At 69.8% G+C, this 461,373-nt stretch carries 356 protein-coding genes, 2 tRNA genes, 1 other RNA gene and 4 pseudogenes (1 of these 363 only partly in view); 172 read left to right on the top strand and 191 right to left on the bottom strand.

What is annotated here, in order from left to right; genetic code table 11:
• Positions 1-160: 160 nt before the first annotated feature.
• The 4 genes from NKJ47_RS07300 to nudE form a co-directional block, all read right to left on the bottom strand.
• Positions 161-484: a YnfA family protein gene (locus NKJ47_RS07300; protein WP_254460824.1), complete on the bottom strand. Its 324-nt coding sequence runs from the start codon at positions 482-484 to the stop codon at positions 161-163.
• A complete protein-coding gene (mazG, locus tag NKJ47_RS07295; RefSeq protein WP_254461364.1) occupies positions 481-1,257 on the bottom strand; it encodes a nucleoside triphosphate pyrophosphohydrolase in 777 nt (258 codons plus the stop codon). The genes NKJ47_RS07300 and mazG overlap by 4 nt, the downstream gene beginning before the upstream one ends.
• A 129-nt stretch (positions 1,258-1,386) precedes the next feature.
• Positions 1,387-2,187 carry a 3'(2'),5'-bisphosphate nucleotidase CysQ gene (cysQ, locus tag NKJ47_RS07290; protein ID WP_017912917.1) on the bottom strand — a complete coding sequence of 267 codons (801 nt, stop codon included), beginning with the start codon at positions 2,185-2,187 and terminating at the stop codon, positions 1,387-1,389.
• A complete protein-coding gene (gene nudE / locus NKJ47_RS07285) occupies positions 2,184-2,738 on the bottom strand; it encodes an ADP compounds hydrolase NudE (RefSeq protein WP_254460823.1) in 555 nt (184 codons plus the stop codon). The genes cysQ and nudE overlap by 4 nt, the downstream gene beginning before the upstream one ends.
• Positions 2,739-2,812: 74 nt before the next feature.
• On the opposite strand from nudE, the gene bioA reads away from it, so the two are divergent.
• Both bioA and NKJ47_RS07275 read left to right on the top strand, forming a co-directional pair.
• Positions 2,813-4,204, top strand: coding sequence for an adenosylmethionine--8-amino-7-oxononanoate transaminase (bioA, locus tag NKJ47_RS07280; RefSeq protein WP_254460822.1), 1,392 nt, complete (start codon positions 2,813-2,815; stop codon positions 4,202-4,204).
• Positions 4,195-4,926 (top strand): 16S rRNA (uracil(1498)-N(3))-methyltransferase, encoded by a 732-nt coding sequence (locus NKJ47_RS07275; protein WP_254460821.1) that lies wholly within the window; start codon positions 4,195-4,197, stop codon positions 4,924-4,926. The genes bioA and NKJ47_RS07275 overlap by 10 nt, the downstream gene beginning before the upstream one ends.
• Positions 4,927-5,429: 503 nt before the next feature.
• On the opposite strand, the gene NKJ47_RS07270 is transcribed toward NKJ47_RS07275, so the two are convergent.
• Complete coding sequence (locus NKJ47_RS07270) at positions 5,430-6,452, bottom strand: glucokinase family protein (RefSeq protein ID WP_254460820.1); 1,023 nt, start codon at positions 6,450-6,452, stop codon at positions 5,430-5,432.
• A gap of 873 nt (positions 6,453-7,325) precedes the next feature.
• Here NKJ47_RS07270 and NKJ47_RS07265 point away from each other — a divergent pair.
• From NKJ47_RS07265 to NKJ47_RS07200, 14 genes are all read left to right on the top strand, one after another.
• Complete coding sequence (locus tag NKJ47_RS07265; RefSeq protein WP_254460819.1) at positions 7,326-9,986, top strand: TonB-dependent receptor; 2,661 nt, start codon at positions 7,326-7,328, stop codon at positions 9,984-9,986.
• A 99-nt stretch (positions 9,987-10,085) separates the two neighbouring features.
• Positions 10,086-11,780: an alpha-L-fucosidase gene (locus NKJ47_RS07260; RefSeq protein ID WP_254460818.1), complete on the top strand. Its 1,695-nt coding sequence runs from the start codon at positions 10,086-10,088 to the stop codon at positions 11,778-11,780.
• Entirely contained in the window at positions 11,777-12,832 is a 1,056-nt protein-coding gene (locus tag NKJ47_RS07255; protein WP_254460817.1) for a glycosyl hydrolase family 18 protein, read from the top strand. Before NKJ47_RS07260 ends, NKJ47_RS07255 begins: the two co-directional genes overlap by 4 nt.
• 118 nt (positions 12,833-12,950) lie before the next feature.
• Complete coding sequence (locus tag NKJ47_RS07250) at positions 12,951-15,443, top strand: family 20 glycosylhydrolase (protein ID WP_254460816.1); 2,493 nt, start codon at positions 12,951-12,953, stop codon at positions 15,441-15,443.
• A 16-nt stretch (positions 15,444-15,459) separates the two neighbouring features.
• A complete protein-coding gene (locus NKJ47_RS07245) occupies positions 15,460-18,159 on the top strand; it encodes a beta-mannosidase (protein ID WP_254460815.1) in 2,700 nt (899 codons plus the stop codon).
• Between the two features lie 11 nt (positions 18,160-18,170).
• A complete protein-coding gene (locus tag NKJ47_RS07240; protein ID WP_254460814.1) occupies positions 18,171-20,888 on the top strand; it encodes a glycoside hydrolase family 3 C-terminal domain-containing protein in 2,718 nt (905 codons plus the stop codon).
• A 639-nt stretch (positions 20,889-21,527) separates the two neighbouring features.
• Complete coding sequence (locus NKJ47_RS07235; RefSeq protein ID WP_254460813.1) at positions 21,528-24,509, top strand: TonB-dependent receptor; 2,982 nt, start codon at positions 21,528-21,530, stop codon at positions 24,507-24,509.
• Between the two features lie 898 nt (positions 24,510-25,407).
• Positions 25,408-27,327 (top strand): beta-galactosidase, encoded by a 1,920-nt coding sequence (locus tag NKJ47_RS07230; RefSeq protein WP_254460812.1) that lies wholly within the window; start codon positions 25,408-25,410, stop codon positions 27,325-27,327.
• Entirely contained in the window at positions 27,324-28,700 is a 1,377-nt protein-coding gene (locus NKJ47_RS07225) for an APC family permease (protein WP_254460811.1), read from the top strand. The genes NKJ47_RS07230 and NKJ47_RS07225 overlap by 4 nt, the downstream gene beginning before the upstream one ends.
• A complete protein-coding gene (locus tag NKJ47_RS07220) occupies positions 28,697-29,632 on the top strand; it encodes a carbohydrate kinase family protein (protein WP_254460810.1) in 936 nt (311 codons plus the stop codon). Before NKJ47_RS07225 ends, NKJ47_RS07220 begins: the two co-directional genes overlap by 4 nt.
• The gene (locus tag NKJ47_RS07215; protein ID WP_254460809.1) at positions 29,607-31,049 is read left to right on the top strand and encodes a 6-phospho-beta-glucosidase; all 1,443 of its coding nucleotides are present in this window, start codon (positions 29,607-29,609) and stop codon (positions 31,047-31,049) included. The genes NKJ47_RS07220 and NKJ47_RS07215 overlap by 26 nt, the downstream gene beginning before the upstream one ends.
• 170 nt (positions 31,050-31,219) lie before the next feature.
• Positions 31,220-32,662 (top strand): glycoside hydrolase family 125 protein, encoded by a 1,443-nt coding sequence (locus NKJ47_RS07210; RefSeq protein ID WP_254460808.1) that lies wholly within the window; start codon positions 31,220-31,222, stop codon positions 32,660-32,662.
• A gap of 129 nt (positions 32,663-32,791) precedes the next feature.
• On the top strand, positions 32,792-35,134 hold the full coding sequence (locus NKJ47_RS07205; RefSeq protein ID WP_254460807.1) for a GH92 family glycosyl hydrolase: 2,343 nt from the start codon (positions 32,792-32,794) through the stop codon (positions 35,132-35,134).
• A gap of 138 nt (positions 35,135-35,272) precedes the next feature.
• The gene (locus tag NKJ47_RS07200) at positions 35,273-37,123 is read left to right on the top strand and encodes a glycoside hydrolase family 35 protein (protein WP_254460806.1); all 1,851 of its coding nucleotides are present in this window, start codon (positions 35,273-35,275) and stop codon (positions 37,121-37,123) included.
• Positions 37,124-37,770: 647 nt separating this feature from the next.
• Here NKJ47_RS07200 and NKJ47_RS07195 read toward each other — a convergent pair.
• The 3 genes from NKJ47_RS07195 to NKJ47_RS07185 form a co-directional block, all read right to left on the bottom strand.
• Entirely contained in the window at positions 37,771-38,877 is a 1,107-nt protein-coding gene (locus tag NKJ47_RS07195) for a hypothetical protein (protein WP_254460805.1), read from the bottom strand.
• Positions 38,878-39,675: 798 nt separating this feature from the next.
• Positions 39,676-40,548, bottom strand: a complete 873-nt coding sequence (locus tag NKJ47_RS07190) for a hypothetical protein (protein ID WP_254460804.1) — start codon at positions 40,546-40,548, stop codon at positions 39,676-39,678.
• An 821-nt stretch (positions 40,549-41,369) separates the two neighbouring features.
• A complete protein-coding gene (locus tag NKJ47_RS07185; protein ID WP_254460803.1) occupies positions 41,370-42,377 on the bottom strand; it encodes a zinc-dependent alcohol dehydrogenase family protein in 1,008 nt (335 codons plus the stop codon).
• 150 nt (positions 42,378-42,527) lie between these two features.
• Between NKJ47_RS07185 and NKJ47_RS07180 the strand changes: the two genes are divergently transcribed.
• On the top strand, positions 42,528-42,914 hold the full coding sequence (locus tag NKJ47_RS07180) for a winged helix-turn-helix transcriptional regulator (protein WP_254460802.1): 387 nt from the start codon (positions 42,528-42,530) through the stop codon (positions 42,912-42,914).
• Positions 42,915-43,128: 214 nt separating this feature from the next.
• On the opposite strand, the gene NKJ47_RS07175 is transcribed toward NKJ47_RS07180, so the two are convergent.
• The 5 genes from NKJ47_RS07175 to NKJ47_RS07155 form a co-directional block, all read right to left on the bottom strand.
• Positions 43,129-44,058 (bottom strand): Crp/Fnr family transcriptional regulator, encoded by a 930-nt coding sequence (locus NKJ47_RS07175; RefSeq protein ID WP_254460801.1) that lies wholly within the window; start codon positions 44,056-44,058, stop codon positions 43,129-43,131.
• 114 nt (positions 44,059-44,172) lie between these two features.
• A complete protein-coding gene (locus tag NKJ47_RS07170; protein WP_254460800.1) occupies positions 44,173-44,514 on the bottom strand; it encodes a RebB family R body protein in 342 nt (113 codons plus the stop codon).
• A 69-nt stretch (positions 44,515-44,583) separates the two neighbouring features.
• Positions 44,584-44,910: a RebB family R body protein gene (locus NKJ47_RS07165; RefSeq protein ID WP_043091830.1), complete on the bottom strand. Its 327-nt coding sequence runs from the start codon at positions 44,908-44,910 to the stop codon at positions 44,584-44,586.
• Positions 44,911-45,414: 504 nt separating this feature from the next.
• Positions 45,415-45,978, bottom strand: a complete 564-nt coding sequence (locus tag NKJ47_RS07160; RefSeq protein ID WP_254460799.1) for a hypothetical protein — start codon at positions 45,976-45,978, stop codon at positions 45,415-45,417.
• Between the two features lie 43 nt (positions 45,979-46,021).
• The gene (locus NKJ47_RS07155; protein ID WP_254460798.1) at positions 46,022-46,495 is read right to left on the bottom strand and encodes a hypothetical protein; all 474 of its coding nucleotides are present in this window, start codon (positions 46,493-46,495) and stop codon (positions 46,022-46,024) included.
• Here NKJ47_RS07155 and NKJ47_RS07150 point away from each other — a divergent pair.
• Positions 46,479-46,874: a hypothetical protein gene (locus NKJ47_RS07150; RefSeq protein WP_254460797.1), complete on the top strand. Its 396-nt coding sequence runs from the start codon at positions 46,479-46,481 to the stop codon at positions 46,872-46,874. The two genes, NKJ47_RS07155 and NKJ47_RS07150, sit on opposite strands and share 17 nt — an antisense overlap.
• 40 nt (positions 46,875-46,914) lie before the next feature.
• Here the strand turns inward: NKJ47_RS07150 and NKJ47_RS07145 are convergent, their stop codons facing one another.
• The 5 genes from NKJ47_RS07145 to NKJ47_RS07125 form a co-directional block, all read right to left on the bottom strand.
• Positions 46,915-47,148 carry a RebB family R body protein gene (locus tag NKJ47_RS07145; protein ID WP_254460796.1) on the bottom strand — a complete coding sequence of 78 codons (234 nt, stop codon included), beginning with the start codon at positions 47,146-47,148 and terminating at the stop codon, positions 46,915-46,917.
• Between the two features lie 161 nt (positions 47,149-47,309).
• A complete protein-coding gene (locus NKJ47_RS07140) occupies positions 47,310-47,864 on the bottom strand; it encodes an RNA polymerase sigma factor (RefSeq protein WP_254460795.1) in 555 nt (184 codons plus the stop codon).
• 252 nt (positions 47,865-48,116) lie between these two features.
• Entirely contained in the window at positions 48,117-48,410 is a 294-nt protein-coding gene (locus tag NKJ47_RS07135) for a hypothetical protein (RefSeq protein ID WP_254460794.1), read from the bottom strand.
• Positions 48,407-50,611, bottom strand: coding sequence for a hypothetical protein (locus NKJ47_RS07130; protein ID WP_254460793.1), 2,205 nt, complete (start codon positions 50,609-50,611; stop codon positions 48,407-48,409). The genes NKJ47_RS07135 and NKJ47_RS07130 overlap by 4 nt, the downstream gene beginning before the upstream one ends.
• Positions 50,612-51,911: 1,300 nt before the next feature.
• On the bottom strand, positions 51,912-53,288 hold the full coding sequence (locus tag NKJ47_RS07125; protein ID WP_254460792.1) for an alpha-L-fucosidase: 1,377 nt from the start codon (positions 53,286-53,288) through the stop codon (positions 51,912-51,914).
• Positions 53,289-53,402: 114 nt separating this feature from the next.
• On the opposite strand from NKJ47_RS07125, the gene NKJ47_RS07120 reads away from it, so the two are divergent.
• Positions 53,403-54,491, top strand: a complete 1,089-nt coding sequence (locus NKJ47_RS07120; RefSeq protein ID WP_254460791.1) for a sialidase family protein — start codon at positions 53,403-53,405, stop codon at positions 54,489-54,491.
• Between the two features lie 264 nt (positions 54,492-54,755).
• On the opposite strand, the gene NKJ47_RS07115 is transcribed toward NKJ47_RS07120, so the two are convergent.
• The 11 genes and pseudogenes from NKJ47_RS07115 to pilG all read right to left on the bottom strand — a co-directional run bounded on the left by NKJ47_RS07115 (position 54,756) and on the right by pilG (position 74,701).
• The gene (locus NKJ47_RS07115; protein WP_254461363.1) at positions 54,756-55,475 is read right to left on the bottom strand and encodes a copper homeostasis protein CutC; all 720 of its coding nucleotides are present in this window, start codon (positions 55,473-55,475) and stop codon (positions 54,756-54,758) included.
• A gap of 14 nt (positions 55,476-55,489) precedes the next feature.
• Positions 55,490-56,554, bottom strand: coding sequence for a N(4)-(beta-N-acetylglucosaminyl)-L-asparaginase (locus NKJ47_RS07110; protein WP_254460790.1), 1,065 nt, complete (start codon positions 56,552-56,554; stop codon positions 55,490-55,492).
• A 393-nt stretch (positions 56,555-56,947) separates the two neighbouring features.
• A complete protein-coding gene (locus tag NKJ47_RS07105) occupies positions 56,948-61,759 on the bottom strand; it encodes an RHS repeat-associated core domain-containing protein (RefSeq protein WP_254460789.1) in 4,812 nt (1,603 codons plus the stop codon).
• A 150-nt stretch (positions 61,760-61,909) separates the two neighbouring features.
• Entirely contained in the window at positions 61,910-62,386 is a 477-nt protein-coding gene (locus NKJ47_RS07100) for a chemotaxis protein CheW (RefSeq protein WP_254460788.1), read from the bottom strand.
• A 73-nt stretch (positions 62,387-62,459) separates the two neighbouring features.
• Positions 62,460-63,800 (bottom strand): chemotaxis protein CheB, encoded by a 1,341-nt coding sequence (locus tag NKJ47_RS07095; protein WP_254460787.1) that lies wholly within the window; start codon positions 63,798-63,800, stop codon positions 62,460-62,462.
• Positions 63,787-69,018 (bottom strand): annotated as a pseudogene (locus tag NKJ47_RS07090) (Hpt domain-containing protein); the annotation flags it as partial. The pseudogene NKJ47_RS07090 and the gene NKJ47_RS07095, both read right to left, overlap by 14 nt.
• A 450-nt stretch (positions 69,019-69,468) precedes the next feature.
• Positions 69,469-71,199, bottom strand: a pseudogene (locus NKJ47_RS20810) (Hpt domain-containing protein); the annotation flags it as partial.
• 111 nt (positions 71,200-71,310) lie between these two features.
• Positions 71,311-73,347: a methyl-accepting chemotaxis protein gene (locus NKJ47_RS07085; protein ID WP_254460785.1), complete on the bottom strand. Its 2,037-nt coding sequence runs from the start codon at positions 73,345-73,347 to the stop codon at positions 71,311-71,313.
• 40 nt (positions 73,348-73,387) lie between these two features.
• Positions 73,388-73,918: a chemotaxis protein CheW gene (locus tag NKJ47_RS07080; protein WP_017910264.1), complete on the bottom strand. Its 531-nt coding sequence runs from the start codon at positions 73,916-73,918 to the stop codon at positions 73,388-73,390.
• Between the two features lies 1 nt (position 73,919).
• Entirely contained in the window at positions 73,920-74,282 is a 363-nt protein-coding gene (locus tag NKJ47_RS07075; protein ID WP_254460784.1) for a response regulator, read from the bottom strand.
• Between the two features lie 17 nt (positions 74,283-74,299).
• Complete coding sequence (gene pilG, locus NKJ47_RS07070; RefSeq protein WP_237649356.1) at positions 74,300-74,701, bottom strand: twitching motility response regulator PilG; 402 nt, start codon at positions 74,699-74,701, stop codon at positions 74,300-74,302.
• Between the two features lie 242 nt (positions 74,702-74,943).
• On the opposite strand from pilG, the gene gshB reads away from it, so the two are divergent.
• From gshB to NKJ47_RS07055, 3 genes are all read left to right on the top strand, one after another.
• Entirely contained in the window at positions 74,944-75,894 is a 951-nt protein-coding gene (gshB, locus tag NKJ47_RS07065) for a glutathione synthase (protein ID WP_254460783.1), read from the top strand.
• On the top strand, positions 75,891-76,772 hold the full coding sequence (locus NKJ47_RS07060; RefSeq protein WP_254460782.1) for an energy transducer TonB family protein: 882 nt from the start codon (positions 75,891-75,893) through the stop codon (positions 76,770-76,772). Before gshB ends, NKJ47_RS07060 begins: the two co-directional genes overlap by 4 nt.
• A gap of 641 nt (positions 76,773-77,413) precedes the next feature.
• Complete coding sequence (locus NKJ47_RS07055) at positions 77,414-80,410, top strand: TonB-dependent receptor (RefSeq protein ID WP_254460781.1); 2,997 nt, start codon at positions 77,414-77,416, stop codon at positions 80,408-80,410.
• A gap of 59 nt (positions 80,411-80,469) precedes the next feature.
• Here NKJ47_RS07055 and NKJ47_RS07050 read toward each other — a convergent pair whose 3' ends face one another.
• The 5 genes from NKJ47_RS07050 to mrcB form a co-directional block, all read right to left on the bottom strand.
• Positions 80,470-81,390, bottom strand: a complete 921-nt coding sequence (locus NKJ47_RS07050) for an ADP-ribosylglycohydrolase family protein (protein ID WP_254460780.1) — start codon at positions 81,388-81,390, stop codon at positions 80,470-80,472.
• Entirely contained in the window at positions 81,387-82,091 is a 705-nt protein-coding gene (tsaB, locus tag NKJ47_RS07045) for a tRNA (adenosine(37)-N6)-threonylcarbamoyltransferase complex dimerization subunit type 1 TsaB (protein WP_254460779.1), read from the bottom strand. Before tsaB ends, NKJ47_RS07050 begins: the two co-directional genes overlap by 4 nt.
• 60 nt (positions 82,092-82,151) lie before the next feature.
• Positions 82,152-84,161 (bottom strand): ATP-dependent DNA helicase, encoded by a 2,010-nt coding sequence (locus tag NKJ47_RS07040; protein ID WP_254460778.1) that lies wholly within the window; start codon positions 84,159-84,161, stop codon positions 82,152-82,154.
• Between the two features lie 164 nt (positions 84,162-84,325).
• Positions 84,326-84,847, bottom strand: a complete 522-nt coding sequence (locus NKJ47_RS07035; RefSeq protein WP_254460777.1) for a tetratricopeptide repeat protein — start codon at positions 84,845-84,847, stop codon at positions 84,326-84,328.
• 15 nt (positions 84,848-84,862) lie between these two features.
• Complete coding sequence (gene mrcB / locus NKJ47_RS07030; RefSeq protein ID WP_254460776.1) at positions 84,863-87,295, bottom strand: penicillin-binding protein 1B; 2,433 nt, start codon at positions 87,293-87,295, stop codon at positions 84,863-84,865.
• A 93-nt stretch (positions 87,296-87,388) separates the two neighbouring features.
• Here mrcB and NKJ47_RS07025 point away from each other — a divergent pair, with 93 nt between their 5' ends.
• Positions 87,389-89,485, top strand: coding sequence for a glycosyltransferase (locus NKJ47_RS07025; RefSeq protein WP_254460775.1), 2,097 nt, complete (start codon positions 87,389-87,391; stop codon positions 89,483-89,485).
• A 780-nt stretch (positions 89,486-90,265) separates the two neighbouring features.
• On the opposite strand, the gene NKJ47_RS07020 is transcribed toward NKJ47_RS07025, so the two are convergent.
• Complete coding sequence (locus NKJ47_RS07020; protein WP_254460774.1) at positions 90,266-91,789, bottom strand: hypothetical protein; 1,524 nt, start codon at positions 91,787-91,789, stop codon at positions 90,266-90,268.
• A 118-nt stretch (positions 91,790-91,907) separates the two neighbouring features.
• Entirely contained in the window at positions 91,908-94,064 is a 2,157-nt protein-coding gene (locus NKJ47_RS07015) for a RelA/SpoT family protein (protein ID WP_254460773.1), read from the bottom strand.
• Between the two features lie 266 nt (positions 94,065-94,330).
• Between NKJ47_RS07015 and pqqA the strand changes: the two genes are divergently transcribed.
• From pqqA to NKJ47_RS06985, 7 genes are all read left to right on the top strand, one after another.
• Positions 94,331-94,411, top strand: a complete 81-nt coding sequence (gene pqqA, locus NKJ47_RS20805; RefSeq protein WP_010344287.1) for a pyrroloquinoline quinone precursor peptide PqqA — start codon at positions 94,331-94,333, stop codon at positions 94,409-94,411.
• A gap of 250 nt (positions 94,412-94,661) precedes the next feature.
• Positions 94,662-95,561, top strand: a complete 900-nt coding sequence (gene pqqB / locus NKJ47_RS07010) for a pyrroloquinoline quinone biosynthesis protein PqqB (protein ID WP_254460772.1) — start codon at positions 94,662-94,664, stop codon at positions 95,559-95,561.
• Positions 95,562-95,595: 34 nt separating this feature from the next.
• Positions 95,596-96,342 carry a pyrroloquinoline-quinone synthase PqqC gene (pqqC, locus tag NKJ47_RS07005; protein ID WP_254460771.1) on the top strand — a complete coding sequence of 249 codons (747 nt, stop codon included), beginning with the start codon at positions 95,596-95,598 and terminating at the stop codon, positions 96,340-96,342.
• Positions 96,339-96,617, top strand: a complete 279-nt coding sequence (pqqD, locus tag NKJ47_RS07000) for a pyrroloquinoline quinone biosynthesis peptide chaperone PqqD (protein ID WP_254460770.1) — start codon at positions 96,339-96,341, stop codon at positions 96,615-96,617. The genes pqqC and pqqD overlap by 4 nt, the downstream gene beginning before the upstream one ends.
• The gene (gene pqqE / locus NKJ47_RS06995) at positions 96,614-97,735 is read left to right on the top strand and encodes a pyrroloquinoline quinone biosynthesis protein PqqE (RefSeq protein WP_254460769.1); all 1,122 of its coding nucleotides are present in this window, start codon (positions 96,614-96,616) and stop codon (positions 97,733-97,735) included. Before pqqD ends, pqqE begins: the two co-directional genes overlap by 4 nt.
• 97 nt (positions 97,736-97,832) lie before the next feature.
• On the top strand, positions 97,833-98,345 hold the full coding sequence (locus NKJ47_RS06990) for a hypothetical protein (RefSeq protein WP_254460768.1): 513 nt from the start codon (positions 97,833-97,835) through the stop codon (positions 98,343-98,345).
• An 11-nt stretch (positions 98,346-98,356) separates the two neighbouring features.
• Positions 98,357-100,132, top strand: coding sequence for a chloride channel protein (locus tag NKJ47_RS06985; RefSeq protein ID WP_254460767.1), 1,776 nt, complete (start codon positions 98,357-98,359; stop codon positions 100,130-100,132).
• A 433-nt stretch (positions 100,133-100,565) separates the two neighbouring features.
• On the opposite strand, the gene NKJ47_RS06980 is transcribed toward NKJ47_RS06985, so the two are convergent.
• Complete coding sequence (locus tag NKJ47_RS06980) at positions 100,566-104,792, bottom strand: DUF3418 domain-containing protein (RefSeq protein ID WP_254460766.1); 4,227 nt, start codon at positions 104,790-104,792, stop codon at positions 100,566-100,568.
• A gap of 92 nt (positions 104,793-104,884) precedes the next feature.
• Between NKJ47_RS06980 and NKJ47_RS06975 the strand changes: the two genes are divergently transcribed.
• From NKJ47_RS06975 to NKJ47_RS06960, 4 genes are all read left to right on the top strand, one after another.
• Positions 104,885-105,451 (top strand): Dps family protein, encoded by a 567-nt coding sequence (locus tag NKJ47_RS06975; protein WP_254460765.1) that lies wholly within the window; start codon positions 104,885-104,887, stop codon positions 105,449-105,451.
• A gap of 228 nt (positions 105,452-105,679) precedes the next feature.
• On the top strand, positions 105,680-107,488 hold the full coding sequence (gene recQ, locus NKJ47_RS06970) for a DNA helicase RecQ (RefSeq protein WP_254460764.1): 1,809 nt from the start codon (positions 105,680-105,682) through the stop codon (positions 107,486-107,488).
• Between the two features lie 149 nt (positions 107,489-107,637).
• A complete protein-coding gene (locus tag NKJ47_RS06965; protein ID WP_254460763.1) occupies positions 107,638-108,132 on the top strand; it encodes a hypothetical protein in 495 nt (164 codons plus the stop codon).
• Positions 108,133-108,554: 422 nt separating this feature from the next.
• Positions 108,555-109,181 carry a TetR/AcrR family transcriptional regulator gene (locus tag NKJ47_RS06960; RefSeq protein ID WP_254460762.1) on the top strand — a complete coding sequence of 209 codons (627 nt, stop codon included), beginning with the start codon at positions 108,555-108,557 and terminating at the stop codon, positions 109,179-109,181.
• 250 nt (positions 109,182-109,431) lie between these two features.
• On the opposite strand, the gene NKJ47_RS06955 is transcribed toward NKJ47_RS06960, so the two are convergent.
• Positions 109,432-110,340 carry a LysR family transcriptional regulator ArgP gene (locus NKJ47_RS06955; RefSeq protein ID WP_254460761.1) on the bottom strand — a complete coding sequence of 303 codons (909 nt, stop codon included), beginning with the start codon at positions 110,338-110,340 and terminating at the stop codon, positions 109,432-109,434.
• A 105-nt stretch (positions 110,341-110,445) separates the two neighbouring features.
• Here NKJ47_RS06955 and NKJ47_RS06950 point away from each other — a divergent pair, with 105 nt between their 5' ends.
• Positions 110,446-111,063, top strand: coding sequence for a LysE/ArgO family amino acid transporter (locus NKJ47_RS06950; protein WP_254460760.1), 618 nt, complete (start codon positions 110,446-110,448; stop codon positions 111,061-111,063).
• A gap of 167 nt (positions 111,064-111,230) precedes the next feature.
• Here NKJ47_RS06950 and NKJ47_RS06945 read toward each other — a convergent pair whose 3' ends face one another.
• The 16 genes from NKJ47_RS06945 to NKJ47_RS06870 all read right to left on the bottom strand — a co-directional run bounded on the left by NKJ47_RS06945 (position 111,231) and on the right by NKJ47_RS06870 (position 124,934).
• Positions 111,231-111,506 (bottom strand): hypothetical protein, encoded by a 276-nt coding sequence (locus NKJ47_RS06945; protein WP_254460759.1) that lies wholly within the window; start codon positions 111,504-111,506, stop codon positions 111,231-111,233.
• 730 nt (positions 111,507-112,236) lie between these two features.
• Positions 112,237-112,312, bottom strand: a tRNA-Lys gene (locus NKJ47_RS06940).
• Between the two features lie 64 nt (positions 112,313-112,376).
• Complete coding sequence (queC, locus tag NKJ47_RS06935; RefSeq protein WP_254460758.1) at positions 112,377-113,042, bottom strand: 7-cyano-7-deazaguanine synthase QueC; 666 nt, start codon at positions 113,040-113,042, stop codon at positions 112,377-112,379.
• A 181-nt stretch (positions 113,043-113,223) separates the two neighbouring features.
• Positions 113,224-113,901: a 7-carboxy-7-deazaguanine synthase QueE gene (gene queE, locus NKJ47_RS06930; protein WP_254460757.1), complete on the bottom strand. Its 678-nt coding sequence runs from the start codon at positions 113,899-113,901 to the stop codon at positions 113,224-113,226.
• 46 nt (positions 113,902-113,947) lie between these two features.
• Positions 113,948-114,775, bottom strand: coding sequence for a tol-pal system protein YbgF (ybgF, locus tag NKJ47_RS06925; protein WP_254460756.1), 828 nt, complete (start codon positions 114,773-114,775; stop codon positions 113,948-113,950).
• Positions 114,776-114,781: 6 nt separating this feature from the next.
• Positions 114,782-115,300: a peptidoglycan-associated lipoprotein Pal gene (gene pal, locus NKJ47_RS06920; protein WP_254460755.1), complete on the bottom strand. Its 519-nt coding sequence runs from the start codon at positions 115,298-115,300 to the stop codon at positions 114,782-114,784.
• Between the two features lie 68 nt (positions 115,301-115,368).
• On the bottom strand, positions 115,369-116,688 hold the full coding sequence (gene tolB, locus NKJ47_RS06915) for a Tol-Pal system beta propeller repeat protein TolB (RefSeq protein WP_254460754.1): 1,320 nt from the start codon (positions 116,686-116,688) through the stop codon (positions 115,369-115,371).
• A gap of 172 nt (positions 116,689-116,860) precedes the next feature.
• Positions 116,861-117,862 carry a cell envelope integrity protein TolA gene (gene tolA, locus NKJ47_RS06910; protein WP_429002499.1) on the bottom strand — a complete coding sequence of 334 codons (1,002 nt, stop codon included), beginning with the start codon at positions 117,860-117,862 and terminating at the stop codon, positions 116,861-116,863.
• Positions 117,852-118,289 (bottom strand): protein TolR, encoded by a 438-nt coding sequence (tolR, locus tag NKJ47_RS06905; protein WP_254460752.1) that lies wholly within the window; start codon positions 118,287-118,289, stop codon positions 117,852-117,854. The genes tolA and tolR overlap by 11 nt, the downstream gene beginning before the upstream one ends.
• A gap of 37 nt (positions 118,290-118,326) precedes the next feature.
• A complete protein-coding gene (gene tolQ / locus NKJ47_RS06900) occupies positions 118,327-119,103 on the bottom strand; it encodes a protein TolQ (RefSeq protein ID WP_254460751.1) in 777 nt (258 codons plus the stop codon).
• Positions 119,100-119,573: a tol-pal system-associated acyl-CoA thioesterase gene (gene ybgC / locus NKJ47_RS06895; RefSeq protein ID WP_254460750.1), complete on the bottom strand. Its 474-nt coding sequence runs from the start codon at positions 119,571-119,573 to the stop codon at positions 119,100-119,102. Before ybgC ends, tolQ begins: the two co-directional genes overlap by 4 nt.
• Before the next feature lie 39 nt (positions 119,574-119,612).
• Positions 119,613-120,650 (bottom strand): Holliday junction branch migration DNA helicase RuvB, encoded by a 1,038-nt coding sequence (gene ruvB, locus NKJ47_RS06890; protein WP_254460749.1) that lies wholly within the window; start codon positions 120,648-120,650, stop codon positions 119,613-119,615.
• A 182-nt stretch (positions 120,651-120,832) separates the two neighbouring features.
• Positions 120,833-122,746: a potassium transporter Kup gene (locus NKJ47_RS06885; protein ID WP_429002498.1), complete on the bottom strand. Its 1,914-nt coding sequence runs from the start codon at positions 122,744-122,746 to the stop codon at positions 120,833-120,835.
• A 59-nt stretch (positions 122,747-122,805) separates the two neighbouring features.
• Positions 122,806-123,390 carry a Holliday junction branch migration protein RuvA gene (ruvA, locus tag NKJ47_RS06880; protein WP_010344317.1) on the bottom strand — a complete coding sequence of 195 codons (585 nt, stop codon included), beginning with the start codon at positions 123,388-123,390 and terminating at the stop codon, positions 122,806-122,808.
• Positions 123,391-123,514: 124 nt separating this feature from the next.
• Entirely contained in the window at positions 123,515-124,057 is a 543-nt protein-coding gene (gene ruvC / locus NKJ47_RS06875) for a crossover junction endodeoxyribonuclease RuvC (RefSeq protein ID WP_254461362.1), read from the bottom strand.
• 142 nt (positions 124,058-124,199) lie between these two features.
• The gene (locus NKJ47_RS06870) at positions 124,200-124,934 is read right to left on the bottom strand and encodes a YebC/PmpR family DNA-binding transcriptional regulator (protein ID WP_010344319.1); all 735 of its coding nucleotides are present in this window, start codon (positions 124,932-124,934) and stop codon (positions 124,200-124,202) included.
• Positions 124,935-125,218: 284 nt separating this feature from the next.
• On the opposite strand from NKJ47_RS06870, the gene NKJ47_RS06865 reads away from it, so the two are divergent.
• On the top strand, positions 125,219-126,121 hold the full coding sequence (locus tag NKJ47_RS06865) for a hypothetical protein (RefSeq protein ID WP_254460747.1): 903 nt from the start codon (positions 125,219-125,221) through the stop codon (positions 126,119-126,121).
• Between the two features lie 87 nt (positions 126,122-126,208).
• On the opposite strand, the gene NKJ47_RS06860 is transcribed toward NKJ47_RS06865, so the two are convergent.
• The 5 genes from NKJ47_RS06860 to aspS form a co-directional block, all read right to left on the bottom strand.
• On the bottom strand, positions 126,209-126,835 hold the full coding sequence (locus NKJ47_RS06860; RefSeq protein ID WP_254460746.1) for an esterase/lipase family protein: 627 nt from the start codon (positions 126,833-126,835) through the stop codon (positions 126,209-126,211).
• Positions 126,836-126,842: 7 nt separating this feature from the next.
• On the bottom strand, positions 126,843-127,154 hold the full coding sequence (locus NKJ47_RS06855; protein ID WP_254460745.1) for an I78 family peptidase inhibitor: 312 nt from the start codon (positions 127,152-127,154) through the stop codon (positions 126,843-126,845).
• A gap of 239 nt (positions 127,155-127,393) precedes the next feature.
• Positions 127,394-127,912, bottom strand: a complete 519-nt coding sequence (locus NKJ47_RS06850) for a GNAT family N-acetyltransferase (RefSeq protein ID WP_254460744.1) — start codon at positions 127,910-127,912, stop codon at positions 127,394-127,396.
• Positions 127,913-127,915: 3 nt separating this feature from the next.
• Positions 127,916-128,218: a DNA primase gene (locus tag NKJ47_RS06845; protein WP_254460743.1), complete on the bottom strand. Its 303-nt coding sequence runs from the start codon at positions 128,216-128,218 to the stop codon at positions 127,916-127,918.
• A 33-nt stretch (positions 128,219-128,251) separates the two neighbouring features.
• Complete coding sequence (gene aspS / locus NKJ47_RS06840; RefSeq protein WP_254460742.1) at positions 128,252-130,003, bottom strand: aspartate--tRNA ligase; 1,752 nt, start codon at positions 130,001-130,003, stop codon at positions 128,252-128,254.
• Between the two features lie 157 nt (positions 130,004-130,160).
• On the opposite strand from aspS, the gene NKJ47_RS06835 reads away from it, so the two are divergent.
• Positions 130,161-131,111: a DUF3011 domain-containing protein gene (locus NKJ47_RS06835; protein WP_254460741.1), complete on the top strand. Its 951-nt coding sequence runs from the start codon at positions 130,161-130,163 to the stop codon at positions 131,109-131,111.
• A gap of 192 nt (positions 131,112-131,303) precedes the next feature.
• Here the strand turns inward: NKJ47_RS06835 and NKJ47_RS06830 are convergent, their stop codons facing one another.
• Together NKJ47_RS06830 and NKJ47_RS06825 are read right to left on the bottom strand one after the other, a co-directional pair.
• Positions 131,304-131,642 (bottom strand): FmdB family zinc ribbon protein, encoded by a 339-nt coding sequence (locus NKJ47_RS06830; protein WP_254460740.1) that lies wholly within the window; start codon positions 131,640-131,642, stop codon positions 131,304-131,306.
• 71 nt (positions 131,643-131,713) lie between these two features.
• Positions 131,714-132,988 carry a cation:proton antiporter gene (locus NKJ47_RS06825; protein ID WP_254460739.1) on the bottom strand — a complete coding sequence of 425 codons (1,275 nt, stop codon included), beginning with the start codon at positions 132,986-132,988 and terminating at the stop codon, positions 131,714-131,716.
• 433 nt (positions 132,989-133,421) lie between these two features.
• Between NKJ47_RS06825 and NKJ47_RS06820 the strand changes: the two genes are divergently transcribed.
• Positions 133,422-135,818 carry a TonB-dependent receptor gene (locus NKJ47_RS06820; protein ID WP_254460738.1) on the top strand — a complete coding sequence of 799 codons (2,397 nt, stop codon included), beginning with the start codon at positions 133,422-133,424 and terminating at the stop codon, positions 135,816-135,818.
• Between the two features lie 70 nt (positions 135,819-135,888).
• Positions 135,889-138,043 (top strand): annotated as a pseudogene (locus NKJ47_RS06815) (phosphocholine-specific phospholipase C).
• A 122-nt stretch (positions 138,044-138,165) separates the two neighbouring features.
• Here the strand turns inward: NKJ47_RS06815 and NKJ47_RS06810 are convergent.
• Together NKJ47_RS06810 and bla are read right to left on the bottom strand one after the other, a co-directional pair.
• Entirely contained in the window at positions 138,166-139,089 is a 924-nt protein-coding gene (locus NKJ47_RS06810; protein WP_254461361.1) for an alpha/beta hydrolase, read from the bottom strand.
• Positions 139,090-139,403: 314 nt separating this feature from the next.
• On the bottom strand, positions 139,404-140,312 hold the full coding sequence (gene bla / locus NKJ47_RS06805; protein ID WP_254460736.1) for a class A beta-lactamase: 909 nt from the start codon (positions 140,310-140,312) through the stop codon (positions 139,404-139,406).
• A 98-nt stretch (positions 140,313-140,410) separates the two neighbouring features.
• Here bla and ampR point away from each other — a divergent pair, with 98 nt between their 5' ends.
• On the top strand, positions 140,411-141,289 hold the full coding sequence (ampR, locus tag NKJ47_RS06800; RefSeq protein WP_254460735.1) for a LysR family transcriptional regulator AmpR: 879 nt from the start codon (positions 140,411-140,413) through the stop codon (positions 141,287-141,289).
• 226 nt (positions 141,290-141,515) lie between these two features.
• On the top strand, positions 141,516-141,806 hold the full coding sequence (locus tag NKJ47_RS06795; RefSeq protein WP_254460734.1) for a hypothetical protein: 291 nt from the start codon (positions 141,516-141,518) through the stop codon (positions 141,804-141,806).
• A 315-nt stretch (positions 141,807-142,121) separates the two neighbouring features.
• Here the strand turns inward: NKJ47_RS06795 and NKJ47_RS06790 are convergent, their stop codons facing one another.
• Positions 142,122-142,637, bottom strand: a complete 516-nt coding sequence (locus tag NKJ47_RS06790; protein ID WP_254460733.1) for a YcxB family protein — start codon at positions 142,635-142,637, stop codon at positions 142,122-142,124.
• A 142-nt stretch (positions 142,638-142,779) separates the two neighbouring features.
• A complete protein-coding gene (locus NKJ47_RS06785) occupies positions 142,780-144,639 on the bottom strand; it encodes an ABC-F family ATP-binding cassette domain-containing protein (protein ID WP_254460732.1) in 1,860 nt (619 codons plus the stop codon).
• A 252-nt stretch (positions 144,640-144,891) separates the two neighbouring features.
• On the opposite strand from NKJ47_RS06785, the gene NKJ47_RS06780 reads away from it, so the two are divergent.
• The 4 genes from NKJ47_RS06780 (at position 144,892) to NKJ47_RS06765 (ending at position 154,249) form a co-directional block, all read left to right on the top strand.
• Positions 144,892-147,282 carry a TonB-dependent receptor plug domain-containing protein gene (locus NKJ47_RS06780; RefSeq protein WP_254460731.1) on the top strand — a complete coding sequence of 797 codons (2,391 nt, stop codon included), beginning with the start codon at positions 144,892-144,894 and terminating at the stop codon, positions 147,280-147,282.
• A gap of 204 nt (positions 147,283-147,486) precedes the next feature.
• Positions 147,487-149,877: a TonB-dependent receptor plug domain-containing protein gene (locus NKJ47_RS06775; RefSeq protein ID WP_254460730.1), complete on the top strand. Its 2,391-nt coding sequence runs from the start codon at positions 147,487-147,489 to the stop codon at positions 149,875-149,877.
• A gap of 717 nt (positions 149,878-150,594) precedes the next feature.
• The gene (locus tag NKJ47_RS06770; RefSeq protein ID WP_254460729.1) at positions 150,595-152,979 is read left to right on the top strand and encodes a TonB-dependent receptor plug domain-containing protein; all 2,385 of its coding nucleotides are present in this window, start codon (positions 150,595-150,597) and stop codon (positions 152,977-152,979) included.
• An 838-nt stretch (positions 152,980-153,817) separates the two neighbouring features.
• Positions 153,818-154,249, top strand: coding sequence for a hypothetical protein (locus NKJ47_RS06765; RefSeq protein ID WP_254460728.1), 432 nt, complete (start codon positions 153,818-153,820; stop codon positions 154,247-154,249).
• Here NKJ47_RS06765 and NKJ47_RS06760 read toward each other — a convergent pair.
• Positions 154,239-155,753: an MASE1 domain-containing protein gene (locus tag NKJ47_RS06760; protein ID WP_254460727.1), complete on the bottom strand. Its 1,515-nt coding sequence runs from the start codon at positions 155,751-155,753 to the stop codon at positions 154,239-154,241. The two genes, NKJ47_RS06765 and NKJ47_RS06760, sit on opposite strands and share 11 nt — an antisense overlap.
• A gap of 447 nt (positions 155,754-156,200) precedes the next feature.
• Here NKJ47_RS06760 and ybaL point away from each other — a divergent pair, with 447 nt between their 5' ends.
• The 9 genes from ybaL (at position 156,201) to NKJ47_RS06715 (ending at position 168,796) form a co-directional block, all read left to right on the top strand.
• Positions 156,201-157,880, top strand: coding sequence for a YbaL family putative K(+) efflux transporter (gene ybaL, locus NKJ47_RS06755; protein WP_254460726.1), 1,680 nt, complete (start codon positions 156,201-156,203; stop codon positions 157,878-157,880).
• Positions 157,881-158,114: 234 nt separating this feature from the next.
• Positions 158,115-158,846: an HpcH/HpaI aldolase family protein gene (locus tag NKJ47_RS06750; RefSeq protein WP_254460725.1), complete on the top strand. Its 732-nt coding sequence runs from the start codon at positions 158,115-158,117 to the stop codon at positions 158,844-158,846.
• Between the two features lie 78 nt (positions 158,847-158,924).
• Positions 158,925-161,003: a TonB-dependent receptor family protein gene (locus tag NKJ47_RS06745; protein WP_254461360.1), complete on the top strand. Its 2,079-nt coding sequence runs from the start codon at positions 158,925-158,927 to the stop codon at positions 161,001-161,003.
• A gap of 250 nt (positions 161,004-161,253) precedes the next feature.
• Complete coding sequence (locus NKJ47_RS06740; RefSeq protein ID WP_254460724.1) at positions 161,254-162,480, top strand: siderophore biosynthesis protein PvsA; 1,227 nt, start codon at positions 161,254-161,256, stop codon at positions 162,478-162,480.
• A complete protein-coding gene (locus NKJ47_RS06735; protein WP_343237528.1) occupies positions 162,477-164,273 on the top strand; it encodes an IucA/IucC family protein in 1,797 nt (598 codons plus the stop codon). Before NKJ47_RS06740 ends, NKJ47_RS06735 begins: the two co-directional genes overlap by 4 nt.
• Positions 164,270-165,442 carry an MFS transporter gene (locus NKJ47_RS06730; protein ID WP_254460723.1) on the top strand — a complete coding sequence of 391 codons (1,173 nt, stop codon included), beginning with the start codon at positions 164,270-164,272 and terminating at the stop codon, positions 165,440-165,442. Before NKJ47_RS06735 ends, NKJ47_RS06730 begins: the two co-directional genes overlap by 4 nt.
• Positions 165,420-167,177 (top strand): IucA/IucC family protein, encoded by a 1,758-nt coding sequence (locus NKJ47_RS06725; RefSeq protein WP_254460722.1) that lies wholly within the window; start codon positions 165,420-165,422, stop codon positions 167,175-167,177. The genes NKJ47_RS06730 and NKJ47_RS06725 overlap by 23 nt, the downstream gene beginning before the upstream one ends.
• Complete coding sequence (locus NKJ47_RS06720; protein WP_254460721.1) at positions 167,174-168,427, top strand: type III PLP-dependent enzyme; 1,254 nt, start codon at positions 167,174-167,176, stop codon at positions 168,425-168,427. The genes NKJ47_RS06725 and NKJ47_RS06720 overlap by 4 nt, the downstream gene beginning before the upstream one ends.
• A 54-nt stretch (positions 168,428-168,481) precedes the next feature.
• Positions 168,482-168,796 (top strand): PsiF family protein, encoded by a 315-nt coding sequence (locus NKJ47_RS06715; RefSeq protein WP_254460720.1) that lies wholly within the window; start codon positions 168,482-168,484, stop codon positions 168,794-168,796.
• Positions 168,797-169,008: 212 nt separating this feature from the next.
• Here NKJ47_RS06715 and NKJ47_RS06710 read toward each other — a convergent pair whose 3' ends face one another.
• Both NKJ47_RS06710 and NKJ47_RS06705 read right to left on the bottom strand, forming a co-directional pair.
• Positions 169,009-170,094 (bottom strand): sterol desaturase family protein, encoded by a 1,086-nt coding sequence (locus NKJ47_RS06710; protein WP_254460719.1) that lies wholly within the window; start codon positions 170,092-170,094, stop codon positions 169,009-169,011.
• 103 nt (positions 170,095-170,197) lie between these two features.
• Positions 170,198-171,448, bottom strand: a complete 1,251-nt coding sequence (locus tag NKJ47_RS06705) for an MFS transporter (protein ID WP_302329811.1) — start codon at positions 171,446-171,448, stop codon at positions 170,198-170,200.
• A gap of 71 nt (positions 171,449-171,519) precedes the next feature.
• On the opposite strand from NKJ47_RS06705, the gene NKJ47_RS06700 reads away from it, so the two are divergent.
• Both NKJ47_RS06700 and NKJ47_RS06695 read left to right on the top strand, forming a co-directional pair.
• A complete protein-coding gene (locus NKJ47_RS06700) occupies positions 171,520-172,308 on the top strand; it encodes an AraC family transcriptional regulator (RefSeq protein ID WP_429002525.1) in 789 nt (262 codons plus the stop codon).
• A 55-nt stretch (positions 172,309-172,363) separates the two neighbouring features.
• Positions 172,364-172,621 (top strand): SDR family oxidoreductase, encoded by a 258-nt coding sequence (locus NKJ47_RS06695; RefSeq protein ID WP_254460718.1) that lies wholly within the window; start codon positions 172,364-172,366, stop codon positions 172,619-172,621.
• A gap of 1 nt (position 172,622) precedes the next feature.
• Here the strand turns inward: NKJ47_RS06695 and NKJ47_RS06690 are convergent, their stop codons facing one another.
• Entirely contained in the window at positions 172,623-174,659 is a 2,037-nt protein-coding gene (locus tag NKJ47_RS06690; RefSeq protein WP_254460717.1) for an FUSC family protein, read from the bottom strand.
• A gap of 95 nt (positions 174,660-174,754) precedes the next feature.
• Between NKJ47_RS06690 and NKJ47_RS06685 the strand changes: the two genes are divergently transcribed.
• Positions 174,755-175,657 (top strand): LysR family transcriptional regulator, encoded by a 903-nt coding sequence (locus NKJ47_RS06685; protein ID WP_254460716.1) that lies wholly within the window; start codon positions 174,755-174,757, stop codon positions 175,655-175,657.
• A 208-nt stretch (positions 175,658-175,865) separates the two neighbouring features.
• Here the strand turns inward: NKJ47_RS06685 and NKJ47_RS06680 are convergent, their stop codons facing one another.
• The 3 genes from NKJ47_RS06680 to clpB all read right to left on the bottom strand — a co-directional run bounded on the left by NKJ47_RS06680 (position 175,866) and on the right by clpB (position 180,524).
• Positions 175,866-177,152 carry an O-acetylhomoserine aminocarboxypropyltransferase/cysteine synthase family protein gene (locus NKJ47_RS06680; protein ID WP_254460715.1) on the bottom strand — a complete coding sequence of 429 codons (1,287 nt, stop codon included), beginning with the start codon at positions 177,150-177,152 and terminating at the stop codon, positions 175,866-175,868.
• A gap of 127 nt (positions 177,153-177,279) precedes the next feature.
• Positions 177,280-177,939 carry an HAD-IA family hydrolase gene (locus NKJ47_RS06675; protein WP_254460714.1) on the bottom strand — a complete coding sequence of 220 codons (660 nt, stop codon included), beginning with the start codon at positions 177,937-177,939 and terminating at the stop codon, positions 177,280-177,282.
• Positions 177,939-180,524, bottom strand: coding sequence for an ATP-dependent chaperone ClpB (gene clpB / locus NKJ47_RS06670; RefSeq protein WP_254460713.1), 2,586 nt, complete (start codon positions 180,522-180,524; stop codon positions 177,939-177,941). Before clpB ends, NKJ47_RS06675 begins: the two co-directional genes overlap by 1 nt.
• Before the next feature lie 220 nt (positions 180,525-180,744).
• On the opposite strand from clpB, the gene NKJ47_RS06665 reads away from it, so the two are divergent.
• Positions 180,745-181,449, top strand: a complete 705-nt coding sequence (locus NKJ47_RS06665; protein WP_254460712.1) for a glutathione S-transferase — start codon at positions 180,745-180,747, stop codon at positions 181,447-181,449.
• Positions 181,450-181,741: 292 nt separating this feature from the next.
• Here NKJ47_RS06665 and NKJ47_RS06660 read toward each other — a convergent pair whose 3' ends face one another.
• The 4 genes from NKJ47_RS06660 to NKJ47_RS06645 all read right to left on the bottom strand — a co-directional run bounded on the left by NKJ47_RS06660 (position 181,742) and on the right by NKJ47_RS06645 (position 185,610).
• Complete coding sequence (locus NKJ47_RS06660; RefSeq protein WP_254460711.1) at positions 181,742-182,575, bottom strand: DUF3014 domain-containing protein; 834 nt, start codon at positions 182,573-182,575, stop codon at positions 181,742-181,744.
• Positions 182,576-182,895: 320 nt separating this feature from the next.
• A complete protein-coding gene (locus NKJ47_RS06655; protein WP_254460710.1) occupies positions 182,896-184,494 on the bottom strand; it encodes a hypothetical protein in 1,599 nt (532 codons plus the stop codon).
• Between the two features lie 113 nt (positions 184,495-184,607).
• Positions 184,608-185,027 carry a GNAT family N-acetyltransferase gene (locus tag NKJ47_RS06650; protein WP_254460709.1) on the bottom strand — a complete coding sequence of 140 codons (420 nt, stop codon included), beginning with the start codon at positions 185,025-185,027 and terminating at the stop codon, positions 184,608-184,610.
• A gap of 103 nt (positions 185,028-185,130) precedes the next feature.
• The gene (locus tag NKJ47_RS06645; protein WP_254460708.1) at positions 185,131-185,610 is read right to left on the bottom strand and encodes a DUF3574 domain-containing protein; all 480 of its coding nucleotides are present in this window, start codon (positions 185,608-185,610) and stop codon (positions 185,131-185,133) included.
• Positions 185,611-185,855: 245 nt separating this feature from the next.
• On the opposite strand from NKJ47_RS06645, the gene NKJ47_RS06640 reads away from it, so the two are divergent.
• From NKJ47_RS06640 to NKJ47_RS06615, 6 genes are all read left to right on the top strand, one after another.
• Positions 185,856-188,294, top strand: a complete 2,439-nt coding sequence (locus NKJ47_RS06640) for a TonB-dependent receptor plug domain-containing protein (RefSeq protein ID WP_254460707.1) — start codon at positions 185,856-185,858, stop codon at positions 188,292-188,294.
• A 163-nt stretch (positions 188,295-188,457) separates the two neighbouring features.
• Entirely contained in the window at positions 188,458-189,210 is a 753-nt protein-coding gene (otsB, locus tag NKJ47_RS06635; RefSeq protein ID WP_254460706.1) for a trehalose-phosphatase, read from the top strand.
• A 76-nt stretch (positions 189,211-189,286) separates the two neighbouring features.
• Positions 189,287-191,068 (top strand): glycoside hydrolase family 15 protein, encoded by a 1,782-nt coding sequence (locus NKJ47_RS06630; protein WP_254460705.1) that lies wholly within the window; start codon positions 189,287-189,289, stop codon positions 191,066-191,068.
• The gene (otsA, locus tag NKJ47_RS06625; RefSeq protein ID WP_254460704.1) at positions 191,065-192,435 is read left to right on the top strand and encodes an alpha,alpha-trehalose-phosphate synthase (UDP-forming); all 1,371 of its coding nucleotides are present in this window, start codon (positions 191,065-191,067) and stop codon (positions 192,433-192,435) included. The genes NKJ47_RS06630 and otsA overlap by 4 nt, the downstream gene beginning before the upstream one ends.
• A 300-nt stretch (positions 192,436-192,735) precedes the next feature.
• The gene (locus tag NKJ47_RS06620) at positions 192,736-195,207 is read left to right on the top strand and encodes a membrane-bound PQQ-dependent dehydrogenase, glucose/quinate/shikimate family (protein WP_429002497.1); all 2,472 of its coding nucleotides are present in this window, start codon (positions 192,736-192,738) and stop codon (positions 195,205-195,207) included.
• Between the two features lie 308 nt (positions 195,208-195,515).
• The gene (locus NKJ47_RS06615) at positions 195,516-197,372 is read left to right on the top strand and encodes a methyl-accepting chemotaxis protein (RefSeq protein ID WP_254460703.1); all 1,857 of its coding nucleotides are present in this window, start codon (positions 195,516-195,518) and stop codon (positions 197,370-197,372) included.
• 19 nt (positions 197,373-197,391) lie between these two features.
• On the opposite strand, the gene NKJ47_RS06610 is transcribed toward NKJ47_RS06615, so the two are convergent.
• The 4 genes from NKJ47_RS06610 to rluD form a co-directional block, all read right to left on the bottom strand.
• On the bottom strand, positions 197,392-197,835 hold the full coding sequence (locus NKJ47_RS06610) for a thiol-disulfide oxidoreductase DCC family protein (RefSeq protein ID WP_254460702.1): 444 nt from the start codon (positions 197,833-197,835) through the stop codon (positions 197,392-197,394).
• Positions 197,822-198,364, bottom strand: a complete 543-nt coding sequence (locus NKJ47_RS06605) for a DUF4166 domain-containing protein (protein WP_254460701.1) — start codon at positions 198,362-198,364, stop codon at positions 197,822-197,824. The genes NKJ47_RS06610 and NKJ47_RS06605 overlap by 14 nt, the downstream gene beginning before the upstream one ends.
• Positions 198,349-199,122: a peptidoglycan editing factor PgeF gene (gene pgeF / locus NKJ47_RS06600; protein ID WP_254460700.1), complete on the bottom strand. Its 774-nt coding sequence runs from the start codon at positions 199,120-199,122 to the stop codon at positions 198,349-198,351. The genes NKJ47_RS06605 and pgeF overlap by 16 nt, the downstream gene beginning before the upstream one ends.
• 82 nt (positions 199,123-199,204) lie before the next feature.
• Positions 199,205-200,212: a 23S rRNA pseudouridine(1911/1915/1917) synthase RluD gene (rluD, locus tag NKJ47_RS06595; protein ID WP_254460699.1), complete on the bottom strand. Its 1,008-nt coding sequence runs from the start codon at positions 200,210-200,212 to the stop codon at positions 199,205-199,207.
• Between the two features lie 115 nt (positions 200,213-200,327).
• On the opposite strand from rluD, the gene NKJ47_RS06590 reads away from it, so the two are divergent.
• The 4 genes from NKJ47_RS06590 to NKJ47_RS06575 all read left to right on the top strand — a co-directional run bounded on the left by NKJ47_RS06590 (position 200,328) and on the right by NKJ47_RS06575 (position 204,709).
• The gene (locus NKJ47_RS06590) at positions 200,328-201,203 is read left to right on the top strand and encodes an outer membrane protein assembly factor BamD (protein ID WP_019797124.1); all 876 of its coding nucleotides are present in this window, start codon (positions 200,328-200,330) and stop codon (positions 201,201-201,203) included.
• A gap of 272 nt (positions 201,204-201,475) precedes the next feature.
• Positions 201,476-202,420 carry a hypothetical protein gene (locus NKJ47_RS06585; RefSeq protein ID WP_254460698.1) on the top strand — a complete coding sequence of 315 codons (945 nt, stop codon included), beginning with the start codon at positions 201,476-201,478 and terminating at the stop codon, positions 202,418-202,420.
• Between the two features lie 52 nt (positions 202,421-202,472).
• Positions 202,473-203,210 (top strand): ATP-binding cassette domain-containing protein, encoded by a 738-nt coding sequence (locus tag NKJ47_RS06580; RefSeq protein ID WP_254460697.1) that lies wholly within the window; start codon positions 202,473-202,475, stop codon positions 203,208-203,210.
• 32 nt (positions 203,211-203,242) lie between these two features.
• Positions 203,243-204,709, top strand: a complete 1,467-nt coding sequence (locus tag NKJ47_RS06575) for a glycine betaine ABC transporter substrate-binding protein (RefSeq protein WP_254461356.1) — start codon at positions 203,243-203,245, stop codon at positions 204,707-204,709.
• Positions 204,710-205,120: 411 nt separating this feature from the next.
• Here NKJ47_RS06575 and NKJ47_RS06570 read toward each other — a convergent pair whose 3' ends face one another.
• Entirely contained in the window at positions 205,121-206,329 is a 1,209-nt protein-coding gene (locus NKJ47_RS06570; protein ID WP_254460696.1) for an aminotransferase class V-fold PLP-dependent enzyme, read from the bottom strand.
• Between the two features lie 70 nt (positions 206,330-206,399).
• Here NKJ47_RS06570 and egtB point away from each other — a divergent pair, with 70 nt between their 5' ends.
• Positions 206,400-207,689 (top strand): ergothioneine biosynthesis protein EgtB, encoded by a 1,290-nt coding sequence (egtB, locus tag NKJ47_RS06565; protein WP_254460695.1) that lies wholly within the window; start codon positions 206,400-206,402, stop codon positions 207,687-207,689.
• A complete protein-coding gene (gene egtD, locus NKJ47_RS06560) occupies positions 207,686-208,705 on the top strand; it encodes an L-histidine N(alpha)-methyltransferase (protein ID WP_254460694.1) in 1,020 nt (339 codons plus the stop codon). The genes egtB and egtD overlap by 4 nt, the downstream gene beginning before the upstream one ends.
• A gap of 188 nt (positions 208,706-208,893) precedes the next feature.
• Here the strand turns inward: egtD and NKJ47_RS06555 are convergent, their stop codons facing one another.
• Together NKJ47_RS06555 and NKJ47_RS06550 are read right to left on the bottom strand one after the other, a co-directional pair.
• Positions 208,894-210,531, bottom strand: a complete 1,638-nt coding sequence (locus tag NKJ47_RS06555) for an NAD+ synthase (protein WP_254460693.1) — start codon at positions 210,529-210,531, stop codon at positions 208,894-208,896.
• Positions 210,532-211,223: 692 nt separating this feature from the next.
• On the bottom strand, positions 211,224-213,320 hold the full coding sequence (locus tag NKJ47_RS06550) for a pyrroloquinoline quinone-dependent dehydrogenase (protein WP_254460692.1): 2,097 nt from the start codon (positions 213,318-213,320) through the stop codon (positions 211,224-211,226).
• Between the two features lie 251 nt (positions 213,321-213,571).
• Between NKJ47_RS06550 and NKJ47_RS06545 the strand changes: the two genes are divergently transcribed.
• Positions 213,572-214,849: a DUF2254 domain-containing protein gene (locus NKJ47_RS06545; protein ID WP_254460691.1), complete on the top strand. Its 1,278-nt coding sequence runs from the start codon at positions 213,572-213,574 to the stop codon at positions 214,847-214,849.
• 200 nt (positions 214,850-215,049) lie between these two features.
• Here NKJ47_RS06545 and sucD read toward each other — a convergent pair whose 3' ends face one another.
• Both sucD and sucC read right to left on the bottom strand, forming a co-directional pair.
• Entirely contained in the window at positions 215,050-215,925 is an 876-nt protein-coding gene (gene sucD, locus NKJ47_RS06540; protein WP_010342226.1) for a succinate--CoA ligase subunit alpha, read from the bottom strand.
• A gap of 22 nt (positions 215,926-215,947) precedes the next feature.
• Complete coding sequence (sucC, locus tag NKJ47_RS06535; protein ID WP_010342227.1) at positions 215,948-217,117, bottom strand: ADP-forming succinate--CoA ligase subunit beta; 1,170 nt, start codon at positions 217,115-217,117, stop codon at positions 215,948-215,950.
• 381 nt (positions 217,118-217,498) lie between these two features.
• Between sucC and NKJ47_RS06530 the strand changes: the two genes are divergently transcribed.
• Entirely contained in the window at positions 217,499-219,112 is a 1,614-nt protein-coding gene (locus NKJ47_RS06530) for a sensor histidine kinase (protein ID WP_254460690.1), read from the top strand.
• 82 nt (positions 219,113-219,194) lie between these two features.
• Positions 219,195-220,583: a sigma-54-dependent transcriptional regulator gene (locus tag NKJ47_RS06525; protein WP_254460689.1), complete on the top strand. Its 1,389-nt coding sequence runs from the start codon at positions 219,195-219,197 to the stop codon at positions 220,581-220,583.
• Between the two features lie 246 nt (positions 220,584-220,829).
• Here NKJ47_RS06525 and pilB read toward each other — a convergent pair whose 3' ends face one another.
• The gene (pilB, locus tag NKJ47_RS06520; RefSeq protein ID WP_254460688.1) at positions 220,830-222,569 is read right to left on the bottom strand and encodes a type IV-A pilus assembly ATPase PilB; all 1,740 of its coding nucleotides are present in this window, start codon (positions 222,567-222,569) and stop codon (positions 220,830-220,832) included.
• A gap of 133 nt (positions 222,570-222,702) precedes the next feature.
• Here pilB and NKJ47_RS06515 point away from each other — a divergent pair, with 133 nt between their 5' ends.
• The 4 genes from NKJ47_RS06515 to NKJ47_RS06500 are packed head-to-tail and all read left to right on the top strand — an operon-like array spanning position 222,703 to position 226,523.
• Positions 222,703-223,560: a glycosyltransferase family 2 protein gene (locus tag NKJ47_RS06515; protein ID WP_254460687.1), complete on the top strand. Its 858-nt coding sequence runs from the start codon at positions 222,703-222,705 to the stop codon at positions 223,558-223,560.
• Positions 223,561-223,582: 22 nt separating this feature from the next.
• Positions 223,583-224,371, top strand: a complete 789-nt coding sequence (locus NKJ47_RS06510) for a class I SAM-dependent methyltransferase (RefSeq protein ID WP_254460686.1) — start codon at positions 223,583-223,585, stop codon at positions 224,369-224,371.
• Complete coding sequence (locus NKJ47_RS06505) at positions 224,368-225,318, top strand: lysylphosphatidylglycerol synthase transmembrane domain-containing protein (protein WP_254460685.1); 951 nt, start codon at positions 224,368-224,370, stop codon at positions 225,316-225,318. Before NKJ47_RS06510 ends, NKJ47_RS06505 begins: the two co-directional genes overlap by 4 nt.
• A complete protein-coding gene (locus NKJ47_RS06500; protein WP_254460684.1) occupies positions 225,315-226,523 on the top strand; it encodes a glycosyltransferase in 1,209 nt (402 codons plus the stop codon). The genes NKJ47_RS06505 and NKJ47_RS06500 overlap by 4 nt, the downstream gene beginning before the upstream one ends.
• Before the next feature lie 59 nt (positions 226,524-226,582).
• Here NKJ47_RS06500 and NKJ47_RS06495 read toward each other — a convergent pair whose 3' ends face one another.
• From NKJ47_RS06495 to NKJ47_RS06480, 3 genes are all read right to left on the bottom strand, one after another.
• Positions 226,583-228,415 (bottom strand): hypothetical protein, encoded by a 1,833-nt coding sequence (locus tag NKJ47_RS06495; protein WP_254460683.1) that lies wholly within the window; start codon positions 228,413-228,415, stop codon positions 226,583-226,585.
• A 32-nt stretch (positions 228,416-228,447) separates the two neighbouring features.
• Positions 228,448-228,873 (bottom strand): pilin, encoded by a 426-nt coding sequence (locus NKJ47_RS06490; RefSeq protein WP_302329810.1) that lies wholly within the window; start codon positions 228,871-228,873, stop codon positions 228,448-228,450.
• A gap of 104 nt (positions 228,874-228,977) precedes the next feature.
• On the bottom strand, positions 228,978-229,370 hold the full coding sequence (locus NKJ47_RS06480; RefSeq protein WP_254460682.1) for a pilin: 393 nt from the start codon (positions 229,368-229,370) through the stop codon (positions 228,978-228,980).
• Between the two features lie 365 nt (positions 229,371-229,735).
• On the opposite strand from NKJ47_RS06480, the gene NKJ47_RS06475 reads away from it, so the two are divergent.
• The 4 genes from NKJ47_RS06475 to NKJ47_RS06460 all read left to right on the top strand — a co-directional run bounded on the left by NKJ47_RS06475 (position 229,736) and on the right by NKJ47_RS06460 (position 233,694).
• Positions 229,736-230,995 carry a type II secretion system F family protein gene (locus tag NKJ47_RS06475; protein WP_254460681.1) on the top strand — a complete coding sequence of 420 codons (1,260 nt, stop codon included), beginning with the start codon at positions 229,736-229,738 and terminating at the stop codon, positions 230,993-230,995.
• A 6-nt stretch (positions 230,996-231,001) separates the two neighbouring features.
• On the top strand, positions 231,002-231,865 hold the full coding sequence (locus tag NKJ47_RS06470; protein ID WP_254460680.1) for a prepilin peptidase: 864 nt from the start codon (positions 231,002-231,004) through the stop codon (positions 231,863-231,865).
• A 13-nt stretch (positions 231,866-231,878) separates the two neighbouring features.
• Positions 231,879-232,502, top strand: a complete 624-nt coding sequence (coaE, locus tag NKJ47_RS06465; RefSeq protein WP_254460679.1) for a dephospho-CoA kinase — start codon at positions 231,879-231,881, stop codon at positions 232,500-232,502.
• A 268-nt stretch (positions 232,503-232,770) separates the two neighbouring features.
• Positions 232,771-233,694, top strand: a complete 924-nt coding sequence (locus NKJ47_RS06460; RefSeq protein ID WP_254460678.1) for an IS110 family transposase — start codon at positions 232,771-232,773, stop codon at positions 233,692-233,694.
• 37 nt (positions 233,695-233,731) lie between these two features.
• Here NKJ47_RS06460 and NKJ47_RS06455 read toward each other — a convergent pair whose 3' ends face one another.
• From NKJ47_RS06455 to rimK, 4 genes are all read right to left on the bottom strand, one after another.
• A complete protein-coding gene (locus NKJ47_RS06455; protein WP_254460677.1) occupies positions 233,732-235,066 on the bottom strand; it encodes a sensor histidine kinase in 1,335 nt (444 codons plus the stop codon).
• Complete coding sequence (locus NKJ47_RS06450) at positions 235,059-235,736, bottom strand: response regulator transcription factor (RefSeq protein ID WP_010340533.1); 678 nt, start codon at positions 235,734-235,736, stop codon at positions 235,059-235,061. Before NKJ47_RS06450 ends, NKJ47_RS06455 begins: the two co-directional genes overlap by 8 nt.
• Before the next feature lie 14 nt (positions 235,737-235,750).
• Positions 235,751-236,197, bottom strand: a complete 447-nt coding sequence (locus NKJ47_RS06445; protein WP_254460676.1) for a hypothetical protein — start codon at positions 236,195-236,197, stop codon at positions 235,751-235,753.
• 262 nt (positions 236,198-236,459) lie between these two features.
• The gene (rimK, locus tag NKJ47_RS06440) at positions 236,460-237,353 is read right to left on the bottom strand and encodes a 30S ribosomal protein S6--L-glutamate ligase (RefSeq protein WP_254460675.1); all 894 of its coding nucleotides are present in this window, start codon (positions 237,351-237,353) and stop codon (positions 236,460-236,462) included.
• Positions 237,354-237,634: 281 nt separating this feature from the next.
• Between rimK and NKJ47_RS06435 the strand changes: the two genes are divergently transcribed.
• The gene (locus NKJ47_RS06435; protein WP_254460674.1) at positions 237,635-239,944 is read left to right on the top strand and encodes a TonB-dependent receptor family protein; all 2,310 of its coding nucleotides are present in this window, start codon (positions 237,635-237,637) and stop codon (positions 239,942-239,944) included.
• A 408-nt stretch (positions 239,945-240,352) separates the two neighbouring features.
• On the opposite strand, the gene NKJ47_RS06430 is transcribed toward NKJ47_RS06435, so the two are convergent.
• Entirely contained in the window at positions 240,353-242,443 is a 2,091-nt protein-coding gene (locus NKJ47_RS06430) for a phosphocholine-specific phospholipase C (protein ID WP_429002496.1), read from the bottom strand.
• 185 nt (positions 242,444-242,628) lie between these two features.
• Here NKJ47_RS06430 and NKJ47_RS06425 point away from each other — a divergent pair, with 185 nt between their 5' ends.
• On the top strand, positions 242,629-243,249 hold the full coding sequence (locus tag NKJ47_RS06425; RefSeq protein WP_254460672.1) for a histidine phosphatase family protein: 621 nt from the start codon (positions 242,629-242,631) through the stop codon (positions 243,247-243,249).
• Positions 243,250-243,628: 379 nt separating this feature from the next.
• Here NKJ47_RS06425 and NKJ47_RS06420 read toward each other — a convergent pair.
• Both NKJ47_RS06420 and NKJ47_RS06415 read right to left on the bottom strand, forming a co-directional pair.
• Positions 243,629-243,702: transfer RNA gene (locus tag NKJ47_RS06420), tRNA-Gly, on the bottom strand.
• A 265-nt stretch (positions 243,703-243,967) separates the two neighbouring features.
• The gene (locus NKJ47_RS06415) at positions 243,968-245,791 is read right to left on the bottom strand and encodes an autotransporter outer membrane beta-barrel domain-containing protein (RefSeq protein WP_254460671.1); all 1,824 of its coding nucleotides are present in this window, start codon (positions 245,789-245,791) and stop codon (positions 243,968-243,970) included.
• Positions 245,792-245,964: 173 nt separating this feature from the next.
• Here NKJ47_RS06415 and thiS point away from each other — a divergent pair, with 173 nt between their 5' ends.
• From thiS to NKJ47_RS06395, 4 genes are all read left to right on the top strand, one after another.
• Positions 245,965-246,165 (top strand): sulfur carrier protein ThiS, encoded by a 201-nt coding sequence (gene thiS / locus NKJ47_RS06410; protein WP_254460670.1) that lies wholly within the window; start codon positions 245,965-245,967, stop codon positions 246,163-246,165.
• 63 nt (positions 246,166-246,228) lie between these two features.
• Entirely contained in the window at positions 246,229-247,023 is a 795-nt protein-coding gene (locus NKJ47_RS06405) for a thiazole synthase (RefSeq protein ID WP_017910410.1), read from the top strand.
• Positions 247,024-247,033: 10 nt separating this feature from the next.
• A complete protein-coding gene (gene trmB / locus NKJ47_RS06400) occupies positions 247,034-247,819 on the top strand; it encodes a tRNA (guanosine(46)-N7)-methyltransferase TrmB (protein ID WP_254460669.1) in 786 nt (261 codons plus the stop codon).
• A 66-nt stretch (positions 247,820-247,885) separates the two neighbouring features.
• On the top strand, positions 247,886-249,754 hold the full coding sequence (locus NKJ47_RS06395) for an SLC13 family permease (RefSeq protein WP_254460668.1): 1,869 nt from the start codon (positions 247,886-247,888) through the stop codon (positions 249,752-249,754).
• 15 nt (positions 249,755-249,769) lie between these two features.
• Here the strand turns inward: NKJ47_RS06395 and NKJ47_RS06390 are convergent, their stop codons facing one another.
• Entirely contained in the window at positions 249,770-250,108 is a 339-nt protein-coding gene (locus NKJ47_RS06390) for a Rieske (2Fe-2S) protein (RefSeq protein WP_254460667.1), read from the bottom strand.
• 202 nt (positions 250,109-250,310) lie between these two features.
• Here NKJ47_RS06390 and NKJ47_RS06385 point away from each other — a divergent pair, with 202 nt between their 5' ends.
• From NKJ47_RS06385 to NKJ47_RS06365, 5 genes are all read left to right on the top strand, one after another.
• Positions 250,311-250,583 (top strand): hypothetical protein, encoded by a 273-nt coding sequence (locus tag NKJ47_RS06385; RefSeq protein WP_017910413.1) that lies wholly within the window; start codon positions 250,311-250,313, stop codon positions 250,581-250,583.
• Positions 250,584-250,702: 119 nt separating this feature from the next.
• A complete protein-coding gene (locus NKJ47_RS06380) occupies positions 250,703-251,410 on the top strand; it encodes a fumarylacetoacetate hydrolase family protein (protein WP_254460666.1) in 708 nt (235 codons plus the stop codon).
• A 114-nt stretch (positions 251,411-251,524) separates the two neighbouring features.
• Positions 251,525-251,944 carry a large-conductance mechanosensitive channel protein MscL gene (mscL, locus tag NKJ47_RS06375; RefSeq protein WP_254460665.1) on the top strand — a complete coding sequence of 140 codons (420 nt, stop codon included), beginning with the start codon at positions 251,525-251,527 and terminating at the stop codon, positions 251,942-251,944.
• A 94-nt stretch (positions 251,945-252,038) separates the two neighbouring features.
• On the top strand, positions 252,039-253,454 hold the full coding sequence (locus NKJ47_RS06370) for a M28 family peptidase (protein ID WP_254460664.1): 1,416 nt from the start codon (positions 252,039-252,041) through the stop codon (positions 253,452-253,454).
• Positions 253,455-253,515: 61 nt separating this feature from the next.
• Positions 253,516-254,565, top strand: a complete 1,050-nt coding sequence (locus NKJ47_RS06365; protein WP_254460663.1) for a LacI family DNA-binding transcriptional regulator — start codon at positions 253,516-253,518, stop codon at positions 254,563-254,565.
• 231 nt (positions 254,566-254,796) lie between these two features.
• On the opposite strand, the pseudogene NKJ47_RS06360 reads toward NKJ47_RS06365, so the two are convergent.
• The 3 genes and pseudogenes from NKJ47_RS06360 to NKJ47_RS06350 form a co-directional block, all read right to left on the bottom strand.
• Positions 254,797-255,108 (bottom strand): annotated as a pseudogene (locus tag NKJ47_RS06360) (cytochrome P450); the annotation flags it as partial.
• A gap of 619 nt (positions 255,109-255,727) precedes the next feature.
• Positions 255,728-255,817, bottom strand: a complete 90-nt coding sequence (locus NKJ47_RS06355) for a tryptorubin family RiPP precursor (RefSeq protein ID WP_254460662.1) — start codon at positions 255,815-255,817, stop codon at positions 255,728-255,730.
• 196 nt (positions 255,818-256,013) lie between these two features.
• The gene (locus NKJ47_RS06350; RefSeq protein WP_343237527.1) at positions 256,014-256,856 is read right to left on the bottom strand and encodes a TrmH family RNA methyltransferase; all 843 of its coding nucleotides are present in this window, start codon (positions 256,854-256,856) and stop codon (positions 256,014-256,016) included.
• A 483-nt stretch (positions 256,857-257,339) separates the two neighbouring features.
• Between NKJ47_RS06350 and NKJ47_RS06345 the strand changes: the two genes are divergently transcribed.
• Positions 257,340-258,398, top strand: coding sequence for a hypothetical protein (locus NKJ47_RS06345; protein WP_254460661.1), 1,059 nt, complete (start codon positions 257,340-257,342; stop codon positions 258,396-258,398).
• A 42-nt stretch (positions 258,399-258,440) separates the two neighbouring features.
• On the opposite strand, the gene NKJ47_RS06340 is transcribed toward NKJ47_RS06345, so the two are convergent.
• Positions 258,441-258,998, bottom strand: coding sequence for a GNAT family N-acetyltransferase (locus tag NKJ47_RS06340; RefSeq protein ID WP_254460660.1), 558 nt, complete (start codon positions 258,996-258,998; stop codon positions 258,441-258,443).
• Between the two features lie 153 nt (positions 258,999-259,151).
• Between NKJ47_RS06340 and NKJ47_RS06335 the strand changes: the two genes are divergently transcribed.
• Positions 259,152-259,895, top strand: coding sequence for a polysaccharide deacetylase family protein (locus NKJ47_RS06335; protein ID WP_254460659.1), 744 nt, complete (start codon positions 259,152-259,154; stop codon positions 259,893-259,895).
• Entirely contained in the window at positions 259,892-261,013 is a 1,122-nt protein-coding gene (locus NKJ47_RS06330) for a glycosyltransferase family 4 protein (RefSeq protein WP_254460658.1), read from the top strand. Before NKJ47_RS06335 ends, NKJ47_RS06330 begins: the two co-directional genes overlap by 4 nt.
• A gap of 24 nt (positions 261,014-261,037) precedes the next feature.
• On the opposite strand, the gene NKJ47_RS06325 is transcribed toward NKJ47_RS06330, so the two are convergent.
• From NKJ47_RS06325 to cysD, 5 genes are all read right to left on the bottom strand, one after another.
• Positions 261,038-264,163: an efflux RND transporter permease subunit gene (locus NKJ47_RS06325; protein WP_254460657.1), complete on the bottom strand. Its 3,126-nt coding sequence runs from the start codon at positions 264,161-264,163 to the stop codon at positions 261,038-261,040.
• A complete protein-coding gene (locus NKJ47_RS06320; protein WP_254460656.1) occupies positions 264,160-265,254 on the bottom strand; it encodes an efflux RND transporter periplasmic adaptor subunit in 1,095 nt (364 codons plus the stop codon). The genes NKJ47_RS06325 and NKJ47_RS06320 overlap by 4 nt, the downstream gene beginning before the upstream one ends.
• Before the next feature lie 291 nt (positions 265,255-265,545).
• Complete coding sequence (locus NKJ47_RS06315; protein ID WP_254460655.1) at positions 265,546-268,224, bottom strand: M1 family metallopeptidase; 2,679 nt, start codon at positions 268,222-268,224, stop codon at positions 265,546-265,548.
• Positions 268,225-268,451: 227 nt separating this feature from the next.
• On the bottom strand, positions 268,452-270,446 hold the full coding sequence (cysN, locus tag NKJ47_RS06310; RefSeq protein WP_254460654.1) for a sulfate adenylyltransferase subunit CysN: 1,995 nt from the start codon (positions 270,444-270,446) through the stop codon (positions 268,452-268,454).
• The gene (gene cysD / locus NKJ47_RS06305) at positions 270,446-271,354 is read right to left on the bottom strand and encodes a sulfate adenylyltransferase subunit CysD (RefSeq protein ID WP_254460653.1); all 909 of its coding nucleotides are present in this window, start codon (positions 271,352-271,354) and stop codon (positions 270,446-270,448) included. The genes cysN and cysD overlap by 1 nt, the downstream gene beginning before the upstream one ends.
• 191 nt (positions 271,355-271,545) lie before the next feature.
• On the opposite strand from cysD, the gene NKJ47_RS06300 reads away from it, so the two are divergent.
• From NKJ47_RS06300 to NKJ47_RS06290, 3 genes are all read left to right on the top strand, one after another.
• The gene (locus NKJ47_RS06300) at positions 271,546-273,426 is read left to right on the top strand and encodes an assimilatory sulfite reductase (NADPH) flavoprotein subunit (RefSeq protein ID WP_254460652.1); all 1,881 of its coding nucleotides are present in this window, start codon (positions 271,546-271,548) and stop codon (positions 273,424-273,426) included.
• 116 nt (positions 273,427-273,542) lie between these two features.
• Positions 273,543-275,267, top strand: coding sequence for an assimilatory sulfite reductase (NADPH) hemoprotein subunit (cysI, locus tag NKJ47_RS06295; RefSeq protein WP_254460651.1), 1,725 nt, complete (start codon positions 273,543-273,545; stop codon positions 275,265-275,267).
• Positions 275,264-276,004, top strand: a complete 741-nt coding sequence (locus tag NKJ47_RS06290; RefSeq protein WP_254460650.1) for a phosphoadenylyl-sulfate reductase — start codon at positions 275,264-275,266, stop codon at positions 276,002-276,004. Before cysI ends, NKJ47_RS06290 begins: the two co-directional genes overlap by 4 nt.
• A 187-nt stretch (positions 276,005-276,191) precedes the next feature.
• Here NKJ47_RS06290 and NKJ47_RS06285 read toward each other — a convergent pair whose 3' ends face one another.
• The 3 genes from NKJ47_RS06285 to NKJ47_RS06275 all read right to left on the bottom strand — a co-directional run bounded on the left by NKJ47_RS06285 (position 276,192) and on the right by NKJ47_RS06275 (position 280,154).
• Positions 276,192-277,625 (bottom strand): PepSY-associated TM helix domain-containing protein, encoded by a 1,434-nt coding sequence (locus NKJ47_RS06285; RefSeq protein ID WP_254460649.1) that lies wholly within the window; start codon positions 277,623-277,625, stop codon positions 276,192-276,194.
• Positions 277,625-279,679 (bottom strand): TonB-dependent receptor, encoded by a 2,055-nt coding sequence (locus NKJ47_RS06280; protein WP_254460648.1) that lies wholly within the window; start codon positions 279,677-279,679, stop codon positions 277,625-277,627. Before NKJ47_RS06280 ends, NKJ47_RS06285 begins: the two co-directional genes overlap by 1 nt.
• Before the next feature lie 70 nt (positions 279,680-279,749).
• The gene (locus NKJ47_RS06275) at positions 279,750-280,154 is read right to left on the bottom strand and encodes a DUF2946 family protein (RefSeq protein WP_254460647.1); all 405 of its coding nucleotides are present in this window, start codon (positions 280,152-280,154) and stop codon (positions 279,750-279,752) included.
• 282 nt (positions 280,155-280,436) lie between these two features.
• Between NKJ47_RS06275 and arsC the strand changes: the two genes are divergently transcribed.
• Complete coding sequence (gene arsC, locus NKJ47_RS06270) at positions 280,437-280,862, top strand: arsenate reductase (glutaredoxin) (RefSeq protein WP_254460646.1); 426 nt, start codon at positions 280,437-280,439, stop codon at positions 280,860-280,862.
• Positions 280,863-280,998: 136 nt separating this feature from the next.
• Entirely contained in the window at positions 280,999-282,198 is a 1,200-nt protein-coding gene (locus tag NKJ47_RS06265) for a GAF domain-containing sensor histidine kinase (protein ID WP_254460645.1), read from the top strand.
• A gap of 314 nt (positions 282,199-282,512) precedes the next feature.
• On the opposite strand, the gene NKJ47_RS06260 is transcribed toward NKJ47_RS06265, so the two are convergent.
• Together NKJ47_RS06260 and NKJ47_RS06255 are read right to left on the bottom strand one after the other, a co-directional pair.
• Positions 282,513-283,100: a phospholipid scramblase family protein gene (locus NKJ47_RS06260; protein WP_254460644.1), complete on the bottom strand. Its 588-nt coding sequence runs from the start codon at positions 283,098-283,100 to the stop codon at positions 282,513-282,515.
• 755 nt (positions 283,101-283,855) lie between these two features.
• Positions 283,856-284,839, bottom strand: coding sequence for a LysR family transcriptional regulator (locus NKJ47_RS06255; RefSeq protein WP_254460643.1), 984 nt, complete (start codon positions 284,837-284,839; stop codon positions 283,856-283,858).
• Positions 284,840-285,006: 167 nt separating this feature from the next.
• Here NKJ47_RS06255 and cobA point away from each other — a divergent pair, with 167 nt between their 5' ends.
• Together cobA and cysK are read left to right on the top strand one after the other, a co-directional pair.
• Positions 285,007-286,203: a uroporphyrinogen-III C-methyltransferase gene (gene cobA / locus NKJ47_RS06250; RefSeq protein ID WP_254460642.1), complete on the top strand. Its 1,197-nt coding sequence runs from the start codon at positions 285,007-285,009 to the stop codon at positions 286,201-286,203.
• Positions 286,204-286,230: 27 nt separating this feature from the next.
• A complete protein-coding gene (gene cysK / locus NKJ47_RS06245) occupies positions 286,231-287,190 on the top strand; it encodes a cysteine synthase A (protein WP_254460641.1) in 960 nt (319 codons plus the stop codon).
• A 1,084-nt stretch (positions 287,191-288,274) separates the two neighbouring features.
• Here the strand turns inward: cysK and xdhC are convergent.
• The 15 genes from xdhC to NKJ47_RS06170 all read right to left on the bottom strand — a co-directional run bounded on the left by xdhC (position 288,275) and on the right by NKJ47_RS06170 (position 305,384).
• Positions 288,275-289,333 carry a xanthine dehydrogenase accessory protein XdhC gene (gene xdhC, locus NKJ47_RS06240; RefSeq protein ID WP_254460640.1) on the bottom strand — a complete coding sequence of 353 codons (1,059 nt, stop codon included), beginning with the start codon at positions 289,331-289,333 and terminating at the stop codon, positions 288,275-288,277.
• Positions 289,323-291,656 carry a xanthine dehydrogenase molybdopterin binding subunit gene (gene xdhB / locus NKJ47_RS06235; RefSeq protein WP_254460639.1) on the bottom strand — a complete coding sequence of 778 codons (2,334 nt, stop codon included), beginning with the start codon at positions 291,654-291,656 and terminating at the stop codon, positions 289,323-289,325. The genes xdhC and xdhB overlap by 11 nt, the downstream gene beginning before the upstream one ends.
• Positions 291,649-293,121: a xanthine dehydrogenase small subunit gene (gene xdhA, locus NKJ47_RS06230; RefSeq protein ID WP_254460638.1), complete on the bottom strand. Its 1,473-nt coding sequence runs from the start codon at positions 293,119-293,121 to the stop codon at positions 291,649-291,651. The genes xdhB and xdhA overlap by 8 nt, the downstream gene beginning before the upstream one ends.
• 1 nt (position 293,122) lies before the next feature.
• Positions 293,123-293,488 carry a hydroxyisourate hydrolase gene (uraH, locus tag NKJ47_RS06225; RefSeq protein ID WP_254460637.1) on the bottom strand — a complete coding sequence of 122 codons (366 nt, stop codon included), beginning with the start codon at positions 293,486-293,488 and terminating at the stop codon, positions 293,123-293,125.
• A complete protein-coding gene (locus NKJ47_RS06220) occupies positions 293,452-294,873 on the bottom strand; it encodes an FAD-dependent oxidoreductase (protein ID WP_254461354.1) in 1,422 nt (473 codons plus the stop codon). The genes uraH and NKJ47_RS06220 overlap by 37 nt, the downstream gene beginning before the upstream one ends.
• Before the next feature lie 17 nt (positions 294,874-294,890).
• Complete coding sequence (gene uraD, locus NKJ47_RS06215; RefSeq protein WP_254460636.1) at positions 294,891-295,382, bottom strand: 2-oxo-4-hydroxy-4-carboxy-5-ureidoimidazoline decarboxylase; 492 nt, start codon at positions 295,380-295,382, stop codon at positions 294,891-294,893.
• Complete coding sequence (gene hpxZ, locus NKJ47_RS06210) at positions 295,379-295,759, bottom strand: oxalurate catabolism protein HpxZ (protein WP_254460635.1); 381 nt, start codon at positions 295,757-295,759, stop codon at positions 295,379-295,381. The genes uraD and hpxZ overlap by 4 nt, the downstream gene beginning before the upstream one ends.
• Positions 295,756-296,646, bottom strand: a complete 891-nt coding sequence (gene puuE / locus NKJ47_RS06205) for an allantoinase PuuE (protein ID WP_254460634.1) — start codon at positions 296,644-296,646, stop codon at positions 295,756-295,758. The genes hpxZ and puuE overlap by 4 nt, the downstream gene beginning before the upstream one ends.
• Positions 296,643-297,839, bottom strand: a complete 1,197-nt coding sequence (locus NKJ47_RS06200) for a pyridoxal-phosphate-dependent aminotransferase family protein (protein WP_254461353.1) — start codon at positions 297,837-297,839, stop codon at positions 296,643-296,645. Before NKJ47_RS06200 ends, puuE begins: the two co-directional genes overlap by 4 nt.
• A gap of 52 nt (positions 297,840-297,891) precedes the next feature.
• Entirely contained in the window at positions 297,892-299,148 is a 1,257-nt protein-coding gene (locus tag NKJ47_RS06195) for an allantoate amidohydrolase (protein WP_254460633.1), read from the bottom strand.
• 450 nt (positions 299,149-299,598) lie between these two features.
• Positions 299,599-300,513 (bottom strand): LysR family transcriptional regulator, encoded by a 915-nt coding sequence (locus NKJ47_RS06190; RefSeq protein ID WP_254460632.1) that lies wholly within the window; start codon positions 300,511-300,513, stop codon positions 299,599-299,601.
• A gap of 142 nt (positions 300,514-300,655) precedes the next feature.
• Complete coding sequence (locus NKJ47_RS06185; RefSeq protein ID WP_254460631.1) at positions 300,656-301,057, bottom strand: tetratricopeptide repeat protein; 402 nt, start codon at positions 301,055-301,057, stop codon at positions 300,656-300,658.
• A 5-nt stretch (positions 301,058-301,062) separates the two neighbouring features.
• Positions 301,063-302,643 (bottom strand): gamma-glutamyltransferase family protein, encoded by a 1,581-nt coding sequence (locus NKJ47_RS06180; protein WP_254460630.1) that lies wholly within the window; start codon positions 302,641-302,643, stop codon positions 301,063-301,065.
• On the bottom strand, positions 302,643-304,100 hold the full coding sequence (locus NKJ47_RS06175; protein ID WP_254460629.1) for an AtzE family amidohydrolase: 1,458 nt from the start codon (positions 304,098-304,100) through the stop codon (positions 302,643-302,645). Before NKJ47_RS06175 ends, NKJ47_RS06180 begins: the two co-directional genes overlap by 1 nt.
• Positions 304,101-304,277: 177 nt before the next feature.
• Positions 304,278-305,384, bottom strand: a complete 1,107-nt coding sequence (locus NKJ47_RS06170) for a nucleoside hydrolase (RefSeq protein WP_254460628.1) — start codon at positions 305,382-305,384, stop codon at positions 304,278-304,280.
• 296 nt (positions 305,385-305,680) lie between these two features.
• Here NKJ47_RS06170 and NKJ47_RS06165 point away from each other — a divergent pair, with 296 nt between their 5' ends.
• Positions 305,681-306,187 (top strand): methyltransferase family protein, encoded by a 507-nt coding sequence (locus NKJ47_RS06165; RefSeq protein ID WP_254460627.1) that lies wholly within the window; start codon positions 305,681-305,683, stop codon positions 306,185-306,187.
• 22 nt (positions 306,188-306,209) lie between these two features.
• Here the strand turns inward: NKJ47_RS06165 and NKJ47_RS06160 are convergent, their stop codons facing one another.
• Positions 306,210-306,722: a hypothetical protein gene (locus NKJ47_RS06160; RefSeq protein WP_254460626.1), complete on the bottom strand. Its 513-nt coding sequence runs from the start codon at positions 306,720-306,722 to the stop codon at positions 306,210-306,212.
• Between the two features lie 126 nt (positions 306,723-306,848).
• On the opposite strand from NKJ47_RS06160, the gene NKJ47_RS06155 reads away from it, so the two are divergent.
• The 3 genes from NKJ47_RS06155 (at position 306,849) to NKJ47_RS06145 (ending at position 315,347) form a co-directional block, all read left to right on the top strand.
• A complete protein-coding gene (locus NKJ47_RS06155) occupies positions 306,849-307,391 on the top strand; it encodes an O-acetyl-ADP-ribose deacetylase (RefSeq protein WP_254460625.1) in 543 nt (180 codons plus the stop codon).
• Positions 307,392-307,630: 239 nt separating this feature from the next.
• Positions 307,631-309,328 (top strand): ShlB/FhaC/HecB family hemolysin secretion/activation protein, encoded by a 1,698-nt coding sequence (locus NKJ47_RS06150; RefSeq protein WP_429002495.1) that lies wholly within the window; start codon positions 307,631-307,633, stop codon positions 309,326-309,328.
• 13 nt (positions 309,329-309,341) lie between these two features.
• Positions 309,342-315,347 (top strand): MBG domain-containing protein, encoded by a 6,006-nt coding sequence (locus NKJ47_RS06145; RefSeq protein ID WP_254460623.1) that lies wholly within the window; start codon positions 309,342-309,344, stop codon positions 315,345-315,347.
• Between the two features lie 182 nt (positions 315,348-315,529).
• Here NKJ47_RS06145 and NKJ47_RS06140 read toward each other — a convergent pair whose 3' ends face one another.
• Positions 315,530-317,602 (bottom strand): sensor histidine kinase, encoded by a 2,073-nt coding sequence (locus NKJ47_RS06140; RefSeq protein ID WP_254460622.1) that lies wholly within the window; start codon positions 317,600-317,602, stop codon positions 315,530-315,532.
• 67 nt (positions 317,603-317,669) lie between these two features.
• On the opposite strand from NKJ47_RS06140, the gene NKJ47_RS06135 reads away from it, so the two are divergent.
• Positions 317,670-318,353: a response regulator transcription factor gene (locus NKJ47_RS06135; RefSeq protein ID WP_254460621.1), complete on the top strand. Its 684-nt coding sequence runs from the start codon at positions 317,670-317,672 to the stop codon at positions 318,351-318,353.
• 157 nt (positions 318,354-318,510) lie between these two features.
• On the opposite strand, the gene NKJ47_RS06130 is transcribed toward NKJ47_RS06135, so the two are convergent.
• From NKJ47_RS06130 to NKJ47_RS06100, 7 genes are all read right to left on the bottom strand, one after another.
• A complete protein-coding gene (locus tag NKJ47_RS06130; RefSeq protein WP_010341500.1) occupies positions 318,511-319,515 on the bottom strand; it encodes a class I fructose-bisphosphate aldolase in 1,005 nt (334 codons plus the stop codon).
• A gap of 109 nt (positions 319,516-319,624) precedes the next feature.
• On the bottom strand, positions 319,625-321,034 hold the full coding sequence (locus tag NKJ47_RS06125; protein ID WP_254460620.1) for an HD-GYP domain-containing protein: 1,410 nt from the start codon (positions 321,032-321,034) through the stop codon (positions 319,625-319,627).
• Between the two features lie 108 nt (positions 321,035-321,142).
• Positions 321,143-322,609: a pyruvate kinase gene (pyk, locus tag NKJ47_RS06120; protein ID WP_010341498.1), complete on the bottom strand. Its 1,467-nt coding sequence runs from the start codon at positions 322,607-322,609 to the stop codon at positions 321,143-321,145.
• Between the two features lie 225 nt (positions 322,610-322,834).
• Positions 322,835-323,485, bottom strand: coding sequence for an HAD-IA family hydrolase (locus NKJ47_RS06115; protein ID WP_254460619.1), 651 nt, complete (start codon positions 323,483-323,485; stop codon positions 322,835-322,837).
• On the bottom strand, positions 323,482-324,657 hold the full coding sequence (locus NKJ47_RS06110) for a phosphoglycerate kinase (RefSeq protein WP_254460618.1): 1,176 nt from the start codon (positions 324,655-324,657) through the stop codon (positions 323,482-323,484). Before NKJ47_RS06110 ends, NKJ47_RS06115 begins: the two co-directional genes overlap by 4 nt.
• Positions 324,658-324,850: 193 nt before the next feature.
• Positions 324,851-326,215 carry a DUF3999 domain-containing protein gene (locus NKJ47_RS06105; protein WP_254460617.1) on the bottom strand — a complete coding sequence of 455 codons (1,365 nt, stop codon included), beginning with the start codon at positions 326,213-326,215 and terminating at the stop codon, positions 324,851-324,853.
• The gene (locus tag NKJ47_RS06100) at positions 326,212-328,938 is read right to left on the bottom strand and encodes a DUF2339 domain-containing protein (RefSeq protein WP_254460616.1); all 2,727 of its coding nucleotides are present in this window, start codon (positions 328,936-328,938) and stop codon (positions 326,212-326,214) included. The genes NKJ47_RS06105 and NKJ47_RS06100 overlap by 4 nt, the downstream gene beginning before the upstream one ends.
• Before the next feature lie 256 nt (positions 328,939-329,194).
• Between NKJ47_RS06100 and NKJ47_RS06095 the strand changes: the two genes are divergently transcribed.
• The 3 genes from NKJ47_RS06095 to NKJ47_RS06085 all read left to right on the top strand — a co-directional run bounded on the left by NKJ47_RS06095 (position 329,195) and on the right by NKJ47_RS06085 (position 331,569).
• Positions 329,195-330,271 carry a methyl-accepting chemotaxis protein gene (locus tag NKJ47_RS06095; RefSeq protein ID WP_254460615.1) on the top strand — a complete coding sequence of 359 codons (1,077 nt, stop codon included), beginning with the start codon at positions 329,195-329,197 and terminating at the stop codon, positions 330,269-330,271.
• Between the two features lie 300 nt (positions 330,272-330,571).
• A complete protein-coding gene (locus NKJ47_RS06090; RefSeq protein WP_254460614.1) occupies positions 330,572-331,054 on the top strand; it encodes a hypothetical protein in 483 nt (160 codons plus the stop codon).
• Between the two features lie 53 nt (positions 331,055-331,107).
• Positions 331,108-331,569 carry a hypothetical protein gene (locus NKJ47_RS06085; RefSeq protein ID WP_254460613.1) on the top strand — a complete coding sequence of 154 codons (462 nt, stop codon included), beginning with the start codon at positions 331,108-331,110 and terminating at the stop codon, positions 331,567-331,569.
• 94 nt (positions 331,570-331,663) lie between these two features.
• Here NKJ47_RS06085 and gap read toward each other — a convergent pair whose 3' ends face one another.
• Complete coding sequence (gene gap, locus NKJ47_RS06080) at positions 331,664-332,665, bottom strand: type I glyceraldehyde-3-phosphate dehydrogenase (protein ID WP_043094937.1); 1,002 nt, start codon at positions 332,663-332,665, stop codon at positions 331,664-331,666.
• Between the two features lie 159 nt (positions 332,666-332,824).
• On the opposite strand from gap, the gene NKJ47_RS06075 reads away from it, so the two are divergent.
• From NKJ47_RS06075 to NKJ47_RS06065, 3 genes are all read left to right on the top strand, one after another.
• Complete coding sequence (locus NKJ47_RS06075) at positions 332,825-333,454, top strand: OmpW/AlkL family protein (RefSeq protein WP_254460612.1); 630 nt, start codon at positions 332,825-332,827, stop codon at positions 333,452-333,454.
• Positions 333,455-333,702: 248 nt separating this feature from the next.
• Positions 333,703-334,323, top strand: coding sequence for an OmpW/AlkL family protein (locus tag NKJ47_RS06070; RefSeq protein ID WP_254460611.1), 621 nt, complete (start codon positions 333,703-333,705; stop codon positions 334,321-334,323).
• Positions 334,324-334,467: 144 nt separating this feature from the next.
• Positions 334,468-335,280 (top strand): S1/P1 nuclease, encoded by an 813-nt coding sequence (locus NKJ47_RS06065; RefSeq protein ID WP_254460610.1) that lies wholly within the window; start codon positions 334,468-334,470, stop codon positions 335,278-335,280.
• Between the two features lie 155 nt (positions 335,281-335,435).
• Here NKJ47_RS06065 and trxC read toward each other — a convergent pair whose 3' ends face one another.
• A complete protein-coding gene (gene trxC / locus NKJ47_RS06060; RefSeq protein WP_254460609.1) occupies positions 335,436-335,873 on the bottom strand; it encodes a thioredoxin TrxC in 438 nt (145 codons plus the stop codon).
• Entirely contained in the window at positions 335,870-336,349 is a 480-nt protein-coding gene (locus tag NKJ47_RS06055) for an OsmC family protein (RefSeq protein ID WP_254460608.1), read from the bottom strand. Before NKJ47_RS06055 ends, trxC begins: the two co-directional genes overlap by 4 nt.
• 193 nt (positions 336,350-336,542) lie before the next feature.
• Here NKJ47_RS06055 and NKJ47_RS06050 point away from each other — a divergent pair, with 193 nt between their 5' ends.
• The 7 genes from NKJ47_RS06050 (at position 336,543) to NKJ47_RS06020 (ending at position 340,950) form a co-directional block, all read left to right on the top strand.
• Positions 336,543-336,911 carry a rhodanese-like domain-containing protein gene (locus tag NKJ47_RS06050; protein ID WP_254460607.1) on the top strand — a complete coding sequence of 123 codons (369 nt, stop codon included), beginning with the start codon at positions 336,543-336,545 and terminating at the stop codon, positions 336,909-336,911.
• Positions 336,912-336,915: 4 nt separating this feature from the next.
• Complete coding sequence (locus tag NKJ47_RS06045; protein WP_254460606.1) at positions 336,916-337,257, top strand: ArsR/SmtB family transcription factor; 342 nt, start codon at positions 336,916-336,918, stop codon at positions 337,255-337,257.
• Positions 337,254-338,084: an MBL fold metallo-hydrolase gene (locus tag NKJ47_RS06040; protein ID WP_254460605.1), complete on the top strand. Its 831-nt coding sequence runs from the start codon at positions 337,254-337,256 to the stop codon at positions 338,082-338,084. Before NKJ47_RS06045 ends, NKJ47_RS06040 begins: the two co-directional genes overlap by 4 nt.
• A 117-nt stretch (positions 338,085-338,201) precedes the next feature.
• The gene (modA, locus tag NKJ47_RS06035; protein WP_254460604.1) at positions 338,202-338,981 is read left to right on the top strand and encodes a molybdate ABC transporter substrate-binding protein; all 780 of its coding nucleotides are present in this window, start codon (positions 338,202-338,204) and stop codon (positions 338,979-338,981) included.
• Between the two features lie 9 nt (positions 338,982-338,990).
• Complete coding sequence (gene modB, locus NKJ47_RS06030) at positions 338,991-339,686, top strand: molybdate ABC transporter permease subunit (RefSeq protein ID WP_254460603.1); 696 nt, start codon at positions 338,991-338,993, stop codon at positions 339,684-339,686.
• Positions 339,687-339,714: 28 nt separating this feature from the next.
• Positions 339,715-340,332, top strand: a complete 618-nt coding sequence (locus NKJ47_RS06025; protein WP_254460602.1) for a molybdenum ABC transporter ATP-binding protein — start codon at positions 339,715-339,717, stop codon at positions 340,330-340,332.
• A 60-nt stretch (positions 340,333-340,392) separates the two neighbouring features.
• Positions 340,393-340,950 carry a flavin reductase family protein gene (locus NKJ47_RS06020; protein WP_254460601.1) on the top strand — a complete coding sequence of 186 codons (558 nt, stop codon included), beginning with the start codon at positions 340,393-340,395 and terminating at the stop codon, positions 340,948-340,950.
• A gap of 70 nt (positions 340,951-341,020) precedes the next feature.
• On the opposite strand, the gene NKJ47_RS06015 is transcribed toward NKJ47_RS06020, so the two are convergent.
• From NKJ47_RS06015 to NKJ47_RS06005, 3 genes are read right to left on the bottom strand one after another with little or no spacing between them, the layout of a single operon-like run.
• Complete coding sequence (locus NKJ47_RS06015) at positions 341,021-341,617, bottom strand: hypothetical protein (protein WP_254460600.1); 597 nt, start codon at positions 341,615-341,617, stop codon at positions 341,021-341,023.
• Complete coding sequence (locus NKJ47_RS06010) at positions 341,614-343,056, bottom strand: TonB family protein (RefSeq protein ID WP_254460599.1); 1,443 nt, start codon at positions 343,054-343,056, stop codon at positions 341,614-341,616. Before NKJ47_RS06010 ends, NKJ47_RS06015 begins: the two co-directional genes overlap by 4 nt.
• On the bottom strand, positions 343,046-343,414 hold the full coding sequence (locus NKJ47_RS06005; protein ID WP_254460598.1) for a BlaI/MecI/CopY family transcriptional regulator: 369 nt from the start codon (positions 343,412-343,414) through the stop codon (positions 343,046-343,048). Before NKJ47_RS06005 ends, NKJ47_RS06010 begins: the two co-directional genes overlap by 11 nt.
• A gap of 274 nt (positions 343,415-343,688) precedes the next feature.
• On the opposite strand from NKJ47_RS06005, the gene NKJ47_RS06000 reads away from it, so the two are divergent.
• The 7 genes from NKJ47_RS06000 (at position 343,689) to NKJ47_RS05970 (ending at position 354,865) form a co-directional block, all read left to right on the top strand.
• The gene (locus NKJ47_RS06000; RefSeq protein WP_254460597.1) at positions 343,689-345,644 is read left to right on the top strand and encodes an acetyl-CoA hydrolase/transferase C-terminal domain-containing protein; all 1,956 of its coding nucleotides are present in this window, start codon (positions 343,689-343,691) and stop codon (positions 345,642-345,644) included.
• Between the two features lie 357 nt (positions 345,645-346,001).
• A complete protein-coding gene (locus NKJ47_RS05995; protein ID WP_254460596.1) occupies positions 346,002-347,120 on the top strand; it encodes a phosphatidylinositol-specific phospholipase C1-like protein in 1,119 nt (372 codons plus the stop codon).
• Between the two features lie 133 nt (positions 347,121-347,253).
• Positions 347,254-349,998 carry a TonB-dependent receptor gene (locus tag NKJ47_RS05990; RefSeq protein WP_254460595.1) on the top strand — a complete coding sequence of 915 codons (2,745 nt, stop codon included), beginning with the start codon at positions 347,254-347,256 and terminating at the stop codon, positions 349,996-349,998.
• A gap of 264 nt (positions 349,999-350,262) precedes the next feature.
• Positions 350,263-350,997 carry a DUF3348 domain-containing protein gene (locus NKJ47_RS05985; RefSeq protein WP_254460594.1) on the top strand — a complete coding sequence of 245 codons (735 nt, stop codon included), beginning with the start codon at positions 350,263-350,265 and terminating at the stop codon, positions 350,995-350,997.
• Positions 350,998-351,007: 10 nt separating this feature from the next.
• Complete coding sequence (locus NKJ47_RS05980) at positions 351,008-353,464, top strand: DUF802 domain-containing protein (protein WP_254460593.1); 2,457 nt, start codon at positions 351,008-351,010, stop codon at positions 353,462-353,464.
• The gene (locus tag NKJ47_RS05975; protein ID WP_254460592.1) at positions 353,461-354,111 is read left to right on the top strand and encodes an OmpA family protein; all 651 of its coding nucleotides are present in this window, start codon (positions 353,461-353,463) and stop codon (positions 354,109-354,111) included. Before NKJ47_RS05980 ends, NKJ47_RS05975 begins: the two co-directional genes overlap by 4 nt.
• Positions 354,101-354,865, top strand: coding sequence for a DUF2894 domain-containing protein (locus NKJ47_RS05970; protein WP_254460591.1), 765 nt, complete (start codon positions 354,101-354,103; stop codon positions 354,863-354,865). Before NKJ47_RS05975 ends, NKJ47_RS05970 begins: the two co-directional genes overlap by 11 nt.
• A gap of 195 nt (positions 354,866-355,060) precedes the next feature.
• On the opposite strand, the gene tkt is transcribed toward NKJ47_RS05970, so the two are convergent.
• The 13 genes from tkt to NKJ47_RS05905 all read right to left on the bottom strand — a co-directional run bounded on the left by tkt (position 355,061) and on the right by NKJ47_RS05905 (position 371,057).
• A complete protein-coding gene (tkt, locus tag NKJ47_RS05965) occupies positions 355,061-357,061 on the bottom strand; it encodes a transketolase (RefSeq protein WP_254460590.1) in 2,001 nt (666 codons plus the stop codon).
• Between the two features lie 247 nt (positions 357,062-357,308).
• Positions 357,309-358,598 carry a dicarboxylate/amino acid:cation symporter gene (locus tag NKJ47_RS05960; RefSeq protein WP_254460589.1) on the bottom strand — a complete coding sequence of 430 codons (1,290 nt, stop codon included), beginning with the start codon at positions 358,596-358,598 and terminating at the stop codon, positions 357,309-357,311.
• A 190-nt stretch (positions 358,599-358,788) separates the two neighbouring features.
• Complete coding sequence (locus NKJ47_RS05955) at positions 358,789-360,537, bottom strand: BatD family protein (RefSeq protein ID WP_254460588.1); 1,749 nt, start codon at positions 360,535-360,537, stop codon at positions 358,789-358,791.
• The gene (locus NKJ47_RS05950) at positions 360,534-362,468 is read right to left on the bottom strand and encodes a VWA domain-containing protein (protein WP_254460587.1); all 1,935 of its coding nucleotides are present in this window, start codon (positions 362,466-362,468) and stop codon (positions 360,534-360,536) included. The genes NKJ47_RS05955 and NKJ47_RS05950 overlap by 4 nt, the downstream gene beginning before the upstream one ends.
• The gene (locus NKJ47_RS05945; protein ID WP_254460586.1) at positions 362,465-363,487 is read right to left on the bottom strand and encodes a vWA domain-containing protein; all 1,023 of its coding nucleotides are present in this window, start codon (positions 363,485-363,487) and stop codon (positions 362,465-362,467) included. The genes NKJ47_RS05950 and NKJ47_RS05945 overlap by 4 nt, the downstream gene beginning before the upstream one ends.
• Entirely contained in the window at positions 363,484-363,951 is a 468-nt protein-coding gene (locus NKJ47_RS05940) for a DUF4381 family protein (protein WP_254460585.1), read from the bottom strand. The genes NKJ47_RS05945 and NKJ47_RS05940 overlap by 4 nt, the downstream gene beginning before the upstream one ends.
• Positions 363,948-364,886 (bottom strand): DUF58 domain-containing protein, encoded by a 939-nt coding sequence (locus NKJ47_RS05935; protein ID WP_254460584.1) that lies wholly within the window; start codon positions 364,884-364,886, stop codon positions 363,948-363,950. The genes NKJ47_RS05940 and NKJ47_RS05935 overlap by 4 nt, the downstream gene beginning before the upstream one ends.
• Positions 364,887-364,941: 55 nt before the next feature.
• A complete protein-coding gene (locus NKJ47_RS05930) occupies positions 364,942-365,961 on the bottom strand; it encodes an AAA family ATPase (protein ID WP_254460583.1) in 1,020 nt (339 codons plus the stop codon).
• A 156-nt stretch (positions 365,962-366,117) separates the two neighbouring features.
• Positions 366,118-368,025, bottom strand: coding sequence for a type IV pilus secretin PilQ (locus tag NKJ47_RS05925; RefSeq protein ID WP_254460582.1), 1,908 nt, complete (start codon positions 368,023-368,025; stop codon positions 366,118-366,120).
• Between the two features lie 20 nt (positions 368,026-368,045).
• Positions 368,046-368,567 carry a pilus assembly protein PilP gene (locus NKJ47_RS05920; protein WP_429002524.1) on the bottom strand — a complete coding sequence of 174 codons (522 nt, stop codon included), beginning with the start codon at positions 368,565-368,567 and terminating at the stop codon, positions 368,046-368,048.
• A gap of 14 nt (positions 368,568-368,581) precedes the next feature.
• The gene (locus NKJ47_RS05915) at positions 368,582-369,256 is read right to left on the bottom strand and encodes a type 4a pilus biogenesis protein PilO (protein WP_254460580.1); all 675 of its coding nucleotides are present in this window, start codon (positions 369,254-369,256) and stop codon (positions 368,582-368,584) included.
• Positions 369,253-369,999 (bottom strand): PilN domain-containing protein, encoded by a 747-nt coding sequence (locus tag NKJ47_RS05910; protein WP_254460579.1) that lies wholly within the window; start codon positions 369,997-369,999, stop codon positions 369,253-369,255. The genes NKJ47_RS05915 and NKJ47_RS05910 overlap by 4 nt, the downstream gene beginning before the upstream one ends.
• The gene (locus tag NKJ47_RS05905; protein ID WP_343237526.1) at positions 369,999-371,057 is read right to left on the bottom strand and encodes a pilus assembly protein PilM; all 1,059 of its coding nucleotides are present in this window, start codon (positions 371,055-371,057) and stop codon (positions 369,999-370,001) included. The genes NKJ47_RS05910 and NKJ47_RS05905 overlap by 1 nt, the downstream gene beginning before the upstream one ends.
• A 218-nt stretch (positions 371,058-371,275) precedes the next feature.
• On the opposite strand from NKJ47_RS05905, the gene NKJ47_RS05900 reads away from it, so the two are divergent.
• Together NKJ47_RS05900 and NKJ47_RS05895 are read left to right on the top strand one after the other, a co-directional pair.
• Positions 371,276-373,711: a penicillin-binding protein 1A gene (locus tag NKJ47_RS05900; protein ID WP_254460577.1), complete on the top strand. Its 2,436-nt coding sequence runs from the start codon at positions 371,276-371,278 to the stop codon at positions 373,709-373,711.
• Positions 373,712-373,860: 149 nt separating this feature from the next.
• Positions 373,861-374,505: a hypothetical protein gene (locus NKJ47_RS05895; RefSeq protein ID WP_254460576.1), complete on the top strand. Its 645-nt coding sequence runs from the start codon at positions 373,861-373,863 to the stop codon at positions 374,503-374,505.
• Between the two features lie 163 nt (positions 374,506-374,668).
• On the opposite strand, the gene NKJ47_RS05890 is transcribed toward NKJ47_RS05895, so the two are convergent.
• The 8 genes from NKJ47_RS05890 to gmk all read right to left on the bottom strand — a co-directional run bounded on the left by NKJ47_RS05890 (position 374,669) and on the right by gmk (position 383,922).
• Positions 374,669-375,958 carry a citrate synthase gene (locus NKJ47_RS05890; RefSeq protein WP_026143410.1) on the bottom strand — a complete coding sequence of 430 codons (1,290 nt, stop codon included), beginning with the start codon at positions 375,956-375,958 and terminating at the stop codon, positions 374,669-374,671.
• Between the two features lie 285 nt (positions 375,959-376,243).
• Positions 376,244-376,486, bottom strand: coding sequence for a type B 50S ribosomal protein L31 (locus NKJ47_RS05885; protein ID WP_010341537.1), 243 nt, complete (start codon positions 376,484-376,486; stop codon positions 376,244-376,246).
• Between the two features lie 141 nt (positions 376,487-376,627).
• Entirely contained in the window at positions 376,628-377,566 is a 939-nt protein-coding gene (locus tag NKJ47_RS05880; protein WP_254460575.1) for a nucleoside hydrolase, read from the bottom strand.
• 211 nt (positions 377,567-377,777) lie between these two features.
• Positions 377,778-379,925 carry an ATP-dependent DNA helicase RecG gene (recG, locus tag NKJ47_RS05875; protein WP_254460574.1) on the bottom strand — a complete coding sequence of 716 codons (2,148 nt, stop codon included), beginning with the start codon at positions 379,923-379,925 and terminating at the stop codon, positions 377,778-377,780.
• Positions 379,926-379,934: 9 nt separating this feature from the next.
• Positions 379,935-380,318: a RidA family protein gene (locus tag NKJ47_RS05870; protein ID WP_010341827.1), complete on the bottom strand. Its 384-nt coding sequence runs from the start codon at positions 380,316-380,318 to the stop codon at positions 379,935-379,937.
• Between the two features lie 286 nt (positions 380,319-380,604).
• Entirely contained in the window at positions 380,605-382,782 is a 2,178-nt protein-coding gene (locus tag NKJ47_RS05865; protein ID WP_254460573.1) for a RelA/SpoT family protein, read from the bottom strand.
• Positions 382,783-382,883: 101 nt separating this feature from the next.
• Entirely contained in the window at positions 382,884-383,183 is a 300-nt protein-coding gene (rpoZ, locus tag NKJ47_RS05860) for a DNA-directed RNA polymerase subunit omega (RefSeq protein WP_254460572.1), read from the bottom strand.
• A gap of 112 nt (positions 383,184-383,295) precedes the next feature.
• On the bottom strand, positions 383,296-383,922 hold the full coding sequence (gene gmk, locus NKJ47_RS05855) for a guanylate kinase (protein WP_254460571.1): 627 nt from the start codon (positions 383,920-383,922) through the stop codon (positions 383,296-383,298).
• 280 nt (positions 383,923-384,202) lie between these two features.
• Here gmk and NKJ47_RS05850 point away from each other — a divergent pair, with 280 nt between their 5' ends.
• The 7 genes from NKJ47_RS05850 to NKJ47_RS05820 all read left to right on the top strand — a co-directional run bounded on the left by NKJ47_RS05850 (position 384,203) and on the right by NKJ47_RS05820 (position 392,685).
• Positions 384,203-384,748, top strand: a complete 546-nt coding sequence (locus tag NKJ47_RS05850) for an RNA polymerase sigma factor (protein WP_254460570.1) — start codon at positions 384,203-384,205, stop codon at positions 384,746-384,748.
• Positions 384,749-384,854: 106 nt separating this feature from the next.
• Complete coding sequence (locus NKJ47_RS05845; RefSeq protein ID WP_254460569.1) at positions 384,855-385,886, top strand: FecR family protein; 1,032 nt, start codon at positions 384,855-384,857, stop codon at positions 385,884-385,886.
• A 134-nt stretch (positions 385,887-386,020) separates the two neighbouring features.
• On the top strand, positions 386,021-389,155 hold the full coding sequence (locus NKJ47_RS05840) for a TonB-dependent receptor (protein WP_254460568.1): 3,135 nt from the start codon (positions 386,021-386,023) through the stop codon (positions 389,153-389,155).
• Positions 389,156-389,239: 84 nt separating this feature from the next.
• Entirely contained in the window at positions 389,240-390,001 is a 762-nt protein-coding gene (locus NKJ47_RS05835; RefSeq protein ID WP_254460567.1) for a Slam-dependent surface lipoprotein, read from the top strand.
• Positions 390,002-390,139: 138 nt separating this feature from the next.
• Positions 390,140-391,591: a surface lipoprotein assembly modifier gene (locus NKJ47_RS05830; RefSeq protein ID WP_254460566.1), complete on the top strand. Its 1,452-nt coding sequence runs from the start codon at positions 390,140-390,142 to the stop codon at positions 391,589-391,591.
• 73 nt (positions 391,592-391,664) lie between these two features.
• Entirely contained in the window at positions 391,665-392,267 is a 603-nt protein-coding gene (locus NKJ47_RS05825) for a biliverdin-producing heme oxygenase (protein ID WP_254460565.1), read from the top strand.
• 34 nt (positions 392,268-392,301) lie between these two features.
• Complete coding sequence (locus tag NKJ47_RS05820; protein WP_429002523.1) at positions 392,302-392,685, top strand: YbaN family protein; 384 nt, start codon at positions 392,302-392,304, stop codon at positions 392,683-392,685.
• A 139-nt stretch (positions 392,686-392,824) separates the two neighbouring features.
• Here the strand turns inward: NKJ47_RS05820 and NKJ47_RS05815 are convergent, their stop codons facing one another.
• Positions 392,825-393,541: an SDR family oxidoreductase gene (locus tag NKJ47_RS05815; RefSeq protein WP_254460563.1), complete on the bottom strand. Its 717-nt coding sequence runs from the start codon at positions 393,539-393,541 to the stop codon at positions 392,825-392,827.
• Positions 393,542-393,646: 105 nt separating this feature from the next.
• Here NKJ47_RS05815 and NKJ47_RS05810 point away from each other — a divergent pair, with 105 nt between their 5' ends.
• Positions 393,647-394,519: a helix-turn-helix transcriptional regulator gene (locus NKJ47_RS05810; protein ID WP_254460562.1), complete on the top strand. Its 873-nt coding sequence runs from the start codon at positions 393,647-393,649 to the stop codon at positions 394,517-394,519.
• A gap of 13 nt (positions 394,520-394,532) precedes the next feature.
• On the opposite strand, the gene NKJ47_RS05805 is transcribed toward NKJ47_RS05810, so the two are convergent.
• Positions 394,533-395,003, bottom strand: coding sequence for an arylamine N-acetyltransferase family protein (locus NKJ47_RS05805; RefSeq protein WP_254460561.1), 471 nt, complete (start codon positions 395,001-395,003; stop codon positions 394,533-394,535).
• Between the two features lie 10 nt (positions 395,004-395,013).
• Here NKJ47_RS05805 and NKJ47_RS05800 point away from each other — a divergent pair, with 10 nt between their 5' ends.
• Positions 395,014-395,187 carry a hypothetical protein gene (locus NKJ47_RS05800; protein ID WP_254460560.1) on the top strand — a complete coding sequence of 58 codons (174 nt, stop codon included), beginning with the start codon at positions 395,014-395,016 and terminating at the stop codon, positions 395,185-395,187.
• A gap of 54 nt (positions 395,188-395,241) precedes the next feature.
• Here the strand turns inward: NKJ47_RS05800 and NKJ47_RS05795 are convergent, their stop codons facing one another.
• Positions 395,242-395,622, bottom strand: a complete 381-nt coding sequence (locus NKJ47_RS05795) for a winged helix-turn-helix transcriptional regulator (protein ID WP_254460559.1) — start codon at positions 395,620-395,622, stop codon at positions 395,242-395,244.
• A gap of 160 nt (positions 395,623-395,782) precedes the next feature.
• Between NKJ47_RS05795 and NKJ47_RS05790 the strand changes: the two genes are divergently transcribed.
• Positions 395,783-396,397 carry an NAD(P)-dependent oxidoreductase gene (locus NKJ47_RS05790; protein ID WP_254460558.1) on the top strand — a complete coding sequence of 205 codons (615 nt, stop codon included), beginning with the start codon at positions 395,783-395,785 and terminating at the stop codon, positions 396,395-396,397.
• Between the two features lie 43 nt (positions 396,398-396,440).
• Here the strand turns inward: NKJ47_RS05790 and NKJ47_RS20710 are convergent, their stop codons facing one another.
• A complete protein-coding gene (locus tag NKJ47_RS20710; protein WP_302329809.1) occupies positions 396,441-396,572 on the bottom strand; it encodes a hypothetical protein in 132 nt (43 codons plus the stop codon).
• Between NKJ47_RS20710 and NKJ47_RS05785 the strand changes: the two genes are divergently transcribed.
• Entirely contained in the window at positions 396,559-396,900 is a 342-nt protein-coding gene (locus tag NKJ47_RS05785; RefSeq protein WP_254460557.1) for a hypothetical protein, read from the top strand. The genes NKJ47_RS20710 and NKJ47_RS05785 overlap by 14 nt on opposite strands.
• Entirely contained in the window at positions 396,900-398,048 is a 1,149-nt protein-coding gene (locus NKJ47_RS05780; RefSeq protein ID WP_254460556.1) for a pyridoxal phosphate-dependent aminotransferase, read from the top strand. The genes NKJ47_RS05785 and NKJ47_RS05780 overlap by 1 nt, the downstream gene beginning before the upstream one ends.
• Before the next feature lie 196 nt (positions 398,049-398,244).
• On the opposite strand, the gene NKJ47_RS05775 is transcribed toward NKJ47_RS05780, so the two are convergent.
• Positions 398,245-398,664 carry a helix-turn-helix domain-containing protein gene (locus NKJ47_RS05775; protein WP_254460555.1) on the bottom strand — a complete coding sequence of 140 codons (420 nt, stop codon included), beginning with the start codon at positions 398,662-398,664 and terminating at the stop codon, positions 398,245-398,247.
• Positions 398,665-398,743: 79 nt separating this feature from the next.
• Between NKJ47_RS05775 and NKJ47_RS05770 the strand changes: the two genes are divergently transcribed.
• The gene (locus NKJ47_RS05770) at positions 398,744-399,235 is read left to right on the top strand and encodes a DUF2938 family protein (protein WP_254460554.1); all 492 of its coding nucleotides are present in this window, start codon (positions 398,744-398,746) and stop codon (positions 399,233-399,235) included.
• A 1-nt stretch (position 399,236) separates the two neighbouring features.
• Entirely contained in the window at positions 399,237-400,025 is a 789-nt protein-coding gene (locus NKJ47_RS05765) for a class I SAM-dependent methyltransferase (RefSeq protein ID WP_254460553.1), read from the top strand.
• 445 nt (positions 400,026-400,470) lie between these two features.
• Here the strand turns inward: NKJ47_RS05765 and NKJ47_RS05760 are convergent, their stop codons facing one another.
• The gene (locus tag NKJ47_RS05760; protein ID WP_254460552.1) at positions 400,471-401,331 is read right to left on the bottom strand and encodes a YicC/YloC family endoribonuclease; all 861 of its coding nucleotides are present in this window, start codon (positions 401,329-401,331) and stop codon (positions 400,471-400,473) included.
• A gap of 107 nt (positions 401,332-401,438) precedes the next feature.
• Here NKJ47_RS05760 and rph point away from each other — a divergent pair, with 107 nt between their 5' ends.
• The 7 genes from rph (at position 401,439) to pepQ (ending at position 409,021) form a co-directional block, all read left to right on the top strand.
• A complete protein-coding gene (gene rph / locus NKJ47_RS05755) occupies positions 401,439-402,164 on the top strand; it encodes a ribonuclease PH (RefSeq protein ID WP_254460551.1) in 726 nt (241 codons plus the stop codon).
• Positions 402,161-402,550, top strand: coding sequence for a VOC family protein (locus NKJ47_RS05750; RefSeq protein WP_254460550.1), 390 nt, complete (start codon positions 402,161-402,163; stop codon positions 402,548-402,550). The genes rph and NKJ47_RS05750 overlap by 4 nt, the downstream gene beginning before the upstream one ends.
• Positions 402,547-403,158: an RdgB/HAM1 family non-canonical purine NTP pyrophosphatase gene (gene rdgB / locus NKJ47_RS05745; RefSeq protein WP_254460549.1), complete on the top strand. Its 612-nt coding sequence runs from the start codon at positions 402,547-402,549 to the stop codon at positions 403,156-403,158. The genes NKJ47_RS05750 and rdgB overlap by 4 nt, the downstream gene beginning before the upstream one ends.
• A 131-nt stretch (positions 403,159-403,289) precedes the next feature.
• Positions 403,290-404,519 carry a radical SAM family heme chaperone HemW gene (gene hemW / locus NKJ47_RS05740; protein ID WP_254460548.1) on the top strand — a complete coding sequence of 410 codons (1,230 nt, stop codon included), beginning with the start codon at positions 403,290-403,292 and terminating at the stop codon, positions 404,517-404,519.
• A gap of 87 nt (positions 404,520-404,606) precedes the next feature.
• The gene (locus tag NKJ47_RS05735) at positions 404,607-406,991 is read left to right on the top strand and encodes a DUF1631 domain-containing protein (RefSeq protein WP_254460547.1); all 2,385 of its coding nucleotides are present in this window, start codon (positions 404,607-404,609) and stop codon (positions 406,989-406,991) included.
• Entirely contained in the window at positions 406,988-407,329 is a 342-nt protein-coding gene (locus NKJ47_RS05730; protein ID WP_254460546.1) for a PilZ domain-containing protein, read from the top strand. Before NKJ47_RS05735 ends, NKJ47_RS05730 begins: the two co-directional genes overlap by 4 nt.
• A 369-nt stretch (positions 407,330-407,698) precedes the next feature.
• Positions 407,699-409,021 carry a Xaa-Pro dipeptidase gene (gene pepQ, locus NKJ47_RS05725; protein ID WP_254460545.1) on the top strand — a complete coding sequence of 441 codons (1,323 nt, stop codon included), beginning with the start codon at positions 407,699-407,701 and terminating at the stop codon, positions 409,019-409,021.
• Positions 409,022-409,327: 306 nt separating this feature from the next.
• Here the strand turns inward: pepQ and NKJ47_RS05720 are convergent, their stop codons facing one another.
• Both NKJ47_RS05720 and NKJ47_RS05715 read right to left on the bottom strand, forming a co-directional pair.
• A complete protein-coding gene (locus NKJ47_RS05720; RefSeq protein ID WP_254460544.1) occupies positions 409,328-410,659 on the bottom strand; it encodes an aminopeptidase P N-terminal domain-containing protein in 1,332 nt (443 codons plus the stop codon).
• Positions 410,659-411,204 carry a UPF0149 family protein gene (locus tag NKJ47_RS05715; RefSeq protein ID WP_254460543.1) on the bottom strand — a complete coding sequence of 182 codons (546 nt, stop codon included), beginning with the start codon at positions 411,202-411,204 and terminating at the stop codon, positions 410,659-410,661. Before NKJ47_RS05715 ends, NKJ47_RS05720 begins: the two co-directional genes overlap by 1 nt.
• Positions 411,205-411,414: 210 nt before the next feature.
• Between NKJ47_RS05715 and NKJ47_RS05710 the strand changes: the two genes are divergently transcribed.
• From NKJ47_RS05710 to NKJ47_RS05665, 10 genes are all read left to right on the top strand, one after another.
• Positions 411,415-413,595, top strand: a complete 2,181-nt coding sequence (locus NKJ47_RS05710; RefSeq protein WP_254460542.1) for a putative bifunctional diguanylate cyclase/phosphodiesterase — start codon at positions 411,415-411,417, stop codon at positions 413,593-413,595.
• Positions 413,596-413,662: 67 nt separating this feature from the next.
• Positions 413,663-413,884 (top strand): TIGR02449 family protein, encoded by a 222-nt coding sequence (locus tag NKJ47_RS05705; protein ID WP_017910437.1) that lies wholly within the window; start codon positions 413,663-413,665, stop codon positions 413,882-413,884.
• A complete protein-coding gene (locus NKJ47_RS05700) occupies positions 413,881-414,174 on the top strand; it encodes a cell division protein ZapA (RefSeq protein ID WP_254460541.1) in 294 nt (97 codons plus the stop codon). The genes NKJ47_RS05705 and NKJ47_RS05700 overlap by 4 nt, the downstream gene beginning before the upstream one ends.
• A 98-nt stretch (positions 414,175-414,272) precedes the next feature.
• Positions 414,273-414,457: non-coding RNA, 6S RNA (ssrS, locus tag NKJ47_RS05695), on the top strand.
• Between the two features lie 206 nt (positions 414,458-414,663).
• Positions 414,664-415,443 (top strand): acyl-CoA thioesterase, encoded by a 780-nt coding sequence (locus NKJ47_RS05690; protein ID WP_254460540.1) that lies wholly within the window; start codon positions 414,664-414,666, stop codon positions 415,441-415,443.
• 268 nt (positions 415,444-415,711) lie between these two features.
• Positions 415,712-416,305, top strand: coding sequence for a 5-formyltetrahydrofolate cyclo-ligase (locus NKJ47_RS05685; protein ID WP_254460539.1), 594 nt, complete (start codon positions 415,712-415,714; stop codon positions 416,303-416,305).
• On the top strand, positions 416,302-416,772 hold the full coding sequence (locus NKJ47_RS05680) for an EVE domain-containing protein (RefSeq protein ID WP_254460538.1): 471 nt from the start codon (positions 416,302-416,304) through the stop codon (positions 416,770-416,772). The genes NKJ47_RS05685 and NKJ47_RS05680 overlap by 4 nt, the downstream gene beginning before the upstream one ends.
• A 100-nt stretch (positions 416,773-416,872) precedes the next feature.
• Complete coding sequence (gene rpiA, locus NKJ47_RS05675) at positions 416,873-417,520, top strand: ribose-5-phosphate isomerase RpiA (protein ID WP_254460537.1); 648 nt, start codon at positions 416,873-416,875, stop codon at positions 417,518-417,520.
• Positions 417,521-417,669: 149 nt separating this feature from the next.
• Positions 417,670-418,119: a DUF192 domain-containing protein gene (locus NKJ47_RS05670; RefSeq protein ID WP_254460536.1), complete on the top strand. Its 450-nt coding sequence runs from the start codon at positions 417,670-417,672 to the stop codon at positions 418,117-418,119.
• A 49-nt stretch (positions 418,120-418,168) separates the two neighbouring features.
• Positions 418,169-419,083 carry a SirB1 family protein gene (locus NKJ47_RS05665; protein ID WP_429002522.1) on the top strand — a complete coding sequence of 305 codons (915 nt, stop codon included), beginning with the start codon at positions 418,169-418,171 and terminating at the stop codon, positions 419,081-419,083.
• A gap of 263 nt (positions 419,084-419,346) precedes the next feature.
• On the opposite strand, the gene NKJ47_RS05660 is transcribed toward NKJ47_RS05665, so the two are convergent.
• Positions 419,347-419,538 (bottom strand): rubredoxin, encoded by a 192-nt coding sequence (locus NKJ47_RS05660; protein ID WP_160965338.1) that lies wholly within the window; start codon positions 419,536-419,538, stop codon positions 419,347-419,349.
• Between the two features lie 72 nt (positions 419,539-419,610).
• Here NKJ47_RS05660 and thiE point away from each other — a divergent pair, with 72 nt between their 5' ends.
• The gene (thiE, locus tag NKJ47_RS05655) at positions 419,611-420,234 is read left to right on the top strand and encodes a thiamine phosphate synthase (RefSeq protein WP_254460534.1); all 624 of its coding nucleotides are present in this window, start codon (positions 419,611-419,613) and stop codon (positions 420,232-420,234) included.
• 296 nt (positions 420,235-420,530) lie between these two features.
• Here thiE and NKJ47_RS05650 read toward each other — a convergent pair whose 3' ends face one another.
• Positions 420,531-423,692 carry a TonB-dependent receptor gene (locus tag NKJ47_RS05650; protein ID WP_254460533.1) on the bottom strand — a complete coding sequence of 1,054 codons (3,162 nt, stop codon included), beginning with the start codon at positions 423,690-423,692 and terminating at the stop codon, positions 420,531-420,533.
• Between the two features lie 307 nt (positions 423,693-423,999).
• Between NKJ47_RS05650 and hemL the strand changes: the two genes are divergently transcribed.
• Both hemL and NKJ47_RS05640 read left to right on the top strand, forming a co-directional pair.
• Positions 424,000-425,292 (top strand): glutamate-1-semialdehyde 2,1-aminomutase, encoded by a 1,293-nt coding sequence (hemL, locus tag NKJ47_RS05645; protein ID WP_254460532.1) that lies wholly within the window; start codon positions 424,000-424,002, stop codon positions 425,290-425,292.
• A gap of 223 nt (positions 425,293-425,515) precedes the next feature.
• The gene (locus tag NKJ47_RS05640) at positions 425,516-428,293 is read left to right on the top strand and encodes a LuxR C-terminal-related transcriptional regulator (RefSeq protein WP_254460531.1); all 2,778 of its coding nucleotides are present in this window, start codon (positions 425,516-425,518) and stop codon (positions 428,291-428,293) included.
• Positions 428,294-428,422: 129 nt separating this feature from the next.
• Here the strand turns inward: NKJ47_RS05640 and azu are convergent, their stop codons facing one another.
• The 6 genes from azu to NKJ47_RS05610 all read right to left on the bottom strand — a co-directional run bounded on the left by azu (position 428,423) and on the right by NKJ47_RS05610 (position 435,708).
• Positions 428,423-428,863 carry an azurin gene (gene azu, locus NKJ47_RS05635; RefSeq protein ID WP_429002521.1) on the bottom strand — a complete coding sequence of 147 codons (441 nt, stop codon included), beginning with the start codon at positions 428,861-428,863 and terminating at the stop codon, positions 428,423-428,425.
• 169 nt (positions 428,864-429,032) lie between these two features.
• A complete protein-coding gene (locus tag NKJ47_RS05630; RefSeq protein WP_254460530.1) occupies positions 429,033-430,220 on the bottom strand; it encodes a pyridoxal phosphate-dependent aminotransferase in 1,188 nt (395 codons plus the stop codon).
• A gap of 32 nt (positions 430,221-430,252) precedes the next feature.
• Complete coding sequence (locus NKJ47_RS05625; RefSeq protein ID WP_254460529.1) at positions 430,253-430,762, bottom strand: RidA family protein; 510 nt, start codon at positions 430,760-430,762, stop codon at positions 430,253-430,255.
• A gap of 43 nt (positions 430,763-430,805) precedes the next feature.
• Positions 430,806-431,231, bottom strand: coding sequence for a c-type cytochrome (locus NKJ47_RS05620; protein WP_254460528.1), 426 nt, complete (start codon positions 431,229-431,231; stop codon positions 430,806-430,808).
• A complete protein-coding gene (locus NKJ47_RS05615; protein ID WP_254461351.1) occupies positions 431,228-432,802 on the bottom strand; it encodes an NAD(P)/FAD-dependent oxidoreductase in 1,575 nt (524 codons plus the stop codon). The genes NKJ47_RS05620 and NKJ47_RS05615 overlap by 4 nt, the downstream gene beginning before the upstream one ends.
• 209 nt (positions 432,803-433,011) lie before the next feature.
• Positions 433,012-435,708 carry a TonB-dependent receptor plug domain-containing protein gene (locus NKJ47_RS05610; protein WP_254460527.1) on the bottom strand — a complete coding sequence of 899 codons (2,697 nt, stop codon included), beginning with the start codon at positions 435,706-435,708 and terminating at the stop codon, positions 433,012-433,014.
• Positions 435,709-435,996: 288 nt separating this feature from the next.
• Between NKJ47_RS05610 and NKJ47_RS05605 the strand changes: the two genes are divergently transcribed.
• Positions 435,997-436,614 carry an HAD-IA family hydrolase gene (locus NKJ47_RS05605; RefSeq protein ID WP_343237535.1) on the top strand — a complete coding sequence of 206 codons (618 nt, stop codon included), beginning with the start codon at positions 435,997-435,999 and terminating at the stop codon, positions 436,612-436,614.
• A 366-nt stretch (positions 436,615-436,980) separates the two neighbouring features.
• Here NKJ47_RS05605 and NKJ47_RS05600 read toward each other — a convergent pair whose 3' ends face one another.
• From NKJ47_RS05600 to NKJ47_RS05580, 5 genes are all read right to left on the bottom strand, one after another.
• Complete coding sequence (locus tag NKJ47_RS05600) at positions 436,981-438,213, bottom strand: acetylornithine transaminase (RefSeq protein ID WP_254460525.1); 1,233 nt, start codon at positions 438,211-438,213, stop codon at positions 436,981-436,983.
• A 127-nt stretch (positions 438,214-438,340) separates the two neighbouring features.
• Positions 438,341-438,763, bottom strand: coding sequence for a VOC family protein (locus NKJ47_RS05595; RefSeq protein ID WP_254460524.1), 423 nt, complete (start codon positions 438,761-438,763; stop codon positions 438,341-438,343).
• A gap of 115 nt (positions 438,764-438,878) precedes the next feature.
• Positions 438,879-440,039 (bottom strand): ROK family transcriptional regulator, encoded by a 1,161-nt coding sequence (locus tag NKJ47_RS05590; RefSeq protein ID WP_254460523.1) that lies wholly within the window; start codon positions 440,037-440,039, stop codon positions 438,879-438,881.
• Positions 440,040-440,232: 193 nt separating this feature from the next.
• The gene (locus NKJ47_RS05585) at positions 440,233-441,048 is read right to left on the bottom strand and encodes an SDR family oxidoreductase (protein WP_254460522.1); all 816 of its coding nucleotides are present in this window, start codon (positions 441,046-441,048) and stop codon (positions 440,233-440,235) included.
• Between the two features lie 140 nt (positions 441,049-441,188).
• Entirely contained in the window at positions 441,189-441,851 is a 663-nt protein-coding gene (locus NKJ47_RS05580) for a serine/threonine-protein kinase (RefSeq protein WP_254460521.1), read from the bottom strand.
• Positions 441,852-442,131: 280 nt separating this feature from the next.
• Between NKJ47_RS05580 and NKJ47_RS05575 the strand changes: the two genes are divergently transcribed.
• Both NKJ47_RS05575 and NKJ47_RS05570 read left to right on the top strand, forming a co-directional pair.
• Complete coding sequence (locus tag NKJ47_RS05575; protein WP_254460520.1) at positions 442,132-443,526, top strand: GntP family permease; 1,395 nt, start codon at positions 442,132-442,134, stop codon at positions 443,524-443,526.
• A gap of 335 nt (positions 443,527-443,861) precedes the next feature.
• The gene (locus NKJ47_RS05570; protein WP_254460519.1) at positions 443,862-445,874 is read left to right on the top strand and encodes a bifunctional DedA family/phosphatase PAP2 family protein; all 2,013 of its coding nucleotides are present in this window, start codon (positions 443,862-443,864) and stop codon (positions 445,872-445,874) included.
• 58 nt (positions 445,875-445,932) lie between these two features.
• On the opposite strand, the gene NKJ47_RS05565 is transcribed toward NKJ47_RS05570, so the two are convergent.
• The 4 genes from NKJ47_RS05565 to NKJ47_RS05550 all read right to left on the bottom strand — a co-directional run bounded on the left by NKJ47_RS05565 (position 445,933) and on the right by NKJ47_RS05550 (position 450,373).
• Positions 445,933-446,406 carry a protease inhibitor I42 family protein gene (locus NKJ47_RS05565; RefSeq protein ID WP_254460518.1) on the bottom strand — a complete coding sequence of 158 codons (474 nt, stop codon included), beginning with the start codon at positions 446,404-446,406 and terminating at the stop codon, positions 445,933-445,935.
• Positions 446,407-446,692: 286 nt separating this feature from the next.
• Positions 446,693-447,274, bottom strand: coding sequence for an LON peptidase substrate-binding domain-containing protein (locus tag NKJ47_RS05560; RefSeq protein ID WP_254460517.1), 582 nt, complete (start codon positions 447,272-447,274; stop codon positions 446,693-446,695).
• A 31-nt stretch (positions 447,275-447,305) separates the two neighbouring features.
• Positions 447,306-448,745 (bottom strand): UDP-N-acetylmuramate:L-alanyl-gamma-D-glutamyl-meso-diaminopimelate ligase, encoded by a 1,440-nt coding sequence (gene mpl / locus NKJ47_RS05555; RefSeq protein ID WP_254460516.1) that lies wholly within the window; start codon positions 448,743-448,745, stop codon positions 447,306-447,308.
• A gap of 1,064 nt (positions 448,746-449,809) precedes the next feature.
• On the bottom strand, positions 449,810-450,373 hold the full coding sequence (locus NKJ47_RS05550) for an adenylate kinase (RefSeq protein WP_010343370.1): 564 nt from the start codon (positions 450,371-450,373) through the stop codon (positions 449,810-449,812).
• A gap of 144 nt (positions 450,374-450,517) precedes the next feature.
• On the opposite strand from NKJ47_RS05550, the gene NKJ47_RS05545 reads away from it, so the two are divergent.
• Both NKJ47_RS05545 and NKJ47_RS05540 read left to right on the top strand, forming a co-directional pair.
• Positions 450,518-451,774 carry a 6-phosphofructokinase gene (locus tag NKJ47_RS05545; protein ID WP_254460515.1) on the top strand — a complete coding sequence of 419 codons (1,257 nt, stop codon included), beginning with the start codon at positions 450,518-450,520 and terminating at the stop codon, positions 451,772-451,774.
• Between the two features lie 598 nt (positions 451,775-452,372).
• Positions 452,373-453,389, top strand: coding sequence for a hypothetical protein (locus tag NKJ47_RS05540; protein WP_254460514.1), 1,017 nt, complete (start codon positions 452,373-452,375; stop codon positions 453,387-453,389).
• A gap of 87 nt (positions 453,390-453,476) precedes the next feature.
• On the opposite strand, the gene NKJ47_RS05535 is transcribed toward NKJ47_RS05540, so the two are convergent.
• The gene (locus NKJ47_RS05535; RefSeq protein WP_429002520.1) at positions 453,477-453,950 is read right to left on the bottom strand and encodes a hypothetical protein; all 474 of its coding nucleotides are present in this window, start codon (positions 453,948-453,950) and stop codon (positions 453,477-453,479) included.
• 321 nt (positions 453,951-454,271) lie between these two features.
• Here NKJ47_RS05535 and NKJ47_RS05530 point away from each other — a divergent pair, with 321 nt between their 5' ends.
• Entirely contained in the window at positions 454,272-456,299 is a 2,028-nt protein-coding gene (locus tag NKJ47_RS05530; protein ID WP_254460512.1) for a sodium-translocating pyrophosphatase, read from the top strand.
• A gap of 64 nt (positions 456,300-456,363) precedes the next feature.
• Here NKJ47_RS05530 and NKJ47_RS05525 read toward each other — a convergent pair whose 3' ends face one another.
• The gene (locus tag NKJ47_RS05525; protein ID WP_254460511.1) at positions 456,364-456,852 is read right to left on the bottom strand and encodes a hypothetical protein; all 489 of its coding nucleotides are present in this window, start codon (positions 456,850-456,852) and stop codon (positions 456,364-456,366) included.
• 195 nt (positions 456,853-457,047) lie between these two features.
• Between NKJ47_RS05525 and ppa the strand changes: the two genes are divergently transcribed.
• Both ppa and NKJ47_RS05515 read left to right on the top strand, forming a co-directional pair.
• Positions 457,048-457,581 (top strand): inorganic diphosphatase, encoded by a 534-nt coding sequence (gene ppa, locus NKJ47_RS05520; RefSeq protein ID WP_254460510.1) that lies wholly within the window; start codon positions 457,048-457,050, stop codon positions 457,579-457,581.
• A 159-nt stretch (positions 457,582-457,740) separates the two neighbouring features.
• Positions 457,741-458,856 carry an HDOD domain-containing protein gene (locus tag NKJ47_RS05515; protein ID WP_254460509.1) on the top strand — a complete coding sequence of 372 codons (1,116 nt, stop codon included), beginning with the start codon at positions 457,741-457,743 and terminating at the stop codon, positions 458,854-458,856.
• Positions 458,857-458,960: 104 nt separating this feature from the next.
• On the opposite strand, the gene NKJ47_RS20705 is transcribed toward NKJ47_RS05515, so the two are convergent.
• Complete coding sequence (locus tag NKJ47_RS20705; protein ID WP_302329808.1) at positions 458,961-459,311, bottom strand: hypothetical protein; 351 nt, start codon at positions 459,309-459,311, stop codon at positions 458,961-458,963.
• A 34-nt stretch (positions 459,312-459,345) separates the two neighbouring features.
• Here NKJ47_RS20705 and NKJ47_RS05505 point away from each other — a divergent pair, with 34 nt between their 5' ends.
• Positions 459,346-460,140 carry an isocitrate lyase/PEP mutase family protein gene (locus NKJ47_RS05505; RefSeq protein ID WP_254460508.1) on the top strand — a complete coding sequence of 265 codons (795 nt, stop codon included), beginning with the start codon at positions 459,346-459,348 and terminating at the stop codon, positions 460,138-460,140.
• Positions 460,141-460,386: 246 nt separating this feature from the next.
• Here NKJ47_RS05505 and NKJ47_RS05500 read toward each other — a convergent pair whose 3' ends face one another.
• A protein-coding gene (locus tag NKJ47_RS05500) for a TonB-dependent receptor (RefSeq protein WP_254460507.1) crosses the window boundary here: on the bottom strand, positions 460,387-461,373 show its 3' end. Its footprint extends 1,869 nt past the window's final position; 987 of the gene's 2,856 nt are visible here — the last part of the coding sequence; its start codon lies beyond the right edge, outside the window; the stop codon is at positions 460,387-460,389.

Below are 461,373 nucleotides of genomic sequence, written 5' to 3'. Positions count from 1 at the left end.
GGCACCGCCCATCACGCCGGGACGAGTCCTGCGGGGGCTCAACTGTCATGCGGCCACGACGCGCAATGTGGCGCGCGTTCCGATGACGCAATGCGTCGGGACTGAAGTCCCTCCCACAGGGCACCCGCCGCGTTCGCCGCGAGCGCCTGTGGGAGCGGCCTCAGGCCTGCCGCGGCGCGAACATGATCACGGCCATGCCGGCCAGGCACAGGCCGGCGCCGAGCAGGTCCCAGCGCGTGGGGCGCATGCCCTGCACGGTCCACAGCCACAGCAGCGCAACAGCGACATAGACGCCGCCGTAGGCCGCATAGACGCGGCCGCTGGCGGCCGGGTGCAGGGTCAGCAGCCAGACGAAGGCCGCCAGGCTACCTGCGGCCGGCAACAGCAGCCAGGCGCTGCGCTGTTCGCGCAACCAGAGATAAGGAAGGTAGCAACCGACGATTTCCGCGACCGCGGTCAGCGCGAACAGCAGCAGGGTCTTCATCCGGCCGCGGCGCGTTCTTCGTCCTTGGCGCGCTGCCAGTACGCCTCCTGCTGCGCCAGGCCCAGGCCATCCAGCGCGCCACCGTCCTGCTGCGCCAACCGCTCCATCGCGCGGAAGCGGCGCTCGAACTTGTGGTTGGCGTGGCGCAGCGCGGCGCCGACGTCGACCTTGGCGTGCCGCGCCAGGTTGGCGCAGACGAACAGCAGGTCGCCGATCTCGTCCTGCAACCGCGCCGGATCCGCCGCGGCGCCATGCGCCAGTTCCGCGCGCACTTCCTCCAGCTCTTCCTGCACCTTGTCCAGCACCGGCGCCGGGCCGGGCCAGTCGAAGCCGACCCGCGCCGCGCGCGACTGCAGCTTCAGTGCGCGCTGCCATTCCGGCAGGCCGCGCGCGATGCCGGCCAGTGCCGAGCCGTCGCGCTCGCCGGCGGCAGCGCGCTCGGCGCGCTTGATCTCTTCCCACTTCAGCGTCTGCTGCTGGGCATCGGCCACCTGGCTGTCGCCGAACACGTGCGGGTGGCGCCGCACCATCTTGTCGCAGATCGCCGCGACCACGTCGTCGAAGCCGAATGCGCCCTGCTCGCGCGCCATCTGCGCATGGAACACCACCTGCAGCAGCAGATCGCCGAGTTCGTCCTTCAGCCCGGCCAGGTCCTGGCGATCGATCGCATCGGCCACTTCGTAGGCTTCTTCGATCGTGTAGGCGGCGATGCTGGCGAAGTCCTGCTCCAGGTCCCACGGGCAGCCCTGCGCGGGATCGCGCAGGCGCGCCATGATGTCGAGCAGGGCGGGAAGGTCGTAGCGGGCTGGAGTCACGGGCAGGGTCCGATGCGACGGCACCGTCGCCGCCTGCCGCCTAGTGTGGCAGAGCGCACGCCGTGCAGCGCGCGCTCGCGACGCGGCTCAGCCCAGCCAGTCGCGCCAGGGCAGCGCCGCATCGCCCAGCGCCACGAAATCGCCGTTGAGCAGCGATTCGCGGCGGTTGTAGCGGAACGGCTTGCCGGTGGCGGCGGCCAGCAGCGCGCCGCCGGCGGCCTGCAGCACGCACTGCCCGGCGGCGGTGTCCCACTCGGAGGTCGGGCCGAAGCGCGGGTACACGTCCAGGTCGCCGTCGGCGATCCGGCAGAACTTCAGCGAGGAGCCCTGTGCGACCAGTTCGATCTCGCCCATGCGCTGCAGCAGCGCATCGGTGCGCGCATCGCGGTGCGAGCGGCTCGCCGCCACCCGCAGCGGCGCGGTGGCCGGCCGCCGCGTGTTCAATGCGGTATCGCGGAAGCCTTCGCGGCGGTACGCCTGCTCGCCGCGCACCGCGTGCCAGACGCGGCCGTCCACCGGCGCCTGGACCACGCCGAACACCGGCGCGCCCTGGTGGATCAGGGCGATGTTCACGCTGAACTCGCCGTTGCGCTTGACGAATTCGCGGGTGCCGTCGAGCGGGTCCACCAGCCAGTAGGTGGTCCAGTGCTCGCGCACCTCCCACGGGATCTGCGCCGATTCCTCGGACAGCACCGGCAGGTCCGGGGTCAGCCGTTCCAGGCCCTCGACGATGATCTGGTGCGCGGCCAGATCGGCCTGGGTCAACGGGCTGGTGTCGGCCTTGTGCTCCACCTCGAAGCCGGTGGCGTAGACCGACATGATCGCCGCGGCGGCATCGATGGCGATGGCGATCACGGTTTCGCGCAAATCACTGGTCAGACGGATCATTCGGCGCGACCCAGCCACTCGCGGGCAATGAACAGCGCCGCCAGCGAACGCCCCTCGGAGAAATCCTCACGCAACATCAGTTGATCCAATTCAGCCAGTTTCCAGGGCACCACTTCCAATTCCTCCGGCTCGTCGCCGGCTAGTCGTTCGGGATAAAGATCTTGCGCCAGCACCAGCCACGACTGGTGGCTCATGTAGGTCGGCGCCAGGGTCATCGCGCGCAGCACGCGCAACTGCCGCGCGCCGTAGCCGGCCTCTTCCTTGAGTTCGCGGTCGGCCGCCTGCAGCGGGGTCTCGCCGGCATCGATGCGGCCCTTGACCAGGCCCAACTCGTAGCGGTGCACGCCGGCGGCGTATTCGCGCACCAGCAGCACGGTCTGCGCATCCAGCATCGGCACCACTACCACCGCGCCATGGCCCGGCGCCTTGAGCCGGTGGAACACGCGGCGTTCGCCGTTACTGAACTCCAGGTCCAGCTCCTCGACCCGGCGCTCGGTGGCCGATTCGCTGCGCTCGCGCACCGCATGGATGATCGGTAACGGACGGGTCACGCCGGCACCCTGCGGCGCCGGGCGGCGTCGGTCGATAGAATGCGCGGAGCGAAGAACCTGTTCATGAGCGCGAAATGCTATCAGACCTGACCGCAGCACAGATGGCCGACGCGTGGCGCCAGCGCGACCTGGCCGTGCTTTGGCACCCGTGCACGCAGATGCGCGAGCACCCCGACACCCTGCCCCTGCTGCCGATCGCCCGCGGCGAAGGCGCCTGGCTGATCGACCACGGCGGCCGCCGCTACCTGGATGCGGTCAGCAGTTGGTGGACCAACCTGTTCGGCCACGGCGAGCCGCGCATCGCCGCGGCCATCGCCGCCCAGGCCACCCAGCTGGAACAAGTGATGCTGGCCGGTTTCAGCCACGAACCGGCGGTGCTGCTGGCCGAACAGCTGCTGGCGCTGGCGCCGCGCCAGGAGGGCCGCGCGCCGCTGGCCAAGGTGTTCTATGCCGACAACGGCTCGGCCGGCGTGGAAGTGGCGCTGAAGATGGCCTTCCACTATTTCCAGAACCGCGGCGAGCCGGGGCGCACCCGCTTCGTCGCGCTGGAGAACGGCTACCACGGCGAGACCATCGGGGCGCTGGCGGTCGGCGACATCCCGCTGTACCGGCGGGTGTACGCGCCGCTGCTGGCCGAGGCGCTGTTCGCGCCCTCGCCCGATGCCTACCAGGCCGCACCCGGGCAGAGCGCGCGCGAACGCGCCGATGCCGCCGCCGATGCGCTGGCCGACCTGTTCGACCGCCATCCCGGCGAGATCTGCGCGGTGATCCTGGAACCACGCCTGCAGTGCGCCGGCGGCATGCGCATGCACGACCCGGCCTATCTGCGCCGGGCGCGCGAACTGTGCGACGCCAACGGCGCGTTCCTGATCGCCGACGAGATCGCCACCGGCTTCGGCCGCACCGGCACCCTGTTCGCCTGCGAGCAGGCCGGGGTGATGCCGGACCTGCTGTGCCTGTCCAAGGGCCTGACCGGCGGCTTCCTGCCGCTGTCGGCGGTGCTGGCCACCCAGCACCTGTACGACGCCTTCCTCGACGACAGCCGCGAGCGCGCGTTCCTGCATTCGCACAGCTACACCGGCAACCCGCTGGCCTGCGCGGCGGCGCTGGCATCGCTGCGGATCCTGCAGGAGGACGACGTGATCGCGCGCAACCGCAGCACCGCCGAGACCATGCGCGCGCTGTCGGCGCCGTTCGCCGAGCATCCGCACGTCGCCGACGTGCGCCAGGCCGGCATGGTGGTGGCCTTCGAACTCACCCACGACGGCGACAAACGCACGCCCTTCCCCGCCTCCGCGCGGGTCGGCCTGCACGCCTATCGCGCCGCGCTGCAACGCGGGGTGGTGCTGCGCCCGCTCGGCGACGTGCTGTACTGGATGCCGCCGTACTGCGTGGACGCCGCGCAGCTGGCGCTGCTGGCCGAGACCACGCTGGCGGCGATCGACGAGGCGGTGGCATGCGCCTGACCCGCTGCCATGTGGACCTGCCGCTGCACGCCGGCGCCGAGGTGACGCTGCCGGAGGACGTCGCCAACCACCTGCTGCGCGTGCTGCGGCTGCGCGAAGGCGATCCGTGCGTGCTGTTCAACGGCGACGGCTGCGATTACGACGCCGAACTGCTGCAGACCGGCAAGCGCAACGCCAGCGTACGCATCGCCGCGGCGCGACCGGCGGACAACGAGTCGCCGCTGGCGATCACCCTGCTGCAGGGCGTGGCGCGCGGGGAGAAGATGGACCTGATCCTGCAGAAGGCCACCGAGCTCGGCGTCGCCGCGATCGTGCCGGTGTGGGCCGAACGCACCGAAGTGAAGCTGGATGCGGCGCGGGTGGACAAGCGCGTGGCGCACTGGCGCAGCGTGGTGATCTCGGCCTGCGAACAGTCCGGCCGCGCGCGCGTGCCGCAACTGAGCGCGCCGCTGGCGCTGGCCGAGGCCGCGGCGGCGGTGGCCGCCACGACGCTGAAACTCACCCTCGATCCGCAGGGCGAACAGCGGCTGCGCACGCTGCAGCTCGACGGCGGCGCAGCGGCCATCGCGATCGGCCCGGAAGGCGGCTGGTCGCCGCGCGACCGCGCCACGCTGCAGGCGGCCGGCTTCGTCGGCCTGCGCCTGGGCCCGCGCATCCTGCGCACCGAAACCGCCGGCCTGGCCGCGATCGCGGCACTGCAGGCGCATCACGGCGACCTGTAGGTCAGCGCACGCGATCAGGGAAACGGCGACGCGATGCCCGAAGCGCCGCGGGCGTTGGCGCGCCACGGGAGGCGACGCGACGCCCCCTGGACATCGGTCGGCGTGCTTCCTACTTATATGTATGTATCGGAACGGATGCAGCTACCCGCTGCGACTGCGCCCCAGCCTGTAGGGCACCTCTAATAACCTGCTTCTGCCACGCATGACGTAGTCGCGTAGGAGCGGCTTCAGCCGCGACAGGCTTACCGGGAACGCCCGTCGCGGCTGAAGCCGCTCCTACAGGGCGCGTCACGGAGTGTTTGGAGGTGCGGTTAAGCCGCGACCCAGGGGCGCGCCTGAAGCCGTCCCCACAAGACACGTCCCGTCGTATCAGCAGTGCCCTGTAGACGCGCTGGCGGTGGCACAGGCGCCGTTGGCATGCCCTAGACAAGCCTGCGCGATGCGCTCGGCGCGCACGCCAGCCGCCGGACACGACCGGTGTCGGCGAAGCCGCGCCCGGCGCCTCAGTGGCGCTGCTGCAGGAACCAGTTCGCCGCGCCGATCACCCCGAGCTGGCCATGCTCGACCAGCTTCACCGGAATCTGTTCCAGCGCCGGACGCATCGCGCCCTTGTTCAAGTAGCGCTCGACGAACGGACTGGCGGACAGGAAGGCACCGATCTGCGGCAGGAAGCCGCCGGCCAGATAGATGCCGCCCTGCACGCCGTACAGCAGGGCCATGTCGCCGACCACGCTGCCGAGCAGGCCGCAGAACGCGGACAGCGCCTCGTGCGCCAGCGGATCGTTGCCGGCCAGCGCGGCCGCGGTAATGTCGCTCGGTACGGCAAGCGCGGGCGTGGCGCCACGCAGTTCGCACAACACGCGATAGAGATTGAGCAGGCCCGGGCCGGACAGGAAATGCTCCATCGGCACATAGGAACGGTCGCGCAGCAGCCGCTGCGCCAAGGCCATTTCCAGGTCGTTGCCGATCGGCAGCGCGGCGTGGCCGGCCTCGGTGGCCAGCACCACGGCGCCGCCGTGGGTCGGGATCCATACCGCAGCGCCGAGGCCGGTGCCCGGGCCGATCACCAGCGCCGGCCCGCGCTGCGCCGTGCGCGGCCCGGTCAGATGCAGCACTTCGCTGGCGTCCATCGACGCCGCGGCATACGCCACCGCCTCGAAATCGTTGACCAGATGCAGCGCCTTCAGGCCCAGCCTTTCGCGGATCTCCGGCGGCGACAGCGTCCACGGCAGATTGGTGGTGATGACGCGTCCATCCTCGAGCGCATAACCGGCGCTGGCGATCACGCCGCGGGTCGGCTTCGGCCCCTGCACCTGAGCGAGGAACTCGCCGATGATTTCGGCCAGGCCGGGATAATCGGCGCAGCGATACTTGCGATAGTCCAGCACGTCGACCGACGGCGCCGGGCCAGCGCCTGCAGCGCGCGCGACCAGGCCGATCCGGACATGGGTTCCGCCGACATCGGCAGCAATGAAGGGCTCGGCGCGCGGCACGGCCGCTGCCACTGATGAACTGCTTGCGGACACGTCTTCTCCCGTTGCGCCAGAGCAGGCGCACGCCGATTCGGCCTATTGATCGAGTGTCGGACCACCTTGACAACGTTGTCAAGATGAATTTCACCAGTTTGTCGTTTTGTCTTCACCAGGCCGACGTCATGGGGCGGATCGCCTTGCAGTGCGTATGGTCGACCACAAAGACACATTGCATGGGTGAACACCCGTCGCAAAATTTCGCCGCATCGCACAAATTTTTGCCACACGTCGATTAACCCGGCAGCCCCTTGCCGCGGCGGGGCCTCCCGACCTCGGCGCGGGTCCCGCCACCGCCCCGGGCGATGTTTTCTTTTGTAGACAAGCACCTAGAGCAGGCCTCCGAGAGGCCGCGAAAGCCTCGGGAAAGCTACCCCGGCCAGGCTCGATTGCGATCGTCAAAATCGTGTGAAACGGGTGTTGACAACGCTGTCAGCGCTACGACAGACTCGGCTCACACAAGTTTTACAACTTCAAGACATGCCACGTTCAGGGGATTCAGACACAGCGACGCTTCGCCGCTCCTCCCGCGCCAAGTGGCAGGACGCGCGCTGACGCTGCGACCGGCATCCCCCGAACCGACGAGACCACGCCCGATGCCGGGCACGGGCGCAGCCGCACCCGGATCAGGCAACACGGTGCACTGCTTCATTGCTGGACTTGGTTGTTACCTGCAGGAACACAGGAAGAACCGGCGCCCTCGATGCCGCCGGTTGGCTACTTCCGCGTCAGCGACCGGACGACGCGCATCGAGATGCGATCCGCGCAGCGCCACCAGGCGCGGCGCCATCCACAAGGCCGGGCAGCGGCCAGCACGCCGGAACATCGGTTGGCACCTCATGCCCAAGTACTCACCCAGAGGTTTAGCCAATGAATAGCCGCACCACTACCTTAGCCATCAGCATCATGGCCGCGCTGTACCTGTCCGGTAACGCCGCCGCGCAGGAAGCGCCCGCTTCCGCCAGCGCGGATTCCAAGAACGTCCAGCAACTCGATGCCATCACCGTCACCGGCTACCGCGCCTCGCTGGAGAAGAGCCAGTCGGTGAAGCGCTCGGCCAACTCCATCGTCGATGCGATCAGCGCCGAAGACATCGGCAAGTTCCCGGACACCAATGCCGCCGAGTCGCTGGCGCACCTGCCGGGCATCAGCGTGGACCGCCAGTTCGGCGAAGGCGAGAAGGTCAGCATCAACGGCACCGACCCGGCGCTGAACCGCGTGCTGCTCAATGGCCAGACCATCGCCTCGGGCGACTGGGGCGGCAACCCGACCGACACCAGCGGCCGCACCTTCAACTACACCCTGCTGTCGCCGGAAATCATCGGCCTGATGGAGGTCTACAAGACCCCGGAAGCGCGCATCGACGAAGGCTCGATCGGCGGCACCGTGATCGTGCACACCCGCAAGCCGCTGGACCTGCCGAAGAACACCATCCGCGGCTCGATCGGCTACAACTACAACGACCGTTCGGAAGAAGGCAATCCGCGCGGCTCGGCGCTGTGGAGCTGGAAGAACGACGACGAGACCTTCGGTGCGTTGATCTCCGCCACCCACGACAAGCAGGACCTGTCGCGCGCCGGCATCGAGTTCTTCGGCTACAACACCGGCGCCGGCATCCCGCCGACCGCGCGCATCTCCGGCGACGGTGGTAACGTCGCCACCGCCAAGATTCCGGTGGGCATCAACAGTGCCTTCTTCCAGCAGACCCGCGAGCGCAACGGCCTGCAGGGCGCGCTGCAGTGGAAGCCGAACGATCAGAACGAGTTCAACCTGACCGGCATCTACATCAAGGGCAAGTACAACAACTTCAGCGAATCGCGCTACGTCTGTCCGGGTTGCGGCGACCAGGACAAGATCACCAGCGCCACGGTGCAGAACGGCTACATCACCCAGGCCACGGTCACCGACGGCGCCGGCAACGGCAGGCAGCCGTACGCGCAGTTGGACACCAACTACCGCGAAAGCACCGTCACCACCAAGAGCCTGAACCTGCGCCACGACTTCTACGGCGACAAGTGGGTGTTCACCACCCAGGCCGGCGCCACCGAGGCCACCGGCGGCAAGAGCCCCGAATACCTGATGAAGTTCCTGCTGAAGGACGGCGGCTACAACTTCGGTTACGACGGCAGCCACACCGACGTCAACTACGACAACGGCAGCGCCGCCAACTGGGGCCTGGTCGGCTCGCCGGCCGGCCTGGCGCCCGGCTCCACCGCCGCCTCGGCGATGCAGGCCGGCGGCATCTACTACGCCAAGAGCACGGACAAGGAGAAGTACTTCCAGTTCGACGCCGCGCGCGACCTGGACTGGGGTCCGCTGAACAAGCTGCAGCTCGGCTACAAGTACATCAACCACGACAACGGCGTCGACGCCCGCGGCAACCGCATCAACACCACCAACGCGGTGTCGCTGACCGACTTCAGCCCGGGCACCACCCCGAGCGGCCTGTACGACGGCCTGGGCGCCAGCGGCGACCTGACCAACTGGTCGACCGCCAACCTCAACTCGGTGATCAGCTACCTGCGCGGCCAGCCGCAAGGTCCGTACAAGATCGACTACGGCTCCTCGTTCGACGTCAAGGAAATCACCAGCGACCTGTACGCGCAGCTGAACTTCGAGTCCGGCGCGTGGCGCGGCAACCTGGGTGTGCGCTACGTGGACACCAAGGACAAGTCGCTGTACTGGCAGAGCAATGACGGCGGCGCCACCTACAACCAGACCCAGGTAACCAAGCAGTACTACAAGCCGCTGCCGAGCTTCAACCTGGCCTACGATCTGGACACCGACAAGGTGCTGCGCTTCTCCGTGGCCAAGGTGATGGCGCGTCCGCGCTACGGCGACCTGGCCGGCTCGTTCACCATCAACAGCAGCAACGGCAACCTGACCGCCAGCGGCGGCAACCCGGACCTGAAGCCCTACGAGTCGACCAACTACGATCTGGCCGCCGAGTGGTACTTCGCCCCGTCCAGCATGCTGTCGGCGGAACTGTTCTACCGCGACATCAGCTCGTACATCGTCACCACCACCACGCAGCAGCAGCTGACCGATGCGGTGTCCGGGGTGAGCGGCCTGTACACGGTGAGCTCGCCGGTCAATGCCTCCGACGCCAAGGTCAAGGGCGCCTCGCTGAACTACCAGCAGGCGTTCGGCTACGGCTTCGGCCTGCAGGCGAACTACACCTACGCCACCGCCGACGCCAGCACCGGCCTGAACCTGCCGTACCTGTCGAAGAACACCTACAACGTGATCCCCTACTGGGAAAACGGTCCGTGGATGGTGCGCGTGAACTACAGCTACCGCTCCAAGTACTTCACCCAGGTCGGCCGCCTGAACTCGCAGGTGTTCACCGACGAGTACAAGCAGCTGGATCTGACCGCCTCGTACGAGATCAACGACTGGATGAGCGTGAGCTTCAGCGCGACCAACCTGCTCGACTCGACCTACTACTGGTACAACGAGGTCAAGTACGCGCCGATCGGCATGTACAAGAACGGCCGCGGCTACCAGGCTCAGCTGAACTTCAAGTTCTGATGTAACACCGGCGCGCCACCGTCCCTCCACGGTGGCGCGCTGTTTCGTGTCCGGCGCGGCGGCGCCGGCATCGTCTTCCGTAACAAGGAGTGCCGTTCCATGACGACCGAGACCCGCCCCCGTGCGGACCGATCCCGCCACGCCGGAGCCGCACGCCAGACCCTGGCCAGCGCACTGGCCCTCATGCTCGCGCTGACGGCCCTGCCCGCCGGCGCCGCGGACGCGCCGTCGCCAACGGCGCCCACCGCCACCACCCTCAGTCCCGAACAGATCGACCAGCAGTGGCTGCAGGCCACCGCCAAGTACGCGCCCGAACGCGCGCGGCTGGTGCGCGAAGCCAACGACGGCGCGCGCGGCGGACCGTTCCGGCCCGACTGGACCTCGCTCAAGCAGTACCGCTCGCCGTCCTGGTACGACAACGCCAAGTTCGGCATCTTCATCCACTGGGGCGTGTTCTCGGTGCCGGCCTTCGGCAACGAGTGGTACTCGCGCAACATGTACCAGCAGGGCAGCAAGGACTACCTGCATCACCGCGAGACCTACGGCCCGCAGTCGCGCTTCGGCTACAAGGACCTGATCCCGCTGTTCACCGCGCCCAAGTTCGATCCGCAGGCCTGGGCCGCGCTGTTCCGCGACGCCGGCGCCCGCTACGTGGTGCCGGTGGCCGAGCACCACGACGGCTTCGCGATGTACGACTCGCAACTGTCGGACTGGACCGCGACCAAGATGGGCCCACGCCGCGACGTGATCGGCGAGCTGTCCAAGGCGATCCGCGCGCAGGGCCTGCATTTCGGCCTGTCCTCGCACCGCGCCGAGCACGACTGGTTCTTCGACGGCGGCCGCCAGTTCGACTCCGACGTCAACGACCCGCGCTACGCCGGCCTGTACGGCCCGGCGCAGGTCCGCCTGCCGGGCAAGGACGACGCCGACGTGCACAACGACTGGACCCCGGTCTCGCAGGCCTGGCTGGACGACTGGCTGGCGCGCACCACCGAATTGATCGACCGCTACGACCCGGACCTGATCTATTTCGACTGGTGGATCGCGCACCCGACCTTCCGCGGCACGCTGCCGACCATGCTCTCGTACTACTACAACCACGGCGCGGCCAAGGGCGGCGTGGTGGTCAACTACAAGCTCGGCGCCTTCCCCGAAGGGGCCGGCACGCTGGATATCGAGCGCGGCCAGCTCACCGGCATCCATCCCACCCACTGGCAGACCGACACCTCGGTCAGCAACGCCTCGTGGGGCTATGTCGAGAACGACACCTACAAGACCCCGACCTTCATCATCCACATGCTGGTGGACGTGGTCAGCAAGAACGGCAACCTGATGCTCAACATCGGGCCGCGTGCCGACGGCTCGATCCCGGACACCGAGCGCGCGATCCTGCTGTCGATCGGCAAGTGGCTCAAGACCAACGGCGAGGCGATCTACGACAGCACGCCGTGGCGCAGCTACGGCGAAGGCCCCACCGAAGTGGTCGGCGGCACCTTCCAGGACACCAAGACCAAGCCGTACACGCCCGAGGACTTCCGCTTCACCACCGGCCACGGCGCGCTGTACGCGATCGAGCTGGGCTGGCCGGCCGACGGCAAGGCGGTGATCCGCTCGCTGAAGCCGGCCGACGGCGTGCGCAGCGTCACCCTGCTCGCCGACGGCAAGCCGGTGCCATTCGAGCAGCGCGCCGACGGCCTGCACCTGCGCCTGCCGGCCAAGCCGGTGGGCGAACACGCCTACGTGTTCCGCATCGCCCTGTCTTCCTCCACCCCGCCAACGGATCCCTCCCGATGATGAAGCGTTTCGCAGGGCTGCTGTTCGCCCTCGCCCTGGCCTGCGGGCCGGCCATGGCCAAGAACCCGACCGCGTTGTTCTATCTGATGAACACGCAGAAATCGACCAACTCGTTCCTGGCCCACCTCGACAAGATCGACGTGGTGGTGCCGACCTGGTACGGCGTGGACCAGACCGGCCTGGTCAACGGCACCCCGAACATGTACCTGTACGAGATCGCCAAGCAGCACAAGCTGCGGGTCATGCCGATCCTGTCGATGACCACCGGCCGCGAGGGCTTCCACAAGCTGCTGCACGACGAGGACGCCAAGCAGCGCATGATCGCGGCGCTGCTGATCCACGGCCGCAAGCACGGCTATGAAGGCTTCCAGTTCGATTTCGAGAACATCGCCTGGACCGACCGCGACGCCTACTCGCTGATGGTCAAGCAGACCGCCGAGGCGCTGCACAAGGCCGGCTTCAAGCTGTCGGTGGCGGTGGTGCCGAACGCGCCGGGCTATGCCGAAGGCGGCGCGTTCTCCAAGTGGATGTGGGAGTACTGGCGCGGCGCCTACGACCTCAAGGCGCTGAGCGCCTCGGCCGACCTGATCAGCCTGATGACCTACGACCAGCACACCCGCTGGACCACGCCCGGCCCGGTGGACGGCATGGTGTGGATGAAGAAGCACCTGGACTACGCGCTGACCCAGGTGCCGAAGGACAAGCTGTCGCTGGGCATCGCCACCTACGGCTACCGCTGGTACACCGGCAATCCGGTCAAGCCCGACGGCACCGAGGCGTCGAACATCGCCGCCGACTACATCGACGCCGACGAGTCGTTCCCGCTGGCGGTGGAGCAGAACGCCACCGTGCAATGGGACCCGGTGGAACAGGAGTCGTGGTTCTATTTCTACCGCGACGACATGCGCGAATGGGTGTTCCGCCCGGACGCGCGCAGCTTCCGCGCCCGCTACGACCTGGTCAAGCAGTACGGCCTGGAAGGCTTCAGCTGCTGGGTGCTGGGCGCCGAGGATCCCAAGGTCTGGGACGAACTGCCGACCGCGGCGCGCTGACCGGCCGTCGCGCGCGCGATGCGGACGGATGCATGCGGCGCGCGGCGAACGCGCCGCGCTCACCTCAGGCTACCCCACAGCCTCTACGATATGCATCTCGATCGCTTGAGGTAGACCGATGACTGCAGTGGGTGCACACCCCCGATTGCCGCACCGCCCGATGCCCGCCGCCGCGCGCATCGCGGCGGCTTCCCGCAACGCCTGGCTGGGGTTGTCCCTGCTCGCCTGTGGCAGTTTGCTCGGCGGCTGCGACCGCGCGCCGCCGCCCGCTCCGACAGCGGCGGCCAAGCCCGCCGCAGCGCCGCCGCCGGCCCCGAAACACGATGACGACGACGACAAGACGCCGCTGCCGCTGATCCCGGCGCCGGCCAAGGCCGAGCGCGACGGCGGCACCCTGACCATCGGCACCGGCGCCGTACTGTCGGTGCCGACCGACGACCCCGGCGCGCAGCGCGTGGCCCAGCAACTGTCGCAACTGCTGAGCAAGACCCGCGGACTGTCGCTGGAAGTGCGCGCGGAGACCATCCCCGCCGACGGCAGCATCCGCCTGCAGCTCAATCCCAATACCGAGGTGGCGCAGGCCGAGGGCTACACGCTGGACGTGGACCCGCGCACCATGCTGATCCAGGCGCGCGAGGAGCGCGGCCTGTTCTACGGCGCGATCAGCGCCTGGCAGCTGATGACGCCCGATGCCGGCAAGGGCGAGGTCGACGTGCCGCAGGTGCATATCCGCGATTGGCCGCGCTTCGGCTGGCGCGGCGTGCTGCTCGACGTGGCGCGGCACTTCCATGGCCCGGACACGGTCAAGCGCCTGCTCGACGCGATGGCCCAGCACAAGCTCAACGTGCTGCACCTGCACCTGACCGACGACCAGGGCTGGCGCATCGAGATCAAGCGCTATCCCAAGCTCACCGAGATCGGCGCCTGGCGCACCCCGCCCGGCGCCGGCACCCACGGCCTGCCCGATCGCTACGGCGGCTTCTACACCCAGGACCAGATCCGCGACCTGGTGGCCTATGCCGCCGAACGCCACATCACCATCGTGCCGGAGCTGGACATGCCCGGGCACGCGCAGGCGGCGGTGGCGGCGTATCCGGAACTGGTCGGGGTGACCCGGCAGCGGCCCAAGGTGTCGGTGGACTGGGGCGTCAATCCGTACCTGTTCAACACCAACGACAAGAGCATGACCTTCATCCGCGGCGTGCTGGACGAAGTGCTGCAACTGTTCCCCTCGCCGTACATCCACATCGGTGGCGACGAAGCGGTCAAGGACCAGTGGGAACACTCGCCGGCGGTGCGCGCGCAGATGCGCAAGCTCGGCATCAAGGATGCGCATGCGTTGCAGGGCTGGTTCAACCAGCAACTGGCCGATTACCTGACCCAGCACCAGCGGCGCCTGATCGGCTGGGACGAGATCCTGGAAGGCGGCCTGCCGGCCAGCGCCTCGGTGATGTCCTGGCGCGGCGTGGACGGCGCCGTGGCCGCCGCCAAGCAGGGCCACGACGTGGTGCTGGCACCGGCCGGCTGGATGTACCTGGACAACCTGCAGAGCGCACGCAACGACGAGCCCAACGGCCGCCTGGCGACGCTGCCGCTGCAGAAGGTCTACGGCTTCGATCCGGTGCCGGCCGCGCTCAACGCCGAGGAGAGCAAGCACGTGCTCGGCGTGCAGGCGGCGCTGTGGAGCGAGTACATCCCCTCCGCCTGGCATATCGACCATGCGTTGTTCCCGCGGCTGAGCGCGGTGGCCGAGGCCGGCTGGTCGCCGATGGCCGCGCGCGACTGGAACGGTTTCCTGCAGCGCCTGCCGGCGCAGTTGGATCGCTACCGCAGCCAGGGCATCGCCTACGGCGACGGCGCCTTCGCCCCGGACATCGCGCTGCAGGGCGGCGACAACGCCGTGCTGGACGGCGGCCAGGCCACCGTGGTGCTGGACAACCAGGCCAAGTTCGGCAGCTTCCGCTACACCACCGACGGCAGCGAGCCCAAGGCCGACTCGCCACGCTACACCGCACCGTTCGCGGTGACCCTGCCGGTGACCGTGCGCGCGGCCACCTACGCCGACGATGGCCGCCTGCTGGCCGCGCCGCGCAGCCGCATCCTCGACCGCGCCAACCTGCTCAGCCGCGACACCCAGGGCCTGGGCTCGTGCGCCGGCGGCGAACTGGGCCTGCGCGTGCCGCTGCTGCCGGACCTGGCCGACCAGGACACGCCGGTGTTCAACATCGACCTGTTCACCAGCTGCTGGCGCTACGCCGACGCGCGCCTGGACGGCATCGACCGCATCCGCATCGACGCCGCGCGCCTGGCGCGCAATTACGGGCTGGCGCACGACCAGGCCAAGGTCAAGCGCTACCCGGCGCACAGCCCGCGCGGCGAGTTCGAAGTGCGCCTGGGCGACTGCAAGGGCAAGCTGCTGGCGCGGCTGCCGCTGCCGCGCGGCAAGACCCTGGGCGACCAGTTCGCGCTGGAAGCGCGGCTGCCCAAGCAGACCGGCGTGCACGATCTGTGCCTGCGCTCCACCGCGCCCATCGCCGGGCCGTACTACGCCATCGGCGCCGTCCATTTGATCGACACCGCTGCGCAGGCGCCCCCCAACGCCGCGCACTGACCACGGAGACCCTCGCATGACCCAGCCGCCCCGCCGCCCCCGTTCCGCGCCGCGTACGCGCCTTCCTGCCCGCCTCGGGCTGCTGCTGGCGCTGGCCTTGCCGGCGCTGGGACAGGCGGCGGCGCCGGCGACGCTGTCGCTGCAACAGGGCTGGCAGGTGCGGCTGGCGCCGGGCGATGCCAACGCCAAGGCGCACCCGAAGGCGGCGCAATGGCTGCCGGCGCAGGTGCCGGGCACGGTGCAGACCGACCTGATCGCCGCCGGGGTGGTGCCCGATCCGTTCTACCGCGACAACGAAGCGCAGATCCAGTGGGCCGGACTGAGCGACTGGCAGTACCAGACCCACTTCCGGGCGGACGCGGCGCTGCTGGCGCGCACCCACGTGGAGCTGGTGTTCGACGGTCTGGACACCTTCGCCGAGGTCTACCTCAACGGCAAGAAGCTGCTCGCCGCCGACAACATGTTCCGGCAGTGGCGGGTGGACGCCAAGCCGCTGCTCAAGCGCGGCGACAATCTGCTGGAAGTGCGCATCGCCTCGCCGATCAAGAAGATCCAGCCGTGGCTGTCCAAGCAGCCGTATGCGCTGCCCGGCGCCTACGACTCGGCGTTCGGCGACGAGCCGGTGGCGCGGCACAGCTCCACCTACGTGCGCAAGGCGCCGTACAACTTCGGCTGGGACTGGGGCCCGCGCATCGTCACCGCCGGCATCTGGCAGGGCGTGCGCCTGGAGGCCTGGGACGACCTGCGCGTGGACGGCCTGCGCATCGCCCAGCAGCGCGTCGACGCCGACGCGGCGCAGCTGCTGGCGCAACTGCAGGTGCAGGCCAGCCGCAGCGGCGACGTGCAGTTGGACCTCGAGGTCCTCGGCCCCGATGGCCAGCGCGTCGGCCAGTTCACCCAGCGCACGGTCGTCGACCCCGGCGCCAACACCCTGACCGTGCCGGTACGCATCGCCAAGCCGCAGCGCTGGTTCCCGGCCGGCTACGGCCGCCAGGACCTGTACACGTTCAAGGCGCAGTTGCGCGATGCCGCCGGCGAACGCCTGGACGCGCAGCGCGTCACCGGCCTGCGCAGCGTCGAACTGCGCCGCGAGAAGGACCAATGGGGCAAGAGTTTCGCCCTTGTGGTCAACGGCATCCCGGTGTTCGCCAAGGGCGCCAACCTGATCCCGTTCGACAGCTTCCCGACCCGCGTCGATGCCGCGCGCATGCGCGGCTTCCTGCAGTCCGCGCGCGACGCCAACATGAACATGCTGCGCATGTGGGGCGGCGGCCATTACCAGCCGGACAGCTTCTACGAGGACGCCGACCGCCTGGGCATCATGATCTGGCAGGACTTCATGTTCGGCGGCGCCATCCCGCCCTACGACGTGGCCTTCCGCGAGAACACCCGCGCCGAGGCCGAGGAACAGGTCAGGCGCCTGGGCGACCATCCCAGCATCGTCCTCTGGTGCGGCAACAACGAAGTGCAGACCGGTTGGGAGAACTGGGGCGACCGCATCACCTTCAAGCAGTCGATCGACCCGGAAGAGCGCGAGCGCATCGTGCGCGGCATGACCACGCTGTTCGGCACGGTGTTGCGCGAGGCGGTGCAGAAGTACGACAGCGACACCCCGTACTGGGCAACCTCGCCGGGCACCGATTTCGACGGCGCCGCCGACCAGCCCGACGACGGCGACATGCACTACTGGAAGGTCTGGGGCGGCCCGGCGCTGCCGGTCACCGAGTACCTCAACGTGACCCCGCGCTTCATGTCCGAGTACGGCCTGCAGTCGTTCCCGGAGATGCGCACCATCCGCGCCTTCGCCGAACCCGGCGACCTGCGCCCGGAATCGCCGGTGATGCGCGCGCACCAGAAGTTCGACAAGGGCAACGGCAACCAGCGCCTGCTGCTGTACATCCGCCGCGCCTTCGGCGAGCCCAAGGATTTCCCCAGCTTCGTCTACCTGAGCCAGATCATGCAGGCCGAGGGCATCGCCCTGGCCGCCGAGCACCTGCGCGCATCGCGGCCGCAGTCGATGGGCTCGCTGTACTGGCAGCTCAACGACGTCTGGCCCGGCGCCTCGTGGTCGAGCCTGGACTACTTCGGCCGCTGGAAGGCGCTGCAGTACCACGCGCGCCGCTTCTATGCGCCGGAACTGATCGCCGCGCTGCGCAACGACCAGGGCCAGACCACGGTGTCGCTGGTCTCCGACCGCACCACGCCGCTGGCCGCGCGCTGGCGCATGCGGGTCATGGACCTGTCCGGCAAGGTGCTGAGCAAGACCGAGAAGCCGGTGACCCTGGCGCCGCTGTCCAGCGTGCGCGTGGCCAGCTTCAGCGATGCGCAGTTGCTGCGCCGCGCCGATCCGCGCCGCAGCGTGGCGGTGTTCGAGTTGCTCGACGGCGAGCGCGTGCTGTCGCGCAACCTGGTGTACTTCGACGCGGCCAAGCGCCTGCAATGGCCGCAAGCCGACATCCGCACCGAGTTGCGCGCCGACGGCGACGGCTACGCGCTGACCCTGAGCAGCGCCACGCTCGCCGCGCAGGTATGGCTGAGCTTCGGCGACCTCGACGTGACCCTGTCCGACAACGCCTTCGACCTGCTGCCGGGCGAACCGCTGACCGTGCGCGTGCACAGCAACGCCAGGCTGGAGCAACTGCGCGCGGCGCTGCAGGTGCGCGACCTGGGCGGGACCCTGGCGGGCGCGCCCGCCGAGCCGGCGGAGGCGAAGTGATGGGCAGGGAGATGTCGCGTGCGGGCGTCACCTTGTGGGAGGGACTTCAGTCCCGACGCTTTACCGGTAATGCCACGTCGGGACTGAAGTCCCTCCCACAAAGGCGCATCTACCTGGCGCTGTGCGCGATCGGCCTGCTCGCCGCCCCGCTCGCCCACGCCGACGAGGCCGAGGACCGCGCCGCCGCGCTGGTGGCGAAGATGACCCGCGCCGAGAAGATCGCGCAGGCGATGAACGACGCGCCGGCGATTCCGCGCCTGGGCGTGCCGGCCTACGAGTGGTGGAGCGAGGGCCTGCACGGCATAGCCCGCAACGGCGAGGCCACGGTGTTCCCGCAGGCGATCGGCCTGGCCGCGACCTGGAACCCCGAGCTGCTGCACGACGTCGGCACCGTCACCTCCACCGAGGCGCGGGCCAAGTTCAACCTCGCCGGCGGCCCCGGCAAGGACCATCCGCGCTACGCCGGGCTGACCATCTGGTCGCCCAACATCAACATCTTCCGCGACCCACGCTGGGGCCGCGGCATGGAGACCTACGGCGAGGATCCCTACCTCACCGGGCGGCTGGCGGTCGGCTTCATCCGCGGCCTGCAGGGCGACGATCCGGCGCACCCGCGCACCATCGCCACGCCCAAGCACCTGGCCGTGCACAGCGGGCCGGAACCGGGCCGCCACGGCTTCGACGTGGATGTGTCGCCGCACGATTTCGAGGCCACCTACTCGCCGGCGTTCCGTGCCGCCATCGTCGACGGCCAGGCCGGCTCGGTGATGTGCGCGTACAACGCCCTGCACGGCACGCCCGCCTGCGCCGCCGACTGGCTGATCAACGGCCGCGTGCGCGGCGACTGGGGCTTCAAGGGTTTCGTCGTATCCGATTGCGATGCGATCGACGACATGACCCAGTTCCATTACTACCGCGCCGACAACGCCGGGTCTTCCGCGGCCGCGCTCAAGGCCGGGCACGACCTGAACTGCGGCTTCGCCTACCGCGAGCTCGGCCTGGCCTTCGACCGCGGCGAGGCCGACGAGGCCCTGCTCGACCGCTCGCTGGTGCGCCTGTTCGCCGCGCGCTACCGGCTCGGCGAACTGCAGCCGCCGCGCCACGATCCGTATGCGCGGCTGGGCGCCAAGGACATCGACAACGCCGCGCACCGCGCGCTGGCGCTGCAGGCCGCGCAGCAGTCGCTGGTGCTGCTGAAGAACGCCGACGCCACCCTGCCGCTGCGCCCGGGCCTGCGCCTGGCCGTGCTCGGCCCCAATGCCGACGCGCTGGCCGCGCTGGAAGCCAACTACCAGGGCACCTCGGTGCAGCCGGTGACGCCGCTGCAGGGCCTGCGCACGCGCTTCGGCGCCGCCCAGGTCGCCTATGCGCAGGGCGCGCCACTGGCCGCGGGCGTGCCCGGCATGATCCCCGAGACCGCGCTGCGCAGCGACGGCAAGCCCGGGCTGCGGGGCGAATACTTCGACAACCCGGACCTGGCCGGGACGCCGCGCGTGCAGCGCCAGGACCGCGTGGTCGGCTTCAACTGGGACCACGTGGCGCCGGCCAAGGGCGTGGACAAGGACCGCTACTCGGTGCGCTGGAGCGGCGAACTGCTGCCGCCCGGCCCGGGCGACTACACCCTGGCGGTGCGGGTGGCGCGCTGCTTCGACTGCGCCGGCCACGACCCGGTGCGCCTGTACGTCGACGACCAGCTGGTGATCGCCGGCAACGCCGAAGACAAGCACCTGCCGGCCGGCATGCACAACGCCGATGGCCGCAACGTCGAGGCCGTGCTGCACTTCGACGACGCGCGACCGCGCCGCATCCGCCTGGAACTGGAGCATCGCGGCCAGGACCAGGGCCTGCGCCTGGAGTGGCTGGCGCCGCCGGCGCTGCAACTGGCCGAAGCCGAACGCGCGGTGGCGCAGGCCGACGCGGTGGTGGCCTTCGTCGGCCTCTCGCCGGACGTGGAAGGCGAGGAACTGCGCATCGACGTGCCCGGCTTCGATGGCGGCGACCGCAACGACCTGGCCCTGCCGGCGGCGCAGCAGGCCTTGCTGGAACGGGCCAAGGCCAGCGGCAAGCCGCTGGTCGTGGTGCTGATGAGCGGCAGCGCAGTGGCGTTGAACTGGGCCAAGCAGCACGCCGACGCGATCATCGCCGCCTGGTATCCGGGCCAGTCCGGCGGCACCGCGATCGCCCAGGCGCTGGCCGGCGACATCAATCCCGGCGGGCGCCTGCCGGTGACCTTCTACCGCTCGACCAAGGACCTGCCGCCCTACGTCAGCTACGACATGAAGGGCCGCACCTACCGCTACTTCAAGGGCGAGCCGCTGTTCCCGTTCGGCTACGGCCTCAGCTACACCCGGTTCGCCTACGACGCGCCACGGCTGTCGGCCGCGACGCTGCAGGCCGGCCAGCCGCTGCAGGTGAGCACCACCGTGCGCAATACCGGCGCACGCGCCGGCGACGAGGTGGTGCAGGTGTACCTGCAGTACCCGCAGCGCGCGCAGTCGCCGCTGCGCAGCCTGGTCGGCTTCCAGCGGGTGCATCTGCAGCCAGGCGAGGCGCGCACGTTGAGCTTTGCGCTGGATGCGCGCCAGCTCAGCGACGTCGACCGCAGCGGCCAGCGCGCAGTCGAGGCCGGCGACTACCGGCTGTTCGTCGGCGGCGGCCAGCCCGGCACCGGCGCCGCCGGCGAAGACGCCGCCTTCTCGATCAGCGGGCGCATGGCCCTGCCGAGGTGAGCGACAGGGCCGCCTGCGGCCCCCTGTCTACGAAATGCGCCAGCGTCTGCGGCGGTGCAGCGTAACTGCCCGCCGCCCTCCCGTTGCCGCGCCCCCCACGCGCCCGTATCGCGGCACCGTCTGAATTTATTTTTCACAACCTCTTGACAGTCTTCCGGGACAGCGGTATCGATAACACGTCGGTGCCACGCATCGACGATGCCAGACGCGCCGAACGCCGCAGCAACTGCGGCGTTTTCCAGGGCAGTTCCAGGGGTGATGTGCCATGTCATGCAGTCGTCGCAGCCAGGATCGATGCCTCGCCGGAGTTCCGGCGCCCTGCCTGTCGTCCGCGCGCCGCGCGGGCACGCACGGGGGCCGCTGCGCATGACCCGTCGCTACAAGCTGAGCGCGCTGCGTTCGCGCTCCAAATGCATCGCCGGCTACTCGCCGCCACGCCACTGATCGCCGTTTAACGGTCCGCCCAGCCGGCAGACGCCACGCGTCGGTCGCCGTTCGCTTGTCTTGTCCTGTTCGCACGCCGCCCGGCGTGCGGTCCGAGCGCGCGCGCCTTCCGTCCACCGTGTCTGCCTTCCAGGAACGCAGCGGCGCGTCGCCTTCGGCGCGTGCCCGCATCGATCACGATCAGCGAGGTGACACGTGGCAACCCATCCGTATTGCAAGCGCAAGGCGCTGTGCGCCGCCATTCTGGCCATCACCGGCCTCGCCGCCACCGCACCTGCGCTGGCCGGCACCGTGCAGGGCGAACTCAAGGAGCGCAGCAGCGGCAAGCCCGCCGCGCACGCCAAGGTCGCCATCGCCGGCACCGCGCTCAGCGCCGTCACCGACGCGCAGGGCCGCTTCGTCATCGCCGACGTGCCGGCCGGGCAGTACGCGCTGCAACTGGACTATCCCGGCTTCAGCGCCCCGGAAACCACCGTGCAGGTCGCCGACAGCGGCGCCGCCACGGTGTCGATCGCGCTGGACGAGGCCAAGCAGTTGCAGACGATCAGCGTGGCGGTCAACCGCTACGACGCCAGCACGTTGAAGATGAACGCGTCGAACACGGTGGACGTGCTGTCGGCCAACGATCTCGAGCACACCGCCGTGCACAATGTCGCCGAGGCGCTGGGTTTGATCGCCGGCATCAACATCACCTACAGCGGCTCGGGCTACTTCGGCGGCGTCGACGGCGCCGCCCGCGGCGAAGGCATGTTCGCCTCGGTGCGCGGCCTGCCCTCCGAATACAACGTCAACCTGATCGACGGCGTCACCGTCGCCCAGGGCATGCCGTACAGCCGCAGCGTGCAGTTGAGCCTGCTGCCGCCGTCGGGCCTGCAGACCATCGTCGCCAACAAGACCTCCACCGCCGACATGGACGGCGACGCGATCGGCGGCACCCTGGATTTCCGCACGCCCACCGCCTACGACTTCAAGGACGCCAGCAGCGGCAGCATCACCGCCAGCGGCCGCGTCGAAAGCCGCGCCCGCGACTACGGCGGCGACGGCCTCGGCGGTGGCCTGGCCGGCGATTTCCAGCGCAAGTTCGGCGACGAGCAGCAGTTCGGCTTCTACGCCAGCGCCTACTACGACTACCGCACCTCGACCAACAGCGAGGTCGCCGCGGCCACCAGCGCGCTCAACGACGGCTCCTGGCGCTTCCTGCACGCCAATGCCGACGGCAGCAACGCCGCCGGCTACGCGCCGCAGGACAACCTGACCAGCACCGGCATGAACGTCGGCGTGGTCGCCGGCTGGGAGCGCCGCTACGGCGGCAACGCCGCCTTCGACTGGAACGTGGACGAGACCCTGTCGGTGTATGCGCGCGCCACCTATGCCTACGCCAAGACCGACCAGGGCACCACCTTCGTGCAGTTGCTGCCGCAGGACGTCAGCTTCGTGCCGAGCGCCACGCCGGGCGTGTATTCGCCCAACATCAACCGCATCGCCGCACGCTTCTGGTACGAGACCAACCCGGAAATCGCCGACCTGGCCACCTTCCAGGTGGGCGCGCGCAAGACCGCCGGCAACTGGACGCTGTCGCCGAACCTGTTCTACAGCTTCGGCGACAACGACCGCCCCGACCATATCGAGATCGACGGGCGCGAGGACAAGTTCAGCCAGGCCAACTTCGCCTACTCCGGCAGCAGCCTGATGCGCTACGGCAGCGGCGCCTTCCCCTATCCACAGCTGACCCCGGCGCTGCTGGCGCAGGTCAACAACATCCCCTCGCTGTACGCCAGCAGCTACGGCGAATCGACCAAGATCTACTCCGGGCAGAAGAAGGGCGGCGCCAAGTTCGACGCGCGCTACGACTTCGCCGACGGCGCGCTGACCACGCTGCAGTTCGGCGTGAAGTACAGCAAGAGCAGCCGCCACTACAGCAACCGCGACTGGTGGACCGGGCCAGTGCCCGACGCCAGCACGCTGGGCGACCTGGGCATCTTCAACGGCGGCTACGCGGCGATCTTCCCCGGCAAGTACCACTGGGCCACGCCGCGGGTCAGCGAAGGCGCGGTGGCGCAGGTCATCGCCAACCACCTCACCGACGACGACCTGGACACCTGCGGCAGCGCGTTCTACGTCAACAACTGGAACTGCAACACGATGCGCGGCACCGAGGCGGTCAGCGCCGCCTACGCGATGACGACCTTCTCCTTCGGCAGCCTGGAAGTGGTGCCGGGGGTGCGCTTCGAGCACACCAGCATCCACAACACCTTCTGGACCACGCCCACCGACAGCGACGGCAACCAGCAGGTCGGCTACTTCGCCGCCAACAGCACGCACTACGACCAGCCGCTGCCGAGCGTGTTCCTGACCTGGCGCCCGGACAGCGCCACCACCTACCGCGCGGCGCTGTGGACCAGCTATACGCGGCCGGCATTCGTGCAGTTGGGCGGCGGCAGCCAGATCAGCGTCTCCAACGCCGTGCCGCCGATCACCACCATCACCCAGGGCAATCCGGACCTGAAGGCGATCACCTCGACCAACCTGGACCTCTCCGGCGAGTGGGCGACCGACCATGGCGGGTTCTTCTCCGTGGCCGGCTTCTACAAGCGCCTGCACCACTACATCTACGACGCCGGCTCCGGCCAGGCCAATTCGGGCACCAGCGGCAGCGGCACGGTGTTCTACCAGATGCCGACCAACGGCGGCGACGGCCGCGTGTACGGCGTGGAGGTCAGCGCGCGGCAGCGCTTCCAGGACCTGCCGGCGCCGTTCGACGGGCTGGGCGTCAGTGCCAACGCCACGCGCCAGCATGCGCATGCCGATCTGGGCATGGTCGGCTTCGAAGACGAACAGATGCAGTCGGCGCCGAATGCGATGGCCAATCTGGAGCTGTTCTACGAGCACTCGAAGTTCTCGGTGAACCTGAGCTACCACTTCAGCAGTTCCTATCTGCTGAACTACGACTTCCTGCACCAGAACGCGCCGTGGGACGACCTGTGGGCACGTCCGACGCGGCGGGTGGACCTGCACGCGGGCTATCGGTTCGACAACGGGGTGAATGTGGATCTGTCGATCTCCAATCTCACCAAGGAATACAGCTACTGGGGGCATGTGGGCCGGCACAATCTGGCGGTGTCGGACATCGTCGACGCCGGCATGATGACGTTGTTGACCGTCAAGTACGCGTTCTAGGGCGCGGCGACGTGCGCACTGGGATGCCATCGCGGAGAGGTGCCAGGATCTCTGTGGGAGCTGCTTCAGTCCCGACAGGCCTTACCGACTCCGCGTGGATCAGGCCTTTTGTGGGAGGGACTTCAGTCCCGACGGGCGTTACCGATGCGGCCTGGATCAGGCTGCATCGGCAGCCCACCCGATCAACGCACGTAGCGACTGTCGTAGGGGCGGCTTCAGCCGCGACAGGCTCTACCGACAAAGCCTGGACTATGGCTCTTGTGGGAGGGACTTCAGTCCCGACGGGCTTTACCGATGCTGCCTGGATCAGGTTGCATCGGCAGCCCACTCAAGCAACGCACGACGCAACTGTTGTAGAAGCGGCTCCAGCCGCGGCAGGCTCTACCGACAAAGCCTGGACTATGGCTCTTGTGGGAGGGACTTCAGTCCCGACGGGCTTTACCGGTGTCACCTGGGTTAGCCATCAAAAGCAACAGCTTTCGCCTGGCGGCGAGTTACTTTTCTTTGCTTGTGCAAAGAAAAGTAACCAAAAGAAGCCGCTTCACAGCAGCCGAATGGCTGATCAAGCACACCCCGCCTTCGCGCCCGCTACGCGGGTCCGCTCCGCTGGCGGGATTTTCGGACGGGGCTTGTCTGCTTCGCAGCCAAGTCCGGGGCAGTCGCCTCACGGCGCCAGCCCGCCCGCCGGGGCGAAGCAGTGCTTCGCCTTTTCCCGGCGAGCCCTGCCCCGGCCGAAAACGGCGCACATCCCTGTGCGCCGCCCCCCTCCGGGGGGTTTGACCCGCCAGCTCCGCCGCTACGGAGGGGACCCGGGAAAGGCAAAAGCTGAAAAGCAACAGCAACAACCACGGCAACTGCAACTGCAACTACAACTGCAACGGTCCTGCTGGAGCGCGCAATGAAACGCCGCGCATTCTGCCGATTCGGGTTGCTCGCGCCGTTGGGATTGGCGGCGATGCCGATGCTGCGCGCGGCGGTACCGGCATCAGCACTGGTGCCGGACGGGCGGCCGCACGCATTCGGCTTCGCGCAGGGGCGTTTCACGCTGGACGGGCAACCGTGGCAGATCCGGAGTGGGGAGCTGCATCCACTGCGGATCGCAAAGGCGGATTGGCTGCATCGCATCCGCATGGCCAAGGCGATGGGGCTGAATACCATCGCGCTGTACTTGATGTGGAATGCGCTGGAAACGGCACCCGGGCAGTTCGACCTGGACAGCGGCGAGCGCGATTTCGTCGGGTTCATCCGGCTATGCCAGCAGGAGGGACTGTGGGTGTATCTGCGGCCGGGGCCGTACGTGTGCGCGGAATGGACGCTGGGCGGGCTGCCGCCGTATCTGCTGCGCACGCCAGACATCCGCCTGCGCGATCGCCACGATGCGCGCTACATGGCCGCGGTGGAACGCTACATCGGGGCGATCGCGCCGCGCATCGCGCCGTTGATGGCCAGTGTCGGCGGGCCGGTGCTGATGCTGCAGATCGAGAACGAGTATTCGATGCACGGCAGCGACGTCGGCTATCTGCAGGCGCTGGCCGCGCTGTGGCGGGCACATGGCATCGACGGGCCGTTCTCGCTGGCCGAAGGGCTCAAGGATCTGCGCCGACGCCAGGCCATGCTGCCCGGCGCGGCGCTGGGACTGGATGGTCCCGACCTGCACGATCTGCAGGCGGCCACGGCCTTCGCCGGGCAGGCGCCGGTGTGGGTGTCCGAGGGCTACCCGGGCTGGCTGACGCATTGGGGCGAGCCGCAGTTCGCGCGCCGCGACTACGCGCCCCTGCTGCGCCGCATCGCCGCCGCCGGCTATTCGTTCAACCTGTACGTGGCGCACGGCGGTACCAATTTCGGCCTCAGCGCCGGCGCCAATGCCGAAGACGACGGCTCGCAATTCCAGCCGGCGCTGACCAGCTACGACTATGGCGCGCCGATCGACGAGGCCGGCCGCGCCACGCCGGCGTACTTCGCGCTGCGCAAGATCATCGCTGCGCAAGCGGAAACGCCACCGCCGCCGCCACCGGCCGCACCGCGCCGCGCACACTTCGACGCGGTGCAGGCCGAGCCCGTGGCCGCACTGTGGGACAACCTCGGCCCCGCGCTGCAGACCGAGATCCCCAGCGACAACCAGCGCCTGCTCGGCCAGGACCAGGGACTGGTGCTGTATCGGCGGCAGATCGCGCCGGGCCGGACGCTGCACCTCGGGCAGGTCCACGACTACGCGGTGGTGCATCTGGACGGGCGCGAGCTGGGCCATGTGTCGCGGATGCGGCATCCGCGCCTGCACAGCGCGCCGCACCTGCGCCTGCCCGATGCGCAGAAGCAAACGCGCGAGCTGGACGTGCTGGTCGACAGCTTCGGCCACATCAACTTCGGCCCGGCGCTGGGCGATCGCAAGGGGCTGCTCGGTCCGGTGCGGCTCGATGGCCAGGACCTGCACGGCTGGGAGGTACGCGGGCTGGCGCTGGACACGGACCCGACGCCGTCGCTGCGCAAGCTGCAGACGCCGCCGCAACGCCCGGGCCTGTTCTTCGCCACCGCGTTCACCCTGGACCGGCCCGGCGACGTGCACCTGGACATGCGCGACTGGCGCAAGGGCTATCTGTGGGTCAACGGGCGCCTGCTCGGCCGCTATTGGGACATCGGCCCGCAGCAGTGCCTGTACTGCCCGGGCGCCTGGCTGCGCGCCGGGGCCAACCAGGTGCTGGTGCTCGATCTGCACCGCCTGCAGCCGGGCCTGGTGCGCTGTGCCGACGGCCTGGTGCCCACGCCTGCAACGCAGGCCTTCGTTCCCCCTCCCTCCCCGCAGGATCGTGCATGCACATGACGTCGCTCGCCGCCCCCGTCGCGCCCTCCCCGTCCGCCACGGACCAGGGCGCGCCGCCGCGCACGCTGGGGTTCTGGAGCGCGCTGTCGGCCAACCTACTCAACATGATCGGGATCGGCCCGTTCATCACCATCCCGCTGGCGCTGTCGGCGCTGGCCGGGCCGGCGGTGCTGCTGGGCTGGGTGGTCGGCGCGCTGCTGTGCCTGTGCGACGGCCTGGTGTGGGCCGAACTGGGCGCGGCGATTCCGCGCTCGGGCGGGCCGTACCACTACCTGCGCGAGGCCTATGGCCGCGACCGCGCCGGGCGCCTGTTCGGCTTCCTGTACCTGTGGCAGACGCTGCTGACCGCGCCGCTGTCGGTGGCCGCGGCCGCGGTCGGCTGCGCGCAGTACCTGGCCTACCTGATGCCCGGGCTGAGCCACACCGCGCTCACCGGCATCGCCATGGCGCTGTGCCTTTTCAACACCGCGCTGCTGTACCGGCAGGTGCGCTCGGTGCAGTTGCTGTCGCTGCTGGTCAGCGCGGTGGTGATCGCCGCCTGCCTGTGGATCGTGCTCAGCGGCGCGCTGCATTTCGACATGGCGCTGGCGCGCGAGTTCCTGCAGGCGCGGCCGGCCTCGCCGCACGGCTTCTGGCTGGGCTTCGGTGCGGTGGCGCTGATCGCGGTGTACGACTACGGCGGCTACAACAACGTGTGCATGCTCGGCGGCGAGATCCGCAAGCCGCGCCGCACGATTCCGCGTGCGGTGCTGTGGTCGATTCCGATCGTGGCGGTGCTGTACCTGGGCTTGAACGTGACCGTGCTGGGCGTGCTGCCGTGGCGGCAGGCGGCGCAGTCCAAGGCGGTGGTGGCCGACTTCATGCAGGTCATCTACGGCCCCGCCGGCAGCACCGTGGCGGTGGCGCTGATCGTGCTCGCCAGTTGGGGCTCGGCGCTGGTGGTGCTGCTGGGCTATTCGCGGGTGCCGTATGCGGCGGCGGCGGCCGGCCAGTTCTTCGGCGTGTTCGCGCGGCTGCACCCGCGCGGGCGCTTCCCCACCGTGTCGCTGCTGTTCGTCGGCATCACCTCGGCGCTGGCCTGCCCGCTGTCGCTGGACGACCTGATCGCCACGCTGATGATCATCCAGATCCTGTTCCAGTTCCTGGCGCAATGCCTGGCGGTGGTGCTGCTGCGGCGACGGCCGCGGCGTCGCGCCAGCTTCGCCATGCCGCTGTATCCGTGGCCGCTGCTGATCAGCGTCTGCGGCTGGCTGGCGCTGCTGGCCACCAGTCCGCTGCCGCGGCTGCTGGCGGCGGTGCTGGCGCTGTGCGCGGGCACCGCGCTCTATCTCATCCAGGCCAAACGCGAGGCAGCATGGCCCTTCCAGCAATGAAAACGCACGACGTCGCGGTGGTCGGCGAGGTCTATCTCGACCACATCTTCAGCGGCTTCACCACCTGGCCCGGGCCGGGCGAGGAAGCGATGGCGCGGCACTACCATCGCGATCTCGGCGGCGGCACCGTCAACACCGCCTGCGGCCTGGCCCGGCTTGGGCGCAAGGTCACGCTGATCGGCGCGATCGGCGCCGGCGACCGCGCCTGGTTCGCGCAGCGCCTGGGCGATTTCGGTGTCGGCACCGAGGGCCTGGTCGACCATCCCGCCGGCACCGGCGTCACCGCCAGCGTGTCGCTGCGCGAGGACCGCTCATTCTTCACCTACCCCGGCGCCAATGCCGAGCTGGAACCGCTGCTGCGCAGCGCCGCCGCGCTGGAGGCGATGCGCGCCGCGCGCCACGTGCACTTCGCCCTGCCGCTGCCGGCGGCGCTGGCGCGCACGCTGTTGCCGGCATTGCGCGCGGCCGGTTGCAGCACCTCGCTGGACGTGGGCTTCAACCCGGCATGGCTGGGCGATCCGGACAACCACGCCACCTGCCGCGCGGTCGATCACTTCCTGCCCAACCAGAAGGAGGCGGCACTGGCCGGCTGCACGGGCGACGATGCCGCGTCCTGCCGCGCCTGGGCGCAGGCGCTGGGCCTGGCGCAGGTGACGATCAAGCTCGGCGGCGCCGGCGCCTGCGTGGTGGATGCGGCCGGCGCGCGACTGGTCGCCGCGCCCGTGGTCGCCGTGCAGGACACCACCGGCGCCGGCGACGCCTTCGATGCCGGCTTCATCGACGCGCTGCTGGACCACGTTTCCCTCGATGCCTGCGCGCAGCGCGGCTGCCTGTGCGGCGCCGCCTGCTGCACCGCGCTCGGCGCGCTCGACGGCCTTCCCGATCCCCCACGTCTCAGGAGTCTCCATGAGCAGTTCCTCTCCCAACCGTAAACTCGCCCTGATCGGCGGTGGCGGCGTGCGCGCGCCGCTGGTGGTGTACGGCGTCAACGATGCCGCCGAAGCGCTCGGCGCGCGCGAGATCGTGCTCTACGATCCGGACCAGGATCGGCTGGCGTTGATGGTCGCGCTGGGCCGCGCGGTGGTCGCCGAGTTCGGCGGCGAGCTGCAGGTCAACGCGGCCAGCTCGGCGGAAGCGGCGATCGACGGCGCGCACTTCGTGCTCAACAGCATCCGCATCGGCGGCATCCATCAGCGCGCCACCGACGAGCACACCATCATCCGCCACGGCTACGCCGGGCAGGAAACCACCGGCCCCGGCGGCGTCGCCAAGGCGCTGCGCACGGTGCCGGTGGCGATCGAGCAGGCGCGGATGGTGGAGCGGCTCAGCCCCGACGCCTGGCTGGTCAGCTTCACCAACCCGGCCGGGTTGATCACCCAGGCCATCAGCCGCCACACCCGCGCGCGCGTGGTCGGCATCTGCGACACGCCGGTGGAGCTGTTCCACAACATCGCCCGCGCGCTCGGCGAACCGCCCGCGGACGTGGACTGCGAGTACGTCGGCCTCAACCACCTGGGTTGGATCCGCGCGGTGCGCGTGCGCGGCGAGGACGTGCTCGACCGCATCCTGGCCGACGATGCGATCCTGCGCCAGCTGTACCTGGCGCCGCTGTTCGACTTCGACATGCTGCGCACGCTGCGACTGATCCCCACCGAATACCTGTACTTCTACTACGAGCGTAGTCGCGCCCTGGAGAACCAGCGCGCCAGCGGCGCCAGCCGCGGCAGCGAGATCGAACAGCTCAACCACACCCTGATCGCCGACCTGCGCAGCCGCCTCAACGCCGGCGACGGCAGCGGCGCGGTGCAGACCTACGCCGCCTACCTGCAGCAGCGCTCCGGCTCGTACATGCGGCTGGAGGCCGAGGCCGGCTCGGCCTTCGCCGACGACCTCGCGCCGCAGCCGGACCCGTTCCGCGCCAGCACCGGCTACCACCGCATCGCCGTGGACGTGATGAGCGCACTGACCGGCGCGCTGCCGGGGCGGCACGTGGTCAACGTGCGCAACCAGGGCTGCATGGCCGAACTGGCCGACGACGACATCGTGGAAATCTCCTCCACCATCGAACGCGACCGCATCACCCCGCTGCCGGCACGGCCGATGCCCGAGGCGATCCAGGGCCTGGTGCGCACGGTCAAGGCCTACGAGCACGCCGCCATCGACGCCGCGCTCAGCGGCAGCCACCTGGAGGCCTGCAAGGCGATGCTGATCCACCCGGCCATCGGCGAATGGAGCCCGTCGCGGCGGCTGCTGGAGGCCCTGTTCGGCCATGCCGGCAACGGCGACGACGACGGCGAGTGCGTGTGCTCGGGACCGATGCACTGGCACGGCGCGCACCACCCCCACTGAGCCGGACGGTTGTGCGGTCGCAGGATGCATCGGACGGCCACACGTTGTAAGGTCGTCGCAAATTGGTCCGTTATAGGTACCATCAGCCTACCCTCCCGGCCGCGGCCGGCGCCTCCCGGTGCCGGCCCTGCGCGGGGAGCGTTCGTCGATTCCACGGAGCGTTCCAGGCCATGCCCACCCGCCGCGACATTCTCCACTTCCTCGGCGCCAGCGCCGGCGCCGCGCTGCTGAGCGGGGCATTGCCGGCCGCCGCCGCGGCATCGGCCTCTGCCGCCCTGCCCAGCAAGCGGCCGCCGCCGGGCAAGCGCCGCTTCGTCAGCACCGCGGTCGAGCGCCAGCTGCGCACGGTCAAGGCCGGCATCGGCGACCCGCGCCTGGCCTGGCTGTTCGAGAACTGCTACCCCAACACCCTCGATACCACGGTCGAGACCGGCACCCGCAACGGCAAGCCGGATACCTTCGTCATCACCGGCGACATCGAGGCGATGTGGCTACGCGATTCTTCCGCGCAGGTGCACCCCTACGTGCCGCTGGCCAAGCGCGACCCGGCGCTGCGGCGCATGTTCCATGGGCTGATCCAGCGCCAGGCCGCCTGCATCCGCCTGGATCCCTACGCCAACGCCTTCCTGCCCGACGGCACCAGCCAGCGCCTGAAGTGGTCGGTGGCCGACATCACCGAGATGAAGCCCGGCGTCGGCGAGCGCAAGTGGGAAGTGGATTCGCTGTGCTATCCGATCCGCCTGGCGCACGAGTATTGGCGCGCCAGCGGCGATGCCGCGCCGTTCGACGACGACTGGCGCGAGGCCATGCACGTGGTGGTGCGCACCTTCCGCGAACAGCAGCGCCTGCACGGCCGCGGCCCGTACAGTTTCCAGCGGCCCTCGCCGCTGGCCACCGAGACTCTGGTGCTGGACGGCTACGGGCAGCCGACCCGCCCCAACGGCATGATCCACTCGATGTTCCGCCCGTCCGACGATGCCTGCCTGTATCCGCTGTTCGTCCCCGCCAACCTGTTCGCGGTGACCTCGCTGCGGCAACTGGCGACGATGAGCGAGGCACTGCACCACGACGCCGCCTTCGCCGGCGAGTGCCGCGCTCTGGCCGACCAGGTCGAGACCGCCACCCGTCAGTTCGGGCAGATGCGCGACGCCGACGGCCAACCGTTCTGGGCCTATGAAGTGGACGGCTACGGCAACCAGTTGTTCATCGACGACGCCAACGCCCCCGGCCTGCTGAGCCTGGCCTACCTGGGCTGCTGCGATCGCCGCGATCCGCTGTTCCTGCGCACCCGGCAACTGGCCTGGAGCGAGCGCAACCCGTACTTCTATCGCGGCCGCGCCGCCGAAGGCGTGGGCAGCCCGCACAGCGGCCTGGGCACGATCTGGCCGATGTCGCTGATGCAGTACGCCCTGGCCAGCGACGACGACGCGCAGATCCGCCAGTGCCTGCAGTGGCTCAAGACCACCGACGCCGGCACCGGCTTCATGCACGAAGCCTTCGACAAGGACAACCCGAGCACCTTCACCCGCCCCTGGTTCGCCTGGGCCAACACCCTGTTCGGCGAACTGATCATCGACCTGCACCAGCGCAAGCCGCAGTTGCTGAAGGCCTGACGCCATCACTGTATTTGTGGGAGGGACTTCAGTCCCGACGCTTCTTCGGCAAGGCCCGTCGGGACTGAAGTCCCTCCCACAACAGCAAACACCCCCCACCGCACCGCCGCACACCCCGAGGACAGCACCATGGCCACACGACGCGGTTTCCTGCAGGGCGCCATCGCCCTGGCCCTGTTCGGCAGCAGCGGCATCGCGCGCCTGGCGCAGGCACGCGCCGGCAACTACGCGCTGCCGGCCGATGCGCGCGCCAAGGCCGACCTCACCCGCAACGTCGACGTATTCATCGGCACCGGCGGCCATGGCCACACCTTCCCCGGCGCCACGCTGCCGTTCGGCATGGTGCAACTGAGCCCGGATACCTACAACGCCGACTGGGACGCCTGCTCCGGCTACCACGCCGACGACGGCTCGATCATGGGCTTCTCGCACACCCACCTGTCCGGCACCGGCGTCGGCGACATGCTCGATTTCCTGGTGGTGCCGGCCGTGGGCGAGGTGAAGCTGCAGCCCGGCACGCGCGAGAACCCCGACGCCGGCTACCGCTCGCGCTACGACCACGCCGACGAAGCCGCCTCGCCCGGCTACTACCGCGTGCGCCTGAAGGACAGCGGCGTGCATGCCGAGCTGACCGCCACCGCGCGCGCCGGCCTGCACCGCTACCACTTCCCCAAGGGCAAGCCGGCGCACCTGCTGCTGGACCTGTGCCACGGCATGCAGGACAAGCCCGACATCCCCACCCGCGTCGAGGACGCCAGCCTGCGCCTGGTCGATGCGCAGACCGTCACCGGCGGCCGCCGCGTCTACCAGTGGGCCAAGGGCCGCTACATCTACTTCGCCATGCGCCTGTCGCGGCCCTTCGCCAGCGCGCAGCTGTACGCCGACGACCAGCCGCTGGCCGCGAGCGCGCGCAGCGCCGACGGCAACCGGCTGAAACTGGCCCTGCACTACCCCGATGCCGCGCAGGCGCCGCTGCTGGTCAAGGTCGGCATTTCCGCGGTCAGCGCCGAGAACGCCCTGGCCAACCTCGACGCGGAACTGCCCGACTTCGACTTCGCCCGCGTGCATGCCGCCGCCGTGGCCGAATGGGAAAAGGAACTGGGGCGGGTGCGCATCGACAGCGACGACGACGCGCAGCGCCGCATCTTCTACACCGCGCTGTACCACAGCCTGATCGCGCCGACCCTGTTCAGCGACACCGACGGCCGCTACCGCGGCATGGACCTGCAGGTGCACCAGGCGCCGGCCGGCTACCACAACTACAGCACCTACTCGCTGTGGGACACCTACCGCGCCCTGCATCCCTTGCTGACCCTGGTGCAGCCCGAGCGCGTGCCCGACCTGGTGCAGTGCCTGGTGCGCGGCGCCCACGAATCCCCGCAAGGCGTCGCGATCTGGCCGCTGCAGGGCGTGGAGACCGACTGCATGATCGGCTACCACTCCGCGGTGGTGCTGGCCGAAGCGCATGCCAAGGGCTTCACCGGCATCGACTGGAAGGCGGCGTACCCGGCCTGGCGCAAGCGCGCGATGGACGACGACGTGCACGGCCTGGGGTTGTACCGGTCGATGGGCTACATCCCCTGCGACAAGGTCGACGAATCGGTCAGCCGCACCCTGGAATTCGCCTACGACGACTGGGCGGTGGCGCACTTGGCGCAGGCGGTGGGCGCCGACGACGATGCCAAGCGCCTGCGCGAACGCTCGCGGCAGTACCGCAACGTGTTCAACCGCGAGAGCCGTTTCGTGCAGCCGCGGCTGAGCGACGGCCAGTGGGCCACCCCGTTCGATCCGCGCGCGATGGGCCACAGCGCGCAGTGGCGCGACTTCACCGAGTCCAACGCCTGGCAGGCCACCTTCCTCAACCAGCACGACCTGTACGGCTACATGGAGCTGTTCGGCGGCCGCGATCACTTCGTCGCCAAGCTCGACGAACTGTTCACCACCAGCTCCGAGCTGCCGGCGGACGCACCGCCGGACATCGACGGCATGGTCGGCCAGTACGCGCACGGCAACGAACCCAGCCACCACGTCGCCTACCTCTACGCCTACGCCGGGCAGCCGTACAAGACCCAGGCGATGGTGCGGCGGCTGCTGCGCGAGCAATACCACGACGCACCCAACGGCCTGTCCGGCAACGAGGACTGCGGGCAGATGAGCGCCTGGTTCGTGCTCAGCGCACTGGGCCTGTACGCGGTCGACCCGGTCAGCGCCAACTACGTGCTGGGCAGCCCGCTGTTCAAGCGCGCCGAACTGGACGTGGGCCACGGCCGCACCCTGCGCATCGTCGCCCACGGCAACAGCCCGGCCAACGTCTACATCCAACGCGCCCGCTGGAACGGCAAGCCCTACACCCGCAGCTGGCTGCGCCATGCCGACCTCGCCGCCGGCGGCACGCTGGAGCTGGAGATGGGGCCCAAGCCCAACACCGCCTTCGGTGCGGGCAAGGACGATTTGCCGCCGTCGTTCGTTTGACGGCGGAGAATGGGGATTGGGGAATCGGGATTGGTTGATTCCCCATCACCGCCCTTGTGCGTGCGACCGGTTGCATTGCGGCGCGCGCTTCGTGTTGTCTGTTGCGTTGCATCCGCATCGCCTCTTCCGAGATCCCTCATGCCGCGTACGACCCTCGCCGCTCTCGCCCTCGCCCTGGCGTTCGCCCTGCCCGCCACCCACGTGCGCGCTGCCGACAGCAGCGCCGCCTGGCCCGCCTTCGCCACCCAGGGCGATCACTTCATCCGCGACGGCAAGCCGTACCAGGTCATTTCCGGCGCCATCCACTTCCAGCGCATCCCCCGCGCCTACTGGAAGGACCGCCTGCAGAAAGCGCGCGCGATGGGCCTGAACACGGTGGAGACCTACGTGTTCTGGAACCTGGTGGAACCGCGGCCGGGCCAGTTCGACTTCAGCGGCAACAACGACATCGCCGCCTTCGTCGACGAAGCCGCCGCGCAAGGCCTCAACGTGATCTTGCGGCCCGGCCCGTACGTGTGCGCCGAGTGGGAAGCCGGCGGCTATCCGGCGTGGCTGTTCGCCGAACCCGGCATGCGCGTACGCAGCCAGGACCCGCGCTTCCTTGCCGCCAGCCAGGCCTACCTGGACGCACTCGCCGCCCAGGTCAAACCGCAACTCAACGGCAACGGCGGCCCGATCGTCGCCGTGCAGGTGGAGAACGAATACGGCTCCTACGGCGACGACCACGCCTACATGCGCCTCAACCGCGACATGTTCGTCCACGCCGGCTTCGACAAAGCACTGCTGTTCACCGCCGACGGCCCCGACGTACTCGCCAACGGCACCCTGCCCGACACCCTGGCCGTGGTGAACTTCGCCCCCGGCGACGCCAAGAACGCCTTCGAGACCCTGGCCAAGTTCCGCCCCGGGCAACCGCAGATGGTCGGCGAATACTGGGCCGGCTGGTTCGACCAGTGGGGCAGCAAGCACGCCGTGACCGACGGCGCCAAGCAGGCCAGCGAATTCGAATGGATCCTGCGTCAGGGCCATTCCGCCAACATCTACATGTTCGTCGGCGGCACCAGCTTCGGCTTCATGAATGGCGCCAACTTCCAGAAGAACCCCAGCGACCACTACGCCCCGCAGACCACCAGCTACGACTACGACGCCGTGCTCGACGAAGCCGGCCGCCCCACCCCCAAGTTCACCCTGTTCCGCGACGCCATCCAGCGCGTCACCGGCGTCGCCCCGCCGGCGCTGCCCAAGCCGATCCGCTTCGCCGAACTACCCGCCACGCCACTGCGCGAATCCGCCTCGCTCTGGGACAACCTGCCCGCCCCGGCCGCCACCACCGACACCCCGCAGCCGATGGAGCGCTACGGCCAGGCCTACGGCTACATCCTCTATCGCACCACCGTCACCGGCCCGCGCAAGGGCAGCCTGTACCTGGGCGAGGTGCGCGACTACGCCCGCGTCTACGTCGACCGCACACTGGCCGGCAGCGCCGAGCGCCGCCTGCAGCAAGTGGCGGTGGACGTAGACATCCCCGCCGGCCCCCACACTCTCGACGTGCTGGTGGAGAACACCGGCCGCATCAACTACGGCGCCCACCTCCCCGACGGGCACGCCGGCCTGGTCGACCCCGTGCTGCTCGACGGCAAGCCCCTCACCGGCTGGCAGACCTTCCCTCTCCCGATGGACGACCTGAGCAAGCTCACCGGCTGGACCACCGCCAAGATCGATGGCCCGGCCTTCCACCGCGGCACGCTCAAGATCGGCACGCCTGCCGATACGTTCCTGGACATGCAGGTCTTCGGCAAAGGCTTCGCCTGGGCCAACGGCCATAACCTGGGAAGGCACTGGAATATCGGGCCGCAGCGGGCGTTGTATTTTCCGGCGCCTTGGCAGCGGAAGGGCGGCAATAGCGTGATTGTGTTTGACTTGGATAGCGCGGCGGATGCGAGCGTGCGGGGAGTTACGAGGCAGGTTTGGAGTACGCCCAGTAACTGACTTATCCGCGGAGCGCGCCGCCCGGTAAATACGGATGGCGCGTGATCAAACAACTTGTCTACAAATTAAGGCCGCCGGCGGTCACGCCGAGCGGCCTTTAACTTTTGACGGGCGTCAACAAGTGATAGCGTCAGTCTGGTGCGGGGATGCACTGACGAATGGCAGTATGATTAGACGCGGGGATTATGCGACAGCGGGAGCGTTGAAAGATTGATTTCAGACGGGCATTGCTTCGAAAGTTAGCGACATCAGCGAGCCACCCTGTTACACAAAATTTTTTTGCCGAATAATAGTTAGGCCGCAGAGAAATTATATTGCCTAGTCCTTCAGAACAACTCGTTCACTCTACGGCTCGCATCGAAACGAGCTACTTGGATGGCTCTGCCGGAACTGGCACTGGGTTCTTCTTCAGCTTTCGCGGCAACGAGTCCGACCAAACCATACCGGCAATCGTAACTAACAAGCATCCACTCAACGATAAGTGAACCTGACCCCGTTAGTCTTCAAGGTGGCCCATCCTAATGATGCGAGCGAGGCCCAACCCTTCATTGAGCGCCCCTCGGCGGCTGCTGAATTCAACCGCTTGCGCAAAGCACCCAACTCAATCCATAAGTGAACATGCCCCGTTAATTGGGACGGTAGCGGCTCTATCTTTTGAACTCCTCAAACACGCTACCGGGCATAGTAGGCTGCGAAACACCTTTGCCAGCAAAGAATTTATCACCAATCGGATCGAATTGGCCGTTGCATTTCTCGATTGATTTCCGTAAGCGCTCTTCAATCTCATCGATCATCTTGTAGGTGGCATCGCTGACAGCAACCCTAATTTCATAACTCTTGACGCTATCGGGATATGGAATTGCCACTCTCCGCCTCATTGCTTCATCTATAACGGCTTGCCTCTCTGCTTGCTCCTTCTTTTTTTCCGCCATGGCGGTCGCCGCTGCAGCATCAAACTTCTTGTCAACTTCTGCCTTGATTGCAACGAAATCAGGCCTTTGGCAGGACAAGTTTCCGGCCTCTTTAATGAAGTATGATGCAAACTCTTCTTTCATCCATTTTGGATAGAACTTTGTTTCGTCTTTGCGTAGCTCGCGCGCAATTAGCTCGGCGTCACTATTCATATTTGGCCAGATGCTTTCAACGTGCTCAAGATAATCATGGAACGCGGCCTTGCCATCCTCAGCTCCGATGCTTGCACGCTTTATCTCACCCAACTTTCTGATCATGATCATATGGGGAAGCATGAGAACCACAGATGCATTCTGATAGTAGATACTCCATTGCGAAGCTTCGAGCCCTGACTGTGCCTTGTTTGCAGAAATCTTCGCAGTAGCTTCAGAAAGTCGAGCGTGTTCCGCGTTCGCCCGGGCAGTAGCAGCTTCGGCAAGAAGATACTGATGCTCTGTCGCGAGTTTAGTCAACTCCATATGTCGCGCTTGCAGCTCATTGTTTAGAGACTGCACGCGCTGTCGCGTAAGGACTACTTCCTTAGTACGACGGGTGTGCTCTAATTCGAGCTGAGCCACCTGTTCTGACAATAGCTCTTTCTGGCGATTAGGGACGACCGTATCTTGATAGGTCTTCCACAAAATCCACACAGTTACGAGTTGAATCAAAATCATAAATAAGTTGACGACCATACTCAGTCCCACGCTGTTTACGAGCGTAGCAAGACGACTGGACCTCTTTTTATGTAGCTCAAGTTGCTCTGGTATTAGAAGCCCAGAGCCAGACCTCTTAAACTCGATCATCACGCCCCCCTGTAACAGTGAAGGTACAGCGGCTCCGGCGTGCTTTCAAGAGGTAGGTAGCATCCCCGGCAGGAACGGGGCCAGGTTGACTTTCTAATTGAAACTGACCCGCTACACGGTCCAAGTCGGGACTACGCAACGCATTAGGCCCTCAAATTGCCCACACAAGGCATCCAAATCGACTGATAAGTGAAACTGACCCGATAGTCGCCGATAGTCCGCTTGGGTTTCTCGCCGTTGCGGCAGGCGCCATGTGATATATGAAAAACGGCCACCACCTGTTTAGTGGCAGCCGCCGAATCGATGCATCCCAATTACATCAGCTAATTATTCTTGATAGGAATAGAAGGTCCGACAGTCACGCTACCGCCTCCCCCTACGCTGCCACCGCCTCCGGCGCCGCTACCACCCCCACCTCCAGCGCCGCCGCCCTCACCACCACCGGGACTATCTTTTAAACTGCCAGGAATGGGCTGCACACAAGGAGTACCATTTTGGCACACGATGGTCGCCTTTTCACGAGAACCGTCACTCCAAATCACTGTAACAACGGAGCCATTAGGCAGCGAAGTAACGCCTTTCGTCACACGATACATGCCGACCAACGCCAACATGCCAGCCTGGCGAACTTCCGGAATATCGCTTTCCCCGACATTTTGGGCGGATCCCACAGAATTGTAAGGAGCATTCCTTGAATCGATTGTCACAACTGCAGCAATCGCTACGAAACTCAGCAACAGCAGAAATGACAGAATCCAACGAGACTTTGAAGTAAGCACACCAAGCTCCTTGTGGTTTCTATTTACGCCCGATCACAGAATTTATGTACTCTATTTTTTTATTCAACCTCTCACCTTCTCCTTTTGGCAACAAGTTATTCCGAACCAATTGCTCGTAATTCGAGGCGCAGGCACCATTCAAGCAATACCCATCAACCACTGCAGATCCAGCACCACAATCCGCACCCATCTGACACGCAACGATTCCCCAGGCATACGCGGAGGTTTCATCGCCAGCAACGGCTTCGAATGGGCCTAAATTTGCTTCAGGCGACTGAGTCGCCAGCAAATCCGTAAGTTCAAATATCGCTTCGGGATCCTTCTTATCAACAGCCGTTTTCACGAGATCGGAAACGTTCTCCTTTGCCTCATCTGGATATCTCACTTGAAGCCTGATTTTTGCAGCCAGATTTCCTGAAGCCGCAGATGCTGCCAGCCATTCCTTTTGCGCATCGAGTGGGATCGGAGAACCGCCTTCAACCAAGGCGCAGTCATCTGCAATGCGTCTGGCGGTTGCCTTCATGGCTGCTGCGGCCCCACCCGCTTGAGCAGCCATTGCATCAATACTAGACAGATATTTCTCGCGAGAGATGCTGACCGGGAAACAGCGATCATACATTCGCGACAGTTCCAACTGAGCCGCGGGATCTCCCCGCAATGCTTTATTTTTTACACTCTCGAATCTAAGCAGGTATTCCGCCGACCGTGACCTAGCAGCACTAGATTCAGCACTACTACTTTTCGCTCCTTCCTTTAATTCAACACCAGATGGAGTTACTCCCTTGTTCTCAGTCAGATCAAAAAAAAACCCGCCTTTCTGAAAGGAACCAGACAACACCAGTCCAACTATCAGGGCGGCAACGACCAAAATTATAAAAAAATACTTTTTCACGTCATCCCCAGATGTAGAACAACATGACGAGATCGGCCTAAATCAAAAAACAAAAATAGTAACACCCATTAAAGCTACCCCTCACGAGACACAGCACAAACACATCGCGCGAATCACCAAATTCACCAGCACGGAACACTAGGCCACGGACCGGATCAATGTCAATGAAAATTGCACAAACAGGAAGTAAATACTCGATGGCGTGCTTTCGAGCTTGAGAAAGAGAGACCGGGCACGCCTGCGCCTTACGTTTTCAAGTCATTTTGGTGACAGCGGATGTTGCTTTGGGAGAAAGTTCCAGCGGCGCCTTAGAGCACCATTGGTAAAAGGAAACACCAAGGAAACTCACACAACCCAATCGCTGTGCGCCCGAACCGCAGCGATGCAGAGCGATCACCGCGGGGAAGTCAGAACGAGGCCGACTTTGGTGGATTTGGTAGCTTAGTCGAAGCCGCGTTCTCCTACGCCGCTCATCAGGGACAGAGGCGTATTCCAGCTGCGAACGGGCCCACCAGACACCTCGAGATGCATGTCTTTGCCCGCGGTTGAAGGCGAGGTGTATGGCTATCTGGGCGCGCTGGTCGCAGGTAGTTTTTCAGAACCTCTCCACCTAATAGCGCTGGCGCCGCTCCATGCAATGCGTCATCCGCACGCGGATGGCGCTACGCACCGCTGTCTCAGGCTGTCGCGTGACGGCTGGCGGCAAAGGTGTGGAAACCCGCACCACAGGCAGAGTCACCCTGGTCAGCAACCAAGGTGGGCCATCGGACAGCAACCAGGCCCGTGCGGCAGCGTTGACTGCTGTCTTCTTGGCAGTGAATTCAGATCGACAAGCACAGCTTCCCAAAATGCTTCCCCGCCGCCTGATGCGCAAACGCATCGGCGATGTCTTCCAGCGCGAACGTCTGGTCGATCACCGGCTTGATGCCGGTTGCATTGATCGCGCGGACCATGTCGCGCTGTTGGCTGCGGCTGCCGACGATCAATCCCTGCAGGGTTTGGTGGCGTTGCATCAGCGCCACCGTCGGCACCTGGCCGGCGATGCCGGTCAGCACGCCGATCAGGGCGATATGGCCACCGATGCGGCAGGCCTGGATGGATTGACCCAGCGTGTCTGGCCCACCTACTTCGATCACGTTGTCGACGCCACGGCCGTTCGTGTAGTCGAGCACCTTGGCCGCCCAGTCGGTGTCGCGGCGGTAGTTGATGGTGAAATCGGCGCCGAGCGCCTGCGCACGCGCCAGTTTCTCGTCGGAGGACGACGTCGCGATCACGGTGGCGCCCATCTGTTTGGCGAACTGCAGCGCAAAGATCGACACGCCGCCGGTGCCGAGCACCAGCACGGTATCGCCGGCCTTGAGATGTGCGTCCACCACCAGTGCGCGCCACGCGGTGAGCCCCGCCGTGGTCAGCGTCGCCGCTTCGGCGTGGCTGTAGCCGTGCGGCGCGTGCGTGAACCACTGCGCGGGGCGCACCACGTATTCGCGTGCATAGCCGTCGACACCGTCGCCGGGCACGGTCGCGAAATCGGCGAGAGTCGGTCCGCCATCCAGCCAGGTCGGGAAGAACGTCGAGACGACCGCATCGCCCACGGCGAACTCGTCCACGCCCTCGCCCACCGCCTCGACCACGCCGGCGCCGTCGGACATCGGGATGCGGCCGTCGGCGCTGGGCATGCGGCCGGTCACCACGCCCAGGTCGTGGAAGTTGAGCGAGCTCGCATGCACGCGCACGCGAATCTCGCCGGGGCCCGGCTGGCCGGGATCGGGCAGATCGACGAGGCGGAGATTCTCGAGGCCAGCGGGCTGGCGCAGGGTGATGGCTTTCATGAGGACGACATCCTTAGCGGAACAGTGGCGAGGGGCGGCGCCGCATCAGTTGCAGCGAGACCGCGTTGCAGGCATTGTCGGGATGCACTTCCTGCATCGCAAGAACGTACAATTTTCGCAGGTACTATCAATTTTGTAGGTACAAACACCATGCGTCTGAAACGTCTGGATGGCAAGAGCGGCTGCGCGGTCGAAGTCACGCTTTCGGTGATTGGCGGGGTGTGGAAGCCGGTGATCCTGTTCCACCTGCTCTCCGGCAAGAAGCGCTTCATGGAACTGACGCGCCTGATTCCCAATGCCACGCAACGCATGCTGACCTTGCAATTGCGCGAACTCGAGGAGGACGGGGTCATCGTGCGGCACGTCTATCCACAGGTGCCACCCAAGGTCGAATATGCGCTGACGCCGCTCGGCGAATCCCTGGCGCCGGTGCTGATCAGCCTGCGCGAATGGGGCGAGTCGTATCGCAGCAGCGAGATGGCGCGCGCGCCGGCCGCGACCCCGGAATGCGTGCATGGGGAGGCAATGGCGAGGTGACATCGTGCGGCGCCTCCAAGACGCAGGCGCACATCCGCGTCGCTGCCTCTTGCATGTCGAGACCGACCGCCGCCGCTATCAAGGCGCACTCCTGACCAGGGTGCGTAGCTTCTGACACGAGCGCGCCAGCCACCACATCGCGTGGCATGGACAGGGTGTTCGATACCTTGGGATCGAGTGCGATGGACAATCGATCCGCGCTTGATCGCTCACCTCACTCGGCGCGCCGATCCGCCCACGGCAGGCTGACAGCACGCACAGGCCTCTCCCCATCCTCGCTCGCCGGCATAGCGACCAGCCCCTGCAGGTTGGCCTTGGCATACAGCGCGCCGAGGTCGTGGATGCGCAGCAGCTGGCGACGGCGACTGACCAGGCCGCTGCGCACCCAGCGCTGCAACTGTGCATTGAGTTTGGAGCGGCTGATGTTGAGCATCGCGGCCAGGATGCTCTGGTTCGGCGGCAGGGCGATGGTGCAGTCGCTCCCATGGGGTGTGGCCTGCAGTTCGAGTTGGCGCAACACGTAGCGCGCCAGGCGCACTTCCAGTCGGTGCAGGCAGATGCTTTCCAGGCTGTCCAGAGTCTGCCGCAGGCGCAGACGCAGCAATGCGTGGATGCGCAGCTGCAGCAGCGGCGGATCCAGCAGGACGTTGAAGTGGCGCCGCGGCAGCTTCAGCACCACGCTGGCGCCAAAGGCAATGGCGGTGAAGCTGCGTCCGTGCGGTTCCAGCAGCGCGGCCTCGTCCACCAGCCCGCCGGGCTCGACCGCGCCGACGATCAGTTCCTGCCCATCCGGGCCGTACAGCACCTTGTACACACGACCGCGCACGACCACACCGACGAAGCTACTGGGATCGTGCTTGAAGAACAGGACGCTGCCCGCATCCAGCGCGCATTCGCTGACATGGGCGAGCAGGTCGTCCAGTACCAAGTCCGGCAAACCCTGGAACAACGGCGCGCGTTCCAGCAGGCGGCGATGCTCTTGGCCGGCGATGTCCGTGCATGCGTCGCCGTCGTCGTGGCCAGGCACGCTGCGCTCGATCGTCTCCAGATGGACGTTGGCTGGAACCTCCATACTCCCTCTTCTCGGACGCAGGACGTACGACGCCGGGCGTCGAACGCGCCAGGCACGGGTGGGTAACGGCATAGGCGAGGCGCGCTGGGCAAGCGGCCTGCAGGGGGAAACGGTCGACGGCGTCGACAGCTGCAGCGAGGAACGGCGAGACCTGACGGGTTCGCCGTTCCGGACCGACGTGCGGACTCAGAGGCCGGCCGGCTTGCCGCCCTGAAACGCCTGCAACACGGTCAGCAGGCTGGTCAGGTTGTCCGATACGCCGGTCTGGGCGATCTTCTCCGATGCGCCGGCGGCCGCGGTGGTGTCCAGGGAGTACACCTGCATGACACCCATGTTGTTCGCCGCCTGCGCCAGCGTGTTCTGCTGCTGCTGCGCGGCGACCGCGTTCTCGTACAGGATACCGCTGGAGTGCGCCAGGCTCTGGTAGATCGAGCCCATCGCGAAGGCTGGTGCTTCGCCGATGACCTTGACGTTGGACTGGGTGACGGCGTCGGTGATCTGGTTGTTGACTGCGGTGGGATAGGCCATGGAACGGTCCTCGTTAGGAAGGAAATTGCGTGGCTAGCGCCGCCTCGCGGCGGCGTTAGCGCGCGTTGCTTACGACTGCTTGAACGCGTTGAGCACGGTCAGCAGGCTGGTGAGGTTGTCGGAAACACCGGTCTGCGCGACCTTCTCGGTGGCGCCGGCGGCGGCGGTGGTGTCCAGGCTGTAGATCTGCATGACGCCCTGGTTGGCCGCCGCCTGCGCCAGGGTGTTCTGCTGCTGCTGCGCGGAGACGGCGTTCTCGAACAGGATGCCGGTCGAGTGCGCCATGCTCTGGTAGATCGACGCCATCGCGAAGGCCGGCGCTTCGCCGATGACCTTGACGTTGGACTGGGTGACCGCATCGGTGATCTGGTCGTTGACCGCGGTGGGAAATGCCATGTGTTCGCTCCTGGGTTGGGGTACGGCCCACGCCGTACGATCTATGGAAACGGGACAGTGCAAAAACTGTGAAACCCTACGCGGCGTTTGTCTCGCCAGCATCGCCGCGATGCGCCCGCGACGAAGCAACATCGACCACGATGCCCCGCGGCGTCAGCCGACGCGTGTTGCAGCCGCTGCGGCGCGTGGCACGTGGCGCCCCCTGCTTCCATGCAACGCGATCCGCCAGCGCGGCAGTCGAACGAGCGACCGCTTGCGACTCGGGACCAGGCTGGATCGCTGATGGCACACCGCCACCTTCGCTGCATGGGCATGGGCATGGGCATGGGCATGGGCATGGCGCAAGCCGCAAGGCACGCCATGCGCGTGCGAAACGCGCCGTGCACACAATCGAGCGCCACGACCGCAGTCCTGCGCCACGCTCGTACACATGCACTAAATACGCTTGCACGACGTAGCGCCTCCGCATGCACATGCGAAGGCGCCACCGTGCAGCGGAATCGCTCAGGCCCCGGAGGACGGCGATGGCGCTTGCGGCGCCGCGGCCTGCGCGTCCGCGATGAGTCCCTGCGCGCGCGCCGCATCGATCACGGCCTGCATCTGCTGGGCCAGGTTGGCGAATTCGCGATCGAAGCACGCACGCACTTCGGCCTGCACGAGGTTGGCCAGGCGATCGGCGATCTGCGACATCACCATGTGGTTCATGCCGCCTTCGCCGTGCTGCGGCGGACGCAATTGGCCCGGTCGCAACTGGTCCAACGAATTGGCCGACTGCACCGCCTTGAGCACCGCCGCTTCGCTGGCCGCGGTGGCGCCGTTCAGCTCGCCGCGGGTGTTCTGCATCTTCTGCATCATTTGCTGGATCAGGCCCTGCACCCGCTGGCGCTCGGTGTCGATCAGCGACGGCGAGGCCCCATCGACTTCTGCGGCAGGCACCGCTGGCGGTGCAGACGTTTCTGACGCGAAGCGCCGCAGTTGCTCTTCCTCGATGGGCGTCAGCGCGCGGCCCAGCCACCTCTGGGCGAACTGTTGCAGCGTGGCGGAATCGGATGCTTGGTTGTCTTGCATGGTGTTCCCCTGTGAGTGTGGTGGAATCGGTGGTGCAAACGGCCTACGTGGACGCGGACTTGCGGCCGCGCATCAGGTCCGCGTACTTGGCGATGCTCTGGTCGATCTTGTCGATGGCGAAGCCGGCGGATTCGGCCTCCAGCGCGCCGGCGGCCGCCGCGACTGCCGCTGCGGCACCGACCAGCACGTCGGTGGCCAGCACACCCAGCGCATCCTCGGCGGCTTGCTCCATCTTGTTCTCGGCCAGGTTCTCGGTCATCTGCTTGAGCAGCACGCCCTGGCTGGCCAGCGCCATCTTGCTGACGCCGTCGAAGTACACCGCCGCCGATTGCGCGATCAGGCCCGACGCCTGGCTGATCAGCATGTTCGAGCCGACCACGATCTGCGACGGCGCGTAGGCCATGGTCTCGGCATTGCTGAGCTGCACGGCCTGCACGATCTTGCTGTTGAGCGCGTCGCTGGCCGGCCGTTCCGCGGAGGCCTGCGCCAGCATGTGGGTGTTGAGCGTCTTCAGCATGGACGGCGGCGGTGGAGGCGACGGCGAGACCGGAGCGGCTGGCGGCGCCGCGGGCGGCGATGCGCCATCGCCACCTGCCGCTGCCGCAGGCGCGGCGTCGGCGGCGGGCGCGACCGCGGGGGGCACCGCGGCGCCTGCCGCAGCGGCGGGCGCGCTGCTGGCCTCGCTACTCGCTGGCACCGCGGCGGAGGGACTATCTGCGGCGACCGGCGCCGCGGCTGCAGTGCCGCTGGCCGCCTCCGGCGCCGGCGCATCCGGAGTCTGTGCCGCCCCCATGGTGGATGACGGCACTGTTGCCGCACCGGCCGGCGCCGCCGCGGCGGCCGGCGGGGAGGCGGAAGTCTTCTTGCTTGCGAAAGGCCACATGCCACTCTCCTGATGGATGAATCGGTACCCGTCTCAGCCGTCCCGGCGCTGCATCACTTCTCGCCGATCGCCATGATCAGCGCCACCGCCTTGGACACCACCGCATTGGAGACCTGGTTCAGCGCCTGCTGGCTGTGCACCGCGTTCTGCAACGCCAGCCCGGTGGAGTGGCTGGAGACCTGATACAGCGAGGCGATCGCCTGGGCGGGCGCCTCAGCCACCACCTTGACGTTGGTCTGGGTGACCGCATCGGTGATCTGCGAATTGACGAACGTGTTGTCTGCCATGAGCCTGATTCCTTGGTGAGTCGCCTGCCGGGGAGGCGCCGCGACGGGGATGGCCTGTGCCGCGCCCCGCCGCGGCGCCCGCGATGCCGCGGCCTACGCGGCCCGGCGTGGAGGGAAAACGCCGCCGTGGGCGGCTTGTGAAGCCGCTGCGGCCAACACGCTCATTCGGCCACCAGCGCCAGGCGCAGCCGCTTGCGCAGCAGCTCCACGCGCTTGCGCGCCAGCGGCTGGTTGATACGCAGTAGGTTGGCGATGGCCGGATAGGGCAACTCCTCGACGAAGCGGTAGGCGAACAGGCGGCGCTGCTCCCGACTCAGCGCCGCCACCGCCGTCACCACGCGCTCCATCTGCTCCTCCAGTTCGGCACGTTGCAGGGCGGTCATTCCTTGATCGGCCACGGCGTCCACTTCCTTAGCCTCGGAAGAGCGATCCAGCGGTTCGCCACCGCCGCGGCGCCGCCGCGCCAGGTCCAGGAACACGTGGCGCAACACCACGAACAAGAACCCCTGCGGGTCGGTCATCGCATCCGGCGAGCGGCGCATGAACAGCAACGCCTTGACCGCGGTGTCCGACAGTAGGTCCTCGGCCGCATCCGCACGCCCGTTGGCCAACCGCAACGCGCGCCGCCGCAGATCCGGCAGCATGGCGCGCCAGGCGCGGGTGAACATCTCGTCGGCCTCGGCGAATCGCAAGGCGTCCACGCCTGACTTTTCCATTGCCCTCTCCATCGCATGCTCCGAAATCCCCTTGTGCGACGAGTCTCTGTGGGGGCCGGCAGCAATAGCTGTTCCCTGGGTGACAACCGCGGGGCGATGCCCGCGCAGCCGCACGGGAGGTGGCGTGTGTGCGCGCTTTGTCTACGCATGCATACGGCGAAGGCAGCTTCTCCGTGATTCTGTGGGCCATTCGCGCAAAAAAACGGGCACACTGCACAGACAGCGGGCCCGGATCGTGCGTTCGCGATCAGCTCAGCGCAGCAGCTTGACCAAGGCCTCCAGTACCTTCTGATCGCGGAGCGCATGCAGCAACTGCTGGATGTCCGGCTTTGCATCCGCCGCTGGCAGCACTGGCTCCTGTCTCTGCGCCGAGGTTGGAGTCGGTGGCTGCGGTGCCTGCGGCGGCGAGCCGGGGGGAGGCGTCGCCTCGCCCGACGCTGGCGCGGGTGTCGGCGTGGCGATGGCCGACTCCACGCACGCCAGTTCCGCCTGCCATAGATAGGTGGCGACCTCGTCCAGCGCCGTCGTGGCCCAGGCGCCGATCATGACGAGGCCGGCGGCGCACGCCGCACCACGACCACCGAGGCCGGGCCCTTGAAGCCGTCCAGCGATTCCAGCCGGAGCAGGCTGCCGGTGACTTCCAGCGCGCTGGTCGGCCCTACCGTGGCGCGCCAGTAGCTCAAGGCCAGCCTGCGCAGCAGCGTGGCCAGGGTCTGCAGCAGATCCACCTGCAGTTCGTTCTGGTTGTTCGGCAGCAGCTTGTAGATCAGCAGCACCAGCATGCGCAGGTATTCGCGCTGCACGCCGGTATGCTCCACGCCCTGACCGTCGGCGCCCAGCAGATAGGAGCGCCAGTTCTGCACGACCAGCAACGCGCGCACCATGGCCTGGTAACGCAGCGCCGCGGCCGGGGCGTCGCCGGCGCAATACAGGACCAGCTTGCAATAGGTGCCGAACAGGAACTCGGCCTGTGCCGGGTCGTAGATCGGCTGCAGCGCCGCCTGCAGCTGTCTCTGCAGATAGGCTTGGTTGTCGCGCAGTGTGGTCGCCAGATCGCCGCTCTGTTGGCTGAGAGCGACGAACTTGGCGATCTGCGCCCGATCCAGGCCCTGCGTTTCCATGCTCAGCACCGCATTGCCGACAGCCTCGAGCACGTCGGTGTCGATGTAGCCGTCCAGTTGCCGATAGCCGCGGTTGAGCCGGTAGCCCTGCACGGAATCGAACAATGCGGAGGCACCGGTGATCGCATTGCTGCCGAGGTTGGTGTCGAAGGCCAGCCACGGATAACGCGCGGCCATGTAGTTGCGGTAGTAGTAGTCGTGTCCCAGGCGGAATGCGTACAGCGGATTGTTCTCCACCAACGCGTGGTAGACGTCGCGATTGACATCGAGCGACCGCCGATCCAGCGCCTCGCTCAGCGCCATCACGTTGCGCTTGGCGTTGTAGCCGGCCAGTTCGCGCGACAGCGGCGCGTTGATGTCGAAGCGGCGCAGCACATGCCCGTCGTGACTGAAGGCGGTGTTGGCGAACAACTCCTCGAACAGCCCCTGCGGAACCGCGGTCCCGCGCGTGCCGCGCGGCGTGGCGCCGCGCTTGCCATTGGCGGCGTTCCAGGCATCGAGCACATGCGCGGACAGTGCTGCGTAGAACCGGGCATCCGGGTCGCCGACCTGATGCAGATAGTAGCCGGTCACCGACCGGTTCTCCGCGCCGAAACCACTGCCTTCGCCGCAGTGGATGTGCACCATCGCACGCAGCGCGCGCTTGCCTGCGCCGCTGCCGAAATTTGCGCTCAGCACGTTGGCGTTCTGCTGCAGCCAGGTGAACAGTTCGGCGTAGTTGCCGACCTTGTTCTCCGCGCCGAGCAGGTCCAGCCCGACGATGATCGAATCTCCTTTCCCCTGGCCGGTCAGCAGCGGCGCGACCTTGTCGTCCAGGTATTTCTTCAAGGCACCATCAGGCATGTAGTGATGCGGCGAATGCACCAGAAGCCGATAATCGGTGCCGTACTGGACGTTGTAGTCCTGCGCCAGCCCCGCCAGTTGCGGGATCTCGTCCTCGGTGGCGGCAGCCTGGATCAGCAGCACGCCGTCCTCGCGCAGGTAGTTGAAGATCGCCCATACCCACAGGCGGTAGTCGGCCTTCTGCGACTCGCTCCAGTTTTTGTAGTCGGCCGGATCCCCCTGGCACAGCTGCTTCACGAAATGGCCGCGCAGCTTGTAGGCATCGTCGAACGGGGTGTACTTGCTGGCGCTGTAGAACTTGTTGTTGAAGTAGCGCACCAGCGTGCGAAGGCTGGGGTGGGGGCCATCCGCCGAGGCCAGAGCCGGGGTGACGATCTCGGTGTCGACCAGCGTGTAGAGCATGGGCGATTGCGGCGGCAGCGCCAACTCGCTGCGCACGTAGCCGTACTCGGCCGCGATCACCTGACAGGCGATGTAGATGTTCTCCGCCACGCATTCGGCCCGTTCGTACTCGGTGCGGTTGCGCTTGCCCAGCAACCGGGCGAAGGGATTGCTTGTGCGCTCGGTCATCAATGTCAGCGCGTAGCGGAACAGCAACAGTTCGCCCTTGGCCGTTGCATGCCGATCGTTGGCGTAGAAGCGCTGCGCCAGCAACTGCGCCAGCGACGACCGCGTGTCGTCCAGCTCCTTGCGCTGGGTCGGCAGGATGCCGGTGAAGTGACTATGGAAGTCGCAGACGTAGCGATTCAGCTGTGTCTGCTCGGCAAGCTTGAAATAGGCCATGTCGGGTCCTTGAAGGGAAGAGAACGGCAGCGGGGTCCGCCGCCCGGGAACTGGGCCGCAGCCCGGTTTGCTGGGGCCTTGCGTGCGCCGACGCTGCTGCGCGGAGGCAGGCAACGGCACGCACCGCGCACTGGCGAAGATCGAGCACGGAAGGCGGACCGGTCGTGCACCGGCCATCGCTCGGCCCAGCCACGGGCACTACGCGGGGCAGTGGCTGCGGGGCCGACGGCGCGCTACGCGCATCCCACGATGGCGCCAAGGCCACCGCGATGCACGCCAGTGTCACGCACAGGCCATGGCGCAGCCGCGTCCATCGTCGTAGCCGCCTTCGCCGTTCGAACGACACCGAGCGGAACCCGGATACACCTGCGCTGTCGGGCATGGCGTTACTCCACGAGGACGGGACCACCCCGGCACCATGGCCACGCCGCGTCGGCGACTTGGCAGCGCCACGGATGGAGGGCGACCTCCCTCTAAACGCGGCGGCGGCGGCGCCGTGAATGCGGCGATCGCCGGGCGCGCCTGCGCATGCGGCCTGACCGGTTTGTCCTCATATCGGCCGAGCGCGCCTCGAAGGCTTCCGCAACGGCATGTGCGCCAGCGATGGCAAGCAATGCCTACCATCGGACGACACTGCGCATCGCAGGCGATGATCGGGCAGACGCGCATCGACCGGCTGCTTGCGGATTTTGCTGTGCGCCACGTGATTCCATGTATCGCACAGGCCTCCGCGCAGCATTACCGTGTGGGACCTGCGCCCCCCCTGCGCAACTCGGGCTAAGCGCGGTTGTCGCGACCACGAACAACGTACACGTAATGCAGGCCTGAGCACGCGGCGCATCTAACTCCGTCGCGCATAGGAGTGGCTTCAACCGTTGCGAGATGTAGCTGTAGAACCCCGTCGCGGCTGAAGCCAGTTCTGCAAAGGTAACGAAGTGCCCCTCTGCGGCGCAGTTAAAGGCGCCCTCCGTCTGCTGCTCCTGCGCCATCGCATGCCGTGCACGCATGGCGTGCACCTCGCCCGCACCAAGCGGCCGTGGCGCAACGCCACGGCTGGGTCGCCGCGGACGCAGCGACTGCGCTGAGCGACTGCGCTCGCGCCGCCCCTCACCCCCACCCCCTCTCCCGGGGGGGAAAGGGGAGTACGTCTTGCGGCGCGTGCGCTCTTCTTCGCGGCGATGTTGGAACCGCCGCGCCTTCACACCGCCGCCCTCGCCGCAGACGCAGCGCACAGCTCCAACGAAAAAGCCGCACCCGGCGTCGCGCCGGGTACGGCTTCGGTCGTACGCCGCGGCAGGCTTCAGCGCGTCGCGCCGGCACCCACGTTGAACAACTGGAACTCGCGGATATGCGCGGCATCGACGCTGGACAAAATGTTCAAGCGCACGCGCGAAGCGGTGACCGCGGGGAAGTGGTCGATCTTCATGTGGCCGATCGCCTGCGCCTGCGCCACCTTGACCCAGGCGCCGTCGCGGAACACTTCCACCGCGTACTTCTGCACCAACTGGCCGTCGTTGAGCCATTCCATCGACAGCGCGGTGTCGAAGGTCACCGGCTGCTTGAACTGCAGCTCCAGCGTGGCGTGGTGCGAACCGTCCGGCGCGCTCCAGAAGGTGTCGCGGTCGCCGTCCACCGCCGCGGCGATGCCGTCGTCGCTCTTGAGCCGGCCGCGCACCAGGTTGCGGTCGGCGCCGTAGCGCGCCTGCAGCGCCTGGCCCATTTCCTCCAGCCGCTTGACGTCGGCCTCGGGCAGCAGGCCGCGCTTGTCCGGGGCGATGCCCAGCACCAGCTGGCCACCACGGCCGACGCTGTCTTCCCAGATCTGCACCAGCTCGTCGACGCTCTTCAGCGTCTGGTCGCTGTTCGGGTGCCAGAACCACTGCAGCTTGTGCAGCGGCGTGTCCACCTCGACCGGGCGCCAGCGCAGGTAGCCGTGGCGATCGATGGTGTTCCAGTTTTCGCCTTCGATCACCCCGGCCTCGTTGCCGACCCAGCGCACGTCGCCGTACTCGAACAGCGCGGTGTCGGCGAAGACCATGGCGTTGGGCTGGTAGGTGCGCAGCTCTTCCATGTACTTGTCGAAGTTGTACACGTGGCCGGCGCTGCCGGCGCCGTCCAGCCACCACTCGGTGAGCGGGCCGTAGTGCGAGGCCAGGTCCACCAGCTGTGCGGCGTAGAACTTGTCGTAGGCCTTGGGGTCGGCGTACTTGGGTTCGTGGCGGTCCCACGGCGACAGATAGATGCCGAAGCCCATGCCTTCCTTGCGCACGGCCTCGCCCGTCATCTTCACCAGGTCGCCCTTGCCGCCGAGCCACGGGCTGTTCTTCACCGAATAGGCGCTGTCCTCGGTGGGCCACAGCGCGAAGCCGTCATGGTGCTTGGCGACCAGGATCAGGTACTTGGCGCCGGCCGCCTTGGAGGCGCGCGCCCACTGCGCCGGGTCCACCTGGTCCGGTGCGAACACCTTCGGGCTGGCGGTGCCGTCGCCCCACTCGCGATCCAGGAAGGTGTTGGTGCCGAAATGCACGATCACCCCGAATTCCAGGTCCTGCCAGGCCACCTGCTGCGGCGAGGGTTTGACCTCGGCGAAGTTCTGGGCGAGCAGCGGTGGCGCGGTCAGGGCGGTCAGGCCGAGCGCGGCCAGCCAGCGGAGCGGAGAGAGCGGGCGGTTCGGCATGGCGGATCCTCGCAATCGTCGTCGGTTGGCAGGCGGCGCTGCCGGTGGTGTCAGCATATGGTATTTAATTGATGATAAATAGGTATCCCCTTTTGCGGGACAGGACCGGACCACATGATGTCGCCTTCGCTGTTTCCCCTGTTGTCGCTGTTCGCGGTGCGCGCCCTCGCCGGACCGGCCGCCGTCGCCCCGCCACAGGGGCCGCCCTCGCCCATCGTCTACAGCGAATTCGTCAACGCGCAGGCGCCGACCGCGCAGTGCCACGCCTCCACCCTGGTGGAAACCCGCGACGGCCTGCTCGCGGCCTGGTTCGGCGGCCGCCACGAAGGCGCCGACGATGTCGCGATCTGGGTGGCGCGCCGCGACGCGCAGGGCTGGCAACCGGCACAGCGCGTGGCCGACGGCGCGCAGGCGCAGGGCGCGGCGCTGCCGACCTGGAACCCGGTGCTGTTCCAGCCCGCGCAGGGGCCGCTGCGGCTGTTCTACAAGGTCGGCCCGGATCCCAAGCGCTGGTGGGGCATGCAGACCACCTCCAGCGACGGCGGCCATCACTGGTCCACGCCCGAGCGCCTGCCCGCCGGCATCCTCGGCCCGATCAAGAACAAACCGGTACAGCTGCCCAGCGGCCGCATCCTCAGCCCCAGCAGCAGCGAGGACGCCGGCTGGGTCGCGCACATGGAATGGTCCGACGACAACGGCGCGCACTGGACCCGCGGCCCGGCGATGAACGACCCGGCCAAGATCGGCGCGATCCAGCCCAGCGTGCTGCTGCACAAGGACGGCCGCCTGCAGGCGGTGGGCCGCAGCCAGCAGAACCACGTGTTCAGCACCTGGTCGCGCGACCAGGGCCGCACCTGGGAACCGATGACCCTGCTCGACCTGGCCAATCCCAATTCCGGCACCGACGCGGTGGTCCTGGCCGACGGCCGCTCGCTGCTGGTCTACAACCCGACCGAGGCCGGCAAGGACTGGTGGGACGGCCGCGGCGTGCTCGCCGTCGCCCTGTCCGACGACGGCCTGCACTGGACCCGCGTGCTGACCCTGGAAGACAGCCCCAAGGACGAGTTCTCCTACCCGGCGGTGATCCAGACCCGCGACGGCAAGGTGCACATCAGCTACACCTGGAAGCGCACCCGCATCAAGCATGTGGTGCTGGATCCGAAGCGGTTGACCGGCACGCTCGCAGCGGGCGAGTCACGCTGACCGCGAAGCGGTAGCGCGCCGCGCGTCACCCATCAGCGGTGGTCTGCGCGGTGCAGCCTCCATCCAAACCGCCGCCCCTCGTAGGAGCGGCTTCAGCCGCGACCGAAACGCCTCCATCGGCGCCCAACGACGCAACCGCTGAAACACGCGGCCGGACAGCCGCCACCGCAGTCTCCTGTGGGAGCGGCTTCAGCCGCGACGAGCGAATCTCGTCACCATTTGACGCACCACTGCGATCCGATCCTCACCACGCAGCGGCGCGCCCTACTCCCCCAACAACGCCACCATCCGCCGCACGCGCGCCACATCGGTCTGCATGCGGTCGCCGCCCAGGCTGCGCACATGCGGATGCGGCACCAGCGCCCGCGACGCCAACGGCCCGCGCGCCGAGCCATGGAACTCCCGCGCCCCGGTGCGCGCACGCAACTGCGCCAGGTTGGCCTCGGTGACGCCAGAGCCGGGCATCACGCTCAGGCGCGTGCCGGCCTGCTGCACCAACTCGGCGATCCGTTCGGCGCCCTCTTCCGCGGTCTCGCGCGCACCGGAGGTCAGCACCCGCTCGCAGCCCAGCACGATCACGTCCTCCAACGCACGCCGCGGATCGGCACTGACGTCGAAGGCGCGATGGAAGGTGACGCCGAGCGAACCGGCCGCAGCGATCAGCTCGCGCATCGTCGCCATGTCGACCTCGCCAGCCGCGGTCAGCGCGCCCAGCACCACGCCGTCGCAACCAAGCCGCACGCACTGCTCCACGTCGCGGCGCATCGCCTCCACTTCCGCGGCGTCGAACACGAAATCGCCCACCCGCGGACGGATCAGCACGTACAGCGGAATGTGCAGCCGATCGCGCACCACTGCCAGCGTGCCGAACGACGGCGTCAAGCCGCCGCCATCCAGGCCGCCGCACAGTTCCACCCGCATCGCCCCGCCGTCCTGCGCGGCCAGCGCCGAGCCGATCGCATCGGCGGCCACTTCCAGCCCCATCGCCACCGTTCCGCTCATGCCGCCGGCGCCGGAAAATGGCTCTGCCCAGGCAGCAGCAAATCCTGCCGCTGCGCATCGCAGACCGCGTAACTGAAACCGGCCTGGATCGCGAACGCGCCGACCTCGCCACGCTTGTTCATCGCCAGGAACCCGACCTGCAGGTCGCGGGTGAGTTCCGGCTTACGCCGCACGATGCGCATCACCACCTCGCGGCAGGCCTCGGCCGGGCTCTTGCCCTGCCGCATCATCTCCACCACCGCGAAACTGCCGACGTTGCGGATCACCTCCTCGCCGACACCGGTGGAGGTCGCCCCGCCCACCTCGTTGTCCACGTACAACCCCGCACCGATGATCGGGCTGTCGCCGACCCGACCGTGCATCTTCCAGGCCATGCCGCTGGTGGTGCAGGCGCCGGACAGATTGCCGTGCGCATCCAGCGCCAGCATGCCGATGGTGTCGTGGTTGTCCTTGCCGCCTGGCAGCGTGCCGCGGCGATAGGCACGATTCTCGATATTGGCTTCCGGCGCGTAGTGCGACGTCTTCAACCACTCCTTCCATGCCTGTTCCGACTCAGGCGTGAGCAGCTTGGTGCGCTCGAAGCCCTGCGCCAGCGCGAACTGCAGCGCACCATCGCCGACCAGCATCACATGCGGCGTCTTCTCCATCACCCGCCGCGCCACCGAGATCGCATGCACGATGTCCTCCAGCGCCGCGACCGACCCGCAGCCACCGGTGTGATCCATGATGCAGGCATCCAACGTGACCCGCCCATCCCGGTCCGGATAGCCGCCCAGCCCCACCGTGTGATTGTCCGGATCCGCCTCCGGCACCCGCACCCCAGCCTCCACCGCATCCAGCGCCGCGCCACCGCGCGACAGCACCTGCCAGGCCGCCTGGTTGGCGGCGACGCCGAAGTCCCAGGTGGAGACCACCCGTGCTGCGCCGTTTGGCAAGGGGCCGACGCCGGCCTTGGCTTGCGCCTTGACCACGGCGGCGCGTGCGCCCGGAAGCACACCGCCCAACCCGGCGGCCAGAGCGCCGAAGGCGGCGGTTTTCAGGAAGTGACGGCGTTGCGGCATGGGAAGGCTTCGGTTTTGAAAGGGCACTCGGGACAATGTACACCTGGCCTTACATGATGCGAAGAATTTAGAACGGACTGAATTTCAATCGCGGACGGTCACATCAATGTAAATTTGATCAAGCATCACGACTAACAAGAACTTAAAGCCCATTTAATTTACGCTCAAGCAACTCAAAGTCATGCAATGCATCTATGCAATGCATCACTCCGCCCGTGGGCGACTCAATTAAGGCACCTACTGACAAATAGCCCCACTCGTCGGCTGGATATCTACTAGAAAACTCACCTCTATCGATGACAGCCACAACAGTACCCGTCATGCCACTTCCTAGATCCACCCTGTCGCCCAACAAAACAGGCTGACCGTCACGATAGTCCATAGCCACACCCATTAGTTAACAAAATCCTGAATTGGTATCGATCCTGGCGGAGGAGGCAACCCACCTGCGGCATCAGACGCACCGATAGGCCGCCAAAAGCACCAACAATTATTTGGATTCTGGTTTGCCCGATACAAATTGTAATGGTCGCCAGCGTATGGATAATGAGGCGTGGATGGCGGAACCAAGTCATGCCTATAACCAATAGTTCCCGGGGCGATTTGAGTGCCATCCATCAATTTACAAGGCGGACACTTTTTTTCTTCGGGACAGACGACACTTGCAGTTGCTCCACCGGTCACCCCTCCAGCAGCTGCGCCTCCCATTCCGCCCAGTTGAGATCCAACGACAAAGCCCGCCGCATTTCCAGCTACAGGAACCTCAGAGCCTGCAAGGCCACCCAAAATTCCACCACCCCAGTACCCAATCCCTCCGCCAACAACCGTGCATGTCGTTATCCATGCAGCAGCACAAGCGGGATCTGGAGTCAATCCAAGCGGATCAATAAAAGAGAACGGACTACTGAAGACATAGCTGTAAGAGCTAACTCCTCCCATCAACCCAATCGGATCACTCTGCACATACCGCCCCGTGCCCGACTCGTAGTCGCGGAAGTAGTTCTGGTTGAGCCCGCTCAGCGCGTCATAGCGCTGCCCCGGGAAACGCATGTCGAGCACGAAGGCAGTGCCGTCCTTGTCCGGATCCTGGTCCGGAGCGGTGTTACCGAACGCTTCGCCCTTCAGGTCCCAGCGCCAGATCGCCACGTCGCGGACCGGGTCGATCACCGCGCGCGGCGTGCCCAGGTGATCAGGCTGCACGTAGCGCAGCGTGGTCTTGGCCAGCACGCCGACCGGCAGATCGTCCAGCCAGATCGCCTGCTGTACGACTGCGCCGTTGTTGTCGTAGTCGCCCAGCCAGTGGCCGCTCTCGTCGTACAGGGTGTAGGTGTTGGTCTTGCCCACCCGCCGTACTTGCTCGCCGCGGCCGTTGTAGGCGTAGTTCGCCACGGTGGTGCCGCTGCGCTTGACCTGCACCAATCGGCCATTGGCGCCGTATACGTACTGCACGGCCGTGCCGCCGATTGCCGTGGTGTTGCCCGCCGCGTCATAGCCGCGTGATGTGCCGGCCACGCTGCTCAGGCGGTGGCTCGTGGTCGGATAGCTATAGCTCTGCGTGGTGGTATTGACCTTGGCGCTGAGGCGGTTGCCCGTGGCGTCGTAGGTGTAGCCGTCGATCACCGTATCGGTCGGGCCGTCCTTGAACGCGGTCAGCCGGCCCAACGGGTCGTAGTCCAGCTTGACCACCGGCACGGTGTTGCCCGGCGCGGTCAGCGCGCTGAGATTGCCGACCGGATCGAAGGCAAAGCCCACCGCCAACCCATCGCTGCGCGTGTCGTTGACTGCCAGCGGGCGGTAGTCCTGGTCCAGCACGCGCTGCATGGGACGGCCATTGCCGTAGGTCCAGCCGGCGACCGGGCCAAACGGATAGTAGGTGGCCTGGTTCAGCAGGATCTGGCGGGTGCCGCTAGGAGGGGTCACCCCGACCTCGGTGGTCTGGCCCTGGGCGTTGCGCACATAGTCCACCACAGCCCCATCCGGATAGGTCAGCCGGCTCAGCTGCCCAGCTTTGGTATAGGCATAGCGGACCACGAACACCTTGCCGTTGGTCGTCTGCACCTTGCGGACCAGATCGCCGAAGCGGTCGTAGCAGTAGTCAGTGCTGCCGCTGCCGTCCTTCATCCGGGTCAGGCGGCCAACACCATAGGTCTCGCCGCTGGCGCAGGTGGTCTGGCTGACATCGTAGGTGTAGCTGACGTTGAGGCTGGTGGTCGGATAGGTGACCTGGGTCAGCCGGTTCAGCGCGTCGTAGCCGTAGCTGGTCTTGATGTTGCGCGCGTCGGTCTGGGTGGCGCGGTTGCCGGCACTGTCGTAGGTGTACGTGGTGCTGCCGGTGTCCGGGCTGGTGAGCTTGGTCAGGTCGCCCAGGCCGTTGTAGGCATAGGTGGTATCCAGCCCCTTGGGGTCTGTGACCTTGGTCAGGTTGTCCAGGGCGTCGTAGCCGAAGGTGGTCTCGGCGGCGATGCCACCCACGTCCTGCAGGGTCCGCGCCAGGCGGTTGAGCGGGTCGTAGTCGTTCTGGGTGACATGGCCAAGCGCGTCGGTGACGGTCTTGGTATTGCCGTTGGGGTCGTAGCCGAAGTCGGTCGGATCGCCTTGGGCAGTGGCCTGCGTCGCCAGTTGGCCGAGCTGGTTGTACACCCGAGAGAGTGTGCGCTTGAGCGTGCCTGATGCGTCCTTGGTGTCTTCCTTGACCCGGTTGCCGGCATTGTCCAGCGTGTAGTGGATGGCGTTGCCGGCGTTGTCGGCGATATCGGTCAGCCGGTGCGCGGCGTCGTAGGTGAAGCGGGTGAACGCGCCATCGGGTTGCGTCACCTGCTTGACCAGGCCGATCGGCCAGTAGTCGATCGTGGTGATGCGATCGTCGCTTTCGCTACTGTCGTCGGCCCCACGCACCTTGCTGGCGGTCAGCCAACCGCGCGGGTGATACGTGTAGTCGGTGACCACGCCGTTGGCGTTCTTCACCGACAGCACGCGACCAACGCCGTCATAGGCCAGGTACTCGGTGACCTGGCCCAGCGCGTTGGTCACCTTCCACAGGTCGCCCTTGCGGTGTGGGCAGGTGGTCGGGGACGTGGTGCAGGTGCTGTCGTCGATGGGGTAATAGGTAAAGCTGGTGGCGTCGCTGACGTCGGTGCGCGCGCCATCGACCTGCTTTAGAAGTCCCAACTTCGGACAATTACTTGAACCATCAGCCAAGTCGCTATCCGCGCAATAGGTATAGGCAACCTGTCGGACACCAGCGGGCGCACTTGCCATCGAACCGCAGACATAGGCAGAAGCAGCAGAAACCGACACATCGTACTGACAGCGGAAGGTCACCCGCCCTGCAGCGTAAACTGCACGAGAAAGAGACGTTGTTCCACTCCCCTCGCTCCCTTGCTGCGCCACGACCTGATTCTCCGAGTCGCGAGTAAGGGTTTTAGATCTTTGGTAAGACGTACCAGCCCCCTCAGTCACAGTGCTCGAAGAGGCACCTTGGTCATCCAAAGAATCCTGATAGCTGAATTGAGTGGAGTTCCCCAACCTATCCGTAATGGAGACGGGCCGCCCTGCGTCGAAACTCATTGCCCTGGTCCCATCAGGGCCGCTGATGGCTTCGATCTGGCGGAAAAGGCCTTGTCCGAACTGATATGTATAGCTCGCGCCATTAGGCTGCAAAACTTGTGCGCTACTGGCGCCAGAGTAGGTGATGGAGGTCGTTTCCACCTCCGCTCCGTTTGCATGCAGGCTGCTGCCCGCCACCCGCCCATCACTTGCATAACTGAAGGTCGCGTATCGAACGCCATCTTCTTCAATACCAGTCAGCAGGTGCGCACGCCCCGCAGGCGCATGCCCTGACTCTCCGTAACGGTAGGCCCGAACGCTTCCGTCAGAACGGGTGACGCTCACTAGATTCTGGGCAGCATCGTAATCATATTTGACGTAACTCCCATCGTCCAATGTCACCTTATCGAGAAATCCATTGCTATAGGCAAAAGTCAAGACATGCCCAAGCCCATCAATTGCCTTGACCAGACTCTCTCCTGAATATACAAAATCAATGTCAAACGCCGGAGAAGCGCTAGACTTAATGGAAGCGAGGCGCCCCTGGGCGTTATATATCCGCCGATCCCCGTTTGCCTGGACAAGAGTCCAAATACCATCGGAAGAACGCGACATCATCTCAGCCGCGTTTCTACGACCTCTATATTTACCGTCAGCCACCCTGACGAACTGCTCAAAAAATCCGTCATAGGTAACCATGTAGCCCCCACCGGAGCCTACAAGGTCAGCAAACGAATGACTCCAACCCGGCGCCATCCCCATGCCGACCTGAAGTTGCTGAACAGAGTGATAGAAGCGTTGAAAGCTTCTGCCTGCAAAGACCAAATCATCTTCCTGCCTAAACTTATCTCCAGTCGCAGGAAAGCATGGATTTGCGTTGACTGCACAAGACTTCGTCTGATCAATACCTTTTACATAGATAATTGGCGCATCAGAGTTATCACAAAGGTACGGATACTCAACCACAGACGTAGAACTTCCAGACGGACTATATGAAGGGCCGTACCCCACAACCGGCTTCAACCCTGCCGGACAAGAATAAACTCTTGTTTTTACAAGCGTAGTCTCCCGAGGAGAAGGAGTGGGATCATCCCAGCCAGGGCATGAAATGCTATATTTCAACCACTTAAATCCAGGAAGATCAAAAGTGAGCATTCCAAGCCCACTATGATAAAGAACGCTCTGAACAAATGGCTCACCGTAAGCACCGGTTATACGCTCATTGGAGATTGTACAATCCGGAGAATTATAACGCATCAAATTCATCCACCCCTGCACCATCTCCGACTCATCGGCGCAGTAATCTTTTAAGATCGGATCGGAGTTGGCCGCACAAATGGATGGCTTAGTACTGCCAGGCCCATTTCCACCAATCAAAAACCCTGATGAACTGATATAGGATGGGGGCTGACGCTTTACCTTATACCTAATTTGGTAGGATGGCGCGGACGAATCACCGTCGGTGATGACAGCCTCATCTCTGACAAGATAAGCGCCATAAGCAAGGGCTGAACGCATTTCAGCCTCAGCTTCATCAAGCGAGCCAAAACAGGACTGATAACAATATTGCCCCACTGCCTGCGCCTCTGCCGAAGGCGGAACAAGACAGCACATCCCGCCCATAAAAACACTGAACAGGAAAGGCAAAAATCCACGCATAATCCAGCTCCGTTAGAACACCAGTTTAAAAGGCATGTTCAAAAATCGACCGAGCGAAAAGATAACTTCGCAACAGTCTCCTAACCGCTTGCCGACTTCAGAAAGGTCGGCAAAAAATCCAACAGTGTCGTGTAGCGAGCAGTTTCGGAGTTATGAAACCGCCGCAAACCGCTCCACCACCATCCCCTCGATCGCCTCCAGATCCGGAAGCAACGCGCTCTGCTCGCCCAGCAGCACGCGCATGTGCACGCCGGGCGGGAGGGTTTCTTCGGAGGCGTCGGCGAGCAGGCCGTCGCGGGGGACGGAGATCAGTTGCGGGAAGGATTGGGTCAGCAGGGCCACGTAGGGCAGGTCGGGATTGCCGCCCAAGGCCTTGAGCACGACGATCTTGTTGTTGGTGGCGACGGTTTCGGCGCCCAGGCCGGTCAGGCGGGCAAAGGAGACCAGCGGCACTTTCCAGCCGTACCAGGCGATCTGGCCGAGCAGCCAGTGCGGGGCGTCGGGCAGCGGTTCGACCGGCACGCGCGACATCACTTCGGCGATGGTGGCGTTGGGCAGCAGCACGCGCTCGCTGCCGGCCAGGATGAGGACACCGCGGATTTCGTCGTTGCTGGCGTAGCTGCTCATGGAGTGACTTCGTCCTGAAAGCGGAAAAAACGCGCGGTGCGGGCGCAGCGGGGAATGGCGTGTGCCGCCTAGCTCAGCCGCTCCACCGCGCGGTCAAGGCCTGGGCCAGCTGCGCCGGATCGCCGCCGGGATGGCCCTGCAGGATCAGTTGCGCGCCGGCGGCGGGGTCGTAGCAGCCGTCGCCGGATTGCCCGGCCACCCAGGCGCCCTGCGCGGCCAGTGCCAGCACGGCGTCGACCTGCTGCGGATCGCTGCCGCTGAGCAGCAGCACCGCGCTGTGCGCGGCCGGCAGGCCGGCGACCACGGAGGCACCGGCGTCCTGGGCGACGAAGCGCAGGCCGGCGGTGCCGTGCACGCCGACGTCGTCGGGCAGGATGTAGACATTGCCGGGGGCGACCGCTTCGCCGGCTTCGGCCAGCAGCACCGGCAGCGCGGACACGCGCGCGATCTGCTTGACCAGGTTGCCGTAGCGGCCGCCGTCCAGGCGCAACTGCACCAGCAGCGGCAGCGGGAAGCTTTCCGGCAGCGCGGCGAGCAGGCGGCGGATCGCGTCGGGGCCGCCGATGCCGGCCATCACCAGCACCGCACCGCGCGCGACGTCGGCGCGGGCGCCGGTACTGCTTGTGGATGCGGGCTCTTCCGACTCCAGTGCGACCAGCGACAGGCCTTCGGTGGAGAACTGCACGCTGCGCTGCGGTTCGCGCGGCTGCGGCGCGCTCAGTGGCGCGTCGTCGTCGACCAGCGACCAGGCACTGGCGGGCAACGCCGCGGGTGCGGCTGCGGGCGCGGCCGGCGTGGCATCAACATGCGGTGCCGCCGGCACCGCAGATGCTTCGCTCGCCGCGGCCTCGGCGCGCGCGAACTGCAGTTCCTCGAAACCGGGGGCGACGTCGGCTGGCGGCTGCCAGGTGTACATGCCGTCTTCCGGCGCGGCCTCGGCGAAGCTGGTGGCTTCGTCGACGTGCAGGCCGATCGACGCGTTGTCGTGCAATTGCGCCGGCGTCTCCGGCAGGCCCGGCTCCGGCTGCAGGCCGGTCTCGGTCTCGCGGCCGGGCGGCAGCACGTCCTGGTGGCCTTGCAGCTTGGCCGCCAGATGCCGCGCCCAGCGCTGCGCCTCCCAGCCTTCGCGGCGCGCGGCCAACTCGGCCTCGTCGAAGATCACGGTGACGCCGGGCATCGCCAGCGCCGCATCCAGCCGCTCCAGCGCATCCTCGATGGCCGGCTCCAGCGCGATCAGCACCGCGCTGGGCGCGGCATCGGCCAGGGTCTGCGCATCGATCGCGCCGGGCTCGTCTTCCAGCACGATCGTCGCGCCGACCAGGTGCAGCGCTTCACGCAGGCGCTCGCGCGCCTTGCCGGGACGGGCCAGCAAGGCGACCGGCGTGGAAGCGGCATCGCCGTCATTCGCGAACACGGGCGATCCCCAGCAGGTCGTAGACGTTGCGCATCAGATCCAACTCTTGGTAAGGCTTGCCGAGGTAGCGCTGCACGCCCAGTTCGAAGGCGCGCTGGCGGTGCTTTTCGCCGCTGCGCGAGGTGATCATCACGATCGGCACGGCGGCATAGCGCGGATCGGCGCGCATCGCGGTCGCCAGTTCGTAGCCGTCCATGCGCGGCATCTCGATGTCCAGCAGCATCAGGTCGGGCACGCGCTCTTCCAGGCGTTCCAGCGCCTCGACGCCGTCGCGCGCCGACACCACGTCGAAGTTGTGCCGTTCCAGCACGCGGCCGGTGACCTTGCGCATGGTCAGCGAGTCGTCGACCACCATCACCAGCGGCACGCGGCGCTGTTCGGCCGGCACCGCCTCCACCACCGGCCGCAGCGGCTGCGCCAGGTAGCGGCGCACCAGCGGGGCGATGTCGAGGATCACCACCACGCGGCCGTCGCCGGTGATGGTGGCGCCGTAGATGCCGGGCACCGAGGCGATCTGCAGGCCGACCGGCTTGACCACGATTTCGCGGTTGCCGAGCACCTGGTCGATCGCCACCGCCGCGCGCAGGTCGCCCGCGCGCACCAGCAGCAGCGGCACCTGCATCTGGCCTTCGGCCCGTGCCGGCGCCTGCCCGACCAGCGAGCCGAGGTCGTACAGCGCGTACTCCTCGCCGCTGTAGCGGTAGCCGCCGGTGCCGGCCTCGAAGCGTTCGCGGCCGATGCGACCGATGCCGCTGACCGACGCCACCGGCACCGCGAAGGTGGTGTCTCCGATCTGCACGAACACCGCCTGGGTCACCGCCAGGGTCTGCGGCAGGCGCAGGGTGAAGGTGACGCCCTGGCCGCGCACCGAGTGGATGTCCACCGAGCCGCCGAGCTGGCGCACTTCGTTGCGCACCACGTCCATGCCCACGCCGCGGCCGGCCAGCTGGCTGACCTGATCGTAGGTGCTGAACCCGGGCGCGAAGATCAGCGCATCCAGTTCGTCGTCGGACAGCGCCGCGTCGGCGGCGATCAGCCCGCGTTGCTCGGCGCGGCGGCGGATCGCCTCGCGGTCGAGCCCGGCGCCGTCGTCGGCCACTTCCAGCACGATTTCCGACCCCTCGCGGCGCAGGCGGATGGCGATGTTGCCCTCCTCGGCCTTGCCCGCGGCGCGGCGCTGCTCCGGCGCTTCCAGGCCGTGCGCGACCGAGTTGCGCAGCATGTGTTCCAGCGGCGCGACCATGCGGTCGAGCACGTTGCGGTCGAGTTCGCCATGGGTGCCTTCCAGGCTCAGGTGCACCTGCTTGCCGGTTTCGCTGGCCGCCTGACGCACCACGCGCCGCAGTCGCGGCACCAGGCCGTCGAACGGCACCATGCGCGCGCGCATCAGACCGTCCTGCAGCTCCGAGCTGACGCGCGACTGCTGCTGCAACAGGCCGTCGTACTGGCGCGCCAGGTCGTCGAGCACGCCCTGCAGGCCGCCCAGGTCGGCCGCGGACTCGTTGAGCGCGCGGCTGAGCTGCTGCAGCGTGGAGAAGCGGTCCAGCTCCAGCGGATCGAAGCTCTGCTCGGCCTGATCCTGTTCGCGCTGGTAGCGGGCGACGATCTGCGCCTCGGTTTCCAGGTCCAGGCGCCGCAGCTGGTCGCGCAGACGCGCATTGGTGCGGTCCAGTTCGGCCATCGCGCCGCGGAACGCACCCAACTGCTGCTCCAGCCGCGAGCGGTAGATCGCCACTTCGCCGGCGTGGTTGACCAGGCGGTCGAGCAGGTCGGCGCGCACGCGCACCTGTTCCTGCATCGGCCGCGCGATCGTCGACTCTTCGTCCGGCGCGCCGTCCACCGGCAGCGGTGCCGACAGCGGCGCCGCCACGGCCGCCAGCGCAGCAGCAGCCTGGGTGTCCTCGGCCTCGGGCGCGGCGACCGCGGTCCCGGTCTCGGCATCGCCGACGGCGGCGAACGCCTGCCCACGCGTGCGCGCGTCGAACGCGCCGATCAGGTCCTGCGGCATCGCCAGCGCACGGTGGTTGCCGGTCAGGGTCAACAACTGGTGCAGGCGATCGAAGCCGCGCTCGAGCAACTGCACGTCCTGGCGGTCGAGTTCGGTGCGATGGGCGGCCACCGCCTCCAGCAAGGACTCGATGCCATGGCCGAGATCGCCGATGGCGTTGATGCCGGCCATGCGCGCGCCGCCCTTGAGCGTGTGCAGGTCGCGCTGCAGGCCGCCGAGCACCTCGCGGTCCTGCGGCGCGGCGCGCAGCTCGGCGATCAGGCGATCGCAATGGTCGAGCAGGTCCTTGCCTTCGTCGACGAAGATATCGACCAGTTCGCGATCGAGATCGGCGAAGTCCAGCGGGCCAAGATCGGCGGCCGACAGGTCGGGACGCGCGGCGTCGGCGTCGGAATCGGAATGCGCGGGTTCGGCTGCCTCCGGCGCGTGGTGATGCGCGTCATCGGCAGCACCGTCGGCAGAGATCACCGCATCGGCGTCTGCCGCCGCGGTAGTGTCGTCCTGATCGGCATCGCCCCGGGGCGCGGCGTGTGCCTCCTCGAACGCCGCGTGCTGCGGGTCCGTCGCCTCTGCCACGTCGGACGGCAGCGCGTGCGCGGCATCGTCCGCTTCGGCGCCGGCATCCTGCGTGGAGGCAGCGTCGGCCACGTCGAGCGGCTCGACGTGGTCCGCATTCGCTTCGGCCTCGGCGTGCTCGCGCATCGCATCGGCGGCGCCGGCAGCGGCGGCGCCCTCGCCCGTCACCTCGTCCAGGTGCGGTGCGGCATGCTGCGTGGCATCGCCCTGCGCGGCGGCGGCCTCGGTATCGTCGTTGGCCGAAGCGGCGCCATCGTGGTGCCAGCCGCCCGACGGCGCCGACGGCTGCTGGCGCAAGCCGATCGCGGGGGCGTCCTCGTTGAGTTGCTGCTCGTGCGCTTCGGCGGTGTCGTCGCTGGGCGCTTCGGCGTCGCGGTGCGCGACGTCGTGATCGGACGCCGGCACGTCCTGCAGGTGTGCGGGCGCATCCTGCGTGTCGGTCGCCTGCGTGTCGGTCGCTTGGTCCTCGGCATCGTGGTCCGCTGCCGCGTGATCCGATGGCGGCGACTCCTGCGCGTGCATGGATGCGTCCTGGGTCTCCCCGGCCTGCGCGTCGGTCGTCTGGCCCTCGGTATCGTGATCCGCTACCGCGTACTCCGACGCCTGCGCATCCTGCGCGTACACGGACACATCCTGGGTCTCCCCGGCCTGCGCGTCGGTCGCGCGATGCCCGGCATCGTGGTCCGCTGCCGCGTGATCCGATGCCTGCGAATCTTGCGCGTGCATGGACGCACCCTGGATCTCCCCGGCCTGCGCGTCAGCCTGGTGACCCTCGGAACCATGCGCTTCGCCAGCGTGCTCCCGCGCCTGTACGTCCACCGACGTGTCGGTCGCGGCGGTATCGACGGCGACTGCGTCCACCGCCGCGTCCTGTTCCGCATCCGACTGCAATGCTTCCGGTGACGGATCGGCCGACAACTGCTCCGCGCTCAGCGGCGCCTCGACCGTCAGCTCGTCGAGCTGGCCGTCCTGCGCCAATGCCGCCTGTTCCTCGGCTTCGCGCTCATCGTGCGGCGCCGCCAGCGCTTCGACCGGTGCCGCGTCTTGGCTCGGCGCATGCTCCTGCACGGACGTTTGCTCGGCCGCAAGCGTGGTGTCTTCGCTCGCCGAAGCCGGCGTGGCAGCCTCCGTGTCGATGGTGGCGTCGGCTTCTGCCGACGTGGACTCCGGTGCCGCGTCCGAGGACGGCGCGGACGATTCGTCCGCGTGGACGGCGGCGGCATGCTGGTCCGCGCCGGCCTCGTCGGCCTGCCTGCCGGTGCCGTCCGCCGGCAGCGTCTCGTGCAACTGCGCGGTGTCGCCCACGAACGCCGACAGGTCGTCGGCCGCGGTGAGTTCCACCGCCTGCACGGCCTGCGAATCCAGCCCGGTATCGCCCGGTGCAGACGCCGACAGGTCTTCGTCGTCCTCGTCGTGCGCGATCGGCGGCCACTGCACTTCCGGCAGGGTCTCCACCAGCGCGCGCAGGCGCTGCGCCAGGTCGGTGAACGGCGGAATCACCGGCGACGGCGCCTGCAGTTCCGCGATGGTCGCGGCGACGGCGCGCGCCGCATCCTCGAGCGCACGCACGCCCTCGGCGCTGGGCACGCTGCCGGCGGCCAGGGCGCGCTTGACGTAGCTCTCGGCCGGGCCGGTGACCGCGGTGATCTCCGGCACGTCGGTCATCGCGAACGCACCGCTCATGGTGTGCACCGCGCGCAGCAGCGCTTCGGTCGCCGGCTGCGGCGCATGCTGCAGCCAGGCGTGCACGGTCTCCAGGTGGGTGGCGACCTCGGCTTCGAGGATCTCGCGCAGCACGCTGTCCACCGACGCCGGGGTGCCCGCGCGCGGCGCGGCAGTGGCCTGCGGGGTGGCGAAATAGAAAGCGTCCTCGCCGGCGGCGATGCGTTCGGCCACGGCCTGGATCGCATCCAGATCGGCCTGCACCGCGCCGCTGCCGCGCAGCGCGGCGTTGAGCTGCGGCAGCACCGCGTAGGCCTGCTCGACCATGGCCACCACCGCCGGGCTGGCGGGGCGCGAGCCGTCGAGCACGCGGTTGAGCATGCTCTCGATCTTCCAACTGAACTCGCCGAGCACGCGTGCACCGACCAGGCGGCCGCTGCCCTTCAAGGTATGGAACACGCGGCGGATCGGCCGCAGGCTCTCCAGGTGGCTGGGCGCGGCGCGCCAGGCCGGCAGCAGCGCACCGAGATTGACCAGCTCCTCGTCGAACTCCTCCAGGAACACCGCGCGGATTTCGTCGTCGATCTCGCCATCGCCGTCGATGAAACCGGCCTCGGCGGCGGGAGCGGAGGCCACCGGCGCGGCGCTGGGCGTGGGATGCTGCGCTTCGGCGGGCGCGACGGCGGCAGGCGCGCCACTGTTGGTGGCGGTGGTCACGTCGAACTGCGCAGCCGCCGCCTCAAGATCGGCGAGGAACGCGGCTTCGGCATCCGACACCGGTACAGCGGGGGCGGCGGTCGCCACGTGTTCCGACGCCGGGTCGGGCGTCGCATGCTCCTCGAACACCGGCTCGGCATGCTCCGGCGCCGATGGCACGTCCGCCACGGCGTCGGTGTGCGCTTCTTCGCCGATGGGGGCAAGGCCAGGATCGGCATGCGTCTGGCCCTCGAGGGGAGCATGCGGATCGGTCCCGCGTGCGGCGTCGGTGGCGGCGACCTCCGCGGTCTCGATCGGAATCGCATGCGCGGCGTGTTCGGCTTCGGCAGCGACATCGGAGGGCTCGGTCTCCCCTGCCGCGTCGAGGCGCTCGCCGTGCGCGATGTCGGCGTCCACATCGGCCAGCGCGGACGCTGCCTCCTCATCCTGCGCCGCCGGGGCGGCATGCCAATCGAATGCATGTCCCTCGTCGGCGCCTATGTCCGGCGCATCGGCGAACGCCGGCGCGTCGTCCAGTTCGATCACCAGTGGCGACGTGGACGCGGCGGCGTCTTCTGCAGCGGCCGGCGCGTCGACGATGACCAGGCTGGGATCGTCGTGTGCGCCCAGGTCGGCGAACGCGGCCGGCGCACCGGTGTGCGCCTGATCCGAGTACTCGGCCGCCACCGGATCGAAGCCGGCGACATCCGACGAGAACGCCGCGGGAGCGTCGGCAGCAGCGTCGTGCTGCGTGAACGCCGGCGGCGTCTCCGGCCGCAACGCGTCCTGTTCCAGCACCAGGGAATCGAGGCTGATGTGCAGCGGCTCGCTGGTACCGGTCAAACTGTCCTGTTCGGCGGCGACCGGATCGAAGCTGAGCGCCTGCGACGGCGGCGCACTCGCCTGCTCGCGCGGGTCCTGCGCGGTGCCATCGTCGGCGGGCGCGGACGTGTGTTCGGCCGCGGTGTCGTGCTCGTCCGTCGCCAAGGTCCACTGCGGCGCCTGCGGTGCAGATGGCGTGGCGGCCTGCGTGCGCGGCGTCGTGTCCGGCGTGTCCTCCGTCGGCGCCAGGTCCCAGGCCGGCACGGCCGGCGCGGCGAACGGTGCGGGCGCGGGCTCCACGACCGGGGCGGCGACCACCGGCGGCGCAGGCGCGACCGGGTCGGCTGTCTCGCTCCCGCTCGGCAACACGCCCGGCGCGGCCGGCGCGGTCTCGGGCAACGGCCAGTAGCGCAGCGCTTCCAGGCTGCTGCGGGTGATGTCGAGGATCTCCTCGCGCCCGGGGCGGCGCTCGCGCAGCGCCTCCAGGTAGTACTCGAGACTGGCCATCGCGTCGGCCAGGGTGTCGAGCTGGCGGCCGCTGGGCACGCGGCGCTTGCCGATCAGTTCTGTGGCGACATAGCGGCGCACGCCTTCCAGGTAATCGGCCGGCTGCGGCAGTTCCAGCATGCGCAGGGCACCGGCGACCTCGCCGAGCAGGCGCGGCACCTCGTCCAGGCGCGCATGGTCCCAGTTGGTCTCGATGAAGGCGACGAAATGCTCGCGGGCGCTGCCGAAGTTGGCGATCGCCTCGTGCGCCAGCACTTCCACCGTGCGGCGCGCCTCGGCGGCGCTGGCCTCGTCGTGCACATCGCCGCCGGCGCCCAGGTAGGCGACCTGGTCGTCGAGCGAGGCGTCCACGTACAGCAGCGCGCCGGCGATATCCAGCAACAGGCCTTCGTCGGCCTCGCGGGCGCCGTCGACGATGCTGCGCAACGCATCGCGCTGCTGCACCACCACGCTGCGCGCCACGCCCAGGCCCATCACGCCCAGGGTATCGGCGACGCTGCCCAGCTCGTCGACCTGGGTCTGCAGCGCGGCGACGTCGCCGCCGGTGCGCAGGTGCAGGTCCAGCGCGTCCTTGACCCGCAGCAGCTCTTCCTTGATCGCGGTGCCGACGGTGTCGAGCAGTTCGCGGTTGCGGCCGCTGAGACTGCCGCGCGCGTGGTCCAGCTCGGCCTCGGTGGCGGCGGCGGCATCGGGGGCCAGCGCGAACAGCGCGCCCTCGTTGAGGCCGGCTTCGCCGCGCGCGGCGCGGATCTCGTTGAGCAGGGGCAGCAGCACGATTGGAATGTCGCGGTGGCCGTCCTGCAGGCGCTCCAGGTAGTCCGGCAGCAGCACGGTGCCGCGCATCAGCGTCGCGCAGGCCTCGTCGCGGTCGGCCGCCTGGCCGTTCTGCACCGCGGTCGCCAGCAGTTCCAGTTCCTCGGCCACCATCGCCGGCGCATACAGCTCGACCATGCGCAAGGTGCCCTGCACCTGGTGCAGGTAGCCGGCGCAGAAGCGCATGCGACCGGTGTCGGCCGGTTCCTCGACGAAGGCTTCGATCTCGCCGCGGACCTGGCGCAGGGTCTCGTCCAGTTCCGGCTTGACCCAGCCGAGCGCGGCATGGCTCATCGCATCGCGGAGCGCGCTCATCGCCGCATCTCCACGGCCGGGCACGCGCCGCGCCGCGTGGGCGCGGCGACGGCATGCGGGAGTTGTTCACGGTACGTCATGTGCGCTTCCTTCCACCCGGTTCCGGCCCGCTTACGCCGGCAGCTTGAAGTCGGCGACCGAGCGCCGCAGGTCCGCCGCCAGTTGCGCCAGGCGGCCGATCGATTCGGCGGTCTGTCCCGCGCCTTGCGAGGTCTGTCCGGTGATCTGCCGGATCACGTCCATCGTCTGGGTGATGTCGATCGCCGCCGCCGACTGCTGGTGCGCGGCGATGGAGATGTTCTTGATGAGGGTGTTGAGCGCGTTGGACACGCGCTCGATCTCGGTCAGCGCGGTGCCGGCGTCCTCGGCCAGGCGCGCGCCGGACACCACTTCGGAGGTGGTCTGCTCCATCGAGCTGACCGCTTCGTTGGTATCGGCCTGAATGGTCTGCACCAGGCCTTCGATGCGGCGGGTGGCGCCGGAGGTGCGTTCGGCCAGGCGCTGCACTTCGTCGGCGACCAGGGCGAAACCGCGGCCGGCCTCGCCGGCCGAAGCGGCCTGCACCGCGGCGTTGAGCGCCAGGATGTTGGTCTGCTCGGAAATGTCGTTGATCAGTTCCACGATCGAGCCGATTTCCTGGGTCGACTCGCCCAGGCGCTTGATGCGCTTGGAAGTCTCCTGGATCTGGTCGCGGATCTGGTCCATGCCCTGGATGGTCTCGCGGACCACGCCGGCGCCCTCGGCGGCGATCACCACCGAGCGCTGCGCCACATCCGCCGACTCGGTGGAGTTGCGCGAGACCTGCTCGATGCTGGCGGCGATTTCGTTGATGCGCACCGAGGCCGAACCGATCTGCTCGGCCTGGTGGCCGGCCGCCTCGGCCAGTTGCCGCGCGGTGGCCTGGGTCTCCTCGGTGGACACGGCGACCTTGGCCGAGGTGTCGTTGATGGTGGTGACCAGGTGGCGCAGCTCGTCGACGGCGTAGTTGATCGCGTCGGCGATGGCGCCGGTCATGTCCTCGGTGACCGAGGCCTTGACCGTCAGGTCGCCTTCGCCGAGCGAGCTGATTTCGTCGAGCAGGCGCATGATCGCCTGCTGGTTGCGGCTGTTGTATTCGACCTGGGTCTGCAGGCGGATTTCCTGCTCGCGGCTGCGGCTGCGCACCGTGGTCCAGACGAAGCCGATGATCGACAGCAGCGCCAGCAGGCCGGAGATCACGCCCAGCCAGAAGTTCGGGAACCACCGGGTATCGCGGATGGAGCCGAACGCGGAGAACGCATCGAACAGCTTCTTGCTGTCCTCCAGCATCTTGCCCGAGCCGGCGGTCAGCGCCGCGGCGGCGTTCTGCGCGGCGAACAGGCTGCGCGAGCTGGCCTGCAGCGCGTCCAGGTCCTTCTTCATCTCCGCCCACTGCGCCTGCGACTGCTCCAGCGCGGCCAATGCGGCAGCGTTGCGCACCGGGGCAATGCCCAGTTCCTCGTTGCCGTTGCGCAGCCCCTCGAGCATCTGCCCGAACACCACCGCGTCGCGCGCCAGCGCATCGCCGGCGCCGGCCGCGCCGCGGCCGCCGGCGCGCATTTCGGTGACGCGGCGGGCCATGGTGCCGGCCACCACCACCTGCTGCAGGGTGTTGTAGATCTGCGCGGCGGGGGCGCCGCCGACGGTCATCGCGCGCACCACCTCGTTCAACTGCGCCTGCAGCTGCGGCACGCCGCCGACGAAGCGGTCGGCATTGCCGGCCAGCGCCAGCACCGCCGGTTCGCTGTCCACCACCTGCTGCGCGCTCTTGGCCAGCGGCGCCCAGGTACTGTTGAGGGTCCGCAGCGGCCCGGACACGCCGGCCTCGTTGGCGTAGCGCGCGTTGAGCTCGGCGACGGTGCTCTCCACCTTCGCCTTGGTCTGCCTGAACTGCTTGAAGGTCTCGGCGTTGCCGGACACCGCGTCGCGGGCCTGGTTGGCCAGCTGTTGCGACAGCACCTGCAGGTCGGCCGCGCCGGTGCTGGCGCCGGCCAGGCGGTTGCCCTGCCAGGTGGCCACGCCGGTGTTGGCGCCGAACACGACCAGCGACAGCGCCAACAGGCCCAGCCAGAAACTCGTGCCCACGCTGCCGAGCTTGCTGGCCTTGCGGGCGTCCGGAGCAGTACTCATGATGCGACCTCGGTCTTCGATGCGGAGGCAGCGCGCGCGTTCAGGCGGCGGCTTGCCGGAATTCGGGAGTGCGCGACAGCAGCGACAGCGAGAACACGCCCCAGTCCTGGGCGTCGCCGCGGAACGCGCGGTCGATGAAATGCGCGTAGCGGCCCTGCGCCAGATCGCCCGGCTCCACCGCCTGCGCCTCGGTGAAACTGCGCTGGCCGAACAATTCGTCGATGGTCAGCGCCACGTCGCCGCCGCTCTGGCGCATGATCAGCACGCGCTGGCCTTCCTGCAGCGCGGTGCGCTCGCCTTCCAGAAACTGCTTCAGGTCGACCACCGGAAACAGGTTGCCGCGCAGGTTGCCCACGCCCAGCAGCCACGGCTGAGCGCCCGGCACCGGCGTGACCGGCGGCATGCGCACGATCTCCACCACTTCGCGGAAGTCCGACACCAGGTGGCGCTTGCCGACGCGGTAGCCGACCCCGCGCCAGACGTCGTCGTCGAAGGCGCGTTCGGGCATCTGCACGGCGTGCGCCAGGCTGCGTCGCTCGTAGGCTTCGAGGATGTCGAAGGGCGAGCGCATGTCAGCCCACCAGTTGGTTGATGCGGGCGATCAGTTCGTCTTCCCGCGGCGGCTTGACGATGTAGTCGGTGGCGCCCTGGCGCATGCCCCAGACCTTGTCGGTCTCCATGCTCTTGGTGCTGATGATCAGCACCGGGATGTGCCGGGTGGCCTCGTCGCGCGACAGCGCGCGGGTGGCCTGGAAGCCGCTCATGCCCGGCAGCACCACGTCCATCAGCACCAGGCTCGGCGCCTGCTCGCGGACCAGCTTGAGCCCGTCCTCGGCGTTGTCGGTGGACAGCACCTGGTGCCCGGCCTTTTCCAGCCACTGCGTGAACACCGCCCGGTCGGTCGGTGAGTCCTCGATCAACAAGATACGGGCCATGCTGCCTTTCCCCCTGGTCAGGCGTTGACGTATGTACGGATCGCGCCCAGCAGCTCTTCGCGTGTAAAGGGTTTGGTGAGGTAGTGCTCGGAACCGACGATGCGCCCGCGCGCCTTGTCGAACAGGCCGTCCTTGGAGGACAGCATGATCACCGGTGTGGCCTTGAACAGCTGGTTGCCCTTGATCAGCGCGCAGGTCTGATAGCCGTCCAGCCGCGGCATCATGATGTCCACGAAGATGATCTGCGGCTGCTGATCGGCGATCTTGGCCAGGGCCTCGAAGCCGTCGGTCGCCGTCACCACTTCGCACCCTTCGCGCTTCAGCAACGTTTCGGCGGTACGACGGATCGTTTTCGAATCGTCGATCACCATCACCCGCAAGCCTGCGAGCTCCCCACCCGCAGTCGTGTTTTCACTCATCACCTGCCCCCAAGCGCGCGACGCTTCATCGGATCCGGCTTCGCTGCGAAACGCCATGTATCCCAAGACCCGCTGCGACTGTCAAGGCCGCCGCCGCGGGTCCGCATTGAACCACGTAACCGCACAAACTATGTCACAGTTTGGCCCATGGCGTGCGACACCGCGCAGCCGCGCCCGCCCACCGGTGCGCGGCGCCCCCGCCGACCCGCTACCATCTTCCGCTCAGTCTCTCAGGTGCCCCCATGCCGTTCGATGTCATCGTGGTGATGGATCCCATCGCCAGCATCAAGATTGCCAAAGACACGACCTTCGCGATGCTGCTGGAAGCGCAGCGGCGCGGGCACCGGCTGCACTACGTGCGCCCCGGCGGGCTGACCCTGCGCGACGGCCACGCGCTGGCCCAGGCCGCGCCGCTGCGGGTGCGCGACGACAAGACCGGCTGGTTCGAGCTGGACGCCTTTGCCGAACTGACCTTCGGCCCCGGGCAGGTGGTGCTGATGCGCAAGGATCCGCCGTTCGATGCCGAGTTCCTGTACGACACCCACGTGCTCAGCGTGGCCCAGCGCGCCGGCGCGCAGGTGGTCAACGACCCGCAGGGCCTGCGCGACTTCAACGAGAAGCTGGCCGCGCTGCTGTTCCCGCAGTGTTGCCCGCCGACCCTGGTCAGCCGCGACGCCGCCGCGCTGAAGGCGTTCGTGCTGGAACACGGCCAGGCGGTGCTGAAGCCGCTGGACGGCATGGGCGGGCGCTCGATCTTCCGCAGCGGCACCGGCGACCCCAACCTCAACGTGATCCTGGAGACGCTGACCGACGGCGGCCGCAAGCTGGCGCTGGCGCAGCGCTTCATCCCGGACATCAGCGCCGGCGACAAGCGCATCCTGCTGGTCGACGGCGTGGCCGTGGACTATTGCCTGGCGCGGATTCCGCAGGGCGACGAGTTCCGCGGCAACCTGGCCGCCGGCGGCCGCGGCGAAGGCCGCCCGCTGAGCGAGCGCGACCGCTGGATCGCCACGCAGGTCGGCCCGGAGATGAAGCGGCGCGGCATGCGCTTCGTCGGCCTGGACGTGATCGGCGACTACCTCACCGAGGTCAACGTCACCAGCCCCACCTGCGTGCGCGAGCTCGACGCGCAGTTCGGGCTCAACATCGCCGGGCTGCTGTTCGACGCCATCGAGGCCTACCCGGCGCGATGAGCGCGGCGGCCGCGACGCCCGCGCCGCGCATCGGCGAGCGCGAACGGCTCAGCGCCACCCTGGTGCTGTCGCTGATCGTGCACGGCCTGCTGATCCTCGGCGTGGGCTTCGCGATCGACGACGATGCGCCGCTGGTGCCGACCCTGGACGTGATCTTCAGCCAGACCAGCACCCCGCTGACCCCGAAACAGGCCGACTTCCTGGCCCAGGCCAACCAGCAGGGCGGTGGCGACCACGACAAACCCCAGCGTCCGCGCGACAGCCAGCCGGGCGTGGTACCGCAGCGCCAGGACGGCCTGGCGCCGCAGGCGCTGCGCGCGCAGACCGCGGCGGCCGCGCCGGAACCGACCCCGCGTGTGGTCAGCAGCGCGCGCGGCGAACAGCCGCTGCCGGCGGCGCAGACCCAGCCGCGCACCGACGACCCGCTGCGGCCGGTGGACGCGCAGCGCGAACAGCGCGATGCCGAGATGGCGCGACTGGCCGCCGAGGTGCACCTGCGCTCGGAGCAGTACGCCAAGCGCCCCAACCGCAAGTTCGTCTCCGCCAGCACCCGCGAATACGCCTACGCCAACTACCTGCGCGCCTGGGTCGACCGCGCCGAGCGCGTCGGCAACCTCAACTATCCCGACGAAGCGCGGCGGCGCCGGCTCGGCGGCCAGGTGGTGATCAGCGTCGGCGTGCGCCGCGACGGCAGCCTGGAAAGCAGCCGCATCCTGCGCTCCAGCGGCGTGCCGATGCTCGACGCCGCCGCATTGCGGATCGTGCAACTGGCGCAGCCGTTCCCGCCGCTGCCCCGCACCGACGACAACATCGACATCCTGCAGGTCACCCGCACCTGGGTGTTCCTGCCCGGCGGCAGCCTGGTCGACGACCGCTGAGCGGCGAGCAGATCGGCGGCCCCTCTCCCACCGGGAGAGGAGCTGGGGTGAGGGTCCGGCGCGCAGCGTCTCGCGGTGCTTGGGTGCACGAGGCTGCGCCCGTACCCTCATCCGCCCCTGCGGGGCACCTTCTCCCGGTGGGAGAAGAAAGCGCGCTAGCCCCTCTCCCACCGGGAGAGGGGTTGGGGTGAGGGTCCGGCGCGCAGCGACTCGCGGTGCTTGGGTGTACGAGGCTGCGCCCGTACCCTCATCCGCCCCTGCGGGGCACCTTCTCCCGGTGGGAGAAGGAACCGCGCTAGCCCCTCTCCCGCCGGGAGAGGGGTTGGGGTGAGGGTCCGGCGCGCAGCGACTCGCCGTGTTTGGGTGCACGAGGCTGCGCCCGGACCCTCATCCGCCCCTTCGGGGCACCTTCTCCCGGTGGGAGAAGGAAAAGCGCTAGCCCCTCTCCCACACGCAAGTCCCCGGCGGCGAAGGACATAACCATTGCTGCCGCGGACATAACGACGCGGCATTTCTGTGATGGCGTCGCATTAAGGTTAATGGAGCGGGGGAACGTTACCGCGCACACCGCATCATCCAGGACGGGCAGATTCGAGTCGGCGCGGCGGGCCCCCGCCCCCACCACCCGAGTCGCCTTCCGCATGCACAACCATCGTTCCATCCGCAGGCCCGCCCTGCTCGCCCTGGCACTGAGTGCCGCCCTCGCCCTGCCCCCGGCCCAGGCCCAGTCCACCACCGGCACCGTTGCCGGGCAGGCGCCAGCCGATACCCAACGCATCCTGGTCCGCAGCGACAGCGGCCTCAGCCGCGAGGTCGCCGTGGACGCGCGCGGCCGCTACAGCGTCGGCCAGTTGCCGCTGGGCACCTACACCATCATCGCCAAGGGCGCCGACGGCCGCGTGCTGGGCAGTCGCGACGGCGTCGGCCTCACCGTCGGTGCCGTCACCGACGTGTCCTTCGCCCCGGTCACCAGCCTGGCCGGCGTCCAGGTCAGTGCCGACCGCGCCGCCGCCGCGATCGACGTGAGCAGCGTGGATTCGCGTACCGTGATCAATGCCGAACAGCTACAGCGCCTGCCGCTGGGCCGCTCGGCCGAGGCCATCGCGCAACTGGCGCCCGGCGTGGCCGGCAACAGCGGCAGCGGCACCTACATCGGCCCCACCGGCGCGCAGTTGCTCAGCTTCGGCGGCGCCTCCGCCGCGGAGAACGCGTACTACATCAATGGCTTCAACACCACCGACCCGCTACGCGGCCTCGGCGGGCTGACCCTGCCCTACGGCAGCATCGACCAGTTGGAGGTCTACACCGGCGGCTACAGCGCCAAGTACGGCCGTTCCGACGGCGGCGTGATCAACGCGGTCGGCAAGCGCGGCAGCAACGAATGGCATTTCGGTGGCCAGGCGACCTGGGAGCCGGACGGCCTGCGCTCGGCGCCGAAGGACGTGTACGCGCCCGGCAACGGCGCGCTGTACCGCCCGGACAGCAAGAGCGGCTCCACCCTCAGCACCCAGAGCGTCTACGCCGGCGGCCCGCTGATCCAGGACCGGCTGTTCTTCTTCGGCGCCTACGAACTGCAGCGCCAGGACGGCGACCGCTTCTACGGCGCACGCGAGACCACGCCGGGGCCGTACTACTACGACTACCAGTACCGTCGGCCGAGCTGGTACGCCAAGCTGGACTGGAACATCAGCGACAGCCAGCTACTGGAAATCACCGGCGCCTCCAGCCGCTACGTCACCCGCGGCAAGTACTACCAGTACAGCGGCCGCGACATCGGCGCCCTGCGCGGCGCTGCCGACACCACCAAGACCGGCGGCGACCTGTGGAGCGCCAAGTACACCGGCTACCTCACCGACCGCCTGACCTTCAGCGCCCTGTACGGCCAACAGCGCACCGACGACTACAGCCGCAATCCCAACTACAACGGGACGCTGACCTATGTGTCCAGCCCCGCGTTCCAGAATCCGGCCTACACCGGCGGCACCCCGATCACCAATGCGCAGACCACCTCGCTGCTGATCGACCCCGCGCGCGGCAACCGCACCGACAATCTGCGCCTGGACCTGAACTACGCCATCGGCGCGCACAGCATCACCATCGGCATCGACAACCAGAACGCGCGCGCGCTCAACCGCGGCTCGGTGGCCTCGGGCGACGGCTACTACTGGATCTACGGCCAGGCCAACCCCAACGTGCCGATCAATACCGGCCTCGGCGTGCCGGCCACCGGCGGCTATCCCAACGGCCAGGACGGCTACTACGTGCGCAAGTACATCTACAGCGCGCTGGCCTCGGTGCGCGCGGCGCAGCGCGCGCAGTACGTGGAGGACAACTGGCAGGTCACCGACCGGTTGCTGCTCAACCTCGGCCTGCGCCTGGACCAGTTCACCAACTACAACCGCGACGGCGCGCCCTACATCAAGCAAACCAGCGGGCAATGGGCGCCGCGGCTGGGTTTCAGCTGGGACGTCGACGGCGATGCGCGCTTCAAGGTCTACGGCAACGCCGGCCGCTACTACCTGGCGCTGCCGCTGAATCCGGCGTTCAACGCCGCCGGCGCCACCCTGGCCACCTCCACCTACTACACCTACGGCGGCATCGACGCCAACGGCTATCCCACCGGCCTGACCCAGATCTCCGGCGCGGTCTCGGCCAACAACAACTACGGCATCCTGCCCGATCCCAAGACCGTCGCCACACGGGGCATCAAGCCCTCGTTCCAGGACGAGTTCATCCTCGGCTTCACCAAGGCCTGGGGCGACAGCTGGGTCTACGGCGCCAAGGGCACCTACCGCGTCCTGCGCAGCGGCGTGGACGACTACTGCGACAGCGATACCGTGTTCGCCGCCGCCGCGGCGCAAGGGCACACGGTGACCCTGGCCAGGAATCCGGTCAGCTGCTGGCTGATCAACCCGGGCCGGGCCAACACCTTCACCCTGGTCGACACCTCGGGCAACTACGTCAAGGTGCCGCTGACCAATGCGCAGTTCGGCTTCCCCGCGTTCAAGCGCAACTACTACGGGCTCAACCTGTCGCTGGAGCACCCGTTCGACCAACGCTGGTACGGCCGCCTCGACTACACCTGGTCGCGCAGCTACGGCACCACCGAGGGCCAGTTGCTGTCGGGCATCGGCCAGACCGCGGTGTCCACCACCCAGGCCTGGGACTTCGCGCAGTTGATGGAGCACACCAACGGCCCGCAGAGCAACGACCACACCCATCAGGTCAAGTTCTACGGCTACTACCAGATCAACCCGGCGTGGCTGGTGTCGGCCAATCTCAAGCTGATCTCCGGTTCGCCGTTCAGCGCGTTGGGCTCCTACGGCCCGGACCACAGCGACCCCTCCGGCTACGGCATCGCCTATCACTACTACCAGGGCCAGCCGGCGCCTCCGGGCAGCCAGGGCCGTCTGCCGTGGCTGCAGCAGCTCGATCTCGGGGTCTCGTGGCGGCCGGCCTACGCCGACCGCAAACTGGCCTTCACCCTGGACGTGTTCAACGTCTTCAACGGCCAGGCCACGCTGTGGAAGTACCCGTACTCGGAGTCGGACCCGGGTAACGCGGACCCGGTGTATGGCGCGGCACTCCTGCGCCAGGCGCCGCGTTCGCTGCGCCTGAGCGTCAGCTACGACTACTGATCCGCTGCGCGGCAGTCCCAAGGACGCCGGCCATGGAAGGCCGGCGCCTGCGGCAAGGGTCAACCGACGACCGTAGCGGCGTGCAACCGGTCGGCGAGCGCCACGATCTCCGCCGCGTCCTGGACCCGTTCGCGCCAGGCCGCGGGAATCCCGTCGACGCCGTAGAAGGCGCCGGCCAACTGCCCGCAGATCGCCGCGGTGGTATCGGCATCGTCGCCAAGATTGGCCGCGCGCAATACCGCCGCGGCGAAACTGTCGGTGGTGGCGAAGCACCACAGCGCCGCCGACAGCGCATCGACCACATAACCGGTGCCGCGGATCTGCGCCACCGGCACCGCCGCGTGGTCGCGCACGGCCAGCGCACGCAGCGCCGGGGTCTGCATCGGCGGCGCGCCGGGCGCCCGCAGCACCTGCGCGCGGTCCTCGCCCAGCAACGCGGCACGCAACTGGAACGCGAACAACCGGCTGGCATCCAGCGCCTCGGCCGCGGCATGGGTGGTGCGCGAGCTGTCGGCGGCGCGCTCGGCCAGTTCGTCCGGACGCTGCGCATAGAACATCGCCACCGGCGCCAGCCGCATCAACGCGCCGTTGCCGGCCGCGCGCGGATCGTCGCTGCCGCTGAACGCCGGCCCGCCCTGCAGGTAACGCTCCAGCGCGGCGCGCACGGTGTTGCCGATGTCGAAGCACACCCCGGTGCTGCTCAGGTAGCCGTGCCGGTACCAGTTGCAATAACGGTTCATCTGGTCGGCCGCGTCGAAGCCCTGCCGGTACAGCAGGCTGTGGGCCAGGCACAACGCCATCGAGGTGTCGTCGGTCCACTGCCCCGGCTGCAGCTCGAACGGGCCGCCGCCGATCATGTCGTCGATCGGCGCGAAACTGCCGGGCGCCTTGAATTCCAGGGTCGTCCCCAGCGCGTCGCCCACCGCCAGCCCCAGCAGGCACCCGCGGAAGCGGTCGCTGGGCGCCACGCCGCCGCTCATCGCGCGGCCCGCTGCGCCTGTTGCTCGGCCAGGGTCAGGGCCACGTTGTCGCGCAGGTAGGCCGGCTCGGCGCGTTCCGGCGCGATCGCCTCGCCGCGCGCGTACGCGGCCGTGGCCAGGGTCAGCACGTCGGCGGCATGCGGCAGCGCCTGCGCATCGACGCTGCGCCAGTGCGCGCCGAAACGGCGCTGCAGGGTGGCGTCGACCGCCGCCAGGCCGGTGCCGACCGCGCTCCAGGCCGCATCCGGCTCCGGCAACACGAAGGCCTCCGGGCTCAGCACCTGTTCCTCGGTCAGCGCCAACAGACGGCCGTCGGCCTGCCGCGCGTACGCGGCGGTGTAGACCTCGCCCATGCGCGCATCGATCGCCGCCAGCACCCGCGGCGCGTCGGCCGGCGCGCGCTGCGCCAGCACCTGCAACGTGGACACCGGCAGCACCGGCAGGTCCAGGGCCAGGGCGATGCCCTGCGCCACCGCGATCGCCAGGCGCACCCCGGTGAACGCGCCGGGGCCGCGGCCGAAGGCCACCGCATCGAGCTGGCGGCGGCCGATCCCGGCCTCGGCCAGCAGTTGCTCGGCCCACGGCAGCGCCAGCTCGGCATGCCGCCGCGGCGCCAGTTCGAAGCGCTCCAGCACGCGGTCGCCGACCTGGACGGCGACGGAACAGGCTTCGGTGGAGGTTTCGAAGGCGAGGAGGTTCATGGGAAGCCGGGATTCGGGAATCGGGATTGGGGAATCGAAAGAGCAACGGCCGTGCGTCGGCTAGTCGGACGCGGCCGCTGGCGGCGCCGCTTCGGGATTATCGCCTAGCGCTGGGGCCTCGGTAGCGAAGAACTGGCGCACGTCCTCCACGTCGCGGGTACGCGCGAACGGCGGCAGCGACTCCAGGAAGGTGCGGCCGTAGGACTTGGACAGCAGGCGCGGGTCGCACAGCACCAGCACGCCGCGGTCGCGCTCGCTGCGGATCAGGCGGCCCACGCCCTGCTTGAGGGCGATCACCGCCTGCGGCAATTGCTCGTCGCGGAACGGGTTGCCGCCGTCGCGGCGGATCGCGTCCAGGCGCGCCTCGAACACCGGATCGTCGGGCGCGGCGAACGGCAGCTTGTCGATCACCACCACGCTCAGCGCATCGCCGACCACGTCCACGCCCTCGCGAAAACTGGCCGAGCCGAGCAGCACGCCGTTGCCGGAGGCGCGGAAGCGTTGCAGCAGGGTCGCGCGCGGCGCCTCGCCCTGCACGAACAGCGGCCAGGGACTGTCGCGCAGCGCCTCGGCCGCCTCGCGCAGCGCGCGGTGCGAGGCGAACAGCAGGAAGGCGCGGCCCTGCGAGGCCTCCAGCACCGGCTGCAGCGCGGCGATCAGCGCGGTGCCGAAGCCGCGCGCCGCAGGATCCGGTAGCGCCGGCAGGTAGCACAGCGCCTGCCGCGCCCAGTCGAACGGGCTGGGCTGCAGCAGGGTCATCGGGTCGCTCAGGCCCAGGCGGGTGGCGATGTGTTCGAACTCGCCCTTCACCGCCAGCGTCGCCGAGGTGAACACCCAGGCCGCGTGCGAGGCCTCGCGGTGCGCGCGCAGCGGCGCGGACACGTCCAGCGGCGTGCGCTGGCAGCGAAAGCCGCGCGGGGTCAGCTCGTACCACAGCACGTCGTTGGACGGCGCATCCGGTTCCGGCTCGGCCTCGAAATCCGGAATCGGCGCATCCTCGCCGAGCCAGCGGCCCAACCGCGTGCGCAGTTCGCGCGCACGCGCCGCGCAGGCGTCGAACCCGGGCGAGGCCTCGCGCAGCACCGCCAGCGGCTCCTGCAGCCGTGCCAGATCGGCCAGCAACGCATCGAAGCCGTCGCGCACCTGCGGCTTGGCCAGCAGCCGCCACTGCGTGCCGCGCGCCGGCAGCCCCTCCATCGCCGCGCGCAGTTCGCGCAGGGTCTGCTCCAGCGCCTGCGCCGGCGCCTGCAGGCTGGCCAGCGCGCCGGCGACCTGGCGGCTCTCGGCCAGGCAGTCGCGCGCCAGTTCCTGCAGCGGGCGCATGCCGAAGCCTTCGCCGAAGAAATTCGCCGCCAGCTCCGGCAACTGGTGCGCCTCATCGATCACGAAGGCCTGCGCGCCGGGCAGGATCTCGCCGAAGCCCTCCTGCTTCAGCGCCAGGTCGGCCAGCAGCAGGTGGTGGTTGACCACCACCAGGTCGGCCGCCTGCGCGCGCTGCCGCGCCTGCACCACGAAGCACTCGCCCCAGAACGGGCACTCGGTGCCCAGGCAGTTGTCCACGGTGGAGGTGACCAGCGGCAGCAGCGGCGAATCGTCGGCCAGCGCGTCCAGCTCGGCGATGTCGCCGAAGCGGGTGCGCCCGCTCCAGGCGACGATGCGCTGGAACTGCGCGACCTGCTCGCGCGCGGTGAAGCGCGGCTCGCCGCGGGCCTGCTGCAGGCGGTACTTGCACAGGTAGTTGGCGCGCCCCTTCAGCAGCGCGCTGCTCAGGCCCACGCCCAGCGCCGCCCGCACCCGCGGCAGATCGCGGTGGTAGAGCTGGTCCTGCAGCGCGCGGGTGCCGGTGGAGACGATGGTCTTCAGCCCCGACAGCAACGCCGGGACCAGATACGCATAGGTCTTGCCGGTGCCGGTGCCGGCCTCGGCAAGCAGCACGTCGCGCTGCTCGAACGCCTCGGCGATCGCCGCGGTCAACCGCAACTGCGCCGGCCGCGGCACGAACGCATCGAGCTGGCGCGCAAGCGCACCGCCTTCGCTGAGCGCTTCGGTGCTTGCATGGGCTAAAGACATTGGGAATGGGGAATCGGGAATGGGGAATGGTCAGAGCAGCGCTACTACCCGCTCACTGTCCCGGCCGCCGGCGGAGCGGAAATACGGAATATCGCCAGGATGGCAAACCACCAGAAATGCAGGCTTTCACCCATTCCCCATTCCCGACTCCCCATTCCCGGCCTTCAGTACCGCTTGATCCCCGGCACCGTGCACCCGGCGATCTGCGCGTGCGCCGAGGCGGCGTTTTCCTTTTGACCGCGGGCCAGGCGCGCCTGTTCGATGGTCGCCCAGTGGCGGCGGCACAGCGGGCCGGTCTGCGAGCCCAGGTCGATGGCGCGCTTGGCGAAGGCTTCGGCCTGCGCATCGTCCTTCTGCAGCAGCGCCACCTCGGCGCGGTCCTGCAGCAGCGCCGGGTCGTCCGGCACCAGCTTCAGCGCCTGGTCCAGGGCCGCGGCGGCGCCGGCCAGGTCGCCGGCGGCGCGCTTGCGCTTGGCGCTCTCGCGCAGGTCCTCGACTTCCGGATCGCGCAGCGGCTGCACGCTCAGTTCGGTGTCGTCGGCGCCGCCGCTGGCGTCGATCGCGGCAATGCGCTGCGCCGGCGTGGTGGTGTCCACCGGCGCGGCCGGGGGCGGCGGCGGCGGCGCGCTGACGCAGGAAGCGAGCAGCAGGCTGAGGGCGGCGATGGCGGGGGTACGTGGGGTCATGAGCGGTATCCGGGATCAGTGCGCCGGCGGCGGCGCAGCCGCGTCGGCAGGCGGGTCTTTTTTCTTGTCCAGGCCGAACCAGCTGCGCCAGCCGCCGCCCTGGTGTTCGCCCTCGGCGGACGCGGCATCTTCCGGCAGCGCCTGCGGCGGCGTGCACGCGGCATACGCCGGCACGAAGCCGACCACGAACGGGAACTGGCGCGCGCCGGGGCAGTTCGGGTCGGTGCTGTTGTACCCCACCGGGTCCATCCACTGCCAGTCGATGCCCTTGCCCTGCACCTGCAGCGGCGCGCTCGGCAGCCGCGAGAAGATGCCCGACCACACCCGCATCGCGCCGGTGGCGCCGTACAGGCCGGTCTGCTTGTTCTGGTCGTTGCCGATCCAGATCACCGCCAGGTGATCGCCGGTGTAGCCGGCATACCAGCTGTCCACGCCGTCGTTGCTGGTGCCGGTCTTGCCGGCCGGCGACAGCTTGCCCAGGCCGTCGTTGAGCAGCTGCCGCGCGGTGCCGTTGCTGACCACCTGCTGCAGCGCCATCCCGACCAGGTTGGCGGCGATGGAGTCGCCCTCCTGCGCCGGCGCCGGGGTCTTGTCGTAGCGCTTGAGCAGCTTGCCCTGCGGATCGAGCACGCCGCGCACCGCATGCAGCGGCTGGATCTCGCCGCCGGAGGCGAGGAACTGGTACAGCTGCGCCATCGCGTACGGACTCTGGTCGGTCGCGCCGAGGATCAGCGAGGGATTGACCTCGGCCTCGATGCCGGCCAGCACCTTCACCAGCTGCGCGACCCGTTCCGGCCCGACCTGCATGCCGATGCGCACCGTGGCCTGATTGTAGGAATGCGCCAACGCATCGACCACGCGCACCGTGCCATGGCTGCGACCATCGGCATTGCTCGGGCTCCAGCTGCGGCCGCGGCCCAACTGCACGGTGACCGGCGTGTCGTCGACCCAACTGGCCAGCGAATAGCGATCCGGCTGCGCCAGCGCCAGCAGGTACACGAACGGCTTGAGCAGCGAACCGACCTGGCGCTGCGCCTCGATCGCGCGGTTGAAGCCCGGCTGGGCCACGTCGCGGCTGCCGACCACCGCCAGCACCTCGCCGTTGTGGGTGTCGGTGAGCACCAGCCCGGCCTGCAGCGGCGGTCGCTTCTTGTTGGTCTCCAGCGAGGTGATGGTGCGCGTCACCGCGCCCTCGGCATAGGCCTGCGCAGACGGCGACATGCCGGTGAGCACGCTCAGGCCGGCGCCCTGCAGCGCGCTTTCCGGGTAATCGCGCGCCAGTTGGCGCCGCACCAGGTCGACATAGGCCGGGAAGCGGTTGGCCGCGACCAGGCCGGGTTCGGCCGGCACGCCCAGCGGCGCGGCCAGTGCCTTGCGGTAGGTGGGTTCGTCGATCAGCTCGCTCTCGCGCAGCTTGCCGAGCACGAAGTTGCGCCGGTCCAGCGCGCGCTCGGGATAGCGGCGCGGATCGTAGTAGGACGGCCCCTTGACCAGGCCGATCAGCAGCGCCACCTGTTCCGGCGCCAGCGCATCGAGTTCGCGGCCGAACCAGAACTCCGCGCCCGAGGCCACGCCATGCACCGCCTGGCTGCCGCGCTGACCCAGGTACACCTGGTTCAGATACGCCTCCAGGATGGTGCGCTTGTCGTAGCGCGCCTCCATGATCAGCGCGTACAGGATCTCGTTGAACTTGCGGGTGACGGTCTGTTCCTTGCCGATGCCGAGCAGGCCGCTGCGCGCCAGCTGCTGGGTCAGGGTGCTGGCGCCCTGCCGGCTCTTGCCGCCGGAGCGCACCATCACCCAGGCCGCGCGGACCATGCCGCTGAGGTCGATGCCGTGGTGCGAATTGAAGTCGCGGTCCTCGACCGCCTGCAGGCCGGTGACCAGCAGTTCCGGCACCTCGTCCACGCGCACCAGGCGCCGCTCTTCCTGCTTCTGCCCGTACAGCGTGGCGATGCGCGCCGGATCCAGCCGCGCGGCCTTGAGCGCCTTGCGCGTCTGCGCATCGCGCAGCGCCACCACGCGGCCGCCGGACAGGGCGACCTCGATGCGGCGCGGCGCGACCCGTCCGTCGACGTCGACGTAGCCGCGGCTGGCGATGACGAAGCGGCTGCCTTCCTGTTGATAGCTGCCGGGACGCTCGGCGACGGGGTCGGCGCGATAGCTGGCCGCATCCAGTTCGGTCTTCAGCGTCTGCGGATCCATCGCCGTGTCCGGCGCCAGGGTCAGCGGCCGCGCGTACACGCGGGTGGGGATCTGCCAGCGCAATTCGCCGAAACGCTGGGTGACCTGCTTGTTCAGATAGACCGTGTACGGGATCAGGAAGCCAAGGCCAAGTGCGGCGGCGGCCAGTCCCCAGGTGAGCAGACGCCGGCGCCATACGGCGGCGGGGCTGTCCAGGGTGTCGTCCTGATCGTCGGTGTCGTGATCGTCGTAGCGTCGGGGCACGGGAATGCGAGAATGTAAATTCCGCCGAGTCTAGCGCAGCCCAGCGGGCAGCGCGGCGCGGCGGCCTCTTCGTTTAAGTTGGAGTGGTCCCGGATGTCGATGTCGTGGGCGAATGCGCGCTACGCCCTGAACCGCCTGGCCGGCCTGGTCCGGCGCGGCCTGACCAGCCTGCGCACGCGCGGCTGGCGCAGCACCTGGCAACGCCTGCGCGTGCATGCGCAACCGCTGCCGCCGCCGCAGCGCGCGCTGTTCCTGGTGGCGCCGGCGCCGTTCGCGCCGTTCGCGGTGCCGAACAGTCCCGCGCCGCTGGTCAGCATCGTGATCCCGGTCTACAACCACATCGCCCATACCCTGGCCTGCCTGCGCGCGCTGGCCGCGCATCCGCCGGCCGCGCCCTGCGAGATCCTGGTGATCGACGACGGCAGCAGCGACGCCACCGCGCAGTGGCTGCCGCAGGTGGTGGGGCTGCACTACCACGTGCGTGAGCGCAACGGCGGCTTCATCGCCACCTGCAACGACGGCGCCGCGCGCGCGCAGGGCCGCTACCTGGTGTTCCTCAACAACGACACGGTGCCGCAACCGGGCTGGCTGGACGCGCTGCTGGACACCTTCGCGCAGCTGCCGCGAGCCGGCCTGGTCAGCGCGCAACTGCTGTATCCCGACGGCCGCCTGCAGGATGCCGGCGGCGTGGTCTTCGCCGACGGCAGCGCCTGGAGCTACGGCCGCTTCGAGTCGCCCGACGATCCGCGCTACGCCTACCTGCGCGACGTCGACTACGGCAGCGGCGCGGCGCTGGCGATCGAACGCGCGCGCTTCCTGGCGCTGGGCGGTTTCGATACGCGCTACAGGCCCGCCTACTACGAGGACACCGACCTGGCCTTCGCGGTGCGCGCCGCGGGCTTGCGCACGCTGGTGCAGCCGGCCAGCCGCGTGGTGCACGACGAGGGCACCAGCAACGGCACCGACACCGGCAGCGGGATCAAGGCCTACCAGGTGCGCAACCGCGCGATCTTCGCCGCCAAGTGGGCCGAGGTGTTGCCGCGGCACCTGCCGCCCGGCGCAGTGCCGACGCCGGCCCGACTGCACCGCCAGCAGCGCCAGGTGTTGATCCTGGACGAGGCGCTGCCGCAGCCGGACCGCGACTCCGCCTCGCTGCGCCAGCTCAACCTGATCCGCCTGCTGCTGGAGGAAGGCGCGCACGTGGTGTTCGTGCCCAGCGAGCGTAGCTACGCCAGCCGCCACAGCGAGGCCCTGCAGCGGCTCGGCGTGGAGGTATGGCACGCGCCGTACCTGAAGAACCTCACCTGGTTCCTGCAGCAGCACGGCGCGCGTTTCCACAGCGTGCTGCTGGTGCGCCACCACGTCGCCCACGCCTGCCTGCCGCTGCTGCGCCGCTTCGCGCCGCAGGCGCGGCGGCTGTTCGACACCGTGGACCTGCACTACCTGCGCGAGCGCCGCGGTGCCGAACTCGCCGGCGACGCGCGGCTACTGCGCGAGGCCGAGCGCACGCGTGCGCGCGAACTGGAGGTGATGGCGCAGGTGGACGTGACCGTGCTGGTCAGCGCGGTCGAGCGCGAACAACTGCAGCGCGAGGCGCCGCAGGTGCGCACGGCGCTGATCTCGAACCTGCACGAGGTCGCCGGGCCCGGCCTGCCGTGGGCGCAGCGCCGCGACCTGGTGTTCGTCGGCGGCTTCCGCCATGCGCCCAACGTGGACGCGGTGCGCTGGTTCCTGCAGGAGGTCTTCCCGGCGGTGCGCACGCGCCTGCCGGAGCTGCGCTTCCACTGCATCGGTGCGGACATGCCGGAGGACATCCGCCGCCTCGGCGAGGCCACGGCCGGCGTCGAACTGCTGGGCCACGTTCCCGACATCGCGGCCTACATGGACGGCATGCGCATCGCCGTGGCGCCGCTGCGGTTCGGCGCGGGCGTCAAGGGCAAGGTCAACCTGAGCATGGCCCATGGCCAGCCGGTGGTGGCCACCGCGTGCGCCGTGGAAGGCATGCACCTGCGCGACGGCGAGGACGTGCTGATCGCCGACGCCCCCGCGGCGTTCGCCGACGCCATCGTGCAGCTGTACGCCGATCCGGCGCTCTGGCAGCGGCTGGCCGACAACGGCCTGCGCAACATCGAAACCCACTTCTCGCTGGACGCCGCGCGCGCCACGGTGCGCGAGGCGTTCCTGGATTGAGCGCCGGTGGCGCGCCGATGTCCAGCGCGTCGGGACTGAAGTCCCTCCCACACCCGTGCTGCGGGCATCGCCGCTGACGCGGGCCGTCCTGCGCAGAGGCAAGCGCGCGCGTCGTACACGACGTAAGCACGGTCAGATCTGCACATGCGGGAGAGGCTTCAGCTCAGACGTATCTTCCGGCCACCTCGGGACTGGAGTCCTTCTCTCTCGCCGCGTCCTGGCGGAACGCACCGTCGCTGCGTAGGGGCTGCTTCACCGATGGCGCGCTGCTGTCTATCGCGTCGGGATTGAAGTCCCTCCCACACCCGTACTGCGGGCATCGCCGCTGACGCGGGCCGTCCTGCAAAGAGGCAAACGCGCGTCGTACACGACGTAAGCACGGTCTGATCTGTACATGCCGGAGAGGCTTCGGCCTCGACGCATCTTCCAGCCACCTCGGCACTGCAACCATTCTCTCTCGCCGCATCTTGGCGAACGCACCGTCGCCGCCTAGGAGCGGCTTCAGCCGCGACAGGCGTTACCGGCGACGCCTGTCGCGGCTGAAGCCGCTCCTGCGTGCGCACCTGCCATCACGATTCGCAGGCGCCCCCACAGGCCTCGCATGGCATTGCGGCAGGCGCTGTCGCGCACCGATGCTGCCAAGGCGATGCAAACCAGGACGCACGCAGCCACGGACACACAGCGATCGCCGGAACCCCGCAGCGCCCCCTGTGGGAGGGACTTCAGTCCCGACGCGCCGCACCACCAGCCGAGGGAAAGCCCCCAGACGTCCCGCTCCCGCTAGCGCCCCGGACTGAGGCTGCGCAGACGGCGCTCGAAGGCGCCCAGTTCCGGAGTGGCCGGATCGATCGCGCGGGCGCGCTGCAGCGCCTGCTGCGCGAACGCGGCATCGCCGCCGCTCAGGCGCTCGTCGCCGACCGCCAGCCAGCGCTGCGCCAGGCGGCGGCGGGCGGTGGCCAGGCCGTTGCCGCCCGGCGCCAAGGCGCGCCAGGCGTCGTAGCAGGTGCTCGCCGCCAGCACCCGGTTGCCGCGCAGGGCATCGTCGAAGCAGCGGCGCAGCGCCGCCAGCACACGCTGCTCGGCCGCACGCACCCGCGCATCGCGCGGCGCCAGGGTCTGCGCCGCCAGCAAGGTGTCGTAGGCGCTGGCGCCGGGCGGGGTCAGCCAGTCGCCGCGTGTCTCGGCGGCCTGCAGATCGGCCAGCAGACGCTGCAGGCGGCGCTCGCGCTCGGCCGGCGACAGCCGCGACGGCGGCGTCGCCTGGCTCTGCCGGGCGCGCTGCAGGGCCTGCTTCGCATCGGCCAGCGCGCGGCTGTCGGGCGCCAGCGCCTGGCCCTTGCGCAGCGCGCGCTCGGCCTCGCCGAAACGGAAATCGGCGGCGGCGCGGCTGGCCTGCAGGGCATAGGCCGCCGCCACCCGCTCCAGCCCGTCGCTGGCGCCGGCCGCCTCCGGCACCGCCGCGTGCCATTGCGCGAAGGCGCGCGCCGCCGCGTCCAGGCGCTGCCGGCGCAAGGCCTGCTCGGCCTCGCGCTGCAGGCGCTCCAGCGCCCGGTTCAGTTCGGCCTGGGTCTCCGGCAGATCCACGTGGCCGGGGTCGTAGCCGCGTGCGCGCTGCACCAGCGCCGCCGCCGCGGCCAGGTCGCCGCGCGCCAACGCGCCGCGCGCGTGTTGCAACAGTTCCGACAGCGCATCCTCGCGGCCCTCCAACGCCGCGGTGCGCTCCGGTGCGAACTCGAGGACGCGCTGGTACAGCGGCAGGGCCGCGTCCGGGCCATCGTCCAGATGCCCGTCGCGGCGCGCCTGCGCCGCCCGCTGCAACAGCTGATCGATCCCGGCATGCGCGGCCTCGCGCGCGCGCAAGGCCGCCTCGATGCGATCGGCGTCGGCGCGCGGCACCTGCAGCGCGCGCGCCAGCGCCAGCGCCGCGTGCGCCTGCGGGTAGCGGCCGGCCGCCAATGCCGCACGCGCCTGGCCCAGCGCCGCACGCCCGGTCGCGGCCAGCCCGACACGCGCCTGCATGCGGTCGCCGTCCAGCGCCAGCGCGGCCTCGAAGCGCTCGCGCGCGCCGCTGCCATCGGCGGCGCTGAGCCGGCCGGCACGCAGCGCCGCATGGCCCTGATCGAGCAATTGCTGGATGCGCGTCTCCGGCCAGAGCAGATCGGCCAACGGACGGCGGAACACCACCAGGGTCAGCGCCAGCACCAGCAACGCCGCCAGCGCCCAGCGCCAGACACGCCGATCCCGCCACAGCGGCACCGGCCGCTGCCTGCGCTGGGGTTCGTCCCTGACCTGATCGGGCGGCATGCTCACCGCGCCAGCTTAGCGCCGGCCCGATGACGAACAGCTGTGCGCGGGTAGCTGGCATGCCGGCGGCGGGCCGTTCCGCGGTGGACCCGGCCTCGGCCCGGCACGCAAGCGGAACTCAGCCCAGCCGCCGCGCCTCGTGCACGCCGGGCAGCGCATCGAGCTTGCCGAGCAGCGTGGACAGCTGCCCGTAGTCGCCGACCTTCAGGCGCAGCCGCAGTTGCGCCAGGCCGCTGTCGCGCACGTTGTCGCTGTTGATCTCCAGCACGTGCGCCTCCTCCTGCGCGATCAGGTTGGTGATGTCCTTCAGCAGCCAGCGCCGGTCCACCGCGCGCACCAGCACGTCGACCTCGTAGCCGCCGCCGGCCTGGCCCCACTCCACCGGCAGCACCCGCTGCGGATGGCTGGCGGCCAGCCGCGCGAACGCGGCGCAGTCGCTGCGGTGCACGGTGACGCCGCGGGTGCGGGTGAGATACCCGGCGATCGGCTCGCCGGCCACCGGCTGGCAGCAGCGCGCCAGTTGCACCAGCAGATTGCCGACGCCCTGCACGGTGAACTTGGACTTGCCCAAACCATCGCGCCGTGCGGTCGGCCGCGGCATGGCCGGCGCCGCCGGCTGCGCCGCGGCGCGCTCGGCCTCGTGCAGCGCGCGCCCGACCTGGCTGGGGCCGACGTCGCCCAGCGCGACCTGGATGTACAGCTCGTCGATGCCGTCGGCATGGAACTTCTTCGCCGCCGGCAGCAGATCGGCCTGCTGCAGGCCCAGGCGCTTGAGTTCGCGCTCCAGCAGTTCCTTGCCGGCCTGCACGTTGCGCGCGCGGTCCAGCTTGTGGAACCAGGCGCGCACCTTGTCGCGCGAGCGCCCGCTGGCCAGGTAACCGTTGGCCGGCAGCAGCCAGTCGCGGCGCGGCTCGGCCTCCTTGCCGGTGAGGATTTCCACGCGGTCGCCGCTGCGCAGCTTGTGGGTCAGCGGCACGATGCGGTTGTTGACCTTGGCGCCGCGGCAGCGGTGCCCAACCATGGTGTGCACGTGGTAGGCGAAATCCAGCGGCGTGGCGCCCTGCGGCAGGTCGATCACCTCGCCCATCGGGGTCAGCGCATAGACCCGGTCCTCGACCAGCTCGGCGTCCAGCGCCCCGGCCAGCCCGCCCTGCTCGCCGTCCTGCGACTGCTCCAGCAGTTGCCGCATCCAGGTGATCTTGCGGTCGAAGGCCTTCTCCGCGCCCTTGCCGCCCTCCTTGTACTTCCAATGCGCGGCCACGCCCAGTTCGGCCTGCGCATGCATGTCGTGGGTGCGGATCTGCACCTCGATCGTGCGCCCTTCCGGGCCGATCACCGCGGTGTGCAGCGAGCGGTAGTCGTTGGCCTTGGGCCGGGCGATGTAGTCGTCGAACTCGCTGGGCACCGGCGCCCACAGCGCGTGCACCACGCCGAGCGCGGCATAGCAGGCAGCGACGTCGTCGACCATCACCCGCACCGCGCGCAGGTCGTAGAGCTGGTCGAAGGCCAGGCGCTTCTTCTGCATCTTCCGCCAGATGCTGTAGATGTGCTTGGGCCGCCCGCTGATGTCCGCGTGCAGGCCCTGCTCGGCCAGCGCCTTGGACAGGGTCTTCTTGACCGCCTCGATGTAGCGCTCGCGCGCCACCCGGCTCTCGTCGACCTCGCGGGCGATGCGCCGGTAGGTGTCCGGCTCCAGGTGCCGGAACGCCAGGTCCTCCAGCTCCCATTTCAATTGCCAGATGCCCAGGCGGTTGGCCAGCGGCGCGTGGATGTCGCGGGTCAGTTGCGCCAGCGCGCGGCGCTGCGCCTCCGGCGCCTTGTCGGCCACGCGCATCTGCGCCAGTTGCCGCGCCAGCAGGATCGGCACCACCCGCAAGTCCTGCACGATCGACAGCAGCAGCCGGCGCAGGCCCTCGCTGTTGCGCCCGGCCTCGCGCCCGGCATGCAGCGCCCACACCGGGTCGGCGGCGTCCTGCGCTTCCAGCAGCCCGGCCACCGCCTGCGCCCGCGCCGGCGGCGCCACCGGCAGCAGCGGCAACGCCGCGCGCAGTTCCGGCAGGTCGAACAGCAGCGCGGCCAGCAGCGAGGCCTCGTCGGCGGACAGCAGCGCCAGCGCGTCCAGGGTGTCGGCCAGCACCGGCCACGGCAGCCGCGGCGCCGGCGCGGCCTGCGCCTGCCAGGCCTGCAGCAGCGCCGCGCGCAGGGCGGGCGCCAGGGTCGCGGCCGCCGGGCGTTGCAGCAGCGCCTCCAGGCCGGAGTGATCGGTGTGGTTCAAGGACGGACGCGGTCGACGAAACGGGTGCCGCCTACACTAACGCGCTTGTGCGCGTTCTCACAATTGCGCCGGCGTCGCGCCTGCGTGGCGCCCCGCAGACACGCACCGCCAGCTCACTGTGATCCGGTTGCGACCTGCGGCGTGTTTACCTGAATTTCACAACCGCACCCACCCTCGCGCCTATCCTCGACCGCGACGGCGACCCGCTGCATGCCCTGCATGCGCTGTCGCCGTCGTCCCCTAGACCGACTCGAAGAGGAACGCATATGAAGAAGTGGAACAAGCCTGTGATCCGCGAGATCTGCGTCGGCGCGGAAATCAACTGCTACGCCTCCGGCGAGCTCTGAGCCGCGCACTCCCCCGTTCCCGCGACCGAAGCGCGACCGGCCAGGATGTGTCTCCCATCCCCGAACATGCCGCGCCATGGTGGCGCGTGTGCGTGGCAAGCAAGCGCGCGGACGTGGACGTCGGTCCACGCTCGCGCGACGACGCGGCCACAGGCGCGCGCCACCGCGGCCCTGCGGGTTGAGCCTGACAGGCTAGACACGGCGTGTTCGGGGATGGGAGGCACACCCTTGCGCGACTGACGGAGACCGGATGCACCTCATCGTATTGGGATCGGCGGCAGGCGGAGGGCACCCCCAGTGGAACTGCCACACGCCCGCGAGCCAACGCGCGTGGCGGCAACATCCAGGTGCCCAACGCCGTACCCAGGCCAGCATCGCGGTCAGCGTCGACCGCCAGCGCTGGCTGCTGATCAACGCCTCGCCCGATTTTCGCCAGCAGGTGCTGGCGACCCCGGCGCTGTGGCCGCAACGCGAGCAGCGTCATTCGCCGATCGAGGCGGTGCTGCTCACCAGCGGCGAGATCGACCACATCGCCGGGCTGCTGTCGATGCGCGAGAGCCAGCGCTTCGACCTGTACGCCAGCGGTCGCGTGCTCGAGCTGCTGGCGCAGAACCCGGTGTTCGACGCGCTGCACCCGGCCTACGTGCATCGCCATCCGTTCGCCCTGGACACGCCGCTGTCGCTGCTCGGCCTGCAGGTCACGCCGTTCGCGGTGCCGGGCAAGGTACCGCTGTTCATGGAATGCCGGCACAGCGGCGACCTGGCCGGCTCCGCCGAGGAGACGCTGGGCCTGATCATCGACGACGGCCACCACCGCCTGCACTACATCCCGGGCTGCGCGGCGCTGACCGATGCGCTGCGCGCGCGGCTGCGCGGTGCCGAACTGGTCTTCTTCGACGGCACCCTGTGGCGCGACGACGAACTGGTGCAGCTCGGCGTGAGCGCCAAGACCGGCCAGCGCATGGGCCACATGAGCATCGACGGCGAGGCCGGCACCCTGCGCGCCTTCGCCGACCTGCAGGTGGCACGCAAGGTCTTCATCCATATCAACACCACCAACCCGATCCTCGACGCCGGCTCCGCCGAGCGCGCCACGGTCGCCGCGCATGGCTGGGACGTGGCCCACGACGGCATGGAGATCACCCTGTGACCCGCCCCTTCGTTCCCTCCCCGAGACAGCACCCGTGAGCGCCTTGCTGAGTCCCGAGCAACTGGAAACCGCGCTGCGCACGATCGGCGCGCGGCTGTACCACGACCAGCATCCGTTCCATTCCCTGCTGCACAGCGGGCGCCTGAACCGCGGCCAGGTCCAGGCCTGGGCGCTGAACCGCTACGAGTACCAGCGCTGCATCCCGCTCAAGGACGCGGCGATCCTGGCGCGGATGGACGACCCGGCGCTGCGCCGGATCTGGCGCCAGCGCATCGTCGACCACGACGGCAATGCCGATGGCGACGGCGGCATCGCCCGCTGGCTGCACCTGACCGACGCGCTCGGGCTGGACCGCGACCTGGTGCAGTCCGGCCGCGGCCTGCTGCCCGGCACCCGCTTCGCGGTGCAGGCCTACCTGCACTTCGTGCGCGAGAAGAGCCTGCTGGAGGCGATCGCCTCGTCGCTGACCGAGCTGTTCGCGCCGGGCATCATCAGCCACCGCGTCGCCGGCATGCTGCAGCACTACGACTTCGTCTCGCGCGAGGCGCTGGCGTACTTCGAGCATCGCCTGCACGAGGCCCCGCGCGATTCGGACTTCGCCCTGGACTACGTCAAGCGCCACGCCGACACCGTGGAGAAGCAGCGGCTGGTGCAGGACGCGCTGCGTTTCAAGTGCGGCGTGCTGTGGTCGCAACTGGACGCGCTGCACTTCGCCTACGTGCAGCCGGGCGTGGCCTGGCCGGACGCGTTCGCTCCCGACGCGGCGCAGGCCGCGGCATGAGCGCGCTGGACGCCAGCAGCCAGCCACGGCTCGCCGCCGGCGTGCGCCTGCAGCACGACCGCGCCCGCGGGCAATGGGTGCTGCTGGCGCCGGAGCGGGTGATCGAACTGGATGACATCGCCCACGCCATCGTCTCGCGCTGCGACGGCGCCCGCAGCCTGGGGGCGATCGCCGCGGAACTGGCCGCCGAATTCGAGGCCGACCCGGACGAGGTCGAACGCGACGTGCGCGAGCTGGCGCAGCAACTGCACGCCAAGCGGCTGCTGCGCGCATGAACATGCCGGTGCCGCCGCCGCTGTCGATCCTGCTGGAGTTGACCCACCGCTGCCCGCTGGCCTGCCCGTACTGCTCCAACCCGATCGCCCTGGCCGGCCTGCGCGAGGAACTGGACACCGCCGGCTGGCGCTCGGCGCTGGACCAGGCCGCGGCGATGGGCGTGCTGCAGGCGCACTTCTCCGGCGGCGAACCGATGCTGCGCAAGGACCTGCCCGAGCTGGTCGCGCATGCGCGTGCGCTGGGCCTGTACAGCAACCTGATCACCTCCGGCGTGGCCGGCGGCGCGCCGATGCTGGCCGCCCTGGCCGCGGCCGGGCTGGAGCACGTCCAGCTGAGCATCCAGGATGCCGACGCCGCCGGCGCCGACCGCATCGCCGGCTACCGCGACAGCCTGGCGAAGAAGCGCGCGTTCGCCGCGGCGGTCCGCGCCCTCGACCTGCCGCTGACCATCAATGCGGTGATCCATCGGCACAATGCCGAACGCGTCCCGGCGATGATCGAACTGGCGCTGGAACTGGGCGCCGAGCGCCTGGAAGTGGCGCACACCCAGTACTACGGCTGGGGCCTGCGCAATCGCGCCGCGCTGATGCCCAGCCGCGCGCAGATCGACGCCACCGTCGCCGCGGTGGAAGCCGCCCGCCTGCGGCTGCAGGACCGCCTGCAGATCGATTTCGTCACCCCCGACTATTACGCGCACCGGCCCAAGGCCTGCATGGGCGGCTGGGGCCAGCGCTTCGTCAATATCTCCCCGCGCGGCGACGTGCTGCCCTGCCACGCCGCCGAGACCCTGCCGGACATGCGCTTCGAGAACCTGCGCACGCGGCCGCTGGCGGCGATCTGGGAAGACGGCGAGGCGTTCGTGCGCTTCCGCGGCAGCGCCTGGATGCCGCAGGTGTGCCAGGAATGCCCGAAACGCGAGATCGACTGGGGCGGCTGCCGCTGCCAGGCGCTGGCGCTGAGCGGCGATGCCGCGACCCTGGACCCGGTCTGCGAACGCGCCCCGGCGCACGCGGCGCTGCAGGCGCTGGCGCAACGCGAAGCCGCCGCGCCGGCACCGGCCTTCGTGTACCGGCGGCCGCCGCGCGCGGCCGCCGCGCCCGCCTGCGCCGAGGACTGAAACAAACACCGACGCGGTCCCCGGCGCGCCCGCCAGGCCGTGCGCCCGCACCGCTTGCGACTACACTACCGCGCATCCCACTGCCCGGATTGCCGCCATGTCCCTTGCGCGTCTCGCTCCCCTGGTTCTGTGCGCGGCGCTCGCCGTGTCCGCCGCCCCGGCGCTCGCCCAGCGCACCGTCTCCGGCGACCTGCAGACGCAGATGTCGCCGCAGGAGTTCAAGGCCGCCGGGCTGGACAAGCTGTCGCCGCAGGAGCTGGCCGCGCTGAACGACTGGCTGCAGGGCAAGGTCGCCAAGGAGACCGCGGTGGCGCTGGAAAAGGCCAAGGAGGAAGGCCGCCGCGAAGTGATCACCAAGAACCGCGGCTTCTTCGACTTCGGCAGCGCCGAGCCGATCGAGAGCACCCTGGTCGGCGAGTTCACCGGGTTCGGCAAGGGCCGCCACTACGTGCTGGCCAACGGACAGGAGTGGGAACAGACCGAGGCGGCGAGCCTGTCCAGCGTGCGCCTGACTGCGCCCAAGGTGAAGATCACCCCCGGCATCGTCGGCGTCTGGTACATGCAGGTCGGCAACTACAACACCCGCGCCAAGGTCCGCCGCGTCAAATAGGATCGAATGCCGTGAACCTGCGTCCGCGGCCGGGCCTGGCCGATGCCTCGCACAGCCTCGCCGATGCGCTGCGCCGGCGCCTGCGCGCCAGCGATGTGTGGTTCATCGCCCTGGCCCTGCTGGTCGGCGTGATCGCCGGCCTACTGACCCTGCTGCAGGGCAGCCTGGCGCATGGCGCGCAGGCCTGGCTGTACGGCCTGGAGGCCGACGAACGGCTCAGTGCGATGTCGGAGCTGAGCGTGCGGCAGTTGCTGGTGCTGCCGCTGGGCGGGCTGCTGGTCGGCCTGCTGGGCATGGCCGCGCGCGCGCGCAAGCGCCAGCTGATCGACGCCGTCGAAGCCAACGCGCTGTACGGCGGACGCATGTCGATGCGCGACAACCTGATCGTCTCCGCGCAGACCCTGCTGTCCAACGGCGTCGGCGCCTCGGTCGGCCTGGAGGCGGCCTACACGCAGATGGGCGCGGGCAGCGGCTCGCACCTGGGCCGGATCCTGCGCCTGCGCCGCGCCGACATCCGCACCCTGGTCGGTGCCGGCGCCGGCGCGGCCATCGCCGCCGCCTTCGGCGCGCCGCTGGCCGGCGCGTTCTACGCGTTTGAGATCGTGATCGGCGCGTATTCGCCGTCGGCGCTGGCGCCGGTGGCGGTGGCCTCGCTGGGCGCGGTGTTCGTGTCGCAGCTGGCCGGGGTGCAGCCGTACCTGCTGCCGGCCTCGGCGGCTTCGGCACTGGAGGCGCGCGACTACCTGCTGTACGCGCTGCTGGGCGCGCTCTGTGCTCTGCTGGCGGTGGCGGTGATGCGCCTGATCGGCGCGATCGAACAGGTCATCAACCGCAGCCCGTTGCCGCGCTGGGCGCGCCCGGTAGCCGGCGGCCTGCTGCTGATCCCGCTGGCGCTGATCACCCCGCAGGTGCTGTCCTCCGGACACGGCGCGCTGCACCTGGACCTGACCAGCCCGACCTCGCTGCGCTGGCTGGGCATTCTGTTGCTGCTAAAGTGCCTGGGCTCGGCCATCTCGCTGGGCTTCGGCTTCCGCGGCGGCCTGTTCTTCGCCTCGCTGTTCATGGGCTCGCTGGTCGGCGGGCTGTTCGCCGGCGTGCTGAATCTCGGCAGCGGCATGGCCCTGGTCGACGGCACCGCCGCGTCGCTGGCCGGCATGGCGGCGATGGCCGCGGCGGTGGTCGGCGCGCCGATGACGATGGCGATGCTGGTCCTGGAAGGCACCCACGATTTCGTGCTGGCCAGCGCGGTGATGGTGGCGGTGCTGGTGGCCAACACCATCGTCCGCCAGATCTTCGGCTACTCCTTCTCCACCTGGCGCCTGCACCTGCGTGGCGAGACCATCAAGAGCGCGCGCGACGTGGGCTGGGTCAAGCATCTCAGCGCCGGGCAGATGATGCGCAAGGACGTGCATCCGCTGGCCGCCACCACCAGCGTGGCCGAATTCCGCCGCCGCTTCCCGCTCGGCTCGGGCACCCGCGTGGTGCTGGAGGACGAGAGCGGCCACTACGCCGGCGTGGTCCCCCTGGCCGCCGCCTATGCCGACGGCGTCGACGCCAACGCGGCCATCGTCGACTACGCCGGCAACCGCGACGTGGCCCTGCCCGCCGACACCGACGTGGTCACCGCCATGCGTCAATTCGACCTGACCCAGAGCGACGAACTGGCGGTGGTGGACGAGCAGGGCAAGGTGCTGGGCGTACTCAGCGAAAGCTTCGTGCGCAAGCGCTACGCCGAGGAACTGGACAAGCGCCAGCGCGAGCTGATGGGCGAGCGGGTGGATGATTGAGGGGCGGGGATTGGGGAGTGGGGAGTGGGGATTCGGCGGATTGCCGCTGGCTGAAATGTCGAGGGTGGCGACAGCATGTCGTAGGAGCAGCTTCAGCCTCGACCGTCGTGGCGCCATGCGTCGCGGCTGAAGCCGCTCTTACGACATCAGCAGACGCGACAGCATCAGTGCTTGGCACCAAACACCACGCGCCGTTGCAGAGCAAATCGCTTGACCGTCCACACGGCGCCTCGCTTTTGTGGGAGGGGCTTCAGCCCCACCGCCTGCCGCTGAAGGCGTCGGGACTGAAGTCCCTCCTGCAAGAATGCTGCCCACTGGGATAGCGCGGGAACAGCCTCGGGACAGAAGCTTTTCCCACAAGGATGCTGCCCACGCGGATAGTGCGGGAACAGCGCGGGAATCCCACCACCAATCCCGAATCCCCAATCCCGAATCACCGCAGTTGAGCCACCCGCTGCGCCAGCTTCTTGGCCGAGATGCCGGCGCGGGCGCCCAGTTCCTGGGCGAACAGCGACACCCGCAGCTCTTCCAGGTCCCAGCGCAGCGCCTGCCACTCCGGCGTGTCTCCGCGCCCGGCCGCGGCCGCCTCGGCCAGCGCGTCGACGAACGGCTTCAGCTCCAGCATGCGCGCCTGGTCGCGGGCCGGATCGCGCTTGGCGCGCTCGGCGCGCAACAGCATCGCCCGCAGGTAGCGCGGGAACTGCGCCAGCGCGGTGGCCGGGGTCTCGCGCAGGAAGCCCGGATGCAGCAGCGCCGCCAGTTGCGCGCGCAGGTCGTCGAGATTGCCGCTGGCCCAGCCCATCAACGGCGACTCCAGCTGCGGCTTCAGTTCCGCGGCCGCGCCCATGATCGCCTCGGCCAGCTTCAGCCGCTCCATCGCCTCGCCGAACAACTGCTTGGCGGCGGCATCGCGGCGCTGCGCGAAGCGGTCCGCGTCGCGGATCGCCTCCAGCCCCTGCTCCAGCAGCGCGTTCAACGCCGCCTCCACCAGGTCGCCGCGCAGGCGCTCCTGCGACTCGATCGCCGCATACAGCAGTCCGGTCTTGGGCGACACCGGCAACTGCTTGCGCGCCTGCTTGACCTTGTCGGCCAGGGCGATCTCCAGCAGCCGGCGCACCCCGCGCGGATGCGCGGCCTCGGCCTGCGCACGGTCGGCGAAGATCCGCAGCGCGGCGCTGTCGCCCTCGTCCACCAGCGCCGGATACGCCGGCACCCCGGCTTCGCCCGGCACCTGCAGCGGAATCGGCGTCGCCGGGAACTCGCGCAGCCCGGTGGCGGCCATGGCGCGGCCGGCGCGCGCGGCGAAGGCCTGTCCGGCACGCTCGCCGAAGCGCGCGCGCAGCGCGTCCAGGTCGCGCGATTCGGCCAGCACCTTGCCGGCGTCGTCGCGCAGGCGCAGGTTCATGCGCAGATGCGGCTCCAGCGTGCTCTCGTCGAACTCCAGCGCGCTCAAGGGCGCGCCGGTGGCGCGTTGCAGGAAGCGCGCCAGTTCGCCGCGGAGGTCGTCGGCGCTGGGCTGCGGGAACGCCTCGTAGAACGCGCGGGCGAAGTCCGGCGCCGGCACGTAGTTGCGGCGCAGCGCCTTGGGCAGGCTGCGGATCAGCGCCGCGGCCTTGTCGGCGACGAAGCCCGGCGCCAGCCACGACAGCCGCGCCGGGTCCAGCGCATTGAGCAGGTGCACCGGCACCTCCAGGGTCACGCCATCGTCGGCCGCGCCCGGCTCGAAGCGGTAGTGCAGCGCCAGCCGCGCATCGCCCAGCGGGAAGTACGCGGGGTAGCGCTCGGCGGCGCTGCCCTCGCCTGGCAGCAGGTCGGCCAGCGACCAGTGCAGCGCGCGCCGCTGCTCCGGCGCCAGCGCCTTCCACCAGGCGTCCAGGCCGGCGGCGGAGTAGATCTCGCCGGGGATCCGGTCCAGGTACCAGCGCGCCTGCCAGTCCTCGTCGGCGACGATGCCGGCGCGGCGCAGCTTGGCTTCTTCCTCATGCGCCTGCGCCAGCACCTTCTGGTTGTCGGCGACGAAGCTGGCACGGGTGTTGATCTCGCCCGGCACCAAGCCCTGGCGCACGAACAGCTCGTGCGCGCCGGGGGGATCGATGCGGCCGTAGTGCACCGGCTTCTTCGGCGCCAGCACCAGCCCGAACAGGCTGATCTGCTCGGAGGCCAGCACCTGCCCCTGCGCGCGCGACCAGTGCGGATCGAAGTGCTTGCGCGCGAGCAGGTGCGGCAACTCGGCGATCACCCAGTCCGGCTCGATCGCCGCATTGGTCAGGCCCCACACCTTCTGCGTGTCCAGCAGCGTCGCCGGCAGCACCCACGGCGGCGGCTTGCGCGCCAGCGCCGAGCCGGGGAACAACAGGAAACGGCGCTGCCGCGGCGCCAGGAAATCGCCCTTCTCGGTGCGGTGGCCGACCTGGGTCGGCAGGCCCGCCAGCAGCGCGCGGTGCAGCGCCTGGTAGGCGGCGGCACGCTCGCGTTCGCTGGCGCGCGGCGCCTCGCCCGCCTCGGCGGGTGCCGGGGGTGGCGGCGTCTGCGCCGCCGGCACCGGCGTGGCCGGCGGCGCGCCGCCGGCGCGCCCTTCGCGGGCCAGGCGCGCGGCACGGTGCAGTTGCCCGCGGGTCGCGCGCGCCGCAGTCTCGGCATCGCGTGCCGGTGCGGGCGCCGCGGCGCCGGCCAGCAACGGCCGCATGGAGGCCTCCGCCGGCTCCTCGGTCCAGCCCAGCTCCGCGCACAGCAGATGCAGCTGGCGGTGCAGTTCGCGCCACTCGCGCATGCGCAGGAAGCCCAGGAAATGCCGTCCGCACCAGTCACGCAGCTTGGACTGGGTCAGGTCCTCGTGCGCCTGCCGGTAGCCGTCCCACAGACGCAGGATGCCGACGAATTCCGAACGCGCATCGGCGAACTTGGCATGCGCGTTGTCGGCGGCCTCGCGCGCCTCCGGCGGGCGCTCGCGCGGGTCCTGGATGCCCAGGAACGCGGCGATCACCAGCATCGGCCGCAGGCAGCCGTGCTGCTGCGCCGCCACCAGCATCCGCGCCAGCTTCACGTCCACCGGCAGCCGCGCCATCTTGCGGCCGATCTCGGTGAGCTTGCGCACGCCATGGCGGTCCGGCTCGCCGACCGCGCCCAGTTCCACCAGCTGCTGCCAGCCATCGGCCACCGCGCGCTCGTCCGGCGGCTCCAGGAACGGGAAATCCTCGATCCGTCCCAGCCCCAGCTGCAGCATGCGCAGGATCACCCCGGCCAGGCTGGAGCGGCGGATCTCCGGATCGGTGAACTCCGGCCGTGCCTGGAAGTCCGCCTCGGCGTACAGCCGGTAGCAGATGCCTTCGGCGATGCGGCCGCAACGGCCCTTGCGCTGGTTGGCGCTGGCCTGCGAGATCGGCTCGATGTGCAGGCGGTCGAGCTTCTGCCGCGGGCTGTAGCGCTTGACCCGCGCGTAGCCGGGATCGACCACGTAGCGGATGCGCGGCACCGTCAGCGAGGTTTCGGCGACATTGGTGGCCAGCACCAGGCGCCGCCGCGGACCGGGGTTGAACACCCGGTCCTGGTCGGCGTTGGAGAGCCGCGCGTACAGCGGCAGCACCTCGGTCTCGCGGTACTTGCGCCGTTCCAGCGCATGGTGCGCATCGCGGATCTCGCGCTCGCCGGGCAGGAACACCAGCACGTCGCCGCGCGGATCCAGCCGGGTGATTTCGTCCACCGCCGCCACGATCGCATCGTTGACCGAGAGGCCGGCAGTGGGGATTCGGGATTCGGGATTCGAAACGGCGGTTGGCCGCGCGCGTTCGGCGTCACGGGCTTCTGCCAATCCCGCGCGCTCCTCGACAGCCGCAGGCTGGCCATCCCCACTCTCCACTCCCGGCTCTTCCAGCGGCCGATAGCGCACCTCCACCGGATAGGTCCGGCCTTCCACGCTGATCACCGGCGCATCGTCGAAATGCGCGGCGAAGCGCGCGGTGTCGATCGTCGCCGAGGTCACGATGACCTTCAGGTCCGGGCGCTTGCGCAGCAGTTGCTTGAGGTAGCCGAGCAGGAAATCGATGTTGAGGCTGCGCTCGTGCGCCTCGTCGACGATGATCGTGTCGTAGCTGGACAGCCAGCGGTCGCTGGCGATCTCGGCCAGCAGGATGCCGTCGGTCATGAACTTGATCCGGGTCTGTTCGCCGACCCGGTCGTTGAAGCGCACCTGGAAGCCCACCGTCTCGCCCACCGGCGTGCGCAGTTCCTCGGCCACGCGGCTGGCCACCGCGCGCGCGGCGATGCGCCGCGGCTGGGTGCAGCCGATCATGCCGGCGGCGCCGCGTCCGGCGGCCAGGCACAGCTTCGGCAACTGCGTGGTTTTGCCCGAGCCGGTCTCGCCGGCGATCACCACCACCTGGTGGTCGCGGATCAGCGCCACGATGCGCTCGGCCTCGCGCGCGATCGGCAACTGCGGGTCCAGGGTGATCGCCGGCTGCTGCGCCGCGCGCGCGGCGCAACGCGCCTGCGACGCCTGCAGCGCCTGCTCGAACGCGGTCTCCAGCGCGGCATTGCCCGGTGCGCCCTGCCAGCGCGACCATAGGCCCAGCAGGCGGCCGCGGTCGCGGGTCAGCGCGCCGTCGATCGCGGCGCGGCGTTCGCGCAGGCGTGCCGGCACGGAAGATTTCTCGATAGCATTCATCAATCAGGTGCCATTGAACGTTGAATCACAGCGCATGCTTTAGTCTGTCTATTGTGACGCCATCTTGTCTGTTACCCCCAAGAGGAATTCCCATGGCCAAGAGCAAGACCCCCGGCAAGACCAAGAACTCCGCCAGCAAGGCCGTCGCCGGCCAGCCGCTGGCCGCGCTGGCGCCGGCCGCGCCCAACATCGATATCGGGATCGGCGGCGGCGATCGCAAGAAGATCGCCGACGGCCTGTCGCACTTCATGGCCGACGCCTTCACCCTGTACCTGAAGACCCACAACTTCCACTGGAACGTGACCGGGTCGATGTTCAACTCGCTGCACCTGATGTTCGAGACGCAGTACACCGAGCAGTGGGCGGCGCTGGACGACGTCGCCGAGCGCATCCGCGCCCTGGGCTTCAACGCCCCGGGCTCGTACAAGGAGTACGCCGCGCTGACCTCGATCCCGGAAGAAGAAGGCCTCGGCGACAGCGCCGACTGGCGCGAGATGGTGCGCCAGCTGGTGGTCGGCAACGAAGCGGTGTGCCGCACCGCGCGCAAGGTGCTCAAGACCGCCGACGACGCCGGCGACGACCCGTCGGTGGACCTGCTGACCCAGCGCCTGCAGACCCACGAGAAGTACGCCTGGATGCTGCGCTCGCTGCTGCAGTAAGGGGTGCCGCCCTGCCTGCTTGGCAGGCAGGGCGCGCCGCGCGCGCCGTCGCCGGGAGCGATACGTTGGCTGGGGCCACTACGGGAGGGACTTCCGTCCCGACGCCGTTCTAATGTCGGCCCCCACCGCGGGACAGCCGCCTCCTACAGACCGGCGCGCGTTTGCCTGATACGCGTTTGCGGACATCCGGAAGGCAACCGCGCCGGCGCGGCACGGTATCCTACGCACATGTCTTCCCCCGCCCACGCCTTGCTCAGCCGCGTCTTCGGCTACGACCAGTTCCGCGGCCTGCAACAGGACATCGTCGAGCACGTCGCCGCCGGTCACGACGCGCTGGTGCTGATGCCCACCGGTGGCGGCAAGTCGCTGTGTTACCAGATTCCCTCGCTGCTGCGCGACGGCACCGGCATCGTGATCTCGCCGCTGATCGCGCTGATGCAGGACCAGGTCGAGGCGCTGCGCCAGCTCGGCGTGCGCGCCGAGTACCTGAACTCCACCCTGGACGGCGAGACCGCGCAGCGGGTCGAACGCGCCCTGCTGGCCGGCGAGCTCGACCTGCTGTACGTCGCCCCGGAACGGCTGCTGACCCCGCGCTTCCTGTCCCTGATCGAGCGCAGCCGCATCGCTCTGTTCGCGATCGACGAGGCGCACTGCGTGTCGCAGTGGGGCCACGACTTCCGTCCCGAGTACCGGCAGCTCACCGTCCTGCACGAGCGCTGGCCGCAGATCCCGCGCATCGCCCTCACCGCCACCGCCGATCCGCCGACCCAGCGCGAGATCGCCGAGCGCCTGGACCTGGCGCAGGCCCGCCATTTCGTCAGTTCCTTCGACCGCCCCAATATCCGCTACACCGTGGTGCAGAAGGACAATGCGCGGCGCCAGCTGCTGGACTTCCTGCGCGCGCACCGCGGCAGCGCCGGCATCGTCTACTGCATGTCGCGGCGCAAGGTCGAGGAGACCGCCGAGTTCCTGGCCCGCGAGGGATTGAACGCCCTGCCCTACCACGCCGGCCTGCCGGCCGAGGTGCGTGCCGACAACCAGCGCCGCTTCCTGCGCGAGGACGGCATCGTGATGTGCGCCACCATCGCCTTCGGCATGGGCATCGACAAGCCCGACGTGCGTTTCGTCGCCCACACCGACCTGCCCAAGTCGCTGGAGGGCTACTACCAGGAGACCGGCCGCGCCGGCCGCGACGGCGAGGCCGCCGAGGCCTGGCTGTGCTATGGCCTGGGCGACGTGGTGCTGCTCAAGCAGATGATCGAGCAGGGCGAGGCCGGCGAGGAGCGCAAGCGCGTGGAGCGGCGCAAGCTCGACCAGCTGCTGGGCTACTGCGAATCGATGCAATGCCGCCGCCAGGTGCTGCTGGCCGGCTTCGGCGAGACCTACCCGCAGCCCTGCGGCAACTGCGACAACTGCCTGCAGCCGGCCGCCGCCTGGGACGCCACGGTGGCCGTGCAGAAGGCGCTGAGCTGCGTGTACCGCAGCGGCCAGCGCTTCGGCGTCGGCCACCTGATCGACATCCTGCGCGGCAACGAGGGCGAGAAGATCAAGCAGTTCGGTCACGACCAGCTCAGCACCTACGGCATCGGCAAGGACCTGGACGCGCGCGCGTGGCGCGGCGTGTTCCGGCAACTGGTCGCCACCGGCCTGCTGGAAGTGGACAGCGACGCCTACGGCGGCCTGCGCCTCACCGACGCCAGCCGCCAGGTGCTCAAGGGCGAACGCACGATCATGATGCGCCGCGAACTGCCCAGCCGCGGCCGCGAGCGCGGCGACCGCAGCGGCAGCCCGCGCACCGGCGTGCCGGTACAGGCCCAGGACCTGCCCCTGTTCAACGCGCTGCGCGACCTGCGCGCCGGCCTGGCCAAGGAGCAGAACGTGCCGGCCTTCGTGATCTTCCACGACAGCACCCTGCGCAACATCGCCGAGCAGCGCCCGGCCAGTCTGGACGAACTGGCGCGGGTCGGCGGGATCGGCGGCAGCAAGCTGGCCCGCTACGGCCAGCAATTGCTCGAGGTCGTGCACGCGCAGGGCTGAGTGGCGGGCACCGGCGCCCGCCTCGCCCGCGCGCCGCGGCGAGGCCCGCGGCACCGACAGGCCGGGTTCAACGTGGTATTGATAGCGTCAGCGTCACGGCAGAGCGTCTACCTGGCTCCGCCGGGCCCCTCTCTCCTGGCGGATGCCCGATGAACCGCAGCCTCCTTCTCCTCGCCTGCGCCCTGCTTGCCGGCCCGGCCCTGGCCCAGACCGCCGACGCCACCAGCGACAGCGAGGCGGCCAAGCGCAAGCTCGACCTGAGCGTGCCGCAGCAGCCGATCACCTATGCCGATCCCGGCACCAAGGCCGATCCGCCGGGCGCCTACTACGGCGACACCAGCGGCACCTCGGCCTCGGCCCAGAAGGCCGCGGCGGCGCAGGCGCGCGCCGAAGCGCTGCAGGCGCAGGCCGAGCGCTGCAATGGCGACGTGCACGGCAGCGTCGCCACCGGCATCGGCTACTCATCGCACGGCGGCAACAGCAACTACCAGGCCGCCAACCTGAACCTGTGCAAGACCTCCTACACCGACGACGGCAAGCCCCGACAGATGGGCATCAGCATCAGTGTCGGCCGCGGCGACGGCCCGGTGTTCGGCCGTGGCTACTACCCCGGCGCCTACGGCCCGCCGCCGTTCGGCTGGTAACCGCGGCGAACGCCCGACCACGCACCGCCACGCAGGCGGTGCGCAAATCGTCGGAATCTCGTATTGCCCGACTCCGCCGCCGGCGTCTGCGCGCCTTCCGCCGATCCGGCGACTGCGCCCCCCTGCCTTTCGGCCACCCCAGGTCCACCTTCGCCCGCCTGACTGGGCACCGTCAGACCACGGCGGCGTAGGCCCCCCAGTCCTGCCTGCAGCGAAACGCGACGCAGCCCCATCGTGCAGCGTTGCCGGCGTCACGGTCGTGGCGATCGCATCAGCCGCGTGCGCGACGCTCGCGCCATATCGCGACTACAATCGCGCAGCAGGACATTCGCCTGTGGCGGCGCGACCTGGCAGCACGCTCCCCGCGAGGCGCTCCCCGACGCCCCCCTCCTTGTGGCACCGCTTTCCCCCGAGCCCACGCCATGTCCAACGTAGTCCGGCTGCACAGCGCCCGCGAACGCGAGCAGCGCCAGCACGACGATGTCCTCGATGCGGCCGAGCGCTGCATCGCGGAGAACGGTCTCGGCGCCACCACCTTCGAACTGATCGCCGGGATTGCCGACGTCCCCTGCAGCGCGGTGCGCCGACAGTTCGACGACAAGCGTGGCCTGGTCCAGGCACTGATGGAACGCGGCTACGAGCGCGCCATCCGCACGATGTGGCTGCTGCAGCCGCCACCGCACCAGGACGCCACGGCGTTCATCGCCGGTGCGCTGGAAGAGTGGCTGGTGGCCGATGCCAACCAGCGGCGGCGGCGCCTGGACCTGGAAATGGACCTGGCCGCCGCGCGCGACCCCGACCTGGCGCAGTACGCGCGCCGGCTCAACGTGTCCCTGGTGCAGAACCTCGGCGACCTGCTGCGGCGCATGCTGCGCGACCACGGCTGGAGCGGCAGCGAGGCGGAGTTCCAGGCCCGCGTCTACGCGGTCGCGGCGATGTGCGGCGGCCTGCACATGATGATGACCACCGGCGTGGAGCTCAACCGCATGCACCTGCAGTTGATCCTGAGCGAAAGCCTGGCCGGGATCTTCAGCACGGCGCGCAGCTGACGCCGTGGTCCGCCGCCGCCTTCGGCCCGCGGATCGTCCACGCACATCGCCGGCGCATTGAGTGGGATCCTGATGCGTCCCGCGGCAACGGCGCTCGGCGCCGTCGCAGTACTGCGTGCCTGTACGCAGCGGTATGCAATCGCTGCGGCGCCATCCACCAACAGCCACGTCCAGCGCCAGCGCAACGCTCAACGTCGAGGCCTCGTCGCTATCGCGAGAAAGGGCCGCGTGGACGATCGTCAGCGCCCGCTCAGGCCGGCGCCGCTGGCGCGCGCATGCGCCCCGCTGCGGTACGCAGTGCCTGACCGATCTGCTGCAGCGTCCTGGAGCGGACCGCCACGTGCTGCCAGTACAGCGGCACATCGAGCCAGCGCTGCGGGTCGACGACCACGATCTGCTGCTGTCGCAGCGCAGCCCCCAGCATCTGCTCCGGTGCCAGGCACCAACCCAGGCCGCGGGCGGCTGCGTCGACGAAGCCGATGGAGGTCGGCAGGTAGTGGATCGGCGGGCTCAGGCGCGAGCGGGTGATGCGGCGCACGAAGCGCGCCTGCAGCGCGTCCTTGCGGTTGTAGACGATCATCGGGGCGCGCGCCAACGCCGCCGCATCCAGGCCCTGGGCGAAGTAACGGGCGACAAAGGCCGGCGAGGCGATCGCGCGGTAGCGCATCGCCCCCAGCGGCAGCACATTGCAGCCCTGCAACGCCTTGCCGACGGAGGTGACGGCGCCGAGGACCGCACCGCTGCGCAGCAGTTCCAGCGTGTGATCCTGGTCGTCCACCTGGATGTCGAACAGGTAGCCATGCGCGTCGTGCAGCACCGCCAGCGCGTCCAGGAACCAAGTCTGCAGCGAGTCGTCGTTGACCGCGATGGCGATGCTGCGCGCCGCTGCGCTGCTGGCGGGCGCGGGCAGCAGGTCGGCCACCGCCTCGGCCTCCAGCACCTGCATCGGCCGCACGCTGCGCAGCAGGCGCTCGCCCGCGGGGGTCGGCCGGCATGGGGCCTGGCGCACGATCAGCACCTGGCCGAGCCGGTCTTCCAGCGCCTTGATCCGCTGCGACACCGCCGACGGAGTCAGCGCCAGGCGGCGTGCGGCGGCCTCGAAACTGCCTTCTTCCAGGACGGCGGCGAAGGCGGACAGCTGGGGATGCAGCAGATCCATGACGGCGAGGCAGATTAGGAATGCTTCACAGCCTACAGAAAAATGAGTTTGGCTAATGGCGGTGGCGCGTGCAGCATGCTCGCCCCACCCACCAGGACCTAGCGCATGTGGCTGCACGCACTGTTGACCGGCTTCGTCGCCGGCGCCGGCCTGATCGTCGCCATCGGCGCGCAGAACGCCTTCGTGCTGCGCCAGGGGCTGCAGCGTCGGCATGTCGGCCTGGTCGTGGCCGTGTGCGCCGCCAGCGACGTCGCGCTGATCGTGCTCGGCGTGTCCGGCATCGGCGCCGTGGTGGATACCTGGCCAGGCGTACTACAGGGATTGCGCTTCGGCGGCGCGGCCTTTCTCGGCGCGTATGCGCTGCTGGCGGCGCGGCGCGCCTGGCGCGGCAGTGGCGGCCTGCTGGCGCAAGGCCAGGATCGGCAGCGCTGGCAGCGCGCCCTGCTGACCTGCCTGGCCTTCACCTTCCTCAATCCGCACGTGTATCTGGACACCATGGTGCTGCTGGGCAGCCTCTCCACGCGCTACCCGGGACAACTGCGCTGGGCGTTCGCGCTCGGCGCCTGCCTGGCCAGCGCGACCTGGTTCTGCAGCCTGGGCTACGGCGCCCGGCTGCTGCAACCGGTGTTCCGCAAGCCCGCCGCGTGGCGGCTGCTGGATGCGGCGGTCGCGCTGTTCATGCTGGGGTTGTGCCTCTCATTGCTTCTGCAGCCCCTGGGATGAGCGATCGGGGTGCAGTGGATGCCAACGCGGCGCGACAGTGCACGGCTCCCCATGATGGCGCAGACGCGGGCTTCCGCTTGCGCAGCTGAGCGAAAGAGGAAAAACAAAACCCCGGCGCGTGGCCGGGGTTCCGAAGATGCTGACCGTAGCGCCACTGCGGCGCCGGGTCAGTCCCAGAAGTTGCTGTAGTCGCGCGCCTGCTTGTCGGGTGCCTGGGTGCTGATCAGCTCGCAGTCGGTCGAGACTGGCGGCTTGTTGTCCATCTCGATCGAACGGCAGGCGAACCTCGCCAATTCACCTGGCTTGGCACCCTTGGCAGGTACGCGGGCGCCACCTTTCAGGGTCGTGCCTTCGGCATTGACGGCGACAACGGTCCCGACGATCTGTGGGCGCATGTCGTCGTCCGGCAGGCTCGCAATCGTCAGTTGCTTGCGCACGACCATGTAGTGGCCGGACTGGGCAGCGTGTACCGACCCGGAAAGAACCGCCAGGACGGCGGTGAGAATGAAAGCGTTCGATCGCACAAGAAAGTCCCCTGTAGACAGCGTCCATCATAACAACTTCAGCGAAGCGTTCAGGCCCAGGACCGGTGCGCGCGGCGCCGGCAATCTCCGCTGCGCGGTCTGCAAGCCGACGCTGCGGCCGATACGACGACGTGCATCCGCACGCAGTTACCTTGCGATCCGATGCGGCCAGGACATCGCCCACGTGTCGCGAACAAAAGCGGCGCCATGTGCCCGAAGCGCGCGTTCGACAACGCTCGGCAGCGCTTGACCCCGCGCGCGATCAAGCAAGGCGTGATCGCCGCGGGCGATCGCGTTGCACTGGACGGCCTGAAGTAGCGAAGCACCACGGATCCGAATGACCAGGCCACAAGCGGCCACAAAACCGAGTCACTGCAGCCATGCTACGAACCCACCGCCCCGACCGTGGAACCAGCGCGTCTATTGGGCACCTAGAACAACCTGCTTCTTCGACACTCAAGCGGGATGCAGCCTGCCCTGTAGGAGCGGCTTCAGCCGCGACGGACCTACCGGGACGCCCCGTCGCGGCTGAAGCCGCTCCTACAGAACGCGTTCCGGAGTTTTGATGGTGCCCTATCGTCGATTTCAGAAGTGACTTCAGGAGCCGGCGAAAAACCCACCGAAGGCAATGCCTGACTATCTGGAATAGTGGTGGGCCGTGATGGATTCGAACCATCGACCAAAAGATTAAAAGTCTTCTGCTCTACCGACTGAGCTAACGGCCCAAAACAAGGCCCCGGCGTTGCGCCGGGGGGCGTAGTCTACCCCAGGGCGGGGCGTTTCGCGAAATCAGGCGTAGTGGGTCGGGTCGGCGACGCCGGCATCGGCGAAGCCCGCCGCGCGCAGGCGGCAGGCGTCGCAATGGCCACAGGCGCGGCCGGCGTCGTCGGCGCGGTAGCAAGACACGGTCAGGCCGAAATCCACGCCCAGGCGCACGCCCTCGCGCACGATGTCGGCCTTGCTCATGTGCTGCAACGGCGCATGCACGCGCAGCCCGGCACCCTCCACCCCGGCCTTGGTCGCCAGGTTGGCCAGGGTCTGGAACGCGTCGATGAACTCGGGGCGGCAATCGGGATAGCCGGAATAGTCCACCGCGTTGACCCCGCAGAAGATGTCGGCCGCACCCAGCACCTCGGCCCAGCCCAGCGCCACCGACAGCATGATGGTGTTGCGCGCCGGCACGTAGGTCACCGGGATGCCCTCGCCGCCGGCGTCCGGCACCTCGATGTCGTCGGTCAGCGCGGAGCCGCCGATGCTGCGCAGGTCGACGTTGACGGTCTTGTGCGCCACCGCACCCAGGGCGCTGGCGACCCGCGCGGCCGCGTCCAGTTCGGAGGTATGGCGCTGGCCATAGCGCACGCTCAGGGCATGCACGGCGAAGCCCTGCGCACGGGCGATAGCGACGACGACGGCGGAGTCCATGCCACCGGAGAGAAGGACGACGGCGTTTTTCATCTGGGGGCCGGGAATGGGAAATGGAGAATCGGGAATGGGGAGAGCGTAACAGCCACGCAGGACCGGAAAGCTGGACAAGCTTCGAGAAGCGGAAGCAAAACAGGCACAAACACGCCTGCTATGCAGCGCTTTGCCGATTCCCGATTCTCCATTCCCGATTCCCGGCTGCGCACCAGCGCAGCTACCGCCCCGGCTCGTCGTTCCACAGCAGCTTGTGCAACTGCATCTGGAACCGTACCGGCAGGCGGTCGGCGACGATCCAGTCGGCCAGATCGCGCGCGGTCAGTTCGCTCTTGCTCGGGGAAAACCAGACCGTGCAGCGCGTGTCCAGCCGGTGTTCGGCGACCACGTCCCGCGCCCACTCGTAGTCGGCGCGGCCGCACAGGACGAACTTGATCTGGTCGCGCGCGGTCAGCAGCGGCAGGTTCTCCCAGCGGTTGCGGTGCGCTTCCTGCGACGCCGGGGTCTTGATGTCGAGCACCCGCGACACCCGCGGGTCGACCTCGGCGATGTCCAGCGCGCCGGAGGTCTCCAGCGACACGTCGTAGCCGGCATCGCACAGGCGCTGCAGCAGTTGCAGGCAGCGCTTCTGCGCCAGCGGCTCGCCGCCGGTCACGCAGACATGGCGCACGCCGTGGCGCGCCACCTCTTCGAGGATCGCGTCGATGTCCCACCACTGGCCGCCATGGAAGGCGTAGGCGGTGTCGCAGTAACTGCAGCGCAACGGGCAGCCGGTCAGGCGCACGAACACGGTGGGCCAGCCGGCGCTCTCGGCCTCGCCCTGCAGCGACAGGAAGATCTCCGTCAGCTTCAGGCGGGGCAGCGGGCTTTGGACGATATCGCTGGGAACGGCGGCCATGGCGGGAGAAGACTGCTCCCGCGACGACGGCGGCAGCGTAAGGGGCTCAGCGCAACTGCTGGCCGAGACGGATCGACTGCAGGCGGTCCTGCGCGGTCCGCGCGGCATCGGACCCAGGATACTTCGCACCGACCTGTTGCAGGGTCTGCTCGGCGTCCTGCACGCGGCCTTCGCCGTACTGGGACAGGCCCAACTTGAGCAGCGCGCCCGACGCCTTGTCGTGGGTCGGGTAGCGGCCGATCAGGTCCTGGAACTGGGCCTCGGCCAACTGGAAGTTCTTGGTGGCGTAGTAGCTCTCGCCCAGCCAGTACAGCGCGTTCGGCGCATACACGCCGTTCGGGTAGGCCTGCAGGAAGCTCTGGAACAGGTTCGCCGAGTCGGCGTACTTGCCGGCCTTCAGGGCATCGAAGGCGACATTGTAGGCGGCCCGCTCGTCGCCGGCGGCGGCCAGGGTGCCGGCGTCGCCGTGCACCGACGGCGGCGGCTCGGCAACGGCGGACGGCTTGCCCGCGGGCGCGGCCGGTGCGGCAGCCGGTGCGGGGCCATTGGCCGGCGGCAACGGCGGCGTCGCCCCTGCCCCTGCACCACTCTCGAGCCTGCCCACGCGGCCATCCAGGTCCAGGTACTGGTCCTTGATCTGCTGCTTGAGCTGGTCGTTGCTGTGCTGCAGTTGTTCGATCGTGGCCTCCATCGACTGCATCTGGGTCCGCAGCTGGTTGAGCTGGTTCAGGATGTCGGTGTTGGCCTGGGTATTCATGGCCTGCTGCTCGAGCGCGGAAACGCGGTCGGCCAGGCTTGCGCGCTGCGCATGAGCCGGCGCGGCGGCCACGAGGGCCGCCGCGACGATCATCGATGTAAGGACACCGATACGCATCTTTTCTTACTGCGCCGTGTAGACGATCTCGACGCGACGGTTCTGCGACCAGCAGGACTCGTTCGACTCGGTGCAGACCGGACGCTCTTCGCCGTAGCTGACCACGGTCAGCTGCGCAGCCGAGCCACCGTTGGCCTGCAGCGCCGAGGACACGGCGTTGGCACGACGCTCGCCCAGGCCCATGTTGTACTCGCGCGAACCACGCTCGTCGGTGTTGCCCTGCAGGGTGATGCGCGAGGACGGACGGTCACGCAGGTACTTGGCGTGGCACGCCATGATCGCCTGGAATTCCGGCTTCACGGTGTCCTTGTCCAGGTCGAAGTAGACCACGCGCTGACGCAGGCAGGAATCGGTGTCCAGGTCGCCCGGGCCGTACAGGCCGGAGGTCGACGGGCCGGTCGGAACGGTGGTGCCGGTGGTGCCGGTGGTGTCGGTCTGGGGCTGTTCCTTGACCTTCTTGGAGCAGCCGGCCAGAGCTGCGACGGACAACAGCGAAACAAGCAGAACGCGGGTGGTCTTGTTCATGGCGATACCTTGTGGCTCCTGGGCCGATGAGGGGTTCAACAGCGGAATATTAACACCAAACTTACATGTCAACGTGCGGTGCGATACGGCGACCAGGACGGTTCGCGCACGTCGCCATCGGCGAGCACCAGGCGCTGCCGCACGCGGGCATCGGCCGAGACCGCGTACAGCACGCCGCGGCCGCCTTCGCGCGCCGCATACAGCACCATGCTGGCGTTGGGGGCGAAGCTCGGCGATTCGTCCAGCGAACCGGTCGACAGCGTGCTCCAGCGCGGCGAACCCAGGCTGCGGTCCATCATCGCGATCTTGTAGGTGTTGCCGCTGCCCTGGGCCACGACCAGCTTGTTGCCGTCGAAGGACACGCTCGGGGTCGCGTTGTAGTTGCCCTGGAAGGTGATGCGGGTGGCGCTGCCGCCGGTGGCCGGCACCTGGTAGATCTGCGGGCGGCCGCTGCGGTCCGAGGTGAAGTAGATGCTGTTGCCGTCCGGCGCCCAGGTCGGCTCGGTGTCGATGCCGAAGTGGTTGGTCAGCTGGGTCAGCTGCTTGCTGCCCAGATCCATCACGTAGATCTCCGGGTTGCCGCTGCGCGACAGGGCCAGCGCCAGCCTCTTGCCGTCCGGCGAGAACGACGGGGCGCCGTTGATGCCGCGGAAGCTGGACACCAGCTGGCGCGCGCCGGTGGCGATGTCCTGGATGTAGATCGAGGAGTTGCCGCGTTCGAAGCTCACGTAGGCCAGCTTCTTGCCGTCCGGGCTCCAGTTCGGCGACAGCAGCGGCTCGGCCGAGCGGACGATGGTCTGCGGGTTGTAGCCGTCGGAGTCGGCGACCATCAGCGCATAGCGCATCGCCCCGCCCTTGCCGCTGGCGGTGACGTAGGCGATGCGGGTCCAGAACGCGCCGCGCACGCCGGTGATCTTCTCGTAGATGGCGTCGGCCATCTGGTGGGCGACGTCGCGCATGGCGTTGGCGCGGGCGGTCATGGCCAGGCCGAGCATGCGCTCGCCCTTGCCCACGTCGAACAGCTCGTATTCGACGCGGTAGGCGCCTTCGCCGGCGTCCATCACCCGGCCGACGACCAGGTAGCTCTGCTTGAGCGCGCGCCAGGTGGCGAACTGCACCTCGCTGCCGCGGGTCGGACGCTCGACGATCTGCGACTCGGGCAGATTGCGGAACTGGCCGGAGCGATCCAGGTCGGCGCGGACCACCGCGGCGACGTCGGTGCTCGGCGGGGTCGCCGATCCCTGGTACGGCATCGGCACCACGGTGATCGGGGTCGCCGAGGCATTGCCGCCGACGATGTCGATTTCCAGGCCCTTGTCCTGCGCGGACGCGGCGAGAGGCAGCAACAGGGCGGTGAGAACGGCAAGCCAGCGCGGCAGTTTCTTCATGGGTCGCTCAGCGGGATCGGAAAGGCGCAAGAGATAGCAATGCGCGGGTGAACGTATTCGCAATCATGAACCATCGCCATGTGAAGCCGATGGCAGGACGCGGCACATTATCGCCCATCGCCAGTCGGGTGGACGGCCGGCCGCGCGCGAACGCAGCGGCGGCGGCCGGGGGTCATTGGTCCTGGGCGGTGAAGTTGAACGTCAGATTGCGCGAGAAAACGCTCTCGAAGCCACGGTAGGGCAACGGCTGGGCGCGCAGCACGGCGGCCTCGATCGAACGCCGGCCGGCCTCGTCGTAGGGACAGTCGGGACTGACCTTGGCGTCCATCACCTGGCCGCCGGGAATCTGCGTGATCGAGATCTTGCACTTCTGCCCCAGCGGCACCGAATCCGGGCGCACCCACTGGCTCAGCACGGCCTGCTGGATCGCCGCGGCGTACTTGGCCTGCAGGTCGGTATTGGTGCCGTTCTGACCCGGCGTCGGCTGCGCGGTGGTCGCCGCCGCGGCCGAGGCCTGCTTGGCGCGCACGTCGGCCAGCTGCTGCAGCTTCTGCTGGGCCAGCTTGGCCTCGCGTTCGGCCTGTTCGCGCTGCTTGCGGATCTCGGCGATCTTCTTCTGCCGCTCCTCTTCCTGCTGCGCGGCCAGGCGCTGCTTCTGCTCGGCCTCCTGCTGGCGCTTCTGCTCGGTCAGGTCGATCTGTTCCTGGCGGCGCTTGGCCTCCTGCTCCTGCTTCTCCTTTTCCTGGGAGATCGCGGTGCGGGTGGCGCGGTCCTGGTCGACCTTGTCGGGGACCGGAACGAAGTCCTGTGCCTTCTGCTGCTGCGGGGTCGGCGCCTGCTGCGGCTTGGGCGTGGGGAGCGGCTGCGGCGGCGGCACCGTGTCTTCCTCGGCGACGTCCTTGACCGGCTCGGGCAGCGGCTCGGGCAAGGGCTTGGGCGCGTCCTTCACCGCCTTCTGCGCCGAGCGCACGTCGGCGGCCGAGACCACCAGCGAGGCCTCGACCATGGGCGAACCGGCAGCGGGTTCGACCTGGCGCACCGGCGACCACCACCAGGCCAGGAAGAACAGCAGCGCGATCAGCACATGCACGGCCACCGCCAGCGCGATGCCGTACATCAGGCCGTCATTGTCGCCCCTGGCCAGGGGCGGTCGGTTTTCGGCGTCAGCGTGCATTGTTTCCGGGCTGACTCATCAGGCCGACCTTGGGAACGCCGGCCTGCTGCAGCATGACCATGGTGTCCATGACCAGTTGATAGTTGGAACTGCCGGGCGCGGCGACGAACACCGGCACGTCCTTGTTCTGGCCGACGAAGGCCTGGATCTTCGCCTTCAGTTCGGGCGCGGCGATCTTCTCCGGCTTGCCGTCCTGCAGGGTCAGGGTGTAGCGGCCCTGGGCATCGACGGTGACGATCACCGGATCCTTCTTGCTCTCCACCGAGCGTGCGGTGGAATCGGGCAGGTCCACGTCCACGCTCAGGCTGAGCAAGGGCGCGGTGACCATGAAGATGATCAGCAGCACCAGCATCACGTCGATGTACGGCACGACGTTGATCTCGGACTTGAGCTTGCGGCGCTTGCGGCGGGAAATGGCGGCAGTCATGCGGGAATCCTGGGAGTCGTGGGCAGGCGGGCGACGCTCAGTCGCCGCTGGCCTGGCGCTGCAGGATGGAACTGAACTCTTCGGAGAAGGTCTCGAAGCGCACGGCCAGGCGCTCGACCCGGGTGGTGAAGCGGTTGTAGGCCCATACCGCCGGGATCGCCACGAACAGGCCGATGGCGGTGGCGAACAGCGCCTCGGAGATGCCCGGCGCGACCGCGGCGATGCCCGCCTGCTGGCCGCTGCTGATCATGTCGTGCATGGTCACCATGATGCCGAACACGGTGCCGACCAGGCCCACGTAGGGCGCGGTGGAGCCGATGTTGGCGAGCAGTTCCAGGTTGCGCTCCAGGCGGTCCACCTCGCGCGCGTAGGTGGCGCGCATCGCCCGCTGCGCGCCTTCCAGCTGGATGCGCGCATCGAGCCGACGCTTGTCGCGCAGGCGGGTGAATTCGCGGAAGCCGGCCTCGAAGATCGCCTCCAGCCCGCCGACCACGCGGTTGCGGTCGGTGGCACCGGCGTAGAGCTTGCTCAGGTCGGTGCCGGACCAGAAGCGGTTCTCGAAGTCGTCGGCCTCGCGGTTGGCGTCCTTGAACACCTTGCCCTTGCGGAAGATGATCACCCAGCTGATCAGCGAGCCGAGCAGCAGCAGCAGCACGATCACCTTGACCGGCAGGCTGGCCTTGACCATCAGGTCCAGGTAGTTGATGCCGCCATGGGCGGCGGTGCTGGCGACGGCCTGGGTGGCGGTCTGGGTCACGTCCTGCGGCAGCGCCTCCACCACCGTGTCCTGCAGGGCCAGGAGCAATGCGATCATCCGTCGTTCCTCAGTAATTCGGCTTCAGTGATTTCAAGAACTTTCAATGCGTCGTACAGCGCGTCGTCCATGCCGCGCGGGCGGAAGCTGCCGGCGCCGATGGCCGCCAGCCGCACCTGCGCGCGCAGCAGCAACTCGCCGTCGCGATGGATCGACTGCGTGAACACCAGGCTGGCGCGCTTGCACTGCGACAGCGCGGCGCCGACCTGCAGGGAATCGTCCAGGCGTGCCGGGCGCAGGAAGTCGAGCTGCATCGAACGCACCACGAACATCAGATCGTGCTGCAGGCGCAGACGCTCCTGGCCATGGCCCAGCGCCCGCAGCCACTCCGTGCGCGCCCGCTCCAGAAAGGCCACGTAGCGCGCGTGGTAGACCACGCCACTGGCGTCGGTATCTTCCCAGTAGACGCGTGTCGGCCAACTGAATAGACGCGGGGATTGGGGAATAGGGACTGGGGAATCGGAGGTCAAGAGCGGCGCTCCTGTCGATAGCTGGGTAACCACAACATCCTAGAACAATGCCCCCGATTCCCCAGTCCCGATTCCCAATTCCCGGTTCTTGGGCTGCAAGCCCAAGTGCAGATACGCCTTGTTGGTCGCCATGCGCCCGCGGGCGGTGCGGATCAGGTAGCCCTGCTGGATCAGGTAAGGCTCGATCACGTCCTCCAGGGTGCCGCGCTCCTCCGACAGCGAGGCGGCCAGCGACTCGACGCCGACCGGGCCGCCGTCGAAGTACTCGATGATGGTGCGCAGCATGCGCCGGTCCAGCTCGTCGAAGCCCTCGGCGTCGACCTTGAGCATCTGCGTGGCCGCCTGCGCCACCGCCAGGTCGATCTGCCCGCCGGCGCGCACCTGGGCGAAGTCGCGGACCCGCCGCAGCAGGCGGTTGGCGATGCGCGGGGTGCCGCGCGCGCGCCGGGCGATCTCGGCGCAGCCGTCGGCGTCGCAGGCGATGCCGAGGATGCCGGCGGAGCGGCGCACGATCCGCGCCAGCTCGTCCGGGGTGTAGAAGGCCAGGCGCTGGACGATGCCGAAGCGGTCGCGCAGCGGCGCGGTCAGCAGGCCGGCGCGGGTGGTCGCGCCGATCAGGGTGAACGGCGGCAGGTCGATCTTGATCGAGCGCGCGGCCGGGCCCTCGCCGATCATGATGTCGATCTGGAAGTCTTCCATCGCCGGGTACAGCACTTCCTCGACCACCGGCGACAGCCGATGGATCTCGTCGACGAACAGCACGTCGTGCGGCTGCAGGTTGGTCAGCAGCGCGGCCAGGTCGCCGGCCTTCTCGATCACCGGGCCGGAGGTGACCCGCAGGTTGACCCCCAGCTCGTTGGCGATGACATGGCTGAGCGTGGTCTTGCCCAGGCCCGGCGGCCCGAAGATCAGCACATGGTCCATCGCCTCCCCGCGCGCCTTGGCCGCCTCGATGTAGATCGACAGCTGCTCGCGCACCGGCTGCTGGCCGAGGTAGTCGTCCAGCCGCTTGGGGCGGATGCTGGCCTCGGCCGCCTCATCCTCGCGGGTGGCGCTGCTGGCGATGATGCGGTCCATGGAAAGCCGGGAATGGGGAATCGGGATTGGGGAATCGAGCGGACAATAGTAGCGGTTGGCGCCGCTGCTGGCGCCTACTTTCGCGGCGCCGCTGCGTTTTCAGGCCGAACGCCGTTGCCGTTGCTTCACCCTATTCCCCATTCCCGCTTCCCCATTCCCAAGGCCGCGACCCCGTCGCGGCCTCAGATCTCCACCTGCGCCCCCAGCTCCACCAGGCGGTTGCCGGGGATGCGGAAGAAGCCGGTGGCGGGGGCGGCGTTGCGGTGCATGACCGCGAACAGCTTGTCGCGCCAGATCGGCATGCCGCGGTTGGCGCTGGCGACGATGGTCTCGCGGCTGGCGAAATAGGTGGTGTCCATCGGGTCGAAGTAGATCCCGCCCTGGTCGCAGGAGCGCATCAGCGCCAGCGGCACGTCCGGGGTCTCCATGAAGCCGAAGCGCACGTAGACCCGATAGAACTCGTCGCCGATCGCGTCGATCTTCAACCGCTGCCCGGCCGCCGCGTACGGCACCTGCAGGGTCTCCACGGTCAGGAACACGTTACGCTCGTGCAGCACCTTGTTGTGCTTGAGGTTGTGCATCAGCGCGTGCGGCACCACCATCGGGTCGGCGGTCAGGAACACCGCGGTGCCGGGCACGCGCACCGGCGGCGCCAGCATCAGCCCCGGCAGGAAGGTGTCGAGCTTGATGCCGTCCTTGCGGATCTCGTCGTGCAGCAGCTTGCGGCCGCGGCGCCAAGTGCGCATCAGGGTGAACAGGATCAGGCCCAGCAGCAGCGGGAACCAGGCGCCGTCGAGGAACTTGATGATGTTGGCGTAGAAGAACGCGCCGTCCACGGCCAGGAATACCAGCGCGAACAGCCACAGCAGCGGCGTCGGCACGCGCGGGTTGGCGCGCGCGTAGATGATCATCAGCACGGTGGTGATCAGCATGGTGCCGGTCACCGAGACACCGTAGGCGGTGGCCAGCGAGGTCGAGTCGCCGAAGCCGATCACCGCCACCACCACCAGCGCCAGCAGGCACCAGTTCACCGCCGGCACGTAGATCTGACCGATCGTGGAGTGCGAGGTGTGACGGATGTGCATGCGCGGGATGTAGCCCAGCTGCATGGCCTGGCTGGCCACCGAATAGGCGCCGGTGATCAGCGCCTGCGAGGCGATCACCGTGGCCGCGGTGGCCAGCACGATCATCGGGTACAGCGCCCACTCCGGCACCGCCTCGTAGAACGGGTTGCTGACCGCCGCCGGGTCGCGCAGCACCAGCGCGCCCTGCCCCAGGTAGGTCAGGGTCAGCATCGGCAGCACCAGGAAATTCCACGAGCGACGGATCGCCTTGGCGCCGAAATGGCCCATGTCCGCGTACAGCGCCTCGCCGCCGGTGACCGCCAGCACCACCGCGCCGAGCACGAACACCGCGTGCCAGTTGTGTTCGGCGAAGAAGCGCACGCCCCACCAGGGGTTCAGCGCGTGCAGCACTTCCGGCGCCCGCGTCATGTTGTAGACGCCGATCGCGCCCAGCGCCACGAACCAGACCAGGGTGATCGGCCCGAACGCCTTGCCCACCCGCTCGGTGCCGTAGCGCTGGGCCATGAACAGCATGCCCAGCACCACCAGGGTGATCGGCACCACGAACGGCTCCAGCTTGGGCGCGGCCACCTCCAGGCCTTCCACCGCCGACAGCACCGAGATGGCCGGGGTGATCACGCCGTCGCCGAAGAACAGCGAAGCGCCGAAGATGCCGAAGATGCCGACCACGTACATCGAGCGCGAACCGCTGGGCAGGGTGCGCTGCGCCAGCGCGGTCAGCGCCATGATGCCGCCCTCGCCGTCGTTGTCGGCGCGCATGATCACGGTGACGTACTTGACCGTGACCACCAGCATCAGCGCCCAGAACACCAGCGACAGGATGCCCAGCACGGTGTCGTGGTCCGGGGTCAGCCCGTAGTGCGGCGAGAACGCCTCCTTGAGCGTGTACAGCGGACTGGTGCCGATGTCGCCGAAGACCACGCCAATGGCGGTCAGCATCACCCCAAAGCCCGTTTTGGCGTGCGGATCGTGGCTGCCCGGGCGGGCGGCGGAACTGGTGGGGCTGGACATGGTGGGAAGAGTAGCGCCAGAACGTGAAGAAGGAGCGGAGAGTTGGGCCAACCGACCGGTCAGCGCAGCGCCGCCTGCAGGGCCTTGCGGATCACCGTGGCGACCTCGTCGCCGTCGGCGGCGGCGTCGCGCGCCATCTTCGCCGCCTCGGCGGGCTTGTAGCCGAGCTGCTGCAGGGCCACCGTGGCCTCGGACACCGCGTCGGTGCCCAGTTGCCCGGTGACCGGCGCGCCGCCGCTGAAGTCGGCCGCGCGGTCGCGCAACTCCACCACCATGCGCTCGGCGGTCTTCTTGCCGATGCCGGGAATGCGGGTCAGCGCGGTGACGTCGGCGGCGGTGATCAGCCGCGCGAACTCGTCGACGCTGACCCCGGACAGCACCGCCAGCGCGATCTTCGCGCCGATCCCGCTGACCCGCTGCACGTCGCGGAACAGGCGCCGCTCGCCCTCGCGCAGGAAGCCGTACAGCGACACGCTGTCCTCCTTCTGCGCATAGTGGGTGAACAGGATCACGTCACGCCCGACATCGGGCAGGTCGTAGAAGGTGCTCATCGGCGCCTCCAGCTCGTACCCCACCCCGCCCACGTCGATCACCAGCCACGGCGGCTGCTTGTAGGCCAGGATGCCGCGCAGACGGCCGATCATTGGGCGCCTCCCTGGAGGCGCCGGGAATGGGGAAACGGGAATGGGGAATGGGCAAAGCGGACGCCCGCTTCATCGCTTCCGCTGTTCCCATTCCCGATTCCCGACTTCCGATTCCCAGCCTTTCTCATTTTCTGCTCCACGCCTGCTGCGTGCTGACGCCCAGGCGCTGCGCGGTGGCGCGCACGTGGGCATGGGTGATGGCGACCGCCAGCGCGTCGGCGGCGTCGGCCTGAAGTTTGCCGGTCAGGCTCAGCATGAGACCAACCATGTGTTGCACCTGCTGCTTTTCCGCCGCGCCCTTGCCGACGATGGCGAGCTTGATCTCCTTGGCCGCGTACTCGTGTACCGGCAGATCGCGCAGCACCGCCGCGCAGATCGCCGCGCCACGGGCATGGCCCAGCTTCAGCGCCGCGTCGGCGCTCTTGCCCATGAACACCCGCTCGATCGCCACTTCCTGCGGCCGGTACTCCTCGATCAGCGCATCCAGCCCGTGCAGCAGGCGCTTGAGCCGCAGCGCGAAGTCGCCCTCGCCCAGCAGCAGCAGCGGCGTGTGGTGCACGTGCCGGGTACGGCCGGCCGCGTCCACGTCGATGATGCCGACGCCGGTGCGTTGCGAGCCGGGGTCGATGCCGAGGATGCGGGTGGTGGTGGAGCCGGGATTGGGGATTCGGGAGTCGGGAATCGGGAAAACGCCGGTCACCCGAGCATCGCTGCTCGCTGCCGCCATTGATGTCGGCAATGCCTCCGGCACCGGCACGGCGCCGCTCCGGGTTCCGGGTCTTGGGCCCCGGGTCCCGGTCGTCATGGCTTCAGCCCCCGTCACTCAGCGCGGCCTGGTCCACGTTGGAATAGACGTTCTGCACGTCGTCCAGGTCTTCCAGCATGTCCAGCAGCTTGCGTACCTGCACCGCGGTGTCGCCGTCCACGGCGATGTCGTTGTCGGCGCGGAAAGTGATTTCGGCGTGGTCGGCGGCCAGGCCGGCCGCGTCCATGGCGTCCTTGACCGCCTGGAACGCCTCAGGCGCGGTCAGCACGTCGATCGCGCCGTCCTCGGGGTAGACCACGATGTCGTCGGCACCGGCCTCGATCGCCGCTTCGGTGATCTTCTCCTCGTCGGCGCCGGCGGCGAAGCTGAGCACGCCCAGGCGCTTGAACATGAAGGCCACCGAGCCATCGGTGCCCATGTTGCCGCCGCACTTGCTGAAGGCATGGCGCACGTCGGCCACGGTGCGCACGCGGTTGTCGGTCAGGCAATCCACGATCACCGCCACGCCGCCCGGGGCGTAGCCCTCGTAGCGCACTTCCTCGTACTCCACGCCTTCCAGTTCGCCGGTGGCCTTCTTGATCGCGCGCTCGATCACGTCCTTGGACATGTTCGAGGCCAGCCCCTTGTCCATCGCCACGCGCAGCCGCGGGTTGTTGGACGGATCGCCGCCGCCGGCGCGCGCGGCGACGCCGATCTCGCGGATGATCTTGGTGAAAATCTTGCCGCGCTTCGCATCGGATGCGTTCTTGCGGGCTTCGATCGAGGGGCCTCTACCCATGGGGCGTTCCGGACAGTTGTAAGGACAGGGCGCAGATTTTACCTGATGCCGCGCACATCCCGCGGTCCAGCCGCGCCGACGACCGACCGCGCGTGCGACCGGCGCATGCAGCCCGTTCCCCGGGCGGCGCCCGCTCCGGCGCGCGCCAGCCCGTGCTGCCAGTCAAACATTGGCGGACTGTCTACCCATGCGCGCCGCATCGCTGCCAGAACTGTCATGCCCCACCGGGAGGCTGAACGCGTCAGTCGCGCCCGCCTTCCATCGCACTAAAAGGAGACCCCCCCATGTCCCGCACCACCCCCGCACCCGCCCCCTTCCTGTCGCTGGCCCTGCGCTGCGTGGGCCTGCTCGCCCTCGCCGCCCCGGGCCTGGCCAGCGCCCAGACCGATGCCTTCAGGGGCCGCTACAGCGCCGGCTACACCACCTATTCGATCAGCGGCCAGGAACCCCGCGCGACGGGCAAGTACCCGGTCTACGTGCATATCGGCGGGACCGGCGAGAACTACCAGAGCAACTGGGCGATGGCCGCAGTGAATGCCGCGGCGGCCAAGGGCTTCGTGGCGGCCTCGGTGGAGTACGACAACACCAGCTTCGGCAGCTGCGGCGTCATCGGCAACCGTGCCAAGGCCATCTTCGATGCGCAGAATCTCAACAGCGCCATCGCCCAACTATGCGCCCGCGACAAGGCCGACTGTTCCAAGGGCGTGGTGACCGGCGGGCTCAGCCAGGGCTCGATCATCTCGGTGCTGGCGCACGACTACGATCCCCGGGTCGCCGCCTCGTTCGGCCAGGGCACCGGCGCGACCTACACCGCCTACTACAACCTGGCGTCCTGCATCGCCGACGGCAACCACTCGCTGCCGTCCGATCGCCTGCGCATCATCAACGGCGAGCGCGACATGTTCGTCGGCGGCACCGAGAACATCGCCCGCACGCAGGCACAACTGGTCACCGGCCTGCGCTGCGACGGGCAGCAGTCGTGCTTCCGCAGCAACGGCAGCGGCTGGTACATCGTCAAGGACCGCGAGGTGCAGGACCTCTACGCCGACCACTGCTTCATGGGCTTCGGCGGCTACCCCGGCACCCAGTGCGCGGGCATTCTGGTCGACGGCAACTACCGCAGCGGCACCGCCGCCTGGGCGCTCAACCCCACCCTGGACTGGCTGAAGACCTTCGTGACGCCCTGAGGGACGTCGCCGCCCGGTGCCGGCGCCAAGGCGATCGCGATACGGCGCCGGCCGGCACCGCGGGATGCCCGGTTCCGGCGGTGGAGCTCAGACGCCGAACCGACCGTCGCGCAGGAAGGCGGCGGTCTGCCGCGCGGCCTGCGCCGAGAACAGCAGGCCGCTGTGACTGGCGCGCACCTGGCAGTGGTCGCCCAGGCCGGGCACGCGGGTCTCGGCCAGGGCCACGCTGCCGTCGGACTGCGGCCCCAGCGCCGCGAAGCGCGCGCCCAGCCCGCGCGCCACCGTGCCGGCGATCATGCCGACCTCGGCCGCGCCTTCCCAACGCGCCACGCCCTGCTGCAGCAGCGTCGCGCTGCGGCCCAGCGCCCGTCCGAGCCGCCGTTGCGCCAAGGCGCGCGCAACGGCGCTGCCCGCCAACGGACTGCCCAGGCAGACCACCCGGGTCACCGGCAGCGACGGCGCCTGGCGCAAGGCCTGCAACGCGATCAGGCCGCCGAGGCTGTGGCCGACCAGCGCCACCGGACCGGCGGCAGCCAGACGCTCGATGCGCGCGTGCAGCCGTGGCAGCGCGGCCTCGGCACCGCCGAAAGCGGTGGAATAGCCGAAGCTGGCGACGCGCCAGCCATCGCGGCGCAGGCGCAATGCCAGCGGCAGCAGCCACGGCCGCGCGTTCCAGATGCCGTGCAGCAACAGCACCTGCGGCGCGGCGGCCATGTGAGGCTCAACCGCAGGTGGTGCGGAGGATGCGATTGCTGCCATCCAGATACACGTTGAGCCGGTCCAGGCGCAGATCGCGGGTCACCGCCTGACCCGGCGCGATCGGCCGCACCACGCCGGCCCCGCTCTCCTTCCAGACCCGGCTCATGGTCGCCTGGGTGGCTTCCTGGCCTACGGCCCAGGCCACCGCCTCGACATTGCAGCGGCCATCGCCCTGCACGCTCGGCCCTGCGCTGGCCGGCTGCAACGAGGCTGGTGGCGCGCATGCGGCCAGCAGCGGCACCACGGCGGCGATTCCCATCCACGGTCGGAACATGGCGCTCTCCTCGAAGCTGGACAGGACTGCACTCTAGCGCGCCGCCGTTGCCGCGGTGTCGACGCGGCACTCGCGTGCAGCGCCCCCCTAATCACGCCAGCACACGTCACGTAGGAGCGGCTTCAGCCGCGACGACGCGTTCCCGATACAGCCCGTCGCGGCTGAAGCCGCTCCTGCAAGTCACACTGCATCCGGCTTGCGTGTCGCGGAAGCAGCTGATTCGAAATGCCCTGCGGGCGTCAGGCCGCGCGCGGCGGACGCCGCAGGATGAATTCGAGATCGCGCACCTGCCCCACCGGAAATTCGTAGGTACCGACCTTCTCGAAGCCGTAACGCGCGTAGAAGCGCTGCGCGCCGAGGTTCTCCGACCACACGCCGATCCACAGCGTGCGCGGGCCATCGCGCTCCAGCCAGGCCAGGGCGGCGTCGAACAAACGGCCGCCCCAACCGCCGTTCTGGTGCGCGCGCAGCAGGTACAGCCGCTTCAGTTCGCCGTCGCCGGGACGCACCTCGGCATGCGGCAGGCCGCAAGGGCCGGCCGCGGCGTGCCCGACCACGGCGCCGTCGTGCTCGACCAGCCAGATCGCGTAGTCCGGATGCGCCAGCACCACCTGGGCGCGCTCCAGCGAATAGGCCTCGTCGAGAAAGGCCTGCAGGTCCTGCGCGGGATACAGATGGCCGAAGGTTTCGCAGAAGGTGGCCGCGGCGATGCGGGTCACCGCCGCGGCATCGTCCGGCGTGGCACGGCGGATGCGCACGGCTCAGCGCACCGGGTGCGCAGCGTCGGCGCCGTCGTCCTCGTCGTCGCCTTCTTCCTCGTCCTCGTCCTCGTCCTCTTCTTCCTCTTCCTCTTCGTCTTCCTCGTACTCGTAATCGTCCTCGCCGAAGTCCTCGCCGTCCCAACGGCCTTCCGGATCCGGCACGAACGCCAGCGGCGCGTTGGCGCCGCTGCCGGCGCGCACCAGCCAGCCGCCGAACACGCGCGCGCGCTGGGTGACGATGGTCTCCACGGCGCCCTCGTTGCCGAGGGTTTCCCACTCCAGGTTGAATGCGGTCTCGCTCATGTACTGGCCTGCGCTACAGTTGGAAGAAAGGGATCACTGCGCCTGCGGGCGCACCTGCACGTGCACTTCCGCCAGCTGCGCGTCGGCGATCGGCGACGGCGCATCGGTCATCAGGTCCTGCGCGCCGGTGGTCTTGGGGAACGGGATCACGTCGCGGATCGACTCGGTGCCGGCCATCAGCGCGGCGATGCGGTCGATGCCGAAGGCGATGCCGCCGTGCGGCGGCGCGCCGTAGTTCAGCGCATCGAGCAGGAAGCCGAACTTGGCGCGCGCTTCCTCGGCGCCGATGCCGAGCAGCTCGAACACCGCGCTCTGCATGTCCGGGCGGTGGATGCGGATCGAACCGCCACCGATCTCGTTGCCGTTGAGCACCATGTCGTAACCGCGCGACACCGCGGTCTTGGCGTGCGTGCGCAGCTCGGCGATGTCGTCCACCGCCGGCGCGGTGAACGGGTGATGCAGGGCGACGTAGCGCTGCGCCTCCTCGTCCCACTCGAACATCGGGAAGTCGGTGACCCACAGCGGACGCCAGCCATCGGCAATGAGGTTGAAGTCCTTGCCGGCCTTCAGGCGCAGCGCGCCCATGAAGTCGGAGACCTTGCCGTAGGCGCCGGCGCCGAAGAACACGATGTCGCCGTTGCCGGCGCCGACATGGGCGAGCAGCGCGGCGAACGCGGCCTCGCCGAAGAACTTCTGGATCGGCGAGCTGATCTCGCCGCTGTCGGCGATCTTGACGTAGGCCAGGCCCTTGGCGCCGTACTTGGCGGCATGCGCGGCGTACTCGTCGATCTGCTTGCGCGAGAGGCTGGCGCCGCCGGGAATGCGCAGCGCGGCGACGCGGCCGTCCGGGTCGCCGGCGGCGGCGCTGAACACCGCGAAGTCGCTGTCCTTGACCAGTTCGGCCACGTCGGTCAGCTCAAGTGCGATGCGCAGGTCCGGCTTGTCCGAGCCGTAGCGGCGCATGGCCTCGGCCCAGGTCATGCGCGGGAAGCTGGCGTCCAGCTCGACGTCGACCACTTCCTTGAAGATGGCGCGGACCATCGCCTCGACGAAGTCCTGCACGTCGCGCTCGCGGACGAAGGCGAACTCCATGTCCAGCTGGGTGAACTCGAGCTGGCGGTCGGCGCGCAGGGCCTCGTCGCGGAAGCAGCGCGCGATCTGGTAGTAGCGGTCGAAGCCGGCCACCATCAGGATCTGCTTGAACAGCTGCGGCGACTGCGGCAACGCGTAGAACTCGCCCGGGTGCATGCGCGCCGGCACCAGGAAGTCGCGCGCGCCTTCGGGGGTGGCCTTGGTCAGGATCGGCGTCTCGATGTCCTGGAAGCCGCGCTCGTCCAGGTAGCGGCGCAGCGCCTGCACCAGCTTGATGCGGGTGCGCTGCATGCGCTGCATCTCCGGGCGGCGCAGGTCCAGATACCGGTACTTCAGGCGGGTCTCCTCGCCCGGGTTCTCGTGCGCATGGAACGGCAGCGGCGCGGCCTTGTTGAGCACGCTGATGGACGTGGCGATCACCTCGACCTTGCCGCTGCGCAGTTTGTCGTTGACCGCATGCCGCGCGCGCACCACGCCCTCGACCTGCAGCACGTCCTCGTAGCCGAGGCTGGCGGCGACCTTGAACACGTCCGCGTTCTCCGGCTCCACCATCACCTGCACGATGCCTTCGTGGTCGCGCAAGTCGATGAAGCACACGCCGCCGAGGTTGCGGGCCACGTCGGTCCAGCCGGCCAGGGTGACGGTTTGGCCGATCAGGGTCTCGTCGACCAGGCCGCAGAAGTGGGTACGCATCGCTAGCTCCAAACAGGGGGCGGCCGGCGCAGAAGGCGCCGGCAAGCCCGGTATTCTGCGGCGGCGCGTCGGCCCGGGCAAATCGCGCATGACTCATCCTGGCTTAAGTTGGCCTGCGGCTATAGTCCGCGCACCATTCACGGGGAGGAGAGAACCCATGTTGAAGCCCCTTGGCACCTGGCTGGTGATCGCCGCGCTGGCCCTGGCCAGCGCCCCGGCCGCGGCCCAGAGCGCCCGCGCCTACGCCCCGCAGGACCTGCGGCAACTGTCGATCCCCGGCCGGGTCCGGGTGATCGAGCGCGAATACGCCGACCAGTCGCGCGGCCGGCAGATTCCCGACGACCAGCTCGAGTTCTACCTGGACCAGATCGACCGTGGCTGGGGCTTCGGCAACATCCAGCAGGACATCGCCACCTCGCTGCGCGGCAGCGGCGGCGGCTGGCGGCAGGAACCGGGCTTCGACGGCCGCACCGTCGCCTGCTCCAGCAACGATCGCCGGCGCCAGCAGTGCGCAACCCCGTTCCGCGGGCCTGCCCGGCTGGTCGGCACCCTCTCCGATTCGCCCTGCATCGAAGGCCGCACCTGGGGCTCGGCGCCCGGGGTGGTGTGGGTGGACCAGGGTTGCCGCGGTCGCTTCGTCGAAGGTCGCGGCGGCTGGGGCGGCAACTGGGGCGGCGGCGGCAGTGGCGGCGCCGCCGGCACCGTGCGCTGCGAGAGCCAGGACCAGCGCCAGCGCGTGTGCCCGACCGGCTGGCGCAACGCCACGCTGGTGCGGCAGCTGTCGGACACCCGCTGCATCGAGGGCCGTACCTGGGGCTCACGCGATGGCGCGGTGTGGGTCGACGACGGCTGCCGCGGCGAGTTTGCCGAGGGCCGCGGCGGCGGCGGCTGGGGACCGGGCCGGCCGCCGCTGGACAGCGGCTACACGGTAACCTGCAGCAGCGACGACAAGCGCCTGCGCACCTGCGCCTGGGACCGCCGCCAGGGCCGCCCGGTGCTGATCGAGCAGTTGTCCGGCACCACCTGCGCGGAAGGCCGCAGCTGGGGCTACGAAGGCAATACGGTGTGGGTCAACGGCGGCTGCCGGGCGCGCTTCGGCGCGCGCTGAGCCAATGCGAACGTCGGGCCGCGGCGTGTTGCACGCGGCCCGGCCTTCCAGGCCCCTGGATTTGGAGGCCTGCGCGGCGTTCCAGGCTCCTGGATTTGGATACGCGTAGGCGCGGCTTCAGCCGCGACCGGGCATTACAGATAACGCCCGGTCGCGGCTGAAGCCGCTCCTACGTGGAGCAGAGCGAGGGGCTCAGGTCGCCGCAGGCTTGGCGGCGGCGGGTGCCGGCGCCGGGGTGGCGGCGGCTGCCGGCTTGGCCGAGGTGTCGGACGCAGGGGCGACCGCGGGCTTGGCCTCGCTGCTGCCACCCGAACTACCGGACTCGGCGAGGTTGCGCTTCTTGTCGCCGTCCTTCTTGAAATCGGTCTCGTACCAGCCGCTGCCGGACAGGCGGAACGCCGGCGCGGTGAGCTGGCGTTTGACCGCTGGCGCGGCGCAGGACGGACAGGTCTCCGGATCCGGATCGGACAGTTTCTGCAGGCGGTCGAAGCTGTGACCGCACGCGGCACATTGGAAAGCGTAGATCGGCATGGCGGCAAAAACGCGAAAGCAACGGAGGCGGCCAGTATGGGGGCCGCACGCCGGCTTTCAAGCATCCCGGCTCATGCTGGCCCTGGCTGGGCGCGCGGTGCGGTCTCCGGCGCGTCTGCGGGCGGCGTCGGCGCGTCCTCCAGCGGCGCCTCGGCTACCGGCTCGTCCGGTCCCCGCGCGGCCGCGGCCTCCGCCGGCGCGGCCGGCGCCGCTTCCAGCGGACTGACGTCGAAGGGCATGCGCAGCAGCAGCGCCGGCAGCAGCGTGGTCAGGGCCGCGTACAGCAGCAGCGCGCCGAACAGCGCATCGGCGATGGCGAAACGGTCGCGCAGGATCCCGGCCAGGACCAGGGTGAAGATCAGCGTCGGCGACAGCGCCAGCGACACCCGCAGGCTGCTGCGCGCGCCCTCGCCGAACAGCACCCGCCGCTGCAGCCACAGAATGCCGATGCGCAGCGGCAGCACGCAGGCGGTCAGGGCCAGGCCCAGACCCAGCGCCTGCAGGCTCAGCGCGCCGCTGGGCACCTTGGTGCCGGCATTGAAGAAGTAGAACGGCACGAAGAACGAGGCGAACAGGCGCACCGCCTGCAGGTTCTCGTCGGAGGCCAGCAGCGGCATGCGCTGGCGCAGCAGCCGCGCCACCAGCCCGGCGATGAACGCACCGACCAGGTAGTACACGCCCAGCGCATAGGTGATGTAGGCGGCGATCAGGCCAACCATCACCAGCAGCGAGAACTCCGACCCCGGCGCCTGCGGCGCCACCCAGCGCCCCAGGGCCACGAACAGCAGCGGCAGGCCGACCAGCATCGCCACCAGCGCCAGGCTGGACAGCCCCATCTGCCAGGGATCGCCGGCCTGCAGGATCACGAACAGCGCCGCCAGCGCCAGCAGTTCGCCGGCGATGGCCTTGCTGGTGACCCAGAACCGCTCCTCCTCGTCCAGCCCCAGCCGCCCCAGCGACTCGATGATGAACCCGGTGGAAGGCGTCAGCAGGGCCAGCGCCAGCAATCCGGCCGCCTGCCACGACAACCCGGCGTAGCGCCAGGCCAGCCAGCCGACGCCGAACAGGGTGCCCCCGCGCACCACCAGGTGCAGCAGCAGCGGCCACAGCCCGCGACGCAGTGCCTTCGGGTCCACTTCCAGGCCGGCGAACAGGAACAGCGAGGAGATGCCGAGCGTGGCCAGCAGGGTCACCACCGGATCGTGCGCACGCGGCCCCATCGCCAGCATCGCGACGATGCCGAACAGCAGGCAGGTCAGCGGCGCCGGCATCTTGAAGCGCTGCAGCGCGCGCGGGATCACCAGCAGGGCGAAGATCAGCAGCAGGTAGATCAGTTCGTGGCTCATCAGGCAGGAGGTTCCATCGCGGGCCCGCCGGCGGCGGCAGCGGCGATGATGCCGGTTTGCCCGTGTTGTGCGCCATCACGGCGAAGCGCCGGCTGTGGTCGCGTGCCCCGCGCGGCGTCTGCGTGCGTCTGCGCGCCCACGCAAGGACATTCCCTCCCGACGACGAGTCCGCCGCGCACGCAGGCATCCGTGCCCGACACGGACGTCAACGGCGCATACGCCGCGCACGCCACCGCCCTCCCGGACAGCCGCACCAACACCGTGCCTCCGCCTCGTCCGCCCGCCACCCGTCGCCGCTGCGCGTGGCTCGCGGCATCGCCCCGGCTCGATTCATGCCGATTTGCGCATGATGCACGAATCCGCAAGATCCCGGTCACATGCTCGAAATCGCTCGATCGGACCATGAGCGCCCCTCACGCAAGCCACGCAACCGATGACCGTTTCGGCGTATTTCCGCACCCCCGCTCCAACCCTGCTGGCCCTGGCGCTGGCCACCAGCATCGCCTGCGCCCACGCCGCCGAGGCCAGCGACGGATCCGACGGCACCGCCCCGGCCGACAACGGCGACCGGGTCTCGACCCTGGACCAGGTGCAGGTGCTCGGCCAGGCCACCACCTACGCCAAGATCAACGTCAGCAAGGAGGCGCTGGACCGCCAGTTCGCGCTGAGCAGCGTCAACGACGCGCTCAACGAGCTGCCCGGCGTGATCGCCACCGAGGCCGATGCGTTCGGCTCCTCCGACTGGGGCACGCAGATCAGCATGCGCGGCTTCGTCACCAACCGCGACGACCAGCAGATCGGCACCACCATCGACGGCGTGCCCAACGGCGGCTCGGCCTACGGCGGCGGCTCCAAGGCCAACCGCTTCATCGACACGCTGGACCTGGAAACGGTGGAGGTCAGCCAGGGCACCGCCGACATCGCCTCGCGCTCCAACGAAGCGCTGGGCGGCACCCTCAACTTCCTCACCAGCGAACCGCTGGACCAGCAACGCGTGCGCATGGCGTTCGGCATCGGCGACAACCAGGCGCGCAAGTACTACGCGCGCTACGACAGCGGCGACCTCGGCGGCACCCGCGCCTGGGTCAGCGGCTCGCACGCCAGCAACGACGACTGGATCGACGGCAGCGGCCACACCACCCGCGACCACCTGGCCGGCAAGTTCGTCAGCGACCTCGGCGCGTGGACGCTCAGCGGCTACCTGTCCTACGACGATGCCAACGAGTCGGAATACAGCAGCGTCACCCCGGCGCAGTTCGCCACCGATCCGGACCACGACCTGCTCACCGGCACGCTCACCGGCATCCCCTACTACGACCAGAACTACCGCTCCGGCTCGCGCGCGCTGCGCAAGAACACCTTCGGCTACCTGCGCGGCCTGTTCGATGGCGGCAACGGCTTCAAGGCCACGCTGACCGGCTACGCGCACCGCATGAAGGGCCGTGGCGACTGGATCCCGCCCTACCTGGTCGACGTCACCGACGACGGCGCGGGCCAGCCCGAGTCCGAATATACCGGCGGCCATACCGTGTACGGCGGCAGCGCGCTGGGCAAGCTCTACTTCGTCACCCCGAACGGCGCTGCCGCGAGCATGCTGCCCGGCTGCGCCGACACCGCGACCCTGCCGGCCGAGTCCAACCCGGCCTGCTACCCGGCCGGCTCGCTGCCGGTGCAGTCCTACCGCCACAGCCACTACGACAACCAGCGCGGCGGCGTCACCGCCGACGTGGAGTGGGCGCAGGATTTCGGCGGGCTGCACAACACCGTGCGCGGCGGCCTGTGGCTGGAACGCTACGACCGCAGCGTCACCCGCGACTGGCACCGCCTGCTCAATGTCGGCACCAATATCGCCTTCGACCACGTGCCGTACTGGGTGCAGTTCAAGGACGACTACCGCACCGACGAGCAGATGTACTACGCCGAGGACGTGATGCGCTATGGCGACTTCGCCTGGCGCGTGGGCGTCAAGCAGTTCTTCGTCGACCAGACCCGCGACCGCCGCATCGGCGACGCCGCGCATATCGAATCGGATTCGCACTCCGATCCGCTGGTCTCCGCCGGCCTGACCTGGACCACGCCGATCAAGGGCGTGGAAGCCTTTGCCGGCTTCTCGCAGAACTTCGCCGCGATCCCCTCCGGCGTGCTCGGCGAGACCGACCCGCTGGTGCTGAGCAAGGTCAAGCCGGAAACCGCCGACAACATCGAGGTGGGCCTGCGCATGAGCCGCTGGCCGCTGACCGGCAGCATCACCCTGTACGACATCCGCTTCGACAACCGCATCGTCTACGTGCCGGCCAACTTCGTCACCGGCATCGACTACCTGGGCGAGACCGACGGCGTCTACGAGAACTTCGGCGGCGTGCACGCGCGCGGCGTGGAGCTGGCGCTGGGCTACGCCTGGGACAACGGCTGGCGGCTCAACGGCGCCTACACCTACAACAAGGCGACCTACCTGGGCAGCGGCAACGCCGCGCGCGACCAGGCGCTGGAGATCGCACCGGGGTCGCAGGTGATCGGCCAGCCGCGCCAGACCCTGGTGCTGTCGGCCGACTGGCAGGGCCAGCGCTGGCACGGCGGCCTGTCCGGCCGCTACCTCGGCCGGCGCTACCTGGACGCGGCCAACAGCGCGGCGCTGGAGGCGGTGACCACCTTCGACGCCAATCTCGGCATCGCCCTGGGCGGGCTGAGCCCGCAGTTGCAGCAGGCCAGGCTGGACCTGGTGATCAGCAACCTCACCGACAAGCGCTACCTCAACGGCGTGGACGGCAGCGACAGCGCCTTCATCGCGCCGCCGCGCACCGTCGGCCTGACCTTCATGGTCGACCTGTAACCGGCGCCGTGGCAGTCTCGCGGCGGCGGTCGATCCCGGCCGCCGCCGCGTTGCGTTTTCCCGGACCACCATGACCGACCAGACCCGCCGCCGGCTGCTCCGCGCCGGCCTCACCGCGAGCGCCGCCGGCCTGCTGCCGCCGAGCATCGCCCGCGCCGCCGCGATCGCCCCGGACGTGCGCCGCGGCACCCTCGACGACCTGCAGCACGTGGTGATCCTGATGCAGGAGAACCGCGCCTTCGACCATTACTTCGGCAGCCTGGCCGGCGTGCGCGGCTTCGGCGACCGCTTCCCGATCCCGGCGCCACCGCTGGCCGGCACCGCGCCGCGCACGGTCTGGCTGCAGCCCAGCGCCGACGGGAGCCGCCCGCTGGCGCCGTTCCCGCTGCGCACCGCGCGCGACTTCGCCACCATGCGCGTGCAGGGCACCCCGCACACCTGGCCGAACGCGCAACAGGCCTGGGACCACGGCCGCATGGGCCAGTGGCCGGCGGCCAAGCGCGACCACGCCCTGGCCCACTACGAACGCGACGACCTGCCGTTCCAGTTCGCCCTGGCCGAGATATTCACCGTGTGCGACGCGTACCACTGCGCGATCCAGGCCGGCACCAACCCGAACCGGATCTTCCTGTGGACCGGGCAGAACGATCCGCACGCGCGTGCCGGCGGCCCGGCGATCGCCAACTCGCACGACAACTTCCCGGAACTGGGCGGCGATCCGGACGACTACCGCTGGCCCAGCTACGTCGAGGCGCTGCAGCAGGCCGGCGTGTCCTGGCAGATCTACCAGGACATGGCCGACAACTTCACCGACAACCCGCTGGCCGGCTTCGCGCCGTTCCGCGCGGCCTGGCGCGGCGCGCCCGGGCACGATCCGCAGTTGCGCGCACGCGGCGTCTCCAGCCGCAGCCTGGCGCAGTTGCGCGAGGACGTGCTGGCGGCGCGGCTGCCGTCGGTGAGCTTCATCATCGCCGATGCCGCCGGCAGCGAGCATCCGGACCCGTCCAGCCCGGCGCAGGGCGCGGCCTACACCGCGCGCGTGCTCGACGCGCTCACCGCCGACCCCAAGGTGTGGGCGCGTACCGCGCTGCTGCTGATGTTCGACGAGAACGACGGTTTCTTCGACCACGTGCCGCCGCCGGCGCCGCCCTCGCCCGACCCGGCCGCAGCCGGCGGCTGGGCCGGCGCCTCCAGCATCGACACCGCCGGCGAATACCACCTGCACCCAGCGCCGGGCGATGCCAAGGCCGATCCACCCGCGCTGCGCGGGCGCCCCTACGGCCTCGGCCCGCGCGTGCCGCTGTACGTGATCTCGCCGTGGAGCCGCGGCGGCTGGGTGGATTCGCAGGTCTACGACCACACCTCGGTGCTGCGCCTGCTGGAGCGCCGCTTCGGCGTCGCCGCCAGCGGCGTGAGCGCCTGGCGCCGCGCGGTCTGCGGCGACCTGGTCGACGCCTTCGATTTCCGCCAGGCCGATACCCGCCCGTTCGTCGCCGACCTGCCCGACGTGCGCGAGGCAGCAGCGCGCGCCGCCGCCTTGCGCGAGCACGCGCTGCCGCCGCTGCCGACGCAACTGCAGGCGCCGCGGCAGGCGTTCGGCGTGCGCCGCGCGCGCGCCCTGCCGTATCGGCCGACGGTGCAGCTGCAGTTCGTGCAGGCACGCGGCGAGGTGCGGTTGCGCATGGCCAACACCGGTGCGGCGGCGGTGCTGCACGTCTACGACCGCTACGACCTGGCCGCGATCCCGCGCCGCTACACGGTCGGCAGCGGCGCGACCCTGGACGGCACCTGGACCACCTACGACGGCCGCTACGACCTGTGGCTGCTCGGTCCCAACGGCTTCCATCGCCATTACCGCGGCGACCTCGCCGCTCCGCTGCTGCAGGCGGAGATCGCCCAGGACCCGGACGATGCGCAGGCGCTGTGCCTGGTCCTGCGCAATCCCGGGACCGCGCCGCTCGGCGTGGCCCTGGAGCCGGCCGCCTACGCGCAGGCGCAACCCCACCAGCGGGTCACGCTGGCGCCCGGCGGCGAGCACCGCGTCCGCTGGAGCGCCAAACCGAGCGGCGGCTGGTACGACCTGTGGCTGGTCCAGGACGGCGCACGCCAGCGCCTGGCCGGCCGCGTGGAGACCGGCACGCCCGGCATCAGCGATCCGGCGATGGGCGGGCCGGCGCGGCTGTACCAGGAGCCCGCCGGAGGCGGGCGGGAGTGGGGAGTCGTGACAACGTCCGGGATTTGGGATTTGGGATTTTGGGATTCGTGAAAGCGCAATCCGCGCGCTGACACGCGTTTGCCAATCCCCGATCCCCGATCCCGGCTGTTACGCATCCCCAATCCCGACTCCCTACTCCCGGCTCTCAAGCACCCCGATCGTATGCAGCCAGGTCTCCACCAGCTGCGGCCACTGCGCGATCGGCAGGTTCTTGGCGCGCAGGCCGAAGGCATGGCCGCCCTTGGCGTAAATATGCATTTCCGTCGGCACGTCGGCGTGGTTGAGCGCGACGAAGTACGCCAGCACCTGCGAGATGCCGTCCACGTAGTCGTCCTGGGCCTGCAGCAGGAAGGTCGGGGGGGTGTCGGCGGCGACGCGGATGTCCGGACGCAATGCCAGATCGGTGAAATCGCGGGTGTCGGCGTCCTCGTCCTCGTGCACCCACAGATGGCCCGGATACACGGCGATGGCGAAGTCCGGGCGGCAACTCACATGATCGGCGGCATCCACCAACGGATAGGTGCGCTCGGCGAAGTGCGTGCTGGCCGCGGCCACCAGGTGCCCGCCGGCGGAAAACCCCATCACTCCGATCTTGTGCGGGTCCACGCCCCAGGTGGCGGCCTGTTGGCGCACCAGGCCCAGCGTGCGCTGCGCGTCCTGCAGTGCGGTCTGCACCTTCGGGTAGTAGCGACGGTCGTCGACCCAGGTCGGCCCGGAGTTCGGCACGCGGTACTTCAGCAGCACGCAGGTGATGCCGCGCGCGGTCAGCCAGTCGCAGATCTCCGTGCCCTCAAGGTCCATCGCCAACATCTGGTAGCCGCCGCCGGGAAACACCACCACCGCGGCGCCGGTGTTGTGGCCCTGCGCCGGGTACACGGTCATGGTCGGCCGGCTGACGTTGTCGATCCTGGCCCCGGGGCCGGCCGATTCCGGTTTCGGGTGCGGCAACGCATTCGGCACCGCGCCGGGCCAGATCGGCACCTGCACATGGCCCGGCGTGGGTTCCCAAACCCGCGCCTGCGCGGCGTGGGACAACAGACCGAGGGCGATGGCCAACGAACAGCATACGAATCGACGCATGGGACGCTCCGAACAGGATGGGGAATGGAAGGGACCGCACGATCAGGTAGCACGGCCGCGGCGGCTGTGGCCGTTGGGTACAACGCAGGCGATCGCACGCGGCATCGGCACTATGGCGACGCCGATGATCGCCAGCGGCGTGTCGCAGGAACGCCCCCTTATTTTTTTGGATCAGCCGCGACGGGCGTTTTCGATCACGTCCGTCGCGGCTGAAGCCGCTCCTGCAGGAGAGCGACCTGCATCCGGTGCGATTGCGGCGAACGCAGGTGCCATAGCGCGCACAAGGCAGACTAGGCGGTGCGTGGCGGCTGCGCCGGCAGCGAGGCCACTACCGCCTGCGCCACCGCCTTCAGCGCCGCATCGCGCGCGGCGCTGTCGACGCTCGCGCCGTTGAGATATGCGGTGAGCAGCAGCGGCGTGGGCCGCCCCGGCGCCCACACGATGGCGATGTCGTTGCGGGTATCGGTGCCGTTGCTGCCGGTCTTGTCGCCGATCCGCCAGCCCGCCGGCAAGCCGGCGCGCAAGCAGTCGTTGCCGGTGCGGTTGTCGCGCATCCAGTCCATCAGACGCTGCCGCGAGGCGGGTTGCAGCGCCTCGCCCAGCAGCAGGGTGCGCATCGTCGCCGCCATCGCCGCGGGCGTGGTGGTGTCGCGCGGATCGCCGGGGACAAAGTCGTTCATGCCCGGCTCGTTGCGGTCCAATTGGGTCTGCGTATCGCCCAACGCACGCAGGAAGCGGGTCACGCCGGGCGGGTCGCCGACCAGCGGCAGCAACAGGTTCGCCGCGGTGTTGTCGCTGTAGATCATCGCCGCACGGCACAGCTCGGCCACGCTGAGCGTGCCGCCCACATGGCGCTCGGACACCGGCGCATTCCCCAGCAGATCCGCCTTGCGCACCGGCAGGCGCCGCTCCAGGTCCAGTTCGCCGCGGTCGACCCGCTGCAGCACCGCCCCCGCCAATAGAAATTTGAAGGTGCTGCACAGCGGGAAGCGCTCGTCCTGGCGCTGCCCGCCGAGCGAGGCGCCACTGCCGTCGAGCAGGCTCACGCCGAGCCGGCCACCACTGCGGCGCTCGATCGCGGCCAGCCGCTGCTGCAGCGTCGGCGCCCGATTCTGTGCCGTTTTCGCCTGCACTGCAGCCACCGCCAGCAGGCTCGCGCCCATGCCCACACCCTGCAGGAACCCTCGTCTCGTCAGCATCGTCCACCTCCGTCGGGAGCCAGGATGATGGCCGCATTGACCCACCCTCACCAGCGAGGTTATTCAATCGCACCCATGAGCCGAATTGATGCCTGGCGATGAGCCGTCCGCACCTGCCGCTGAACGCCCTGCGCGCCTTCGAGGCCGCGGCGCGGCATCAGAACCTGACCCGTGCCGCCGCCGAGCTGTGCGTGACCCAGGCCGCGCTGAGCCATCAGATCAAGCAACTGGAGGCGCGCCTGGGCGTGGTCCTGTTCCAGCGGCTGCCGCGCGGGGTGGCCCTGACCGACGAGGGCCTGCGCCTGCATCCGGTGCTGACCGAGGCCTTCGACCGCATCGCCGCGACCCTGCAGCGCTTCGCCGGCGGCCGCTACCGCGAGACGCTGAGCGTGGGCGTGGTCGGCACCTTCGCGGTGGGCTGGCTGCTGCCGCGGCTGGACGCCTTCCATGCCGCGCATCCGGACATCGAGTTACGCGTGTACACCCACAACAACCGGGTCGACCTGGCCGGCGAAGGCCTGGACCTGGCGATCCGCTTCGGCGATGGCGACTGGCAGGGCCAGGCCGCCACGCCGATCCTGGACGCGCCGTTCGCGCCGGTCTGCGCGCCGGCACTGGCAGCGCGGCTGCACACGCCGGCGCACTTGGCCAGGACCACCCTGCTGCGCTCCTATCGCCTGGACGAGTGGCCGCGCTGGCTGCAGGCCGCCGGTGCCCCGGAGGTGCAGGCCGGCGGCCCGATCTGCGACGCCTCGCTGACCCTGGCCAGCATCGCCGCGGCCGGCCATGGCGTGGCCCTGCTGCCGCTGCGCCTGTTCGCCCAGGACCTGGATGCCGGGCGCCTGCTGTGCCCGTTCCCGACCCGCATCGACCTGGGCCGCTACTGGCTGACCCGGCTGCGGTCGCGCACGGAAAGCAACGCCGGCCGGCGCCTGCGCGAGTGGTTGCTGGCCGAACAGGCGGCGCAGGCCGACTGAGCCGGGCTGGCGGCGGATGCGGGCAAATGGCCTTGGATTCGCGGAGGGCCGCCCGCTCCGCGAGCGTGAATTGCATCGAAGGAATGACGCGCGCCACTGGTAACGATACCCGCGTGAAGATTTTGTGCAGTGCCGCTTGGCGACCGATTCAAGCCGAACTATGATCCAGGTCGCAGTCGCAATGTGCGCCAGGGGAAGGTGCCCACAGTTTCGGGGAAACTTGCTGATGACTCGTATTGCCTTGACCGCCCGCCCGGGCCTGGTCTCGCGTGACGTCGTGCTGGCGGCCGTACTGGCCTGCCTGTGCGTGCTGCACCTGGCCTACTTCCTGCGCAGCGGCGCCAGCGAATGGCATTGGGCGCTCAGCGCCACCGGCCTGGCGCTGATGGCGCTCAAGGCCAGTCTGCGACCGACACCGACCGCCCGCCCCTCGCTGCAGGGCCTGCGCTCTGGCTCGCCGTTGGACTGGGCGGCGATCGCCGGCGGCCTGCTGGTCGTGGCCAGCGCTGCCGCCTGAGCGGCGTGGGCCGGCGCAGCGCGCGCCGGCCGCTGCGATCGCCCTCGTTCTGCACGGCAAGTCCGGCGCGAACGATTGCGCCGGGCACGGCCCACCACTGCCGCCAGCAGCGTCCTCGCTGACCCGGCGCGCTCTCCGCCCTGGGCGCTGGCGCACGCAGTGCAGGCGGTAATTGCCGTCGGCTGAGGCGATGAGGCGTCGGGGCTGAAGCCCCTCCCACAGGGGTGTGCCGGCTCGCGCTCCGGCCACGCCTGGACCTGGCCCGGACATCGGCCTCTCGGATCTCTCCAGCGCACGCCCTAACCGCGGCGTCCGCTACACGGCGCGCTTGCCGGCGTCGGTGCCTACCTGCGCCGCCAGCTGCCGGAACGCATCGCGCTGCGCGGCATCGACGAACCAGGCCGTCGGCACCAGGTCGAACAGGATGTCGTTCTGGTACAGCATCAGCACCTGCGGACTCTCGCGATAGCGCACGTAGTCGCGCCAGGAACGACGCACGTGGCCATCCGCCCAGGTGACCTCCAGGCCGGCTTCGTCCCAGCGATAGGTGAGGCGATGCCGCAACGCCGCCTGTTGCGCATACAGGCGCCGGACCTTGCGCGGCATCGTCCATGCCGACTGGATGGTCTGGCCGATCAAGCCACCGCCACCGGCGCCCGCCAGCACGACGCCGAGGATGGCCATGCCGGAACCATGTCGGGCGAAGGCGCACAGCGTCAGGCCGATCAGCAACAATACCGCCATCGCCAACATCAGGCGCCGCAGTGCGCGCCGCTGATGCAGGCGCTGCGTGGCCAGATAGTCTTCCACCGTGATGGTGCCGCTGATCATCGTGCTCCTCTTCCCTGTCGTCCACGGCCAGACGCGGAGCGTGCCACGTGCGGCAAGACCGGTGCAAAGACGCCGGTGCGCATGTTCTGACCCCCACAATCCCTCGCCGGCATCTGCCAGCACGGCGAGACCACGGAGCGGCTCAGCCGCCGTCGATCAACTCCATCCACGCCTGCTCGGCCTGCGCCAGGTCGCGCGCGGCAGCCTCGCGGTCGCGCCCCAGCACCGCCATCTTCTCCGCATCGGCATAGTGCTTGGGATCGGCGAGCTGGCGGTCGAGCTCGGCCAGGGTCGCTTCCAGTTCGCCGACGCGCTTCTCGGCGGCGGCCAGCTTGTGCGGGTTCGGCGGCTTCTTCGCCGGCAGCGGCTTGACCGGCGGCGGCGGGGTCGGCGCGGCCTCGGCCAGCTTCTGCTTGGTGCCCTGTGCGGTCGGCCGGCTGCGCAGCCAGGCCGCGTATTCGTCGAGATCGCCGTCGAACGGTTCGACCACGCCGTCGGCCACGCGCCAGAAGGTGTCGCAGACCAGGCCGATCAGGTGGCGGTCGTGCGAGACCATCACGATCGCGCCTTCGAAATCGCTCAGCGCCTCGGCCAGCGCCTCGCGCATCTCCAGGTCGAGGTGGTTGGTCGGTTCGTCGAGCAGCAGCACGTTGGGCTGCTGCCAGGCGATCAGCGCCAGCGCCAGGCGCGCGCGCTCGCCACCGGAGAAGCCGTCGACCGGCTCGAACGCGCGATCGCCGGGGAAATTCCATTTGCCGAGGAAATCGCGGAACGCCTGGTTGCTGGCGTCCTTGTCGATCTCGCGCATGTGGTCCATCGGCGACTGGCCCTCGTGCAGCGACTCCACCGTGTGCTGGGCGAAGTAGCCGATGCGCAGGTCCGGATGCGCCATGCGCTCGCCGTCGATCGGCGGCAGTTCGCCGACCAGGGTCTTGACCAGGGTGGTCTTGCCGGCGCCGTTGGGGCCGAGCAGGCCGATGCGCTGGCCGGCCTCCAGGCCGAAGCCGACGTGGTGCAGGATCACCGCGTCCGCGCCGTAGCCGGCCTCGACGTGGTTGAGGCGGATCAGCGAGAACGGCAGCTTGGCCGGCGGCGCCAGCTCGATGCGGAACTCGCGCTCGGCGCGCACCGCTTCGGTGCCGGCCAGCTTCTCCAGGCGCTTCATCCGGCTCTGCGCCTGCGCCGCCTTGGAGGCCTTGGCCTTGAAGCGGTCGATGAAGCTCTGCAGGTGGGCGCGCTCGGCCTGCTCCTTGTCGTGCGCGATCTGCTGCTGGCGCAACTGCTCGGCGCGCTGCCGCTCGAAATCGGTGTAGCCGCCGGTGTACAGCTTGGCGCCGCCGCCGTGCAGGTGCAGGGTGTGGGTGGCGACGTTGTCGAGGAACTCGCGGTCGTGCGAGATCAGCAGCAGCGTGCCGGGATACTTCAGCAGCCACTGCTCCAGCCAGTACACCGCGTCCAGGTCGAGGTGGTTGGTCGGTTCGTCGAGCAGCAGCAGGTCGCTGGGCATCATCAGCGCGCGCGCCAGGTTCAGGCGCACGCGCCAGCCGCCGGAGAACGAGGACACCGCGCGCTGGTGGGTCTCGGCCGGGAAGCCGAGGCCGTGCAGCAGCTTGCCGGCGCGCGCCTCGGCGTCGTAGGCCCCCATCTCGGCCATCTTGGTGTGCGCGGCGGCGACCGCCTCCCAGTCCTCGCGCGCGGTCGCCGCGGCCTCTTCGGCCAGCACCGCCGCCACCGCGGTGTCGCCGCCGAGCACGAAGCTCAGCGCCGGGTCCGGCAGCGACGGGGTTTCCTGGGCGACGCTGGCGATGCGGACCTTGCCGGGCAGGTCGACGTCGCCCTTGTCGGCCTCCAGTTCGCCCTTCACTGCCGCGAACAGGCTGGACTTGCCGGCCCCGTTGCGGCCGACCACGCCCACCCGGTAACCGGCATGCAGGGTGAGGTCGACATTGGACAACAGCAGCCGCTCGCCGCGGCGCAAGGCGAAATTACGTAGGGAAATCAAGGCAGGGCACTCGGCTAGCGAGGCGGAAGTGTAGCCGCTTCGCCCGTCCCGGCCCACCCGGGGCGACGACGCGGCACGCTCCGGGGCGGCGCCCGAGCCCCCACGAAATCCGACCCAGTGCCGTTTTTGTATACGCGCCCGCGTGAAAAACGGCTTTCAATCCGATGGCACTCGCTGCACCGCAGCATCTGCTCGCCCTACCGGAAATCGCCAGACCCACGCCAATCCCCCAGCCACTGGAGTCTCCGCCCGATGACGCAACACCGCCTTCCCCTCGTCAGCGCCGTCCTGCTCGCGCTCGCCTCCGCCAACAGCCTCGCCCAGTCCCAGCAGGCGCCGACCACGCTGGACAACGTCATCGTCACCGGCACCCGCATCGCCGACCGCACGGTGGCCGAATCGCAGTCGCCGATCGACATCATCGCGCCCGAGGCGCTGCAGGCCACCGGCGCCAGCGACCTCGCCAGCGCGCTGGGCAAGCTGTTGCCGTCGCTGAACTTCCCGCGCCCGGCGATCAACGACGGCAACGACGCGCTGCGCCCGGCGACCCTGCGCGGCCTGTCGCCGGACGCGGTGCTGGTGCTGCTGGACGGCAAGCGCTACCACACCACCTCGCTGGTCAACTACAACCCCTCGGTCGGCCGCGGCTCGGCGCCGGCCGACCTCAATTCGATCCCGATGTCGGCGATCGCACGCATCGAGGTGCTGCGCGACGGCGCTTCCGCGCAGTACGGCTCCGACGCCATCGCCGGGGTCATCAACATCGTCCTCAAGCACGGCGCCAAACCCGGCAGCAACAGCGTCGCGGTCAACGGCGGCATCATGGACAAGGGCGACGGGGCGCAGAACGGCATCGACGGCTCCTACGGCCTGGCCTTCGGCGGCGCGCCCGGCGGCGAGGCGCCGGGCTGGGTGCGGGTGTCGTGGAACTACCAGAACGCGATGAACACCAATCGCGCCGAGAACACCGACAAGGCCACCACCGGCGCCGGCGCCGCCAACCCCAGCGGCATTCCCTACGAGCGCTACGGCGATCCGGCCGTCACCACCTACCAGGGACTGGTCAACTTCGGCTACGCGCTGACCCCGCACGTCGACCTGTACGGCTACGCCAACTTCAGTCGCCGCGAGGTGCTGTCCAACGGCTACTACCGCGCCTGGGACAACAGCGACCGCAACGTGCAGGCGGTCTATCCCAACGGCTTCCTGCCGCAGATCTACAACCCGTCCAACGACCGCGCCGCGGTGCTCGGCGTCAAGGGCAGCACCAACAGCGGCTGGACCTGGGACGTCTCCGCCGACTACGGCAAGAACGACGTCACCTTCGACCTGCGCAACACCATCAACACCAACCTGTACTGGAGCACCGGCGCCTCGCCGACGCGCTTCAACGCCGGCGGCTTCCGCAACCAGCAGAACGCGCTCAACGCCGACTTCAGCAAGTCCCTGGACTGGGGCCTGGCCTACCCGGTCAATCTCGCCTTCGGCGCCGAGTACCGGCAGGACAAGTACGCGGTGGAGGCCGGCTCGCCGGCGTCGACCTATTTCGATCCCAACGCCATCAACCCCGAGACCGGCGCCCCCTACCCCGGCGGCTCGCAGGTGTTTCCCGGGCTGTCGCCAGCGGTGGCCGGGCAGTTCAAGCGCCATAGCCAGGCCGTGTACGCCGACCTGGAAGCGGACCTGACCGACCGCCTCTCCGGCGGCGTGGCGGCGCGCTACGAGGATTACAGCGATGCCGGATCGACGCGTTCCGGCAAGGTGTCGGCGCGCTACCAGCTCAACGATGGCTTCGCCTTGCGCGGCACGATCTCCAATGGCTTCCGCGCGCCTTCGCTGGCCCAGCAGAACTACGCCTCGGTGGTGACCCTGCTGCAGAACGGCACGCTGACCCAGATCGGCACCTACCGCACCTCCGACCCGGTGGCGATCGCGCTCGGCGCCAAGCCGCTGGCGCCGGAAAAATCCACCAACTACAGCGTCGGTGCGGTCTGGCAGTCCGGCGGCGGCTTCAACGCCACGCTGGACCTGTACCAGATCCGCATCTGGGACCAGATCCTGTACTCGGACCAGCTCTCGCTGGCCGAGCCGATCGGCCAGGTCAGCGCGGTGCAGTTCTTCGTCAACGGCGCTACCACCCGCACCCGCGGCGTGGACTGGGTGAACAACTACCTGCTCGACCTCGATCGCGCCGGCACGCTCAACCTCAGCCTCAGCGCCAACTACAACAAGACCGAGATCCTGGAGATCTCCGACCCGAACTTCCGCCGCGCCAGCCAGGGCCTGCTGACCGATGCCTCGCCGCGCACCAAGTACGTGCTCAGCGGCGACTGGACCGTGGCCGGCTGGACCCTGCACGGCGACACCACCCGCTACGGCGCCATCACCCGCCGCGGCGACGAGGCCGACGGCAGCCAGGACCAGCGCTTCGCCGCGCGCTGGCTGTTGAACCTGTCCACGACCTATGCCTGGCACGACCTCAGCTTCACCGTCGGCGCCGACAACGTCACCAACCAGTATCCGACCCGGACCGCGCTCAACAACATCTACGACGATCGCCCCAACGGCCTGCAGTACTCGCCGCTGTCGCCGTTCGGCTTCAACGGGCGCTACTGGTACGCGCGGGTGAACTACCGCTTCTGAGGCGGCCAGCAGGCCGGGCGTGGCCGCAGGGGCGCGGCCACGCCCTCGAGCGGACAGCTTAGAACGTAAAGGAATAAGAACATGCGCTTGCATCCTGCGACGCCGCACGCATGTTAAAAAATAATAAGACGCCCCTGGGGACGCGGCCTGCCATGCCGGCCGCGGCGCGCCCCGCCTGCCGTTTCGGCACCTGCTGGAGTTTTCATGAACCGTCCGTTGTCGCTTCTGGCGAGCGCCGTGCTCGCCGTCCTTGCCGCCCCCTCCGCCTTCGCCCAGACCACTGACGCCCCCACCGCGCCCAGCACGCTGGACACGGTGATCGTCACCGGCACCCGGGTCAGCGACCGCACCGTGGCCGAGTCGCAGTCGCCGATCGACATCATCACCCCCGAGGCGCTGCAGGCCACCGGCACCTCCGAGCTGGCCACCGCGCTGTCGCGGGCACTGCCCTCGCTGAACTTCCCGCGCCCGGCGCTGACCGACGGCACCAGCGGCATCCGCCCGGCGCAGCTGCGCGGGCTCTCGCCCGACCAGGTCCTGGTGCTGGTCAACGGCAAGCGCCGCCATACCTCGGCGCTGGTCAACGTCAACGGCACCATCGGCCGCGGCGCCTCGGCGGTGGATCTGAACGCGATCCCGATCGCGGCGATCGAGCGGGTGGAAGTGCTGCGCGACGGCGCCTCGGCGCAGTACGGCTCCGACGCCATCGCCGGCGTGGTCAACATCGTGCTCAAGGGTGCCGGCGAAGGCGGCAGCCTGGCGGTCGACCACGGCCAGTACTCGGCCGGCGACGGTGCCAAGTCGCAGCTCTCCGGCGACGCCGGGGTCGGCTTCGGCGACGGCCGCGGCAGCCTGCACGTGGCCGGGCAGATCAGCCAGCAGGACGCCACCAACCGCGCCGGCCCCTACCAGGGCACCGCGCCGAACACCGGCAACTACCCGAGCATCGGCCAGACCACCTTCGTCTATGGCGATCCCAAGGTCGATGCCACCGCGGTCTCGGCCAACGGCGAGTTCCGCTTCAGCGACAACCTCACCGGTTACGCCACCGCGATCGCCAGCAACCGCGACATCACCTCGTTCGCGTTCTACCGCTCGCGCAACCACAGTGGGCAGACCGCGCTGCTGGCGCAGGTCTACCCCGACGGCTACGTGCCGCAGATCGAGCAGTACTCCAAGGACCGCTCGCTGGTCGCCGGCCTGAAGGGCAGCACCGCCGGCGGCTTCGCCTGGGACATCAGCTACAACTACGGCTACAACAAGGTCGACTTCCACACCGCCAACAGCATCAACTACAGCCTCGGCCTCGACAGCCCGCGGCGCTTCTACGATGGCGCGCTGGAGTACACCCAGAATGCGGTCAACGCCGACTTCACCCAGCCGCTGGAGTGGGGCCTGGCGTATCCGGTGACGCTGTCCTTCGGCGCCGAGTACCGCCAGGAGAAGTGGAACCAGTCGCCGGGCGAGCCGGCTTCGTACACCGGCACCACCGGCGGCGCGCAGGGCTTCGCCGGCTTCGCCCCGCTCAACGCGGTGCATTCGGAACGCCACAACTACGCGGTCTACGCCGGCCTGGAAGCCGACCTCACCGACAAGTTCTCCGCCGGCCTCACCGGCCGCTACGAGGACTATTCGGATTTCGGCAGCAAGACCTCCGGCAAGCTGTCGGCCCGGTACGCCTTCACCGACAAGGTGGCGCTGCGCGGTACCGTCGCCAGCGGCTTCCGTGCGCCGTCGCTGGCGCAGCAGCAGTACCAGGCGGTCACCAGCAGCTACATCAACGGCAGCTTCTTCGAATCCGGCACCTTCCCGGTGAACAGCGCCGTGGCCCAGGCGCTGGGCGCCGCACCGCTGAAGGCCGAGACCTCGCTGTCCTACAGCCTGGGCCTGGTGCTGCAGCCGGTCGAGCGCCTGTATCTGACCGTGGACGCGTACCAGATCAAGATCGACGACCGCATCCTGCTGTCGTCCAACCTCAACGACGCGGCGGTGCTGGGCAAGCTGCGCCAGCTCGGCTACAGCAATGTCACCAGCGTGCGCTACTTCAGCAACGCCGCCGACACCCGCACCCGCGGCGTCGACGTGGTCGGCACCTACAGCATCCCGTTCGCGGCCAGCACGCTGGATCTCACCGCCAGCTACGGCTACAGCAAGACCGACATCACCCATGCGGTGACCCAGCCGCAGGCGCTGGCCGCCATCGGCTCGACCCAGACCACGCTGGGACGCGACGAGATCGGCCGCCTGGAGGACAGCTACCCGAAGGACAAGCTGATCCTCAGCGGCACCTGGAAGCTGCCCAAGTGGGACCTGAGCCTGGCCGCGACCCGCTACGGCGAGTTCACCGTGCGCAACTCGGCCACCGCCGCACGCGACCAGACCTACGGCGCGGACTGGGTGGTCGATGCCTCGGCCAGCTTCAAGCCCAGCACCAACTGGACGCTGACGCTGGGCGCGGACAATGTGTTCGACCAGTACCCGGACAAGACCGCCAACCTGATCAACTCGACCTACGGCATGCTGCCCTACAGCAACTACTCGCCGTACGGCTTCAACGGTGCCTACGTGTACGGGCGGATCAATTACCGCTGGTGAGCGCACGGCCGGGCAGTGCCCCGGCCGACAACGCGCGGCATGACGACGGCCCGGATTTCCGGGCCGTTGTTTTGTTGGGGATTGGGGATTGGGGATTGGGGATTGGGGATGCGCGCAGTGTGCGGTATCGCCTTGCGGTCGCTGGCGTTTCGCAGGAGCGGCTTCAGCCGCGACGCGCTACCGCTGAAGCGTCGCGACTGAAGCCGCGGCTACACTGGCGCGTGGATTGAAACTCGATGGTCGCGAGCGGGCGGCCCTTGCCGTCCGTCGCGCCCTCACGGGCGCGTGGATTGAAACCTGTACGTCCCGCTGGCCTACGACCCGCGTTCCGAGTCGCGCCCTCGGGCGCCAGGCGCGCATTGAAAACATGCACCGCACGGCACGGACGCGTGCATGCCTGCACCGGCCACGCAGCCGCCATCGCACGGATGAGCATGCGCGCCCCCCACACGCCGCCGTGCGCAGGCACGGGCGCGCGCGCCACGCCGGCGCGCATCGCCCGCATTTTGTCTACGAACCCGGCAAATCCCCGAATCCGCGCTGCCGCAATGCCTGCAGCGGTCGTTGCAACTGCAACCTCCACGCCACGCTTAACGGAACGTTGACACTCCTGACATCCGCCGGTAATCCCTAGGGCGCGTCGCCGCATCCGCCAGGGGACAGGGGAGCGCGCATGCAGCGACGTCCTCCCCCCCACTACAAGGAGCCGCCTCCCTCATGACGCGCACGCTCACCCCGCTCGCCCACGCCGTCGCCCTGTGCCTGGCGACGTCCGCCGTTTCCGTCCACGCGCAGAACACCGGCAATGCGCAAACGCTGGATACCCTCATCGTCACCGGCACCCGCGTGGCCGACCGCACCGTGGCCGAATCGGCGTCGCCGATCGACATCATCTCGCCGGAAACGCTGCAGTCCACCGGCACCACCGAACTGGCCACCGCGCTGTCGCGCGCGGTGCCCTCGCTGAACTTCCCGCGCCCGGCCATCACCGACGGCTCCGATGCCGTCCGTCCGGCACAGCTGCGCGGGCTCTCGCCGGACCAGGTGCTGGTCCTGGTCAACGGCAAGCGCTACCACACCACCGCCCTGGTCAACCTCAACGGCGCACAGGGCCGCGGCTCGTCGCCGGCCGATCTCAACACCATTCCGATCGCCGCGGTCGAACGCATCGAAGTGCTGCGCGACGGCGCCTCGGCGCAATACGGCTCCGACGCCATCGCCGGCGTCATCAACATCGTGCTCAAGGGCAGCGGCAAGGGCGGCAGCCTGGCCGGGCGCTACGGCAAGTACAGCGCCGGCGACGGCGAGCAGTACCAGCTCTCCGGCGATGCCGGCCTCACCTTCGCCGAGACCGGCAGCGTGCACTTCGCCGCGCAGGCCGGGCACCAGGACCAGACCGACCGCGCCACGCCCTACCAGGGCCAGGTGCAGCAGCGCTACGGCGACCCCGACGTGGACCAGGGCGCGTTCTCCTACAACGGCCAGTACAGCCCGGCCGACTACATCACCTTCTATTCCTACGCGATGCTCAGCCGCCGCGAGGTGCTGTCCAACGGCTACTTCCGCTGGTCCGGCGACAACCGCAACCGCCCGGAGATCTACCCCAACGGCTTCCTGCCGCAGATCTACAACGTCAGCAAGGACGTGTCCTGGGTCGGCGGGGTTAAGTCCAGCACCGCCGGCGGCCTGGCCATCGACCTCAGCTACAACTACGGCCGCAACGACCTGAGCTTCGACGTGCGCCACAGCCTCAACAACAGCCTGGGCCTGGCCAGCCCCACCGAGTTCTACGCCGGTGCGCTGCAGGTCACCCAGAACGTGCTCAACGCCGACTTCAGCAAATCGCTGGAGGTCGGCCTGGCCTACCCGCTCACCCTGGCCTTCGGCGCCGAATGGCGCGGCGAGAAGTTCAACGAGTCGCCGGGCGAGCCGGCGTCCTACGTCAACGGCGGCATCCCTTCGGCCAACGGCACCCTGCTGCCGGGCGCGCAGGTGTTCGCCGGCTTCAAGCCCAGCGACTCCGGCCATTACGACCGCAACAGCTATTCGGCCTATCTGGACCTGGAAGGCGACATCACCGACAAGTTCTCCGCCGGCCTGGCCGGGCGCTACGAGAACTACAGCGATTTCGGCGACACCGCCACCGGCAAGCTCTCGCTGCGCTACGCCTTCAGCCCCAAGGTCGCGCTGCGCGCCACCGCCTCCACCGGCTTCCGCGCGCCGTCGCTGCAGCAGCAGTATTTCCAGTCGGTCGCCACCAACTTCATCAACGTCGCCCAGCCCGACGGCAGCATCGCCGCCACGCCGTTCGAGATCGGCACCTTCCGCACCGACAACCCGGCGGCGATCGCGCTCGGCGCCGAACCGCTGAAGGCGGAGAAGTCCAAGAACTACGGCCTGGGCCTGGTGCTGCAGCCGGTGGACGCGCTCTACATCACCCTCGACGCCTACCGCATCGACATCGACGACCGCATCGTGCTCTCGGAGAACCTCACCTCCGCCGCCGTGCGCAACTACCTGCAGGGCAACGGCTACGCCGGCATCGGCGGCGGCCGCTACTTCACCAACGCCATCGACACCAAGACCCAGGGCGTGGACGCGATCGGCACCTACAAGCTGGCGCTGCCCGCCAGCAGCCTCGATCTGACCGCCGGCTACAACTACAACAAGACCGACATCGAGAAGATCGCCGGCAACCCGGCGGTGCTGGAAGCGATCGACCCGACCGCGGTGCGCATCGGCCGTGCCGAGATCGGCCGCATCACTCGCGGCTCGCCGCGCGACAAGTTCTTCCTGAGCAGCGTGTGGTCGCCGGGCGCCTGGGCCTTCACCGCCACCGCCACGCGCTGGGGCGAGTTCACCGACTTCGGCACCACGCCCGCCGCCGACCAGACCTATGCGGCCAAGTGGACGCTGGATCTGTCGGCCGCCTACACCCTGGGCCGCTGGCGCGTCACCGTCGGCGGCGACAACGTGCTGAACGAGTATCCGGACCGCTCGCGCGCCGGTGCCGGCACCCGCACCTATCTGCCGTACAGCACGTCCTCGCCGTTCGGCTTCAACGGCGCATTCGCCTACGCCAACGTCAACTACAGCTGGTGACGCGAGCTGGGTGACGCGTCTGTGGCGGCGGTGCCCCGACACCGCCGCCGCGTTCGCCACCGGCGATACCGGTACCGCCCCCAAGCTAGCGGCATCGGGCCTGGGGCGCTGCCACGCTGCCGCCCGCAGGCGTCGGGAGACGCAGCGCAGCGCCGCGGCGGCGATGAGGGTTCGGGGCGACGTGCGCACCGGCATTGCAGACGCCATTCGGCAACGCATCGCACCTTGGAGTCACCCGCTCCGGTCGCGGGTTTTCAGCCACGCTCCACCTGATCGCGCCAGACAGTTGCACGAAAGCGTCAAGCATTCGTCGCGCGATCGAAAACATCGGCCCATTCGGTTATAGCCATCTCGCCGGCCCAGTGATCGCCAGCTGCGATAAGGTCTATCCTTATCGCATTCAAAAAAATACCAGGCGAAGGCAGGATAGATTTACTCGCGTTGCAACGAGCAAACCATAGACCACGACATTCGTTATGCAGTGCGGCCCGCACCGAAGATCCATCAATATGCCCGCCTGCAACGACGCGCTTAACGAAAACACCGCGCCGCTGCGCCTTGAAGGTAGACCTGCAATGTATGGCATGGAAACTGCAAGAAGCACCGCGCCCGACGCCCCGGCGATGCCGGACGGTCGACGCGATGCTGCGCGACCTGGGGCCATACCTGAGCCAACCGATGCGGTGATTTGCAGGGAGTTTCCCTGGATAAATAAGCGTGAGCCGCATCACAAGTATGAATCGATTATTTATTTGTCAACAGTGGCCTGTTGCGATTCGCGTAATGTGGAATCGCCTGAACGGCAGGCAAAAAAACCCCTCTGGGGAAGGATCGTGTCATGTGGAAAAGTTCAAAAATAGCGGTGCTCTCAGGCATCGTGGCCTGCTCGGCGCTAGCGTCCAGCGCCTATGCGCAGAGCTGCTGTCCGGGTGGCGGTGTCGGCACCCCCATCGCCATCCGCGGTCTAGGCGAAAGCGCGCCGGCGGCGACCAATCTGTCTACCAACGGCTCGGCGCGCATCTACCAGTTCGAGCGTAATGGCGTGACTTACCTGCAGATCAACGACAGCACCGGTCAGGTGCGTGGCGCGATCGGCCGCGTCGGCGACACCGCATGGGTGACGCCGATGGGCAAGGACGTGGATCGGGTGAGCACCGTCGACACCTTCGACAGCAGCCGCGGCACCGTGGTCTACGATGCGCGCTACTTCACCGTACAGCTGGCCAGCAGCGCCGACGGCGACGTCTGGACCGTGACCATCAAGAAGTAACGGTCTTTTCCAGTGGCTCGGAGATCAGGAAACTGATCTTTCGCTCATGACGGCGCCGGCAGGTGCCGTCATGGGCCTTCAACCGACTGGCCAGCTCCCAGTCGATCTCATCGGCGCCGTGACGCTTGCGGCCGCCGCCCGGCATCGCCGCGTCGGCTTCCACCGTCACCACCACGCCGCGCTTGCCGCGCGCCGACCAGACCCGCGCCGCGATCATGTGCCGGCCCGCATTGGGCAGGATCTCCATGGCATTGAGCACGCAGCGGTACGCCGCCAGTTGCAGTCCGATCGACAGCCGCCGCGAATCGCCGTGCAGACGCGCCTCGACCTCGGTATCGCAGGCATTGGCGAAGGCGATGGAGTTCAGCGCGCCGTACAGGCCATGGGTTTCGATATCCAGCGGATACAACGCGGCGACGTAGTCGTCCAGCAACTGCGCCTGGATCACCCCGGTGCGGTTCATTTCCATCGCCGCGGCGTAGTGGCCGTGCTCCTTCAGCGTGGTGGCGATGTCGCGGCGCAACTTGTTGATGTGCACGTGGATGTCGGTGTACTCGACCACACGATTGCGCAGGGTCCGCTCGGCCGACATGTAGCTGGCCTGGGCCACCTGCAGCGCCTCCCTTTCGGCGAAGCCGAAGCGTTGCGCCTGGTCGAAGGCCACAGACAACCTGGCGCCAAGGGACGCTAGCGCAGTCACCGCAAAGGCGATCAACAACTGCACCTGCAACGTATCTGCATCGTAGGCACCGGCGTAGTTGGTCTTTGGCAGGGACATGGCCACCGCGAAGTTGGCCATGACCACACCGATCGCAGCGCCCCGCCAGGCATGCTTGAACGTCAACCAGACGGCCGGCGTAATCATCAGAACCAGAATGAACTGGCGCAGGACGCCCTCGGCCTGCATCGCGACCCCAAACATGACGCCCATGAGCAACGCGGCGACGCCTGCGCTGTGCAGAACCGTCTTTCGGGTACTTGCATCCCCCTCTGCTCGCCTGACCCACAGCAGTGCGGGAAAGACGAACATGACGATACCCAGATAGAAACCTATCCAGAACTTCAGCGTGTTTTCCAGATTGATGTAGGCGGCAGGCCCATCCAACAACCAGTTGGCGCCCTTGTTGACCAGCACCGCCCACAACGCCGCACAGAGGCAGATCAGGGGCAGCCAGCTCGGCTCGGCCCGGAAATCAGGAAGACCGCGCCGGACCGCCCAGGGCAGCAACGAGAACGCCGGCATCAACAGGAGCGAACTGCCGTATGCCCAGAGCGGATCCGCTCCGCCCTCATCGATCATCGGCACGCGCATGCTCAACAGCGCCGCCGCATCTCCCAAGAAAACGTAGGGCCAGAGCCGATAGGGGAGAAACAGCAGCGCTGCGGTACGCAGTCCGATCGGCAGGAACCATTGATCCAGAGAGCAGTGCCACACGGCCAGGTAGGCCGCGCAGTACACCGCACTCAGGAGGATTCCGCTCGCGAAAGTCTTCAGTCTAGCCATGCCACCCTGGTCCTGGCAGGACACCAATGGGCGCAAACATACACCAGGGCATGGGCCGAAACAGTAGACAGTTAACGTCCATCATGCGGTGTAATGTCTTTCCTGACAGGGAGTTGCGCGCGTAGCGCGATCACTGCGACCTCCATCCCAGTCACGCTGTCAGGGAGTGGGGCCGGAGGCAGCGATGGGACACTGCCCAGTGCACCGACTGCGCAGCAGCAGCGCCGGCGAGCCGCGCCCATCACCGACCTGCGCGGTGCTGGGGACATGCGCTGCGGACCAACTGTTCCGGTTCCCATCCGCGCGCAGCACCTATCGGCACAGCAGTTCGAGGCTGACTTCAGGTGTCACGCCCCAAGCTTCGCCAGCCCTTCGGCGCCGCACGCCGATTTGCCGACAAAAGCCCCGATCGGCGACACTCGGGGCTCCCTTGTTCTGCGATCCTGAATGCATCACGACACCAGTCTCATCGACATCATCGCGGTCGGGCTCGCGCTCGCCTTCCTCTTCGGTACGCTCGCCCACCGTCTCAAGCTCTCGCCGCTGGTCGGCTACCTGGTGGCCGGCATCTGCGTGGGACCGTTCACGCCGGGCTTCGTCGCCGACCAGGCGCTGGCCAACCAGTTGTCGGAACTGGGCGTGATGCTGCTGATGTTCGGGGTGGGGCTGCACTTTTCGCTCGAAGACCTGATGGAAGTGAAGTGGATCGCGATCCCCGGCGCGCTGGCGCAGATCGCGGTCGCCACCCTGCTCGGCTGGGGCCTGGCCTGGAGCATGGGCTGGCCGACCCTGCACGGCCTGGTGTTCGGCCTGGCGCTGTCGGTGGCCAGTACCGTGGTGCTGCTGCGGGCGATGGAGGAACGGCGCCTGCTGGAAACCCTGCGCGGGCGCATCGCGGTCGGCTGGCTGATCGTGGAGGACCTGGTGATGGTGCTGGCGCTGGTGCTGCTGCCGGCGCTGGCCGACGCGCTCGGCGGCAAGGGCGCCGACACCGGTGCGATCCTCGGCGCGCTCGGCGTCACCCTGCTGAAGATGGCGGCGTTCGTGGCGGTCATGCTGGTGGTCGGCCGCCGCGCCATCCCGTGGGCGCTGGAGAAGGTCGCCGCGACCGGCTCGCGCGAGCTGTTCACCCTGTCGGTGCTGGCGATCGCGCTGGGCGTGGCGTTCGGCTCGGCGACCCTGTTCGGTGTGTCGTTCGCACTGGGCGCGTTCTTCGCCGGCATGCTGCTGAAGGAATCCGAACTCAGCCACAAGGCCGCCAGCGACTCGCTGCCGCTGCGCGACGCCTTCGCGGTGCTGTTCTTCGTCTCGGTGGGCATGCTGTTCGACCCGCACATCCTGCTCGAGCATCCCTGGCAGGTGCTGGCCACGTTCCTGACCATCACCGTCGGCAAGTCGCTGGCCGCTTTCGTGATCGTACGGGCGTTCGGCCATCCCACTGGCATCGCCCTGACCATCTCCACCAGCCTGGCGCAGATCGGCGAGTTCTCCTTCATCCTCGCCGGCCTGGGCGTGAGCCTGGCGATCCTGCCCGAGACCGGCCGCGACCTGATCCTCGCCGGCGCACTGCTGTCGATCATCGCCAACCCGCTGCTGTTCTCCTGGCTGGACCGCTGGCAGGCGCGCCAGGCCGTGGAAGCGCCGGTGACGGTGGAACCGGAACTGCCGCCGGGCCCATCGCTGGACCTGGCCGACCACGCCATCGTGATCGGCTACGGCCGGGTCGGCAGCGCGCTGGCGGCGGTGCTGCGCGAGCGCGGCGTGCCGGTGCTGGTGATCGACGACAACCGCGACCATGTCGAACGCGCCCACGCCGACGGCATCCCCGGCATCCGCGGCAGCGCCGCCGCCGACCGCGTGCTGGCCGAGGCGCATCCGGAGAAGGCCAAGATCGCGATCCTGGCGATCCCGCAGCCGCTGGAGGCCGGCGAGGCGCTGGCCAAGCTGCGTGCGCTGAACCCGGCGCTGACCCTGCTGGCGCGCGCGCACAGCGATGCCGAGGTCAAGCACCTGCTCGACCACGGCGCCGACGGCACGGTGATGGCCGAGCGCGAGCTGGCGTATTCGCTGGCGGAGATGGTGATGGCGACGCCGCCGTACCGGGGGCTGCGCGCCGCCGCACGCTGAGCGCTTGGCGGCTGGGATTGGGGATTGGGGATTGGGGATTGGGGAATCGGGAATCGGGAATCGGGATTCGCAAAAGCGACTCCTCTTCGGAGAGCAAGTCGCTGCGGGGAAAAGCGCGGTAGCGCACAGAAAACGTCTACAGCGACTGTGAACGCCCGCTACGAATCGTCTTGATAAGCATTCTCGTTTCCGTCAGGATTGCGCTCCCTTCCCCAGCTCCGCTCGCCCTCCCCCATGGCCAGCAAGATCGGGTTGCTCAACTCCTTACCCAGTGCCCTGCTGTGCGAGATGTTCGGCCATGTCGGCTACGACTTCGCGGTGCTGGATCTGGAACACGTGCTGCGCTCGCCAGCCGAGCTGGAACATGCCATCCGCGCCTGCGAGCTGGGCGGCTGCGAAGCCTGGGTGCGGGTGCCCGAGGTCGACGCCAAGCTGATCGGCCGGGTGCTCGACGCCGGCGCCCGCGGCGTGGTCCTGCCCGGACTGGACAGCGCCGAGCAGGCCGAGCGTGCGGTCGCCGCGGCGCACTTCCCGCCGCACGGCCGCCGCGGCATCACCGGCGGCCGCGTCACCGGCTTCGGTAGCGTGGGCCTGGCCGACTACATCGCCCATAGCCGCGAACGCCTGCGCGTGATCCCGATGATCGAGAGCGTCGCCGGCGTGCGCGCCCTGCCGCAGATCCTGCAGGTGCCCGGTGTGTCGCTGGTGATGGAAGGCGCGCTGGACCTGGCGCTGGACCTGGGCGTCGGCCCGCAGCCCACCCATCCGCAGGTCTGGGAACACCTGCTGGCGATCGCCGCGGCCTGCCGTGCCGCCGGCGTGCCGTTCTGCCCCAATCCCCGCGACGCCGCGCAGCGCGCGCATTGGCTGGCACAGGCGGACCTGCAGTGGCTGTTCGCCGGCGAAGACCGCGCGCTGCTGCAGGCCGCGTTGCGCCAGCGCGCGGCCGACCTGCGCAGTCCCTGACCGTTTCGTGCCCTTGGAGTCGTCGTCTTGATCGCTTCGCTTTCCCCTTCGCTGCTGGCCGTCGCCCTCGTCGCCGCCATGCTTGCCCCCTCCAGCGCGCGCGCCGAGGACACCCCGCCCGACGCCGACGCCCAGGCGCGGATCCGCCAGCTCGACGCGGTGCAGGTGCAGGGCAGCCTGCTCGGCCGCTCCACGGTCGAGGACGTGCAGCACTACGCCGGCAGCCGCCAGGTGATCGACAGCACGCAGCTGCGCACCGGCGCCAACCGCTCGCTGGACGACGCGCTGCAGAAGGTGCCGGGCATCAAGGTGTTCGACGAGACCGGCACCGGCGCGCTGCCGCAGATCATGCTGCGCGGCCTCTACGAAAGCCGCAGCGGCCGCGTACAGGTGCTGGAGGACGGCATCCCGCTGGCGCTGGCCCCGTACGGACAGACCAGCCTGTCGCTGTTCCCGGTGGGCATGAACCAGATCGACCGCATCGACATCGTGCGCGGCGGCGCCGCGGTGCAGTACGGCCCCAACAACGTGGGCGGGGTGATCAACCTGATCAGCCCGGAGATTCCCACCACCTGGACCACCACGCTGGGACAGAAGGTCACCGCCGGCGGTGCCGGGCATTACCTCGGCGACACCGCGATCAGCACCGGCGGCTACGCCAGCGACACCTTCGGCCTGCAACTGGACGCGAACTGGACCAAGGGCGACTACTGGCGCGAGCACAGCGCCACCGACATCAAGAACCTGCGCCTGCGCGCGGAATGGTGGCTGGCGCCGGACAAGCTGCTCAAGGCCAGCGTGCAGCGCTATGTCGCGAACATGGACCTGGCCGGGGCGCTGGCGCCGGCCGACTACCTGCGCGATCCGCGCCAGTCGACGCGGCCGCTGGATGCATTCACCGGCCGCACCACCCGCGCCTCGCTGGTCTACCAGCAGGACTTCGGCGATCTTGGTCCGTTCCAGGACCTGCGCCTGGACTGGAGCAACTTCAGCGCGCGCAGCAGCCGCAACTTCATCGTCGGCATGCGCCAGGCCGCCAGCGAGACCTGGCGCGCCGACCTGCCGCCGCAACTGCGGCAGAGCGCGCCGCGCGACTTCCGGGTCTACGGCAGCGAACCGCGGCTGAGCTGGACGATGGGCGACGGCGCGGTACGCCAGCAGTGGACGCTGGGCGCGCGCGCGATCAACGAGGACATCGACTTCCTGGTCGGCAACACCCGCCTCAGCGACGGCGTCTACACCCTGGTGCGCGACTGGCGCTTCAAGGACCGCGGCGCCGCCGCCTACGTCAGCGACGCGATCGCCTTCGCCGACGGCCGCGTCACCGTCACCCCCGGCCTGCGCTACGAGCAGGTCGATTCGCGCTACTACAACCTGGCCAGCGGCGCGCGCACGCGCAACAAGACCGACGACGTGCTGCCCGGCCTGACCCTGGGATTCCAGGCCAGCCCGCAGTGGTACCTGTACGCCGACGGGCAGCGCTCGCTGCGCGCGCCGCAGGTCACCCAGATCATCTTCGGCGACAACCTCGACGCCGAACTGGCCTGGAACTACGAGGCCGGCGCGCGCTACCAGCCCAACGAACGCACCCGCGTGCAGTTCGGCGGCTACCTGATCGACTTCGACCAGCAGATCCAGCTCGACAACACCACCCGCACCTACCGCAACCTCGGCAAGACCCGCCACCAGGGCGGCGAAGTGGAACTGCAGTGGAGCCCGGCGCAACTGCGCGCGCTGACCCTCAACGCCGGCTACGCCTACCTGGACGCGCGGCAGAAATCGGGCGTGTACGAGGGCCTGCGCGTGCCTTACACCTCGCGCAACCAGCTCACCCTCGGCGCCGCGTACCGGCCCGAATCCGGTCACACCACCGTCGCCGTTTCCAGCTATTACTTCAGCCGTGCCTTCAGCGATGCGGCCAACACCGTGCAGGAAAACGCGATCGCCTCGGTCGGCGAACTGCCCTCCTACTGGGTGTGGAACGCGCAGCTGAGCCAGGTGCTCAGCGAAGGCGCCGGCGGCAAGCTCAGCGCGTCGCTGGCGGTCAACAACCTGTTCGATCGCAAGTACTGGTACCGCGGCATCGACACCAGCCCCTGGGGCCGGCAGCCGGCGCCGGGCCGCAGCGTCACCGTTGGCCTCGAGTACACCTTCTGATCCACGCCGGCGTCGGACGACGCCGCCGGCAGCCGCACCACCGCGCGCCAGCACGGCGCGCCGCCGCCCGCGGGAGACGCGGGCACATGCCACGGACGCAGCCGCGTCCTTTCCCCTACCCAGCGCGCGCCCGATGCGCCGCGCCAGGCAACCACACGACCTGCCGCAGCCGCGGCGCATGCCTCCCGTGTCCGCGCCCGCGCGGCCGCGCCGGCGGCGTGCGTGCGCCTGCGCCCGACGAGACCCGCACATGATCCCGCACGACGCTCCCCTGCTGATCCTCAGCCACGTCTGCCACCCGGCGGTAACCGATGGCTTCCTCCCCGCCGCACAGCGTTTGGGCGTGCCGGTGCTGCTGCTGACCGACCATCGCCACGCCCACCTCGACCACTTCCGCCGGCATCCGCCGGCCGCGCCGGTGCAGGTGCTGGAGTGCGACGTGTTCAATCCGCTGGGCGTGCTCGACCTGCTCGGCAGCCTGCCGCAGCCGCCGCGCGCGGTGTTCAGCAACAGCGACCACCTGCAGACCAGCGCCGCCGTGGTCGCCGCCGCGCTCGGCGTGCCGGGCAAGGACTGGCAGGTCTGCTACGCGGCCAAGAACAAGGCGGCGATGCGCCAGCGCCTGCGCGCGCTCGGCCTGCCGGCGCCGTGGTTCTGCAGCCTGACGCCGGGCGCGCTGCCGCCGGCGCAGGCGCCCTGGCCGCTGATCGCCAAGCCGCGCGAAGGCGTGGCCAGCCTGGACGTGCGCCACTGCGCCGACGCGGCGGCGCTGCAGGCCTACCTGGACGACTTCTGGCAACGTCACCCACAGCGCAGCGTGTTGCTGGAGAGCGTGCTGGAGGGACCGCTGTTCACCCTGGAAACGCTCGGCGATGGGCGCACCTTGCTGCCGATCGGCGGCTTCGACGTGCAACTGTCGGCACCGCCGCACTTCGTCGAGTGCGAGGCGCGCTGGCGCGGCGCCACCGACACGCCGGTGCTGCAGCAGGCGCTGACGCAACTGCAGGCGTTCGGCATCGGCTTCGGCGTGTGCCACAGCGAATTCATCCTCACCGCCGACGGGCCGGTGCTGGTGGAGATCAACTACCGCAGCATCGGCGACGGCCGCGAATTCCTGCTCCATCGCCTGTTCGGCGGGCACTGGTTCGACAGCGTGCTCGGCCTGCACCTGAGTCGGCCGCTGCCGGCGCTGCAGGCGCGCCGCGCGCAGGCGCTGGTGCGCTACTACGTGGCCGAGCACGACGGCACGCTGGCGGTGGCCAGCGCCGACCACGGCAGCAGCGACGCCGGCTGGGAAGCGCGCTACCGGCGCCTGCGGCAACCTGGCGACGCCATCCGCCTGAGCCATTCCAACAAGGATTACCTGGGCGTGCTGGACGTGCTCGCCGACACCGAGTCGGACCTGCAGCAGGCGCTGGCCAGCGCCGAGGCATCGCTGCGCTGGCGCATCGACACCGCCACCGGAGCGGCCGCATGAACCGGGACGCCGACCGCCGCTACATCGACCTGCGCGTGATCGACGCCTGCCTGCGCGAGGACCTGCACGGCATCGTCAGCCGCGGCGCTGCCGCCACCCCACCGCCGGCGGTGCTCGCCGCCTGGGCGCAGGCGCCGCTGCCGGCGGACGCCACCTGGTGGCGCATCGGGCATCTGCCCGATGGCGAACTGTGGCTGCCGCTGCGCCGCGCCGGCTACCTGCAGACCGTCAGTGCCTGCAGCGACGGCTGGGTCCTGCACACTTCGCAGCGCAGCACGTTCGAATCCGGCGCGGCGCAGTGGCTGGCGCGGCTGAGCGCCGGGCTCGACGCGCAGACCCAGGCCCTGCACCGCGCCTATGTCGAGGAAGCCGAGTGCGCGGTGCGCCAGCGCGCGCTGGCGCGGCAGGCCTACGCGCAGCAACGGCCGCTGCTGGCCGGCGCGCTGGATGCCGCCGACGCGTACGAACGCGCCTATCGCTGCGAACAGCTGGCCAGCCACCGCGACCATCCGTTCTATCCCAGCGCACGCGCCAAGCTCGGCCTCGACGACGCCGACCTGCCGCGCTACGCGCCGGAGTTCGGCCCCAGCTTCGCGCTGCGCTGGCTGGCGCTGCCGGCCGCGCAGGTCACCCAGACCACGCCGCCGCCGGCGTTCTGGCCGCGCCCGAGCATGCTCGGCCTGGACCCGGCGCTGGACGCCGACCATGTCGCCTGGCCACTGCACCCGCTGGTCTTCGCGCGCCTGGGCGAGGACGCCTTCGCCCTGCCGGAGGGCGCGATCGCCGCGCCGCAGCCATGGCTGCAGGTGCGCCCGTCGCTGTCGCTGCGCACGGTGATCCCGCTGGCGTTTCCCGATCATCACCTGAAGCTGCCGGTGCCGATGCGCACCCTCGGCGCGCTCAACCTGCGCCTGATCAAGCCGTCCACGCTGTACGACGGGCACTGGTTCGAACGCGTGCTGCGCGACCTCGCCGCGCACGATCCGGCGCTGGGTGAACGCTACCTGCACGTGGACGAGGCGCATGCCGGCCATGTCGGCGAGACCCGGCATCTGTCCTACCTGCTGCGCCGCTATCCGGCGCTGCCGGAGGCGACCCTGGTGCCGGTGGCCGGCCTGTGCGCGGCGTTGCCGGATGGACGGCCACTGGCGGTGCACCTGGCCGAACGCTTCCATGGTGGCGACCTCAGCGCCTGGTGGGACGGCTACCTGGCGCTGATGTGCCAGGTGCACCTGCGGCTGTGGCTGCGCTACGGCATCGCGCTGGAGGCCAACCAGCAGAACAGCGTGCTGATCTATGCCGCCGGCCGCGCGCCGCGGCTGCTGCTCAAGGACAACGACGCGGCGCGGGTGCTGCTGTCGCGCCTGCACGCGCAACGGCCGGCGCTGGCCGCGCTGGGCGCGCCGCGCGATGCGCGCATCCCGGTGCAGGACGACGCCGCGCTGGCGCGGATGTTCTGCACCATCATCCTGCAGTTGGACCTGCAGGCGGTGCTGGAAGGGTTGGCGGAATGGCAACCGGGGCTGCGCGCGCCGCTGTACGCATTGCTGCGCGCGCGCCTGCACGGCACCCTGCGCGCGCTGCGCGAGGACGGCATCGACACCGCGCCGGCGCAGGCGCTGCTGGACGCACCGAAGCTGCCGGTGAAGTACCTGCTCAGCGCCGGCAGCCTGCTCGGCAAGCAGATCACCGGCGCGGCGGACATCAACAAGTTCTACGGCGACAGCGCGCCCAACCTGCTGCGCGAGGACGCGCTGGCGGCGCGTGCGCTCGCGGCCGGGACGGCGCGATGAAGCGCCTGCTCGGCCCGGTGCTGGCCGCGCACTACCTGGCCGCCTTCACCGCACTGGGCATGCCGCTGTTCCTGCCGCAGGTGCTGCAGCAGCTGGCGCCGGGCGCGGCGATCGGCTGGAGCGGCGTGCTGTACGTGCTGCCGACGCTGTGCACCGCGCTCACCGCCGGCGCCTGGGGGCGGCTGGCGGACCGCTACGGACGCAAGCGCTCGCTGCTGCGCGCGCAGCTCGGCCTGGCGCTGGGCTTCGCCATGGCCGGCTTCGCCCCGAACCTGGGCTGGCTGGTCGCCGGTCTGATCGTGCAGGGCGCCTGCGGCGGCTCGCTGGCCGCGACCAACGCGTATCTCAGCAGCCAGGCACAGAGCGGCTCGCTGGCACGGGCGCTGGACTGGACCCAGTTCTCGGCGCGGCTGGCGATGGTCACCGCCCCGGCGCTGCTCGGCCTGGCCACCGCGCTGGGGCCGGCACAGTCGCTGTACCGCTATCTGGCGCTGCTGCCGCTGCTCGCCTTCGCGCTCAGCTGGCGGTTGCCGGCCGATCCGCCGCGCGCGCCGACGATACCCGCGTCCGCGCCCGCCGTGCCGCACGTGGACGCGGCGCAGCGCCGCCAGCGCTGGGCGCTGTGGACCGCGCAGTTCCTGTTCTGCTTCGCGATGGTGGTGACGTTTCCGTACTTCCTGCCGTATGCGCAAGCGCACGGCATCGGCAGCAGCGCGGTCGCCGGCCTGCTGTACAGCCTGCCGCACCTGGTCTACCTGGTGCTGATGCCGTGCTGGCGCGGCCGCGACCACCGCGCGTCGCCGCTGCCCGTGGGCCTGGCGCTGTTCGCACTGGCCTGCCTGCTGCAGATGGCGCCGGCCACGCCCGGCTGGCTGATCGCGGCGCGGCTGCTGTTCGGCCTGGGCATGTGGATGGCGCTGCGCGGCCTCAACCGCAGCCTCGCCGAGATCGCCGGCGGCCGCGGCGCGGGCCAGTTGTTCGGCCGATTCGATGCCGCCGGCAAGTACGCCGGCGTCGCCGGCGGCGCCCTCGCCGGCGCCCTGGTGCAAGGCCATGGTCTGGCCGTGCCGTTCCTCGCCGCCGCCGCGGCCGCCCTGCTGGCGCTGCTGCCGGCCCTGATGCTCACGTCCGTTCGGAGAACCATCCATGTCCCCGTTGCCGATGCATGACCCGTGGTACGACAGCCTGGCGCAAGCGCAGGCGATCACTTGCTGGCTCAACTGCTACCTGCGCGAAGTCGCGCTCGGTCGCGGCTTGGCCGAATTCGACTACCGTGGCCGGGACCGGCCCGGCGTGGCCGCCGCCGGCGAACGCTGGCTGCGCCTGCGCCTGCCCTCCGGTGCGAGGCTGTGCGTACGCCTGGCGCATGCCGACCGCCTGGGCCGCTGCCGCTTCGCCTCGGCGCCCTACCTCAAGGCCGACGGCCATCCCTGGCACTGCCTGGATGCAGAGGCACTGGTGCGCCTGCTGCTGCAGGAGCTGAGCGAGGGCGAACAGGCGCCCAACCTGGAACTGCTGGCGCAGAGCGCCAACAGCATCGCCATCACCGCGCAGTTGCTGCGCCAGGCCGAGACCGCGCCGCCCACCGGCGAGGCGCTGATCGATGCCGAGCAGTCGATGCTGTGGGGACATGCCTTCCATCCCACGCCCAAGAGCCGCGAGGGCGTGCCGCTGGAACAGGTGCTGGCGTGCTCGCCGGAAGCGCGCAGCGCCTTCCCGCTGTTCTGGTTCCGCATTGATCCGCGCCTGTACCGCGCGCAGGGCCAGGACGTGCGCGCGACCCTGGCGCAGGCCGGCGGCGGCGCCGGCCTGTACCCGTGCCATCCGTGGGAAGCCGAACGCGTGCTGGCGCACCCGCTCCTGCGCCAGGCGCAGGCGCGTGGCTGGATCGAACCGCTGGGCGAGCGCGGTCTGGCGCTGCGTCCGACCTCGTCGGTGCGCACGCTGTACCACGCCGACCTCGACTATTTCCTCAAGCTGTCGGTGCATGTGCGCCTGACCAACTGCGTGCGCAAGAACGCCTGGTACGAACTGGAAAGCGCGGTGGCGCTGACCCGCCTGCTGGCACCGGACTGGCAGGCGCTGGCGCAGCGCGTGCCCGGCTTCCACGTGCTGCTGGAGCCGGCCGCCACCGACCTGGACTTCTCCGCGCTGGACGCCGACGCCCAGGCCTGCCGTGCACTCGGCGAGAGCTTCGGCATGCTGTACCGGCAGGCGATCCCGGCAACGCAGCGGGCGCGCTATCGCCCGCAGGTGGCCGGCGCTCTGTTCACCAACGACGCCCATGGCCGGCCGGCCTGTGCCGCCGCGTTGCGGACGCTGGCGCAGCGCAGCGGCAGCAGCCTGGAGGCGGCCACCGCGACCTGGTTCCGCGCCTATGCGCAGTTGCTGCTGGACGGCGTGTGGAGCGCCTGGTTCGCCTACGGCATCGTGCTGGAGCCGCACCTGCAGAACACCGTGATCGGCTGCGAGGACGGGCTGCCGACGCAGGTATGGATCCGCGACCTGGAAGGCACCAAGCTGCTGCCGTCGCGCTGGCCGGCCGCGCGCCTGCCCGGCATGTCCGAAACCGCGCGGCAGTCGCTGTACTACAGCGCCGAACGCGGCTGGAACCGCATCGCCTACTGCGCGCTGGTCAACAACCTGGCCGAGGCGATCTTCCACCTCGCCGACGGCCACGACCGCCGCGAACGGCAGCTGTGGCAGATCGTCGGCGACATCGCCCGCAGCTGGCAGCACCGCCACGGCGCGCAGCCGGCGCTGCAGGCCCTTCTTGAGGGCGCGCCGCTGCCGGCCAAGAACAACCTGCGCCTGCGCCTGCTGCAGCGCGCCGACCGCCATGCCGACTACAGCTTCCTGCCCAACCCGATCGGCGCCGCGACGCTGCGGCAGGTCGCGGCATGAGCCTGCGCATCGATCCGGCGCCGCTGCCGGCGGCCCTGGCGCGGCTGCGCGCACAGGCCGACGGCCCGGTCTGCGCCTACGTCTACGACCTGGCGGCGCTGCAGGCGCACGCGGCGATGCTGCGCGCGCACCTGCCGGCCGGTTGCGAACTGTTCTATGCGGCCAAGGCCAATGCCGAGCCGGCGCTGCTGCGCACCCTGGCGCCGTGGGTGGACGGCTTCGAGGCGGCGTCCGGCGGCGAGCTGCAGTGGCTGCACGCGCAGCAGCCGGGCCGCCGGCTGCTGTTCGGCGGCCCCGGCAAGCTCGATGCCGAGCTGCAGCTGGCCGCGAGCCTGCCCGACTGCAGCGTGCACGTGGAAAGCCTGGGCGAACTGCAACGGCTTGCCCGCATCGCCGCGGCGCGCACACGGCCGCTGTCGGTGTTCCTGCGCCTGAACATCGTGGTGCCAGGCATGCAGGACACGCGTCTGGTGATGGGCGGGCGGCCCTCGCCGTTCGGCCTGGACGTGGAAGACCTGGACGCGACCATGCAGGTGCTGCGCGGCGCGAGCGGTCTGCGCCTGGACGGCTTCCACTTCCACTTGCTGTCGCACCAGCGCGATGCGCAACTGCAGCTGCGGCTGATCGCGCACTACCTGCAGACCGTGCAGGGCTGGCGTCAGGCCTATGCGCTGGGCCCGCTGACGGTGAACGCCGGCGGCGGCTTCGGCGTGGACTACGCCGATCCGGCGGCCTCGTTCGACTGGGCCGCGTTCTGCGCGGGCCTGCCGGCGCTGCTGCGCACGCACGGCGAGGGCCTGCAGCTGCGCCTGGAACCGGGCCGCTACGTCAGCGCCGCCTGCGGCTGGTACCTGATGGAGGTGCTGGACATCAAGCGCAGCCATGGCGCGCAGTTCGCCATCGGCCGCGGCGGCACCCATCATTTCCGCACGCCCGCCGCGCAGGGCCACGACCATCCGTTCCTGGTGCTGCGCGGCATGCAGCCGCCGGTGCTGCGCAACGCGCGGGTGACCCTGGTCGGCCAGCTGTGCACGCCCAAGGACGTGCTGGCCCGCGACCAGCCGGTGGCCGCGCTGGCGCCCGGCGACTGCCTGGCGTTCCCGCTGGCTGGCGCCTACGCCTGGAACATCTCGCACCAGCAGTTCCTGATGCATCCGCCGCCGCAGATGCTGTTCCTCGACGGCCCGGCGCAGGCCGCCGACATCATGCCGCAGCGCCGCATTGCCGACCCGGCAGCCGCCGCGTCATGATCCGGTCATCCGTGCCGGCGCACCCTGCCGGCACATTCAACCGGAGCTGCCGCCATGACCCGTTCCGCTCGCTTCGCCGCCATCTGTCTGCTGCTGAGCGTCACCGCCGCCCCGCTGCTGGCCACCGCCGCGACCAAGCCGCAAACCGCACAACAAACCTTGATGGCCAAGTGCTCGGCCCAGAACAAGGGCAAGAAAGGCGAGGAGTACAAGAGCGCGCAGAAGGCCTGTCTCAGTGGCGGCACCGCCCCGGCGGCGGGCAACGCATCCCAGCAACGGATGAAGGACTGCAACGCCCAGGCGGCCACGCAGAAACTGCAGGGCGACGCCCGCAAGACTTTCATGAGCGGCTGCCTCAAAAAGCAGTGAACCGACTGACCCCTCTCCCGCCAGGAGAGGGGTTGGGGTGAAGTGTTTGGGTGCACGAGGCTGCGCCTTTACCCTCATCCGCCCCCTGCGGGGCACTTTCTCCCGATGGGAGAAGGAAAAGCGCTAGCCCCTCTCCCTCCGGGAGAGGGGTTGGGGTGAGGGCACGACAGCCAGCGAAGCCGGCAGGACCGTATCGCCCAACGCCACCGCGCCTACGACTCCCGACTCCCGACTCCCGAATCCCCGCCACTCACCGGCATCCCCCCATGATCCACCGGGATCGGCGCATAGTCCTCGCCGAATGCCACCTCGCCCGGGGTCCAGCCGGAGCGGCGCCGCACCGCGCCCCAGAAGCGCTTGAGTCCTTCCCACTGCAACGCGACCAGGCCCAGGTCGTTGTCGCGGTCCACCATCGGATCGCCCACCCCGGTCGGCCGCACCGGTTCGCCGTACAGCGCGGTGCCGAACAGCACGTCCCAGAACGCGAACACCTGGCCGAAGTTGCAGTTGTGCAGGCCGGGCCGCTCCGGGTCCACGCGCATGTGGTGCAGGCGGTGGAACAGCGGATCGACCAGGAGCTTGTTGAGCACCGGGCCGAAGCCGAAGCGCACGTTGGCGTGCGAGAGGTTCTGCACCAGTTCGCCGAGCAGCATCAGCCAGGCGAACTCGTCGGCCTCGATGCCGAAGGCGATGCCCACCGCGGCCAGCACGAACGACTGCAGCATGCCGTCCAGGTAGTTGCTGCGGTCGTTGGCCCAGCAGCTGAGCTGGCGCTGGCTGTGGTGCATGCTGTGCATCGCCCACCACCACGGCATCCAGTGCTGCACCCGGTGCATCCAGTAGTAGGTGAAGTCGTAGGCCAGGTAGTACAGCGCGAACAGCGCCAGCGGATGCCGGTCCAGCCACGGCCAGACATGGCGCAGGCCCGTCTCCGGCGCCGCCGCGGCATTGGGGTCGGTGCCGCCCAGCGCGTTTACCACCGGGGTCAGGATCAGGAACGAGAACAGCGGGAACACCCCGATCAACATCAGCCAGGTGTAGTGGAAGTCGATGCGCGCCAGCCGCCGGTGCTCCCAGCGTTCGGCCGGCCACAGGCTCTCCAGCGGCCGGAACAGCACGCCGATGATGGACAGCTGCAGCGCCGCCACCAGCAGCGAGGCGGCGATGTCGTGCGGGTCGTCGCTGAGCCCGGTCAGGTGCAGCGCGGCCAGCAGCGGCGCCACCGCATGGCTGGCGACCAGGTCGACCAGCGTGGACCAGGCGTGGGCAATGGACGAGACCAGGGCGATGACGGGCATGCGAAGACGGCGATGGGGGGCGCGACGGCCGACGCGACAGCATGCCGCCGCCGGCTTTCGCCAAGCTGTCCGCGTCGGCCGAGGCCGGCCGCGCGCGGTCGCGCTAGTGCGCCGCGGCGGCGCCCGGCCGCCGGCTCGGCAACAGCGCCGCGACGATACCCAGCAGCGGCAGGAACGACATCAGTTGGTACACGAAGACGATGCCGTGGCGGTCGGCGAGCAGGCCCAGCACCGCCGCGCCCAGCCCGCCCATGCCGAAGGCGAAACCGAAGAACAGCCCGGAAATCGTGCCGATGCGCCCGGGCATCATTTCCTGCGCGTACACCAGGATCGCCGAGAACGCCGAGGACAGCACCAGGCCGATCAGCACGGTCAGTGCGGTGGCCGCGGTCAGGCCCACGTGCGGCAACGCCAGCGCGAATGGCGCCACGCCCAGGATCGACACCCAGATCACCGGCTTGCGGCCGATGCGGTCGCCGACCGGGCCGCCGATCAGCGTGCCGACCGCCGCGGCGGCCAGGAAGGCGAACAGATGCAACTGCGCGCTCTGCACCGACACGCCGAAACGCTGGATCAGGTACAGCGTGTAGTAACTGCTGAGTCCGGCGATGTAGAAGTACTTGGAGAAGATCAGCACCAGCAGCACCGCGACGATGCGCAGCGCGGTGGCGCGCGGCAACGGCGCCACCGCCACCGGCGCCCGCGGCGCCACGCGCTGCGCCTGCAGGTGCAGCGCGTACCAGCGGCCGACGTAGGACAGCAGGGCGATGCCGAGCAACGCCGCCGCGCCGAACCAGGCCACGCTGTGGCGGCCGTTGGGCACGATCACCGCCGCGGCGATCAGCGGCCCCAGCGCGCTGCCGGTGTTGCCACCGACCTGGAACACCGATTGCGCCAGCCCATGACGACCGCCCGAGGCCAGCCGCGCGATGCGCGAGGATTCCGGATGGAACACCGCCGAGCCGATCCCGACCAGCGCCGCGGCCAGCAGCACCATCCAGAAGTTCGGCGCATAGGCCAGCAACAGCAGGCCGCACAGGCTGGAGGCCATGCCCAGCGACAGCGAGTACGGCGCCGGGCGGCGATCGGTGCGCAGCCCGATCAGCGGCTGGAACAGCGAGGCGGTGATCTGGCCGGTCAGGGTGATCATGCCGACCTGGGCGAAACTCAGATGGAACTCGCCCTTGAGCACCGGATACAGCGCCAGGATCAGCGACTGCACCATGTCGTTGATCAGGTGCGAGGACGTGATCGCCGCGAGCACCCCGGCGACGAGCGTGCGCGGTGCGGCGGGGCTGGCGGCTGGGGAGGAAGCGGGCGTGGTGGCGGATGCGGCGGGGCGCAGAGTGGACATGGCGGAACGGGCAACGCGGGAATGGGCGCATGGTAGGCTTCCGGCATCCGACCTTCCTGCGCGACGTGACCATCCCCTATCGCGAAAAGGGCACACCGCCGCCGCCAGCGTCCCGCAACGTCGACGACGCGCTGGCCGACGTGGTGTGCAAGGCCACCGACTACCCCCGCGACAGCGCCATCGCCCCGCATCGCCACGCCCGCCACCAACTGGTCTACGCGGTGTCCGGGCTGATGGTGGTGCGCTCGGGCCAGGGCCACTGGGTGGTGCCGAGCACGCGCGCGCTGTGGATGCCGGCGGGCACCGAACACAGCGTGCGCTGGATCGGCATCCTGCGCATGCGCAGCCTGTACATCCGCCCCGACGCGATCGCCGGCATGCCCGACACGCCGGCGGTGGTGGCGGTGGAACCGCTGCTGGAAGCGCTGATCCGCAGCGCCGCCGAGATCCCCTGGGACCATTCCGCCGACTCGCGCGACGGGCGGCTGATGCGGCTGATCCTGGACGAACTGCACGCGCTGCCGGCGCTGCCGCTGTACCTGCCGCAGCCGCACGATCCGCGCCTGCTGCGGATCGCTGCCGCGCTCGATACCGACCCGGCCGACCCCACCACCCTGCACGCCTGGGCCGCGCAACTGGGCGTGGACGTCAAGACCATCCAGCGCCTGTGCCAGCGCGAACTGCAGATGCGCTTCGGCCAGTGGCGGCAGCAACTGCGCCTGTTGCGCGGGCTGGAGCGGCTGGCCGCCGGCGACCGCATCATCGACGTGGCGGTGGACCTGGGCTACGACAGCCCCAGCGCATTCACCGCCATGTTCAAGCGCCAGTTCGGGCAGCCGCCGAGCCAGTTCTTCCGCTAGCGGCGCACATGCTGCGGCGGAGGCAGCGCATCGACAGCGCAGCCACCACGCCCGGGTGGACCTGGTGCTGTCTGGCACGGGCCAGCAGGAGGCGATCGTCGCGGGCATGACCGCGCAGGCGCCGTTGGGCCGCATCGGGCGCGCGGAAGAAGTCGCGGCGACGGCACTGTTCCTGGCCTCGGACGAGAGCGGCTGCATGACCGGCAGCGAGGTGTTCGCGGACGGCGGGTTCGCGCGGGTCCGAACGCCCGCGCGGCCGCAGCAACCGACCTGCTCGGTGCAGCCCGGCCGGTCGATCAAATCGTGGGCCTAGCTCAGGACTGCAGCGGCGCCGAGGGCGTCAGTGGCGCCTGCAGTCGCACGCGTTCTTCAGAGCCGGCCTGGAGGTACTCGCGCGCGCAAAGCGCCATGTCCCACAGCACCATCGCCGTGCGCCAGTGCACCTGGGCCTGCGCGTCCTGCCGATCGCCGGCCACGCCGGCATGGTGGCGCGCCGCGCGCATGGCCTGCTGGGCCACGCCGGGCAGGTCGCCGCGCGCAAGCCGGCGCAGCACCGCACGCACCCGCGGCCCCGGCGTGGCATCGGTCCGCGCCAGCGCAAGCGCGTCGCCGCCTACGCCCAGCGCGCCGAGCAATGCAGCCAGATCGCGCTGCAGCGCCGCCTCCGGCAGCGCGGCGGCCAGGCCCAGGCGCGCGCGCATGCGGTCGGCCATCAGACCGAACCATGCCCGCCGTTGCATGCGCCGCGGATGCAGCGCGATCACCGCGAGATCGGCATCGACCGAACGCCGAAGCCGGCGCAGGTAACGCTCGGCGCCACTGGGCAGCAGCACGGTGAACATCAGCAGGCCGATGCCGATTCCCAGCAAGAGCGTCAGCGCGCCATTGAACAGTTGCACCACGCCAGTATTGGTGCCGTTGAGCGGCCCCAGCAGATCGATGAAGAAGATCGAGCCGCTGGCGCCCAGCGCGGCCGTCGACGGCCGTCGCATCGCCAGCCCAGCCAGGATCAGGAACGGCGCCAGCACCACCGCCAGCCCGGCGAAATCCTCCACCCACGGCAGCAGCCAGACGATGCACACGAAGGCGGCCAGCGCCGCCAACCCGGCGCCCTTGAGGAAGCCGAGACTGCCGGACACCGGATCGGGCCGGGTCGCATACAGCGCGCACACCACGCCGACGATGGTCACCATGCCCGAACCGGCGCTCCAGCCGCTGTAGACCCAGAACAGCGACGCCGCCCCCATCGCCAGGAAGGCGCGCGCTCCGTTGTACACCGCCTCGTACAGGTCCCGATGACGGCGCGTGGCAAAGCGGCGGCGCGACGGCTGGCCCTGTTCGAATGCCGCCTGTTCCTGCTGGCTTGCCTGCAAGTCGCGCACGAGGGTGCGCGCGTGTTCCAGCGCGAAGGCACGGTCGAAGGCGTCGCGCCGATACAGGCACAGCCGGCGCAGGCGGCGATGGCGCCGATCGAGCCGCCCCAGCGCGGCGGCCAGTGCTTCGTCATCAGGCGGCCGGCCCTCGGCGCGCTGGACCAACAGGTCGTGCACGCCGCGTAGCGCACGCGAAGGCGCGCGTCCGTCCAGGCCGACCCGGCACGATTGCGCCGCCAACAGCTGCGCCAGCATCAGGTAACTGATGTGACGCAGGCGGCCGCCCAGCCGCGCGATCTCGCGCGAGCGCGCGGCGGCATAGTCGACCGCGTCGTTGAGCGCCAACGCGCCGGCGAAGAAGCCATGGATCTGCGTGCCCGTCGCCTCGCCGCGCAGCAGGCGCGCGGCCAGCGCACTGCCCTGGCGCAGATAGGCCTCCAGTCGTAGCTCCAGTGCCGGGCGCGGCGACGCCGGCGAGAAGATCGACGCCATGACGCCTTCGACCGCAATGCCCAGCAGGATCTCGGTCGCGCGCGCCACGGCGATATCGAACACCTGCTGCGGATGGGCGGTGGAAGACATGCCCACGATCACCGCCGTGTAGCCGGCCAGCACCACGCCATAGCTGCGGAAGGCCGAGACGACGCTGGCCAGGCCGGTGCAGGCGCCCAGCCACAGCGCCAGCGCGATCATGAACAACGGCGGCGCCTGGCCGAACAGGCCCATCAGCACCACGGCCATGCTGGCCCCCACCAGCGTGCCCACGATGCGGTTGCGCGCCTTGACCACGCTCATGCCGCGGTCGGCCTGGGCCACGATGAAGACCGTCATCGCCGCCCACTTGGGGTCTTCCATCGAACAGAGCAGCGCGATGGCAAGCGCCAGCAGCGCGGCGGCCGTGGTCCGAAGCGCGAACCAGACATCGGGAGAAGGACGTAGTCGGACCACCGACACCGGGTCGAAGCAGGGCAGGCGCATGGCCGTCATCGTACGGGCAGACGGTTTTCAGCATAATGCGGCCGCAGATGGATAGACTCTTTCCAGAAACGGGAGAAAATGGACGCACTGGCGGCGTGGACTTCGACAACGTGCGGCTGTTCCTGCGCGTGGTCGAACACGGCAGCCTGACCGCCGCCGCGCGCCAGGCGCGCGTGCCGTTGACCAGCGTCAGCCGTCGCATCAAGGCGCTGGAACAGGCATTGGGTGTGCAACTCCTCCACCGCACGACCCGGCGGCTGACTGTGTCCGAGGCCGGGCGCGCTTTCTATGCCCGCTGCGTGGAGGCCGAGCAGATCCTGCAGGATGCCGTGCAGGCCGCGCGCGACCTGCGCGCTCAGGCGCGCGGCACCCTGCGCGTGCTTGCCCCCTATGCGCTGGGCTTGCTGGTGCTGGAGCCGCAGCTGGCGCGATTCCGCCAGCGCCATCCAGGCGTGCAACTGGCGCTGACCTACGACGATCAGCCGCTGGACCTGCTCAGCCATGGCCTGGACGTTGCGGTCCATGTCGGGCCACCGCCCCACGCCAGCTACGTCGCGCGGCCGTTGGGCGCCTCACGCGCCATCCTGGTGAGCAGCCCCGATTACCTGGCCCGCGCCGGCACGCCTGTCCACCCCAAAGACCTCCTCGGCCACGCCGTGCTCGCGGTCGGCGCGGATGCCCCGCTCGTGGTCTGGGCGTTGCGGCACAGCACCGGCGAATCGATCGAGATGACCCTGCGTCCGGTGCTGATTTCAAACGAATCGACCACGGTGATCCGCCAGGTCGCCCAAGGGGCCGGCATTGCCCTGCTCTCCCAGCCATTGGTCCAGTCGCGGCTGGACCAGGGCCAGTTGGTGCACCTGCTGCCAGGCTGGCAGCGCTGGCCGGATCTGGAGATCAGCGCGCTCTATCCGCGTCGCGCAACACAGGAACGCAAGGTGCGCGCCTTCGTCGACTTCCTGCTGGAGATCTTCGCCGATTGGCGCGTGTCCGACTGAAAGGCACCTCCCATCGCCTGCTTCAGGCACCATCAGCCGGCGGCACGTTGCCCGGTCGGAACGGCTTCAGCCGCGACGGGCGTTTCCGGGAACGCGCCGTCGCGGCTGAAGCCGCTCCTACAGGACACTTCCTCAGGTTATTGGAGGTGCCCTGCAGCCTCAGAAGCAGTGCTGCAGAAGCCTCCATCGCGGCGATGCCGCCTCGCGCTCAGGCCTGCGCCAACGCCTGCTGCAGGTCGGCGAGCAGGTCGTCGATGTGCTCGATGCCCACCGACAGCCGCACCGTGTCCTCGCTGACGCCGCTGCGCTGCAGCTCTTCGGGCGAGAGCTGGCGGTGCGTGGTGGACGCCGGATGGGTGGCCAGCGACTTGGCGTCGCCGATGTTGACCAGGCGGGTGAACAGCTGCAGCGCGTCGAGGAAGCGCGCGCCGGCAGCGCGGCCGCCGCGCAGGCCGAAGGTCAGCACGCCGGAGCCGTGTCCGCGCAGGTACTTCTGCGCCAGCGTGTGCTCGGGATGGTCCGGCAGGCCGGCGTAGTTGACCCACTCCACCTTGGCTTCGCCCTGCAGATGCCGCGCCAGCGCCAGCGCGTTCTGGTTGATCCGGTCCATGCGCAGCGGCAGCGTCTCGATTCCCTGCAGGATCTGGAAGGCGTTGAACGGCGACAGCGCCGCGCCGGTGTTGCGCAGCGGCACCACCCGCGCGCGGCCGATGTAGGCGGCCTCGCCCAGCGCCTCGGTGTAGACCACGCCGTGGTAGCTCACGTCCGGCTCGTTGAGGCGGCGGAAGCGCTGCGCGTGCGCCACCCACGGGAAGCGCCCGGAATCGACGATCGCCCCGCCCAGGCTGGTGCCGTGGCCGCCCAGGTACTTGGTCAGCGAATGCACCACGATGTCGGCGCCGTACTCGAACGGCCGCAACAGGTACGGCGTGGGCACGGTGTTGTCGACGATCAGCGGCACGCCGTGGGCGTGGGCGATGGCGGCGACCGCCTCAAGATCGGTGACGTTGCCGCGCGGATTGCCGATCGACTCGACGAAGACCGCCTTGGTGCGTTCGTCGATCAGCCCGGCGAACGCGCCGGGATCGCGGTAGTCGGCGAAGCGGGTCTGGATCCCGGACAGCGGCAGCGTATGCGCGAACAGGTTGTAGGTGCCGCCGTACAGTGCGCTGGAGGAGACGATGTTGTCGCCAGCCTCGGCGATGGTCTGGATGGCGTAGGTCACCGCCGCCTGCCCGGAGGCCACCGCCAGCGCGCCGATGCCGCCTTCCAGCGCGGCGATGCGCTGCTCCAGCACGTCGGTGGTGGGGTTCATGATGCGGCTGTAGATGTTGCCCTGCACCTTCAGGTCGAACAGGTCGGCGCCGTGCTGGGTGTCGTCGAACGCGTAGGCCACGGTCTGGTAGATCGGCACCGCCACCGCGCGGGTGGTCGGATCGGGGCGATAGCCGCCGTGCACGGCGATGGTTTCCAGCTTCCAGTTCGGGTCGGACATGGGCGGCTCTCGGCAACGGGAGCGCAGACGATAGCGCTGCGCGCAACCGCGCATGCGAACCTGCGGTTATCAGGCCATGCCCTGGGGTTGTCAGCGCCGCGGCCGATGCGGCGGCCGCATGCGGGCCTCAGCCCTCGCCGAGCGCACCCTGAGCGAGCAACCAGTCGCGCAATGCCTCGGCGTCCACGTAGCGCTCGGCGCGCAGCCCCAAGACGCGCGCGGCCTCGACATGGGCGGCACTGTCATCGACGAACAGTACCTCGTCCGCGGCCATCCCGAGCTGTGCCAACGCGTGCAGGAAGATCGCCGGTTCCGGCTTGATCGCGCCGACCTCGCTCGAATTCACCACTGCATCGAACGCGTCGGCGATACCGAGCGCCTGCAGATCGCGCGACAGACGCGACGTGGCGTTGCTCAGCAACACCACGGGCAGGCGCTGGCGCACGTCCCGCAGCAGCGCCAGCACGGGCTGGTTGAGGCGCGCCGCCGTCGGCGCGGACCATGCGGCGACCAGCGCAGTGGCGTCCGCCTCGGGCGCCAGCGCGGCGATACGCGCGGCCACCTCGGCCAGCCACTGCGCGTCGCTGCTCGCCCCGCGGATCGCCGGTTCCAGCAGCGCCGGCGCGAACGCCAGCGCGCGCAGGCTGCCCGGCGGCACGCCGTGTGCGCGCTCCAGCGCCGCGTCGTCCTCGGGCCACAGCCGCAGCACGCCATCCATGTCCACCAGCAGGGCGCGTGCCGCAGACGCCGCGGGACGCGCCTGCGGCGCCTGCGCGGTGCGACGCATCAGGCCTTTTCGAACACCAGGCGGCCGCCTTCGGCATCGACCTTGATGGTGTCGCCGCTGAGGAAGTGGCCGGACAGGATCTGCTGCGCCAGCGGGTTCTCCAGTTGCGCCTGGATCGCGCGCTTGAGCGGACGCGCACCGTACACCGGGTCGAAGCCGACGTTGCCCAGCAGCTCCAGCGCGCGGTCGCTCAGCTCGATCTTCAGCCCGCGCTCGGCCAGGCGCTTCTCCAGGCCGTGCAGCTGGATGCGCGCGATCGCCTTGATCTGCGCCTTGTCCAGCGGATGGAACACCACGATGTCGTCCAGGCGGTTGATGAACTCCGGGCGGAAATGCGCCTGCACCACGCCCATCACCGCCGCCTTCATCTGCGTGTAGGCCTCGGCGCTGCCGTCGCCGCTCAGCTCCTGGATCTGGTGCGAGCCCAGATTGGAGGTCATCACGATGACGGTGTTGCGGAAGTCCACGGTGCGCCCCTGGCCGTCGGTGAGGCGGCCGTCGTCGAGCACCTGCAGCAGGATGTTGAACACGTCGCTGTGCGCCTTCTCGACCTCGTCGAGCAGGATCAGCGAGTACGGCCGGCGCCGCACCGCCTCGGTGAGGTAGCCGCCTTCCTCGTAGCCGACGTAGCCCGGCGGCGCGCCGATCAGCCGCGAGACCGAATGCTTCTCCATGAACTCGCTCATGTCGATGCGGATCATCGCGTCGCTGCTGTCGAACAGGAACTCGGCCAGCGCCTTGCACAGCTCGGTCTTGCCGACGCCGGTGGGGCCCAGGAACAGGAACGAGCCGCTGGGCCGGTTCGGATCGGACAGGCCGGCGCGCGAGCGGCGCACCGCGTCGGACACCACCTTGATCGCCTCTTCCTGGCCGACCACGCGCTGGTGCAGTTCTTCTTCCATGCGCAGCAGCTTGTCGCGCTCGCCCTCGAGCATCTTGCTGACCGGGATGCCGGTCCAGCGCGACACCACCTCGGCGATCTCCTCGGCGGTCACGCGGTCCTGCACCAGCTTGAAGTCGTGCTGTTCGGCTTCGTTGGCCGCGGCAAGCTGCTTCTCCAGATTCGGCAACACGCCATACTGGATCTCGCTCATCTTGGCGTAGTCCTGGCGCCGCTGCGCCGCCTCCAGCTCGACCCGTGCCTGCTCGATCTGCTCCTTGATCTTGGTCGCGCCCTGCAGCGCCGCCTTCTCCGACTTCCACACCTCCTCCAGGTCGGAGAACTCGCGCTCGAGCTTGTCGATGTCGCTTTCCAGGTCGGCCAGGCGCTGCCGCGAGGCCTCGTCCTTCTCCTTCTTCAGCATCTCGCGCTGGATCTTGAGCTGGATCAGGCGCCGCTCCAGGCGGTCCAGTTCCTCCGGCTTGGAGTCGATCTCCATGCGGATGCGGCTGGCGGCCTCGTCCATCAGGTCGATGGCCTTGTCCGGCAGCTGGCGGTCGGTGATGTAGCGGTGGGACAGCGTGGCCGCGGCGACGATCGCCGGGTCGGTGATCTCCACGCCGTGGTGCACCGCATAGCGCTCCTTGAGCCCGCGCAGGATGGCGATGGTGTCCTCCACCGACGGCTCGCCCACGAACACCTTCTGGAAGCGCCGCTCCAGCGCGGCGTCCTTCTCGATGTACTTGCGGTACTCGTCCAGGGTGGTGGCGCCGATGCAGTGCAGTTCGCCGCGCGCCAGCGCCGGCTTGAGCATGTTGCCCGCGTCCATGGCGCCGTCGGCCTTGCCGGCGCCGACCATGGTGTGCAGTTCGTCGATGAACAGGATGATCTGGCCTTCGTTCTTGGCCAGGTCGTTGAGTACGCCCTTGAGCCGCTCCTCGAACTCGCCGCGGAACTTGGCGCCGGCGATCAGCGCGCCCATGTCCAACGACAGCACGCGCTTGCCGCGCAGGCCTTCCGGCACCTCGCCGTTGACGATGCGCTGGGCCAGGCCTTCGACGATGGCGGTCTTGCCGACGCCGGGCTCGCCGATCAGCACCGGGTTGTTCTTGGTACGCCGCTGCAGCACCTGCACGGTGCGGCGGATCTCCTCGTCGCGGCCGATCACCGGATCGAGCTTGCCGCTCTCGGCGCGTGCGGTGAGGTCGATGGTGTACTTCTCCAGCGCCTGGCGCTGCTCCTCGGCGTTCTCCGACTGCACGGTCTCGCCGCCGCGCAACTTGTCGATGGCGGCCTCGAGCTTCTTCTTGTCGGCGCCGGCGGCGCGCAGCGCCAGGCCCAACGGGCCGGCGTCGTCGACGGCGGCCAGCACGAACCACTCGCTGGCGATGAACTGGTCGTTGTGCTGCTGCGCCAGCTTGTCGGTCTGGTTGAGCAGGCGGCTGAGGTCGTTGCCCATCGAAAGGTTGCCGGGCTGGCCGCTGACCTTGGGCAGCTTCTCCAGCGCCTCGCCCAGGCGCTCGCGCAGCACCGGCACATTGATGCCGGCCTGCGCCAGCAACGGCCGGGTGCTGCCGCCGGCCTGGTCGAGCAGCGCGACGAACACGTGCACCGGCTCGATGATGGTGTGGTCGCGGCCCACGGCCAACGACTGCGCGTCGGCCAGCGCCTGCTGGAACCGCGAGGTGAGCTTGTCCATCCGCATCGGGAAGTCCTCTAAGGGATTAAGGGCCGGCTGCGCCGGCATCCCAACGAAATGCGGCTGGCCGCCCCTGTTTCAAGGCCGCCGAGCACATCCGTATACGGTTCGCAAGGCCGCCGCGACGCGGCGTGTCGCACGCCGCAAGCTGACCGCCGACGGTCACACACCGCTACCGGAACCCCGGCTACTCTCGGCGGATAGTTCCCAACGCGCAGGAGCCGCCATGCACTATGAGCTGTACTACTGGACCGGCATCCAGGGCCGCGGCGAGTTCGTGCGGCTGGCGCTGGAGGACGCCGGCGCCGGCTATCGCGACGTCGCCCGCGAGCAGGGCGACGCGGCGATGCAGCCCTTCCTCGATGGCGCCCATGCCGGCGCGCGGCCATTCGCACCGCCATTCCTCAAGGCCGGCCGGCTGGTGATCGCCCAGGTCGCCAACATCCTGCATTACCTCGGCCCGCCGCTGGGCCTGGTGCCGGACAGCGAGGCGCGGCGGCTGCAGGCGCTGCAACTGCAACTGACCATCGCCGACATGGTCGCCGAGGTGCATGACAGCCACCACCCGATCGCCAGCGGGCTGTACTACGAAGACCAGAAGGCCGAAGCGCAGCGGCGCGCCGAGGACCTGCGCAAGCACAGGCTGCCGAAGTTCCTGGGCTATTTCGAACAGGTGTTGGACCAGGGCGGCGGGCGCCACGCGCTGCGCGAGCATTCCTATGTGGACCTGTCGCTGTTCCAGCTGATGAGCGGGCTGGACTACGCCTTCCCGCAGGCGATGAAAAAACTGTCGCCGAAACTGCCGCGGCTGCGCGCCCTGCAGCAGCGCGTGTGCGAGCGCCCGGCCATCGCCGCCTACCTGGCCTCGCCGCGGCGCCTGCCGTTCAACGAGAACGGTATCTTCCGGCATTACCCCGAGCTGGATGGCTGAGCGGGGCTGGACGTCCGGCGTCGGCCTGCCACGTCCGTTGGAAGACAGCCGCACGGCAGTGGCGATAGCCCACTTGGCAAAAACAGGGATGGTGTAGCGCGTCGGGACTGAAGTCCCTCCCACAAGGGCGCATCGGGCGTGGATGCGCACGCTTTCACGTAAGAGCGGCTTCAGCCGCGACAGGCGTTCCCGGTGATGCCTGTCGCGGCTGAAGCCGCTCCTACGAAAACGCTGGCAGACCCGGCAGACGCGGCCGCACCGTGCGGCGCGCGCTGACGGCCTGCCGCATCGCTCAGGTCCGCGTCAGCGCCTCGCGCACGGCGCGCAACTGCGCCTTCACCGCCGCGGCCTGGGTCGGGCCCATGCGCAGCAGCGCCTTCTGTCCGATCGACAGCGATTCCAGCGCCGGGTCGACGAAACGGTACTTGCCGCGCACCGGATCGACCTCCACCGCCAGCGGCGCGGTCGGCGTCGGGGTCTGCAACAGGTGGTCGATCACCTGCACCAAGCGGTCGTTGAAGTAGCCCTGCGGATAGCCCAGTTCCACGTAGGCCTGCTGGAACAGCGGATAGAAGCGCCGATAGGCCGCCACCGCGGTGCCCGGATCGGCGCGGGTGAACGCCTCCACGTAGGGCGCATAGCGCTGTGCGTTGGCGTCGGCGATGACGCTGGCGCCGCTGGCATCGGTGCTCACCTGCAACTCGCCCGGCACCTGCTTGAGCGCCAGCGCACGCGAGGTGACGCGGTGCTGGGTCAGGTTGTCGACCATGGTCACCAGACGCTGGATCAGGTGGTCGCGCACCAGCAGCGCCAGCGGCGCATCGCCGCCGGCCAGCGCGCTCAGCGCCGCCCAGGCCGCATCGTCACTGGCGGCCAGCGCCGGAATCGCCGCATCGGCGGCTTCCGCGGGATTAATCGGGTGCTGGATCGGCGGTGGCGCCGCGGCCGCGGCGGGCGCGTCAGCCGCCGCAGGCGGGGTCGCGGCAGGCGCAGGTACGACCGCGGCAGGCGCCGGTGCCGCAGCGGGCCACAGCGCGGCGATGTTGTCGCGGAACAACCAGGCCGCGGCGGCGGCCACCAGCACGGCGACCAGGATCCACGGCCAGAACGAGTGACGCGGCTGCATGGGATGCACATCTCCATCGGACAATGGAGGTGTGACCGCCAAGGCACCCGCCGGTTCCAGCGCGGGATGGCCGGCGTTCAGTCTCGGCGCACATCACCGGCGCACATCACCCAGGGCACCGGCAACGCCAGCGCGCCTCGGTGCGCCAGGGTGTCGCGGGCCGCGGGCCTAAACGTCGCGCCGCGAGCAGCGCCGCGTCGAGGCGATGTCCAGCGGACGGTGGCGGTGCGCGCCAGCAGCGCGGCGACCACGGCCGCCGTGCGATCGAGCTGTGGCCGCACTGCCAGCGCACGCAGGGCGGCAAGCGCGCCGCAGCGCGCTCACTCCACCAGCACCGCCCGCGGCTTCTGCAGCGACAGCAGGCCGAGCAGCGCGGCCAGCACCAGGTAGCCGCCGACGAACTGCCAGGCGATCAGCTTGGGCACGCCGCTCAGCGTCCACGGCAGGTAGAGGCCGCCGCGCGGATCGACCGAGTGGATCAGCCCGAACAGGGTCAGCCCGGCCGCCACCAGCAGGAACACGGCGGCGCGGCGCAGGCGGCCGTCGACCATCGCCGCCACCGTGGCGATCCACAGCATCGCGGTGATGATGAAGCCGTTGCCCAGGGTCAGGATCACCGCCAGCTCCGGCAGGCCGTGGCCGTCGAGGGTGGTGGTGAGTTTGGCCAGCTGGTCCGGGGCGATCCAGCCCGGCGCCTTGATCGCCAGCAGGTAGGCCACCGACGGCAGGAAGCCCAGCACCATCGCCCCGGCGTGGCGCTTGGGCGTGGCCTGGAACGCCTGGGTGGTGATGTCGATGGCGACGTAGACGATGATCGGCGCCAGCACCGCCATCGGCAGCCACTGCACCAGGCCGGCGACCAGGCCGAGCATGCCGCCCAGGCCGATGAACAGGCCGGTGAGCAAGGTGTAGCCGCTGCGCGCGCCCATGTGCTTGTAGGCCGGCTGGCCGATGTACGGCGTGGTCTGGGCGACGCCGCCGCAGACGCCGGCGATCAGGGTCGCGCCGGCCTCGACCAGCAGGATGTCGCGGGTGCGGTAGTCGTCGCCGGCGGCGCGCGCGCTTTCGCTGACGTTGATGCCGCCGACCACCATCAGCAGGCCGAACGGCAACAGCAGCGGCAGCAGCGGCACGGTGTCGGCCAGGCCGGCGACGAAACCCAGGCTCGGCCACGGCAGCACCAGCTGCGGCGCGATCCACTGCGGCGTCTGGTGGCCGGGAATGCCGAAGCCGGCCGCATTGGCCCAGTAGTACAGGCCGGTGCCCAACGCCAGCGCCAGCGGCACCCCGGGCAGGCGCCACGGCAGCCGGCCCTTGGCGATCAGCACGTACAGCAGCAGGCCCAGCACCACCAGCCCGACCAGCGGCGTGCGCAGCGTCTCCAGCAGCGGCAGGAAGCCCATCAGCACGATCGCGATGCCGGCGATGGAGCCGAGCAGCGCGGCGCGCGGCAAGGCGCGGGTGACCGCGTCGCCGAAGAACGACAGCACGGTCTTCAGCGCGCCCATCACCACCAGCGCGGCCATGCCCAGGTGCCAGGTGGCCAGCGCCGCGGCCTGCGGATCCAGGCCCTGCTGCTTGTAGCGCACGAACGCCGGGCCGAGCACCAGCAGGGCCATGCCGATGCTGGTCGGCGCGTCCAGGCCCAGCGGCATCGCGGTGACGTCGCTGCGCCCGCTGCGCGCGGCCAGCCGCCGCGCCATCCAGGTGTACAGCAGGTTGCCGACCAGCACGCCGAACGCGGTGCCCGGAATCATCCGGGTGTAGATCACCTCGGCGGGGAACTGGAAGAGGCCGACCAGGGCCAGGGTGATGAAGCCGAGGATCGACAGGTTATCGACCACCAGGCCGAAGAAGCCGTTGAGGTCGCCGGCGACGAACCAGCGCGGGCGCGGCGAAACGGGAGCGGGACTGGACATGCGGGCAGTGGCGGCGTGGGGGGTCGAGGGATGGTAAGCGCAAGTGGCGCCGGCGGACCGGCGCATGCGCAAGATGCCGTTTTCCGGCCGCGGCGCATGGCGCGCCGCGGCGGCTACAGCGGCAGGTGCAGAAACTGGTTGAACGCGCTCGGCACGTAGTCGCCGAACGCCGGTCCGTTGTGGAAGCCGCGACGGCGGTACAGCGCCAGCGCCGCCTCGAACGCCGCGCCGCTGCCGGTCTCCAGGCTCAGCCGCTGCAGGCCCTCGGCGCGGGCGACCGCGATCAGGTGTTCGAGCAGCGCCGCGGCCGCGCCCTGGCGCAGGAACGCCGGATGCGTGCGCATCGACTTCAGTTCGCCGCCGCCATCGTCCAGCGTCCGCAACGCGCCGACCGCGACCAGCGCCTCGTCGCGCCACGCGCTCCACAACTGGATCCGCGGATGCCGCAGGCCGGACAGGTCCAGCGCGTACACGCTCCCCGGCGGCGACTGCGCATGCATCTGCTGCAGGTGGTACTCCAACAATCCACACACCGCGGGGTCGTCCAGCTCCCCCGGTCGGATCACCAACGGCGCGGCACTCACCGCAGCCTCCCGCGCATGCGAATCCCGAATCCCCATTCTCGAATCCCCGCCGTCAAAACGACACGTCCACCGCCTGCCGCGCCCACAGCACCGACTGGTGGCCGGTGGCCTGCTTCCACGCCAGGCGGATCGCTTCGATGTCGGCGCGGCGCTGCGGGGTGTCCTCGTGCAGGATCACCAGCACCTTGGTGTTGAGCCGGTTCGGCTCCTTGGCGCCGCGGAACAGCCACTGCCCATAGGCATCGAACACGGTCAGGCCATCGGGAAAGCGCGGCGTGACCTCCTTGTCCAGGAACGCGCGCCAGCGCGCCTCGCTGATCGGCTCGGCCTGCGGGCGGTCGGCCGGGCCGCTCTCCTCGCCCACACCGAAATACAGCTCGCTGCGCACCCAGCCGCTGGCCTGCGCCGGACGCGCGGCATCGCCCTGCAGCGTGGCGCTGACCTTGCTCGGCGCGGACGACGCGGACGGCGCGACGCTGGCGCAGGCGCTCAGGGCCAGGAGGACGGCGATCAACGGGGCACGCAGCAGCATCGGCAGGGTCTCGGTCGGAAGGGGAAGGGAACACGCGATCGTAGGTCAGGCGCGGACCGGCACCGGATAACCGCCGGACATGAGTTCATGCCCCACAGCACCGAACACGCGGCTCGCACATCGCCTTAACGTCAGGCTAATATATCGCTTCATCCGGATGGATGCAGCAACCTTTACCGACCTCAGTCGCGGCCATGGCCGGCGCGGCCGGTCTTGATGGTCTTCGTTTCAGGAGAGAACCCCCCATGTCGTCCCCGTTCGTCAGGCCGTTGAGCCTGGCCATCGCCCTGGTCCTGGCGGCCCCCGCCTTCGCCCAGGACGCCGCCCCGGCCGCCGCGACCAATCTGGACACGGTGATCGTCACCGGCACCCGCGCCAGCGGCCGCACCGTGCTCGAATCCACCGCGCCGGTGGACGTGCTCAGCGCCGAGGACATCCGCAAGGCCGGCGTGGTCAACGGCGAACTCGGCAGCGCGCTGCAGGCGCTGCTGCCCTCGTTCAACTTCCCGCGCCAGTCCAACTCCGGCGGTGCCGACCACGTGCGCGCCGCGCAGTTGCGCGGACTCTCGCCGGACCAGGTGCTGGTGCTGGTCAACGGCAAGCGCCGCCACACCTCGGCGCTGGTCAACACCGACAGCAAGATCGGCAAGGGCACCACCCCGGTGGACTTCAACGCCATTCCGATCAGCGCCATCAAGCGCATCGAGGTGCTGCGCGACGGTGCCGGCGCGCAGTACGGCTCCGACGCGGTGGCCGGGGTGATCAACGTGATCCTCGACGACGATCCGGACAGCGGCGCGCTGGAAGCCAGCTACGGCGCCAACCACACCGACGTCAAGCCGATCCACCGCACCCTCACCGACGGCCAGACCGGCTATGCCAGCGGCAAGGTCGGCACGCGCCTGGGCGAGGACGGCGGCTTCTTCAAGGTCGGCCTGGAACTGAAGAACCACGAGGCCACCAACCGCGCCGGCTTCGACCAGATCCCCTCGTTCGAGGAACAGACCCCGGCCAACCTGGCCCTGGCCGGCAAGCGCAACTACGCGCTCGGCGACGGCGCCAGCAAGGACCTCAACGCCTGGCTCAACGGCAAGCTGCCGTTCGGCCAGGGCAGCGAGGTCTATGCCTTCGGCACCTACAACCAGCGCGACACGCAGGGCGACAACTACTTCCGCTACCCCGACGGCAGCGCCAACTGGACCCAGGTGTATCCGCAGGGCTACCGCCCGGTGTCGCTGGGCGAGAACCGCGACCTGCAGGCGGTGCTCGGCGCGCGCGGGCAGTGGGGCGAATGGGCCTACGACGCCAGCCTCGACTACGGCCGCAACGACTTCACCTACCGGCTCAAGCACTCGCTCAACGCCTCGTTGGGCCCGGGCAGCCCGACCCGCTTCAAGACCGGCGACTACGCCTTCGAACAGGGCGTGGCCAACCTCGACCTGAGCCGCGGCTTCGACGCCGCCGGCGCCACCCACACCCTGGGCACCGGCGTGGAGCTGCGCCGCGAGCACTACCGCACTCGTCCGGGCGACCCGGCCAGCTACGCCGCCGGTCCCTACACCGACCGCCCCACCGGCGCCCAGGCCGGCGGCGGCCTGACCCCGCAGGATGCGGCCGACCTGTCGCGCAACGTCGCCAGCCTCTACGCCAGCCTGTCCAGCCAGTTCGGCGACAAGTTCTCCACCGACCTGGCCGCGCGCTACGAGCACTACCAGGACTTCGGCGGCGAACTGACCGGCAAGCTGGCCGCGCGCTACGAGTTCGTCCCGGCGTTCGCCCTGCGCGGCGCCATCTCCAACAACTTCCGCGCGCCGTCGTTGAGCCAGATCGGCTACGAAGCCAGCTCCACCGGCTACAACGCCAATGGCCAGCTGCTGCAGGGCCGCCTGCTCTCGGTCGACAACCCGATCGCGCAGGCGCTGGGCGCCCGTTCGCTGCAGCCGGAGAAGTCGCGCAACTACAGCCTGGGCTTCACCAGCCGCGTCGGCAGCCACTTCGACCTGTCGCTGGACCTGTTCCAGATCGACATCGACAAGCGCATCGCGCTGTCGGAAAGCATCGACGGCGACGCCCTGACCGACTTCGTCGCGCAACGCTTCGGCATCACTGGCCTGCAGAGCGCCAGCTTCTTCGTCAACGCCGCCGACACCCGCACCCGCGGCGCCGAACTGGTCAGCAACTGGCGGCAGGCGCTGGGCGACGGCCAGCTGCAGTTGACCGGCACCTGGAGCTACGCCAAGACCGAACTGGAGAACGTGGTGGCCACGCCGGCGCAGTTGCTGGCGCTGAATCCGGACTACGTGCTGTTCGGCGCGGAGGAGCGCAACACCCTGACCGACGCGGCACCGCGCACCCGCGCGCAGCTGGCGGCGAACTGGAGCGACGCGCGCTGGTCGCTGCAGACCCGGGTGACCCGCTACGGCAGCGCCACCCGCGTGTTCGACTTCGGCGACGGCTTCGCCCCGCAGCAGACGTACAGCGCCAAGTGGCAACTCGACGCCGAGGTCGAATACCACCTCACCCCGCAGTGGAGCGTGGCCGTGGGCGGGCAGAACCTCACCGACGCCTACGCCGACCGCTCCAAGCCGGACATCGCCTACTTCGGCAACCTGCCCTACGACGTGCTGTCGCCGATCGGCAGCAATGGCGCTTACTACTATGGGCGGGTGAGGTACACCTTCTGACGAAGGTGCCGGGATTGGGGAGTCGGGAATCGGGAATGGGTAAAAGCAACAGCCGCGCGCGTAGGCCCCGCTTTTGCTCCTCCCATTCCCCATTCCCCATTCCCGTTTCCCGGCCCCCGACCAATCCACCTGGCGCTAACGCTGTCTCGTTCATCATGGACAGATGGCAGACGCGCTCCCCCTCCGACCGCCGCCGCCGCGCCTGGACGATGCCTGCGCATTGTTCCTGGACGTGGACGGCACCCTCATCGCCTTTGCCGAACGTCCCGACCAGGTGCAGTTGCTGCCCGAGGTGCGTGAGGCGGTCGGCCGCCTGCACCAGCGCCTCGGTGGTGCGGTGGCGCTGGTCAGCGGACGTCCGCTGGCGCAGCTGGATCGCTTGTTCGCGCCGCTGCGGCTGCCCGCCGCCGGCCTGCACGGCCACGAACTGCGCAGCGACGCCGACGCGCAAGCCGCGATGCCCGCCGACACCTCGGCGTGGCTGCATGCGCTGCATGCGCGCGCCGCGCACCTGCACCAGGCGCATCCGGGCGTCCTGGTCGAGGACAAGGGCGCCAGCCTGGCCCTGCACTGGCGCGCGGCGCCGGGCGCGGGCGAGGCGGTACTGGCGTTCGCCCGCGCCCAGATCGCCGACCTGCCCGGCTACCGCCTGCAGCCCGGCGACCACGTGGTCGAGTTCGTACCCGAAGGCAGCGACAAGGGCGTGGCGCTGACCACGCTGCTGCAGCAGCCGCCGTTCCGCGGCCGCCGCCCGGTGTTCGTCGGCGACGATCTCACCGACGAATTCGGCTTCGCCGCGGCCAACCAGGCCGGTGGCTGGAGCGTGCTGGTCGGCACCCGCGCCGACAGCGCCGCCACCTATGCGCTGCCCGATCCACGCGGCGTACACGCCTGGCTGCGCGATAACGCCGGATGAGGACACCGCCGCGCCCCTCCGCGCCCGCCCCATGACCGCCGCCCCCACTGCTCCCGCACAAGGACCCGCCCGCTCCATGAGTTCCCCCAATCTCGACCTCGGCGTCATCGGCAACGGCAGCTTCGGCGCCCTGATCGACAAACGGGCCAGCGTGGTGTGGAGCTGCCTGCCGGCCTTCGACGGCGACCCGGCGTTCTGCGCGCTGCTGTCGCCGCGCGCGCACCCCGGCGGCGATTTCAGCATCGAGCTGGAAGACTTCGTCGACAGCGACCAGCACTACCTGGCCAATACCGCGATCCTGCGCACGGTGCTGCGCGACGCCCACGGCGGCGCGGTGGAGGTCATCGACTTCGCGCCGCGCTGGCGCAACCACGGGCGCTTCTACCGCCCGGTCAGCATCATCCGCCAGGTGCGGCCGCTGGCCGGCAACCCGCGCATCCGCGTGCGCGCGCGGCCGCTGGCCGACTGGGGCGCGCGCCAGCCGGAGCGTACCTGGGGCAGCAACCACGTGCGCTGGCTGCTGCCGGACTTCACCCTGCGCCTGACCACCGACGTGCCGGTGCGCTTCATCCGCGACGAGCTGCCGTTCGTGCTCAACCACCCGGTCAACCTGATGCTGGGCGTGGACGAATCGCTGACCCGCTCGCTGACCGGCTACATCCAGGAAGCGCAGGAACGCACCGAGGAATACTGGCGCGAGTGGGTGCGCTACCTGTCGGTGCCGCTGGACTGGCAGGACGCGGTGATCCGCAGCGCGATCACCCTGAAGCTGTGCCAGTACGAGGACAGCGGCGCGATCATCGCGGCGATGACCACCTCCATCCCGGAAGCGCCGGACACCCCGCGCAACTGGGACTACCGCTACTGCTGGCTGCGCGACGCCGCCTTCGTGGTGCGCGCGCTGAACCGGCTCGGCGCCACCCGCACCATGGAGCAGTTCCTCGGCTACATCTTCAACATCGCCACCACCGACGGCAGCCTGCAGCCGCTGTACGGCATCGGCTTCGAGGCGGCGCTGGAGGAACACGAGGTCGAGTCGCTGGCCGGCTACCGCGGCATGGGCCCGGTGCGGCGCGGCAACCTGGCCTGGATCCAGAAGCAGCACGACGTGTACGGCAGCGTGGTGCTGGCCTCCACCCAACTGTTCTTCGACCTGCGCCTGAAGGACCCCGGCGACGCCCACACCTTCCTGCGCCTGGAGCCGCTGGGCGAGCGCGCCTTCGCGCTGCACGACGTGCCCGACGCCGGCCTGTGGGAGTTCCGCGGCCGCGCCGAGGTGCACACCTACACCAGCGCGATGTGCTGGGCCGCCTGCGACCGCCTGGCCAAGATCGCCGCGCGGCTGGGCCTGGAAGAACGCGTGGCGCACTGGCGCGACCGTGCCGACCGGATCCGCGAGCGCGTGCTCGCCGACGCCTGGAGCGCGGAGCTGGGGCACTTCACCGACACCTTCAACGGCCACCGGCTGGACGCCTCGTTGCTGTTGCTGGCCGACATCGGCTTCATCGCCCCGGACGATCCGCGCTTCGTCGCCACGGTCGAGGCGATCGGCCGCGACCTCAAGCATGGCGATGCGCTGTACCGCTACGTGGCGCCGGACGATTTCGGCGAACCGGAAACCAGCTTCACCATCTGCACGTTCTGGTACATCGACGCCTTGGCCGCGATCGGCCGCAAGGAGGAGGCGCGCGAGCTGTTCGAGCGCATCCTGGCCCGACGCAATCACCTGGGCCTGCTGTCGGAGGACCTGGCCTTCGACAACGGCGAAGCCTGGGGCAATTTCCCGCAGACCTACTCGCATGTCGGCCTGATCATCGCCGCCATGCGCTTGTCGCGTAGTTGGCAGGAGGCGTCATGAGCAGATTGGTGGTGGTCTCCAACCGTGTGGCGCTGCCCGGCGAGAACCGCGCCGGCGGCCTGGCGGTGGGCTTGCTGGCGGCGCTGAAGGAGCGCGGCGGCGTGTGGTTCGGCTGGAGCGGCAAGACCGTGCGCGGCGACAGCGGCGCCATGCACGAACAGACCCAGGGCGACATCCGCTTCGTCACCATGGACCTCAATCGCGCCGACCTGGACGCGTACTACAACGGCTTCGCCAACCGCACGCTGTGGCCGCTGCTGCACTTCCGCCTGGACCTGGTCGACTACGACCGCGCCACCCGCGAGGGCTATCGCCGGGTCAACGCCATGTTCGCCGACAAGCTCGCGCCGCTGCTGCGCGAGGACGACACGGTGTGGATCCACGACTATCACCTGATCCCGCTGGCCTCGCTGCTGCGCGAGCGCGGCATCGGCTGCCGCATCGGCTTCTTCCTGCACGTGCCGTTCCCCTCGGCCGACCTGATCCAGGCGCTGCCGGACCACGCGCGGCTGTTCTCCGGCTTCTACGCCTACGACCTGATCGGCTTCCAGACCCGCCGCGACGTCGACCGCTTCCAGGCCTACGTGCGCCTGTTCGGCGGCGGCAAGGTGATCAAGGACGGCCTGCTGGAAGCGCCGGGCGGGCGCCGTTTCCGCGCGGCCATGTTCCCGATCGGCATCGACACCGAACTGATCGCGCAGCAGGCGCGCGCGGCGATGTCCAAGCCGGCGGTGCGCGACCTGCGCAGCAGCCTGCGCGATCGCCAGCTGGCAATCGGCGTGGACCGGCTGGACTACTCCAAGGGCCTGCCGGAACGCTTCCTCGGCTTCGAGCGCTACCTGGAGCGGCATGCGGACCAGCGCGGCAGCCTGACCTACCTGCAGATCGCGCCGGTTTCGCGCGGCGACGTCACCGAATACAAGCAGTTGCGCAACCAGCTCGAACAGATCGCCGGGCACATCAACGGCGGCCACGCCGAGCCGGACTGGACCCCGCTGCGCTACGTCAACCGCAACTTCACCCATGCCACCCTGACCGGCTTCTACCGCGCCGCGCAGGTCGGCCTGGTGACGCCGCTGCGCGACGGCATGAACCTGGTGGCCAAGGAATACGTGGCCGCGCAGGATCCGGAGAATCCCGGCGTGCTGGTGCTGTCGCTGCTGGCCGGCGCCGCCGACGAACTGAAGGAGGCGCTGCTGGTCAATCCGCACGACCTGGACGGTGTCGCCGACGCCATCGCCACCGGCGCGTCGCTGCCCAAGGCCAAGCGCATCGAACGCTGGCAGGCGATGATGGACCACCTGCGCAAGCACGACATCAACGCCTGGCGCCAGCGCTATCTGCAGGCGCTGGAAAGCCTTCGGTAAGCGCGGCCCTGTACGACCGACGCGGCGCGCAGCCCGCGCGCCGCGCGCCAACGCCCTGCGGCGGCGCCACGGCGCCGCATGACGCAGTGTTCCGCATGCCATCACCGTCCGACCACCGGCGCCGCCTAAAATAGGCGCGCGCTGTGCCTTTCCGCGCGTTTCGAAACGGCGCAGACGCGCTCGTTGTCTTGCGATGCGCGCCGTCCTCGCGACCCCGCCATCGCCCCTCCCCCCCCACGATCCGCCTGTAACGCCGCCAGTCGCGCCACGCGCCAGGGATCCTCGTCGGATGTTTTGCTCATGACCGTTTCTTCCCCACCGAATGCCCCCGGCCGCTGGTTGTTCGCCGGCTATGCCCTCCTCATCGCCGCGATCGGCGTCGCGCTCGCCGTCATGGGCGGGCGACTCGTCGCCGTCGGCGGCTCCTGGTACTACCTGCTCGCCGGGGTGGCGCTGGCCGCGTCCGGCCTGCTGCTCGCGCTGGGCCGCCGCGCCGGCCTGTGGCTGTTCGGCGTCACCCTGGCCGCGACCATCGCCTGGGCGCTGGCCGAGGTCGGCCTGGACGGCTGGGCGCTGATCCCGCGCCTGGCCATGGTCTCGGTGCTCGGCCTGCTGCTGTTGCCATTCTGGAAGGTCGCGCGCTGGCGCCTGGCGCCGGTCTCCGGGATCGGCTACCTGCTGGTCGCCGGCGTGTTGCCGGTGCTCGGCGCGGCGCTGGTGTTCGTGCCGCTGCTGTTCCCGCGCACCGTGGAACTGGCCGACCCCGGCCTGGCCGCACAGCGCCCGCAGGCCGCCTTCAGCCGCGCGACGGTGGACAGCCCCGATGGCAACGTCGCCGCCAACCACGATGCCGGCAACTGGACCGCCTATGCCGGGTCCAACCTGTCCAACCACTACAGCCCCGGCGCGCAGATCACCCCGGACAACGTCAAGGACCTGAAGATCGCCTGGGAATTCCACACCGGCGACCTCAAGCCGGCCGGCTCCAAGCTCGGCTACGCGTTCCAGAACACCCCGCTGAAGGTCGGCGACCTGGTCTACATCTGCACGCCCACGCAGAAGGTGATCGCGGTGGAGGCCACCACCGGCAAGGAACGCTGGCGCTTCGATCCGCACACCGATCCCAAGGCCATGGCCGGCGTCGCCGCCACCACCTGCCGCGGCGTGTCCTACTTCGAGGCCACCACGCCGGTCGCCGAATGCGCCAAGCGCATTTTCTGGCCGATGGTGGACGGCCGCCTGGGCGCGCTCGACGCGCTCACCGGCAAGCTCTGCGACAGCTTCGGCACGCATGGCTATGTCGACCTGAACAAGGACACCGGCAACACCAAGCCGGGCTTCGTCGGCCCGACCTCGCCGCCGGTGGTGATGCGCGGCGTGGTGATCCAGCCCACCGGGCAGGTTCGCGACGGCCAGGAGCGCGACGCGCCGTCCGGCGTGGTGCGCGCCTTCGACGCGGTCAGCGGACAACTGCGCTGGGCCTGGGACCTGGGCAACCCGGCGATCCATGCGGCCCCGCCGGCCGGGCAGACCTACACCCGCTCGACCCCGAACGTGTGGTCGCTGATGGCCGCCGACGACCAGTTGGGCCTGGTCTACCTGCCCACCGGCAACGCCTCCGGCGATTTCTTCGGCAAGCAGCGCACGCCGCAGGAAGAGGAATACACCGCCTCGCTGGTCGCGCTGGATGCGGCCACCGGCAAGGAACGCTGGCATTTCCGCACGGTCAACCACGACCTGTGGGACTACGACATCGGCCCGCAGCCGAACCTGGTGGATTTCCCGGTCCCCGGCGGCGGCACCCGCCCGGCGGTGATCCAGGCCACCAAGTCCGGCCAGGTGTTCGTGCTCGACCGCGAAACCGGCGCGCCGATCATGCCGGTGCGGCAGATGCCGGTGCCGCAGGGCACCGACCACGGCGACTGGACCGCCAAGACCCAACCGGTGTCCCCGGGCATGCCCAACACCGTCGGCGCGCCGAGCAAGGACTACGAGACCCTGGTCGAATCCGACGCCTGGGGCATCACCCCGTTCGACCAGTTGGTCTGCCGCATCCAGTTCAAGCGGCTGCGCTACGAGGGCATGTTCACCCCGCCCAGCCTGGGCGGCTCGCTGGCCTTCACCGGCAACCACGGCGGCATCAACTGGGGCGGCGTGTCGGTGGACCTGCAGCGCGGCATCATGGTGATGAACAGCAATCGCCTGCCCTACACCGAACACGTGTACCCGCGACAGGAAATGCAGGCGCTGGGCGTGGTCTCGGTGTTCAACGGCAAGAGCAAGACGCCCGGCTACATGGCCCAGGAGGGCCTGCCCTACGGCGCGCGCAAGGAACCGTGGATGTCGCCGCTGAACACCCCGTGCGTGGCGCCGCCGTGGGGCTACATCTCCGGCGTGGACCTGCGCACCCAGCAGGTGATCTGGCGGCGTCCGCTGGGCACCGGCTACGACCAGGGCCCGATGGGCATTCCGTCGAGGATGAAGTTCGAGCTGGGCACGCCGAACAACAGCGGCTCGCTGGCCACCGCCGGCGGCGTGACCTTCATCGGCGCGGCGCTGGACAACTTCCTGCGCGGCTACGACACCCAGACCGGCAAGCTGCTGTGGGAAGTGCGCGTGCCGGCCGGCCCGCAGGCCGCGCCGCTGAGCTACACCGTCGGCGGCAAGCAGTACATCGTCGCCGCCATCGGCGGCCATGACCGCATGGACACCAAGGCCGGCGACAGCGTGATCGCCTGGACCCTGCCGGACACCGCGGCGCCGGCCAAGTAAGCCGCCCGCACCACGCCCACCCGTCACCGGCCGCCTGCGGCCGGTGACGGCGATGGGCCGCCCGGGCATGGAGGTCCCGGTCCGCGCAAGCGGCCAGCGCGCGTGCCCTTGGCGGCGCGCCACACTGCAGTGCACCAGGCCATCGCGCCTTGCGCAGCCGCCTGCAGGCATCCAGGTCATGTGAAGTTTCCGACGAACGGCAGGCGCCGGCGATCAAGCACGCCTCGCAATGCGCCGATACTGGGGGTACTCCGCGAGATCGCGTCGCCCCTGCGGCGTTGCCCGTTGTTTCCCAGCCGGTGCACACCATGCCCTCGCCATCCGCCGCTCGCCGCCCGTCCCTCCCCTCCCGGCTGCGCCCGCATCCGGCGCTGCTCGCCCTGGCCCAGGCGCTGGTGCTGTTGGCGCTGACCGGCTATGCCGTGCACGTCGGCCGCACGCTCGGGCCGACCGGATCGGCGCTGCCGCGAGTGCTGCCGGCGCTGCTGGCCGCCGCCGCCATTGCCGCGGCGCTGACCTGGGCCGGCAGACGCGGCGCGCCGCGCTCCCTGGACCGGGCCACCCAGGCGCTGCAGGCGCTCGGCGAAGGCCGCTTCGAGCACCGCGTGGAGCTGGCCAGCGACGCGACCGAGGTCGCCCTGCTGCGCGCGGTGCAGAACGCGCAACAGGCGCTGGCCGCACGCCAGGCGCAGACCGAGGCGGAACTAGGTCACGGCCGCTTCGTGATCCAGGCGCTGGACGATCTCGACACCATGGTGCGCATCGCCGACGACGATGGCCGCGTGCATTTCGCCAACCGCAAGCTGCTGCAGATGCTGCGCACCATCGAGCCGGACGTGCAGCGCTTCCGCCCGGAATTCCGTGCCGAACAGTTCGTCGGCGGCAGCATCGGCGACATCTACCCGGACAGCCAGGCAGCGATCGACCGCATGCGCGCGCTGACCGGCTCCAAGCGCGTGCGCGCGCCGTTCTTCGGCCGCCAGATCGACTTCGTGTACAGCCCGATCAACGGCGCCGACGGCCGCCGCCTGGGCACCATCGCGCAATGGGAGGAGGTGACCGCGCAGGTCGCCGCCGAACAGGCGCTGGCGACGGTGATCGAGGCCGCCGCACACGGCGATTTCAGCCAGCGCATCGACACCGCGGCGATGGACGGCGTACTCCAGTCGCTGGCCGACGGCGTCAACCGCATCGCCGACGCGGTGGAGAGCAACCTGGCGGAACTGGCCGGGGCGCTGGCGGCGCTGGCCGAAGGCGACCTCACCCACCGCGTCGACGGCCAGGCGCAGGGCGTGTTCGCGCGCCTGCGCGAGGACACCAACCGCACCGTCGCCAAGCTCACCGAGATCATCGTCGGCATCCAGGATGCGGCCGAGACCATCCGCCGCGCCGCCGGGGAGATCGCCGCGGGCAACACCGACCTGTCCGACCGTACCGAACAGCAGGCGGCGAGCCTGGAGGAGACCGCCAGCTCGATGGAGGAACTGACCTCGGCGGTGAAGCAGAACGCCGACAACGCACAGCAGGCCAACGGCCTGGTGCAGAACACCGGTGAGATCGCCCGTTCCGGCGGCCAGGTGATGGACGAGGTGGTGGCGACGATGCGCGCGATCAGCGTCTCCTCGCAGCGCATCGGCGAGATCATCGGGGTCATCGACGGCATCGCCTTCCAGACCAACATCCTGGCGCTCAACGCCGCGGTGGAGGCGGCGCGCGCCGGCGAACAGGGCCGTGGCTTCGCCGTGGTCGCCGCCGAGGTGCGCTCGCTGGCGCAGCGCTCGGCCGATGCGGCCAAGGAGATCAAGGGCCTGATCGAGGCGTCCACCCGCACCGTCGGCGAAGGCGCCGCGCTGGTCAACCGCGCCGGCGCCACCATGCACGAGATCGTCGGCTCGGTGCAGCGGGTGACCGGCCTGATCGGCGAGATCAGCGCCGCCAGCGGCGAGCAGTCCAGCGGCATCGAACAGGTCAACCGCACCGTGGCGCAGCTGGACGAAGTGACCCAGCGCAATGCCGCTCTGGTCGAGGAAGCCACCGCCGCCGCGCGCAGCATGGAGGAACAGGCCGGCGGCCTGGCCACCGCCGTCGGCGTGTTCCGGCTCGACAGCGGCCGCGCTGGCGGTGCCGACAGCAAGGTGGTGCCGTTCGCGCGCGGCGCCGGCTGAGCCGGTCCGCGCGGCGCGCTCACTGCAGGAAACGCGCGCGCTGCTGCGGCTCCGGCAGGAAACACTGCGCGGTGGTGCCGAACCAGCGATGGCGATTGCGCGCCAACACACGGTAGCCGGCGTCGCGCCAGCGCCGCGGCAGCAGGCGCAGCACCGCGAGGCCGCGCCATCCCCCGCCGAGCCCGGCGATCACCGCGATCGCCGCGTCCGAGTCGGTCAAGGCGCCATGCCGGGTCAGCAGCAGGAACGACAGCGGATCGGCCGGATCCAGCCCGTGCTCGCGCAACAGCGCGCTGCCGCGCGGCGACTGCATCGCCGCGAAGCGGTAGCGGCCGCGGCGGTCATGGCGCAGCAGGAACCGCACCCAGCGGCTGCACAACGCGCAGACCCCGTCGAACACGACGATGGCCGTGTCCTCCGGCGCCGCCGGCGCCACGGCCGGCGTTGGCTCAGGCCGGCGCAAGCCAGCCCTCGTAGCGGATGAACGGACCGATCCACGGCAGCGTCACCGCGATCAGGAAGGCGTAGCGGCCGTCGCGCTGGTCTTCGCGGCAGTGCACGCCGGCCAGCCAGCGCTTCGGCAGCGGCAGCACGCCGAAGGCCCAGGCCCGCGCCGCACGCCATTCGATGCCGGCGCCATCGACCCGCAGCGCGAATTCGAACACCACCGCCCCCAGGCGCTCGCGCAGCCGGCCACGGTGCTGCCACAGCCGCGAGGGCATGGCGTGCGCACCGAAGCGGCGCTCCCAGCGCTCGCCGCGGGCATCGGCGCGGAACACCACCTCCACCGGCGTCGCCGGCCCGGTGCGCGGCAGCCGCACCAGCCACGCGCACAGCGGCAGCAGCCGATGGCGGCCGCGCTGCACCGCGGCCTGGCCGACATAGCGCGACTGCGGCGACGGGGTGTGCAGCGCGCGCAGCACCGGCGGCAACTGCGCGAATGCCGGCCCCAGCACCTGCGCGAACAGCGGCGCGGTCAGGGCGCGATCCACGCCAGGGTCGCCATGCGGCCGGTGCGGCGGTCGCGCCGGTAGGAGTAGAAGCGCTGCGCATCGGCGATGGTGCACAGGCCACCGCCGAAGACCTGCGCCGGCTCCATGCCGGCCGCGGCCAGGCGCTGCCGCGCCAGCGCGTACAGATCCACCAACCAGTGTCCGGGACGGGTGGCGACGAAGGCGCTGGCCGCCGCCGGAGCGTGGCGCAGGAAGGCCTCGCGTACCTCGACGCCGATCTCGTAGCGCTGCGGCCCGGCGGCCGGCCCCAGCCAGGCCCGCAGTTGCGCCGGCGGCGTGCGCAACGCGGCCACGGTGGCCTCCAGCACGCCACCGGCCAGGCCCTGCCAGCCGGCGTGCGCGGCGCCGACCTCGCTGCCGTCGCGCGCGGCGAACACCACCGGCAGGCAGTCGGCGGTCATGATCGCCAGCACCACCCCCGGTTCGGCGGTGACCGCGGCATCGGCGGTCGGCTCGGCGGCGATGCCGGTGCCGTGCGGCGGCCCGTCGAAGCGCAGCACCTGCACGCCATGCACCTGCCGCAGCCAGTGCGGCGGCGTCGGCAGCGCCAGCCGCGCCGCCAGTTCGTCGCGGTTGCGCTGCACCGTGGCCGGGTCGTCGCCGTCGGCGGCGCTGCGGTTGCCCAGGTTGAACCGGTCGAACGGCGGCTGCGAGGCGCCGGCGCCCTCGCGCAGCGTGGTCAGGGCGTGGATCCGCGGCGGGGCCGGCCAGTCGGCCGGCAAGGCGAAGTCGATCATCGGCGGCACGCTCCGCCCGCCGGCGGGCGCGCCGAATCCGGCACTCCCGCCGGGGCGCCGGATGCACGCACCGCGGCCCGGCTCACCGCCGTGCCCGCTCGGCGGCGGCCTGCGCATCGGCGCGCAGGCTGGCCAGCAACTGCTGCAGGTCGGCCGGCACCGCCGCGGTGGCGCGCACCGGCTCGCCGCTGAGCGGATGCTTGAACTCCAGGGTCTCGGCGTGCAGCGCCTGGCGCTTGAAGCCGCGCAGTTCGCCGATCAGTTCCTCGCTGGCGCCCTTGGGCAGCTTCAGCGGACCGCCGTACAGCGGGTCGCCGACGATCGGGTGCTTCAGGTGCGCCATGTGCACGCGGATCTGGTGGGTGCGGCCGGTCTCCAGGCGGCATTCCAGCGCGGTGTGGGCGCGGAAGCGCTCGCGCAGCCGGTAGTGGGTGACCGCGTCGCGGCCGTCCTCGCGCACCGCCATGCGCAGGCGGTCGCGCGGGTGGCGGTCGATCGGCGCGTTGGCGGTGCCGCCGGAGACCAGCGCCCCCACCACCACCGCCAGGTATTGCCGGTGCACGTCGCGCGCGGACAGCTGCGCGACCAGCGAGGTATGCGCCTGCAGGGTCCGCGCCACCACCATGGCGCCGCTGGTGTCCTTGTCCAGGCGGTGCACGATGCCGGCGCGCGGCAGCGCCGACAGTCCCGGGTCGCGGTACAGCAAGGCGTTGACCAGGGTGCCGCTGGGATTGCCGGCGCCCGGGTGCACGACCAGCCCGGCCGGCTTGTTCAGCACGATGACCTGGTCGTCCTCGTACAGCACCTCCAGCGGGATGTCCTCGGGCAGGGCGTGGGTCTGGGTGTCCAGCACCGCGTGCAGGCTGGCGATCTCGCCGCCGCGCAGCGGGTCGCGCGGCCGCGCCGGCGCGCCGTCGAGCAGGGCGTCGCCGGACTTGATCCATTCGGCCAGGCGCGAACGCGAGTATTCGGGGAACAGTTCGGCCAGCACCGCGTCGAAACGGCGGCCGGCGGCGTGGTCGGGGACGCGCGCCTGGCGCGGGCCGTCGCTGACGGCGTCCTCGGGGAGGTCCGGGGGGGTATTGGGCATGGCAGGGGCACGGCTTGGGTCGGAAAAGGGGGTCGCGGCGGCCGTAGTCAGTCGCAGGACAGGCCACTAGGCTATCATCGCCCCTTCGTATTCCTGCCCTGCCGCGCCCGAACCCATGATCCGACGCTCCGTCCCGCTGTCCGCGCACGTCCGTTTCATCGCCCTGCTGCTGGTCACGCTGGTCGTGGCGACGGGTTGCCACCGTCAGAAGAAGAACCCCGAGGAAGGCATGCCGGTGGAGCAGCTCTACCAGAAGGCGCATGCGCAGATGGAGAGCGGCAACTGGGCCGGCGCCGAGAGCAGCTTCAAGCGGCTGATCGCGCAGTACCCGTACGGCAACTACACCGAGCAGGCGATGATCGAGAGCGCCTACGCCCAGTACAAGGCCGGCAAGCACGACGACGCGGTGTCGACCATCGACCGCTTCATCCGCACCTACCCGACCCAGCGCAACATCGCCTACATGTACTACCTGCGCGGACTGTCCAACTCCAACCGCGACACGGTGTTCCTGCGCCGGGTGTGGTCGCTGGACCCCAGCCGCCGCGACCTGTCCACTCCGCAGCAGGCCTACGCCGACTTCAACACCGTCGCCGAGCGCTACCCGAACAGCCGCTACGCCGCCGACGCGCGCGAGCGCATGATCGCCCTGCGCAACGTGTTCGCCCAGCACGAGCTGGACAACGCGCTGTACTACCTGCGCCGCGACGCCTGGGTGTCGGCCGCCTCGCGCGCCACCTACCTGCTGGAGACCTACCCGCAGAGCGCGTACCAGTACGACGCGGTGGCGGTGCTGGCCGACGCCTACACCCACCTGGGCAACAAGACCCTGGCCGCCGATGCGCGCCGCGTGCTGGAGCTCAACGACCCGCAGCATCCGTGGCTGACCGGCAACTGGCCGAAGTACCCGTGGATGATCCGCAAGCTCAACCCGTTCGCCGGCGAGAAGTCCGCCGCCACCGGGCAGTCCAATTCGCAGATGCAGCGCTGATCCACCGCGCCCGCAGGCTGCACACCGACAGGGGCCGCAAGGCCCCTGTCGCGTTCTGGAGGGGCATCACCGCGGCCCAACCCTCCCCCGCAACGGCGGGCCGATCCGGGCCGGCACACGGCGGCGGGTGTCGCGCGGCAGCGCCGGGCCTGGCGGGCGCCGTGGACTGCGATGCAGCCCCCAGTCCGGGCGATCGTCGGCCAGGCCGATGCGCAGGCTTGCTAGGCTGCCCCACACCTCCCCTCCGTGCCGATCCGCTGGGACCCAGCCCCATGCCCATCCTGCGCCCGCTGCTGTGGTTGTTCGCCGCCGTCCTCGCCTCCGCCGCCGTCCCGGCCGCCGCGGCACCGGCCATCGTGTACGGGGTCAATGGCCACGACGGCCGCCAGGCCTACCCGCTCAGCCAGAGCGAGGAGGTGTTCCGCCTGCTCGACCAGCGCAACCTGCGCAGCTACCGGTTCGACGTGGACCCGCGCGACTTCACCGTGCTCGACCAACTCGTGCAACTCTCACGCAAGTACCACATCGCGCTGCGGCCGATGGTGTATCCGATGTCGCAGGAGATCGGCTACGCGCTGGCGCGGCGCTATGCCGGCGACATCAAGATCTGGGAGATCGGCAACGAGCAGGACCTGGATCGCGCCGCCGCCCCGGCGCGGATCGCGGCGATGACCACCATGTACCGCGGCATGAAGCAGGCCTCCGACGAGTTGGGCGCCAGCCTGCAGTTCACCATCAACATCACCGCCTGCAACAGCGACGACCATTCGGCCAACGCGCGCTGTCCCGGCGACCGCAACGGCTCGCTGTGGTTCCTGGAGCAGGCCAAGGCCGCCGGCTTCGATTTCGACCGGATCAGCTTCCACTACTACGCCTTCCACGGGGAACGCGGCTACTGGATGGACCTGTATCTCGGACAACTGCGCGCCGCCGCGCAGAAGTACGGCACCAAGGTGTACGTCAACGAGCTCAACTGCGCCGAGGTGTACACCGGCAACACCGATGGCGGCCATCCCGGCGACGGCGCCTGCTACGACAGCGTGGCGGAGCTGCTGCAGACGTTGCGCAGCGACTACGCCGACGTGGTCGCCGAGATCAATCTCTACGAACTGCTCGACCAGCCGGACCAGCAGGGCGCGGAGGCGCATTTCGGCCTGATGTACGACCTGAGCCGACCGAAACCGACCTTGGGCCTGCTGACCGACGCGGCCCGCTGAGCGGACCCTGTCTTCGCGCGGCGTGGTCGCCGCCTGCGGCTATGCTGCGGCGATGTTCGAACTGCATGGTGTCACCCGCCGCTATGGCGACACGCTGGCGCTGGACCGGGTCGATCTGCGCATCGCCCCGGGCCGCACCACTGCCCTGATCGGCCCCAGCGGCGCCGGCAAGTCCAGCGTGCTGCGCCTGCTGCTGGGCCTGGAATGGCCGGACGCCGGCGAAGTGCGCTTCCAGGGCGAGCCGCTGCGCCGCGCCACCCTGCTGGCGCAGCGCCGGCGCATCGGCTACGTGATCCAGGAGGGTGGCCTGTTCCCGCACCTGAGTGCGCGCGACAACGCCGCCTTGCTGGCGCGCACGCTGGGCTGGGCGCAGCCGCGCATCGCGGCGCGCCTGCACGAACTGGCTGCGCTGTGCCGCCTGCCGGAAGCGCTGCTGGCGCGTTACCCGGCCGAGCTGTCCGGCGGCCAGCGCCAGCGCGTGGGCCTGATCCGGGCGCTGTTGCTGGACCCGCCGGTGCTGCTGCTGGACGAGCCGCTGGGCGCGCTCGACCCGATCGTGCGCCACGAGTTGCAGACGCAGATGCGCGAGCTGTTCGCGCTACTCGGCAAGACCGTGGTGCTGGTGACCCACGATGTCGCCGAGGCCGCCTACCTCGGCGATACCCTGGTGCTGATGCGCGGCGGCCGCGTGCTGCAGGAAGGCAGCGCGCGCAGCCTGCTGGAGGCGCCGGCCGACCCTTTCGTGAGCCAGTTCCTGCATGCGCAGCGCAGCCTGGAGGAGGCGCGGTGACGGCGCCGGGCGCGCGCTGGCGCGCGATCGCGATGGCCGCGCTGGGCGGACTGGCCACGCTGCTGGGCCTGCCGGCCGCCGCCGAAGACGCCAAGGTGGTGGTCGGCTCGAAGAACTTCACCGAAGCGGTGGTGCTGGGCGAGATCGCCGCCGGCGCCGGGCGCCAGGCCGGGGTCGAGGTCGAGCACCGGCGCCAGCTCGGCGGCACCCGCATCCTGTGGCGCGCGCTGGAGCAAGGGTCGATCGACGCCTATGCCGAGTACACCGGCACCCTGGCCGCCGAGCTGCTGCAGATGCCGGGCGCCGACGACGCAGCCCTGCAGCGTGCGCTGGCGCAACGCGGCCTGGCGATGAGCGCGCCGCTAGGCTTCGACAACACCTATGCGTTCGGCATGCGCCGGCAACGCGCGCAGGCGCTGGGCATCGCGCGCCTGTCCGACCTGGCCGCGCATCCGACGCTCAAATTCGGGCTGAGCAACGAGTTCGTCTCGCGTGCCGACGGCTGGCCCGGCGTGCGCGCCGCCTACGGCCTGCCGCAGACGCCCACCGGCCTGGACCACGACCTCGCCTACCGCGCGCTGGACAGCGGCGCGATCGACCTCACCGACCTGTACAGCACCGACGCCGAAATCCCGGCGCACGACCTGTTGGTGCTGCAGGACGACAAGCACTACTTCCCGCGCTACGCCGCGGTGTTCCTGTACCGCGCCGACCTGGCGCAGCGCGCGCCGCGCTTCGTGCAGGCGCTGCAGGGACTGGGCGGGCGCATCGACGCGGCGACCATGCAACGGCTCAACGCCGAGGCCAAGCTCGACAAGCGCGCCGAGAGCGCGATCGCCGCGGACTGGCTGGGCATCGCCGCGCCGGCCCAGGACGGGCGCCTGCAGCGGCTGCTGCAGCGTACCCGCGAGCATCTGGCGCTGGTCGGGCTGTCGCTGGGCCTGGCCCTGCTGGTGGCGCTGCCGCTGGGCATTCTGGCCGCGCACCGGCCCCGGCTGGGCCAGGCGGTGCTGGCACTGACCGGCGTGCTGCAGACGCTGCCGTCGCTGGCGGTGTTCGTGTTCATGATCCCGCTGTTCGGCATCGGCGCCAAACCGGCGATCGCCGCGCTGTTCCTGTACAGCCTGCTGCCGATCGTGCGCAACACGCATGCCGGGCTCACCGGCATCGCCCGCGAGCTGCGCGAGACCGCCGCCGCGCTCGGCCTGCCGCCGGGCACCCGGCTATGGCGGATCGAACTGCCGCTGGCGCTGCGCACCATCCTCGCCGGCATCAAGATCGCGGCGGTGATCAACGTCGGCACCGCGACCCTGGGCGCGCTGATCGGCGCCGGCGGCTATGGCCAGCCGATCCTCACCGGCATCCGCCTGGACGATCTCGGCCTGATCCTGGAAGGCGCGGTGCCGGCCGCGCTGCTGGCACTGCTGGTGCAGGGCCTGTTCGAACTGTTGGAGCGGGTGCTGACCCCGCGCGGGTTGCGCCTGGCGGCGCGGCGGTGAAGCCGCCGCCACACGTCTGGCGGCACGCGTTCGGCCAACCATCCGGCAACGGCAGGCAGCCTCGCGGACGGAGCGTTTGGTCGCGACAGCATGCGGCTGTGTCCGCTTGTCGGGGCTGAAGCCCCTTCCACACTGCGCGTGGAGCACCTCTACCGATCCGCTCTCGCCACACCGCACCGGACACAGATTCCGCTGTAGGAGCGGCTTCAGCCGCGACAGGCGTCCCCGCCCGGTGCCGCCCGTCGCGGCTGAAGCCGCTCCTACGGGACGCTTCGCGCACTGCCTGCGTCACGGCGCACGACATCACACACGCCGACGGCTGCCGCGAACGACGCCAACGCCACCACGCCGTCAGCGAGATTTCCGTCGCACAGGAAAACCCGAACGCAACCGCCGCACGCGTCGCCCTCTTCAGGCACGCGCCGCAGCCAGCATCTCCTGCGCCAGGCCGCGCATCGCCTCCGGCGTCAATTGCAGGTACGGCGCAATGCGCAAGGCGCCGTGCCGATGCGTGCAGACGACCTGCGCGTGCTGCAGCCACCGCAGCAACGCCGGCATCGTCGACGCCGGTGGATGCAACGCGTAAACGTGCGGCGCGTGCCCGGGCGCGATCCAGTCGCCCGCTCCCAGCGTCCGCAGTTCCGCATCGAACGCGGCGCCGAGTTCGCCAAGCCGCTGCGCGATGCGTGCCGGCTGCCACTGCTGCAGTTGCTGCAGCGCCGCGTCGGCCATCGCCAGGCGCAGCGGATCGGCGACGCCGCCGGCATCGAAGCGGCGCGCGCCGTTGCGGTAGGGCGGCGGCGCTTCGGCCGGAAACTGCCAGTCGCCGCCCGGGTCGCGCGCCTGCCAGTGCTGCTCGAACGGCACGCCGTGCGCGCGCCAGTGCGGCGACGCCCACAACCACGCCAGCCCCATCGGCCCGAGCAGCCACTTGTGCCCGACCGAGACCACGAAGTCCGGCCGCCAGGCGTCCAGCCGCACCGGCAGCACGCCCAGGCTCTGGCTCAGGTCCAGCACCAGCATCGCGCCGGCCGCATGCACCCGCGGCGCGATGCGGTCCAGATCCAGCAGGCGGCCATCGCGCCAGTAGGCATTGGGCAGGGTCGCCACGCGCACGCGCGGTTGCGCGTCGAGCGTGGCCAGCACCGCGTCGGTCCAGTCCTGGCCCGGCGCCGGCCGCACCACCGCAAGGTGCGCGCCGCTCTCGGCACAACGTTGCTGCCAGGCCAGCAGGTTGGACGGGAACTGGCCGTCGAGCAGCAGCACCGCATCGCCCGGCGCCAACGGCACCTGCCGCGCCGCGATGGCCAGGCCGTAGGCGGCCGACGGCACCATCGCCACGCCTTCACTGTCGCCACCGAACAGGGTGTCCGCCGCCAGCGCACGCAAGTCCTCGATCTGCGCGCGCCAGGCATCGAAGGACAGCGTCCACGGCGTGATCGACGCGGCCAGCGCCGCCTGCCCGGCGGCCAGTACCCGATGCAGGCGCGGCCCCTTGCTGGCGGTGTCCAGGTAGCGCACCCCGGCCGGCAACGCGAACGCATCCGCCGCGGCGTCGAGGTCGACCAACTCCCCGGCGGAAGCCGTGTTGGCGTCGGGGCGTAAGGCGGTCGTAGACATGTGCCTAGGGTAACGCCGCGGACCGCGACGCGTGACGGTCCGTTCACGCCGGACCGCTAAGACTGGGTCGATGCAAGCGATCTCTCCGGCGTCACCGCCTTCGCCCATCGCGTCCGCTGCGACGCTGGCGGACCGCCTGCGCCGCGTGCGCGCCCGCAGCCGTCATCTCGCCGCGCCATTGAGCGAAGAAGACGCGATGGTGCAGAGCATGGACGACGCCAGTCCGGCCAAATGGCACCTGGCGCACACCACCTGGTTCTTCGAGCGTTTCGTGCTCGGCGCCGATCCGGAGTACCGCGCGCGCGATCCGCAGTGGGACTACCTGTTCAACAGCTACTACCAGAGCATCGGCCCGGCGCACGCGCGCCCGCACCGCGGCCTGCTGTCGCGGCCATCGCTGGCGAAGGTGCTGGACTACCGCACGGAGATCGAAACGCGCGTGCTGGCGCAGTTGCAGGCCGGCACCCTGGCGCCGCAGACGCTGCAGATCCTGGAGCTGGGCCTGCAGCACGAGCAGCAGCACCAGGAACTGCTGCTGACCGACATCAAGCACGCGTTCTGGCGCAATCCGCTGGGCCCGGCGTATCGCACTGACCTGGCGACGCAGCGCGCGCCGGCGTCCGCGCTGCGCTGGCTGCAGCGCGACGAGCAGATCAGCGAGATCGGTGCCGCGCCGTGGCCGGCGCATGCCGGCTTCGCCTACGACAACGAATCGCCGCGGCATCGCGTGCTGGTGCCGGCGCATGCGCTGGCCAGCCGCCCGGTGAGCAATGCCGAGTACGCCGAGTTCATCGCCGACGGCGGCTACCGCTCGGTCGGCCTGTGGCTCAGCGACGGCTGGGCACGGCGCTGCGCCGAGGACTGGCAGCGCCCGCTGTACTGGCATGCCGATGGCGTGCGCGAATTCACCCTCGGCGGCTGGCGCAAACGCGATCCGCATGCGCCGGTGTGCCATCTCAGCCTGTTCGAGGCCGACGCCTACGCGCGCTGGGCCGGCGCGCGCCTGCCGACCGAAGCGGAGTGGGAACAGGCGGCCACCGGCGTCGCCATCGCCGGCAACTTCGTCGAGACCGATGCGCTGCACCCGCAGCCGGCGGCGCCGGCCGATGCCGGCCTGCAACAGCTGTTCGGCGACGTCTGGGAATGGACCGGCAGCGCCTACCTGCCCTACCCCGGCTTCCGCCCGTGGTCGGGCACGCTGGGCGAATACAACGGCAAGTTCATGAACGCGCAGTGGGTGTTGCGCGGCGGCAGTTGCGCCACGCCGCACGATCACCTGCGCGCCAGCTACCGCAACTTCTTCCCCTCCGATGCGCGGTGGCAGTTCGCCGGCGTGCGCCTGGCCAAGGATCCCGCATGAATGCCGCAACCGCCCGTGCCCTGACCGAAGCCGCCCTCACCGACCTGCATCCGCAGGCCGACGACATCGCCGCCGACGCGATCGCCGGGCTGTCGCGCAGCCCCAAGCAGCTGCCGTCCAAGTATTTCTACGACGCCGAAGGCTCGCGCCTGTTCGAGGCGATCACCCGCCAGCCCGAGTACTACCTGACCCGCACCGAGCTGGACCTGCTGGAAGCGCGCATGCCGTCGATCGCGCAGGCGGTGGGCACGGGCGCGCACGTGGTCGAGCTGGGCAGCGGCAGCGGGCGCAAGACCCAGTTGCTGCTGGATGGGCTGCGCATGCCGGTGGCCTACACGCCCATCGAGATTTCCCGCGACATGCTGATGTCCAGCACCACGCGGCTGGCCGAGCGCTTCCCGCACATCCAGATGCTGCCGGTGTGCGCCGACTTCACCGCGCCGGTGGCGCTGCCGGCGCCGCAGCGCGGCGCACGCCGCACCCTGGTGTTCTTCCCCGGCTCGACCCTGGGCAACTTCACCCGCGAGGACGGCATCGCCCTGCTGCGCTCGATGCGCCAGACCATGGGCGCGGACGGCTGCGCGCTGATCGGCATCGACCTGGTCAAGGACACGGCGCTGCTGGAGGCAGCCTACAACGATGCCGCCGGGGTCACCGCCGCGTTCACCCTGAATCTGCTGCGCCGGCTCAACCGCGAGATCGGCAGCGACTTCGACCTGGCGCAGTTCCGCCATCGGGCCGTCTACTCCGAGGCGCGCCAGCGCATCGAGACCTTCCTGGTCAGCCAGTGCGCGCAGCAGGTGCACGTGGCCGGGCAGCGCTTCGATTTCGCCGACGGCGAAGCGATGCAGGTCGAGTACAGCCACAAGTACACCGACCAGAACTTCGCGGCGATGGCCGCCGAGGCCGGCTTGCGGGTCAGCCATGGCTGGAACGCGCAGGACGATGCGTTCGGGCTGCGGTTGCTGCAGAGCGGGGACACAGTGCCCGGGGCCAGGGACCCGGAAAAGTCGTAATCCTGCAAAATGCGGGACGCCATGATGGTGTCCGCAGCAAAATCGCTATCAAGCGATTTTTTGTGGGAGGGGCTTCAGCCCCGACAGGCTTTCCCGGTAAAGCCCGTCGGGACTGAAGTCCCTCCCACAGTGCAATCGCAACCGCCTTGCACTCGCGGGAAAATCGCGGGTCCCGGCTCCCGAGTCCATCAACCCTGGTAGCCGTTGCTGATCGGATAGCGCCGCTCGCGCCCGAAGGCGCGGCGCGACACCTTCGGCCCCGGCGCGGCCTGGTGCCGCTTCCACTCGCTGATGCGCACCAGCCGCACCACCCGGTCGACCACCTCGGCGGCATAGCCGGCAGCGACGATCTCGTCGCGCGACTCCTCCTGGTCGACGTAGCGGTACAGGATGCCGTCGAGCACATCGTAGGGCGGCAACGAATCCTGGTCGGTCTGGTTGGCGCGCAGTTCCGCCGAGGGCGGCCGCGCGATCACCGCGGGCGGGATCACCGGCGCGCCACCGACGGTGTTGCGCCATTTCGCCAGGCCGAACACCTCGGTCTTGTACAGGTCCTTCAGCGGCGCGTAGCCGCCGCACATGTCGCCGTAGATGGTGGCATAGCCCACCGCGTACTCGCTCTTGTTGCCGGTGGTCAGCAACAGGCCGCCGAACTTGTTGGCCAGCGCCATCAGGATCACGCCGCGGCTGCGCGACTGCAGGTTCTCCTCGGTGACGTCGGGCTCGGTGCCGGCAAACAGCGGACCGAGCGCGCGCAGCAGTCCTTCGAACGCCGGCTCGATCGCCACCGTCTCCAGCGTCACGCCCAGCGTGCGGCACTGCTCGGCGGCCAGGTCGTTGGACAGGTCGGCGGTGTAGCGCGACGGCAAGCGCACCGCGGTGACGTTGTCCGCGCCCAGCGCATCCACCGCCATCGCCAGCACCAGCGCCGAATCGATGCCGCCGGACAGGCCCAGCCACACCTTGGAAAAGCGGTTCTTGGCGCAGTAGTCCTGCAACCCGCGCACCACCGCGCGCCAGGCCAGCGCATCCATGCTCTCGTCGCCGTCGTCGATCCAGCGCAACGGCGCGAAACGGCGTGCGGCGGTGTCGTAGTCCACCACCAGCCACTGGTCGGTGAAGGCCGCCGCGGCCGGATGCACGGTGCCGTCGCCGTCGGCCACCACCGAGGCGCCGTCGAACACCAGCGCATCCTGGCCGCCGACCACGTTGAGATAGGCCAGCGCCGCGCCGCTCTCGCGGCTGCGCTCGGCCAGCAAGGCATCGCGCTGCGCATGCTTGCCGCGCTCGTAGGGCGAGGCGTTGGGCACCAGCACCAGTTCCGCGCCGGCGCGCACGGTCGCCGCCAGCGGCTCCGGGAACCACAGGTCCTCGCAGATCACCAGGCCCACCGGCGTGCCCTTGACCTCGAACACGCAGTGTTCCCCGTCCGGGTCCACGTCGAAATAGCGGCGCTCGTCGAACACCGCGTAGTTGGGCAGTTCGCGCTTGCGGTAGGTGCGCTCGATGCGGCCGCCGCGCAGCACGCTGGCGGCGTTGTAGACCACGCTGCCGGCGCTCTGCGGCCAGCCGACCACCGCGACGATGCCGCGCACCTGCGCGGCGATGCGCTGCACCGCGCGCTCGCAGTCGGCCAGGAAGCCCGGCCGCAGCAGCAGGTCCTCCGGCGGATAGCCGCTGACCGCCAGCTCCGGGAACAGCACCACGTCGGCGCCGTACTCGTCGCGCGCCTCCTCGAGCAAGGCGATGATCCGGTCGGTGTTCTGGGCCACGGCACCGACCGGGAAATCGAACTGGGCCATGGCGAGGCGGAGGGAAGAAGGCATGGACAACCTTGCAGAAGCGGGAGGGGAACGCAGTGCGCAGTGTAGCGCCGCACCGCGGCAGGCGATCCGGTCCGCCCACCCACCTCATGATGTGCCGGTCAGCGGATGGATGCACCGTGGGAGGGACTTCCGTCCGACTGGCGCCGAAGCCAACCACTGACAGACTCCGCGTCGCGACCGAAGTCGCTCCCACAAGGAGCGGCATCCCAAGTGCTGGCTAGGTGCGCTGTCGGCGGGGCTTCAGGGCACTCGACCAACTTGCGTTTGCCGCGGCTCAGCGGGACATGCCGTTACCGCGCGTAACAGCGGCGTCAGCCGCGACGAGCATTCCCGATAACGCCATCGCAGCTGATCCACAAAAGAGACCTTGGCCCACTCCTGCGAAAGCGTGTGCGTGCGTTTGGAAGCGATCGCCGCAGGCCGCCGTTCAGCGCTGACCTTGGCGTGCCTTCGATTTCCGACTGCACTGGCCGGACTGCACCGCGAAACACGGGTGCGGTGCCGCCGACACCAGCAGCAGCGGCTCCCGACCATGCCTGGCGTACTGCAGAGCATCCCCCGTCACGGTTGCAGCCGCTCCCACAGGAAGACGACACAGCAACGGAAGACGACATGCTGACCAAGCGCTGTGGGAGGGACTTCAGTCCCGACTGCATCAATCCCGAAGCGCCGGCCAACCACCACCATGTGCTTCAGCGGGCGCCAGCACCAGCCCGCGCGCGGCGCCGCCGGCGCCAACGGCGCACCAGCAGCACCACTCCCGTGCCAAGCCCCAGCGCGGCGGCGCCCAGCAGCGCCATGCGCACGCCGACGCCATGCTGGAACACGACCTCCTGGCCATCGCCCTCCAGCGTGTAGGCGACCAGGTAGTCGCCCATCGTGCCCAGGCCCTCGCGACCGCCGGCGGCGATCACCACGTACTGGCGCCCGTTCACCGCGTACACCGAGGGCGTCGCCTGCCCGCCAGCCGGCAGCTTGGCCTCCCACAGGGTCTTGCCGGTGGCGCTGTCGAGCGCGCGCAGCCGTGCATCGGCCGCGGCGGCGACGAAGGTGAGCCCGCTGGCGGTGCTCACCGCGCCACCGAGCAGCGGCGTGCCCACCTCCAGCGGCAGCCACGGCAGGCGGTCTTCCAGCGTGCCCAACGGCCGCTCCCAGGCGACCTTGCGGGTGCGCAGGTCCACCGCCACCAGCCGTCCCCACGGCGGACGCACGCAGGGAATGCCGTCCGCCGCGGCCAGCACGCCGCGGCGCATGCCGAACGGCGTGCCCTTCATGTCGTTGAACTCCTGGCCCGGGTAACGCGCGCTGTCCTTCCAGTCGAACTGCGCACGCGGGATCAGGGTGATCTGCATTGGCAGGTCGGACACCGGCATGATCGCCAGTTGCCGCTGCGGATCCACCGCAATGCCGCCCCAGTTGACGCCGCCGGCCCAGCCCGGCGAGACGACGCTGCCGCGCACGCTGGGCGGGGTGAAAATGCCTTCCGAGCGCATCCCGGCGATCAGCGCCGCGCACTGGCGGCGCGCGGCCGGGGTCACGCCCCAGGCATCGGCAGGGGTGATCGGCGCATGCCGCGCCAGGCGCAGCGCCGGTTCGGGCATCGGCTGGGTCGGCGACGCGCGTTCGCCCGGCACGTCCGAGGCCGGCACCGGCACTTCGCTGATCGGGAACAGCGGCGTGCCGTCGCGGCGATCGAAGGCGAACAGGAAGCCGGTCTTGGTCGCCTGCAGCACCGCCGCGCGCGGCCCGTGTGCGGTCTGCAGCGTGGTCAGGACCGGCTGCGAGGCCAGGTCGTAGTCCCACAGGTCGTGGTGCACCAGTTGCTGCGCCCACACCCGGCGCCCGCTGTGGAGGTCCAGCGCCACCAGCGAATTGGTATCGCGGTTGTCGCCGAGGCGCTCGCCGCCGTAGTAATCGGGGCTGGCCGAGCCGGTCGGCACGTAGACCAGGCCCAGCGCCGGATCCACCGCCAGCGGCGCCCAGGCATTGCCGCCGCCGACCGTCGCCGCTTGCTCCGGCTGCCAGCCCGCGGCGGTGGCCTTGGCCGGATCGCGCGGCACCGGATCCCAGCGCCACAGCTCGCGGCCGCTGCGCGCGTCGTAGCCGCGCACCACGCCCTGCTCCAGGGTGTGCGCGCGGTTGTCGCCGATCGAACTGCCGACCACCAGCACGTCGCCGGCCACCACCGGCGGCGAGGTCACGGCATAGTTGGCCCAACTGTCGCGCGGGTCGTCCTGCAGGTTGATGCCGGCCTTGAGATCGACGCTGCCGCCCTGGCCGAATCCGGCGCACGGGCGCCCGTCGGCCGCATCCAGCGCGATCAGCCGCGCATCCAGAGTGCCGAACACGATGCGCTCGCGGCACGCCCCGGCCGCGGCCTGCGCGTCGCGCCAGACACTCACCCCGCGCGAGGCCGGGTCGCTGTAGCGCTTGCCGCGCGCGACCTTGGCATCGAACGACCACAGTTCGCGGCCGCTGGCCGCATCCAGGGCAAAGGCGATGCCGGTGCCGGTGGTGAGGTACATGCGCCCACCCAGCACCAGCGGATTGGCCTCGAAACGGCGCCGCTGCGGATCGGGCAGGCCGGCGCCGAGTTCGCCGGTGCGGAACGACCAGGCGATGCGCAGGCGTCCGACATTCTCCGGTGTGATCTGGGTCAGCGGCGAATACTGCCCGCCGCCGGGCGCGCCGGCGTAACTGGCCCAATCGCCCGGTGCCGCCGCGCAGAGCCCTCCAATGCCCATCGCCACGCCCGCCCCGCATACCGCTGCCCGCCATCGCCTGATCACGCATCCGCTCCTGTCGCTGCCGAAAGTGGCGTGCAGTCTCGGTCTTACCGCGGCGCGCCGCTGCGCCGCAGGGACGGAACCGGCCATGTCAGTGACCAAGTGCGGGACCATGGGGACGAGCGGCGTCGCCGCCGGCAGCGGGAGCGCGCCAGCCAGGACGCCCGACCACGGCCCCGACCACGGCGTTGATTGGCTCTGCGCGGGCAACGCGGTAGTGTCCAGCCAGCCCGGCCGACCAGGAGCGCGACGCGATGCTGACACGATGGAGGCTTGCCCTCGGCAAGCTCAGCAAACGGATGTGGTTTCGTTCCACGCTCTACGGCGCACTCGGCGTCATCACGGCCCTGGCCGGCGCCTTCCTGAAGTTCCTGATTCCGCACACCCTGGCCACGCGGATCGGGGCGGATTCGGTCGGCAATATCCTCGCCATCCTGGCCGCCTCGATGCTGACGGTGACCACGTTCTCCCTGTCCACCATGGTCTCGGCCTACGCCTCGGCCTCGAACAGCGCCACCCCGCGTGCCGCGCGCCTGCTGATCGAGGATACCCGCGCCCAAGGCGCGCTGGCGACCTTCATCGGCGCGTTCCTGTTTTCGATCGTCGGATTGATCGCCCTGAGTACTGGCCTCTATGGGGAAGGCGGTCGGCTGGTGCTGTTCGGCGCCACCATCGCGGTGATCGTCCTGATCACCGTGACCTTGCTGCGCTCCATCGAGCAGTTCTCGCGCTTCGGCCGGCTCGGCGAAACCATCGACCTGGTGGAATTGGCCACCCGCGATGCGATGCGTCGCCGCGCCCAAGACCCGCTGTTGGGAGCGGCGCCAGGCGCGCACCCGCTTCCCGATGAGGCCCAGCGCCTGTACAGCGAACAGGTCGGTTACGTGGAGCATCTGGATGTGGCCCGATTGGACGCGATCGCCGCCGAACACGCATTGACCATCTACGTGCTTTGCCAGCCCGGCACCTTCGCCACGCCGCAGCGCCCCATCCTGGCCGTGGCGGGCCGGACGGATGCGGCCCTGCTCGGCCGGCTACGCGCGGCGGTCAGCGTGAGCGAGGCACGCAGCGTCGAGCACGATCCGCGCTATGGCCTGGTCATCCTGGCGGAAATCGCCCAGCGCTCGATGTCGGCGGCGATCAACGATCCCGGCACCTGCATCGACGTGATCGGGACCTGTGTGCGACTGCTGTGCGGCTGGGCGCACAAGCGTGCGCGCACCCCAGCACCGGAGATCCGCTACCCGCACGTCCGGGTGGCGCCGCTGTCGGAACGGGACATGGTCGAGGACGCGTTCGCCCCCATCGCCCGCGACGCTGCCGGCGCACTGGAGGTCAACATTCAGCTGCAGAAGGCATTCGCGGCAGTCGCGCGGGCGGACTCGCCCGAGATGCGCGAGGCGGCGCTGATGCTGGCGCAGCAGTCGCTGCAGCGGGGGCTGCAAACGCTACGCTTCGGCCCGGACCAGGAGGCCCTGCGCGCGGCGGCGCTTTCGGAAAACGGCATCGCCTCCGCCTCCACCCCCGCCTGAGCGAAGCGCCGGTCGGCGCAGCTCCTTTCGCCTCGATGGCAGCCGCTGCGCTGGCGTTGACGGGGCCGCGCGGCATGCTGCCGCGTTGGTCCATCGAAGCGCATACACCATCCCGGTACAAAAAAAGCCCCGCTCGCGCGGGGCTCTCTTGCCAGACCGCGCAGCGTGGCGCCAAGGCGCCACACTGCCGTTGGCGTTACTTACTTCACCAGCGAGGCGATCGCCGCACCCAGGTCGCCCGGCGAGCGGACGGTCTTGACGCCAGCGGCTTCCATCGCCGCGAACTTGCCCTCGGCCGTGCCCTTGCCGCCCGAGGCGATCGCACCGGCGTGGCCCATGCGCTTGCCGGCCGGCGCCGAAGCACCGGCGATGAAGCCGACCACCGGCTTCTTGACATGCTTGGCGATGTACTCGGCACCGGCTTCCTCGGCGTCGCCGCCGATTTCGCCGACCATGATGATGCCTTCGGTCTGCGGATCCTCGTTGAACAGCTTGAGGCAGTCGACGAAGTTCAGGCCGTTGATCGGGTCGCCGCCGATGCCGATGCAGGTGGACTGGCCCAGGCCGACTTCCGTGGTCTGCTTGACCGCTTCATAGGTCAGCGTGCCCGAACGCGAGACGATGCCGATCTTGCCGGGCTTGTGGATGTGGCCCGGCATGATGCCGATCTTGCACTCGCCCGGGGTGATCACGCCGGGGCAGTTAGGCCCGATCAGCACGGTGTCCGGATGCGAACGGGTCAGCACGTTCTTGACGCGCAGCATGTCCAGCACCGGGATGCCTTCGGTAATGCAGACGATGACCTTGATGCCGGCCGCAGCCGCTTCCAGGATCGCGTCGGCCGCGAACGGCGGCGGCACGTAGATCACCGAGGCATCGGCGCCCGTGCTCTGCACGGCATCGGCCACGGTGTTGAACACCGGCAGGTCGATGTGGGTGGTGCCGCCCTTGCCCGGCGTGACACCGCCGACGACCTGGGTGCCGTACTCGATCATCTGGGTGGCGTGGAAGGTGCCCTGCTGGCCGGTGAAGCCCTGCACGATCACCTTGGTGTTCTTGTTAATCAAAACAGACATTGGAGTTCCTTGGTGTCGTGGATCAGGCGGCGTTCTTGACAGCTTCAACGACCTTCTTGGCGCCGTCGTTGATGTTGTCGGCCGGGATGATGGCCATGCCGCTGTCGCGCAGCAGCTGCTTGCCTTCTTCCACGTTGGTGCCTTCCAGGCGCACCACGACCGGAACCTTGACGCCCACTTCCTTGACCGCCGCGATGATGCCCTCGGCGATCATGTCGCAGCGGACGATGCCACCGAAGATGTTGACGAAGATGCCTTCGACCTTGTCCGAGGACAGGATCAGCTTGAACGCCTCGATCACGCGCTGCTTGTTGGCGCCGCCGCCAACGTCGAGGAAGTTCGCCGGCTCGCCGCCGTTGAGCTTGATCACGTCCATGGTCGCCATGGCCAGACCGGCGCCATTGACCATGCAACCGATGTTGCCGTCCATGGTGACGTAGTTGATGTCCAGCTCCGAAGCGGTCACTTCGGTCTCGTCTTCCTGGGACTTGTCGCGCATGGCGACCAGTTCCTTGTGGCGGAAGTTGGCGTTGTCGTCGCTGTTGAACTTGCCGTCCAGCGCGTAGAGGTTGCCGTCGTCCAGGATCGCCAGCGGATTGATCTCCACCAGCGCCAGGTCCTTCTCGTTGAAGATGCGGTACAGGTTGACCATGATGCTGGCGAACTGGCCGGCCTGCTTGGCGGTCAGGCCCATCTTGAAGCCGATGTCGCGGCCGTGGTAACCCTGCACGCCCTCGACGAAGTCGACGTTGAGCGTGTGGATCTTGTCCGGGGTCTCGGCGGCGACCTGTTCGATCTCCATGCCGCCCTCGGAGGAGGCGATGTAGCTGATGGTGCGGGTGCCGCGGTCGACCAGCACCGACAGGTACAGCTCCTTGACGATCTCACCGGCGGTGGTCACCAGCACCAGGTTGATCGGCAGCTCGACGCCGGCGGTCTGGTAGGTCGCCATCTTCGTACCGAGCAGCTTCTCAGCGACGGCCTTCACATCGTCGGTGGTCTTGCAGAACTTGACGCCGCCTGCCTTGCCGCGGCCACCTGCGTGGATCTGCGCCTTGACCATCCAAGGGCCAGCGCCCAGCGACTTGGCGGCTTCAACCGCTTCTTCCGGAGTCGCCGCGACCTTGCCGGCCGGGACCGGGATGCCGTACTCGGCAAGCAGTTGTTTTGCCTGATATTCGTGGAAATTCATGCGTCACCGTGGGAAAAGGAACGGCCGTCCCGCAGCGATCCGGGCCCTGAGTGGCGGCCGGGAGCGGTACGGACGGGACGCCTATTGTCGCTGACGCGGGGCGGCGGCGCAAAAGCGCCGACGGTCCGGCCCGGCTGCGGCCTCCGGGGAGGTCCGCGGTGGCGCCACCGGGTGGAGCCGGCAGCAGACCGCACGCGCCCTGCCGCGCTCGCTCTTGCTTCCCCTTGCCCTGTCCGGGCGCCGGACCGCCAGCGGCGACAATCGCGGTTTCCCCGTCGTGGGCGACGACGGCCCAGGCAGGTCGCAGCCGACCCGGCGGCCATCCACGTACACGGCACCGCCCCTATACTCGCGCCGTCCGCTGCCCGCCCGGAGTCCGGCTTGCCCACCAGCGCCTCGCTCATCGACCGCATCGAGTCCATTCCGCGCCGCGAGCTGTACTTCTTCGCGCTGTACCGGGTGCTGGTGGCCGGGCTGATCGCGGCCCTGGTGTTCAGCCCGCTCGGCGTGCTGGTCGGCGAGCCGCGCTACCCGCAACTGGCCAACACCCTGTCCACTGCCTACCTGGCGGTGGCGCTGGCGCTGCTGGTGTGGGGGCGCAACGAGGCGCATCTGGCGCCGATCGTCGGTTTCAGCGCCGTCGCCGACATCGTCGCCGCCACCCTGGCCGCGCACGCCCTGCCCGCCGCCAGCGCCGGCATCGCGATGATGCTGCTGTTCAACGTCGCCGCCGCGGCGATGCTGCTGCGCCTGCGCAGCGGCCTCGCCATCGCCCTGATCGCCTCGGCGGCGACGCTGGCCGAATACGTCTGGAGCGTGCTGGACGGCGCCGACAACACCCGCAGCCTGGCCGAACTGGCGATGTTCGCCACCAGCTATCTGGCAGTGGCCTACATCTGCAATGGCCTCGGCCAGCGCGCGCGCGCCAGCCAGCACCTGGCCGAACGCCGCGGCGCCGAGGTCGCCAATCTCTACGAAATCAACGAACTGATCATCCGCCGCATGCGCACCGGGGTGCTGGTGGTGGACGCGCAGAACCGGGTGACCCTGGCCAACGAAGCCGCTTCGGCCCTGCTCGGCGACACCGACGGCAACAGCGGCAGCGGCCGGCTCGACCTGCTCAGCGCCGCGCCGGAGCTGGCCCGGCGCCTGCAGCGCTGGCGCAACGGCTGGAACCAGGACGAAAGCCCGCTGCAGCTGTCGCCGGACCAGCCGGAGGTGCAACCGCGCTTCGCCCGGCTGCTGGCCGAGGGCGACCTCACGCTGGTGTTCCTCGACGACGCCACGGTGGTGTCGCGGCGCGCCGAATCGCTGACCCTGTCGGCGCTGGGCCGCTTCTCGGCCAGCCTGGCCCACGAGATCCGCAACCCGCTGGCCGCGATCAACTACGCCTCGCAACTGCTGGAGGAATCGCCGGCGATCGGCGATGCCGACCGCCGCCTGCTGCAGATCATCCACCAGCAGTGCCAGCGCACCAACGGCATCGTCGAGAGCGTGCTCGGCCTGGCCCGACGCGAGCGCTCCAATCCGGAGAACCTGGACCTGGGCGCGTTCGTGCGCCGTTTCGTCCAGGAGTACCGGCAGACCCTGTCGATCGAGACCGACAGCCTCGAGGCGATCCTCGCCCCGCAGCCGGTGCACGCGCTGGTCGATCCCAAGCACCTGCACCAGATCCTCAGCGCGCTGGTGCACAACGCGCTCAAGTACGGGCGGGTGATGGAGGAACCGGCGCGGGTACGCCTGCGCGTGGCGCTGCAGGAGCGCAACGCCATCGTCGACGTGATGGACCGCGGCCCCGGCATCCCCGAGGCGGTGGCGGCGCAGCTGTTCCGACCGTTCTTCACCACCTCCGAGCACGGCACCGGGCTGGGCCTGTACATCGCCCGCGAGCTGTGCCGGGCCAACCAGGCGCGGCTGGAGTACGTGCCGGTGCCGGCCGGCGGCGCCTGCTTCCGCGTCGCCCTGCCCGGGCCGCACACCATGCTCAGCGGCTGACAGGTGAGAATCGCTCCGCCAACGCGCGGCCGCCGCCGGTAAATTGGCGCATGTCCCGGTTCCTAGGCTATCTTTCCTGCGCATGAACGAAACCCGAAGCGCCCTGGTCGTCGACGACGAGCGCGACATCCGCGAGTTGCTGGTCCTGACCCTGGGCCGGATGGGCCTGCGCATCAGCACCGCCGCCAACCTCGCCGAAGCGCGCGAACTGCTGGCGAGCAACCCCTACGACCTGTGCATCACCGACATGCGCCTGCCCGACGGCAACGGCATCGAGCTGGTCAGCGAGATCGCACGACACTACCCGCGCACGCCGGTGGCGATGATCACCGCCTTCGGCAGCATGGACCTGGCGGTGGAGGCGCTGAAGGCCGGCGCCTTCGACTTCGTCAGCAAGCCGGTGGACATCCAGGTGCTGCGTGGCCTGGTCAAGCATGCGCTGGAACTCAACAACGAAAGCCGCGCCGCGCCGCCGCAGCCGGCCCCGGAACAGGCCAGCCGCCTGCTTGGCGCCTCGGCGGCGATGGACGCGCTGCGTAGCACCATCGCCAAGGTCGCCCGCAACCAGGCACCGGTCTACATCCTCGGCGAATCCGGCGTGGGCAAGGAACTGGTCGCGCGTACGATCCACGAACAGGGCGCCCGCGCCGCCGGGCCCTTCGTGCCGGTGAACTGCGGCGCCATCCCCGCGGAACTGATGGAAAGCGAGTTCTTCGGCCACAAGAAGGGCAGCTTCACCGGCGCCCATGCCGACCAGGCCGGCCTGTTCCAGGCCGCGCACGGCGGCACCCTGTTCCTTGACGAGGTCGCCGAACTGCCGCTGCCGATGCAGGTCAAGCTGCTGCGTGCCATCCAGGAGAAATCGGTGCGCCCGGTCGGCGCCGCCACCGAAGTGCCGGTGGACGTGCGCATCCTCTCGGCCACGCACAAGGACCTGGCCGACCTGGTCGCCGAGGGCCGCTTCCGCCACGACCTGTACTACCGGATCAACGTCATCGAACTGCGCGTGCCGCCGCTGCGCGAGCGCGGCGGCGACCTGCCGCAACTGGCCGCGGCGATCCTGGCGCGGCTGGCCAAGAGCCACGGCCGCCCCACCCCGCTGCTGTCGCCCTCGGCGCTGGACGCCCTGAGCAGCTACGCCTTCCCCGGCAACGTGCGCGAACTGGAGAACATCCTCGAGCGCGCCCTGGCGATGGCCGAGGACGACCAGATCAGCGCCGCCGACCTGCGTCTGCCGCAACCCGGCAACCACGCCCGCAGCGCCGCCGAGGCCGCCCCGGCGCTGCCGCGCGGCGTGGTCGACATCGACCCCAGCTCCTCCGCACTGCCGTCCTACATCGAACAACTCGAACGCGCCGCGATCCAGAAGGCACTGGAAGAGAACCGCTGGAACAAGACCCGCACCGCCGCGCAGTTGGGCATCACCTTTCGGGCGCTGCGCTACAAGCTGAAGAAGTTGGGGATGGAGTAGAAGGGCCGGGAATGGGGAATCGGGATTGGGGAATCGGGAAAACCGCTTTCCCGGCTGCTCCCGGTCCCTCGTCAGACAGCGTGATGTGGCCGGGTGGTGTGCCGTTGGGCCGCAACCAGCGTGTCCCGCCCTGCGCTACACGTCGAGAAGCGTGGGAACAGGGCTTGGACTACTAAGAGCAGAGCGACAGGGATGGGAAACGCCGCTTTTCCCATTCCCCAATCCCGATTCCCCGCTCCCAGCTCTTCAATCCTTCGTCACCCGATTGATCTCGGCCAAACTGGTGATGCCGTTGCGGGCCTTGAGCAGGGCCGACTGGCGCAGGTCGCGGACGCCGATCTTCTGCGCGGCGCTGGCGATGTCCATCGCGTTGCCGCCCTGCAGCACGATCGCCGCGATCTCGTCGTTCATCGGCATGACCTGGTAGATGCCGGTCCGGCCCTTGTAGCCCTCGGTGCACTCGTCGCAGCCGACCGCCTCGTACAGCTGGATGCCGGCGGCGATCTCCGCCTCGGTGAAGCCCTCGGCCAGCAAGGCCTTCTCCGGCAACTGGACCGGGCGCTTGCAGTTGTTGCATAGGCGTCGCGCCAGGCGCTGGGCGATGACCAGGGTCACCGAACTGGTGATGTTGTAGGGCGCGATGCCCATGTTCATCAGGCGCGCGATGGTCTGCGGCGCGTCGTTGGTGTGCAGGGTGGACAGCACCATGTGGCCGGTCTGCGCCGCCTTGATCGCGATCTCGGCGGTCTCCAGGTCGCGAATTTCGCCGACCATGATGATGTCCGGATCCTGGCGCAGGAATGAGCGCAGCGCCGCGGCGAAGGTCATGCCGCGCTTGTTGTTCTGCTGGACCTGGTTGACCCCGGGCAGGCGGATTTCGACCGGATCCTCGGCGGTGGAGATGTTGCGGGTGTCGTCGTTGAGGATGCCCAGCGCGGTGTACAGCGACACCGTCTTGCCCGAGCCGGTGGGGCCGGTGACCAGGACCATGCCGTACGGCTTGTGGATCGCATCCAGGAACAGTTTCTGCTGCTCGGGCTCGTAGCCGAGCTTGTCGATGCCCAGCTTGGCTGCGCTGCCGTCGAGGATACGCAGCACGATCTTCTCGCCGAACAGCGTCGGCAGCGTGCTGACGCGGAAATCGATCTGCTTGTTCTTGGACAGGTTGAGCTTGATGCGGCCGTCCTGCGGCACCCGCTTCTCGGCGATGTCCAGCTGCGCCATCACCTTGAGGCGCGCGGCGATGCGCTGGTTGAGCTTGACCGGCGCCTTGGCCACGCTCTTGAGCAGGCCGTCGATACGCAGGCGCACCCGGTAGTCGTCTTCGTAGGGCTCGAAATGGATGTCGGAGGCGCCACGGCGGATCGCATCGACCAGCACCTTGTTCACGAACTTGACGACCGGGGTGTCTTCGCCCTTGGCATCGATGCCGGTGTCGCCGCTGCTCCCCCCACCCATGTCCTCGTCGCCGCCGCCGACATCGAGGTTGTCCATGCCCTCGTCGTCGCCCAAGGCACTGCCGAGCGAATCGTTGCTGGCCTGCCACTGTTCCAAGGTGCGGCGGATCTGGTCCTCATCGACCAGGATGGCCTCGACCGTCAGGTTGGTGTGGAACTTGATGTCGTCCAGCGCCCGCGTCTGGGTCGGGTTGCTGATGCCGACGAACAGGCGCGTGCCGCGCTTGAACAGCGGCAGCACCTGGTACTTCTGCAGCAACTCCTCGCTGACCAGCTTCATCGCATTCTGGCTGGCGTCGAAAACCGAGACATCCATCAACGGCATGCCGAACTCGACCGCATTGGCGGCGGCCAGCTGCGCGGCGGTGACCAGCTTCTTCTCGGAGAACCACTGCGGCAGCGGCACCTTGGCCTCGGCCGCCTGGGCCATCGCGGTCCGCGCTGCGGCCTCCTCCAACACCCCGTCTTGGACGAGGCGACGGGCGATACCGGTGATGCCGACAAGGTTGGCCGATACAGCTGCGTTCATGTCCGAATTCTCCGTGCCTGACGGCAAAGATACTGCATATCCGGCAAGATGCACCCACTGCCATCATCGCGGGAGGACATGAATCCCGCGGTGACTAGGACTACCATAGCCAGCGGGGAAAAGGGACCGATCAGTGGACAGAATCAGCATTATCCTGCCGGCCAAGAACGAGGTTGCAGGATTGGCCCGAACGCTGCCGAAGCTGCGCGACTGCATGCCGGAGGCGGAGATCATTGTCGTTGATGACGGGTCCACCGATGCCACCGCCCAAATCGCACGCGAGCATGGGGCGCGTGTACTCGGCAGCCCCTACTCCATGGGCAATGGCGCTGCAATCAAACGCGGCGCGCGCGCAGCGAACGGCGACATCCTGGTGTTCATGGATGCGGACGGACAACACGACCCCCAAGACATCCCCAAGCTCCTGGCGATGCTCGATGCGGGCTACGACATGGTCGTTGGGGCACGCGACCGCAGTGGGCAGGCCAGCGTTCACCGCGGCTTCGCCAACCGCTTCTACAACTGGCTAGCAAGCCGCATGACCGGCTTCCAGGTCAAGGATCTCACCTCGGGCTTTCGCGCCGTCCGCGCGGAAAGATTTCGAGAATTCCTGCACCTGCTCCCCAACGGCTTCAGCTACCCCACCACCAGCACCATGGCCTTCTTCCGGAGCGCTTATCCCGTTGCGTATGTTCCAATCCCAGTGGCAAAACGCGTCGGCACGGGAAGTCATATCCGACCACTGAAAGACGGCATCCGTTTTCTGCTCATCATTTTCAAGATTGCAACGCTGTACTCGCCCCTGAAACTATTCGTTCCAGTGTCCATCGCGTTCTTCGTCACTGGACTGGCCTACTACGGCTACACATTCGCGACGATGCACCGTTTCACCAACATGAGCACACTATTGTTCAGCGCAGCCGTAATCGTTTTTCTGATCGGGCTGATCTCAGAACAAATCACCAATTTGACCTACCGCCGCGATCATTGATGCCTTTCTGAAAGCAGAAGCCATGAGCTATTCGACATCGCTGGGCATTTTCGCCCCGGAAGCAGGATGGACTCCGCCCATCCGCTATTTGCTCCGGAGAGCGAGAGTCCTTGAGATCGCAAAGAACCTGCCGCGAGGAAATCTGCTGGAAGTGGGGTGCGGTGCCGGCGCCCTGCTATGCGACTTCGATCGACTCGGATTCCAGACGACCGGGCTGGAAAATTCCAAGTCAGCACTTGCGATGGCGAGACAGATTGCGGCACTCGATCAGGAACGACATACGATAGAAGAAAGCGCCGACGCAAACTGGACCGAAAAATTCGCTGTCGTATGCGCTTTCGACGTACTCGAGCACATCGAGCACGATGGTGCAGCCATGGAAGAATGGAAACGCTGGCTCGCTCCAGGCGGCACCATGGTCCTCTCTGTACCAGCGCATCCGCAACGCTGGGGCGCCGGCGATGAATGGGCCGGCCATTGGCGCAGGTACGATCGCGATGGTTTCATGCGCCTGCTCGAATCGCAGAACTTGGACTGCGTGCATTTCGAGTGCTACGGCTTCCCGGTCGCAAACCTGACCGAATGGGCCGGGGAATTCAGCTATCGAAGAATGATCCATGAGCGCGGCAATCTGTCAAAACTGGCAGCCACCCATGCCAGCGGTATCGACCGGCGCGATTATTCTCGCGTAGCCAGGCTGATTGCATCAACGCCTGGCCGTCTCGGTTTGCGCGTAGCCATGGCGATGCAGTCGCTTGCACGCAACACGGACTGGGGCAGCGGCTACTTGGTCGCCGCCAGGAAGCGATGAAATCCCTGTGGCGCTGGACATCGAGGCTGCTGGCGGTAGCGTTGGCGCTCTATGTGCTGTGGTTTGCGACAGCGAATCTTGACATCCGGGAAATCGGACAAGCCCTATCGAATCAAGAGGTCGTGATTGGCGTCCTTGTCGCCACTGTCTGCTATTGCATGATCTATCCACTGACAGGCTTTGCATGGAAGCAATTGCTGGCAAGACAGAACCAGTCATATCCAGCAGTTCTGCTCATGCGAATCATCGGCTTGACCCAGCTGGCCAAGTACGTTCCCGGCAATGTCCTTCAACACGCCTCGCGCGCCGCTTTGGCAATAAGGGCAGGCATCACCACCAAGGGCTATGTTGCGAGCGCCGGCCAAGAAGCACTTCTTACGGTGGCGGCAAGCCTGTGCGTAGGCAGTGCTGCACTGGCGATATCGCCAAGTGGGATGCAGGCACTGGACTCGCATGGCCACACCCGGACTCTCTACGCTCTGACGTGTGCAGCCTTTATAGGCGCAGCCCTGCTCTGTCTCGACCTTCCAGCAGCATCGCTTGAACGAAGCAATCGCTGGATACTCAGAATGCTTGGAAGGATGGGAGGCCTCCCAGGGCCAACCGCTGCCTTGACCGCCCTGTCAGCCTACGCCGCCAACTTTCTCGCCGTCGGAACTGGAATATGGCTGTTGTCTCGGAGCCTGGGAGCGGATGTTGACCTTGCCATGGCGACCGCAGCCTTCGCGCTTTCCTGGACGCTTGGTTTCCTAGCTCCGGGCGCGCCAGCAGGACTGGGCGCACGAGAAGGCGTCATGCTGCTGATTCTGGAGAACCAGCACAATCAGGAAAAGATCCTACTGCTTGTACTCCTGACCAGGGCGGCCAGTGTACTGGGAGACCTGCTTGTGTTCATGCTTTCGCTAGCCACACATCGCTCCATGCGCGAAGAGAACCGTATTCAGTGAAATCTTCCTACGCCCCAAGCGAAGACGCCGCGTCGCCTGGCACCGGCAACACCCGGCGGAGACTTGTTGTTGGCGGCGTCGCGCTTCGTGGTAGTGGCTATCCCAATGCATGGAACACGCTACGTATTCTTAGAGAAGCCGGCATGGACATCGTTGACTTATGCCATTGGCTCCCGGAAGACTTTCATCTGTGGAAACTAACGCGACTCCCACTCTGGCAAGCAGCCATCGCCCTAAGCAAACTCGCGATTCTGAACATAACATCGGTCATCAAGATCTTGCTGGGCACGCGGCGCAATGACCTGGTCTACATTCCCTATCCAGGAGCATTATTGCTATGGATGCTCTCCTGGGTCCCGAAGCGCTTACGGCCGCCTTGCCTATGCGACGCCTACATCACCATATGGGACACCCTTTATCAGGATCGCGGACTGGGCGGAAGAGCAGGAGGGTGGCTGTCGAACCTGGTGCATCGATTCGAATCACGCGCCCTGAGATGCGCCAACGGACTCATTGTCGACACCAACGAGAATGCCGACCATATCGCAGCGACGTTCGGCGTAGAACGCAGGCGCATCCATACGCTTCCGCTCGCCATGGAAGAGATCTCCAAGCCCAGCCCTTCCATGACTAGTGCGCGGAACGCACCTCGTACTACCAGGATCATCTTTTTTGGTACGTTCGTCCCCTTGCAGGGCACGACCAAGATCGCGCAGACGATCGCACTGTTGCGCGACCGCAACGACATGGAGTTCATATTGATTGGGGACGGACAGGCCGCTCATGAAGCGGAACCCTATCTGGCCCAAAACCCAAATGTCAGGTGGATACGCGAGTGGCTGGCAACTGAAGAACTGATGCAACAGATCGAGGATTCCGATATTTGCCTTGGCGTATTTGGCGGCCCCGGAAAGTCCGCTCGCGTACTCCCCTTCAAAATCTACATCGCGCTAGCCGCCGGCAAGGCCATCATCACACAGCGAGATCATGGCCTACCTGATTCTGTGCCCCCTATCCCCGCATTTTTCACGTCACCCATACCGGAAGAGATTGCCGCAGGCTTGAAAACGCTGGCCGCCGATGTGACGCTGCGCTCTTCATTGGCGGACGCAGGACCAATGTACTACCGAAAGTATCTCGGACCATCGCAAATCGCCATGCGCTGGCAGTACTTGATGCAATCCGGCGCGCATACGGACCTCTAGCGCAGGCTAGTTCGCCAGCTCTAAAAAAATGCTAGGTCGACCTTCCCATTCGCCGGCCATTACCGGTTGGCCAGGGCATTTTTCCTAGCGATACACGGTGCGAGAAGCCTTGCTTCTTCGACCCGCCCCTGCTCGACTAGCGACGCGACGAGACGCTCGTCATAAGCGAGATCATTTTTTATCTGGACCGCGGCGCAGTATTCTCTCGACGCCAAGCGGGGATCACGCAAAATTCGGCCCGCATAATCGGCATACAACAAATGAGCATCCAGCAGGCCTGGCTGCCGGCGCACATAAATTTCGCTGATCGCCCTCAGAAGTTGATCTGGTACCGGCGTGCCGTCCATGCGCTCACTATGCAACGCATAGAACGCACTGAATTCCTGCGGCCCTAGCGGCCTGGTCTCGAACTTCTGCACAATCCTGGTTTGCCATTCCGGATTGACTGGCCTACCGGCCTTTGCGTTGATCAGGATCATGGCCTGCTCGGGCAATGGCGAAGACCGAGGCAGTGCAGATGCCCTTGCCAACTCTGCCATGGCCAAGGTGTAGTTAATGGAATCGACTTCACCGCCAGAGCGCTCCATATAGATGCTGGCCAGCTCATATGATGCCCGCGAGGAATTCTTGTTGTCGATCACTGCAGAGTTCGCGAAAAGTGCCGAGCTTCCCCATACCGAACTCCGCAAAAAGGTCGCAAAGGCAAGCCCGACGATGCACGCACCAACAAGAACGAATGCAACCGCATGCTTCCGAATGCTAACCAGCCACCGAACCAGCTCTGCCGCCACCAACAATGGCCCGAGCAACGCAAGATAGTTTCGATGCTCAAACGCAAGCTCCAAGGCCAAAGGCGCGCTGGTAATGACGTGTGACGCGAAAAAAAATCCTATCCCCAAACTCACCAAAGGCGCCTTTCGACGCGCCAAAACACCAACCAAGACCAAGCCCCCCAAGAACACCAACCCGATAAACGTCGTAACGGGCTGAAATAAGCCGTGCGAGGGGACAACATCATCGTGATAGAACGTTAGGTTCTCGGGAGAAGGCCAGATCATCCAATATAGATAATCGGGAAGAATACGAAATTGCGTCATCACCCGTTCCCACATAGTGAAGTCGCGCATAGCGAACTGCCCGGAAATGCTTGGCAGCAAGAGGCCAACGAAAGCCACTGCACCAATGAAAAAAATCGAACCGTATGCCACCTTTATTGCTTGCTGCAGACGGCACTCCCGCGCACTAAACCGCATCAACGACAACTCGATCACAAAGGCATAGACCGGCATCTGAGCGGCATTTTCTTTGGAGAGAACCCCTAACAAAAGGAACACGCAAGACAGCAAGAGCATAACGAAACCGCGAACTCCGGCCATTTGGCGAGTGCGCGCCGAAACATATGCAATCAGCGACAGAAGAAGAAAAAAGTTCCCCAGCAGCTCCATTCTTTGGACAACATAAAGAACGGAGGAGACCTGCAGGGGATGCAGCCCCCAGGCCAATGACACCAAAATACTGGCGATAGCTTGACTTCGATCGGACTCGGCCGGCCACGCAAGCGCGAAAAGGCGCCGCAGAAGCACCCCCACCAGCACGATGTTGACGGCGTGGAGCAATAGATTCCCTTCTTTGTAGGCGCTGGGATCCATCCCATGCATCCAATACCCGAGTGCCAGACTCAAGGTTGCGACGGGCCGCCCGATTGGACCTCCATAGGCATGCGCCGCCTCCCACAATCCATGGGGGTTGATGGCCTTGAGCATGATGGAGCTGTTTTCGACAACCGCCTGGTAATCGTCGAACAAGAATCCCCCAGACAATCCTGGCAGGAACAAAGCGCATGCCAAGACGGCCACCAAGCTCAACAAGGACAAGAAGTGCAGGCGCTTCATTATGTAGCCCGAATCAAAAATAGAGAACCCACTCAATCAGCCCTGCATTCCACCGGAATATATTTCTGCCGAGCCGAACTACTACACATCCACCCACCTTCTGCCGAACGATCCCAGCGAATCTCCCTATCCTGAATATCAGACCCACCATTCATCCTGCACGCAATCGCACGCGTCACCCCCTCCGCTGGCGCGGTTACCACGACCGCACTGCAGCGCACGCTATTCGCCTGAAGACTCACCCCCTGGGCACTATATTCATCAACTCCAGCGCCCCTTGCTACCAACGACTCATACGCAGCTTTCCCAATTGCAATTTCGCGCAAAGCAGCAACCGCCTGCGCTTTTGCCAAATAATCCATATAGATAGGCAAAGCGATGGCAGACAAGACCGCGATGACGGCCACGACAACCATCAACTCGATCAAGGTAAAACCATTCAATGCACGTCTCTTCATCTTCTCCCCACGATGCGCTCATAGGTGGCCACCACCACCTGCCAGAACCGCAGCGCAAAAAAAAAGCCCCGGTTTCCGGGGCTTTTTTGTACACCAGAATCGGATCAGCTGCAGCCGGTCGGCTTGTACTTGGCATCCACCGACGAGGAGCAAGCCCAGGTGCCGGTGCTGGCGGTACGGGTCAGGGTGACGTTCTTGTTTGCGATCTTCGCAGCATTGCCCTTCAGGGTGCAGGCAATCGTGGTGTCGGTCACGGTGATGGTGCAACGGGTCGTGCTTGCAGCCAGACCGATCTGGGCCGGCGTGCTGAGGGTACTGCCTTCGTTCTTCTTCACCTCGAACTGCGTCTTGCCCGGGGTGATTTCCGCCAGACCAGCGGTGGCCTGCGACTTGGCAACGTAGTCCTGGTACATCGGCAACGCGATGGCGGCCAGGATGGCGATGATCGCAACCACGATCATCAGTTCGATCAGGGTAAAGCCCTGCTGCTTCTTCATAACATACCCCTAGAGATGGAATGTGAGGTGGTGGTAGGCACTCGCCCGCGGATTCTACTCCCCGAGCGCCGCGGCGGAGTGCCACGTGCGAGGTGAGGGAAGCAGACTGCGTGCCAACTTCTCACGCCATCCGGCCCCATGCCTCGTGGCGCATCATGCCCTAGCGCGCCGGGCAAGCGGCAGATAAATCAGCAATTTGCGACAGAATGGACCATCTGCCCTATTGCGGCAAAAAGTGACGTCAGACGTCACGTCGATGAGCAGGGAGCCACACCTGCGCGGCACCCGCGGGTGTCAGACGCTCAGGAAACCGATACCATGCTGGCATGTCCGCCCGGGGATGGCCGGACGGGGGAGACGACCTGATGTCCGCAACTCGCAGCGCAGTCAAGAAAGAGCCGGTCGCGCGCAATACCAGCCAACAGGTGCCCTTCGTCTGGGAGGGCACCGACAAGCGCGGCATCAAGATGAAGGGCGAGCAGATCGCCAAGAACGCCAACCTGCTGCGTGCCGAACTGCGTCGCCAGGGCATCACGCCGTCGGTGGTCAAGCCCAAGCCCAAGCCTTTGTTCGGAGCTGCCGGCAGCAAGATCAGCCCCAAGGACATTGCCTTCTTCAGTCGCCAGATGGCGACCATGATGAAATCAGGCGTCCCGATCGTGGGTTCGCTGGAAATCATCGCCAGCGGGCACAAGAACCCGCGGATGAAGAAGATGGTCGACCAGATCCGCACCGACATCGAGGGCGGCTCCTCGCTCTACGAGGCGGTCAGCAAGCATCCGGTGCAGTTCGACGAGCTGTACCGCAATCTGGTCAAGGCCGGCGAAGGCGCCGGCGTGCTCGAGACGGTGCTGGAGACGGTTGCCACTTATAAGGAGAACATCGAGGCACTGAAGGGCAAGATCAAGAAGGCCCTGTTCTACCCGGCCATGGTGATGGCGGTCGCCCTGATCGTTACCTCGATCCTGCTGGTTTGGGTCGTTCCGCAGTTCGAAGACGTGTTCAAGGGCTTCGGCGCGGAACTGCCGGCCTTCACCCAGATGATCGTCGCGGCATCGCGTTTCATGGTGTCGTACTGGTGGATGCTGTTGCTCTTGCTGATCGGCAGCATCGGCGGCTTCATCTTCGCCTACAAACGCTCGCCCGCAATGCAGCATGGGATGGACCGACTGGTGCTCAAAGTGCCGATCATCGGCCAGATCATGCACAACAGCTCGGTCGCGCGTTTCTCGCGCACCCTGGCGGTCACCTTCCGCGCCGGCGTGCCGCTGGTGGAGGCGCTGGACATCGTCGCCGGCGCCACCGGCAATAGCGTCTACGAATCTGCCGTACTGCGCATGCGCGACGACGTGGCGGTCGGCTACCCTGTCAATGTGGCGATGAAGCAGACCAACCTGTTCCCGCACATGGTCATCCAGATGACCGCGATCGGCGAAGAGGCCGGCGCGCTGGATGCGATGCTGTTCAAGGTGGCCGAATACTTCGAGCAGGAAGTGAACAATGCGGTCGACGCCTTGAGCAGCCTGATCGAGCCGTTGATCATGGTGTTCATCGGCACCATCGTCGGCGGCATGGTCATCGGCATGTACCTGCCGATCTTCAAGCTGGCCTCCGTCGTTGGATAAGCATTAATGGCATTTCTCGATCAACATCCCGGCCTCGGCTACCCGGCCGCGGCCGGGCTGGGCCTGCTGGTAGGCAGCTTCCTCAATGTGGTGATCCTGCGCCTGCCCAAGCGCATGGAATGGCAGTGGAAGCGCGATTCGCGCGAGATCCTGGAGCTGCCAGACATCTACGATCCGCCGCCGCCCGGAATCGTGGTGGAGCCGTCGCACTGCCCGCACTGCAAGCACAAGCTGGCCTGGTTCGAAAACATCCCGCTGTTCAGCTGGCTGGCGCTGCGCGGCAAGTGCCGCTACTGCCATGCGCCGATCTCGCCGCAGTACCCGCTGGTGGAACTGCTCACCAGCCTGCTGGTGGTCGCCAGCGTGTGGCGCTTCGGCTTCGGCTGGCAGGGCTTCGGCGCGATCGTGTTCAGCTGTTTCCTGGTGGCGCTGTCGGGCATCGACCTGCGCACGCGCCTGTTGCCGGACCAGTTGACCCTGCCGCTGATGTGGCTAGGCCTGATCGGCAGCATGGACAACCTGTACATGCCGGCCAAGCCCGCCCTGCTCGGCGCTGCGGTCGGCTATTTCTCGCTATGGTCGGTGTGGTGGCTGTTCAAGCAGATCACCGGCAAGGAAGGCATGGGCCATGGCGATTTCAAGCTGCTGGCCGCGATCGGCGCCTGGTGCGGCCTGAAGGGGATCCTGCCGACCATCCTCATCTCCTCGCTGGTCGGTGCGATCCTGGGATCGCTGTGGCTGGCGGCCAAGGGCCGCGACCGCGCCACGCCGATTCCGTTCGGTCCCTATCTGGCCATCGCTGGCTGGATCACCTTCTTCTGGGGCACGGAGATCGTCGAAACCTACATGCGCTGGTCGGGACTGCGCTGAAGGAGCCAAGGGCTTGACCGATTTCGTCGTCGGCCTGACCGGAGGCGTAGCCTCCGGCAAGAGCGAACTGAGCCGCCGCTTCGAGGCCATCGGCATCGTCGTCGCCGATGCCGACCTCGCGGCACGCGCGGTGGTCGCGCCCGGCCACCCGGCGTTGGCGCAGATCGTGGCGCGGTTCGGGCCGCAGATCCTGCAAGCCGATGGACAACTCGACCGCGCCGGCCTGCGCCAGCGGATCTTCGAGGACGCGGCGGCACGCCGCGACCTGGAAGCGATCACCCATCCGGCCATTCGCCAGTTGCTGCAGGCACAGTGCCGCGCGGCCGCAGGACCGTATGCGATCGCGGCCATTCCGCTGTTGACCGAGGTCGGCGCACGCGCCGCCTATCCCTGGCTCGACCAGATCCTGGTGATCGACGCCCCCGAGGCGCTGCAACACGCCCGCCTGATGCAACGCGACGGCATCACCACCGACCTGGCGCAGCGCATGCTGGCAGCGCAGGCCACCCGTGCGGCGCGCCTGGCCATCGCCGACGACGTGGTGCTCAACGATGGTGCTGCAGCGGCGCTGCAGGACGCGGTGGAGACCCTGGACCGGCGGTATCGCGCCTTGGCCGCAGCGAAGTCTTCTAGGTAGGAGAGGCTTCAGCCGCGACCCGTCACTGGCCTGTGGTCGCGGCTGAAGCCGCTTGTGTCAAATGAGGGTCTATCGTTATAGGTGAGAGCGGAGTGCGGCAGGCCGTTTAGCCGCAGTGCCAGCAAGCACGAGTAGGAGTCAGCGCCGCCGCACCCCGTATCTCCTGCCTCATCAGCCCGAACAGTTGCCCGAGTCGCGAGCTCGAACTCCACAAGCATGGGCATCGGCAGGAGTGCTCTCGTTCCTGAGTCTACTGCGGAGAACGTCTATGCGGCGCTATGTCGGGATCGATGTATCCAAGGCCGAACTGGTCATTCATGTCCTGCCGGACGAGCAGGCCTGGACCCAACCCAATACGCCACAGGGGCAGCGTGTGCTGGCCCAACGCCTGGTGGAGCTGGGCTGCGAGCGGATCTTGCTGGAAGCCAGTGGCGGCTACGAACATGCCGTGCTGCGGGTGCTCCGAGAGGCGGCCCTGCCGGCAGTACGGATGGCCGCCGATCGTCCGCGCAAGCTAGCCCAAGCCTTGGGCCTGCAGGCCAAGACCGACGCCCTGGACGCGCGCCTGCTGGCCATCGCCGCCCAGCACATCCCGACCACGCCCACGACCGTGGTGCCCGAGCACCAGCAGTCTCTTCGCGAACTGTTGGACCTGCGTGCCACCCTGGTGGGCCAGCGCGATGCCCATCGGCGGCGCCTGGAACACATCACCAGCGCCAAGGTGCAACACCGCTGCCGAGAGGTGATCGCCCTGCTGAACCAGCAGATCCAGACATTGACGCAGGAGATCGAGCAGCAGGGCAAGACCTGCTCGAGCTTGCCCAAGGTACCTGGGCTCGGCACGATCCTGCGCGCAGTGCTGGCCGCGCGGTTGCCAGAGCTGGGCACGCTGCCGCCACGCAAGCTCGCCGCCCTGGTCGGGCTGGCCCCGTTCAATCACGACAGCGGCTGCTGGAAAGGCCAACGTCGCATCAAAGGCGGCCGTGCCGACGTGCGAGGCGTGCTGTACATGGCCACCTGGGCCAGCATCCGCGCCAAATCCCCCTTGGCCAACACCTACGCGCGCTTGCGCGCGGCCGGCAAGCCGGCCAAGGTCGCCATCGTCGCCTGCATGCACAAGTTCCTGCGCTGGCTCAATGCCATCGCGCGCGATCAGGCACCGTACGCTCCTCCGGTTATCGCTGGGGCATGACAGTTGACTCCTACGGTCATCCTGAGGAGGCGTCGGCTCACGCCGGTTTGAACCACAGCGTCGCCACCACGCCCTTGGTGGCGCCCGGGCGCACGTTGACCTGCCAGCCGTACAGGTCGCACAGGCGACTGACGATCGACAGGCCGATGCCGCCGCCCTGCGAATGCCCGGCATGGGTGCCGCGATAGCCGCGCTGGAACAGCTTGGCCGCGTCCTCCTCGCTCAGGCCGGGGCCGGAGTCGATCACCTGCACCGCATCGCTCAGGACGCGCACCACGACCTGGCCTTCCTGTGTGTACTTGACCGCATTGCCGATCAGATTGCCCAGCGCCACCGACAACGCCGATTCCGGCGCGTCGATGGTCAGGTTGCGCTCGCCCTCCAGCAGCAGTTGCAACGGCTTGCCGCCCAGCTGCGCGCGATGCGAGTCGATCAGTTGCTCGGCGACCTTGGCGACGTTGCTGTGCCCCTGCCCGCGCTCGTTGCGCGACAGCAACAGCAGCGACCCGATCAGGTCGCTGCATTGCTGTTCGGCGCGCTGGATGCGTTGCAGGCGCTGCAGCACCTTCTCGTCGAGGTTGGGACGGGTCAGCAGCAGTTCGGTGGCGCCACGGATCACCGCCAGCGGCGTGCGCAACTCGTGGCTGACGTCGGCGTTGAACTCGCGGTCGCGTTGCACCACCTCGGTCAGGCGCGCCGAATAGTCGTCCAGCGCCTCGGCCAGCTGGCCGACCTCATCGTCGGGAAAGTGCGGCGCCAGCGGTTTGGGATCGCTGCTGCCGCGATAGGCGCGCAAGCGCGCGGCCAGGTCCGACACCGGCCGCATCACCCGCGACGCCGACCACCAGCCGATCACCAGCGACAATGCGCTGAACACCAGCACCGACAGGATCAGGGTGCGCTTGAGCTGCACCTCGCCCTGCATGGTCTGGGTCAGATCGTAGGCCATGAAGAACCAGGCGTCCGGGGTCTTGCGCACGCCGACCTTGTAGGCGAACGCTTTGCCGTCCGCGTCGGTGCCCGACATCATGTGGATGCCGTCGCTCAGACGCTCCCACTCCGGGAAATCGCGACGCAGGCCATCCAGCTTGTCGGGGCGATAGACAAAGCCCTTCATCTGCTGGACCGGAATCGCCAGGTTGCGCCCACCGCTGGCCACGTAGCTGCGCCAGGACGCTTCCAGATTGCGGTTCATCACATCCTCGACCAGCTGGTTCTCCACGCGCGCGCGCGCCCAGTTGGTGGCGAACGCGAACAGCGCGGTCAGGCCGAAGCCCAACAGCACGAAGGAGAGGATGATGCGGCTGCGGAGGCGGCGGCGGTAGCGCCCGCGCCGCCGTACCACCCGCGGCAACGCCGGCGCTTCAGGCATCGGGCGCGGCGATGCGGTAGCCGATGCCGTGGCGGGTCTGGATCATCGGCACGTCGAACGGCTTGTCCACCACCGCGCGCAGGCCGTGGATGTGCACGCGCAGGGAATCGGAATCGGGCAGTTCCTCGCCCCACACGCGGGTTTCCAGCTCCTGCCGGGTCACCACCGCGGGGGCGGCTTCCATCAGCGCCTGCAGGATCTTCAGCGCGGTGGGGTTGAGCTGCAGCAGCTTGCCCTGGCGGCGCACTTCCAGCGTATCCAGGTTGTATTCCAGGTCGCCGGTCTCCAGCACCCGGGTATGCACGCCCTTGCCGCGGCGCGACAGCGCGTTGAGCCGCACTTCCACTTCCTGCAGCGCGAACGGCTTGATCAGATAGTCGTCGGCGCCGGAATCGAAGCCGGCGAGCTTGTTGTCCAGCGAATCGCGCGCGGTGAGCATCAGCACCGGGGTCTGCTTGCGCGCTTCGTTGCGCAGCTTGCGACAGACCTCGATCCCGTCCATGCCCGGCAGGTTGAGATCGAGCACGATCGCATCGAACTCGTGCACCACCGCCAGATGCAGGCCAGTGACGCCATCGGCGGCGAAATCGACGGTATGACCGCGATCCTCGAGGTAGTCGCCGAGATTGGCAGCGATGTCGCTGTTGTCTTCGATCACTAGAATTCGCACCAACATTTACCCCGTCAGTCGTACTTGCCAGTTGGATTGCGCCGCATCAGTTCCTGCGCATCCTCGTTGTCGCGGCGGCGCTCCGCCACGGTCCTGCATTGCGTGGTGGTGCGCAGCGAGCCGGTGACCGCCTCGCGCCTGCACACCATCCGGCTGTCCGCTGCCGCCTTGGTCAACAACGTATTCACCGTTTCCTGATCGTTGAACAACGCAACCTTCTGCTCCTCTTTCAAGGTCTCCACGTCCGGGTGGGCATCGAGTATCGCAGCCATCCGCGCCAATGCCGCTTCGACCTTGCTGCGATCGTCAGCATTGATTTCGGAATAGGTCTTGCCGTCGTTCAACTGCTGCCGAATTGTACTGAGTTGCTGCGCGAACGCTTTCTTCACGTTCATGGGCGCCTCACCTTTGGGCGCAGCCACCGCCGCGCACGCCAGGAACATGCCCAGCACCAACGCCATCGACCGTTTCATCCCCTTCCCCTCGCAGATTGGACGCACCTCGGCAATGTAGCCCCCGCTCAAACACCGCCGCAAGCAGCGGCCGCGAGGGGGAGAACGGGGGGATCACCCAACAAAAAGACCCAGGCAGCAGGGCTGCCTGGGCCGAAAGTTCTATCCCGATGACCGTTCCTGCTGAGGAGGGCAGAGCTGCGGTCCGATGAAGCATACGCAGCGCCGAATTAAACCGGCGTTAAGCCAGAACAGGCGGCCAAAGTCGCGACTAAGCCACTGATTTCTTTCGCTTCAGGCAGGCTTCCAGGTGCTCGATGACTTTGCCGGCGATATCCAGCCCGCACACCGTCTCGATGCCCTCCAGGCCCGGCGTGGAGTTGACCTCCAGCACCAGCGGGCCGCGCCGCGAGCGGATCAGGTCCACGCCGGCCACGCCCAGGCCCAGCGCCTTGGCCGAGCGCACCGCTACCTCCTGCTCGCCGCGGCTGGCCGCGGTGCGCTCGGCGGTGCCGCCCAGATGCAGGTTGGAGCGGAAGTCGCCCTCCGGCGCGGTGCGGCGCATCGCAGCCACCACCTGGTTGCCGACCACGAAGCAGCGCAGGTCGGCGCCCTCGGCCTCGCCGATGAACTCCTGCACCAGGAAATTCGCATACAGCCCGCGCAACGCCTCGACCACGCCGCGCGAGGCGCTGGCCTTCTCGGTCAGGATCACCCCGGTGCCCTGGGTGCCCTCGTTCAACTTCACCACATGCGGCGGCGGGCCGAGCATGGACAGCAGGTCGCCGGTGTCGTCCGGGTTGTCGCCGAACACGGTCATCGGCATGTCGATGCCCTTGGCCGCCAGCAGTTGGTGCGCGCGCAGCTTGTCGCGCGCGCGCAGGATCGCGTCGGACGGGTTGGGCGTGCACACCCCCATCATCTCCAGCTGCCGCAGCACCGCGGTGCCGTAGCGGGTCACCGAATTGCCGATGCGCGGGATCACCGCGTCGTAGCCGGTGATCGGCTTGCCCTTGTAATGCATGGTGAAGGCGCCGGCGGCGATGCGCATGTAGCAGCGCAGCGGGTCCAGCACCCGCACCGTGTGCCCGCGTTCGCGGCCGGCCTCGACCAGGCGCCGGGTCGAGTACAGCTTGGTGTTGCGGGACAGGATGGCGAGCTTCATCGAAGGCGGCGGCGGTGGCAGGCCCGGCATCATACGTCGCGCCACCGGCGCCGCGATGCCGCACGTCGTCGCAAGTACCCACCGCACGGCAAGGCCGGGACACGCGGTGATCGCCATCACCCGCGGTCCGCGCGCTGTCCTACAGCCGACACCGAACCGCCCCGAAACCTTCACAAAACCGTTGCATCGTGGCGGGCGGGCCGCGTACCGGCCCGGTGCCGGCTGCCCGCGCCCCGCGCGGCAGGTCCGGAACGTCTCTCCCTCATGATTGGTGACTTTCGATGACCCCCACTTCCAGATCCTTGCGCCCGCACGCGCTGGTGCTCGCCGTCGCGTCCGCCCTGCCGGCCTTCGCCGCGCTGGCCGAGACCGCCCCGGCCGCCGCCACCGCCACCGCCGATGCGGCGGCCAGTGCGAGCGGCAACGATGCCACGATGCTCGACGCGATCACCGTCGTGTCCAGCGGCACCACCCGCCAGGTGCAGCGCATCACCCGTGAGGACATCGGAATCGCCACCCCGGGCACCAGCGCGCTGAAGGTGCTGGACAAGCTGCCCGGCGTGCAGTTCCAGTCGGCCGACCCGTTCGGCGCCTACGAATGGTCCACCGCGATCAGCCTGCACGGCTTCGACCAGAGCCGGCTCGGCTTCACCCTGGACGGCGTGCCGCTGGGCAACATGAGCTACAGCGTCAGCGACGGCCTGCAGGTGACCCGCGCGATCATTTCCGAGAACGTGGCCTCGGTGGAACTGGCGCAGGGCGCCGGCGGGCTGGGCACGCCCTCGAGCAGCAACCTCGGCGGCACCGTGCGCTACTACTCCGCCGATCCGGATGCCGACGCCGGCTTCCGCTTCAGCCAGACCCTCGGCTCCGACAGCACCCGCCGCACCTACCTGCGTGGCGACACCGGCGACATCCACGGCTTCTCGCTGTACACCTCGCTGGTGCACGGCGAAATGGACAAGTGGAAGGGCTACGGCAACAACGAGTACAACCAGGCCAACGCCAAGGCGCTGTACCAGTGGGGCGACGGCAACCGGGTCAGCCTGTACCTGGACAGCTCGCACCGCAAGGAATACGACATCATGGACCTGTCGCTGACCTCGCAGCGGGTCCTCGGCTGGGACTGGGACTACCTGATGCCGGACTGGAACAGCGCGGTGCAGATCGCCAACGCGCTCAACGGCAACGGCAGCTACCCGGCCAGCCTCAATGGCCTGCCCGCCGATTACAGCAAGGCCGATGCGTCCTACTACTCCGGTGCCGGCCTGCGCCGCGACAACCTGGCCGCGCTCAGCGGCACGTTCAACCTCGGCGGCAGCGCCACGCTGAACCTGACCGGCTATTACCACGACAACAACGGCGAAGGTCAGTGGACCACGCCGTACGTCGCGTCCTCGGCCAGCGTGCCGCTGTCGATGCGCACCACCGACTACCGCCTCAACCGCCATGGCGTCACCGGCTCGCTGAACTTCACCGTGGCCGGCAACGAGATCGAGATCGGCGGCTGGTACCAGAACGCCAAGACCGTGCAGGAGCGCAACTACTTCCTGCTCGACGGTCCGTTCACCGATCTGTACTACTTCAACAAGAACGGCACCCTGTTCGCGCGCGGCTTCGCCCAGCACTACGACACCGACACCACCATGGTGTACGCGCAGGACACGCTGCACCTGCTGGACGAGCGCCTGACCCTGAACTTCGGCGCCAAGAAGCTGATCGTCGACACCACCGCGCAGTCGCAGGTGCCGTCCGCGTCCAATGCCGCCGGCGAGATCAAGGCCGACTCGGACCTGCTGCCGCAGGTGGGCGCGAACTTCAAGATCGACGAGCACCAGGAGGTCTACGCCTCCTACAACAAGAACATGGCCGGCTTCGGCTTCACCCCGTTCCAGGAATCGCAGGCCGCCTTCAACGCGATCAAGGGCTCGCTGGAGCCGGAGACCGCGCAGACCTACGAGCTGGGCTACCGCGTGCGCGGCGCCGGCGTGGAAGCGTCGCTGGCGCTGTACCACACCACCTTCGACGACCGCCTGCTGGTGACCTCGCCGTGCAGCGCGATCCAGACCTGCTCGGCCACGCTCAACAACGTCGGTTCGGTGCGTAGCCAGGGTGCCGACCTGGCGGTGATCTGGCGCCCGATCGAACAGCTGCGCTGGCTGAACTCGCTGTCCTACGACGACTCGACCTACCAGGACGACTACCTCAACGGCGGCGTGGTGGCCACCTCCGGCAAGCGCGTGGTCGGCATCCCCGAGTGGATGTTCTCCAGCAGCCTGGCCTACGAGAACGCCGGCTGGCACGCCTCGCTGGACGGCAAGTACACCGGCCGCCGCTACATCAGCTACCTCAACGATTCGTCGGTGCCCAGCTACTGGCGTTTCGACCTGAGCGCCGGCTACGACTTCGGCCAGGTCGGCATGTTCCAGAACCTGGGCCTGAGCGCGAACGTCACCAACCTGTTCGACAAGCGCTACTTCGCCACCGTCGGCACCAACGGCTACGTCGTCTCCGACCCCAACGGCTACAACCAGACGCTGATGGCCGGCGCGCCGCGCCAGTTCTTCGTCACCTTCAGCGGCAAGTTCTGAGCCGACGCGACACTGCCAGGGAAGGCATCACGCGCCGCCGCTGCTCTTGCAGCGGCGGCGTTTGTTTTTGGGAGCGCGGCGAACATGCAGGGCGCGAGGATGACCATGCAGCACTGGCCATCGTTCCAGAATCGCATGCACTCGAACGGATCGCAGCCGAATCTGCTGCCACCGCCGGTGCATCGCCGGGCGTCATGCGCACCTGCTGGCGGCGACGTCGAAGGCCGCCCCCATCCTTGTGGGAGGGACTTCAGTCCCGACTGCAGAAAGGTCAAAGCGCCGATGGCCTCGCTTGGCGAACCCGGATCACAGCGGCCCCCGCAGCGGCCACGTTACCTATAGGTCCTGCTCCAGCAATATCCATGCTCAGCCAGTAACTGGCCACGTATCGGAATGCCAGTGCAGCCGCTACACGTCGACCGCGCGGCCGATCGCCGGGTCGCTCATGCTCGGACGGCCGGTTTCGACATGCCCGGCCAGGCGCCGCCGCCAGTGCGGAAACGCCTCGCTGTCGATGGTCAGGTCGTACCAGTGGTGCTGCGCCTGCAACGGCAGACGCAGCACGGTGCGATCCCCGGCGGCCAGCGTGAGCGTCTGCTCGGCGCCATCGCCGCGATACCCGTCGCGCACGCGCAGCGTGCACGGCTGCGTGCCGGCATTGCCGAGCGTCAGCAGCAGGCACTGCGCAGCGGCATCGTAGTCGGCCTCCGCCTGCAGCCCGGCATCGCCGATCCCGTCGCCATGGAACTCGCGCAGAAACCCGTTGGGCCCGTGCAAGCGCAACGCGTAGCCGGCATCGGCGGCATCGCCGCGCCACGCGCGCGCATCCTGCAGCTCGCTGCCGGCGGCGAGCGTGTAGAACCAGGGCCCGGCCATGCCATCGTCGGCATAGGCATTGAGCGCCACGCCAGCGTCGCCGCGGTTGCGCATGCGCAGCACCCGCGCATCCGCCTGCACCTGCAGCCGCACGTCGAAATCGTAGGGCAACGCACGCGCCGGGCGCTGGCCGGGTTCCTGCACCGGCAGCACCTGCTGCGCGGGACGCTGCGGCGGCGGCAACGTCGCGGTCGCGTCGATACGGGCGATGTAGTCGCGGGTGTCCGGCAACGCCACCGGTGCCGGATCGTGGCCGACGAAATCCAGCGTGGAGGTCAGATCGCCGGCGACGGCGCGGCGCCACGGATTGATGTTCGGCTCCATCACGCCGAAACGGCGTTCGAGGAAACGCAGCACCGAGGTGTGGTCGAACACCTGCGAGTTCACCCAGCCGCCGCGGCTCCACGGCGACACCACCAGCATCGGCACCCGCGGCCCCAGGCCGACCGGCACGCCGTGATAGTCCTCGCCATGCAGGTCCACGTTGCTGGCGCCCAGGTCCGGCCGGATCGCCGGCAACGCCGGCGGCACGTGGTCGAAGAAGCCGTCGTTCTCGTCGTAGTTGATCAGGAACACCGTCTTCGACCAGACCTCCGGCGAGGCCGCCAGCACTTCCAGCAGGCGCGCGCTCAAGGATTCGCCGTAGGCCGGCGTGGCTTCGGGATGCTCGCTGAGCAGGTACGGCGCGACGATCCACGACACCTGCGGCAGCGTGCCGGCGCGCACGTCGCGCGCGAACGCCGCGACCAGGTGCTCGCCGCGCGAGGCCTTGGCGTTGTCGGCAGTGGAACCGGGCACGATCGCGCGGCCGCGGCGGTACAGCGGCGAGGCGCGGTCCAGCTTGCGAAAGTTGGCGAAGTACGGATGGCTGTTGTCGCCGTAGTTGTCGAACTCCTGATACACCTGCCAACTGATGCCCGCGGCCTGCAGGCGCTCGGAGTAGGTACTCCAGGTATAGCCGGGGAAGCGCGGATTGTCGCGCGCCATGTCCGCGGTCCAGTTGCCGTCGTCGCGGTTGTTCACCGCCTGCTCGCCGTCGTTGCCCACGCTCAGGCCGCTGGTGCCGGTGAACATGTACATGCGGTTGGGATTGGTCGGGCCGAACAGCGAGGCGTGGTAGCCGTCGCAGAGGGTGAAGGCGTCGGCCAGCGCGTAGTAGAACGGCAGGTCCTCGCGCTGGAAGTGGCCCATGCTCATCGCACTCTTCTGCGCGATCCAGGCGTCGTGGTGCTTCCAGGTCTCGTGCGAGCCCTTCCAGTCGTGGTTGAGATCCTTCATCCACTGCGCGCTGCTGGTCTGGCTGTTGAGCCGGAACGGCAGCACGTAACGGTCGCTGCCCTTGCGCTCGGGCTGGTACCAGACCGGCTTGCCGCTGGGCAGCCGCAACGGCCGCGGATCGCCATAGCCGCGCACCCCGCGCAGGCAGCCGAAGTAATGATCGAAGGAGCGGTTCTCCTGCATCAGGATCACCACGTGCTGCACGTCCTGCAGCGTGCCGGTGACGCGCGCCGGCGGCACCGCCAGCGCACTGCGGATGACGCCCGGCACCAGCGGCATGGCCGCGCCGGCCCCCAGGGCCAGGGACGCGCGGGCGAGAAAACGACGACGGCTGTGATCGATCACAGGAAGCAGGACCAGCAACGAGCAAACGCTCAGGCATCGGCCAGCCTAGCGCTGGTCGATGAAGCGGGTTTGACAGCATGCCGCCGACTGTCGCGACCAGCTCGCCACCAGCCCCAGCGCATCGAGGACGCGGCGCCGTCTCCTCGCTCAGCGCTGGTTCGACAAGACAATGCGAGAAAGGCCGCATGACCACCCTGATCCTCGCCCGCCATGGGCATGTCGACTGGATTGCCCCCGAGCGGTTTCGCGGGCGTGCGGAACTGCCGCTATCGCAGCTTGGCGAATTGCAGGCTGCAGCGCTGGCGGCACGAGTGGCCCAAAGCTGGGCGCCGGACGCGATCTACACCAGCCCACTGTCGCGGTGCGTACGGACCGGCGACGCGATCGCACAGGCGACCGGCGTGCCGGCCAAGGTCCTGGACGACCTGTCCGACATCGATTACGGCCAGTGGCAGGGGCTGACGCACGACGAGGTGGCTGCGCGCTGGCCCGATCTCGCGCGGACCTGGTTTGCGATGCCGGACCTCGCGCTGATACCGGAAGGCGAAACGCTGGCGGACGTGCTGGTTCGCGCAATGAAGGTGCTGCACAGGATCCTGCAAGATCACAGCGGCCAGACCGTCGTCCTGGTTGGCCACGACAGCATCAACCGGGTCCTCCTCCTGCAATGCCTCGGGCTGCCGCTGGCGCGCTACTGGCGCATCAAGCAGGAGCCGTGCTGCGTGAATGAAATCGTGATCGAAGAAAGCACCTTCACGCTGCATCGCCTCAACGAAACCCATCACACGCTCGGCCTTCGCATCTAGTGCTATCCGGCGCCCGTGTCTGCAGCGTCGGAAGGCGTTGCCGCGCGGAGGACTGCTACCCGGTCAGCACCATCGGCCAGACCCACGAGCGCCCCGTCCGCATGCATGGAGACGTTCGATAGCGCCGCCCGCATACAGACCCGCACCACACGCGCAGCGTCGCCGCCGGGGCCAGAGAGGGTGAACGAGGAAAATGTGAGCCGAGCCGCCGTTGCAGGTAGCGCGACAAAAACGCGTGCAGAGGGGCCAGAGCGGCGCGACAGCGAAGGATTCGGGATATTCGACACCTTGACCGATACTCCGAAGAGGGATCGTTCGAAGCTGTCATCTCGCGCTGGCCGCCGTGCGGCTTCAATCACTTATGCGCTTGAAGGCAAGCTGGAGCGGGCGATGGGAATCGAACCCACGTCAGTAGCTTGGGAAGCTACAGCTCTACCATTGAGCTACGCCCGCGTTGCCGGTGCAGTCTATGCGCTGGGCCGGGGGTTGCGCAAGAAAGCGGCGTGCTGCGGGCCGGAGCGCACGGACGAGCCCGGCACTACCCAGCAGCGTACCCCGGAAATGCAGAAGGGCTTCAGTCCCGACGGCTCGGGATCCGAGGCGTCGGGGCTGAAGCCCCTCCCACAACAGGCATCCACTGCCTTTGGCTTACCTCACCATCGTCTGCCCTACCCTGCCCGGCACGCAGCCGGGCAAGGTGGGTGAAGGCGGACGGTGCTTAGAAGCTGCCGCCGAAGTTCACGAACAGCGAGGTGTCGTGCGCGCGCGACTGGCCGGTGGTGGTGGCGATGCCGACGTTGCTCTCGAAGCCCCACAGCTTGGTCCGCGCGCCCAGCACCACCGACGCGTAGTTGCGGTCGAAGTTGATGCCCGGCACCGCGTACTCGCCCAGGTCGGACATGGTCTGCAGCCACGCGGTGGCTTCCTGGTTCTTCTTGAACTCGTGGTCGTAGGTGGCCTGCAGGTAGGGCTTCACCATGCCGGCATCGAGGCTGGCCTTCCAGCCGATGCGGCCGACCATCGACTCGACGTCGCGGTCGCTGTAGCCCAGCGCGCTGGAGTTGGGGTTGCTCTCGGTGTAACCGTCGAGCTTGACCTTCTGCCAGATCGCCGCGGCCACCGGGCCGTGCTTGAAGCTGCCTTCGCCGAATTCGTAGCCGCCCTGCAGCGCCGCGGTCAGGTTGCTGCCGTCCGGCGAGCCCTTGTGTTCGATGGTCGCCGGGCCGAGGTTGACCTTGCGGGTGACGTCGTAGCTCAGCCAGGTGTAGCTGACCTGGGCGTTGACCCAGGCATGCTCGCCGTACCAGCCGGCGAAGCCGCCCAGGGTGCTGTCGTCCTGGGTGTAGTCGCCGCCGCGGTTGCCGAAGTCGGCATCGGTACGACCGAAACCGCCGAAGCCGCCGAACACCCACTCGCCACGCGACCAGTCCACGCCGAACAGGCCGGCCGGGGCCATGCCGTCGTACAGGTCGCCGTGCTGGTAGCGCTGCATGTCGCCGCGCAGGTTGCCCCACCAGCGCACACCGTCCGCCTCCGGGCGGCCGTCGACGTGCCAGGCAACCTGGTCGGCGCGCGAGCGGCCGACCATCTGCGCCGAGTGGGTCAGGATCTGCTGGGTGCGCGGGCCTTCCAGGATCGACAGCGCGTACTGCGCCAGCAGTTCGTGGGTGCGACCGGTCGGGTGCACGCCGTCGGCGAACACATAGGTGTCGGCGGCGTCGGCACTGACGTAGCTGGTCGGGTTGCAGGTCAGCGACTGCGCGGTGATCTGCGGCTGGCAGGCGGTGCCGGTGACGTTGCTGAAGCCGTAGGTACCGGGATTGGCCACCACTTCCTGCAGCAGGTGGAAGGTGTCGACCGGGATCACCCGCAGCCCGGCGCTCTTCAGGCCGGAGAACAGCGCGGTGTTGTACGCGGTGGCCAGCGCGGTGCCCTGCGCCATCGCCGCGGCGCCGCCGGCGCGGAAGCGCGGGGTGATGCCGACGTCGGGCAGGTTGTTGACCATGACATAGCGCGCGCCGGCGTTCTGCAAGCTCGCGACGATGCCCACCTCGGCGGTCACCGCATTGCCGATGGTGGCCTGCACCGGCGCACCGCCGGCGATGGCGAACAGGTCGTTGGCGCCGCCCCACACCGAGTACAGCGCATTCGGGTCGGCCTTGCCGCCGTTGGCGGCCAGGTAGTTGCTGGCCTGGGTCGCCAGCGACGGCGCCACGCCCAGGGCGCTGGCGTTGGCCACGCCGACGCGGGCGTTGCCGGCGGCATAGTCGTCGCCGATCTGGCCGTTGCCGTTGGCGGCGGCGTTGGTGCCGTAGTACTCGGCCACGTACTGCGCCCAGACGAAGTCCGGGTTGGTGGTGAACTGGCCGGTCACCGCACGCACCGAGGCCGGCAGCAGCGGACGGTAGTAGCCGGCGTCGGTCAGGCTGTCGCCGAAGAACACGGTGCGGCTATAGGTGGTGGACTGCGCGAACGCGGGCGCGGCGGCGAGCACGATCGCCGCGGCAAGCAGCGAGCGGAGCGGACGGATGGACGAAGTCATGGAAGCCCTCCCGGGCAGAAATGGAACACAAGAAATCGAACGAAACTGGGGAGCGGCAGCTCCATACGTCGCCGCATGGCCGACATCATTTCACCTCTGCCGGGCACGCTCACGTTGCACTGCCGCAAGAATCACGACTCGCACGCCAGTGGCGCGCATTGCACAATGATGGCATGAACATCGAATTGAACGGCAGACAATGCACGCTGGCGCCGGCCACCACGGTGGCCACGCTGCTGCAGGCCGAGGGGCTGGGGCAGCGGCGGGTGGCGGTCGAGGTCAACGGCGAGATCGTGCCGCGCGGCGCGCACGCCGAACACGAACTGCACGCCGGCGACCGGGTCGAGATCGTGCACGCGCTGGGCGGCGGCTGAATCGGGCCGCCGCGCGCCGCGGCCGGACTCGGCAGGGCCGGTGCGATGGGCGATAATCCGCCGATGAACGCTCCCGCCCCCCACGATGCGCTGGTGATCGCCGGCAAACCCTACCGTTCGCGCCTGCTCACCGGCACCGGCAAGTTCGCCGACCTCGAACAGACCCGCCTGGCCACCGAGGCCGCCGCCGCGCAGATCGTCACCGTGGCGATCCGCCGCAGCAACATCGGCCAGAACCCGGGCGAGCCCAACCTGCTCGACGTGCTGCCGCCCGAGCAGTACACCATCCTGCCCAACACCGCCGGCTGCTATACCGCCGAGGACGCGGTGCGCACCTGCCGCTTGGCGCGCGAACTGCTCGACGGCCACAACCTGACCAAGCTGGAAGTGCTGGGCGACCAGCGCACCCTGTTCCCGGACGTGGTGCAGACCCTCAAGGCCGCCGAAATCCTGGTGGCCGACGGCTTCGAGGTGATGGTCTATACCAGCGACGACCCGATCCTGGCCAAGCGCCTGGAAGAGATCGGCTGCGTGGCGGTGATGCCGCTGGCCGCGCCGATCGGCTCCGGCCTGGGCATCCAGAACCGCTACAACCTGCTGGAGATCATCGACAACGCCAAGGTGCCGATCATCGTCGACGCCGGCGTCGGCACCGCCTCGGACGCGGCGATCGCGATGGAGCTGGGCTGCGACGGCGTATTGATGAACACCGCCATCGCCGGCGCGCGCAATCCGGTGCTGATGGCCAGCGCCATGCGCAAGGCGGTGGAGGCCGGCCGCGAGGCGTTCCTGGCCGGGCGCATCCCGCGCAAGCGCTACGCCAGCGCCTCCTCGCCGGTCGACGGGCTGATCGGGTGAGGCTGCAGGCATGACCGACCCGTTCTCCAGCGCCGGCGCCAAGACCCCGCCGAAACCCTTCACCGTCGAGGAAGGGCACCGCCAGGTGCGCAGCTTCGTGCTGCGCCAGGGCCGCTTCACCCCGGCCCAGCAGCGCGCGTTCGACGCGCTGTGGCCGCGCTTCGGCCTGGATTACAGCGGCCAGCCGCGCGACCTGGACGCCACCTTCGGCCGCAACGCGCCCAAGGTGCTGGAGATCGGCTTCGGCAACGGCGCCGCGTTGCGCCATGCCGCGCAACACGACCCGAGCCGCGACTACATCGGCATCGAGGTGCACGCGCCCGGCGTCGGCCGCCTGCTCAACGCGCTGGCCGAGGACAGCGCCGACCACGTGCGCCTGTACCACCACGATGCGGTGGAGGTGCTGCAGCACGAGATCGCCGACGGCAGCCTGGACGAGGTGCGCATCTACTTCCCCGATCCCTGGCACAAGAAGCGCCACAACAAGCGGCGCCTGCTGCAGCCGGCGTTCGCCGCGCTGCTGGTACGCAAGCTGCGCGACGGCGGGCGCCTGCACTGCGCCACCGACTGGGCCGACTACGCCGAGCAGATGTGGGACGTGCTCGACGCCACCCCCGGCCTGGTCAACCGCGCCGGCCCGCGCGGCCACGTGCCGCGCCCGGACTGGCGCCCCCAGACCCACTTCGAGACCCGCGGCCAGAAGTTGGGGCATGGGGTGTGGGATTTGCTGTACGACCGGGAATCGGGAACGGGGAATCGGGAATCGGAAGCGCCCTCGCCCGCCCCTCCCCGATAGCGACGACCTGCGACGACCGGCCGCTTCTGCCATTCTCCATTCCCGATTCCCCATTCCCGGCCTCGCATGGACACCGCGCTGACGCTGACCACCGATATGAAGCTCGTGCTCGGGCTGGTCGGCTTCACCATGGCGATGTTCGTGTTCGAGCGGATCCGCGCCGACGTGGTGGCGCTGGTGGTGCTGGTGGTGCTCGGCGTCACCGGGCTGATCGCGCCGGAAGAGCTGTTCAGCGGCTTCTCCGGCAACGCGGTGATGAGCATCATCGCCACCACCATCCTCGGCGCCGGGCTGGAGCGCACCGGCGCGCTGAACCGGCTGGCGTCGTGGCTGCTGCGGCGCGCGCGCGGGGTGGAGGAACGGCTGATGCTGCTGACCACCGCCATCGCCGGGCTCAACTCCTCGTTCATGCAGAACCCCTCGGTGATGGCGCTGTACCTGCCGGTGGCCTCGCGCCTGGCCGGGCGCACCGGGCTCACCCTGCAGCGGCTGCTGCTGCCGATCGCCGCGGCCATCGTGATGGGCGGCGCATTGACCATGGTCGGCAACTCGCCGCTGATCCTGCTCAACGACCTGCTGCAGTCGGCCAACAACAACCTACCCTCGGGCATGGCCACCATCGAGCCGCTGCGCATGTTCGCGCCGCTGCCGATCGGCGTGGCGCTGCTGCTGGCCTCGCTGATCTACTTCCGCGTGCGCGGCGACAAGGCGCTGGCCGAAGAGGAGCGGCTGATCAACGATGGCGTCACCCCGGCGCGCACCGAGAGCTACTTCGCGCGTACCTACGGCATCGAAGGCGACGTGTTCGAGCTGATCGTCAGCGCCGACAGCCCGCTGGTCGGCATGACCCTGGGCGAGGCCGAGACCGTGCACGACGCGCCGCTGCTGCTGGCGCTGAAGACCGGCAACGACACCCGGCTGGCGCCGCCGGCGGACATGCGCATCTGGGTCGGCAGCGTGCTCGGGGTGATGGGCGCGCGCCAGCAGGTCGCCGATTTCGCGCAGAACCAGTTCCTGCGCCTGTCCTCGCGCCTGCGCAACCTGGGCGACCTGTTCAATCCCAGCCGCGCCGGCATCTCCGAAGCGGTGATCCCGCCGACCTCGCGCTTCATCGGCAAGAGCGCGGCCGAACTGCGCCTGCGCAAGCAGGCCGGGATCAGCCTGCTGGCGATCAACCGCGACAAGCAGGTGATCCGCGAGGACGTGCGCAAGGTGCCGCTGCGCGCCGGCGACATGCTGGTGTTCCACAGCATCTGGCAGGACCTGGCGCAGGCCTCGGAAAGCCGCGACTTCGTGGTGGTCACCGACTACCCCAAGGGCGAGCACCGCCCGCACAAGTTCAAGATCGCGATGACGATCTTCGCCCTGACCATCCTGATCGCGCTCACCTCCAAGCTGCCGGTGGCGCTGACCCTGATGACCGGCGTCGCCGGCATGCTGCTGACCGGCGTGCTGCGCATGGACGAGGCCTATGCGGCGATCAACTGGAAGACCGTGTTCCTGATGGCCGGGCTGATCCCGCTGGGCTGGGCGATGGACAGCAGCGGCGCGGCGGCCTGGGTCGCCGGCCACACCATCGCGCGCTTGCCCGAGGGCATCCCGGTATGGGCACTGGAGATCGCCCTGGGCCTGCTCACCACCGCGTTCTCGCTGGTGATCAGCCACGTCGGCGCGACCATCGTGATGGTGCCGATCGCGGTCAACCTGGCGCTGGCGGCCGGCGGCAATCCCACCGCGTTCGCGCTGATCGTGGCGCTGTCGGCGTCCAACAACCTGATGACCGCGTCCAATCCGGTGATCTCGATGATCACCGGCCCGGCCAACTACCAGCCGCGCGAACTGTGGCGGGTCGGCGGCCCGCTGTCGCTGATCTACACGCTGGTGGTGGTGCTGATGGTCAACCTGATGTCGATGGACTGGTGGCACGCGCTGTAGCGCACGCCCTGCGCGCTAGACCAGCACCACCTGCCCTGCCCGCACATCCACCGGCACCGCATGCAGGCTCTGGCCGCGGCATGGGCCGGACACGCACAGGCCGCCCTGCAGTTCGAAGGCGGCGCCGTGCGCGGCGCACACCACATGGCCCTCGCGGCTCTTCAGGAACTGCCCCGGCGCCCAGTCCAGGCGGCGCCCGGCGTGCGGGCACACGTTCAACCAGGCGCGCACGGCGTCGCCCTCGCGGTACAGCAGCAACGACTCGGACTCGCCACCGAGCACCGCCCCGGCCTCGGCCAGTTCGCCGGGGACGAGATCGTGCAGCGATGCCAGCACGGCGGGAGATTCGGTCATGGCGCGCAGCACGGGCAACGAGGAGATCGCCATTTTCGCATGGGCGCTCGCCCCCGCGGCGCGGCGCCCTCTTCACTCCTCAAGGACATGCAAGCCCCTGAACGCAAAGTGTTAATTTTTCGCTTAACGAAGTTTTCACTCCGTCACATAAAACAGCGCCGATACTGCGCCCCTTCGGTTCAAACTGAAACAGAGTTCTGCCATGCGCGCTCGCCTCTTCAATTTCGACCAATTCCGGCACGTCTTCGCGCCGCGCAAGCCGCGCCATCCGCTGGTCAAGCTGGCGGTGGGCCTGCTCGGCCTGGCGATCCTGGCCGGGTTGGTATTCGTCAGCGTGTTCGTGGGCGCGGCGATGATCCTGGGCGGCATCGCCATGAAGCTGCTGAGCCAGCGCGGCAAGCGTCCGGCCACCGCGCGCCGCCATGTCGTCGATGGCGAGTACCGGGTGGTGCGCAAGCCGGCCTTGCCGCTTTAGAGCGGGGAATGGGGAATCGGGATTGGGGAATCGCAAGAGCGGATTCCGTATGCCTGTTGGATTTGGGTTGAACCCATCGCGGTAGACTGCTGCATCCCCTTCTCGTTGGATGCACGCCCATGAAAGACCTGTTCGCCGCTGCCGAGGCTCCGCGCGTTCCCGTGCGCGGCCTGGGTCTGTTCCCGGTGCATCGCATCTACTGCGTGGGCCGCAACTTCGCCGACCATGCGCGCGAGATGGGCGCCAGCGCACCGGCCTCGAAGGCCGAGCGCGGCCAGCCGACCTTCTTCATGAAACCGGCCGATGCGCTGGTGATCGGCGACGAGGCCATCCCCTACCCGTCCGCGACCCAGGAGCTGCACCACGAGGTGGAACTGGTGGTGGCGCTGGGCCAGGACGCGCCGGCCGGCGTGCTGCCGGTCGACGCCGCCGAGGCGCTGGTCCTGGCCTATGGCGTGGGCCTGGACCTGACCCGTCGCGACCTGCAGGCCGCCGCCAAGGCCAAGGGCCTGCCGTGGGACATCGCCAAGGGCTTCGACGCGTCCGCGCCGATCAGCGAGCTGATCCCGGCCGGCGAGGTCGGTGCGCTGGAAGCGCTGAACCTGTCGCTGGAGGTCAATGGCGAGGTGCGCCAGCAGTCGCTGCTGGAGCAGATGATCTGGAACGTGCCGGAGATCCTGCACGAATTGTCCAAGCTGTTCGCGCTGCGCGCCGGCGACCTGGTGTTCATGGGCACGCCGGCCGGCGTGGCCGCGCTGCGCCCGGGCGACCGTTTCAGCGCGCGCCTGGAGAACGTCGCCGAGCGCCACGGCCGCATCGTCGGCTGAGAGGCCGCGCGTGCCGGTCGCGCGGCGGATGCATGCCCGTGATCTGAACACCACGGCCACTGCGCTAGGCTAACGCCGCGGCGACAGGCCCGCACTGACAAGAAAGGAGTTCCGATGAGCATGATCCGCGAATTCAAGGAATTCGCCATGCGCGGCAACGTGCTCGACCTGGCGGTCGGCGTGGTGCTCGGCGCCGCGTTCGGCAAGATCGTCACCGCGCTGGTGGAGAAGATCATCATGCCGCCGATCGGACTGCTCGTGGGCGGCGTGGATTTCTCGCGCTGGGCGTGGACGCTGAGGGCGGCCACGGTGGACGCCGCGGGCAAGCCGGTGCCGGCGGTGGCGATCGGCATCGGCGATTTCCTCAACACCATCATCCAGTTCGTGATCGTGGCCTTCGCCATCTTCATGCTGGTCAAGGCGATCAACCGCATCGCCCGCAAGGAACCGCCGGCGCCGAAGGCCCCGAGCGAGGAAGTGCTGCTGCTGCGCGAGATCCGCGATTCGCTCAAGCCCGAGCCGCGCCCGGAGTAAGCACGACGGCGCGCGCGGCCTCCGCCATGGAGGCCGCGCCGTGCACGGCGGCGAGGCGCTGCTAAGCTCGCCGTTCCTGTCCGCGGAGTCTTCCATGCGCCGTCTCGCCGTCGTCATCGCTGCCGTCCTGAGCCTGTCCTCCCCTGCCGTCGCCGCCGAGGCCACGCGCATTCCGGAGGCAGCGTTGCGCGATGCGGCGACGCTGCGGGAGCGGGCGCTGGCCGACGACACCGGCTGGAAGGTGGTCGAGTCGCTGACCACCGAGATCGGTCCGCGCCTGGCCGGCAGCGACGCCGATGCGCGCGCGGTGGCCTGGGCCACGGCGAAGTTCAAGGCGCTGGGCTTCGACAAGGTGTGGACCGAGCCGGTGACGTTCCCGAAGTGGGAGCGGCGCAGCGAACACGCCCAGGTGCTCGGCGCGCACGCACAACCGCTGACCGTCACCGCGCTGGGCGGCAGCCCCGGCGGCACGGTCGAGGCCGAGGTGGTGCGCTTTGCCGACCTGGCCGCGTTGCGGGCGGCGCCGGCCGACGCGCTGCGCGGCAAGATCGCCTTCGTCGATTACCAGATGCTGCGCACCCGCGACGGCAAGGACTACGGCAATGGCGGCGCGGTGCGCAGCAAGGGGCCGTCCGAAGCGATCCGCAAGGGCGCCGTCGGCTTCGTGATGCGCTCGGCCGGCACCGATTCGCACCGTGTGCCGCATACCGGCATCACCCGCTTCGACGAGGGACTGACGCCGGTGCCTTCTGCGGCGCTGTCGGTACCCGACGCCAACCAGTTGGCGCGCCTGCTGGCGCGCGGCCCGGTGCGCCTGCGCCTGGCGCTGGACTGCGGCTGGGACGGCACCGCCACCTCCTACAACGTGATCGGGCAGATCACCGGGCGCACGCTGCCCGACGAGGTCGTGCTGATCGGCGGCCACCTGGATTCGTGGGACCTGGGCACCGGCGCGATCGACGACGGCGCCGGCGTCGCCATCAGCATGGCCGCCGGGCATCTGATCGGCCAGCTCAAGCAGGCGCCCAAGCGCAGCATCCGCGTGGTCGCCTTCGCCAACGAGGAGCAGGGCCTGTACGGCGGCAAGGCCTACGCGCAGGCGCATGCGCAGGACGTGGCACGGCATCAGATCGCCGCCGAAAGCGACTTCGGCGCCGGCCGCATCTATGCCTTCAACACCGGCTCCGGCGACGCCGCCGGCTCGCGCGAAGCGACCCGGCAGATCGCCGAGGCGCTGGCGCCGCTCGGCATCGCCTATGCGCCGGACGCCGGCGGCCCCGGCCCGGACGTCGGTCCGCTGGCCGCCAAGGGCGCTGCCTGGGCCTGGCTGGCGCAGGACGGCAGCGACTACTTCGATCTGCACCACACCGCCGACGACACCCTGGACAAGATCGACCCGAAGGCGCTGGCGCAGAACGTCGCCGCGTATGCGGTGTTCGCATATCTGGCGGCACAGGCCGATGGCGGTTTCGGCAGCCAGGCCAAGACAGTGGAACCGCCCAAGGAGTAAAGTGCACCGCCCCTGCGCAGGACGCGCGCAGGGGTTCCCTTCCGCAGCAGTGCCAGGACCTTTGATGGGCATACGGCAACGCCGCGCGGGCTCAGCGGTGACGTTGCTGGATGTGGCCCGCCATGCCGGCGTGTCGCCGATGACCGCCTCGCGCGTGATCAACCGCCACCCGCGCGTGAGCGCGACCATGCGCGAACGCGTCGAAGCGTCGATCCAGGCGCTCGGCTACCGCCCCAACCTCGCCGGCCGCTCGCTGCGCACCGCCGGACTGGCGCGCATCGGCGTGCTGTACAGCAATCCCAGCGCGGCCTACCTCAACCAGTTCATGCTCGGCGTGCTGGAGCAGAGCAGCCTGGAAGGCTGCCAGGTGCTGGTGGAGAAGAGCGAGGACAGCGACAGCCAGCGCGCCGCCACCGAACGCCTGCTCGATGCCGGCGCCGACGGCCTGATCCTGCCGCCGCCGCTGTGCGATGCGCGGCAGACCATCGCCGAACTGGAGGCGCGCGGCATTCCGCTGGTGGCGGTGGCCACCGGCGCGCCGATGCCCAGGGTCAGCTCGGTGCGCATCGACGACTACCAGGCCGCGTGCGCGCTCACCCGGTACCTGCTCGACCTGGGCCACCGCGACATCGGCTTCATCAGCGGCGATCCCGGCCACACGCCCAGCGCGCTGCGCAGCCGCGCGTTCTTCGACACCATGGCCCAGGCCGGGCTGACGGTGGCGCCGCAGCGCGTGGCCGAAGGACTGTTCACCTACCGCTCCGGGCTGCTCGCGGCCACCACGCTGCTGCAGGCCACGCCGCGCCCCAGCGCGATCCTGTGCAGCAACGACGACATGGCCGCGGCGGCGCTGGCGATCGCGCACGGGCTGCGCCTGCGCGTGCCCGAGGACCTGTCGATCGCCGGTTTCGACGACACGCCGGTGGCGACCACGATCTGGCCGGAGCTGACCACCATCCACCAGCCGGTCACGGCGATGGGCGGAGCGGCGGTGACGCTGCTGCTCGCCGAGATCCGCCAGCGCCGCGACGGCCTGCCCAGCCGCGGCACCCACCAGGTGCTGGACTACACCCTGGTCACGCGCGGGTCCACCGCGCCGCCGCGGCGCTGAGCGCGGCGATGGCGCGCACGCCACCGCTCAGGCGTGCGCTTGCCGGACCACGTCGACCTGGGCCACGCCGAGCAGCCCGGTCAGCGGCACCGCGGCGCGGCGCTGCCGCGGACTCGCCACCAGCTTCTGCGCACGCAGCAGGTCCAGCAACCGCTCCGCCAGCGGCATGACCATGTGCCGCCCCCAGCAGCGTTCGGAGGCATGCCCGAACGGCAGGTAGCCGGGCAGCGCATCGGGATCCAGGCCATCCCAGCGCTCCGGGCGGAACGCCTCCGGCGCTTCCCACAACGCCGGATCGCGATGGCTGAGCAAGGGCAGCACCAGCACGTCGTCGGCGGCGCCGATGCGCGGATCCAGCGCGCCGTACTCCGGCGAGGCGTTGCGCAGGATGTTCCAGGACGGCGGCAGCAGGCGCAGGGTTTCGTAGAGGAGGTTGCGGTTGGAGACGTGCGCGTCGAACGGCGATCCCAGCCACAGCGCGTTGGCGACCAGCGTGGAAATGGTGAAGCACACCGGCGCGGCGGTGCGCCGGTACAGACCCATCGCATCGCGGCGCGCGCGGTAGCCGTCGGCCGTGGACAGCAGCCTGGCCAACGCCGAGGCCTCCGCGTCCGGCGCCAGCGGCGCGAGCGCGCCGGCGGCGATCACCGCCCAGGTCAGGCGCGGCGTCAGTTCCAGGGCGCGGTCCATCAGCAGGCGCAGGCGCCACGGGTCGCCGCCGAGCAGCAGGTCGCGCAGATAGACGTGGCCGACGTGCGGCCATGGACCGGACAGGTCGCGGGTCGGCGGCGGCCGCTGCAGCGCCTCGCGCACATCGCGGCCGATCGCCTGCATCAGCTTGGCCGCCTCGCTGCGCGCGATCGAGCGGCCGTGCAGCGGCTTGAAGGTCGGCCGTTCGTGTTCGGTGGCGGGCCGCGCCGCGAGCAGGCGATCGCTCAGCGCGGCGCCGGCGACGCCGACCGTATCGGCATCCAGGCGGAACGCCTCCTGCCCCAGATGCGTGCGCAGCAACGCCTGCAGACGCGGCGCGAAGACCGTGGCGCGTGCGTGGCGCTCGACCATGGTGGCGGACATCGCGAGTCTCCTGGAGGAACGGCGCCCGGCGCAGCGCATCCGCCGGGCCCCGGCCGCACGGCACGCCGCGCGGCAACGCACACGGCGCTCAGTACCAGATGTACCAGGCGTACGACTTCAGCGGCTTCTTCGACGACAGCAGGTGCTTGAGGGAGAACAGCAGCTTCATGAGCGACATCTCCGCAGGAGTGACGATGGCCCTTTCGGGGGGAACTGCACAGTCGTGCTGGTGCGCATCGCACGAGGCGCGGCCTCGTGGCGATGCGCCTGCGGGACGCTACGCCGCCAACGCGCGCCCCGCAAACCCGAAACCGGCCGCCGCGCACACTCTCGCGTAGCCAAATGCAGCCCGCCCTCAGTCCGTGACGCCGTGCTCAGCGCACCGCGTGCGCGTGCGGATGCCGGCTGCGCCAGGTTCCCAGCAACACCGCCGTGGCGGCGGCGACGTTGAGGCTTTCCACCGCCCCGCTGCCCGGGATCGACAGGCGCAGGTCGCAGGCCTGCGCGAAGCCGCGGTCCATGCCGTCGCTCTCGGCGCCCATCACGTAGACCAGGCGTTGCGGCAGCGCGGCGGCGAACAGATCGTCGCCGCCGGCCACCAGCGTCGCCGCCAGGGCGAAGCCGGCCGCGCGCAGTTGCGCCTGCGCCTGCGCCGCGGGCGGCAGCCGCACCAGCGGCACCGCCTCGGCGCCGCCCTCGGCCACGCGCGCGGCGGCGCCGGACAGCGCCAGCGCGGCCTGCTCCGGCAGCAGGATCGCGCCCACGCCGAAATGCGCCGCCGAGCGCAGGATCGCGCCGAGGTTGTGCGGGTTGCCCACGCCATCCAGCCACAGCGCCACCGCCGGCCCCGGCGCCAGCGTCTGCAGCCAGTCGGCCAAGGCCAGCGGCGCGGCGCGCAGCACGTCGGCGACCACGCCTTCGTGGTGGCTGCTGGCGGCGAGCTTGTGCAGGTCGGCCTCGTCCACGACGCGGTAGCCGACCCGATTGGCCACGCACCACTTCAGCAGCGGCTGCAGCGCCGGGATCCGCGCCTCGCTCAGGTACAGCTTGCGGATCGCCTCCGGCCGCCGCGCGTATACCGCGCGCACCGCGTTGAGGCCGTACAGGCGCAGTTCGTTGCGGGTGCCGGCCGCCGCCGCCCCCTCACCTCCGGCTCCTCTCGCGGGCGGAGCGGGGGGACGGCCCCCGCGCGGGCGGTTGCCCCACGGCGAGGTCATGGGCGCACGCCCGCGGCGCAGGCGCGCCACGCCGCAGCGGCGCAGCAGGAACGAAGGGCACAACGCATGGGAATCTCCTGGAAACACGCGGGGGCGCGCGCCAGGGACGGCGCGCTGCGGGGATTTTCGCTCATCCGCGCGCCGACGGCTGCCCCGGCGTGACGCACCCCGGTGACGCGACTTGTCTACACCGCGCAACGCAAGGCGCGAACTGCATTCCGACCGAAACCGTGAAGATTTTCGCACTTGCCGCGCACCATGCGGAATTCGCGGTGTCGGATGCGCAAATCCGACAAGCGCGGCCTGCGCATCCGGTCCATCGTCGCGGCTTCTTCCGCCACCAAACAGGTGCCCATCGACCCGCCATCACCGTGCCACGCGCTTCGCAGACGGGACACCTGCGATGGCCTGCGCCGGCGCAACGCGCAGCGCTCCGCGGCGTCCCGAGAACGCACTTCGCATTCTCACGACAAGGCGATTCCCATGCACTCCGACCTCCATCCGTTTTCCTCGTCCGCGCGCCGCCTGGGTGCCGCGCTGCTGCTGGTGCTGCCCCTGCTGGGCCTGGGCGCCAGCGCCCTGGCGCAGACCGCCGCGCCCGACGCCCGCCTGGCCCGGGTCGGCGCCCTGAACGCCGCGCACAAGCCCGCCAATGTCCCCGACGACTACGTGCAGACGCCCTTCGGCTATTTCGCGCCGACCTGCGTGCGCCAAGTCCATCGCAACGAACGCGTGCTCGCCGACGGCCGCCTGCAGCGTGCCGATGGCGTACGCGAAGCGGCGCAGACCTGCGCCCAGGACAACTTCCTGCCCAACGGCACCCGGGTGCACCCTGACGGACACGGCCTGGATGGGCGGCCTATCCGCGCTGGCGCCGCGCTGCGGGCATCGGGCGCGCGCGGCGCGGTGCCGCCGCCGATCACCTACGCCTGGGTACAGTCGGCCATCGACGTGACCGGCAACAAGATGGGCCGCATCGTCGCGCGCTGGACGGTGCCGCACAACCCGACCAACGTGGCGCAGCAGACGGTGTACTTCTTCCCGGGGTTGCAGAGCGACGATCCGACGATCCTGCAACCGGTGCTGGGCTACCGCGGCTACAACAACAGCTGGGACCTGAGCAGCTGGAACTGCTGCCAGGACGGCATGGTGTGGCACAGCGATTTCATTGCGGCCAGCGCCGGCGACCAGATCGTGGGCGACACCTACGCGACCTGCAACAACGGCCAGCCCTGCACGAACTGGAACGTGGACACGCGCAACCTCACCACCGGCCAGAGCGTGCGGCTGAGCACCACCTACGACATCGATTCGACCAGGCACCTGGTGGTGGGCGGCGCGCTGGAAGTCTATGCGGTGGACAGCTGCGACCAGTATCCGCCCGATGGCCGCATCACCTTCGACGCGATCGGCGTGTACGACTACCGCATGCAGCGGGTGACGTCGCCGGCGTGGCAGTCCTACAGCGAGAGCTCCGGCCTGGATGTGCAATGCAACTACGCGGTGGACACCACCGCGACCTCGGCCACCATTTCGTACTGACGCCGTGGCCCCCGCGCGTCGCTCCCAGGGGCGACGCGCGGCTCAGGCCGCCGGCCAGGTCCGCGCGAACCATCGCAGGTCGCGCGCCTGTCCATCGCGCACCGCCAGCTCGCGGCGCGTGCCGATCTCGGCAAACCCGTTCTTCTGCAGCACCCGCGCCGAGCCGTGATTGTCCGGCAGCGTCAACGCCTCGATCCGCTGCAAGCCTAGGGCCGGCGCCGCCCAGTCCAGGTAGGCGGCAACGATGCGGGTCATCCGCCCCTGCCCCCAGTGCGCACTGCCGAGCCAGTAGCCGAGCTCGGCCAGTTCCGGCGCCGGTTGCGCCGCGGCATGCAAGCCGATCCCACCGCAGGCCTCGCCGCCGATTTCAATCGCCAGCACCGGATTGTTCAGATCGATCACCTGCCCGCCCAGGAAGGCCTCGCCGTCGGCACGTGTGTACGGATGCGGGAAGCGTCGGCTCACCCAGCGTGCCACCTGGGCATCGTCGGCGTGACAAACCAGCGCGTCCAGGTCGCTGGCACGCCAGCGCCGCAGCACGATGCCATCCAGATGCAGTTGCAGGTCGCGCCAGGGGTCGGCAGCGGCGGTCTCGGACATCGGCGGCTCCTGTGCTGGCGGGGGCGCCCAGCATAGCCGCCGGCGGCGCGCGATCGTCTACGGCTGAGGGTTTTCCCTGACAGACCAGCGAAAGCCAGCACCGCTAGACTCCCGCGCCGCACGTCGCCCATCCGTCCCAAGAGCCGTTCCCCGATGCCCTCCGACACCGCCGCCACGGCCCGCATTCCGATCTTCATGTACCACAACGTGGCCGAGGCGCCGCGCCACCTGCAGGTGTACCGCAGCCTGTACGTCAGCCCGGGCCGCTTCGCCCGGCAGATGCGCCTGCTGCAGCGGCTGGGCTACCGCGGCGTGTCCATGTCCGACGCCATGCCGTACCTGCGCGGCGAGCGCCAGGGCAAGGTCGCGGTGGTCACCCTGGACGACGGCTACCTGGACAACCTGCACGCGGCGCTGCCGGTGCTGCAGCGGCTGGGCTTCACCGCCACGGTGTACATGGTCAGCGGCTGCATCGGCCGCCACAACGTGTGGGATGCGCAGAAGCTGGGCATCGAAAAGCCGCTGATGAACCTCGCCGAGCTGCGCCAGTGGCGCGCCGGCGGCATGGAGATTGGCGCGCACACCCGCTCGCACCCGCACCTGACCGGCTGCAGCGATGCGGCCCTGCGCGAGGAGATCGGCGGCTGCAAGCGCGAACTGGAGGACCTGCTCGGCGAGGCGGTGCCGCAGTTCTGCTACCCCTACGGCGACGTCGACGACCGCGTCGCCGACGCGGTGCGCGAGGCCGGCTACACCGCCGCCACCAGCACCCGCCGCGGCCGTGCCCCCGCCGGCTCGGACCCGATGCGCTACCCGCGCATCCAGGTCGCGCGCCACCACCTGCTGCCGCAGTTCGCGCTGCGCGCCTTCACCGCCTACGAGGACCGGCGCGGATGAAATTCCTATTCGTCGGGACCAATCCCGAAAACACCGGCGCGGCCACGCATTTCGTGGCCCTGGCGCAGGCCCTGGCCGGCGTCGGCCACCAGGTCGACGTGATCGCCTGCGAAGGCGGCCTGATCGCCGACGAGCTGCGCCGCAGCGGCATCCGCGTGCACGTCGGGCACTTCCGCAACGTGCTGGATCCGGCCGGCTACGGGCCGTTGCTGCGGATGGCGCGGCACAACCGGCCGGACTGGCTGGTCGGCAACTTCGGCAAGGAATACTGGCCGCTGCTGCTGGCCGGGCGCGCCCTGGGCATCCCCGTCACGCTGTTCCGCCACCGCACCCCGGCGATGAGCGCACTGTCCGGCTATGCCATCCCGCGGCTGGCGGCGCGCTTCTTCGCGGTGTCGCACTACGCGCGGCAGGCCTACCTGGAGCGCGGCGTGCCCGAGGCGCTGGTGCAGGTGCTGTACAACCCGGTGACCATGGAACGGCTGCGCCCGGATCCGGAACGCGGCCGCGCCATCCGCGCCGCGCAGGGCTTGCCCGAGGATGCGATCGTGCTCGGCTACAGCGGGCGCATGCATGCCGGCAAGGGCATCTTCCCGTTGCTGGAAGCCGCGGGCGCGGCGATGGCGCAGGAGCCGCGGCTGCACTGCCTGTGGCTGGGCGACGGCCCGGACGCGGCGCAGTTGCAGGCGCAGGCGCAGGCCCAGCCGCATGGCGAACGCCACCGCTTCGTCGGCTGGGTCAACGACACCACCCCGTACTACAACGCGATGTCGATGCTGGCGTTCCCGTCGCTGGCGCCGGAAACCTTCGGCCGGGTCTCGGTGGAAGCGCAGGCCAGCGCGGTGCCGGTGCTGGCCAGCCACGTCGGCGGTACCGCGGAGACGCTGGACCCCGGCGTCAGCGGCGAACTGCTCACGCCCGGCGACGTGGACAGCTGGCGCGACGCGATCCTGCGCCTGTGCGACAGCGAACGGCGCCAGCGCATGGGTCAGGCCGGGCGCGAGTTCGTGGAGCGCCATTTCGGCGGCGCGGTGATCGCCGCGCAGTTCGTGCACCTGCTGCAGCAGCCGCGCTGCGCGCCGCGGCCGCTGGCCTCGTCGCGCACCGACCCGGCCTGAGCGAGCCGGCGTGCGCGGCCCCGCTCAGGCGTGGCCGCCGACCGACGGGGTCTGCGCTTCCAGTTGCTGCAGGCGCTGCTGCACCGCATCCGGCGAGCGCGTGTACGGCGCCAGCAGCGCGTAGAACGCCGGCACCACGAACAGCGACAGCAGCGTGGACACCGACACGCCGAAGATCACCACGATGCCGATGGTGGCGCGGCTGGCCGAACCGGGACCGCCGGCGACCACCAGCGGGATCGCGCCGACCACGGTGGCCAGCGAGGTCATCAGGATCGGCCGCAGCCGCACCGCCGAGGCTTCGACGATGGCATCGCGCACGCTGCGCCCGGCGTCGCGCAACTGGTTGGCGAACTCGACGATCAGGATGCCGTTCTTGGCCGCCAGCCCGACCAGCATCACGATGCCGATCTGGCTGAACAGGTTGAGCGTGCCGCCGCTGATCGCCAGGCCGATCAGTGCGCCCAGCACCCCCAGCGGCACGGTCAGCATGATCACCAGCGGGTGGATGAAGCTCTCGAACTGCGCCGCCAGCACCAGGTACACGATCAGCAGCGCCAGGGCGAAGGTCAGCAGCACCGCGCCGCCGGCCTGCTGGTACTCGCGCGATTCGCCCTTCCAGTCGAGCTGCGCGTAGTCGGGCAGTTCCTCGCGCGCCACCTGCTGCGCCCACGCGATCGCCTCGCCCAGCGGATAGCCCGGGGCCAGGCCGGCATTGATGGTGATCGCGCGCAGGCGGTTGAAGCGGTGCAGGTTGCCGGGCTCGGCGACCTCGCGCAGGCTCACCAGATTGGACAGCGGGATCAGCTGGCCGCTGTCGGCGCGCACCCGGATCGCCGCCAGGTCGGCCGGATCGGCGCGGCCGTCGCGGCTGGCCTGCAGCATCACGTCGTATTCCTCGCCGTTGTCGACGAAGGTGGTGACCTGGCGCGCGCCCATCAGCGTTTCCAGCGCACGGCCGATCTCGGTCACCGGCACGCCGAGGTCGGCCGCGCGCTGGCGGTCGATCTCCACGCGCATCTGCGGCCGGGTTTCCTTGTAGTCCGAGTCGGCGCCGACCAGGCCGGGATTGTCGGCGATGCGCGCCAGCAGGCGGTCGCGCCATTGCGCGATCTCGGCGTAGTCGGGGCCGCCGAGCACGATCTGGAACGGCTGCCCGCGGCCGTTGACCAGGCCGCCGCCGACCTGGGTGCGCGCACGCACGCCAGGCAAGGCGCGCAGTTCGTCCTGCAGCGTCGCGGCGACGTCGGCGGTGGCCACGTCGCGCTCGCTCCAGTCGCGCAGGAACACGCTGACCCGGCCGGTGTGCATCTCCTCGCTGGCGCCGAAGCTGCCGGGCACGCGCGGATTGGCCCGCGCGATCGGCTGGCCGTCGCCGCGGTAGCGGTCGAGGATGGCCTCGACCTGGTGCATCTGCCCCACCGTGTAGTCGAAGCCGGCGCCTTCCGGCGCATCGATCATCACCTGGAACGAGCCGCGGTCCTCGGCCGGCGCCAGTTCCGACGGGATGATCCGCGCCAGCAGCGCACTGGCCGCCAGCGCCGCCAGCATCAGCGCGCCGAACAGCCAGGCGCGGCCGACGTGGCGCTCGAGCACGCGCCGGTAGCGCGCACTGAGCCCCTGCAGCCGCGCCTCGACCCAGCCATGCACGCGGTTGGGCTGCTCGCGCGCATGCGCCTTGAGCAGCTTGGACGACATCATCGGGGTCAGGGTCAGCGCGACGAAGGCGGAGATCGCCACCGCCGCGGCCAGCGCCACCGCCAGCTCGCGGAACAGGCGCCCGGTGTTGCCTTCGAGGAAGCCGACCGGCAGGAACACCGCCACCAGCACCGCGGTGGTGGCGATCACCGCGAAGGCGACCTGTGCGGTGCCGCGCCGCGCCGCCACCAGCGCCGGTTCGCCGAGGTCGACGCGGCGCTGGATGTTCTCCACCACCACGATCGCATCGTCCACCACCAGGCCGATGCACAGCACCAGGGCCAGCAGGGTCAGCAGATTGATCGAGAAGCCGAAGGCATACAGGGCGATGAACGCGGCCACCAGGCACACCGGCACCGTCACTGCCGGGATCAACGCCGCGCGCACGCTGCCCAGGAACAGCCAGATCACCACCAGCACCAGCACCACCGCCTCGATCAGGGTGTGGTAGACCCGCTCCACCGAGGCATCGATGAACACGGTGGAATCGAAGGCGACGAAGATCTGCGTGCCCTTGGGCAGGGTCTGCTGGATCTGCTGCGCGGCCGCGCGCGCGGCGCGGGCCACGTCCAGGCTGTTGGCGGTGGAGGTCTTGACGATGCCCAGGCCGACGTTGGGCACGCCGTTGCTGCGGAAGTAGGCGCGGCGCTCGGCCGAGGCCAGTTCCACCTTGGCCACGTCGCCCAGCCGCACCACGTAGCCGTCGCGGCCCTTGCCCAGCGGGATCGCGGCGAAATCCGCCGGCGCGCGATAGCTGCGCTCCACCCGCAGGGTGAAGTCGCGGTCGGTCGACTCCAGGCGGCCAGCCGGCAGTTCGACGTTCTCGCGGGCCAGGGCGTTCTCCACGTCGGTCACGGTGAGGTCGCGCGCGGCCAGCTGGTCGCGGTCCAGCCAGATCCGCATCGCGTAGCGCTGGCGCCCGCCCAGGCGCACCTGGGCGACGCCGTCGATGCTGGACAGGCGATCCACCACATAGCGTTCGGCGTAGTCGGACAGCTGCAGCGCGTCCATCGTGCTGGAGCTCATGTTGAGCCACAGGATGGCGTCGGCATCGGCCTCGACCTTGGCGATCTCCGGCGCGTCGGCCTTGTCGGGCAGGCGGTCGAGCACGCGGCTGACCGCGTCGCGCACGTCGTTGGCGGCGGCCTCGATGTCGCGGGTGGCACGAAACTCGATGCTGATGTCGGCCACGCCGTTGGAACTGCGCGCCTGGATCGTCTCGATGCCTTCGATGCCGGCCAGCGCATCCTCCAGCACCTGGGTGATGCGGCTTTCCACCACCGCTGCCGAGGCGCCGGGGTAGCGCACCTCCACCGACACGATCGGCGGGTCGATCGCCGGCAGTTCGCGCAGGGTCAGCCGGCTGTACGCCATCACCCCCAGCACCACCAGCAACAGGCTCATCACCGCGGCGAACACCGGCCGGGTGATGGAGACGTCGGACAGCTTCATCGCGCCAGGTCCGCCGCGGCGCGGCCGTTGCGCGCGCCGCCGCCGGCGCTGACACCGGCATCGACCACCGCCACGCCGGGACGCAGCTTGCCGGTGCCCTCGACCACGATGCGCTGGCCGGGCTGCAGCCCCTCGACGATCTCGACCAGGCCGTCGCGGCGCGCGCCGGTGCGCACGTCGGCGCGGGCCACGGTGGCGTCGGCGCCGACGCGGTAGACGAAGGCGTCGCGTCCCACCTGCACCACCGCGATCTCGGGGATCACCAGCGCCTGCCGCGCCGGCCGGTACAGGCGCACGTCCATCAGCATGCCTGGGCGCAGCGCGCGGTCGGCGTTGTCGAAGGCGGCGCGCACGGTGACCGCGCGGGTGGCGCTGTCCACGCGCGCGTCCACGGTGGTCACCTTGCCGTCGAAGGCGCGCCCCGGATAGGCCACGCTGCGGCCACCGACCGCAGCGCCCGCCTGCACCGTCGACAGCGCCGCCTCCGGCACCTGGAAATCCACGTAGACCTGGGCGATGTCGTCGAGCGTGGCGATGGTGGCGTCCGGCGTCAGCAGCGCGCCGGGGCTGACCTGGCGCAGGCCGAGCACGCCGGCGAACGGCGCGCGCACGCTGCGGTCGCCGATCTCCGCGCGCATCTGCAGCACCCGCGCCTGCGCGGCGTCGCGCAGGGCGCGTTGCGTGTCCAGCTGCGCGCGTGACACCAGTTGCCGCCCGACCAGCTCGCTCTGCCGCCGATACAGCTGCTCGGCCTCGGTGTAGGTGGCCTCGGCCGCGCGCAACGCCGCCTGCTGGCCCTGCCCGCGCAGCGTCACCAGCGGCGCGCCGGCCGCCACTTCCTGGCCGCTGTCGAAATGCACACGCTCGACGATCTCGCTGACCTTGGCGGTCAGCGTCACCGACTCGCGGGCCTTGACCGTGCCCAGCGAAGACAGGCTGTCGTTCCACTCGCGGGGCTGCACCGTCTGCAGCGTCACCGGAATCGCGGCACTGGCCGTGGCCGGCGCCGGCGGCTTGTCGCAGCCGGCAAGCACGATCGAGGACAACAAGAGGCACACCAGGCGGACGCCGGCGCGTGGTCGGTGCGGCATGGAGATCCCGGACGCGTGGAGTTCGATGCAGTCTAACGGCCCGGCGTGACGGCCGTTGACACGCCACGACCATGACCGACGACCCTTGCCGGCCGGCGCGGATGCCGCCGTCTGCGATGCGGCACACGCGCGGCGCCGTGGCTGCGCGTGTTCAGGCCAGTGCGCAGCGGCAGCGGCCGTCGCCCTGGTCGGCCAGGCCGCAGGCGCGCGTCGAGACCGGCGCCGGCGGCCTGCGCGCGTCTCGCCGGCATGGCAAGCACAGCGTCGCCGGTGCCGGCGCCGCCGTCGCGCTCAGCGCGGCGGGAACGCGGCGCTTTGCCGGGCTTTCAGCGCACTGCACAGGCGAATCGTTTCGGCGGTCTGCGCCAGGCCGCGGTCGGCGCCGCTGAGCGCCTGCAGGCGCGGCGTGAAGAACGCCTCCAGCCGATCGGCTTCAGCCGGGTCGCAGCCGCCGGAGGCCCCCAGCGCCGGCAAGCGGCCGCCGTCGAAGGACCCGGAGCGCGCCACGATGCGATCGAAGTGGGCGGTATACCAGGGCCACATCGAGGCATGCGTGGCCGGCTCGGCATGCGCGCCCATCAGCAGGCGGTTCATCTCGCCGACCTTGATCGCATCGGTCAGGGCGAAATCGCGCACCTTCTGCAACTGCTGCGGATCGCGCACGGCGCCGAGTGCGGCGATCATCGCGTTGCGCTGCGCCGGCTCGCCATGGCGGCGCAGCGCCGCGATCAGCGCCTCCACCGCCGGCGCACCGCGCTCCTGCACCGCCACGGTCAGCGCCGCGCCGAGCAGATCCGGGTTGGCGGCGGCGAACGCCAGCGCGCCGTCCTTGCCGGCCAGCACCGCATCGCCCTGGGCCAGCAAGGCCTGGCGCACCGCCGGCACGCCCATGGTCACCCCGAGCAGCTCGGCCAGGCTGGAGCGCAACGCCACGTCGTCGTCGCTGTCGCCGGCACGGCGTTGATCGCCCAGCGCCTGCAGGCGCGCGCCGAACGCGGCCTCGGTGGCCTGGCGCAGCATCGCGCGCTGCGCGTCGTCGCGCGCCAGCACCCGCCAGATCCAGCCGATGCGCTCGTTCAGCGCGGTGGCCACCGCCGTGGCCTTGGCCGGCGCCAGCTGTTGCATCGCCGCGATCACCTCGGCGGTGTCGGCCTCGCCGGTGCGGAAGGCGCTGTCGATCGCGTCCGCGTAGGCCAGTTTCTCCGCATCGTCGAGCGCATCGAGGTGGCGGCCGAGTGCGGCCAACTGCGGCTTGGGCAGGCTGAAGCGGTAGTAGCCGGTGCCGCCGGCGTTGGGCATCACCCAGCTGTCGGCATCGGCGCCGGCGAGCGCGAGGCGGCCGTCGCTGGCGGACAGCATCTGGCAGGCGCGGCGCACGCCCTGGCGCGTGCCGTACTTGACGCATACCGGCACACCCCAGGTCTGCGCGGCGTTGCCGCGCGAGCCCAGCGGCAGGAAGCGCTGCTGATGCAGTTGCAGCACCGCAGCGCCCGCTTCCGGCTGCAAGCGTGCCTGCAGGGAGGGCACGCCCGGCTGATCGAGGAAGCTGCGGAACGCGGCCTTGAAGTCCTCGCCCTTGCCGGCCGCGCTGGCGATGGCATCGACCAGGTCGTCGGCGGTGGCGTTGCCGAAACGGTGCGCGCGGATGTAGGTGCGCATGCCGCGGCGGAAGGTGTCCTCGCCGACGAACTGCTCGAACATGCCCAGCACCGCGGCGCCCTTGCGATAGGTGATGCTGTCGAAAGCGGTCTCGATGTCGCCGTTGCCGGTGATCGGCTGGCGGATCTTGCGCGCGCTGACCAGGCTGTCGTTGTCCATCGCGTCCTGCGCGGCACGGATGCGGTCCAGGTCGGCGCGGTACTGCGGACGCAGGCGCATGGTGATCTTCTGCTGCATCCAGGTGGCGAAGGCCTCGTTGAGCCACAGGTCGTCCCACCAGGCCATGGTCACCGTGTCGCCGGTCCACTGGTGCGCCAGTTCGTGCGCGGTGACGTTGAACGAGCCTTCGACGTTGTGCCGCGGCGACGCGTCGTCGAGCAACAACAGCCAGTCGCGGAAGGTGACCAAGCCGGGGTTCTCCATCGCGCCGGCGGAGAAGTCCGGCGCGGCCACCAGGTCCAGCTTGTCGAACGGATAGCCGAAGTCGTAGTAGTCCTCCAGCGCGGCGATGATCGCCGGCGTCTGCTGCAGCGCGCGCTGGATGCGCGGCCCCTGCCCGTGCGCGGCCACGCCGCACAGCGGGATCGACTGCGGGCGCTGCGGCGTGGCCGGCAACGCCGGCCCGTCGACCACGTCCCACGGCCCGACCGCATAGGCCACCAGGTAGGTCGGCAGCGGCACGGTCTCGGCAAAGCGCACGGTCTTCCAGCCCTTGCCGGCCGGTTCGGTCGACACGGCACGGGTATTGGCCAGCGCCTGCTCGCCCTCGGGCACGGTCAGGCGCAGCGCGAATGGGGTCTTCAGCGCCGGCTCGTCGAAGCCGGGAAAGGCGTAGCGCGCGCTGATCGGCTCCATCTGCGTCAGCGCATAGGCGCGCCCCTGCGCCTTGACCTGGTACAGGCCCTGCAACTGCTGGTTGAACGGCGCCGTGTAGGCGATGGTCAGGGTCAGCTCCTGCGGCTGCAGGGTGCGCCCGAACGCGATGCGGGCCACGCCGGCCTGCGCGTCGGCCTGGGTGTAGCGCACCGGGAAAGAGGCACCCTCGGCGGTGCGCACGGTGGCCTTGCTCACCTGCAATTCCTTGCCGTGCAACCACAGATGGTCGGACGCGCGCTGCAGGCGCACGCGCACGGTGGCGGTGCCATCGAAGCCGCTGCGCTCCGGGTCGATCTTCAGGTCCAGCGCATAGTGTTCGGGAACCGCCCAGCCCGGCAGGCGCCCGGTCGGCACCGCATCGGGCGCCTGCGCGCAGGCCGCGCCGCAGCACAGCGCGAGAACGGAGAACAGCATGCGACGGGACAGAACTGGCATGAAGGAGCCTTCGCCGGTGAGGAGGGCGACGACTTAAGCATGCGCGGCAGCGACTGTCACGTGACGACGCCAGCAGGCCCGCGAGTTCTCGTAGCAGCGGCTTCAGCCGCGACCGGGCTGCACCGGGAATGCCCGGTCGCGGCTGACGCCGCTCCTACGGTAGCTGTGCGGTGGCGCGGCGAGGCGATCGACAGCGGCCGCGGCAGTTGCACCGCCGCGATCCTGTCTCAGTCCTGCAGCCCCAGCGCCGCCAGCACCTGCGCGGCCAGCGCTTCGACGTTGTCGCCGTCGGCCTGCAGGTGCAGCTCCGGCCGCTCCGGCGCCTCGTACGGCGAATCGATGCCGGTGAAGTTCGGAATCAGGCCGGCGCGGGCCTTGGCGTACAGGCCCTTGACGTCGCGCGCCTCGGCCACCGGCAGCGGCACGTCGACGAACACCTCGAGGAATTCGCCCTCGCCGAAGCGCTCGCGCGCCAGTTGCCGCTCGGCGCGGAACGGCGAGATGAAGCTGACCAGCACGATCAGGCCGGCGTCGGTCATCAACTTGGCCACTTCGGCGACGCGGCGGATGTTCTCGACCCGGTCCTCGGCGGTGAAGCCCAGGTCGCGGTTGAGGCCATGGCGGACGTTGTCGCCGTCGAGGATGAAAGTGTGGTAGCCCAGCGCGTGCAGGCGCTTGTCGACCAGGTTGGCGATGGTCGACTTGCCGGCGCCGGACAGGCCGGTGAACCACAGCACCTTCGGCGTCTGTCCCTTGATCCGCGCGCGTGCGGCCTTGTCCACGTCCAGGTGCTGCCAGTGCACGTTGCCGGCGCGGCGCAGCGCGAAATCCAGGGTGCCGGCGGCGACGGTGGCGTTGCTGTGGCGGTCGATCAGGATGAAGCCGCCGAGCGTGCGGTCCTGCGCGTACGGGGCGAAGGCGATCGGCTGGTCCAGCGCCAGGTTGCAGTAGCCGACCTCGTTGAGTTCCAGCCGCTTGGCCGCCAGCCGCTCCTGCGTGTTGACGTCGATGCGGTGCTTGATCTCGGTGACGCTGGCGGCCACGGTGCGCGCGCCGATCTTCAGCCAGTACGGGCGGCCGGGCAGCAGCGCGGCATCGTCCATCCACAGCACGTGCGCGGCGAACTGGTCGGCCACTTCCGGCGGATCGCCGGCGGCAGCGATCACGTCGCCGCGGCTGATGTCGATTTCCTCGGTCAGGGTCAGCGTCACCGCCTGTCCGGCCACCGCCCGCGGCACCGGCGTGGCGCCGACCAGCACCTGCGCGACCTGCGCGCGCCGCGCCGACGGCAGCACCACCACCGCATCGCCGGGCTGCACCGCGCCGGCGGCCACGGTGCCGGCGAAGCCGCGGAACTGCGCGTGCGGGCGGTTGACCCACTGCACCGGCAGGCGCAGGCCGCTGTCGCCGCCGCGCGCGTCCAGCTGCACCTCCTCCAGATGTTCGAGCAGCGCCGGACCGGCATACCAGGGCGTGCGCGCCGAGCGCTGCGACAGGTTGTCGCCCTCCAGCGCCGACAGCGGGATGCACTGCACGTTCGCGATGCCCAGCTGCGCGGCGAGCGCGCGGTACTCGGCGACGATCGCCTCGAACGTGTCCTGCGCGAAGTCGACCAGGTCCATCTTGTTGACCGCCAGCACCACGTGGCGGATGCCCAACAGCGCGACGATGTAGCTGTGCCGGCGGGTCTGGGTGAGCACGCCCTTGGCGGCATCGACCAGCACCACCGCCACGTCGGCGGTGGAGGCGCCGGTGGCCATGTTGCGGGTGTACTGCGCATGCCCGGGGCAGTCAGCGACGATGAACTTGCGCCGGTCGGTATCGAAGTAGCGGTAGGCCACGTCGATGGTGATGCCCTGCTCGCGCTCGGCGGCCAGGCCATCCAGCAGCAACGCATAGTCGATCGCACCGCCGCGGGTGCCGTGGCGCTTGCTGTCGGCGCCGAGCGCGGCCAGTTGGTCGTCGAACAGCCGCTTGCTGTCGTACAGCAAGCGCCCGATCAGCGTGCTCTTGCCGTCGTCGACGCTGCCGCAGGTGATGAAGCGCAGCAGCGGCTTGTGTTCGTGTTGCTGCAGGTAGGCGGCGACGGCGTCGCCGCCTGCGGGAATGGGGACTGGGGAATCGGGAATGGAAACAGCGGTCTCCTGCGACGCGTCCAGTGGCTGCGATGCTTGCTTTGGCACTTGCGATTCCCGATTCCCGACTCTCGAATCCCGGCCCATCAGAAATACCCCTCCACCTTCTTCTGCTCCATCGACGCGCCCGGGTCCTGGTCGATGATCCGGCCCTGGCGTTCGGAGGTGGTGGCCTGCAGCATCTCGGCGATGATCGTCTCCAGGGTGTCGGCCTGCGATTCGATCGCGCCTGTCAGCGGGTAGCAGCCGAGGGTGCGGAAGCGCACGCGCCGCAGTTGCGGGGTTTCGCCGGGACGCAGCGGCAGGCGCGCGTCGTCGACCATGATCAGCGCGCCGTCGCGCTCCACCACCGGGCGTTCGGCGGCGAAGTACAGCGGCACCACCGGAATCGCCTCGCGGTAGATGTACAGCCAGATGTCCAGCTCGGTCCAGTTGGATAGCGGGAACACGCGCACGCTCTCGCCGGGATGGATCCGCGGGTTGTACAGGTTCCACAACTCCGGACGCTGCTGTTTCGGATCCCAGCGGTGGTGCGCGTTGCGGAACGAGAACACCCGCTCCTTGGCCCGCGCCTTCTCCTCGTCGCGGCGCGCGCCGCCGATGGCCGCATCGAACTTCCACAGGTCCAGCGCCTGTTTCAGCGCCTGGGTCTTCATCACGTCGGTATGCACGCTGGCGCCGTGGCTGAACGGGCCGACGTCCTGGGCGACACCATCGGGATTGATGTGCACGCGCAGCTCCACCCCGGTCTCGGCGGCGCGGCGATCGCGGAAGGCGATCATCTCGCGGAACTTCCAGCGCGTATCCACGTGCAGCAGCGGGATCGGCGGCGGCGCCGGCGCGAACGCCTTGAGCAGCAGGTGCAGCAGCACCGAGCTGTCCTTGCCCACCGAATACAGCAGCACCGGGTTGCGGAACTCGGCGGCGACCTCGCGCAGGATGTGGATGCTCTCGGCCTCGAGGCGGTCGAGGTGGGACAGGGGGGACGAACTCATCGAGACGGCGGCAGGCGGTAGGAGATCGGACCGAAGCGTAACAGCGGTCGCGGCGATCGGGGCGGCAGTGTGCGCGGCGTCTACCGGCCACAGAAATAAGCCCAGGGCATGAGCCGATAACCCCTGTTCCTTTCTGTGGCGCCCAACGAATCCCTAACATCGGTCATCCCTTCCTCATTCCCGGACCGGCCATGACCGCCGCCTCACCCGCGTTGCCGCCCAGCCCCTTGCCCGAGGAGCGCAAGGCACTGCTGGCGCGGACCGTGGAGGGCCTGGACGCGGCCGGCCTGTGGTGGCTGTCCGGCTACGCCGCCGGCCTGGCCCAGGCGCAGGGCCCGGCGATGCCGGCCCTGGCCGTGGTCGCCGGCGCCGCCGCGGCGCCCGCGCCCGCGCCCGCACCGCAGCTGACGATTGTCTACGGCAGCCAGACCGGCAATGCGCGCCGCGCCGCCGAACAGGTGGCCGCCGAGGCCGAGGCGGCCGGGCTGGCGGTGCGCCTGCTGCGCGCCGACGCCTATCCCACCCGCGAGCTGGGCAACGAACGCCTGCTGTACGTGGTCATCAGCACCCAGGGCGAGGGCGACCCACCGGACGATGCGATCGGCTTCGTCGAGTTCCTGCAGGGCCGGCGCGCGCCGAAGCTGCCGCAGTTGCAGTACGCCGTGCTCGGCCTGGGCGATTCCAGCTACGCCGACTTCTGCGGCATCGCCCGGCGCCTGGACGCGCGCCTGGCCGAGCTCGGCGCGCAGCGGCTGCTGCCGCTGGGCGAGGCCGACCTGGAGATCGAGACGGTGGCGGCGCCGTGGCGCGCACAGGCGCTGGCGCAGGCACGCGACATCCTGGGCCGCACGCCCGCGACGCCGTCGGCCACGGTGACGCCGCTGCGTGGCGCCGCCGCGGCGACCTGGAGCCGCACCCAGCCGTTCGCCGCCGAGGTCGTGGCGAACCAGGCGATCAGCGGCCGCGACTTCAAGGGACCGCGCTACGCCGCGCACGGCCAGGCCGACAAGGACGTGCGCCACCTGGAACTGTCGCTGGCCGGCAGCGGCCTGCACTACGAACCCGGCGACGCCCTGGGCGTGCGCCATCGCAATTCGCCCGCGCTGGTCGAGGCGGTGTTGACCGCGACGCGACTGGACGGTCACGTCGAACTCACTGCCGATGGGCAGACTCTGTCCCTGCACGAGTGGCTCGCCGGCCATCGCGAACTGACCCGGGCCTCGCGCCCGTTGCTCGCCGCGGTGGCCGAACGCGCCGGCGCCGCGGCGCTGGCCGAGTTGCTCGCCCCCACCCAGACCGCCGGCCTGGCGGCGTTGCTCGCCGATCACCAAGTGATCGACGTGCTGCGTCGCTGGCCGGCGGATTGGGACCACGCTGCGCTGCTGCAGGCGCTGCGACCAATGGTCCCGCGCCTGTACTCGATCGCCTCCAGTCGCAAGCGGGTCGGCGACGAGGCCCACCTCACCGTCGACGTGCTGGCCTACGACGCCCACGGCCATGCCCACGGCGGTGCCGCCAGCGGCTACCTGGCCGCGCTGGCCGAAGGCGACAGCGCGCCCGTCTACATCGAACCCAACGAACGCTTCCGGGTTCCGGTCGACGGCAGCCGCGACATCCTGATGATCGGCCCCGGCACCGGCGTGGCGCCGTTCCGCGGCTTCGTCCAGGAGCGCGCCGAGAGCGGCGCCAGCGGCCGCAACTGGCTGTTCTTCGGCGCCCGCCACTTCAACCGCGACTTCCTCTACCAGGCCGAATGGCAACAGGCGCTGCGCAGCGGCGAACTGCACCGGCTGGACCTGGCGTTCTCGCGCGACGTGCAGCCGCTGCGCGGCACCGCCGCGCCGTCCAAGATCTACGTGCAGCAGCGCCTGCGCGAACACGGCCGCGCGGTCTACGACTGGCTGCAGAACGGCGCGCACCTGTACGTGTGCGGCGCCATCGCCATGGGCAAGGACGTGCACGCCACCCTGCTGCAGATCGTCGCCGAACACGGCGCCCGCAGCCCCGAGGACGCCGCGGCCTACCTCAGCCAGTTGCAGCAGGAGGGGCGGTATGCGCGCGATGTGTATTGAAGCCGGGAGTGGGGAAACGGGAATCGGGAATCGGGAACAGCCGGCTCCGACAGGCGTTCCGTAACCCGACGCCGCCGCCCTGCCATTCCCCATTCCCCATTCTCGATTCCTCCCCAATGTCCCACTCCGTCGAAGACATCAAGCACAACAGCCAGCGCTTGCGCGGGTCGCTGCTGCAGAGCCTGGCCGATCCGGTCACCGGGGCGCTGCGCGAGGACGACCAGACCCTGATCAAGTACCACGGCAGCTACCAGCAGGACGACCGCGACCTGCGCGAGGAGCGGCGCCGGCAGAAGCTGGAGCCGGCCTACCAGTTCATGATCCGCACGCGCACCCCGGGCGGGGTGGTCGATCCGGCGCAGTGGCTCAAGCTCGACGCCATCGCCACCACCTACGGCAACCACTCGCTGCGCGTGACCACGCGCCAGGCGTTCCAGTTCCACGGGGTGATCAAGCGCGAGCTGAAGGCGACCATGCAGGCGATCAACGCCGCGCTGATCGACACCCTCGCCGCCTGCGGCGACGTCAATCGCAACGTGCAGGTCGCCGCCAACCCGCTGGCCTCGCAGGCGCACGCCACGCTCTACGCCGATGCCGCGCGCGTGTCCGAACACCTGCTGCCCAACACCCGCGCCTACTACGAAATCTGGCTGGACGAGGAGCGGGTCGCCGGCAGCGGCCAGGAGGACGAGCCGATCTACGGCAACGCTTACCTGCCGCGCAAGTTCAAGATCGGCTTCGCGCTGCCGCCGGTCAACGACGTCGACGTGTTCGCCAACGACCTGGGCTTCATCGGCGTGCTCGACGCCGACGGCACGCTGGCCGGCTACAACGTCAGCATCGGCGGCGGCATGGGCGCCAGCCATGGCGATGCGGAGACCTACCCGCGCGTGGCCAACGTGATCGGTTTCATCGACCGCGCGCAACTGCTCGACGTCGCCACCGCGGTGGTCACCACCCAGCGCGACCTGGGCAACCGCACCGTGCGCAAGCGCGCGCGCTTCAAGTACACCATCGACGACCACGGCCTGGAGACAGTGGTGGCGGAGATCGAGCGCCGCGCCGGCGTGCGCCTGCAGGCGACGCGCGACGTCACCTTCGAGCACAACGGCGACCGCGAGGGCTGGCACGCCGGCGAGGACGGCCGCTGGCACCTGACCCTGTCGCTGCCGGCCGGGCGCATCGCCGACCACGCCGATGGCGCGCAGCACCTGAGCGGCCTGCGCGCCATCGCCGCGCAACTCCGCGACGCCGGCGACGGCGCGCACTTCCGCATGACCGCCAACCAGAACCTGGTGATCGCCGGCATCCCCGCCGCGCAGCGCGAGACGATCGACGCGCTGGTGCGCGCGCATGCGCTGGATGCCGGCAACCGCGCGCCGACCGCGCTGGCGCGCGCGGCGATGGCCTGCGTGGCGCTGCCCACCTGCGGCCTGGCGATGGCCGAGGCCGAACGCTACCTGCCGGCCTTCGCCGCACGACTGCATCCGTTGCTGGCCCGCCACGGCCTGGAGGACGCGCCGATCCTGCTGCGCATCTCCGGCTGCCCGAACGGCTGCTCGCGGCCGTACCTGGCCGAGATCGCCTTGGTCGGCAAGGCGCCGGGCCGCTACAACCTGATGCTCGGCGGCGACCACCGCGGCCAGCGCCTGAATACCCTGTACCGCGAGAACATCGCCGAGCCGGAGATCCTCGCCGCGCTCGAGCCGCTGTTCGCGCGCTACGCCCACGAGCGGGACGAGGACGAGCGCTTCGGCGACTTCCTGCACCGCACCGGCCTGGTCGCCCTGCCCGCCTATCCCACCCACCGTCACCTGCTTCCGTCGGAACTGCACGCATGAGCGCTTTGCCCGCCGCCTCCCAAAACGCCTCCGCCAACGCACCGGTGCCAGCCCTGGATCTCGATGCCGCCAATGCGCTGCTGGCGACGCTGTCCGCGCCGGAGCGCGTGGCCTGGGCGTTGCAGCACGGCCCGGCCGAAGCGGCGCTGTCGTCCAGCTTCGGCGCGCAATCGGCAGCCACCTTGCACCTGCTGACCCGGCAGCGCCCGGACATCCCGGTGATCCTGATCGACACCGGCTACCTGTTCGCCGAGACCTACCGCTTCGCCGACGCGCTCACCGAGCGGCTCAAGCTCAATCTCAAGATCTACCGTCCGCTGGTCAGCCGCGCCTGGATGGAAGCGCGCCACGGCCGCCTGTGGGAACAGGGCATGGTCGGCATCGAGCAGTACAACAACCTGCGCAAGGTCGAGCCGATGCGCCGCGCCCTGGACGAACTGAAGGTCGGCACCTGGTTCACCGGCCTGCGCCGCAGCCAGTCCGACAGCCGCGCGCAGACCCCGTTCGTGCAGAAGCGCGGCGACCGCTACAAGATCAACCCGATCGCCGACTGGAGTGATCGCGACCTGTGGCAATACATGCAGCAGCACGACCTGCCCTATCACCCGCTGTGGGAACAGGGCTACGTCTCCATCGGCGATTTCCACACCACCCGCCGCTGGGAACCGGGCATGCGCGACGAAGACACGCGCTTCTTCGGCCTCAAGCGCGAGTGCGGGATCCACGAGGATCTGTGACGCGCTCAAGCACGCGCTCGGCCTTCGTAGGAGCGCAGCCCCGTGTCTCCTGTGCAAGCCCTGACCCCAGCGCCGACCACGTGCACCTTCTTGTGGGAGGGACTTCAGTCCCGACTGCAGCCAAGTCGGATGCACCGATGGCGTCGCTTATCGCCACAGAATCACAGTGAATTCCAGCACTGACGTCCTAAGCCCCCACCGCGGGCTCGCGCCGCAGCACCAGCATCCAGTCCAGCGCCAGCATCAGCAGCAAGGACAGCCCCACCAGCGGAAACAGCAGCCCGCCCAGCGCCAGCAGCGCGACCACGCCGCGCAGCGTGCGCCGGTCCGCCGGCAACGGCGGCACGCCGAGCCCGCCCTGCGGGCGCCGCTTCCACCACATCACCGCCGCGCTCACGCACAGCAGCACGATGCCCAGGCAGGCGCCGATCAGCACGAGCTGGTTGAGCACGCCGTACTCCTGGCCCAGGTGCACGTTGATACCCCACTCCAGCGCCTTGGCCAGCGGGCCGTAGTCGGCGTAGCGCATGTCCAGCAGCACCTGGCCGCTGTATTGGTCCAGATGGATCACCCGCTGCTGCGCAAGGTCGGGCGGATACACCGAGGCGGTATAGACCCCGCGCGCGCCGCGCGGCAGCGCCACGCTGTAGCCCGGCGCGATGCCGCGCGCCGCAAACCGCGTCACCGCCGCATCCAGGCCGATCGCGCCCGCCGCCGGCGCGGCGTCCGGCATGTCGGCCATGCCGCCGTGTTCGCCGTGTTCGCCGTGGCCGTCGTGCGCCGCATGCGGGTCCGCGGCCGGTAGCGACGACTGCGGCAGGCGCGCCTGCCGCAACGACCACGCCGGCACTTCGCTGTCGCTCAGCCGCTGCGTCGACATCGGCACGTCCACCCGTAGCCCGGACGGATAGCCGTAGTGATGCCCATTGGCCAGGCGGTTGACCTGCGCGCCCCAGAACCACGACCACGGCATCCCGGTCAGCGCCAGGAACAGCAGCGCCGCGCCGACCACGCTGCCGGTGAGCGCATGCAGGTCGCGCCAGAACACGCGCTGCGCCGGCCGCCCGCGCACCGTGGTCACGCCGCCGCGGCGCCCGCGCGGCCACCACAGGTACACCCCGGTCAGCACCAGCAGGATCGCCCAGCCGGCGGCCACCTCGATCATCGCGTTGGCGAACCAGCCGACGTAGTCCAGGCTGTGCAGGCGGCGGATCGTCCAGGCCACGGTTCCGTGCTCGGGCAACTGGCCCAGCACCCGTGCGCGGTACGGATCCACGTACACGACCTCATGGCGACCGTCGGCGGTGACGATGGTCACTTCCGCCGAGGCATCGCGCCGCGGCGGCGTGGTGTAGCGCAGCGCCTGGCCCGGCTGCGCGGCCAGCGCCGCCTGCAGCAGCCGCTGCGGCGCCAGCGCCTGCGTGTGCTCCGGCACCGCCACGGTCTTCAGCGCGCGGTGGAAATAGCCGTCGATCGGCTGCTGGTAGACGAAGGCCGCGCCGGTCAGCGCCAGCCACACCAACAGCGGCAGCACCAGCAGGCCGGCGTAGAAATGCCAGCGCCACACCGCGCGGTAGAAGCGTGCCGGCGCCGCAGTGGCCGCGAGGGTATGCGTGGCCATCACCAGCCCCAGCTCAGCGTGGCGTACAGCGCGCGGCCGTCGCCGGGCGAGTAGCCGGAAGACCCGCTGTCGTACCAGGCGTAGACGTAGTGCCGGTCGGTCAGGTTCTTCAGTTGCAGCGACAGCGCGCGCTGCGCGCGCCATTGCCAGGTCGCACCGAGGTTGGCCAGCGCATAGCCGCCGTAGCGGCCCAGGGTGTTGCTGCGCTCCACGTAGTAGTCGCCCTGCGCATTGCCCCAGGCCGACAGCGTCAGCCGCGGCGTGGCCTGCCAGTCGACACCGGCGGTGGCCAGGTAGTGCGGCACGTTCTCGATCTCCTTGCCGCGGGTGGCCGGCGCGCTCGGATCCGGCGTGACGATCAGCGCGCGTTGCCGGGAATAGGCCAGCCACAGCGTCCAGCGCTCATCCGGACGCAGGTTCAGTTGCGCATCCCAGCCGCGGCGCAAGGTCTTGCCGACGTTGCCGACCTCGCCGGTGCCGACGCTGCCGTTCACGCCGAGGATGGTGGCCACCTCGTCGGAGGCGCGCTGTTCCCAGTAGGCCAGGCGTGCGTCCCAGCGCTGTTGCGCGCCGGCGAACTTGAGGCCGGTCTCCCAGCCATCGTTGAACGACGGCGCCAGGTTGCGCGCCTGGGTGCGGTAGGCGCCGTTGCCGCTGCCGATCTGGAAGGTGCGGCCGATGTTGGCATACAGGCTGGCCTGCGCGGTCAGCGCATACACCGCGCTGAACTTGGGTTGGCGGATCGTGCCGTAGGCGTAGGTGGGATAGCGCGCGCCGCTGGCGACGTCGCGGAACTGCCCGCCGACCCGATCCACCCGGTAGCCCGGCACCAGTTGCAGGCGCGCGGTCGGGCGCAGCACCGCCTGCACGTAGGCGCCTTCGGTGTGCAGATCGAAGTCCCAGTCGCGCAGCGGCGCGGTGCGCACCCGCGCCACCGTGCGGTAGCGCTGCGAGACGTTGTCCTGCCACTGCGCGTCGACCCCGCCCTCCAGCGCGAAGGCGTCGGCGCGGGCCAGCGCCGGGCGCCAGCTGAGCCTGGCCAGCACGCCGCGCTGGCGCTCGTCGGTGTCGCGCTCCTGCTGCGCGCCGGCGGCGGTGAAGCGCACCCAGCGCTGATTGTCGTAGCGGTTCCAATACGCCTTGGCGCTGCCCTGCACGCTGTCGGCCAGCCGCGCATCCAGATGCAGCGACACCTGCGTGGTGTGGCGCTGGCTGCGATCGTCGCGCGCGTAATCGGGGGAGCTGCGCGGTGCGCGCTGCGCCGTGGCGTAGTCCAGGTACCCCGCCTCCAGCGCCGTGTTGCGGTAATCGCGCGCGCTGAGCCCGGCGCGCCAACGCCCGTCCGGATCGGTATAGAACCACTTGCCGGAGAACGCATGCTTGCGCGCGTCGGCATGGTCGCGGTAGCCGTCGCTGTCGCGCCAGGCGGCGACGTAGTTCTGGCTCCAGGCGCCGCGTTCGATGCCCTGCGTCGCCTGCACCTCGCGGGTGCCGAAGCTGCCGACGGTGACGCTGGCGCGGCCGTCGTTGCCGCCGCTGCGGGTCAGCACGTCGACGTCGCCGGCGATCGCGTTCAGGCCGTAGCGCGGGTCGTTGGTGCCGCGCACGATCTCGATCGCGGCGATGTCCAGCGGGAACACCGCATCCAGGTACGGCATGGCGCCGGCGTTGTCGTTGCTGGGCACGCCGTCGATCAGCAGCTTGACCGCATTGACCCGACCTTCGCCGTTGAAGCCGCGGAAGGAAAAACGCCCGGCGTCGGTGCCCATCTTGAACTGCGTCACCTGCACGCCGGGCGCGCGCATCAACAGTTCCCAGCTGTAGTCCACGTGCTGGTCCTGCAGCAGATCGCCGCCGAGGATGTCGACGGAACTGAACACGCTGCGCGCGCTGGAACCGGCGGCGAGCGGCGAGGTGGCCTGGACCTTGCCCAGGGTCAGTACGGAATCGCCGGTGGCGCCCGGGGGTGCATCGGCGGCATGGACGGGCGCGGCCGCTGCGACACACACGCAGCAGCACGCCGCCACGGGCGGCATGGCAGGAAAACGGATCATGGTGGTGGAACTCCATCGGCACGAGGACATGCCGCAGCGGCGCCGCGGCACGGAAACGACAACCCGTGGATCAGGAGCGCAGCGGGGGCCCGCGTGCCGGGTGTGCACGGCGCGGGATGGCCGAGACGACGCGGGAACGCAGCGCCGCCACCGGCGCCGGCGGACACCGCCAGGGCAGCAGCGCCAGCAACAGCGCCACCCACGGCAGCAGCCGCGCGGCGAGCAGGCAGTAATCGCAGGCCGGCGCGTGCGCCAGGCCGGCATCGTCGTGGTGTCCGCCATGCGCCGCCAGCGCGGCGCCGGCCAGCCCCGAAAGGCGCAGGCCGCCGCCGCTGCACAGCGCCTGGTCCTGCAATCCCGTCGCTGCAGCCTGCGCCTGCCGCCACTGGCTGATCGGCGGCGCCAGCAGCAACAGGCCGAGCGCCAGCGCGGCGAGCGCGGCCCAGGGCGATGACGGCTGGCGGAGACGGAACATCCGCGCATTCTAGAGCGTGCGACGCGGCGCGCGGCGCGTCCCCGGCCGCCGCAAGGCACGGCGCCAGGTGCCAGCCCGCAAGGCACGCGCGCCGCGCGATCCGGGACGGCGGGCGCGGGGCGACGTGCAGCCGATGAGCGGAAGTGCGCCGCCCAGGCGCTGCACGCCCGGCGCGACCCTGGCTTGTGCGCAGGCCGCGGATACCGAACCATGGGCGGCCACGCGGCCGGCGATGCCCGCCACCGCGATGCACCGCCCTCTTTTCCTTCGACGACCGCCCCGATGCCCACCATCACCCTCTACCACAACCCCGCCTGCGGCACCTCGCGCAACGTGCTGGGGCTGATCCGCAACAGCGGCGTCGAGCCCACCGTGATCGAGTACCTGAAGACGCCGCCGGACCGCGCCACCCTGCAGGCGCTGGCGGCGGCCAGCGGGCTGCCGCTGCGCGCGTTGATCCGGCAGAAGGGCACGCCGTATGCCGAGCTGGGACTGGACGACCCGACGCTGGGCGAGGACGCGTTGCTGGACGCCATGCTGCAGCATCCGATCCTGCTCAACCGGCCGATCGTGGTCACGCCGCTGGGCACGCGCCTGTGCCGGCCGTCGGAAACCGTGCTGGACATCCTGCCGTCGCCGCAGCGCGGCGCCTTCGCCAAGGAAGACGGCACGCCCTTGGTCGACGCCCAGGGCCGCTGGGTCGGCTGAACCGCGGCGCGGCCTGCCGCCGCGTCGGGTTCGCTAAGCGCGGGTGCAACCCACGCGAGCGCGGCGTGAACGCGGCGTCGGCAAAAACCGTGACAGTTGCCATAAACTGCGCGCCTTCCTGCCCGAGTCGCGCTGCATGTCCACTGCCGAACCCGCCGCCGACCCGGTCTACTGCGCGGCCAAGCCACGCAACGAAGCGCTGCGCCTGGACGCGCTGCACAGCTACGCGATCCTGGACACGCCGCGCGAGCCGGCGTTCGACGACATCACCCGGCTGGCGGCGCTGATCTGCCAGGCGCCGATCGCGGTGGTCAACCTGATCGACAGCGAGCGCCAGTGGTTCAAGAGCGAGATCGGGCTGGGCACGCGCGAAACGCCGCTGGCGACCTCGCTGTGCGCGCATGCCCTGCTCGAGGACGACCTGCTGCTGGTGCCGGACACCCGCGAGGATCCGCGCTTCGCCTGCAACCCGCTGGTCACCGGCGACATGCGCCTGCACTTCTACGCCGGCGCGCTGCTGAAGACCTCCGATGGCCTGGCCCTGGGCACCGTGTGCGTGCTCGACCGGCGCCCGCGCCAGCTCAGCTACGAGCAGATCGAAGCGCTGCGCGCGCTGGCGCGGCAGGCGATGGGCCAACTGGAACTGCGCAAGGCGCTGTACCTGGCGCAGGAGTCCAACCACTACCGCACCCGCCTGATGGCCATCGCCGGCCACGACCTGAAGACACCGCTGCGCACCGCGTCCTACGCGCTGAGCAAGCTGCAGCGCCAGCACGACGCCACGCTGGATGGCCCGCTGGAGACCGCACGCGTCGCCCTGAACCAGGTCGCCAGCGGGCTCGACCAGCTCGCCACCAACGCCGCCGCCGGCGAACTGCGCCTGCCGGCGCTGCAGAACCTGGCCCTGGCCGACGTGCTGGCGCCGATCCTGGCGACCTGGCAGCCGCAGGCCGTGGCCAAGGGCGTGCAGCTGCGCAGCGTGGCGACCTCCCTGCGCGTGCGCAGCAGCGCGCCCTTGCTGTCCACGTTGCTCGGCAATCTGCTCGGCAACGCGGTCAAGTACACCGCGCAGGGCAAGGTGCTGATCGGCTGCCGGCGCCGTGGCGACCGCGTGGCGGTGGAGATCATCGACCGCGGCATCGGCATGGACGAAGATGGCCTGCGCACGCTGTTCCAGGCCTTCCAACAGGCCGACCCGCGCAGCGACGGCCTCGGCCTGGGCCTGTGGATCGTGCGCCGCGCCGCCGAGACCCTGGGCTGCAGCGTCGAAGTGCGCAGCCAGCCGGGCCAGGGCACCCGCTTCAGCGTGCTGCTGCCGGCGGCAGCGAACGCCTGAGCCGGGCGGCCGCGGCCGCCCGCCCCTCATCCGCCCCTTCGGGGCAGCTTCTCCCGGGGGGAGAAGGGAGCGTCGCCGGCACGGCGGCGGAGCGCGCCGAGGCGATGCGCTACAGGCAGGCCGGTCGCGACTGAAGCCGCTCCTACCGGGCAACCAGTGAAGTACCGGAGTCTTCCTGCAGCCTGCAGTCGGGACTGAAGTCCCTCCCACAACGTCCCCTCCCGCTCAGCGTGAGGAGCCGGGTTGCAGCAGCCGCAGGAATCCAGCTTTTGCGATTCCCCAATCCCGATTCCCCAATCCCGGCTTCACCCCCATCATTCCTTCAACACCATGTCGATACACAGCACCGCCGCCATGATCAGGATCCGCCGCGGATCCTCGGCCGGCACGCTGTCGGCGATCGCCAGCATGTAGTTGTCGGCACTGGTGAACAGCTCCTTGCCCAGCCCGGCCCACTTCTTGGCCACCTGCGCCAGTTCGCGCTCGCCCTGCACGAAGCGGAAATCCCAGCTGGTCCACTTGCCGCGCAGGGTGCACACCGGCGCGCCCTGGGCATCGAGCACATCGAACTTGCCGCCGATGGAGAAGAACTTCTGGCTGAAGGAACCCACGCGCCGGTCGTGCTCGTCCAGCACCTCGACCGTGGACAGGAACAGCGAGAATCCGCGCTTGACCGTCAGCACCTTCTGTCCGTCCGGGGTGCGCACTTCCACATGGAACGGGGTCATGCGCTTGTAGTCGCTGAAACGAAAGATCCTGGTGAACACGCCCAGGTTCGGCTCGCGGCATTCCAGCAGCTTGCGGTTGCTGTGCGGATCGAACACGTCGTAGTTGTTGGCGGCCTTGAACATGCCGACCTGTTCCTTGACGAAGAACAGGTTGTGCTGGAGAACAGGATGCATCGGGCGTCCTTGCGTTGGGAAAGTCGACGCGCGCGAGACACCGGCCGCAGCGACGGCGCATGGCCGGCAGCCGCCGGCACGTCCAGGGGCGCGGTCTGCCGGGTGGCAGAGCGGGCCGCATGATAGGGGGCGGCTGGGGCGACGGCAACGCACGCGGCCCTGCCGCGCCAAGCGGCCACGTCGTTGCGTGGTCTTCGTTCCAGCAATTCCAGTACAGACCGCGGTGTCGTTGCCCACGCGTCTTTTGTTCCGACATCTGCCTGAAGCCGATCGGCGCATCGAGCACGGAACGCCGCTGTCGCGATTCCCCAATCCCGATTCCCGACTCCCAGCTTCATCGCGCTGCGCGCCTTAACCAGTGATGGTCTGCTCAGCCACGCCAAGCGGCCACGTCGCTGCGTAGTCTTCCTTCCAGCATCCAGTACAGGCCGCGCAGTCGTTGCCCACGCGTCTTTTGCTCGGACGCCTGTCTGAAGCCAATCGGCGCATCAATCGCGGCGCGCCGCTGTTGCGATTCCCCAATCCCGATTCCCGACTCCCGGCTTTATCGCGCTGCGCGCCTTAGCCAGCGATGGTCTGCTCAGTCGCGCCAAGCGGCCACGTCGCTGCGAGGTCTTCCTTCCAGCATCCAGTACAGGCCGCGGTGTCGTTGCCCACGCGTCTTTTGTTCCGACATCTGCCTGAAGCCGATCGGCGCATCGAGCACGGCGCGCCGCTGTCGCGATTCCCCAATCCCGATTCCCGACTCCCAGCTTCTAACTGGTAATGGTCTGGGTCAACGCCTCCCAACTCGGCGGCGCCGGCCAGTCCGGCTGCTGGTTGCCTTCCATCACCCGGCGCAGGTCGCGGGTGTCGATCTGCGGCGCCAGCACGTGCACCAGTTCCAGCGCGTAGTCGCGCAGCACCCGGTCGCGCGGCAACACCGCCCAGGCGATGCATTCGGGAATCTCCGGCGGCGCCGGCCAGGCGCGCAGGTCGGTGTCGTTGGCGCTGACCGCCATTTCCGCGAGCAGGCCCACGCCCAGCCCGGTGCGCACGTAGGTCTTGATCAGGTCCGCGTCCAGCGCGGTCAGCGCGATCCGCGGCTCCAGCCCGAGCCGGCCGAAGGCGCGCTGCAGCGAGGAGCCGGCGCGGGTCGAGGATTCGTAGCTGATCAGCGGCTGCGCCGCCAGCGCGGCCATGTCCGGCACCCGCTTGGGCACGTCCAGCGCATGCCCGCGCGGCACCAGCACCAGCCGCCGCCAGCGGTACAGCGGCACGGCGATGCCGGCGGCCGGCGCGCTGCCGGCGGTGCTGACGATGGCGATGTCGGCATCGCCCTGGCTGAGCAGGTCCAGCGCCGCGCTCTCGGCGGCCTGCTGCAGGTGCACGCTGACCTGCGGGTAGGCCTGCTTGATCTGCGCCACCGCCGGCGGCAGCACGAAGCGCGCCTGGGTGTGGGTGGTGGTCAGGGTCAGCTGGCCCTGGCTCTCGCGGCGCTGGTTGGCCGCGTAGGTGCGGATGTTGTTGGCCTCGGCCAGCACCGCCCGCGCGCGTTCGATGACCTCGCGCCCGGCCGGCGTCACCGTCTCCAGGCTGCGGCCTTTGCGCACGAACAGCAGGAAGCCCAGTTCGTCCTCCAGTTGCTTGAGCTGCTTGGACAGCCCTGGCTGGGTGGCATGCACGCGCGCCGCCGCCAGGGTGATGTTCAGATCGGCATCGGCAATGGCGACGAGGTAGCGGAGTTGGGTCAGCGTCATCGGGACGAGGGCGAGGCGCCGCCTGGCGGGACGCTCGACTGTAGTGGAATTCGGCCTTCCACCTTATAACCGAAAGCTATCTGTCTTGGGTATGAAGTCATTTCCTGGGGCTATGAGCCGGCGCTACGGTCGTCGCTCCGCCCTTCCCCGCGTTGCGAGCCGTCCCTGTGAGCCCTGCCCCGATTGCCCTGTATCCGGACCTGCGCGACCGGGCCGTATTGGTGATCGGCGGCGGTGCGGCCGCCGAGCGCCAGGTGCAGGCGCTGCTGGCCGCCGGTGCGGTGCCGCGGGTGGCGGCCCCGACCCTGACCCCGGCCTTGCACGCGCTGGCCGCACAGGGCCGGCTGGCCTGGCTGCGCGATGCGTTCGACAGCGCCTGGCTGGAGAGCGTGTGGTTCCTGTTCGCCGCCAGCGAGGATCCGGCGGCCAACCGGCAGGCGCTGCAGGCCGCCGCCACCCGGCGCGTATTGGCGCAGGCCGTGCCGGCCGAGCCGGCATCCGCGGTCGCGCCCCCCGATGATGCCGGCGAGGCCGCCGCGGGCCAGGCGCTGCCGCTGCGCCCCGGCAGCGTGACCCTGGTCGGCGCCGGCCCCGGCGATCCCGGCCTGCTCACCGGCCACGCGCTGCAGGCCCTGCGCCAGGCCGACGTGGTCCTGCACGATCGCCTGGTCAGCGCCGCGATCCTGCAGTTGCTGCCGGCCGGCACCGAGCGCATCGCCGTCGGCAAGTCGGCCGATGGCCACAGCGTGGCCCAGGACCGGATCCATGCCCTGCTGCTGGAGCACGCGCGGCGCGGGCGCCGGGTGGTGCGGCTGAAGGGCGGCGACCCGTTCGTGTTCGGCCGCGGCGGCGAGGAACTGGAATACCTGCGCGCCCACGACGTCGACTACGCCGTGGTGCCCGGCATCACCGCGGCGCTGGCCTGCGCCGCCTATGCCGGCATCCCGCTGACCCATCGCGACCACGCGCAATCGCTGCGCCTGGTCACCGCGCACTGCAAGGCCTCGCTGGACACCCTGGACTGGGCGGCGCTGGCGCAGGAGCGGCAGACCCTGGCGGTGTACATGGGCGTGGCCGGCCTGGACACGGTGCGCACGCGCCTGCTCGCCGCCGGCCGTGCCGCCAGCACGCCGTTCGCGCTGGTGGAGAACGGCTCGCGCGCGGAACAGCGGGTGGTGCTCGGCACCCTCGCCGACCTGCCCGACACCGCCCGCGCGCATGCGGTACGTGCGCCGGCGCTGCTGATCCTCGGCGAGGTGGCCGCGCTGGCCGACACCCTGCACTGGTTCGGCGCCGCGCCGCTGCGCGCGCCGTCCTCACCTTCCCCGACGCCGGCGGCGCCTACCCTGGCCCACGCCGCCTGACCCGCCTTCTTCCCGGAGACATTGCGCATGGCCATCTACGACAACATCCTCGACACCATCGGCCACACCCCGATCGTCAAGCTGCAGCGCCTGGCCCCGGCGCACGTGGACCTGTACGTCAAGGTCGAGGCTTTCAATCCCGGCGGCTCGGTCAAGGACCGCCTGGCCCTGGCGATCGTGCTCGACGCCGAGGCGCGCGGCCTGCTCAAGCCCGGCGACACCATCGTCGAGGCGACCTCGGGCAACACCGGCGTGGCGCTGGCGATGGTCGCCGCCGCGCGCGGCTACAAGTTCGTGGCGACGATGGTGGAGACCTTCTCGATCGAGCGCCGCAAGCTGATGCGCGCCTACGGCGCCAAGGTGATCCTGACCCCGGCTGCCGAGCGCGGCAGCGGCATGGTGCGCAAGGCCGAGGAACTGGCCAAGCAGCACGGCTGGTTCCTGGCCCGGCAGTTCGCCAACCCGGCCAACCCGGCCTATCACCGCAGCACCACCGCCGCGGAGATCCTGCGCGACTTCGCCGGCCGCCGGCTCGACCATTTCGTCAGCGGCTGGGGCACCGGCGGCACCCTTACCGGCGTCGGCGAAGTGCTGCGGCTGGCCCGCCCGGAGGTGCGCATCACCGCCACCGAGCCGGCCGGCGCGGCCCTGCTGCAGGGCCAGGAGTGGAAGCCGCACAAGATCCAGGGCTGGACCCCGGACTTCGTGCCCGAAGTGCTCAACCGCGAGGTCTACGACGAAGTGCTGAGCGTGGACGACGCCGACGCCATCGCGGTGTCGCGCCGCCTCGCCGCCGAGGAAGGCATCTTCACCGGCATCTCCGGCGGCGGCACGGTCGCCACCGCGCTGCGCGTGGCCGAGACCGCCGCGCCCGGTGCGGTGATCCTGGCAATGCTGCCGGACACCGGCGAGCGCTACTTCTCCACGCCGCTGTTCGCCGACATCAACGAAGGCAGCGACGACGACTGGCTGGCCGGGCTGCCGTAAGCGTCGTCGTGGCGACGCGGGGATGCAGCCGCGTCGTCACGCCATGGCGGCGCGTCAGCCGGATGCACGACAAGGAGGCTTCGGCCCGACCCATCGCGTCGTCGGAAAGCACAGCGCTGCGTTCGTCGCGGCTGAAGCCGCTCCCACAGGGGCTTGCGGCGAGCTGCCTGGGGCACTGTGGGAGGGACTTCAGTCCCGACGCAGTGCGTCATCGGCGAGCGGACCGCTTCGCTCGTCGCGGCTGAAGCCGCTCCCACAGGGGCTTGCGGCGAGTTGCCTGAGGCACTGTGGGAGGGACTTCAGTCCCGACGCAGTGCGCCATCGGCGAGCGGACCGCTTCGCTCGTCGCGGCTGAAGCCGCTCCCACAGGGGCTTGCGGCGAGCTGCCTGGGGCACTGTGGGAGGGACTTCAGTCCCGACGCAGTGCGCCATCGGTGAGCGCACCGCTTCGCTCGTCGCGGCTAAAGCCGCTCCCACAGGGGCTTGTGGCGAGCTGGCTGAGGCACTGTGGGAGGGACTTCAGTCCCGACGCAGTGCACCATCGGTGAGCGCACCGCTTCGCTCGTCGCGGCTGAAGCCGGTCCCACAGGGGCTTGCGGCGAGTTGCCTGAGGCACTGTGGGAGGGACTTCAGTCCCGACGCAGTACGCCATCGGCGAGCGCACCGCTTCGCTCGTCGCGGCTGAAGCCGCTCCCACAGGGGCTTGCGGCGAGTTGCCCGAGGCACTGTGGGAGGGACTTCAGTCCCGACGCAGTACGCCATCGGCGAGCGCACCGCTTCGCTCGTCGCGGCTGAAGCCGCTCCCACAGGGGCTTGCGGCGAGCTGGCTGGGGCACTGTGGGAGGGACTTCAGTCCAGACGCAGTGCGCCATCGGAAATTACACCGCTTCGCTCGCCGCGGCTGAAGCCGCTCCCACAGGGGCTTGCGGCGAGCTGGCTGGGGCACTGTGGGAGGGACTTCAGTCCCGACGCAGTGCGCCATCGGTGCGCGCACCGCTTCGCTCGCCAACGCTAAAGCCACCCCCACTCCATTCGTCGCGACCGATCGCCCCGGGCCGCGCAGCGACGCTTCCACAGTGCGATGTCATCGCGCAGCGAGCGCGGATTGCAGTGGCAGCGACGTGGCGTCCTCCGCCAGCGGACGCTGCGCGTCCAGTGCCGATGCGCGCAGCAACAGCTGCGCGGCCACCGCCACCGCGATCACCGCCGGGGCCTTGCCCTCGATCCCCGGCAGGCCGATCGGACAGGTCAGCCGCGCCTGCGCGGCCTCGCCCAGGCCGTCGTGGCGCAGCCGCGACAGGAACCGCGCGCGCTTGGACGCCGAGCCGATCAGGCCGACGAAACCGGCACGGCCGGCCAGCGCCGCGGCGGTGAGCCGGTAGTCCAGGGCATGGTCGTGGGTCAGGATCAGCAGCATCGCCTCGGCCGGTGCGCTGCGGGCACGCGCAAGCAAGGCAGCGTCATCCAAGTGCGCGGCGCCGGCGGCAGCGGCCAGTTCCGCGCGCGAATCGACCCAGTCCAGCGCGAACGGCAACCCGTGCAACGCATGCGCGATGGCGATGCCGACATGGCCGGCGCCGAACAGCAGCAGCGGCGTGCGCCGCGGGCCGATCGCCTGCCGCAACAGGGTCCCGGCGGTGGGCGCCGGCGCACGCAGCGACAGCGCCTGCGGCGGCGCGTCGTCGATGGCGTGCGCGATGCCGTCCGCCTGCAAGCGGGTCGACAACGTGCGCCCCAGCGTCGCCTGCCGCAGCCAGTCGCTGCGCGCCGGATCCAGCCGCTCCAGCAACAGGCGCACGCGGCCGCCGCAGCACTGGCCGAGCAGATCGTCGGCCGCGGCGTGCGTGGCGCAGTCGCGGCAACTGCCGCTGCAACGCGCCGCGCGCGCCGGCGCCGCCGCACCCAGCGTGTAGTCCTGCACCTGCCAGCTGCCCGGCGGCTGCGCCAGCAGGTCGCGCGCCAGCGCGCAGGCGCGCCACTCGAGCACGCCGCCGCCGATGGTGCCGATGCTGCCGTCGGCGCTCACCAGCATGCGCGTGCCGGCCTCGCGCGGGGTCGAGCCGGCCGTGGCCAGCACCGTGACCAGCGCGGCCGGGCCGCGCGCCAGCGCCGCTTCGGCATGCAGGCTCCAGTCAGCGCGCATCGGCCGCACGCCTCGCGATCGCAGCCAGGATCCGCTCCGGCGTGGCCGGCGCGTCCAGGGCCGGCACGCCGGCGCCCGGTGCCGCCGCGGCCACCGCCTGGGTCAGCGCCGAGAACACCGAGATCGCCAGCATCAGCGGCGGCTCGCCGACCGCCTTGGAGCGATGGATGCTCGGCTCCTGGTTGCGCCCGGCCTGCCACAGGCGGATGTCCATCCGCGCCGGGCGGTCGCCGGCGGTGGGGATCTTGTAGGTCGAGGGCGCATGGGTCAGCAGCCGGCCATCCGCGTCGTAGACCAGTTCCTCGGTGGTCAGCCAACCCATGCCCTGGACGAAACCGCCCTCGATCTGGCCCAGGTCGATCGCCGGGTTCAGCGAGCGGCCGACGTCGTGCAGCACGTCCACCGCCAGCACCTTGTGCTCGCCGGTCAGCGTGTCGATCACCACTTCGCTCAGCGCCGCGCCGTAGGCGAAGTAGTAGAACGGGCGACCACGGTGGCTGGCGCGGTCGTAGTGGATCTTCGGCGTGGCGTAGTAGCCGCTGGCGGCCAGCGAGATGCGCGCCATGTGCGCCTGCCGGCACAGCGCGCCGAAATCCAGCTCGAAGCGACCGGCCACGACCCTGCCGTCGGCGAAGCGCACCTGCGCCGGCGCCACGCCGCCGCGCTCGGCGGCCAGCGCGGCCAGCCGCGCGCGGATCTCGCTGGCCGCGTTGTAGGCGGCCATGCCGTTGAGGTCGGTGCCCGAGGACGCCGCAGTGGCCGAGGTGTTGGGCACCTTGTCGGTGCGCGTGGCGGTGATGCGCACGCGCGCGGTGTCGAGGCCGAACACGTCGGCGACGATCTGCGCGACCTTGATCATCAGCCCCTGGCCCATCTCGGTGCCGCCGTGGTTGAGCTGCACCGAGCCGTCGGCATAGACCAGCACCAGCGCGCCGGCCTGGTTGAGATGGGTGGTGGTGAAGCTGATGCCGAATTTCACCGGGGTCAGCGCCAGGCCCTTCTTCAGCACCCGGTGGCGCGCGTTGAACGCCGCCACCGCCGCCTGCCGCGCGGGGTAGTCGGCGCGCGCGGCCAGTTCCTCGATCAGCGCCGGCGCGACGTTGTCCTCCACGGTCATGCCGTACGGGGTGACGTTGCGGTGCGGCGCCGCGTACAGGTTTGCCCGGCGCACCGCCAGCGCATCGCGGCCCAGCGCGGCGGCGACCGCGTCCAGCACGCGTTCGATCGCCAGCATGCCCTGCGGCCCGCCGAAGCCGCGGAACGCGGTGTTGGACACGGTGTGCGTGCGCAAGCGGTGCGAGACGATCTCCACCACCGGCAGCCAGTAGCAGTTGTCGGCATGGAACATCGCGCGGTCGTTGATCGCCAGCGACAGGTCGGTGGTGGCGCCGCAGCGCGAGGCCAGCTCCAGGCGCAGCGCCAGGATACGACCGTCGTCGTCGAAGCCGACCTGGTAGTCGACCTGGAAGTCGTGGCGCTTGCCGGTGATGCGCATGTCGTCGTCGCGGTCGTAGCGCAGCTTGGCCGGGCGGCCGGTCAGCGCGGCGACCAGCGCGCAGGCCGCCGCCGGCGCCGCCGCCTGGGTCTCCTTGCCGCCGAACGCACCGCCCATGCGCCGCACTTCCACGGTCACGTCGGCGCTGTCCAGGCCGAGCAGCGCCGCGATCAGGTGCTGCACCTCGCTCGGATGCTGGGTCGAGGACAGCACGTGCAGTTGGCCCTGTTCACCGGGCAGGGCCACGGCGATCTGGCCTTCCAGGTAGAAATGCTCCTGCCCGCCGATCTCCAGCGCGCCGCTGCAGCGCCGCGGCGCCGCGGCCAGGGCCGCATCGACGTCGCCGCCGCGGGCCATGCGCTGCGCCGGCTCCAGCACCGCGCCGGCCGCGCGCGCCGCGGCGATGCTCAGCAGCGCCGGCAGCGGCGCGTACTCGACCCGCGCCAGGCGCGCCGCGCGCCGCGCCGCGGCATGGCTGTCGGCGGCGACCACGAACAGCGGCTGGCCGTGGTAGAGCACCGTGTCGCGAGCGAACAGCGGGTCGTCGTGCGCGACCGGGGCGACATTGTTCTCGCCGGGAATGTCGGCGGCGGCGAACACCGCCACCACGCCCGGCGCCGCGCGCACCGGCGCCAGGTCCAGGCGCAGCAGCCGCGCATGCGGGTGGTCGCTCAGGCCGAACGCCAGGTGCAGCAGCCCGGGCGGTTCGGGCAGGTCGTCGATGTAGCGCGCCTGGCCGCTGACATGCGCCGGCGCGCTGTCGTGGCGCAGCGCGCGGTGCACCTGCAAGGACGCGGCGGCGGGAGCGGCGGTCGGACCGTCAGCCATCGGCCAGCTCCAGCACCGACAGCGGCTCGTGCGGATGCGCGTGGCCGATCCACAGCCGCCGCAGCAGGTTCGCCGCGACCCCCAGGCGGTACCCGGCCGAACCACGCACATCGCTGAGCGGTTGGAAGTCCTGCGCCAATGCCGCGGCGGCGGCCTCGACCGTGGCCGCGTTCCATGGCTGCCCGAGCAGGGCCTGCTCGGCGCCGCGCGCGCGTTGCGGCGTGCCGGCCATGCCGCCGAAGGCGATGCGCGCCTGGCGCACCGTGCCGTCGCCGATGCGCAGCGCGAACGCGCCGCAGACCGCGGAGATGTCGCTGTCGAAGCGCTTGCTCAGCTTGTCCACGCGGTACAGCAGGTCCGCGGGCGGCCGCGGCACGTCCACGTGCTCGACGAACTCGCCCGGCTGCAGCGCCTGGCGGCCGTAGGCCAGGAAGAAGTCCTCCAGCGGCAACGTGCGCCGCACGTCGCCGCGGCGCAGGGTCAGGCGGGCGCCGAGCGCGATCAGCGCCGGCGGCATGTCGCCGATCGGCGAGCCGTTGGCGATGTTGCCGCCGATGGTGCCGGCATTGCGCACCTGGGTCCCGCCGATGCGCCGCAGCAGCTCGCCCAGCGCCGGGTGCAGCGCCGCCAGCGCGGCCTGCGCCTCGCTGTAGCGCACGCAGGCGCCGATGCGCAGCCCGTCCGCCGTGTCCTGCAGCCGGCGCAGCTCGGGGATGTCGCCGATGAACACCACGTCCTCGAGCACGCGCTGCTGCTTGGTCACCCACAGGCCGACGTCGGTCGCGCCCGCGACCAGGCGCGCGTCGGGGCGCTGCAGCAGCAAGGCGGCAAGCGCGTCGGCGCTGCGTGGCGTGCTGGCGCGACGCGCGCGCCCGGTGGCGGCATCGGCCTGGGGCTGCGCCAGCGCGGCGGTGCGGCGCAGCGCGCGCAGGCCGGCCAGCGTGGCCGCATCGTCGCGCGGCGCCGGCGGCACCGCCGCGCCGGCGTCCAGGATCGGGCCATAGCCGGTGCAGCGGCACAGGTTGCCGGCGAGCACGTCGGCCACGGCCGCCTGGCCGGTGCCCAGCGCGCCGATGCTGCGCGCGTACAGCGACATCACGAAGCCGGGCGTGCAGAAGCCGCACTGCGAGCCGTGGCGCTGCACCAGTTCCTGCTGCACGGCATGCAGCGCGCCGCCGACCGCCAGGCTTTCCACCGTCAGCAGCGCCTTGCCGTCGAGCATCGGCACGAACAGGATGCAGGCATTGAGCGCGCGCCAGCGCACCTGCTCGCCAGCATCGGCGCCATCGCCATCGGCCAGTTCGCCGACCAGGACCGTGCACGCGCCGCAATCGCCTTCGGCGCAGCCTTCCTTGCTGCCGGTGCGGCCGAGCCGGTAGCGCAGCAGGTCGAGCACGCTGGCGGTCGGGTCGCCCGCGTCCAGTTCCATCACCTGTCCATCGAGCAGGAAGCGCACCGTGTCCATCTCAGCTGCCCCGGTAGGTGGAGTAGCCGAACGGCGAGACCAGCAGCGGCACGTGGCAGTGCCCCGTCTCGGCCAGGCCGAAGGCGATCGGCACCACGTCCAGGAACGGCGGCTCGGGCAAGGCCACGCCGCCGCCGCGGAAGTAGTCGGCCACGGCGAATTCCAAGCGATAGCGCCCCGCCGCCAGGGTCAGCGCGCGCAGCGCCGGACAGCGGCCGTCGGCATCGGTGACGTCCTCATGCAGCAACGCTTCGCCGGCGAACAGGCGCAGCGCCACGCCGGCGGCGGGCAGCCCGCGGCTCAGGTCCAGCACATGGGTCGACAGGCTGCTCATCCGACGGATTCCTCCAGGTGCGGCATCGGCCATTGGCCGACGAATTCGGGTTCGGCGTAGTCCATGTACGCGGCGAGCATCGCCTCGCGCTCGTCCAGGAACAGTTGGTCGGCGACCGCCTTCACCAGCCGCGGCAATGCGTGCTTGAGCCCGGACAGCGCCGCCGCCGACAGGCCCAGGCTCAGCAGCGCCGAGTAGTTGAACGCGAACAGGCCGTGCAGCGCCGCCGCGTGCGCCGGCGTGCGCGGCAGCAACTCGAAGCCCGGGCCCAGGTAGGGATGCGCGTCGAGCAGCGGCAGTTCCTGTCCCGGCGGCGGGCGGTAGCGGTCGCGCCAGCGCGCGATGCCGTCGGCCACCGCCGCCAGTTCCGGGCGCAGCGCCGGGTCGGTGACCAGGCCGGTGGACAGCACCACGAAGTCGAACGGCAGGCGCCCGTGCGGCGTGGTCACCAGCACCCCGTCGGCGGTCTCGGCCACGTCCTGCCACGGGCTGCCCAGGTGCAGGTGGAAATTGGGCCAGGCCGCGGCGCGTTCGAAGGTGTCGTTGGTCGGCGGCTGGTTGCGGCGGAAGAAGCTGGCCATCATCGCGTACTTGTCGGCATCCGCCAGCGCGGCGAAGCGCGGGATGATGCCGCTGCGTTCCATGTGCCGGATCGGATTGACCCGCGGCAGCGCGTTGCGGCGCACGAACACGTGCACCTCGCCGACGCCGGCGGCCAGCGCGTGCTGGGCGTTGTCGAAGGCCGAGGCGCCGCCGCCGAGGATGCCGATGCGGCGCCCGGCCAGCGCCGCGTAGTCGATCGCCTCGGAGGTGTGCGCGTAGCGCGCGCGGGTCAGCTTGCCGGCCACCAGCGACGGCACGTGCCATTGCCCGCCGCCCTGGATGCCGGTGGCCAGCACCACCTTGCGCGCCAGCAGCGTGTCGCCGCCGTCCAGGTGCAGGCGTTGCAGGCGCTGCGTCGGCAGCGGTTCGATGCGCAGCAGCCGCGCCCGGTTGCGCACCGGCAGGCCGAGCACCTGGCGGTACCAGCGCAGGTAGTCCATCCAGTCCGCGCGCGGGATCTTGCCCAGCGCGTCCCAGGCCGCGGCGCCGTGGCGGGCTTCCCAGTAGGCGCGGAAAGTGAGCGACGGCATGCCGAAGTCCAGCGCGCTCAGTTCCTTGGGCGTGCGCAGGGTGACCATCCGCGCGTAGGTGACCCACGGCCCTTCCTGGCCAGCGGGATTCTCGTCGATCACCAGCAGGTTGGAGATGCGCTCGCGCAGCAGGCCGAAGGCCGCGCCCAGCCCGCTCTGGCCGCCGCCGACGATGACCACGTCGTAGACGTGCTCGCCATCGTGCGGCTGCGCGCGGGTCCAGTCGGGCCCGCCATGGCCGAGCCACTGCAGTTCGCGCGCGACCTGCGCCGACAGCGCCTGCAGCCCGTCCTCGGCGGCGCTCACGACAGCGCCTCCAGGCGCAGCCGCGCGATCTTGCCGATCTCGTCGAGGGCGGTGGCGATCTCGGCCTCGCGCGTATTCGCCAGCCGCGCCTGCATCGCGGCGAGGATGCCGGCCTTGTCGGTCAGGCGCACGCAGACCACGAACGGGAAGTCGAAGCGCGCGCGGTAGGCGGCGTTGAGCGCGTGGAACCGGGCGAACTCCTCCGCGGTCAGGCGGTCCAGCCCGGCCTGCGCCTGCTCGGCGGCCGAGGCGGTGGTCAGGTTGCCGTCGATCGCGGCCTTGCCGGCCAGTTCCGGATGCGCGCGGATCAGCGCCAGCTGCTCCTCGGCGCTGGCCTCGTGCAGCACCTGCAGCAGGCCGGCATGCAGGTCGGCGAACGGACGCCGCGCCGCGGCGCGCTGCACCACCCAGGGCGAATGCTCGAACAGCGCATGCAGGCGCGCGACGAACTCCGCCTCGGGCAGCGCATTCCAGTCGACGCCGCTCATGCGTGGTCCCCCTGCAGCGACACGTGCGCCGACACCACCTTCCAGCCATCGGCGAAGCGCACCCAGCTCTGGCTCTGGCGGCCGCGGCGCGGACTGCCGTCGCGCTGGAATTCGGCATCGGCGGTGGCGAAGTCACGCCCGTAGGCGACGATCTGCACGCGCAACAGCCGCCGTTGCGGCGAGCCGCCGCGGCTACGGCGAAACGCGCGGATCGCGTCGGCGCCGTACAAGGCCTCGCCGACGCCGTAGCGCACCGTGGTCGGCGCATCGTGGAACAGCCGGTCCAGCGCGGCGACGTCGTCGTCCATCAGCGCGCGTTCGTAGGCGGCGAACGCCGCCTGCACTTCGGCCAGCACCTCGGGCGCGTTGAGGATCATGCCGGGTGCACCCGCTGCCAGTGGCGGGCGATGTCGATGCGCCGCGCGATCCAGGCCTGGCCGCTGGCCAGGACGTGGTCGACGAAGCGGGCCAGCGCCAGGGCGCGCGCCGGGCGCCCGGCGATGCGCCCATGCAGGCCCACCGACATCATCCGCCCACCCTCGGCGCGTAACTGCTCGAAGCTATCGCGCAGGTAGCGGAAGAACGGTTCGCCGTCGGCGAAGCCGTTATAGGCGACGAACTTCATGTCGTTGGCGTCCAGCGTGTACGGCACCACCAGCTGCGCGCGGCCGTGGCGGCGGTCGTAGTACGGCAGGTCGTCGGCATAGCTGTCGGCGTCGTAGACGAAACCGCCCTCCTCGGCCACCAGCCGTGCGGTGTTGGGACTGGTGCGCCCCTGGTACCAGCCCAGCGGACGCGCACCGGCCACTTGCGTGTGCAAGGCGATCGCCGCGGCGATGTGCGCACGCTCGGTCGCCTCCGGCACCTGCTGGTAGTCGATCCAGCGCAGGCCGTGGCTGGCAATCTCCCAGTCGGCGTCGCGCATCGCCTGCACCGCCGCGGGATTGGCCGCCAGCGCCTGCGCCACGCCGAACACCGTGACCGGCACGCCGCGCGCGGCGAACAGCCGCTGCAGCCGCCAGAAACCGGCGCGGCTGCCGTATTCGTACAGGCTCTCCATCGCCATCGCGCGCGCACCGGCATGGCTGTGCGCGCCGACCATCTCCGACAGGAATGCCTCCGAGCCGGCATCGCCGTTGAGCACGCTGTTCTCGGCGCCTTCCTCGTAGTTGAGTACGAACTGCAGCGCCACCCGCGCGCCGCCCGGCCACTGCGGATCCGGCGGCTGCGCGCCATAGCCGACCAGGTCGCGCGCCGCGCTCATCGCCGCGCTCCGTCGGCATGCCAGGCGGCCAGCGCCGCCTCCACCGCCGCGCCCGCCGCGCAGGCGTGGCCTTCGGCGCGCAGCACCGCCTCCAGCGCACCCAGGGTGATCAGCACCTTGTGCTTCATCGCGTTGTAGCCCATCGCGCCGATCCGCCACAGCTTGCCCTGCAGCGGCCCGAACGCGGTGCCGATCTCGATCTCGAAATCCTCGCGCAGGCGCCGCCGCACCGCCTCGCCGTCGATGCCGGGCGGAATCACCACGCCGGTGACGTTGGCCATGCGGTAGCGGTCGTCGCCGAACACCTGCAGCCCCAGCGCGCGCACGCCGGCGGCGACCGCGCGGCCGGCCGCGGCGTGCCGCGCGAAGCGCGCCGGCAGGCCTTCCTGCAGCGCCACGCGTGCGCATTCGCGCGCCGCGTACAGCATGCTGGTGGCCTCGGTGTGGTGGTTCAGGCGCTTGTCGGACCAGTAGTCCATCACCATCGCCAGGTCGAAGTAGTTCGAGCCGATGCGCACGCCGCGGCCGTTGGCGATGTCGTCGCGGACGATGCCGCACTCGACGTGGCGGCGCGCGAAGATCGCCTCGGCGGCCTGCGCGGAGACGGTGATCGGCGCCGAGCCGGACGGCCCGCCCAGGCACTTCTGCAGGCCGCCGGTGACCACGTCCACGCCCCAGGCGTCGCTGGCGATCGGCATGCCGCCGATGGTCGCGGTGGCATCGACGTAGGACAGCGCGCCGGCGGCGCGGCACAGCGCGCCGAGGCCGTCCAGCGGCTGCGCCATCGTGGTCGAGGTGTCGCCATGCACGCAGGCCACCAGCTTCGGCGCGAAGCGTTCGATCGCGTCGGCTACCGCCGCCATCGGCACCACCTCGCCCCACGGCGCCTCCACGGTCTCCACCACCGCGCCGATGCGGCCGAGGATCTCGCCCAGCAGCAGGCCGAAGCGGCCGAAGTTCAGCACCAGCACGCGCTCGCCCGGCGCCACCAGCGACACCAGCGCCGCCTCGATGCCGGCGCGCGCGGTGCCGTCGACCAGGAAGGTCCAGTGGTTCTTGGTGCCGAACAGCGGCCGGTACAGCGCCATCACCTGGTTCATGTAGCCGGTCATTTCCGGATCGAACTGGCCGAGCAGGTCCGCGGACATCGCGCGCAGCACGCGCGGATGCGCATTGACCGGGCCCGGGCCCATCAGCAGGCGTTGCGGCGGATCGATCTCGCCGAACAGGTCGGCGGGCAGCGGTTCAACGGACAAGGGTGTCTCCCAGGGAATCGAGGAAATGCAGCATCGCCGCCACCGCCAGGTCGGCATCGGCGGGATCCACCCGTTCGGCGGGGTGGTGGCTGACGCCGCCGGCGCAGCGCAGGAACAGCATCGCGGTCGGGCACAGCGCGGCCATCACCATCGCGTCGTGGCCGGCACCGGACACCAGCCGCCGCGGCGCGATGCCCTGCGCGGCGATCGCCGTTTCCAGCGCCGCGACCAGGCGCGGAGCGCAGGGACTGGCCGGCAGGTCCTGCACGCACTGCAGGTCCAACTGCACGCCGCGCGCGGCGGCGATCGCGTGCAGGCGCTGCGCGATCGCGGCGGCCGCGGCATCGCGCACGGCGTCGGTGCCGGCGCGCACGTCGATCGAGAACTCGACCCGCCCCGGCACCACGTTGACCGCGCCCGGCGCCACCTGCAGGCGCCCGACCGTGGCCACCAGGTCCGCCGGGCCGCTACGCGCCACCTGCTCCACCGCCAGCACGCACTCGGCGGCGGCGGCCAGCGCATCGGCGCGCAGGTCCATGCGCGTGGTGCCGGCATGGCCGGCGCGGCCGCGCAGCAGCGCGCGGTAGCGCCGCTGCGCGGCGATGCCGCTGACCGCCCCCAACGCCAGCCCCTCGGCCTCCAGCACCGGCCCTTGTTCGATATGCGCTTCCAGGTAGGCCAGCACCTCCTGCGGCGCGCGCGCCGCACGCGGCAGCAGCGCGATGTCCAGGCCCCAGGCGGCCAGCGCCTCGGCCAGGGCGATGCCGTCGCCGTCGTGCACCTGCAAGGCCGCCGGATCCAGCGTGCCGGCCACCGCGCGGCTGCTCAGCATCGACGCCGGGAAGCGCGAGCCCTCCTCGTCGCCGAAGCCGATCACCTCGATCGCGAACGGCAGCCGCCGGCCCTGCGCATGCAGCGCGGCCACGCATTCGATGCCGAGCATGACCCCGAGCGGGCCGTCGTAGCGGCCGGCGTCGCGCACGCTGTCCAGGTGGCTGCCGATCAGCAGCGCCGGCGCGTTCGCGACGGCGCCTTCGTAGCGGCCGAGCAGGTTGCCGGCCGGGTCGATGCGGGGATGCAGGCCGGCCTCGCCCATCCACGCCGCCACCGCCGCCACGGTGGCGCGATGCGCCGGGCTGAGCCAGCCGCGGAACAGGCCGTCGGCGGTGTCGCTGTAGGGCGCCACGCCGAGCGCGTCGCAGCGCGCGACCGCGCGCAGGCCTGGCGTCGAGGCCGGCATCAGCATGGCCGCTGCCGGCTCAGCCGCGGCGGCCCGGGCGGGCGCGATGGGGATGGGGGTGGCGCATGGCGGGTCTCGCTTCGGGACAAACGGCAAGGCAATGGGGCCGGTCGGACGGGCGCGGCTTGGGATGCCGCGCGAACGCCTGGAACTTCTTCCAAATCAATCGCTTGACAGAGGAATCCAGGCCTCGACCGGGGTTCACCGCACTATACGAACCCGCTCCGATGCACCGCAAACACCGTTTTCGCGGGAAGCCATTGCAAAAAATGCAACGCGATCCCCGCACACGTCCCATTTCGTACGCGACGCCGCGCGCGCCGACACGCGACGCCCGGTCGGAGGCTGGACCGGGCACGGCATCTCGACAGGGGCGACGGCGGTCGGCGTCGGCCGCATCCAGAAAGGGCGACGAACACGGCCTCGCGGTAAGCCGCGCGACCGGCCGGCCCGCCGCTAGCGCGGCTCCAGGATCGCTTCCACGCGCGGCGCCAGCGCCTTGAGCATGGTCTGCGCGGCCCGGGACAGTTGCCGCTGCGGCGCCACGCACAGCGCCAGCGTCATCGGCCTGGCCAGGCCTTCGCGCAAGGGCACGAACGCCAGCCGCCCCTCGGCCAGGTCGGCGAGCACGTCCAGTTGCGACAGCAGGCCCACGCCGACGCCCTGGCGCACCAGCGCGCGCAGCGTGCGCACGTCGTTGCAGCGGATGCAGCGGCGCGTGTCGATGTGCTGGCGCTGGTACACCGCCTTGGCGTGTTCGTTGACGATCAGCGGCGCCGCCGGCAGCAGCAGGCGATGCTCGCCGAGCAGGTCGTTCAACTGCAGGCTGGCCCTGCCGCTGAGCGGATGCCCGACCGGCATGCACAGGCCCAGCGGGATCTCGGCGAAGGCGACCACCTCCAGGTCGATGCCGCTGACCGGGTCCAGCAGCAGGCCGACATCCACCTCCGCCGCGACCACCTTGTCGGCCACCTTCTGGTTGTCCTCGGTCTGCAGGCTGAAGGTCAGGCCCGGGTGCTCGTCGATCAGGTGCGCCAGCGCATCGACCACGATGCCCTCGCTCAACGCATCGATCATCGCGATCTCGACGTGGCCGCGGCGCAGCCCCTTCAGTTCGTCGAACAGTTCCAGCGTGCGCTGGTAGCCCTTCTCCCAGCGCCGCATGTCCACCAGCAGCAGTTCGCCGGCGCTGGTCAGGCGCAGGCCGCCCGGCAAGCGCTCGAACAGCTGCACGCCCAGTTCCTGCTCGGCCTTGAGGATCTGCCGGTCGATCGCCGACGCCGACACGTGCAGCGCTTCGGAGGCGCGGCGGATGCTGCGCCAATGCGCCACTTCCATGAAATAGCGGGTGAAGCGGGAGAAGGTCAGCATGGCGGCTCGAAGGTCCTAGGTGCCCAACACGCGGCGCGGACGCGGCGGCGTCGCGCCAGGGCCATGGTACGGAAGCGCTGCCGCCGGCGTGGCGTGCGCGGTGCCGCGACGCAGGCGCGGATGGCCTGGCGCGCGGCGCGCGTCAGTGCGCATGGGCATCGAAATAGGCTTCCCAGGTCGCCGCCGATCCCGCCCGCGTGGCCGCTTGCCGGAACCGCTGCATCGCCTGCTCGCCTGCGCCGCTGTTGAGCAGCGCGACGCCGAGATTGAAGTAGGTGTGGCGGTCGTCCGAGCGCAGCCGCAAGGCACGCTGCAGGACCTCGACGGCCGCGTCGTACTGCCCCAGGTCGCACCGCACCGCGCCCAGGCCGGTGAGCAGCGCGGGGTCGTCCGGTGCCGCCGCCAACGCGGCCAGCAGCAGCGCCTCGGCCTGCGCCAGGGGCGCGGCCCCGCCCTGCGGATCGGTCATCGCCGCCGCCACCAGCGCCCTGGCGCGCACCAGGGCGTCGCGGCCGTGCTGCCCGCCGGCGCAGTCCGCAGGCAACGCGCCTACCACCCCGCCACCGCCCCATCGCTGCGCGGGTCGCTGGCACCGCTCAAGGTGCCGTCGGCCTCGCGCACCAGCGCGCCGGCGTGGCCCATCACCGCGGTGAACGGCGGCAGCAGTTCGACCACGTGCCCGGCCGCGCGCAGGGCCTGCACCACGGCAGGGTCGAAGCGGTCCTCCAGCTTCAGCGTGGTGCTGTCCTCGCCCCAGGTGCGGCCGAGCAACCAGCGCGGCGCGCTCACCGCCTGCTGCAGCGGCACGCCGAACCGGGCGTAGCGGCTGAACAGCGCCGCCTGGGTCTGCGGCTGGCCCTCGCCGCCCATGGTGCCGTAGGCCATCAGCCGGCCGTCGTCGAAGCGCGCCAGCGCCGGATTGAGCGTATGGAAGGGCTTGCGCCCGGGCGCCAGCGCGTTCCAGCCGTCGGCGGCCAGACGGAAACTGCAGCCGCGGTTCTGCCAGACGATGCCGCTGCGCGGCAGCACCAGTCCGGAGCCGAATTCGAAATAAGTGGACTGGATGCAGCTGACCGCACGGCCGGCGCCGTCGATCGCGCCGAACCAGACGGTGTCGCCGGCCTGCGACGGCTGCGGCCACGGCAGCGCGCGCGCCGGATCGATGCGGGCGGCCATCGCGTCGAGCGCGCCGGCGTCGTCGAGCAGCGCCTGCGCGTCCAGGGTCATCCAGGCCGGGTCGCCGACATGCGCATCGCGGACCAGGAACGCTTGCTTGGTCGCTTCGACCAGGCCGTGCAGGTGCGCGTAGCCATCGGCCTGGTCCGCGGCCAGGCGGTCGAACAGCGCCAGGATCAGCAGCGAGGCCAGGCCCTGGGTCGGCGGCGCATGGTTGTACAGGCGCGCGCCGGCGATCGCCACCGACAGCGGCACGCTGGCCTCGGCCTGGTGCGCGGCCAGATCGCCGGCGCGCAGCGGGCTGCCCAGCGCCTGCAGGTCGGCGGCGAGGTCGGCGGCCAGCGCGCCGCGGTAGAAATCGTCCAGGCCGGCCGCGGCCAGGCGCTGCAGGGTGGCGGCCAGTTGCGGCTGGCGCAGCAGTTCGCCCTCGCGCAGCGGCCGCCCGGCGGGTTCGAAGATCGCCGCGTAGGCGCCGGGCTGGGCGCGCAGTTCGGCGCCCTTGGCCGCGGCGATGACGCTGCCGCCGAGGGTGACCGGCACGCCGGCCGCGGCATGCTGGATGGCGTCGTCGAGCAGGCGCGCCAGCGACAGCCGCGCCCCGCTCTGGCGCAAGGCCAGCGCCCAGCCGGACACGGTGCCGGCGACGGTGTTGGCCGCGCCCGGCCCGCGCCAGGGAATCGCCGCCTGCCCGGCGTAGTGCTGCAGCGTGGCGCCCTGCGCGGCGCGGCCGCAGGCGTCGATCGCATGCACGCGGCCGTCGGGTTCGGCGATCAGCCAGAAGCCGTCGCCACCGATCCCGGTCATGTGCGGATAGACCACCGCCAGGCAGGCCGCGGTCGCCACCGCCGCCTCCACCGCGGTGCCGCCGTCGCGCAGCACGTCGCGCCCGGCCTGCGCGGCGAGATGATGCGGGGCGACCACCATGCCGCGCCGCGAACGCAAGGTGTGCAGCATCAGCGCGGCTCCCGCGACGGCGGGGTCGAGCCGATCAGGCCGGCGCGTTCCAGCTGCGCGGCGAGCGCGAACAGGCGGTCCTCGCGTCCCGGCGCGGCGATCAGTTGCACGCCCAGCGGCAACTGCCCAGGACGGTACAGCGGCGCGGCCAGCACCGGGCAGCGCGCCAGGCCCAGCGGCTGGGTGAACACGCCGAGATTGGCGCGCGCCGACACCGCCGCCCCGTCGAGTTGGATCGTCTCCTGGTCGATGCGCGGCGCCGCGCACGGCGTGGCCGGCGCCAGCAGCACATCGACCTCGTCCCACAGGCGCTGCATCGCCTCGGCGAACCACGCGCCGAAGCGCTGCGCGTCGGCGATGGCCGCGGCGGGCAGTTGCAGGCCGGCAAGCAGGCGATCGCGCGTCGCCGGATCGAAGCGGTCGCCGTGCGTGGCCAGCGCCTGGCGATGGCGATAGCCGCCCTCGGCCGCGGTCATCACGAACGCGGCCGCGCGGGCGCGTTCGGCCTGTGGCAGTTCGCGCCAGGCGTTGCCGCCCAGCGCGGCGTGCAGCGCGGCCAGGCCGGCGTCCAGTTCCGGATCGAGATTGCGCCGGAACCAGCCGTCCAGGCGCGCCACGCGCAAGCCGGCGGCGTCCAGCGACGGCAGCGGCTGCCCGCGCATGGCGTCGTACACCACGCGCAGGTCGGCGACCGTGGTCGCGAACGGCCCGACCACGTCGAAGGCCTCGACGAACGGGAACACGCCGTCCACCGCCAGGCTGCCGTGGCTCGGACGCAGCCCATAGACGCCGCACAGCGCCGCCGGCACGCGGATCGAACCGTTGGTGTCCGAGCCCAGCGCGAACGGCACCCAGCGCGCCGCCACTGCCGCCGCCGAGCCGCCGGAGGACCCGCCGGCCAGGCGCTGCGGATCGTGCGGATTGGCGGTGGTGCCGTAGTGCGCGTTGACCGTGGCGAAGCCGTAGGCGAACTCGTCCATGTTGGCGGTGCCGACCAGCACCGCGCCGGCCTCGGCCAGGTGCCGCACCACCGCCGCATCGCGCGTGGCCGGCGCCGCGTCGGCGCGCAGCGCGGCGCCGGCGGTGGTCGCCAGGCCGGCGACATCGAACAGGTCCTTGACCACGAATGGCACCCCGGCCAGCGCACCGCCGTCGCCGCCGCCGGCCAGCGCCGCCTGCACGCGCGCCGCATCGGCCTCGGCCCGCGCCGGCAGCGGCCGCGTCACCGCGCACAGCTGCCGATTGCCGCGTTCGATCTGCGCCAGCGCCTGCTGCGCGTGCCGCCCGGCGGCGCTGCCGTCGGCGCGCGTGGCCGCCACCAGCGGGGCGATCACCCCGCCTTCCTGCGGCGCTGGCGCTGGCGGCGGCGGCGCGAAGTCCTGCAGCAGTTGCGCATAGCCGCGCAGCAGCTCGGCGTTGCGCTGGATACCGGCCTGCCAGGTTGCGGGGATCTGCATGAGCTCGTCTCGATGGAGGGGGAACGGTGCACGCTGTCGATCGCCAGCGTCGCCTGCAACGCGCACTTCGCGCAACCGGGCCGGCCAGGACGTATGCTGCCGCCACGCGTTCGCCGCGTCGGGCCTGCCGATGGTCCGGGGCGCAGCGCCCGACCGGCCGCGGGCCGATGGCCCGCCCTACGCCGGCAGCGGCACGCCCAATGCCGGCGGCTGCGGCGCGGTCAAACGCTCCACCAGCAACTGTTCGATCGCGTCCACGTCGACCTCGCGCACCACCTGCTGCGCCTGCTCGCCCAGGCCCGGCTGGTAGCCCGGCGCCCACGACAGGATGTCGCCGTAGCCGGCGCCGAACTCGGTGTTGGTGTCCACGTACAGGGTCTCGCTGACGGTGGCCAGTTCCGGGCGCAACCACACCGCGGTGGCCAGTTCGTCCCACATCGGGAAGCCCGGCTCGCGCCGGCGCAGCGCATGGCCGATCGGCGTGTCGGCGGCGCTCATCCGCGCCAGCAGCTGCGGGGTCAGTTCGGTGGCGGTGGACGGATCCACCGGCACCATCACCATGCGCCGCCACGGCGCGCGCATCACGATGCTGGCCGCCTCCGGATCCCAGCGGATGTTGAACTCGCGCCGCGGCGAATTGACGAACTCGCGGGCGAACTGCGCCGCCGAGACGCTGTCGCGGCGCTGCCGCGGATTGAGGCTGCCGCCCATGTAGACCAGTTCCTTGGCCAGCGCCGCGAACTCGGGGTCGAGCCGCTGCGCCAGGGCCAGGTTGGTCAGCGGGCCGGTGGCGACGATGCTGACCTCGCCCGGGAATTCGCGCACCTTGCGGATCATGAACAAGGCGGCCGGCTCGCTGGCCGCCTGCACCACCGTCGGATTGCCCAGCGGCAGGTCCGGCACCACGTCGTGGGCGTGGTAGCGCGGCGCGCTCTGCACGGTGTCGTGTTCGATCCACTGCCGGGTCCAGGCGCCCTTCCACAGCAACTTGCCGTACAGCGCCTCCCAGCGCTCGGTGGCCAGTTCGCTGTTGAGCAGCGGGAACACCGGCCCAGGCAGCACCGGCACCTCGCCGCGCCCGGCGATCTCCAGCAGGCGCCGGGTGTGCGCCAGCGCCTCGTCGCGCCAGATGTTGCCGCTGACCACCGAGATGCCCAGCACCTCCACCTCGGGCGATTGCAGCAGCAGCAACTGCGCAGGGGTGAAGCCGTCGATGTCGTCCTCGAGGATGACCCGGCGGCGCGGTGCGGTGGCGGTGGCGGTGCTGGCGGAAGCGATCGGCATGGGGCTGGTCAGTCGGTTGCGAAGGGGGAACGGCACACGATCGGCGCGCAAGGTCGGCCGGTCGACGCGGGACGGGCGCGGTGCGTCGAACGGGCGCTCCTGCGACGTGCCGCGTAGGCGGTAGGGTAATCGGGTTTGCAGGTACCGCCACGCGTGACGCTGCGCCGCGCTGTGGTGCGTTGTCGCGCCGCGCGCGCTGTCGCAGCGGCGGAGCATCGGCGTGGCGCCGCCCGCGCCGACGCCGTGGGCCGCCGCGTACACTTGCCGCGGCCGCACCCGAACCAGGAAAGGACGCCATGCACGACCGAACCGACCGACCGCCAGTGCGCGCGCAGGCGCGCGTGCCGTTGCTGGTGCGCACGACCTCGCCGGTGCATTTCCTGCTGGCGCTGCTGCTCGGCGCCAGCCTGCAGCGCGCGCTGCCGTTGCCGCTGCCGCAGGGCGCCGCACTGGCCTGGCTGCAACTGGGCGGCGGCGTGGTCGCGCTGGCCGGCCTGCTGCTGGCGTGCTGGTGCTTCGTGCTGTTCGCGCGCGGGCGCACCACCCTGCTGCCCGAACGCGCGCCGTCGCAGTTGGTCTGCCACGGGCCCTACCGGTTCACCCGCAACCCGATGTACGTCAGCCTGACCCTGAGCTACCTCGGCCTGAGCGTGCAGATCGGCTGGCCCTGGTCGGCGCTGTTGCTGCCGTTGCCGCTGCTGGCCCTGCAGTGGGTGGTGATCCCCTACGAGGAAGCGCGCCTGCGCGAACGCTTCGGCAGCGCCTATGCGCGCTACTGCGCGCAGGTCGCGCGCTGGCTGTAGCCGCCGGCCTGGCCGGCGCGCCTCAGCGCGCCAGCCACCAGGCCACCGCCGCCGCGGCCGGCAGCAGCACCAGCAGCGCCCAGCGCCAGCGCCAGCGCCCGCCGTGGTCGCCGGCGGTCACCGTCGCGGCCATGCCCGGCGTCGGCGCGGCCTGCAGATGACGTTGCACCAGGTCCAGTGCCTCGCGCAGCGAAATGCCCGGATAGTGCTCGAACACCGCCTCGGCGGCCTTGCGCCGCTCGCCCCGGCGCAGCGCCAGTTCCGCCGCCGGCGGCAGGCGTCGTTCCTCGGCCACGGCCGGCGGCACGAGCGACTGGACCGCGGTGACCGGCGCCGCCGACACCGCGCCGGCGGCGTGCCGGTCGAGCATCTCCGCCACCGTCCGCGCCGCGCCGGCCAGCAGCCAGGCGTCGACCTGCTCCCTGGCGCTGCGCAAGTCCATGCCGCTGTGCGTCCGCAGCAGCTTGATCGCCTTGACGATCTGGCCCTGCGCGAGGGCAGCGGCGACCTGCGGAGGCGGCGGGTTCGGGTTCATGTCGCAAGTGCTGAGATGGGGACGCGCCAGTCTTGCCGCTGGCCGGTTAAGCGGCTGTAGCAACGCGGCGACGGCGTTCGCCCCGCCCTCACGTGTCCATCATTCGGCTCCCCTAAAGATCGGCCCATGAACATCGAAATCTGGCAAGGCGACATCACCCAGCTCGACGTGGACGCGATCGTCAACGCCGCCAACGAGTCCCTGCTCGGCGGCGGCGGCGTGGACGGCGCCATCCACCGGGCCGCCGGCCCGGAACTGCTGGACGAATGCCGGCGCCTGCCGGAACTCAAGCCGGGCGTGCGCTGCCCGGTCGGCGAGGTCCGCGCGACCGCGGGCCACCGACTCAAGGCACGGCATGTGCTGCATACGGTCGGCCCGGTGTGGCGCGACGGCGCCCACAACGAACCGGCGCTGCTCGCCAACTGCTACTGGCGGACGCTGCGCCTGGCCGAGCAGATGGGCCTGCACTCGGTGGCGTTCCCGGCGATCAGTTGCGGCGTCTACGGCTACCCGCTGCAGCAGGCCGCGCGCATCGCGGTCACCGAGACCGACGCCTGGCAGCGCGCGCACGCGGTGCCCAAGCGGATCCTCCTGGTCGCCTACAACGACGCCACCGCCAAGGCCTACCGGCAGGCGCTGCGCGACGCGCAGTGCGCCACCGCGGCCTGAGTCAGCGACCGGTCGCAGGGCCGGCCAAGCTCCCATGCAGCGCGGCCTGCGCCGCACGCCAACCCAAGCAGCGGCCGACCGCCTGGCGGGGTACGGCAGCAGCGCGCTGTCGGTATTTCCCTGACACCATGTCGGGGGCACGGCACAGAGAGTGACCGCGCGCTCAGATTTGCTCAGATTGACCCGCGGTGCGACGGCTACATTGCGCGAGCCTCAACACTAAACGCCGCCTTAATATCATGACGATCTCCTGCCGTCCGCGTCCGAGCACGCTGGCGAATGCACTGTTTGCGCTCCCGTGGGCCGCCGGCCTGGCCTTGACCCTGACCTGCTTGCCGGCGCTTGCCCAGGAGGCCGCACCGGCCGCCAGCGCGTCCACCGATGCGGCGGCACCGATCGCGGTGCAGGCGATCCGCGTCACCGGCGTCGGCACGCATCCGCGCGAGCACATCGATCCGGCGCGCCTGCAGTCGCTGGCCGACGCCCGCCTGCGCGAACTCGGCGGCGGCACGCTGCCGGCCCAGCTCAGCTTCGCGCAACTGCAGCAGATCGCCGACGCGCTGACCCAGGCCTATCGCCAGGCCGGCTTCCTGGTCGCGCGCGCCTATCTGCCGGTGCAGACCCTGGGACCGGACCAGGTGGTCGAGATCCGCGTGGTCGAAGGCCGGGTCGGCAAGATCACCGTCGAGGGCACGCGCCGCTACGACGACCGCCTGATCGCCAGCCCCGCCCTGGCCCTGCAGGGCCAGATCCTGCGCCAGCAGGACCTGCAATCGGCGCTGCTGTACGCCCGCGACCTGCCGGGCGTCTCCGCCATGTCCGTGCTCAAACCCGGCGCCAACCCCGGCGAGACCGACGTGGTGATCCAGGCCCGCGAAGAACGCCCGCTGCAGGTCAGCCTGGGCGCCAGCAACTACGGCACCCCGAGCATCGGCCGCTACCGCGCCCAGCTCGGCGTGGACTGGAACAACCCGCTTGGCCTGGGCGACCACCTGTCCGCCAGCTACGCCTATGCGCTGGATCCGGCCAACACCTGGCAGGGCAGCCTCGCCTACCAGGTGCCGATCGCCGGCGTCGACGGCCTCAGCGCCAGCGCGTCCTACACGCGCAGTGTGGTCAACCTCGACAACGGTGCGTTCGCCGCGCTCGACATCCAGGGTCCGACCCAGCAGACGGCGCTGGGCCTGGACTGGAAGTTCGTCAATTCCGACGCCTGGCGCGTGCAGAGCTGGCTGCACCTGGTCAAGGAGAGTTCGCGCCTGCAGGGCCTGGGCGTGCTGTTGTCCAAGCAAAAATTCGACGTGGCCGAGCTCGGCACCAGCGTGCGCCACGACGACCGCCAGCGCCACGCCATCGATCTGCTGCAGCTCAGCGTGCGCGGCGCGCTCGACGACGACTCGCCGCAGACCGACTACCTGTACGCCCGCCACGACCGCCACTTCACGGTCGCGCGCCTGAGCTACACCCGGCTGCAGGGGCTGACCGCCACGCAGCGCCTGCAACTGCGCGTCAACGGCCAGTACAGCGACGACACCCTGACCCCGCTGGAACAGTTCTCGCTGGGCGGACCGACCAGCGTGCGCGCCTTCCCGCTCGGCGCCGCGCTGGGCGACCGCGGCTTCGATTCGGGCCTGGAGTACCAGGTGGACGCGCCGGGCTTCGCCACCGCCGCCTCGCCGTTCGGCGGCCGCGCCTGGGGCCAGTTGCTGACCGCCAGCGTGTTCTACGACTACGGCCGGGTCTACCCCAACGGCGCCAACCGCGCGGTGTACGACGCGGTGACCACCTTCGAGGGCGCCGGCGTCGGCCTCGGCTTCCGGCTGCCCGACTGGCACGGGCTCTCGTTCGATCTGGCCGCGGCCAAGCCCACCGGCACCACCAAGCCGGGCGACGGCAAGGACGTGCGCTACTGGGCCCGCTTCGGCCTGACCTTCTGACCTGGGGATCCCCATGAACCGCATCTACCGCCTCGTCTTCAACCGCCATCTCGGCGTGCTCCAGGTCGCCTCCGAAGTCGCCGCCGGCCACGCCGGCGGCACCGGTGCTGGCGCCGGCGCCGCCCGCCTGGCCGCGCCGCTGCTGCCCTTCGCCCTGGCCTGCGCGCTGGCCGCGCCGGCCCACGCCAGCGGCGTGCCGTCGCTGTCCAGCGCCACCGGCGCCACCGTGTCGCAGAACGGCGGCACCCTGCAGATCGACCAGAACGCCGCCAAGGCGGTGCTGAACTGGAACAGCTTCAACGTCGGCAAGGACGCCAGCGTGGTGTTTGTGCAGCCGTCCAGCTCGGCGGTGGCGCTGAACCTGATCGATGCCAGCCGCGGCGCCAGCGTCATCGACGGCAGCCTGCGCGCCAACGGCAACGTGTTCCTGATCAACTCCGCCGGCATCCTGTTCGGCAACCACGCGCAGGTGAACGTCGGCGGCCTGGTCGCCAGTTCGCTGGGCCTGGCCGGCGACGACGAGCACGGCTACCTGCTCGCCCGCGGCGAGCATGGCGCCGCCAGCGTGGTCAACCAGGGCAGCATCCGCGCCGGCAACGGCGGCTCGGTCAACCTGGTCGGCAACCATGTCGCCAACCGCGGCACCATTACCGCCGACGGCGGCGCCATCCGCCTGCTCTCCGCCGATAAGGTCAAGGTGACCATGGACGCGGCCGGCGCCATCGGCATGCAACTGGTCGCGGCCGCCAGCCAGTCGGTGGACGGCACCGCGGCGGCGGTGGAGAACAGCGGCAGCCTGCGCGCCAATGGCGGGCAGATCCTGTTGCAGGCCGGCAGCAGCGGGCTGTCGCAGTTGCTGGTCAACAATACCGGCACGCTCGAAGCCACCGGCATCGACACCTCCGGCGGCAGCGTGCGCCTGGTCGGCAGCGGCGGCGACGTGGCCAGCAGCGGCCGCATCGACGTCTCCGGCCCCCGTGGCGGCAACGTGGAGCTACTGTCCGACGCGGCGGTGAACGTCGCTGGCCGCATCGACGCCAGCGGCAGCGCGGCCGGTGGCCGCATCCGCATCGGCGGCGGCTACCAGGGCGGCGAACAACTGCAACACGCCAGCGCGGCCACGGTCGCCGGCGGCGCGCTGCTCGATGCCAGCGCGACCGGCCAGGGCCACGGCGGCTCGATCGTGGTCTGGTCCGATGGCCACACCGCGGTGCATGGCGCGCTGCGCGCCAACGCCGCCGGCCACGGCGACGGCGGCCTGCTCGAAACCAGCGGCCACACCGTCGACTTTACCGGCATCGCCGTCAGCGCCAAGGGCGCCGGCCCCGGCAACGCCGGCACCTGGCTGGTCGACCCGGAAGACCTGACCGTGGACAGCGCGGCCGCCAGCACCATCAGCGGCGCATTGAACGGCGGCACCAACGTCACCCTGCTCGCCAGCCTCAACAACGCCAGCGGCCCCGGCAACGTGAGCAACGGCAGCGGCGACATCAACGTCAATGCGGCGATCGGCTGGAGCGGCAACTCCACGCTGACCCTGGACGCGTACCACAGCATCCACCTCAATGCGGCCGTCACCGCAACCGGCGACACGGCCGGCCTGGTGCTGAACTATGGCGGCTACACCGACAACGGCACCGTCGGCGGCACGGGCGACTACTACGTCAACACCCCCGTCTCTCTCGGCGGCGCGCACGCCAGCATGGCCATCAACGGCCAGGCGTACAGGCTGATCCATTCGCTGGCCGACGCGGCCACCTATTTCAACAGCCCCGGCGCCTATGCGCTGGCCCAGGACATCGACCTGGGCGGCGTCACCCACAGCAGCGCCCTGGTGTCCTCCTTCCAGAGCCAGCTGGCCGGCATGGGCCACAGCCTCAACAACCTGACGATCTCCGACTCCAGCGGCTACGTCGGCCTGTTCGGCACGACAAGCAGCAACAGCCTCATCCGCGATCTGCACCTGGGCAACGTCTCCATCTCCGGCGGCTTCTACGTCGGCGGCCTGGTCGGCTACGGCCAGGGCGCGATCAGGAACGTCACCGTCGACGGCACCGTGACCGGCGCCTCGGGCGGCGTCGGCGGATTGGCCGGCTACAACCTGGGCTTGATCGACAACGGCGTGTTCAACGGCAACGTCAGCGGGCAGAGCGCGGTCGGCGGCCTGGTCGGCAACAACGTCGGCGCCACGATCCGCAATTCCCACAGCACGGGCAGCGTGACCGGCAGCAGCGACTACATCGGCGGCCTGGTCGGCTACAACGACGGCGGCAGCGTCACCAACGCGTATTCCACCAGCAACGTGAGCGGCACCAGTTCCGTCGGCGGCCTGGTCGGAGCGAGCCAGAACGCCGGCACAATCAAGAACAGCTATGCCAGCGGCAGCGTGACCGGCACCAACTACGGCGTCGGCGGGCTGGTCGGCATGAACTACCGGAGCGCCATCGCCAACACCTACGCGACCGGCAGCGTCACCGCACCGACCTCGGTGGGCGGGCTGGTGGGCATCAACAACCCGGGTAGCGCGGCCGCCACCTCCGCCAGCGTCGGCAACAGCTACGCCACCGGCGCGGTCAGCGGAACCAACAACGTCGGCGGGCTGATCGGCGCCAATCAAGGCAGCGTCAGCAATGCGTCCTGGGACGTCGGCAGCACCGGCCAGGCCAATGCCATCAGCAGCGGCAGCAGCGGCAGCGTCACCAATCTGACCAGCTTCGGCAGCGGCAACCGCTACAACCACGCCACGTACGGCAATCTCGGCGCCTGGTCGCTGCTCGCCGGCACCACCAATGTCTACGTCGCCAGCGATGGCGTCGGCAACCCGGCCTGGATCATGATCGAGGGGCAGACGCGTCCGTTCCTGTCCAGCGAGTACAGCACCAGCGTCGGCAACGCGCACCAGTTGCAGTTGATGGCGTACAACCTGGCGGCCAACTACAGCCTGTCCGCCGACATCGATGCCAGCCAGACGGCCGGCAGCACTGCCAGCGGTATGTGGAGCAGCGCCGGCTTCAGCCCGGTCGGCGACAGCAACAATGCCTTCACCGGCAGCCTCAACGGCGCAAACCACACGATCGCCGGGCTGACCATCGCACGCGGCAGCGCGTCCTATGTCGGCCTGTTCGGAAACACCGGCCTCACCAGCCAGATCGGCAACCTGGCGCTGACCGGCGCCACCGTCACGGGCACCGCCTACGTGGGCGGCATCGCCGGCTTCAATGCCGGCACCCTCAGCGGCATCCGCGTCAACGGCAACATGAGCGGCTCCGGCAACTTCGTCGGCGGCCTCGCCGGCTACAACAACGCCGGGACGATCAGCGGCGTGCAAACCAGCGGCAGCGTGATCGGCAGCGGCGGCCCCTACAGCGGCAACTATGTCGGCGGGCTGATCGGCAGCAACACCAACGGCACGATCAGCGCCTCGTCCTCGTCGAGCACGGTGTCCGGCGGCAGCAGCGCCGGCGGCCTGGTCGGCAACGACTACCAGGGCACCTACACCGACGCCTTCGCCACCGGCAACGTCAGCAGCACCAGCACGACCACCGGCAACAACGTGGGCGGACTGATCGGCAATGCCATCCAGAGCACCCTGCAGAACGTCCACGCCACCGGTAACGTCACCGCGACCACCTCCAGCGCCGGCGGCCTGGTCGGCATGGCCGGCGCCGGCACCATCCAGAACGCGTATGCCAGCGGCAACGTGTCGGGAACCCGGAGCGTCGGCGGATTGGTCGGACGCAGTTCCGCCGCGATCGACACGGCGTACGCGACCGGCGCGGTGAACGGTGCGGCGAACGGCACCTCGTCCGAACTCGGCGGGCTGGTGGGCACGATGGACCATGGCAGCATCGCGTCGGCCCACGCCACCGGCAACGTCTCCGGCGGCCGCTTTGCCGGCGGACTGGTCGGCTACAGCAACACCGGCAGCGTGGGCGCGTCCTACGCCACCGGCACCGTGTCCGGAACCGACTATCTCGGCGGACTGGTGGGCTACAACGACGGCGGCAGCATCGGCAACGCCTACGCCACCGGCAACGTCTCCGGCGGCATGTATGTCGCCGGGCTGGCCGGCTACAACGACGACGGGACCATCGCCAACACGTACGCCAATGGCAATGCCACCGGCACGGCCTATGTCGGCGGACTGGTCGGCGTCAACTACAACAACACCGTGCGCAACTCCTATGCCACCGGCAACGTCTCCGGCAGCGGCGCGGTCGGCGGCCTGGTCGGCTCCAATTCCAACGGCAGCATCGTCGCCAGTTTCTTCGCCACCGACATCGGCGGCAATCCGCGGAACGTGGGCCTGAACACCGTAGGCAACAGTGGCGGCACCATCGACGCGATCAGCGGCGGCCGGTCGTGGAGCGCGCTGAACACGCTCTCCACCTTCACCGACGCCGGCTGGGCGATCGACGACCGCGGCGGCACCGGCCTGACCTGGCGGCTATACGAACACATGGGTACGCCGCTGCTGCGCAGCTTCCTGACCCCGCTCACGGTCAGCACCAGCCTCTCCGGCCTCGACAAGGTCTACGACGGCAGCGGCGCCAACGGCACGCTCGCGTCCTACACGGTCGGCGGCGCTTTCGATCCCAACCTGCTGTTCGGCTCGTCGCTGCACTACGCGACCGCCGGCACTGGCGCCGGCAGCTACACCACCGGCAACGGCACGCTGCAACTCGGCGGCCTGTTCTCGTCGCAACAGGGCTACGACATCGCCTACGTGGTCTCCGGCGGCATCGCCATCACCCCGGCGGCGCTGACGGTGACGGCGACCTCGGGCTCCAAGACCTACGGCGGCACGGCCAACCTCAGCGGCTACAGCGTCTCCGGCCTGCTCAACGGCGACACCGTCTCCAGCGTGGCCCTGGGCAGCGCCGGCGCCGGTGCCGGCGCCGCGGTCGGCAGCTACGCCATCACCGCCTCCGGCGCCGCTGGCACAGGGCTGTCCAACTACGTCGTCAGCTACGTCGATGGCAGCCTGCGCGTCGATCCGGCCACCCTGCGCATCGTCGCCACCGATGCCACCAAGACCTACGGCAGCACCGCCCTGCTCAGCGGCTACAGCGTCTCCGGCCTGCTCAACGGCGACACCGTCTCCAGCGTGGCCCTGGGCAGCGCCGGTGCCGGCGCCGGCGCCGCGGTCGGCACCTATGCCATCACCGCCTCCGGCGCCAGCGGCGCAGGGCTGTCCAACTACGTCGTCGGCTACGTCGATGGCAGCCTGCGCGTCGATCCGGCCAGCCTGCGCATCGTCGCCACCGATGCCAGCAAGACCTACGGCAGCACCGCCCCCCTCAGCGGCTACAGCGTCTCCGGCCTGCTCAACGGCGATACCGTCTCCAGCGTGGCCCTGGGCAGCGCAGGGGCCGGCGCCGGCGCCGCGGTCGGCACCTATGCCATCACCGCCTCCGGCGCCAGCGGCGCAGGGCTGTCCAACTACGTCGTCGGCTACGTCGATGGCAGCCTGCGCGTCGATCCGGCCAGCCTGCGCATCGTCGCCAGCGACGCCAGCAAGACCGTGGGCAGCACCGCCACGCTGACCGGCTACCGTGTCTCCGGCCTGCTCAATAACGACACCGTCTCCGGCGTCGCCCTGGGCAGCGAAGGCGCCGGCGCCGGCGCCGCGGTCGGCAACTACGCCATCACCGCGTCCGGCGCCACCGGCGCGGGGCTGTCCAACTACGCCATCACCTACGTCGATGGTCTGTTGAACGTGGTCGCCAGTGACGGTGTCCAGTTGCCGACCACGACCGTGCAGGCGATCAACAGCTCGGTCGTCGCCGCCGCCACCGTGACCAGCGATACCGGCAGCACGACCGAGACGAGCCCGCAAAAGGCCGACGAAACGGCCAGGGAACTGGCCGCCGCGGCACACGCCGGCAGCAGCGGGACCGTGACGGCCGCCACCGACGCGATCCTGGTCGTCGACGGCGGCATCCGCGCCCCGGCGGTCGCCTGCAACCCGAGCGGCGCGTCCAACGGATCGGCGGACAGCTGCATCATCCGGCAATAACCGGGGACGACCTGACGACACCGCCGCACGGTGTCGTCAGGTCACGGCGCCGCTTCATCGCGGCCTTCGCCGGCAAGCCGAGGCCGCATCGCTCATCCACGAACCCGCGATCGGGCGCAGCCGCGCCCGGTCGCTTTCGCCGACGACGCAGGCCGCGCGTCGATGCACACGGCCGCACACGCTCAGGCATCCGCTGGCGGCGGCCGGCGCGACAACGCGCGCTGTCCATCCGGGTGCCGCGGCAGCAGCAACACGAAGCAGACCGATTCGTCCGGCGCCTGCCTGGCCAGCCCCACCCAGCCACCGAGACGCTCGGCGATCCGCCGGACCAGATACAGGCCCAGCCCCGCGCCCGGCGCATGCCGCGCGTTCTCGCCACGGTAGTACTTCTGGAACAGGCGTTCGCGCTCGGCCGGCGCGATGCGTTCGCCCGGATTGGCGACCTCCAGGCGCAGGCCTTCGGCGCTGCCGCGCACGCGCACGCGGATCGACATGTCCGCCGGGCAATGGCGGTCGGCATTGGCGAGCAGGTTGCGCACGGCCACGCGCAACAGGCCGATGTCGGTGAGCAGGCCGTCGTCGTCGACGAAACTCTCGCAAACCACGCGCTGCGGCGGGAAGTCCCGGCACAGGTCGTCAAGCAGCACGCGCAGGGCACACGGCTGCAATCGCAGTTCCGAGGCCGCCTCGCCCATGCGGTCGTCGGCGAGATACTCGTCCACCAACGCCAGCAGCCGCTGCGCCGCGTCGCGGATGTTGCCGCAGCGCACGCGATTGCGTTCCGGCGGCGCGTCCAGCTTGCGCGCCAGCTGTTGCGCCGAAGCCATGATCACGGCCAATGGCGTACGGAACTCGTGCGACACCATCGCCACGAAATCGCGTTGTTCCTGCCTGACCTTGCGCTCGGTCTGCAGCGAAGCGCGCAGGTCGTTTTCCAGCGCCTGCCGCCTGGCGATTTCGTTGCGCAGCTCTGCCGTGCGCAGCGCCACCTCGCGCTCCAGCGCCAGGCCATGCCTGCGCGCCAGTTCCACCGCGGCAGCGGCGTGCCGCCGTTCGCGCTGGCGGCGCTGCCGCTCGTACCGGCCGATGAGGAAGACGCTCAGCAGCATCATGTGCAGCATGGTGCCGAACGTGGTGACGTACTGGGTCCACGCATTGACCGGGACGAAGCCGAGGTTGCGCAGGAATCCCAGCATCACGCCGAAATAGAACGGAAAGAACGCGAGCACGAAGAACCGCGCCGGCCGATAGCGGCGCCACAGCAGGCGCAGCCCCAGTCCCGCCAGCAGCAGGATCTCCAGCAGGCCCAGCGACTGCACCGGCTGCATGCCCCAGGCATAGTGGCCGGCGAGTACGAACACGGCGCAAGCGAGCGCGACCGACCACAGCAGCCGCGTGCCCCAACGCACCAGACGCGGATAAAAGGCGCGCAGGTTCAACTGCCGGCTGGCGACCTGGAACCCCACCGGCAGACTGCAGGCGATGCTGATGCCCAGCAGACTGTCGCTCCAGGCCATCGGCATGCCGGTGACCTGCTGCACCAGGCCGATCGACATCGCTTCGTTGAACACGCAGCCGCCGAGATAGGCCACGAACAGGCCGCTCATGCGCGCGCGCGTGGCCAGCCAGAACACCACGTGCAGGCACAGCAGCAGCAGATAGAAGCCGAAATACAGGCCGAACTGCAGGCCCTCCCGCCGCGACTGATTGTCGAACGGCAGCCGTTGCCAGACGTCCACGCGAGTGACCAGCGCGTTCTTGCTGCGCAACCGGATCAGCACCTCGTAGTCGCCCGGATGCGCGGGCGCGAACTGGAAGACCGGACTGCGGTAGTCCACCGGCCAGTCGCGCCGCGGAACGCGTTCGCCGCTGTGTCCCAGCGCGCGCCAGGCACCGCCGTCGGGGCGCACGTAGGCCTGCACGTCGTCGAGCAAGGCGTTGCTCAATCGCAACATCCAGCCACCGGGCGGTACACTTTCGACATGAACAGGCAGGCGCAGCCATACGGGACCGTCGGCGAATCCCGCGTTGACGCCGGCGGGCAGCCGGGTCCAGCCGGCCGCGGCGGCGACCTGCGCGGCATCCAGTCGGCCGTGCGGATCGTCCAGGCGCTGCAGGTACCCGCTCGCATCGTGATGCGCGGCGCTCAACGGCAGCGCCGCGGCCGGGGATTCCGCCGCGGCGGCGGCCAGGCCCACGCCAAGCGCCGCCACCAGCCATGCGCCCACCAGCCAGCGCCACCATTGCGCCATCATTCGCCATACCGCACCGTTGCCAGCCGATGACGTTACAGCAAACCGCACGACGCGAGGATGCGCCGCGATGTCCGAGGTGATCCTGCTCGAGGACGAACCGGTGCTGCGCGAGGAACTCGGCGAATTCCTGCAGGATCTGGGTTACGTCGCCGTCTGCGTGGACAGCATCGCGGGCTTCCGGGCGCGGTTCGACCCGGCGCGCCACGCCATGGCCGTGATCGACGTGGGCCTTCCCGACGGCAGCGGTCTGGACCTGGTCCGCGACCTGCGACGCGCCGGCCATCGCCTGGGCATCGTGGTGTTCAGCGCGCGCAATACCGCCAGCGACCGCATCGGCGGCCTGGAAGTCGGCGCGGACCACTACCTGGGCAAGGGCATCGACCTGGACGAACTGGCCGCGACCCTGGCCGCGCTCGGCCGCCGTTTGGCGCTGCCGCCGCCGGCCGCGCGCTGGGTCCTGGAACTGGCCGCCGCACGCCTGAACGTTCCCAACGCGCCGCCGGTGCCGCTCTCGCACCAGGATCTGCTGGTGCTGGCCTGCCTGATGCGCCAGGCCGGCGAGAGCGTGGGCCACCGCGAGATCGCCGAGGCCCTGGGGGTGAACTTCCTCGAGTACGACCGGCGCCGGCTGGACACGCAGATGTACCGGCTGCGGCGCCGCGTGGAAGAGATCAGCGGACGCCCGCTACCGGTCAAGACCCTGCGCAACAGCGGCTATCGCTTCCACGCGCCCGCCGCGCTGGCGCCCTGAGCACGACGCGTCGTTGCCGATCTCGCCCCCCGCTTGCCCAGTGCCTTGGCCATCGCTGCGGGCGTGCCTCCAGGGCTCTGGCAAGACGCCGCACCACAAACGAAAAACGCCGGCGATGCCGGCGTTCTTCGTTGCTCATCGGCGGTGTCGGGAGCGCTCAGCCCTGCCACTTGCCCAGCGCGGCCAGGCCGTTTTCCTTGGCGCGCTCGTACACCACCTGCTGCGCCTTGGCGAAATTGCCCTTCATGTCCTGCGCCCACAGCTTCAGTGCGGCCTGCTGCATGGCGCGGCCGTAGGAGAAGCTCAGCGGCCACGGCAGGTTGCCGAGCTGGTTCATCGCGTTGAGGTGCGCGGTGGACTGCTCGTCGGTCTGGCCGCCGGACAGGAACACGATGCCCGGCAGGATCGCCGGCACGGTGCTCTTGAGGCACATCACGGTGGACTCGGCCACTTCCTCGACGCTGGCCTGCTCGTCGCAGTCCTTGCCGGCGATGACCATCGAGGCCTTGAGGATGGTGCCTTCCAGGACCACGTTCTGCTCGTACAGCGCGCCGAACAGCGAACGCAGCGTGGCTTCGGTGACCTCGTAGCAGGTCTCGATGTCGTGGTCGCCGTCCATCAGCACTTCCGGCTCAACCATCGGCACCAGGCCCTGTTCCTGGCACAGCGCGGCGTAGCGGGCCAGCGCATGCGCGTTGGTCTCGATGCACACGCCGGACGGGATGTCCTCGCCGATGGTGATGACCGCGCGCCACTTGGCGAAGCGCGCGCCGAGCTTGTAATACTCCTCCAGGCGCGCGCGCAGGCCGTCCAGGCCCTCGGTGATCAGCTCGCCCGGCATGCCGGCCAGCGGATGCGTGCCCTTGTCGACCTTGATGCCGGGGATGATGCCGTGCTCGGCCATGTACTTGGCGAACGGCACGCCGTCCTTGGTCTTCTGGCGGATGGTCTCGTCGTACAGGATCGCGCCGGAGATGTGGTCGCTCAGCTTCGGCGTGGTCAGCAGCAGCTCGCGGTAGGCACGGCGGTTCTCTTCGACATTCTCGATGCCCACGCCGGCGAAGCGCTTGGCGATCGTGCTGGTGGATTCGTCGATCGCGATGATGCCCTTGCCCGGGGCGACCATTGCCTGTGCGGTTTCGGCAAGCTGTTCGATGCTCATACGGTTCCTGATGGCTGCAGCGGGGGAACGCCCAGTATACCGGGCCGACCTGCATGCATTCCGTTACCACGGGTCTTGCAAGCGGTTACAGGCGTAGACCGCGCACACCTCAGCCAAGCGTCTCCGTCACTGCGTCACACTGCGCCGGCGCGTCGACCTGCGCCGTCTGCAGCGGCGCAGCGTCCGCCGCCGGTGCCTGCGCCGGCGCGCCCGGCGCCGCCGGCAGGGCGATGTCGAGCGCGTCGAGCAAGGACCGCCAGTCCTCGGCGCTGCGCGCGCGGCGATGCGCGAGCAACGCGGCGTGGTGGCGCAACCCCGGCAACTGCCAGCGCAGCTCGCAGCAGATGCGATCGACCTCCTCGGCCGCTTCCGGCGCGGCGATCAGCCACGGCAATTGCTCGACCATCTTGCCGGCGCCGGAATCGTGGATGGCCATGATGTAGCCCACGATCAGCAGCAACAGATGCTGCAGGGCCGCGCGCTCGTCCTCGCGCAGGTCGCCGTCGCGCTGCAGGCGCAAGGCTTCGTCGCGCGCCCGCTCCAGGCCGTCGAGCAAGGCCGCCACCACTTCGCGCAGGTGCTGCGGATCGTGCGCCGGCGCCTGTTCCAGCGCGCAGTCGCGCAGGCGCTCGGTCATCAGGTCGACCACGTCGCGCGGGAACTGCCCGGGCACCACGCGCAGCGCGATGCGCATCCGCGCCAGCGCCTGCGCATGGCCGCGCTCGCGCTCGAACAACCCGTCCATCGCTTCGGCGCAGGAGATCAGCCGCCCCAAGGGCGACAGGACCGACGCGCCGACCGGATAGCCGGAGCCGTCGATGCGTTCGTGGTGCTCGCGTGCGGCGGCGGCCTGCTGCGCCGAGTACACGCCGGATTCGCCCAGCAGCGCGGCGCTGATCACCGGATGCACGCAGCGCATGCGCCACTGCGCGAAGTCCTGCTGCGCCTCCGGAATCTCCAGCACCGCCGGATCCACGTACATCTCGCCGAGATCGTGCAGCAAGCCGACTTCCGCGGCCTCGCGCATCGCCGCGTCCGACCGCGACAGCAGCGCCGCCAGCCACGCCACCAGCATCGCCACCCGCACCGCATGCGAGAACGCGACCGGCCGGGTCTGGCCGAGGGTGGTCAGCAAGGTGCCCGGCGCTCCCAGCGTGCGGGCGCGGGCCAGCGCAGCCATCACCGGCGGCAGTTCGTCGCCCAGCAGCTGCCGCAGGTGCGGGTGTTCGTCCAGTTCGCGCTGCGCGGCCAGTTGCACTTCGCTCGGGCGCAGTTCCTCGCAGAACGCCAGCGAGGATTCCAGCGGACGCAGCAGCCGCCGCGCGATCAGCCGCTCGCGCAGCCCGGCATTGATGCGCTGGCCCTTGGCGACGAGCAGGATGCCGCGGCGGTCGCGGATGTCCTCGGTAACCACCAGCTCGCGCGTGGCCGAGGCCTGGATCAGGTGTTCAAGGCAATGCGTGCCGGGGCGCTCGGGCAGTTCAAGCCCGAGTTCGGCGTGCGCGCGCGTGGAAGTCATGAGGGGGGTCGCACGATCAGGGAACGGGTGGGCGCCGCGCCGTCCCATGCGCGATCGAACAGGTGTTGCCGACGGCGCGGCGGCTGCAGCCGCCGCGCCGTGCGTCCTTCAGAGTTCGCCCAGGCCGCTGGCGCGGCCATCCGGGCCGACCTCGAGCAGGCGCAGGGTATTGGTCGCGCCGTGGGTTTCCATGTGCTCGCCGCTGGTGAACACCACGCGGTCGCCCGGCGCCAGCAGGCCGGCCTCGACCAGCACGCGAATCGCGCCGCGCGCGGCCTCGCGCGGGGTCAGGCCGCGGCTGTCGAAGTTGATCGGGAACACGTCGCGCATCATCGCCATGTGCCGGCGCGCGCCGTCGTGGCGGGTCACCGCGAAGATCGGCGCCTTGGCGCGGAAGCGCGACAGGTAGCGCGGGGTGCCGCCGGATTCGGTCATCGCCACGATCGCGCGCACGCCCACGTGCTGGGACAGGAACATCGTCGCCATGGCGATGGCCTGGTCGGCGCGCTCGAGGTTGCGCGGGGCCATGCCGAAGTCGGTCTCGGTCTCGAACTGGCGTTCGGCGCCCAGGCAGATGCGCGCCATCGCCTCGACCGCGCGGATCGGATAGGCGCCGGCGGCGCTCTCGGCCGACAGCATCACCGCGTCGGTGCCGTCGATCACCGAGTTGGCCACGTCCAGCACCTCGGCGCGGGTCGGGATCGGGCTTTCCACCATCGACTGCAGCATCTGCGTGGCGGTGATCACCACTTTGTTCTGCGCCAGCGATTCCTTTATGATCTTCTTCTGCAGGCCGGGCAGCTCGGCGTCGCCGATCTCCACGCCCAGGTCGCCGCGCGCGACCATCACCACGTCGGAGGCCTCGACGATCTCGCTCAGGTTCTCGATCGCCTCGGTGCGCTCGATCTTGGACACCAGCGCCGCGTCGCAGCCGTGCGCGCGGGCGATGCGCCGCGCCTCGTTCATGTCCTCGGCGTTGCGGCAGAACGACACCGCGATGAAGTCGACGCCGATCTTGGCGACGATGCCGATCAGTTCCTTGTCGCGCTCGGTCAGCGCGCCCAGCGACAGGCCGCCGCCCTGCTTGTTCAGGCCCTTGCGGTCGGACAGCACGCCGTCGTTGAGCACGCTGGTGACGATGCGCTCGCCCTGCACCTCGACCACCTTCAGCTGCATCAGGCCGTCGTCCAGCAGCAGCACGTCGCCCGGCGCCACGTCCTGCGGCAGGCCCAGGTAGCTGACCCCGACCTGGCTGGCGTCGCCCGGCGCGGCATTGGGATCGGCAATCAGGTCGAAGCGATCGCCGAGCTTGAGCGAGACCTTGCCCTGGGCGAAGCGCTCGATGCGGATCTTCGGGCCCGGCAGGTCGGCGAGGATGCCGATCTCGGCGCCGACGCGGGCCGCGGCGGCGCGCACTTCGGCGGCGCGCTTGGCCTGGCCGGACGGATCGCCGTGGCTGAAGTTCAACCGCACCACGTTGACGCCGGCGCGGAACAGATCCTCGAGCACGCCGGGCGGGTCGGTGGCCGGACCGAGGGTGGCGAGAATCTTGGTGCGGCGCTGGCGTTCGATCATGGTGGCATCCTTGGAAAAAGCGCTCAAAGCTAGCACACGCGGCCCTCACACCGCATGGCATTTCGGCATAGACGCACGCGCAGTCCGGCATAGCGACCGGACAATGCGGGACAGTATGTGGTCATGCCGCGCCTGCCCACGGATGCCGGCGGGGCAGGCGCCTCCGGCGACGCGCCCTGCGCGGTCAACGCCCCCTGCGCCGGACGCACCGGCGCACGGGCCCGTTCAGGCCGCGACGAGCGCCGGCAACTGCGCCGGTGTCTGCGCCAGGACATCGGCGCCGGCCTGGCGCAGTTCCTCGGCGTCGCCGAAGCCCCACAGCACGCCGATGCTGCGCATGCCGTGGTGGCGGGCGCCGTCGATGTCCATGCGCCGGTCGCCGATCATGCGGCACTGCGCCGGCGCCACGCCGAGCCGCCGCAGCGCCTCGGCGATCAGGTCCGGCTTCGCCCGGCGCGCGCCGTCGTCGCTGGCGCCGACCACCTCCTCGAAGCGGCCGCCGAACGGCAAGTGCTCGACGATGCGGCGCGCGAAGCGTTCGTTCTTCGAGGTCACCACCGCCAGCCGGTGGCCGGCCGCGGACAGGGCGTCCACCGCCGCACCGATGTCCGGGAACACCGTGTGCTCGCGCCAGCCCTGCTGGTCGTAGCGCATCCGGTACTCGGCCAGCACCTGCTCGATCAGCGCTGCATCGCCGTGGAAGTGGGCGTTGAAGCTGTCGCGCAGCGGGGGCCCGATCCAGACACGCAACTGCTGCGCATCCGGCTCGGGACGCCCCACCTTGGCGAAGGCATGGCGCAGGCTGCCGACGATGCCGGCCTCGGAATCGACCAGGGTGCCGTCCAGGTCGAAGAACAGGACGTCGGCGGCGCTCACGCGCCGCGCGCCTGCAGTGCGGCCACCGCCGGCAGGGTCTTGCCTTCCAAGAACTCCAGGAACGCGCCACCGCCGGTCGAGATGTAGCTGACCTGCTCGGCGATGCCGTACTTGTCGACCGCCGCCAGGGTGTCGCCGCCGCCGGCGATGGAGAACGCCGGCGACGCGGCGATCGCCCGCGCCAGGGTCTCGGTGCCCTTGCCGAAGGCGTCGAACTCGAACACGCCGACCGGGCCGTTCCAGACCACCGTGCCGGCCTTGGCGATCAGCTCGGCGTAGTGCGCGGCGGTCTGCGGGCCGATGTCCAGGATCAGGTCGTCGTCGGCGACGTCGGTGACCGCCTTCACCGTGGCCTCGGCATCGGGCATGAACTGCTTGGCCACCACCACGTCGCTGGGCAGCGGAATCGCCGCGCCGCGCGCGTTGGCGTCGGCGACGATCTTGCGCGCGGTCTCCAGCAGGTCCGGCTCGCACAGCGACTTGCCCACCGCGTGCCCGGCCGCGGCGATGAAGGTATTGGCGATGCCGCCGCCGACGATCAGCTGGTCGACCTTGTTCACCAGGTTGGACAGCAGCTCCAGCTTGGTCGAGACCTTGCTGCCGGCGACGATCGCCAGCAACGGCTTGGCCGGGTGCTCCAGCGCCTTGGCCAGCGCGTCCAGCTCGGCCATCAGCAGCGGGCCGCCGGCGGCCACTGGCGCGAACTTGATCACGCCGTGAGTGGAGGCCTGCGCGCGGTGCGCGGTGCCGAAGGCGTCCATCACGAACACGTCGCACAGCGCCGCGTACTTCTTCGCCAGCGCCTCGTCGTCCTTGCCCTCGCCGACGTTCATGCGGCAGTTCTCCAGCAGCACGATCTGCCCCGGCTGCACCTCCACGCCGTCGACCCAGTCGCGGACCAGCGGCACGTCGACGCCGAGCAGCGCGGCCAGGCGGATCGCCACCGGCTCCAGCGAGTCCTCCTGGGTCCACACGCCTTCCTTGGGCCGGCCCAGGTGCGAGGTCACCATCACCGCCGCGCCCTGCGCCAGCGCGTGCTTGAGCGTCGGCACCGAGGCCAGGATGCGTTGCTCGGAGGTGATCAGGCCATTGTCGATCGGCACATTCAGGTCTTGCCGGATCAGCACGCGCTTGCCGGACAGGTCGAGATCGGTCATTCGCAGGATGGACATGTAAGTGCTCGCTTTCGTGGGGTTGCAAAGGGAAAACCGCGCCATCGGTGCAGTCTCGGCATCGGCATCGGAACGCCAGGTGCAGCGGCGCCGGCCGCTCGCCGCGCTGCGTCGGCCAAACCGCCATTGTCCGGCGTCGGCCGCACAGCGGCAAATCGGCGCGCGGTGCGCGCGCCATCGGCTGGGTGCGTGGTCAGCTCGCGCCGTCGGCGGCGCCGGGTTTGCGCAGCAGGCTGAGCGCGAACCCGACCACCAGCAGCGCGCCGCCGATCAGCAGCGCCCACAGCAGCCAGGTCTTCCAGTCGCGCGGCGGCGGCGGCGCCTGCAAGGCCGCCGCGCCGGCCAGCGGCTGCGCCGCACCGAGGCTGGCGCTGGCCGGCGCCCACTGCGGCCCGCGCTGGGCGTGCAGGGCCTGCAAGGCGGCGGCCAGCGGCGCCTGCGCCCGCTGGGTGCGCGCACTGCCGGCGGCCAGCGCATAGGGCGGCGCGCCCTGGGCGAGGAACACCAGCGTCTCCGGCTGGTAGCCCAGGCGCAGCGCCGGGCGCTGCCGGCCAGGGTCCTGCGCCGCGAGCAGCCGCCAGTAGCGATCGCGCACCGGCGCGGTCAGCGCCTGCGGCGGCGAGCGGCTGCCGCCACCGACCTGGTAGGCCAGCCACGGCCCGGCGCGGTCCCGCCACGGCGCCTCGGCGCTGTCGCGGCTCTGCACGCGCCACTCGATGGCGTTGTTGCCGGGTAAGGCGACGTCGACGCGCGTCACCGGATAGCGCCCCGGCGAAACGAAGGCATAGGCATGCTGCGCGGGATCGGTGCTCGTCGCATCCAGTTGCTGCCAATGCCAATCGGCAGCGACCGGCGCCGGCGCCAGTTCGGCCTCCACCCCGGTCAGCGGCGGCGCGCTGGCGCCGGCCAGCGGCAACAGGCGCAGATAGCGCACCGCGCGACCGATGGGGATGCGCAACTGCTGCAGCCGGTGCCCCTGGTTGGCCAGGTCGACCAGGGTCGCATCCGCCACCAGCACCTCCCAGTCGCGCAGATCGTCGCTGCCTTCGACCCGGTAGCGGGCCTGCTGCGGCTGCGCGGCGGCGGCCCATTGCAGCGACAGCGCGCGCAGCGGCGCATGCAGCGCGCTGGCATCGACCAGCCAGCCGGCCGCGCCGCTGTCGGGGCCACCGCCGGCCACGCGGGTCTGGATCCGGCGCACGCTGCCGTCGCGGTCGCGTTCGGCGATCAGCTCCAGGTCCGGCGCACGTCCGTCGGTCGCCGCCGGCAGCGCAAACCACGGCAACGGTTGCCGGCGCGGCGCGGTCTCGGCCTGTTCGGCGGCGAACAGCGCGGCCGGCAGCGGATCGCCCGCCGCGTTGAACACCTCCACGTCGCCCAGCGAGGCGCGCTGCGCGCTGCGGTAGACCGCATCGTCGAGCTGCACGCGATAGGCGCCGGCATCGACGTCCTGCAGGGTCAGCGGCCACTGCTGGGCATAGTCGTCGCGCTGGCTGGCGGCGAACGCGCACAACGGCAGCCAGGCCAGCCACAACGGAAACAGCGCACGTCGGATCATCGCAGGGCCTCCTCGGCCGGTTCGGCGGCGCGCGGCGGCGCCGGCGCCAGATAGCCGACCACGGTACACAACAGCCCGTAGGCGATGAACGACGCGATGCCGGCGACATTGCCCAGATTGCCGCGGTCCACCAGCAACAGCTTGCCCAGTACCACCGCCATCAGCACCGCGCCGGCCAGCCACAGGCCGCGCTGGCCGCGCCGCGAGCCCAGCACCCAGCCGAGCACGCCCAGCACGCTCCAGACCACGGTCAGGCTGGTCTGCGCCACGCCATCGCCCAGCACGCCGGGCCACGGCACCGCCGCCCAGTCGTGCACCGCATGCAGGGTCACGCTGGTGATCCACAGGAAGCCGGCGCCAGCCAACAGATGCGTGCGCCAGGCACACAACAGCGCCGGCAGCGTCGGGCTGCGGGTCCAACGCACGCCCAGCACCAGCAGCGCCAGCTGCGTCAGTTCCAGCGGGTTGAGCACCGGCACCCACGGCAACGGCGCGCTGCCGCCGGGCCGGCCCAGGCTGTACAGCCAGGCCACCGCCAGCAGCCCGAAGTAGGTGCTCTGCAGCGCGCTGCGGCACGGGGCGAACGCCGCGCCCAATGGCGCCGCCAGCCAGGTCCAGCGCCACAGCGACAGCGCCGCGACCAGCAGCCAGGGCGCAACCAGCAGCATCCAGCGCCAGCCGGCGGCCAGGCTACCGTGCAACGCCAGCCAGGCGCACAGCAAGGTGGTCGCGGTCGGCCACACCAGCCACCACACGAACTGCGCCGCACGCGCCACGCCGCCACCGCTGTCGCGCAGGCACAGCAGGCTGCGCACGCCGAGCACGGCGAACAGCACCCAGGCCCAGGCGCCGTGCCCGGCGAACGGCTGCCCGTGCGCCTCGGCCTGCCAGGCCGCCAACGGCAACGCCAGCGCCAGTGCGCCCAGCGTGGTCGCGGCCAGCGCGCGCGCCGGCCAGCGCCGCTGCGCTTCGGCGGCGAGCCAGCCGCTGACCGCCGCCCAGGCCAGCAACACATCGGCCCGCGCGTCGGCGTCGACGAAGCGCAGGATCTCGGCGACGCCGATCCCGCACCACCAGGCCAGCCCCCACAGGTAGTAGCCCAGCGCCGGCAGGACGGCGCGTCCACGCCGGTAGCACCAGGCGCTGGCGAAGCCGGCCAGCGCCAGTAGCAGCGCACTCATGCAGGTGGCATTGGCCACGGCCTGGCTGTCCTGTGACGCCGCGTCCAGGCCCAGGGCGAAGCCGAACGCGGCCGCCAGTTGCAGCCCGGCGCCGCTGAGCTGCGGCAGCCAGCGCCGCTGGCGCAGGCCCAGCCACACCAGCGCCGCGCCCTCCAGCGCGAACACGCTGGCAGTGGCACGCGCGGACAGCGCCAACGGCACCGCCAGCGTGGCGAACCCCGCCGCCAGCACCGCATACGCCTGCCCCAGCAGCGCGAAGCGCGCGCGCCGGATCAGCGCCGCCGCCAGCAGCGCGTAGATCGCCGCCAGGCCCAGCGCGCACAAGGCCAGCGGCAGACCCGCGCCGCGCAGCAGCCCAGCCTGCAGCGAGAACGCGATCAGCGGCGTGCCGAACAGCAGGCTGCCGTCGATCAGGTTGGCGCGCGCCGCCTGCCGCCGCGCGTACAGGATCGGGATCAGCAGGTAGAAGGCGAAGAACAGCAGCAGGAACGGCTCGGTGCTGGCGAACTGCTCGGGCCGGTACTGCAGCACGCCCCACAGCGTGCCGATGCCGAAGGTGAAGCCGAATCCGAGCAGGTTCAACACCCGCCACGGCCGGTACCAGGCGATCGCGAACACCGCCGCGTTGAGCAGCGCGTAGTAGGAGAACAACGCGACATGGTTGCCGCTGCCGGTGGACAGCCACAGCGGCGCGAGGAAGCCGGCCAGCGTGCCCAGCACCGCCAGCGTGCGCGACTCCTGCGCCACCGCCAGCACGCACATGCCCGCGACCAGGGCGATGCTCAGCGCCAGCGCCGCGCCGGCCGGAATCAACCCGGACAGCTTGAACGCGGCGAACACGGTCAGCAGCAGCACGCCGATCGCCCCGCCCTGCAGGGCCAGCGCGAAGCTGCGCTTGCGCGTGCGCTGGCGCCAGCCGAAGGCCAGGCCGGCCAGCGACGCGGCGGCGATGCCGGCGTAGCGCAGCTCGATCGGCATGCGCAACCAGCCCTGGTCGCCGGCGTACTTCAGCAGCGCGGCGACGCCGGCCAGCAGCACCAGCATGCCGATCTTGACCGGCACGTTGCCTTCGGTGAACCAGCGCTTGATCCCGCCCAGCAGCCGCTCCACCGGATCCGGCCCGCGCGGCACGGCCGGCACGACCGGCTCGGCGGCGCGTGCCTGCGCCTGCCGCTGCTCGGCCTGCGCGACCGTCGCCGCCAGCGCCGCGAACCGTTCCGCTTGCGGCTGCGCCGGCAAGGGCGGCGGCAACGGCGGTGGCGCGACGGCATCCTCCACGGCCTGGCGAGGCTGCGGGACGTCGTGGGGCGCATCGGTCCGCGTGCCCTCGGCCTCGCCTCCTGCAGCGGCGGCCTCTCCGGCGGTGGCCGCGGACCCGGCCCACCCCGTCGCGGGCGCCGCCGTCGACGCAGCCATCCCTGCCACCCGCGCCTCCAGCGCGGCGAGCCGCTGGCGCAGGCGCGCCTGCCCGACCAGGGCCACGATCAACAGCACCGGCACCGCCAGCACCGCCAACACCACCAGCACGATCAACATCTCCATTCGACTCGCATCTCCATAGCGGTGGCGCGGCGCCCGCGGCGCGCATCCGGCGCCCGGCGGCGCCGGGCCTGGCGCAGATGGTAGACGAGTTCGGTGCCGGCATCGGCCCACTGGCCAGGCCGCAAGCCAGGCAGGGCAAGGCCCGACGTTCCGACGAACGGTCTTCACATCGCCCTCAAGGCGGTAGACCGACGGCCGCTACACCCCTTATCGCGCCGTCCGTCTGCTGTTCCCTCCCACCCCACCGGCAGCATGCATGAACCTACCCGCCCACCCCGCAGAAGCGGGGATCGATGACCATATCCGCGCCGTCGTCGGCCTGTCCGACCAGTTGCTCGGCCAGCTGCGCCGCTCCTTGCAGGGCATCGACGCGATCAACCGCACCACCCACATGATCTCGATGAACGCGCGCATCGAATCGGCGCGGATCGGCGCCGCCGGACGCGGCTTCAGCGTCATCGCGCAGGAAATGGACGGGCTGTCGCGGCGCGTGGCCGAGGCCACCCAGGACCTGGACAAGGTCGCCGCACGCACCAGCGCGGAGATGCGGCAGACCCTGGGCCGCCTGCAGGACGACGTGCGCCGCACGCGGCTCAGCGAACTGGCCCTGAGCAACATCGACCTGATCGACCGCAACCTCTACGAGCGCAGTTGCGACGTGCGCTGGTGGGCCACCGACGCCGCGGTGGTCGCGGCCGCGCGCGCCGACAGCGATGCCGAGGCGCTGGCCTACGCATCGCGGCGCATGGGCCAGATCCTGGATTCGTACACGGTCTACTTCGACCTGATCCTGGCCGGAAGCGATGGCCGCATCCGCGCCAACGGCCGGCCACGGCAGTTCGCCTCGGTCGGCAGCGACGTCTCCGCGCAGCCATGGTTCGAGCACGCGATGCGCACCCGCAGCGGCGAGGACTTCGGCTTTCAGGACGTGCACGCCAGTGCCCTGGTCGATGGCGAGCGGGTGCTGGTGTACGCATGCACGGTGCGCGATGGCGGCCGCGTCGACGGCCGCGTGCTGGGCGTGCTGGGCATCGTGTTCCGCTGGGACGCGCTGGCGCAGACGATCGTGCAGCGCACGCCGCTGTCCGAATCCGAATGGGGCCGCAGCCGGGTCTGCATCGTCGACGCCCAGGGTCAGGTGCTGGCCGACTCGGCCGGACGCATGCTGCAGGACCGTATCGACTTCGACGGCCGCGACGCCTTGTTCAAGCAGCCGCGCGGCGCCGTCCTGATCGACCTGGACGGCCGGCCGCACTGCATCGCGCATGCCGCCTCGCCCGGCTACGAAACCTACCGCACCGGCTGGCACTCGCTGATCCTGCAGGCGCTGTAGGGACGCTGTCGCGAGGCCAGCCACGGAGGGCGCGCCGCCGACTGCGCCACGTTCCAATGCAGGTCCCGGCTGCCGGACAACTTCCAGGCAACCACCATCCACCGTCTGCAATCGCGGACGGGGGATCGCGCGGGCGGCGACGCACCACTGGCTGCGTCGTTGCCCGCGATTCCATCGCCCCCTGAAGGCAAGCACGCAAGGGCGCTTGTCGGCACCAGCCGAGCGTGATAGAACTCGCGCCAGCGTGCGCTCATGCGCCCGCCCATGGACCCAGCACCGCCTAGACCAAGGATGTCAGCAATGCATCGGTTTCGTCGCTCCCGCGCCCTCCCCTTGCTGTGCACTTTCGCGCTCTTGGGCGCGTCGCCTCTCGTCTCGGCCGACATGTTCGGCAGCCCCGAAGAAATCGCCCGCAGCTGGGTCGGCCACGACGCCGGCGAATTGATGCTGCAGTGGCCGGTAGACCGCGGCCTGTACGTCTCGGAAAACCCGGAGACCAACGAAACCGCCTATACCTACAACTTCGGCATCGAGGCGCATTACCGGACCGATTACTGGACGACGCAGGGCGCCGTGATCGGCCAGGTCGGCGGCGGCAACGGTGTCGCCCCCACGCCGGTCTTCCAGCAGGAGTTGCACAGCCAGACCACCTTCGTGCCGACCCAGTACCACTGCGAAGTCACCTTCGTCGCCAATGCCGAAGGCATCATCACCCGCTACGACTTCGCTGGCAGCAAATGCAATCCGTACTTCAAGAGCTGGGGCCGGCCGAAGAAAAAGTAAGCGCCGGGCCTGCCGTCCGGCGTCCTCTCCCTCTTTGACAAAGGCAATCTCCGATGACCGCAAAGAAACCTCTCGCCCGTCTGGCCTGGTCGGCGATCGCGTTGACGCTGTTGGCGGCGGCCGCGCCGGGACTCGCCGCTGAACCGCGCCATGGCACCATCACCGCACTGGAGCCGATCGAGAACAAGGGCGATGACGTTCCAGAAAAAACCAAGAGATTCGCCAATCTCGGCGCGGCGCTGGGCAGCACGGCCAGCAGCATTCTAGGCATCAAGAGCGAGGCGTCGCCGATGGTCCAGAACGTTGCCAAGACCGCCGGCACCGAAGCGGGAAGAAGCGCCGGCGCCAAGATCGCAGGCAATGGCGACGCGGCGCACTACATGGTCAAGATCCGTTTCGACAACAAGTCGCAGGTCGTCGTGCCCAAGGCCAGCAGCGAAATCCACGGCCTGGCGGTCGGCAGCCGGGTCACCGTCACCGGCAGCGGCGAGAACATGCAAATCGCCGCCGAGTGAGCGCGACACCGGCGCCACGCGCGACCCCGCACCGTTTCATCAGCCACAAAAAAAGCGCCTCGCGGCGCTTTTTTTGTGGGCGGCAGAATCCGCCTTACTTCGCCACCACCTTGACCATTTCCAGGCACTTGTTGGAATAGCCCCACTCGTTGTCGTACCAGGACACCAGCTTGACGAAAGTGCCGTCCAGGGCGATGCCGGCATCGGCATCGAAGATCGAGGTGCGCGCATCGCCGCGGAAATCGGTGGCCACCACCTTGTCCTCGGTGTAGCCGAGGATGCCCTTCAGCGCGCCTTCGCTCTGCGCCTTCACCTCGGCGCAGATCTCGGCGTAGGTGGCGGGCTTCTCCAGTTCCACGGTCAGGTCGACCACCGACACGTCCGAGGTCGGAACGCGGAAGCTCATGCCGGTGAGCTTCTTGTTCAACTCCGGGATCACCACGCCGACCGCCTTGGCCGCGCCGGTGCTGGACGGAATGATGTTCTCGAGGATGCCGCGGCCGCCGCGCCAGTCCTTGTTGCTCGGGCCGTCCACGGTCTTCTGGGTGGCGGTGGCCGCGTGCACGGTGGTCATCAGGCCGCGCTTGATGCCCCACTTGTCGTTGATCACCTTGGCCAGCGGCGCCAGGCAGTTGGTGGTGCAGCTGGCGTTGGAGACGATCGCCTGGCCGGCATAGGTGCTGTCGTTGACGCCGTACACGAACATCGGCGTGTCGTCCTTGGACGGCGCCGACAGGATCACCTTCTTGGCGCCGGCGTCCAGATGCTTCTGCGCGGTTTCCTTGGTCAGGAACAGGCCGGTGGATTCGATGACCACGTCCACGCCGACCTCGCCCCACTTCAGCGCCGCCGGATCGCGCTCCTGGGTCAGGCGGATCTTCTTGCCGTTGACCAGCAGATGGCCGCCGTCGACCGACACCTCGCCTTCGAAGCGGCCGTGCACGGAGTCGTACTGCAGCATGTAGGCCAGATAATCCGGCTCGAGCAGGTCGTTGATGGCGACGATCTCGATGTCGCTGCCGAAATTCTGCACTGCCGAGCGCAGCACGTTGCGCCCGATGCGACCGAAACCGTTGATGCCGACCTTGATTGCCATTTCAGTAGCTCCTGCGGCCGCGCCTGGCGCGGCGGATGGAAGGGGAATCGCATTCTAGCAGGCCGGCCGCGCCACGCCGGACACGCCGGTTTGATCAGGATCAAGGCGGCGCGGGGCGGCGCGCCGGACACTGCGCCCACACCCAACCGAGACTCCACCATGCGTACCACCTCCTCCCTCCTGCTCAGCGGCCTGGCCGCCGCCCTGACCCTGTGCGCCCTGCCGGCGCTGGCGCAGTCGCAAGGCGACTGGACCCTCGGCCTCGGCGCCCACCAGGTCAACCCGAAGTCCGACAACGGCACGCTGGCCGGCGGCACCCTACCGCTGCGCATCGACAGCGACATCCGGCCGACGGTGACCTTCGAGTACTTCGTGCACCAGGACCTGGGCGTAGAAGTGCTGGCCGCGCTGCCGTTCGAGCACGACATCAGCGTCAAGGGCGTGGGCAAGGTCGGCAGCACCAAGCACCTGCCGCCGGTGGTGTCGCTGCAATACCACTTCAACAGCGCCGGCAAGCTCTCGCCGTTCGTCGGCGCCGGCCTCAACTACACCACGTTCTTCAGCGAGAAGACCAGCGGCGCGCTGGCCGGCAGCAAGCTCAGGCTGAAGGACTCCTGGGGCCTGGCCGCGCACGCCGGCGTGGACATCGCGCTCACCGACAGGTCGGCGCTGCGCGTGGACATGCGCTGGATCGACATCGACAGCAAGGTCAAGGTCAACGGCAGCGACCTGGGTACAGCGCACATCGACCCGCTGGTGTACGGCCTGGCCTACGTGATGAAGTTCTGAGCCGGGCACCGGCGCCGCCGCGCTGCGCGGCGCCGGTGGCAGCAGGACCGCCGCCGCGCGTCGCGGCGGCGCCCTCCTGGCCGCGGCCGTGCCAGCTCCGCGCGGCATGCCGCGCACGCGACCAGCCGGATCGCGGCGCGTCCGCCCCGCTTCTCTGGCAGACTACGCGCCACACGGATGTGGATCGGTGCCCACCGGGCCGACACGGGGATTCGCATCCGCCCACTCGTCGTCCACCGGGGTCTCCCATGCCGCCACGCCTGTTCCGTCGCCTTGCCGTCGCCGCCCTCGCCAGCATCGCCCTGCCCGCCGCGGCGCAGTCGGCCGGCCACTTCACCACCAGCTACGGCCTGCACGACATGGTGCCGGGCGGCTCCAACGGCACGCTGCGCGGCAGCGACCAGCACTTCGACGCCGACACCGCGCCGGCCGTGTCGTTCAGCTACGAATACTTCTTCCGCGGCAACCTCGGCGTGGAGATCCAGGGCCTGGTCGGCCAGCAGAAGATCGGCGTGGACCGCGGCGGCGACATCGGCAGCGCCTGGATGCTGTCGCCCACGATCTCGCTGCAGTACCACTTCAACGGCAACGGCGACATCTCCCCGTTCGTCGGCGCCGGCCTGAACTACACCGCCTTCCTCGGCAACGACGGCAAGGGTGCGTTTTCGTCCAGTGACGTGAAGTTCAAGGACAGCGTCGGCCCGGCGCTGCATGCCGGCGTGGACTTCGCCGTCGGCGAGCGCAGCGCGATCCGCGTGGACGCGCGCTGGACCGGGATGCGCAGCGACGTGGAGGTGGACGGCAGCAAGCTCGGCAAGGCCAAACTCGATCCGGTCAGCTATGGCGTCGCCTACCTGATGTATTTCTGAGCCAGCGCCCGGGCTTGGTCAACGGACCAGGCCCGGCATGGCCAGCAACGTAGCGGCGCCGCGCTGTGCGCCACGCTGAGCGACAGCGCAACGCGCCTGGCGCCGCGTCATGGCCGCGGCGCCGGCGCCGGCTAGAATCCGCGCATGAAAACCTCTTCCCTCGTTTGCGCCGCGCTCGCCGCGGCCCTCGCCGCCGCGCCGTCCGCCGCCTTCGCCTGGGGCCCGCTGGGCCACCGCCTGGTCGCCGATCTCGCCGCCACCCAGCTCACCCCGCAAGCCCGCGCGCAGGTCCAGACCCTGCTGCAGGGCGAGCCCGAACCGACCCTGGCCGGCGTCGCCAACTGGGCCGACCAGCTCCGCGAACACGATCCCGACCTGGGCAAGCGCAGCGCGCGCTGGCACTACGTCAACCTGGCCGAAAACGACTGCCACTACGAACAGACCCGCGACTGCCCGGACGGCAACTGCGTGGTGGAGGCGTTGCGTCGCCAGGCCGCGATCCTCGCCGACCGCAGCCAGCCGCAGGCCGCGCGCGCGCAGGCGCTGAAGTTCGTGGTGCATTTCGCCGGCGACGTGCAGCAACCGCTGCATGCCGGCTATGCCCGCGACAAGGGCGCCAACACCGTGCAGATCCAGTTCGAGGGCAAGGGCACCAATCTGCACTCACTGTGGGACAGCGGCCTGCTGCGCAGCCGCGGGCTGGACGAGCAGGCCTACCTGGCCGAGCTGGAAAAGCAGCCGCTACCGCCGCCATCGCCGGCCGGCAGCGCGCTGCCGCCGCCGGCGGCCGCGTGGGCCGAGGCCTCCTGCAGGATCATGATGCGCCCGGGCTTCTATCCGCCTAGCGCCAAGCTGCCGGCCGATTACGTGACGACCTGGCGGCCGGTGGCCGAGGCGCAATTGCGCCAGGCCGGTGCCGACCTGGCGGCGACCTTGAACGCAGCGCTGGGCAAGTAATCGCGGCTGGCGGCTGGCGCCGGTGCCGCGTGCCCTGACGCGCGTGCCCTGGTCACCCGCGCAGGAGCGGCGTCAGCCGCGACGGCGTTACCGACACGCCTGTCGCGGCTGAAGCCGCTTCTACGGGAATATCGCGGTCGGGCCCGGGATCATCGTCAGCCGGCATGCGCCCGCGCCCAGCGCACGATCTCGGCCGCACCGATGGCGCCGCTGTGCCGGCCGAGTTCGCGGCCCTGCCGCAGCAGGAGCAGGGTCGGGATGCTGCGGATGCCGAAGCGCCCGGCCAGCGCCGGCTGCGCCTCGCTGTCCAGCTTGCCCAGGCGCATCTGCGGTTCGAGCTGCGCGGCCGCGGCCGCGAAGTGCGGGGCCATGGTCCGGCACGGGCCGCACCATGGCGCCCAGACGTCCACCAGCAGCGGCAGGTCGCTGCGCTCGGCATGCGCGGCGAAGGTGTCCGCGGTCAGCGTCACCGGCGTGGCCTCGAACAAGCCGCGATGGCAGCGCCCGCACTGCGGCCCCGCGGCCAGCTTTGCCGCGGGCACGCGGTTGAGCGCCGCGCAATGCGGGCAGGCGACGTGCAGCGGCTCGCTCATGCCCCGGCCTCGATGCTCTTGTCGCCGAGCAGCACGGTGCCCTGCGCATCCTTGACCGTGACCTGCACGTCGATGCCCTGGCGCACGCTCTGGGTGACCACGCAGAACTGCTCGAACTGGGCGAGGATCCGCTCCAGCTGCGCATAGTCCTGGTTGGCCCCGGGCAACTGCAGCTCCACCGAGGCCTGCGGAATCCGCCAGAAGCCCTCCGGATTGCGCATCGGCGTGGCGGTGATGTGCGCGACCACCCCGGCCGGATCGTTCTTGTACTTGCGCATCGCAAACAACAGGCTCGCCGCCAGGCAATTGGCGATGCTGGCCAGCAGGATCCGCGACGGATTGGGCCCGCGCTCCTGGCCCAGCGGCGGGGTTTCGTCGCTCAGCCAGGGCTCCAGCGCGGTTTCGTCGAAGCGGATGCGGAACGCGAAGTCCGTGTCCTGCTCCAGGGTGACGCGGATCGGATCGCCGATGGGCATCGTTTTACTCCACTCCAGTGACTCCACCGACTCTACGCCCGCGCCAGCAAGGCCATGTCGACGCACCGTTTGCATCACGCGCAACTGGCGCACGGCGAAGGTGACGCGGCGCTGTCCAGGCGATGCATGCGCCTGCGCGCATATTAGCGTCGGCTGATATGATGCACCGCACCATTTCCCTTCGAGCGCTCCCATGCCCGCCTCCTCCGTCCAAGCCCTGGTCGATCGCGCGCGCGCCCAGATCCACGAAACCCCCGTCCATGCGGATGCCGCCACCACGCCACTGCCCGGCGAATGGATCATCGACGTGCGCGAGCCCGGCGAGTTCGCCATGGGCCACCTGCCCAATGCCATCAACATTCCGCGCGGCATCCTCGAGTTCCGTCTCGATGCCGATCCGGCATTGGCCCGGCGCGACCAGCCGATCCTGCTGTACTGCGCCAGCGGCGGCCGCTCCACGCTGGCCGCGCTGAGCCTGCAGCACCTGGGCTATACCGCGGTGCGTTCGCTGACCGGCGGCTTCCTCGGCTGGACGGCGTCCGGCGGCCCGGTCGATTTTTGAGGCGGTGCTGCGCTCCTTCGCGTACGCGCCGAAATTCGGCGCGCACGCCGGCGACGCCGCGCGCCTGCTGAAGCGGCTCGGCAACGAGAAACGGCTGCAGCTGTTGTGCCTGCTGGCCGAACGCGAGCAATCGGTCGGCGAACTCAACGCCTGCGTGGACCTGAGCCAGTCGGCGCTGTCGCAACATCTGGCGCTGCTGCGCGAGGATGGGCTGGTGCAGACCCGCCGCGACGGCCAGACCATCTACTATTCGCTGGTGCCCGGCCCGGTGCAGCGCATCCTCGAGGTGCTGCACGGCATCTACTGCAGTGCCGCGCCGCCCGCCGCCACCAGGAGCGATCGATGAGCCAGCGTCCACACGTCCATCCCTTTCACCATGCCGGGTCCGGCACCTGGAGCTATGTGGTGGAGGACGGCCACGACGCCGCGGTGATCGACCCGGTGGTCGGCTACGACCCGCAGACCGGCACACTGGACGACGCACCGGCACAGGCGTTGGCCGCCTGCCTGAGCGAACGCGGGCTGGAAGTGCGCTGGATCCTCGAGACGCACGCCCATGCCGATCATGTCTCCGCCGCGCAATGGTTCAAGCAGCGCTGGCCGCAGGCGACGCTGGCGATCGGCGACGGCATCCGCGAGGTGCGCGCCCGCTTCGCGCCGCAGTTCGGCCTGGACGCGCAGGCGCAGGCGCGCTGCGGCTTCGATCACCTGTTCGCCGACGGCGAGCGCTTCGCGATCGGCGGGGTGCAGGCGCAGGTGATCGCCGTGCCCGGCCACACCGGCGACAGCGTCGCCTACCTGATCGGCGATGCGCTGTTCCCGGGCGATTCGCTGTTCATGCCCGACAGCGGCACCGCACGCTGCGACTTCCCCGGCGGCGACGCGGCCACGCTGTACCGCTCGATCCAGCGGCTGTATGCGCTGCCGGAGGCCACCCGCGTGTTCGTGTGCCACGATTACGGCGCCGGCGGCCGCGCGGTCGCCTGCCAGACCAGCATCGGCGAACAGCGCCGCGACAACATCCACGTGCGCGACGGCATCGACGAAGCCGCCTTCGTCGCCTTGCGCCAGGCGCGCGACGCGACGCTGGCCGAGCCGCGGCTGATGCAGCCGTCGGTGCGCGCCAACATCCAGGCTGGCCGCACCGACGACCTGGCGCCGCCGGCGGCGTGAGCAGGCAGCGCGCCGCCGGCGCGCTAGGATGCGGGTCTGCGGCAGCGCTGCGCGAATGCGGTCGCGCGCGCCGCCGCGCTCTGCCGCATCGCCTTCCCCGCCCCGCTGGAGTGCTCCATGACCCGACCGCTGCACCGCCTGCTGTGCCTGTGCACGCTGATCGTCGCCACCGCGATCGCGCCGGTCTCGGCGCAGACGCCGCTGACCGTGTTCGCCGCCGCCAGCCTCAAGGAATCGCTGGACGAAGCCGCCAGCGCCTACCAGCAAGCGCGCGGCACCCCGGTGCGGGTGTCCTATGCCGCCAGCTCGACGCTGGCCCGACAGGTGGAACAGGGTGCGCCCGCGGACGTGTTCGTGTCCGCCGACCAGGAATGGATGGACTACCTTCAGCAGCGGAAGCTGATCGACCCGGCACAGCGCCATGACCTGCTCGGCAATACCCTGGTACTGGTGGCGCCAGCCGCCAGCACCGTCCAGGTCGATCTGCGCAAGCCCGGTGCGTTGCTCGCCGCGCTCGGCGCACAGGGACGCCTGGCGGTCGGCCAGACCGCCAGCGTGCCGGCCGGCAAGTACGCGCGCGCGGCGCTGCAGGCACTGGGACAGTGGAACAGCGTGCAGCCGCGCCTGGCCGAAAGCGAGAGCGTGCGCAGCGCACTGATGCTGGTGGCGCGCGGCGAGGCGCCGCTGGGCATCGTCTACGGGTCCGACGCCCAGGCCGAGCCCAAGGTGCGGGTGGTGGCGACCTTCCCCACCGACAGCCATGCGCCGATCGTGTATCCGGTGGCGCCGCTGCGGGCGAGCGCGCAGGCGAAGAGCGCCGCCGATTTCGTGCGCTGGCTGGGCACGCCACCGGCACAGGCGATCTTCCGTCGCCACGGTTTCTCGCTCGCCCGCTGAGGCCTGGCATTGTTCGACTTCACCGCGCAGGAACTGACTGCGATCGCACTGAGCGTGAAGGTCGCGCTGGTCGCGGCGCTGGCCAGCCTGCCCTTCGCGGTGGCCTGCGGCTGGCTGCTGGCGCGGCGCCGCTTCTTCGGCAAATCGTTGCTGGACGCGCTGCTGCACCTGCCGCTGGTGATGCCGCCGATCGTCACCGGCTACGCGCTGCTGCAACTGTTCGGCCTGCAAGGCCCGATCGGCGGATGGCTGTTCGAGCATCTCGGCGTGCAGTTCGCGTTCCGCTGGACCGGCGCGGCGCTGGCCAGCGCAGTGATGGGCTTTCCGCTGATGGTGCGGGCGATCCGCCTGGCCCTGGAAGCCACCGACCGCCGCCTGGAAGCGGCCGCCGCCACCCTCGGCGCCGGCCCGTGGCGGGTGTTCTTCAGCATCACCCTGCCGCTGGCATGGCCGGGCGTGGTGGCTGGCGGCGTGCTCGGCTTCGCCAAGGCGCTGGGCGAGTTCGGCGCCACCATCACCTTCGTCTCCAACATCCCGGGACAGACCCAGACCCTGGCCTCGGCGATCTACAGCCTGCTGCAGGTACCCGGCGCCGAGGCCGGCATCTGGCGACTGGCGGCGGTGGCGCTGGCGATCTCGCTGGGCGCCCTGCTGGCCTCCGAGTGGCTGGTGCGGCGCCAGCGCGGCGCGGAGGTGGACGCATGAGCCGCGCGTGCGCCCGGAGCCGGCACCGATGCTGAGCATCGACCTGCACCTGCAGCGTGGGCGTTTCGCCCGCCACGTGCGCATCGAGGAACAGGCGCGCGTGGTCGCCCTGGTCGGTCCGTCCGGCGCCGGCAAGACCAGCCTGCTCAACGCCATCGCCGGCGTGCTGCCGCCGCGCAGCGGCCACATCGCCATCGACGGCCGGGTGCTGTACGACAGCGCCGCCGGCATCGACCTGCCGGCGCACCGCCGCGGCATCGGCTACGTGTTCCAGGACGCACGGCTGTTCCCGCACATGGACGTGCGCCGCAACCTGGGCTACGGCCGCCACGGCCGCGGCCAGCCGGCGCGTTTCGCATTGGATGCGGTGGTCGAACTGCTGGGCATCGGCGCCCTGCTGGGACGGCGCCCCGACACGCTCTCCGGCGGCGAAGCGCAGCGCGTGGCGATCGGCCGCGCGCTGCTGTCGCAGCCATCGCTGCTGCTGTTCGACGAACCGTTGTCGGCATTGGACGCCGACCGCCGCAGCGAGCTGATCCCCTACCTGCAGCGGGTGCGCGACGAAGTGCGCCTGCCGATGCTCTACGTCAGCCACCAGGCCGAGGAAGTGGCGCGCATCGCCGATACGGTGCATCGGCTGGACTGACGCCGACATCACGTTCACCAGGGCCGGGCAGACTGATGTCTCCGCCACGGCAGACCTCGCATGCGTCGCTACCGCAAGCTCGACTTCCCCACGCAGGACGTCCGCCGCTTCCTCGAGCCAGGCCCGGTGGTGCTGGTCAGTTCGGCCTGGAAGCAGCAACGCGACATCATGACCCTGGGCTGGCACATGGTGCTGGAGTTCACGCCGTCGCTGCTGGCCTGCTGCATCTCCAGCGCCAACCACAGCTTCGCGCTGATCCGGCGCAGCAAGCAATGCGTGATCAACCTGCCCACTGCCGACCTGGTCGACACCGTGGTCGGCATCGGCAACAGCAGCGGCGCGGACCTGGACAAGTTCGCGCACTTCGGCCTCACCGCGGTGCCCGCCACGCACGTGGCGGCGCCGCTGATCGCCGAGTGCTACGCCAGCTTCGAGTGCCGCCTGCACGACGGCAGCCAGATCGGCAAGCACGGCCTGTTCGTGTGGGAGGTGGTCAAGGCGCATGTCGCCACCTCGCCGAAGCGGCCGCGCACCCTGCACTATCGCGGCGACGGCCGCTTCATGCTGTCCGGCCCTGAAATCTCGCGGCGCCGGCTGTTCAAGCCGGAGATGCTGTAGACCGCAGCGGCTGGCGCACCGCCGACGGCGCGTCGCGGCAACGGCGCGGGACGGATCGCGATCGCGGCGCTCAACGCGCGCCGCTCACGCGCCCGGACTGCACACTGGCCTTGCCCTGCCGGACCTCGAAGGTGAACGCGTAGGCCAACGTCACCGGCACCTCCTGCACCGATTGCGCGCCGTCGCAGCGCCCGTCCTGCGCCGGCCGCTGCGCTGGATCGGCATACGTGCAGATCGCCGCCGGCACGAACTGCCACTGCGCAACCGCCTCCTGTACGGCCTGCAGCAGATCGGCCATCTGCGGCTGCGCGCCCGCGCTGCAGTCCGGGCGATCGTCCAGCAGCGCGCTGCGCTCCACCGCACCTTGTGCGGACAGGATCACCCGCACGCAGACCGTGGTCGCGGCCAGACTGCGGCGCGGCGAATCGGCCGGCAACTGCGGCGTCGGCGCCTGCAGCGGTTGCGGCATGCGGAACACCTGCTGCGGCTGCATCCGATACGAAGGCACTGCCGCCGCACCCGGCGCCGCACCGAACCCGGTTTCCAGCATGCGCTGATCCACCGAGTCGATGCGCTGGGTCGGTTGCATGGCCTCTCTCGGTGCCTGGCTGGCGCAGCCAGTCACGCCGAACGCGAGCAACATGCCGGTCCACCGGTTCAGCCTCATCGCACAGTCCGCACCATGCCGCACAGCGGCGCGGCGCCACCCGTGCCCGGGAACGTCTTGTCGCACAGGCTCGCCACCGCATCGCCGGCGCCTTCGCCCAGGCGGTACCAACGGTAATCCGCGGCCTCGGCGACGCCCGCTGGCGCCGCCACAGGATCCATTTCCACGTCGAACGCCACCGGGATCCGCATGCGGCTGGGCACCGGCCGGCCGTGTTCGGTCGCCGGAGAGAAGCGCCACTTCCAGGCGGCGGAGACCGCCGCCGCGTCCAATGCCGCACTGCCGCTGCCATGGTCGAGCACGCGCACACCGCTGGGCGTGCCGTGTGCGTCAAGCTCGACCAGCAGCATCACCTTCCCGGAAATGCCCGCACGCACGGCCGCTTCGGGATACGTCGGCGGAGTCATGACGATCATCTTGGCCGGCCGCGTCGCCCGCGCTGTGGCAGCTCCGCGCTGCGGCGCGGGCGCGGGCGCACTATCCCTCTCGCTCGCCACCAACGCGCGCGCCATCCCACCGACCGGCGCCGCGGTGGGCAGCGCCAACACCCCTGCACTCCCGCTCAACGCGGCCAGCGTCACCACCGCGATGCCCAAACGACGCCGCCAACCACGCACCGCCGGTCGCCGCAGCAGGGCAATGCGCTGACGCAACACGCTACCCGCCTGCCAGTGGCAACCGACCGGCAGGGCCAGTGCATCCAGCTGGGTCTGCAGCATCGCCTCGGCGTAGTGCCGGCGCGCATTGGGATGGCGTGCCAGCACCGCCGCATCGCAGGCCAGTTCCTGATCCAGGCGGAAGCGCGTGGCGGCCCAGTGCAGCAGCGGATTGAACCAGTACACGCAGCGCAGCGCGGCGAGCAGCAGATTGCTGCGGGTGTCGCCGCGGGCGATGTGCATGCGCTCGTGCGCCAGCACCAACTGCGCCTGCGGCGGAGGGTAGCGCGCAGCGAAGTCCATCGGCACCACCACCTGCGGCCGCCACGCGCCCAGCACCAAGGGTCCATGCAGCGCATGCTCGGTGACCAACACGCCCTCGGCGCCCGGCCGCAAGCGACCCAGGCTGCGCCGATAGCGGCGCTGTTGCCGCCACAGCACGGCCGCCGAGGCCACTGCGCCCGCGAGCCACACCGCCAGCCAGCAGACCGCGGCGAGGCCGCTCGCCGGCGCGCCGCCGCTGCCCGTGGACATTTGCGCCTGCGGCGCGCCGACCAGCACCGTCGGCATGTCCAGCACCAACCCCGCCGGCAACGCTGGACGCCAGCCGCTCGGCAACAATGCCACCAGCAGCGCCAACGGCACCGCCATCCACACGGCATAGGCGATGCTGGCGCCGAATGCGCGCCGCATCGGCACGCGCAACGCCAGCACCGCCACGGTGGCCACGCTGACGACCAGCGTGGTGCTTCCGAGGTCCCTCACGATCCCGTCAATGCTCATCGTCCAGCTCCTGGATCAGTCGTTTGAGTTCGGCGATATCGGCGTCGCTGAGCTTGCCGCGTTCGCTGAAGTGCGCCACCAGCGGCGCGATGCGGCCGCCGAACAGGCGGTCGAGCAGGCCTTCGCTCTGTTGCTGCACCCATTGCGCGCGCTGCAGCAGGGGCGTGTACAGATAACGGCGGCCTTGTTTGTCGGCGCGGATCGCGCCCTTGTTGAGCAAGCGGTTGAGCAGGGTCTTGACCGTGGGTTCGGCCCAGCCGCCATGGCCGGACAAGGCGGCGAACACCTCCTCGGCGCTGAGCGGATGCCGCTCCCACAGCACCGCCATGACCACGGCTTCCGCATCGCTGATCGACATTCGATTACACCCGTAAATTTTCATCGATTACACGAGTAAACAAACCCGCTGTCAAGCGCTTTTCTTCACCTCCCTGGGCCGCCGCCTCGGCCTGCGTCGGAACGCCGAGGCCGCGCGGCCGGCGCCGTGCACCCTGGGCACCGCGGCCACCGCGGGGCGCATCGACGGCCAGCCAGCATGGGCCGCAAGCGCTCATCGGATGCTGTCTCCCCCTGCTCCGACGTCCCCACGCCACGTCCGAACGCACTGCAATCGGCGGCACACGCTCTAAGCTATGCCGATGACCGATCATCTCGACGACCTCGACGCCGCTGCCGACCTGATCCTGCAGCGCATCGCCGGCCCGCTGCGCGTGGGCGCGCCGCTGGGCCTGGGCAAACCGCACCGCCTGCTCAACGCGCTGTACGAGCGGGTCGAACGCGATCCGACGCGGCCGATGCAGATCTACACCGCGCTGTCGCTGCATCCGCCGGCGCCCGGCGGCGGGCTGCAGGGCCGCTTCGCGCGGCCGTTCGTGCAACGCCATTTCGGCGAGGACTTCCCGCGCCTGCGCTACGTGCAGGCGCTGCAGCGCGATGCGCTGCCGGCGCATATCCAGGTCGAGGAGTTCTACATGCAGTCCGGCGCGCTGCTGCGCTCGACCCAGGCCCAGCGCAGCTACACCAGCCTCAACTACACCCACGCCGCCGACGCGGTGGCGCAGCGCGCGCCGAACCTGATCGTGCAGAAGATGGCGCGCGAGCCCGGCGGCACCCGGCTGTCGTTCTCGTGCAACAACGACATCACCCAGGACACGTTGGCCGCGGTGCAACGGCGCGGCCTGCCGCGGCCGCTGCTGGTGGCCGAAGTCGATCCGCAGTTGCCGTGGATCGGCGGCTGCGCGGCGGTGGAACCGAGCTTCTTCGACGTGGTGGTGACCCCGCCGGGTCCGTATCCGCGCCTGTTCGGACTGCCGCGGCAGCCGGTCGCCGATGCCGATTACGCCATCGGCCTGTACGCCAGCACGCTGGTGCGCGACGGCGGCACCCTGCAGATCGGTATCGGCACCCTGGCCGATGCGCTGTGCCACGCGCTGGTGCTGCGGCATACCGACAACGCGCGCTACCGGCAGGTGCTGGCGGCGCTGGACCCGGAGCTGGAACAGCATCCGGCGGTCATCGAATGCGGCGGCTTGGAACCATTCGCGGTGGGCCTGTTCGGTTGCAGCGAGATGCTCAACGAAGGCTTCCGGCAACTGGTCCAGTGCGGGGTGATCCGGCGCAAGGTGCTCGACGACGCGCCGCTGCTGCAGCGCGTGGCCGACGCCAGCGCCGACGCGCAGGACCTGCAGCGTCTGGAGCGCGAAGGCGAGTACCTGCAGGGCGCGTTCTACCTGGGCTCGCCGGAGTTCTACGCCTGGCTGCGCGACATGGATCCGCAGGCGCGCGCGGCGATCGGCATGCGCCGCATCAGCGAGATCAACCAGCTCTACGGCGGCGAGGCGCTGCGCCGGCTGCAGCGGCGCGAGGCGCGTTTCTTCAATTCCTGCATGATGGCCACCGCGCTCGGCGCGGCGGTGTCCGATGCACTGGACGACGGCCGCGTGGTGTCCGGCGTCGGCGGCCAGTACAACTTCGTGGCGATGGCGCACGCGCTGGACGACGCACGCAGCGTGCTGATGTTCCGCGCCGTGCGCAGCGAGGGCGGCGCCGTGCAGTCCAACGTGCGCTGGAACTACGGCCACACCACCATTCCGCGGCACCTGCGCGACCTCTACGTCAACGAGTACGGCATCGCCGACCTGCGCGGCCTGACCGACGAGGATTGCATCGTCGCCATGGCCGGCATTGCCGATGTGCAAGCGCAGACCGCACTGCTGGAGACGGCGAAGGCCAACGGCAAGCTCAGCGCCGGCTTCACCGCGCCGGCGCACTGGCAGCGCAACCGCGCCGGGCGCGTGCGCGATGCATTGGCGCCGTTCCGCCGCGACGGCACCCTGCCCGACTACCCACTGGGCAGCGATTTCACCGAGATCGAGCAGCGCCTGCTATGCGCACTGGCCTGGCTGCAGCAACACACCGCCGGCACCGCTGCCAAGCTGAAGACGGTGGCCAGCGCGTTGCTGGCACGCCCCGCGGCGGAAGCCGCCTACATGCAGCGCATGGGGCTGGATGCGCCGCGCAGCGTCGGCGAGCGCCTGGAGGCGCGGTTGCTGGCCTTCGCCCTGCAGCGCACGCGCGTACCGCAGTGACGCGCGCGCAGCGGCTTCCGTGGGCCGCCTGACGCCACGGGGTCACGTGTAGGCGCGGCGTCGGCCGCGACGCGCGCTACCGGGAATGCCCGTCGCGGCGGAAGCCGCGCCCACCAGCGCGATGACGGTTCGCGCCGAGTGGCGGCAAAAAGCGACGTAGCAGCGGCGCCCTTCAACCAGACGCAACACCGTGACGACGGCCGCACGCGCATGGGACGCCGCGCACGATCGCGGCACGGCGCGGGCCACGACACGATTCCGCAATACGCACGCAGGAAGCGCGTCAACTCTGCTTGGGATGCTGGCGGGATATCGTTACCAAGCGTGCCCGCGATGCCTTCCCAAGCTCCTGCTCCGATGTCCTCGTCGCTCTCCGGCCGCACCGCGCTGCGTGTGCTGCTGGCGGTGCTGGCGCTGTTGCCGCTGGTCGCGTCCGCCGCGCCCAGGCTCAACGACCTGCAGTACATCGGCAGCCACAACAGCTACCACGCCGGTTTCGCGCCCAGCGAAGCGGCGCTGTGGAAGCGCCTGGATCCGGCGACGTTCGCGTTGCTGGACTACCGGCATCCGCCGTTGACGCAGCAACTGGACGATGGCGTGCGCCAGATCGAACTGGACATCTACGCCGACGCCAAGGGCGGTCGCTACGCGCACCCGGCGATGATCGACCAACTCGCCAAGGCCGGGCTGCCGCCGGCCCCGCCGATCGCCGCGCCGGGGGTGATGCAGCAACCGGGCTTCAAGGTCATGCACATCCAGGATCTCGACCAGCGCAGCACCTGCCAACCGCTGCTGGCCTGCCTGCGCGAGGTGCGGGCGTGGTCGCAGCGGCATCCCGGGCATCTGCCGATCTTCATCCTGCTGGAAACCAAGCAATCGACAGTGCCAGCGGCCTTCCCGACGGTGCAGCCGGAGCCGTTCGACGGCAAGGCGCTGGATGCGCTGGACGCCGAACTGCGCTCGGTGTTCGCCGCCAACGAGTACATCAGCCCCGACCAGGTGCGCGGCAGCGCGGCCACGCTCAACGCCGCCGTGCGCGCGCAAGGCTGGCCGACGCTGGCGGCGGCGCGCGGCAAGGTGGTGTTCCTGCTCGACCAGCGGGCCGTCGGCCCGGCCTACCTGGCCGGCCATCCGGCCCTGCGCGGCCGGGTGTGTTTCACCAATGCCGATCCCGGCGCCGACGATGCCGCCTTCGTCGAGCGCAACGACGGCAGCGCCGACGAGATCGCTAGGCTCGTGAAGGCAGGTTACCTGGTGCGCACGCGCACCGATGCCGACCTCAAGGAAGCCGCGCACGCCGACACCACGCGGCGCGATGCCATGCTCGCCAGCGGCGCGCAACTGCTCAGCACCGACTTTCCCGATCACGAGCCGGCCGCCTCCGGCTACGTGGTGCGCTTCCCCGGCGACGCCGTCGCCCGCTGCAATCCGCAACGTCCGCAGGCCGACTGCCACGGCGTCGACCTGCGCCACTGATCGCCGGCGGCCGCGCTGCGTCGCGGCCAGCTCCCACACCTGCGCAATGGAAGGCCTGGGCGATCCGCGCGCCGGCATCGGCGTGTCCGGACCTCGGATCGCAACCGCTGTTTCCCCCAACGAGCACCCCCCCATGCCCCCGTTCTTCCACCGCCCCCGTCCCCTCTGCTGCGCCATCGCCCTCGCGCTTGCGCTCTCGCCAGCCGCCCACGCCAGCGGCGTCGATGATGTCGATGACGCCACCGCGCGCACCACCACCACCCTGGACTCGGTCAACGTGCAGGCCACGCAGGCCAGCGTCCCGGGTTCGCTGGACGAACAGCGCCTGTCCAACGGCGTCGCCAGCGTGATGAGCAAGCAGCAGATCGACGCGATTCCCTCGGCCGGCATCGCCGACGTGGTCGCGCACCTGCCCGGCCTGTCGGCCTACAGCGACATGCACCTGGGCCAGGCCACCACCGGCGAGAACGCCTACGTCAGCATCCGCGGCCTGGATGCCAGCTACAACAGCTACCGTCTCAACGGCTTCGGCATGCCCGAGACCGATTCGTCCACGCGCGCGATCTCGCTGAACATGCTCGCGCCGTTCGGCATCCAGTCGGTCAAGGTCTCCAAGTCGCCGACCCCGGACCTGCCGGGCGATGCGATCGGCGGCGCGATCGACATGCGCACGCCCAGCGCGTTCGACTTCGACGGCGACGTTTACGGCAAGACCACCGCGCAAGGCCAGTTCAACGCGCTCGCCTCCGACCTCGGCGGCAAGCACACCGGCGGCACGGTGCAACAGGAGCTCGCCTGGAAGTTCGGCGACGACCGCGCGTTCGGTCTCTATGCCTCGGCGTACTACGGCAAGAACAACAACATGGCGCAGGCGCCCGCGCCCAACAGCGCGTACTTCCCGGCGGACCCGGCGCAGGTCAAGGCGGTGGACCTGCGCGACGTCGGCCCGCTGCTCAGCGCCCGCTACAAGTACAGCGTCTACACCAGCCAGATCGAGCGCTACGGCGGCAACCTCGCCTTCGACTGGCAGGGCGAGCACAGCGCCTTCTTCGCCCGCGCCATCTACGGCAGCTACGCCGTCACCGGCCAGCAGGACCAGTCCAGCGCGCGCCTGGAAACCGTCAACAACCAGCCGACCGCGGTGCGTGGCGGCTACTTCAACACCCACGACATCAAGGAAACCCTGGCCACGCTGCAACTGGGCGGGCAGACCACGCTGGACCGCCTGCGCTTCGACTACGGCGGCTCGTTCGGCCGCGGCACGCGCAGCCGCCCGGACTACGTCGCGGCCAGCCTGTACGGCTTCACCCCGGGCAGTTTCGCGTTCGACCTGAGCGACCCCACCTATCCCAGCATCGGCCCGAGCTCGCCCGCGCTGAAGAACTTCTTCTACAGCCTGGATTCGGCGCTGTTCTGGAAGACCCAGGGCCACGACGCCGGCAGCCACGACAACCGCGCCAGCGCGCATGCCGACATCAGCTACCGCGTGGACGGCGACCTGCTCGACGAGGTCAAGACCGGCCTGTCGCTGGACCACGCCGACCGCGGTTCCTACGACCACCCGTTCTTCCACAAGGACGGCAACTTCATCTACAACGGCCCCTACTTCGGCGGCAGCAACTACGTGTTCCCCAACGCCGGCGGCCCGCCGCTGAGCGCACTGCCCGGCCGCCTCACCTACGCCGCCTTCGATGGCCACTACGCCGGCCCGTTCAAGATCCTGGACCGCGACTGGGTGCGCGCGCAGGCGGTGCCCTACAAGTACGTCAACGATCCCGCCGGCGTCGGCGTCTACACCGCCAACGACTACAACGCCAACACCACCTCCAGCACCGAGGCGATCTACGCCGGCTATGCGATGGCGACCCTGCATGTCGGCGCGGTGACCGTGCTGCCCGGCGTGCGCTACGAGCTGACCCGCTATTCGGCCGACGCCTGGCAATCCAACGGCGACGGCATCAATGGCCGCTTCGTCGGCAGCGGCCGCAGCTACGGCGAGGTGCTGCCGGGCATCAGCCTCAACTACCGTCCCGACGAGCTGACCGTCTACCGCGCCTCGCTGCGGCGCAGCTTCAGCCGTCCGGCCTTCGGCCTGATCTCCGGCGAGACCGTGTACACGGTCGATCCGACCCAGAAGATCATCGGCATCTCCAAGCCCAACCCCGACCTGCAGCCGAGCAAGGCCGACAACGCCGACCTGTCCGCCGAGTTCTACGACCGCAACGGCGGCGTGCTCAGCGCCTCGACCTACTACAAGCGCATCACCGGCTTCATCTACACCTCGCAGTCGGCGACCAGCAACGACAACACGCTCGGCGGCCTGGTCCCGACCGGCACCACCTTCGAGGACGGCGTGCCGGTGACCATGCCGCAGAACGGCGGCACCGCCAAGCTGTACGGCGTGGAGCTGGCCGGCAGCAAGCGCCTGCAGGACCTGCCGGGGTTCTGGGGCAATCTCGGCATCGCCGCCAACCTCACCCTGCAGCACAGCGCCGCCGACAGCAAGCGCGCCGACCAGCCCGGCAAGACCTGGCTGCCGCGTGCGCCCGAGCGCATCTACAACCTGGACCTGTTCTACGACGACAGCCGCCTGCGCGCCGACCTCAGCTACAACTACACCGGCCTGCAACTGCTCGGCCTGACCAGCGACCGGCTCAACTACTACCTGCAGCCGGTCAAGTCGCTGGACTTCACCGCCACCTACCACCTGCCGCACGGTATCGACGTCGGCATCGCCGCCAAGAACCTGCTGAACTCGGCCACGTTCTACGAGACCCAGGGCAAGTCCACGCGCTACATGGCCTACGACCCCGGTGCCGATGGCGCCTACGTGGAAACCGGGCGCGTGTACATGCTCACGCTGAGCTACACCTACTGACGCCGTCCCTGCCTCCGGCGTGCCGCGCCGGAGGCCTTGTGGCGCCCATGCGGGCCGGGACGGGCACAGGCCGGTGGGCGGGCCTGGACAGCGATCAGCCGGCGCGTCGTCCCGGCACGCCCCCCGGCATCTGCGCCGCCAGCCCCGCCTGGACCACCCCGGGCCCGCGCGGAGCCCGCCACGCAACGGTTTGCGCCCCGCAGCGGGCGGTTGCCGGCGGGGGATGTCATTCGCGTGTAAAATTGCGGGTTTTTGACCCTACGCATGGCGAAAGCCCTCCCACGGGCGCCCGTCCCGGGCCCGGCCTTCATTCGCCTTCTGGCGCGCCTGAGCGATGCGCCGATGCCCGCGTCCAGCCCCGCGCTGGCCGACCGGCTCGGCCAATGGATCGACTGGAACCGCGCGGTGGCGGTGTCGCGGGCGCTGGACGGCAAACTGCCCGAGCCCGCTGACGACGCGCCCGCGGCGCCGGAACCGGCGGCGCTGGAGGCCGAGTGCGTGCGCGTGCGCGCCGCGCTGGAAGAGAGCATCGCACTGGACATCGCCAAGGAGACCGGCAAGCCCGTGGGCAAGCGCCAGCACGACCCGGATGCACCGATCGACTACGCGCCGTTCCGCCAGCGCTACCTGGCGCTGCAACGCGCCATGCTCACCGCCACCGGGCGCCTGCGCGGCCTGCTGCGCGATGCGCTGATCCCGCTCTCGCCGGACATGGCGCGCCTGGCCGAGGTCGACGCGGTCATGGAACTGACCCTCAGCCCGCGCGAGCAGAGCTTGCTGGCCACGGTGCCCAACCTGCTGGAAGCGCATTTCCAGCGCCTGCGCGCCGCCACGGCGGCGCCCACCCCCGATCCCTCCCTCACCGACGTTCCGCCGGCAGCGTCCGACGCAGCCTGGCTGGCCCTGTTCCGCCAGGACCTGCACAGCGTCCTGCGCGCCGAACTGGACGTCCGCTTCCATCCCATCGAAGCGCTGCTCGCCGCGCTTCGCAGCCGTTGATCCGACCCTCATGCCCAAGACCCTGCTCCATTCCACCCTGTTCCTCGCCGGCCTCGCCGTGGTCTGCTGGATCGGCGCCGGCTATCTCGGCTCCAACCCGCTGGGCGCCGGCTTCGCCGCGCTGATCGGCCTCTGCTACCTGGCCGGCGTCGCCGAGCTGTACCGCTACCGCCAGGCCACCGCGACCCTGCACGCGGCGCTGGCCGATGCCGAGGCCGCGCGCAGCGATCTGGGCGGCTGGCTGCAACGGCTGCACCCGAGCCTGCGCAACGCCGTGCGCCTGCGCATCGAAGGCGAACGCGCGGCGCTGCCGGTGCCGGCGCTGACCCCGTACCTGGTCGGCCTGCTGGTGCTGCTGGGCATGCTCGGCACCTTCCTGGGCATGATGGCCACGCTGCGCGGCACCGGCCTGGCGCTGGACAGCGCCACCGACCTGCAGGCCATCCGCGCCTCGCTGGCGGCGCCGCTGAAGGGCCTGGGCTTCGCCTTCGGCACCTCCATCGCCGGCGTGGCCGCCTCGGCGATGCTCGGCCTGCTCGCCGCGCTGTGCCGGCGCGAGCGCCTGCAGGCGGTGCAGCAACTGGACCTGCATGCGGCGACCGCGCTGCGCACGCATTCGCTGGCCTATCAACGCACGGAGGCGTTCAAGCTGCTGCAGACCCAGGCCACGCTGCTGCCGGGACTGATCGACCGCATGCAGACGATGATGGCGGCGCTGGAGCAGCACAGCGCGGCCAGCGGCGAACGCCTGGCCAGCAGCCAGGACGCCTTCCACAGCCGCACCGAGGCCGCCTACACGCGCCTGGCCGGGGCGGTGGAACAGGCGCTGCAGGCCGGCGTGGCCGCGCACGCGCGGGCGTTCGGCGATGCGCTGGAACCGGTGGTGCAACGCACGCTCGACGGCGTGGCGCGCGAGACCGCCGCGCTGCAGGACACCGTCGGCCAGGCGGTGCAGCGGCAACTGGACGGCCTGTCCAACGGCTTCGCGCTCGCCACCGAGCAAGCCACGCAGCGCTGGGACAGCGCGCTGGCCGAGCAGCAACGCGTCAATGGCGCGCTGCTGCAGGAACTCGGCAGCACGCTGCAACGCGCCGGCGACGGCCTGGAACAGCGTGCCACCCGCCTGGTGGAGACGACCGCGGCACGCCTGCAGGCCGCCAGCGACGACGCCAGGCAGGCCTGGGCCGAGGCACTGACGCAGCAACGCGAGGCCAACGACGGCCTGGCCGCGCGCAACGCGCAGGCGCTGGACGCCGTGGCCGCCCGCCTGGACACCACCGCCGCGGCCGCACAACAGGCCTGGGGCGCCGCGCTGACCCAGCAGCGCGAGGTCAACGATGCGCTGGCGACGCGCAACGCGCAGGCGCTGGACACCGTGGCGACGCGCCTGGATGCCACCGCCGCGGCCGCGCAACAGGCCTGGAGCGCGGCGCTGGCGCAGCAGCGCGAGGCCAACGAAGCGCTGGTCGCGCGCAACGCGCAGGCGCTGGACACCGTAACGACCCGCCTCGACGCCACCGCCGCGACCGCGCAACATGCCTGGAACGCGGCGCTGGCGCAGCAGCGCGAGGCCAACGACACCCTCGCCACGCGCAATGCGCAGGCGCTGGACGCCGCGGCGGCAAGCCTGGAACAGCGCGCCGCCGCGCTCGCCGACACGCTGCAGCAGGCGCACACCGACCTGCAGGAGGCGCTGGAAGCCCGCGACCAGGCGCGCCTGCGCGCCTGGACCGACAGCTTCGCCAGCATGGCCGCGACCCTCGGCGGTCAGTGGGAACAGCACGGCGAGCGCATCGCGCAGCGCCAGCAGGAGATCTGCGGCACCCTGCAGGAGACCGCCGCGGCGATGTCCGCGCAGAGCCAGGCGCACGCGCGCGAGACCATCGCCGAGATCGAACGGCTGGTGCAGGTCGCCTCGGAGGCGCCGAAGGCCGCGGCCGACGTGGTCGCGGAGCTGCGCCAGACGCTCTCCGAGAGCATGGTCCGCGACACCGCCATGCTGGACGAGCGCAATCGGCTGCTGGCCACGCTGCAGACCCTGCTGGAAGCGGTCAACCACGCCTCCACCGAGCAGCGCGAGGCGGTGGACGCGCTGGTGGCGACCTCGGCCGACCTGCTGGAACGCGTCGGCAGCCGTTTCACCGACCGCATCGAGGCCGAGACCGGCAAGCTCGATGCCGCCGCCGCGCAGGTCGCGGCCGGCGCCACCGAAGTGGCCAGCCTGGGCGATGCGTTCGCCGGCGCGGTACAGGCCTTCGGCGACGCCAACACCGCCCTGCTGGAGCGCCTGCAGGGCATCGAACAGGCACTGGACAAGTCGCTGGCGCGCAGCGATGAACAGCTGGCGTACTACGTGGCGCAGGCACGCGAAGTGATCGACCTGAGCATGCTCTCGCAGCAGCAGATCACCGAAGAGCTGCGCCAGCTGGCCGCGCGTCAGGCACCCGACCAGGCCGACGCGGCATGAGCGAGGAACTGGAACGCGACGCCGACAGCGGCGCCCCGGTGTGGGCGGTGTTCGGCGACCTGATGTCGGTGCTGCTCGGCGCCTTCGTGCTGATCCTGATCGGGGTGATCGGCGTGCAGTTGCAGCTGTCGAACAAATTGGACGCGGAGATGCGCCAGCGCCAGATCGAAGCGCAGCAGCGCAAGACCCTGGAACAGGCGCTGGCCGTGCCGCTGGCGGCCGGCCGGGTGACCCTGGTGGACGGCCGCATCGGCATCCGCGGCAACGTGCTGTTCGCCCTGAACTCCGACCAGTTGCAGCCGGAAGGCCGGGAGCTGCTGAAGAGCCTGGCCGCGCCGCTGGCCGGCTACCTCAAGGCGCGCGACGAGATCCTGATGGTCAGCGGCTTCACCGACGACCGCCAGGTGCGCGAGAGCAACCGCCAGTTCGCCGACAACTGGGAGCTGTCGGCCGAGCGCGCACTGACCGTGACCCGCGCGCTGATCGAGGCAGGCGTGCCGGCCGATGCGATCTTCGCCGCGGCCTTCGGCGCGCAGCAGCCGGTGGCGCCGAACGTCGACGAGGCCGGACGCGCCAGCAACCGCCGCGTGGAAATGGCGCCGCTGCCGCGCCTGCGCAAGAGCGCCGCGACGCCGCATGCCCCCTGATCGGATCGCCGCCGCCGACCGCCTCGCCGCCTGGCGCGTACAGTATGCCGAGCGGCTGGACCCGCTGCGCTTCCGCTTCCTCGAAGCGCTGGCGCGCCGCACCCAGGCGCAGCACGGCAAGGCGCGGGAACTGCTGGAGCAGAAGCTGTCCGCTTCGCTCGACGCCTACGCGGCGGCGCTGGCCGCGGCCGCGCAGGACGCCGGCGATGCCACTGCCGATGCGGCGGTGCGAGCACCCCAACCCGGTCCGCTCGGCGCCTTGCTGGCGCAGTACCGGCCAACGACGGCTGCCGCCACCGCCAGCAACGGCCACGACGCCGGCGTCGGCGCCGCCATGGATGCCGCCGCCGACACCTCCACGGCGGCCGGCGCAATCGGTGCAGACGCCGCTGCGCCATCGCCCTCGCCCGCGGCAGCAAGCGCCGCCGCACGCCTCGCCGCACCACAACTGCCGGCCGTCGAAGAGGCACGCCGGCTGTGGACCGAACTGCGCAGCCGCAGCCAGCTGCGGCAATCGCTGCAGCAGGCACCCGCCGATGCCGGCCCGCTGAATTCCGGCGTGCTGGTGCACCGCTCGCTGGCGCTGATGCGCACGCTCTCGCCCGGCTACCTGCAGCACTTCCTGTCCTACGTCGATGCATTGTCCTGGCTGCAGCAACTGCAGGAGGCTGGCGCACTGGCGGCGGCGCAGAAGCCCGGCAGCGCCGCTGGAAAACCTGCGACGCCGCGCAGCAAACCGCGCAAGCGCGGTTGACCGCATCGCCGGTGCACATCGCGCCGATGGCGTGGCCGTAGCAGCGGCTTCAGCCGCGACAGGCGTTCCCGGGAATGGCGGTCGCGGCTGAAGCCGCGCCCACGGGATCCGCTTTTCCCTCATGCGCCGCATCCGCACGGGCAAGAAAAAGGCCGGCATGCGCCGGCCTTTTTCGTCACCCGTCGTGGAACCGGCTTACAACGCCTTCGCCGCCGCCACCACGTGCTCGGCGGTGATCTGGAAGTGCTTGTACAGCACGTTCGCCGGCGCCGAGGCACCGAAGCTGTCGATGCCGACCACGGCGCCGTCCAGGCCCACATAGGCGCGCCAGAACGCGGTGACGCCGGCCTCCACCGCCACGCGCTTGCGCACCGCCGACGGCAGCACCGACTCGCGGTAGGCGGCATCCTGGCGATCGAACACGTCGGTGCAGGGCATCGACACCACGCGGGTCTTCAGGCCCGCGGCATCCAGCGCCTGCTTGGCTTCCACCGCCAGGCCGACTTCCGAGCCAGTGCCGATCAGGATCACGTCGGGCGCGCCGCCCTCGGCATCGGCCAGTACGTAGCCGCCACGTTCGATCAGCTTGATCTGCTCGGCGCTGCGCGGCTGGTGCGGCAGGTTCTGGCGGCTGAACACCAGGCAGCTCGGACCGTCCTTGCGGGTGATCGCGGCCTTCCAGCTCACCGCCGACTCCACCGTGTCGCAGGGGCGCCACACGTCGTTGTTGGGGATATAGCGCAGCGACGCCAGGTGTTCCACCGGCTGGTGGGTCGGGCCGTCCTCGCCCAGGCCGATCGAGTCGTGGGTGTAGACGTGGATCGCATGCGCCGGAATCAGCGCGCTCATGCGCACGCCGTTGCGCGCGTAGTCGCTGAACACCAGGAAGGTGGCATCGAACGGAATGAAGCCACCGTGCAGCGCCAGGCCGTTGGCGATGGCGGTCATCCCGAACTCGCGCACGCCGTAGTACACGTAGTTGGCATTCGGGTCGTCGCTGGCGACCGACTTGCTGGCCTTCCACAGGGTCAGGTTGGAATGCGCCAGGTCGGCCGAACCGCCGACCAGCTCCGGCAGCAGCGGCGCGAACGCCTCGATCGCCATCTGCGAGGCCTTGCGCGAGGCGATGCTCTGGCCTTCGGCGGCCTGCTTGGCGATGTAGGCGTCGGCCTGGGCGAGGAAGTCCTCCGGCAGCTCGCCGTGCGAGCGGCGGGTCAGTTCCGCGGCTTCGGCCGGGTACTGCTTGGCGTACTTGTCGAAGGCCTGTTCCCACTGGGCCTGGCGCAGCGTGCCGGCACCGCCGGCGCGCCAGCCGTCGTAGATCTCCTGCGGAATCTCGAACGGTGCGTACGGCCAGTCCAGCGCCTTGCGCGTGCCTTCCAGTTCTTCCTTGCCCAGCGCGGCGCCGTGCGCGGACTCCTTGCCGGCCTTGGTCGGCGCACCGAAGCCGATGGTGGTGCGGCAGCAGATCAGGGTCGGCTTCTCGCTCTCGGCGATGGCCGCCTCGATCGCCGCCTTGACCGCGTCGGCGTCCTGGCCATCGACGTCGCGGATCACGTGCCAGTTGTAGGCCTCGAAGCGGGCCGGGGTGTTGTCGCTGAACCAGCCGGCGGTGTTGCCGTCGATGGAGATATGGTTGTTGTCCCAGAACGCCACCAGCTTGCCCAGGCCCCAGGTGCCGGCGAGCGAGGCGGCCTCGTGGGAGACGCCTTCCATCATGCAGCCGTCACCCATGAACACCCAGGTGCGGTGGTCGACGATCTGATGCTCGGGACGGTTGTAGCGCTGCGCCAGCAGCTTCTCGGCCAGCGCGAAACCGACCGCGTTGGCGAAGCCCTGGCCGAGCGGACCGGTGGTGGTCTCCACCCCCGGGGTCTCGCTGCGCTCGGGGTGGCCGGCGGTCTTGCTGTGCAGCTGGCGGAAGCGCTTGAGTTCTTCGATCGGCAGGTCGTAGCCGGACAGGTGCAGCAGCGCGTACTGCAGCATCGAGCCGTGGCCGTTGGACAGCACGAAGCGGTCGCGGTTGAACCAGTGCGGATTGTTCGGGTTGTGGCTGAGGAAGTCGTTCCACAGCACTTCGGCGATGTCGGCCATGCCCATCGGCATGCCGGGATGGCCGGAATTGGCGGCCTCGACCGCATCGGCGGCAAGGAAACGGATCGCGTTGGCGAGTTGGCGGCGGGTAGGCGTCGTCATGAGGGATCTGTCGGCAGCGGGCGCGTGGCGTCGGGTCCGCTATTGTCCCACAGGCAGGGATTGGGGATTGGGGATTGGGGATTGGGGATTCGTAGCGTCACCGGCTGGACGCCCGAGTATGGCGTAGGAGCGGCTTCAGCCGCGGCGGGCCATTGCCAGCAGACACCCATCGCGGCTGAAGCCGGTCCAACGCGTGGCCCGTCCGGCCGCGACGCTGCGGCCTTTACCAATCCCGAATCCCGACTCCCTAATCCCGGCCATCTTCTCCCTTGGCCACCAGCGTGGTCAGGGCCAGGTCGCCGGTCACGTTCAGCGCGGTGCGGCACATGTCCAGGAAATGGTTGACGCCCAGGATCATGCCGATGCCGACCGGGTCCACGCCCACCATCGCGCAGATCAGCGCCACCACCGGCAGCGAGCCCGACGGCACGCCGGCGGTACCGATGCCGCCCAGGATGCACACCAGCATCACCATGCACTGCTGCGCGATGCTCAGCTCCACGCCGAAGAACTGCGCCAGGAAGATCACCGTCACGCCCTCGAACAGCGCGGTGCCGTTCTGGTTGGCGGTGGCGCCCACGGTCAGCACGAAACGCGAGACCTTGTGCGGCAAGCCCATCTGGTCGGCCACGCGCAGCGCGGTCGGCAGCGTGGCGTTGCTGGACGCGGTGGAGAACGCCATCACCGTCGCCTCGCGGGTGGCGCGGAAGAACCACAGCGGCGAGCGCCCGGCCAGGCGCACCGCCAGGCCGTAGCTCACCACCATGTGCAGGCCCAGTGCCAGCACCACCACGCCCACGTAGGCACCCAGCCGTACCAGCAGCTCGAAGCCGAACAGCGCCGCCAGGTTGAACATGAAGCAGGCCACCGCATAGGGCGCCAGGCGGATCACCAGCCCGATCAGGGTCATCGAGATCTCGAACACGCCCTCGATGCCGCGGCGCAGCGTCGCCACCTTGGCGTCTTCGCTGAGCACCATGCCCACGCCGAACATCACCGCGAAGAACATCAGCGACAGGATCGCGCCGTTGCTGGAGGCCGCTTGGACCACGTTGTCGGGCACGATCGACAGCAGCATGTCCATGCCGTGCGGCTGGTGCTTGCTCTGGTCGACGATCTGCGCGGCGCGCTCCACGTTCTGCTGCAGCAGTTGCTGCGCCAGTTCGTGATCCACGCCGATGCCGGGCTTGAGTACGTTGACCAACACCAGGCCGAGCAGCACCGCCACGCCGGACAGCACCACGGTATAGCCCAGCGTCTTCCAGCCGATGCGGCCGAGCGCGCGGATGTCGCCCATTTCCGAAATGCCCATCACCAGCGCCGAGAACAGCAGCGGCACGATGAGCATGAAGATCAGGTTGAGGAACAGCTTGGAGAACGGCGTGGTGAGGTACTTGGTCAGCGCCTGCACCCAGGCCGCATCGCCGCCCACGCTCAGGTGCACCGCCAGCCCCAGCACCAGCCCGAGGACGAAGCCGATCGCCATTTTCCAATGCAACGGCATGCCGGTTTCGGCCTTCACGGGGGTGTCGGTCATGGTGTGCGCCTTGCAAGGAGGAACCTGCAGCTTAACAAACCATAAGCAGGCATCGACCAACGCGCGACGGTGCGCTGCGCAGCGAGCGCATCGGCTTGCGCGCCGCGCCTACTCCGCAGCCCCCCTTTGCGGCGCTGGCGAACCGCAATGCCTGCGACAGCGCGCGTGGCCGGGGCTGCGCGCGCCCGGCTCAGGCGTTGCGCTTGGGATACAGCGGCGGCAGCTCGTCTGCCGCCGCATCGCGCGTTGCCGCGCGCCAGCGCGGACCCGATGCGAACGCCGCGCGCAACGCGGCACGCGCGCCGGCCACATCGCCCCCACCGCCCCAACGCGCGTGCTGCATGCGCAGGACCGCCTCGCGCTGCGCCGGGTCATCCAGGCGCCGCACCACCGCATCCAGCTCGGCGACGCCGGCCTGCGCGCACAGGATCGCCGCGACCTCGTCCAGGCCGCCGCTGTCCAGGGCCTTGCGCAACTCCGGCAGCGCGGCGCGTGCGCGCGCAGGCGCCGATGTCGCGCCGGGCGCCGTGGCCGGCAACGCCGCGACGGCACGCGCACGGCGCGCGCGGCGCCAGGCCCAGATCAGAGTGGCCAGCCACAACACCGCGAAGCCGCTGGCCAGCGCCATCCACAGCGACGACGCGGCCAGCCATCCCCGCAGCGTGTGCGTCGGCGCCACCGCATTGTCGGCCGGCACCACGCTCAGCGCCGGCGCCGCCGGGCTGGCCGGGGCCGGCACCGGCGCGGGCACGCCCTGTCCGGGCTGCACCTGCAGGGTCAGGTCCGGCAGGCTGGCCTCGCGCGCGGCGCCGGCGCTGACGTCCCACCAGGGCATGCGCAGGCCGCGCACCAGCAGCGGACCCGCCGCCTGCGGCACGATCGAGTAGCGGCGGCTGACGGTCACCTGCGGACTGCCGTCGACGAAGCGTTCCTGCACCTGCGGCGGCTCGGCGAACACCTGCGCGCCGTCCACGCTGGGCGTGGGCAGTTCGGGGAACTGCGCCTGGGTCGCGCCGCGTGCGGTGGCCTCGACCACGATGTCGGCCGCCTCGCCGACCTTGGCGCGCTGCGGCGTGGCGGTGTAGCGCAGGCGCAGTTCGTGCAGCGGCAGCCATGGCTGCGGCGCATTGGCCGGCTGCGCGCGCACCTGCAGGGTCTGCGCGGTGCCGCGCGCATTGAGTTCGCCGCCGCGGCCGAAGTAGTCGTCGAAGAAGCCGGTGGGGCCGCGGCCGCTGAACCGCGCGCCCGGCAACAACAGCGGTCCACTGCGCTCGGGCACCAGCAGGTAGTGCCGCTCGACCACCGTATACATGCGCCCGTCGATCTGGCGGCGATTCTGGATGTCGTCGCCGACACGCTGCAGCGACGCGCCGGCCGGCGTGTCCAGGTCCAGTTCGCCCGAACTCAGCGGCACGCCGAGATACAGCCGCACCACCACGCCCACGCTCTGCTGCACGTAGGGCCTCGCGTCGTCGACGACGGTCTGCACGAACACGTCGGCGTTGCCCACCTGCGCCGGCACAGCGGCGTTGGCGGAGGCAGGCGCCGCGGCGCTGGCCGCCGCGACCTGCAGCCGCAACGGCGCGGTACGCTCGTTGCCGACCTGCAGCGACGGGATCTGCAATGTGCCGGTACTGCGCGGCGTCAGCATCACGCCGAACAGGGACGTCGACGAGACCGCGCCGTTGACGATCTGCATCTGCCGGCTCTTGATCTCGTTGCTCAGCGCGAACTCCGCGCGCAGCGGCGTGTAGTCCGGCGTCGCCATCGCCTGGTCGGTCTCGATGTTGAGGGTCACGCCCTCGCCGGCGCCGACGCTGTCGCGGTCCAGCCACGCGCGCGTGGCGGCGCCTACCGGCAGCGCCAGCAGCAGCGCGGCCAACCCCATCAGTAGCGCGTAGACGCGCACCTCCTGGCCGAGTCGCCTGAAGTGGATCATGGTTCTTGTTCCCGCTGCCTGCGTTCGTGTTCCAGCCTGAATTTGGCGCGCAACAGATTGCCCGGATCGTCCGGCACCCGCCGCAACCACGCCTCCACCGCCTGGCGCTGCTCGCGCTGTTGCGGCGTCTCGTTCGCGGCGGCAGCGGCGCGCTCGGCGGCCTGTTTGTCGGTACCGCCCTGCTGCGCAATGGCCTGCTGCATCTGCTGGCGCTGCGCCGCATCGGCCTGCTGTTGCGCCTGCGCGTCGCCGGGCTTGGGCGGCGCCTGTTGCGCGTCCTTGGTACCGCTGCGTCCCTGCTGGCCGTCCCGCGGCTGGCCATTTTGTTGCTGTCCGCCCTGTTGCTGGTTGTTCTGCTGCTGGTTGTTCTGCTGCTGGTCCTTCTGCGCACCGTTCTGCTGTTGGCCCGACTGCTGTTGGCCCGACTGCTGCTGACCGTTCTGCTGCTGACCGTTCTGCTGCTGACCGCTCTTTTGCTGGCCGTTCTGTTGCTGGCCGTTCTGCGACTGCCCATCCTTCTGCTGCTTACCGTCCTTCTGCTGCTTACCGTCCTTGCCCTGCTGGCCGGACTGCGCATTCTGCGACGACTGGCGCTTGCGCGCCGCCTCCACCGCGGCGCGGTTGGCGATCGCATCGGCCATCTGCGGATGCAGCTTCAGCGCCTTGTCGTAGGCGGCGATCGCCTCGTCGTAACGGCCCTGGCGCGCCAGCGCATTGCCGAGGTTGTACCAGCCGGCATCGCTGTCGATGCCTTCGAACTGCTGTTGCGCGGCGGCGAAATCGCCCTTGCGATAGGCCTGCACGCCCGCGTCCAGGTGTTGCTGGCGCACCTGGTCGGCACGTTCCCACCATCCGCCCGCGACGGGACCGGGAACGGCGGCCTGCGGCTGCGCCGTGGTCTGCGCCTGAGCCGGTCCCGGCAGCGCCCACGGCGCCAACACCAGCAGCAGCACCGCCGCACCGCCGCGACGGCGGAACGCCAGCAAGGCCAGCAGCATCAGCGGCGGCAGCAACCAATAGCCCTGGTCGAGCCACACGCGGCCATGGCTGTCGTCGGCGGTGCCGGCGTCCGCTTCCTGCGGCCGCAGCACGCCCAGCGCGCGCAGGTCGCTGTCGTCGGGGGTCAAGCCGGCATAGCGGCCCGCGCCGGCCGCCGCCAGCGCGCGCAGCGAGGCCGCATCCAGTTGCGCATGCGCCAGCCGCCCCTGGTCGTCGCGGTAGGCGGCGCCCTGTGCGGTGCCCAGGCCCAGCACCGACACGTGATAGCCCTGCCCGGCGGCGCGCGCCGCCGCCTGCTGCGCCTGCGCGTCGGCCCGATCGCTGAGCACCAGGATGTCGCCACGGGAGAAACCGGCCTGGCGCAGCAACTGTGCCGCCCAGTCGATCGCCAGGTCCGTGCGCTGCCCCGGCACCGGCATCACCTGCGGCGACAGCGCATCCAGGAACAGGCCCACGTTGGCCGCATCGTCGGTCAGCGGCGCGACCGTGTACGGCTCGCCGGCATAGGCAAGCAACGCCACTTCGCCGCCCGCGCGCTCGTGCAGCAGCCGCGCCAGCTTGGCCCGCGCCTGCAACAGCCGCGACGGCGGCAGGTCGCGCGCGTCGATCTGCGCCGACAGGTCCAGCGCGATCACCAACGGCGTGTGCGCCTGCCACAGCGGCTGCGGTTCCTGGCGCCAGCTCGGCCCGGCCAGGGCCAGCACCGCCAGCGTGTAGCCCAGCGCCCCCAGCAGCAGGCCGGCACCGCCCTTGGCACTACCGCGCACCAGCAGGTGCGGCAGCAGGTGCGGGTCCACCGTACGCCGCCAGATGTCGCGGCGGCGGCGCCGGCGCCACCAACTCCAGGCCAGCAACGGCAGCAGCAGCAGCGCCCACAGCCACTCCGGACGCAACAGGTGCAGGGCCTGCAGGAATTCCAGTACGCGGGTCATTGCCGCCTCCAGGGCCAGATGAAGGACAGCAACGCCAGCGCCAGCGCGGCGGCCAGCGGCCAGGCATAGCGTTCGATCCGCGGCCGCACCGCCGGACCGGCCGAACGCACCGGCTCGAGCCGGTCCAGCTCGGCATAGATCGAGGCCAGCTCGGCGGTATCGCGGGCGCGGAAGAAGCGGCCGCCGGTGTCCTGCGCGATCTTGCGCAAGGTGTCCTCGTCGACCTGGTCGTCGCCGCCGCCGCCAGGGATCGGCAGGCCGAACAGCGACATGCCGCCATCGCCACCGAAGGCGATGGTGTACACGCGCACGTGTTCGGCCTTGGCCAGTTCGGCGGCCTTCAGCGGGTCGAGCACGCCGGCGGTGTTGACGCCGTCGGTGAGCACGATCAACACCCGCTCGCCCTGCTTCTGCTCGCGCAGGCGCTTGACCGCCAGCGCGATCGCATCACCCAACGCGGTCTCGCGTCCGGCCAGGCCGACCACGCTGTCGCGCAACTGGTCGCGCACCGTGGCCAGGTCGGCGGTCAGCGGGGTCAGCGCATACGCCTGCTGGCCGAACACCAGCAAGCCGATGCGGTCGCCGTCGCGGCGGTCGAGGAAGTCGGCCAGCACCGCCTTGGCCGCGGTGAGGCGATCGACCACGCGTCCGCCCAGGCTCATGTCCGGCTCGCTCATGCTGCCGGACAGATCCACCGCCAGCATCAGTTGCCGCGCCTGCTGCGGCGGCGCGATGGGTTCGCCCAGTTGCAGCGGCCGCGCCGCGGCTGCGCACAGGCAGAACCAGGCCAGCCATGCCAGCCACACGCTGGCCCGCCACCGCCCGCCCCGCGTCGGCGCGGCGGCCACCGCCTGCAGGCGCTCGCCATAGGGCACGCGCAAGGCCGGCGCCGTGCCGCGCCGTGCCGGCAACAGCAGCTTGGCCAGCAAGGGCAGCGGCATCGCCAGCCACATCCACGGCCAGGCGAAACCGGCCACCAGGTCGCTGAGGCTCTGCCAGGTCGAGGGCAACAGGCTCATCGCCGTCCTCCGTGCCGCGCCGCCATCAGCGCAAGGAACCGGCGCTGCGCGTGCGGCAACAGCGCCTGCACCTGCGCCGGGTCCACGCTGGGCCGATAACCGCCGTCGAGCAGCACACGGCCCGGGCCGGCGGAGAACGGCTGGCGCTTGTCGTCGCCATCCAGAAACCGCAACCAGGCCTCGCCCTGCAACGCCGCAGCGGCCGGATCGCGACGCTGCGCCGCGCGCCGCAGCAATTCCGAGACCGCGGCCACCTGCGCCGGCGGCTCGCCGGTGCAGGCCGCCGCGTCGAACTGGCGCTGCCAGCGCTGCGCGCGCCGGCGCCGGTGCATCCACACCCACAGCGCCGCACCGATCACCAGCAGCAACAGCGCTGCCAGCATCCACCAACCCGGTGCGGGCGGCCACCAGGCCGGGGCCGGCGGCAGGTGCACATCGCGCAGGGGCAGTTGCTGCGGACTCATGACACGGTCCCCCGCTGCGCCGGCAACAACCACGATTCGCTGGGCGCGTCGCTCAACAGCACCCGCACCTGTACGCCGCGGCCCGGCAGTTCCGCGGCCAGCGTCTCCAGCGGCTGCACGAACTGCGCGCGCCAGTGCTGTTGCGCGGCGCTCGCCAGCAGGTCCACTTCCACGCGGCGGCCACTCGCCCAGAACGGCAGGGCCGCACGCGGCGGCTGCAGTTCCAATGGATCGGCGAGCAGCAGCAGCTCCACGTCGCTGTGCAGCGCCAGGCCGGCCCAGCGCGCCGCGGGCACGGCCTGCGCGCTGGCCGGATCGGCCAGCACGGTCAAACGCGACCCCGGCCGCAACAGCTTGGCCGCGTGATCCAGGGCCATGCCCAGGCCGGCATCGTCCTGCGGTGGCTGCGCATACCAGCGCGCCAGCGCATCGAGGACGCGCAGCACGCCACGCGGCCCCGAGGCGGGCGGCACCGGCGCTTCGCTGCGGCTGCCGCGCAAGGCGGCCAGGCGGTCGCCCTGGCGCTGCGCCGCCCACGCCGCCACCGCCCCGGCACGTGCCGCCTGCACCGACTTGAAGCGCACGCGGGTGCCGAAATACAGCGACGGGGCGGTATCGGCGACGATCAGGCTGAGCCGTTCGCGCTCGGCCTGGAACACCTTGGTGTGGGTGCGGCCGCTGCGCGCGGTGAGCCGCCAGTCGATGTGCCGCACGTCGTCGCCGGCCACGTACTCGCGCGATTCGGCGTACTCCATGCCGCGTCCGCGCATCGGCGACGGTGCAGCGCCGCTGAGGCCATGGCGGCCCCGACGCGGCGGCGGTACGCGCGCGACAACGGCGCGCAGGGCCACCAGTTCGGCCAAGCTGGGACGGATCCCCGCCTCGGCCGGCGCAGCGGCGTGCGGCAGGCCAGGCGCGGTCGGCTGCGGTGCCATCGTCGTTACTCCGCGTGAACGCGGGCGGCGGGCAACCGGACGTGGCGGCGTGCGGTCACGGCGGCGGCACCTTGTCCAGCAACGCGGCGACCAGGCGATCGCCATCCCAGCCTTCGGCGGTCGCCTCGTAGCTGGGCAGCACGCGGTGGCGCAGCACATCGGCGGCGACCGCACGCACATCGTCGGGCGTGACGAAATCGCGCCCGGCCAGCCAGGCCCGGGCGCGGGCGCAGCGCTCCAGCGCGATCGAACCGCGCGGGCTCGCGCCCCACGCGATGCGCCGCGCCAACGCCGCGTCGTAGCCGCTGGCATCGCGCGAGGCCAGCACCAGTTCGATCAGATAGCGCTCCAGCGGCGGCGCCATGTGCAGCGCCAGCACCGCACGGCGTGCGGCGAACACGTCCTCCAGCGGCATGCGCGGCGGCGGCGCCTCGCCGGCCTCCAGCGTCTCGCGTGCGCGCTCGCGCGCCAGGCGCAGGATCTCCGCTTCAGCCGCCGCTTCCGGATAGCCGATCCGCACATGCATCAGGAAGCGGTCCAGTTGCGCTTCCGGCAGCGGGAAGGTGCCTTCCTGTTCGATCGGGTTCTGCGTCGCCATCACCAGGAACAGCTTAGGCAGCGCATAGGTATGCCGGCCGACGGTGACCTGGCGCTCGCCCATCGCTTCGAGCAGCGCCGATTGCACCTTGGCCGGCGCACGGTTGATCTCGTCGGCGAGCAGGATCGGATGGAAGATCGGCCCGGGCAGGAACTCGAAGCGGCTCTCCTGCGGACGCCACACCTCGGTGCCGGTGAGGTCGGCCGGCAGCAGATCGGGGGTGAACTGGACGCGGGCGAAGTCCGCTTCCAGGCGCGACGCCAGGGCCCGGATCGCGGTGGTCTTGGCCAGGCCGGGCGCGCCTTCGACCAGCAGATGGCCGTCGGCGAGCAGCGCGATCAGCAGGCGCTCTACCAGCGCCGACTGGCCGATGATGGTTTGGGACAGGCCGTCGCGCAGGGCGACAAACGCGGCGTGCAGGCGCTGCTGCTCGGGCGCGGCCGGCGGGGAAGCGAGGGTTGGGGATGGCGTGTTCATTTGTCCAGTCTGACCGATCGCCGGGGGAAATGGTTCCGCGCGCGGCCGACCTGGCGTGCTGCGAATTCAGGATTTCCTCATCCACCATGGCCCGCAAACGCCGACGGGAGAGGCCTGCGCCTCTCCCGTCGGAGGATCCCGCCTTGTCCGCGCCGATCAGCCGGCGCGCTTGGCCACGCGCATCACCTTCGGGGTCACGAAGATCAGCAGTTCCGCCTTGCTCTTGCTGCGGCCGCGCTGCTTGAACAGATTGCCCAGGAACGGGATGTCGCCCAGGAACGGCACCTTGGCAACGCTGCTGCGGTCGGTGAACTCGTAGACGCCGCCGATCACCACGGTCTGCCCGTCGTCGACCAGCACCGCGGTGTTGATCTCGCGGCGATTGATTTCCGGGACCGTGCCGTACAGCGGCAGGGTGACGTAGCGCTCCACCTCGTCCTTCTTGACATTCATGTTCAAGAAGATGCGATTGTCGTCGGTGATCGTCGGCGTCACCTTCAGTTCCAGCAGCACTTCCTTGAACTGCACGTTCGGGGTGGCGGCGGTGCCGCCGGTGCCGCCGGTGACCGTGACGTAGCCGATTTCCTTGCCTTGCCGGATCACCGCCTCGCGCTGGTTGGACGTCACGATACGCGGATTGGAGAGCACCTCGCCCCGACCCTCTTCCTGCAGCGCCGACAATTCCATGTCCAGCGAGAAGTTGGCGCCCAGCAAGGTGTAGGCGATGGCGCCCGGCGTGCCGTTGGTGAAGGTGCCGGCGGGCATGTTGAAGTTCAGCCCGCTGGGGATGTTGTGCACACTGTTGTTGAGGATCGACGTGTTGTTGGCCAGGTTGCCGCTGACCACGCCGGTGTTGTCGCCGTACTGCCGGCGACCGGCGATGCCGAAGCGCGCGCCCAGATCGCGGGCGAAGGTATCGGTGGCGATGACGATGCGGCCCTCGATCAGCACCTGGTCGACCGGCCGGTCGATCACGTTGATCAGCTCGCGCATCTGCGCGACCTTCTTGGGGATGTCGCTGATCATCAACGTATTGGTGCGCTCGTCGGCGACGATGCGTCCACGCGGCGACAGGAAGCCGTTGTCGTTCTGGCTGTTGCTGCCACCCGAGCCGCCGCCACCGCCACCGCCACCGCCGATGCCCTTGGCCTCGGTCAGCGCCTTGAAGATCGCCGTGGCGCTGTGGTAATTGATCTGCACGTAGTCGGTGACCAGGTCCTCGCGGTTCTCGATCGCGATGCGCGCGTCTTCCTTGTCCTGTTCGAACTTGGCCAGTTCCTGCTGCGGCGCGACCCAGATCACCTTGCCGTCGCGGCGCTTGTCCAGGCCCTTGGCGCGCAGCACGATGTCCAGGGCCTGGTCCCACGGCACGTTGACCAGGCGCAGGGTGACGCTGCCCTGCACGGTGTCGGAGGCGACGATGTTGAGATTGGATTCCTCGGCGATCAGCTGCAGCACCGTGCGCACCGGCACGTCCTGGAAGTTGAAGGTCACCGGCTTGCCGCTGTAGCCGCGGGCGGCCACCTGCGCGGCGGCCTGGCTGACCGTGGTCGCGGTGACCGCGCCCACCGCCGGCGCGGCGGCGCGCGGGGTGATCTCGACCACGTAGTCGCTGCCCGACTGGTAGGCCATCGATTCGAACGGGCCATTGGTGTTCAGCACCAGCTCGGCACCGCCGGCGTACGGCTTGGCGTCGATGCGCTGCACCGGGGTGGCGAAGTCGGTGACGTTGAGCGGCCGCTGCAACTCCGGCGGCAGCGTCGCGTTGCCGACGTCGACCACGACGCTGTTGCCCTGGGTGCGCAGATCCGGGCTGGCGCCGGTCCCGCTGAAGGACAGGATCAGCCGTCCCGCGCCGCCGTCGCCGCGCTTGAAGTCGATCTTCGACACCGTGAGCTTGGCCGGCGCCGTCGCAGCTGCGGCGGGCGCGGCAGCAGGCGCGGCGGCCGGCGTCGCGCTGGCGACGACCGCGTTCCCGAGCATCGCCGCCAACCCCAACGCGCATAGCCGCATCGTCGCGTGGCGCCGGATGGGGCGCAAGCTCAGGGCTTTGGAAAAAGTCATCGTGCTATCCCCATAATCAATCATTGATCGTCCAGCGCGACGGAGGCGGGACGTTCCAGCCAGCCGCCGGCGCCATCCGGCACCAGTTCAATCAAATCGATGCGATCCTCGTGCACCCCGGTCACGCGGCCATCGCTCTGCCCCATGTACACGCCCGGACGCACGCGGTAGGTCACCTTGTCCGGTGCCATCACCAGCGCCACCTGGCCCGCGCCGCTGCCGAGCGTGCCGACCATGTTGAGGCTGTCCAGCGGGAACTGTTCCAGCGGCTCCTTGCGGCGGTTCGGATCCGGGCGCAGGCCGCTGCTGCCGTCGGGGCTGGCCCAGGCATCGCTGAACGGATCGCGCAGACCCTGCGCCGCATACTCGAAGGTCTCGAACTGCTGCATCACCGGCAACGGCTCCAGTGGCTGCGCCGGTCGGGCGCGCACTTCCTTCACCCAGTTCTCCAGATTGGGCGCATCGCCCGGCGTGCTGGTGATGCTGCGGCCGCAACCGCCAAGCACCAGCGCCAGCGCGCCCGCGGCAAGCATCTTGACCATCCGAGGCTGCCGGCTCATGCGCCACCGCCTTGCTTGCCGGCCTTCTTCGCGGCCGCCGCGGCCTGCTCCTGTTCGGCCATTTCCTTGTCGTCCAGATAGCGATAGGTCTTGACCGTGCCGGACAGTTCCAGTTCGCCGCGCGCGGTGATGCCGTTGCTCTTGTCGCGCGGCTTCAGGTTGATGTCGTGCATGGTCAGGATCACCACCCGCGGCAGCGACGCCACGCCGCTGACGAAGGCGCCGAACTGGTGGTAGCTGCCGACCATGCGCAAGGCGATCGGCTTCTCCGCGTAGAACTCCTTCGGCGACTCCGGACCCGGCTGGAACAGCTCGTTGGTCAGGCCGCTGGACAGCGCGGTCTGCGAGATGTCGATGATCAGGTCGGGCATCTCGGTCTTGCTCGGCAACTGCCGCAGCATCTGCTGCAGTACCTGCTCCATCTGCACCAGCTGCTGCTTGAGCGGCTGCAGGTTCACCGCACGGCTCTGTTCCTTCTCGAAGGTGGCGCGCAGCTCGGTTTCCTTCTGTTCCAGCCCTTCCAGCTCATCGCTCTTGCCGCTGATCAGCAGGAACCACGAGATGGCCAGGATGAACAGGGTCACCAGCACGCAGAACACGATCTTGGCCTGCTGCGGCCAGCTGCCGATGTTGTTGAAATCCAGCTCTTTGATATTGAATTTCTTGCTCATGACGCCGGTCCCTGGTGCGCTGGCGTGGCGGCCGGTGCCGGCGCAGTGGCCGGTGCCGGTGCGGCAGGGCTGCCCGCCGCAGGTGCAGGGGCGCCCGGTGCGCCGGCGGGGGCTGCGGGCGTCGCGGGGCCGGCAGGTGGCGTCGCATCGGCGGCCGGATCGACGCCCTCGCCCGGCACCGGCAGCTTGACCCGCAGCGTGAACACGTACGGCAACGCCTTGGTGTCGACGATCGGCCCCTTGGCTTCCTTCTCCTGGGCCTTGGCCTCGATCACCGTCAGCTCCGGATTGGTCATCCAGCCCGAGCCTTCGAGATTGCGCATGTAGTTGCTGACCCGGGCATTGGATTGCGAGCGGCCTTCCAGGGTGAGCGTGTCGCCTTCCTGCTTCACCGAGGTCAGCACCACGCCGTCGGGGATGGTCCGCACCAGCGCGTCGAACAGATGCACCATCTGCGAGCGCTTGGCCTGCAGCTCCTCGATGACCTGCTTGCGCGCCAGCAGCCGGCGCTTCTTCTCGTCGAGGGTGTCGATTTCCTTGTTCTGCGCCTGGACCTTCTCGATCTCGCTCTGCAGGTAGGCGTTGCGCTCGTTCTGGCCGCTGATCTGCAGGTCGTAGTAAAACCAGATCAGCGCCGCCAGCAACACCCCGGCGAATGCGGCCAGGCCAAGCATCGAATAGAACTCGCGTTCGCGCTGCTTGCGCCGTTCCGCCCGCCAGGGCAGCAGATTGATCTTCGCCATCAGTCGAAGCTCCTCAGCGCCAGGCCGGTGGCGATCATCAGCGCCGGCGCATCCTGGGCCAGCGCATGCGCCTGGACCTTCGGCCCGAGGGTCATCTGCGCCAACGGGTTGGCGACCACCGTGGCCACGCCCAGTTGCTCCTCCACCATCTCCGGCAATCCGACCAGGGCGGCGCAGCCGCCGGCCAGCACGATGTGGTCGACCCGGTTGAATTCGCTGCCGGCGTAGAAGAACTGCAGCAGGCGGCTGATCTGCTGCACCGTGGCTTCCTTGAACGGTTCCAGCACCTCGACCTCGTAGCTCTCCGGCAGCCCGCCCTGGCGCTTGGCCATGCCGGCTTCCTCGTAGGTCAGGCCATAGCGGCGCATCACTTCGTCGGTCAGCTGCTTGCCGCCGAACACCTGTTCGCGGCTGTACAGGCTGCGCCCGCCGCGCAGGACATTGAGGGTGGTCATGGTGGCGCCGATGTCGACCAGGGCGACGATGCCGTCGGCGGCCACCGGCAGCTCGCTGGCCACCAGCGCGAAGGCGTTCTCGACCGCGAAGGCCTCCACGTCCATCACCTTGGCTACCAGGCCGCCCAGTTCCAGGGCCGACTGGCGCAGTTCCACGTTCTCCGAACGCGAGGCGGCCAGCAGCACCTGCACCATCTCGGGGTTGTTGGGGATGACGCCCAGCACCTCGAAATCCAGGTTCACTTCCTCGATCGGATACGGGATGTAGTTCACCGCCTCCAGCTCGACCTGGGCTTCCAGTTCGCTCTCGTCCAGCTCGGCCGGCATCGGGATCACCTTGGTGATCACCGCCGAACCGGCCACGGCCGCCGCGGCATGCTTGGCGCGGGTGCCGGAACGGGTCACGGCGCGACGGATCGCCTCGCCCACCGCCTCGACCTCGACGATGTTCTTTTCGACCACGGCATTGGGCGGCAAGGGTTCGACGGCGTAATGCTCGACGCGGAACCGGTTGCCGTTACGCGAAAGCTGCAGCAGCTTGACTGCGGTAGAACTGATGTCGATGCCGATCAGCGGTTGCTGACTCTTTGGGATAAGCCCCACGGATTTTCCCCTGCCGGCGGGCATTTGGGCGCCAATGTTGCGCCAGCGCATTAATAACAAATTTTTTGCAATTGGCAACCGCCCGGTTGCATGTCGCGATCCGTGTCACCGCATGACCTGCGGCAGCAAACCCGTCGCATCCCCGGAACCGGCCCCAGCCGTTCCCCGGCGTACTCTATACTCTGCGCCCAAGAAATCTGCAATCGGAATCTCTCGCGATGCCCCGTTTTCGTCGTTGGCTGCGCTGGGCGCTGGTCACGTTCGTCCTCCTTGGCCTGGTCGGCGCCGCCGTGGCAGGCGGGCTGTACTACGTCGTCTCCTCCAAGCTCCCGGATGTGCAGACCCTGCGCAAGGTCGAACTGCAGGAGCCCATGTACGTCTACTCCAGCGACGGCAAGCTGATGGCGCTGTTCGGCGAGACCCGGCGCTACCCCATCACCATGAAGGACGTGCCGGAGCGGCTGAAGCAGGCCTTCCTGGCCACCGAGGACGCCCGTTTCTACGAGCACGGCGGCGTCGACTACAAGGGCATCGCCCGCGCGGTGTGGCTGCTGGCCACCACCAACGACAAGCGCGTGCCGGGCGGCTCCACCATCACCCAGCAGGTCGCCCGTCAGTTCTTCCTGAGTTCGGAGTACAGCTACACCCGCAAGCTGGCGGAGATCCTGCTGGCACGCAAGATCGAGGCCGAGCTGAGCAAGGACGAGATCTTCGAGCTGTATCTCAACAAGAGCTTCTTCGGCAACCGCGCCTACGGCATCGCCGCCGCCGCCGAGTACTACTACGGCAAGAAGCTCAACGAGCTGAGCCTGGACGAGATGGCCTCGCTGGCCGGCATCCCCAAGTTCCCCTCCAGCGGCAACCCGATCAGCAACCCCGAGCGCGCCAAGCAGCGCCGCGACAACTACGTGCTCAGCCGCATGGCCGCCCTGGGCTTCATCACCCCGGCCGAGGCCGAGGCGGCCAAGGCGGTGCCGATGCACGCCACGCCGCACGAACGCCCGGTCGAGGTCGAGGCGCCCTACGTGGCCGAACTGGTGCGCCAGGAGATGATCGCGCGCTTCGGCGGCGACGTGCTGGACAAGGGCTACCACGTCTACACCAGCATCGACTCGACCCTGCAGACCGCGGCCAACCATGCGGTGCGCGAGGGCCTGATCGTCTACGACCGTCGACATGGCTGGCATGGCGTGGAGAAGCACTTCGACGTCCCCGCCAATGCCGATGCGGCGGCGCTGGCCAGCCACCTGAGCGGCGTCTACGGGCAGGACGGGATGCTGCCGAGCATCGTCGCCAGCACCGGCAGCGACGGCAGCGCGACCGTGGTGCTCGCCAACAAGACCGAGCTGGTGCTGCCGGTGGCCGCCAGCCGCTGGACCGGACGCAGCCCGGCCGCCCTGCTCAAGCGCGGCGACCTGGTGCGCATCCAGGCCGGCGACAAGCCGGGCGAATGGGAGATCACCCAGATCCCGCGCGCCCAGGCCGCGCTGGTCTCGCTGGACGCCAACAACGGCGCGCTGCGCGCCATGGTCGGCGGCTTCAGCTATGCCGGCAACAAGTTCAATCGCGCCACCCAGGCGCGGCGCCAGCCCGGCTCCAGCTTCAAGCCCTTCCTGTACGCGGCCTCGTTCGAGAAGGGCTTCAACCCGGCCTCGATCGTGCTCGACGCGCCGGTGGTGTTCCGCGACCGCCGCGGCAAGACCTGGTCGCCGCAGAACGACGGCGGCGGCTTCCGCGGCCCGATGCGCCTGCGCGAAGCGCTGGTGCAGTCGCGCAACCTGGTCTCGGTGCGCCTGCTGGACGCCATCGGCGTGGACTTCGCGCGCAAGTACATCAGCCAGTTCGGCTTCCAGGAGGCCGAGCTGCCGCCGAACCTGTCGATGTCGCTGGGCACCGCCTCGCTGACGCCGCTGTCGGTGGCCCGCGGCTACACGGTGTTCGTCAATGGCGGCTCGCTGGTCAACACCTGGATCATCGACAAGGTCACCGACCGCGACGGCAAGGTGCTGTTCCAGGAGCATCCGCTGACCGCCTGCCGCAGCTGCGGCAGCGTCGGCGGCAACGCCGCGCCGGTCAGCCAGGTGGTCGACGGCTTCAACTTCGGCGCGGCGACGCCGCCGCCGGCGGACAAGCCGGCCGCGCCCGCCGCCACCGCGGCCACGGCGGCCGCAGCCGAGAAGCCTACCGACCCCGAGGCCAAGGTGGCGCCGCGCGCCATCGACGAACGCACCGCCTATCAGCTGGTGTCGATGATGCGCGACGTGGTCCAGCGCGGCACCGGCACCCCGGCCAAGGTGCTGGGCCGCGAGGACGTCGGCGGCAAGACCGGCTCCACCAACGACCACCGCGACGCCTGGTTCTCCGGCTTCGGCGGGCCGTACGTGACCACCGTCTGGGTCGGCCGCGACGACTACCGCTCGCTCGGCTACCGCGAGTACGGCGGCAAGGCGGCGCTGCCGATCTGGATCGACTACATGCGGGTCGCGCTGAAGGACCAGCCGATCGCCCGCAACGATCCGCCGGGCGGCATGGTCCAGGTCACCCTCAACGGCGCCACCGAGTGGGTCAAGACCGAGGACATGGACCGCATCCAGCAGTTCGACGAAAGCCTGCAGGACCAGAAGACCGACGACGCGGCGTTCGACATCTTCTGATCGCGCCGCACTCCACGCCCCGGCGCCCGCCAGGGGCAGTGCGCCGGGCGCGCGCCCCGCCGGCGACTGTCGCACGCAGCGCCGCCGGCTACACCCGAATTTCGCAAGGCTGCGGTACAGTCGGGCCAGGCTTTGAGGGGAGGCGCTCCATGCACCACGCTCGGCAACATGCCCGGACCCGCACGCACGAACGCCGCCGCCGGCTGGCGCACGAAGCCGCCCGCCTGATGGCCGAAGGCGGCATCCGCGATTTCCACCAGGCCAAGCTGAAAGCGGCCGACCGGCTCGGCATCCACGACGACGCCTCGCTGCCGCGCAACAGCGAGATCGAGGACGCCCTGCGCGAATACCAGCGGCTGTTCGCCGGCCCCGACCATGCCGGCGAACTGCGCCGGCGCCGCGAGGCGGCGCTGCGCGCGATGGACTTCCTGCACGCATTCGCGCCGCGCCTGGCCGGGCCGGTGCACGATGGCACCGCCGACGCCAACAGCCCGGTGCAACTGCACCTGCACAGCGACGATGCCGAGGCGGTGGCGCGCTTCCTCGAAGAGCACCGCGTCCCGGCCGAGCTGCGCAGCCGTCGCCTGCGCCTGGACCGCGAGCGCAGCGAGGACTTCCCGGTGTGGCTGTTCACCGCCGAGGAGCTGACCTTCGACCTGACCGTGCTGCCCTACGACGCGCTGCGCCAGGCGCCGCTGTCGCAGGTCGACGAAAAACCGATGCGACGCGCCTCGATGCCGCAATTGCGGCAACTGCTGACCGAGCAGGACATCGCCGACTACCAGGACGGCTGAACGCGGCCACGCACCGCGCGATGGCTGAGGCGGGCGGCGCGCCATCGTGCGGGCGCGCCGCGGGCGCGACCCGACGGCGGCCAGGCCCCTCCCCGCTGCCCCCCGCGCAAACGAAAACGCCCCGCGCGAGGCGGGGCGTTGCGGACCACCGTGAGGGGATCGATCAGCGCTTGTCGGCGCTGGTGTAGTCGCGCTTGTCGTAGCCGGTGTAGATCTGGCGCGGACGGCCGATCTTCATTTCCGGATCGACCTGCTGCTCCAGCCAGTGCGAGACCCAGCCGGCGGTGCGGGCGATGGCGAACATCACGGTGAACATCTCCACCGGAATGTTCAGCGCCTTGTAGATGATGCCCGAGTAGAAGTCGACGTTCGGGTACAGCTTGCGCTGCACGAAGTAGTCGTCCTTCAGCGCGGCCTCTTCCAGCTTCAGCGCCACTTCCAGCAGCGGGTCGTTGACGCCCAGCTCGCCCAGCACCTTGTGGGTCATCTCGCGGATGATCTTCGCGCGCGGGTCGAAGTTCTTGTACACGCGGTGGCCGAAGCCCATCAGGCGGAAGCTCGAGTTCTTGTCCTTGGCCTTGGCCACGGCGCTCTCGACGTTGTCGGCGGTGCCGATCTCTTCCAGCATCTTCAGCACGGCTTCGTTGGCGCCGCCATGCGCCGGGCCCCACAGCGCGGTGATGCCCGCGGCGACCGAGGCGTACGGGTTGGCGCCGGTGGAACCGACCAGGCGCACGGTCGAGGTCGAGGCATTCTGCTCGTGGTCGGCGTGCAGGATGAACAGCAGGTCCAGGGCCTTGGCCACGACCGGGTTCATCTGCAGCTGCTCGCTCGGCACCTCGAACATCATGTGCAGGAAGCGCTCGACGTAGCCGAGGTTGTTGCGCGGGTAGCGGATCGGCCAGCCGATCGAATAACGGTAGGCGGCGGCGGCGATCGTCGGCACCTTGGCGATCAGGCGGATCGCGGCCAGGCGGCGCTGCTCCGGATCGTTGAGGTCAAGGGTGTCGTGGTAGAACGCCGACAGCGAGGCCACGGTACCGGCCATCATCGCCATCGGGTGCGCGTCGTGGCGGAAGCCGCCGAGGAAGTTCTTCAGCGACTCGTGCATCATCGTGTGATGCGTCACTTCGTGGTCGAACTTCTTGAATTCGTCGGCGGTGGGCAACTCGCCGTTCATCAGCAGGTAGGCCACTTCGAGGAAGTTGGACTTCTCGGCCAGCTGCTCGATCGGGTAGCCGCGGTACAGCAGCACGCCGTTGTCGCCGTCGATGTAGGTGATCGCCGACTTGCAGCTGGCGGTCGCGGTGAAGCCCGAGTCGTAGGTGAAGAGACCGGTCTCCTTGGTCAACTTGGAAATGTCGACGCAATCGTTGCCCAGGGTGGGCTTGAGTACCGGAAGAACGACCGACTTGTCGCCGGCGTTCAACGTGACCTGATCAAGATCGGACACAGTGTGCGCTCCTCGATGGAAGGCGCCTGTCCGATTACGTTGCGAACAGACGCGTGAAGGAAGTCCACGGCAATCGCCACGGATCGCGCCATTATCGCACAGCAGCATTTGCGTCGTCGCTCATCGCCCACGCGGCAAGATGGCGGCGGGAAAGCGACACAGCGTTGCATCCTCGCCGCACTATCGCGGGAGGAGGCCACCGGCGCATTCGCGCCGGGAGGAGACAGCGGATAGCAAAACGGCCGCGCAAGCGGCCGTCGCTTTACTTCCGTCCGACGGTTCCGATCAGCGCGCGTAGCGCTTCTGGAACTTGTCGATACGGCCGCTGGTGTCGATGACCTTGTGCTTGCCCGTGTAGAACGGGTGCGAAGCCGAGGAAATTTCGACCTTGATCAGCGGGTACTCTTCGCCGTCTTCCCACTTGACCGTCTCTTTCGAGGACATGGTCGAACGGGTCAGGATCTTGAAATCGGAGGTGACATCGTGGAACACGACGTCGCGGTACTGGGGATGGATGTCGGCCTTCATGGGCTCGCACCGTAGGTGGCTGCTGGACAAGAGGGAAACTATAACAGCGCTCCTGCCCTCCACGCAACGTTTACGTTCGGGCAGGTGCGCTGGCGTCGCCCGGGGCGCCCTGCCCCGGAGGTGCCGCCCGGTCCGACAGGCTCAGCCGGCGCCGACCGCCGCGCGGGCCAGGCCCAGGAAGCGGGCGTGGTCGTAGCGGATGAGCATGGTCGCGTTGTCCGGCAGGCCCAGCTGGCGGTTCCAGTCGACCAGGGTGGCGCCGCGGGTGTGCACCCCGGACAGCTCGATCTGCAGCGGCCGCGCCTGCACTTCCTCGGCGCCCTCGGGCTGCAGCGCCCAGGCCATCGCCAGCGCGTCGGCCGCATACCAGTGCTCGCCGCGCGCGTCTTCCGACCACAGCCGGGTCTTGCGCGAGATCAGCTCGTAGAAGCGCGCCTTGGGCGCATCCACCGCCAGCCACTGCTCGACCTCGCGGTGCGGCAGGCCGTGCGCCACCGTCGCCTCCCAGTCGGCGACCTCGATGTGCAGGAATGCCTTGAACACGATGTGCGCGGCCTCCGGATCGAAGGCGATGTTGAACTCGGCGGCCGGGGTGATGTTGCCGTGGCAGGTGATCGCCCCGCCCATCACCAGGAAGCGGCCCACGCGCTGCGGCAGGGTCGGGTCCAGCTTCAGCGCCAGCGCGATGTTGGTCAGCGGCCCCAGCGCGACCAGCAGCAGGCGCCCGGCGTACTGGTGGGACAGGCGCAGGATCGCCAGCGCGGCATGCTCGGCCTCGGCCCCGCGCGCGGCCGGCGGCAGGTCGACGTCGCCGAAGCCGTCCTGGCCATGCACGTGCCCGGCGTCCACCGAGGGATGCAGCAGCGGATCGGCGCAGCCGGCGAACACCGGCACATCCTCGCGCCCGGCCACTTCGCACAGCTTCAGCGCATTGCGCACGGTGTGGCGCAGCCCGACGTTGCCGGCGGCGATGGTCAGCCCGACCACCTCGTGGCGCGGATCGGCGAACGCCATCAGCAGCGCCAGCGCATCGTCCACGCCGGGGTCGGTATCGATCAACAGGGGAATCTTGTCGCTCATGCGTCGTTTCGCTCGTCCGTTCGGCCACCGAGTCTGGCACTGCGGCGCGGGCATGGGAAGGAGCCGGGATTGGGGAGTCGGGAGTGGGGATTCGCGAGAAGCGGCCGCACGACTCTCCGTCGCAGGAGCGGCTTCAGCCGCGACCTACGAACGAAGACGTGGCGATGCCGCTTTTGCGAATCCCCACTCCCCAATGCCGAATCCCCACCCCTCACGCCCCGGCAAACCGCACCGCGCCGCCGACCCAGCGCGCGACGATGCGGTCGGCCAGGACCGGCGCCTCCTCCAGCAGCCGGTCGGCCAGGGCATGCACGCGCGGCAGCAGGCCGGCGTCGCGGGCCAGGTCGGCCACGCGGAACGCGGCCAGGCCGGTCTGGCGGGTGCCGAGCAGTTCGCCCGGCCCACGCAGCTCCAGATCCTTCTCGGCGATGACGAAGCCGTCGTTGGTCTGGCGCATGGTTTCCAGGCGCTGCCGCGCCATCACCGACAGCGGCGCCTGGTACATGAGTACGCAACTGGAGGCGGCCGCGCCGCGCCCGACCCGCCCGCGCAGCTGGTGCAACTGCGCCAGGCCCAGGCGCTCGGCGTTCTCGATGATCATCAGCGAGGCGTTGGGCACGTCCACGCCGACCTCGATGACGGTGGTGGCGACCAGCAGGTCGATCTCGCCCTGCTTGAATGCGCGCATCGCCGCCTGCTTCTCCGCCGGCTTCATGCGCCCATGCACCAGGCCCACGCGCAACTCCGGCAACTGCGCCGACAGCGCCTCGAAGGTGGCCTGCGCGGCGCTGGCCTCGAGGCGGTTGCCGGCACCGCCCTGCGCGGATTTGGCGCTCTCCTCGGCCTCTTCGATCAGCGTGCAGACCCAGTAGGCCTGGCGGCCTTCCGCGCAGGCCACGCGGATGCGCTGCACCAGCTCCGGACGACGCTCGGCATTGAGCACGATGGTCTGCACCGGGGTGCGCCCCGGCGGCAGTTCGTCGATCGAGGACACGTCCAGGTCGGCATACGCGGCCATCGCCAGCGTGCGCGGGATCGGCGTGGCGGTCATCACCAACTGGTGCGGCACGCCCGCGCCCGAGGCGCCCTTGTCGCGCAGCGCCAGGCGCTGGTGCACGCCGAAGCGATGCTGCTCGTCGACGATGGCCAGCGCCAGGTCGTGGAAGCGCACCGCCTCCTGCATCAGCGCATGCGTGCCGACCACCACCTGCGCTTCGCCCGAGGCGATCTGCGCCAGGGTCGCGCTGCGCGCCTTGCCGGTGACCTTGCCGGCCAGCCAGGCCACGCGCACGCCCAGCGGCTCCAGCCAACCGCGCAGGTTGGCCAGATGCTGTTCGGCGAGCAGTTCGGTCGGCGCCGCCAGCGCCGCCTGCTTGCGCTTGTCCACCGCCAGCATCGCCGCCAGCGCCGCGACCACGGTCTTGCCGCTGCCGACGTCGCCCTGCACCAGCCGCAGCATCGGCACCGGCCGTTCCAGGTCGGCGTGGATCTGCGCGAACACGCGCTGCTGCGCGCCGGTGAGTCGGAACGGCAGAGACTGCTGCAAACGCTTGGCCAGCGCCCCGCGGCCGCGCAGCGACGGCGCCGGCTGGCACTGCAGGGCGATGCGCTGGCGACGCAGGCTCAGGTGATGCGCGAGCAGTTCTTCCAGCGCCAGGCGCTGCTGCGCCGGATGCAGGCCGGCGGCGAGCGCGGCCAGGTCGGCCTGCGGCGGCGGCCGGTGCGCGACCAGCAACGCGCTGCGCAGCGACGGCAGGCCGAGTTCGGCCAGCAGCGAGGCCGGCAGCAGTTCCAGCGCCGCCTCCTCCGGCAGCCGGTCCAGCGCCTGCCCGATCAGCCGGCGCACGGTCGCCGGGCCGACGCCCTCCACCGCCGGGTACACCGGATCCAGGCGATCGCCCAGCGCCGCGTCGTCGTCCTCGCCGAGGAGCTGATAGCTGGGATGCACGAACTCCAGCCCGTGCTGGCCCGGCTTGGGCGTGCCGAACGCGCGCAAACGCACGCCGACCGCGAACTGCGCCGCCTGCGCGGCACGGAACTGGAAGAAGCGCAGCACCAGGGTGCCGCGCGAGTCGTCGGCCACCGCCACGCGCAGCATCGGCCGGTAGCGGAAGCCGCGGTCCACCACCTGCACCCGCCCTTCGATCTGCGCCGGCACACCCGGCTGCAGTGCCGCCACCGTGGTCAGTCGGGTGCGGTCCTCATAGCGCAGCGGCAGGTGCAGCCACAGGTCCTGCAGCATGGACAGGCCGCGCGCGGCGAACTTCTCGGCCAGCTTGGGACCGACGCCGGGCAGCGTGGTCAGCGGCACCTCGCCTGCCGCCGACAGCGCCGGCGCCGGAACCTGCACGCGCGGCACGGCTGGGGATCAGTCCAGCACCATCACCGCGTCCACCTCGAAGCCCGCGCCCTTGGGCAGCGCCGACACTTCGATGGTGGAACGCGCGGGGAACGGCGCCTGGAAGTAGTCCTGCATCACCGCGTTGACCTGCGCGAACTGCGCCAGGTCGGTGAGGTACAGCCCCAGGCGCACGATGCGGTCCAGCGAGCCGCCGGCCGCCTCGGCCACCGCTTGCAGGTTGTCGAAGGCGCGGCGCGCCTGCGCGGCGATGTCGCCGGCGACGATCTCGCCGGTGGCCGGATCCAGCGGGATCTGCCCGGAGAAGTACACGGTGTTGCCGGCACGCACGGCCTGCGAATACGGGCCGATCGCGGCCGGCGCTCGGTCGGTATGGATGATCTGGCGGGACATGGCGACTCCGTTGGAAGAATGTCCGCCTAGTTTAGCTGGCGCGCGCGATTGGGGATTGGGGATTGGGGATTGGGGATTGGGGATTGGGGATTCGGGATTCGGGATTCGGGATTCGGGATTCGGGATTCGGGAGCAGCGTGCCGGCGGGACACGCCGCGGTGCCCGCTTCCAAGAGATTTTCGTAGGAGCGGCTTTAGCCGCGACGCTTCATCGGCAAGGCGTCGCGGCTAAAGCCGCTCCTACGACGCCAAGGCCAGGCGCGCTCCGAATCCCCAATCCCGACGCCTTACTGGCGACGCACGCTCTGCACCGCATTCAAGCGCCGCAGCCGGCGCATCACTTCGGCCAGGTGGTTGCGGTCGCGCACCTGGATGTTGAAGCGCAGCACCGCGGCATTGAAGTCGCGGTCCAGGTAGTCGACGCGCTCGATGTTGGACTGGCTCTGCGCGATCGCCGCGGCCAGCTGCGCGAGCACGCCGGTGCGGTTCTCCACCTCCACCACCAGCGCGGTGTCGTAGTCGCCGATGACGCTGCTGTCCCAGCCGATCGGCACCCAGCGCTCGGGCGACTTGCGCAGTTCGGCCAGGTTCGGACAGTCCAGGCGATGCACCACGATGCCCTTGCCGGCGGTGTGGTAGCCCATGATCTCGTCGCCGGGAATCGGCTGGCAGCAGTTGGCGAAGCTGACCACGCCGCGCTCGGTGCCGTTGATCAGGATCTTTTCCTGCGAGTGCTTGGAATGGCCGCCGCCGCGCAGTTCGGCATAGGCCATCAGCGCCTGCGCCGCCTGGTTGGGCATCCAGTTGCCCAGCGCCACGTCGGCCAGCAGCGCCTCCAGGCGCGGATAGCGGTGTTCGCTGAGGAACGAATCCAGGCGGCCCTTGGGCAGCCGCTCCAGCGAGCTGTCCATCGCCTCCAGCGCGCGGTCGAGCATGCGATGGCCGAGCTGCACCGCGTCCTCGTGCTCGAGCTGCTTGAGCTGGTGGCGGATCGCGGTGCGCGCCTTGCTGCTGACCACGAACTCCAGCCACTGCGGCTTGGGCGTGGCAGAGCGCGCGGTGATCACTTCCACCGTCTGTCCGCTGACCAGCTTGGTGCGCAGCGGCACCAGCTTCTTGTCCACGCGCGAGGCCACCGCGCGATTGCCGACGTCGGTGTGCACCGCATAGGCGAAGTCCAGCGCGGTGGAGTTGCGCGGCAGCGCCAGGATCTTGCCCTTGGGCGTGAACAGGTAGACCTCGTCCGGGAACAGGTCGACCTTGACGTTGTCCAGGAACTCCAGCGACGAGCCGGCGGCGCGCTGCGATTCGATCAGTTCGACGATCCACGCATGCGCGCGACTCTGCGCGCTGTTGGGCGAATCGCCGCCGAACTTGTAAGTCCAGTGCGCGGCGACGCCGCGCTCGGCGATCAGGTCCATTTCCTCGGTGCGGATCTGCACCTCGATCGGCGAGCCGTAGGGGCCGAACAGCACCGTGTGCAGCGACTGGTAGCCGTTGGCCTTGGGAATGGCGATGAAATCGCGGAAACGCGCATCCAGCGGCTTGAAGGTGGCATGCACCGCACCGAGGGCGTGGTAGCAGTCCGGCACGCCGCGCACCACCAGGCGGAAGCCGAACACGTCCATCACCTGGTCGAAGGATTTGTTCTCGTCGCGCATCTTGTTGTAGATGCTCCACGGCGTCTTGATCCGGCTCACCAGCCGGTGTTCCAGCCCTTCCTTGGCCAGACGCTGCGACAACTGCACTTCCACCTGCGCCATCGACTCGCGGCGCACCACCGGCTGGCTGCGGATGTGCTTTTCGATGATCGCGTGGCGCCACGGGTGCAGGGCACGGAAGCCGAGGTTCTGCAGCTCGGACTTCATCAGGCTCATGCCCAGGCGCTGGGCGATCGGCGCGTAGATCTCCAGGGTCTCGCGGGCGATGCGGCTGCGCGCCTCGGCGCTCTGCGCGCCCAGCGTGCGCATGTTGTGCAGGCGGTCGGCGAGCTTGATCATGATCACGCGCAGGTCGCGCGACATCGCCAGCAGCATCTTGCGGAAGCTCTCGGCGGCCGCTTCCTGGCGGTCGCGGAACTTGAGCTTGTCCAGCTTGGTGACGCCGTCGACCAGTTCGGCCACCGCCTCGCCGAACTCGGCGGCCAGCTCGGCGCGGGTCAGCGGCGTGTCCTCGATGGTGTCGTGCAGGATCGCCGCGATCAGCGCCTCCACGTCCAGGCCGAGCTCGGCCAGCACCCCGGCCACCGCCACCGGATGGGTGATGTACGGCTCGCCCGACTTGCGGGTCTGCCCCGCGTGCGCGGCCGCCCCGACCTCCCAGGCGCGGCGCAGCAGCGGGATCTGCTCGGCAGGCAGATAGCTGGCGCTGCGTTCGAGCTGCAGGACGTAGTCGGGGACGCCCTCGTCGGCCGGCGGCGGCGGCGGCGCGGCGTTGGCGACCTGGGCGGAAGGGCCTGGGTTCATGCGGAAAGACTATGCCAGCGGCGCGTGGACGGCAAACCCGCAAAACGAAACAGCCCGCGGATGCGGGCTGTTCGCAGGACGGTCGCGACGCGGCGGCGCGGTCAGTCGTCGTTCTTGGACATGTCCTCGTCGGCCACCACCTCGGCCGCGGCCCATTCCAGGGCTTCGCGCTCGGCGCGCTCGCGTTCGGCCTTCTCGACCTCGTCGATCAGCGCGTTGTCGATCTTGCGCGCGGCGATCTCGCGCAGCGCCAGCACGGTCGGCTTGTCGGCCGCCTCGGTGTTGTCGAGGGTGGCCTGCACGCCGTTGGCGAGCTGGCGGGCGCGCTTGGACGCCATCATGACCAGTTCGAAACGGTTGTTAACGACTTCCAGGCAATCTTCTACGGTGATGCGGGCCATGCGGGCTCCCGGCGGGCCGGCGGCGGCCACGCGTTCGAATGAGGGAAAGGGCGGGGATTGTAGGGCGGACACCGCCCGAGTTCAACCCCACCCCATTCAGTTCCCTTTGGAATCAGCCAGTTGGCTGCTCTTCCAGGAGGGTCGCGATCAGCCCGGCATGGCGCTGCTGCTGCTGCGGCCGGCGCAGGCGGCTGGCGACGAAGATCGCGCACATCTCGTCCACGGCGGTGTCGAAGTGCTCGTTGACGATGACGTAGTCGAAATCGGCGTAGTGCGACATCTCCTCGCGCGCGGCGGCCAGCCGTTGCGCGATCACCGCCTCGCTGTCCTGGCCGCGCTTGCGCATGCGCTGCTCCAGCGCCTCGCGCGAGGGCGGCAGGATGAACACGCTGACCGCGTCCGGCACCTTGGCCCGCACCTGGCGCGCGCCCTGCCAGTCGATCTCCAGCAACACGTCGTGGCCGGCGTCCAGCTGCGGCTCCACCGACTGCCGCGCGGTGCCCTTCCAGTCGCCGTGCACGCGCGCGTACTCGAAGAAGTCGCCGGCATCGATCATGCGCTGGAACTCTTCGGCGGAGACGAAATGGTAGTGCTCGGCATGGCGTTCGCCCGGACGCGGCGCACGCGAGGTGAACGAGATCGACAGCGCGATCTGCGGATCGCGCGCCAGGGTGGCGTTGACGATGCTGCTCTTGCCGGCGCCGGACGGGGCCGCCACGATGTAGAGAGTGCCACGCATCGCTCAGGTCTCGGCGTCGAGGATCGGGCGGCGCACGATACCAGTCCCAGCCACGACCGCAAGCGCGTGCGCGGCCAGACCCTCGCCGGGCGGGCGCCGCCGGCATTCGCTGTCCTAGCCCAAGCGCCTGATCCGGCAGCGGTTTTGCAGTTTCTCCAGCGTGGACCGCAGTGCCGACGCAAACGCACGGCGGAAACCGGCGTGGCGTCACTTCAATTGAGAATGAATCTCATCCAAATTAGAATTCCATCCCTTTCCTTGTGGTCTGCGGATGGATGCCATGCCCCTTCCTCCTCCCCAGGACCCGCCAGCCGCGCTGGCGGATGCGCTGGAAAGCCACTACACCGAGCTGCAGCGCTACGCGGCGCGCAAGTACGCCGGCGCGGCCAACGACCTGGTGCACGATGCCTGGCTGCGCCTGGCCACGCGCGCCCCGGCCGCCGATGCGCCCGACGCGCGCAGCCTGCGCGATCCGGCCAGTTACCTGCGGCGCGTGGTCGACAACGTCGCCATCGACCAGGGCCGCGTGGCGGCCTCGCGCAGCCGCTTTGCCGCCGCCAACGACGGCATCGACACGGTGCCGTCGCCGGCGCCCTCGCCGTACCAGAGCGCGTTGAGCCAGCAGGAGTACGCGCTGCTGCTGCAGGCGATCCGCGACCTGCCGGCGCAGGCGCGGCGGGTGTTCGTGCTGTTCCGCGGGCGCAACCTGAGCATCGCGCAGATCGCCGCGCGACTGGGCATCTCGCCGCGCACGGTCGAAAAGCACATCGCCGTGGCGGTGACGCACTGCCGGCGCCGCCTGCGCGAGGCCGGTCGCGACGTCTGAGCAGCCGCCGGCTACGGGGACGCGCACACTCGACCCGTCGTCCCGAATAATCCCCTGGCCTGCGCCCGCCGCGCGCCCCGACCCATTCCTGACGGATAGGCACTGCATGCCCGCGCCCCCTCACGTCGATGACGCCCTGTTCGAACAAGCGCTGCACTGGCTCCTGCAACTGGATGCGGCGCCGGACGACCCCGACACGCGACGCGCGCATGCCGCGTGGCTGGCGCTGGCGCCGCAGGCGCACGCGCAGGCCATGGCCGAGGCCGGCGCCATGCTCGGCCTGCTGCAGGCGCCGGCCGCGGCCCTGGCCGACGAACTGGATCCGGTGGCCGCCGCAGTAGCGGCACCGCTGCCGACCAGTTCGCCGACACATACGCGGCGGCACCGGCGCTGGCCGCGCCATGCCGCCGCCGGGCTGGCGCTGGCGATCGGTGGCGGCCTGTGGCTGGGCAGCGGCGGCGTGGAACGGCTGCGCAGCGATGCCTACACCCGGGTCGGCGAGATCCGCACCCTGCGCCTGGCCGACGGCAGCGTGGTCACGCTCGATACCGACAGCGCCATCGCCGTCGAACTGCGCCCGGGCCTGCGCACGGTGCGGCTGTTGCGCGGCGAAGCGGCGTTCCAGGTGACCCACGACCCGCGGCGCCCGTTCGTGGTGGACAGCCGCGGCGGCAGCGCGCGCGTCCTCGGCACGCGCTTCGCCGTGCGCGTACAGGGCGATACCGCCGAGGTCGGGGTCATCGCTGGCCGCGTCGCCGTGCGTGCGCCGGACGGCGGCGCCGGCGCGGTGCTGGGCGCGGGCCAATCCGCGCGGCTGCAGGACACGGTCGTGCGCCGTCTTGCCGATCGCGATCCCCTGACGATCGGCGCCTGGCAGCGTCGGCAACTGGTGTTCTCCGACATGTCGCTGGCACAGGCGCTGGACGCACTCGCGCGCTATCGGCACGGCCACGTCGTCGTCCGCGGCGACGCCCTGCGTGCGCTGCCGGTGTCCGGGTCGCTGGACATCGCCGATCCGGACCTCGCCATGCGCACGCTGCTGGACAGCCTGCGGCTGCGCTCGCTGGACCTGCCCTGGCTGACCATCGTGTACCGGTCGCCAGCGGATGCGGCTGGCGCACCCGCGCCCAAAAAGTGAACGCAAACTAAATAAAACCCGGGTGCGTCCGTTTCGTCGAACGCGCCACTGGGGAGCGCGCGGGCGTCGGCCCGTCTAAACGGGAAGAACGGAATGATTTTCATTCCCACAAATCCGTCTTCGATACCCCCAGCATGCCAACCCATCCCCCTGCCGCCCGCGTTCGCCGTGCGCCCGCGTTCGCCCTGCTCAGCCATGCCCTGGCGCTGGCCCTGCTCAGTCCTGCCGCGATCGCGCAAACGCCCTCCCCCGTCACCGAGCAAGCCCCCCGCTATCCCGTCGACCTGACGGCGCAGCCGCTCGCGCAAGCGCTATTGCAATTGTCGGCACAAACCGGCCTGCAGGTGCTGTACACCGGCCGGACCACCGACGGCCTCACGGCGCCGGCGGTGCGGGGCGACTACAGCGCCGAACAGGCCTTGCAGCAGTTGCTGCAGGGCAGCGGCCTGCGCGCGCGCCACACCGGCCCGAACGCGGTCACCTTGGAACCGGCCGCAGCGCAGGACGGCGCGATCGCCATCGACACGCTGCGGGTGGCCGGCAACGCCGACGACAACCGTGGCGGCGAAGCGCGCGACCGCCGCGGCCGCGACGCGGTCTACGACCTGGACCTGTCCAGCGCCTACATCGGCCGTACCGAGGTGGAGCGCTACAAGGGCGCCACGCCCTCGGACCTGGTCAACGGCGTACCCGGCGTGTTCAGCGGCGACGCCCGCAACAGCGGCGCGCTGGACCTCAACATCCGCGGCATCCAGGGACCTGGCCGGGTGCCGGTGAGCATCGACGGCACCGAACAGGCGTTGACCGTGTGGCGCGGCTACAACGGCGCCAGCAATCGCAACTACATCGATCCGTTCCTGATCGGCGGCATCCAGATCCTCAAGGGTCCGTCGCTGACCCGCAATGTCGTCACCGGGATCGGCGGCGCGATGGTGATCAATACCCTGGACGTGGACGACATCCTCGATCCCGGCCAGCGCTTCGGCGGCGAATTCCGCGCCGAGGGCAGCAGCAACGCGACCCGGCCGCGGCTGCCGACCCTGCACACCGGCGAGGACTACCGCACGGTCGCGGATTTCCCGCAGAACGCTCCCAACATCCCCTACACCGACCCCACGCTGATGATCACGCCAAGGCGCGGTGGCGGCGGCTACAACGTGTTCAGCGGCAAGGACGACGCCTATCGGCTGGCGCTGGGCTGGCGGCCGACCGAGAACCTCGACCTGCTCGCTGCCTACGCCTATCGCGAGCGCGGCAACTACTTCTCGGGCAAGCGCGGCGCCGGCTACTACAGCAAGCCGAGAAGCTCCTCCGCCGACGACTACATCCTGTCGATGGCCAACTACTGGTTGCCCGGCAACGAAGTACCCAACACCTCCAGCCAGATGGAGTCCTGGCTGTTCAAGGTCACCTGGCGCTCCAGCGACAGCCAGGCGCTGCAGCTGGGGTACCGCGACAGTCTCTCGCACTACGGCGAAGTGATGCCCTCGCGCATCATCGAATCCAAGGACCGTGCCGCCATCCAATGGCCGTTGAGCCGGGTCGATGCCCAGGCATGGAACCTGGAGTACACCTGGCGCCCGGCGGACAGCCGCTGGATCGACCTGTACGCCAACCTGTGGCGCACCAGCACCGAAAGCGATACCTACACCGCCGGCGGCTTTCCCAACTTCGCCAATCCCGATTGGCAGACCGGCGAGGGCTACAGCCCGATCATCCGCAACACCGCGCTGGCCAACGCCAGCAACGCCCGCAACGGCCTCACCCTGAGCAACAAGATCGCCTTGGCCGACACGCTGGACCTGACCGTGGGCGGCAACCTCCAGCACGAAACGCTGCGCTCGCGCGACCCGTACTTCGGTGCCAGCGACGGCTGGCGCATGTACCCGCGCGCGGGCCGGCGCCAGGAGTGGCAGGCCGACTTCAATGTCGAATGGCGACCGCTGGAGTTCCTGACCCTGAGTGGCGGCGCGCGCTACGCCAGCTACTGGGCCTTCGACGACTTCCTCGCTGCGCACCCGGGACAGATCAGGGAATCGGTGACCACCGGCTACGACGTCGAGTACAAGACCACCGAAACCTATACCCAGCAGCAGCGCGAGGCACTGGCCGCCGACAGCATCGCCGGCTACAGCGAGTTGTTGGACCTGGGAATACTCACGCAAGAGGAGTTCAACGAGTTAACCGCCTCCGTGTGGAACAGCCTCCCCACCACCTACCAGGTCGAGCACCAGGTGCCGTGGATGCCGGATGGCGACGGCAAGTACAGCAAGGCCGGCAACCCATGCCTCAACGGCTCGCTGGAGGGATTGCCCGGTGCGGCCGGAAACACCTGCTTCATCAATTCGGTGCGGCACACCATCGAAGGCACCGCGCGCAAGCGCAAGGACCATGGCTGGGTACCGTTCTTCTCGGCCACCGCCAATCTCAGCGACGACAGCCGCGTCTACTTCCGCTACGGCGAGACCCTGCGCTATCCCAGCATGTTCGAGAGCACGGTGGCCTTCTCCGCCTCGCTCAATCCGTGGAATCTCAAGCCCGAGCATGCCTACAACTGGGAAGTCGCCTATGTCCACGACCTGGGTCCGCTGCTCGGCGCCGACACCATCGCCGACCTCAAGCTGGCCTACTACGTCAACAAGACCCGCGACGTGATCGAGCGCGATCCCAGTTTCAAGTTCGACAACATCGACAAGCAGACCATCCGCGGCCTCGAGTTCCAGGGCCGCTACGACAACGGCCGCGTGTTCACCGACCTCGGCGCCAACTACACCCTGAAGAACCAGGTCTGCGACGAGACCACCGCGGCGCTGCTGAGCACCACCAACGGCTTCGTCATCGGCCGCGGCAAGATCGTGCCGACCTGCGTGGACTACGGCTTCGTCGGCGGCTATCTGCTGACCCAGAGCACGCCGAAGCTGTCGGCCAGCTGGTCGCTGGGCGCGCGCATGCTGCAGCGCCGCCTGGAACTGGGCGGGCGCGTCACCTATTACCGGCAGTACCGCAACCCGGACCTGGAATGGTTCCGCGACAACTCGGTACAGAAAGAGCCCGGCACCGGTCGATTCGTCTATACCTTCAACGTGCCGTTCTCCTGGGGCACGACCGTGCTGCTGGACGCCTACGCGCGCTACACGTTGCGCGACAACCTGAGCATCGAACTGACCGGCACCAATCTGACCGACCGCTACTACGTGGATCCGGCCACGCGCTCGGCCATGGCCGCGCCAGGACGCACGCTGAAACTCAGCCTGACCGGGAGATTCTGAGCGCGCGCGCACCGATCAAGGAGTGTCACCTACCCCGGACAGGGATGTCCCCCTCGTTCCAATCCAACCAGAAGGACGTATCGCATGAACATGAAACGCACTCACGCCGCCCTGCTCGGCCTGGCCGTCGCCAGCGTGCTGGGCAGCGCCCACGCCGCGCCGTTCCTCGGCAAGTCGAGCAACGAAAGCTACGTCAAGGTCGGCGAATCCACCGTCAACGGCGGCCCGCACCACGCCGGCCTGGCCGGCATCGCGGTGAACTCGACCGGCCTGAACAAGCCGGTGGACTTCCAGGGCCTGTCCACGTACGGCGGTCCCGGCTCGGTCAAGGTGCTGAACTTCCCGTACAGCGGCGCACCGAGCAGCCACGACAACCTCGGCGTGTTCGCCTTCGCCCAGGTCGGCAGCCAGGACGTGTGGTTCGGCGAGTGGTATTCGCGCAAGGACAATGCCGAGGGTATGAACACGCACACCGTGTACTTCATCGGCGACAAGCCCGACAGCAGCGTGCCCAGCTCCGGCACCGCCAGCTACAGCGTGGTCGGCCTCAACAACTACAACGGCAGCAACCAGCTGACCGGCACCTTCACCGCCAACTTCGGCACCGGCCGCCTGACCGGCTCGATCCAGAACAACGCCGGCTTCGCGGTCAACATCGGCACGGCCAGCATCAACAGCAACGCCAGCATCTCCGGCAGCAACGCCATCGCGCGTCAGTCCGGCAGCGTGGTCGCAAGCAACGGTGCGGTCTCCGGCCAGTTCTACGCCAACCAGAGCGCGCTGGCCGGCATCGCCGATTTCGCAGGGGTCCAGTACGACACCGCGTTCGGCGGCACCAAGCAGTAAGCCGACCGATTCTCCACGTTGCACCCATACCAAGCAGGACCAGCCGCCGTCATGCCAGTCCTGCTTGCCGCCTCCAGCGACCGTTCGATGCACCCCATGCCTTTTCCACGGCGCCGCCTGCCGCGCCCGCTTCCCCGTTTGGCAGCGTGTCTGCTGCTGGCCGCGATCGCCTTCTGCGCCCCGGCGCAGCAGCAGGACGACACCCGGCGCATGCTCGAGCAGCGCGACCAGCGCCAGGCCGCCGAGCGCGAGCGCGCTCTGCTGCAGGAACACGGCGAAGGCGAACGGCCGAGCATCGTCATCGACGGCACGCCCTACGTCGTCGCCCACAGCGCCAACGACGTCGGCCGCGCGCTGTACCTGTCGCTGCAGCACCGGCAATGGCCGGCGGTGCAGCGCTTCCTGCAGGAATACCTGACCTTGCCCGACCGCGATCCGCTGCTGGTGCACTACGCGCAGGGCGCGGTCGCGCGCAACGCTGGCCGCTACCGCGACGCAGAGCGCGAGTACCGCGCGCTGCTGGCGCTGCAGCCGGACTTCCTGCCCGGGCGCCTGGAACTGGCGCGGGTGCTGTTCGAGGATCAGCAGGACCGCGAGGCCGAACAGGCGTTCGCGGCGATCGCCGCGTCGATCGACGCCGGCGATCCCAAGACCGAGGGCGTGCGCAACAGCATCGCCGGCTTTCGGGAAGCGCTGGCCAAGCGGCGTGGCTGGAACGGCAGCCTCGCGCTCGGCCCGGCCTGGAGCGACAACGTCAACCGCACTTCGGCCAGTTCCACCTGCCTGTTGAGCTTCGATGGACGCTGCTACTTCAGCCGCAGCACGCCGGCGGCGATCACCGCCTTCGGCGACGACTACGACGCCAGCCTCGACCGGCGCCTGCCGCTGCGCGGACACCATGGGCTGTACCTGCGCGCCGTGCTGTTCGGCCAGGGCTACCGCGACCACAGCGCCTACAACGAGCTGACCACGAGCGCGCAGGCCGGCTATAGCTACCGCAGCGGACGCCACAGCGCCGCGCTGGCGCCAGCGTTCGACTACTACGCCCTGGGCAACCAGGCGCTGTACGGCGCCTGGGGCGCGCATGCGGAGTGGAGCTGGACGCTGTCGGCGCGCTCCCTGCTCAAGCTGGAAGGCGACTGGAGGGCGCAACGCTACCGGCGCCAGGACTACGCCGCCAGCTACGACGCGATCGTGCGCAGCGCCTACGCCACCTACTTCCGCAGCCTCGACGAACGCTGGACGGTGTTCGCCGGGCTGGACGTCAGCGACAGCGCCGCGGTGCGCGACACCGAGGCCTATCTGCAGCGCGGTGTGCGCCTCGGCGGTTCGCGGCAATGGGCGGGCGTCAGCGCCACCCTGTTCGCCTCCTACCGGCAGCGCGACTACGGCGCCTACAGCACGGTGTTGCGCGCCCGCCGCCACGACGACGAGCAGGGCTACACCTTCGTGCTGCGCGCGCCGCGGCTGGCCGTCGCCGGCTTCGTGCCGCTGCTGACGCTGCGCCGCAACCGCGTACGCAGCAACGTCGACTGGCTGTACACCTACGACCGCAACACGCTGAGCCTGAAGCTGGAGCGTGCGCTGTGACGCCCCCATCAACGCTCCCGAGGCCACAGATGCCGCACTGCTCCCTCCCCCCGACCAACGAGCGCCCGCTGCCATGACCGACCTCCTCGCCCACGCCAGCCGCGCCGAGCGGCTGAAGGCCGCCACCCACCAGGCGCATGCACGACTGGACCAGCGCATCATGGCCGCGCAGCCTTTCGCCTCGCGCGAGCACTACAAGCGCTTCCTGCAGGTGCAGTACCGCTTCCACTGCGACATGGAGAGCATCTACGGCAACCCGGTGCTGGCCAGCGTGGTGCCGGACCTGGCGCAACGCCGGCGGCTGCCGGCGCTCGTCGCCGATCTGCACGACCTGGGCGTCGCGCCGCCGGCCACCGGCGGCACCGCGCTCCACCGCACCGACTATCCCCGGCAGGTCGAGGCATTGGGCTGGCTGTATGTGGCCGAGGGCTCCAACCTGGGCGCGGCGATCCTGGCCAAGCTGGCCGCGCGGCTGGGCCTGCACGCGCAGTTCGGTGCGCGCCACCTGGCCGGCCCCGAGGACGGGCGCGCGCGGCACTGGCGCCAGTTCACCGCGGCGCTGGACCGCATCGCACTGGCCACCGAGCAGGAACAGGCGGTGATCGCGGCGGCGCGTGCGGCCTTCGCGCAGGTCGAGGCCTATGTCGACCTGCATCTGCCAGCCGTCCCCCGATGACACCGACATCCCTGCCGGAGCGGCCGCGGTGCGGGTGAGCCGCGCGCTGTGGTGCGGCCTGGGCCTGCTGATGCTGGCGCTGGGCCTGATCGGCGCGCTGCTGCCGGTGATGCCGACCACCATCTTCCTGATCCTGGCGGCGTACTGCTTCTCGCGCTCCTCGCCGCGGCTGGAGGCCTGGCTGCTGACGCATCCGCGCTACGGCGCGCCGCTGCGGCTGTGGCGCGAGCAGGGCGCGATCAGCCGCCGCGGCAAGGCCTTCGCCGCCAGCGGCATGGCGATCGGCTACCTGCTGTTCTGCTGTGGCGCGCACCCCGGCGCCCCCTTGGCGTTGGGCGTGGGCCTGGCCATCGCCGCCAGCGCCGCGTTCGTGCTGAGCCGGCCGGCACCACGCGATCCGCCGGCACCGCCGCACTGACGCCACATGCGGTGACGCCGGCATCCGCGCACGTTCGCCGGCCCCGCCGTTGCCGGTCACCGCGCTGCGCCGGCTTGCTCCAGCGGGGATGACGCCTGATCGGCGATCAGCGACACGTCACCCGTCCCGGAGAAGGCCGTTAACTGCCCAGGCGCAACCCGCCATCGCAGATCAGCATCTGCCCGCTGACGAAGCCATTGCTGACCAGCAGGGCGATGGCCTGCGCCACGTCGTCCGGTTGGCCGACGCGGCCGACCGGGGTCTTGGCGGCGTAGTCGGCAAACACCGCCGCCTTCTGCGCATCGTCCAGGAAGCCCCACCAGGGCGTATCGATCACGCCAGGCGAAACCCCGTTGACCCGCAGTGGACGCAACTCGGCCGCAAGGATGGGCACGAGCGCGGCGACCGCTGCATTCGCGGCGCCGATCCCTGCAGTACCGGGCATGGCGGCGTGGGCCGTCACCGCCGAGACAAACGTCAGGCTGCCGTCCTTGCGCAACGACGGCAGCGCCGCCTGTGCCACAGCGAAGTGCGGGAAGAACTTCTCCTCGAATCCCTGGCGTACGTCGTCGAGCGCCACCGTGGCAAAAGGCCCCGCGCCCTTGCCGCTGCCCAGCGCCAGCACGAGGTGGTCCAGCGCGCCGAGCCGTGCGAAGGCCTGCGGCAGGTGGTCGGTCTCCGCCGCATCCATGACGGCGGTAGCGAGGTCGCCGGACACTGCCTGCCTGGCGGCCTCCAGACGCTTCGCATCGCGTCCGGCGATGGTGACGCGGTGGCCGAGGGCGAGCAGTTCCCGGGCGCTGGCCAGGCCGATGCCCGAGGAGCCTCCGACGATCAGGGTGTGGGGTTGCGGCATGGTGTCGGTCCTTCATGGTTGGGGAGTCGCCGCATTGTTGGGAGGCGCTTCATGCGCAACCAGTTTCGGCGGCATCCTGGTACCCGGTACTGCTAGGCTTCCCGCATGCCCCCATCCTCCTTGCCCGAGTCTGCAATCCGGCGGCGCGAGCTTGGCGCCTTCTTGCGCTCGCGCCGCGAACGGCTGAGCCCGGCTCAGGCCGGCCTGCCCGCCAGCATCCGCCGCCGCACGCCCGGCCTGCGACGTGAGGAAGTCGCACAGCTCGCCGGCATCGGCACCACCTGGTACACGTGGCTCGAACAGGGACGCGACGTCTCGCCCTCGATTGAGGCACTGTCCGCATTGGCGGACGCGCTGAAGCTCGACGCCGCTGAGCGGCAACACCTGTTCCTGCTGAGCGACCGCCCCGTGCCGGCGCCGACAGCGGCGGGAGCGGAGCAGGTGGACGCTCCGCTGCGGCGCATGCTGGACAGCATGGAAACCCAGCCTGCCTACGTGCTGGGGCGCCGCTGGGACGTCCTGGCCTGGAACCGGGCCGCGCAGGCGCTGTTCGGTGACTACGACCGGCTGCAGGGCGACCAGCGCAACATCATGCACCTGGTCTTCGCCGACCCGGCCCACCGGCGCCTGCTGCTCGATTGGGAGCAGCTCGCCCCGAGCGCATTGGCGATGTTCCGCGCCGACAGTGCCCGCCACATCGGCGACCCCGGTTTCGCCCGTCTGATCGACACGCTGGCGCAGGCCAGTCCCGAGTTCCGCCAGTGGTGGCCCAAGCACGACGTGCTGCGGCCATTCGATGGCCATAAGCGCATCCAGCATCCGGAGGCGGGTCGCATGACCTTCGAGTACACCACCCTGGAGGTCGCCGACCGGCCAGGCATGAAGCTGGTGGTGTACACGCCGCTGGATGAGGATGGCACAGCGCAGAAGTTGCGGGAGTTGCGCAGCGCGACGGCGTGCGCTGCCGACCCCTTGTGATGGGAGCACGTCTCTACGCAGAGATGGCCGGGAGCCCGAAGCACCCTTCCAGCACCTGGACCACTGCCGGTCCGGCCAGTTGCCGCGTCTCGACACGCCCCCGCGTCACCGTCTTGAGCGTGTCGCCCAGCAGGATCAGCCGCCCATCGGGCCGATGCAGCACGACCAGCAGCGTCTGCACGAAGATGGCGTCGGGGTGGGTGGCATTGAGGTAGTTGGCGGGGACGAAATCGACCCACTCCTGCGGCGACAGATCCAAGCCGTATCGCTTCGCCCAGTCACCTCCCACCTTGGCCCGCAGCAGGGACTCGCCGCGCGCATCGCGGCTCAGGCGGAAGGTGTCGAAGTCCTGCACGACGTCGGTGTCGAGGCCATCCAGGTCCATCGGCGCGCGGATCCCGTCGCTGCCAAAGCCCAGGTCGCACAGCCAGCGCCGGCCCCCCACCTCGGCGATGTTCGGCGCCCGCGCCGGCGCGTTCGCCATCGAGGGCGATGTGCACAAGATGGTGCGCGCCATCCTCGAAGTCGCCGACGCAGCGGCGATGCCGCGTCGCCTGGTGCTTGGCAGTGCAGCCTATGCCCATGTGCATGCCGGCCTCAGCGCAGGCCTGGCCGAGCTGGAAACCCGGCAGGCACTGGCCTGCGCGATGGACATCGACAGGCCCTGATGCAGAAGACGTGATCGCGCCCGTTCCGGATGGACGGGCGCGCCGAACGGCGGCTCAGGTCGCCGCGTCGACCTGCTCGCGATACAGGCGGCGCGCGTCGCGGATCGCGTCGTGGTGGGTCTGCGCCCAGGCCACCAGCGCCTCGATATGCGGCACGAAGCTGCGGCCCAGCGGCGTCAGCGCGTACTCCACCGCCGGCGGCTTGCTGGGAAACACCGTGCGCGTGACCAGCCCGTCTTCCTCGAGCCCGCGCAGGGTCTTGGCCAGCATCCGCTTGGACACATCGTCGATGGCCCGCTGCAACGCGGCGAAGCGCAGCGGCGCCGGCTTGAGTGCCTGCAGCACCAGCGTGCTCCAGCGATCGCCCAGTCGATCGAGCACATCGCGCACGGGGCAGTGGGCGGCGTAGGGGGCGGTGGAGCGGTGCAGGGTCATTGGATCGGCATTGGGGATTGGGGATTGCGGATGCGCGGGACCTGGGTGACGGGGTTACCTGGCGGTTACCTGGACACGTCGGGTTCCCTTCTTGGCAGACAGGGGCGTGACGCGCATGATGGCATGGTTCCTTTTCGTAACCATCAAGGGAGAAGCACCAATGGCATCCATCGCCCTGCTTGGCGGCACCGGCAACGTCGGCCGTCGTCTTGTGGCCGAGGCCCTGCGCCGCGGCCACTCCGTTACCGTCATCGCGCGCAAGCCGGTCGACGATCTGCCCGAGGGCGTGGCCTTCGTCCAGGGCGACATCACCGCCGACCCGGCCGCGCTGGGCGCCAAGCTGACCGGCCACGATGTCTTCATCAGCGCCGCCAGGTTCGCCGAGGTCACGCCCGAGCACGTGCTGACCGCGGTGCGCGCGGCGAAGATCCCGCGCCTGGCCGTGGTCGGCGGCGCCGGTTCGCTGGAAGTCGCCCCAGGCATGCGCCTGGTCGATACGCCGGAGTTCCCGGCCGCGTACAAGTCCGAGGCGCTGCCCGGCGCGGCCTTCCTGGATCAGTTGCACGGGGTGAAGGACATCACCTGGACTTTCCTGTCGCCGGCGGCGTTCTTCGGTCCCGGCGAGCGCACCGGCCAGTTCCGCCTGGGCGGCGATGCCTTCCTCACCGACGCCAAGGGCGAGAGCCGCATCTCCTACGAGGACTACGCGGTGGCCCTGCTCGACGAAATCGAATCGCCCAAGCACAACGGCCAGCGCTTCAGCGTCGTGTACTGAGCAAACCAGCGCCTTTCGCGGGGCGCAGCAGGCGCACGCGGCCCTAACCGGCCGCGTCGGCCTCGCCCGCGACGGGCTGCGCGATCGCCATCGCAAAGCCCCGGATGCGCTCGAACGGCGCCAGCGGCTGCAGCATCGCCATCGCGCAGGCGCTGAACAGCTTGAGCAGCAGCACGTCGGTAGGCACCAGGTCGGCCCGGCGACGGCCGGCGTCGATCGCGCACTGCACCCGCGGCGGGAAGATCGTCACCAGCAGCTACGATCTGATCCAGTGGCTGGACGCCAAGTGGATCACCGACGCGGACGTCTCGCTGCGCATTTCCAAGCGCCTGGTGCTGACGCTGGGGGCGGACAATGTGTTCAACACCTATCCCACGCGCAATATCGCTACCACCCCCGCCGTCTCTGGCGCCGGCACCTATGGCGTGTTCCCCTACAGCGAGCTCTCGCCGTTCGGTTGGAGCGGGGCCTACTACTACGGAAGACTGCAGGTGACGTTCTGATGTCCTCCCACGATGCCGTCGATCCGTCCCGGCGCGCCTGGCTGGCGCGCAACGCCGCGCTGGCCGTCGCCGCGCCGCTGGCGTCTCTGGTTCCCGGTGTGGCGGCCGGGGCACGCCGCGACGCGCCCGGCGCTGCCGACGGGCTGGTGCGCCTGGATCTCAACGAAAGCAGCTACGGCCCTTCGCCGCGCGTGCCGGTGGCGATCCAGCGCGCCCTGCCGCTGGCGCCGCGCTATGTCACCGCCGAGCAGGGGCAGGCGCTGGTCAAGCAGATCGCCGCTCTCGAGGGCGTAGCGCCCGAGCAGGTCATCGTGGGCGAAGTGCTCGAGCCGCTGGGCCAGCATCTGGCCGTGGCCGGCAACGGCGGCACGTTCGTGTACTCGGTGCCCGGGTACGGCGCCCTGGTCGATGCGGCCGCGCCGTTCGGGGGACGCGCCATCGAGGTGCCGCTGGATGCGTCGCTGCGCAACGACCTGCCGCGGCTGCTGGCTGCGATCCAGGCCGATACCCGGGCCCTGTTCGTGGTCAATCCGCACAACCCCTCCGGTACGGCGAGTCCGGCGCAGGAGTTCGATGCCTTCGTGCTGGCCGCCTCGGCCAAGGCGCTGGTGATCGTCGACGAGGCGTATCTGGACTACCTGCCGGACGCGGCCGACCGCACCGCGGTGCGGCACCTGCGCGCCGGGCGCAACGTCGCGGTGTTCCGCACGCTGGGCAAGATCCACGCGCTGGCGGGCCTGCAGATCGGCTACGCGCTGGTGCCCCCGGATCTGGCCGCCGCCCTGCGCAAGCGCGGCGTGGGCAGCCCGCACGGGCTGAACCAGCTCTCGATCGCGGCGGCCGCCGCCTCCCTGGCCGATCCCGGTCACGTCGCGTGGGTACGCGAACAGGTCGCCGTCGAGCGCACGCGCTGGCTCGATCAACTGCGCCGGCTGGGCTTGCGCTATGCCGAGCCCGCGGGGAACTTCGTTTTCTTCGACGTCGGACGACCGCAGGCCGAGGTCGTCGCCGCGCTGAAGGCGCGCAAAATCCTGGTCGCGCGCGCCTTCCCGCCTTACGACACCTGGGTCCGGATCAGCATCGGGACGCCCGCGGAGAATCGCCTCGCGCAGGCGGCGCTGGAGCGGGTCGTGCACGCTGCAGGATGACGATGGCCAGGACGGCTATCCGCGGCACGCAGGAAGGCGTCGGCGCTTTGATCGAAGTCGCCTTACCCACGCGCTGCAGCTCAACGAGGGCGCCAGGTTCCGCGCTGACGCCTCGCTATGAAGGTGGCCTGTGCAGGCACAAAGATCACTGTGGCAGCGCCCAATTCGGCCTCAGGATCGCCGGCTGTCTTGTGCATCATGGCGTCCTCGGCATCGTGGCGGCCTGTTTCAATCGTCCCGATGCGGCCACTTTCAACAGCCGCCGAAAGCTTGGACATTCGGCATGGCTCGGCGCCGGACACGCGGCGGCGTGCCGCAGGCCCTGACTCATCGCGCGCAAACGCTTGATGGTCGCGTCGATGTCGTCGGCTTTGGCCAGCAGCAAGGTTCGGTCCACATGCACAGCGCCCTCCGGCGAAAGCATGGCGCCGATCTCGTCCAGCGACAGACCTCCCGCCTGCCCGAGTGCGATCAACGCCAGTTGCTCAAACACGCGGGGTGGGAAATCCCGCCGACCACCAGCCGATCGCGTGGCCTGAATCAGCCCCTTCTTCTCGTAGAAGCGCAAGGTCGATGCCGCCAGGTGGGTGCGCTTGGCGACTTCCGCAATGTCCATGATCACCTCTTGACTTGAAGTTGACTTCAACTTCTACCATGCCCCAAGGGTTCGATGGAGCCCGTCGCGGAGGATGGAGATGGAATGGACGGTCATGGCATGGGCCGCGCTCGTGGGCCTCGGTGCCACCCTGGTGATGGACGCGTGGTCGCTGCTGCTCCGGCGCCTGGGCGTGCCCACGCTCGACTACGCAATGCTCGGACGCTGGGTGGGGCATCTGTGGAGAGGCCGCTTCGCCCACCCTGGCATTGCGCAAGCCGCGGCCATACCGGGCGAGCGGCGGCTGGGGTGGCTGGCCCACTATGCGACAGGCATCGCGTTCGCCCTCCTGATCGTTGCTGTGCTGGGGGCGAAGTGGCTGCATGCACCAACCGCCGCGCCAGCGCTCGCGGCCGGCATCGCGACCGTTGTGGCACCGCTGTTCATCATGCAACCCGCCATGGGGGCGGGATTTGCGGCGTCGAAGACGGCCACGCCCCTCGGCAACTGCCTGCGCAGCCTTGTGACGCATGCGGTGTTCGGCGCGGGCATCTATCTGGCGGCCACGTTGGTCGCGACGCTTGGAGGTTGACATGACGGTCGAACAGATTCGCTTCAACGATGGCGCCACGTATGAACGCTACATGGGAGCCTGGAGCCAACTGGCGGGCAGCAAATTCCTGGACTGGCTGGCTCCAGCGCCGTGGCAGCACTGGCTGGATGTCGGCTGCGGCAACGGGGCCTTTACCGAAATGGTCGTCGGACATCGCGCCCCTGCTTCGGTCCACGGCGTGGATCCGTCCGAGGAGCAACTCGCCTTCGCACGCGCAAGGCCCGCGCTGCACGATGCGAAATTCCGCCACGGGGATGCCATGCGGCTGCCTTACCCCGACGGCATGTTCGATATCGCCATCATGCCCCTGGTCATCTTCTTCGTTCCAGAGCCCGCCATAGGGGTGGCCGAGATGGCCCGCGTCGTGCGGGCGGGCGGAACCGTCGCCGCCTATGCCTGGGACATGCCGGGCGGTGGCTTTCCCTACGAACTGCTGCTCGCGCAGATGCGAGAGATGGGCTTGGCGGTGCCGGCGCCGCCGAGCCCCGACGCATCGCGGGCGGCGGTGATGCACGACTTGTGGACCCGCGCGGGACTGGATGCAACGGCGACATGCGTGATCGACGTGCAGCGCACCTTCGCCGATTTCGATGACTTCTGGACCACGGCCTGCGCTGCACCGAGTGTCGGAGCAACGCTGAGAGCGCTGGACGCCAGCCGTATTGCCCAGTTGAAGACGCGAGTCCGTGATCGCTTGCCGGAGCAGGCGGATGCACGAATCACCTATGGCGCCCGAGCCAATGCGGTGAAAGGCCGCGTTCCGACGTAGCAGGCCCTTCGGAGCAACACTGCCGCGTGATGCTTTGTGCCCCTCACTGCGGCCGAACCAGCTGCGCCGGATCGGCCCGGCCAGCACCCCGCCGCGATGGATGCAGCGCTGGCGAACACGCTGGCGCTTGGCGCGGCAGGTTTGAACGCAGCTTTGATGGATCGCTGCGACCAAGGACTGATCCATACCTGCTCGTTACACCAATCTTTTCGGGCGAGCACCACGTCCAGACGGACCTGACGCCTACTGCCAATCCGATCATCTCTGCAGTCCCCGAGCCCATCCCTGACCGCGGCCAAGGGGAAAACGCCTAGGGCCAGCGCCTCTCGACTTTGCCCCCGTCTGCCTGCAGACCTTGCAACGGCCACGCCGGATCAGACAAAAACCGAACTGACCACCTGATTTTTAAAGCAGGCTTGGGGATGGCATGGCACCACCCTAGCCCCTACTCCAGGTTCTGCACCTGCTCGCGAATCTGGTCGATCAGCACCTTCAATTCCACCGCGGCGTTGGAGGTGCGGCTGTCCACCGACTTCGAGCCCAGGGTGTTGGCCTCGCGGTTGAACTCCTGCAGCAGGAAGTCCAGGCGCCGGCCCGCCGGTTCCGGCTGGCGCAGTACCCGGCGCAGTTCCTTGACGTGGCTGCCGAGCCGGTCCAGTTCCTCGTCCACATCAAGCTTCTGCAACCACAGCACCAGTTCCTGCTCGGCGCGGCCGGGATCGACCGGATGCGGCAGGTCGGCCAGGCGCGCCGCCAGCTTGGCGCGCTGGCCCTCGCGGATGGCCGGGATCAGCGTGCGCACCTCGCCGGCGATGCGCTCCACCGCATCGACCCGCTCGACGATGGCCGCGGCCAGCTTGCCACCCTCGCGCTCGCGCGCGGCGACGAACTCGGCCAGCACCTCGTCCAGCAGTTCCAGCGCCTGCGCCTGCAGCGCCGCCGGGTCGACGCTCTGCCCCTGCAGCACGCCAGGCAACTGCAGCAGGTCGACGAACTGCACCTGCATCTGCGCAAAACGCGCGCCCAGCCGCTGCGCGAGCACGCCCAGTTGTTCGACCAGGGCCTCGTTCACCGCCAGGGTCTGCGCGGCATCCGGCGCGCGCAGGCGCAGCATCAGGTCGAGCTTGCCGCGGCTGATCCGCGCGGCCACGCGTTCGCGCAGTTGCGGCTCCAGCGCGCGCAGTTCCTCCGGCAGGCGCACGCCCACTTCCAGGAAACGGTGGTTCACCGAGCGCAACTCGCACCCCAGCGTGCCCCAGGGAGTGATGCGCTCGGCGCCGGCATAGGCGGTCATGCTGCGGATCATGCGGTGTTCCGGTGCGGACAGGGGGCGAATGTTAACCTAGCGCCCTTTCCTGCCTCACCGACGCGGTCACATGCCGCGCACGGCCCCGCCCTTCCCGGAACCCCTGCATGTCCTTCTCCCGTCCCAGCGGCCGCACGGCCGATCAGTTGCGCCCGGTCCGCATCGAGCGCGCCTTCACCCGTCATGCCGAAGGCTCGGTCCTGGTCAGCTTCGGCGACACCCGCGTGCTGTGCAACGCCAGCGTCGAGAACCGCGTGCCGGGCTTCCTGCGCGGCAAGGGCGAAGGCTGGGTGACCGCCGAGTACGGCATGCTGCCGCGCGCCACCCATTCGCGCTCCGATCGCGAAGCCGCGCGCGGCAAGCAGGGCGGACGCACGCTGGAGATCCAGCGCCTGATCGGCCGCGCGCTGCGCGCCTGCGTGGACCGCACCGCGCTGGGCGAGCGCACCATCACCCTGGACTGCGACGTGCTGCAGGCCGACGGCGGCACCCGCACCGCCGCCATCACCGGCGCCTACGTGGCGCTGGTGGATGCGGTGAACTGGCTGCAGAAGCGCGGCGACCTGAAGAAGCCGGTGGTGCTGGGCGCGGTCGCCGCGGTCTCGGTCGGCGTCTACCGCGGCGTGCCGGTGCTGGACCTGGACTACGCCGAGGACAGCGACTGCGACACCGACATGAACGTGGTGATGAACGACGGCGGCGGCTTCATCGAGCTGCAGGGCACCGCCGAAGGCCACGCCTTCCGCCGCGACGAGCTGGACGCGCTGCTCGGCCTGGCCGAGCGCGGCATCGGCGACCTGCTGGCGGCGCAGCGCGCGGCCCTGGCGCAATGACCCGGCGCCTGGCCCTGGTCACCCTGGTGGTGGCCGACTACGACGAGGCCATCGCCTGGTACACCGGCAAGCTGGGATTCCAGGTGCTGGAGGACGTGGACCAGGGCCACAAGCGCTGGGTCGTGGTCGGGCCTGGCGATGCGCGCGGCGCGGCGCTGCTGCTGGCGCGCGCCAGCGACGACGCCCAACGCCGCCGCATCGGCGACCAGACCGGCGGCCGGGTCGGCTTCTTCCTGCACACCGACGACTTCCAGCGCGACCACGCGGCGATGCTGGCCGCCGGCGTGGAATTCCTGGAAGCGCCCCGCCACGAACCCTACGCCACGGTCGCGGTGTTCCGCGACCTCTACGGCAACACCTGGGACCTGCTGGAGCCCATCGCATGAAATTGGTCCTGGCCAGCAGCAACGCCGGCAAGCTCGAAGAACTGCATGCCCTGCTCGACGACGTCGGGGTCGAGCTCATCGCGCAATCCACGCTCGGCGTCGGCGATGCCGACGAAACCGGCCTGACCTTCGTCGAGAACGCGCTGCTCAAGGCGCGCCACGCCGCCCACGTCACCGGCCTGCCGGCGCTGGCCGACGATTCCGGCATCTGCGTGGACGCGCTGCACGGCGCGCCGGGCCTGTATTCGGCGCGCTACGCCGGCGAACACGGCAATGCGCAGGCCAATATCGACAAGCTGCTGGACGCGCTGCGCGATGTCCCCGACGCGCAGCGCGGCGCGCACTTCTACTGCGTGCTGGTGCTGCTGCGGCATGCCGAGGATCCGCAACCGCTGCTGGTGGAAGGGCAATGGCGTGGCCGCATCGCGCACGCCCGTGCCGGCAGCGGCGGGCACGGCTACGATCCGGTGTTCGTGGACCCGGAACACGGCCAGACCGCGGCCGAGATGCCGCTGGCGCTGAAGAACCGCATCAGCCATCGCGCCATTGCGCTGCAGCAGCTCAAGCGGCACCTGGCCGACCTGCTGGCGGCGCAGCCCGCCGGGTGAGCGCGCCGCGCGCTGGTGCCAGGCGATAACGCCGCCGCGGCGCGCGCAGACCGCGTTGCGCCGCTCCGCCCACTCCCGACCCAGCCAGCCCCTCGCCTCCCCGATTCCCCGCCGCCCGCCTTCCGCCCGCCATGCCGCACCCCCACGACCATTGCCAGCATCCGCCCGGCGCGGCCTGCCCGGATCCGTCCGGGCACGCCGACGGCCCGTCGCTGGTGCCGCCACCGCTGTCGCTCTACGTGCACCTGCCGTGGTGCGTGCGCAAATGCCCGTACTGCGACTTCAACTCGCACGCGGCCAAGGGGGCGCTGCCGTTCGACGCCTACGTGGATGCGCTGATCCGCGACCTGGACCAGGACCTGCCGCTGGTCTGGGGCCGGGTGGTCAACAGCGTGTTCTTCGGCGGCGGCACGCCCAGCCTGTTCCCGCCCGAGGCGATCGACCGTTTCCTGCAGGCGGCCAGCGCCCGGCTGCGCTTCGCGCCGGGCCTGGAGATCACCCTGGAGACCAATCCCGGCACCGCCGAGCATGGCCGCTTCGACCGCTATCTGGCGGCGGGGGTGAATCGCCTCAGCTTCGGCATCCAGAGCTTCGACGATGCGGCCCTGCAACGGCTCGGCCGCATCCACGACGGCGCCGAGGCCGAGCGTGCGGTGAAGCTGGCGCAGGACGCCGGCTACGCCAATCTCAACCTGGACCTGATGTACGCGCTGCCGCAGCAGACCCTGGCCGAGGCCGAGCGCGACATCGCGCAGGCGCTGGCGCTGCAGCCGACCCACCTCAGCCACTACCAGCTCACCCTGGAGCCGAACACCGTATTCGCCGCGCGGCCGCCGCAGGGCATTCCCGAGGACGACGACGCCTGGGACATGCAGGAGCGCTGCCAGGCGCTGCTGGCCGAGGCCGGCTACGCGCAGTACGAGGTCAGCGCCTATGCCCGCGCCGGCTACCGCTGCGCGCACAATCTCAACTACTGGACCTTCGGCGATTATCTCGGCATCGGTGCCGGCGCCCACGGCAAGATCAGCTCCGGTGCCGAACAGACCATCCTGCGGCGCTGGAAGCTCAAGCATCCGCAGGCGTTCCTGGACGCGGCGGGGACGCCGGCGGCGATCGGCGGCGACGAATGGATCGCGCCGGAGCGGCGCCCGTTCGAGTACATGCTCAACGCGCTGCGCCTCAACGACGGCTTCGCGCTGCGCGACTTCAGCGCCCGCACCGGCCTGCCGCTGCAGGCGATCGCCCCGGCCCTGGCCACCGCGCAGGCCCGTGACTGGCTGCGGGTGGACGCCGGCCACGCCGTACCGACCGAGTTGGGACGGCGCTTCACCAACGACGTCATCGCCCTGTTCCTACCGTAGGGCGCCCCACCGGCGACACCGCCCGCCTTGGTTGCGGCGGCGGATCGTGCTACATACCGCGCAGAAAAGTACAACGGCGATCACAGGATGCCCGTGTCTGCGACCCTCCCGGCCCCACCGGCGACGCTTGCCAGCGCCGCCCTGCCGGCGCGCGTGCGCGACATCCTGCAGTCCCTGAATACCCTGCTGTGGCAGGCGCTGGACACGTCGCTGCAGGCGACCCTGGACGAACTGGAGCAGGCCCTGTTCGAGCAGGCCGGGCACGCCCGCAACGGCCAGGTGCAGCAGGACCTGCACCAGGAAACGCAACGCCTGCGCGCACAGCGCGGGCAGCTGGCGCCGTTCTACCGGGCGCAGCTGGAAGCCGGGCTGGCCGGCATCCGCAGCCCCGCCGCAACGGCCGCCGCGCCGCCCCCGGCCAGGCCGGGGGCCGCCGCGCAGATGCTGACCCTGGTCGCCAACGTGGATATCGACCGCGACATCGTGCTGCACGAGATCGCCCGCCGCGAGGCGATCCGCTGCAATGTTCCGCTGCAGTTGCTCGGCCAGCGCTTCGGCGTGCTGGCGGCCCGGCCCGCCTTCGAGATCGAACAGTTGCCGCTGGGGCCGCACGCGCTGTGCCGACTGCTGCGCGATGCCGGCGAAGCGCTGGGCCTGGCGCTGGACACGCAATTGGCGCTGTACCGCGCCTTCGAACGCCAGGCGCTGGCGCGCTACGGCGACGTCGTTGAAAAAGCCAATGGCCTGCTGACTCACGCCGGGGTGCTCCCGGGCCTGATCTACCTGCCTTACGTGGCGCGCAGCACCCACGTGCAGCCGGGCGCGCGCCGCCCGGCGCGCATGGCCGCGGACACCGCTCCGGCGCCTGCCGGCAGCGCCCCCCAGGGGCACGGCGCCGCACCCGGCCAGGCCGCACCCGCCATAGGCATGCCGCCGGGGCCGGCCGCGATGGCACCGCGGCCGCCAGTGGGCACAGCGGCCGGTGCCGCGGAACCGACCGCCAGCAGCCCCGACCTGGCCACCCTGCGCCAACTGCTGACCGCTGCGCGCGCCAAGGCCGCGCCCGCCGCGGCGGCGGCCACGCCCGCGCCCGCCGGTGCCGCCACACTCCCGGCACGGCCGGCGAGCGCCAGCGGCGCGCCCCCGGTCCCGACCGCCAGCCTGCTGAAGGCACTGGGCGAACTGCAGGCGCAGCCGCCGGCCTACAGCACCCTGGGCGGGCTGCGCGGACGCCGTCACCTGCGCGACGTGCAGACCGCCCTGCTGCAGGCGCTGCGCGCCAGCCACGGTGCGCAGGCGACGCTGGCAGCGCAGCAGGCCGACACCTTCGACCTGCTCGGCCTGCTGTACGGCGAGATCGAACGCGAGGTACGCGCCAACGCGCCGGCCGCGGCGCTGCTGGAACGCCTGCAGGTGCCGCTGGTGCGCGCAGCGCTGCAGGATCCGGCGTTCTTCGCGCGCAGCCAGCACCCGGCGCGGGAACTGCTCAACGCCGTCGCCGAGTCGGGCGCGACCTGGCTGGGCGAAGAGGACAGCGATCCGCAGCTGCTGCTCAAGCTCAACCAGGCCGTGGACCGCGTGGTCGAGGAGTACGAAGGCGACGACGTGGTCTTCGCACGGGCCCACCAGGACATCCAGGCGCAGCAGCGCAGCCTGGCGCACAAGGCCGAGATCGCCGAGCGCCGGCACGTCGAGGCCGCGCGCGGCAAGGAACGGCTGGAACTGGCCAAGCAGACCGCGACCGCCACCCTGGAGGCGCTGTGCAATGCCCGGCAACCGCCCGCTGTCGTGCAGACCCTGCTGCAGCAGGCCTGGTCCGACGTGCTGGTGCTGACCCTGCTGCGCCAGGGCGAGGACTCGGAGGCCTGGCGCGAACGCGTCGGCCTGGCCGAGCGCATCGCCGAGGTCACCTGCCGCAGCGAGGGCGCCGCCGATGCGGCCCTGGCCGAGCGCGTGTGCCAGGCGCTGCTGCAGGTGGGCTACCACCAGCAGGAAGCCGAGGCCCTCGCCCGCCGCCTGTCCACGCCCGGCGGCGCCGACGCCACCATCTCGCAGACCGAACTCAGCGTGCGGCTGAAGACGCGTACCCGCCTCGGCGAGCAGGGCGAGGACGGCCCGCGGCCGTCGCTGCCGCCACGCACCGAGGCCGAACAGGCCGCGTATGCGCGGCTGCGCACGCTGCCGTTCGGCACCTGGTTCGACTTCGTCGTCAACCAGCAAGGCGAGCTGAAGCGGCAACGCCTGTCCTGGTACAGCCCGATCACCGAGCGCGCGCTGTTCGTCAACCAACGCGGGCAGAAGACCGCCGAACACACGCTCGACGGATTGGCGCGGTTGCTGGCACAGGGCCAGGCCCGCATCGTCAGCGAGGACCGCGCAGGCCTGGTCGACCGCGCCTGGCAGGCCGCGCTGCGCGCGCTGCGCACGCTGGCCGGCGTTCCCGCCGCCGACGACAGCATGGAAGGCGCATGAGCGCCGATGCCCGCCGTTCGCCGCGCCGCCAGGTCCCGGACATGGTGCCGGTGCTGGACCTGATGGAAGACGCCGTGGTCGGCCGCCTCGGCAACGTGTCCGAACACGGCATGCTGCTGCTGACCTCGGTGCCGCTGCACGAGGACGCGCTGTACCAGTTGCGCTTCGCGATGCCGCAGGCCGGCCGCGACGTGCAGATCGACGTCGGCGTGCACCTGTTGTGGAGCGACCCCTCGCACGCGCCGGGCCAGGCCTGGGCCGGCTTCCGCTTCCTGACCATTTCCCCTGCGCACCGCGACCTGCTGCGGCGATGGATCAACGCCGCCCAGGGCGGCTGACGTCAGCGCAACCGCGCAGGAGCGGCTTCAGCCGCGAGCGCTGTTCCTGGAACGTCTCAAGTATGCCGTGGGAGCGGCTTCAGCCGCGACGCGCGTGACGGGGAACACGCGTCGCGGCTGAAGCCGCTCCCACAGGCCAGGCAACCTCTTCCGGCTTGATGCAAGCGAAGGCAGCGGATTGGAGATGCCCTGCGGCCGCTCCCGCGGCAGCCATCCCCATCGGTTGCGCGCCACGATGGAAAGCGCATCCGGAGGGTTCGCCACGAACGCCGCGTCGCCGCCCGCCATGCGCCCGCCGCACACGCGCGTGCGCATCGTTTCCGGCACACTTGGCGCCCCTGTTTCCGCACCGCCGAACGAGCCGCCGCCATGCCCCAGCACGACCCAAGCGCCCTGTACGCCGACCACCTGCGCACCTTGACCCAGCGCGCCGACGAGGCGCTGGCGCGCGGCGGCTTCGACCACCTGGTGGTGCCCAGCGGCAGCCTGCACTACCAGGTGTTCGACGACCGCGACTATCCGTACGCGGTGAACCCGCAGTTCAAGGCCTGGCTGCCCCTGACCCGGGTCCCGAACAGTTGGCTGGTGTACACGCCGGGGCGGCGCCCGCAGGTGATCTTCCACCAGCCGCGCGACTACTGGCACGTGGTGCCGGACGCGCCCAGCGGCTGGTGGGTGGAGCACTGCGAGATCCACCTGATCCGCACCCCGGACGAGGCGCTGGCGCTGCTGCCGGACCCGGCGCGCAGCGCGATCCTGGGCGAACCGCAGAGCGCGCTGGGCGCCTACGTGCCGAACAACCCGGCGGACGTGCTGCAGTACCTGGAGTATCACCGCGCCTACAAGACGCCCTACGAGCTGGCGCTGATGCGCCAGGCGCAGCAGTCGGCGGTGCGCGGCCATCGCGCCGCCGAGGCCGCGTTCCGCGACGGCCGCAGCGAATTCGAGATCCACATGACCTACTGCGCGGCGGTCGGGCAGGACGCGAACGAGCTGCCGTACGGCAACATCGTCGCGCTGAACGAACACGGCGCCGTCCTGCACTACACCGAGCTGCAGCGACAGGCGCCGACGCCGCTGCGCAGCTTCCTGATCGACGCCGGCGCCTCCGCGCACGGCTACGCCAGCGACATCACCCGCACCTACGCCGCCGATCCCGGCAGCGAGTTCCAGGCGCTGATCGACGCAGTGGACGCCGCGCAGCAGCGCCTGGGCCGGAACGTGCGCCCCGGCGTGGACTACCGGCAACTGCACCTGGATGCGCACCTGGCGCTGATGGGCGTGCTGAAGGACGCCGGCGTGCTCACCGTGTCGCCGGAGACTGCCGTGGCCACCGGCGTCAGCGCCGCGTTCTTCCCGCACGGCCTGGGCCATCCGATCGGCCTGCAGGTGCACGACGTCGCCGGCTTCGCCGCCAGCGACCGCGGCGGCCGCATCGCGCGCCCCGACGGCCACCCCTACCTGCGCATGACCCGCACCCTGGAACCGGGCATGGTGGTGACGATCGAACCGGGCCTGTACTTCATCGACATGCTGCTGGACGACCTCAGGCAGGCCGGCCACGGCGGCAGCGTCGACTGGGCGCGGGTGGAGCAATTCAAGCCCTACGGCGGCATCCGCATCGAGGACGAAGTGGTGTGCACCGACGACGCGCCCGAGAACCTGACGCGGCCGGTGTTTGCGGCGGCCTGATGGCTGCCGCCGGGAATCGGGAATCGGGAATCGGGAATCGCAAAAGCAAAAGCGCCAGGCCTGCTAGCTGACCTTTCCGCGCGCGGGCACTGCTTTTCCCATTCCCCAGTCCCTATTCCCCATTCCCAGCCATCAGCGCCAGTGCATTCGCGGCCACCCGAGCCGCTGCCACTGCCGGGAATCGGGAATGGAGAATCGGGAATCGCAAAAGCAAAAGCGCCAGGCCTGCTAGCTGACCTTTCCGCGCGCGGGCACTAGCTTTTCCCATTCCCCATTCCCCATTCCCCATTCCCCATTCCCCATTCCCTATTCCCCATTCCCAGCCATCACCCCCTCGATCTCCTCGGCGCTGCGCGCCAGGGCATCGGTGAGCACGCGGTGGCCGTCGTCGGTGATCAGCACGTCGTCCTCGGTGCGGATGCCGATGCCGCGCCACTTCGCGTCGACCTCCTTGTCGTCCGGCGCCACGTACAGGCCGGGTTCGATGGTGAACACCATGCCCGGCTCGAGCAGGCGCGATTCGCCGGCCAGGCGGTAGTCGCCGACGTCGTGCACGTCCAGGCCCAGCCAGTGCCCGGTCTTGTGCCGGTAGAAGCGCCGGTAGTCGCCGCTGGCCAGGTTCTGCTCCAGGCTGCCCTTGAGCAGGCCCAGCCGCAGCAGGCCCTCGGTCAGGGTCTGCACCGCGGCCAGGTGCCCCGCCTCGTAGGCCACGCCCGGGCGCGCCTGCGCCAGCGCGGCGGCGTGCGCGGCGCCGACCAGGTCGTGCAGCGCGCGCTGTTCGGCGCTGAAGCGGCCGTTGGCCGGGAACGTGCGGGTGATGTCGGCGGCATAGCCGCGGTACTCGGCACCGGCATCGACCAGCACCAGGTCGCCGTCGCGCAGGCGCGCGGCATTGGCGCGGTAGTGCAGCACGCAGGCGTTGTGGCCGCTGCCGACGATGCTGCCGTAGGCCGGCCAGGCGTCGCCGGCGCGGAATTCGCGCTCGATCTCGGCCTGCACCTGGTATTCGTGCACGCCGGGCCGCGCCAGCCGCATCGCCGCGCGGTGCCCGGCCACGCTCAGGTCGGCGGCCACCTGCATCAGCGCCACTTCGTCGCGCGACTTGAACAGGCGCTGCTCGTGCAGCAGGTGGCCCAGTTCCAGGAACTCGTGCGGCGGCTGCGCGCCGTGCCGCACCTGCTCGCGCACGCGCTTGACCCAGCCGATCAGCTTCAGGTCGAAATCGACGTCGCGGCCGAAGTGGTAGTACACCCGCGAGCGGCCTTCCAGCAGCCCGGGCAGGATCTCGTCGAGGTCCTCGATCGGATAGGCGTCGTCCATGCCGTAGCGCTCGACCGCGCCTTCCTGGCCGGCCCGCGGGCCGTCCCAGGCTTCGCGCTCGGGATCGCGTTCGCGGCAGAACAGCAGCGCCTCGCCGTGGCGGCGTCCGGGCACCAGCACCAGCACCGCGTCCGGCTCGGGAAAGCCGCACAGGTACCAGAAGTCCGAATCCTGCCGGTACGGGTAATGCGTGTCGTGGCTGCGCACCCGCTCGGGCGCGCTGGGCAGCACCAGGATGGCCTGCTCGCCGGCCATGTCCATCAACTGCCGGCGCCGGCGCGCGTACTCGCCGGCGGAAATCCCGGTGAGCCGTTTCATCAGTTCAGGCGCTGCCGGTGGCGCGGGCCGAGCACGCAGTCGCTGTGCAGCAGCAGCACCGCCACGCGCACGAACTCCTCGATCTCGGCCAGCGCGTCCTCGTCCTCGTCGCCGCTGTCGAAATCCTCGGCGCTGGCCTGGGCCAGCCGCGCCAGGTCCTGCAGCGCCTCCTGCCCTTCCTCGGACAGCGGCGGCGCGGCGCCGGCGGCCAGGCCGAAACCGCCAAGGAAGCCGCGGCACCAGTCGAACAGCGCATCGGCACGCTCGGGCAGCGCCGCGGCGGCATCGGCCAGCACCAGGTCGAAGCCGAAGTCGCGGTCGTTCAGTTGCGCGACCGTGGCCTCGCGCAGGCGGTCCAGCGCGTCGCCGGGGCGCGGCGCGGCGATGCCGGCGTCGGCCAGCACGGCGGCCGGCCATGCCGGCAGATCGGCGCCACCGCCGGCCAGCCAGCCGCACAGGGCGCCGTGCAGTTCGGCCGCCGACGCAGCCAGGCCAAGCGTCCGGCTGGCATCGGCGATCTGGTCGGCAGTGGGAAGTTCGGTCATGGAGCAAAGCCTGTCGGGCGCTGGCCGCCGGCCTGTCGAGGCCTGCGGCGGAATCGGGACTGCGCAGTGTAGCAATCGCGTGCGCGCCGCCGCTTGTGGAGGCTTCCGGCACGCGCCTACACTCCACCACCCATTCTTTGACAGAAGTCACTTTCCGCTATGCCATTGGAGCACATTGCTGCAGGAGCTGCGGAAGGGAGCGGCCTGGTCTTGTCCGGCGAGACGTTGCTGGCCGCGTGGCCGTTGGCCGTGGCCGCGCTGGCCGCGGGCGGACTGGTGGCGCTGTTCGCGCTGCGCTGTCGCCGGCACCTGCGTGGGCAGTTGCAGCGGCAGTTGCAGCTGCAGCAGCGCGACCAGCACCTGAAGCTGGCGCTGTGGGCCTCGGGCGAGCACTTCTGGGACTACGACCTGCAACAGCGCACGCTGCGGCTGATGCGCGCCGACGAGGCCACGCCGCACGCGCAGGACATCGGCCTGGTGATCCGCGAGAACGAGCCGCTGCGCATCCATCCCGACGACATGCAGCAGGCGCGGGAAGTGCTGCACCAACACCTGCAGGGCCTCACCGCGCTCTACACCGCCGAGTACCGGGTGGACCTGGCCGGCGACGGGATCTGGCACTGGGCGCGGGTGCGCGGGCGCGTGGTCGACTACGACGCCAGCGGCGCACCGCGCCGGCTCGCCGGCACCGCGCGCGACATCACCTCGCACCGCCAGGCCGACCTGGAGCGGCGCATCGCCGCCGAAGTGCTGCGCAGCATGGGCGAGGCGGTCGCCGTGCTCGACGAGGAGCGCCGCTTCATCTCGGTCAACCCGGCCTTCACCCGCATCACCGGCTACAGCGAGCGCGAAGTGCTGGGCCAGCCGATGGCGCTGATCGACCACGCGCCGGACACCCCGGCGGCGTCGGTGGCGGACCAGGGCCGGCACTGGCGCGGCGAGGCCTGGAAACGGCGCAAGGACGGCCAGGAGATCCTCTGCCACCTGCGCCGCAACACCGTGGTCGCTGCCGACGGCCGCCAGAGCTTCCAGGTGGTGGTGCTGGAGGACATCACCGAGCAGAAGCGCGCCGAGCAGGAACTGCGCTACCTCGCCAACTACGACACCCTGACCAGCCTGCCCAACCGCACGCTGCTGTCCGAGCGCCTGGCGCGCGCGATCGTGCGGGCACGGCGCCAGGCCGGCTCGGTCGCGGTGCTGTTCCTGGACCTGGACCGCTTCAAGGACATCAACGACTCGCTCGGCCACGCGGTCGGCGACCGCGTGCTGCGCGCCGTGGCCGAACGCCTGCAGCACGCGGTGGGACCGCAGCACACGGTGGCGCGCCTGGCCGGCGACGAGTTCACCGTGGTGGTCGAGGACATCGTCAGCCAGGGCGAGGCCGAAGCGGTGGCCGCACGCGTGCTGGCCGCCTTCGAGGCGCCGCTGCGGCTGGACGAACGCCGCGAGGTCGCGGTCTCCACCTCCATCGGCATTTCCCTGTTCCCGCAGCACGCGTTGCTGCCGAGCGAACTGCTCAAGCATGCCGACACCGCGATGTACCAGGCCAAGGCCGCCGGGCGCCGCAACGCGCAGGTGTACTCGGCGCGCATGGACGAGGCCACCCGCCACCGCGCCACCCTGGCCAGCACGCTGCGCAAGATCCCGCTGGACCAGGAACTGAAGCTGGTCTACCAGCCGCGCTACTCGCTGCGCGCGCAGCGGGTGGTCGGCGTGGAGGCGCTGCTGCGCTGGCACAGCGCCGATTTCGGACCGGTCTCGCCGAGCCAGTTCATCCCGCTGGCCGAGGAGACCGGGCTGATCCTGGAAATCGGCGAGTGGGTGCTGCGCCAGGCCTGCGGCGCGCTGCGCGACTGGCGGCGGATGGGCCTGACCGACCTGTGCATGTCGGTGAACGTCTCGGCGATCCAGCTCGAGCGCGGCAACCTGCCGGAACTGATGGCGGCGATCCTGGCCGAAACCGGCGTGCCGGCGGCCAACATCGAACTGGAACTGACCGAAAGCGTGGTGATGTCGCAGGTCGGCAAGAACGCCGAGCTGCTGCACGCCTGCCGCGAGCTGGGGCTGACCCTGGCCATCGACGACTTCGGCACCGGCTACTCGTCGCTGGCCTATCTGAAACGGCTGCCGATCAACACCCTGAAGATCGACCAGGAATTCATCGGCGACCTCACCCGCGACCCGGACGACGAGGCGATCACCAGCACCATCATCGCGATGGGCCATTCGCTGGCGCTGAAGGTGGTCGCCGAGGGGGTCGAGGATGCCGGGCAGCTGGCGTTCCTGCGCGAGCACGGCTGCGACGAGATCCAGGGCCACCTGGTGGCGCCGGCGCTGGAGCCGGACGCCTGCCTGCGCCTGCTGCAGCAACCGCTGCGGCTGCCTGCCTGAGCGCCAGCCATGGCGCCGCCGCGCGGCGGCTTGACCACCCCTCGGGCGCATGCCTATCGTGAGCGCCATGGACAGCCCTGATGCCCTCGCCGAGCTTCGCGCCCTTGCCGCACGCGTGGAAACGCTGGTCGAGCGCTGCCAGCGCCTGTCCGACGAGAACCGCAGCCTGCGCCAGCAACAGGAACACCTGATCGGCGAGCGCTCGCAGTTGCTGACCAAGAACGAACAGGCGCGCTCGCGCGTGGAAGCGATGATCGCCCGGTTGAAGTCCCTGGAGCAGCACACGTGAGCGAGCCGGTCAGCGTCCGCATCCTCGACCGCGAGTACACCGTCGGCGTCGAGGCCGATGAACGCGACGGCCTGCTCGCCGCCGCGCGCCTGCTCGACGCGAAGATGCGCGAGGTCCGCGGCAGCAACCGCATGGCCGCGGTGGATCGCGTGGCCGTCCTCGCCGCCTTGAACCTGGCGCACGAGCTGCAGCAACTGCGCGATGAACAGGCGCAGCGCGAGCGCGAGATGGCGCGCACGCTCGCCGATCTCAATCGCCGCCTGGACAGCGTGGTCGATACGGCGCGCTGATCCGCGCTTGGCGCTTCGATCATCAACGTGAATTGCAACGTACCGAAGCACCGACGAACGGACTAGCCAAGCGCGACGACGGCGCTATACTCCCCTTGCGTTCTCTGCTGTGAACGACAGCGTGTGCAAACATTCGCCTTGTCCCTTAATGACGACCACGGGGTGGCGACGGAATCGGGAGTGCAGGTCCGCCTCGTAGCGGGAAGCCCGATGATTCTCCAGCCATCCCACTTGAACCCCGGGTTCAAGGTCGTTTCGCACGCATCGTCACGGCGGAGAATGCAATTTTTCCTGGAACCGGCGCCGCAAGGCGCCGTTTCCTTTTGTGCGTCCGCCAATGGTGCGTCCGCCAACGCCAGCGTTGCCGACGCGCCGCAAGCGCCATGGGGCAAGACCTGGCGGCAACGCCGGCGGCACGACGGCCCGACCTGACGCGGCATACTCGGCAACGGACGACACGCTCTTGCGCCCCACCACGGAGATCCCGGATTGCCGACGCTCGCCCAGATCATCGACCGCTTCGACCCCGCTGCGGGGTTCGACGTCCCCGCCAGCTGGCGACAAGGCCGCACCGCCTTCGGCGGACTGTCCGCGGCGCTCGCCCTGCAGACCGCGCTGCGCACGGCGCCGTCCGCGTTGCCGCCGCTGAAGTCGGCGCACATCGGGTTCATCGGCCCGACCGACGCCACGCTGCGCTTCGATGCGCAGGTATTGCGCCAGGGCAAGTCCGCCACCTCGGTGGCGGTGGATTGCCTGGCCAACGGGCAGGTCGCGCTGCGCGCGGCGCTGCTCTTCGCGCAGCCGCGGCCCAGCCGCATCACCCACGACTTCCTGCCGGCGCGCCCGGCGGTGGGCGACCCCGACGACGCGCGGCCGATCGCCGACAGCGCTGCGACCCCGGCGTTCGTCGCCCACTTCGACATGCGCCTGGCCGGCGGCGCGCTGCCGCTGTCCGCCGCGGCCGATCCGGAGTTGCTGGTCTGGGCACGCCATCGCGACCCCGGCGGCGTGGACCCGAGCGTGGCCCTGGTCGCGCTGGGCGACTGCCTGCCGCCGGCCGCGATGACCTGCTTCACCGAACCGGCGCCGGTCAGTTCGATGACCTGGACCCTGGACTTCCCGCAACCGGCCAGCGCCGGCGACTGGTTCCTGCTGCGCTCGGCCAGCTGCCATGCCGAGGACGGCTACTCGCTGCAGGACATGCACATCTGGGACAGCGCGGGGCGGCTGGTGCTGTGGGGCCGGCAGACGGTGGCGCTCTACGCGTGATCGCCGCGGCGACGGCCGCGCCCAGGGCATGCCCTCGATCCCCCAGTAGTGTGCCGCGCCGGGATTGCATGTGCCTGTGGCGAGGAAGAGCGAGGACGTGGACGTGCGTCCACGGCCGCGCGACGACCCGGCCATGGGCGCGCGCGATCGCGGCCCTTCGGGTTGGGCCTGGCAGGCCCAACGCGGCGGACGTGGGGAGCGAGGACACGCCCTGGTCAGTGCGCGCGCCGGCGCCGACAATAGCGCCGTCCCTCGCCACGCCCGCCCGATGACTGCCGACGACCGCGACTCCCTGCGCCAACACCTGCGCGCGCGCCGCCGCGCGCTCCCCGCGCCGGTGCGCCTGGCCGCCGCCGATGCGCTGGCGCAGCGGTTGCTGCAACTGCCGTTCGCGCCGCAGCAGGGCCATGTCGGCGGCTACTGGGCGACGGACGGGGAGATCGCGCTGCATCGCTGGCAACTGTCGTTGCCGGACGCGGTGCAGTACTGCCTGCCGATGCTCAGCGGCGACACCCTGCGTTTCGCGCCGTGGCGCCCCGGACAGCCGCTGCGCGCCAACCGCTACGGCATCCCCGAACCCGATGTCGACCCGGCCACGGCCCTGGCGCCGGCGCAGATGGCGCTGGTGGTGGCGCCGCTGGTCGGCTTCGACGCCGCCGGCGGCCGCCTGGGCATGGGGGGCGGCTGGTATGATCGCAGCTTCGCTTTCCGCCAGCGGCAGGCCCCGCCGCCCTGGCTGGTCGGGGCCGCCTTCGACGCGCAGCAGGTCGCGGCCTTGCCGCTGGCGGCCTGGGACGTGGCGCTGGATGCGGTCTGCACCGAATCCCTCACCCTTTCGACCGCTGCCGATTTCCCCGCATGACCGCACGCACCCGCTACTGGTTGATGAAGTCCGAACCGGACGCCTTCTCGATCGACGACCTGCAACGGGTCGGTACTGAACCCTGGAACGGCGTGCGCAACTACCAGGCGCGCAACTTCATGCGCGACGGCATGAAGGTCGGCGACGGCATCCTGTTCTACCACTCCAACTGCAAGGTGCCGGGCATCGTCGGCGTGGCGCGCGTCGCCAGCCAGGCCTATCCCGACGCCACCCAGTTCGATGCGTCCTCCGACTATCACGACCCCAAGGCCACCCCGGAGCAGCCGCGCTGGTATCTGGTGGACGTGGCGTTCGAGCGCAAGCTGGCGCGCACCATCGCCCTGGACGAGATCAAGCAGCACGCCGACGCGCTGGGCGAAGGCTTCCCGCTGGTCGCCCGCGGCAATCGCCTGTCGGTGTTCCCGGTCAGCGCCGCGCAGTGGAAGCTGCTGCTGGCGCTCGAATAGCCGGGATTCGGGATTGGGGATTGGGGATTCGTTTCCCGTCCCACCCGTCCGCCGCTTCAACGCATCCCGCATCCCCAATTCCCAATCCCGAGCCCTTCCAATGTCAGACGCCAAACGCCTTGCCGCCGAGAAAGCCATCGAGTACGTCCAGGACGGAATGATCGTCGGCGTCGGCACCGGCTCCACCGTGGCCTACTTCATCGACGCGCTGGGCCGCATCGGCCACCGCATCAAGGGCGCGGTGTCCAGTTCCGAGCAGAGCACCGCGCGCCTGCGCCAGCACGGCATCGAGGTGCTGGAGCTGAACCACACCGGCACCCTGTCGCTGTACGTGGACGGCGCCGACGAGTGCGATCCGAACAAGTGCCTGATCAAGGGCGGCGGCGCCGCGCTGACCCGCGAGAAGATCATCGCCGAGGCCAGCGAGCGCTTCGTGTGCATCGTCGACCCGAGCAAGCAGGTGCAGACCCTGGGCAAGTTCCCGCTGCCGATCGAGGTGATCCCGATGGCGCGCAGCCTGGTCGCGCGCGAGATCCTGGCGCGCACCGGCGGCCAGCCGGTGTGGCGCGACGGGGTGATCACCGACAACGGCAACGTGGTGCTGGACGTGCATCACCTCTCGATCACCGACCCGGTGGCGCTGGAGCGCGAACTGAACCAGATCCCCGGCGTGGTCTGCGTCGGCCTGTTCGCGCGGCGCCCGGCCGACGTGGTGATCGTCGGTGGCGAGCCGCCGCGCGTCCTGTAGGACGCGCGGCGGGATTGGGGATTGGGGATTGGGGATTCGTAAAAGCCGAGATCCTTGCCTTTGCGAATCCCCAATCCCGAATCCCCGCTCTTGACGCCACGCGCACCATGCAACAAGGTGCGCGCTGTCCTCCCTGCCCCGGCCTCGCCATGTCCCTGATCCGCGCGCTCTGTGTCCTGCTCCTGCTCGCCCTCAGCGGTTGCGCCAGCGCTGGCGACCATTGGGTGGAACTGGGTGGGCACCGCTACCAGGTCGAGTTGGCGCAGAACGACGCCACCCGCGCGCGCGGGCTGATGTTCCGCGACCAGATGGAGGCCGACCACGGCATGCTGTTCATCCACGACCGCGAGGAACCGCAGGCGTACTGGATGAAGAACACCAAGATCCCGCTGGACATCCTGTACTTCGACAACCAGCGCAAGCTGGTGGCGCAGCAGCGCGACGTGCCGCCGTGCTCGGCCGGCGACGCCTGCCCGCCCTACCCGAGCAACGCGCCGGCGCGCTACGTGCTCGAACTCAACGCCGGCCAGGCCGAGCAGCTGAAGCTGCAGGACGGCACCGAACTGCGCTTCGGCCCCGGGATTCCGCAGGGCCGCTGATCGCCTGCCATGTCGGCCGGGGTCGGGAAAACGCCCCGCGACCACGGCGCTGAACCCGACACCGCTGTCGGGAACGACCGGACTTGATCGGACCCGGCTTTGCCGCCAGTCTTGGACCATGGCCGCCCGATTGACATTGCCGAGCTGGAATACCCTGGCCGCCCTGGACGACGATGCGCTGCCGCTGCTGGCGACCGCGCTGCTGATCGCCCGCGACGAGTATCCGGAACTCGATGCCGCCCATTACGACACCCTGGCGCAGAGCCACGCCGACCACCTGCGGCACGAGGTGGCGACGATCGGCCCCTGGCCGCTGAAGATGGCCGCGATCAACCGCCACCTGTTCGAAGAACTCGGCTACAGCGGCAACCACGACGAGTATTACGACCCGCGCAACAGCTACATGAACCAGGTGTTCGAGCGGCGCCTGGGCAATCCGATCTCGCTGGCGCTGGTGCAGATGGAAGTGGCGCGGCGCCTGGACATCCCGCTCGACGGCGTGTCCTTCCCCGGCCATTTCCTGGTGCGCCTGCCGGTGGACGACGGCCTGCTGGTGATGGACCCGTTCAACGGCGGGCGCCCGCTGGCGGTGGAAGAGCTGCGCGAACGCGCGCGGCCGCACATGGGCGGCGAAAGCCCGGACGACCGCGCCCTGCTACAGATCCTGGATCCGGCGCCGCACCGCGCGATCCTGACCCGGGTGCTGCGCAACCTGCACGGCGTCTATGCCGAACGCGACGAATGGGACCGCGCCGCGCGCAGCGCCGACCGCGTGCTCAAGCTGATGCCGGACCAGCCCGAGGCCCTGCGCGACCGCGGCATGGCCTACCTGCAGATGGACTACGTGCCCGGCGCGCGCCGCGACCTGGGCCGCTACCTGCAACTGAACCCCGAAGCCACCGACGCGCTGCCGATCCGCGAACGCCTGGTGGAACTGAGTGCGCGCGGGCAGCGGATGCATTGAGGCTGGGAATGGGGAGGGGGGAATCGGGAATGGGAAAAGCCCATGCCCTGAGGCTCTGAGGTTGCTGACCTGATCAAGCCTTCACTGGATAACCGACCGAACGGATCATTCGAACGTCGGCGGGCAGGCGGCAGCGCGCGACAACCGACCACGCAATCCGACGGCCCGGCATCGCAATGTCTGAAAACTCGTCTGCGGTGCGCAGCCTACAGGCACGGGAGTCGCTGTCCCATTCCCGATTCCCCCCTCCCCATTCCCAGCGCTCAATCCATCTCCACCATCTCGAAATCGTCCTTGGTCACGCCGCAATCCGGGCAGGTCCAGGTGTCGGGCACGTCTTCCCAGCGGGTGCCGGGGGCGATGCCTTCTTCCGGCAGGCCGTCGGCCTCGTTGTAGATGAACCCGCAGACGACGCACATCCAGGTGCGATAAGTGGTGGCGGTGGCGTCGCTCATTGGATAATCGCAGGTCACAGTCGAACGGAACGGCATTGTCCCATCGCCGTCGACGCATCGGAAGGCTTGGCCATGAACGCATCCCCGACGCCGCGCGGCGTGTACCTGATCACCCCCGACGAGGCCGATGGCGCGCGCCTGCTGGCACGGGTGGCGCCGCTGCTGGACCAGGGCGTGACCTGGCTGCAATACCGCAACAAGCGCGCCGACGCGGCGCAACGGCGCGACCAGGCCGCGGCGCTGCAGGCGCTGTGCGCACAGGCTGGGGTGCCGCTGATCGTCAACGACGACGTCGCACTGGCGCTGGCGGTGGGCGCGGCCGGCGTGCACCTGGGCGAGGACGACGGCGACCTGGCCGCCGCGCGCGCCGCGCTCGGGCCGCAGGCGTTGATCGGTGCCTCCTGTTACGACGAGCTGGCCCTGGCCCGCGGCGCTGCGGCGGCCGGCACCAGCTACGTCGCCTTCGGTGCGTTCTTCCCCAGCCGCAGCAAGGTCACCACGCGCCGCGCCACGCCCGCGCTGTTGCACGAGGCCGCGGCACTGGGCCTGCCGCGCGTGGCGATCGGCGGCCTCACCCCGGACAACGCTCGCCCGCTGGTCGCGGCCGGCGCCGACCTGCTGGCGGTGATCAGCGGCGTGTTCGATGCACCCGATCCACGCGCGGCGCTGGCCGCGTACCGCGCCTGCTTCGACTGAGGGGCGGGGAGGCGTGTCGAGTTGTAGTGGTCCGGAGGTGAGGATGGGGATGAAGGCACGGCCTCGTGCCCCCAAACATCGCGAGACGCTACGCGCCGTACCCTCACCCCAACCCCTCTCCCGATGGGAGAGGGGCTAGCGCCTTTCCTTCTCCCACCGGGAGAAGGTGCCCCGAAGGGGCGGATGAGGGTACGGGCGCAGCCTCGCGCCCCCAAACACCACGAGACGCTGCGCGCCGGCCCCTCACCCCAACCCCTCTCCCGGGGGGAGAGGGGCTAAGGCGCTCCCCTGCCCGCTCAGAAGTCGTAGCTCAGCGTCACCCGTGCCGAGCGCGGCGCCTGGTACGCCACCGCCTGGTTCCACAGCGGGTTGACTTCGCCCGGGTTCAACTCCGAGAACGGATAGACGTTGACCGCCGTCTGCCGGTTGGTGACGTTGAACACGTCCAGGCTCAACGCCAGCTTGCCGGCGGCGAACTTCGGCTTGTAGGTCACCCCCAGGTCGAGTTGCGCCACCCAACCCAGGGTGCCGTGCGACCCCGGCGGCGACGGCTCGCCGGTGCCGGTGCTGGGGTTGTAGCAGAAGTGGTAGGGGCCGCCGGTGACGCTGGGATTGGCGTAGCCGGCCGGATCGCGGTCGCCGGGATCGTAGTTGTCGCCGTAGTAGTAAGCCAGGCAGGGACGCGGCGCACCGGAGATCAGGCTCAGGTTGGCCGAGGTGCCCCACTCCTCGGTCAACTGGTAGAACCCGTAGGCCTTGAACTGGTGCCGGCGGTCGTTGGACTGGTTGCCGTTGAAGTGCTCCATCAGCGCCGCATGGTCCCAGCTCTGCGTGGTCGAGGTCGCCGCCTGGCCTTGATAGCTGCCCAGCGCACCGCCGGTACGCCACAGGTCCGAGCGCAACTGGCCCTCGGTGGTGCCGTAGCTGTGCGACCACACGTAGCTCATCTTGGTGTACCAGCGGCCGTCGAACGGACGCTCCAGGTTGAACTCCAGCGCCGAATAGCGGCGCTTGAATTCGGGGTAGCCGCCCTGCTCGCGGGTCACGGTCAAGGCGTGGATCTGGCCGTCCGTGCCGATCACCCGGTAGGTGTTGGTCTCGCCCGGATTGACCAGCGCCGCACTGGCGTTCTTGTTCCAGTCGATGTTCACGCCCGCCGCCGCGGCCGCGGCCAGCAGGCCGGCATTGGAGTTGTCGAGGTTGGTGTCGTCGATGCCGTCGTTGAGCCGGCGATGCACGCCGCGCACGCCGAGCACCCAGTCGTTGGGCAGCAGCTTGCTGAAGCCGAGGATGAGTTCGTCCTGGTTCTCGCCCTTGATGTCCTCGACGACCGCCGTGCGCACGTCGGCGAGCCGGCCGAAACGCGAGTTGGCCGAGACCGGTGGGGCCAGTTGCCTGGCCAGGATCGGCGTGCCGTCGGCATTGATGCCGCTGTAGGTGTAGTAGGTGCTGGTGGATACCGCCGGGGTGAACAGGCCGGCCGGCGACAACGGCAGGCCGAGGTAGTAGCGGCCGAGGTTGCCGTAGACCTTGAGGCTGGAATCGCCGTTGACGTCCCAACTGAAGCCCAGCCGCGGCGCCCACTGGTTCTTCAGCGCGATGTAGGCCTGGCCGAACGGGGTGTAGTTGGTGAAGCTGTCATTGCGCACGCCCAGCGAGAGCAGCAACCTGTCGGTGGCCTGCCAGTGGTCTTCGATGTAGTAGGCGGTCTGCTTGGCGTCGTAGGAATACAGGTTGGTGGCGATGTCCTTGGTGACGTAGTAGCCGGTGCGGCCGTAGGTGGGATCGGCCAGGCCGGGGCTGGGCACGCCGATGCTGCCGTCCTCGGCGACCGAGCCGCTGACCAGGCCGCCGCTGTTGCGCCCGAACGGATCCGGGGTGTAGCCGTAGGTCCAGCCATAGCCGGGGCCGGAACTGTACGAGCCGATGTTGATCGCCTCGCTCTTCTGGTTGTCGATGCCGACGTCGACGCTGTGTTCGCCGAGGCGCCAGTTGAGGTTCAGGCGCAGGTTGTCCTTCTTGTACTCGCGGTCCGGATCGGTGATCGAGCTGACCGTCTGCGCGTTGCTGATCGGGGTGCCGCCGGTGTAGGCCGGATTCTCGTTGGCGACGCCGTTGAGGAACGGGCCGTTGCCGGCGTCGTAGCCGATGGCGGTGAGTTTGTTGGGCAGTCGCTCCTTGCCGTACAACGCGGTCAGGGTCACGTTGTCGCCGAAGTAGCCGGTGTACTTGCCCAGGAACAGGGTCGGGCCGAACGTGTTCTTGGCTTCGCGGCCCTTGTAGCTGCCCACCTCGCGATCGACATAGTTGTAGCGGTAGATGCTGCCGTTGGTGCGCGCCTTGTCCTGCGCGCCGGTGAATTCCAGCAGGTGGTTGTCGCTGATCTGCCAGTCGATCTTGGCGTAGGCGCGGGTCTGCTTGTAGTCGTAGCGGGTCCACGGCGAACCGGAGATGCCGCCGGAGGTGACGCGCGCGTCGGCGACGCGGGTACCGCTGGAATCGACCTGTTCCAGGGCCAGGAAGAAGAACAGGCGGTCGCGGACCAGCGGGCCGCCGACATGCGCGCTGTAGGTGGTCTGGTCGGCACTGGTCTCGCTCAGCGGCTGGTAGTTGCCGGCGGTGTACTTGGCGTTGCCGGGATTCCAGTACACGCTGTCCCTGCGGAAATACAGGTCGCGCTGCCTGGCGCTGAGGCTGTCCGGCTGCCAGATCACCGCCGCGCCGAACTGCCAGTCGTTGCTGCCGCGCTTGCCGACCTGGCTGATCACGCCGCCGTTGGAGCGGCCGTACTGCGCGCCATAGCCGCCGGTGAAGATTTCCTGCTGGTCGATCGCGCCGTAGGGCAGGGTCAGCCCGCCCAGGCTGCTGGCCGGGTCGGTGGTGTTGAAGCCGTTGAGGTAGTAGGCGTTCTCGCTGGCCGCCGAGCCGCCGAAGCTGGCCAGCGAACCGCCGAGCGGGCCGTTGTCGTAGCCGCCGCTGTTGTTGACCACGCCCGGCGCCAGCAAGGCGATAGCCTCGGCGGTGCGGCCCAGCGGCAGCACCGCCAGTTGCTCGGCGGTGATCACGGTGCGGCTGTCGACGCTGGCGACGTCGATCCGGGCCACGTTGCCGGCCACCACGTTGACCGCGTCCAGCGTCTGCGCCGGGCCGCCGAAGCCGACCTCGGTGCCGGCGCCGACCACCAGGTTGATGTTGTCGCGCGTCTCCACCACCTTGCCGTCGCGCTTGAGCGTGACCGTGTAGGTGCCCAGCGGCAGGTTGCCCTGCGCATAGCGGCCGCGTTCGTCCACCTTCACCTCGCGGCTGAAGCCGCTGGTGTTGGTGATCAGCACACTGCTCTCGCCCGGCCCCGGCGGCACGCTGCCGACGATGCTGCCGGTGGTGGACTGCGCATGGACATGGCCGCCGGCAAGCGCCAGCGCGAGCGCCAAGGCGCTCCTGCGGATCGTACGATGCATGCTCTCTCCCGAAGACGAACATCGTTGGCACGCCAACGACACTGCAGGCGCACCGCCGGATGGCGATCCCCACGCCTGCGCTGGAACCTCCGCCCATCGCATGACCGATGCCGATCGGCAATCGGGTCATGCGCCCCTGGACGTTCCGATCCTAGGCAGCGGATCGCGGCGCGGCGCCGGCCGCGACGGGTAGGTACCCCCTGGCCGGGTAGGCGACATGGCGCATGTCGGCGGCAGCCGCGACAATAGACGGCCTCGCTCCGCGCCCGGCCGTCGGCCCGGCCAGCATCGCCAAGGATTCCCGCTCATGACCCATTCCCGCTCGCACACCCTGTTCAGCCAAGCGCAGTCGCTGATTCCCGGCGGCGTCAATTCGCCGGTGCGCGCCTTCAAGTCGGTCGGCGGCGAACCGTTCTTCGTGCAGCGCGCCGATGGTCCGTACCTGTACGACGTCGACGGCAACCGCTACATCGACTACGTCGGCTCGTGGGGGCCGATGATCGCCGGGCACAACCACCCGGCGGTGCGCGAGGCGGTGCAGCGCGCGATCGGCGACGGCCTGTCGTTCGGCGCGCCGTGCCCGGCCGAGGTGACGATGGCGCAGACCATCACCCGGCTGGTGCCGTCGTGCGAGATGGTGCGCATGGTCAACTCCGGAACCGAGGCCACGCTGTCGGCGGTGCGATTGGCCCGCGGCGCCACCGGGCGCAACCGCATCGTCAAGTTCGAAGGCTGCTACCACGGCCACGGCGACTCGTTCCTGGTCAAGGCCGGCAGCGGCATGTTGACCCTCGGCGTGCCGACCTCGCCGGGCGTGCCGGCAGGCCTGAGCGAACTCACCGCCACCCTGGCCTACAACGACGCCGAGGGCGCCACCGCGCTGTTCGAGCAGATCGGCCACGAGATCGCCGCGGTCATCATCGAACCGGTGGTCGGCAACGCCAACTGCATTCCGCCGCGCCCGGGCTATCTGCAGCACCTGCGCGACCTGTGCACGCGGTACGGCGCGCTGCTGATCTTCGACGAGGTGATGACCGGTTTCCGCGTCGCCCTGGGCGGCGCGCAGGCGCACTACGGGGTGACCCCGGACCTGACCACCTTCGGCAAGATCATCGGCGGCGGCATGCCGGTGGGCGCCTATGGCGGCCGCGCCGAGCTGATGCGGCAGGTGGCCCCGTCCGGGCCGATCTACCAGGCCGGCACGCTCAGCGGCAATCCGGTGGCGATGGCCGCGGGGCTGGCGATGCTGGAGCTGATCCAGGCGCCGGGCTTCCACCAACGCCTGGACGCGGCCACCGCGCAGTTGTGCGCCGGCCTGGAAGCCGCGGCGGCGGCGGCCGGCGTGGCGGTCACCACCAACCAGGTCGGGGCGATGTTCGGGCTGTTCTTCACCAGCGAGAAGGTGGAGACCTACGCCCAGGCCACCGCCTGCGACACCGCCGCGTTCAACCGCTTCTTCCACGCGATGCTGGCGCGCGGCGTGTTCCTGGCACCCTCGGCGTACGAGGCCGGTTTCGTGTCCAGCGCCCACGACGACGCGGTGCTGGACGCCACCCTGGCCGCGGCGCGCGAGGCGTTCGCGGTGGTCGCCGCCGGCTGAGTCCACGGCGGGCCGCGGTGCGCGGCTTTGCTTTTGTGGCGGCGGTGGCATAAGTTCAGCAGACAACGCCAGCGGACGGCATCAGGGTGGGGACCCGTGGAACCTACGCGGCGAAGACCGTTCCGCGCTCCGCGCGGCGCGGTAGCGCGCGTCCGGTTCCGTCCCGTTACCCGAACCGCCGGAGGGCGCAAGGGCGACCGTTACAGACGACACCGCTGGCGACATGCTCAAGCCTGTCACGCTGTTGAACCCGCGTCTCCCCGCATCCCCGCACGACGGCGGCCCTGCCGTGCCCGATTGGGTGCTGGCCGACAAGCTCGCGCCGCCGCGCGCACGCGTGGCCACGGTGCCGCGCGAGGCCTTGCTGCAGCACCTGGACCGCGCCGCCGAGCTGCCGTTGACCGTGTTGCTGGCGCCGCCCGGATTCGGCAAGACCACCCTGCTCGGGCAATGGCACCACCGCCTGCGCGAGCGCGGCGAGGCCGCGGTGGCGTGGCTGTCGCTGGACGAGGACGATGCCGATCCCGGGCGCTTCCTCGCCTACCTGGCGCTGGCCGCGCGCGAGGCCGGGGTCGAACTCGGCGCGCCGCTGCAGGCCGCGCTGCAGCAGCAGGGCCAGGACCTGGACGTGGCCGCCACCGTGCCGAGCCTGATCCGCGCGATCCGCGCGGCGCCGCGGCGCCTGCGGGTCATCCTCGACGACTACGACCGCAGCCAGGCCGGCGCGCTCGACGAGGTGGTGACGCGGCTGGTCGAACATGGCGGCGGCCACTTGCACCTGCTGCTGGCGACGCGGCGCGCGCCGGCGCTGCCGCTGGCGCGTTGGGCGCTGCAGGGCCAGCTGGAACGCATCGGCGCGCGCGAACTGGCGCTGGACGAGGCGGAGACGGCGGCGCTGCTGGGACCGCAGGTCCCGGTGGCGATGGCCTGCCAGTTGCGCCGCCAGACCGAGGGCTGGGCAGTCGCGCTGCAGTTGGCCGGGCTGTGGCTGGGCGGCGACGAGCACCGCCGCGACGACCTGGGCCGTTTTTCGGGACGCACCGCCGAGCTGGCGGCGTACCTGGCCGAGCAGGTGCTCAACGATCTGGATCCGGCATTGCGCGCGCTGTTGCTGCAGCTCTCGCCGCTGGAACGGTTCAATGCCGCGCTCGCCGACGCGGTGCGCGAGCGCGACGACAGCGGCCGCCAGCTGGAACGGCTGGCGCACTTCCAGGGCCTGCTGGTGGCGCTGGACGGCGAGCACGAATGGTTCCGCTTCCATCCGCTGTTCGCCGACTACCTGTCCCAGCAACTGGAGCGCGAGACGCCCGGGCTGGCGCCACAGCTGCACCGGCGCGCCGCGCAATGGTTCGACGCGCACGGGCAGTTGCCCGAGGCGGTGCGCCACGCGGTACGCGGCGGCGCCATCGACAGCGCCGCCGACTGCATCGCCCGCGCCGGCACCTGGCAGTTGCTGTTGCGCCACGGCACCGCGCCGGTGCGCGCGCTGCTGCGCCGCTTCCCGCGCCAGAGCATCGGCGAGCGGCCGGCGCTGGCCCTGACCCAGGCCTACCTGCACATGAAGCTGGGCGAGTTCGCGCACGCGCAGACCCTGCTGGAACGGTTCCGCGATTTCCCCGAGCAGGCACGCGCGCCGTTCGAGCGCGACTACACCGTGGTGGTGGCGTTGCTGCGCGATCTGCTCGACCAGGTCTGCGCCAACCGGCGCGGAGTGGCGCAGATCGCTGCACAGGCCGCCGCGCTGGACGAGGACGACAACCTGGGCCGCGGCACCCTGTGGTGCATCTGCGCCACCACCGCGCTGGGCCGCGCCGATTTCGCCGGCGCCGAACGCTATGCGCAACTGGCCGGCACCGCGATGCAAGCCAGCGGCAGCGAGGTCGGGGCCAGCTATGCGCTGACCCACCTGGCGCAGAGCCACTTCTACCGCGGCCAGTTGGACCGGGCCGAGGCCACCTGCCGCCAGGCGCTGGCCATCGCCCAGCGTCAGCAGCAGCTCGACCCCACCCTGCAGGCGGTCGGCCAGTGCCTGCTGGCGCAGCTGCAATGCGAACACGGCCGCTACGACGCGGCCGCGGACTGCCTGCAGCCGGCGCTGGAGTTCCTCGAGCAGCACGACGGCTGGCTGGACGTGTACGCCGCCGGCTACGAGACCGCGCTGGTGCTGGCGCGGCAGCACGACCGCAGCGGCCGCGCCGCACTGGACCTGCTCGACCACATCGACCGGATCGCGCACGCCCGGCACCTGGGCCGGCTCGCCGACCTGGCGCTGGCCTGGCGACTGCACGTACTGCTCGACCAGCCGCCGTCGCCGGCGATCGACCTGCTGATCGCGCGCGCCAGCGGCGAGGCGCGCTTCACCCACGCCCTGGCGCAACCGCAGGACTGGCGCTTCCTCACCGCGCTGGGGTTTGCCCTGGCCCGCTGGCATCGCCTGGGCGGCCGCACCCGCGCCGCGCTGGCGGTGCTGCAGGGCGTGGAAGCGCGCTGCGTGGCCGCCGACAATCAGACGCATCTGGCCCGCGCCCGCGCGCGCATCGCGCTGGTGCTGCACGACCGCGGCGAGTCCGACGCCGCCCTGCCCTACCTGCGCCACACGCTGCAGCACGTGGCCAGCACCCAGGCCTGGCAGTGCCTGCTGGAACTGGGCGTGCCGGGCAAAGCGCTGCTGCGCATGGCGCGCCAGCAGGACCCGCAGGCGGCGCCCAACACCACGCTGGCGATGACCATCCAGGCCTTGCTCGACAAACTGCGCCACGACCAGGACAACGGCGCCGAGCTGTTCAGCGAACGCGAACTGGAAGTGCTGGCGCTGCTGGCGCAGGGCGCCGCGAACAAGCAGATCGCGCGGCGCCTGGCGCTATCGGAGAACACGGTCAAGTTCCACCTGAAGAACCTGTACCGCAAGCTGGAAGCCGGCAACCGCGAGGCCGCCCTGGCCAGTGCGCTGCAACGCGGGCTGCTGCAGCGCGCGGCGCCGCCGGAGCGCGCAGCGGACTGAGCGCGGCGGCGCACGCATCGCGCACCGCCAGGATCCTGCGGGAACGCGCTCGACCGCTCCCGCGGCATCGGCCTGCGCGCGAAACGCCGCAGCGCGATGACTGCGGTCGCGACCTGCGCGCGTGGCGCCTCAGCCGAACACGAACTTGCCCTTCATCATCGTCCAGTGCCCCGGGAACGAGCAGAAGAAGGTGTAGTCGCCGCCCTTGGCGAGCTTGGCGGTGGAGAAGGTGATCGTGTCCGACTGCCCGGCGCCGATCACCTTGGTGTGCGCGATGACCCGCGCATCGTTCTTGGGCAGGTAGCTGTCGGCCAGGCTGCTACTGACGCCGGCATTGGCCACGGCCTGGAAATCGGCGGTCTTGGTCAGCACCCAGTTGTGGCCCATCACCGCCGCGGCGAGCTTGCCGCTGTGCTTGAGCGTCAGCGCCACCTCGGTGCAGTCGGCGGCGACCTTGATCTGGGCCTGGTCGAAGGACATCTGGTCGGTGCCGGTGATGGTCACCGCGCAGGTCTTGGCCCAGGCCGCCGGCACGAACGCGAGCGCGGCGAGGACCAGCAAAGGGGACAGCGAGGTTGCTTTCAAGAAAGGCTCCTTGACGATGGGAACGGCGCAGCGACGTCGAGTGCGCCGCCACGCGCTGCGCGTGCAGCGGCAGCGCCACGACTGTCTGCCTTCGCGCGAACGCTTGTCAACGGCAGGCGCACGCGCGTCGCGGCATGCAGCGCACGCGCAGCGGTTAGGCGTTGCGGAAGAATCCATGCAGCGGATCGTGCGACGCCAGCGGCGCCGGCACCGGCAGCGGCCCGCGCTTGCCCGCGGCCACCTGCGCGAACGCCTGCTTGAACCGCGCCATCTCCGCCGCGGTGCCGACGGTGATGCGCGAGCGCTCCGGCCACAGCGTCCAACTGCGGCCGACGAACACGCCATAGGTCGCCATCGCATCCATGAACTCCTTCGCCGGGCGCTTCACGTCGACCATGAAGCAGTTGCTCTCCGAGGCGGTGCAGGCGTATCCCTGCGTGTCGAGCCAGCGCACCACGTCGCTGCGGATGGCGCTGTTGAGCGCGCGCCGCTGCGGCACCAGCGCCGGATCGCGCAGGCTGGCCAGGCCCGCGGCGACCGCGGTCACCGGCAGGCTGTTGATGCTGTAGAACTGGAGCTTGGCCAGCAGCTCGGGTCGCGCCACCGCGTAGCCCAGGCGGATGCCGGCCATGCCATAGAGTTTGGAGAAGGTGCGCAGCACGATCACGTCGTCGCCGGCGGCGACGCGATCGACCATGCTGCTGGCGCTGTCGGAGAAATGCAGGTACGCCTCGTCGACCACCAGCACGCTGCCCTTGGGCTTGTGCGCCAGCGCGTACTCCAGGTCCTTGCGCGGGGTCACCGAGCCGGTGGGATTGTTCGGATTGCAGATGTAGATCACCCCGGCCTGGGCGTCGGCGGCGCACATCGCCTGCACATCGTGCGCGTCGTCCTTGCGCAGCGGCACCTTGATCACCTTGGCGCCGTTGCGCGCGGCGGCGCGCCAGCCGGATTCGTAGGTGGGATCGGCGGTGACCAGCGAGGCGCCGGGCGAAGTGAACGCCAGCATGGCGTAGTCCAGCGGCTCGGTGGAGCCGGCGTAGGCCATCAGGTGGTCCAAGCCCACGCCGAGCTGGGTGGCGAGGGTCTGCAGCAACTCGAGCTGCAGTTCGCCGAGGTAGCGGCCGCCGCTGGACGCGATCGCGGCGATCGCGCGCTGCGCCGCCGGCGAGGGACCACCGGGATATTCGTTGGCGTTGATCAGCACCGGCGCCAGCGCGGTGCCGGCCGCCTGCGCCGCGGCGGGGGCGGCCTGCGCCAGCCACGGCGTGCCGAGGCCGGCTGCGGCGACCAGCGCCGATTGCTGGAGGAACCTGCGGCGCGAAGGCGACGACTGCTGCATGCGGGACTCCTGGCAAGAACGTGGCGAAGGAATTACGGACGCACCGCGACCACTTCGATCTCGATGCGATACAGCGGATTGCCCAACGCGGCGATCTGGAACGCCGAGCGCGCCGGCAGGTTGGGCTGCTCGGGCGTGCCGAAGAACTGCCGGTAGCCCTCCATGAAGCCGGCGAAATCCATCTTCCCGCCCAGCGCCGGGTCGCCGACCAGGAACGCCTGCATCTTGACCACGTCGCGCATGCCCAGGCCCATGCCTTCCAGCTGCGCCTTGATCTGCGACAGCACGCTGACCGTCTGTGCCTTGGTGTCGCCGTAGGTGGCGGGCGTGTCCTTCGGCGCATTCGGATCGAGCGGCCGCGGCACTGCGCCGCTCAGATAGACCGTGGTCTTGCCGGCCGGGACCTCCACCGCCGCGGAGATCGGGAAATCGCTGTTGGGAATCTTGTGCCGCACGATCTCGGCGGCGCCGGCCAGCGCGGGCAGCCACAGCGCGGCGCACAGGCCGGCACGGAGCGAACGGGAAACGACACGATGACGCATGCGGAACTCCTTGCGATCGGAACGGGGAAGGGGCGGCGCCGGCTCAGTGCCGCAGCGCGTGCACGTCCTCGGCGCTGAGCCGGCCGGGATAGTCGTTGCCGAACTGGCTGCGCACGTAGTGCACCACCTCGGCGACCTGGCGGTCGTTGAGCGTGTCGGCGAAGCCGGGCATGCCGCCGTGGCCGTCGAGCACCATCATCGCCACGTAGGGCGCGGCGGCCACCTTGGGATTGCCGGCCAGCGCCGGATACTCGCCGCCGCCGCGCGCGCCCTGCCCGTCAGGCATGTGGCAGCCCTGGCAGATCGCCGCGTACACGGTGGCACCCGAGGTGGTGGTGAACTCGGCCTGCGGATACAGCGGGGTGGCGTCGGAACTCTGCGCCGCGGCCGGGCCGATCGGCGGCAGCATCAGCGCGACCAGCGCGGCGGCGATCGCCGCGGCGAGCATCCAGGAACGATCCGGCTTCATGCGCTAGCTCCGTTGACCACGCGACGATGCAGGCGCTCGATCGCGTCCAGTGCCGAGGTGATGGCGCCTTCCTGCCAGGCCGGGATGTAGGAGGCGTGCTCGCCGGCCAGGGCGATGCGGCCGTCGATCTGGCACAGGTTCTCGTAGTGCTCGGCGCGCGCGGCATCGCTCCACATGCCGAAGCAGCCGTGGGTGAACGGCACCCGGTGCCAGCCCACGGCGATGCCGTTGTCGAATTCGCGCGGGTACTGCGGATGCAGCTGCGTACCGTACTCCACCGCCTTGGCCACGCGCTGCGCCGGCGTCATCGAGGTGAACTCGAACGCCTCCAGCCCCCACACGTAGGCGCCCAGCAGCACGCCCTTGCCGGCGCTCTGGAAGCCGGTGCTCGGATAGCTGATCAGGGTGATCGGCAGGTCGGTGTAGCTGATGCCGCCGTAGATCGCCTCGTCCTCTTCCCAGAAGCGGCGCTTGAACTGCAGCCCGACCTTGACCGAGGCCGCATACGGCACCTGGCCGATCGCCGCGGCCATCTTCTCGCCCACCGCGATCGGGATGCGGCTGAGGATCGACAGCGGGATCGTGCACACGCACCAGTCGGCCTTGGCCAGCTGTTCGCTGCCGTCCGCGTCCTGGTAGGCGACGCTGACCCCGTGCGCGTCCTGGTCGATGCGGGTGACCCGCGCGTTGTAGCGGATCGCATCGCCGAGCTGGCGCGCGAAGGCCTTGCCGATCTGGTCCATGCCGCCGACCGGCTGGAACATCGCGGTCTGCATCTCGTAGTTGTTGCCTGCGGCCAGCGTGGCCCACAGCCGCGAGCGCAGGATGTCCTCGGTGGTGAACGGTTCGGAGAATTCCGGCTTGCCGGACAGGCCGCCGCCGGGATATTTGGCGAAGCCGCGGCGCTCGCTGCTCTCGCGGCCCTTGACGTAGCCGAAGTCCTTGTCCAGCGCGCCCCAGTTGCGCAGCGACTCGAGCAGGATCTCCTGGTCCTCGCGCTGCAGTTGCGCGTCCAGCGCGCCCTGCTTGGTGCTCTTGGCCAGCAGTTCGGCCACGTGCCCCTTGTAGTCGGCGTCGATGTCGCGGAAGCGCTGTGGCCTGCCGCCGAAACCGGTGCGGCTGTGCAGCAGCGCGTTGAAGTTGACCTGCACGAACGGCTCCAGCGCCACCCCGAACTGCTTGCAATAGGACAGCACCGCCTTGTGGTGGTGCGGGATGCGCCACGGCCCCGGGTTGAGGTACATGCCCTCGTCGAACCCGCACTGCTGCGTGAAGCCACCCAGTTCGGTGTAGCGGTCGCCGCCGCGCAGCGTCCAGTTGCGGCCGCCAGGGCGCGCGTTGTACTCGAGCACCTGCACGCGGTAGCCGGCCTTGCGCAGTTCGTAGGCCGCGGTCATGCCGGCCAGGCCGGCGCCGAGCACCAGCACCGAGGCGCCCCTGGCGTCGCCGTCCAGCCGCGGCACGCCGGTGAAGCGCGATTCGGCGGCCAGGCCCAGGCTGTGCATCGCCTGGTACATCATCGCGCCACCGCCGGCCAGGCCGATCCTGGCGAGCAACTGGCGGCGGGTCATGGCTCCCTTGGGGGCTGCGTGCATCGTGGACATCGTCTCGCGGATGGCGGATCGACCATAGCCGTCGCGGCGGCGGCGCGGATCGGAGGTGGCGGGTAGGCCGCGATGGGGCGGGTAGGTGCGCGGGTGGTGGGTGGGGGTGCGGCGGCGGCCGGCCCCTTACCCCCAACCCCTCCCCCGGGGGGAGAGGGGCTTGCGCGCCATGGCGGTCAGAAGCGGTAGGTGAGCTTGGCGTAGTAGCGCGCGCCGAAGTAACCGATCGGGCTGCCGGTCAGGTACGGCGAGTTGTAGTAGCTCAGGTAGTTCTTCTCGAGGTAGTTGTAGGCCGCCGCCGGGATCTTGTCCGGGTACTTGTTGAACACGTTGTCGGCGCCGATGCTGACCGTGAGCCGATCGGTGGGCCGGTAGGTCAGCTCGACGTTGGTCAGCGCCAGCGTGCCGATCTCCTGTTTGTAGTACGGCGCGCCGTTGACGTCGACCACGTCGAGCTTGCTCAGCACGCTGGCCGGGAAGATCTCGCCGTTCCAGTCGTCGTACGGCGTGACCAACTGGTACTGCGGCCCGTAGATCGCCTCGGTCACGCGCAGGCTGAACTTGCCGATGTTGAAGGTGGCGCCGAGGTTGACCCGGTACTGCGGCGCGTTCTTCTCCAGGTTGATCAGCGTCGCCGCGCTGTACATGGTGGCGCCGCCGAGCACCTGCGGTGCCGGCTTGGCGTCGAGCACCTCGGTCTTGTTGTAGTTGGCCGCCAGGATCCAGTCGATCGAGCCCCAGTCGAACTCGCTGACGTAGTTGGTCACCCAGTCCACGCCACTGCTGCGGGTCTTGAGCGAATTGTTGAAGATCGCCACGGAGATGTTCTGGCGCGCGGTGGCGTCGAGCGAGCCGCCCGGCGCGGACGGATCGATGCCGCCCAGGTAGCCGAAGTCGACCAGGGCCTGGCCCAGCGCGGTGTTGTAGGTCGCGTCGGGGACGCCGTCGCCGTTGGTGTCGCCCGGCTCGCCGGCGCGGGAGTATTCGAAGGTCCCCACACCGATGCGATCGGAGATGGTGATGCGGTAGAAGTCGAGCGTGCTGTCGAAGTTGGACATCGGCCGGAACACGAAGCCCAGGCTGTAGTTGGTGCTGGTCTCCGGCTTCAGGCTGCCGAAGCCCAGCGCGGCGGCGGCCGCGCTGTTGGGCTGCAGCGTCGGGGTGGCGCTGGTCGGGCCGACCTGCACCGCCGAGTAGTAGCCTTCCTGCAGGGTCGGCGCACGGAAGCCGGTGCTGGCGGTGGCGCGCACCGCGAACGTGTCGCTGATGTCGAAGCGGGTGGTCAGCTTGCCGACCACCTTGCTGCCGAAGTCGCTGTAGTTTTCGTAGCGTCCGGCCACGTCCAGCAGCCACTTCTCGGTCGGGTTGAACACCACGTCGGCATAGGCGGCGTAGCTGTGGCGGCTGTAGGAGCCGGTGTTGAACAACGGGTTGTAGCCGGGGAAGGAAGACGCGCCGGCGCCGTAGTACGAGGTCGGATCGCCCGCATCGATGCCGTAGCGGTCGCGGCGGTATTCGATGCCGGCGTTGAAGGTCAGCGGCTGCGACAGGCCGACCTCGAAATCGTGGGTGGCGTTGAGGTTGGTGGTCCACTGGCTGGCCCAGAAGCTGCCGTCGTAGAAATCCTCGGGCGAGTAGCCGTCCTCCTGCCACAGGCTGAAGTTCATCGAGTTCAGCGTGTACACGTCCATCTTGTTCTTGCCGTAGCTGCTGGAGAAATCCCAGGACCAGTCGGCCAGCACGCCCTTCAGGCCGGCAGTGAGCTCGTAGTCGACCTCGTCGGAGGCCTCGGACGGATTGAAGCCCAGCGGGTACTTGTGGCTGACCGCACCGGTCGCCGGATCGACATAGCCGCCGTCCTGGCTGGGACGCCGGTAATTCTCCTCCGACTGCGCGGTCTTCTTGCCGAAGCTGCCGAACGCGTAGAACTCGAGCGTGTCGCTGAGCACCGCGCCGGAGTTGAAGAACAGCACTTTGCGGTGCACTTCCGGCGGATTGAGCCAGGCGTTGACGTTGGGAAAGCGCGGGTTGAGGGTCATGCCGCGCACGTCGTCGGCGAGGAACTCGGCCATGCTCGGATTGACCGCCGAGCAGTCGGCGTAGTTGGCCACGCAGTCGGCGTAGCTGTAGGAGCCGAGCCGGTACACGGTCTTGCGGTTCTCGACCTCGGCGCTGAGGCTGAAGTACGCCGCGTCGCTGCCGAAGCCGATGTTGCCGCCCCACGAATCGGTGCCGCCGCCACCGTCCTTGTAGCCGGCGTAGCCGGCATCCACCTCGCCGCCTTCGTGGTTCTTCTTCAGGATGATGTTGATGACGCCGGCGATCGCGTCCGAGCCGTACAGCGCCGCGGCGCCGTCGGTCAGCACTTCCACGTGGTCGATGGCCGCGGCCGGGATGAACGACAGGTCCGCCGACGCCGCGCCGGTGGTGGTGTTGACGTTGGAGGTGATGTGGCGGCGCTTGCCGTTGACCAGCACCAGCGTGTGGTTGGGCGAGAGGTTGCGCAGACTGGCGGTGAGCGTCTGGCTGGCCATGTCGTTGCCGGTCTGGTTGGCGTTGTAGGACGGCACCTGGTTGGCGATGGCGTTGATCAGGTCCGGCGCGGCCGACTGCTTGAGCATCTGCGCGCTGACCAGCTGGATCGGCGCCGGGCTGTCGGTCACCGCCATGTTGGCCTTGCGCGTGCCGGTCGAAATGACCGTGATCGCATCCAGCGTCGTGGCCTGGTCGTCCCCTTGTTCGGCCAGCGCCGGCAGCGCCTGCGTGGCGGCCAGCAACAGCGCCAGCGTGGCGGTTCCGTGGCGATGCCCGGCGTTCCCCAGCCCCCTGCGCACCGACTCCGCCAGACGATGCGTCTTCAATCGCTTGCTCATGCCCAAGACCCCCTGGATGACGTGGATATCGCGTGGAAACGCACCTGTCCCCCGACCGGCGACGCCGTGAACGCGGCGCGAAGGAACCATAGCCAGGGAGGTGCGGCGAGCGGCCGCAGTCGAGGGGTAGGTGGGCCGCATGCGGGTGGGCCGCGCGCGACCGGCGGCACCGCGCGGGTAGCCGCGTTCGCCGCGGCGGGGACTGGGTTAATCTCGGGTGCCCCCACCTACGACCCGTCGCATGCCCCAGTACCGCCCTTGCGTACCGCCGCCCGCGCCATGGCCGCGTTGACCCAGCCGCGCCCGCGCCTGCTGCTGCTCGATTTCGACGGCGTGCTGGCCGGGTATACCCGCGCGGCGCGTATCGCCTGCCTGGCCGAGCAGTGCGGCTGCGAACCGGCACAGGTGCGGCAGGTGCTGTTCGCGTCCGGACTGGAAACCGCCTACGACGGCGGCGAGATCGCCACCACCGACTACCTGCAACGGCTCGGGCAGGGCCTGGGCAGGCAGCTGCGCGAGGCCGACTGGATCGCCGCGCGCGTCGTCGCCAGCCGCGGCGATCCCGGCGTGGTCGAGCGCGTCCTGGCACTGGCCGGCAGCATCGACATCGGCGTTCTGACCAACAACGGCGCGCTGATGGCCCAGGCGATCGCGCAGATCGTGCCGGCGCTGTTTCCGTTGCTGCAGGGCCGGGTGCTGTGCAGCGGCACGCTGGGCGGGCGCAAGCCGCAGGCCGAGGTCTATCGGCGTGCGCTCGACCACTTCGGCGTCGCCCCGCGGCACGCGCTGTTCCTCGACGACCTGTTCGTCAACGTGCGCGGCGCCCGCGCCATCGGCATGCGCGCGGAAACAGCCAGCGGTGCGCGCGCGGTGCGCCGCGCGCTGGCACGGCACGGCCTGGCATAGGCACCGAGGCCACGCGCGCGGAACAGCGGCCACTGCCGCAGCGACCGGCGATTGCGCACGCGTGTTGTTGATGGGGGTGGCTGTCGCCCGCGCGGCACGGCGCGCGGGTCGGATCACGCCCCGCAGCGGCGGCGCGCAGTCAGCGCCTCGTGTCGGCAGGCGCATGGATGCGCCTGCCGAGAATTCCCATCCTGCCCGCGACCCGCGCGTAGCGCGGGCATGACGTCCGGGAGTGCTTCTGCGCCTGGCGTTGCGCAGGCAAAAAACCGCTTCCCGGCAGCCGAAGGCCGATCGCGCTCACGCACGCAACCCGTGCGGCATCGTCGTTGCCGCACGACCTGCCGACTGCCGCGCGCGCCGATCGACTCAACGCGTGCCGACGTACTCCCGCAGCGCCGCATGCAACCGCTGCAAGCCCTCGGCCAGCTCCTGGTCGGTGATGTTCAGCGACGGCACGAAACGCAGCACGTCCGGCCCGGCCTGCAAGGTCAGCACCCCGTGCGCGGCGGCGTGGTCGAGGATCGCCGCGGCCTGCCCCGCATGCGCCGGGTTCAAGACCGCACCCAGCATCAATCCGCGCCCGCGCACCTGCGAGAACAGCCTGAATTCCTCGTCGAGCGCCGCCAGGCCCGTACGCAGCGCCGCCGCCTGCCGCGACACGTTGGCGGCGATCGTCGTCGAGGCCAGCTTGCGCAGCGCCACCCGCGCCACCGCCGCGGCCAGCGGGTTGCCGCCGAAGGTGGTGCCGTGCGCGCCGAACTGCATGGTCTCGGCGACCTTCGGGCCGGCCAGCAGCGCGCCAATCGGGAAGCCGCCGCCCAGCGCCTTGGCCAGGGTCACGATGTCCGGCGTGACCTGGTCCTGCCAGTGCGCGAACAGGGTGCCGGTGCGGCCCATGCCGCACTGGATCTCGTCCAGCACCAGCAGCGCGCCGTGGTGGTCGCACAGCGCCCGCACCTGCGCCAGGAAGCCCGGCGCCGCCGGCATCACCCCACCCTCGCCCTGCACCGGCTCCAGCATCACCGCGGCCACGTCGCCGGCGGCCATCGCCGTTTCCAGCTGCACGATGTCGTTGAAGTCGACGTAGCGGAAACCGCCGGGCAGCGGCTCGTAGCCCTCCTGGTACTTGGGCTGCGCGGTGGCGGTCACCGCGGCCAGGGTACGGCCATGGAAACTGCCGCGGAAGGTGACGATCACCCGCCGCTGCGGCGGACGGCCCTGGGCGCTGGCCCACTTGCGCACCAGCTTGATCGCCGCCTCGTTGGCCTCGGCGCCGGAGTTGCACAGGAAGGCTCTGTGCGCGAAGCGCGAGGCCACCACCAGTTCCTCGACCAGGCGCAGCGGCGGCTCGCTGTAGAACACGTTGCTGGTGTGCCACAGCTTGCCGGCCTGTTCGAGCAGCGCCGCCTGCAGGTCCGGATCCTGGTGGCCGAGCCCGCACACGGCGATGCCGGCGGACAGGTCGATGTAGTCGCGTCCCTCGCTGTCCCAGACCCGGGCGCCCTGGCCGCGCTCCAGCACCAGTTGGCGCGGACGGTAGATCGGCAGGCTGTAGCGTTGACCGAGGGCGATCAGCTCCGCGGCGGAAGAAGCGGTCATCGAGGGAATCCTGCGGTGGAGAAAGCACCGATTATAGAGACCGCCGCGGCAGGCGCGGCGGTCGGCGACGGCGCCACCGGCAGCACCTCGCGCGCGGCGGACGGCACAGCGGGGGCGCTGGCCGCGTTTACCAGACGCCGGTGTTCGGCATCGACGCCCACGGCTCGGCCGGCGCCAGCGCCCCGCCCTTCTGCAGCAGCTCGATCGAGATCAGGTCGGGGCTGCGCACGAAGGCCATGCGCCCGTCGCGCGGCGGACGGTTGATGGTCACGCCGAGCGACTGCAGGTGCGCGCAGAGGGCGTAGATGTCGTCGACCTCGAAGGCCAGGTGACCGAAGTTGCGGGCGCTGCCGTAGTCCTCGTCCGAGCCCCAGTTGTAGGTCAGCTCGACTTCGGCCTCCGGGTTCTCGGGGGCGCCGAAGTACACCAGGGTGAACTTGCCGGCTTCGTTCTCGACGCGGCGGGTCTCGTGCAGGCCCAGGCCCTCGGTGAAGAACGTGCTGGTCTTCTCCAGGTCGTGGACGCGGATCATGGCGTGCAGGTATTTCATCGTGACAGCTCCGAGGGTGGGGGATGGGGGGCGCCATGCCGCGATGGCGCGCGCAGAGGGCGCACAGGGTAGCGCTGCCGGCGTGCAGGCACGGCGACGCCGTGGCGGGACCGGTTCAGCGGAAATAGCAGGCCTTCAGCGGCAGCGCCGCCGCGCCCACCGCGCTGGCATCGGCGGTGGCGGCGGCCGGCAGCAGCAACGGCAACGGCCGCGCCTGGCCGCGGCGCGGCTGATTGTCGATGCGCACGCGCGGAATCAGCCGCGTCGCCAGCTCGCGCGGCATGCGCCCGCCGAACACCACCGCCGGCGGATCGAAGATCGCCACGATCGCCGACACGATCAGCGACAGGCCCGGTGCCACCCGCGCGATCCAGCGCTCGATCGCCGGCCACGCCGGATCGTAGGCCGCCAACAGCGCGCGGATGTCGGGCAGCGCGATGCCGTCCTCGGCCAGCAGTTGCCGCAACAGCTCCAATGTGCCGCGCTCCAGCCCCTGCTGCGGCAGCATGCCGGCGAACTCGCCGGCGTTGCCGTGCGCCCCGCGCAGGCAGGCACCGTCGATCACCACGCCGCCGCCCAGGCCGTAGTTGAAGTGCAGATAGGCGAAATCGCGGTACTGGCGGCCGATGCCGAGCAGGCTCTCGCCCGCCGCCGCCACCGTGCCGTCGTTGTCCACCCACACCGGCAGCGCCAGCGCCTCGGCCAGCCAGTCGCCGATCGACAGCTCGCCCAGCGCGCGCAGCGGCTCGGGCGGGTTCATGTGCACGCCATCCTCGACGAAGAAGCCGGTCATCGCCACGCCCGCGCCCAGGCGCGGACCGAGCCCGGCGCCGGCCGCCGCGGTCAGCGCCGCATCGGCCTCGCGCAACTGCGCCAGCAGCGCGGCCGGCTCGGTCGAGCGCAGCGCATGCTCGGCGGTGGCGCGGATCTGGCCGCTGAAGTCCAGCAGCGCCAGCGACAGCGCATCGGTCGCGATCGCGTAGCCGACGGTGTGGCCGTAGCCGGGATTGAGCGCGATGCCCGCCCCCGGCTTGCCGCGGCCGGCATGCGCCAGCGACGCGCCGATCGCGACCAGGCCGCGCTCGGCCAGTGCGTCCACCAGGCGCACCGCCGACTGCACGGTCAGCCCGGTGCTGCGGCTGAGATCGGCGCGGGTGGCGGTACCGGCCAGGCGCAGGCGATCGAGCAGGTGGCGCTCGTTATCGCTGAGATCGGCATGGATGGCATGGCGGGACGCGGGAACACGCGGCAGGGCGACGGCGACAGGAGCGGGCATGGGCGGCGGTGGCATGAAGACCCCGGCAGCATAGCCGCGCCGCACTCCGCCATTGCGGCACCGACCGCGATCGGGTGGAACAACGCGTTTTTGCAGCGCGGCGCTCGCATGCGGCGCGGCGCGTTGCGACCACCCAATCGACGCCTCCCGCGTCCGAACCGCGTGACCGCGGCGTACCCGGCAACGCCGGGCATCAATCCAGAAACAGGTCCGGCAGCAACGGCTGCGACGGGTCCTGCGCATAACCGGACAGATCGTGGACGCCGGCCTCCGCCAGCACCGCGTCGTCGATCAGGAACTGGCCGTAGAACCCGGCGGCCGGCCGGGTCAGCACGGCGTGCGCGGCGTCGGCCATGATCTCCGGGCGGCGGCCGTTGCCGGCATCGACGCCGGGGATCATGTTCAGCGCCTCGGTGGCGATCAGCGTGCGCGGCCACAGCGCATTGACCGCCACGCCCTGCGGGCCGAACTCGCCGGCCAGGCCCAGGGTGACCAGGCTCATGCCCATCTTCGCCAGAGTGTAGCCGGTATGCGGCGCCCACCACTTCGGGTCCAGCGACGGCGGCGGCGCCAGGGTCAGGATGTGCGGATTGGCGCTGCGCAGCAGATGCGGCAGGCAGGCCTGCGCGCACAGGAAGCTGCCGCGCGCGTTGACCTGCTGCATCAGGTCGAAGCGCTTCATCGGCGTCTCCAGCGCACCGCGCAGCCAGATCGCGCTGGCGTTGTTGACCAGGATGTCGATGCCACCGAAGGCCGCGACCGTCGCCGCCACCGCCGCATGCACCTGTTCCTCTTCGCGGATATCGCACTTGAGCGCCAGCGCGCGCCCACCGGCCGCCTCCACCGCCGCCGCCGCGCTGTGGATGGTGCCCGGCAGCTTGGGATTGGGCACCGCCGACTTCGCCGCGATCGCCACATTGGCGCCATCGCGCGCCGCCCGCAGCGCGATCGCCAGCCCGATGCCGCGCGAGGCGCCGGTGATGAAGAGGGTTTTGCCTTTGAGGGTCATTGGAGTGGGAATGGAGAATCGGGAATCGGGAATCGGGAATGGGAAAAGCTTAACGCCTTCTCGCCGCGCGCCCGTCAGACCAGACGCACACGCGCTCCGCTTTTTCCATTCCCCATTCTCCATTCCCCACTCCCGGCCGTTCAGGGCTTCGGCCCCTGCCCCTCGTTGTCCTCCCACTTGAGCAGGCGCCGGGTCACGAAGCGGTACACCGGCTTGCCGCTGGCGAACCACAGTTCACGCACCCAGGAATGACGCTTGAGCAGGCGCCGTTCGACCGGGGTCAGGGCGTGCGCGCAGTACATGCGCTTGTGCTTGAGCAGGTGGCGCAGGTCCTCGCGCGCCAGCAGGCGCATCCAGCGCGAGCGCGGTGCGCCGCGCACGGCGAGCTGGAAATCGATCAGCGCCGGGCTGCCGTCCGCCAGCACCAGCCAGTTCGCCTCCTTGGCCAGGTCGTTGTGCGCCACCCCGCGCCGGTGCACCTGCTGCAGCAGGCGCCGCGCGGCGCGGAAATAGGCCAGGTCGCCGCGCGGCGGCCGCTGGTACATCGCCGCGCCGTCCAGGTAGCTGCGATCCAGGAAGGTGCCGTCCCAGCCGCGCAATTGCGGCGTCGCCGCCATGCCGTCCAGGTGCCGCAGGGCGAGGGCCTCGCGCCGCGCCAGCCACCACGCCGGCAGCCGCAGCCACCACGGCGAGGCGGTGAGGTCGCGGCGGACCAGGCGCGCCTCGCCTTCGCCCAGCAACAGGATGCGGCCGAAGCTGTCGGACTTGAGGATCTGCACGGGACGGGAGGGGGCGACAGGCATCGCGGAAGTGTAAGCGCAACGCCAGGTGCCCTCGCCGTTCCATCGTCGCGACGCTACCGCGCGCCGCGGCCACGCACGATCGCACCGGCACCGATTCCCCGTCAGCGCCCGACAGGGCGGGCAACCGCAGCAGACGCCCTCACCAATCCCTCCTTCCTCTCTCCACGCGCACGGACGCGCGATGCAACGCGTTCCGCCCCGCCCCGCGGTCACGGCACGGCCGCCGCGCACCGGCACGCTAAGCTTGGCCTCCGGCACTGACGGCAACGCGCTCCTTTTCATGCACTCCACCGACCTCTATCTGCTTTCCGTGGCGCTGTTCAGCGTCCTCGCCCTGGTGCTGCTGATCGTGGCCCGGCCCAAGCTGCATCCGTTGCTGGCGCTGCTGCTGGTGTCGCTGGCCACCGGACTGGCCGTCGGCATGCCGCTGGACGCGCTGGTGCATGCCGTCGCCAACGGCGCGGGCAAGACGCTCGGCGCGGTCGGGCTGGTCGTGGCGCTGGGCGCGATGCTGGGCAAGGTGCTGGCCCAGGCCGGGGTCACCGACGCGCTGGCCAACGCCCTGCTGCGCCGGGCCTCGCCGCGGGCGCTGCCGTGGGCGATGGCCTGCGTCGCCTTCGTCGTCGGCATTCCCATGTTCTTCGAGGTGGGGCTGGTGATCCTGCTGCCGCTGATCTTCGGCGTGGCCCGCAAGCTGGAGGCGCGCGGTTACCGCGACGGCTCGGCCTACGCCTACGTCGGCGTGCCGGTCATCGCCGCGCTGGCGGCAATGCACGGCATGGTGCCGCCGCACCCCGGTCCGCTCACCGCCATCGCCACGCTGCAGACCAGCGTGGGCGCCACCATGCTCTACGGCTTCATCGCGGCGATCCCGGCCATCGTCCTGGCCGGGCCGCTGTACGGCAGATTCATCGCGCCGCGCCTGCAGGCGCGGCCGGACGCGGCGATGCTCGCGCAGTACGCCGCGGCCGACGACGCGGACGCCGCCGCAGCCGCTCCCGCGCAACCGCTGCCAGGACTCGGCCGCGGCCTGCTGGTCGCGCTGGCGCCGGCGCTGCTGATGCTGTGCCACGCCGTGGCGGAGGTGGTGCTGCGCAAGGACGCGCCGGCCCTGCACGTGGCCGCCTTCGTCGGACATCCCATCGTCGCGATGCTGCTCGGCGTGCTGTTGGCCATGCTGGTGCTGCGGCCGGGCGAGCCGGCGGCGCTGCGCAAGACCCTGGGCGACAGCGTCAAACCCATCGCCGGCGTGCTGCTCATCATCGCCGGCGGCGGCGCCTTCCAGCAGGTGCTCACCGATGCCCACGTCGGCGACGCGATCGTGCGCCTGAGCCAGCAGCTGGCGCTGTCGCCGCTGTTGCTGGGCTGGCTGATCTCGATGCTGCTGTCGGTCTCCACCGGCTCGGCCACGGTCGGCGTGGTGGGCGCCGCAGGATTGCTCGCGCCGCTCGGCGCCGCCGAGCCCAGCCTCAACCTGCCGCTGCTGGCCCTGTCGATCGGCTGCGGCTCGCTGTTCTTCAACTATGCCAACCATGCCGGCTTCTGGCTGGTGAAGGAATCCTTCGGCATGAGCATGGGCGAGGCCACCAAGACCATCTCGGTGGTGCAGTCCATCGTGGCGCTGGTCGGCCTGGGCATGGTGTTGCTGCTGAACCTGTTGCCGCGGCTGGGCTGAGGTTGCAGGCGATGTTGGTGGGGATGCGGCCGGTCCCGCACGGTCGTGCGGTGGCCGTTCACGTCGTCCCCGGCGTGAACGGAGGCCGCACCCCCAGGCGCTCGCGGCGATGACACACGCGTGCGTGGCGCGTCGTGTCGCGCCACGGCGCCGATGCACGATGACCGGCGCCGCGCGGCGCCGGAATCGCGGCGTCGGCAACGCAGTTCGGTTACGCCCGTCGGCCGGCAGCGGCCGCTGATGTCGCGGCCGAGGATCTGAACGGCGCAGCCGCGAGGGCGGCGATCGCCGCGGCTGCAGCAGGAACGCCACGCCGCGCCCTCTATAATCGCCCGATGAATGCCTCATGGACCGATGCCACGCTGGAGTGGATCGCAGCACACCCCGTCCTTGCCGGCGTGGTCATCTTCGCCATCGCGTTCTGCGATGCGGTCATCATCCTCGGCACCCTGGTGCCGGCGCTGCCGTTGCTGTTCGCGATCGGCGTGCTGATCGGCCTGGGCCAGATCTCCGGCCCGTACGCCGTGATCAGCGCCGCGCTCGGCGCGCTGATCGGCGATGCGCTCAGCTACTGGGTCGGTTACCGCTGGGGCCACCAGTTGCGCAACTACTGGCCGTTCAAGCGCTACCCGCAGTTGCTCGACCGCGGCGAGGCGATGTTCCGCCGCAATGCCTTCAAGAGCATCCTGGTGGCGCGCTATGTCGGCGCCATCCGGCCGTTCGTGCCGGCGGTGGCCGGCATGATGAAGATGCCGCTGCGGCGCTACCTGCTGCCCAGCAGCGTGGCCGCGGTGACCTGGGCGCTGCTGTTCCTGGGGCCGGGCTGGCTGCTGGGCCAGGCCTACGACGCGGTCGCCGCGGTCGCCGGCCGCCTGTTCCTGGTGCTGGGCCTGCTGGCGCTGGCGCTGGGCCTGGTGTGGGCGATCGTGCTGTACGGCTACCGCTGGTCGGCCGGGCACATGGACGCGCTGCTGGCGCGCGCGCTGGACTGGTCGCGCCGGCATCCGGTGCTGGGCCGCTACTCGATCGCGGTGTTCGATCCGCACCGGCGCGAATCGGTGCCGCTGGCGATGCTGGCGGTGATGCTGCTGGCGCTGGGCTGGGGCTGGTTCGCGCTGCTGATGGTGGTGGTGGCGCATGGCGAGCCGCTGCGTCTGGACCTGGCGGTGCACGACCTGATGCTGGCCCTGCGCAACCCGCTGGCCGACTACCCGATGACCGCACTGGCCTCGCTCGGCGACTGGCAGGTGCTGCTGCCGCCGACCGCGCTGGGCCTGCTGTACCTGGCGTGGCGCCGGCGCTGGATGGCCGCGGCGCACTGGCTGGCGGCGCTGGCGTTCGGCCTGGCCCTGACCAAGCTGCTCGGCACCACCGTGCACGTGGTGCGGCCGCCGGCGGCCAGCAGCGGTTTCGGCTTCCCCTCGGTGGCGGTGACCATGGCCACCATCAGCTTCGGTTTCTTCGCGGTGCTGATCGCGCGCGAACTGCCGGGGCGCTCGCGGGTGTGGCCGTACCTGCTGTCGGGAGCGGTGGTGACCCTGATCGGCTTCGCCCGCCTGTACCTGGGCGCGCACTGGCTCAGCGACGTGGTCGGCGGCATGCTGTTCGGCATCTTCTGGCTGCTGGTGCTGGGCATCGCCTACCGCCGCCGTTTCAACCGCGGGTTCTGGATGAAGCCGCTGGCCTGGCTGTTCTACGGCGGCTTCGCGATCGCCGCGCTGTGGTACGCGCCGCGCCAGCTGGAACGCAAGCTGGCCAAGTTCGAACCGCCGCCGCCGCAACTGACGCACCTGTCGGATGCGGCCTGGTGGCAGCACGACTGGCGGCAATTGCCGTCGCGGCGCAACGAGTTCGACGACGACCAGCGCTGGCCGCTGGACATCCAGGTGGCCGGACCGCTGGCGCCGCTGCAGCGCCAACTCGAAGCGGCCGGCTGGCGCGTGCAGCCGCAGGCCGGCTGGCAGCAGGCACTGCAGTTGCTCGACTACAAGGCCACGCCGGCGCAGGTGCCGGTGCTGCCGGCGACGCTGGACACGCGGGTGGAGTCGCTGCTGATGCTGCGCCCCGGCCCGAATCCGGACGAGCTGTACGCGCTGCGCCTGTGGCCGGCGCCGGCACGTCTAGAGCCAGGCAATGTGCCGCTGTGGCTGGGCAGCGCGCAGAGCCTGCGCTACGAACGCCATTTCAACCTGATCGGGCTGTGGCGGCCGCTGCGCGGCGCCGATCCGGCGCTCAACGCGGTGACCGGGGCGCTGCACGCGCTGCCCACGCGCAGGGACATGCACCGCCGCAGCGAGATCCCGGTGCTGCTGGTGCGCAGCGACGGGCAGACGCCGCCGTCGCCCTGAGTCGCCTTGCCCGTGCGGACCGCGGTCGTCCGCACGGTTGGGCGGCTGCGCGCGCCGGCTACTTCACCGTGACCTGGATCGAGCGCGAATCGGTGGCGTGATCTTCCCAGTGCCGGGCGTAGACCAGATCGATCGCGCCGCTGCCCTGGCCGACTGCCTTGAAGGTGTAGGTGATGGTGCTGGGACAGCCCATCTGCCCCGATGCGCAGTTCGTGCCCGGCGCATGCTCGATGTCGAGCAGCGACAGCGGCGCAGGCAGGGTACGCAATGCCCAGGCACTGCCGGTCGAGCCGTTCTCGGAAAGCGTGATCGCGAACATCTGGCCGCGCTGCAGCGGGAACGGCTTCATCCCCGGCGCCAGGCAGGTCTTCGGCGACAGTTGATCGGCGTTGCCGTTGACCAGGGCGATGGCGCCGCGCGCGCAGTCGGCCTTGGCCGCGGCGGCGTTGCCGGGCGGCTCGGCGGCGATGGCCGGCAGGCTGGCGGCGGCGCCGGCGGACAGCATCAACAACAGCAGGAAGGAATGCCTCATACAAAGTCCTCGATCGTGCGTGGATGGGACGTCAGGCCGCCAGGGCGGTATGCCGTTACCGGCAGCCGAGTTCGGCCACCGATCGCCGCCAAGCGTCGCCTGCGCCTGCTAGCGGCGCGCTGAATGCCGTGTGCGGGAACGCTGCGCGCGTGTGGCCCGCCGTGGGGCGCTGCCGCGCGAGGGCGGCGCGCCGTGGTCAGGGTGTTCGGCCCTGCGCCGATGCCGGCAAGGCCGTGCTCCGCGCGCGGACCAGGACGGCGCGCGGAGCCGCCCTCGCCCGCCTCGCTCAGGGAATCCAGGCCAGCAACTGATCCAGCCGCGTATGCGGATCGTCGTCCTGCAGCAGCGACAGGCGCTGCCGCTCGTCCAGCGGCAGCAGTTCGGCCAGGCGCCAGCCGACCCAGGCGGCCTGGTCGAGCTGGCGCGGGCCATCCACCGGATACACCGCGGCAGCCTGGTCGAGGATGCTGTCCAGCACGGTCGCCAACAGCGCGTGCTGCGGACGCAGTTCGTCGTCGCCGTCGGCCTCGCGCCATTCCACGTCGCCGACCACCAGGCCGTTGTCGCGGACCCGGCTGCGCAGCACGTGGAAACGGCGCGCGCCGCGCAGGCTCAGCACCAGCACGCCATCGGCGCCGACATCGAAATCGACGATGCGCGCCTCGGTGCCGAACGCCGCCGGCACCGCCGGGGCGCCGGTCTCGCTACCGTCCAGGATCAGGCAGACGCCGAAGCCGCTGTCGGTGCGCCCGCATTCGCGGACCAGGTCCAGATAGCGGCGCTCGAACACCCGCAGCTTGATCGAGGCGCCGGGCAACAGCACCGCGTGCAGCGGGAACAGCGGCAGCGTGGTCCGCTGCGCGCTCACGCGCCGGCCTCGCGGCGCCGCCGCTGCGGCGTCATTGCAGCGCTGCCAGGAAGCGCCGCGGTGCGCCGTCGAAACCGCCGTTGGACATGAACACCACATGGTCGCCGGCGCGCGCCTGCGCCTGCAGCGCCGCCAGCAATGCATCCACGTCGGCCGCCGCACAGGCCTCGCCGCGCACCGCGGCGATCACCTTGCCGGCGTCCCAGGCCAGTTCCGGCCGCTGCAGGAACACCACCGCGTCGGCGGCGTCCAGCGACGGCGCCAGCGCCTCGGCATGCGCGCCCAATCGCATCGAATTGCTGCGCGGCTCCATCGCCACCACGATGCGCGCCGCACCGACCTTGGCGCGCAGGCCCTCCAGGGTGGTGCGGATGGCGGTGGGATGATGGGCGAAGTCGTCGTACACGGTGATGCCCTGCGCCTGGCCGAGCACTTCCAGGCGCCGCTTGACGCTGCGGAAGCGCGCCAGCGCCGGCATCACCTGCGCCGGCGCCACGCCCACCGCATGCGCCGCGGCCAGCGCGGCCAGCGCGTTCATCACGTTGTGCCGGCCGAGCAGCGGCCATTCCACCTCGCCCAGCTCGTACCCGCAATGCAGTACCGCGAAGCGGCTGCCGTCGGCGGCGAGCAGGCGCGCGCTCCAGTCGAAGGCCGGATCGAAGCCGAAGCGCTCCACCGGGGTCCAGCAGCCCATCGCCAGCACCTCGCGCAGGTGCGCGTCCTCGCCGTTGACGATCAGCCGGCCGCGGCGCGGCACGGTCCGCACCAGATGGTGGAACTGGCGCTGGATCGCGGCGACGTCGGGGAAGATGTCGGCATGGTCGTACTCGAGGTTGTTGAGGATCGCCACCAGTGGCCGGTAGTGCACGAACTTGCTGCGCTTGTCGAAGAACGCGGTGTCGTACTCGTCGGCCTCGACGACGAACAGTGGCCGCTCCGCCAGGTCCGGCCCCCGATTTTCTTCTTCTCCCGGGAGAAGGTGGCGCGCAGCGCCGGATGCGGGTTCGGCCACCGGCCGCCCCAGCCGCGCCGACACGCCGAAGTCCTCGGCCACGCCGCCGATCAGGAAACCCGGTTCGCGGCCGGCCGCCTGCAGCAGCCAGGTCAGGATGCTGGTGGTGGTGGTCTTGCCGTGAGTGCCGGCCACTGCCAGGGTGTCGCGGCCCGGCAGCACCTGCTCGCTCAGCCATTGCGCGCCGGAGGTGTAGGCGCGCCCGGCGTCGAGCACCGCCTCCACCGCGGCGTTGCCGCGCGACAGCGCGTTGCCGACGATCACCTGGTCGCAGTCCGCGGCGATGTGCTCGGGCAGATAGCCCTGCTTCAGCGCGATGCCCAGGCGCTCCAGTTGCGTGGACATCGGCGGGTAGATCGCCTGGTCGCTGCCCTCGACCGCATGGCCGAGCTCGCGCGCCAGCGCGGCGACACCGCCCATGAACGTACCGGCGATGCCGAGAATATGGATCTTGCTCATGGGCCGATTGTCGCCGATCCCCCGACCCACGCAAACCGGCGTGGCACCGGCCCTTGGCGGTGGCAGGCCGCGCGCGGCCGATGCGGGGTCGCCTTGCCGCCGCGCGGTCAAGCAGGAAATCCCCCACATCGGCTGAGGGAAGTCCCCGATAGGCAAGTCGGGAGCCGACGCCGAAAATGAACGGGCCAGCCTCGACACCCTGTGGTTCTACTCCCCAAGAGACCATTCCCGAGGGAGCTCATGTCGTGGGGCCCTGAGCAAGCCCGTTCGCTGGCACCCTCTTTTCCCGATCCCGGCCCTGCGTGGCAAGCCGGATGCGCGCCCACGGCTGGCGCTCGCGCTGCACCCCCGGCCGACAGCGGAACAGCTCCAATTCCTCGCGTTGCCTCAGCGCAACGGGACACGTCGTTGCCCTCGCAGGAACGGCTTCAGCCGCGACGCGCGATGCAATGGCCTCGCCGGCCCCTGAGACGATCGCCCCCGCATTGCGGCAGCCGGCTGTCGTCGCGTCGGGACTGAAGTCCTTCCCACAATGCTTGCCTGTGCATGACGCATCCGCTGGCGAGGCACCCACTTGTGGAAGCGGCTTCCGCCGCGACGCGCGATGCGATGGCCTCGCCGGCCCCTGAGACGATCACCCCGCATTGCGGCAGCCGCCTGTCGTCGCGTCGGGACTGCAGTCCCTCCCACAATGCTTGCCTGTGCATGACGCATCCGCTGGCGAGGCACCCACTTGTGGGAGCGGCTTCAGCCGCGACGCGCGATGCGATGGCCTCGCCGGCCCCTGAGACGATCACTCCGCATTGCGGCAGCCGCCTGTCGTCGCGTCGGGACTGAAGTCCCTCCCACAGGGCTCCCTGCGCATGACCCATCCGCTGATGCGATGCCCACTTGCGGGAGCGGCTTCCGCCGCGACGGGCTTTACCGGGAATGCCCGTCGCGGCGGAAGCCGCTCCTACGGGAGAAGGGGAGCGCTTGCGTCGTGACCGGAGATGCAAACAGTCGGGGGAGCCCGCCGTCTGCACATCCGGCGCCCGTTGCGGGCGCCGGCATGCCGTGCCGCCTCAGCGGCCGATCGCCGCCAGGATGCGGGCGAGCACTTCGTCCAGCGAGCCGACGCCGTCCACCCGCGCCAGCGTGCCGCGCTTGTCGTAGAAACCGATCACCGGCGCGGTCGAATCGGTGTAGACCTGCAGGCGCTTGCGCACCGACTCGGGATTGTCGTCCTCGCGGCCTTCGGCCTTGGCGCGGCCGGCGATGCGCTCGACCAGCAGTTCGTTGGCCACGTCCAGCTGCACCACCGCATCCAGCGGCTGGCCGAGCTTGGCCAGCAGTTCGTCCAGCGCGCCGGCCTGGGCCAGGTTGCGCGGATAGCCGTCGAGGATGAAACCGTTGCGCACGTCGTCGCGGCCCAGCCGCGATTCGAGCATGCCCAGCAGGATGTCGTCGGAGACCAGGTCGCCGCGCGCCATCACTTCCTTGGCCTGCACGCCCAGCGGAGTGCCGGCGGCGACTTCGGCGCGCAGCAGATCGCCGGTGGAGATGTGCGGGATCTGCAGCTTGTCCTTCAGACGGGCCGCCTGCGTGCCCTTGCCCGATCCGGGCGGTCCCAACAGAACCAATCGCATCAACCTGACTCCTCGAGGAAAGTACCGTGCGCGGCCGGCGGCGTTAGACTCGGGGCCACGCCTGCACTGCACCGCAAGATCCCCAGCTTACCGCATCCGGGCAATGTCCCGACAATGTCCCCACCCCAGGAGCGAACCCCGACCATGGCCCAAGGCACCCTGCTGTACGCCCAGTCCGGCGGCGTCACCGCCGTCATCAACGCCAGCGCCGCCGCCGTCATCGGCGAAGCACGGGCGCGCAAGGTCAAGGTGCTGGCCGCGCGCAACGGCATCCTCGGCGCGCTGCGCGAGGACCTGATCGACACCTCCAAGGAGTCGGCCGCGGCGATCGCCGCGCTGGCCCATACGCCCGGCGGCGCGTTCGGCTCGTGCCGCTACAAGCTCAAGTCGCTGGAGGCCGACCGCGCCAAGTACGAGCGCCTGCTGCAGGTGCTGCAGGCCCACGACGTGCGCTACTTCCTCTACAACGGCGGCAACGATTCGGCCGACACCGCGTGGAAGGTGTCGCAACTGGCGCAGGCGTTCGGCTATCCGCTGCACTGCATCGGCGTGCCCAAGACCATCGACAACGACCTGGCGCTCACCGACACCTGCCCGGGTTTCGGCTCGGCGGCCAAGTACACCGCGGTGTCGGTGCGCGAGGCGGCGCTGGACGTGGCGGCGATGGCCGAGACCTCGACCAAGGTATTTGTCTACGAAGCCATGGGCCGCCATGCCGGCTGGCTGGCCGCCGCCGCCGGGCTGGCCGCGCAATCGCCGGACGGCGCGCCGCAGATCATCCTGTTCCCCGAACGCGCCTACGACGAAGCCGCGTTCCTGGCGCAGGTGCGCAAGGTGGTGGACAAGGTCGGCTGGTGCGTGGTGGTGGCCAGCGAAGGCATCCAGACCGCCGACGGGCGCTTCGTCGCCGATGCCGGCGGCGGCACCGATGCGTTCGGGCACAGCCAGCTCGGCGGCGTGGCGTCCTACCTGGCCGGCAAGGTCAAGGCCGAACTCGGCTACAAGGTGCACTGGACCCTGCCCGACTACCTGCAGCGTTCGGCGCGCCACGTCGCCTCGCGCACCGACTGGGAGCAGGCGCAGGCGGTGGGCAAGGCCGCGGTGCAGTTCGCGCTGAAGGGCATGAACGCGGTGATGCCGGCGATCGTGCGCAGCAGCGACGCGCCGTACCGCTGGAAGATCGAGGCCGCGCCGCTGGCCAAGGTCGCCAACCACGAGAAGAAGATGCCGGCCGGTTTCCTGCGCAAGGACGGCTTCGGCATCACCGACAAGGCGCGCCGCTACCTGCAGCCGCTGATCCGCGGCGAGGCGCCGCTGCCCTACGGCAGCGACGGCCTGCCCAAGTACGTGGCACTGAAGAACGTGGCGGTGAAGAAGAAACTGCCGGCCTGGGAGGGCTGACCCGCACGAGCATCGCGGCGCAGGCGCGGCGCATCCGGCCGCGTCGTGGCGCGGAGACAACGGACGCGCGCCGCTCCCGCGCTCCTGCCGACGATGCCGCCACAGCGCGCGTTGCACCCAGCCATCCCGCGCACGGGTACGCAGACTCAGCGACGCAGGTCGCGGCCGAAGAACGCTAGTAGCGCCGGAACGCGTTTCGTAAGAGCGGCTTCAGCCGCGACGGGCTTACCGGGAACGCCCGTCGCGGCTGAAGCCGCTCCTACGGGACAGCGCAATGCGTGGCAAAAGCAGGTGATTGCAGGGCCCTACAAACGCGACGAGGCGCTCCCGGCAACGCCCATCGCGGCCGCAGCCGCCCCCACAAACACGTCCCGAAGGTGTTAGAGATGCCCTGAAGCTGCCGCTGCACATGCGGCCCTCGGCGCTGAGCAGCCCTGGAGCCACGGGAGGACGCGACAGCGCCCCCCCCCATCCGGCACCAATGCACCGACTGCCACCGATGCGGCGGCCTCCGAGCCGCAACCGGCGCTCCCCCGCCTCCTGCACAACGCGCGCGCAGGCCCTAAGATTGCCGCGCCTTCGACTACCCACCACACCCATGCACCCGACCCAGGACGCGGCTCCGCCGTCCATCAAGCAACCGCCGGTGCTGTTCGCCCGCACCCAGGCGGTGCTCGCCGAACTGACCCAGCACCTCGGCAGCCCGGTGATCAGCTACTGGAACAACCCGCGCGGTTCGGTTTGCGCCAGCGATGTGCTGGCGCTGTACGAATTGCTCGAGCGGCTGGGCCATCACCAGACCCTGTACCTGTTCCTGAAATCCGATGGCGGCAGCGGCCAGGTGTCGCTGCGCCTGGTCAGCCTGCTGCGCCAGCACTGCGACCGCCTGGTCGCGCTGGTCCCGCTGGAATGCGCCTCGGCGGCGACGATGATCACCCTCGGCGCCAACCAGATCCTGATGGGCCCCACCGCCTACCTGACCGCGGTGGACAGTTCGCTGCACCATGCGCTCTCGCCCATCGACCGCGACAACGACCGGGTCTCGGTGAGCCTGGACGAACTGACCCGGGTGATCCGGCTGTGGCGCGGCCAGCAGAGCGGGCAGGACGACAACGCCTACAAGCATCTGTTCAACTACGTGCACCCGCTGGTGATCGGCGCGGTGGATCGCGCCGAGTCGCTGTCGATCATGCTGTGCCGCGAACTGCTCTCGCACCACATCAGCGACGAAGCCACGGCCGAGCGCATCGCCGCCACGCTCAATGCCAAGTACCCTTCGCACAACTATCCGATCCTGCTCGCCGAAGCGCGCAAGATCGGCCTCAACGTGGACGCGATGCCGCCGCGGGTCAACACGCTGTTGCTGGAACTCAACCGGCTCTACAGCGAGATGGGACAGAAGGCGACCACCGACCTCGACGAGATCCGCGCGCACGGCAACGAGATCCTCAACATCTGGGAAGCCGACGGCCTGCAGGTCTACTTCCAGCAGGACAAGGACTGGTTCTACCGCAGCGAGGAGCGGCGCTGGATCACCATGAACGACAAGAGCAGCTGGCGCCGCATCGAACGGGTCAAGGGCAAGCTCAGGCGCAGCGTGATGCACGTGGCCTGAGTCTTCTCCGCAAGCTGCAAGGCGACCGCGGCGGACGCAGGCGCCGCCGCGGCGCGTACGGGCCCGGCGCCTGCGGAAACGGTCCCGCTACTTGCAGGCCTGGCCTTCCACGGTCATCTGCGCGGTGAACTGCGGCACCTGCGCGACCTTGCCGGCGGCCGCCTGCTGCCTGGCCTCTTCCAGGTAGATGCGCGACTGGCCCTGGCCGTCGCGCTCGGTGTTCAGCGCCACCGGCTTACGCCACACCCGCACCACCGCCTGCTGCGACGGACAGGCGGCGCTGGGCACGCGGATCAGGTCGTTGAACTTCCAGCCGGTGGCCTCGCTCGGCTTGGCCTGGTCGAACTCGACCAGCTTCGCGCGCGGCTGGCAGGTCGGGCTGCTGCGCACCGCGGCGAACCGGTAGGGCTGCGCCGCATCGCCGGTGTACTCGCCCTCGAAGCGCACGCAGGCCTCGGGGATCTGGCGGATGGTGTGGACCACGCCCACCGCCTGCGGCGCGCTGGCCGGGCGCTGCAGTTCCGGGGTCGGATCCGCGGCCACGGCGGCCAGCGGCGCCATGGCGCACAGGCCAATGGCCAGGATCGAGGCGCGGGCGCGCAGCCGCGGGGAAATCGTCGATTGCATCGGGTTGGCTCCTGGAAGCGATGCGCCACGCTGCCATGCGCAGACTGAACCGCACGCCAAAGTGAGACGCCACGCCTGATCGCTGGCGGCGGCACCGGGCCGGGCGCATACTCGCCGCGTTCAGGCCAGGTGACATTGCGATACGCACCAGCGGCGCGCGTTGTGGCCGCGGAGTCGTTGCATGCTTCAGCTCCTACGGTGTGATCCCACGGTATGTCCAGCGCTTGGGCGCCATCCACATCCTTGGGAGGGGTCATGCTGGAACGATATGCGGTCACCGTGGCACTGGCGTGCGCGGCTCTGGCGGTGCTCTACGGCATCGTCTCCACGCGCTGGATCCTGGCGCAACCCGCCGGCAACGAACGCATGCGGCAGATCGCCGATGCGATCCAGGAAGGCGCCCGCGCCTATCTCAACCGCCAATACCTGACCATCGCCATCGCCGGCGCGGTCCTGCTGGTGCTGGTCGGCGTGTTCCTGAGCTGGTACACCGCCGGCGGCTTCGCGATCGGCGCGGTGCTGTCCGGGGTCGCCGGCTACATCGGCATGAACCTGTCGGTGCGGGCCAACGTGCGCACCGCCGAGGCGGCGCGGCGCGGGCTGGCGCCAGCGATGGCGGTGGCGTTCCGCGGCGGCGCGATCACCGGCATGCTGGTGGTGGGGCTGGGCCTGATCGGGGTGGCCGGCTACTACGGCCTGCTGCAGTGGCTGGGCCACAGCGTGGGCGACAGCCTGCATGCGCTGGTCGGCCTGGCCTTCGGCAGTTCGCTGATCTCGATCTTCGCGCGCCTGGGCGGCGGCATCTTCACCAAGGGCGCCGACGTCGGCGCGGACCTGGTCGGCAAGGTCGAGGCCGGCATCCCCGAGGACGACCCGCGCAACCCGGCGGTGATCGCCGACAACGTCGGCGACAACGTCGGCGACTGCGCCGGCATGGCCGCCGACCTGTTCGAGACCTACGCAGTCACGGTGATCGCGACGATGCTGCTGGGCGGGCTGATGGCCGCCGAGGCCGGCCGTAACGCGGTGCTGTACCCGCTGGTGCTGGGCGGGGTGTCGATCGTCGCCTCGATCGTCGGCACCTTCTTCGTGCGGGTGCGCCCGGGCGGCTCGATCATGGGCGCGCTGTACAAGGGCGTGGTGGTCTCGGCGGTGCTGGCGGCGCTGGCGTTCTGGCCGGTCACCCAGCATCTGATGGGCGACACCGCCGCCGGCGCCGGCAAGCTCTACGGCTGCGCACTGATCGGCCTGGCGCTGACCGGGCTGATCGTGTGGATCACCGAGTACTACACCGGCACCCAGTACAAACCGGTGCAGCACGTGGCCGCGGCCAGCACCACCGGCCACGGCACCAACATCATCGCCGGGCTGGGCATCTCGATGAAGTCCACCGCGCTGCCGGTGATCGCGGTGTGCGCGGCGATCTGGGGCGCGTTCGCGCTGTCGGGCCTGTACGGCATCGCCATCGCCGCCACCGCGATGCTGTCGATGGCCGGCATGATCGTGGCGCTGGACGCGTACGGCCCGATCACCGACAACGCCGGCGGCATCGCCGAGATGGCGGAACTGCCACCGGAGGTGCGCGCGGTCACCGACCCGCTGGACGCGGTCGGCAACACCACCAAGGCGGTGACCAAGGGCTATGCGATCGGCTCGGCGGCGCTGGCGGCGCTGGTGCTGTTCGCCGACTACACCCACAACCTGCGCGCCGCCCACCCCACCGAGACCTTCGCCTTCGATCTGTCCGACCACACGGTGATCATCGGCCTGCTGATAGGCGGCCTGATCCCCTACCTGTTCGGCGCGATGGCGATGGAGGCGGTCGGCCGCGCCGCCGGCGCCGTGGTGGAGGAAGTCCGACGGCAGTTCCGCGAGATCCCCGGGATCATGCAGGGCACCGGCAAGCCGCAGTACGACCGCGCGGTGGACATGCTGACCCGCTCGGCGATCCGCGAGATGATCGTGCCATCGCTGCTGCCGGTGGCGGTGCCGATCGTGGTCGGGCTGCTGCTGGGCCCGCGCGCGCTCGGCGGCCTGCTGATCGGCACCATCGTCACCGGGCTGTTCGTGGCGATCTCCATGACCACCGGCGGCGGCGCCTGGGACAACGCCAAGAAGTACATCGAGGACGGCCACTTCGGCGGCAAGGGCAGCGAGGCGCACAAGGCCGCGGTCACCGGCGACACCGTCGGCGACCCGTACAAGGACACCGCCGGGCCGGCGATCAACCCGCTGATCAAGATCATCAACATCGTGGCGCTGCTGCTGGTGCCGCTGCTGTAGCCGCAGGCGACGGGCGTCGGCGGCATGCCGGCGCCCGCTGCGCAGGGTGCGCCGTGGCCTCAGGCTACAGGCAGTCGATCAGGCCGTCGTTGATGCTGCGCTTGCTGTGCGGCAGCGGCGCGAACAACGGACGCTCGCCCGACAGCGCCGCATACAGCGCGTGCAGCCGGGTCTGCGGCTGCAACGGCGTACGGCAGTGCCACAGCCGCGCGTCGACCACGACCTGGCCGGTGTCCGGGTCGATGCTGGCCTCGCTGGCGCCGAAGCTCCACAGGCACTCCCCGATCACCCCGTCGCGCTGGCGCACCGAGCAGCGGTAGCGCAGCGGCCGGTAATCGCTGTAGTCGCCTTCGCAGAAGGTGTCGCCGCAGAGCTGGTCGAAGTCGTCGGCCAGCCGCCGCTCCAGGTCGGCGAACGCTTCCTGGCCCTCGCCGGGCGCCGGGTAGTCCATCGCATCCACGTAGGCCGCCTGTGCCTGCTGCGCCTGCGCGCCACTGCAGGCCAGCACCAGCACCGCCAGCAACGGCAGCCGCGATCGCCGGAATCCGTTCATCGTCTTGCTCCTTGGGGGACAGTGGGCACAGGGTCGCCGTTGCCCGCTGCCGGCACCATCGGCGTGCGCCCCATGCGGACCGGTATGGAGTCCGAAACCGTTGTAGGAATTCTCCGCACCGCCGTGCGCTGCATTGCAACAGCCAACCGACTAGAATGCCTGCCTCTTTAGAAGCCACTCCACTGGAGCTAGCGCATGGGTCTGGAACTGGTCACCTCCGGCAAGAATCTGCCGGACGAAATCAACGTCGTCATCGAAATCCCCAAGGATTCCGAGCCGGTCAAGTACGAAGTGGACAAGGCCAGCGGCGCGATCTTCGTCGACCGCATCCTCTCCACCCCGATGCGCTACCCCTGCAACTACGGCTACGTGCCCAACACCCTGTGCGGCGACGGCGACCCGGCCGACGTGCTGGTGGTGCTGCCGCTGCCGCTGGTGCCCGGCTGCGTGGTGCGCTGCCGCCCGGTCGGCGTGCTGAAGATGAGCGACGAGGCCGGCAGCGACGAGAAGATCCTGGCGGTGCCGGTGGCCAAGGTGTTCCAGGGCTACGCGCACATCGAGGACATCACCCAGGTGTCGGGTCACTGGATGGAGCGCATCGGCCACTTCTTCGAGCACTACAAGGACCTGGAGAAGGGCAAGTGGGTCAAGCTCGACGGCTGGGGCAACGCCGAGGAAGCCAAGCGCATCCTGCGCGAGTCCGTGAGCCGCTTCGAAGCCGGCGCCTGAGCCGCCCGCCACGGCGGGGCGCTGCCGCCCCGCCGTGGCCGATCCGCTTCACGTTTTGCCGTTGCCGGGGCACCGCCCTTCGGGGTTTGCGGTACATTGCGCCATGGCATTACCGAGCCGGCTCCGTCCGCGACCCGGCTCTCCTTGGGGGACAGTCTCTTGCGCATCCTGTTCGTCGGCGACGAAGCCAGCCTTCCGTCCGCAGTCACTGAATATATTCGCGATCTCGGCGAGGACTGGCAGGTCCAGAGCGTCGCCGACGGCAATTCAGCCATCGCCGCGGCAGCCACGGTGCGCCTGGATGCGGTGATCGCCGCGCCGACGCTGCCGGACCTGACCACCGCCACCCTGCTCGGCCAGATCCGCACGCTGAGCCCGGAAACCATCCGCATCGCGCTGATCGAGGCCGAGCAGAGCAACCGTGCGCCGCCGGCGCGGATCATCGGCGTGGCGCATCGCTTCCTGCCGCTGCCGCTGTCCCCGGAGATGCTGCTGGAGGCGGTCACCAGCCTGGAGGAGCTGCAGGAGCTGCTAGGCAACCCGCGCCTGCGCTCCAGCATCGGCCGCATCGAAAAGCTGCCCTCGCCGCCGCATCTGTACCTGAGCCTGATGCACGCCCTGGAGCAGGACGAAGGCAGCAACGCCGCGGACCTGGCCAAGCTGGTCTCGGCCGACCCGGCGATCGCGGCCAAGGTGCTGCAGCTGTGCAATTCGGCGTTCTTCTCCAACGGCCGCACCATTTCCGACCTGCGCACCGCGGTGACCCGGCTGGGCACCGCCACCCTGCGCGACCTGGTCCTGGCCAGCGAAGTGTTCTCGGTGCAGGCGCTGTCCAATGCCGAGCGCAACGCGCTGCAGCATCGCTCGCTGCTGGCCTCCAAGCTGGCCTCGAAGATGCTGCCGACGTCCTGCGTCGAGTTGGGTTCGACCGCGGCGCTGCTGGCCGACATCGGCCTGCTGCTGCCGGGCGTGCGCGACGAGCGCGAGCCGGCCGCCGATGCCAACGACACCCGCCCCGGGCATGCCGAGGCCGGCGCCTACCTGCTCGGCCTGTGGGGCCTGCCGATGCCGATCATCGAGGCGGTGGCCTTCCATCGCCAGCCGCAGCGCTCCAGCAGCCGCAGTTTCTGGGTCACCGGCGCGGTGCACGTGGCGATGGCGCTGGCCAGCGGCTCGGAGGTCGACGAGGAGTACCTGGCCAAGACCGGCATGCTCAGCAAGTTGCCGACCTGGCGCGAGCAGGCCGAGAACCTGATGGGGCTGACCTCGGCGTAAGACCGACCGTGGTGCGCGCGCGCCGCCCGCTCGCGAGCGCACGCTCCAGGAAGTCGGCGAAGCGGGCGCCCTCGCGCACCGCTTGCTGCACCAGAGCCGGCCAGTCACTGCCCAGCCTGGTGAAGCTTGCGTTGCTCGTACACCTCGGCGATACGCTCGCATCGCGCCATGTCCAGCAAGGCCTCGTACACCGAGAGCGGATGTTGCAGGCCTTGCAGCGGCAGCACCGAACGCTGGTGCACTCGCGCCAACACGTATCCGCGGCATGCCCGGTGGTGGCACACCTCGCCAATCGCATAGGTGCGGCAGCTACAAGTGCAGTTGCCTGATGATTCATTCAGGCCGAGCTTGTCCGCTGCCGCGGCCAAGTTGACCGAGTCAAGCGTTAGGTGAGGCTTCGGTTTGTCGAGGTTGATGTCCGAAAATGGCAAGACACTTAGCGCGGCCGATGCCACATTTCGGCCACTCGTCCGCCTAAGGCAACACGTCATGAGCGCACCCGCTTTTTTCAGGTTTTTAGACCTTCATCGCACCCACACCCCCCTGTTAATCGCCAACGCTTGGGATGCCGTCAGCGCAGCACTCTGGCAACGGGCAGGCGCTCCAGCCATCGGTACCAGCAGCGCGGCTCTGGCTTGGGCTTGCGGCTATGCCGATGGCGGTGCACTACCACTCGATGCACTATTGCATCAGGTACGCGCCATTGCCCGTGTCTCGTCAGTTCCGGTCAGTATCGATCTGGAGGACGGCTATAGCGACGACCCGCACGCCGTGGCGGAGCTGGCGAAGGAAATCGCGGCCATCGGTGCGGTCGGGATCAATCTGGAAGATGGTGCAGGTACGCCCGAGCTATTGATGGAGAAGATCCGCATGGCCCGTCAGGCTCTCGGCGACACCCCCCTGTTCATCAATGCACGCACCGACGTTTACTTGGGCGGCCTCGCTTCCGGGCGTGATGGGGTGGACATGGCGATCCACCGCTTGTCTTGCTACCGGCGCGCAGGTGCAGACGGCGGCTTCGTGCCAGGCATCACCGCTATCAAGGACATTGCCGAAATCGCGGCAAGAGTCCCGATGCCGCTCAACGTAATGACCGTTCCCGGGCTACCGCCGCTGCAAGCGTTGCGCGAGGCCGGTGTGCGTCGGATCAGCGCCGGCCCGGCGCTGTTCCAGCACTCTTTCGGCACCGGCGTGGGCAGTGTCGAGAGCTTCCTGGCCGGCAACTTTTCCAGCGTGCCCCGCGCTGGCCTCGAGTACGCCAGCCTCAACCAACTACTTTCGTAGAACGGTAGCCGCCATGGACACGGTGACGCATTGCCCAGGCGGGCCGCTGCGCTCATACCAGACATCAAGGATGTTTCCCCCGACACCGGGCAAGGCGGCGCGGATCTTGAGGAAGACGTAGGCGCCATCGCGGCAGCCTCGACAACCCCAAACTTATCGGGTCAGCCGTATGCCTGTCTCCCTCAGCTGGGTGAAAAAAAGACGGGCCTTGCGGCCCGTCTTCGTGTCACGCAGACAACAACTGCATCAGAAGCGCTGGGTGTACTTCATGTACACGTAGCGACCGATGTCGAAGCCGCCGTAGTAGGCGAAGCTGCTGTCCGGGGCCGAGTACATCAGCGGACCGCGGTGGTCGAACACGTTGTTCGCACCGATGGCGATCGTCGCGTCCCACGGTGCCTTCCAGTTGACCTGCAGGTCGTGGAAGGTGTTGGCACCGGTGTGACGCAGCGGATCGGATTCGCCGTTGGCGAAGTGGTCCGGCGCATCGCAGTAGTCCGTGGCCAGCGAGATGCAGCTCTCCTTCATGCCGGAGTAGTAGCGCAGGGTGTAGTTCACACCGAAGTCGCCCATCGTCCAGTTCACGCCCAGGTTGGAGCGCACGCGGAAGATGCCCGGCTCGCCCACGCGACCGATCGTGATGTTGTCGCCCGCAGCGTTCTGGCCGGCTTCGTCGTACTTGCTGACGTAGCTGGTCTGCCAGTCGATCAGGATCTTGCCGAACGCCATTTCCGGCAGACGGTAGCGGATGCCCAGATCGTAGCCTTCGGTCTCCATCTGGCCGAGGTTGGCCACGCCGTAGGTCATCGCCGAGATGTGGCCGTCGGCGGCGCGGGTCACGCCGGCGCAGCGCTCGGCATTGCCCAGCACGTAGCAGTCGCGCAGGATGCGGTCCACGCTATCGGCGATGATCATGTCCTTGATCTCGTAGCGGTACCAATCCAGCGAGATGTCCAGGCCCTGCACCCAGCGCGGGCTCCACACCAGACCGGCGGTCTTGCTGGTGGAGGTTTCCGGCTTCAGGTTCGGGTTGGAGCCGCTGATGAACTCGTCCGGCGTCTGGCACGGATAGGTGGTGCACGGCACGTAGCCCTGGCCGAGCTGGGTGTAGCCGACCGGCACGCCGGCCGCGGAACACGCCGCATTGCCGTTGACGCTGTTCGGCGCGCCCACGCCGCACGGATCGACGTACGACTCGAAGCTGCTGCTCAGGCCGCCGTACAGATCGCTGAT

This window comes from Xanthomonas sacchari (assembly GCF_024266585.1).
Classification (GTDB): Bacteria; Pseudomonadota; Gammaproteobacteria; order Xanthomonadales; family Xanthomonadaceae; genus Xanthomonas_A; species Xanthomonas_A sacchari_C.
This window is presented reverse-complemented; position numbering and strand designations above follow the sequence as displayed.

Bases quoted from the DNA above. Each gene is read 5' to 3' on its own strand.
- NKJ47_RS07300 (WP_254460824.1), bottom strand. From the start codon at position 484: ATGAAGACCCTGCTGCTGTTCGCGCTGACCGCGGTCGCGGAAATCGTC.
- mazG (WP_254461364.1), bottom strand. From the start codon at position 1,257: ATGGCGCGCCTGCGCGATCCCGCGCAGGGCTGCCCGTGGGACCTGGAG.
- cysQ (WP_017912917.1), bottom strand. From the start codon at position 2,187: ATGATCCGTCTGACCAGTGATTTGCGCGAAACCGTGATCGCCATCGCC.
- bioA (WP_254460822.1), top strand. From the start codon at position 2,813: ATGCTATCAGACCTGACCGCAGCACAGATGGCCGACGCGTGGCGCCAG.
- NKJ47_RS07275 (WP_254460821.1), top strand. From the start codon at position 4,195: ATGCGCCTGACCCGCTGCCATGTGGACCTGCCGCTGCACGCCGGCGCC.
- NKJ47_RS07265 (WP_254460819.1), top strand. From the start codon at position 7,326: ATGAATAGCCGCACCACTACCTTAGCCATCAGCATCATGGCCGCGCTG.
- NKJ47_RS07260 (WP_254460818.1), top strand. From the start codon at position 10,086: ATGACGACCGAGACCCGCCCCCGTGCGGACCGATCCCGCCACGCCGGA.
- NKJ47_RS07255 (WP_254460817.1), top strand. From the start codon at position 11,777: ATGATGAAGCGTTTCGCAGGGCTGCTGTTCGCCCTCGCCCTGGCCTGC.
- NKJ47_RS07250 (WP_254460816.1), top strand. From the start codon at position 12,951: ATGACTGCAGTGGGTGCACACCCCCGATTGCCGCACCGCCCGATGCCC.
- NKJ47_RS07245 (WP_254460815.1), top strand. From the start codon at position 15,460: ATGACCCAGCCGCCCCGCCGCCCCCGTTCCGCGCCGCGTACGCGCCTT.
- NKJ47_RS07240 (WP_254460814.1), top strand. From the start codon at position 18,171: ATGTCGCGTGCGGGCGTCACCTTGTGGGAGGGACTTCAGTCCCGACGC.
- NKJ47_RS07230 (WP_254460812.1), top strand. From the start codon at position 25,408: ATGAAACGCCGCGCATTCTGCCGATTCGGGTTGCTCGCGCCGTTGGGA.
- NKJ47_RS07225 (WP_254460811.1), top strand. From the start codon at position 27,324: ATGACGTCGCTCGCCGCCCCCGTCGCGCCCTCCCCGTCCGCCACGGAC.
- NKJ47_RS07220 (WP_254460810.1), top strand. From the start codon at position 28,697: ATGAAAACGCACGACGTCGCGGTGGTCGGCGAGGTCTATCTCGACCAC.
- NKJ47_RS07215 (WP_254460809.1), top strand. From the start codon at position 29,607: ATGAGCAGTTCCTCTCCCAACCGTAAACTCGCCCTGATCGGCGGTGGC.
- NKJ47_RS07210 (WP_254460808.1), top strand. From the start codon at position 31,220: ATGCCCACCCGCCGCGACATTCTCCACTTCCTCGGCGCCAGCGCCGGC.
- NKJ47_RS07205 (WP_254460807.1), top strand. From the start codon at position 32,792: ATGGCCACACGACGCGGTTTCCTGCAGGGCGCCATCGCCCTGGCCCTG.
- NKJ47_RS07200 (WP_254460806.1), top strand. From the start codon at position 35,273: ATGCCGCGTACGACCCTCGCCGCTCTCGCCCTCGCCCTGGCGTTCGCC.
- NKJ47_RS07195 (WP_254460805.1), bottom strand. From the start codon at position 38,877: ATGATCGAGTTTAAGAGGTCTGGCTCTGGGCTTCTAATACCAGAGCAA.
- NKJ47_RS07185 (WP_254460803.1), bottom strand. From the start codon at position 42,377: ATGAAAGCCATCACCCTGCGCCAGCCCGCTGGCCTCGAGAATCTCCGC.
- NKJ47_RS07180 (WP_254460802.1), top strand. From the start codon at position 42,528: ATGCGTCTGAAACGTCTGGATGGCAAGAGCGGCTGCGCGGTCGAAGTC.
- NKJ47_RS07175 (WP_254460801.1), bottom strand. From the start codon at position 44,058: ATGCCGTTACCCACCCGTGCCTGGCGCGTTCGACGCCCGGCGTCGTAC.
- NKJ47_RS07170 (WP_254460800.1), bottom strand. From the start codon at position 44,514: ATGGCCTATCCCACCGCAGTCAACAACCAGATCACCGACGCCGTCACC.
- NKJ47_RS07165 (WP_043091830.1), bottom strand. From the start codon at position 44,910: ATGGCATTTCCCACCGCGGTCAACGACCAGATCACCGATGCGGTCACC.
- NKJ47_RS07160 (WP_254460799.1), bottom strand. From the start codon at position 45,978: ATGCAAGACAACCAAGCATCCGATTCCGCCACGCTGCAACAGTTCGCC.
- NKJ47_RS07155 (WP_254460798.1), bottom strand. From the start codon at position 46,495: ATGCTGAAGACGCTCAACACCCACATGCTGGCGCAGGCCTCCGCGGAA.
- NKJ47_RS07145 (WP_254460796.1), bottom strand. From the start codon at position 47,148: ATGGCAGACAACACGTTCGTCAATTCGCAGATCACCGATGCGGTCACC.
- NKJ47_RS07140 (WP_254460795.1), bottom strand. From the start codon at position 47,864: ATGGAAAAGTCAGGCGTGGACGCCTTGCGATTCGCCGAGGCCGACGAG.
- NKJ47_RS07135 (WP_254460794.1), bottom strand. From the start codon at position 48,410: ATGATCGGCGCCTGGGCCACGACGGCGCTGGACGAGGTCGCCACCTAT.
- NKJ47_RS07130 (WP_254460793.1), bottom strand. From the start codon at position 50,611: ATGGCCTATTTCAAGCTTGCCGAGCAGACACAGCTGAATCGCTACGTC.
- NKJ47_RS07125 (WP_254460792.1), bottom strand. From the start codon at position 53,288: ATGCCGAACCGCCCGCTCTCTCCGCTCCGCTGGCTGGCCGCGCTCGGC.
- NKJ47_RS07120 (WP_254460791.1), top strand. From the start codon at position 53,403: ATGATGTCGCCTTCGCTGTTTCCCCTGTTGTCGCTGTTCGCGGTGCGC.
- NKJ47_RS07115 (WP_254461363.1), bottom strand. From the start codon at position 55,475: ATGGGGCTGGAAGTGGCCGCCGATGCGATCGGCTCGGCGCTGGCCGCG.
- NKJ47_RS07110 (WP_254460790.1), bottom strand. From the start codon at position 56,554: ATGCCGCAACGCCGTCACTTCCTGAAAACCGCCGCCTTCGGCGCTCTG.
- NKJ47_RS07105 (WP_254460789.1), bottom strand. From the start codon at position 61,759: ATGCGTGGATTTTTGCCTTTCCTGTTCAGTGTTTTTATGGGCGGGATG.
- NKJ47_RS07100 (WP_254460788.1), bottom strand. From the start codon at position 62,386: ATGAGCAGCTACGCCAGCAACGACGAAATCCGCGGTGTCCTCATCCTG.
- NKJ47_RS07085 (WP_254460785.1), bottom strand. From the start codon at position 73,347: ATGAGTACTGCTCCGGACGCCCGCAAGGCCAGCAAGCTCGGCAGCGTG.
- NKJ47_RS07080 (WP_017910264.1), bottom strand. From the start codon at position 73,918: ATGCGCTCGCCCTTCGACATCCTCGAAGCCTACGAGCGACGCAGCCTG.
- NKJ47_RS07075 (WP_254460784.1), bottom strand. From the start codon at position 74,282: ATGGCCCGTATCTTGTTGATCGAGGACTCACCGACCGACCGGGCGGTG.
- pilG (WP_237649356.1), bottom strand. From the start codon at position 74,701: ATGAGTGAAAACACGACTGCGGGTGGGGAGCTCGCAGGCTTGCGGGTG.
- gshB (WP_254460783.1), top strand. From the start codon at position 74,944: ATGCCGTTCGATGTCATCGTGGTGATGGATCCCATCGCCAGCATCAAG.
- NKJ47_RS07060 (WP_254460782.1), top strand. From the start codon at position 75,891: ATGAGCGCGGCGGCCGCGACGCCCGCGCCGCGCATCGGCGAGCGCGAA.
- NKJ47_RS07055 (WP_254460781.1), top strand. From the start codon at position 77,414: ATGCACAACCATCGTTCCATCCGCAGGCCCGCCCTGCTCGCCCTGGCA.
- NKJ47_RS07050 (WP_254460780.1), bottom strand. From the start codon at position 81,390: ATGAGCGGCGGCGTGGCGCCCAGCGACCGCTTCCGCGGGTGCCTGCTG.
- tsaB (WP_254460779.1), bottom strand. From the start codon at position 82,091: ATGAACCTCCTCGCCTTCGAAACCTCCACCGAAGCCTGTTCCGTCGCC.
- NKJ47_RS07040 (WP_254460778.1), bottom strand. From the start codon at position 84,161: ATGTCTTTAGCCCATGCAAGCACCGAAGCGCTCAGCGAAGGCGGTGCG.
- NKJ47_RS07035 (WP_254460777.1), bottom strand. From the start codon at position 84,847: ATGACCCCACGTACCCCCGCCATCGCCGCCCTCAGCCTGCTGCTCGCT.
- NKJ47_RS07025 (WP_254460775.1), top strand. From the start codon at position 87,389: ATGTCGATGTCGTGGGCGAATGCGCGCTACGCCCTGAACCGCCTGGCC.
- NKJ47_RS07020 (WP_254460774.1), bottom strand. From the start codon at position 91,789: ATGCCGCCCGATCAGGTCAGGGACGAACCCCAGCGCAGGCAGCGGCCG.
- pqqA (WP_010344287.1), top strand. From the start codon at position 94,331: ATGAAGAAGTGGAACAAGCCTGTGATCCGCGAGATCTGCGTCGGCGCG.
- pqqB (WP_254460772.1), top strand. From the start codon at position 94,662: ATGCACCTCATCGTATTGGGATCGGCGGCAGGCGGAGGGCACCCCCAG.
- pqqD (WP_254460770.1), top strand. From the start codon at position 96,339: ATGAGCGCGCTGGACGCCAGCAGCCAGCCACGGCTCGCCGCCGGCGTG.
- pqqE (WP_254460769.1), top strand. From the start codon at position 96,614: ATGAACATGCCGGTGCCGCCGCCGCTGTCGATCCTGCTGGAGTTGACC.
- NKJ47_RS06990 (WP_254460768.1), top strand. From the start codon at position 97,833: ATGTCCCTTGCGCGTCTCGCTCCCCTGGTTCTGTGCGCGGCGCTCGCC.
- NKJ47_RS06980 (WP_254460766.1), bottom strand. From the start codon at position 104,792: ATGAATGCTATCGAGAAATCTTCCGTGCCGGCACGCCTGCGCGAACGC.
- NKJ47_RS06975 (WP_254460765.1), top strand. From the start codon at position 104,885: ATGGCCAAGAGCAAGACCCCCGGCAAGACCAAGAACTCCGCCAGCAAG.
- recQ (WP_254460764.1), top strand. From the start codon at position 105,680: ATGTCTTCCCCCGCCCACGCCTTGCTCAGCCGCGTCTTCGGCTACGAC.
- NKJ47_RS06965 (WP_254460763.1), top strand. From the start codon at position 107,638: ATGAACCGCAGCCTCCTTCTCCTCGCCTGCGCCCTGCTTGCCGGCCCG.
- NKJ47_RS06960 (WP_254460762.1), top strand. From the start codon at position 108,555: ATGTCCAACGTAGTCCGGCTGCACAGCGCCCGCGAACGCGAGCAGCGC.
- NKJ47_RS06955 (WP_254460761.1), bottom strand. From the start codon at position 110,340: ATGGATCTGCTGCATCCCCAGCTGTCCGCCTTCGCCGCCGTCCTGGAA.
- NKJ47_RS06950 (WP_254460760.1), top strand. From the start codon at position 110,446: ATGTGGCTGCACGCACTGTTGACCGGCTTCGTCGCCGGCGCCGGCCTG.
- NKJ47_RS06945 (WP_254460759.1), bottom strand. From the start codon at position 111,506: ATGGTCGTGCGCAAGCAACTGACGATTGCGAGCCTGCCGGACGACGAC.
- queC (WP_254460758.1), bottom strand. From the start codon at position 113,042: ATGAAAAACGCCGTCGTCCTTCTCTCCGGTGGCATGGACTCCGCCGTC.
- queE (WP_254460757.1), bottom strand. From the start codon at position 113,901: ATGGCCGCCGTTCCCAGCGATATCGTCCAAAGCCCGCTGCCCCGCCTG.
- ybgF (WP_254460756.1), bottom strand. From the start codon at position 114,775: ATGCGTATCGGTGTCCTTACATCGATGATCGTCGCGGCGGCCCTCGTG.
- pal (WP_254460755.1), bottom strand. From the start codon at position 115,300: ATGAACAAGACCACCCGCGTTCTGCTTGTTTCGCTGTTGTCCGTCGCA.
- tolB (WP_254460754.1), bottom strand. From the start codon at position 116,688: ATGAAGAAACTGCCGCGCTGGCTTGCCGTTCTCACCGCCCTGTTGCTG.
- tolA (WP_429002499.1), bottom strand. From the start codon at position 117,862: ATGCACGCTGACGCCGAAAACCGACCGCCCCTGGCCAGGGGCGACAAT.
- tolR (WP_254460752.1), bottom strand. From the start codon at position 118,289: ATGACTGCCGCCATTTCCCGCCGCAAGCGCCGCAAGCTCAAGTCCGAG.
- tolQ (WP_254460751.1), bottom strand. From the start codon at position 119,103: ATGATCGCATTGCTCCTGGCCCTGCAGGACACGGTGGTGGAGGCGCTG.
- ruvB (WP_254460749.1), bottom strand. From the start codon at position 120,650: ATGGACCGCATCATCGCCAGCAGCGCCACCCGCGAGGATGAGGCGGCC.
- NKJ47_RS06885 (WP_429002498.1), bottom strand. From the start codon at position 122,746: ATGTCCAGCCCCACCAGTTCCGCCGCCCGCCCGGGCAGCCACGATCCG.
- ruvA (WP_010344317.1), bottom strand. From the start codon at position 123,390: ATGATCGGCCGTCTGCGCGGCATCCTGGCCTACAAGCAGCCGCCGTGG.
- NKJ47_RS06870 (WP_010344319.1), bottom strand. From the start codon at position 124,934: ATGGGTAGAGGCCCCTCGATCGAAGCCCGCAAGAACGCATCCGATGCG.
- NKJ47_RS06865 (WP_254460747.1), top strand. From the start codon at position 125,219: ATGTCCCGCACCACCCCCGCACCCGCCCCCTTCCTGTCGCTGGCCCTG.
- NKJ47_RS06860 (WP_254460746.1), bottom strand. From the start codon at position 126,835: ATGGCCGCCGCGCCGCAGGTGCTGTTGCTGCACGGCATCTGGAACGCG.
- NKJ47_RS06855 (WP_254460745.1), bottom strand. From the start codon at position 127,154: ATGTTCCGACCGTGGATGGGAATCGCCGCCGTGGTGCCGCTGCTGGCC.
- NKJ47_RS06845 (WP_254460743.1), bottom strand. From the start codon at position 128,218: ATGAGCGAGACCGCATTCAACCTGGAGTGGGAAACCCTCGGCAACGAG.
- aspS (WP_254460742.1), bottom strand. From the start codon at position 130,003: ATGCGTACCCACTTCTGCGGCCTGGTCGACGAGACCCTGATCGGCCAA.
- NKJ47_RS06835 (WP_254460741.1), top strand. From the start codon at position 130,161: ATGTTGAAGCCCCTTGGCACCTGGCTGGTGATCGCCGCGCTGGCCCTG.
- NKJ47_RS06830 (WP_254460740.1), bottom strand. From the start codon at position 131,642: ATGCCGATCTACGCTTTCCAATGTGCCGCGTGCGGTCACAGCTTCGAC.
- NKJ47_RS06825 (WP_254460739.1), bottom strand. From the start codon at position 132,988: ATGAGCCACGAACTGATCTACCTGCTGCTGATCTTCGCCCTGCTGGTG.
- NKJ47_RS06820 (WP_254460738.1), top strand. From the start codon at position 133,422: ATGACCGTTTCGGCGTATTTCCGCACCCCCGCTCCAACCCTGCTGGCC.
- bla (WP_254460736.1), bottom strand. From the start codon at position 140,312: ATGCTGACGAGACGAGGGTTCCTGCAGGGTGTGGGCATGGGCGCGAGC.
- ampR (WP_254460735.1), top strand. From the start codon at position 140,411: ATGAGCCGTCCGCACCTGCCGCTGAACGCCCTGCGCGCCTTCGAGGCC.
- NKJ47_RS06795 (WP_254460734.1), top strand. From the start codon at position 141,516: ATGACTCGTATTGCCTTGACCGCCCGCCCGGGCCTGGTCTCGCGTGAC.
- NKJ47_RS06790 (WP_254460733.1), bottom strand. From the start codon at position 142,637: ATGATCAGCGGCACCATCACGGTGGAAGACTATCTGGCCACGCAGCGC.
- NKJ47_RS06780 (WP_254460731.1), top strand. From the start codon at position 144,892: ATGACGCAACACCGCCTTCCCCTCGTCAGCGCCGTCCTGCTCGCGCTC.
- NKJ47_RS06775 (WP_254460730.1), top strand. From the start codon at position 147,487: ATGAACCGTCCGTTGTCGCTTCTGGCGAGCGCCGTGCTCGCCGTCCTT.
- NKJ47_RS06770 (WP_254460729.1), top strand. From the start codon at position 150,595: ATGACGCGCACGCTCACCCCGCTCGCCCACGCCGTCGCCCTGTGCCTG.
- NKJ47_RS06765 (WP_254460728.1), top strand. From the start codon at position 153,818: ATGTGGAAAAGTTCAAAAATAGCGGTGCTCTCAGGCATCGTGGCCTGC.
- NKJ47_RS06760 (WP_254460727.1), bottom strand. From the start codon at position 155,753: ATGGCTAGACTGAAGACTTTCGCGAGCGGAATCCTCCTGAGTGCGGTG.
- ybaL (WP_254460726.1), top strand. From the start codon at position 156,201: ATGCATCACGACACCAGTCTCATCGACATCATCGCGGTCGGGCTCGCG.
- NKJ47_RS06750 (WP_254460725.1), top strand. From the start codon at position 158,115: ATGGCCAGCAAGATCGGGTTGCTCAACTCCTTACCCAGTGCCCTGCTG.
- NKJ47_RS06745 (WP_254461360.1), top strand. From the start codon at position 158,925: ATGCTTGCCCCCTCCAGCGCGCGCGCCGAGGACACCCCGCCCGACGCC.
- NKJ47_RS06740 (WP_254460724.1), top strand. From the start codon at position 161,254: ATGATCCCGCACGACGCTCCCCTGCTGATCCTCAGCCACGTCTGCCAC.
- NKJ47_RS06735 (WP_343237528.1), top strand. From the start codon at position 162,477: ATGAACCGGGACGCCGACCGCCGCTACATCGACCTGCGCGTGATCGAC.
- NKJ47_RS06730 (WP_254460723.1), top strand. From the start codon at position 164,270: ATGAAGCGCCTGCTCGGCCCGGTGCTGGCCGCGCACTACCTGGCCGCC.
- NKJ47_RS06725 (WP_254460722.1), top strand. From the start codon at position 165,420: ATGTCCCCGTTGCCGATGCATGACCCGTGGTACGACAGCCTGGCGCAA.
- NKJ47_RS06720 (WP_254460721.1), top strand. From the start codon at position 167,174: ATGAGCCTGCGCATCGATCCGGCGCCGCTGCCGGCGGCCCTGGCGCGG.
- NKJ47_RS06715 (WP_254460720.1), top strand. From the start codon at position 168,482: ATGACCCGTTCCGCTCGCTTCGCCGCCATCTGTCTGCTGCTGAGCGTC.
- NKJ47_RS06710 (WP_254460719.1), bottom strand. From the start codon at position 170,094: ATGCCCGTCATCGCCCTGGTCTCGTCCATTGCCCACGCCTGGTCCACG.
- NKJ47_RS06705 (WP_302329811.1), bottom strand. From the start codon at position 171,448: ATGTCCACTCTGCGCCCCGCCGCATCCGCCACCACGCCCGCTTCCTCC.
- NKJ47_RS06690 (WP_254460717.1), bottom strand. From the start codon at position 174,659: ATGCGCCTGCCCTGCTTCGACCCGGTGTCGGTGGTCCGACTACGTCCT.
- NKJ47_RS06680 (WP_254460715.1), bottom strand. From the start codon at position 177,152: ATGTCCGACCCGAACTGGAAGCTGGAAACCATCGCCGTGCACGGCGGC.
- NKJ47_RS06675 (WP_254460714.1), bottom strand. From the start codon at position 177,939: ATGCGTCGCACCGCGCAGGCGCCGCAGGCGCGTCCCGCGGCGTCTGCG.
- clpB (WP_254460713.1), bottom strand. From the start codon at position 180,524: ATGCGGATGGACAAGCTCACCTCGCGGTTCCAGCAGGCGCTGGCCGAC.
- NKJ47_RS06665 (WP_254460712.1), top strand. From the start codon at position 180,745: ATGCACTATGAGCTGTACTACTGGACCGGCATCCAGGGCCGCGGCGAG.
- NKJ47_RS06660 (WP_254460711.1), bottom strand. From the start codon at position 182,575: ATGCAGCCGCGTCACTCGTTCTGGCCGTGGATCCTGGTCGCCGTGCTG.
- NKJ47_RS06655 (WP_254460710.1), bottom strand. From the start codon at position 184,494: ATGTCCAGTCCCGCTCCCGTTTCGCCGCGCCCGCGCTGGTTCGTCGCC.
- NKJ47_RS06645 (WP_254460708.1), bottom strand. From the start codon at position 185,610: ATGCTGCTGCGTGCCCCGTTGATCGCCGTCCTCCTGGCCCTGAGCGCC.
- NKJ47_RS06640 (WP_254460707.1), top strand. From the start codon at position 185,856: ATGTCGTCCCCGTTCGTCAGGCCGTTGAGCCTGGCCATCGCCCTGGTC.
- otsB (WP_254460706.1), top strand. From the start codon at position 188,458: ATGGCAGACGCGCTCCCCCTCCGACCGCCGCCGCCGCGCCTGGACGAT.
- NKJ47_RS06630 (WP_254460705.1), top strand. From the start codon at position 189,287: ATGAGTTCCCCCAATCTCGACCTCGGCGTCATCGGCAACGGCAGCTTC.
- otsA (WP_254460704.1), top strand. From the start codon at position 191,065: ATGAGCAGATTGGTGGTGGTCTCCAACCGTGTGGCGCTGCCCGGCGAG.
- NKJ47_RS06620 (WP_429002497.1), top strand. From the start codon at position 192,736: ATGACCGTTTCTTCCCCACCGAATGCCCCCGGCCGCTGGTTGTTCGCC.
- NKJ47_RS06615 (WP_254460703.1), top strand. From the start codon at position 195,516: ATGCCCTCGCCATCCGCCGCTCGCCGCCCGTCCCTCCCCTCCCGGCTG.
- pgeF (WP_254460700.1), bottom strand. From the start codon at position 199,122: ATGATCGACTTCGCCTTGCCGGCCGACTGGCCGGCCCCGCCGCGGATC.
- rluD (WP_254460699.1), bottom strand. From the start codon at position 200,212: ATGCCCAATACCCCCCCGGACCTCCCCGAGGACGCCGTCAGCGACGGC.
- NKJ47_RS06590 (WP_019797124.1), top strand. From the start codon at position 200,328: ATGATCCGACGCTCCGTCCCGCTGTCCGCGCACGTCCGTTTCATCGCC.
- NKJ47_RS06585 (WP_254460698.1), top strand. From the start codon at position 201,476: ATGCCCATCCTGCGCCCGCTGCTGTGGTTGTTCGCCGCCGTCCTCGCC.
- NKJ47_RS06580 (WP_254460697.1), top strand. From the start codon at position 202,473: ATGTTCGAACTGCATGGTGTCACCCGCCGCTATGGCGACACGCTGGCG.
- NKJ47_RS06575 (WP_254461356.1), top strand. From the start codon at position 203,243: ATGGCCGCGCTGGGCGGACTGGCCACGCTGCTGGGCCTGCCGGCCGCC.
- NKJ47_RS06570 (WP_254460696.1), bottom strand. From the start codon at position 206,329: ATGTCTACGACCGCCTTACGCCCCGACGCCAACACGGCTTCCGCCGGG.
- egtB (WP_254460695.1), top strand. From the start codon at position 206,400: ATGCAAGCGATCTCTCCGGCGTCACCGCCTTCGCCCATCGCGTCCGCT.
- egtD (WP_254460694.1), top strand. From the start codon at position 207,686: ATGAATGCCGCAACCGCCCGTGCCCTGACCGAAGCCGCCCTCACCGAC.
- NKJ47_RS06555 (WP_254460693.1), bottom strand. From the start codon at position 210,531: ATGCCTTCTTCCCTCCGCCTCGCCATGGCCCAGTTCGATTTCCCGGTC.
- NKJ47_RS06545 (WP_254460691.1), top strand. From the start codon at position 213,572: ATGCTGACACGATGGAGGCTTGCCCTCGGCAAGCTCAGCAAACGGATG.
- sucD (WP_010342226.1), bottom strand. From the start codon at position 215,925: ATGTCTGTTTTGATTAACAAGAACACCAAGGTGATCGTGCAGGGCTTC.
- sucC (WP_010342227.1), bottom strand. From the start codon at position 217,117: ATGAATTTCCACGAATATCAGGCAAAACAACTGCTTGCCGAGTACGGC.
- NKJ47_RS06525 (WP_254460689.1), top strand. From the start codon at position 219,195: ATGAACGAAACCCGAAGCGCCCTGGTCGTCGACGACGAGCGCGACATC.
- pilB (WP_254460688.1), bottom strand. From the start codon at position 222,569: ATGAACGCAGCTGTATCGGCCAACCTTGTCGGCATCACCGGTATCGCC.
- NKJ47_RS06510 (WP_254460686.1), top strand. From the start codon at position 223,583: ATGAGCTATTCGACATCGCTGGGCATTTTCGCCCCGGAAGCAGGATGG.
- NKJ47_RS06505 (WP_254460685.1), top strand. From the start codon at position 224,368: ATGAAATCCCTGTGGCGCTGGACATCGAGGCTGCTGGCGGTAGCGTTG.
- NKJ47_RS06495 (WP_254460683.1), bottom strand. From the start codon at position 228,415: ATGAAGCGCCTGCACTTCTTGTCCTTGTTGAGCTTGGTGGCCGTCTTG.
- NKJ47_RS06490 (WP_302329810.1), bottom strand. From the start codon at position 228,873: ATGAAGAGACGTGCATTGAATGGTTTTACCTTGATCGAGTTGATGGTT.
- NKJ47_RS06480 (WP_254460682.1), bottom strand. From the start codon at position 229,370: ATGAAGAAGCAGCAGGGCTTTACCCTGATCGAACTGATGATCGTGGTT.
- NKJ47_RS06475 (WP_254460681.1), top strand. From the start codon at position 229,736: ATGTCCGCAACTCGCAGCGCAGTCAAGAAAGAGCCGGTCGCGCGCAAT.
- NKJ47_RS06470 (WP_254460680.1), top strand. From the start codon at position 231,002: ATGGCATTTCTCGATCAACATCCCGGCCTCGGCTACCCGGCCGCGGCC.
- NKJ47_RS06460 (WP_254460678.1), top strand. From the start codon at position 232,771: ATGCGGCGCTATGTCGGGATCGATGTATCCAAGGCCGAACTGGTCATT.
- NKJ47_RS06455 (WP_254460677.1), bottom strand. From the start codon at position 235,066: ATGCCTGAAGCGCCGGCGTTGCCGCGGGTGGTACGGCGGCGCGGGCGC.
- NKJ47_RS06445 (WP_254460676.1), bottom strand. From the start codon at position 236,197: ATGGCGTTGGTGCTGGGCATGTTCCTGGCGTGCGCGGCGGTGGCTGCG.
- rimK (WP_254460675.1), bottom strand. From the start codon at position 237,353: ATGAAGCTCGCCATCCTGTCCCGCAACACCAAGCTGTACTCGACCCGG.
- NKJ47_RS06435 (WP_254460674.1), top strand. From the start codon at position 237,635: ATGACCCCCACTTCCAGATCCTTGCGCCCGCACGCGCTGGTGCTCGCC.
- NKJ47_RS06425 (WP_254460672.1), top strand. From the start codon at position 242,629: ATGACCACCCTGATCCTCGCCCGCCATGGGCATGTCGACTGGATTGCC.
- NKJ47_RS06415 (WP_254460671.1), bottom strand. From the start codon at position 245,791: ATGACTTCGTCCATCCGTCCGCTCCGCTCGCTGCTTGCCGCGGCGATC.
- thiS (WP_254460670.1), top strand. From the start codon at position 245,965: ATGAACATCGAATTGAACGGCAGACAATGCACGCTGGCGCCGGCCACC.
- NKJ47_RS06405 (WP_017910410.1), top strand. From the start codon at position 246,229: ATGAACGCTCCCGCCCCCCACGATGCGCTGGTGATCGCCGGCAAACCC.
- trmB (WP_254460669.1), top strand. From the start codon at position 247,034: ATGACCGACCCGTTCTCCAGCGCCGGCGCCAAGACCCCGCCGAAACCC.
- NKJ47_RS06395 (WP_254460668.1), top strand. From the start codon at position 247,886: ATGGACACCGCGCTGACGCTGACCACCGATATGAAGCTCGTGCTCGGG.
- NKJ47_RS06390 (WP_254460667.1), bottom strand. From the start codon at position 250,108: ATGACCGAATCTCCCGCCGTGCTGGCATCGCTGCACGATCTCGTCCCC.
- NKJ47_RS06385 (WP_017910413.1), top strand. From the start codon at position 250,311: ATGCGCGCTCGCCTCTTCAATTTCGACCAATTCCGGCACGTCTTCGCG.
- NKJ47_RS06380 (WP_254460666.1), top strand. From the start codon at position 250,703: ATGAAAGACCTGTTCGCCGCTGCCGAGGCTCCGCGCGTTCCCGTGCGC.
- mscL (WP_254460665.1), top strand. From the start codon at position 251,525: ATGAGCATGATCCGCGAATTCAAGGAATTCGCCATGCGCGGCAACGTG.
- NKJ47_RS06370 (WP_254460664.1), top strand. From the start codon at position 252,039: ATGCGCCGTCTCGCCGTCGTCATCGCTGCCGTCCTGAGCCTGTCCTCC.
- NKJ47_RS06355 (WP_254460662.1), bottom strand. From the start codon at position 255,817: ATGTCGCTCATGAAGCTGCTGTTCTCCCTCAAGCACCTGCTGTCGTCG.
- NKJ47_RS06350 (WP_343237527.1), bottom strand. From the start codon at position 256,856: ATGACCTCGCCGTGGGGCAACCGCCCGCGCGGGGGCCGTCCCCCCGCT.
- NKJ47_RS06345 (WP_254460661.1), top strand. From the start codon at position 257,340: ATGCACTCCGACCTCCATCCGTTTTCCTCGTCCGCGCGCCGCCTGGGT.
- NKJ47_RS06340 (WP_254460660.1), bottom strand. From the start codon at position 258,998: ATGTCCGAGACCGCCGCTGCCGACCCCTGGCGCGACCTGCAACTGCAT.
- NKJ47_RS06335 (WP_254460659.1), top strand. From the start codon at position 259,152: ATGCCCTCCGACACCGCCGCCACGGCCCGCATTCCGATCTTCATGTAC.
- NKJ47_RS06330 (WP_254460658.1), top strand. From the start codon at position 259,892: ATGAAATTCCTATTCGTCGGGACCAATCCCGAAAACACCGGCGCGGCC.
- NKJ47_RS06325 (WP_254460657.1), bottom strand. From the start codon at position 264,163: ATGAAGCTGTCCGACGTCTCCATCACCCGGCCGGTGTTCGCCGCGGTG.
- NKJ47_RS06320 (WP_254460656.1), bottom strand. From the start codon at position 265,254: ATGCCGCACCGACCACGCGCCGGCGTCCGCCTGGTGTGCCTCTTGTTG.
- NKJ47_RS06315 (WP_254460655.1), bottom strand. From the start codon at position 268,224: ATGCCAGTTCTGTCCCGTCGCATGCTGTTCTCCGTTCTCGCGCTGTGC.
- cysN (WP_254460654.1), bottom strand. From the start codon at position 270,446: ATGGGCCGGGATTCGAGAGTCGGGAATCGGGAATCGCAAGTGCCAAAG.
- cysD (WP_254460653.1), bottom strand. From the start codon at position 271,354: ATGAGTTCGTCCCCCCTGTCCCACCTCGACCGCCTCGAGGCCGAGAGC.
- NKJ47_RS06300 (WP_254460652.1), top strand. From the start codon at position 271,546: ATGACCGCCGCCTCACCCGCGTTGCCGCCCAGCCCCTTGCCCGAGGAG.
- cysI (WP_254460651.1), top strand. From the start codon at position 273,543: ATGTCCCACTCCGTCGAAGACATCAAGCACAACAGCCAGCGCTTGCGC.
- NKJ47_RS06290 (WP_254460650.1), top strand. From the start codon at position 275,264: ATGAGCGCTTTGCCCGCCGCCTCCCAAAACGCCTCCGCCAACGCACCG.
- NKJ47_RS06285 (WP_254460649.1), bottom strand. From the start codon at position 277,625: ATGGCCACGCATACCCTCGCGGCCACTGCGGCGCCGGCACGCTTCTAC.
- NKJ47_RS06280 (WP_254460648.1), bottom strand. From the start codon at position 279,679: ATGATCCGTTTTCCTGCCATGCCGCCCGTGGCGGCGTGCTGCTGCGTG.
- NKJ47_RS06275 (WP_254460647.1), bottom strand. From the start codon at position 280,154: ATGTTCCGTCTCCGCCAGCCGTCATCGCCCTGGGCCGCGCTCGCCGCG.
- arsC (WP_254460646.1), top strand. From the start codon at position 280,437: ATGCCCACCATCACCCTCTACCACAACCCCGCCTGCGGCACCTCGCGC.
- NKJ47_RS06265 (WP_254460645.1), top strand. From the start codon at position 280,999: ATGTCCACTGCCGAACCCGCCGCCGACCCGGTCTACTGCGCGGCCAAG.
- NKJ47_RS06260 (WP_254460644.1), bottom strand. From the start codon at position 283,100: ATGCATCCTGTTCTCCAGCACAACCTGTTCTTCGTCAAGGAACAGGTC.
- NKJ47_RS06255 (WP_254460643.1), bottom strand. From the start codon at position 284,839: ATGACGCTGACCCAACTCCGCTACCTCGTCGCCATTGCCGATGCCGAT.
- cysK (WP_254460641.1), top strand. From the start codon at position 286,231: ATGGCCATCTACGACAACATCCTCGACACCATCGGCCACACCCCGATC.
- xdhC (WP_254460640.1), bottom strand. From the start codon at position 289,333: ATGCGCGCTGACTGGAGCCTGCATGCCGAAGCGGCGCTGGCGCGCGGC.
- xdhB (WP_254460639.1), bottom strand. From the start codon at position 291,656: ATGGCTGACGGTCCGACCGCCGCTCCCGCCGCCGCGTCCTTGCAGGTG.
- xdhA (WP_254460638.1), bottom strand. From the start codon at position 293,121: ATGGACACGGTGCGCTTCCTGCTCGATGGACAGGTGATGGAACTGGAC.
- uraH (WP_254460637.1), bottom strand. From the start codon at position 293,488: ATGGCCGATGCCGCACCTGGAGGAATCCGTCGGATGAGCAGCCTGTCG.
- uraD (WP_254460636.1), bottom strand. From the start codon at position 295,382: ATGAGCGGCGTCGACTGGAATGCGCTGCCCGAGGCGGAGTTCGTCGCG.
- hpxZ (WP_254460635.1), bottom strand. From the start codon at position 295,759: ATGATCCTCAACGCGCCCGAGGTGCTGGCCGAAGTGCAGGCGGCGTTC.
- puuE (WP_254460634.1), bottom strand. From the start codon at position 296,646: ATGAGCGCGGCGCGCGACCTGGTCGGCTATGGCGCGCAGCCGCCGGAT.
- NKJ47_RS06200 (WP_254461353.1), bottom strand. From the start codon at position 297,839: ATGGGCCCGGGCCCGGTCAATGCGCATCCGCGCGTGCTGCGCGCGATG.
- NKJ47_RS06195 (WP_254460633.1), bottom strand. From the start codon at position 299,148: ATGCTGATGCCGGCCTCGACGCCAGGCCTGCGCGCGGTCGCGCGCTGC.
- NKJ47_RS06190 (WP_254460632.1), bottom strand. From the start codon at position 300,513: ATGCTGACCTTCTCCCGCTTCACCCGCTATTTCATGGAAGTGGCGCAT.
- NKJ47_RS06180 (WP_254460630.1), bottom strand. From the start codon at position 302,643: ATGCTGCACACCTTGCGTTCGCGGCGCGGCATGGTGGTCGCCCCGCAT.
- NKJ47_RS06175 (WP_254460629.1), bottom strand. From the start codon at position 304,100: ATGCAGATCCCCGCAACCTGGCAGGCCGGTATCCAGCGCAACGCCGAG.
- NKJ47_RS06170 (WP_254460628.1), bottom strand. From the start codon at position 305,384: ATGCCGATCGCTTCCGCCAGCACCGCCACCGCCACCGCACCGCGCCGC.
- NKJ47_RS06165 (WP_254460627.1), top strand. From the start codon at position 305,681: ATGCACGACCGAACCGACCGACCGCCAGTGCGCGCGCAGGCGCGCGTG.
- NKJ47_RS06160 (WP_254460626.1), bottom strand. From the start codon at position 306,722: ATGAACCCGAACCCGCCGCCTCCGCAGGTCGCCGCTGCCCTCGCGCAG.
- NKJ47_RS06155 (WP_254460625.1), top strand. From the start codon at position 306,849: ATGAACATCGAAATCTGGCAAGGCGACATCACCCAGCTCGACGTGGAC.
- NKJ47_RS06150 (WP_429002495.1), top strand. From the start codon at position 307,631: ATGACGATCTCCTGCCGTCCGCGTCCGAGCACGCTGGCGAATGCACTG.
- NKJ47_RS06145 (WP_254460623.1), top strand. From the start codon at position 309,342: ATGAACCGCATCTACCGCCTCGTCTTCAACCGCCATCTCGGCGTGCTC.
- NKJ47_RS06140 (WP_254460622.1), bottom strand. From the start codon at position 317,602: ATGATGGCGCAATGGTGGCGCTGGCTGGTGGGCGCATGGCTGGTGGCG.
- NKJ47_RS06135 (WP_254460621.1), top strand. From the start codon at position 317,670: ATGTCCGAGGTGATCCTGCTCGAGGACGAACCGGTGCTGCGCGAGGAA.
- NKJ47_RS06130 (WP_010341500.1), bottom strand. From the start codon at position 319,515: ATGAGCATCGAACAGCTTGCCGAAACCGCACAGGCAATGGTCGCCCCG.
- NKJ47_RS06125 (WP_254460620.1), bottom strand. From the start codon at position 321,034: ATGACTTCCACGCGCGCGCACGCCGAACTCGGGCTTGAACTGCCCGAG.
- pyk (WP_010341498.1), bottom strand. From the start codon at position 322,609: ATGATCGAACGCCAGCGCCGCACCAAGATTCTCGCCACCCTCGGTCCG.
- NKJ47_RS06110 (WP_254460618.1), bottom strand. From the start codon at position 324,657: ATGTCCATCCTGCGAATGACCGATCTCGACCTGTCCGGCAAGCGCGTG.
- NKJ47_RS06105 (WP_254460617.1), bottom strand. From the start codon at position 326,215: ATGATCCGACGTGCGCTGTTTCCGTTGTGGCTGGCCTGGCTGCCGTTG.
- NKJ47_RS06100 (WP_254460616.1), bottom strand. From the start codon at position 328,938: ATGGAGATGTTGATCGTGCTGGTGGTGTTGGCGGTGCTGGCGGTGCCG.
- NKJ47_RS06095 (WP_254460615.1), top strand. From the start codon at position 329,195: ATGAACCTACCCGCCCACCCCGCAGAAGCGGGGATCGATGACCATATC.
- NKJ47_RS06090 (WP_254460614.1), top strand. From the start codon at position 330,572: ATGCATCGGTTTCGTCGCTCCCGCGCCCTCCCCTTGCTGTGCACTTTC.
- NKJ47_RS06085 (WP_254460613.1), top strand. From the start codon at position 331,108: ATGACCGCAAAGAAACCTCTCGCCCGTCTGGCCTGGTCGGCGATCGCG.
- gap (WP_043094937.1), bottom strand. From the start codon at position 332,665: ATGGCAATCAAGGTCGGCATCAACGGTTTCGGTCGCATCGGGCGCAAC.
- NKJ47_RS06075 (WP_254460612.1), top strand. From the start codon at position 332,825: ATGCGTACCACCTCCTCCCTCCTGCTCAGCGGCCTGGCCGCCGCCCTG.
- NKJ47_RS06070 (WP_254460611.1), top strand. From the start codon at position 333,703: ATGCCGCCACGCCTGTTCCGTCGCCTTGCCGTCGCCGCCCTCGCCAGC.
- NKJ47_RS06065 (WP_254460610.1), top strand. From the start codon at position 334,468: ATGAAAACCTCTTCCCTCGTTTGCGCCGCGCTCGCCGCGGCCCTCGCC.
- trxC (WP_254460609.1), bottom strand. From the start codon at position 335,873: ATGAGCGAGCCGCTGCACGTCGCCTGCCCGCATTGCGCGGCGCTCAAC.
- NKJ47_RS06055 (WP_254460608.1), bottom strand. From the start codon at position 336,349: ATGCCCATCGGCGATCCGATCCGCGTCACCCTGGAGCAGGACACGGAC.
- NKJ47_RS06050 (WP_254460607.1), top strand. From the start codon at position 336,543: ATGCCCGCCTCCTCCGTCCAAGCCCTGGTCGATCGCGCGCGCGCCCAG.
- NKJ47_RS06040 (WP_254460605.1), top strand. From the start codon at position 337,254: ATGAGCCAGCGTCCACACGTCCATCCCTTTCACCATGCCGGGTCCGGC.
- modA (WP_254460604.1), top strand. From the start codon at position 338,202: ATGACCCGACCGCTGCACCGCCTGCTGTGCCTGTGCACGCTGATCGTC.
- NKJ47_RS06025 (WP_254460602.1), top strand. From the start codon at position 339,715: ATGCTGAGCATCGACCTGCACCTGCAGCGTGGGCGTTTCGCCCGCCAC.
- NKJ47_RS06020 (WP_254460601.1), top strand. From the start codon at position 340,393: ATGCGTCGCTACCGCAAGCTCGACTTCCCCACGCAGGACGTCCGCCGC.
- NKJ47_RS06015 (WP_254460600.1), bottom strand. From the start codon at position 341,617: ATGAGGCTGAACCGGTGGACCGGCATGTTGCTCGCGTTCGGCGTGACT.
- NKJ47_RS06010 (WP_254460599.1), bottom strand. From the start codon at position 343,056: ATGAGCATTGACGGGATCGTGAGGGACCTCGGAAGCACCACGCTGGTC.
- NKJ47_RS06005 (WP_254460598.1), bottom strand. From the start codon at position 343,414: ATGTCGATCAGCGATGCGGAAGCCGTGGTCATGGCGGTGCTGTGGGAG.
- NKJ47_RS06000 (WP_254460597.1), top strand. From the start codon at position 343,689: ATGCCGATGACCGATCATCTCGACGACCTCGACGCCGCTGCCGACCTG.
- NKJ47_RS05995 (WP_254460596.1), top strand. From the start codon at position 346,002: ATGTCCTCGTCGCTCTCCGGCCGCACCGCGCTGCGTGTGCTGCTGGCG.
- NKJ47_RS05990 (WP_254460595.1), top strand. From the start codon at position 347,254: ATGCCCCCGTTCTTCCACCGCCCCCGTCCCCTCTGCTGCGCCATCGCC.
- NKJ47_RS05985 (WP_254460594.1), top strand. From the start codon at position 350,263: ATGGCGAAAGCCCTCCCACGGGCGCCCGTCCCGGGCCCGGCCTTCATT.
- NKJ47_RS05980 (WP_254460593.1), top strand. From the start codon at position 351,008: ATGCCCAAGACCCTGCTCCATTCCACCCTGTTCCTCGCCGGCCTCGCC.
- NKJ47_RS05975 (WP_254460592.1), top strand. From the start codon at position 353,461: ATGAGCGAGGAACTGGAACGCGACGCCGACAGCGGCGCCCCGGTGTGG.
- NKJ47_RS05970 (WP_254460591.1), top strand. From the start codon at position 354,101: ATGCCCCCTGATCGGATCGCCGCCGCCGACCGCCTCGCCGCCTGGCGC.
- tkt (WP_254460590.1), bottom strand. From the start codon at position 357,061: ATGACGACGCCTACCCGCCGCCAACTCGCCAACGCGATCCGTTTCCTT.
- NKJ47_RS05960 (WP_254460589.1), bottom strand. From the start codon at position 358,598: ATGACCGACACCCCCGTGAAGGCCGAAACCGGCATGCCGTTGCATTGG.
- NKJ47_RS05955 (WP_254460588.1), bottom strand. From the start codon at position 360,537: ATGATCCACTTCAGGCGACTCGGCCAGGAGGTGCGCGTCTACGCGCTA.
- NKJ47_RS05950 (WP_254460587.1), bottom strand. From the start codon at position 362,468: ATGACCCGCGTACTGGAATTCCTGCAGGCCCTGCACCTGTTGCGTCCG.
- NKJ47_RS05945 (WP_254460586.1), bottom strand. From the start codon at position 363,487: ATGAGCCTGTTGCCCTCGACCTGGCAGAGCCTCAGCGACCTGGTGGCC.
- NKJ47_RS05940 (WP_254460585.1), bottom strand. From the start codon at position 363,951: ATGAGTCCGCAGCAACTGCCCCTGCGCGATGTGCACCTGCCGCCGGCC.
- NKJ47_RS05935 (WP_254460584.1), bottom strand. From the start codon at position 364,886: ATGGCACCGCAGCCGACCGCGCCTGGCCTGCCGCACGCCGCTGCGCCG.
- NKJ47_RS05930 (WP_254460583.1), bottom strand. From the start codon at position 365,961: ATGAACACGCCATCCCCAACCCTCGCTTCCCCGCCGGCCGCGCCCGAG.
- NKJ47_RS05925 (WP_254460582.1), bottom strand. From the start codon at position 368,025: ATGACTTTTTCCAAAGCCCTGAGCTTGCGCCCCATCCGGCGCCACGCG.
- NKJ47_RS05920 (WP_429002524.1), bottom strand. From the start codon at position 368,567: ATGGTCAAGATGCTTGCCGCGGGCGCGCTGGCGCTGGTGCTTGGCGGT.
- NKJ47_RS05915 (WP_254460580.1), bottom strand. From the start codon at position 369,256: ATGAGCAAGAAATTCAATATCAAAGAGCTGGATTTCAACAACATCGGC.
- NKJ47_RS05910 (WP_254460579.1), bottom strand. From the start codon at position 369,999: ATGGCGAAGATCAATCTGCTGCCCTGGCGGGCGGAACGGCGCAAGCAG.
- NKJ47_RS05900 (WP_254460577.1), top strand. From the start codon at position 371,276: ATGCCCCGTTTTCGTCGTTGGCTGCGCTGGGCGCTGGTCACGTTCGTC.
- NKJ47_RS05895 (WP_254460576.1), top strand. From the start codon at position 373,861: ATGCACCACGCTCGGCAACATGCCCGGACCCGCACGCACGAACGCCGC.
- NKJ47_RS05885 (WP_010341537.1), bottom strand. From the start codon at position 376,486: ATGAAGGCCGACATCCATCCCCAGTACCGCGACGTCGTGTTCCACGAT.
- NKJ47_RS05880 (WP_254460575.1), bottom strand. From the start codon at position 377,566: ATGAGCGACAAGATTCCCCTGTTGATCGATACCGACCCCGGCGTGGAC.
- NKJ47_RS05870 (WP_010341827.1), bottom strand. From the start codon at position 380,318: ATGTCCCGCCAGATCATCCATACCGACCGAGCGCCGGCCGCGATCGGC.
- NKJ47_RS05865 (WP_254460573.1), bottom strand. From the start codon at position 382,782: ATGAACCCAGGCCCTTCCGCCCAGGTCGCCAACGCCGCGCCGCCGCCG.
- rpoZ (WP_254460572.1), bottom strand. From the start codon at position 383,183: ATGGCCCGCATCACCGTAGAAGATTGCCTGGAAGTCGTTAACAACCGT.
- gmk (WP_254460571.1), bottom strand. From the start codon at position 383,922: ATGCGTGGCACTCTCTACATCGTGGCGGCCCCGTCCGGCGCCGGCAAG.
- NKJ47_RS05850 (WP_254460570.1), top strand. From the start codon at position 384,203: ATGCCCCTTCCTCCTCCCCAGGACCCGCCAGCCGCGCTGGCGGATGCG.
- NKJ47_RS05845 (WP_254460569.1), top strand. From the start codon at position 384,855: ATGCCCGCGCCCCCTCACGTCGATGACGCCCTGTTCGAACAAGCGCTG.
- NKJ47_RS05840 (WP_254460568.1), top strand. From the start codon at position 386,021: ATGCCAACCCATCCCCCTGCCGCCCGCGTTCGCCGTGCGCCCGCGTTC.
- NKJ47_RS05835 (WP_254460567.1), top strand. From the start codon at position 389,240: ATGAACATGAAACGCACTCACGCCGCCCTGCTCGGCCTGGCCGTCGCC.
- NKJ47_RS05825 (WP_254460565.1), top strand. From the start codon at position 391,665: ATGACCGACCTCCTCGCCCACGCCAGCCGCGCCGAGCGGCTGAAGGCC.
- NKJ47_RS05815 (WP_254460563.1), bottom strand. From the start codon at position 393,541: ATGCCGCAACCCCACACCCTGATCGTCGGAGGCTCCTCGGGCATCGGC.
- NKJ47_RS05810 (WP_254460562.1), top strand. From the start codon at position 393,647: ATGCCCCCATCCTCCTTGCCCGAGTCTGCAATCCGGCGGCGCGAGCTT.
- NKJ47_RS05805 (WP_254460561.1), bottom strand. From the start codon at position 395,003: ATGGCGAACGCGCCGGCGCGGGCGCCGAACATCGCCGAGGTGGGGGGC.
- NKJ47_RS05795 (WP_254460559.1), bottom strand. From the start codon at position 395,622: ATGACCCTGCACCGCTCCACCGCCCCCTACGCCGCCCACTGCCCCGTG.
- NKJ47_RS05790 (WP_254460558.1), top strand. From the start codon at position 395,783: ATGGCATCCATCGCCCTGCTTGGCGGCACCGGCAACGTCGGCCGTCGT.
- NKJ47_RS05780 (WP_254460556.1), top strand. From the start codon at position 396,900: ATGTCCTCCCACGATGCCGTCGATCCGTCCCGGCGCGCCTGGCTGGCG.
- NKJ47_RS05775 (WP_254460555.1), bottom strand. From the start codon at position 398,664: ATGGACATTGCGGAAGTCGCCAAGCGCACCCACCTGGCGGCATCGACC.
- NKJ47_RS05770 (WP_254460554.1), top strand. From the start codon at position 398,744: ATGGAATGGACGGTCATGGCATGGGCCGCGCTCGTGGGCCTCGGTGCC.
- NKJ47_RS05765 (WP_254460553.1), top strand. From the start codon at position 399,237: ATGACGGTCGAACAGATTCGCTTCAACGATGGCGCCACGTATGAACGC.
- NKJ47_RS05760 (WP_254460552.1), bottom strand. From the start codon at position 401,331: ATGATCCGCAGCATGACCGCCTATGCCGGCGCCGAGCGCATCACTCCC.
- rph (WP_254460551.1), top strand. From the start codon at position 401,439: ATGTCCTTCTCCCGTCCCAGCGGCCGCACGGCCGATCAGTTGCGCCCG.
- NKJ47_RS05750 (WP_254460550.1), top strand. From the start codon at position 402,161: ATGACCCGGCGCCTGGCCCTGGTCACCCTGGTGGTGGCCGACTACGAC.
- rdgB (WP_254460549.1), top strand. From the start codon at position 402,547: ATGAAATTGGTCCTGGCCAGCAGCAACGCCGGCAAGCTCGAAGAACTG.
- hemW (WP_254460548.1), top strand. From the start codon at position 403,290: ATGCCGCACCCCCACGACCATTGCCAGCATCCGCCCGGCGCGGCCTGC.
- NKJ47_RS05735 (WP_254460547.1), top strand. From the start codon at position 404,607: ATGCCCGTGTCTGCGACCCTCCCGGCCCCACCGGCGACGCTTGCCAGC.
- NKJ47_RS05730 (WP_254460546.1), top strand. From the start codon at position 406,988: ATGAGCGCCGATGCCCGCCGTTCGCCGCGCCGCCAGGTCCCGGACATG.
- pepQ (WP_254460545.1), top strand. From the start codon at position 407,699: ATGCCCCAGCACGACCCAAGCGCCCTGTACGCCGACCACCTGCGCACC.
- NKJ47_RS05720 (WP_254460544.1), bottom strand. From the start codon at position 410,659: ATGAAACGGCTCACCGGGATTTCCGCCGGCGAGTACGCGCGCCGGCGC.
- NKJ47_RS05715 (WP_254460543.1), bottom strand. From the start codon at position 411,204: ATGACCGAACTTCCCACTGCCGACCAGATCGCCGATGCCAGCCGGACG.
- NKJ47_RS05705 (WP_017910437.1), top strand. From the start codon at position 413,663: ATGGACAGCCCTGATGCCCTCGCCGAGCTTCGCGCCCTTGCCGCACGC.
- NKJ47_RS05685 (WP_254460539.1), top strand. From the start codon at position 415,712: ATGACTGCCGACGACCGCGACTCCCTGCGCCAACACCTGCGCGCGCGC.
- NKJ47_RS05680 (WP_254460538.1), top strand. From the start codon at position 416,302: ATGACCGCACGCACCCGCTACTGGTTGATGAAGTCCGAACCGGACGCC.
- rpiA (WP_254460537.1), top strand. From the start codon at position 416,873: ATGTCAGACGCCAAACGCCTTGCCGCCGAGAAAGCCATCGAGTACGTC.
- NKJ47_RS05670 (WP_254460536.1), top strand. From the start codon at position 417,670: ATGTCCCTGATCCGCGCGCTCTGTGTCCTGCTCCTGCTCGCCCTCAGC.
- NKJ47_RS05660 (WP_160965338.1), bottom strand. From the start codon at position 419,538: ATGAGCGACGCCACCGCCACCACTTATCGCACCTGGATGTGCGTCGTC.
- thiE (WP_254460534.1), top strand. From the start codon at position 419,611: ATGAACGCATCCCCGACGCCGCGCGGCGTGTACCTGATCACCCCCGAC.
- NKJ47_RS05650 (WP_254460533.1), bottom strand. From the start codon at position 423,692: ATGCATCGTACGATCCGCAGGAGCGCCTTGGCGCTCGCGCTGGCGCTT.
- hemL (WP_254460532.1), top strand. From the start codon at position 424,000: ATGACCCATTCCCGCTCGCACACCCTGTTCAGCCAAGCGCAGTCGCTG.
- NKJ47_RS05640 (WP_254460531.1), top strand. From the start codon at position 425,516: ATGCTCAAGCCTGTCACGCTGTTGAACCCGCGTCTCCCCGCATCCCCG.
- NKJ47_RS05630 (WP_254460530.1), bottom strand. From the start codon at position 430,220: ATGCAGCAGTCGTCGCCTTCGCGCCGCAGGTTCCTCCAGCAATCGGCG.
- NKJ47_RS05625 (WP_254460529.1), bottom strand. From the start codon at position 430,762: ATGCGTCATCGTGTCGTTTCCCGTTCGCTCCGTGCCGGCCTGTGCGCC.
- NKJ47_RS05620 (WP_254460528.1), bottom strand. From the start codon at position 431,231: ATGAAGCCGGATCGTTCCTGGATGCTCGCCGCGGCGATCGCCGCCGCG.
- NKJ47_RS05615 (WP_254461351.1), bottom strand. From the start codon at position 432,802: ATGACCCGCCGCCAGTTGCTCGCCAGGATCGGCCTGGCCGGCGGTGGC.
- NKJ47_RS05610 (WP_254460527.1), bottom strand. From the start codon at position 435,708: ATGAGCAAGCGATTGAAGACGCATCGTCTGGCGGAGTCGGTGCGCAGG.
- NKJ47_RS05600 (WP_254460525.1), bottom strand. From the start codon at position 438,213: ATGACCGCTTCTTCCGCCGCGGAGCTGATCGCCCTCGGTCAACGCTAC.
- NKJ47_RS05595 (WP_254460524.1), bottom strand. From the start codon at position 438,763: ATGAAATACCTGCACGCCATGATCCGCGTCCACGACCTGGAGAAGACC.
- NKJ47_RS05590 (WP_254460523.1), bottom strand. From the start codon at position 440,039: ATGCCCGCTCCTGTCGCCGTCGCCCTGCCGCGTGTTCCCGCGTCCCGC.
- NKJ47_RS05585 (WP_254460522.1), bottom strand. From the start codon at position 441,048: ATGACCCTCAAAGGCAAAACCCTCTTCATCACCGGCGCCTCGCGCGGC.
- NKJ47_RS05580 (WP_254460521.1), bottom strand. From the start codon at position 441,851: ATGCCTGTCGCCCCCTCCCGTCCCGTGCAGATCCTCAAGTCCGACAGC.
- NKJ47_RS05575 (WP_254460520.1), top strand. From the start codon at position 442,132: ATGCACTCCACCGACCTCTATCTGCTTTCCGTGGCGCTGTTCAGCGTC.
- NKJ47_RS05570 (WP_254460519.1), top strand. From the start codon at position 443,862: ATGAATGCCTCATGGACCGATGCCACGCTGGAGTGGATCGCAGCACAC.
- NKJ47_RS05565 (WP_254460518.1), bottom strand. From the start codon at position 446,406: ATGAGGCATTCCTTCCTGCTGTTGTTGATGCTGTCCGCCGGCGCCGCC.
- mpl (WP_254460516.1), bottom strand. From the start codon at position 448,745: ATGAGCAAGATCCATATTCTCGGCATCGCCGGTACGTTCATGGGCGGT.
- NKJ47_RS05550 (WP_010343370.1), bottom strand. From the start codon at position 450,373: ATGCGATTGGTTCTGTTGGGACCGCCCGGATCGGGCAAGGGCACGCAG.
- NKJ47_RS05545 (WP_254460515.1), top strand. From the start codon at position 450,518: ATGGCCCAAGGCACCCTGCTGTACGCCCAGTCCGGCGGCGTCACCGCC.
- NKJ47_RS05540 (WP_254460514.1), top strand. From the start codon at position 452,373: ATGCACCCGACCCAGGACGCGGCTCCGCCGTCCATCAAGCAACCGCCG.
- NKJ47_RS05535 (WP_429002520.1), bottom strand. From the start codon at position 453,950: ATGGCGCCGCTGGCCGCCGTGGCCGCGGATCCGACCCCGGAACTGCAG.
- NKJ47_RS05530 (WP_254460512.1), top strand. From the start codon at position 454,272: ATGCTGGAACGATATGCGGTCACCGTGGCACTGGCGTGCGCGGCTCTG.
- NKJ47_RS05525 (WP_254460511.1), bottom strand. From the start codon at position 456,852: ATGAACGGATTCCGGCGATCGCGGCTGCCGTTGCTGGCGGTGCTGGTG.
- ppa (WP_254460510.1), top strand. From the start codon at position 457,048: ATGGGTCTGGAACTGGTCACCTCCGGCAAGAATCTGCCGGACGAAATC.
- NKJ47_RS05505 (WP_254460508.1), top strand. From the start codon at position 459,346: ATGAGCGCACCCGCTTTTTTCAGGTTTTTAGACCTTCATCGCACCCAC.